The sequence below is a fragment of the Halobacillus sp. 12SKB genome (assembly GCF_052941655.1).
Map to the genome: position 1 here is coordinate 997,744 of NZ_JBRFWR010000001.1, position 461,373 is coordinate 1,459,116.

General features: G+C 44.1%; 419 protein-coding genes, 4 tRNA genes, 3 rRNA genes, 1 other RNA gene, 2 pseudogenes, 4 riboswitches and 1 other annotated feature. Of the genes and pseudogenes, 242 read left to right on the forward strand and 187 right to left on the reverse strand.

Translation table 11 applies throughout. From position 1 onward, the window contains the following. Window positions 1-92 precede the first annotated feature (92 nt). The 17 genes from mfd to metG form a co-directional block, all read right to left on the reverse strand. Window positions 93-3,629: a transcription-repair coupling factor gene (gene mfd, locus ACQ4XT_RS05015; RefSeq protein ID WP_446852718.1), complete on the reverse strand. Its 3,537-nt coding sequence runs from the start codon at window positions 3,627-3,629 to the stop codon at window positions 93-95. Window positions 3,630-3,678: 49 nt separating this feature from the next. After that, on the reverse strand, window positions 3,679-3,909 hold the full coding sequence (gene fin, locus ACQ4XT_RS05020) for an anti-sigma-F factor Fin (RefSeq protein WP_115824771.1): 231 nt from the start codon (window positions 3,907-3,909) through the stop codon (window positions 3,679-3,681). 75 nt (window positions 3,910-3,984) lie between these two features. Next, window positions 3,985-4,548: an aminoacyl-tRNA hydrolase gene (gene pth, locus ACQ4XT_RS05025; protein ID WP_446852719.1), complete on the reverse strand. Its 564-nt coding sequence runs from the start codon at window positions 4,546-4,548 to the stop codon at window positions 3,985-3,987. A gap of 307 nt (window positions 4,549-4,855) precedes the next feature. Further along, window positions 4,856-5,509 (reverse strand): 50S ribosomal protein L25/general stress protein Ctc, encoded by a 654-nt coding sequence (locus tag ACQ4XT_RS05030; RefSeq protein ID WP_446852720.1) that lies wholly within the window; start codon window positions 5,507-5,509, stop codon window positions 4,856-4,858. 79 nt (window positions 5,510-5,588) lie between these two features. Next, window positions 5,589-6,542, reverse strand: coding sequence for a ribose-phosphate diphosphokinase (locus ACQ4XT_RS05035; RefSeq protein WP_146818732.1), 954 nt, complete (start codon window positions 6,540-6,542; stop codon window positions 5,589-5,591). A 15-nt stretch (window positions 6,543-6,557) separates the two neighbouring features. Beyond that, entirely contained in the window at window positions 6,558-7,937 is a 1,380-nt protein-coding gene (gene glmU / locus ACQ4XT_RS05040) for a bifunctional UDP-N-acetylglucosamine diphosphorylase/glucosamine-1-phosphate N-acetyltransferase GlmU (protein WP_446852721.1), read from the reverse strand. 157 nt (window positions 7,938-8,094) lie between these two features. Then, a complete protein-coding gene (gene spoVG, locus ACQ4XT_RS05045; RefSeq protein WP_075038302.1) occupies window positions 8,095-8,394 on the reverse strand; it encodes a septation regulator SpoVG in 300 nt (99 codons plus the stop codon). 171 nt (window positions 8,395-8,565) lie between these two features. After that, on the reverse strand, window positions 8,566-9,384 hold the full coding sequence (gene purR / locus ACQ4XT_RS05050; protein ID WP_446852722.1) for a pur operon repressor: 819 nt from the start codon (window positions 9,382-9,384) through the stop codon (window positions 8,566-8,568). Window positions 9,385-9,437: 53 nt separating this feature from the next. Beyond that, window positions 9,438-10,310, reverse strand: a complete 873-nt coding sequence (ispE, locus tag ACQ4XT_RS05055; RefSeq protein ID WP_446852723.1) for a 4-(cytidine 5'-diphospho)-2-C-methyl-D-erythritol kinase — start codon at window positions 10,308-10,310, stop codon at window positions 9,438-9,440. A gap of 114 nt (window positions 10,311-10,424) precedes the next feature. Further along, window positions 10,425-10,604: a small, acid-soluble spore protein, alpha/beta type gene (locus tag ACQ4XT_RS05060; RefSeq protein WP_226594954.1), complete on the reverse strand. Its 180-nt coding sequence runs from the start codon at window positions 10,602-10,604 to the stop codon at window positions 10,425-10,427. Between the two features lie 169 nt (window positions 10,605-10,773). Beyond that, on the reverse strand, window positions 10,774-11,034 hold the full coding sequence (gene veg / locus ACQ4XT_RS05065) for a biofilm formation stimulator Veg (RefSeq protein WP_035511778.1): 261 nt from the start codon (window positions 11,032-11,034) through the stop codon (window positions 10,774-10,776). 798 nt (window positions 11,035-11,832) lie between these two features. After that, window positions 11,833-12,717, reverse strand: a complete 885-nt coding sequence (gene yabG / locus ACQ4XT_RS05070; RefSeq protein WP_446852724.1) for a sporulation peptidase YabG — start codon at window positions 12,715-12,717, stop codon at window positions 11,833-11,835. 58 nt (window positions 12,718-12,775) lie between these two features. Beyond that, a complete protein-coding gene (rsmA, locus tag ACQ4XT_RS05075; protein ID WP_446852725.1) occupies window positions 12,776-13,645 on the reverse strand; it encodes a 16S rRNA (adenine(1518)-N(6)/adenine(1519)-N(6))-dimethyltransferase RsmA in 870 nt (289 codons plus the stop codon). Continuing rightward, window positions 13,635-14,198, reverse strand: a complete 564-nt coding sequence (gene rnmV, locus ACQ4XT_RS05080; protein WP_446852726.1) for a ribonuclease M5 — start codon at window positions 14,196-14,198, stop codon at window positions 13,635-13,637. Before rnmV ends, rsmA begins: the two co-directional genes overlap by 11 nt. Window positions 14,199-14,297: 99 nt before the next feature. Then, window positions 14,298-15,557 (reverse strand): ubiquitin-like domain-containing protein, encoded by a 1,260-nt coding sequence (locus tag ACQ4XT_RS05085; RefSeq protein WP_446852727.1) that lies wholly within the window; start codon window positions 15,555-15,557, stop codon window positions 14,298-14,300. A 210-nt stretch (window positions 15,558-15,767) separates the two neighbouring features. Next, the gene (locus ACQ4XT_RS05090) at window positions 15,768-16,541 is read right to left on the reverse strand and encodes a TatD family hydrolase (RefSeq protein WP_446852728.1); all 774 of its coding nucleotides are present in this window, start codon (window positions 16,539-16,541) and stop codon (window positions 15,768-15,770) included. Window positions 16,542-16,623: 82 nt separating this feature from the next. After that, entirely contained in the window at window positions 16,624-18,579 is a 1,956-nt protein-coding gene (gene metG, locus ACQ4XT_RS05095; protein WP_446852729.1) for a methionine--tRNA ligase, read from the reverse strand. A gap of 415 nt (window positions 18,580-18,994) precedes the next feature. On the opposite strand from metG, the gene abrB reads away from it, so the two are divergent. Then, window positions 18,995-19,270 (forward strand): transition state genes transcriptional regulator AbrB, encoded by a 276-nt coding sequence (gene abrB, locus ACQ4XT_RS05100; protein WP_075038313.1) that lies wholly within the window; start codon window positions 18,995-18,997, stop codon window positions 19,268-19,270. 126 nt (window positions 19,271-19,396) lie between these two features. Here abrB and rsmI read toward each other — a convergent pair whose 3' ends face one another. The 21 genes from rsmI to tadA form a co-directional block, all read right to left on the reverse strand. Further along, the gene (gene rsmI, locus ACQ4XT_RS05105; RefSeq protein WP_446852730.1) at window positions 19,397-20,269 is read right to left on the reverse strand and encodes a 16S rRNA (cytidine(1402)-2'-O)-methyltransferase; all 873 of its coding nucleotides are present in this window, start codon (window positions 20,267-20,269) and stop codon (window positions 19,397-19,399) included. Continuing rightward, window positions 20,238-20,537, reverse strand: coding sequence for a GIY-YIG nuclease family protein (locus ACQ4XT_RS05110; RefSeq protein WP_446852731.1), 300 nt, complete (start codon window positions 20,535-20,537; stop codon window positions 20,238-20,240). The genes rsmI and ACQ4XT_RS05110 overlap by 32 nt, the downstream gene beginning before the upstream one ends. Beyond that, window positions 20,527-21,270: a tRNA1(Val) (adenine(37)-N6)-methyltransferase gene (locus tag ACQ4XT_RS05115; RefSeq protein ID WP_446852732.1), complete on the reverse strand. Its 744-nt coding sequence runs from the start codon at window positions 21,268-21,270 to the stop codon at window positions 20,527-20,529. Before ACQ4XT_RS05115 ends, ACQ4XT_RS05110 begins: the two co-directional genes overlap by 11 nt. A 243-nt stretch (window positions 21,271-21,513) precedes the next feature. Beyond that, a complete protein-coding gene (yabA, locus tag ACQ4XT_RS05120; protein ID WP_446852733.1) occupies window positions 21,514-21,858 on the reverse strand; it encodes a DNA replication initiation control protein YabA in 345 nt (114 codons plus the stop codon). 15 nt (window positions 21,859-21,873) lie between these two features. Continuing rightward, window positions 21,874-22,701, reverse strand: a complete 828-nt coding sequence (locus ACQ4XT_RS05125) for a PSP1 domain-containing protein (RefSeq protein ID WP_089654613.1) — start codon at window positions 22,699-22,701, stop codon at window positions 21,874-21,876. Between the two features lie 7 nt (window positions 22,702-22,708). Then, entirely contained in the window at window positions 22,709-23,695 is a 987-nt protein-coding gene (gene holB, locus ACQ4XT_RS05130) for a DNA polymerase III subunit delta' (protein ID WP_446852734.1), read from the reverse strand. Between the two features lie 13 nt (window positions 23,696-23,708). Beyond that, window positions 23,709-24,149 carry a YaaR family protein gene (locus tag ACQ4XT_RS05135; protein WP_446852735.1) on the reverse strand — a complete coding sequence of 147 codons (441 nt, stop codon included), beginning with the start codon at window positions 24,147-24,149 and terminating at the stop codon, window positions 23,709-23,711. A gap of 18 nt (window positions 24,150-24,167) precedes the next feature. Continuing rightward, a complete protein-coding gene (gene darA / locus ACQ4XT_RS05140) occupies window positions 24,168-24,497 on the reverse strand; it encodes a cyclic di-AMP receptor DarA (protein WP_226594979.1) in 330 nt (109 codons plus the stop codon). Between the two features lie 54 nt (window positions 24,498-24,551). Beyond that, on the reverse strand, window positions 24,552-25,181 hold the full coding sequence (gene tmk, locus ACQ4XT_RS05145; protein WP_446852736.1) for a dTMP kinase: 630 nt from the start codon (window positions 25,179-25,181) through the stop codon (window positions 24,552-24,554). Between the two features lie 2 nt (window positions 25,182-25,183). After that, a complete protein-coding gene (locus ACQ4XT_RS05150; protein WP_446852737.1) occupies window positions 25,184-26,599 on the reverse strand; it encodes an aminotransferase class I/II-fold pyridoxal phosphate-dependent enzyme in 1,416 nt (471 codons plus the stop codon). 174 nt (window positions 26,600-26,773) lie between these two features. Further along, complete coding sequence (locus ACQ4XT_RS05155) at window positions 26,774-26,956, reverse strand: sigma factor G inhibitor Gin (protein ID WP_446852738.1); 183 nt, start codon at window positions 26,954-26,956, stop codon at window positions 26,774-26,776. A gap of 167 nt (window positions 26,957-27,123) precedes the next feature. Further along, window positions 27,124-27,237: ribosomal RNA gene (gene rrf / locus ACQ4XT_RS05160) — 5S ribosomal RNA — on the reverse strand. A gap of 90 nt (window positions 27,238-27,327) precedes the next feature. Continuing rightward, window positions 27,328-30,243 (reverse strand): 23S ribosomal RNA (locus ACQ4XT_RS05165). 170 nt (window positions 30,244-30,413) lie between these two features. After that, window positions 30,414-31,978 (reverse strand): 16S ribosomal RNA (locus ACQ4XT_RS05170). The 16S, 23S and 5S rRNA genes sit together here, the layout of an rRNA operon. 443 nt (window positions 31,979-32,421) lie before the next feature. After that, window positions 32,422-32,685: a pro-sigmaK processing inhibitor BofA family protein gene (locus ACQ4XT_RS05175; RefSeq protein ID WP_446852739.1), complete on the reverse strand. Its 264-nt coding sequence runs from the start codon at window positions 32,683-32,685 to the stop codon at window positions 32,422-32,424. A gap of 71 nt (window positions 32,686-32,756) precedes the next feature. Then, entirely contained in the window at window positions 32,757-32,972 is a 216-nt protein-coding gene (locus ACQ4XT_RS05180) for a YaaL family protein (RefSeq protein ID WP_446852740.1), read from the reverse strand. Between the two features lie 15 nt (window positions 32,973-32,987). Next, window positions 32,988-33,584 carry a recombination mediator RecR gene (gene recR, locus ACQ4XT_RS05185; RefSeq protein WP_146814432.1) on the reverse strand — a complete coding sequence of 199 codons (597 nt, stop codon included), beginning with the start codon at window positions 33,582-33,584 and terminating at the stop codon, window positions 32,988-32,990. 11 nt (window positions 33,585-33,595) lie between these two features. After that, on the reverse strand, window positions 33,596-33,913 hold the full coding sequence (locus tag ACQ4XT_RS05190; protein ID WP_035507411.1) for a YbaB/EbfC family nucleoid-associated protein: 318 nt from the start codon (window positions 33,911-33,913) through the stop codon (window positions 33,596-33,598). 25 nt (window positions 33,914-33,938) lie between these two features. Beyond that, a complete protein-coding gene (gene dnaX / locus ACQ4XT_RS05195) occupies window positions 33,939-35,666 on the reverse strand; it encodes a DNA polymerase III subunit gamma/tau (protein ID WP_446852741.1) in 1,728 nt (575 codons plus the stop codon). Between the two features lie 134 nt (window positions 35,667-35,800). Then, an RNA gene (ffs, locus tag ACQ4XT_RS05200) (signal recognition particle sRNA large type) lies at window positions 35,801-36,066 on the reverse strand. A 50-nt stretch (window positions 36,067-36,116) separates the two neighbouring features. Beyond that, on the reverse strand, window positions 36,117-36,599 hold the full coding sequence (gene tadA / locus ACQ4XT_RS05205; protein ID WP_446852742.1) for a tRNA adenosine(34) deaminase TadA: 483 nt from the start codon (window positions 36,597-36,599) through the stop codon (window positions 36,117-36,119). An 81-nt stretch (window positions 36,600-36,680) separates the two neighbouring features. Between tadA and ACQ4XT_RS05210 the strand changes: the two genes are divergently transcribed. Beyond that, complete coding sequence (locus ACQ4XT_RS05210; RefSeq protein WP_446852743.1) at window positions 36,681-37,967, forward strand: glycosyl hydrolase family 18 protein; 1,287 nt, start codon at window positions 36,681-36,683, stop codon at window positions 37,965-37,967. A 70-nt stretch (window positions 37,968-38,037) separates the two neighbouring features. On the opposite strand, the gene ACQ4XT_RS05215 is transcribed toward ACQ4XT_RS05210, so the two are convergent. The 5 genes from ACQ4XT_RS05215 to acsA all read right to left on the reverse strand — a co-directional run bounded on the left by ACQ4XT_RS05215 (window position 38,038) and on the right by acsA (window position 44,255). Further along, on the reverse strand, window positions 38,038-38,805 hold the full coding sequence (locus ACQ4XT_RS05215) for a DUF3891 family protein (protein WP_446852744.1): 768 nt from the start codon (window positions 38,803-38,805) through the stop codon (window positions 38,038-38,040). A gap of 315 nt (window positions 38,806-39,120) precedes the next feature. After that, window positions 39,121-39,633, reverse strand: coding sequence for a type 1 glutamine amidotransferase domain-containing protein (locus tag ACQ4XT_RS05220; protein ID WP_446852745.1), 513 nt, complete (start codon window positions 39,631-39,633; stop codon window positions 39,121-39,123). Between the two features lie 94 nt (window positions 39,634-39,727). Next, complete coding sequence (locus tag ACQ4XT_RS05225; RefSeq protein ID WP_446852746.1) at window positions 39,728-41,047, reverse strand: lysine N(6)-hydroxylase/L-ornithine N(5)-oxygenase family protein; 1,320 nt, start codon at window positions 41,045-41,047, stop codon at window positions 39,728-39,730. 30 nt (window positions 41,048-41,077) lie between these two features. Next, on the reverse strand, window positions 41,078-42,385 hold the full coding sequence (locus ACQ4XT_RS05230) for a purine/pyrimidine permease (RefSeq protein ID WP_446852747.1): 1,308 nt from the start codon (window positions 42,383-42,385) through the stop codon (window positions 41,078-41,080). A gap of 160 nt (window positions 42,386-42,545) precedes the next feature. Continuing rightward, the gene (acsA, locus tag ACQ4XT_RS05235) at window positions 42,546-44,255 is read right to left on the reverse strand and encodes an acetate--CoA ligase (protein WP_446852748.1); all 1,710 of its coding nucleotides are present in this window, start codon (window positions 44,253-44,255) and stop codon (window positions 42,546-42,548) included. A gap of 368 nt (window positions 44,256-44,623) precedes the next feature. Here acsA and queF point away from each other — a divergent pair, with 368 nt between their 5' ends. Further along, window positions 44,624-45,118: a preQ(1) synthase gene (queF, locus tag ACQ4XT_RS05240; RefSeq protein ID WP_226593539.1), complete on the forward strand. Its 495-nt coding sequence runs from the start codon at window positions 44,624-44,626 to the stop codon at window positions 45,116-45,118. 38 nt (window positions 45,119-45,156) lie between these two features. Here the strand turns inward: queF and aldA are convergent, their stop codons facing one another. From aldA to ACQ4XT_RS05260, 4 genes are all read right to left on the reverse strand, one after another. After that, a complete protein-coding gene (aldA, locus tag ACQ4XT_RS05245; RefSeq protein ID WP_446852749.1) occupies window positions 45,157-46,608 on the reverse strand; it encodes an aldehyde dehydrogenase in 1,452 nt (483 codons plus the stop codon). 683 nt (window positions 46,609-47,291) lie between these two features. Continuing rightward, a complete protein-coding gene (locus ACQ4XT_RS05250; RefSeq protein WP_446852750.1) occupies window positions 47,292-47,543 on the reverse strand; it encodes a hypothetical protein in 252 nt (83 codons plus the stop codon). A 109-nt stretch (window positions 47,544-47,652) separates the two neighbouring features. Further along, window positions 47,653-47,763, reverse strand: coding sequence for a YjcZ family sporulation protein (locus ACQ4XT_RS05255; RefSeq protein WP_089650761.1), 111 nt, complete (start codon window positions 47,761-47,763; stop codon window positions 47,653-47,655). Between the two features lie 104 nt (window positions 47,764-47,867). Further along, entirely contained in the window at window positions 47,868-48,524 is a 657-nt protein-coding gene (locus tag ACQ4XT_RS05260) for a M50 family metallopeptidase (RefSeq protein WP_446852751.1), read from the reverse strand. Between the two features lie 97 nt (window positions 48,525-48,621). Here ACQ4XT_RS05260 and modA point away from each other — a divergent pair, with 97 nt between their 5' ends. Continuing rightward, window positions 48,622-49,407: a molybdate ABC transporter substrate-binding protein gene (gene modA, locus ACQ4XT_RS05265; RefSeq protein ID WP_446852752.1), complete on the forward strand. Its 786-nt coding sequence runs from the start codon at window positions 48,622-48,624 to the stop codon at window positions 49,405-49,407. After that, window positions 49,404-50,078 carry a molybdate ABC transporter permease subunit gene (gene modB, locus ACQ4XT_RS05270; RefSeq protein ID WP_446852753.1) on the forward strand — a complete coding sequence of 225 codons (675 nt, stop codon included), beginning with the start codon at window positions 49,404-49,406 and terminating at the stop codon, window positions 50,076-50,078. The genes modA and modB overlap by 4 nt, the downstream gene beginning before the upstream one ends. 32 nt (window positions 50,079-50,110) lie before the next feature. Here the strand turns inward: modB and ACQ4XT_RS05275 are convergent. Beyond that, window positions 50,111-50,183: transfer RNA gene (locus ACQ4XT_RS05275), tRNA-Arg, on the reverse strand. 193 nt (window positions 50,184-50,376) lie between these two features. Between ACQ4XT_RS05275 and ACQ4XT_RS05280 the strand changes: the two genes are divergently transcribed. Together ACQ4XT_RS05280 and ACQ4XT_RS05285 are read left to right on the forward strand one after the other, a co-directional pair. Beyond that, on the forward strand, window positions 50,377-51,018 hold the full coding sequence (locus tag ACQ4XT_RS05280; protein WP_226593527.1) for a deoxynucleoside kinase: 642 nt from the start codon (window positions 50,377-50,379) through the stop codon (window positions 51,016-51,018). After that, window positions 51,015-51,698: a deoxynucleoside kinase gene (locus ACQ4XT_RS05285; protein WP_226593525.1), complete on the forward strand. Its 684-nt coding sequence runs from the start codon at window positions 51,015-51,017 to the stop codon at window positions 51,696-51,698. Before ACQ4XT_RS05280 ends, ACQ4XT_RS05285 begins: the two co-directional genes overlap by 4 nt. 36 nt (window positions 51,699-51,734) lie before the next feature. On the opposite strand, the gene ACQ4XT_RS05290 is transcribed toward ACQ4XT_RS05285, so the two are convergent. Further along, window positions 51,735-52,190, reverse strand: a complete 456-nt coding sequence (locus ACQ4XT_RS05290) for an NUDIX hydrolase (RefSeq protein ID WP_446852754.1) — start codon at window positions 52,188-52,190, stop codon at window positions 51,735-51,737. 78 nt (window positions 52,191-52,268) lie between these two features. Next, window positions 52,269-53,477, reverse strand: coding sequence for an MFS transporter (locus ACQ4XT_RS05295; RefSeq protein ID WP_446852755.1), 1,209 nt, complete (start codon window positions 53,475-53,477; stop codon window positions 52,269-52,271). Between the two features lie 274 nt (window positions 53,478-53,751). On the opposite strand from ACQ4XT_RS05295, the gene ACQ4XT_RS05300 reads away from it, so the two are divergent. Continuing rightward, window positions 53,752-54,096: a winged helix-turn-helix transcriptional regulator gene (locus ACQ4XT_RS05300; protein ID WP_220584861.1), complete on the forward strand. Its 345-nt coding sequence runs from the start codon at window positions 53,752-53,754 to the stop codon at window positions 54,094-54,096. A gap of 160 nt (window positions 54,097-54,256) precedes the next feature. On the opposite strand, the gene ACQ4XT_RS05305 is transcribed toward ACQ4XT_RS05300, so the two are convergent. The 6 genes from ACQ4XT_RS05305 to guaB form a co-directional block, all read right to left on the reverse strand. Beyond that, window positions 54,257-54,349, reverse strand: a tRNA-Ser gene (locus ACQ4XT_RS05305). A gap of 233 nt (window positions 54,350-54,582) precedes the next feature. After that, on the reverse strand, window positions 54,583-55,857 hold the full coding sequence (gene serS / locus ACQ4XT_RS05310) for a serine--tRNA ligase (protein WP_226593518.1): 1,275 nt from the start codon (window positions 55,855-55,857) through the stop codon (window positions 54,583-54,585). Window positions 55,858-55,923: 66 nt separating this feature from the next. Continuing rightward, window positions 55,924-56,146: a binding site (T-box leader), on the reverse strand. Window positions 56,147-56,183: 37 nt separating this feature from the next. Further along, a complete protein-coding gene (gene pdxT, locus ACQ4XT_RS05315; RefSeq protein ID WP_446852756.1) occupies window positions 56,184-56,774 on the reverse strand; it encodes a pyridoxal 5'-phosphate synthase glutaminase subunit PdxT in 591 nt (196 codons plus the stop codon). Between the two features lie 17 nt (window positions 56,775-56,791). Continuing rightward, complete coding sequence (pdxS, locus tag ACQ4XT_RS05320; RefSeq protein WP_146814478.1) at window positions 56,792-57,676, reverse strand: pyridoxal 5'-phosphate synthase lyase subunit PdxS; 885 nt, start codon at window positions 57,674-57,676, stop codon at window positions 56,792-56,794. A 118-nt stretch (window positions 57,677-57,794) separates the two neighbouring features. Next, the gene (locus tag ACQ4XT_RS05325; protein ID WP_446852757.1) at window positions 57,795-59,126 is read right to left on the reverse strand and encodes a serine hydrolase; all 1,332 of its coding nucleotides are present in this window, start codon (window positions 59,124-59,126) and stop codon (window positions 57,795-57,797) included. Window positions 59,127-59,230: 104 nt separating this feature from the next. Beyond that, window positions 59,231-60,700, reverse strand: a complete 1,470-nt coding sequence (gene guaB, locus ACQ4XT_RS05330; protein WP_446852758.1) for an IMP dehydrogenase — start codon at window positions 60,698-60,700, stop codon at window positions 59,231-59,233. Between the two features lie 173 nt (window positions 60,701-60,873). Between guaB and ACQ4XT_RS05335 the strand changes: the two genes are divergently transcribed. Continuing rightward, window positions 60,874-61,590: a YaaC family protein gene (locus tag ACQ4XT_RS05335; protein ID WP_446852759.1), complete on the forward strand. Its 717-nt coding sequence runs from the start codon at window positions 60,874-60,876 to the stop codon at window positions 61,588-61,590. A gap of 17 nt (window positions 61,591-61,607) precedes the next feature. On the opposite strand, the gene ACQ4XT_RS05340 is transcribed toward ACQ4XT_RS05335, so the two are convergent. The 8 genes from ACQ4XT_RS05340 to dnaA all read right to left on the reverse strand — a co-directional run bounded on the left by ACQ4XT_RS05340 (window position 61,608) and on the right by dnaA (window position 72,182). Further along, entirely contained in the window at window positions 61,608-62,702 is a 1,095-nt protein-coding gene (locus ACQ4XT_RS05340) for an HD-GYP domain-containing protein (protein WP_446852760.1), read from the reverse strand. Between the two features lie 189 nt (window positions 62,703-62,891). Then, window positions 62,892-65,447, reverse strand: coding sequence for a DNA gyrase subunit A (gyrA, locus tag ACQ4XT_RS05345; RefSeq protein WP_446852761.1), 2,556 nt, complete (start codon window positions 65,445-65,447; stop codon window positions 62,892-62,894). An 80-nt stretch (window positions 65,448-65,527) separates the two neighbouring features. After that, window positions 65,528-67,450, reverse strand: a complete 1,923-nt coding sequence (gene gyrB, locus ACQ4XT_RS05350; RefSeq protein WP_446852762.1) for a DNA topoisomerase (ATP-hydrolyzing) subunit B — start codon at window positions 67,448-67,450, stop codon at window positions 65,528-65,530. Window positions 67,451-67,515: 65 nt separating this feature from the next. Beyond that, a complete protein-coding gene (remB, locus tag ACQ4XT_RS05355; RefSeq protein ID WP_089650744.1) occupies window positions 67,516-67,800 on the reverse strand; it encodes an extracellular matrix regulator RemB in 285 nt (94 codons plus the stop codon). A 9-nt stretch (window positions 67,801-67,809) separates the two neighbouring features. Continuing rightward, complete coding sequence (gene recF, locus ACQ4XT_RS05360) at window positions 67,810-68,928, reverse strand: DNA replication/repair protein RecF (RefSeq protein WP_446852763.1); 1,119 nt, start codon at window positions 68,926-68,928, stop codon at window positions 67,810-67,812. A gap of 9 nt (window positions 68,929-68,937) precedes the next feature. Then, entirely contained in the window at window positions 68,938-69,159 is a 222-nt protein-coding gene (gene rlbA, locus ACQ4XT_RS05365; protein WP_446852764.1) for a ribosome maturation protein RlbA, read from the reverse strand. A 352-nt stretch (window positions 69,160-69,511) separates the two neighbouring features. Next, complete coding sequence (gene dnaN, locus ACQ4XT_RS05370; protein WP_446852765.1) at window positions 69,512-70,651, reverse strand: DNA polymerase III subunit beta; 1,140 nt, start codon at window positions 70,649-70,651, stop codon at window positions 69,512-69,514. A 175-nt stretch (window positions 70,652-70,826) separates the two neighbouring features. Beyond that, a complete protein-coding gene (dnaA, locus tag ACQ4XT_RS05375; protein ID WP_446852766.1) occupies window positions 70,827-72,182 on the reverse strand; it encodes a chromosomal replication initiator protein DnaA in 1,356 nt (451 codons plus the stop codon). A 672-nt stretch (window positions 72,183-72,854) separates the two neighbouring features. Between dnaA and rpmH the strand changes: the two genes are divergently transcribed. The 9 genes from rpmH to ACQ4XT_RS05420 all read left to right on the forward strand — a co-directional run bounded on the left by rpmH (window position 72,855) and on the right by ACQ4XT_RS05420 (window position 81,040). Then, on the forward strand, window positions 72,855-72,992 hold the full coding sequence (gene rpmH, locus ACQ4XT_RS05380) for a 50S ribosomal protein L34 (RefSeq protein WP_160910483.1): 138 nt from the start codon (window positions 72,855-72,857) through the stop codon (window positions 72,990-72,992). Between the two features lie 251 nt (window positions 72,993-73,243). Continuing rightward, complete coding sequence (rnpA, locus tag ACQ4XT_RS05385; RefSeq protein ID WP_446852767.1) at window positions 73,244-73,597, forward strand: ribonuclease P protein component; 354 nt, start codon at window positions 73,244-73,246, stop codon at window positions 73,595-73,597. 113 nt (window positions 73,598-73,710) lie between these two features. Further along, window positions 73,711-74,469, forward strand: a complete 759-nt coding sequence (gene spoIIIJ / locus ACQ4XT_RS05390; protein WP_446852768.1) for a YidC family membrane integrase SpoIIIJ — start codon at window positions 73,711-73,713, stop codon at window positions 74,467-74,469. Continuing rightward, a complete protein-coding gene (gene jag, locus ACQ4XT_RS05395; protein ID WP_446852769.1) occupies window positions 74,469-75,083 on the forward strand; it encodes an RNA-binding cell elongation regulator Jag/EloR in 615 nt (204 codons plus the stop codon). The genes spoIIIJ and jag overlap by 1 nt, the downstream gene beginning before the upstream one ends. Before the next feature lie 429 nt (window positions 75,084-75,512). Continuing rightward, window positions 75,513-76,889: a tRNA uridine-5-carboxymethylaminomethyl(34) synthesis GTPase MnmE gene (mnmE, locus tag ACQ4XT_RS05400; protein ID WP_446852770.1), complete on the forward strand. Its 1,377-nt coding sequence runs from the start codon at window positions 75,513-75,515 to the stop codon at window positions 76,887-76,889. A 50-nt stretch (window positions 76,890-76,939) separates the two neighbouring features. Then, window positions 76,940-78,829 carry a tRNA uridine-5-carboxymethylaminomethyl(34) synthesis enzyme MnmG gene (gene mnmG, locus ACQ4XT_RS05405; protein ID WP_446852771.1) on the forward strand — a complete coding sequence of 630 codons (1,890 nt, stop codon included), beginning with the start codon at window positions 76,940-76,942 and terminating at the stop codon, window positions 78,827-78,829. Between the two features lie 17 nt (window positions 78,830-78,846). Further along, entirely contained in the window at window positions 78,847-79,563 is a 717-nt protein-coding gene (gene rsmG, locus ACQ4XT_RS05410; protein ID WP_446852772.1) for a 16S rRNA (guanine(527)-N(7))-methyltransferase RsmG, read from the forward strand. 108 nt (window positions 79,564-79,671) lie between these two features. Then, window positions 79,672-80,163, forward strand: coding sequence for a metallophosphoesterase family protein (locus ACQ4XT_RS05415; RefSeq protein WP_446852773.1), 492 nt, complete (start codon window positions 79,672-79,674; stop codon window positions 80,161-80,163). Between the two features lie 115 nt (window positions 80,164-80,278). Continuing rightward, window positions 80,279-81,040: an SDR family oxidoreductase gene (locus ACQ4XT_RS05420; RefSeq protein ID WP_446852774.1), complete on the forward strand. Its 762-nt coding sequence runs from the start codon at window positions 80,279-80,281 to the stop codon at window positions 81,038-81,040. A gap of 17 nt (window positions 81,041-81,057) precedes the next feature. Here the strand turns inward: ACQ4XT_RS05420 and nei are convergent, their stop codons facing one another. From nei to ACQ4XT_RS05445, 5 genes are all read right to left on the reverse strand, one after another. Then, window positions 81,058-81,891 carry an endonuclease VIII gene (gene nei, locus ACQ4XT_RS05425; RefSeq protein WP_446852775.1) on the reverse strand — a complete coding sequence of 278 codons (834 nt, stop codon included), beginning with the start codon at window positions 81,889-81,891 and terminating at the stop codon, window positions 81,058-81,060. 18 nt (window positions 81,892-81,909) lie between these two features. Beyond that, window positions 81,910-82,779 carry an SDR family oxidoreductase gene (locus tag ACQ4XT_RS05430; RefSeq protein WP_446852776.1) on the reverse strand — a complete coding sequence of 290 codons (870 nt, stop codon included), beginning with the start codon at window positions 82,777-82,779 and terminating at the stop codon, window positions 81,910-81,912. Window positions 82,780-82,873: 94 nt separating this feature from the next. After that, entirely contained in the window at window positions 82,874-83,341 is a 468-nt protein-coding gene (locus ACQ4XT_RS05435) for a hypothetical protein (RefSeq protein WP_446852777.1), read from the reverse strand. Window positions 83,342-83,364: 23 nt separating this feature from the next. Beyond that, entirely contained in the window at window positions 83,365-84,351 is a 987-nt protein-coding gene (locus ACQ4XT_RS05440) for a DUF3231 family protein (RefSeq protein WP_446852778.1), read from the reverse strand. Next, window positions 84,323-84,553: a hypothetical protein gene (locus ACQ4XT_RS05445; RefSeq protein WP_446852779.1), complete on the reverse strand. Its 231-nt coding sequence runs from the start codon at window positions 84,551-84,553 to the stop codon at window positions 84,323-84,325. The genes ACQ4XT_RS05440 and ACQ4XT_RS05445 overlap by 29 nt, the downstream gene beginning before the upstream one ends. Window positions 84,554-84,656: 103 nt before the next feature. Here ACQ4XT_RS05445 and ACQ4XT_RS05450 point away from each other — a divergent pair, with 103 nt between their 5' ends. Genes ACQ4XT_RS05450 through ACQ4XT_RS05460 form a run of 3 tightly spaced genes read left to right on the forward strand, consistent with a single transcriptional unit; the run spans window position 84,657 to window position 88,349 of the window. After that, window positions 84,657-86,168, forward strand: coding sequence for a spore germination protein (locus ACQ4XT_RS05450; protein ID WP_446852780.1), 1,512 nt, complete (start codon window positions 84,657-84,659; stop codon window positions 86,166-86,168). Further along, on the forward strand, window positions 86,161-87,270 hold the full coding sequence (locus tag ACQ4XT_RS05455; protein WP_446852781.1) for a GerAB/ArcD/ProY family transporter: 1,110 nt from the start codon (window positions 86,161-86,163) through the stop codon (window positions 87,268-87,270). Before ACQ4XT_RS05450 ends, ACQ4XT_RS05455 begins: the two co-directional genes overlap by 8 nt. Then, window positions 87,267-88,349 carry a Ger(x)C family spore germination protein gene (locus ACQ4XT_RS05460; protein ID WP_446852782.1) on the forward strand — a complete coding sequence of 361 codons (1,083 nt, stop codon included), beginning with the start codon at window positions 87,267-87,269 and terminating at the stop codon, window positions 88,347-88,349. The genes ACQ4XT_RS05455 and ACQ4XT_RS05460 overlap by 4 nt, the downstream gene beginning before the upstream one ends. A 132-nt stretch (window positions 88,350-88,481) precedes the next feature. On the opposite strand, the gene ACQ4XT_RS05465 is transcribed toward ACQ4XT_RS05460, so the two are convergent. The 4 genes from ACQ4XT_RS05465 to ACQ4XT_RS05480 form a co-directional block, all read right to left on the reverse strand. Next, entirely contained in the window at window positions 88,482-88,979 is a 498-nt protein-coding gene (locus ACQ4XT_RS05465; protein ID WP_446852783.1) for a hypothetical protein, read from the reverse strand. Beyond that, entirely contained in the window at window positions 88,976-89,449 is a 474-nt protein-coding gene (locus ACQ4XT_RS05470) for a hypothetical protein (protein WP_446852784.1), read from the reverse strand. The genes ACQ4XT_RS05465 and ACQ4XT_RS05470 overlap by 4 nt, the downstream gene beginning before the upstream one ends. A gap of 230 nt (window positions 89,450-89,679) precedes the next feature. Continuing rightward, window positions 89,680-90,708, reverse strand: a complete 1,029-nt coding sequence (gene splB, locus ACQ4XT_RS05475; RefSeq protein ID WP_220584836.1) for a spore photoproduct lyase — start codon at window positions 90,706-90,708, stop codon at window positions 89,680-89,682. After that, window positions 90,702-90,962 carry a transcriptional regulator SplA domain-containing protein gene (locus ACQ4XT_RS05480; protein ID WP_146814537.1) on the reverse strand — a complete coding sequence of 87 codons (261 nt, stop codon included), beginning with the start codon at window positions 90,960-90,962 and terminating at the stop codon, window positions 90,702-90,704. The genes splB and ACQ4XT_RS05480 overlap by 7 nt, the downstream gene beginning before the upstream one ends. Window positions 90,963-91,133: 171 nt before the next feature. Here ACQ4XT_RS05480 and ACQ4XT_RS05485 point away from each other — a divergent pair, with 171 nt between their 5' ends. Beyond that, window positions 91,134-91,658, forward strand: a complete 525-nt coding sequence (locus tag ACQ4XT_RS05485) for a GNAT family N-acetyltransferase (RefSeq protein ID WP_446852785.1) — start codon at window positions 91,134-91,136, stop codon at window positions 91,656-91,658. Between the two features lie 60 nt (window positions 91,659-91,718). Here the strand turns inward: ACQ4XT_RS05485 and ACQ4XT_RS05490 are convergent, their stop codons facing one another. After that, the gene (locus tag ACQ4XT_RS05490; RefSeq protein WP_446852786.1) at window positions 91,719-92,903 is read right to left on the reverse strand and encodes an MFS transporter; all 1,185 of its coding nucleotides are present in this window, start codon (window positions 92,901-92,903) and stop codon (window positions 91,719-91,721) included. Window positions 92,904-94,044: 1,141 nt separating this feature from the next. Between ACQ4XT_RS05490 and noc the strand changes: the two genes are divergently transcribed. The 4 genes from noc (at window position 94,045) to ACQ4XT_RS05510 (ending at window position 97,443) form a co-directional block, all read left to right on the forward strand. Further along, complete coding sequence (gene noc, locus ACQ4XT_RS05495; protein ID WP_446852787.1) at window positions 94,045-94,911, forward strand: nucleoid occlusion protein; 867 nt, start codon at window positions 94,045-94,047, stop codon at window positions 94,909-94,911. Window positions 94,912-95,027: 116 nt separating this feature from the next. Continuing rightward, complete coding sequence (locus ACQ4XT_RS05500) at window positions 95,028-95,801, forward strand: ParA family protein (RefSeq protein WP_446852788.1); 774 nt, start codon at window positions 95,028-95,030, stop codon at window positions 95,799-95,801. Continuing rightward, the gene (locus tag ACQ4XT_RS05505; RefSeq protein ID WP_446852789.1) at window positions 95,782-96,630 is read left to right on the forward strand and encodes a ParB/RepB/Spo0J family partition protein; all 849 of its coding nucleotides are present in this window, start codon (window positions 95,782-95,784) and stop codon (window positions 96,628-96,630) included. Before ACQ4XT_RS05500 ends, ACQ4XT_RS05505 begins: the two co-directional genes overlap by 20 nt. Before the next feature lie 108 nt (window positions 96,631-96,738). Next, a complete protein-coding gene (locus ACQ4XT_RS05510) occupies window positions 96,739-97,443 on the forward strand; it encodes a DUF554 domain-containing protein (RefSeq protein ID WP_446852790.1) in 705 nt (234 codons plus the stop codon). Window positions 97,444-97,447: 4 nt separating this feature from the next. Here ACQ4XT_RS05510 and yyaC read toward each other — a convergent pair whose 3' ends face one another. Beyond that, on the reverse strand, window positions 97,448-98,074 hold the full coding sequence (yyaC, locus tag ACQ4XT_RS05515; protein ID WP_446852791.1) for a spore protease YyaC: 627 nt from the start codon (window positions 98,072-98,074) through the stop codon (window positions 97,448-97,450). Between the two features lie 89 nt (window positions 98,075-98,163). Here yyaC and ACQ4XT_RS05520 point away from each other — a divergent pair, with 89 nt between their 5' ends. The 7 genes from ACQ4XT_RS05520 to rpsR all read left to right on the forward strand — a co-directional run bounded on the left by ACQ4XT_RS05520 (window position 98,164) and on the right by rpsR (window position 103,006). Then, window positions 98,164-99,183, forward strand: coding sequence for a YkvI family membrane protein (locus ACQ4XT_RS05520; RefSeq protein ID WP_226593446.1), 1,020 nt, complete (start codon window positions 98,164-98,166; stop codon window positions 99,181-99,183). A gap of 52 nt (window positions 99,184-99,235) precedes the next feature. Then, complete coding sequence (locus ACQ4XT_RS05525) at window positions 99,236-100,183, forward strand: mechanosensitive ion channel family protein (protein WP_226593444.1); 948 nt, start codon at window positions 99,236-99,238, stop codon at window positions 100,181-100,183. Beyond that, the gene (locus ACQ4XT_RS05530; protein ID WP_089650710.1) at window positions 100,183-100,377 is read left to right on the forward strand and encodes a DUF951 domain-containing protein; all 195 of its coding nucleotides are present in this window, start codon (window positions 100,183-100,185) and stop codon (window positions 100,375-100,377) included. Before ACQ4XT_RS05525 ends, ACQ4XT_RS05530 begins: the two co-directional genes overlap by 1 nt. A gap of 342 nt (window positions 100,378-100,719) precedes the next feature. Then, window positions 100,720-101,817 carry a redox-regulated ATPase YchF gene (gene ychF / locus ACQ4XT_RS05535; protein WP_446852792.1) on the forward strand — a complete coding sequence of 366 codons (1,098 nt, stop codon included), beginning with the start codon at window positions 100,720-100,722 and terminating at the stop codon, window positions 101,815-101,817. 139 nt (window positions 101,818-101,956) lie between these two features. Then, entirely contained in the window at window positions 101,957-102,250 is a 294-nt protein-coding gene (rpsF, locus tag ACQ4XT_RS05540) for a 30S ribosomal protein S6 (protein WP_089650708.1), read from the forward strand. Window positions 102,251-102,262: 12 nt separating this feature from the next. Then, on the forward strand, window positions 102,263-102,757 hold the full coding sequence (gene ssb, locus ACQ4XT_RS05545; protein ID WP_160916505.1) for a single-stranded DNA-binding protein: 495 nt from the start codon (window positions 102,263-102,265) through the stop codon (window positions 102,755-102,757). A 21-nt stretch (window positions 102,758-102,778) separates the two neighbouring features. Then, window positions 102,779-103,006, forward strand: a complete 228-nt coding sequence (gene rpsR / locus ACQ4XT_RS05550) for a 30S ribosomal protein S18 (protein ID WP_115822996.1) — start codon at window positions 102,779-102,781, stop codon at window positions 103,004-103,006. Between the two features lie 287 nt (window positions 103,007-103,293). On the opposite strand, the gene ACQ4XT_RS05555 is transcribed toward rpsR, so the two are convergent. Next, entirely contained in the window at window positions 103,294-103,731 is a 438-nt protein-coding gene (locus ACQ4XT_RS05555) for an Rrf2 family transcriptional regulator (RefSeq protein WP_446852793.1), read from the reverse strand. A gap of 203 nt (window positions 103,732-103,934) precedes the next feature. On the opposite strand from ACQ4XT_RS05555, the gene hmpA reads away from it, so the two are divergent. Beyond that, window positions 103,935-105,134, forward strand: a complete 1,200-nt coding sequence (gene hmpA / locus ACQ4XT_RS05560) for an NO-inducible flavohemoprotein (RefSeq protein ID WP_446855592.1) — start codon at window positions 103,935-103,937, stop codon at window positions 105,132-105,134. A gap of 77 nt (window positions 105,135-105,211) precedes the next feature. Here the strand turns inward: hmpA and ACQ4XT_RS05565 are convergent, their stop codons facing one another. Continuing rightward, a complete protein-coding gene (locus ACQ4XT_RS05565) occupies window positions 105,212-105,826 on the reverse strand; it encodes a YczE/YyaS/YitT family protein (RefSeq protein WP_446852794.1) in 615 nt (204 codons plus the stop codon). Window positions 105,827-105,961: 135 nt separating this feature from the next. Continuing rightward, window positions 105,962-107,635, reverse strand: a complete 1,674-nt coding sequence (locus ACQ4XT_RS05570) for a peptide ABC transporter substrate-binding protein (RefSeq protein ID WP_446855594.1) — start codon at window positions 107,633-107,635, stop codon at window positions 105,962-105,964. A gap of 271 nt (window positions 107,636-107,906) precedes the next feature. Between ACQ4XT_RS05570 and ACQ4XT_RS05575 the strand changes: the two genes are divergently transcribed. The 3 genes from ACQ4XT_RS05575 to ACQ4XT_RS05585 all read left to right on the forward strand — a co-directional run bounded on the left by ACQ4XT_RS05575 (window position 107,907) and on the right by ACQ4XT_RS05585 (window position 112,374). Then, window positions 107,907-109,067, forward strand: a complete 1,161-nt coding sequence (locus tag ACQ4XT_RS05575; RefSeq protein WP_446852795.1) for a pyridoxal-phosphate-dependent aminotransferase family protein — start codon at window positions 107,907-107,909, stop codon at window positions 109,065-109,067. Window positions 109,068-109,069: 2 nt separating this feature from the next. Continuing rightward, on the forward strand, window positions 109,070-110,653 hold the full coding sequence (gene serA, locus ACQ4XT_RS05580) for a phosphoglycerate dehydrogenase (RefSeq protein ID WP_446852796.1): 1,584 nt from the start codon (window positions 109,070-109,072) through the stop codon (window positions 110,651-110,653). Window positions 110,654-110,856: 203 nt separating this feature from the next. Beyond that, window positions 110,857-112,374 carry an AbgT family transporter gene (locus tag ACQ4XT_RS05585; protein ID WP_446852797.1) on the forward strand — a complete coding sequence of 506 codons (1,518 nt, stop codon included), beginning with the start codon at window positions 110,857-110,859 and terminating at the stop codon, window positions 112,372-112,374. A gap of 54 nt (window positions 112,375-112,428) precedes the next feature. On the opposite strand, the gene ACQ4XT_RS05590 is transcribed toward ACQ4XT_RS05585, so the two are convergent. Together ACQ4XT_RS05590 and ACQ4XT_RS05595 are read right to left on the reverse strand one after the other, a co-directional pair. Then, window positions 112,429-112,947: an NUDIX domain-containing protein gene (locus tag ACQ4XT_RS05590; RefSeq protein WP_446852798.1), complete on the reverse strand. Its 519-nt coding sequence runs from the start codon at window positions 112,945-112,947 to the stop codon at window positions 112,429-112,431. Then, window positions 112,940-113,755, reverse strand: coding sequence for a histidinol-phosphatase HisJ family protein (locus tag ACQ4XT_RS05595; protein WP_446852799.1), 816 nt, complete (start codon window positions 113,753-113,755; stop codon window positions 112,940-112,942). Before ACQ4XT_RS05595 ends, ACQ4XT_RS05590 begins: the two co-directional genes overlap by 8 nt. Window positions 113,756-113,918: 163 nt before the next feature. Here ACQ4XT_RS05595 and ACQ4XT_RS05600 point away from each other — a divergent pair, with 163 nt between their 5' ends. From ACQ4XT_RS05600 to dnaB, 4 genes are all read left to right on the forward strand, one after another. Continuing rightward, entirely contained in the window at window positions 113,919-114,869 is a 951-nt protein-coding gene (locus ACQ4XT_RS05600; RefSeq protein WP_446852800.1) for a YybS family protein, read from the forward strand. Window positions 114,870-114,902: 33 nt separating this feature from the next. Next, window positions 114,903-116,876 (forward strand): DHH family phosphoesterase, encoded by a 1,974-nt coding sequence (locus tag ACQ4XT_RS05605; RefSeq protein WP_446852801.1) that lies wholly within the window; start codon window positions 114,903-114,905, stop codon window positions 116,874-116,876. After that, window positions 116,873-117,319, forward strand: a complete 447-nt coding sequence (rplI, locus tag ACQ4XT_RS05610; protein ID WP_146814584.1) for a 50S ribosomal protein L9 — start codon at window positions 116,873-116,875, stop codon at window positions 117,317-117,319. Before ACQ4XT_RS05605 ends, rplI begins: the two co-directional genes overlap by 4 nt. Before the next feature lie 183 nt (window positions 117,320-117,502). Continuing rightward, the gene (gene dnaB / locus ACQ4XT_RS05615; protein WP_089650694.1) at window positions 117,503-118,864 is read left to right on the forward strand and encodes a replicative DNA helicase; all 1,362 of its coding nucleotides are present in this window, start codon (window positions 117,503-117,505) and stop codon (window positions 118,862-118,864) included. 120 nt (window positions 118,865-118,984) lie between these two features. Here dnaB and ACQ4XT_RS05620 read toward each other — a convergent pair whose 3' ends face one another. Together ACQ4XT_RS05620 and ACQ4XT_RS05625 are read right to left on the reverse strand one after the other, a co-directional pair. Beyond that, window positions 118,985-119,842 carry a Cof-type HAD-IIB family hydrolase gene (locus ACQ4XT_RS05620; RefSeq protein WP_446852802.1) on the reverse strand — a complete coding sequence of 286 codons (858 nt, stop codon included), beginning with the start codon at window positions 119,840-119,842 and terminating at the stop codon, window positions 118,985-118,987. Then, window positions 119,833-120,615, reverse strand: a complete 783-nt coding sequence (locus tag ACQ4XT_RS05625; protein ID WP_446852803.1) for a DeoR/GlpR family DNA-binding transcription regulator — start codon at window positions 120,613-120,615, stop codon at window positions 119,833-119,835. The genes ACQ4XT_RS05620 and ACQ4XT_RS05625 overlap by 10 nt, the downstream gene beginning before the upstream one ends. Before the next feature lie 392 nt (window positions 120,616-121,007). On the opposite strand from ACQ4XT_RS05625, the gene ACQ4XT_RS05630 reads away from it, so the two are divergent. Both ACQ4XT_RS05630 and ACQ4XT_RS05635 read left to right on the forward strand, forming a co-directional pair. Next, window positions 121,008-122,297 (forward strand): adenylosuccinate synthase, encoded by a 1,290-nt coding sequence (locus ACQ4XT_RS05630; protein ID WP_446852804.1) that lies wholly within the window; start codon window positions 121,008-121,010, stop codon window positions 122,295-122,297. Window positions 122,298-122,414: 117 nt separating this feature from the next. After that, a complete protein-coding gene (locus ACQ4XT_RS05635; RefSeq protein ID WP_446852805.1) occupies window positions 122,415-122,957 on the forward strand; it encodes an LOG family protein in 543 nt (180 codons plus the stop codon). 26 nt (window positions 122,958-122,983) lie between these two features. Here the strand turns inward: ACQ4XT_RS05635 and ACQ4XT_RS05640 are convergent, their stop codons facing one another. Continuing rightward, window positions 122,984-123,466: a hypothetical protein gene (locus ACQ4XT_RS05640; RefSeq protein ID WP_446852806.1), complete on the reverse strand. Its 483-nt coding sequence runs from the start codon at window positions 123,464-123,466 to the stop codon at window positions 122,984-122,986. 122 nt (window positions 123,467-123,588) lie between these two features. Here ACQ4XT_RS05640 and ACQ4XT_RS05645 point away from each other — a divergent pair. The 9 genes from ACQ4XT_RS05645 (at window position 123,589) to ACQ4XT_RS05685 (ending at window position 133,147) form a co-directional block, all read left to right on the forward strand. After that, a tRNA-Asp gene (locus tag ACQ4XT_RS05645) sits at window positions 123,589-123,665 on the forward strand. 273 nt (window positions 123,666-123,938) lie between these two features. Continuing rightward, window positions 123,939-124,011: transfer RNA gene (locus tag ACQ4XT_RS05650), tRNA-Phe, on the forward strand. 619 nt (window positions 124,012-124,630) lie between these two features. After that, window positions 124,631-125,914: a M23 family metallopeptidase gene (locus ACQ4XT_RS05655; RefSeq protein ID WP_446852807.1), complete on the forward strand. Its 1,284-nt coding sequence runs from the start codon at window positions 124,631-124,633 to the stop codon at window positions 125,912-125,914. Between the two features lie 271 nt (window positions 125,915-126,185). After that, window positions 126,186-126,890, forward strand: coding sequence for a response regulator YycF (gene yycF / locus ACQ4XT_RS05660; protein ID WP_226593406.1), 705 nt, complete (start codon window positions 126,186-126,188; stop codon window positions 126,888-126,890). Window positions 126,891-126,896: 6 nt separating this feature from the next. After that, window positions 126,897-128,735 (forward strand): cell wall metabolism sensor histidine kinase WalK, encoded by a 1,839-nt coding sequence (walK, locus tag ACQ4XT_RS05665; protein WP_446852808.1) that lies wholly within the window; start codon window positions 126,897-126,899, stop codon window positions 128,733-128,735. After that, window positions 128,732-130,105, forward strand: a complete 1,374-nt coding sequence (locus ACQ4XT_RS05670) for a YycH family regulatory protein (RefSeq protein ID WP_446852809.1) — start codon at window positions 128,732-128,734, stop codon at window positions 130,103-130,105. The genes walK and ACQ4XT_RS05670 overlap by 4 nt, the downstream gene beginning before the upstream one ends. A 14-nt stretch (window positions 130,106-130,119) precedes the next feature. Next, entirely contained in the window at window positions 130,120-131,034 is a 915-nt protein-coding gene (yycI, locus tag ACQ4XT_RS05675) for a two-component system regulatory protein YycI (protein ID WP_446852810.1), read from the forward strand. Between the two features lie 14 nt (window positions 131,035-131,048). After that, window positions 131,049-131,843, forward strand: coding sequence for an MBL fold metallo-hydrolase (locus tag ACQ4XT_RS05680; protein WP_446852811.1), 795 nt, complete (start codon window positions 131,049-131,051; stop codon window positions 131,841-131,843). A 77-nt stretch (window positions 131,844-131,920) separates the two neighbouring features. After that, complete coding sequence (locus tag ACQ4XT_RS05685) at window positions 131,921-133,147, forward strand: S1C family serine protease (RefSeq protein WP_446852812.1); 1,227 nt, start codon at window positions 131,921-131,923, stop codon at window positions 133,145-133,147. 407 nt (window positions 133,148-133,554) lie between these two features. Here ACQ4XT_RS05685 and ACQ4XT_RS05690 read toward each other — a convergent pair whose 3' ends face one another. Together ACQ4XT_RS05690 and ACQ4XT_RS05695 are read right to left on the reverse strand one after the other, a co-directional pair. Further along, the gene (locus tag ACQ4XT_RS05690) at window positions 133,555-134,274 is read right to left on the reverse strand and encodes a DUF2306 domain-containing protein (protein ID WP_446852813.1); all 720 of its coding nucleotides are present in this window, start codon (window positions 134,272-134,274) and stop codon (window positions 133,555-133,557) included. A gap of 90 nt (window positions 134,275-134,364) precedes the next feature. After that, window positions 134,365-135,705: an alanine/glycine:cation symporter family protein gene (locus ACQ4XT_RS05695; protein WP_446852814.1), complete on the reverse strand. Its 1,341-nt coding sequence runs from the start codon at window positions 135,703-135,705 to the stop codon at window positions 134,365-134,367. Between the two features lie 227 nt (window positions 135,706-135,932). On the opposite strand from ACQ4XT_RS05695, the gene ltaE reads away from it, so the two are divergent. Together ltaE and ACQ4XT_RS05705 are read left to right on the forward strand one after the other, a co-directional pair. Further along, the gene (gene ltaE, locus ACQ4XT_RS05700) at window positions 135,933-136,955 is read left to right on the forward strand and encodes a low-specificity L-threonine aldolase (RefSeq protein ID WP_446852815.1); all 1,023 of its coding nucleotides are present in this window, start codon (window positions 135,933-135,935) and stop codon (window positions 136,953-136,955) included. Window positions 136,956-137,002: 47 nt separating this feature from the next. Then, window positions 137,003-137,182 carry a hypothetical protein gene (locus ACQ4XT_RS05705; RefSeq protein WP_446852816.1) on the forward strand — a complete coding sequence of 60 codons (180 nt, stop codon included), beginning with the start codon at window positions 137,003-137,005 and terminating at the stop codon, window positions 137,180-137,182. A gap of 36 nt (window positions 137,183-137,218) precedes the next feature. On the opposite strand, the pseudogene ACQ4XT_RS05710 reads toward ACQ4XT_RS05705, so the two are convergent. Further along, window positions 137,219-138,579 (reverse strand): annotated as a pseudogene (locus ACQ4XT_RS05710) (FAD-dependent oxidoreductase). Window positions 138,580-138,900: 321 nt separating this feature from the next. Here ACQ4XT_RS05710 and ACQ4XT_RS05715 point away from each other — a divergent pair. The 9 genes from ACQ4XT_RS05715 (at window position 138,901) to ACQ4XT_RS05755 (ending at window position 148,379) form a co-directional block, all read left to right on the forward strand. Further along, window positions 138,901-139,974 (forward strand): endonuclease, encoded by a 1,074-nt coding sequence (locus ACQ4XT_RS05715; protein ID WP_446852817.1) that lies wholly within the window; start codon window positions 138,901-138,903, stop codon window positions 139,972-139,974. Between the two features lie 182 nt (window positions 139,975-140,156). After that, entirely contained in the window at window positions 140,157-140,624 is a 468-nt protein-coding gene (locus tag ACQ4XT_RS05720) for an NUDIX hydrolase (RefSeq protein ID WP_446852818.1), read from the forward strand. Between the two features lie 65 nt (window positions 140,625-140,689). Continuing rightward, window positions 140,690-141,964, forward strand: coding sequence for a M48 family metallopeptidase (locus tag ACQ4XT_RS05725; RefSeq protein WP_446852819.1), 1,275 nt, complete (start codon window positions 140,690-140,692; stop codon window positions 141,962-141,964). Between the two features lie 163 nt (window positions 141,965-142,127). Next, window positions 142,128-143,492 (forward strand): sigma-54 interaction domain-containing protein, encoded by a 1,365-nt coding sequence (locus tag ACQ4XT_RS05730; RefSeq protein WP_446852820.1) that lies wholly within the window; start codon window positions 142,128-142,130, stop codon window positions 143,490-143,492. Window positions 143,493-143,696: 204 nt separating this feature from the next. After that, complete coding sequence (locus ACQ4XT_RS05735; RefSeq protein WP_115823022.1) at window positions 143,697-144,392, forward strand: CoA transferase subunit A; 696 nt, start codon at window positions 143,697-143,699, stop codon at window positions 144,390-144,392. Window positions 144,393-144,410: 18 nt separating this feature from the next. Continuing rightward, the gene (locus tag ACQ4XT_RS05740) at window positions 144,411-145,091 is read left to right on the forward strand and encodes a 3-oxoacid CoA-transferase subunit B (RefSeq protein ID WP_446852821.1); all 681 of its coding nucleotides are present in this window, start codon (window positions 144,411-144,413) and stop codon (window positions 145,089-145,091) included. A gap of 12 nt (window positions 145,092-145,103) precedes the next feature. Continuing rightward, a complete protein-coding gene (locus ACQ4XT_RS05745; RefSeq protein WP_446852822.1) occupies window positions 145,104-145,880 on the forward strand; it encodes a 3-hydroxybutyrate dehydrogenase in 777 nt (258 codons plus the stop codon). Window positions 145,881-145,898: 18 nt separating this feature from the next. Continuing rightward, complete coding sequence (locus tag ACQ4XT_RS05750; RefSeq protein ID WP_446852823.1) at window positions 145,899-147,077, forward strand: thiolase family protein; 1,179 nt, start codon at window positions 145,899-145,901, stop codon at window positions 147,075-147,077. 18 nt (window positions 147,078-147,095) lie between these two features. Then, a complete protein-coding gene (locus ACQ4XT_RS05755; RefSeq protein ID WP_446852824.1) occupies window positions 147,096-148,379 on the forward strand; it encodes a GntP family permease in 1,284 nt (427 codons plus the stop codon). 109 nt (window positions 148,380-148,488) lie between these two features. Here ACQ4XT_RS05755 and ACQ4XT_RS05760 read toward each other — a convergent pair whose 3' ends face one another. Continuing rightward, a complete protein-coding gene (locus ACQ4XT_RS05760; RefSeq protein WP_446852825.1) occupies window positions 148,489-148,794 on the reverse strand; it encodes a hypothetical protein in 306 nt (101 codons plus the stop codon). Window positions 148,795-148,958: 164 nt separating this feature from the next. Between ACQ4XT_RS05760 and rlmH the strand changes: the two genes are divergently transcribed. Together rlmH and ACQ4XT_RS05770 are read left to right on the forward strand one after the other, a co-directional pair. Further along, entirely contained in the window at window positions 148,959-149,438 is a 480-nt protein-coding gene (rlmH, locus tag ACQ4XT_RS05765; RefSeq protein ID WP_226593371.1) for a 23S rRNA (pseudouridine(1915)-N(3))-methyltransferase RlmH, read from the forward strand. A gap of 93 nt (window positions 149,439-149,531) precedes the next feature. Next, a complete protein-coding gene (locus ACQ4XT_RS05770; RefSeq protein WP_446852826.1) occupies window positions 149,532-150,026 on the forward strand; it encodes a GNAT family N-acetyltransferase in 495 nt (164 codons plus the stop codon). Between the two features lie 130 nt (window positions 150,027-150,156). Here ACQ4XT_RS05770 and adhP read toward each other — a convergent pair whose 3' ends face one another. Beyond that, a complete protein-coding gene (gene adhP, locus ACQ4XT_RS05775) occupies window positions 150,157-151,179 on the reverse strand; it encodes an alcohol dehydrogenase AdhP (RefSeq protein WP_446855596.1) in 1,023 nt (340 codons plus the stop codon). 274 nt (window positions 151,180-151,453) lie between these two features. Between adhP and ACQ4XT_RS05780 the strand changes: the two genes are divergently transcribed. Beyond that, window positions 151,454-152,707: a COG3650 family protein gene (locus tag ACQ4XT_RS05780; protein ID WP_446852827.1), complete on the forward strand. Its 1,254-nt coding sequence runs from the start codon at window positions 151,454-151,456 to the stop codon at window positions 152,705-152,707. 45 nt (window positions 152,708-152,752) lie between these two features. Here the strand turns inward: ACQ4XT_RS05780 and ACQ4XT_RS05785 are convergent, their stop codons facing one another. The 4 genes from ACQ4XT_RS05785 to ACQ4XT_RS05800 form a co-directional block, all read right to left on the reverse strand. Continuing rightward, on the reverse strand, window positions 152,753-153,826 hold the full coding sequence (locus ACQ4XT_RS05785; RefSeq protein ID WP_446852828.1) for a hypothetical protein: 1,074 nt from the start codon (window positions 153,824-153,826) through the stop codon (window positions 152,753-152,755). 386 nt (window positions 153,827-154,212) lie between these two features. Further along, on the reverse strand, window positions 154,213-155,439 hold the full coding sequence (locus tag ACQ4XT_RS05790; protein ID WP_446852829.1) for a methyl-accepting chemotaxis protein: 1,227 nt from the start codon (window positions 155,437-155,439) through the stop codon (window positions 154,213-154,215). Next, entirely contained in the window at window positions 155,436-156,047 is a 612-nt protein-coding gene (locus ACQ4XT_RS05795; protein ID WP_446852830.1) for an ECF transporter S component, read from the reverse strand. Before ACQ4XT_RS05795 ends, ACQ4XT_RS05790 begins: the two co-directional genes overlap by 4 nt. Before the next feature lie 65 nt (window positions 156,048-156,112). Next, on the reverse strand, window positions 156,113-156,664 hold the full coding sequence (locus tag ACQ4XT_RS05800) for a DICT sensory domain-containing protein (protein ID WP_446852831.1): 552 nt from the start codon (window positions 156,662-156,664) through the stop codon (window positions 156,113-156,115). Window positions 156,665-157,065: 401 nt separating this feature from the next. Here ACQ4XT_RS05800 and ACQ4XT_RS05805 point away from each other — a divergent pair, with 401 nt between their 5' ends. Both ACQ4XT_RS05805 and ACQ4XT_RS05810 read left to right on the forward strand, forming a co-directional pair. Next, the gene (locus ACQ4XT_RS05805) at window positions 157,066-157,437 is read left to right on the forward strand and encodes a CidA/LrgA family protein (protein WP_446852832.1); all 372 of its coding nucleotides are present in this window, start codon (window positions 157,066-157,068) and stop codon (window positions 157,435-157,437) included. After that, on the forward strand, window positions 157,430-158,119 hold the full coding sequence (locus ACQ4XT_RS05810; protein ID WP_446852833.1) for an LrgB family protein: 690 nt from the start codon (window positions 157,430-157,432) through the stop codon (window positions 158,117-158,119). Before ACQ4XT_RS05805 ends, ACQ4XT_RS05810 begins: the two co-directional genes overlap by 8 nt. 42 nt (window positions 158,120-158,161) lie before the next feature. Here ACQ4XT_RS05810 and ACQ4XT_RS05815 read toward each other — a convergent pair whose 3' ends face one another. Both ACQ4XT_RS05815 and ACQ4XT_RS05820 read right to left on the reverse strand, forming a co-directional pair. Continuing rightward, entirely contained in the window at window positions 158,162-158,692 is a 531-nt protein-coding gene (locus ACQ4XT_RS05815; protein WP_446852834.1) for a hypothetical protein, read from the reverse strand. Window positions 158,693-158,755: 63 nt separating this feature from the next. Beyond that, window positions 158,756-159,829 (reverse strand): serine hydrolase, encoded by a 1,074-nt coding sequence (locus ACQ4XT_RS05820; RefSeq protein WP_446852835.1) that lies wholly within the window; start codon window positions 159,827-159,829, stop codon window positions 158,756-158,758. A 430-nt stretch (window positions 159,830-160,259) separates the two neighbouring features. Here ACQ4XT_RS05820 and ACQ4XT_RS05825 point away from each other — a divergent pair, with 430 nt between their 5' ends. The 6 genes from ACQ4XT_RS05825 (at window position 160,260) to ACQ4XT_RS05850 (ending at window position 165,926) form a co-directional block, all read left to right on the forward strand. Continuing rightward, window positions 160,260-161,771 carry a malate:quinone oxidoreductase gene (locus ACQ4XT_RS05825; RefSeq protein ID WP_446852836.1) on the forward strand — a complete coding sequence of 504 codons (1,512 nt, stop codon included), beginning with the start codon at window positions 160,260-160,262 and terminating at the stop codon, window positions 161,769-161,771. A gap of 296 nt (window positions 161,772-162,067) precedes the next feature. Continuing rightward, complete coding sequence (locus ACQ4XT_RS05830; RefSeq protein WP_446852837.1) at window positions 162,068-162,472, forward strand: VOC family protein; 405 nt, start codon at window positions 162,068-162,070, stop codon at window positions 162,470-162,472. Window positions 162,473-162,613: 141 nt separating this feature from the next. Beyond that, entirely contained in the window at window positions 162,614-162,814 is a 201-nt protein-coding gene (locus tag ACQ4XT_RS05835) for a hypothetical protein (protein WP_446852838.1), read from the forward strand. 200 nt (window positions 162,815-163,014) lie between these two features. Then, complete coding sequence (locus ACQ4XT_RS05840; RefSeq protein WP_446852839.1) at window positions 163,015-164,277, forward strand: MFS transporter; 1,263 nt, start codon at window positions 163,015-163,017, stop codon at window positions 164,275-164,277. Next, window positions 164,243-164,854, forward strand: coding sequence for a TetR/AcrR family transcriptional regulator (locus tag ACQ4XT_RS05845; protein WP_446852840.1), 612 nt, complete (start codon window positions 164,243-164,245; stop codon window positions 164,852-164,854). The genes ACQ4XT_RS05840 and ACQ4XT_RS05845 overlap by 35 nt, the downstream gene beginning before the upstream one ends. A gap of 85 nt (window positions 164,855-164,939) precedes the next feature. Next, window positions 164,940-165,926, forward strand: coding sequence for an aldo/keto reductase (locus ACQ4XT_RS05850; protein ID WP_446852841.1), 987 nt, complete (start codon window positions 164,940-164,942; stop codon window positions 165,924-165,926). Between the two features lie 99 nt (window positions 165,927-166,025). On the opposite strand, the gene ACQ4XT_RS05855 is transcribed toward ACQ4XT_RS05850, so the two are convergent. Beyond that, a complete protein-coding gene (locus tag ACQ4XT_RS05855; protein WP_446852842.1) occupies window positions 166,026-167,480 on the reverse strand; it encodes an amidase in 1,455 nt (484 codons plus the stop codon). Window positions 167,481-167,631: 151 nt separating this feature from the next. On the opposite strand from ACQ4XT_RS05855, the gene ACQ4XT_RS05860 reads away from it, so the two are divergent. Next, the gene (locus ACQ4XT_RS05860; protein ID WP_446852843.1) at window positions 167,632-168,363 is read left to right on the forward strand and encodes a helix-turn-helix transcriptional regulator; all 732 of its coding nucleotides are present in this window, start codon (window positions 167,632-167,634) and stop codon (window positions 168,361-168,363) included. A 116-nt stretch (window positions 168,364-168,479) separates the two neighbouring features. Here ACQ4XT_RS05860 and ahpF read toward each other — a convergent pair whose 3' ends face one another. Continuing rightward, entirely contained in the window at window positions 168,480-170,015 is a 1,536-nt protein-coding gene (gene ahpF, locus ACQ4XT_RS05865) for an alkyl hydroperoxide reductase subunit F (RefSeq protein ID WP_446852844.1), read from the reverse strand. A 14-nt stretch (window positions 170,016-170,029) separates the two neighbouring features. Then, window positions 170,030-170,593: an alkyl hydroperoxide reductase subunit C gene (gene ahpC, locus ACQ4XT_RS05870; RefSeq protein WP_160916611.1), complete on the reverse strand. Its 564-nt coding sequence runs from the start codon at window positions 170,591-170,593 to the stop codon at window positions 170,030-170,032. A gap of 387 nt (window positions 170,594-170,980) precedes the next feature. Between ahpC and ACQ4XT_RS05875 the strand changes: the two genes are divergently transcribed. The 5 genes from ACQ4XT_RS05875 (at window position 170,981) to ACQ4XT_RS05895 (ending at window position 176,734) form a co-directional block, all read left to right on the forward strand. Further along, a complete protein-coding gene (locus ACQ4XT_RS05875; RefSeq protein WP_446852845.1) occupies window positions 170,981-171,730 on the forward strand; it encodes a hypothetical protein in 750 nt (249 codons plus the stop codon). Between the two features lie 81 nt (window positions 171,731-171,811). Continuing rightward, entirely contained in the window at window positions 171,812-172,642 is an 831-nt protein-coding gene (locus tag ACQ4XT_RS05880; protein WP_446852846.1) for a PRD domain-containing protein, read from the forward strand. 204 nt (window positions 172,643-172,846) lie between these two features. Beyond that, entirely contained in the window at window positions 172,847-174,220 is a 1,374-nt protein-coding gene (locus ACQ4XT_RS05885; protein WP_446852847.1) for a sucrose-specific PTS transporter subunit IIBC, read from the forward strand. A gap of 102 nt (window positions 174,221-174,322) precedes the next feature. Then, window positions 174,323-175,279 (forward strand): carbohydrate kinase family protein, encoded by a 957-nt coding sequence (locus ACQ4XT_RS05890; protein WP_446852848.1) that lies wholly within the window; start codon window positions 174,323-174,325, stop codon window positions 175,277-175,279. A 3-nt stretch (window positions 175,280-175,282) separates the two neighbouring features. Beyond that, window positions 175,283-176,734: a glycoside hydrolase family 32 protein gene (locus ACQ4XT_RS05895; RefSeq protein ID WP_446852849.1), complete on the forward strand. Its 1,452-nt coding sequence runs from the start codon at window positions 175,283-175,285 to the stop codon at window positions 176,732-176,734. Between the two features lie 73 nt (window positions 176,735-176,807). Here the strand turns inward: ACQ4XT_RS05895 and ACQ4XT_RS05900 are convergent, their stop codons facing one another. Continuing rightward, a complete protein-coding gene (locus ACQ4XT_RS05900) occupies window positions 176,808-178,307 on the reverse strand; it encodes an esterase/lipase family protein (RefSeq protein ID WP_446852850.1) in 1,500 nt (499 codons plus the stop codon). 197 nt (window positions 178,308-178,504) lie between these two features. Between ACQ4XT_RS05900 and ACQ4XT_RS05905 the strand changes: the two genes are divergently transcribed. Next, on the forward strand, window positions 178,505-178,873 hold the full coding sequence (locus tag ACQ4XT_RS05905) for a hypothetical protein (RefSeq protein ID WP_446852851.1): 369 nt from the start codon (window positions 178,505-178,507) through the stop codon (window positions 178,871-178,873). Between the two features lie 54 nt (window positions 178,874-178,927). Here ACQ4XT_RS05905 and ymzB read toward each other — a convergent pair whose 3' ends face one another. Then, window positions 178,928-179,269 carry a protein YmzB gene (gene ymzB, locus ACQ4XT_RS05910; protein ID WP_226593346.1) on the reverse strand — a complete coding sequence of 114 codons (342 nt, stop codon included), beginning with the start codon at window positions 179,267-179,269 and terminating at the stop codon, window positions 178,928-178,930. 204 nt (window positions 179,270-179,473) lie between these two features. Here ymzB and ACQ4XT_RS05915 point away from each other — a divergent pair, with 204 nt between their 5' ends. Further along, the gene (locus tag ACQ4XT_RS05915; protein WP_446852852.1) at window positions 179,474-180,166 is read left to right on the forward strand and encodes an EGFR-like transmembrane domain-containing protein; all 693 of its coding nucleotides are present in this window, start codon (window positions 179,474-179,476) and stop codon (window positions 180,164-180,166) included. A gap of 12 nt (window positions 180,167-180,178) precedes the next feature. Here ACQ4XT_RS05915 and ACQ4XT_RS05920 read toward each other — a convergent pair whose 3' ends face one another. Beyond that, window positions 180,179-181,639 (reverse strand): DASH family cryptochrome, encoded by a 1,461-nt coding sequence (locus tag ACQ4XT_RS05920; protein WP_446852853.1) that lies wholly within the window; start codon window positions 181,637-181,639, stop codon window positions 180,179-180,181. 117 nt (window positions 181,640-181,756) lie between these two features. On the opposite strand from ACQ4XT_RS05920, the gene ACQ4XT_RS05925 reads away from it, so the two are divergent. Then, entirely contained in the window at window positions 181,757-182,158 is a 402-nt protein-coding gene (locus ACQ4XT_RS05925; RefSeq protein ID WP_446852854.1) for a histidine phosphatase family protein, read from the forward strand. A gap of 272 nt (window positions 182,159-182,430) precedes the next feature. After that, window positions 182,431-183,342: a hypothetical protein gene (locus ACQ4XT_RS05930; RefSeq protein ID WP_446852855.1), complete on the forward strand. Its 912-nt coding sequence runs from the start codon at window positions 182,431-182,433 to the stop codon at window positions 183,340-183,342. A 66-nt stretch (window positions 183,343-183,408) separates the two neighbouring features. Here the strand turns inward: ACQ4XT_RS05930 and ACQ4XT_RS05935 are convergent, their stop codons facing one another. From ACQ4XT_RS05935 to ACQ4XT_RS05955, 5 genes are all read right to left on the reverse strand, one after another. After that, on the reverse strand, window positions 183,409-184,038 hold the full coding sequence (locus ACQ4XT_RS05935; protein WP_446855598.1) for an NUDIX hydrolase: 630 nt from the start codon (window positions 184,036-184,038) through the stop codon (window positions 183,409-183,411). Between the two features lie 61 nt (window positions 184,039-184,099). Continuing rightward, window positions 184,100-186,043 (reverse strand): ABC transporter permease, encoded by a 1,944-nt coding sequence (locus ACQ4XT_RS05940; RefSeq protein WP_446852856.1) that lies wholly within the window; start codon window positions 186,041-186,043, stop codon window positions 184,100-184,102. Beyond that, window positions 186,033-186,794: an ABC transporter ATP-binding protein gene (locus ACQ4XT_RS05945; protein WP_446852857.1), complete on the reverse strand. Its 762-nt coding sequence runs from the start codon at window positions 186,792-186,794 to the stop codon at window positions 186,033-186,035. Before ACQ4XT_RS05945 ends, ACQ4XT_RS05940 begins: the two co-directional genes overlap by 11 nt. 99 nt (window positions 186,795-186,893) lie before the next feature. Beyond that, window positions 186,894-187,898, reverse strand: coding sequence for a sensor histidine kinase (locus ACQ4XT_RS05950; RefSeq protein WP_446852858.1), 1,005 nt, complete (start codon window positions 187,896-187,898; stop codon window positions 186,894-186,896). Next, complete coding sequence (locus ACQ4XT_RS05955) at window positions 187,895-188,578, reverse strand: response regulator transcription factor (RefSeq protein ID WP_446852859.1); 684 nt, start codon at window positions 188,576-188,578, stop codon at window positions 187,895-187,897. The genes ACQ4XT_RS05950 and ACQ4XT_RS05955 overlap by 4 nt, the downstream gene beginning before the upstream one ends. 190 nt (window positions 188,579-188,768) lie before the next feature. Here ACQ4XT_RS05955 and ACQ4XT_RS05960 point away from each other — a divergent pair, with 190 nt between their 5' ends. Next, window positions 188,769-189,836, forward strand: coding sequence for a branched-chain amino acid aminotransferase (locus ACQ4XT_RS05960; protein WP_446852860.1), 1,068 nt, complete (start codon window positions 188,769-188,771; stop codon window positions 189,834-189,836). A 36-nt stretch (window positions 189,837-189,872) separates the two neighbouring features. Here the strand turns inward: ACQ4XT_RS05960 and ACQ4XT_RS05965 are convergent, their stop codons facing one another. Next, entirely contained in the window at window positions 189,873-190,058 is a 186-nt protein-coding gene (locus ACQ4XT_RS05965; RefSeq protein ID WP_446852861.1) for a hypothetical protein, read from the reverse strand. A gap of 163 nt (window positions 190,059-190,221) precedes the next feature. Between ACQ4XT_RS05965 and ACQ4XT_RS05970 the strand changes: the two genes are divergently transcribed. Both ACQ4XT_RS05970 and clpP read left to right on the forward strand, forming a co-directional pair. After that, window positions 190,222-190,878, forward strand: coding sequence for a sigma factor-like helix-turn-helix DNA-binding protein (locus ACQ4XT_RS05970; RefSeq protein ID WP_446852862.1), 657 nt, complete (start codon window positions 190,222-190,224; stop codon window positions 190,876-190,878). Between the two features lie 16 nt (window positions 190,879-190,894). Next, a complete protein-coding gene (gene clpP, locus ACQ4XT_RS05975) occupies window positions 190,895-191,476 on the forward strand; it encodes an ATP-dependent Clp endopeptidase proteolytic subunit ClpP (protein ID WP_446855600.1) in 582 nt (193 codons plus the stop codon). A gap of 27 nt (window positions 191,477-191,503) precedes the next feature. Here clpP and dapA read toward each other — a convergent pair whose 3' ends face one another. After that, window positions 191,504-192,400, reverse strand: a complete 897-nt coding sequence (dapA, locus tag ACQ4XT_RS05980; RefSeq protein WP_446852863.1) for a 4-hydroxy-tetrahydrodipicolinate synthase — start codon at window positions 192,398-192,400, stop codon at window positions 191,504-191,506. Window positions 192,401-192,522: 122 nt separating this feature from the next. Next, window positions 192,523-192,701: riboswitch (Lysine riboswitch) on the reverse strand. Window positions 192,702-193,583: 882 nt separating this feature from the next. On the opposite strand from dapA, the gene ACQ4XT_RS05985 reads away from it, so the two are divergent. From ACQ4XT_RS05985 to ACQ4XT_RS05995, 3 genes are all read left to right on the forward strand, one after another. Next, window positions 193,584-194,639, forward strand: coding sequence for an MFS transporter (locus ACQ4XT_RS05985; protein ID WP_446852864.1), 1,056 nt, complete (start codon window positions 193,584-193,586; stop codon window positions 194,637-194,639). Between the two features lie 26 nt (window positions 194,640-194,665). Beyond that, window positions 194,666-194,842 (forward strand): hypothetical protein, encoded by a 177-nt coding sequence (locus ACQ4XT_RS05990; protein ID WP_446852865.1) that lies wholly within the window; start codon window positions 194,666-194,668, stop codon window positions 194,840-194,842. 144 nt (window positions 194,843-194,986) lie between these two features. After that, window positions 194,987-196,618: a methyl-accepting chemotaxis protein gene (locus tag ACQ4XT_RS05995; protein WP_446852866.1), complete on the forward strand. Its 1,632-nt coding sequence runs from the start codon at window positions 194,987-194,989 to the stop codon at window positions 196,616-196,618. 169 nt (window positions 196,619-196,787) lie between these two features. Here the strand turns inward: ACQ4XT_RS05995 and ACQ4XT_RS06000 are convergent, their stop codons facing one another. From ACQ4XT_RS06000 to desA, 3 genes are all read right to left on the reverse strand, one after another. Further along, the gene (locus ACQ4XT_RS06000; RefSeq protein WP_446852867.1) at window positions 196,788-197,396 is read right to left on the reverse strand and encodes a response regulator; all 609 of its coding nucleotides are present in this window, start codon (window positions 197,394-197,396) and stop codon (window positions 196,788-196,790) included. A gap of 2 nt (window positions 197,397-197,398) precedes the next feature. Next, the gene (locus tag ACQ4XT_RS06005; protein WP_446852868.1) at window positions 197,399-198,529 is read right to left on the reverse strand and encodes a sensor histidine kinase; all 1,131 of its coding nucleotides are present in this window, start codon (window positions 198,527-198,529) and stop codon (window positions 197,399-197,401) included. Between the two features lie 67 nt (window positions 198,530-198,596). Further along, entirely contained in the window at window positions 198,597-199,646 is a 1,050-nt protein-coding gene (desA, locus tag ACQ4XT_RS06010) for a Delta(5) desaturase DesA (RefSeq protein WP_446855602.1), read from the reverse strand. Between the two features lie 243 nt (window positions 199,647-199,889). Here desA and ACQ4XT_RS06015 point away from each other — a divergent pair, with 243 nt between their 5' ends. Continuing rightward, the gene (locus tag ACQ4XT_RS06015; protein ID WP_446852869.1) at window positions 199,890-200,324 is read left to right on the forward strand and encodes a universal stress protein; all 435 of its coding nucleotides are present in this window, start codon (window positions 199,890-199,892) and stop codon (window positions 200,322-200,324) included. 148 nt (window positions 200,325-200,472) lie between these two features. On the opposite strand, the gene ACQ4XT_RS06020 is transcribed toward ACQ4XT_RS06015, so the two are convergent. Then, window positions 200,473-201,171 (reverse strand): bacteriorhodopsin, encoded by a 699-nt coding sequence (locus ACQ4XT_RS06020; RefSeq protein ID WP_446852870.1) that lies wholly within the window; start codon window positions 201,169-201,171, stop codon window positions 200,473-200,475. 339 nt (window positions 201,172-201,510) lie between these two features. On the opposite strand from ACQ4XT_RS06020, the gene ACQ4XT_RS06025 reads away from it, so the two are divergent. The 3 genes from ACQ4XT_RS06025 to ACQ4XT_RS06035 all read left to right on the forward strand — a co-directional run bounded on the left by ACQ4XT_RS06025 (window position 201,511) and on the right by ACQ4XT_RS06035 (window position 205,521). Next, on the forward strand, window positions 201,511-202,428 hold the full coding sequence (locus tag ACQ4XT_RS06025; RefSeq protein WP_446855604.1) for a proline dehydrogenase family protein: 918 nt from the start codon (window positions 201,511-201,513) through the stop codon (window positions 202,426-202,428). Between the two features lie 32 nt (window positions 202,429-202,460). Then, window positions 202,461-204,008 carry an L-glutamate gamma-semialdehyde dehydrogenase gene (gene pruA / locus ACQ4XT_RS06030; RefSeq protein WP_446852871.1) on the forward strand — a complete coding sequence of 516 codons (1,548 nt, stop codon included), beginning with the start codon at window positions 202,461-202,463 and terminating at the stop codon, window positions 204,006-204,008. Between the two features lie 208 nt (window positions 204,009-204,216). Further along, complete coding sequence (locus tag ACQ4XT_RS06035) at window positions 204,217-205,521, forward strand: PucR family transcriptional regulator (protein WP_446852872.1); 1,305 nt, start codon at window positions 204,217-204,219, stop codon at window positions 205,519-205,521. Window positions 205,522-205,747: 226 nt separating this feature from the next. Here the strand turns inward: ACQ4XT_RS06035 and ACQ4XT_RS06040 are convergent, their stop codons facing one another. Then, window positions 205,748-207,397 (reverse strand): FAD-dependent oxidoreductase, encoded by a 1,650-nt coding sequence (locus ACQ4XT_RS06040; protein WP_446852873.1) that lies wholly within the window; start codon window positions 207,395-207,397, stop codon window positions 205,748-205,750. A gap of 199 nt (window positions 207,398-207,596) precedes the next feature. Here ACQ4XT_RS06040 and ACQ4XT_RS06045 point away from each other — a divergent pair, with 199 nt between their 5' ends. Then, window positions 207,597-207,947, forward strand: a complete 351-nt coding sequence (locus tag ACQ4XT_RS06045; protein ID WP_446852874.1) for a YidH family protein — start codon at window positions 207,597-207,599, stop codon at window positions 207,945-207,947. Between the two features lie 62 nt (window positions 207,948-208,009). Here ACQ4XT_RS06045 and ACQ4XT_RS06050 read toward each other — a convergent pair whose 3' ends face one another. From ACQ4XT_RS06050 to ACQ4XT_RS06060, 3 genes are all read right to left on the reverse strand, one after another. Further along, window positions 208,010-209,407, reverse strand: a complete 1,398-nt coding sequence (locus tag ACQ4XT_RS06050) for an MDR family MFS transporter (protein ID WP_446852875.1) — start codon at window positions 209,405-209,407, stop codon at window positions 208,010-208,012. 161 nt (window positions 209,408-209,568) lie between these two features. Continuing rightward, complete coding sequence (locus tag ACQ4XT_RS06055) at window positions 209,569-210,963, reverse strand: sodium/glutamate symporter (RefSeq protein ID WP_446852876.1); 1,395 nt, start codon at window positions 210,961-210,963, stop codon at window positions 209,569-209,571. A gap of 318 nt (window positions 210,964-211,281) precedes the next feature. Then, window positions 211,282-212,496, reverse strand: coding sequence for a dicarboxylate/amino acid:cation symporter (locus ACQ4XT_RS06060; RefSeq protein WP_446852877.1), 1,215 nt, complete (start codon window positions 212,494-212,496; stop codon window positions 211,282-211,284). Window positions 212,497-212,858: 362 nt separating this feature from the next. Here ACQ4XT_RS06060 and ACQ4XT_RS06065 point away from each other — a divergent pair, with 362 nt between their 5' ends. The 3 genes from ACQ4XT_RS06065 to ACQ4XT_RS06075 all read left to right on the forward strand — a co-directional run bounded on the left by ACQ4XT_RS06065 (window position 212,859) and on the right by ACQ4XT_RS06075 (window position 216,732). After that, the gene (locus ACQ4XT_RS06065) at window positions 212,859-214,277 is read left to right on the forward strand and encodes an NAD(P)H-binding protein (RefSeq protein ID WP_446852878.1); all 1,419 of its coding nucleotides are present in this window, start codon (window positions 212,859-212,861) and stop codon (window positions 214,275-214,277) included. A 61-nt stretch (window positions 214,278-214,338) separates the two neighbouring features. Then, window positions 214,339-214,506 (forward strand): hypothetical protein, encoded by a 168-nt coding sequence (locus ACQ4XT_RS06070; protein WP_167449461.1) that lies wholly within the window; start codon window positions 214,339-214,341, stop codon window positions 214,504-214,506. Window positions 214,507-215,448: 942 nt separating this feature from the next. After that, a complete protein-coding gene (locus ACQ4XT_RS06075) occupies window positions 215,449-216,732 on the forward strand; it encodes a protoglobin domain-containing protein (RefSeq protein ID WP_446852879.1) in 1,284 nt (427 codons plus the stop codon). A 138-nt stretch (window positions 216,733-216,870) separates the two neighbouring features. On the opposite strand, the gene ACQ4XT_RS06080 is transcribed toward ACQ4XT_RS06075, so the two are convergent. Genes ACQ4XT_RS06080 through ACQ4XT_RS06095 form a run of 4 tightly spaced genes read right to left on the reverse strand, consistent with a single transcriptional unit; the run spans window position 216,871 to window position 218,494 of the window. Beyond that, window positions 216,871-217,392, reverse strand: a complete 522-nt coding sequence (locus tag ACQ4XT_RS06080; RefSeq protein WP_446852880.1) for a hypothetical protein — start codon at window positions 217,390-217,392, stop codon at window positions 216,871-216,873. Then, the gene (locus ACQ4XT_RS06085; RefSeq protein ID WP_446852881.1) at window positions 217,392-217,616 is read right to left on the reverse strand and encodes a hypothetical protein; all 225 of its coding nucleotides are present in this window, start codon (window positions 217,614-217,616) and stop codon (window positions 217,392-217,394) included. The genes ACQ4XT_RS06080 and ACQ4XT_RS06085 overlap by 1 nt, the downstream gene beginning before the upstream one ends. Next, window positions 217,613-218,062 (reverse strand): DUF948 domain-containing protein, encoded by a 450-nt coding sequence (locus tag ACQ4XT_RS06090; RefSeq protein ID WP_446852882.1) that lies wholly within the window; start codon window positions 218,060-218,062, stop codon window positions 217,613-217,615. Before ACQ4XT_RS06090 ends, ACQ4XT_RS06085 begins: the two co-directional genes overlap by 4 nt. 21 nt (window positions 218,063-218,083) lie before the next feature. After that, window positions 218,084-218,494 (reverse strand): DUF948 domain-containing protein, encoded by a 411-nt coding sequence (locus tag ACQ4XT_RS06095; RefSeq protein WP_446852883.1) that lies wholly within the window; start codon window positions 218,492-218,494, stop codon window positions 218,084-218,086. 777 nt (window positions 218,495-219,271) lie between these two features. Here ACQ4XT_RS06095 and glgB point away from each other — a divergent pair. From glgB to ACQ4XT_RS06145, 10 genes are all read left to right on the forward strand, one after another. After that, the gene (glgB, locus tag ACQ4XT_RS06100) at window positions 219,272-221,191 is read left to right on the forward strand and encodes a 1,4-alpha-glucan branching protein GlgB (RefSeq protein WP_446852884.1); all 1,920 of its coding nucleotides are present in this window, start codon (window positions 219,272-219,274) and stop codon (window positions 221,189-221,191) included. Continuing rightward, the gene (locus tag ACQ4XT_RS06105) at window positions 221,181-222,341 is read left to right on the forward strand and encodes a glucose-1-phosphate adenylyltransferase (protein ID WP_446852885.1); all 1,161 of its coding nucleotides are present in this window, start codon (window positions 221,181-221,183) and stop codon (window positions 222,339-222,341) included. Before glgB ends, ACQ4XT_RS06105 begins: the two co-directional genes overlap by 11 nt. 12 nt (window positions 222,342-222,353) lie before the next feature. Continuing rightward, the gene (glgD, locus tag ACQ4XT_RS06110; protein ID WP_446852886.1) at window positions 222,354-223,460 is read left to right on the forward strand and encodes a glucose-1-phosphate adenylyltransferase subunit GlgD; all 1,107 of its coding nucleotides are present in this window, start codon (window positions 222,354-222,356) and stop codon (window positions 223,458-223,460) included. A 118-nt stretch (window positions 223,461-223,578) separates the two neighbouring features. Further along, window positions 223,579-225,009, forward strand: a complete 1,431-nt coding sequence (gene glgA / locus ACQ4XT_RS06115) for a glycogen synthase GlgA (RefSeq protein ID WP_446852887.1) — start codon at window positions 223,579-223,581, stop codon at window positions 225,007-225,009. A 29-nt stretch (window positions 225,010-225,038) separates the two neighbouring features. Continuing rightward, window positions 225,039-227,477 (forward strand): glycogen/starch/alpha-glucan phosphorylase, encoded by a 2,439-nt coding sequence (locus tag ACQ4XT_RS06120; RefSeq protein WP_446855606.1) that lies wholly within the window; start codon window positions 225,039-225,041, stop codon window positions 227,475-227,477. A gap of 24 nt (window positions 227,478-227,501) precedes the next feature. After that, window positions 227,502-229,421, forward strand: coding sequence for a glycoside hydrolase family 13 protein (locus ACQ4XT_RS06125; protein WP_446852888.1), 1,920 nt, complete (start codon window positions 227,502-227,504; stop codon window positions 229,419-229,421). Window positions 229,422-229,432: 11 nt separating this feature from the next. Continuing rightward, window positions 229,433-229,807 carry a PH domain-containing protein gene (locus ACQ4XT_RS06130; RefSeq protein WP_446852889.1) on the forward strand — a complete coding sequence of 125 codons (375 nt, stop codon included), beginning with the start codon at window positions 229,433-229,435 and terminating at the stop codon, window positions 229,805-229,807. 238 nt (window positions 229,808-230,045) lie between these two features. Beyond that, the gene (locus ACQ4XT_RS06135) at window positions 230,046-231,410 is read left to right on the forward strand and encodes an FAD-binding oxidoreductase (RefSeq protein WP_446852890.1); all 1,365 of its coding nucleotides are present in this window, start codon (window positions 230,046-230,048) and stop codon (window positions 231,408-231,410) included. A gap of 893 nt (window positions 231,411-232,303) precedes the next feature. Next, on the forward strand, window positions 232,304-233,620 hold the full coding sequence (gene rpoN, locus ACQ4XT_RS06140) for an RNA polymerase factor sigma-54 (protein WP_446852891.1): 1,317 nt from the start codon (window positions 232,304-232,306) through the stop codon (window positions 233,618-233,620). A 59-nt stretch (window positions 233,621-233,679) separates the two neighbouring features. Beyond that, complete coding sequence (locus ACQ4XT_RS06145; RefSeq protein ID WP_446852892.1) at window positions 233,680-234,504, forward strand: YihY/virulence factor BrkB family protein; 825 nt, start codon at window positions 233,680-233,682, stop codon at window positions 234,502-234,504. A gap of 81 nt (window positions 234,505-234,585) precedes the next feature. Here the strand turns inward: ACQ4XT_RS06145 and ACQ4XT_RS06150 are convergent, their stop codons facing one another. Further along, entirely contained in the window at window positions 234,586-235,656 is a 1,071-nt protein-coding gene (locus tag ACQ4XT_RS06150; RefSeq protein WP_446852893.1) for a DmpA family aminopeptidase, read from the reverse strand. A 365-nt stretch (window positions 235,657-236,021) separates the two neighbouring features. Between ACQ4XT_RS06150 and gltB the strand changes: the two genes are divergently transcribed. The 4 genes from gltB (at window position 236,022) to ACQ4XT_RS06170 (ending at window position 247,051) form a co-directional block, all read left to right on the forward strand. Further along, window positions 236,022-240,602, forward strand: coding sequence for a glutamate synthase large subunit (gene gltB / locus ACQ4XT_RS06155; RefSeq protein WP_446852894.1), 4,581 nt, complete (start codon window positions 236,022-236,024; stop codon window positions 240,600-240,602). 19 nt (window positions 240,603-240,621) lie between these two features. Beyond that, window positions 240,622-242,109: a glutamate synthase subunit beta gene (locus ACQ4XT_RS06160; RefSeq protein WP_446852895.1), complete on the forward strand. Its 1,488-nt coding sequence runs from the start codon at window positions 240,622-240,624 to the stop codon at window positions 242,107-242,109. A 280-nt stretch (window positions 242,110-242,389) separates the two neighbouring features. Beyond that, on the forward strand, window positions 242,390-244,426 hold the full coding sequence (locus ACQ4XT_RS06165; RefSeq protein WP_446852896.1) for a catalase: 2,037 nt from the start codon (window positions 242,390-242,392) through the stop codon (window positions 244,424-244,426). Between the two features lie 1,242 nt (window positions 244,427-245,668). After that, a complete protein-coding gene (locus tag ACQ4XT_RS06170; protein ID WP_446852897.1) occupies window positions 245,669-247,051 on the forward strand; it encodes a dipeptidase in 1,383 nt (460 codons plus the stop codon). 25 nt (window positions 247,052-247,076) lie between these two features. Here ACQ4XT_RS06170 and ACQ4XT_RS06175 read toward each other — a convergent pair whose 3' ends face one another. Beyond that, on the reverse strand, window positions 247,077-247,712 hold the full coding sequence (locus ACQ4XT_RS06175) for a GrpB family protein (RefSeq protein WP_446852898.1): 636 nt from the start codon (window positions 247,710-247,712) through the stop codon (window positions 247,077-247,079). Window positions 247,713-247,819: 107 nt separating this feature from the next. Between ACQ4XT_RS06175 and ACQ4XT_RS06180 the strand changes: the two genes are divergently transcribed. The 5 genes from ACQ4XT_RS06180 to ACQ4XT_RS06200 are packed head-to-tail and all read left to right on the forward strand — an operon-like array spanning window position 247,820 to window position 252,759. Then, window positions 247,820-248,749 (forward strand): hypothetical protein, encoded by a 930-nt coding sequence (locus tag ACQ4XT_RS06180; protein ID WP_446852899.1) that lies wholly within the window; start codon window positions 247,820-247,822, stop codon window positions 248,747-248,749. Between the two features lie 15 nt (window positions 248,750-248,764). After that, the gene (locus ACQ4XT_RS06185) at window positions 248,765-249,403 is read left to right on the forward strand and encodes a hypothetical protein (protein WP_446852900.1); all 639 of its coding nucleotides are present in this window, start codon (window positions 248,765-248,767) and stop codon (window positions 249,401-249,403) included. Further along, on the forward strand, window positions 249,400-250,527 hold the full coding sequence (locus tag ACQ4XT_RS06190) for a DUF4350 domain-containing protein (RefSeq protein ID WP_446852901.1): 1,128 nt from the start codon (window positions 249,400-249,402) through the stop codon (window positions 250,525-250,527). The genes ACQ4XT_RS06185 and ACQ4XT_RS06190 overlap by 4 nt, the downstream gene beginning before the upstream one ends. Beyond that, on the forward strand, window positions 250,524-251,450 hold the full coding sequence (locus tag ACQ4XT_RS06195) for an AAA family ATPase (RefSeq protein ID WP_446852902.1): 927 nt from the start codon (window positions 250,524-250,526) through the stop codon (window positions 251,448-251,450). The genes ACQ4XT_RS06190 and ACQ4XT_RS06195 overlap by 4 nt, the downstream gene beginning before the upstream one ends. Next, window positions 251,401-252,759 (forward strand): DUF58 domain-containing protein, encoded by a 1,359-nt coding sequence (locus tag ACQ4XT_RS06200; protein ID WP_446852903.1) that lies wholly within the window; start codon window positions 251,401-251,403, stop codon window positions 252,757-252,759. Before ACQ4XT_RS06195 ends, ACQ4XT_RS06200 begins: the two co-directional genes overlap by 50 nt. On the opposite strand, the gene ACQ4XT_RS06205 is transcribed toward ACQ4XT_RS06200, so the two are convergent. Next, window positions 252,737-253,711, reverse strand: a complete 975-nt coding sequence (locus ACQ4XT_RS06205; protein WP_446852904.1) for a stage II sporulation protein M — start codon at window positions 253,709-253,711, stop codon at window positions 252,737-252,739. The two genes, ACQ4XT_RS06200 and ACQ4XT_RS06205, sit on opposite strands and share 23 nt — an antisense overlap. Window positions 253,712-253,803: 92 nt before the next feature. Between ACQ4XT_RS06205 and ACQ4XT_RS06210 the strand changes: the two genes are divergently transcribed. The 13 genes from ACQ4XT_RS06210 (at window position 253,804) to ACQ4XT_RS06270 (ending at window position 268,967) form a co-directional block, all read left to right on the forward strand. Further along, the gene (locus tag ACQ4XT_RS06210) at window positions 253,804-254,598 is read left to right on the forward strand and encodes an RDD family protein (RefSeq protein WP_446852905.1); all 795 of its coding nucleotides are present in this window, start codon (window positions 253,804-253,806) and stop codon (window positions 254,596-254,598) included. Between the two features lie 272 nt (window positions 254,599-254,870). Next, a complete protein-coding gene (locus tag ACQ4XT_RS06215) occupies window positions 254,871-255,035 on the forward strand; it encodes a hypothetical protein (RefSeq protein WP_446852906.1) in 165 nt (54 codons plus the stop codon). A gap of 950 nt (window positions 255,036-255,985) precedes the next feature. Then, window positions 255,986-257,176, forward strand: a complete 1,191-nt coding sequence (locus tag ACQ4XT_RS06220; protein WP_446852907.1) for a carboxylate--amine ligase — start codon at window positions 255,986-255,988, stop codon at window positions 257,174-257,176. Window positions 257,177-257,311: 135 nt separating this feature from the next. Then, window positions 257,312-258,859 (forward strand): Mur ligase family protein, encoded by a 1,548-nt coding sequence (locus ACQ4XT_RS06225; protein ID WP_446852908.1) that lies wholly within the window; start codon window positions 257,312-257,314, stop codon window positions 258,857-258,859. Window positions 258,860-258,905: 46 nt separating this feature from the next. After that, the gene (gene cuyB / locus ACQ4XT_RS06230) at window positions 258,906-259,616 is read left to right on the forward strand and encodes a cysteate racemase (RefSeq protein ID WP_446852909.1); all 711 of its coding nucleotides are present in this window, start codon (window positions 258,906-258,908) and stop codon (window positions 259,614-259,616) included. Window positions 259,617-259,677: 61 nt separating this feature from the next. Next, window positions 259,678-259,959 carry a hypothetical protein gene (locus ACQ4XT_RS06235; RefSeq protein WP_446852910.1) on the forward strand — a complete coding sequence of 94 codons (282 nt, stop codon included), beginning with the start codon at window positions 259,678-259,680 and terminating at the stop codon, window positions 259,957-259,959. Between the two features lie 456 nt (window positions 259,960-260,415). After that, window positions 260,416-261,309, forward strand: coding sequence for a permease-like cell division protein FtsX (gene ftsX / locus ACQ4XT_RS06240; protein WP_446852911.1), 894 nt, complete (start codon window positions 260,416-260,418; stop codon window positions 261,307-261,309). Window positions 261,310-261,362: 53 nt separating this feature from the next. Beyond that, window positions 261,363-262,724 carry a murein hydrolase activator EnvC family protein gene (locus ACQ4XT_RS06245; RefSeq protein ID WP_446852912.1) on the forward strand — a complete coding sequence of 454 codons (1,362 nt, stop codon included), beginning with the start codon at window positions 261,363-261,365 and terminating at the stop codon, window positions 262,722-262,724. An 882-nt stretch (window positions 262,725-263,606) separates the two neighbouring features. Next, window positions 263,607-264,569 (forward strand): S8 family peptidase, encoded by a 963-nt coding sequence (locus tag ACQ4XT_RS06250; protein WP_446852913.1) that lies wholly within the window; start codon window positions 263,607-263,609, stop codon window positions 264,567-264,569. Window positions 264,570-264,971: 402 nt separating this feature from the next. Next, window positions 264,972-266,159, forward strand: coding sequence for an Alp7A family actin-like protein (locus tag ACQ4XT_RS06255; protein ID WP_446852914.1), 1,188 nt, complete (start codon window positions 264,972-264,974; stop codon window positions 266,157-266,159). A 9-nt stretch (window positions 266,160-266,168) separates the two neighbouring features. Continuing rightward, window positions 266,169-266,768, forward strand: a complete 600-nt coding sequence (locus tag ACQ4XT_RS06260; RefSeq protein WP_446852915.1) for a hypothetical protein — start codon at window positions 266,169-266,171, stop codon at window positions 266,766-266,768. Window positions 266,769-266,916: 148 nt separating this feature from the next. Then, window positions 266,917-267,609 carry an ABC transporter ATP-binding protein gene (locus ACQ4XT_RS06265; RefSeq protein ID WP_446852916.1) on the forward strand — a complete coding sequence of 231 codons (693 nt, stop codon included), beginning with the start codon at window positions 266,917-266,919 and terminating at the stop codon, window positions 267,607-267,609. Between the two features lie 8 nt (window positions 267,610-267,617). Beyond that, complete coding sequence (locus ACQ4XT_RS06270) at window positions 267,618-268,967, forward strand: hypothetical protein (protein ID WP_446852917.1); 1,350 nt, start codon at window positions 267,618-267,620, stop codon at window positions 268,965-268,967. Window positions 268,968-268,995: 28 nt separating this feature from the next. Here the strand turns inward: ACQ4XT_RS06270 and ACQ4XT_RS06275 are convergent, their stop codons facing one another. Beyond that, window positions 268,996-269,244 (reverse strand): DNA alkylation repair protein, encoded by a 249-nt coding sequence (locus tag ACQ4XT_RS06275; RefSeq protein WP_220584712.1) that lies wholly within the window; start codon window positions 269,242-269,244, stop codon window positions 268,996-268,998. Window positions 269,245-269,387: 143 nt separating this feature from the next. On the opposite strand from ACQ4XT_RS06275, the gene ACQ4XT_RS06280 reads away from it, so the two are divergent. The 7 genes from ACQ4XT_RS06280 (at window position 269,388) to ACQ4XT_RS06310 (ending at window position 275,477) form a co-directional block, all read left to right on the forward strand. After that, window positions 269,388-269,990, forward strand: coding sequence for a hypothetical protein (locus tag ACQ4XT_RS06280; protein ID WP_446852918.1), 603 nt, complete (start codon window positions 269,388-269,390; stop codon window positions 269,988-269,990). After that, window positions 269,968-270,624 carry a response regulator transcription factor gene (locus ACQ4XT_RS06285; RefSeq protein ID WP_264187890.1) on the forward strand — a complete coding sequence of 219 codons (657 nt, stop codon included), beginning with the start codon at window positions 269,968-269,970 and terminating at the stop codon, window positions 270,622-270,624. The genes ACQ4XT_RS06280 and ACQ4XT_RS06285 overlap by 23 nt, the downstream gene beginning before the upstream one ends. A gap of 13 nt (window positions 270,625-270,637) precedes the next feature. After that, window positions 270,638-271,069 carry a GAF domain-containing protein gene (locus tag ACQ4XT_RS06290; protein WP_446852919.1) on the forward strand — a complete coding sequence of 144 codons (432 nt, stop codon included), beginning with the start codon at window positions 270,638-270,640 and terminating at the stop codon, window positions 271,067-271,069. Beyond that, window positions 271,066-272,403, forward strand: coding sequence for a PAS domain-containing sensor histidine kinase (locus ACQ4XT_RS06295; protein ID WP_446852920.1), 1,338 nt, complete (start codon window positions 271,066-271,068; stop codon window positions 272,401-272,403). Before ACQ4XT_RS06290 ends, ACQ4XT_RS06295 begins: the two co-directional genes overlap by 4 nt. Window positions 272,404-273,213: 810 nt before the next feature. After that, a complete protein-coding gene (locus tag ACQ4XT_RS06300) occupies window positions 273,214-273,333 on the forward strand; it encodes a cytochrome C oxidase subunit II (protein ID WP_226593217.1) in 120 nt (39 codons plus the stop codon). A gap of 15 nt (window positions 273,334-273,348) precedes the next feature. Beyond that, window positions 273,349-273,822 (forward strand): cytochrome c oxidase subunit II, encoded by a 474-nt coding sequence (locus ACQ4XT_RS06305; RefSeq protein WP_446852921.1) that lies wholly within the window; start codon window positions 273,349-273,351, stop codon window positions 273,820-273,822. Beyond that, window positions 273,819-275,477: a b(o/a)3-type cytochrome-c oxidase subunit 1 gene (locus ACQ4XT_RS06310; protein WP_446852922.1), complete on the forward strand. Its 1,659-nt coding sequence runs from the start codon at window positions 273,819-273,821 to the stop codon at window positions 275,475-275,477. Before ACQ4XT_RS06305 ends, ACQ4XT_RS06310 begins: the two co-directional genes overlap by 4 nt. Before the next feature lie 162 nt (window positions 275,478-275,639). On the opposite strand, the gene ACQ4XT_RS06315 is transcribed toward ACQ4XT_RS06310, so the two are convergent. Beyond that, on the reverse strand, window positions 275,640-276,212 hold the full coding sequence (locus tag ACQ4XT_RS06315) for a biotin transporter BioY (RefSeq protein WP_446852923.1): 573 nt from the start codon (window positions 276,210-276,212) through the stop codon (window positions 275,640-275,642). A gap of 254 nt (window positions 276,213-276,466) precedes the next feature. On the opposite strand from ACQ4XT_RS06315, the gene ACQ4XT_RS06320 reads away from it, so the two are divergent. Then, window positions 276,467-278,383, forward strand: coding sequence for an LTA synthase family protein (locus tag ACQ4XT_RS06320; RefSeq protein ID WP_446852924.1), 1,917 nt, complete (start codon window positions 276,467-276,469; stop codon window positions 278,381-278,383). A 93-nt stretch (window positions 278,384-278,476) separates the two neighbouring features. Here the strand turns inward: ACQ4XT_RS06320 and ACQ4XT_RS06325 are convergent, their stop codons facing one another. From ACQ4XT_RS06325 to ACQ4XT_RS06360, 8 genes are all read right to left on the reverse strand, one after another. Further along, on the reverse strand, window positions 278,477-278,662 hold the full coding sequence (locus ACQ4XT_RS06325) for a hypothetical protein (protein ID WP_446852925.1): 186 nt from the start codon (window positions 278,660-278,662) through the stop codon (window positions 278,477-278,479). Between the two features lie 178 nt (window positions 278,663-278,840). Continuing rightward, a complete protein-coding gene (locus tag ACQ4XT_RS06330; RefSeq protein WP_446852926.1) occupies window positions 278,841-279,617 on the reverse strand; it encodes a sulfite exporter TauE/SafE family protein in 777 nt (258 codons plus the stop codon). A 79-nt stretch (window positions 279,618-279,696) separates the two neighbouring features. Beyond that, window positions 279,697-279,927, reverse strand: a complete 231-nt coding sequence (locus ACQ4XT_RS06335; RefSeq protein WP_089654675.1) for a sulfurtransferase TusA family protein — start codon at window positions 279,925-279,927, stop codon at window positions 279,697-279,699. A gap of 69 nt (window positions 279,928-279,996) precedes the next feature. Then, entirely contained in the window at window positions 279,997-281,127 is a 1,131-nt protein-coding gene (locus ACQ4XT_RS06340; protein WP_446852927.1) for an MBL fold metallo-hydrolase, read from the reverse strand. Between the two features lie 44 nt (window positions 281,128-281,171). Beyond that, a complete protein-coding gene (locus ACQ4XT_RS06345; protein ID WP_446852928.1) occupies window positions 281,172-281,735 on the reverse strand; it encodes a sulfurtransferase TusA family protein in 564 nt (187 codons plus the stop codon). Window positions 281,736-281,768: 33 nt separating this feature from the next. Further along, entirely contained in the window at window positions 281,769-282,065 is a 297-nt protein-coding gene (locus ACQ4XT_RS06350; RefSeq protein ID WP_446852929.1) for a rhodanese-like domain-containing protein, read from the reverse strand. A 16-nt stretch (window positions 282,066-282,081) separates the two neighbouring features. Next, window positions 282,082-282,561 carry a DsrE/DsrF/DrsH-like family protein gene (locus ACQ4XT_RS06355; RefSeq protein ID WP_146814832.1) on the reverse strand — a complete coding sequence of 160 codons (480 nt, stop codon included), beginning with the start codon at window positions 282,559-282,561 and terminating at the stop codon, window positions 282,082-282,084. Window positions 282,562-282,622: 61 nt separating this feature from the next. Further along, window positions 282,623-282,880 (reverse strand): metal-sensitive transcriptional regulator, encoded by a 258-nt coding sequence (locus tag ACQ4XT_RS06360; protein WP_446852930.1) that lies wholly within the window; start codon window positions 282,878-282,880, stop codon window positions 282,623-282,625. A 164-nt stretch (window positions 282,881-283,044) separates the two neighbouring features. On the opposite strand from ACQ4XT_RS06360, the gene ACQ4XT_RS06365 reads away from it, so the two are divergent. Next, the gene (locus ACQ4XT_RS06365) at window positions 283,045-283,746 is read left to right on the forward strand and encodes a DUF421 domain-containing protein (RefSeq protein ID WP_446852931.1); all 702 of its coding nucleotides are present in this window, start codon (window positions 283,045-283,047) and stop codon (window positions 283,744-283,746) included. 85 nt (window positions 283,747-283,831) lie between these two features. On the opposite strand, the gene ACQ4XT_RS06370 is transcribed toward ACQ4XT_RS06365, so the two are convergent. Continuing rightward, window positions 283,832-284,215, reverse strand: a complete 384-nt coding sequence (locus ACQ4XT_RS06370; protein ID WP_446852932.1) for a DUF302 domain-containing protein — start codon at window positions 284,213-284,215, stop codon at window positions 283,832-283,834. A gap of 211 nt (window positions 284,216-284,426) precedes the next feature. On the opposite strand from ACQ4XT_RS06370, the gene ACQ4XT_RS06375 reads away from it, so the two are divergent. From ACQ4XT_RS06375 to menE, 5 genes are all read left to right on the forward strand, one after another. After that, a complete protein-coding gene (locus ACQ4XT_RS06375) occupies window positions 284,427-285,167 on the forward strand; it encodes a Cof-type HAD-IIB family hydrolase (RefSeq protein WP_446852933.1) in 741 nt (246 codons plus the stop codon). A gap of 961 nt (window positions 285,168-286,128) precedes the next feature. Continuing rightward, window positions 286,129-287,277, forward strand: a complete 1,149-nt coding sequence (locus ACQ4XT_RS06380; RefSeq protein ID WP_446852934.1) for an acyl-CoA dehydrogenase family protein — start codon at window positions 286,129-286,131, stop codon at window positions 287,275-287,277. Window positions 287,278-287,289: 12 nt separating this feature from the next. Then, window positions 287,290-288,432, forward strand: coding sequence for a thiolase family protein (locus tag ACQ4XT_RS06385; protein ID WP_446852935.1), 1,143 nt, complete (start codon window positions 287,290-287,292; stop codon window positions 288,430-288,432). A gap of 2 nt (window positions 288,433-288,434) precedes the next feature. Continuing rightward, window positions 288,435-289,202: a 3-hydroxyacyl-CoA dehydrogenase gene (locus ACQ4XT_RS06390; protein ID WP_446852936.1), complete on the forward strand. Its 768-nt coding sequence runs from the start codon at window positions 288,435-288,437 to the stop codon at window positions 289,200-289,202. Window positions 289,203-289,378: 176 nt separating this feature from the next. Next, on the forward strand, window positions 289,379-290,935 hold the full coding sequence (menE, locus tag ACQ4XT_RS06395; protein WP_446852937.1) for an o-succinylbenzoate--CoA ligase: 1,557 nt from the start codon (window positions 289,379-289,381) through the stop codon (window positions 290,933-290,935). Between the two features lie 104 nt (window positions 290,936-291,039). On the opposite strand, the gene ligD is transcribed toward menE, so the two are convergent. Continuing rightward, a complete protein-coding gene (gene ligD, locus ACQ4XT_RS06400; protein ID WP_446852938.1) occupies window positions 291,040-292,797 on the reverse strand; it encodes a DNA ligase D in 1,758 nt (585 codons plus the stop codon). A 679-nt stretch (window positions 292,798-293,476) separates the two neighbouring features. Here ligD and ku point away from each other — a divergent pair. From ku to ACQ4XT_RS06470, 14 genes are all read left to right on the forward strand, one after another. Continuing rightward, window positions 293,477-294,313 carry a non-homologous end joining protein Ku gene (gene ku / locus ACQ4XT_RS06405; protein ID WP_115823132.1) on the forward strand — a complete coding sequence of 279 codons (837 nt, stop codon included), beginning with the start codon at window positions 293,477-293,479 and terminating at the stop codon, window positions 294,311-294,313. Window positions 294,314-294,387: 74 nt separating this feature from the next. Beyond that, window positions 294,388-294,567: a hypothetical protein gene (locus ACQ4XT_RS06410; protein ID WP_089654689.1), complete on the forward strand. Its 180-nt coding sequence runs from the start codon at window positions 294,388-294,390 to the stop codon at window positions 294,565-294,567. Then, window positions 294,560-295,063: a Fic/DOC family protein gene (locus tag ACQ4XT_RS06415; RefSeq protein WP_446852939.1), complete on the forward strand. Its 504-nt coding sequence runs from the start codon at window positions 294,560-294,562 to the stop codon at window positions 295,061-295,063. The genes ACQ4XT_RS06410 and ACQ4XT_RS06415 overlap by 8 nt, the downstream gene beginning before the upstream one ends. Before the next feature lie 176 nt (window positions 295,064-295,239). Beyond that, window positions 295,240-296,490, forward strand: a complete 1,251-nt coding sequence (locus ACQ4XT_RS06420; RefSeq protein WP_446852940.1) for a site-specific integrase — start codon at window positions 295,240-295,242, stop codon at window positions 296,488-296,490. A gap of 13 nt (window positions 296,491-296,503) precedes the next feature. Then, window positions 296,504-299,110, forward strand: coding sequence for a hypothetical protein (locus tag ACQ4XT_RS06425; RefSeq protein ID WP_446852941.1), 2,607 nt, complete (start codon window positions 296,504-296,506; stop codon window positions 299,108-299,110). A gap of 8 nt (window positions 299,111-299,118) precedes the next feature. Further along, the gene (locus ACQ4XT_RS06430) at window positions 299,119-300,744 is read left to right on the forward strand and encodes a site-specific integrase (RefSeq protein WP_446852942.1); all 1,626 of its coding nucleotides are present in this window, start codon (window positions 299,119-299,121) and stop codon (window positions 300,742-300,744) included. 1 nt (window position 300,745) lies between these two features. Next, window positions 300,746-301,549 carry an MreC domain-containing protein gene (locus tag ACQ4XT_RS06435; protein ID WP_446852943.1) on the forward strand — a complete coding sequence of 268 codons (804 nt, stop codon included), beginning with the start codon at window positions 300,746-300,748 and terminating at the stop codon, window positions 301,547-301,549. 59 nt (window positions 301,550-301,608) lie between these two features. Further along, a complete protein-coding gene (locus ACQ4XT_RS06440; protein WP_446852944.1) occupies window positions 301,609-302,676 on the forward strand; it encodes a hypothetical protein in 1,068 nt (355 codons plus the stop codon). Between the two features lie 403 nt (window positions 302,677-303,079). Beyond that, window positions 303,080-303,529, forward strand: coding sequence for an NUDIX domain-containing protein (locus tag ACQ4XT_RS06445; RefSeq protein ID WP_446852945.1), 450 nt, complete (start codon window positions 303,080-303,082; stop codon window positions 303,527-303,529). 1,102 nt (window positions 303,530-304,631) lie between these two features. Next, window positions 304,632-304,781: a hypothetical protein gene (locus ACQ4XT_RS06450; RefSeq protein WP_446852946.1), complete on the forward strand. Its 150-nt coding sequence runs from the start codon at window positions 304,632-304,634 to the stop codon at window positions 304,779-304,781. A 65-nt stretch (window positions 304,782-304,846) separates the two neighbouring features. Continuing rightward, a complete protein-coding gene (locus ACQ4XT_RS06455; RefSeq protein ID WP_446852947.1) occupies window positions 304,847-304,987 on the forward strand; it encodes a hypothetical protein in 141 nt (46 codons plus the stop codon). 4 nt (window positions 304,988-304,991) lie between these two features. Next, window positions 304,992-306,497 (forward strand): asparagine synthase B, encoded by a 1,506-nt coding sequence (gene asnB / locus ACQ4XT_RS06460; RefSeq protein WP_446852948.1) that lies wholly within the window; start codon window positions 304,992-304,994, stop codon window positions 306,495-306,497. Between the two features lie 260 nt (window positions 306,498-306,757). After that, window positions 306,758-307,723 carry a threonine/serine dehydratase gene (locus ACQ4XT_RS06465; protein ID WP_446852949.1) on the forward strand — a complete coding sequence of 322 codons (966 nt, stop codon included), beginning with the start codon at window positions 306,758-306,760 and terminating at the stop codon, window positions 307,721-307,723. A gap of 17 nt (window positions 307,724-307,740) precedes the next feature. Continuing rightward, window positions 307,741-309,411 carry a PucR family transcriptional regulator gene (locus ACQ4XT_RS06470; protein WP_446852950.1) on the forward strand — a complete coding sequence of 557 codons (1,671 nt, stop codon included), beginning with the start codon at window positions 307,741-307,743 and terminating at the stop codon, window positions 309,409-309,411. Between the two features lie 22 nt (window positions 309,412-309,433). Here the strand turns inward: ACQ4XT_RS06470 and ACQ4XT_RS06475 are convergent, their stop codons facing one another. Beyond that, window positions 309,434-309,967 carry a DUF3221 domain-containing protein gene (locus ACQ4XT_RS06475; protein ID WP_446852951.1) on the reverse strand — a complete coding sequence of 178 codons (534 nt, stop codon included), beginning with the start codon at window positions 309,965-309,967 and terminating at the stop codon, window positions 309,434-309,436. 111 nt (window positions 309,968-310,078) lie between these two features. Further along, window positions 310,079-310,188, forward strand: a riboswitch (TPP riboswitch). A 92-nt stretch (window positions 310,189-310,280) separates the two neighbouring features. Between ACQ4XT_RS06475 and thiW the strand changes: the two genes are divergently transcribed. The 5 genes from thiW (at window position 310,281) to thiE (ending at window position 313,778) form a co-directional block, all read left to right on the forward strand. After that, window positions 310,281-310,769: an energy coupling factor transporter S component ThiW gene (thiW, locus tag ACQ4XT_RS06480; protein WP_446852952.1), complete on the forward strand. Its 489-nt coding sequence runs from the start codon at window positions 310,281-310,283 to the stop codon at window positions 310,767-310,769. Window positions 310,770-310,774: 5 nt separating this feature from the next. Next, window positions 310,775-310,880: riboswitch (TPP riboswitch) on the forward strand. 42 nt (window positions 310,881-310,922) lie between these two features. Continuing rightward, complete coding sequence (gene tenA, locus ACQ4XT_RS06485; protein WP_446852953.1) at window positions 310,923-311,609, forward strand: thiaminase II; 687 nt, start codon at window positions 310,923-310,925, stop codon at window positions 311,607-311,609. Further along, window positions 311,606-312,418 (forward strand): bifunctional hydroxymethylpyrimidine kinase/phosphomethylpyrimidine kinase, encoded by an 813-nt coding sequence (gene thiD, locus ACQ4XT_RS06490; protein WP_446852954.1) that lies wholly within the window; start codon window positions 311,606-311,608, stop codon window positions 312,416-312,418. Before tenA ends, thiD (ACQ4XT_RS06490) begins: the two co-directional genes overlap by 4 nt. Beyond that, window positions 312,409-313,167 carry a hydroxyethylthiazole kinase gene (gene thiM / locus ACQ4XT_RS06495; RefSeq protein ID WP_446852955.1) on the forward strand — a complete coding sequence of 253 codons (759 nt, stop codon included), beginning with the start codon at window positions 312,409-312,411 and terminating at the stop codon, window positions 313,165-313,167. The genes thiD (ACQ4XT_RS06490) and thiM overlap by 10 nt, the downstream gene beginning before the upstream one ends. Next, window positions 313,164-313,778 carry a thiamine phosphate synthase gene (gene thiE, locus ACQ4XT_RS06500; RefSeq protein ID WP_446852956.1) on the forward strand — a complete coding sequence of 205 codons (615 nt, stop codon included), beginning with the start codon at window positions 313,164-313,166 and terminating at the stop codon, window positions 313,776-313,778. Before thiM ends, thiE begins: the two co-directional genes overlap by 4 nt. A 186-nt stretch (window positions 313,779-313,964) precedes the next feature. On the opposite strand, the gene ACQ4XT_RS06505 is transcribed toward thiE, so the two are convergent. Both ACQ4XT_RS06505 and ACQ4XT_RS06510 read right to left on the reverse strand, forming a co-directional pair. Continuing rightward, a complete protein-coding gene (locus ACQ4XT_RS06505) occupies window positions 313,965-315,719 on the reverse strand; it encodes a methyl-accepting chemotaxis protein (protein ID WP_446852957.1) in 1,755 nt (584 codons plus the stop codon). Window positions 315,720-315,828: 109 nt separating this feature from the next. Next, window positions 315,829-317,049, reverse strand: a complete 1,221-nt coding sequence (locus ACQ4XT_RS06510) for a threonine synthase (protein ID WP_446852958.1) — start codon at window positions 317,047-317,049, stop codon at window positions 315,829-315,831. Window positions 317,050-317,236: 187 nt separating this feature from the next. On the opposite strand from ACQ4XT_RS06510, the gene ACQ4XT_RS06515 reads away from it, so the two are divergent. From ACQ4XT_RS06515 to ACQ4XT_RS06545, 7 genes are all read left to right on the forward strand, one after another. Beyond that, window positions 317,237-318,439, forward strand: coding sequence for a M24 family metallopeptidase (locus ACQ4XT_RS06515; protein WP_446852959.1), 1,203 nt, complete (start codon window positions 317,237-317,239; stop codon window positions 318,437-318,439). A gap of 14 nt (window positions 318,440-318,453) precedes the next feature. Beyond that, window positions 318,454-319,428, forward strand: coding sequence for a cyclodeaminase (locus ACQ4XT_RS06520; RefSeq protein ID WP_446855608.1), 975 nt, complete (start codon window positions 318,454-318,456; stop codon window positions 319,426-319,428). After that, a complete protein-coding gene (locus ACQ4XT_RS06525) occupies window positions 319,409-320,602 on the forward strand; it encodes a cystathionine gamma-synthase family protein (RefSeq protein WP_446852960.1) in 1,194 nt (397 codons plus the stop codon). The genes ACQ4XT_RS06520 and ACQ4XT_RS06525 overlap by 20 nt, the downstream gene beginning before the upstream one ends. Before the next feature lie 12 nt (window positions 320,603-320,614). After that, the gene (locus ACQ4XT_RS06530; protein WP_446852961.1) at window positions 320,615-321,811 is read left to right on the forward strand and encodes a M20 metallopeptidase family protein; all 1,197 of its coding nucleotides are present in this window, start codon (window positions 320,615-320,617) and stop codon (window positions 321,809-321,811) included. Next, window positions 321,808-322,872 carry a homoserine dehydrogenase gene (locus ACQ4XT_RS06535; protein WP_446852962.1) on the forward strand — a complete coding sequence of 355 codons (1,065 nt, stop codon included), beginning with the start codon at window positions 321,808-321,810 and terminating at the stop codon, window positions 322,870-322,872. Before ACQ4XT_RS06530 ends, ACQ4XT_RS06535 begins: the two co-directional genes overlap by 4 nt. Next, the gene (locus ACQ4XT_RS06540; protein ID WP_446852963.1) at window positions 322,869-324,308 is read left to right on the forward strand and encodes an aldehyde dehydrogenase family protein; all 1,440 of its coding nucleotides are present in this window, start codon (window positions 322,869-322,871) and stop codon (window positions 324,306-324,308) included. The genes ACQ4XT_RS06535 and ACQ4XT_RS06540 overlap by 4 nt, the downstream gene beginning before the upstream one ends. Before the next feature lie 76 nt (window positions 324,309-324,384). Then, window positions 324,385-324,591 (forward strand): hypothetical protein, encoded by a 207-nt coding sequence (locus ACQ4XT_RS06545; RefSeq protein WP_446852964.1) that lies wholly within the window; start codon window positions 324,385-324,387, stop codon window positions 324,589-324,591. A 666-nt stretch (window positions 324,592-325,257) separates the two neighbouring features. On the opposite strand, the gene ACQ4XT_RS06550 is transcribed toward ACQ4XT_RS06545, so the two are convergent. Further along, the gene (locus ACQ4XT_RS06550) at window positions 325,258-326,370 is read right to left on the reverse strand and encodes an IS110 family RNA-guided transposase (RefSeq protein WP_446852965.1); all 1,113 of its coding nucleotides are present in this window, start codon (window positions 326,368-326,370) and stop codon (window positions 325,258-325,260) included. Window positions 326,371-327,226: 856 nt separating this feature from the next. On the opposite strand from ACQ4XT_RS06550, the gene ACQ4XT_RS06555 reads away from it, so the two are divergent. The 3 genes from ACQ4XT_RS06555 to ACQ4XT_RS06565 all read left to right on the forward strand — a co-directional run bounded on the left by ACQ4XT_RS06555 (window position 327,227) and on the right by ACQ4XT_RS06565 (window position 329,817). Beyond that, entirely contained in the window at window positions 327,227-327,994 is a 768-nt protein-coding gene (locus ACQ4XT_RS06555) for a CAP domain-containing protein (RefSeq protein WP_446852966.1), read from the forward strand. A 66-nt stretch (window positions 327,995-328,060) separates the two neighbouring features. Continuing rightward, complete coding sequence (locus ACQ4XT_RS06560) at window positions 328,061-328,756, forward strand: SGNH/GDSL hydrolase family protein (protein ID WP_446852967.1); 696 nt, start codon at window positions 328,061-328,063, stop codon at window positions 328,754-328,756. Between the two features lie 74 nt (window positions 328,757-328,830). Next, window positions 328,831-329,817, forward strand: a complete 987-nt coding sequence (locus ACQ4XT_RS06565) for a Gfo/Idh/MocA family protein (RefSeq protein ID WP_446852968.1) — start codon at window positions 328,831-328,833, stop codon at window positions 329,815-329,817. A 45-nt stretch (window positions 329,818-329,862) separates the two neighbouring features. Here ACQ4XT_RS06565 and ACQ4XT_RS06570 read toward each other — a convergent pair whose 3' ends face one another. Continuing rightward, a complete protein-coding gene (locus ACQ4XT_RS06570; RefSeq protein WP_446852969.1) occupies window positions 329,863-330,228 on the reverse strand; it encodes a winged helix-turn-helix transcriptional regulator in 366 nt (121 codons plus the stop codon). Window positions 330,229-330,244: 16 nt separating this feature from the next. Continuing rightward, a complete protein-coding gene (locus tag ACQ4XT_RS06575) occupies window positions 330,245-330,442 on the reverse strand; it encodes a hypothetical protein (protein WP_089654887.1) in 198 nt (65 codons plus the stop codon). A 348-nt stretch (window positions 330,443-330,790) separates the two neighbouring features. Here ACQ4XT_RS06575 and ACQ4XT_RS06580 point away from each other — a divergent pair, with 348 nt between their 5' ends. The 5 genes from ACQ4XT_RS06580 (at window position 330,791) to ACQ4XT_RS06600 (ending at window position 337,301) form a co-directional block, all read left to right on the forward strand. After that, window positions 330,791-332,494 carry an ABC transporter ATP-binding protein gene (locus tag ACQ4XT_RS06580; RefSeq protein ID WP_446852970.1) on the forward strand — a complete coding sequence of 568 codons (1,704 nt, stop codon included), beginning with the start codon at window positions 330,791-330,793 and terminating at the stop codon, window positions 332,492-332,494. Further along, window positions 332,491-334,308, forward strand: a complete 1,818-nt coding sequence (locus ACQ4XT_RS06585; RefSeq protein WP_446852971.1) for an ABC transporter ATP-binding protein — start codon at window positions 332,491-332,493, stop codon at window positions 334,306-334,308. Before ACQ4XT_RS06580 ends, ACQ4XT_RS06585 begins: the two co-directional genes overlap by 4 nt. 55 nt (window positions 334,309-334,363) lie before the next feature. Next, window positions 334,364-335,266, forward strand: a complete 903-nt coding sequence (locus tag ACQ4XT_RS06590) for a vanadium-dependent haloperoxidase (protein WP_446852972.1) — start codon at window positions 334,364-334,366, stop codon at window positions 335,264-335,266. 861 nt (window positions 335,267-336,127) lie between these two features. Beyond that, window positions 336,128-336,583 (forward strand): cupredoxin domain-containing protein, encoded by a 456-nt coding sequence (locus tag ACQ4XT_RS06595; protein WP_446852973.1) that lies wholly within the window; start codon window positions 336,128-336,130, stop codon window positions 336,581-336,583. A 67-nt stretch (window positions 336,584-336,650) separates the two neighbouring features. Continuing rightward, window positions 336,651-337,301 carry a LysE family translocator gene (locus tag ACQ4XT_RS06600; protein WP_446852974.1) on the forward strand — a complete coding sequence of 217 codons (651 nt, stop codon included), beginning with the start codon at window positions 336,651-336,653 and terminating at the stop codon, window positions 337,299-337,301. A gap of 524 nt (window positions 337,302-337,825) precedes the next feature. Here ACQ4XT_RS06600 and ACQ4XT_RS06605 read toward each other — a convergent pair. Both ACQ4XT_RS06605 and ACQ4XT_RS06610 read right to left on the reverse strand, forming a co-directional pair. Continuing rightward, window positions 337,826-339,382 (reverse strand): PTS transporter subunit EIIC, encoded by a 1,557-nt coding sequence (locus ACQ4XT_RS06605; RefSeq protein WP_446852975.1) that lies wholly within the window; start codon window positions 339,380-339,382, stop codon window positions 337,826-337,828. A gap of 78 nt (window positions 339,383-339,460) precedes the next feature. Then, window positions 339,461-340,813, reverse strand: a complete 1,353-nt coding sequence (locus ACQ4XT_RS06610) for a 6-phospho-alpha-glucosidase (RefSeq protein ID WP_446852976.1) — start codon at window positions 340,811-340,813, stop codon at window positions 339,461-339,463. A gap of 215 nt (window positions 340,814-341,028) precedes the next feature. Between ACQ4XT_RS06610 and ACQ4XT_RS06615 the strand changes: the two genes are divergently transcribed. After that, complete coding sequence (locus ACQ4XT_RS06615; protein ID WP_446852977.1) at window positions 341,029-341,739, forward strand: GntR family transcriptional regulator; 711 nt, start codon at window positions 341,029-341,031, stop codon at window positions 341,737-341,739. A gap of 118 nt (window positions 341,740-341,857) precedes the next feature. Here ACQ4XT_RS06615 and ACQ4XT_RS06620 read toward each other — a convergent pair whose 3' ends face one another. The 6 genes and pseudogenes from ACQ4XT_RS06620 to ACQ4XT_RS06645 all read right to left on the reverse strand — a co-directional run bounded on the left by ACQ4XT_RS06620 (window position 341,858) and on the right by ACQ4XT_RS06645 (window position 346,837). Continuing rightward, window positions 341,858-342,979: a GerAB/ArcD/ProY family transporter gene (locus ACQ4XT_RS06620; RefSeq protein WP_446852978.1), complete on the reverse strand. Its 1,122-nt coding sequence runs from the start codon at window positions 342,977-342,979 to the stop codon at window positions 341,858-341,860. An 18-nt stretch (window positions 342,980-342,997) separates the two neighbouring features. Further along, window positions 342,998-343,210, reverse strand: coding sequence for a hypothetical protein (locus ACQ4XT_RS06625; RefSeq protein ID WP_446852979.1), 213 nt, complete (start codon window positions 343,208-343,210; stop codon window positions 342,998-343,000). 11 nt (window positions 343,211-343,221) lie between these two features. Then, window positions 343,222-344,418: a Ger(x)C family spore germination protein gene (locus ACQ4XT_RS06630; protein ID WP_446852980.1), complete on the reverse strand. Its 1,197-nt coding sequence runs from the start codon at window positions 344,416-344,418 to the stop codon at window positions 343,222-343,224. Between the two features lie 2 nt (window positions 344,419-344,420). Continuing rightward, the gene (locus ACQ4XT_RS06635) at window positions 344,421-345,938 is read right to left on the reverse strand and encodes a spore germination protein (RefSeq protein WP_446852981.1); all 1,518 of its coding nucleotides are present in this window, start codon (window positions 345,936-345,938) and stop codon (window positions 344,421-344,423) included. A gap of 166 nt (window positions 345,939-346,104) precedes the next feature. Beyond that, window positions 346,105-346,291: pseudogene (locus ACQ4XT_RS06640) on the reverse strand (ABC transporter permease subunit); the annotation flags it as partial. 63 nt (window positions 346,292-346,354) lie between these two features. Then, entirely contained in the window at window positions 346,355-346,837 is a 483-nt protein-coding gene (locus ACQ4XT_RS06645) for a GNAT family N-acetyltransferase (protein ID WP_446855609.1), read from the reverse strand. Between the two features lie 184 nt (window positions 346,838-347,021). On the opposite strand from ACQ4XT_RS06645, the gene ACQ4XT_RS06650 reads away from it, so the two are divergent. The 9 genes from ACQ4XT_RS06650 (at window position 347,022) to ACQ4XT_RS06690 (ending at window position 358,924) form a co-directional block, all read left to right on the forward strand. Continuing rightward, entirely contained in the window at window positions 347,022-348,329 is a 1,308-nt protein-coding gene (locus ACQ4XT_RS06650) for a lysine N(6)-hydroxylase/L-ornithine N(5)-oxygenase family protein (RefSeq protein WP_446852982.1), read from the forward strand. Window positions 348,330-348,913: 584 nt separating this feature from the next. Beyond that, the gene (gene argC, locus ACQ4XT_RS06655; protein WP_446852983.1) at window positions 348,914-349,951 is read left to right on the forward strand and encodes an N-acetyl-gamma-glutamyl-phosphate reductase; all 1,038 of its coding nucleotides are present in this window, start codon (window positions 348,914-348,916) and stop codon (window positions 349,949-349,951) included. 20 nt (window positions 349,952-349,971) lie between these two features. Beyond that, entirely contained in the window at window positions 349,972-351,198 is a 1,227-nt protein-coding gene (gene argJ / locus ACQ4XT_RS06660; protein ID WP_446852984.1) for a bifunctional ornithine acetyltransferase/N-acetylglutamate synthase, read from the forward strand. Further along, complete coding sequence (gene argB, locus ACQ4XT_RS06665; protein WP_446852985.1) at window positions 351,167-351,970, forward strand: acetylglutamate kinase; 804 nt, start codon at window positions 351,167-351,169, stop codon at window positions 351,968-351,970. The genes argJ and argB overlap by 32 nt, the downstream gene beginning before the upstream one ends. Next, a complete protein-coding gene (gene argD, locus ACQ4XT_RS06670) occupies window positions 351,967-353,127 on the forward strand; it encodes an acetylornithine transaminase (RefSeq protein ID WP_446852986.1) in 1,161 nt (386 codons plus the stop codon). The genes argB and argD overlap by 4 nt, the downstream gene beginning before the upstream one ends. Before the next feature lie 111 nt (window positions 353,128-353,238). Next, entirely contained in the window at window positions 353,239-354,303 is a 1,065-nt protein-coding gene (locus ACQ4XT_RS06675) for a carbamoyl phosphate synthase small subunit (protein ID WP_446852987.1), read from the forward strand. Then, window positions 354,293-357,295, forward strand: coding sequence for a carbamoyl-phosphate synthase (glutamine-hydrolyzing) large subunit (gene carB, locus ACQ4XT_RS06680; RefSeq protein ID WP_446852988.1), 3,003 nt, complete (start codon window positions 354,293-354,295; stop codon window positions 357,293-357,295). Before ACQ4XT_RS06675 ends, carB begins: the two co-directional genes overlap by 11 nt. Further along, complete coding sequence (gene argF, locus ACQ4XT_RS06685; protein ID WP_446852989.1) at window positions 357,295-358,251, forward strand: ornithine carbamoyltransferase; 957 nt, start codon at window positions 357,295-357,297, stop codon at window positions 358,249-358,251. The genes carB and argF overlap by 1 nt, the downstream gene beginning before the upstream one ends. Window positions 358,252-358,438: 187 nt before the next feature. Then, window positions 358,439-358,924: a GyrI-like domain-containing protein gene (locus ACQ4XT_RS06690; RefSeq protein ID WP_446852990.1), complete on the forward strand. Its 486-nt coding sequence runs from the start codon at window positions 358,439-358,441 to the stop codon at window positions 358,922-358,924. Window positions 358,925-359,057: 133 nt separating this feature from the next. Here ACQ4XT_RS06690 and ACQ4XT_RS06695 read toward each other — a convergent pair whose 3' ends face one another. The 5 genes from ACQ4XT_RS06695 to ACQ4XT_RS06715 all read right to left on the reverse strand — a co-directional run bounded on the left by ACQ4XT_RS06695 (window position 359,058) and on the right by ACQ4XT_RS06715 (window position 364,825). Further along, window positions 359,058-359,228: a hypothetical protein gene (locus ACQ4XT_RS06695; RefSeq protein ID WP_446852991.1), complete on the reverse strand. Its 171-nt coding sequence runs from the start codon at window positions 359,226-359,228 to the stop codon at window positions 359,058-359,060. Between the two features lie 101 nt (window positions 359,229-359,329). After that, on the reverse strand, window positions 359,330-360,697 hold the full coding sequence (ulaA, locus tag ACQ4XT_RS06700; protein WP_446852992.1) for a PTS ascorbate transporter subunit IIC: 1,368 nt from the start codon (window positions 360,695-360,697) through the stop codon (window positions 359,330-359,332). A gap of 39 nt (window positions 360,698-360,736) precedes the next feature. Next, on the reverse strand, window positions 360,737-361,006 hold the full coding sequence (locus ACQ4XT_RS06705) for a PTS sugar transporter subunit IIB (protein ID WP_220584646.1): 270 nt from the start codon (window positions 361,004-361,006) through the stop codon (window positions 360,737-360,739). Window positions 361,007-361,028: 22 nt separating this feature from the next. Further along, a complete protein-coding gene (locus ACQ4XT_RS06710; protein ID WP_446852993.1) occupies window positions 361,029-363,140 on the reverse strand; it encodes a BglG family transcription antiterminator in 2,112 nt (703 codons plus the stop codon). A gap of 275 nt (window positions 363,141-363,415) precedes the next feature. Beyond that, complete coding sequence (locus ACQ4XT_RS06715) at window positions 363,416-364,825, reverse strand: Na+/H+ antiporter NhaC family protein (protein ID WP_446852994.1); 1,410 nt, start codon at window positions 364,823-364,825, stop codon at window positions 363,416-363,418. A 137-nt stretch (window positions 364,826-364,962) separates the two neighbouring features. Here ACQ4XT_RS06715 and ACQ4XT_RS06720 point away from each other — a divergent pair, with 137 nt between their 5' ends. From ACQ4XT_RS06720 to ACQ4XT_RS06730, 3 genes are all read left to right on the forward strand, one after another. Then, window positions 364,963-365,403, forward strand: a complete 441-nt coding sequence (locus ACQ4XT_RS06720) for an SRPBCC family protein (protein ID WP_446852995.1) — start codon at window positions 364,963-364,965, stop codon at window positions 365,401-365,403. 731 nt (window positions 365,404-366,134) lie between these two features. Beyond that, on the forward strand, window positions 366,135-367,280 hold the full coding sequence (locus ACQ4XT_RS06725; RefSeq protein ID WP_446852996.1) for a DEAD/DEAH box helicase: 1,146 nt from the start codon (window positions 366,135-366,137) through the stop codon (window positions 367,278-367,280). Between the two features lie 80 nt (window positions 367,281-367,360). Further along, window positions 367,361-368,065, forward strand: a complete 705-nt coding sequence (locus ACQ4XT_RS06730; RefSeq protein WP_446852997.1) for a CAP domain-containing protein — start codon at window positions 367,361-367,363, stop codon at window positions 368,063-368,065. A gap of 69 nt (window positions 368,066-368,134) precedes the next feature. Here the strand turns inward: ACQ4XT_RS06730 and ACQ4XT_RS06735 are convergent, their stop codons facing one another. Then, the gene (locus tag ACQ4XT_RS06735; protein ID WP_446852998.1) at window positions 368,135-368,776 is read right to left on the reverse strand and encodes a hypothetical protein; all 642 of its coding nucleotides are present in this window, start codon (window positions 368,774-368,776) and stop codon (window positions 368,135-368,137) included. A gap of 207 nt (window positions 368,777-368,983) precedes the next feature. Between ACQ4XT_RS06735 and ACQ4XT_RS06740 the strand changes: the two genes are divergently transcribed. Together ACQ4XT_RS06740 and ACQ4XT_RS06745 are read left to right on the forward strand one after the other, a co-directional pair. Further along, window positions 368,984-370,261 carry a diguanylate cyclase domain-containing protein gene (locus ACQ4XT_RS06740; RefSeq protein WP_446852999.1) on the forward strand — a complete coding sequence of 426 codons (1,278 nt, stop codon included), beginning with the start codon at window positions 368,984-368,986 and terminating at the stop codon, window positions 370,259-370,261. Window positions 370,262-370,275: 14 nt separating this feature from the next. Next, the gene (locus tag ACQ4XT_RS06745) at window positions 370,276-371,667 is read left to right on the forward strand and encodes an amidase (protein WP_446853000.1); all 1,392 of its coding nucleotides are present in this window, start codon (window positions 370,276-370,278) and stop codon (window positions 371,665-371,667) included. Between the two features lie 617 nt (window positions 371,668-372,284). Here the strand turns inward: ACQ4XT_RS06745 and ACQ4XT_RS06750 are convergent. Further along, window positions 372,285-373,037 carry an alpha/beta hydrolase gene (locus tag ACQ4XT_RS06750; protein WP_446853001.1) on the reverse strand — a complete coding sequence of 251 codons (753 nt, stop codon included), beginning with the start codon at window positions 373,035-373,037 and terminating at the stop codon, window positions 372,285-372,287. Window positions 373,038-373,189: 152 nt separating this feature from the next. Here ACQ4XT_RS06750 and ACQ4XT_RS06755 point away from each other — a divergent pair, with 152 nt between their 5' ends. The 3 genes from ACQ4XT_RS06755 to ACQ4XT_RS06765 all read left to right on the forward strand — a co-directional run bounded on the left by ACQ4XT_RS06755 (window position 373,190) and on the right by ACQ4XT_RS06765 (window position 376,999). Beyond that, window positions 373,190-374,230: an ATP synthase beta subunit C-terminal domain-containing protein gene (locus ACQ4XT_RS06755; protein ID WP_446853002.1), complete on the forward strand. Its 1,041-nt coding sequence runs from the start codon at window positions 373,190-373,192 to the stop codon at window positions 374,228-374,230. A 171-nt stretch (window positions 374,231-374,401) separates the two neighbouring features. Continuing rightward, window positions 374,402-375,574, forward strand: coding sequence for an MFS transporter (locus ACQ4XT_RS06760; RefSeq protein WP_446853003.1), 1,173 nt, complete (start codon window positions 374,402-374,404; stop codon window positions 375,572-375,574). A gap of 135 nt (window positions 375,575-375,709) precedes the next feature. Next, window positions 375,710-376,999, forward strand: coding sequence for an alpha/beta hydrolase family protein (locus ACQ4XT_RS06765; RefSeq protein ID WP_446853004.1), 1,290 nt, complete (start codon window positions 375,710-375,712; stop codon window positions 376,997-376,999). A gap of 96 nt (window positions 377,000-377,095) precedes the next feature. Here ACQ4XT_RS06765 and ACQ4XT_RS06770 read toward each other — a convergent pair whose 3' ends face one another. The 3 genes from ACQ4XT_RS06770 to ACQ4XT_RS06780 all read right to left on the reverse strand — a co-directional run bounded on the left by ACQ4XT_RS06770 (window position 377,096) and on the right by ACQ4XT_RS06780 (window position 379,833). Continuing rightward, on the reverse strand, window positions 377,096-377,818 hold the full coding sequence (locus ACQ4XT_RS06770) for a Bax inhibitor-1/YccA family protein (RefSeq protein WP_446853005.1): 723 nt from the start codon (window positions 377,816-377,818) through the stop codon (window positions 377,096-377,098). 61 nt (window positions 377,819-377,879) lie between these two features. Further along, window positions 377,880-378,500, reverse strand: a complete 621-nt coding sequence (locus tag ACQ4XT_RS06775) for a response regulator (protein WP_446853006.1) — start codon at window positions 378,498-378,500, stop codon at window positions 377,880-377,882. Next, the gene (locus tag ACQ4XT_RS06780) at window positions 378,478-379,833 is read right to left on the reverse strand and encodes a sensor histidine kinase (RefSeq protein ID WP_446853007.1); all 1,356 of its coding nucleotides are present in this window, start codon (window positions 379,831-379,833) and stop codon (window positions 378,478-378,480) included. The genes ACQ4XT_RS06775 and ACQ4XT_RS06780 overlap by 23 nt, the downstream gene beginning before the upstream one ends. 179 nt (window positions 379,834-380,012) lie before the next feature. On the opposite strand from ACQ4XT_RS06780, the gene ACQ4XT_RS06785 reads away from it, so the two are divergent. Genes ACQ4XT_RS06785 through ACQ4XT_RS06795 form a run of 3 tightly spaced genes read left to right on the forward strand, consistent with a single transcriptional unit; the run spans window position 380,013 to window position 382,753 of the window. Beyond that, the gene (locus ACQ4XT_RS06785) at window positions 380,013-380,618 is read left to right on the forward strand and encodes an anthranilate synthase component II (protein WP_446853008.1); all 606 of its coding nucleotides are present in this window, start codon (window positions 380,013-380,015) and stop codon (window positions 380,616-380,618) included. Next, the gene (gene pabB / locus ACQ4XT_RS06790; protein ID WP_446853009.1) at window positions 380,615-382,360 is read left to right on the forward strand and encodes an aminodeoxychorismate synthase component I; all 1,746 of its coding nucleotides are present in this window, start codon (window positions 380,615-380,617) and stop codon (window positions 382,358-382,360) included. Before ACQ4XT_RS06785 ends, pabB begins: the two co-directional genes overlap by 4 nt. Before the next feature lie 21 nt (window positions 382,361-382,381). After that, window positions 382,382-382,753, forward strand: a complete 372-nt coding sequence (locus ACQ4XT_RS06795; RefSeq protein WP_446853010.1) for a thiol-disulfide oxidoreductase DCC family protein — start codon at window positions 382,382-382,384, stop codon at window positions 382,751-382,753. Between the two features lie 768 nt (window positions 382,754-383,521). On the opposite strand, the gene ACQ4XT_RS06800 is transcribed toward ACQ4XT_RS06795, so the two are convergent. Continuing rightward, window positions 383,522-383,683 carry a hypothetical protein gene (locus ACQ4XT_RS06800; protein WP_167506204.1) on the reverse strand — a complete coding sequence of 54 codons (162 nt, stop codon included), beginning with the start codon at window positions 383,681-383,683 and terminating at the stop codon, window positions 383,522-383,524. 111 nt (window positions 383,684-383,794) lie between these two features. Here ACQ4XT_RS06800 and ACQ4XT_RS06805 point away from each other — a divergent pair, with 111 nt between their 5' ends. Next, window positions 383,795-384,619 carry an STAS domain-containing protein gene (locus ACQ4XT_RS06805; RefSeq protein WP_446853011.1) on the forward strand — a complete coding sequence of 275 codons (825 nt, stop codon included), beginning with the start codon at window positions 383,795-383,797 and terminating at the stop codon, window positions 384,617-384,619. Between the two features lie 61 nt (window positions 384,620-384,680). Here ACQ4XT_RS06805 and ACQ4XT_RS06810 read toward each other — a convergent pair whose 3' ends face one another. Beyond that, a complete protein-coding gene (locus tag ACQ4XT_RS06810; RefSeq protein ID WP_446853012.1) occupies window positions 384,681-385,688 on the reverse strand; it encodes an NADP-dependent oxidoreductase in 1,008 nt (335 codons plus the stop codon). A 101-nt stretch (window positions 385,689-385,789) separates the two neighbouring features. Between ACQ4XT_RS06810 and ACQ4XT_RS06815 the strand changes: the two genes are divergently transcribed. Beyond that, window positions 385,790-386,524, forward strand: coding sequence for a GNAT family N-acetyltransferase (locus tag ACQ4XT_RS06815; RefSeq protein ID WP_446853013.1), 735 nt, complete (start codon window positions 385,790-385,792; stop codon window positions 386,522-386,524). Window positions 386,525-386,626: 102 nt separating this feature from the next. Here the strand turns inward: ACQ4XT_RS06815 and ACQ4XT_RS06820 are convergent, their stop codons facing one another. After that, window positions 386,627-386,995: a DUF779 domain-containing protein gene (locus ACQ4XT_RS06820; RefSeq protein ID WP_446853014.1), complete on the reverse strand. Its 369-nt coding sequence runs from the start codon at window positions 386,993-386,995 to the stop codon at window positions 386,627-386,629. 49 nt (window positions 386,996-387,044) lie between these two features. Then, window positions 387,045-388,565: an aldehyde dehydrogenase gene (gene adh / locus ACQ4XT_RS06825; protein WP_446853015.1), complete on the reverse strand. Its 1,521-nt coding sequence runs from the start codon at window positions 388,563-388,565 to the stop codon at window positions 387,045-387,047. Window positions 388,566-388,760: 195 nt separating this feature from the next. Here adh and ACQ4XT_RS06830 point away from each other — a divergent pair, with 195 nt between their 5' ends. Beyond that, on the forward strand, window positions 388,761-389,636 hold the full coding sequence (locus tag ACQ4XT_RS06830; protein WP_446853016.1) for a 5'-3' exonuclease: 876 nt from the start codon (window positions 388,761-388,763) through the stop codon (window positions 389,634-389,636). A 34-nt stretch (window positions 389,637-389,670) separates the two neighbouring features. Here the strand turns inward: ACQ4XT_RS06830 and ACQ4XT_RS06835 are convergent, their stop codons facing one another. The 4 genes from ACQ4XT_RS06835 to ACQ4XT_RS06850 form a co-directional block, all read right to left on the reverse strand. Beyond that, entirely contained in the window at window positions 389,671-390,942 is a 1,272-nt protein-coding gene (locus ACQ4XT_RS06835) for a tetratricopeptide repeat protein (RefSeq protein WP_446853017.1), read from the reverse strand. Window positions 390,943-391,092: 150 nt separating this feature from the next. Then, window positions 391,093-391,728: an SDR family oxidoreductase gene (locus tag ACQ4XT_RS06840; RefSeq protein ID WP_446853018.1), complete on the reverse strand. Its 636-nt coding sequence runs from the start codon at window positions 391,726-391,728 to the stop codon at window positions 391,093-391,095. A gap of 84 nt (window positions 391,729-391,812) precedes the next feature. Next, window positions 391,813-392,751 (reverse strand): PD-(D/E)XK nuclease family protein, encoded by a 939-nt coding sequence (locus ACQ4XT_RS06845; RefSeq protein ID WP_446853019.1) that lies wholly within the window; start codon window positions 392,749-392,751, stop codon window positions 391,813-391,815. A 43-nt stretch (window positions 392,752-392,794) separates the two neighbouring features. Further along, window positions 392,795-393,106 (reverse strand): MGMT family protein, encoded by a 312-nt coding sequence (locus ACQ4XT_RS06850; protein ID WP_446853020.1) that lies wholly within the window; start codon window positions 393,104-393,106, stop codon window positions 392,795-392,797. Between the two features lie 107 nt (window positions 393,107-393,213). Here ACQ4XT_RS06850 and thiD (ACQ4XT_RS06855) point away from each other — a divergent pair, with 107 nt between their 5' ends. After that, a complete protein-coding gene (thiD, locus tag ACQ4XT_RS06855; RefSeq protein WP_446853021.1) occupies window positions 393,214-394,017 on the forward strand; it encodes a bifunctional hydroxymethylpyrimidine kinase/phosphomethylpyrimidine kinase in 804 nt (267 codons plus the stop codon). Window positions 394,018-394,169: 152 nt separating this feature from the next. Here thiD (ACQ4XT_RS06855) and trhO read toward each other — a convergent pair whose 3' ends face one another. The 4 genes from trhO to ACQ4XT_RS06875 form a co-directional block, all read right to left on the reverse strand. Then, a complete protein-coding gene (gene trhO / locus ACQ4XT_RS06860; RefSeq protein ID WP_446853022.1) occupies window positions 394,170-395,111 on the reverse strand; it encodes an oxygen-dependent tRNA uridine(34) hydroxylase TrhO in 942 nt (313 codons plus the stop codon). 85 nt (window positions 395,112-395,196) lie between these two features. Then, on the reverse strand, window positions 395,197-396,558 hold the full coding sequence (locus ACQ4XT_RS06865; protein ID WP_446853023.1) for an MFS transporter: 1,362 nt from the start codon (window positions 396,556-396,558) through the stop codon (window positions 395,197-395,199). Window positions 396,559-396,746: 188 nt separating this feature from the next. Then, window positions 396,747-397,295 (reverse strand): cysteine hydrolase family protein, encoded by a 549-nt coding sequence (locus tag ACQ4XT_RS06870; RefSeq protein ID WP_446853024.1) that lies wholly within the window; start codon window positions 397,293-397,295, stop codon window positions 396,747-396,749. A gap of 59 nt (window positions 397,296-397,354) precedes the next feature. Then, the gene (locus ACQ4XT_RS06875; RefSeq protein ID WP_446853025.1) at window positions 397,355-398,542 is read right to left on the reverse strand and encodes an MFS transporter; all 1,188 of its coding nucleotides are present in this window, start codon (window positions 398,540-398,542) and stop codon (window positions 397,355-397,357) included. Window positions 398,543-398,837: 295 nt separating this feature from the next. Here ACQ4XT_RS06875 and ACQ4XT_RS06880 point away from each other — a divergent pair, with 295 nt between their 5' ends. The 6 genes from ACQ4XT_RS06880 to ACQ4XT_RS06905 all read left to right on the forward strand — a co-directional run bounded on the left by ACQ4XT_RS06880 (window position 398,838) and on the right by ACQ4XT_RS06905 (window position 405,377). Then, window positions 398,838-399,326 carry a PTS sugar transporter subunit IIA gene (locus ACQ4XT_RS06880; protein ID WP_446853026.1) on the forward strand — a complete coding sequence of 163 codons (489 nt, stop codon included), beginning with the start codon at window positions 398,838-398,840 and terminating at the stop codon, window positions 399,324-399,326. Between the two features lie 23 nt (window positions 399,327-399,349). Continuing rightward, window positions 399,350-400,759 (forward strand): PTS system trehalose-specific EIIBC component, encoded by a 1,410-nt coding sequence (gene treP / locus ACQ4XT_RS06885; protein ID WP_446853027.1) that lies wholly within the window; start codon window positions 399,350-399,352, stop codon window positions 400,757-400,759. 25 nt (window positions 400,760-400,784) lie between these two features. Beyond that, window positions 400,785-402,470 carry an alpha,alpha-phosphotrehalase gene (gene treC, locus ACQ4XT_RS06890; protein ID WP_446853028.1) on the forward strand — a complete coding sequence of 562 codons (1,686 nt, stop codon included), beginning with the start codon at window positions 400,785-400,787 and terminating at the stop codon, window positions 402,468-402,470. A gap of 15 nt (window positions 402,471-402,485) precedes the next feature. After that, window positions 402,486-403,199, forward strand: a complete 714-nt coding sequence (treR, locus tag ACQ4XT_RS06895) for a trehalose operon repressor (RefSeq protein ID WP_446853029.1) — start codon at window positions 402,486-402,488, stop codon at window positions 403,197-403,199. Window positions 403,200-403,282: 83 nt separating this feature from the next. Then, window positions 403,283-403,801, forward strand: coding sequence for a DUF6933 domain-containing protein (locus ACQ4XT_RS06900; RefSeq protein WP_446853030.1), 519 nt, complete (start codon window positions 403,283-403,285; stop codon window positions 403,799-403,801). A gap of 169 nt (window positions 403,802-403,970) precedes the next feature. Next, the gene (locus ACQ4XT_RS06905) at window positions 403,971-405,377 is read left to right on the forward strand and encodes an MBL fold metallo-hydrolase (RefSeq protein ID WP_446853031.1); all 1,407 of its coding nucleotides are present in this window, start codon (window positions 403,971-403,973) and stop codon (window positions 405,375-405,377) included. 141 nt (window positions 405,378-405,518) lie between these two features. Here ACQ4XT_RS06905 and ACQ4XT_RS06910 read toward each other — a convergent pair whose 3' ends face one another. Together ACQ4XT_RS06910 and ACQ4XT_RS06915 are read right to left on the reverse strand one after the other, a co-directional pair. Beyond that, window positions 405,519-405,641 (reverse strand): hypothetical protein, encoded by a 123-nt coding sequence (locus ACQ4XT_RS06910; RefSeq protein ID WP_446853032.1) that lies wholly within the window; start codon window positions 405,639-405,641, stop codon window positions 405,519-405,521. Continuing rightward, window positions 405,638-406,924 (reverse strand): helix-turn-helix domain-containing protein, encoded by a 1,287-nt coding sequence (locus ACQ4XT_RS06915; protein ID WP_446853033.1) that lies wholly within the window; start codon window positions 406,922-406,924, stop codon window positions 405,638-405,640. The genes ACQ4XT_RS06910 and ACQ4XT_RS06915 overlap by 4 nt, the downstream gene beginning before the upstream one ends. A 319-nt stretch (window positions 406,925-407,243) precedes the next feature. On the opposite strand from ACQ4XT_RS06915, the gene ACQ4XT_RS06920 reads away from it, so the two are divergent. After that, window positions 407,244-409,193 (forward strand): aconitate hydratase, encoded by a 1,950-nt coding sequence (locus ACQ4XT_RS06920; protein WP_446853034.1) that lies wholly within the window; start codon window positions 407,244-407,246, stop codon window positions 409,191-409,193. A gap of 49 nt (window positions 409,194-409,242) precedes the next feature. Here the strand turns inward: ACQ4XT_RS06920 and ACQ4XT_RS06925 are convergent, their stop codons facing one another. The 4 genes from ACQ4XT_RS06925 to ACQ4XT_RS06940 form a co-directional block, all read right to left on the reverse strand. Continuing rightward, window positions 409,243-410,196 (reverse strand): ring-cleaving dioxygenase, encoded by a 954-nt coding sequence (locus ACQ4XT_RS06925; RefSeq protein ID WP_446853035.1) that lies wholly within the window; start codon window positions 410,194-410,196, stop codon window positions 409,243-409,245. An 80-nt stretch (window positions 410,197-410,276) separates the two neighbouring features. Beyond that, window positions 410,277-410,978, reverse strand: coding sequence for a YqjF family protein (locus ACQ4XT_RS06930; protein WP_446853036.1), 702 nt, complete (start codon window positions 410,976-410,978; stop codon window positions 410,277-410,279). Window positions 410,979-411,061: 83 nt separating this feature from the next. Continuing rightward, a complete protein-coding gene (gene sda, locus ACQ4XT_RS06935) occupies window positions 411,062-411,208 on the reverse strand; it encodes a sporulation histidine kinase inhibitor Sda (protein ID WP_446853037.1) in 147 nt (48 codons plus the stop codon). Between the two features lie 11 nt (window positions 411,209-411,219). After that, window positions 411,220-411,756 (reverse strand): helix-turn-helix domain-containing protein, encoded by a 537-nt coding sequence (locus ACQ4XT_RS06940; RefSeq protein WP_446853038.1) that lies wholly within the window; start codon window positions 411,754-411,756, stop codon window positions 411,220-411,222. 300 nt (window positions 411,757-412,056) lie between these two features. Between ACQ4XT_RS06940 and ACQ4XT_RS06945 the strand changes: the two genes are divergently transcribed. Further along, entirely contained in the window at window positions 412,057-412,668 is a 612-nt protein-coding gene (locus ACQ4XT_RS06945; RefSeq protein ID WP_446853039.1) for a trimeric intracellular cation channel family protein, read from the forward strand. A gap of 627 nt (window positions 412,669-413,295) precedes the next feature. Here ACQ4XT_RS06945 and cysK read toward each other — a convergent pair. From cysK to ACQ4XT_RS06960, 3 genes are all read right to left on the reverse strand, one after another. After that, a complete protein-coding gene (gene cysK, locus ACQ4XT_RS06950; RefSeq protein WP_446853040.1) occupies window positions 413,296-414,225 on the reverse strand; it encodes a cysteine synthase A in 930 nt (309 codons plus the stop codon). Between the two features lie 78 nt (window positions 414,226-414,303). Next, window positions 414,304-414,939 (reverse strand): YpmS family protein, encoded by a 636-nt coding sequence (locus ACQ4XT_RS06955; protein WP_446853041.1) that lies wholly within the window; start codon window positions 414,937-414,939, stop codon window positions 414,304-414,306. 17 nt (window positions 414,940-414,956) lie between these two features. After that, entirely contained in the window at window positions 414,957-415,874 is a 918-nt protein-coding gene (locus ACQ4XT_RS06960) for an SGNH/GDSL hydrolase family protein (RefSeq protein ID WP_446853042.1), read from the reverse strand. 173 nt (window positions 415,875-416,047) lie between these two features. Here ACQ4XT_RS06960 and ACQ4XT_RS06965 point away from each other — a divergent pair, with 173 nt between their 5' ends. Further along, the gene (locus tag ACQ4XT_RS06965) at window positions 416,048-418,327 is read left to right on the forward strand and encodes a helicase C-terminal domain-containing protein (protein WP_446853043.1); all 2,280 of its coding nucleotides are present in this window, start codon (window positions 416,048-416,050) and stop codon (window positions 418,325-418,327) included. A gap of 54 nt (window positions 418,328-418,381) precedes the next feature. On the opposite strand, the gene ACQ4XT_RS06970 is transcribed toward ACQ4XT_RS06965, so the two are convergent. After that, window positions 418,382-419,830: an HsdM family class I SAM-dependent methyltransferase gene (locus ACQ4XT_RS06970; RefSeq protein WP_446853044.1), complete on the reverse strand. Its 1,449-nt coding sequence runs from the start codon at window positions 419,828-419,830 to the stop codon at window positions 418,382-418,384. A 112-nt stretch (window positions 419,831-419,942) separates the two neighbouring features. Between ACQ4XT_RS06970 and ACQ4XT_RS06975 the strand changes: the two genes are divergently transcribed. Together ACQ4XT_RS06975 and ACQ4XT_RS06980 are read left to right on the forward strand one after the other, a co-directional pair. After that, entirely contained in the window at window positions 419,943-420,440 is a 498-nt protein-coding gene (locus tag ACQ4XT_RS06975) for a carboxymuconolactone decarboxylase family protein (protein WP_446853045.1), read from the forward strand. Between the two features lie 128 nt (window positions 420,441-420,568). Further along, complete coding sequence (locus tag ACQ4XT_RS06980) at window positions 420,569-421,156, forward strand: biotin transporter BioY (protein WP_446853046.1); 588 nt, start codon at window positions 420,569-420,571, stop codon at window positions 421,154-421,156. A 34-nt stretch (window positions 421,157-421,190) separates the two neighbouring features. On the opposite strand, the gene ACQ4XT_RS06985 is transcribed toward ACQ4XT_RS06980, so the two are convergent. Further along, entirely contained in the window at window positions 421,191-421,592 is a 402-nt protein-coding gene (locus tag ACQ4XT_RS06985) for a hypothetical protein (protein ID WP_146815043.1), read from the reverse strand. 181 nt (window positions 421,593-421,773) lie between these two features. On the opposite strand from ACQ4XT_RS06985, the gene ACQ4XT_RS06990 reads away from it, so the two are divergent. The 12 genes from ACQ4XT_RS06990 to ACQ4XT_RS07045 all read left to right on the forward strand — a co-directional run bounded on the left by ACQ4XT_RS06990 (window position 421,774) and on the right by ACQ4XT_RS07045 (window position 433,699). Further along, entirely contained in the window at window positions 421,774-422,874 is a 1,101-nt protein-coding gene (locus ACQ4XT_RS06990) for a M24 family metallopeptidase (RefSeq protein WP_446853047.1), read from the forward strand. 173 nt (window positions 422,875-423,047) lie between these two features. After that, the gene (locus ACQ4XT_RS06995; protein WP_446853048.1) at window positions 423,048-423,395 is read left to right on the forward strand and encodes a lmo0954 family membrane protein; all 348 of its coding nucleotides are present in this window, start codon (window positions 423,048-423,050) and stop codon (window positions 423,393-423,395) included. A gap of 21 nt (window positions 423,396-423,416) precedes the next feature. Next, complete coding sequence (locus ACQ4XT_RS07000) at window positions 423,417-424,058, forward strand: PspA/IM30 family protein (RefSeq protein WP_446853049.1); 642 nt, start codon at window positions 423,417-423,419, stop codon at window positions 424,056-424,058. 67 nt (window positions 424,059-424,125) lie between these two features. Continuing rightward, window positions 424,126-424,845 (forward strand): cell wall-active antibiotics response protein LiaF, encoded by a 720-nt coding sequence (gene liaF, locus ACQ4XT_RS07005; protein WP_446853050.1) that lies wholly within the window; start codon window positions 424,126-424,128, stop codon window positions 424,843-424,845. Beyond that, entirely contained in the window at window positions 424,842-425,882 is a 1,041-nt protein-coding gene (locus ACQ4XT_RS07010) for a sensor histidine kinase (RefSeq protein ID WP_446853051.1), read from the forward strand. The genes liaF and ACQ4XT_RS07010 overlap by 4 nt, the downstream gene beginning before the upstream one ends. Beyond that, window positions 425,879-426,511, forward strand: a complete 633-nt coding sequence (locus ACQ4XT_RS07015) for a response regulator transcription factor (protein WP_446853052.1) — start codon at window positions 425,879-425,881, stop codon at window positions 426,509-426,511. Before ACQ4XT_RS07010 ends, ACQ4XT_RS07015 begins: the two co-directional genes overlap by 4 nt. Window positions 426,512-427,418: 907 nt before the next feature. Next, on the forward strand, window positions 427,419-428,117 hold the full coding sequence (gene rpiA / locus ACQ4XT_RS07020; RefSeq protein WP_446853053.1) for a ribose 5-phosphate isomerase A: 699 nt from the start codon (window positions 427,419-427,421) through the stop codon (window positions 428,115-428,117). Window positions 428,118-428,199: 82 nt separating this feature from the next. Continuing rightward, entirely contained in the window at window positions 428,200-429,726 is a 1,527-nt protein-coding gene (locus ACQ4XT_RS07025; RefSeq protein ID WP_446853054.1) for an RQC-minor-2 family DNA-binding protein, read from the forward strand. A gap of 50 nt (window positions 429,727-429,776) precedes the next feature. Then, on the forward strand, window positions 429,777-429,905 hold the full coding sequence (locus tag ACQ4XT_RS07030) for a hypothetical protein (RefSeq protein WP_446853055.1): 129 nt from the start codon (window positions 429,777-429,779) through the stop codon (window positions 429,903-429,905). A gap of 238 nt (window positions 429,906-430,143) precedes the next feature. Further along, entirely contained in the window at window positions 430,144-430,788 is a 645-nt protein-coding gene (locus ACQ4XT_RS07035) for a DUF4166 domain-containing protein (RefSeq protein ID WP_446853056.1), read from the forward strand. Window positions 430,789-430,801: 13 nt separating this feature from the next. Beyond that, window positions 430,802-431,638 carry a tryptophan 2,3-dioxygenase gene (gene kynA / locus ACQ4XT_RS07040; protein WP_446853057.1) on the forward strand — a complete coding sequence of 279 codons (837 nt, stop codon included), beginning with the start codon at window positions 430,802-430,804 and terminating at the stop codon, window positions 431,636-431,638. A gap of 678 nt (window positions 431,639-432,316) precedes the next feature. Further along, on the forward strand, window positions 432,317-433,699 hold the full coding sequence (locus ACQ4XT_RS07045) for a polysaccharide deacetylase family protein (RefSeq protein ID WP_446853058.1): 1,383 nt from the start codon (window positions 432,317-432,319) through the stop codon (window positions 433,697-433,699). A gap of 54 nt (window positions 433,700-433,753) precedes the next feature. Here the strand turns inward: ACQ4XT_RS07045 and metX are convergent, their stop codons facing one another. Then, window positions 433,754-434,806 carry a homoserine O-acetyltransferase MetX gene (gene metX, locus ACQ4XT_RS07050; RefSeq protein ID WP_446853059.1) on the reverse strand — a complete coding sequence of 351 codons (1,053 nt, stop codon included), beginning with the start codon at window positions 434,804-434,806 and terminating at the stop codon, window positions 433,754-433,756. Between the two features lie 23 nt (window positions 434,807-434,829). Continuing rightward, window positions 434,830-436,524 carry an O-acetylhomoserine aminocarboxypropyltransferase/cysteine synthase family protein gene (locus tag ACQ4XT_RS07055; protein ID WP_446853060.1) on the reverse strand — a complete coding sequence of 565 codons (1,695 nt, stop codon included), beginning with the start codon at window positions 436,522-436,524 and terminating at the stop codon, window positions 434,830-434,832. Window positions 436,525-436,631: 107 nt separating this feature from the next. Next, a riboswitch (SAM riboswitch) is annotated at window positions 436,632-436,742 on the reverse strand. A gap of 135 nt (window positions 436,743-436,877) precedes the next feature. On the opposite strand from ACQ4XT_RS07055, the gene ACQ4XT_RS07060 reads away from it, so the two are divergent. The 3 genes from ACQ4XT_RS07060 (at window position 436,878) to ACQ4XT_RS07070 (ending at window position 439,482) form a co-directional block, all read left to right on the forward strand. After that, window positions 436,878-437,075 carry a DUF2188 domain-containing protein gene (locus ACQ4XT_RS07060; protein WP_089653746.1) on the forward strand — a complete coding sequence of 66 codons (198 nt, stop codon included), beginning with the start codon at window positions 436,878-436,880 and terminating at the stop codon, window positions 437,073-437,075. 694 nt (window positions 437,076-437,769) lie between these two features. Beyond that, a complete protein-coding gene (locus ACQ4XT_RS07065; protein WP_446853061.1) occupies window positions 437,770-438,996 on the forward strand; it encodes an NAD(P)/FAD-dependent oxidoreductase in 1,227 nt (408 codons plus the stop codon). Between the two features lie 30 nt (window positions 438,997-439,026). Beyond that, on the forward strand, window positions 439,027-439,482 hold the full coding sequence (locus ACQ4XT_RS07070) for a hypothetical protein (RefSeq protein ID WP_446853062.1): 456 nt from the start codon (window positions 439,027-439,029) through the stop codon (window positions 439,480-439,482). A 61-nt stretch (window positions 439,483-439,543) separates the two neighbouring features. On the opposite strand, the gene ACQ4XT_RS07075 is transcribed toward ACQ4XT_RS07070, so the two are convergent. After that, window positions 439,544-440,389: a TetR/AcrR family transcriptional regulator gene (locus ACQ4XT_RS07075; RefSeq protein ID WP_446853063.1), complete on the reverse strand. Its 846-nt coding sequence runs from the start codon at window positions 440,387-440,389 to the stop codon at window positions 439,544-439,546. A 115-nt stretch (window positions 440,390-440,504) separates the two neighbouring features. On the opposite strand from ACQ4XT_RS07075, the gene ACQ4XT_RS07080 reads away from it, so the two are divergent. Next, on the forward strand, window positions 440,505-443,672 hold the full coding sequence (locus ACQ4XT_RS07080; protein ID WP_446853064.1) for an efflux RND transporter permease subunit: 3,168 nt from the start codon (window positions 440,505-440,507) through the stop codon (window positions 443,670-443,672). A 125-nt stretch (window positions 443,673-443,797) separates the two neighbouring features. Next, entirely contained in the window at window positions 443,798-444,763 is a 966-nt protein-coding gene (locus tag ACQ4XT_RS07085) for an NAD(P)/FAD-dependent oxidoreductase (protein ID WP_446853065.1), read from the forward strand. A 174-nt stretch (window positions 444,764-444,937) separates the two neighbouring features. Here ACQ4XT_RS07085 and rarD read toward each other — a convergent pair whose 3' ends face one another. Both rarD and ACQ4XT_RS07095 read right to left on the reverse strand, forming a co-directional pair. Then, window positions 444,938-445,843, reverse strand: a complete 906-nt coding sequence (gene rarD / locus ACQ4XT_RS07090; RefSeq protein ID WP_446853066.1) for an EamA family transporter RarD — start codon at window positions 445,841-445,843, stop codon at window positions 444,938-444,940. Window positions 445,844-445,951: 108 nt separating this feature from the next. Continuing rightward, window positions 445,952-447,541, reverse strand: coding sequence for an FAD-dependent oxidoreductase (locus ACQ4XT_RS07095; RefSeq protein WP_446853067.1), 1,590 nt, complete (start codon window positions 447,539-447,541; stop codon window positions 445,952-445,954). 145 nt (window positions 447,542-447,686) lie between these two features. Between ACQ4XT_RS07095 and ACQ4XT_RS07100 the strand changes: the two genes are divergently transcribed. From ACQ4XT_RS07100 to cls, 8 genes are all read left to right on the forward strand, one after another. Beyond that, window positions 447,687-448,943: an EAL and HDOD domain-containing protein gene (locus ACQ4XT_RS07100; RefSeq protein WP_446853068.1), complete on the forward strand. Its 1,257-nt coding sequence runs from the start codon at window positions 447,687-447,689 to the stop codon at window positions 448,941-448,943. Window positions 448,944-449,045: 102 nt separating this feature from the next. Further along, window positions 449,046-449,474, forward strand: a complete 429-nt coding sequence (locus ACQ4XT_RS07105; RefSeq protein WP_446853069.1) for a MarR family winged helix-turn-helix transcriptional regulator — start codon at window positions 449,046-449,048, stop codon at window positions 449,472-449,474. Continuing rightward, window positions 449,474-450,667 carry an MFS transporter gene (locus ACQ4XT_RS07110; protein WP_446853070.1) on the forward strand — a complete coding sequence of 398 codons (1,194 nt, stop codon included), beginning with the start codon at window positions 449,474-449,476 and terminating at the stop codon, window positions 450,665-450,667. The genes ACQ4XT_RS07105 and ACQ4XT_RS07110 overlap by 1 nt, the downstream gene beginning before the upstream one ends. A 73-nt stretch (window positions 450,668-450,740) precedes the next feature. Further along, a complete protein-coding gene (megL, locus tag ACQ4XT_RS07115) occupies window positions 450,741-451,925 on the forward strand; it encodes a methionine gamma-lyase (protein WP_446853071.1) in 1,185 nt (394 codons plus the stop codon). 180 nt (window positions 451,926-452,105) lie between these two features. Then, a complete protein-coding gene (locus ACQ4XT_RS07120; RefSeq protein ID WP_446853072.1) occupies window positions 452,106-452,603 on the forward strand; it encodes a PTS sugar transporter subunit IIA in 498 nt (165 codons plus the stop codon). A gap of 354 nt (window positions 452,604-452,957) precedes the next feature. Beyond that, window positions 452,958-454,415 carry a glycoside hydrolase family 32 protein gene (locus ACQ4XT_RS07125; protein WP_446853073.1) on the forward strand — a complete coding sequence of 486 codons (1,458 nt, stop codon included), beginning with the start codon at window positions 452,958-452,960 and terminating at the stop codon, window positions 454,413-454,415. Window positions 454,416-454,495: 80 nt separating this feature from the next. Then, the gene (locus ACQ4XT_RS07130; RefSeq protein WP_446853074.1) at window positions 454,496-455,038 is read left to right on the forward strand and encodes a transcription repressor NadR; all 543 of its coding nucleotides are present in this window, start codon (window positions 454,496-454,498) and stop codon (window positions 455,036-455,038) included. Window positions 455,039-455,203: 165 nt separating this feature from the next. Beyond that, window positions 455,204-456,646, forward strand: a complete 1,443-nt coding sequence (gene cls, locus ACQ4XT_RS07135) for a cardiolipin synthase (RefSeq protein WP_446855610.1) — start codon at window positions 455,204-455,206, stop codon at window positions 456,644-456,646. Window positions 456,647-457,427: 781 nt separating this feature from the next. Here the strand turns inward: cls and ACQ4XT_RS07140 are convergent. After that, on the reverse strand, window positions 457,428-458,576 hold the full coding sequence (locus ACQ4XT_RS07140) for a S1C family serine protease (RefSeq protein WP_446853075.1): 1,149 nt from the start codon (window positions 458,574-458,576) through the stop codon (window positions 457,428-457,430). Between the two features lie 192 nt (window positions 458,577-458,768). On the opposite strand from ACQ4XT_RS07140, the gene ACQ4XT_RS07145 reads away from it, so the two are divergent. The 3 genes from ACQ4XT_RS07145 to ACQ4XT_RS07155 all read left to right on the forward strand — a co-directional run bounded on the left by ACQ4XT_RS07145 (window position 458,769) and on the right by ACQ4XT_RS07155 (window position 461,370). Continuing rightward, complete coding sequence (locus ACQ4XT_RS07145; RefSeq protein WP_446853076.1) at window positions 458,769-459,455, forward strand: response regulator transcription factor; 687 nt, start codon at window positions 458,769-458,771, stop codon at window positions 459,453-459,455. Then, window positions 459,416-460,783 (forward strand): sensor histidine kinase, encoded by a 1,368-nt coding sequence (locus tag ACQ4XT_RS07150; protein ID WP_446853077.1) that lies wholly within the window; start codon window positions 459,416-459,418, stop codon window positions 460,781-460,783. The genes ACQ4XT_RS07145 and ACQ4XT_RS07150 overlap by 40 nt, the downstream gene beginning before the upstream one ends. Before the next feature lie 65 nt (window positions 460,784-460,848). Further along, window positions 460,849-461,370, forward strand: coding sequence for an acyl-CoA thioesterase (locus ACQ4XT_RS07155; protein WP_089653695.1), 522 nt, complete (start codon window positions 460,849-460,851; stop codon window positions 461,368-461,370). Window positions 461,371-461,373: the final 3 nt, after the last annotated feature.

Consider the following 461,373-nt stretch of genomic DNA (forward strand, 5'->3'; position numbering starts at 1 on the left):
AGAAGCTAGGCACTGGAACTGGATTTCACCGGATGTGGAGGCGACCTGAATGGATAAGAAAAACCTCATCCCTGCCCAGGGATGAGGTTTGATCAAGCGGTCGATACTTCCCGCATCATCTCAGGAAGTTTGCTGATAAACTCTTCAACAAGCTCATAGCGTTTGAATTCCGTCTTACGGTCCCAATTGAAGGTCACCTTCAATTGGGAATCCTCCGTCCCCAGTTGGACCATACGACCGTATTGATTCGCAAATTCGAACAGCTTGGTTCCATCGATCTGCTGACTTTGTTCGGCTTCCATCAGCATTTCGATTTTCTTTTTCTTCTCCGTCACGCTCTCAATCCGTGAACGTTTTGCTTGAAGTCGAATAGAAGAAACCCGGAACAAGTTATCCACCTCTTGCGGGTAATCGCCGAACCTGTCGATCAATTCATCCCGCAGGTCATGGATATCCTCGACCGTTTCAATCGCCTGGAACAATTTGTACATGTCGATTTTCTGTTTTTCATCGGAGATGTATTCATCTGGAATATACGCATCCAGCATCATATCAAGCTCCGGTTGGAATGGCTGTACACTTTCCGGTTCTTTCCCTTGTCTTTTCGCTTCTATGGCGTCTTTCAGCATCTGGGAATACATATCGAATCCGACAGAATCAATATATCCGTGCTGCTGGGCTCCTAAAAGGTTCCCTGCTCCACGGATGGACAAATCACGCATAGCGATTTTAAAGCCGGATCCGAGCTCCGTGAATTCCTTAATCGCCTGCAAACGTTTCTCCGCAACTTCTGTCAGCACTTTGTCTTTTTGATAGGTAAAGTACGCGTAGGCTACCCGGTTCGACCTTCCCACACGGCCGCGCAGTTGATACAACTGACTTAATCCCATACGATCGGCATCATAAACAATCAGGGTGTTCACGTTAGGAATATCGACACCTGTTTCAATGATTGTCGTACTGACAAGCACGTCAAATTCACCTTCAAGGAACGAGAACATGACATTCTCAAGCTCCGTCTCATTCATCTGACCATGGGCAAAGGTTACTCGCGCCTCAGGAACAAGTTCGGCAATTTGCTGAGCCATCCGTTCGATGTTTTCTACCCGGTTGAAAAGGAAAAACACCTGTCCACCCCGGGCCATCTCCCTTTCCACCGCTTCCCTAAGGAAGATCGGATTGTATTCAAGCACGTACGTCTGGATAGGAAAACGGTTGGCAGGCGGTGTTTCGATGACAGACAAGTCTCTGACCCCAAGCATGGACATGTGCAGAGTTCTCGGGATTGGAGTCGCGGTCAACGTCAGCACATCCACATTGTTTTTCAACTGCTTGATTTTCTCCTTGTGTTTAACTCCGAAACGTTGTTCTTCATCGACAATCAACAAACCTAAATCCTTGAACTGCATATCTTTAGATAAAATCCGGTGTGTTCCTACGACCACATCGACGAGACCCTTCCTAAGACGATCGGTCGTCTCCTTTTGCTGCTTTTTCGTACGGAAGCGGCTCATAAGGCCAATGTTAATCCCAAATCCTTGAAAACGTTCTTGAAGCGTCTCATAATGTTGCTGGGCAAGAATCGTTGTAGGAACAAGCAAAGCCACCTGTTTCCCATCGACAATCGCTTTGAAAGCTGCACGAATCGCGACTTCTGTCTTTCCATAACCAACGTCTCCGCAAAGCAGACGATCCATCGGACGGATACGTTCCATATCGGATTTAATTTCTTCGATACAACGGATCTGATCTTCTGTTTCTTCGTACGGGAAGGCAGCTTCAAAGTCTTTTTGCATTTCTCCATCTTCACTGAAGGCAAATCCTTTGGAAGCTTCGCGTTCAGCATAGAGTTGAATCAAATCATCAGCAATATCTTCCACCGAGGATTGAACACGACTCTTCACTTTTTTCCACTCACTGCCGCCAAGCTTATAAACTTTCGGCTCTTTTCCTTCCGACCCCACATATTTTTGAATCAAATCAATTTGGTCGATCGGCACATACAACTTGTCATTTCCAGAGTAATTGACCATCAGAAAATCTTTATGATTTCCAGCCATTTTCAGCGTTTCAATTCCTAGATATTTCCCAATTCCGTGGCTGGCATGGACGACGTAATCGCCGACCTTCAATTCCTGATAGTTTTTAATCCGCTCGGCGTTCGACATTTTTTGCTTACGCTTCGGTTTGGCGGTTCGTTTTTTGAACAGTTCATTTTCGGTCATAACTGCAAGCTTATGCATCGGCCATTCGAATCCATGGCTGATATTGCCTGTGATTATCGTCGGTTTCACCAAAGGAAGCTGAACGTCCCCTTCTGCAATAACCGCTTCCATATCATAATCACGAAGCACACCTTCAATCTTGGACTTCCTATTTTCATCGGGGGCAAGGATGACGACAGAGAAATCCTGCTTTTCCCAGCGATCCATTTCATTTTTTAATAAATTCATCTGCCCATGGAATTGCTGCATCTGACGACTCGAGATGTTCACGATATTCTGTGGTTGCGTATTAGGGATATGCCTCATAAAAACAGACAGATAAAGACGAGGATGCTCGATCTTCATCCAAGCATCCTGCCAATCAAAAGAAAGATGCAGCTCTCTTACGGTCTGGTTAGCTTCCAGCATACTATTGTGCCATTCCGCTTCTTCCTGGTCGAGACGGTTGGCTGTTTCCTGGATCCGACTCATTTCATCAAGAATGACGAGACCCGTTTCCGGCAGGTAGTCTAGTAGACTGACAGGTTCTTCATAGAAATATCCAATGTACTTATAAATTTCCTGGAAATGCTCCTTGGCCTTCAAAAGATCCAAATCATGCTCAACTACTTGAGCGAGTGTATCTTTTGCTTCCTGCTTAGTCAGTTTCTTCAATGAATGACTCAGGGCGTTCTCCAGACGATCATGGGCTCTGGCAAAATCTTCGTCCTTAAGCAATAGTTCCGTTGCAGGACCGATTTGGACCGCATCTAATTTGTCATGAGAGCGTTGCGTTTCGGAATCAAACGTCCGTATCGAATCCACCTCTGTATCAAACAACTCAATCCTAAATGGAAACTCAGCCGTCAGTGGGTACACATCCATGATTCCCCCACGCAGGGAAAATTCCCCCGGTGTGGCTACCATCTCTGTACGGTCATATCCCATGTTCACTAAGCGTTCTAAATATTGGTCAAGATTGATTTCTTCCCCAACACGAAAAGGGAGCTGACTCTGCTCCCAGTAAGATTTCGGTGGCATCATTCGTTTGAGTGCAGCCACAGGTGCAATCAGAATCCCTTTTTCCTGAGAAAGCCACTGACTTAATGCGTCGATACGCTGGCTCCTCAGTTCAGGACTCGCAACAGCAATTTCTGATGCGATCAGTTCATTGACCGGATACAGGTGAACTTGATCCGCATCGGTCAACTCCTGCATATCCTCATACAATTGTTGCGCTTGAATCAGTTGGTGCGTCACGATAATGACCGGCCGTTCCAAGGACTCTTGAAGCATGGAAACCATTAAACTTCTAGAAGCCCCGGACAACCCGGCCACCATCTGTTCCTTCATCCCCGATTTAAAGCCTTCGACAACAGAATGAATGTCATCCTGTGGAAATAAATAATCCTTAATTCCTTGCATAACGAATTCCTCCACCACCCAGATTTCTGCTCGATACAGAAATCAAGATTTACTGTATAAAAAAGTCTAGCTCATGGTAATGTGGATTGTCGTCTAATGATTCTTTGCACGAGTCACAAATAGTCCTGATGTCCATATCGCCGCTCGCTGTCATATGAACCATTTGCTCCTGGTCCTGATCATTTAAGATATCAAAGCCCAATTGGGACACATCCACATGTTTCGCATCTAATTCTCCGACCTGATTTTCACAATGACGGCAAAAATATCGTATTTTCATTTCCATCCTCCTCGAAGGGTTGATGGTAGATAGTTTTTCCGTCATCCGGGACTGTTATACGAACCCAGTGATCCTTCACTTCACATTAAAATCATTCATCACTTCGTTAAAAGGACGTTCTATCCATGCTTCACAAGCTTTTACCGAAGTATCAATGCTTTCTTCCACTGGTCCCTGTTCCTCTTTAGAGAAGCCACCTAACACATGATCGATGACCGTTTTTGAACCTTCCGGACGACCTACACCGACACGGAGCCGTTTAAATTCTTTTGTTCCCAGCTGATCGATTATATTGCGAATGCCATTATGGCCGCCGTGGCCTCCTTTTTTCCGCAAACGAATCTTCCCTGGCGGCAGATCCAAGTCATCATAAACCACCAATACATCTTCGATATCGATATCATAAAAGTCCAACATAGGCCGGAGAGCTTCCCCGGATAAATTCATATACGTTTGAGGCTTCAAGAGGATCACTTTCTCCCCGTTGAAACGCTCCATCGTAAATAAACCGTTAAATTTTTTCTGACTCAAAGACCACTGATTTCGTGAAGCTAATTCATCTATAATCATAAACCCGATATTATGACGGGTGTCTTCATACTTTTTCCCTGGATTCCCAAGTCCTACTATACACTTCATACATAACTTCCTTTTCTGTCTTTGTACTATTGATTCATTATATCAAAAGGAAACGCGGAAAGATGTCAAAATGCGTTTCATCCATGCAAAAACTTGCTCCTAATCTATCGTGTGTTTATACAATCCCCGTAACCCGGATTCTTAAACCGCAGGAAAGGGTGAATTCGGGTACACCAAAAGCATAAGCCCATCAACAGTTATAAAGCTTCTTCTTTAACACCATTGATTGACTTATGCCCCGGGAATATGGAAGGTGAACGATTAAAAAGGGCGTGCCCTCTTGGCCACGCCCTTTATGTGTATCCCATTACTCTTCTTTTTCTTCGGAATCTTCTTCTGCATCCTCTGATTTCTCATTGATGACTTCAGGTTCAGCATCAGCATCTGTATCCGGCTCGTCTTCCGGCATCTCTTCCGGAGGAGTAACAGATACAATCGTCGTATTTTCATCTTCGGTGATCTCATAGTTCTTGGACTCTTTCAAGTCACCAACCATGATGCTGTCACCGATATTCAGCTCTGAAATGTCAACAACGATTTCCTCAGGAATATCGCGCGGCTTCGCACGGACAGCCAAATCGTAAAGCGGCTGCTGGACGACACCGCCCTCTTTACTTCCTGCCGCTTCACCTTCTAAGTGTACAGGAACTTCAACATCCATCTCCTCAGACATGTTTACAATATAAAAGTCTGCGTGGATCAATTCATCTTTCAATGGATCGACTTGATATTCATGAAGCATGACATCCACGGTGTCTTTTCCATCGATATCAAGAGAGATAATTGCGTTCTTACCTTCATCACGTACGGTTTTAAGTAACTCTATGCTGTTAACAGCAACCGTGATCGGTTCTTTATCCTTCCCGTATACGACACTAGGAATGTTACCTTCCAGGCGGATTTCACGGGTTACAGATTGCTTGAGATTTTGTCTTTGATTTGCTTTTAATGTAATAGCCAAATTAATCAACCTCCAGTAATTTACCAATCATTATTTCAGTTTCCCGTTAAAAACAAGAGTTAAACCTAATTATTCAAAATTAATCAAATAAAATACTAATGGATTGACGTTCATGGACACGAACAATGGCTTCACTGATCAAGCCAGCCACAGACAGCTCTGTAATTTTCTCGCTTGATTTCTCTTCACCAAGAGGAATCGTGTTTGTAACCACAAGCTCTTTGATTTTCGAATTATCAATACGCTCGATGGCAGGTCCTGATAAAACAGGGTGCGTACAACAAGCAAACACTTCTTTGGCACCGTTCTCGACAAGAGCATTGGCCGCCAGTGTAATGGTACCCGCTGTATCGATAATGTCATCGATTAAAATCGCGGTCTTGCCTTCGATGTTACCGACAATGTTCATGACTTCTGCAACGTTTGGACGCGGACGACGCTTATCAATGATAGCGATAGGGGCTTTTAGACGATCCGCCATTTTACGTGCACGGGTTACGCCTCCATGGTCAGGAGAAACGATGACAACATCTTCGAAATTCTTTTCCTCAAAATAGTCGGATAGAATCGGAACACCGACAAGGTGATCGATCGGCAGGTTGAAGAACCCTTGAATCTGCGGTGCATGCAGATCAAGCATCAATACGCGGGAAGCTCCTGCTGTTTCAAGAAGATCAGCAATTAACTTCGCCGTAATCGGTTCACGGGCACGCGCTTTTCTGTCTTGTCTTGCATAACCGTAGTATGGCATGACAATATTGATTGATCTTGCTGATGCACGTTTAAGAGCATCGATCATGATTAGGAGTTCCATGATGTGTTGGTTGACAGGCTCACATGTGGATTGGACAACATATACATCACACCCACGGATACTTTCTTCAATGTTGATTTGAATCTCTCCGTCACTAAAGCTCGTGACTGTACATTTACCTAGCTCGACTCCGATGTTATCAGCAATCTCTTTCGCTAACTCAGGATTTGAGTTGAGTGAGAATACTTTCAGTTTTGAATCCTTATATCCAGTTGCCATGGATGGAACCCTCCGTTAATCTTTTTTGATCGATTTCATTTTACTTGCATAGCCTTCTTTATTCGTCTGACGGGAACGGGCAATAGACAAAGCCTCGGACGGGACATCCTGGTTAATCGTGGAGCCCGCAGCCACATAAGCGCCTTTTCCTACGGTGACAGGAGCAATCAGGTTCGAATTGCATCCGATGAATGCATCATCTTCAATCGTCGTCAAATGCTTGTTCTCTCCATCGTAGTTTACCGTTATGGTTCCACAGCCGATGTTGACACCACTTCCAACTTCCGCATCACCGATATAACTTAGGTGGGAAGCTTTGCTTCCATCGCCGAAGGAAGCCTTTTTCACTTCCACAAAGTTTCCGACTTTCACATCGTCGCCTAGAGACGATTGCGGACGGATGTGAGCAAAAGGCCCAATCTGTACACGGGATCCGATTTTACTATCAGCAGCGACACTCTGCTTAATGGTCGTCTCACTACCAACGTGACTGTTTGTAATCGTAGAGTGTGGACCAATAAGGGCATCATCTTCAATGATTGTTTTTCCTTCCAAAACGCTTCCAGGATAGATGACAACATCTCTTCCTATGGTCACATCCGGACCAATATACGTTTGTTCAGGATCGACGAGCGTAACCCCGTTTCTCACATGTTGCTCGTTAATACGTTGTTTCATTAGCTTTTCTGCTTTTGACAAGGCCACACGATCATTAACACCAAGAGATTCCGAGAACTCCGGGGTTTGATAAGCACTGATTGTTTCGCCCTGACCTTTCAGGATTTCAATGACGTCCGGCAGGTAATATTCACCCTGAACATTGTCATTGGAGACGTTTTTAAGTGCATCAAACAACATCGCATTATCAAAGCAATACGTACCTGTATTGATTTCTTGAATGGCCTGTTCTTCATCTGACGCATCTTTTTGTTCAACGATTCGTTCCACCTGACCATTTCCGCCACGGATGACGCGTCCGTACCCATGTGGGTCTTCGGCATGAGCAGTCAGAACCGTCGCCTTCGCCCCTTCTGCATCATGATGATCCAGAAGCTTTTGCAGCGTTTCTCCTGTCAACAATGGTGTATCCCCGCAAACGACAACGGTCGTCCCTTCTTTATCTGCCAGAATATCATCCGCCTGCAGAACAGCATGACCTGTTCCCAACTGTTCCTCCTGGATGACATAATGACTATCTTCACCAAGCTGTTCCTGAACTTTTTCAGCACCAAAACCTACAACGGTGATCATTTCTTGCAAATCTAGTTTATTCAACTGGTCGACAACGTGCTGGACCATCGGCTTGCCACATACAGGATGCAAAACCTTATACAGTTTTGATTTCATACGTGTGCCTTGGCCAGCGGCTAGAACGACAGCATATCGATTAGTCATGAACGTACCTCCATCCTAAATATCCACTTTGAATCATATCTCAATACAACACGTATTTCAACATTTAGAGGAGGAACACAGACGGAAATCCCATCAAGGTTTGGGACCAAAAAAAGAGTCTAACCTGGTTCGGTTAGACTCTTGTTGTGCGTAAGTATTAGGAAGCGCCGGCTTCTTCGAATTCCACCTCAGCTTCTTCCTCATCACCAGCACGGTGATAAGCTTCAAGTACAGCGTCCTGGATCTTTCCACGAGTACCTGAATTAATCGGGTGTGCAATGTCACGAAACTCCCCATCCGGAGTGCGTTTGCTCGGCATCGCCACGAACAGTCCATTGTTGCCATCAATCACCCGTATGTCATGGACAACAAACTCCTGGTCCAAGGTAATAGAAGCAATTGCTCGCATTCTTCCATCAGTATTCACGCGTCGCAGTCTTACGTCAGTTACTTCCATTAGATTCACCACCTTTTATACAAAAGAACTTATGTAAGACAAATTCCACAAAACGGGAAAAAATCCTGCTAATTTTTCTAAAAAATTTTTATGATTCTGTTTATTTAACTGTGAAACCATGAAGAAAGCCCTCATACAAAAGGATGAGGGCTTTCTTCAATAAATATTTTTTTATATATTTTCTAACAAATTTCCCGGGCGGACTTCGATGGAGGATTTACGTTCATCCGCATTGATGATCTGCACCACCGATAAATAATCATCCACGACACGATCTTCTTCTTCATCTTCCGCTTCAGCAAGCACACCAATTCCTGCTAATTCTGCATCGAATTCCATTAATAAGTTCCGCATACCATTGATAGTTCCACCAGCTTTCATGAAATCATCAATAATGCAGACCCTTGATCCTTGAGGGAGAGATCTCTTTGTTAGAACCATCGTTTGAATCTTCCGCGTCGAACCGGAAACATAATTAATGCTCACCGTAGACCCTTCAGAAATTTTCGGATCTCTCCTGGCAATCACTACGGGAACGTTCAAGTAGGAAGCGACGGCGTAGGCGAGAGGAATACCTTTCGTTGCTACCGTCATGACCACATCGATGTCTTTATCACGAAAAGCAGAAGCGAACAGTTTGCCGATGTTACGCGTCGTTTCCGGATCTCCAAGAAGGTCACTCATAAATAAATAGCCACCTGGCAGGAGTCGCGCGGGATCCTCTAATTTCTCACATAACTCTTCAACGAAACGATGGCTTTCTTCTTTTGAGAAAGCAGGGATATATTTCACTCCCCCTGCCGCTCCAGAAATCGTCTCTAAATAACCGATTCCCTCGTGTTGAAACATTTTGTTTATGATTCCTAAATCTTCACTAATGGATGATTTCGCCGCATCATACTTTTCCGAGAAAAAAGGAAGAGAAATAAGCTCTCGTGGTCGATCGAGAATATAATGAGTCATAGCGACAAGTCTTTCGCTTCTTTTCATACAAAGACACCTCTAAATCCGAATGTTTTCATTAAATATAACAAATTCGTACGTTATTTATCAAGTGGTTCACTGTAACCAAGCATACGAACCATGAAAACCTCCGTACAAAAACCCTTTAAACTGTTATAAATTCTTTGGGCTCGAGCATCGTGTTCCACGAGGGAGAAGACAGTCGGTCCACTTCCGCTCATAAGAACCGCATCAGCCCCTGCCTGTTTCATCTGCTCTTTGATTTGACCGACTTCCTCATGCATCTGAAGCGTCACACCTTCAAGTGTATTGCCGACATTCTTACAAATGCCGCCATAGTTTCCTTCATTCAAAGCTTTTACCATGGCTTCTGTATTCGGATGGTGAGCAGCACTCAAATCAAGGTTCTTATAGACGGACTGGGTCGATACACCAAGCGTTGGTTTAGAAAGGACCACCCAACACGGCGGAGGAGCAGGCAGGTGCTGGATCTTTTCTCCTCGACCGGTTGCAAGCGCCGTTCCTCCATAAACGCAAAAGGACACATCTGAACCAATTTCAGATCCTAATTCAGCTAATTCATCCATGCTCAAACCCAGTCCCCACATCCGGTTCACACCTCGGAGGACAGCGGCCGCATCACTGCTGCCACCTGCAAGCCCAGCAGCTACAGGAATATTCTTTTCAATAAAGATCTTTACTCCTTGAGTCACACGGAATCGATCTTTCAACAATTTAGCCGCCCGATAGGCCAGGTTTCGCTCATCGTTCGGGACAAAACGGCTTTCCGATTCCACTTTGATTTCATCGTCAGAGAGGAGAGTCAATTCAATGCGATCCGCAAGATCTACAGTTGTCATGACCATCTCTACTTCATGAAATCCGTCCGAGCGTTTATGTAAAACATCAAGAGACAAATTAATTTTCGCAGGAGCTTTTTCAAGTATTTGCATGCAAGCACCTCTTCTTCCATATGATTCTGAAAGCATTGTACCATATTTAACGGGTCGGTGAGAGGCACTGAAAAGGAAAAAGCCCCCGGAGCATCAAGCGCCAGGGGGAAAAGCTTACTGTTGGTTGTTCACCATTTGTTCTTCTGCCATTTGAATTGCTCGTTTTACCATATTGCCGGCATCCCGCCCAGAAATGCCGCCCCATCCGTCTTTTTCTACCTTGTCGTAAAACCCAAGTTCTCTCGCGATTTCCTCTTTCAACGAATCGGACATCATGCTGCGCTTACGTCCCATCGTCTTCAGCTCCTTTCGCTTTCACTAAAGCTACGACAAGGTTAGTATGTGCGAAACATGGAACGGACAAGCAAGGGAGTTGTATGTAAGGATGGTAATGATTCCTTCTTTATCTTAATGAATGATATTTTGTTTTGCAGACAAAATAAAAAAGCAGCAAACGGTGGGTTCACTGCTCAAGTGCCATAGTCTGTAGGTCGTCGAAGTTCAATTCGACTGTCTCTGTAAGTACATCTGCATAGCTGTATGATACACGTTCAAAAGCATTTTCTTCTTGATCCAACTCTACAATGAAAACGGCAGGATATGTTTCTGCCAGTACACCGGATCGCTCGATTGTTTTACGACGTCCGCCGTTTGCTTTCAAAGTTAGGCGTTTACCAATTTGCCCTTCAAGGGATTGCTTGATTTCTACTAACGTTTTAGCCACTGCACTCCACCTCACTGTAAAATAGTTTATCACAGACCTAGGACAAAGTCAAATAAAATTATTAATTATACCAACTGCGCATTCACATTGCAACAGAATGATATAAATAATCGGTCCTGGTTAGCTTATCCATTTAGAGGAAAAGTATGTAAACTTTTTTCTTTCACTCAAATTCCCTACATAACCTTCTCCCACTAAAGCTCCCTTTTCTTGAAGACTCAGTTTCGATATTTTTGTTGAGTGGATGGGGGCTGCGGGGAATCACTCGCTTTCCGCGGGAGCGCGGTGAGCCTCCTCGGACTGCGTCCTGTGGGGTCTCACCCTGCACTTTTTTCCCGCAGGAGTCTCGCCATTCCCCTCCGCCCCTTTGCTATATATGGGTCTCGAAACCACTTCCCGAATAATCAGCTATTCTGTGTAATGGGAGTATAAGGATACTCCCAAGCCGAGGTAATTGAACCCTGAAAGCTTGATACAGAGCGTTTTATGCCTATAACAATCGGGATAGCGGGAGACCTTGCAACTTGGTATAGGGGTTCGTTATCCCCTTCATCAAATGGGGTGGTTGGGAAGCTGCGAGACTCCCGTGGGAGAAAGGAGATCGGCGAGATCCCGCAGGACGAAGTCCGAGGAAGCTCGCCACTCCCCCACAGGAAAGCGAGTAGCTTCCCAGCCACCCCTGGCGCACAATCCAGGTAACGAACCCTGGAAAGTCTCGAAACTGAGTCTTACACAATCCTGCCAGTTAGTTGAACAATGAATATGAAAAAGCCGTCATGGGTAGATGACGGCTTTGTTTTATGGTTCTTCAGTTTCTTCGTTTTGGTTTTCGGTGTAAGGCATGCCGATGCGGAGCAATCCTTTGGTTTCAATTCCACCAAGGCCATCTTCTCCACTTATGGTATTGCGAATGACTTCCCATATGTTGATATGGTCCATGAACGATGTGTATGCTACACGTGCAGCAACGTAGACCGGATCGATGGCATGAATGTTTACTCTGGCTGGGGAACTCGCGAAGTTCGCCCCTGCCCTGATGATGGATTCAAAATGAGATTGGCAGGCACCTGCAAAAACGACCATTTGATCAAAATTCGGATATTTTCTCCGTATATTCCTGACAGCTTCTACAAAGTATTTGGAGTGACGATAAGACTCTAACTCCCTGACGGTTCCTTTCGCTTTTGAGTAAGAGTCATGTCCCGTCAAAACGACAATTTCCGGGTGTACTTTTTCTATTAGAGACAGGACTTGGTTCGGCATTTCTTTCTCGTGAAGGTATTGTCCATGAACTTGCAATCCAAGTTGTTCATACAAAGCAATGCACTTTTTCAAGAACAATGGATCTCCATCTATATGAAGAATACGGGGTGGTATTTGAAAGTAATTGGTTTCTTTCTTATCTGCATACCCGCTTCCCGCTTCTGCTTCCCTTTTTTCTTTGAGGAGCCTGTAATCCTGACGAAACAAACGGTAGGAATAGGCTTCTTTCTCATCCACTTCACTTTTTCTACGGTGATACTCAGCTCCGGTTACTTTCTCAAGATCATCGAGAGGGGCGTCGGCCTCGAGTCGTACATGTTCGCCCATCAATTTTAAGAGCGGTCCCTTCTCTGTCTTCACTCGAAAAATGATGTCGTGCTGATAGGATTTCCGTGTTACAAGGTCTCCACTTGATATCATCACTTCCCCACCTCACTCTATACACTACTGTAGTGTATGTGTGAACATGGGCTTTGTGCTACTTATATAAAACGTTGGCTAGAGCGGCGAATTCCTGCATCGATAAAGATTCCCCACGTCGAGATGGTTCAATGTCGACCTTTTCCAGACGGTTTCTGAGCTCTTCCTTATCCATTTCTCCTTTGAAATGACGGGCTAAGTTGTTCATTAACGTTTTTCTACGCTGACCGAATGTTGCTTTGACGACATCAAAAAAGAATTCTTCATCCTCAACCTCAACAGGTGGTTTCTCCCTCATTTCCAGATGCAAAACCGAAGAATCGACATTTGGCTGGGGCATAAAGACGGTCTTAGGTACATTCAAGACGACACTTGCTTCTGTATAATACTGGACGGCTATGGAAAGAGAACCGTAACTTTTCGTATTCGGTTCAGCAGCCATACGATCCGCCACTTCTTTCTGGATCATAACCGTGATGCTGTCGATCGGCAATCGATCCATCAGAAGTTTCATCAGAATAGGTGTCGTAATATAATAAGGAAGGTTAGCTACGACACGGACCGGTTGACCTGGTTTGAAATGCTCAGCGATCACACGGGCGACATCCGCTTTAAGAATATCCTGATTGATGACTTCAACATTGTCATAGGAACCAAGGGTTTCTTCCAAAATCGGAAGGAGACGCTGATCGATCTCGAAGGCAACGACACGGTCGGCATGTTGAGCCAACTGTTCTGTCAGAGCCCCAATTCCTGGTCCAATTTCTATCGCACTTGCTGAACGGTCAATTCCAGCCTCTGCAATGATATTTTTTAAGATGTTTACATCAATTAAGAAGTTTTGGCCCAAGCTTTTCTTGAATGAGAACCCGTAGGTCTGCAAAATTTCTTTCGTTCTTGTCGGTGTGGCTACTGCTTTACTGTTCATCTCTTTCCTCCTGTATGATCTGATCCATCGCTTCATTTAGCTGGTGGGATGTAATGTGGAACATATTCAATCGTTTTAGCAATTGTTTTCCGTTCGTCTTGCCAATTTTGAGGGCGATCCCCAATTTTTCACGACGCTTAGAGGCTTTTGGCCCTCCGATAAGGCCGTAGTTGACGAGATCACTTTTCACAATTTCGCCTTCCTGGATATCCATCATTTCATAAACCGCAGACAGTGCTTCCTGAATATCGGCAATCGAGGCATGTTCGATACCGATTCCTTTATCATGTTTGGCGCGCGCACGATGTTTTGGTAAAAAGGCATGCTTGCATGCAGGAACATGCTGACTTACGATATGTCTGATCCGTTCTCCAGGGTAATCAGGATCTGTAAAAATGATGACTCCTCTTTTTTCCTGGGCATGTTTGATTTGCTCGAGAACACGCTCATCAATCGCAGATCCATTCGTTTCAATGGTATCTGCATCCACGGCTGATTTAATTCGGGCGGTATCATCTTTCCCTTCCACGACAATCACTTCTTTAATTTTCACGTACCTTCCTCCTGTTGCGTTCCCTTCATCATCTTTCCATAGCATACCACGACTCTATACACGGAAAAAAGCAGAGGAACGATTCCTCTGCTATCTCCATTAATCCAATATTTTAACTTTTACATTGCGAGACCCAAACTTAAGAGCTTCGCTCCTGGAAGAAACGAATAAATCGATTCGGTTTCCGTTGATGGCTCCACCTGTGTCTCCGGCAATGGCATACCCATACCCTTCTACCCAGACACGACTTCCAAGTGGGATGACGTTCGGGTCAACCGCTACGACTTTTTTGTTAGGATTCGCTTTCAAGTTGATGCCTGTAGCCGTAATGCCGGAACATCCTGCACAGTTGGCCGTGTAGGCGGTGGCATGCATATATAAGGTCTTCGCTCCACTTGTATCGTTTCGCGATACCGTTGTAGAAGCTTGACTGGAAGAAGAACGGGAAGAACTTGACGAGCTGGAAGAACTTGAAGCAGCAACTGTTGCTTTCTTCTCTACTTTCGTGCCAAGAGCAACTACTTTTGTCTTACTCTCTTGTTCCACTTTTTCTTTGACCAGTTCACGGCTTGCTTCCTCACCGTTTTTTAAGATCACTTCGTATTCCTTCGTAATCAAACCTTTTTCACCACTGGAAACGACTTTCTTTTCCCCTTTCGGAAGAGAGTTGTCTTTCTGTGTTTCCACCGTGAAGTCAACTTCCTCTTCCACAATATCCGTCACTTTTTCAACTCTTGTAATCATGACCTTCTTATCAGAGGAAAGCTCTTCTTCTTCATTGAGATTCAATTCATCCAGTTCGTTCAGGGTGATTCCCTCTTCTTGAAGCAATTCGTCAACCGTGGAGGCGGTCGTCCAGACTTTTTCGGATTCCCCACCATCATTGACGGTCACTTGGAAGGCCTGCTGGACTTCAATATCCATGTCTTCTTCAATGAGAGCATCAGGATCATGGGATAATTCATCCCGTTCTTTGAACTCAAGACCCTCCTGCTCAAAGAATTCCTCCACTGTCGAGGCTGTTGTAAAGTATTCTTCTGTATGGTTACGATCGATGGCTAGATTGATAGACTTAGATGCTATGTACGTGACATCCATTCCATATTCAACCGGATCGGATAAGTTATGTGATAATTCATCATGTTGTTGGACAGTGACATCGAGCTCTGATAATAATTCATCGATTGTATCAGCATGAGTGCGTATCAGTTCTTTCTGTCCGTTTTGTGTCACTTGTACTGAAGCTTTAGTTGCTTCATACGAAACGGTTACTAAAAAGGCGATGCATAGGACGGCAATCACAGTTGCCCATACCATCACGTGACTAATGGCTGATTTTAACAGTTTTCCTATTTTCATCCTTTGGCCTCCTTTCTAAAGCACGCGTTTTATTGTAGTCAAGTGACAAACTCATGTCAAATGGATCCTCTTTACACAAAAATAGAGGAGCCAGCATGACCTTCACTGACTCCTCTATTATGCTATTTTACCTAGACGATTAACATAACAAACATGTTACAGTTCCCATACAATTGGGTGAATCTTGTAATAAACCCTCCAAGGTCCCCTTTATTGCGACTGGATTCCAAAGAATTCGAGGGCATTCGAGGTTGTTGTTTTGCTGACCTCTTCATAGGAAATCCCCTTCAACTCGGCGATTTGTTCCGCAACAAGCTTCACATAGGCAGGTTCGTTTCGTTTCCCGCGGTTCGGATGCGGAGCAAGAAACGGGCAGTCCGTTTCCACCAGCAAATGCTCAAGGTCCACTGCTTTGGCCACTTCTTTCGGTAATTTTGCATTTTTAAAAGTGACAGGACCACCTAAGGAAATCATAAAATTCATATCGATGCATTCCATCGCCGTCTCGACCGGCCCGCTGTAACAGTGCATGATTCCTCCAACTTCCGCTGCATTCTCTTCCTTAAGAATTTCAACGATATCATCGGTTGCCTCACGGTTGTGGATGATGATTGGCATCTTCACTTTCTTTGCCAGATGGATCTGTTTGCGGAACACTTCCTTTTGGACGTCCTTTGGTGATTTATCCCAATGATAATCGAGTCCCATTTCCCCAATCGCGACGACTTTAGGGTGCTTAGATAATTCCTCGATCCACTGAAGGTCCTCGTCTGTCATATCGATAGCATCAACCGGATGCCAGCCCACAGCGGCATAAATGTTTTCATACCGTTCGGCAATTTTCATCGCTTTCGGAATGGTTTTCCTATCGAATCCTACAACTGTCATATACTGGACACCAGCTTCTTGAGCTCTTTCAATCGTTTCTTCTAAGTCCTCTTCGAATTGATCTGCATTCAAGTGAACGTGAGTATCAAACAACATTCATTTTCCCACCCTTATCCTAATAATCGTTATGCAAAAAAAGGGAAAGCACTATGGAGAGCTTTCCCTTTTTGTTCATGTGTTATTTCACTTTCGTACCATTCTCCAACGTCTGGTCAACGGATGCTAAAGATAAGCCGTTGTCATCTTCACCGGCAAGAATCATCCCTTCAGACAATTCTCCACGGAGTTTGACCGGCTTCAAGTTGGCTACGCAAATGACTTTTCTACCAACAAGGTCTTCCGGAGTGTAGTGTTCGGCAATGCCAGAAACGACTTGGCGCTGCTCATACCCGAGATCCAGTTGGATTTTCAGCAGTTTATCTGCTTTTTTCACCTTATCGACTTTCACGACTTCGGCGACACGGAAATCAAGCTTCATGAAATCATCGATCGTTACTTCTTCTGCTTGATCCGTTTTCTCTTCTTTCTTCTCTTCTTTTTGAGGAGCAGATTTCTTCATCATGTCTTTAATGATTTGAGTCTCCTCATCCGCATCGAGACGCGGGAAGATCGGCTGGTCTTTTTGTACCTTCGTCCCAGCTGGAAGAATTCCAAATTCGCTTAGGCTTTCCCATGCTTTATGCTCATCTGCTGTTACACCGAGCTGCTGGAAGATACGCTCAGGGGTCTGTGTCAAGAACGGCTGAAGCATAACGGCGATCTGACGTAGAGATTCAACCAGGTGTGCCATGACATTACCAAGGCGTTCTTTTTGGTTTTCATCTTTAGCCAGAACCCAAGGCTGTGTTTCATCAATATATTTATTCGTACGGCTGACGAATTTCCAAAGATCTGCAAGTGCTACAGAAAACTCCATGTTCTCCAGGGAATCTTCAACAGAGATTCTCGTCTGTTGGGCAAGTTTTTCAAGACTTTGATCAAATTCATCTTCTCCTAGTTTCAGAGCTGGAATTTCACCATCGAAATATTTACTGACCATCGCCACTGTACGGTTCAACAGGTTTCCGAGGTCATTCGCAAGGTCATAGTTCGTACGCTCTACGAACGCTTCTGGTGTAAAGACCCCATCAGAACCGAATGGTACTTCACGAAGCAAGTAGTAACGAAGAGCATCGAGACCATAACGATCGCTCAGCTGAACCGGGTCCACGACGTTCCCCTTGGATTTGGACATTTTTCCATCTTTCATTAAGATCCAGCCATGGGCAAATACCTGCTTCGGCAAAGGAAGATCAAGAGCCATAAGCATGATTGGCCAGTAAATAGTATGGAATCGTACAATTTCCTTCCCTACAAGCTGAACATCTGCCGGCCAGTATTTTTGGTATTTGGAATCATCATCACTTTCGTAGCCAAGCGCTGTAATATAGTTACTCAACGCATCAATCCATACGTAAATAACGTGTTTCTCATTTCCTGGTACTCCAATTCCCCAATCGAATGTCGTCCGGGAAACAGCCAAGTCTTCAAGGCCTGGTTTGATGAAGTTGTTGATCATTTCATTCTTACGGCTTTCCGGCTGAATGAATGTCGGGTTCTTTTCATAGAACTCAAGCAATTGATCCACATAGTTGCTCATCTTGAAGAAGTAGGATTCCTCTTTTACTTTTTCAACTTCACCGCCACAATCCGGGCAGCGGCCGTCTTCAAGCTGACGTTCTGTGAAAAAGGATTCACACGGAGTACAGTACCAACCTTCATACTCATCCAAGTAAATGTCGCCTTTTTTCATTAAGTAATCAAAAATTTTCTCTACCACTACTTTGTGGCGATCCTGTGTTGTACGAATGAAGTCATCATAGGAAATATCGAGTTTATCCCATAATTGTTTAATTCCACTCACAATATCATCCACGTAAGCTTGTGGGGAGACTCCTTTTTCCTCTGCCTTCCGCTGGATCTTCTGTCCATGCTCATCCGTTCCAGTCAGATACATCACATCGTAACCACGCAGGCGTTTGTAGCGGGCCATTGCATCACCAGCTACGGTCGTGTAAGCATGTCCAATATGCAAATTACCACTAGGGTAATAAATAGGTGTCGTTATATAAAACGTCTTGTTTTCCTCAGGCATCCTGTTCCCTCCTCAAAATCTTCATACCATAAGTCATAAAAGGTCATGGTATCATTCTATCGATTTATCTTCTTTATTTCCATTCCTAACATTAAAATATACCGAATTTTACGTAAAACTGTCAAAAGAACCAAACATTATAATTTCACATCTGTAAATACTTTGGTAAAATAAAATGTATATAGATAGGTTGGATAAACCAACCAGATATGGGATGAAAGGGATGGGTTGAGATGGAAAGAGGCCTGGATGAAACGCTTCACTCACCCATTTTCAATACCTGTACCAGTATGTGGAGTTGGAAATTCTTATCCCTTTTTAAGTAATTGACACGTCTGGGAATGGTTGGTACTATATTGTCGAGACATATGTCGAAACATGACAGCAAAACTTTTGATTGAGGGGAGACAGAAATATGAAATCTACAGGTATCGTACGTAAAGTCGACGAGCTCGGTCGCGTGGTTATTCCGATCGAACTCCGCCGCACATTAGGCATTAACGAAAAGGACGCGTTGGAGATTTATGTGGACGATGATCGCATCGTTCTAAAAAAATATAAACCCAACATGACTTGCCATGTCACAGGGGAAGTTTCAGATGAAAATATGAAACTGGCAAACGGCAACCTAGTCCTAAGCAAGGAAGGCGCGCAAATGCTGCTTTCAGAACTACAAGACAACCTAAAATAAATAAGATTTAGAGATAAATAGATAAGAGACGATTTACTGGTTACAGAGAGAAAAAAAGACATATGTTAAAGCAACCCCTTACTGTTCACAGGCCTGACAGTAAGGGGTTTTTTCGTGTTTCTTGTATTATTCTTCTACGTGATAGGCCTGGTACACTTCCCGTTTCGGGAGCTTCCGGTCTAAAGCCGTCTGTTTTATCGCTTCTTTATTCCTCATTCCGTCGTTATCAATATAGTGCTGGACGTGATCGACGACAGATAAGCGGGTCCACCACTGGCTGTCCTCCGATTCTACTTCGTCGGCTCCTTCAATCACTACACAAAATTCCCCACGGACTTGTTCAGAATGGGCCCAGTCGACGAGTTCACCCAAATCCCCACGGACATATTCTTCATACCGTTTTGTTAATTCCCGGACCAGTGAGGCTTTTCGATTTCCAAGCACGTCATGGACATGGGTCAACATCTCTTTCAATCGGTGTGGAGATTCATAAAAAACCAGGGTAACTTGAACGGATTGAAGTTGCTGTAAAACGGCGGCGCGATCTTTCTTTTTCCTAGGAAGAAATCCATGAAAGTAGAACCCTTCCGTAGAAAGACCTGACCCCGCGAGCGCAGGCAATGCGGCATTCGCACCTGGCAGAACAACCACTGGCACATCTGCGTCCACCGCTCTTTGGACAAGATCTGTTCCAGGGTCTGATATTCCTGGCATGCCGGCATCACTCACGATGGCAATGTTCTTTCCATCCCGAAGTCTTTCAAGCAACTCCGGTCCTTTCGTATGTTTATTATGTTCATGGTAACTGACAAGTGTCGTAGAGATTTCAAAGTGATTGAGCAATTTTCTAGAGTTTCTCGTATCCTCGGCACCAATCAGGTCCACTTCTTTTAAAGTGTTGACGGCACGGAAGGTCATATCTTCCAAGTTCCCGATGGGAGTGGGGACGATATAAAGCGTTCCTTGTTCATGATCCATGAAACTTTTTTGTACGTTCATCCACGCTCACCCCTTCCTGTCTTTGTTTAATCCAATTTTCTTTCTCTTTCCTTGTCAATTGTTTCAGCCGGTATTCTTGTTGTAAGGCTTCTGACTTCGTTTCATACACTTCATAAGCTTCCAGTACGAGCGGCCCTCTACCTCTTGTATACTTGGCTCCTTTGCCGCTCTGATGCTTATCTAATCTAGCTTCAAGATTGTTGGTGTAACCGGTATAAAGAGACCCATCTTTACACTTGAGCATATAAACAAAATGACTATTCTCCATAAAGAATTTCCCTTAGTTCTTGAGTATATTCGTCATCTTTCGTAAGAGCGTAAAGCGGTGGTAAAATTTTCAGCCCTGGCTTTCCATCTCTGACTCCTTCCACCAGTAGAATGTTCGCCTCTTTTCCTTCTTTTGGATATACGAGCTGCATCCGCTTCGGTTCCAACTTGTACTTCTTGAATAACTGAATGATTTCTACCATACGATCTGGGCGATGGACCATAGATACTTTGCCCCCGGACTTGGCCAGCCTGCTGCAGGACTCTACCACGTCTTCTAAACTACAGTGGATTTCGTGCCTTGCGATCGCCAAATGCTCATTTAAGTTCTGTTCATCCGCTTTGGGAGTAGGAAAATAAGGAGGGTTGCATGTGACAAGATCGAACTTGTCATTTCCATAATGACCAGGCATGTCCTTCAAATCCCCATGAATCATATCAAGTTGATCTCCGAGATCATTCAGCTCGATATTGCGGAGGGCCATGTCATAAAGCCGCTCCTGAATTTCCACTCCGGTAATCGGAACATTGGAGCGCGTGGAAAGAAAAAGAGGGACAACTCCGTTCCCTGTACATAAATCCAGGATTTTCCCGCGCGTCTTTGGTACATAAGTAAAGTCAGCGAGTAATACCGCATCCAATGAAAAAGCGAAGACGCTCGGACTTTGTATAATCCGCATGTTTTCTTTCGCTAATAAAAAATCAATTCGTTCATCTCCATATAATTGAACCATTTCCGCTTTCCTTTCTTTACTAGAATTTCCTATAACAGCTTCCTTTTATGGAACGGTTTCGTTGCTTTTTTCAGAGTCGAATGGGTTCTGGGAAACGACTCTTATCTGGACACAACAACACGGAATCAAGTATTCCATAATCCTGATAGATCACCTTTCGATTACATAACAATAACCTCAAACCCATCCATGATATAAAGAGAGCCCTTCCTCGAACGAGCAAGGAAAGGCTTGGACCTGGAATTATTTCTTTTTGTTCAAGAAAGATAAGCAAAACAGACAATCTTCATCTCTCGGGCTGCCAAAATGAAGATTACAAATATGAAAGCCTTCTTCGTATAGCCGTGCGAGGTTATCATAGCCTTCCCCGACGACTGCACCCTTGTCCTGTTTGGACCCTGAGGAAGACTGTTCTTTTTGATTCTCTTTCTCTAATCGTTGTCGCAAGTGATGATTTTCAAGCGATAAATGCTGGTTTTCTTCTAAGAGATAAGCCAGCTGTTTTTTTAAATCGCCGAGCTGTTCATAAAGCTCACCGATTTGACTTTCAAAATGGGATACTTGTTCAAATATGGCTTTCTTCTTCACGCTCGACTCCACCCTTTATTCTGAGGCTTCGGTTTGAAGAACTCCTTCATCGATCAGCTCTTGCAGAGAGTATTCAAGGACACGCTCTTTGTCTCGGAATTCAATCTGGACCATACGCTCCAGCATATTAAGCCCGACGACTTTTCCTTTACCGAAGGATGTCGCAATGCTTTCACCGAGGTCAGGAAGCTCTTTCTTCGCATTTTCGTAATCATCATTCTCATACTTGAGACAACACATCAAGCGGCCGCAAAGGCCGGAAATTTTCGCTGGGTTCAAGGATAAGTTCTGGTCCTTGGCCATTTTTATAGATACAGGTTCGAAATCACCTAAGAACGTTGAGCAACAAAGCATCCGTCCACATGGACCGATCCCCCCGAGCATTTTCGCTTCATCCCTGACACCGATTTGGCGCAGTTCGATCCTCGTCTTAAAGACAGACGCAAGATCTTTGACTAATGTACGGAAGTCCACACGGCCATCAGCCGTAAAGTAGAAGATGACTTTATTACGATCAAACGTGTATTCAACATCCACTAGATTCATGTCCAATTTATGTTCACGGATTTTCTTCTCGCAAACCCGGTAAGCTTCTGCGGCGTTGTCCTTGTTTTCATCCACCGTCACTTTATCTTTATCATCTGCCATACGGATGACTTTTTTAAGAGGTAAAACAACGTCTTCTTCATCTATGGATTTATTAGCAATGACAACTTTTCCGAATTCGATCCCGCGTACGGTTTCGACGATGACATAATCATCCGTCGTCATCCGCAGTCCCCCCGGATCGAAATAATATACCTTACCCGCCTGCTTAAATCGGACACCTACAACTTCGATCATTCGATCATCACCTCTGTAGTTGAAGGGTAAGTTGTTCCATCACTAAATTAGGATGGACATTTTGATTTATCTTTCGTTTCGCCTCAAGGATATCCGTTAAGCTCCGCGCTGCTGACTGACGTGACCAACGCATCGCTGCCTGGTTTAATCTTTCTCTCTCTGTCGTAAAAATAATCGATTCTTCCCGGTCCAAAAGTTGGTTAATGACATCTTGAAACCAGAGCATCAATACATCCAGACCACGCTGTAGCTGCGGTCGCTCTTTAAAATGAGGCATCCACTGATGGTTGATAAACAAAAGTCCTTCATTTGGTTTATTTTGAAGCACTTCAATTAATTGTATCACTAGTTTTCGCACATTCGCAAACCACTCATCTTCATTCATCTCGAGGGCTTCTGTCAAGTTATTCGTTAACGATGACAAAAGTATCGCATTCGATTCAGAGACGCCTTCTTCCACCAATTTTTCCTGAATACGCAAGGGATTCAAAGGTTGAAAGGCGAGCAATTGACAGCGGGACCTGATGGTATCGAGAATAGTCGAACCGCTCTCTGTCAGCAGCATAGCTGTCGTCTGCTGGCTTGGTTCCTCTAGAAATTTCAATAAACGGTTCGAAGCATTGACCGTCATTTTTTCTGCATCGACGATGATGTACACTTTTCGGTTTGACTCTAAACCTGTATAAGTGAATTCTTTTTGCAAATGAAGAATCTGTTCTTTTTTTATGGATTGTCCCTCTGGCTCAATCCAGTGCAAATCAGGATGGTTCCCTGAATCGATTCTGTGGCAGTCCCTGCAGCTTTGACAAGGTTCCGCCCCTTCTCTATTTTTGCAAAAGATGCTTTTCGCAAAAAGGATGCTCATCTCCCGCTTACCCGTTCCCCGGTTTCCTTGAAATAAATAAGCATGTGAAATGCGGTCCTTTTTGAAACTGTTCATCAGCATCTGGGCAGCTAGAGGCTGGATGTCTTTCATTTGTGTCCAAGTCTGCATACTACTTCCGTCCTTACGTATATAAATTAATGAGCAACCCTTTGATTTCACCGATCAGTCCAAGCAGATCAACCGTCCGCTTTTCTTGATCCATGACTGCCTCTGTCAATTCAGACAGCTTCTCATCGACAGATTCTACAATCGTTAACTTACGGGTCTGTCCATGTGCATTCCAACTATAAGAATGCTTCAAGTTCATCCCATATTGAACGGATTCTTTCATGAAATCTTGGATGAGACGCTTATATTTAGCCAAATCACGGAAGGACCGGGCCCTTGCCACCCGCTCCCCCTGTGCTGTTATACTATTCATCAGCCGATTCAATTGAGCTTCTTGAAGCTGCCGCGATTGGGACTGGACCATCGCATCAAAACTAGGCCTCCCGTTCGTCTGATGAGAGGATTGTTTTTTTGCCGCATCCATCTGTGTCCGTATCTCTTGATTGATCTTCATACTTGTACCCCTTCTAAGTTAAAACTGAAAAAAGGAATCGACCGGCAAAATAAATACTGTGGCTCCCCCTACCTCCACCTTTACTGGTTTTGGAATGTAAGAGTCCGCATTTCCACCCATCGGTGAAATCGGAGCAACCATTTGTTCCCGCTGGCTGCAATTATCTTTAATAATATCTAAAGCATCATCGACTTCATCATCACCACAACCGATCATGAACGTGGTATTTCCCTCTCGTAAGAATCCACCTGTCGTTGATAGTTTGGTCGTTTTAAAATCATTTTCTGCTAAGGCATCCGTCAAACGATTGCTATCTTTATCCTGAACGACCGCAATGATCATCTTCATGCAATCATACCCTCCTGTTGGGTGTTTTCTCCTATTATAACAAATGGCTGGAAATTATGATGGCAGGTAATCGTTCAAAACGTGATACGCATCTTTTTTAACAGATTCGAACTCCTGATCCGCATCAATGACTTTGATACGATCCTTATCTTGTACAGCCAGTCGTTGGTAGGCATCATAGACTTTTTCATGAAAATCGATGTGTTCAAGGTCAAGACGGTTTTTCTCTCTTCCCTGGTTTGCAGCGATCCTCTCCAACCCTCTTTCAGGCTTGATATCAAATAACAAGGTTAAATCCGGCATATGGTCATCGATCGCGAATTCATTGATTTTAAAGACTTCATCCAGGCCAAGTTCCCTGGCCACTCCCTGATAGGCAAGACTAGAATCCACAAACCGGTCGCAAAGGACGATTTTCCCTTCATTTAATGCCGGGATAACTTTTTCCACGAGGTGCTGCCTGCGTGCAGCCGCATAAAGCAGAGCTTCTGTACGTCCGTCCATTTCTGTGTGAGAAGGGTCAAGGATCACTTCCCGTATCTTTTCCGCGATACGGATCCCACCAGGTTCTCTCGTTTCGAGTACGGAATACCCTTGCTCTCTCAATTCTTTTCCAATCTCACGCAGGATAGAGGATTTACCAGCCCCATCGCCACCTTCGAATGTTACAAACAATCCTTTCACATCTATTCTCCTTTAAAAACAAGAACACCTTGTTCCATACCTGTATTTTGAAAGCGTGCACCCTGACTCACCAAAGCGTGCACCTGAGCTATGTGCTGCTCATCCAAACGCTCTCCTTTCATGACTAAAGGAATGCCTGGTGGGTAAGGGATGATGGCTTCTGCTGCCACACATCCTGCAGCTTCTTGCCAACCCACCCTCACCACATCCATACTTTGCATGAACGAATAGCTGTATTCCAGCTTCTGAACCACTGGAAATTGGATTTGATTCTCTATTATTGTAGCACGGTTTGTTCGCTTTTTTAATTGGGAATCCAAGGTCTTGAGTCGTTCTTCCAATAGCATCAAATCTACACTCGGGGCGAGCCCAAACACGAGTAAAACTTGATGGGTTGTTGCAAGTTCCGGGACAATTCCCACGGTATCCAAGGCATCCGCCAAGTCAAAGCCCGTTCCGTTTCGAACCTGCAACGTAAGCTTCAACGGATCATCTGTAGCATTTACTTCCCAATAGTCATACGAATTGAACAAGGACTTCACTTCTTCTAAGTAATCAAACAAGACCTCCTTATCAGAAGACTTCCATGAAGCTAAATAGGCCCTTGCCACGTCTAAACTCGCCATAAGTGGATAGGAAGGACTGCTCGACTGGAGCATTTGCAAATAATGGCGAACCCGGGTCAGATCCATTCTTTCTCCTTGCACATGAAGGAACGAAGCCATGGTCATCGCTGGAGCCATCTTATGGGCAGACTGGGCCACACCATCTGCGCCTGCCATCAAGGCAGCCTTAGGGAAAGGGGCTCCGAGTTGAAAATGAACCCCATGAGCCTCATCAACCAGTAAGGGGATATGATAGCTATGAACAACTTCAGCAATCCCCCCCAAATCATACGTCCTTCCGTAGTAATCCGGATATGTCAAAAACACGGCTTTACTTTCAGGGTGGTCCTTCAAGGCCTGCTCGACATCCTCTGGGGAAACGTGACTATGTCGTCCTGTTTCTCTTTCATACCTTGGAGAAATAAATACAGGGGATGCACCCGAAAGTTCAAGAGCATTCAGTACAGACTTATGACAGTTTCTCTGCACAATGATCTCTTCCCCAGGTTGACAAACAGATAAGATCATAGCCATGTTACCGACCGTTGTACCATTGACTAAGAAAAAGGTGTGATCACTATTAAAAAAATCACTCGCCATTTGTTGAGCTTGTTGAATCACACCTTCGGGAGCATGCAGATCATCCAGACCTCCTACCTCCGTAGCATCCAACTGTAAGATTGATTGAAACTTTTCATACGCCTGCTTCTCAAACACTTTTCCATACTTGTGGCCAGGGACATGAAAAGATAAAGGATTTCGTTCTATATTCCGTTTAAGCGCTTCGTACAGCGGCATATATGTAGAGTCCATATAAATCACCTTCTTCCATGTTCAAGCTTACATAAACAGCCACAGACAAGCAATACACACATCGCCCTAGAACAAAGGCTCAGAATGGACGTTACCTTTCCAGCCAATAAAAAATCCACCCTGCATACAAGGATGGATGTGTATTCTTCTTCATAGCTGCTACGCTCATTTATATTAAGACGGAATCATAGAACGATGGGCTTTAGCCATACGTTTAACAAAGTAATCATATTTCGGGTCATCAGCAGGTGTGTCGATCATCTCTTCCTCACAATCTTCACAAATAAAAACTCGTAATAGATAAATTCCCTTTTCTGTTTCTCTATCGCAAATACTGCAATGATCTTTACGGCTCACTCGTTCTCCTCCTCTCTTAAATCATGAAGCCTTTACACTTAGTATCTCCGAATCTATCAACCTTATACATAAAATTTAAAGAAAGTAGTTTTCAAATAGAAGAGGTGAAAAGAGTTTTAATATAAAACAAAAAATCTTCAGGAATATGTCCTGAAGATTTCAAAATGACGTGGCGGCGTCCTACTCTCACGGGGGTAAACCCGACTACCATCGGCGCTGAAGAGCTTAACTGCTGTGTTCGGCATGGGAACAGGTGTGACCTCTTCGCCTTCACCACCACATCAATATAAAGTTTGAGGTGAACCCTCAAAACTGGATAAGGAAACATCTTGTTTGAAAAGCAATTGTCATTCACGAATGATTATAATCAGATAGATAAGTCATCGATCCATTAGTATCCGTCAGCTCCACGTGTCACCACGCTTCCACCTCGGACCTATCAACCTCATCGTCTCTGAGGGATCTTATTACCTTATAGGTAAGGGAAATCTCATCTCAAGGGGGGCTTCATGCTTAGATGCTTTCAGCACTTATCCCGACCACACGTAGCTACCCAGCGATGCTCCTGGCGGAACAACTGGTACACCAGCGGTGTGTCCATCCCGGTCCTCTCGTACTAAGGACAGCTCCTTTCAAATTTCCAACGCCCACGACGGATAGGGACCGAACTGTCTCACGACGTTCTGAACCCAGCTCGCGTACCGCTTTAATGGGCGAACAGCCCAACCCTTGGGACCGACTACAGCCCCAGGATGCGATGAGCCGACATCGAGGTGCCAAACCTCCCCGTCGATGTGGACTCTTGGGGGAGATAAGCCTGTTATCCCCGGGGTAGCTTTTATCCGTTGAGCGACGGCCCTTCCATGCGGAACCGCCGGATCACTAAGCCCGACTTTCGTCCCTGCTCGACTTGTAGGTCTCGCAGTCAAGCTCCCTTGTGCCTTTACACTCTGCGAATGATTTCCAACCATTCTGAGGGAACCTTTGGGCGCCTCCGTTACCTTTTGGGAGGCGACCGCCCCAGTCAAACTGCCCACCTGACACTGTCTCCGGACCGGATCACGGTCCTGGGTTAGAATGTCCGTACAGCCAGGGTAGTATCCCACCAGCGCCTCCACCGAAGCTAGCGCTCCGGCTTCCAAGGCTCCTACCTATCCTGTACAAGCTGTACCAACATTCAATATCAGGCTACAGTAAAGCTCCACGGGGTCTTTCCGTCCTGTCGCGGGTAATGTGCATCTTCACACATATTATAATTTCACCGGGTCTCTCGTTGAGACAGTGCCCAAGTCGTTGCACCTTTCGTGCGGGTCGGAACTTACCCGACAAGGAATTTCGCTACCTTAGGACCGTTATAGTTACGGCCGCCGTTTACTGGGGCTTCGGTTCAACGCTTCGCATAAGCTAACGCATCCCCTTAACCTTCCAGCACCGGGCAGGTGTCAGCCCCTATACTTCGCCTTACGGCTTCGCAGAGACCTGTGTTTTTGGTAAACAGTCGCTTGGGCCTTTTCACTGCGGCTCCTCGGCAGAGGAGCACCCCTTCTCCCGAAGTTACGGGGTCATTTTGCCGAGTTCCTTAACGAGAGTTCTCCCGCTCACCTTAGGATCCTCTCCTCGCCTACCTGTGTCGGTTTGCGGTACGGGCACCTCTTTCCTCACTAGAGGATTTTCTTGGCAGTGTGAACTCAGGAGCTTCGGTACTTTATTTCCCTCCCCATCACAGCTTGACGTTGCCGGACGGATTTGCCTATCCGACCGTCTCACTGCTTGGACGCGCACATCCAGTGGCGCGCTCTCCTTATCCTCCTGCGTCCCCCCGTCGTTCAAACGGAAAGGAGGTGGTACAGGAATATCAACCTGTTGTCCATCGCCTACGCCTTTCGGCCTCGGCTTAGGTCCCGACTAACCCTGAGAGGACGAGCCTTCCTCAGGAAACCTTAGGCATTCGGTGAAAGAGATTCTCACTCTTTTTTCGCTACTCATACCGGCATTCTCACTTCTAAGCGCTCCACCAGTCCTTACGGTCTGACTTCACGGCCCTTAGAACGCTCTCCTACCACTGATCATAAGATCAATCCGCAGCTTCGGTGGTGTGTTTAGCCCCGGTAAATTTTCGGCGCAGAGTCACTCGACCAGTGAGCTATTACGCACTCTTTGAATGATGGCTGCTTCTAAGCCAACATCCTGGTTGTCTAAGCAACTCCACATCCTTTTCCACTTAACACACACTTTGGGACCTTAGCTGGCGGTCTGGGCTGTTTCCCTCTCGACCATGAACCTTATCACCCACGGTCTGACTCCCAGAACAAAGTCTATGGCATTCGGAGTTTGACTGAATTCGGTAACCCGATAGGGGCCCCTCGTCCAATCAGTGCTCTACCTCCATGACTTTCTATTCTGAGGCTAGCCCTAAAGCTATTTCGGAGAGAACCAGCTATCTCCGTGTTCGATTGGCATTTCACCCCTACCCACACCTCATCCCCGCAATTTTCAACTTGCGTGGGTTCGGGCCTCCAGTCAGTGTTACCTGACCTTCACCCTGGACATGGGTAGATCACACGGTTTCGGGTCTACGACCGCATACTCACTCGCCCTATTCAGACTCGCTTTCGCTGCGGCTCCGCTTCTGCTGCTTAACCTCGCATACGGTCGTAACTCGCCGGTTCATTCTACAAAAGGCACGCCGTCACCCATTAACGGGCTCCGACTACTTGTAGGCACACGGTTTCAGGTTCTCTTTCACTCCCCTTCCGGGGTGCTTTTCACCTTTCCCTCACGGTACTGGTTCACTATCGGTCACTAGGGAGTATTTAGCCTTGGGAGATGGTCCTCCCGGATTCCGACGGAATTCCTCGTGTTCCGCCGTACTCAGGATCCACTCCGGAGAGAGAAAGATTTCGACTACAGGGCTGTTACCTGCTCTGGCTGACCTTTCCAGATCGATTCGCCTATCTTCCTCTTTGGTAACTCCAATGGAGTGTCCTACAACCCCAGAAAGCAAGCTTTCTGGTTTGGGCTGATTCCGTTTCGCTCGCCGCTACTTGGGAAATCGCGTTTGCTTTCTCTTCCTCCGGGTACTTAGATGTTTCAGTTCCCCGGGTGTGCCTGCCTATACCTATGTATTCAGTATAGGATACTGTTCCATTACGAACAGTGGGTTTCCCCATTCGGAAATCTCCGGGTCAAAGCCTACTTACGGCTCGCCGGAGCATATCGGTGTTAGTCCCGTCCTTCATCGGCTCCTAGTACCAAGGCATCCACCGTGCGCCCTTATTCACTTAACTATCTTCGTGAAAAGACGTTTACAATTTCAATTAGATGTCTTGTCATCAAATGTCTCATCGTTAGATGAAACAATGATTCCTTATCCAGTTTTCAAGGTTCACAAGTTGAAAGATCGTTTGATCTCTCAAAACTGAACAACCAACACAGTACGTTTCCGTAATATCCTTAGAAAGGAGGTGATCCAGCCGCACCTTCCGATACGGCTACCTTGTTACGACTTCACCCCAATCATTGGCCCCACCTTCGGCGGCTGGCTCCAAAAAGGTTACCTCACCGACTTCGGGTGTTGCCAACTCTCGTGGTGTGACGGGCGGTGTGTACAAGGCCCGGGAACGTATTCACCGCGGCATGCTGATCCGCGATTACTAGCGATTCCGGCTTCATGCAGGCGAGTTGCAGCCTGCAATCCGAACTGAGAATGGTTTTATGGGATTTGCTACACCTCGCGGCTTCGCTGCCCTTTGTACCATCCATTGTAGCACGTGTGTAGCCCAGGTCATAAGGGGCATGATGATTTGACGTCATCCCCGCCTTCCTCCGGTTTGTCACCGGCAGTCACCTTAGAGTGCCCAACTGAATGCTGGCAACTAAGATTAGGGGTTGCGCTCGTTGCGGGACTTAACCCAACATCTCACGACACGAGCTGACGACAACCATGCACCACCTGTCACTTGGTCCCCGAAGGGAAAGCCCTATCTCTAGGGTTGTCCAAGGATGTCAAGACCTGGTAAGGTTCTTCGCGTTGCTTCGAATTAAACCACATGCTCCACCGCTTGTGCGGGCCCCCGTCAATTCCTTTGAGTTTCAGCCTTGCGGCCGTACTCCCCAGGCGGAGTGCTTAATGCGTTAACTTCAGCACTAAGGGGTGGAAGCCCCCTAACACCTAGCACTCATCGTTTACGGCGTGGACTACCAGGGTATCTAATCCTGTTTGCTACCCACGCTTTCGCACCTCAGCGTCAGAAACAGACCAGAGAGTCGCCTTCGCCACTGGTGTTCCTCCACATATCTACGCATTTCACCGCTACACGTGGAATTCCACTCTCCTCTTCTGTCCTCAAGTTCCCCAGTTTCCAATGACCCTCCACGGTTGAGCCGTGGGCTTTCACATCAGACTTAAGGAACCGCCTGCGCGCGCTTTACGCCCAATAATTCCGGACAACGCTTGCCCCCTACGTATTACCGCGGCTGCTGGCACGTAGTTAGCCGGGGCTTCCTCGTTAGGTACCGTCAAGGTACCGCCCTGTTCGAACGGTACTTGTTCTTCCCTAACAACAGAACTTTACGATCCGAAGACCTTCATCGTTCACGCGGCGTTGCTCCGTCAGACTTTCGTCCATTGCGGAAGATTCCCTACTGCTGCCTCCCGTAGGAGTCTGGGCCGTGTCTCAGTCCCAGTGTGGCCGATCACCCTCTCAGGTCGGCTACGCATCGTCGCCTTGGTGAGCCGTTACCTCACCAACTAGCTAATGCGCCGCGGGCCCATCTGTAAGTGATAGCGAGAAGCCATCTTTCAACTTTCCTTCATGCGAAAGAAAGTATTACCCGGCATTAGCCCCGGTTTCCCGGGGTTATTCCGATCTTACAGGCAGGTTGCCCACGTGTTACTCACCCGTCCGCCGCTCGTTCCACGAGCTTCACCCCGAAGGGATCCACTCGCTTCCCGCGCTCGACTTGCATGTATTAGGCACGCCGCCAGCGTTCGTCCTGAGCCAGGATCAAACTCTCCATAAAAGTTAAGTTTGACTTGCTCATTTGCACACCGAATGTGCTTGTTTCAAATCTCTTCTATAAAGAAGAAATGTTTTGACGTACTGGTTGGTTCGTTCAGTTTTCAAAGATCAAATGTTTTGTTTGCCGCTTCAAAACAGCGACTTAATTAATATATCATGTGTAGTTGTTTTCGTCAACAACTTTTTATGATTTATTTTGTTAAGCCGTTTGCGGCTTGCCGCTCTCTTAACGCGACAAGTAATAATATATCATGGGATTTCAGATGACGCAATAGGTTTTTATAAAAAAGATTTATATTTTCATAGAATGTTTCTTTTATTGAAGAATTCCCATTCATAAAGAAGATTCTTAAGCTTGCCAGACGTTAAATCTTATAATAAGGAAAGGTTTAATAAAAAAGGGTCTGCCGCAAAACAAAAAGGCGAAGCATAAGAGCTTCCCCTTTAGATGACCCAAAAATGAATCGCTGTTAATGACAATACTCCAGGAACCCCCAGTACAGCTGATACGATTGCCGTAAAACCATTGATCGGAACGTGCAACCCGAATTGGGCACCGAACAGGTTTACAAAAAACAATAGAATGACAGCTACAATCAGCCGGGTCATCACCTGCCCAACAACCTTCAACGGCTTGGCCGGCATGCCTATAATGAGTAATAACGGGATAGCCAGTCCTAATAAAAGAATGACGAGTACCGGATCCATAAAAAACCCCCTTGTCCAACAAACTGTTCTATCAACAGTCTATGCTCGTAGACAAGAGGGTAGTACATCAATTAAGACAACGCATTGATTCCTCTGAATCTTGCTTCTCTTAATAGGTAGAAATACTTTGCTTTGACGACCGCTAAATCATTTAAGCCTTCGTCGCTCGGTTCGATGCTTTGTTCAATGATCGTGTTTAAAGTTTCCCACTCCCGCTTCAACTCTTTAATATGAAGGAGGAGTTCTCGATCCATGTCTTTTTTCACTGTTTTCTTTTTGCCAAACAAACCTTCTCCCCCCTCCTAAAGTTCTCTTCGTCCTTCAAGAGCTTTGGACAGGGTCACTTCGTCTGCGTATTCAAGATCGCCCCCGACCGGAAGACCATGAGCGATTCTCGTCATGCGAATACCAGAAGGTTTCACGAGACGAGAAATATACATCGCTGTCGCTTCCCCTTCAATGTTTGGGTTTGTTGCGAGAATCAATTCCTCAATTCCCTCATCCTTCAACCGGTTAATCAGGCTTGCTACGTTAATATCTTCTGGACCGATGCCATCCATAGGTGAAATAGCTCCGTGAAGCACGTGATATTTCCCGCTGAATTCTTTCATTTTTTCCATTGCGATGACATCCTTTGGATCCTGAACGACACAAATCAATGTTTGATCTCTCGATTCATCCTGACAGATGGAGCAAGGGTCCTGGTCTGTAATGTGCCCGCAAATGGAACAATGAGTGAGTTCCCTTTTGGCATTGACCAGTGATTTGGCAAAATCGAGGACATCATCCTCTTCCATTTCTAAAACGAAAAAAGCCAGGCGAACAGCCGTCTTCGGTCCGATTCCTGGCAGTTTCGTAAAACTGTCGATCAGTTTTGATATAGGTTCCGGGTAATACATGAAAATTCCTCCTAGAACATTCCTCCAGGCATACCTTTCGTGAATTGTCCCATAGTATCATTCGTTTTATCATCTACTTGCTTCAATACGTCATTTGTAGCTGTAATGATCAAGTCCTGTAACATTTCTACATCATCTGGATCTACGACCTCTTCATCAATAGCCACGTCAGTGATTTCTTTCTTGCCGTTCGCGGTCACTTTTACCATACCGCCACCTGCAGAAGATTCAAATGTCATTTCATAAAGCTCTTCTTGAGCCTTCATCATTTTCTTCTGCATTTTTTGCATTTGTTTCATCATGTTATTCATGTTTCCTCCACCACGCATGGAGCATTCCTCCTTTAAATAGCTGTTAATCTTGAACTTCTATTAAATCATCTCCGACTAGCTTTCGGGCTTCTGAAACTAAAGGATCCTCTTCACCTGCTTGGGATGAAGATGTTTCACTTTTTTCCCCTTCTACTCCAGAGCCTCCGTCAGGTGATTGTTTCTGTTTCCGGACGTATTCTTCCCTGATTTCCTGCCAATTCTGTTCAGGAATTGGAATGATCGTCAACGGTTTCCCAATGAATTCCGTCAGCAATGGCTCAATGGTCTTCTGGTGTTCCGATGCCAAGGAACAATGGATATCATACCGGAAAGCAAGCACCAGCGCTTTCGACGAGGCAGCTCTCGGCTTACTATTCAAAAGCGTTGCATGGGCCGGAGCGTTCGTCCGCTTCAAAGCTTCCATGAAGTCCGCCCAGCGTCCCTGAACATTCTTAATGTCTTCCTTGGACGCTTCATTCAACACTTGGCGAATACGTTCATAAGGAACATTATACCCTTTTTTCCCGGATTTTGCAGGGGCTCGCTTTTTCGGGGCCGACTGTGGCTGTGCCGTTGCGCTGATCCCTTTTTCTTTCAGGGCGGCAAGCTCTTTTTCAAGACCTTCAAGCTTTCTTGTCAGCTGATCCACAGCTTCTGATTGGACCGGCTGTCCCTGGGCAGGTCCCGCCTGAACTTCCACCATATTAAGTATGGCGATTTCTATGAAAACTTTAGGGCTCGTCGTCCATTTCATTTCCTGCTGGCAACGGTTCAGCTCGCGGATCGCCTGCTGAATCCATACCGGCGACAATTCGACGGATAAACTTTTGAAAGCTTCATCAGGAATCGCTCTTTCCAAGTTATGCTCAAGGTCTGGAGCACTCTGGAATAAGAGCAGATCCCTCAAGTAATAGATAAGATCGAAAACAAAGCGGCCTGGGTCTTTTCCTTGTTGGATCAACTCATCCACCGCTTCCAGAGCTGCGCTTGCATCCTGGTTGTGAAGCGACTGCAAAACCGCTGTTAATTTACTTTGAGAAACGGAACCCGTCACCGCGAGAACGTCTTCAATCGTCACTTCATCTTCACTGTAGGAAATCGCCTGGTCAAGTAGACTCAGAGCATCACGCATTCCACCTTCTGCTGTGAGGGCTACAATCTCAAGCGCTTCTCTTGCAATGGCGATTTCTTCAACCGATGTGATTTTTTCCATTCGTTCAACCATCGCTTTTTGCGAAATGCGCTTAAAATCGAATCGTTGACATCTAGATATGATCGTCAATGGAATTTTATGAGGCTCCGTTGTTGCCAGTATGAAAATGACATGCTTTGGAGGTTCCTCTAATGTTTTCAATAAGGCGTTAAAAGCCCCCATGGAAAGCATATGAACCTCATCAATGATATACACTTTGTAAGGCACCGCACTAGGAGCATACTTCACCTTGTCCCGGATTTCCCTGATTTGCTCGACGCCATTGTTTGAAGCGGCATCAATTTCAATGACATCTGAGATCGATCCATCCTGAATACCCAGGCAAGCATCACACTCATTACACGGTTCCTTCACAGGGGAACGCTCGCAGTTGACGGCTTTTGCGAAAATTTTGGCAGCACTCGTTTTCCCTGTCCCCCTCGGTCCAGAGAATAAATACGCATGCGAAAATTTATTCTGCTCAATCGCATTCTGCAGTGTCCGTGTAATATGCGTTTGTCCGACGACTCCTTCAAAATTCCGCGGCCGCCATACGCGATATAAAGCCTGATAGCTCATAAAACCGTTCTCCCTTAATAGTCTCTTCCTCATTATACCTGATTCAAGGTTGTGATGTGAACCTTCGAAAATAGGTATAAAAAAGAGCTGTTATGAATGGATCATAACAGCTCTTTGTGTTTACTTATGTAATGCCGTGCACCCATCTTCGATGATGTGGCCCTAAGCGTTACTTATGGTTGTGGCTCGACCCAGGCACTCCCACGGCACACGGGAGAGACAGCTTACTGCTGCTTCCTTCCGGACCTGACAGGATTCACTGATTCCCGTTGCGCAGGACCTGGGTGTCAACACCACTCACATAAGGCAGACCTTAAGGCCGCACCACCTCGGATGGGGATTCGGCCTCGCTATAGCGGATTGCGAGTACAGGGCACCGCTACCTCCCCGCTTAGCACGGCATAAACAAGTATAGCGAGTTTTGGAGAAAAATGCAATGATAAAACACTGTCAATTATTAGTCGACGGTTTGTTTTTCTTGCGCTCACGCAGATGACGGAAGAAATCCGTTAATATTTTTCCACATCTTTCTTCCATAACTCCCGGCAGAACTTCTGATTTATGATTGAAGCGATTGTCGTCCAATAGGTTAAGAAGCGTCCCTGCACAACCTGCTTTCGGATCCTTAGCACCATAAACCACCCTTGGAATTCTCGATTGTAAGATTGCCCCTGCACACATTGGACAAGGCTCTAACGTGACATACAACGTACATTCCTCAAGCCTCCAGCTTCCTACTTGCTGGTTCGCCCTTTCAATCGCAATAAATTCAGCGTGGGACGATGCCAACTGGGATGTTTCTCTCTGATTGTATCCTGTGGCGATTACTTCCCCATCTTTTACGATGACAGCACCAATCGGAACTTCCCCTTCCGACTCTGCTTTTTCCGCTTCTTCTAACGCCAGTTTCATATAATGTTCATCGCCAAGCATGATGATCCTCCTGTGATTTTCAAGAATAATTCCGTTTTCCTCTCTCATACATTATTAAAGATGAGAAAGGAGCGAATCCATATGCAAATCCACGTCGTCCAAGAAGGAGATTCGGTATTCTCCATTGCTGGTCTCTACGATAGTACGCCAAACGCCATTATCGAGGCAAATGAGTTGGAGACCCCGGGAGACCTTGTCATCGGTCAGGCTCTGGTCATACCGATTGTCGGCCAATTTTATTTTGTCCAGCAAGGGGACAGCTTATATTCCATTGCTCAAAAGTTCAATACCTCGGCAGAAAAGCTTGCTCAGGTAAACGGCCTTCAAGTCGGAGCCCCTCTTTCTGTTGGTTTACGTCTTTACATCCCAGATGAGCCACCGAGGCCCATTACAGCGAATGCTTATATTGAGCCCTACGGCGGGGAAGTGTCTGACACGCTTCGCGCTTCTGCTGAAAACAGGGCGGGATCACTGACCTACCTGGCTCCATTCAGTTATGAGATTCAAGAAGACGCCTCGTTGAAGGCACCGCCGCTTGATAATTTCAAAGAGATTGCTCAACAAAATGATACAGCTCTTATGATGGTCGTCACAAACCTGGCGGAAGATGGATTCAATGCTGAACTAGGCAGGAAAATTCTTTCCGATGAAGCCCTGCAGGATAAACTGCTCGACAATATCATTCAAACGACCAAACAAGTAGGGTTTAAGGACGTCCACTTTGATATGGAATTCCTCCCTCCTGAAATGAAAGAGAACTATAACCAGTTTCTAAGAAAAGCGAAGCAGCGATTGGCAGCGGAAGGCTTACTCATTTCCACAGCCCTGGCTCCTAAAACAAGTGCCGACCAAAAAGGAGCCTGGTACGAAGCCCATGACTACAAGGCCCATGGGGAAATTGTAGACTTCGTTGTATTAATGACTTATGAATGGGGGTACAGCGGCGGTCCTCCACGTGCCGTATCTCCAATCGGTCCTGTCACAGAAGTGGTCGATTATGCGTTGACTGAGATGCCAGCAGAAAAGATTCTTCTCGGTCAAAATTTATATGGCTATGACTGGACTCTTCCTTATGAGCCAGGTGGAGAGTTTGCAAAGGCAATCAGTCCACAGCAAGCCATTCAAATTGCGAGAGAGAACAATGTCCCGATTTCCTATGATCAGGAAGAACAGGCTCCTTACTTCACTTATACTGATAACGCCGGAAAGAAACACGAAGTATGGTTTGAAGATGCCCGATCGATTCAACAAAAGTTCGACTTGATCAAAAATCGCGGCCTTCTTGGCATCAGCTATTGGAAACTTGGACTTTCCTTTCCTCAAAACTGGGTGTTGCTTGATGGGCAATTCAGTATTGATAAGAAATAGAGAGATCCTTGCCTGCGAACGATCAGGCGAAACCTCAAACAGTCACTTACACCTGCGGAAACGTAAGTGACTATTCTTTTTTGACAAAAGTAACGACGTGCGTTTGAACCTCTGTATCATGAAACGCTTGAGATAGACCTTTTTCTTCTATTTCCCTTTTTGATACTGGTCGGTAAGGAACCTCTATGCTGAACGGTTTTTCAAATGGAAAAGGGTGAACGGAAACATTCTCATGATCCACCCAGCGAGCGATCATGCCAGCAGGAGCGAAATCAAAAGACTGCCTGAACCCGTTTTTGAACCATGGAACTTCTTCTTCCTTAGGTGTGCCAGGTTCCTGCATGCATACATAAAGGGACAAATCATCACAAAATTGCAGCCTGCGAAAATGAAGGTCATAGATATCATAGGGAATGTCCATTTCCATGGATTCGAAAAGATCCTGCTGACGTGTTTTTTCTTCAGCTAAAAACGCCTGTACAGCTGGATTCTTGTCATCTTTAGAAAAGAACGATGCGTAGTGCATACTGCAGAGCATACCAGCATACAAGGAGCGGTCGGCTACCTCTTCGATCCCACGCTGGTAGGCCTGCAGTTTTTTCTCTAACGGATAATCGACGAACGTATAAGGACGCTGCTTTTCTTCATTCCATTCAGGATGATCATCCAGTGGAATCCAGGCTCTGTCGTGCTGCTGAATCGCCCAATCTGCTTCTTCTCTCAATTTTGAGCGCAATAAGAAATTATTTTTCCAATGAGCGACGATTTGGGCTGAAATCTTGGCATGCTCATGCTGAGGAATCATATGAAAATGTTGTTCTTTCTCAATGACAATCATCGTTTGGTCCTCCTCCTTCAATACGTATGCATGTATGTAATATAGAACGATCTATGATCTTCCTTTCATTATATAGGAACTTTCTTCTCCTCTCTACAATAGCAGGTTACAAAATTGGTACTGTTTTGGTAATTCTTTTTCAACAATATGGCAGGATTGTGGAAGACTAAGTTTCGAAATGTTTCGGGATTCGTTTGCCTTGTTAAGCGTTAGGGATGGTGCCTTTCACAATCGGGAGCTTATCTGAACAAGGCAGGAGTTAGGAAGAAGAAAAAGGCCATGGGGGAGAAGTTCCCTCATGGCCTTACTTTCTATTTATTTCAGGAGTTTTAATGCTTCGCGGTTGAAGGCTGGAATATCATCGGGCTGGCGGCTTGTGACCAGCTGATTCTGACAAACAACCACTTCTTTATCCTCATAGTTGACGCCTGCATATTCCATATCAACGGAAATGGATTTGAACCCGGTTGCTGTCCGTCCTTCGAGGGTTTTAGCCGTGATCAATAGTTGTGGACCATGGCAGATGGCGAATACAGGTTTCTTTTCATCCATAAAATGTTTCGCAAAGGAAACGAATTTCTCATCACCACGCAAAATATCAGGTGAAAAACCACCAGGGATAAACAATGCATCAAAGTCTTGCGGTTTAACGTCATCGATGGATGTATCAATTTTAACGGACGCTTCCCCTTGTTTTCCTTCTACTTCTTTGCCTGCTTCCCATTCAATGGTCGTTACTTCGTGGCCATCATTTGAGAACGCTTCTGCCGGTTGTGTATATTCTACATCTTCAAACATGGAAGTCATGACACAAGCAATCTTACTCATATCTAAATCATCTCCTTGAATGTATGGGTTGAATTTAAACACATAGGATATCTTCCCCCAGGAGATGATTTTAAACCACTTTTCCACTTTATGGTTATTGGAAGTCTTTCATGGAAAACTGCTGGAAGGTTGTATCCGATTGGTTTCGGTACACCTCCCGCCCTGCAATCATGTTAATAATATGAACATTCCGATGTACGGATAATCCTAAGTTCGTAGCTCCTGCTCCATGTGAGTGGACGAGGTCGATCAACGTAAAGAAATGATGGTTACGATCATCGTTGAAGATAAGCTGATAATCGCGTGATACTTTATACATCCCTTCCTCTTCCCACTCGATTTTTTCTTTGAAACGGGTCATGAACCAGTCAGGAAAATGAGGTTTATACCCTGTGGCGAGCACCACTTTTTCCGTTGGATACTTATACTCGACTTCTTCCTGCCACTGATTACAGTTTAAGTAATATCCGTCTTCCTTCGCCTCAATCCCTGTAATTTCAGTCATCGGTTGAATAAGGACACGACTATTCTTCATACCGGCTGTTCTATGGTAAAGCTTCGAATACAACCTCGTGAGTGTATCAGGATCGATCCCTTTCCGAAGCGGTCCGAGCGTATCGAGAGCATCTTTACGTTGTTGGAGACTCAGGGCATGAAAGTAATCAACGAATTCCGGTGTAAACATTTCTTGAGCAAACTTAGCTGTATCCAATTGAAAAAGCCCACCAGATCTTGTGAGGAGGCTCAATTTCATATCTGACTGTCTGTCCTGCTCTTCTAATAAATCAAGAAAAACCTCCAAAGCACTCTGCCCCGAGCCGACGATAGTCACATGTTTTGATTTCAGTAAATGATCTTTTTCGAAAAGATAGCGGCTCGTATGCATCACGTCTTCGTTCGGTAATCGGTCCATACCATCCAAAATCAACGGTTCGCTTCCAGTCCCCATGACAATATGTTTGGCTTGGTAATATTTTTCCTCACCCGTTGCTGTTTCTTTGACAACCACTTCATAATGGGGAACAGTCGCGTCTTTTTGGTCCATCACATCAACGACGGTATGACCGAAAAACAGACCATCCAGCTGCTTGGCTACCCACTGCATGTAGTGATTGTATTCTTGCCGCGGAATTTCAAAATGACGATGGAAGAAGAAAGGGAACATCCGGTCATGCTCGTGCAAGTAATTCATAAAGGTATAAGGACTTTTCGGGTCCGCGAACGAGACCAGGTCCGCCAAAAAAGGGACCTGTAGATCCATCGTTTCAATAAGCATGCCTGGATGCCATACAAACTCAGGGGTCTTGTCAAAAAAGACAGCATCCAAGTCTTCGGTTTGATCAAGCAATGCGGCCATTCCTAAATTATAGGGACCGATTCCGATCCCGATCACATCATATATTTTATTTTCCATTCCATCACTTCCTTGTACCATCAATTTTCCCTATGAGGACGTGTTTGATTCTTTCCAGAGACGGTCAAGAACAATGACGAGTACAGTCCCGACCAGCAATCCATTACTCAGTAAGTTTTGTAAAACCGCAGGAACACCACTGAAAGCTTCTGCCGGAATGAACATGAGTCCAATTCCCAATAAGAAAGACAGACCTAAAATGGTAAGTCTCCGTTCATCCAGCGTTTCACTCGTCATGTTAGATATTCCAAGTCCCATCAATTGGACAAAAGTTGCGAGCAAAGCGGCGTTAGCTACCGGTGCGGGAATTCCAGAAATAAACGCCACCACCGGTGGGAAGAACGAAAATAACACTAATAATAAAGAAGCATACAAAAAAGGCCACTTCCTTTTCTGCCCCGTCAATTGCATAAAACCAGAAGATGAGGCAAGCGAAACATTAGCCACTGCAGAAAAAATGGATGTAATACCGTGGTTGATCCCTAGAAAACTACTTCCTTTATTAACCTGATCATATGTATATTTTGGTTTTCCATAAACAGTATGACTGACCGCAATAATGGAGGCCACCAAATTCGACAATAAGATCACAGCGGTAATAAATCCTAAAGGGAGCGTTCCCCACGTCAGTTGAGGCGGGCCCCAGGCAAAAATTTCAGGTAATGAAAAAGCTGAAGTTCCACCTGTTTCACTGGCATCTCCATTGAATGTCATGGCATACAATACCCATCCGAAACCAATTCCAATCAAAACAGCGAAACTTTTTAACCATCCTTTTCCCATAACCGATAAACCGATCACAAGCGCAAGCGTAACAAAAGCAACGAGCGCCTGTTTTCCATCGACTGCTTCTGTCGACTTCTGGATGCCTAACATTCCCTGAAGAAATGTTCCACTCAATTGAACGGTCAGTAAAAATAAAAAAGCACCTGTAACAAGTGGTGTGAACACAAAAAGCACCCGGTGCGATAAACGTAATACACCAAACAGGAACAGAAAAATCCCCGTCCATATCATCGTCCCTTGGAGAACTTGTAACGTTTCCATATAACTATTGCCGGACTGTGCTCCACTATAAGCCATCACAGCAAAAATACTGATCCAAAGGCCGGCGGGTCCTTCCATGATTGGAAGACGGTGTCCTAAAACGCCCTGTAGGAAGGAAGCGATGCCGACAACAAAAAATGTCCGTTGCATCAAGCCTGCTACTTCATTGAAATTCAATTCAAAAATAGAACCAATGACAATGGGCAGAGCAACTGCACTCGCCAACAGAAATACGAACCATTGAACGGTCTCTAAAGAGCCGTCCAAAAACCGTGTAGATCCTTCTTTCATCATTGTGCCACCTGCAATCTATGTAATATCTCTCCATATCTTACCATAGGGTACATGAAAATTATGTGGCTCACGCTTGTTGGTCGTTCCACGTGAAACAACTTCCAAACGAGTACCAAAAAATAAAAAGCACAACCCTGAAGGGGCTGTGCTTACGTTATTACTCTTCAAGAGTAGAAGTGTCGCCGGTCGGTAATCCAAGCTCCCAAGATTTCAGGAGACGTCTCATGATCTTACCACTACGTGTTTTAGGAATCGTATCCTTAATTTCGATTTCCCTTGGAGCGGCATGAGCACTCAATCCTTTTTTGACGAACTGACGGATGTCTTCAAGCAGTTCATCAGATTGTTCATGACCTTCTCTTAAAGTGATGAACGCTTTAATGATTTCCCCGCGCTCAGGGTCCGGTTTCCCGATGACTCCCGCTTCTGCTACCGCTTCGTGTTCAATCAACTTACTTTCCACTTCAAATGGACCGACACGTTCCCCGGAAGTGTTGATGACATCATCAAGACGTCCCTGGAACCAGAAATAACCATCTTCGTCCTGGTAAGCACTGTCTCCAGAAACGTACCAGCCATTCAAGAAGTAACTTTCATATTTCCCTGGATTCTTCCATACCGCACGCATCATGGAAGGCCAGCCCTGTTTGATCGCAAGGTTCCCCATTTGATTGGCAGGGAGTTCATTTCCTTCATTGTCGACGATGGCAGCTTCAATTCCAGGGAACGGTTTACCCATGGAACCCGGTCGCATATCCATCGCAGGATAATTACAAATCAACATACCCCCAGTTTCCGTCATCCACCATGTATCATGGATACGCAAATCAAAGGCCGAAAGCCCCCATGTCACAACTTCAGGGTTCAACGGTTCTCCTACACTTAACACATGGCGAAGGGAAGAGAGGTCATGCTTTTTCGCCACGTCTTCCCCAGCACTCAATAGTTTACGGAAAGCAGTCGGAGCGGAATACCAGACGGAAACATCTTTCTCTGCAATCGTTCCATACCAATCATCAGGACTGAATCGTCCACCACGAATGACATTCGTCACCCCATTTAACCACGGAGCAAAGATTCCGTAGCTTGTCCCTGTTACCCAGCCTGGGTCTGCAGTACACCAGTACACATCGTCTTCTTTAAGATCCAGGACCCATTTACCTGTTTGGTAATGTTGAAGCATAGCATTGTGGACATGGTAGACGCCTTTTGGCTTACCTGTTGAACCAGACGTATAGTGAAGGAGCATCCCGTCTTCAAGGTCTACCCACTCGATATCAAATTCATCCGAAGCTTTCTCCATTTCTTCATCATAAGAAATGTAGTTGCCTGGTGCATCGCCGCCGACAAGTACGACCTGCTTCAAGTTCGGAAGCTCATCCGCCGGCACACGCTCAAGCAATTCAGGCGTCGTAATGAGCATCGTCGCTTCACTGTCTTCCAAGCGATCTCGTACGGCTTGTTCCATAAATGCTTCAAACAGCGGTCCAGCAATCGCTCCTACCTTAAGAATACCAAGGAATGTGGCATAAAACTCAGGGCTTCTCGGCATGAAAAGAAAAACACGATCGCCCTTTTCTATATTATGTTTTTTCAGTACATTTGCGAACTGATTACTTTTAAGCTTCAAATCTTCAAAAGTAAGGGTCTCTTCTCTATCCGGTGCAGAGTAGATCAGAGCTGCCTGATCTTTCTTATCAGGATTTTCTGCATGGCGATCGACGGCTTCATAGGCAATGTTTACTTTGCCTGTCTCGTTCCATGAGAACTGCTTTTTCACTTCTTCCCACTGGAAATCCTCATACGCTTCTTTGTAGTTTTCCATGTTGTGATTGCCTGATCGAGCTGGAATTGGTTTCATGTCCATATTCATCATCACCTCATAAGAATGTTTTGTAAACGTTTTCCTTTTGTGGCTGAAGAAAGCTCTGATCCTTTCAGAGCCACGAACTGCATACTTTTCTGAAAATTTTATGAATTACCTCTATTGTAGGGGATTTTTTCTCATATTTAAAGTGTTATCTCCAAAGATTTACAGAATTAGGACAAGGGAACGAGGTAAATTGACAGCATTCCCCTCTGTTTATATAATGAAACGAGCATAAAAGCTTCATAGTAGAGGTTTCTTAGCCAACCCCTCTATAAAAAACTAAGGACCACGTCTTATGATAAGCCGCAGCCCTTAGCCGCTGCGGCTTTTTTGATTGAAAATACATTCACAAAGGAGCATGCCTCATGCCAGGACGCAACGACCAAGACCTTGATTTATCACTCCTTGGTAACCAAGGAAATTCCTATTCTTTCGAGTATGATCCGGATGTCCTTGAAACGTTTGATAACCAACATCCGAACCGTGACTATTTTGTAAAATTCAACTGTCCGGAATTTACCACCCTTTGCCCGAAGACACGCCAACCCGATTTTGCAACCATCTATATCAGCTACATTCCAGATGTGAAAATGGTGGAAAGTAAGTCACTCAAACTCTACCTTTTCAGTTTCCGGAATCACGGAGACTTCCATGAAGATAGTGTGAATACAATTATGAATGACCTGATTGACTTAATGGACCCTCGTTATATTGAAGTTTGGGGCAAATTCACCCCGCGTGGCGGGATTTCCATTGATCCATTCTGCAATTATGGAAAACCTGGCACAAAATTTGAGCAAATGGCGGACCATCGCTTGATGAATCACGACCTTTACCCTGAAAAAATCGATAACCGATAAAAAAAGAGCTGCGACAAATATCGCAGCTCTTTTGCTCCTTATTTTTTATCATCTTTATACTGCATGTAAACGACCTGAGTGACAAGGAAATCTTCCATTCCGTGCTTACCATCTGCTCCACCAAGTCCTGACTTCCTCATACCTGCGTGGTAGCCCTGGACAGCTTCGAAGTTTTCACGATTGACGAATGTTTCACCGAACTTCAGTTCATTCACGACACGCATGGCTTCATTCATGTCTTCGGTATAAACAGAGGAGGATAATCCGTAATCTGTATCATTACCTTTTTCAATCGCTTCATCCAATGTCTTGAATGTCGTCACAGGAATGACAGGCCCGAAGATCTCTTCCTGCATAATCTGCATATCATGGTTTACATTTGTAAGGATCGTCGGCTTATAAAAATAACCTTTGTCTAAGTCTCCACGTTCTCCTCCAATTTCAACTTTCGCCCCTGCATCGACCGCTTCTTTTACCATGCGCTCCACTTCTTCAAGGCGATCTTTACTTACAAGAGGACCGACATCCGCTTCCTTATTTTCCCGAGGATTGCCCATAGTCATCGATTCAAATTTATGACGTAACTTAGCGATCAGCTCATCCGCCACACTTTCATGAACATAGACACGCTCAGCGTTCGTACACGCCTGTCCATTATTAGCGAGACGGGATGTCGTAATGCTTTCAGCTGCCACATCCAGATCCGCATTAGCCGTGACGATCGCAGGTGCTTTACCTCCAAGCTCCAAATTCACTTTCGTAATGTTCTGCGCCGCCGCTTCCATTACTTTCGTACCTGCTGGCACACTACCCGTCATGGATATCATGTGCACGTTTGGATGAGAGGCAAGGGTGTTCCCGATTTCTGAACCTGTTCCTGTCACCACGTTATAAACACCTTTTGGAATCTCGTCCATTGAGTCAACAATTTTTGTGAATTCCATCGCTGTATTCGGTGTCTGCTGACTTGGTTTTAATACTAATGTATTTCCTGTTACAAGTGCCGTGGCTACTTTACGGGCCAAAATGAACACAGGGAAATTCCAAGGGACGATCCCTGCCACAACTCCGATCGGCTTTTTATAAATGAAGATGTTCTCATTCTTACGGTCACTTGGTACAATTTCACCTTCAATTCTACGTGCCCACTCGGACATGTATCGGAAATAATTGATGGCAAGGTCTACTTCTCCACTGGCAAGCTCATAATCTTTCCCTTGCTCTTCTTGTAATAGATCAATAAAAGTAGCTCGGTTTTCTTCTATACGATCTCCGAGTTTCCTTACGATTTTTCCGCGTTCAATATTCGGCGTAAGCTCCCATTCTTTTTGAGCTTCAAACGCTGCTTTCACTGCTCGATTCACATCTTCTTCTGTGCCTTTAGGTATTTGAGAAATGACCTCTTCGGTCGCCGGATTTAAGATATCAATCCATTCAGATCCATTTGATTCTGTATATTCTCCGTTAATATAAAGTTTATGTTGCTGCATGAAAATGACCTCCTGTTGGGATTTACCATTTTCATTCCCCTTGTGCTTCAGAATAAACAAACCAGTGTTCAACAATATGGCAGGATTGTGTAAGGCTTGATTTCGATATTTCCGTTGGGGATTAGGGGCTCCGGGAAAAGGTTCGCTTTCCGTGGGCGAGTGATGAGCCTCCTCGAGCTAACGCTCTGCGGGGTCTCATCTACCACGCACTTCCCACAGGAGTCTCACCGTTTCCCTCCGCCCCTTTGCCATGTGAGTATCTCGAAACCACTTCTGGAATCAACTCATTTTCAACTGATGGAGATGAGTAGTTTTAAGCACACGTGTCAGATATTTGGATTCCTAACGCTTTATAAAGAGAGAGTCCTGCGCACACCACAAGGACAGTGGAAGACTATTCTGTTGTGAGAAGGGATTCGGGTCTCCCCTATATCGAATGGGGTGGTTGGGAAGCTGCGAGACTCCCGCGGGAGAAAGGAGATCGGCGAGATCCCGCAGGACGTAGTCCGAGGAAGCTCGCCACTCCCCCACAGGAAAGCGAGTAGCTTCCCCACCACCCCTAACGCCCAACACGGCAACGAATCCCGATACATCTCGTAACCGAGTCTTCCACAATCGGGAGCTGATCTGCAATTATTAAGTGTTATTTTAGGCATTAAAAAAAGCCCTGTAGGGACAGGACTTTACCATTCGAGGATGAAACCTTTAATTTTCTTGCCATCGCCGGACTCTGCGTGCTGCTCAGCCTCGAAATAAGGATCCTCTTCCTTAAAATGATAAGAGATTGTTTCAGGTTTGAGATAAAGCTTGTACTCTAAGTCCGTCACCTTTGGAAGGGAAATGTCGGCAACGGTTGTTTGGTCGCCCTCTTCATCAATAAGAAGAATATCAATGTGATCATACCCATGCGCTACTAAGTGTTCTTTTAAATCCATAAACGACTCCTCCGTCCAATTATTCTAGTCCCCTGATACCCTTTTCCAAACTTCAAGAAACGTTTAATTTTATGTAACAGCGGGAAAAGATTCCCGCTCTGTTTATTTATTAGTATCCATAACCGTATCCACGGCCACCCATATAAGATGCACCGATGATGATCAAAAGGATGAACAAAACAACCAATAGCGCGAAACCGCCACCGTATCCTCCGCTCATTCCATTCCCCCCTCTCTTACTTACTTTACTACCTTATTCAGGAGGGCTGAAGAAGGCAGGGCATGTGCGGAATTTAATCTTTTTTCTTCTTTTCATTCACAATTTCAGAAAGGAAAGACACGCTTAACGGAAAGCAGGGCAAAGTATAAGGCTTGTATGAAAAAGGACAATCCCCACAAAGGGGCGGGAATGAATTTTGTCGCTTTTGCCAAGTTTGCTGCGTCCCCGGCTTGTCCTGGAGATACAAAGCTGATCCACATCACCTCAAAAGCACTGGTCACAGACTCAACAAGGACGAGCGAAGCGAGGAACAATAAGACGTATTGGACCGTTTGTTCATGACCAGTTCTTAACAGCCATACAAACCCGGCTCCGAAGGTGAGGATCCAAAATAGACCATACACATTCCTCACCCAGAAAAGAAGATTGATGGCAAGGAACGCCATTAAAATATAAATCATCCATTTATACTGCCCGCGGCTGATGAGAAAAAAGAAGACAAAAGCGAAAAAAGAAGCAAAAACATAGCCGGCCATGCTTGTTAACACTTGCCCGATCCATGAAGTATGGCCGGTCAAAGCAAAACCGGATGTATTGGGAAGCAGGGAAATTCTCCTTACTTCTCCCCCTGTAATCAGCGCCATCAGGGAATGACCACTCTCATGGACCATTGTGTTTAATATAGCGAAATATTTTCCTACGACCGGGAGTTGTGTGAGCAGGAAAGCAAGAATAAGTGCTGAAAGAACCTGTAATTTCATATATGAGCACTCCTTTCTTCGTGACCTTTTTATCGCATTCTTTCTACATATGACGTATCTTAAGAATAGAGCCAATGGTAACAAAAGGGGAATAAACATGCGAAAGTTAACATGGATCTCGTGTTCAATGATTTTACTGTTTTTATGCAGCTGTGCTTCTTCATCGGATTCAGATGAGACGAGCGTAAGAATTGCGGCGGCTGCCAGTTTGAAAGATGTGATGGAAGAACTGACTCCTCTTTTTGAGGAACAATACAAAATAGAAATTGAGACCATATACGGAGGTTCAGGTAAATTGGCAAGACAGATTGAACAAGGAGCTCCTGTAGACGTATTCTTGTCTGCCGACTCTCGTTGGATCGAGCTTCTCAAGGAGCAAAACCTTGTGAAAAAAGATACGTACATAGAGTTTACCACCAACCGAATCGTCCTTATCAGTGACGATTCCAAGCATCGTTTGAATACGATCCAGGAACTAAAACTTACAGAAAACGAAAAACTGGCCGTCGGCAATCCAGAAAGTGTGCCTGCTGGTACTTATACGAAACAAGCGTTGGAAAAGATTCACCTTTGGGAGAGTTTAGAGGAGAAGGTGGTATTCGGAAGCGATGTAAGACAAGTCCTTACTTATGTCGAATCCGGTCAGGTGGACTATGGTTTTGTCTATGCCAGTGATGCCATGATTTCCGATCAGGTAACCACTCTTACACAAATAGACCCTACCCTCCATGATTCGATCATATATCCGGGAATCGTTATTTCAAAAAGCCGGACTAAGGAACAAGGAAAGCAGTTTCTTGCTTTTTTAACCAGTGACCAGGCGACAGAAATTTACAAAGCTTATGGATTCAATCCTATGAGAGGTGGAAAGATAGAACAATGAACTTCGAACCTCTTCTTTTGTCTTTGAAAGTAGCGGGAATCGCTACTTTCATCGTATTTATTATCGGAATCATTAGCGCACGACTCATTTCCAGAAAATTATTTCCCGGGAAAAGTATCTTAGAATCGCTGCTTTTACTCCCTCTCGTCCTTCCTCCGACAGTAATTGGATTTGGTCTCCTTTATTTATTTGGTAAGAATGGGTGGATCGGACAATGGCTCATGGACTGGTTCGGTCTTCAGGTGGTTTTTTCCTGGACCGGGGCAGTCATTGCGTCTGCTGTCGTTGCATTCCCTCTTATGTATCAAAGTGCTTCGGCCGCTTTTGAAAATTATGATCAAAACCTGGAGAACGCAGCTTTAACAATGGGAGCTTCGAAAATAAAGGTGTTCTTCACCATATCACTTCCGTTAGCTTGGCCAGGATTACTGGCCGGCTTAGTCATGACTTTCGCTCGTTCCCTCGGTGAGTTCGGGGCTACATTAATGATCGCAGGCTATATCCCTGGTGAAACAGACACCATTCCACTCGCTATCTATTTTGCTGTCGAATCAGGTCGAATGGAAGAAGCCCTCATGTGGGTGGTTGTGATTCTCTGTCTCGGATTCAGTGCAGTATTATGGCTCACCACGTGGAGCCGGAGGAAGATTAACTTCATAAGGAAAGCATAAAAAAAGCTGAAGCTTCAAATAGCTTCAGCCAGCGCCCCCGGCAGGATTCGAACCTGCGGCACACGGTTTAGGAAACCGATGCTCTATCCCCTGAGCTACGGGGGCGTATGAACGTACGAGTAATATTATACAAAACAAACCAAAGATTGAAAAGCAATTGCACCTTAAAAATATCGCTCGGATGTTACTTCAGACGTATGTATATGATAAAATACTATTTGTCTGTCTAAAAGTATCGTATTTTGTAGGTGAGTGATGTGCACTCACGTTTTGAATTGAGTTTGAAGGAGGAAAAGAGATGGGAGATTTACCTTTCATATCCGTTGAAGGGCCCATTGGGGTTGGGAAAACGTCTCTGTCTAAAAAGCTCGCCTCCCAGTTTGATTTTCATTTACTGAAGGAAATCGTTGAGGAGAACCCGTTTTTAGGCAAGTTTTACGACAATATTGAAGAATGGAGCTTCCAAACGGAGATGTTCTTCTTGTGTAATCGTTTCAAGCAGCTCGAAGACATCGACCGGAAATATTTGCAGTCGGGGAAGCCCGTGGTCGCCGATTATCATATATCGAAGAATATGATTTTCGCACGACGCACGTTGAGAGAAGACCAATTTGACAAGTATGCGCAGATTTTTGATATATTGACACACGATATGCCTAAACCGAATATGGTCGTCTATTTACATGCGAGTTTAGATACTCTGCTCGAACGCATCCGCATGCGTAATCGTGATGTAGAGGCAAATATTCAACCTTCTTATCTTGAACAACTCTCTCAAGACTACGAAGACTTCATGAGACATTTTGAAGCCACTCACCCAGAGATTCCTGTGATCCGTTTAAACGGGGATCATATAGACTTCGTAAAACATCAAGACGATTTAAATTATATTGTTGATCAAGTAAAGCAGCATTTAAATAAAGGAGAAGTTATCAAATGAATGCACGTGAACGCTATGGAATTCCACATGACAGCGTCATAACGATTGCAGGTACGGTCGGTGTCGGCAAGTCAACGATGACCAATGCTCTCGCTGATGCCCTCAACTTTCGTACCTCGTTTGAAAAAGTCGATACCAATCCTTATCTCGACAAATTCTATCAGGATTTTGAACGCTGGAGCTTCCATTTACAGATTTACTTCTTGGCGGAACGCTTCAAAGAACAAAAGAAAATCTTTGAATATGGCGGCGGGTTCATACAGGACCGTTCCATTTATGAAGATACCGGCATTTTTGCAAAGATGCACTACGAAAAAGGGACGATGTCCGCAACCGATTATGAAACGTACCGAAACCTGTTTGATGCGATGGTGATGACACCATATTTCCCTCATCCCGATCTTTTAATTTATCTAGAAGGTTCGTTTGATGATATCGTTTCCCGTATCAAAGAACGGGGACGTCCAATGGAACAAGAAACTCCGATAGAATATTGGGAAGAGATGTTTACGCGTTATGACAATTGGATTGATAATTTCAATTCCTGCCCTGTCCTGCGCCTCAATATTGCCGACTACGACGTACTGAATGACAAAACAAGCATCGAACCCGTCCTGGAAAAAATCGGTCACTTCATCCAACAATCACGTAAATGGCGCTCCAGTCATTTATTGACCTAATCATAAAGAAGAAGCTCCTGATGCGTTGGTCCGACATCAGGAGTTTTTTTGTCTATAATCCTCTATCATCATCCGATGACTGCCAATCATTTTCTCAGGAAAGTCATGAAACTCAAAAAATTTCACCTGCACGGTTTCTTCGGGATCAAAAGCATAGTTCCCACGATAATGTCTAGTGAAATAAGCTGTTGTCACAACGTAAAACTCATCGCCATTCGGAGCTCTACTGAACTGATCCTCCCCCGAGTAAACATTTAACAATTGCAGGTCATCGACTTCCAATCCAGTCTCTTCGAGCGCTTCACGTTTCGCGACTTGTTCCGTGCTTTCTCCAAGCTCCATCAAGCCTCCCGGCAGGCCCCATACACCTTGTGGAGACGTTCGTTCCTGCAACAATATTCGTCCCTTTTCATCAATGATGATCACAACCGATCCAACTAATATTACGGGCCGATGGCCGATAATTGCACGTAAATCCTCAACATAACCCATACCATCCCTCCTCTCTTCCTACCTTTTAGTATAACAAGAGAAAAGGACCCCTTTGAATAAAGGAGTCCTTTTTATAGATTATCGTTCCATCGTACTCAGAATTTTTGTTAGGATGACAGCGCCAGCCACCATCACTGCACCGATCCATGGTGTATGAACAAGACCAATCGTATCAACGATGACACCACCCACAGAGGAGCCGATAGCAATTCCGACATTGAATGCGGCGATATTCAAAGCTGAAGCTACATTGACAGCAGATGGCACATATTTCTCAGCTAATTGAACGACCAAAACCTGCAATGCAGGTACGTTCATGAAAGCAAACAATCCCATGAAAAACAATACAACCAAACTCAACACTTTAAATGGAATGACGAAGGCCAAAAGGAGCAATACGATCGCCTGCAACACAAACATCCAAAACAACGCTTTGATCGGCTTTTTATTTGAAACTTTACCGCCAATCGTATTTCCGATCGCCACCGCAACACCATATATAAGCAGGATCACACTGACAAACTTCGGATCGAAACCTGTCACTTCTTCTAGTAAAGGAGCAAGATACGTGAATGCCACAAACGTTCCACCATATCCTAATCCTGTAATGGCGAAGGAGAGCAGAATTCTTTTTTCTGTTAGTATTTTTAATTGGTCCCGAAAGCTTGCTGGAGGTGCTTCTTCCAGGTTTTTGGGGACAAGCAAAGCACTTGCGATGATACCGATTACGCCGAGCAAGGCTACCCCGGCAAATGTTGCCCTCCAACCGAATGTTTGTCCAATGAATGTTCCTAAAGGTACGCCGGTCACTGTTGCAACAGTCAATCCGGTAAACATAAAGGCAATGGCACTCGCCCGCTTATGCTCAGGGACTAAACTTGCAGCAATGGTCGAACCGATAGAAAAGAATATTCCGTGAGAAAAAGCAGTGATGATCCTCGCAATTAACAGCAAGGTAAAACTTGTCGAAACAGCAGCCACTAAATTACCAAGAATAAAAACAACCATGAGACCCAGCAATAAACTTTTCCGGCTCATTTTATTTGTGAGAGCTGTCAAAACGGGAGCTCCCACAGCGACACCGACAGCATAACCGGATATCAATAGACCAGCAAGTGTAATCGATATAGAAAGGTCATCGGCCATCGTTGATAATAAACCTACGGGTACGAATTCTGTCGTTCCTATACCGAACGCGCTAATAGCAAGGGCCAACAAAGCAAACGAAAAACTTTTCGACTTATGATCAAGAGAATTTTCTTTGATATTCTCTGCGTGTGAACTCATCATTTTCCTCCTCATATATAAATAAGAATGATATCTGAAACTCATGTATCCAGGGCGCCTCTGGATGACAAATCTTATTATGAGCGCTGATCGAACACTTGAGAAGTACGTACTTCTATGTGCTATAGGCACCTGGAAGTAACAATTGTATAGAACAAGGGCTCGCGAGACTGTTCATGCAAAATCTTTTTAACTGATGATCCTTTCGTGTATAGTGAATCGAAGGATATACATGCTAAAAAGAAACATAGGGTCTCTAAAGGAGGTAAATCTCTTGCCAAAATATAATATACCGGTTGAAGCCGCTCTTGAAGTGATTGGAGGTAAGTGGAAGGTCGTCATTCTTTGTCATTTGATCGAAAATAAACGACGGACAAGTGAACTGAAGCGGTTGATGCCTGGAATCACACAAAAAATGTTAACCCAGCAGCTGAGAGAGTTGGAAAGGGATGGTGTCATTAAGCGCATCGTTTATAACCAGGTACCACCTAAAGTGGAATATGAACTGACGGAATACGGATGGACATTAAAAGGGGCATTAGACATGCTGTGTGCCTGGGGTGAGCAACATATTGAAAAGACTTACCCAAATAAAGAAGAGGTATTATTGGATTCTTAAAAAGGATAAAAAAAATCCCTCACCGGAGATGAACGGTGAGGGATTTTCGCTGTGTCCACTTCATTGAGAATAAATAAAACAAAATAAAAAATCGTTACTAGAAGTAACGATTTCTGTTCTATAAATCTCCAATATTTATGCGCTATTGTTGATAATAATATGGCGGAGGAGGAGGGATTCGAACCCCCGCGGGGCGTAAACCCCCTGGCGGTTTTCAAGACCGCTCCCTTCAGCCGGACTTGGGTACTCCTCCGTGTGACCGACAATAAATATATTATCATGGTTGTCCGAATCCGTCAATAAAATCCTTTAATTTTTTTAAAAGAAGTTATTGTCGAACAATCACGAAAAAATGTCACCTAGTTATTATACAAATTCCCTTCCACAGAGTCAAGGACGATTCGCAGTGGCTGTCTCCAAAAACGAAATCAAGAAAAAACACCTGAAACCATTCATAGGATTCAGGCGCTTTTACTATTACAGGTGTTATTTGATGATTTCTTTCCCACCCATGTATGGACGCAGGACCTCTGGTACGATGACCGTTCCGTCTTCCTGCTGGTAATTTTCAAGGATGGCTGCAACGGTACGACCGATGGCTAGACCAGAACCGTTCAACGTGTGTACGAATTCAGGCTTTCCTTTTTCTTCTCTACGGAAGCGAATGCCTGCGCGGCGGGCCTGAAAATCTTCGAAGTTAGAGCAAGAGCTGATCTCCCGATAAGTCTCCTGGCTCGGGATCCATACTTCAATGTCGTATTTCTTAGCTGCTGTGAATCCTAGATCTCCCGTGCACATGCTCATCACACGATAAGGAAGCTTCAGCAGTTGAAGGACTTTTTCCGCATGTCCTGTCAATTCTTCCAGAACATCATAAGATTCTTCCGGCTTTGCCAGCTGGACAAGCTCGACTTTATTGAATTGGTGCTGACGGATCAATCCTCTTGTATCGCGACCGGCAGACCCTGCTTCAGAACGGAAATTTGTGCTGAAGGCTACGAACTTTTGTGGAAGGTCTTCAACAGATAAAATTTCTTCTCTATGGAAGTTTGTGACTGGAACCTCAGCTGTTGGCACGAGGAAATAATCCCAGTCTTCAATTTTAAACGCATCTTCTTCGAATTTCGGTAATTGACCTGTACCTGTCATCGCTGTGCGGTTGACCATTTGTGGTGGCAGCATTTCCTGATAGCCGTGTTCATCTGCATGCAGATCCATCATGAAGTTGAGTAACGCACGCTCTAAACGGGCCCCAAGTCCTTTATAGAATACGAAACGACTTCCCGTTACCTTGGATGCTCTTTCAAAATCAAGGATGCCTAAATCTGTCGCTACATCCCAGTGAGGCTTAGCTTCAAAATCAAATGTCGGGATCTCGCCTGCTTTTCGTGCTTCAATATTGTCTTCTTCATCCCCTCCGACAGGTACACTTTCGTGGGGGATATTCGGGATAGATAAGAGAAGCGTTTCAAGTTTCTCTTCCACTTCTTTCAACTCTGTATCAAGCGTTTTGATACGATCGCCAACTTCGCGCATTTCTTTGATCTTGTCATCGGCGTCTTCCTTCGCTTTTTTCAGTTGGGAAATTTCCTTGGATACTTCATTGCGCTTTGCTTTCAATTCTTCTGTTTCTTGAATCAGCTCACGGCGTTTGCTATCCAAGTCACCGAAGGCATCCAAGTCAGAGAGATCTTCTCCACGATTTTGCAGTTTTCCTTTAACTTCTTCAAAGTTCTGGCGTAAGTATTTCATGTCCAACATGTTTACTTCCTCCTTTATATAATCAGTTCAATGGATTGGAAGCTAAACAAAAAGCTCCCGTCCCTAATAAGGGACGAGAGCTTTGGTTTATGCTTCCCGCGATACCACCCAAGTTGAAGGTCTGTGTGACCTTCCGGCTTCACTCATAACGGTGAGTACCGGTCTGACCTACTTCTTTTCAGTCAGACACTCAAGGATGGATTCACATGGCTTCTCCGTCAGTTCTCACCAGCCACTGACTCTCTTTGAGAAGAAGGGACATGTTACTATTTCCTGTCATCGCGTTCATTTATGGTTTGTGTTACATAAGATTAGCGGATTCAGAATTATAATGCAAGTGTTTTTTTAGCTTCTTCTACCATTTTGACAAAATGTTTTGTCAAACGGTGGTCATCCGTCAACTCTGGATGGAAAGAACAAGCTAAATAGTGACCTTCCTGAGCGGCTACAATATGACCGTCATAACGAGCCAGCACTTTCGTATTTTCTCCAACTCCTTCAATGTAAGGAGCACGGATAAATACGGCATTGAACCCTTCTGCTACACCTTCAATATCAAGATCGGCTTCAAAACTTTCACGCTGGCGTCCGAAAGCGTTACGCCGGACTTTGATATCCATGACTCCTAGGTGAACGTCATAAGAACCATCGATTTCTGAAGCGAGTAGGATGAGCCCTGCACACGTACCGAAAATCGGGTTACCGCTTTTTCCGAACTCACGGATCGGCTCCAGAAACTCGTACTTATCAATGAGTCTGCGGATGGTCGTACTTTCACCACCAGGGATAATCAAGCCATCGATCTCTTTCAGCTGTTCAGTTCGTTTGACGACAACGGCGTCAGCACCTGTTGCTTCGACAGAACGAACATGCTCACGGAATGCGCCTTGCAGGCCTAATACACCGATAGTAGTCATGCTGCATTCTCCTTTGCTTACTGGCTGCGATCTTGCATGCGCTGTTCAGGAGTAAGGGTGGACATTTCCATACCCTTCATGGCTGTTCCAAGACCCTTAGACAATTCACCGATCAACTTGTAATCGTCATAATGAGTCGTTGCTTCAACGATTGCACGTGCGAACTTTTCAGGGTTGTTGGATTTGAAAATACCAGACCCAACAAATACTCCGTCTGCTCCAAGCTGCATCATCAAGGAAGCATCCGCAGGAGTTGCGATACCGCCCGCAGCAAAGTTCACGACAGGCAGACGTCCTTCTTCACGGATCTCCATCAATAGATCGAATGGAGCACCGTTTTCTTTTGCATAGACCATCACTTCATCTTCTGAAAGTCCACGCAAATGACGGATCTGAGACTGAACCTGACGCATATGGCTGACAGCCTCTACAATGTTTCCTGTTCCAGGTTCACCCTTTGTACGAAGCATGGATGCACCTTCACGGATGCGGCGTGTCGCTTCACCCAAGTTACGGCAGCCACATACGAATGGCACTGTGTAGTCATCTTTTTTGATGTGATAGATTTCATCAGCTGGAGTAAGAACTTCACTCTCATCGATATAGTCTACGCCCATAGCTTCAAGGACGCGTGCTTCTGTAATATGCCCAATACGAGCTTTTGCCATAACTGGAATTGAAACAGCATTCATCACTTCTTCAACGATCGTAGGGTCTGCCATACGAGCAACCCCGCCCGCTGCGCGGATATCTGCTGGAACTCGTTCAAGAGCCATTACTGCTACTGCGCCTGCTTCTTCAGCAATTTTTGCTTGTTCTGCGTTTACGACGTCCATAATGACGCCACCTTTTTGCATTTCTGCCATGCCGCGTTTTACGCGATCCGTACCTGTTTGTGCCATGTTGATTCCTCCCTAACAGCTCTATAGTTTAAGCATTTCATTTTGAATCATAGATTCTTATCCTCTATTGTAACGCAATACTATATTAAATCCCACTGGTTAAATAGGGATTTTTCACCTAAAACCAGCCTTTGACCATATCTACTGCGCCTGTGAAGATATCACTGAAAAATTCACCGATCGCACCGAGAGTCAGCATAAACCAGTTTGCTTTTTCTACACTGGAAGAAGTGACGATATCAACGGTTTGTCCACCTTCAGAAAGAATATTTCCGTAGTCCTCTTCTCCGTTATAAACAAGCTTTGCTGTTCCTACTTTTTGTCCTTTTTCTACAGGAGCAACAAGATTACCTTCGTCATCCAGCTGGTCCTCAGAGATGCTGAATTCAATCTCATATTGATCATCTTCCCCACTTTTCACAAGTGTGCTTAGGGCTGCACTAGTTTCAATCGCAACCTGGTCTTCTTTTCCTTTTGCGACAGGAAGCGTTGACTCTTCTTCAGGAGTGGCTCCTGCTGCGAAAAGTTCCTGACGTGAGAATTGATTGAATCCGTAGTCCAGCAGTTGTCTCGTTTGATTGAAACGGGATGCTCTGGATTCAGATTTCATAACGACGGAGATAAAACGTTGTCCGTCTCGCTTTGCCGTTCCTGTAAACGTGTTCTGAGCGAGTTCTGTGTAACCTGTTTTCAATCCGTCCATACCTTCGTACTCGAACTGCTCCAAGTTCTGCCCTGGCATACCCGGAAGCATCCAGTTCCAGTTCGTCACGGTTTGTCCGGCAAAATCAAGTGTGGGTTTGCTTGAAATTTCAAGCGCTTCCGGATAATCATTTGTTAAGTGGTATGCAAGCAGTGCGGCAGACTTCGCTGAAAGCATATTCGTTGCTTCAGGGTCTGTGCCTTCAGGATAATTGTCTCCTAAGTGAGAGTTATTCAGTCCTGTTGCATTCACGAAATCATAGTCAGGCAGTCCCATTTCTGCTGCTTTTTCGTTCATCATTTGAACAAATTCACCTTCACTGCCAGCAATCAATTCCGTAAGAGCGATGGTTGTCGCATTATCCGAGTTGATTGCCATCGCCTCATATAACTCACGTACAGTATATTGTTCGTTCAACTTCAGTCCAACCCCTGAAAACTCAGGGTTTGCCGATATATCAAAAGCGTATTGACTAATTTGTGTTGTCGTATCCCAGTTGATTTGACCTTCCTCAATTGCTTCCATGACAAGATATTCGGTCATCATCTTCGTCATACTGGCAGGAGGTAATGTCAAATCCGCCTCTTTTTCAAATAAAATCTTCCCTGTTTCCGCGTCCACGAGTATTGCCGATTCTGCGCCAACATCTACGCTTGCGTATGTATGTCCAGGATTTATGGACACAGCAAAGAACCCCATAAGCAATGCCAACATCAAGGCCATAGATGTTTTAATTCTTTGTGTCACTTTCTCAACCTCCACCCTTAAAATATGCATCTTTGTTATTTTATCACATGCGTATATAAAAGAATAGACAGGGAAAAGTCCCTGTCTATCACTTTTTATACGGGTCAAACGGAGTAGTTTGGCGCTTCTTTTGTAATTTGGACATCATGGGGGTGACTCTCTCTTAAACCAGCCCCTGTAATTCTTGTGAATTGAGCGTCTGTACGTAAAGCACTGATGGTTGGTGTACCACAGTACCCCATACCCGAGCGGATACCGCCGAGAAGCTGATGGATGGAGTCGGCCAATGGTCCTTTGTATGGCATACGGCCTTCAATCCCTTCCGGCACAAGTTTCTTCGCTTCTTGATCGTTTTGGAAGTAACGATCTTTTGATCCGGATTCCATGGCACCAACAGATCCCATTCCCCGGTAGACTTTAAAGCGGCGGCCCTGGAAGATTTCTGTTTCTCCAGGACTTTCAGAAACCCCGGCTAGTAAGCTTCCGAGCATGACAGCATGTCCACCTGCAGCAAGAGCCTTCACGATGTCTCCGGAATATTTGATTCCTCCGTCGGCGATGACAGGCTTGTTGTATTTCTCTGCTTCTCTCGCACAATCATAAACGGCGGTGATTTGAGGAACGCCGACACCTGCAACGACACGGGTCGTACAGATTGAACCTGGACCGATTCCGACTTTAACAACGTCCGCACCTGCTTCGATCAATTCGCGTGTTGCGTCTGCTGTACCTACGTTTCCTGCAATAATATTCACTTTTGGGTGACGGTCACGGATGCGCTTCACCTGCTCGATCACACCCTGAGAGTGACCATGTGCGGTATCGACAACAAGAGCATCGACACCTGCTTCCACTAGTTTATCAATACGCGTCATTGCATCCGCTGTGACACCGACAGCTGCTGCACAAAGGAGACGCCCCTGTTCATCTTTTGCTGATAAAGGGAATTCGATCACTTTTTCAATATCCTTGATGGTGATCAATCCTTTAAGAATCCCGTTATTATCTACCATCGGAAGCTTTTCAATCTTATATTGCTGCAAGATTTTTTCTGCTTCATCCAATGTGGTTCCTACAGGTGCTGTGACAAGATTTTCACGCGTCATGACGTCACTGATTTGTATCGAATAATCTTCGATGAAACGGAGGTCACGGTTCGTGATGATTCCGACAAGTTTCTGTTCTTCTACACTATTGACGATCGGCACACCGGAAATACGGAATTTCCCCATTAAATGTTCAGCATCAAATACCTGGTGTTCCGGAGTCAAAAAGAACGGGTTCGTAATGACGCCGCTTTCGGAGCGTTTCACTCGGTCGACGTGTTCGGCCTGCTCTTCAATCGACATATTCTTATGAATAACGCCAAGTCCTCCCTGACGTGCCATCCCAATCGCCATTTTAGCTTCCGTCACCGTATCCATTCCAGCACTAATGATCGGCATATTCAGACGTAGCGTCGGGGACAATTCTGTTGCCAGTGAAACATCACGCGGCAAAACATCGGACTTAGCAGGCAAAAGTAGTACATCGTCAAACGTTAAACCTTCTTTTGTAAACTTGTCTTCACGCATGCTTGACCTCTCCTTTTCTTCTTAAAATAGTTTGGGTGAAAGTGGGTAAAATAAGTGGTATATTCTCGTAACACCAATTCTTATTGTTATTTACAATACGACAATGGTCGGGCTTTTTCAACCATAAAAAAATGGGTGAGAATTCCTTTTATGTTAGAAAGGAGGAACTTTCTTTGCACTCGACAGACCCAATTCTCACTTACCTTCAAGTGACCGCACATACAAGACCCTTTTTGTTTTCTTGTTATGAAAAGATCAACCACTCAAGAGCCGAGCATCATGCTTACAATAATGCAGAACGGTTCATTCACGGACTCAGCCTCGGTCAGGATTATTGGTCGACAGCTTTACATACTCCATTGAGTGTAAAGCCTCTTCTTTTTTATTATGGAATGAACCATTTCATTAAAAGCTGTCTGTTGACGGTTGATCCTGGCTACCCTGCAACAGCAAAAGTGCTCGCCCACGGGCTGTCCACGCGTAAAAGAAAAAAGCAGCATTACCGTTTTTTAGAGGACGATATCCGTATACAGCCACATGGATTATTTCCGCACGCCGCTGAGCATTTGTTTCAATTTTCTTCAGATAAAACAAAGATATCCATGGATGAATTACTCCGGCCTCTTCCTGGAATGGAAGAGCTGTTTCACCTGAAAAATCCTGGTCCTATTACCATTGAAGAAGAATGGCCCGAGCTGTTGGCTTATTTCGCTGTGCTTTATAACTTAAGTATGCTCGTCCGTTATGAAGGAGATTGGTGGGGGGAGATGGAGCAGATGAAAGATCGGGAGGATTATGTATTCATCGTACATTTTCTAAATTCAGTCTCGAATCGTATTCCGAAAATTTTCGCTTCCTGGCTTAAAGACCAGTTTGCATCTATTTCATGACACAAACCGGCCTCTACTTATTCATATACTTCTTCAATATGAAGATCCAGTTGTTCTTTCAACGGGAGGATTTGTCCGTCTGCAATGATTCGAACAAGCGGCCTTGTCGGGTTTGTCTCTTCAACGAAGATCACTTCTGCTTCTCGATGATCAGACAACCGTATTTTAGTTCCTGTAGAGTAACTGGTCATTTCTTTAACTAAAGCGCTGATCACTTTATGATCATAGCGTCCGAACTGCTCCTGAAGGATTTCCTCGAGCACTTTATAAGGCGACTGTTTCCTTCGGTACATCCTCTCAGACGTCATGGCGTGGTACATATCACAGACAGCGATAATCTGACTGAACGGATGGATTTTATTCTGACTGACTCCTAAAGGGTAGCCTGTTCCATCCAAACGTTCATGATGCTGTAAAATAGCAACCTTCGCGTGATTGCTCAAGGAAGAGATTTTTTCTACGTTGCGATAACTGTAAGTCGGATGTTTTTTCACCATCTCATATTCCTTCTCTGTTAAAGGGGATTCTTTCCACGTAATGCGTTCACTGATTTTCGCCATTCCACTATCTGCAAGAAGTCCGGATAAACCGACTTGAATCCATTCACCATAATTGTATCCCATTTTCGATGCCAAATAACTAGATAGCAGCCCCATCGCTACACTATGATGATAGATGTAATCTTTACTGGAGGTATAATGATGGAGTGAGAAAACTTCCCTCTCTGAAGAATCGACAGCTCTCTCAAGCAGAGGAACCATCACTTTACGGATCGCGCTCATATTTACAGGCGATCCCCCCTGCCAGGAAATGAACCACTTTTTATACTCCTTTACAGCAGCTAAATAGGATTCGAAAAAAGGAAGGACCGGTTCCTCTGAACGCAGATCCTGATGTATATCTTCTTGATTTTCCTTCTCAGAAGCAATGAAAAGCGATCCGTCTGACCGACGGTTGGATACTTCAACGATATCAATCTTAAATTTCTTCAGTACATCAATATGGACGGGCTTTAGGGTCGTATTCTTAGGGACAATCGGTCGATTCGTCCGCCCCATGACATCTTTCGTCAAGAGACAGCCCGGTTCCAGTTGTGATGTAGCGATCCTCATGACAACGAACCACCTTTCTCTAGTTACTCCTATGTAAAATCCATTAAATATAGTTCCATATTACCATGAACGATTCAAATAAATAGAAAATATTGAAAAATTATTTGGTAACGTTTCTCTTTTTTTATATAAAAAAGCCGCCTGCCGAAGCAAATCGACAGGCGGCGGATATCATAAGCGTTTGCTTACTTATGATTCATCGGACTCTTCTTCCGTTGTTTCAGCTGGTGATTCGGCCCTTTCTTCAGAAACCTCATCTTGAGATGCGGCTTCTTTTTCAAGTGCTTCTTCCACCAATTCGTCTTCTTCTTTTTCTGACTCTACACGGGCGACGGTCGCGACTTCTTCCCCATCCCCAAGACGGATTAAGCGTACACCTTGTGTGTTCCGTCCGGTTTCAGAGATACTTTCCATCGGCATACGGATTAAGACACCACTCTCTGTAATGATCATGATATCTTCTTCACCATTAATAGCTTTCGTAGCGACGACCTGGCCATTTTTATCTGTCAGATTACACGTAATGATTCCTTTACCACCACGGTTGGTAATCCGGTATTCGTCAGCAGGGGTGCGTTTTCCATAGCCTTTGCTCGTGACCGTGAGCACTTGCAGAGAATCATCAAGGATTTCCATCGATACGACTTTGTCGTCTTCACGGAGGGAGATCCCTTTGACACCTGCGGCTGTACGTCCCATGGCACGGATTTGATCTTCATTGAAACGGATCAAGTATCCATTCTGTGTGCCGATCATGATATCTTTCGTTCCATCCGTCAGCCGGACAGAAATCAGCTCATCATCTTCACGCAGGCCGAGAGCGATCAGACCACCTTTTCGGATATTCGCAAATTGGGAGAGCGTCGTCCGCTTCGTGATTCCGTTCTTCGTTGTAAAGACGAGGTACCAGTCATCCACAAAGTCTTCAACGGATATGACAGCATTGATCCACTCATCCCGTTCGACATTCAACATGTTGATGATTGGAATGCCTTTAGCCGTCCGGCTGAATTCCGGTACTTCATAACCTTTAGCTTTATATACTTTCCCTTTGTTGGAGAAGAAAAGCAGGGTGTTGTGAGTCGACGTAGACAATAGGTGTTCGACGAAGTCCTCTTCGTGTGTTCCCATGCCCTGGACGCCTCGTCCACCTCTACGCTGTGAACGGTAAGTGGATGCAGGAAGACGTTTGACATATCCCTGGTGAGTGACCGTGACGATGACCGTCTCTTCAGGGATCAAGTCCTCATCCTCGATAAAGTCTGTTCCGCCAAGGACGATTTCTGTACGGCGCTCATCATTGTAGCGCTCTTTCACATCAAGCAGTTCTTCACGAATGATTTCAAGAACCTTTTCATCATCAGCAAGGATGGCTTTCAATTCTTGAATCAATTTCATAACTTCTTGATATTCATCCTCAATCTTTTCACGCTCTAAACCTGTCAAACGCTGCAGACGCATATCAAGAATCGCTTGTGCCTGCTTTTCAGAAAGACCGAAGCGCTCCATCAAACCGGTACGTGCAATTTCAGTCGTTTGAGATTCACGAATCAGTGAAATCACTTCATCCAGGTGGTCAAGCGCAATACGCAGACCAGCAAGAATATGAGCACGAGCTTCTGCTTTTCTAAGTTCGTATTCGGTACGGCGGCGAATGACAACTTTTTGGTGTTCCAAATAGTGCTCAAGGCACTGTTTCAAGTTGAGCACTTTCGGGTGCCCGTTGACGAGTGCTAGCATATTGATACCGAACGTTGATTGCAGGGCCGTCATTTTGTATAGATTGTTGAGAAGCACGTTCGGATTAACATCACGGCGTAATTCAATAACGATACGCATACCATTACGGTCCGACTCATCACGAAGATCGGTAATGCCATCGATTTTCTTATCGCGGGCAAGATCGGCAATTTTTTCAACAAGTCGGGCTTTGTTCACCTGATAAGGAAGCTCGTGCACGATTAAACGGGCTTTGCCGTTTGCTTGTTCTTCAATTTCTACATCCGCACGGACCGTGATGGAGCCTTTCCCTGTTTCATAGGCTTTGCGAATGCCACTTAAGCCGAGAATTTTACCAGCTGTCGGGAAGTCCGGACCATAGATATGGTTTTCCATCAATTCCTGGATGGTAATATCCGGGTCTTTACTGAGCGCGAGCACCGCATCAATAACCTCACCAAGTTGGTGAGGTGGGATGTTTGTCGCCATTCCGACCGCAATCCCTGAACCACCGTTGACGAGCAAGTTCGGAAACTTGGATGGAAGCACTACAGGTTCCCGCTCTGTTCCATCGTAGTTATCGTTATAATCGATGGTATCTTTGTTGATATCACGCAAAATCTCCATGGAAATCTTGGACATACGTGCTTCCGTATAACGCATGGCGGCTGCGGCATCTCCGTCCACCGAACCGAAGTTTCCGTGTCCATCGACGAGCATGTATCGGTAGTTGAAGTCCTGTGCCATACGCACCATCGTGTCATAGACAGCAGAGTCCCCGTGAGGGTGGTACTTACCAATGACCTCACCTACGATACGTGCAGACTTTTTGTAAGCTTTGTCCGCATGCATCCCAAGGTCATGCATCGCATATAATATCCTTCTGTGTACAGGTTTCAAGCCGTCTCTGACATCAGGAAGGGCACGGGCCACGATGACACTCATCGCATAATCCAGGAATGAAGTTCGCATTTCGTGACTGATGTTGACTTCCTGCACGCGCGGACGTTCGGGTTGATCCACCATTCTTTTACCTCCTAGTTACCTAAAAGGGGAAAGGATATGTTCGCCTCTCTTTCCCACTCTTTCATGACATTTGTTTTATATTAAACATCAAGGTTTTGTACGTATTGTGCGTTCTCTTGAATGAAGTTACGACGCGGTTCGACTTTGTCTCCCATAAGAATATCGAAGGTTTCATCCGCCCCCATCGCATCCTCTAAGCTGACCTGAAGCATCGTTCTCGTTTCAGGGTCCATTGTCGTTTCCCAAAGCTGTTCCGGGTTCATCTCTCCAAGACCTTTGTATCGCTGAACACCGGGCTTCGGTGAACTGGAAAGCTCCGCAAGCTTCGCATCCAGCTGCTTATCACTATACGTGTAGTAGATCGCTTTTCCTTGCTGGATCTTATAAAGCGGGGGCTGAGCAATATAGATATAGCCATGTTCAATCAATGGACGCATATAACGGTAGAAGAACGTCAATAGTAAAGTACGGATGTGTGCACCATCGACGTCGGCGTCGGTCATAATCACAATCTTATGATAACGTGCCTTTGAAATATCGAATTCTTCCCCGATTCCTGTACCAAGGGCGGTAATGATGGCACGGACTTCGTTGTTGGAAAGGATTTTATCCAGGCGTGCTTTTTCAACATTGATGATTTTACCGCGCAATGGCAAAATCGCCTGAAAATGACGATCTCGTCCCTGCTTGGCAGATCCACCGGCAGAGTCACCCTCAACGATATAAAGTTCAGAGATGTTAGCATCTTTGGACGAACAATCCGCCAGTTTACCCGGCAGGTTGGAAACCTCAAGCGCATTTTTACGGCGCGTCAATTCACGAGCTTTCTTCGCAGCCATTCTCGCTCTTGAAGCCATCAATCCCTTTTCAACAATCGTCTTCGCCATGTTCGGATTTTCGAAAAGGAACTTTGTGAAACTTTCTGAGAACAATGAATCCGTAACGGTACGGGCTTCACTGTTGCCGAGCTTCGTCTTTGTTTGACCTTCGAACTGCGGGTCCGGATGTTTGATCGAGATGATCGCTGTCAAACCTTCTCGGACATCGTCTCCTGTCAAATTCGGATCCGTCTCCTTGAACATATTGTTCTTACGTGCATAGTCGTTGATCACACGTGTCAAACCGGTCTTGAACCCGGATTCGTGCGTCCCGCCTTCATACGTATGGATGTTGTTGGCATAGGAATAAATGTTGCTCGCGAATCCATCGTTGTACTGCATGGCGATTTCTATGGAAATCTCGTCCTGCTCATCCTCGATGAAGAAGGCATCATGCAGGGTTTCACGCGTGCGGTTCATATGTTCGACATAAGAAAGGATTCCGCCTTCGAAATAATAATTCACAGGCTCTTCATCGGTACGTTTATCTTCGATTGTGATCGTAAGCCCCTTGTTAAGGAAAGCGAGCTCACGCAAACGATTAGCCAGAATTTCGAACTTATATTCCTCTGTTTCTGAGAAAATTTCAGGGTCTGGTTTGAATTGGATGCGTGTCCCGGTCTGATCAGTCTCTCCGATCACCTTCAAGTCTTCTTCTGGAACACCACGGTGATAAGCCTGGTAATGGATGTTTCCATCACGGTGGACGAACACTTCCAGTTTCGTAGATAAGGCGTTTACGACGGACGCCCCTACACCATGGAGTCCTCCGGATACTTTATATCCGCCTCCGCCAAACTTACCTCCGGCGTGAAGAACGGTCAAAATGACTTCAACAGCGGGACGTCCTGTTTTCTCCTGAATCCCGACAGGAATACCACGGCCGTTATCGGTAACCGTAATGCTGTTGTCTTTTTCGATCGCGACTTGAATATGATCGCAAAAACCGGCCATCGCTTCATCGATACTGTTATCGACGATTTCCCATACGAGGTGGTGAAGGCCTTTTTCGTTGGTGGAACCAATATACATTCCTGGACGTTTTCTTACCGCTTCTAATCCTTCCAGTACCTGTATTTGACTCTCATCATATGCCTGCTGCTCTTCGATAATATCTTCCTTCATGGTACTCACCTACATTTCTCAAGTGGTTTATCTCTAATCCCTTACGTCTCTCATCTATCGGTATATTAAAAATCGGACTCTTCCGAGAAATCTTCCAGTTTGTTCAGTGTCGTCATCATGTTCGCCCGCTTCTTCAGGGTATAGACAGATAATGGGCTGAAATAAATGACATCATTGGTGATGACGATGGCTTTCGCCTGGTGGTCTTCCGTTTCAATGACCTGCTTTTCCTTACGTTGGTTATGAATCATTTCTTCAATGATGGAAGAAGATGAAATCAAACTATGATCAATGATCGCTACGACATCCTTCGACTGGATGACGTGATCATCCCCGATATGAATGAACAATTCGCCACCTCATTTCTCTACGTCTATCGTTCCTTCTTTCACACGGAAAATTTCCGCTTGTTCCAATGCTTCATGTTCAATTCCATCGATACTCGTCGTAGAAACGAACGTCTGCACTTTTCCTTGAATCGTATGAAGCAGATGCGATTGCCTAAAATCATCCAGTTCACTAAGTACATCATCAAGAAGCAAAATGGGATATTCGCCTACTTCACTATGAATCAGTTCAATTTCAGCGAGTTTCAAAGACAAAGCTGTCGTCCTCTGCTGGCCTTGTGACCCATACGTTTGGACATCTTTTCCGTTCACGTAAAAAACCAAATCATCCCTATGTGGTCCTGCCAACGTCGTCCCGCGTTCCACTTCTTTTGATTCAATTTCTGCAAACTTTTCAGAGAATGTATTCTTTATTGTTTCCAAATTCATATCCTCTGATACTCGTACACTCGCATCATAAGCAATTTCCAGCTGCTCCAGCTGCCGGCTGATTCCTTCGTGGATCGGTGTCGCCCACGATCTAAGAAGCTGTAGGAATTTGAAGCGGCGTTCGACAATCGTTGTCGCATGTTCAATAAGCTGTTCTGTCAAAACACCGAGCATCGTCCGGTCCGCCCCCGGCTTTCGCTGCAAATCTTTCAACAGATGATTTCGTTGTCTGAGAATCTTCTGATATTGACCTAAGTGATATATATATGTGGGCTGTATTTGGCCGATTTCCATGTCAATAAACCGACGACGCACCTGAGGACTCCCCTTTACAAGATTGAGATCCTCAGGTGCAAACATCACCACGTTCAAAGCGCCGATATAGTCGCTCAGACGCTTTTGCTCAATATGATTCAATTTCGCTTTTTTCCCCTTTTTAGAAACGATGATTTCAAGAGGGAAGCGACGATTCCGTTTAAAGATACTCCCTTTTATTTTACCATACTCTTCGTCCCACTGTATCAGTTCTTTGTCTCTTGGGGTACGATGGGATCTTGTAAAAGCGAGGACATAGATCGCTTCCATCAAATTGGTTTTTCCCTGGGCATTTTCACCAATGATGACATTGATCTTATGGTCGAACGTCAATGAGAGCTCATCGTAGTTCCTGAACGAACGTAATGATAACTCATGGATATACATACGACTGACCTAAGCTTCTTCGACGACAGTGAAGCTGCCGAATTCTTCCACTTCAACTGTATCGCCCACATACAGTTTGCGGCCACGACGATTGTCAGGTTCTCCGTTTACGAAAACTTCAAATTCCGACAAGAAAATTTTCACCATTCCACCAGATTCGACAATATTAGCTAATTTTAAAAACTTGCCTAATGGAATATATTCTGTACTGATACCGATCTCTTCGTTCATATCATTTCACCCTATTTCATGAATTCACCTATCTTTCATTTTACTAAAGATAGGTGTGTAAAGAAAGTGTGAGAAGACGAAACAGGTCTGTATGCCTCTTTCATCCCCTTACTATGGAGTTTTCAGCTTGTGTATTTTATCTATTCTTTCATCATTCACTCATATTCGATTTTTCACTGCCCACCCAAAAAAACTTAGCTACCTAAGTAATGAGTTCTTTGAAACGAACAGACATGAACAAAGTCACTTCTAATCCAATGTCGCTCCAAGTAAGCCACCAAAACTGACCAATAAGAAAAGGTGCTCTATGCAAAACATAAAGCACCTTTTTACCTTTACCTTTTTCTAAGATTTAATAAGTTCTGACAGGGAGAATCAACTGTAAAATCTGGTCGTCATCGACAGGTCGGATTAAGAATGGACGCATAGCTCCTGTAAACTCGACTTTTACCTGGTCATAATCGACCGCTTTCAGTGCATCCATCATGTATTTGGCACTGAAGGAAATCTTCAAATCTTCTCCATCGACATCTGTCGCCATCACTTCTTCGACAACATTCCCTACTTCCGGGGAGTTACCTGTAATTTCAAGGTGATTGTCTTCTTTAGTAATTAAGCGTACAACGTTGTTGCGATTCTCTTTCGCAAGAAGAGACGCACGATCCACCGATTGCAGCAATTCTTTCGTATCAATTTTGACGATCGTCTTGCTTTGTTCCGGGATCAGACGGGAAGTTTCCGGGTAATTGCCATCAAGCAAGCGGGATAGGAAGTATAAATGTTTCGTACGGAATAAGACCTGATTTTCTGTAACACTTACTTCGATCGTGTCTTCGGAATCATCCAGAATTTTGTTTAATTCCGTCAAACTTTTACCAGGAATGACAACCGCCGGTAAAGATTTTCCTTCTGGTTGTTCCAATGGAATTTTACGGGAAGCTAACCTATGGCTGTCGGTCGCAATAAATTCAAGGCTTCCGTCTTCAAGTTTCACATGAACACCTGTAAGGATTGGTCTTGTTTCAGATGTCGAAACCGCAAAGACCGTTTGACGTATCAAATTTTTCAAAAGGTCAATCGGCAGTTCAAAGCTTTCTTCTGTGTGCAGCTGTGGAAGCTGAGGGTACTCTTCTGGATCTTGTCCGTTTAGGTGGAATTCAGCATTTCCAGAACGGATGGTGACATTACGAGTATGATCACTCTCAATTTCTACAGTATTTTGAGGAAGTTTACGAACAATATCGGGAAAATATTTAGCCTGAAGTACGATACTTCCCGGTTCAATATTTTCTACATAAACGATGCCGTCTTCTTCACTAGGAATGAAAGATTCAATCGATATATCTGAATCACTACCCGTTAATTTAATTCCTTCTTCAGTTGCTTCGAGTTTCATCCCTGTAAGAATTGGAATGGTTGTTCTGGAAGAGATGGCTTTCATGACGTTTTGAACGCTATTGATCAATTGATCCCTTTGGATAACAAATTTCATTTTGAATACACTCCTCCTACTTGAGCATATATTAATTATTTTTATTATAAATTGTAGTAATAGTACTAGTATGGGCTGTGGAAATGTGGATAACAAGGGTAAAGGTTGATTTCCCAAGGTTATCCACATGTGGACAGGGTGTTGATGAACGTGCAATCTCTATTCACATTATCCACTAGTGAGATTTTAATTGTTCTCTGATTTCATCCAATTCTTTTTGCAGCTGCTGATCATCAGCAACCATTTTTGAGATTTTTTCATGAGCATGAATGACCGTTGTATGGTCGCGTCCTCCAAACTCTTCTCCAATCTTAGGCAATGAGAAGTCCGTGAGCTCTCTGGATAGATACATTGCAATCTGTCTTGGGAAAGCTACGCTTTTTGTCCGTTTCTTCGCCGGGAAATCTTCCAGTCTCACATTATATTTTTCACCGACCATTTCCTGAATGGCTTCAATCGTAATGACCTTAGGTTTCGAACTAGGAATGATATCTTTCAAAGCTTCTGCTGCAAGCGACGCATTGATATCACTATTGATTAAAGATGAATAAGCAACGACACGAATCAGTGCACCTTCAAGTTCGCGGATGTTTGTATCAATTTGATTGGCGATGTAAAGCATCACTTCGTTCGGGATATCCAACCCTTCCGCTTTTGCTTTCTTACGCAGAATCGCAATTCTCGTTTCCAAATCAGGCGGAGTAATGTCTGTAATCAGTCCCCATTCAAATCGTGAACGCAGACGATCTTCCAGTGTAGGAATTTCTTTTGGCGGACGGTCACTGGATATGACAATCTGCTTGCTTTCTTCATGGAGTGTATTAAACGTATGGAAGAACTCTTCCTGTGTTTGTTCTTTTCCAGCCAGGAACTGTATATCATCTATTAAAAGCACGTCGACACTTCGATATTTATTACGGAAGTTGACGGCCTTGTTGTCTCTAATGGAATTAATGAATTCATTTGTAAACTTTTCCGACGACAGATAAACCACTTTAGCATTCGGATTATGATCGAGTACATAATGTCCAATCGCGTGCATCAGGTGCGTTTTACCAAGTCCTACACCACCATAGATAAACAAGGGGTTATAAGCTTTGGCTGGTGCTTCTGCAACAGCTAAGGAAGCTGCATGAGCAAAACGGTTACCTGAACCGATGACAAAGGTATCGAAGGTATATTTGGAATTCAGCATACTTTGCGGTGACTCTTCGTTTCCGTTGTTTTTTACATTCGGTACTTTTTTAGATGATAGTTTCACATCTTCCAGGGAGTCATCCTTAGATTCCGGAATAATAAACTTTGTATCAAGTTCCGCCCCCGTCACTTCATATAAAGTTTCCGTAATCAAGTTCTCATATTGATTTTCAAGCCAATCTCTGGCGAATTCATTCGGAGCAACGATCGTGAGCGTATTTTCATTTAAAGAATCAGCTTTGGTTGCTTTCAGCCATGTTTCGAAGCTCGGTTTGCTGATTTTTTCTTTAATCTGCTCGAGCGTATTGTTCCATAATTCATTGATGTTCTCCAAATTGTTTCACCCCTCTCTGTTTCAGTGGAAAACAAAAAAACCTTTCGTTCTCTTTTTCGAACGTAGCAAAAGGATCGAAAGGTAATCGTATAAGGTTTGTATAATAGATGTCGTTAAAAAACCTCTGATCGGATGTGGATGTCCGAAAGTTGATTTTACTAGAGTTCTAGAAAGTTATTTTCAATATCCACACTCCTGTGCATAACTACATAAACAGCCGTGTTAATAACTGTCCACACGTTATCCACAATCTGTGGAAAAGATTTATGGTCTTCAGAAGTCATTCACGGTTAAACACAAATATAATACCAGATAAAAACGGCAGTTGCAATGGTTCACACTAACTTATCCACAATTTCAACGCCTTGTAGACAAAACTCATCCACAACACTATATTTTGTGATTTTCTTGTCGATATTTGTTGTGGACAGTAAAAAACGCAGGGTTAAATTATACACAGATCCTGTGAATGTTCGCCAGGGGGAGATTTTGTTCGCTTATTTTTCAGGTTGTTCCAACTTGTTATAGTACAGACCTGTTATATAACGGGGCGTGATCTTTAAGAGATTACTCTTAAAATAAAAGTTGACAAAAAGCAAGGGGATTTATTATACTAATCGGGACTGCCTTTTAGATGTATTATTGGAATTTTCCTCAGGAGGTGTATATATAATGAGTAAACGCACGTTTCAACCAAATAATCGTAAGCGCAAAAAAGTACACGGCTTCCGTGCACGTATGAGCAGTAAGAATGGTCGTCATGTTCTTGCACGTCGTCGTCGTAAAGGAAGAAAAGTTCTATCAGCATAGGCCACTGAAAACAATCAGTGGTCTTTTTTTCAGTATAATGGTCAAAAGAAGGGGCGGATCTCGTCCCTCTTTTGTTTTTTTTGAGAAAATGAGAGCGTATTCTCAATAAAACTTCGATCGTCAGTATAGATGTGAGAAGGATAAAAAGAGATGTTTTCCTACATAATGGTAAAAGATCTCTTTCGGGGGAAATAGTGGAAGGCAAAACGGTCTGCCCAAGCCACCTTGTATGTGATTTTGGAGGGTGTTCGATGAAAAAAGCTTATCGTATTAAAAAAAATGAAGACTTTCAAAAGGTTTTTCGTCGCGGGCAGTCGTTCGCCAATCGCCAGTTGGTCCTTTATTACATGAAAAAGGAAGAACAATCCCATTTTCGAATCGGTTTATCCGTCAGCAAGAAAATTGGACATGCCGTCATGCGGAACCAGATCAAGCGGTATTTACGTCAGGCTTTTCATGAACTGGAAGCTGACATTTACCCGAATTATGATCTTGTCATCATTGCACGTAAACCGACGAACCAAATGGAATTTCACGAGATAAAGAAAAGCCTGACCCATGTGTTATCCCGGTCAAAGCTATTAAATAAAAAAATTCGCACGTAATCATATAGAATTATGGTGTCAACTAATGCTAAACTTATGATTGTCGTATAGTCATTCATCGGTTTGTATTTAAAAAAAGATAGAAGAGCGATTTCATTAAGGAGGAAGGAACGTTGCGGAATAAATTACTCATCCTGGTCGCGATGACAGGTATGCTTACGTTCCTATCCGGGTGTATGGACGTCAACCAAGAGATCACCTCGGATAGTACAGGATTTTGGAATGAATATATAGTTTATCCATTATCACAAACATTGTTGTTTTTCGCTGATGCCACAAATGGAAGTTACGGATTAGCGATCATTATCGTTACGATCATTATCCGTGTTTTGCTGCTGCCATTGAACGTCAAACAATTGAAGAGTTCAAAAGCGATGCAGGATATTCAACCGGAATTGAAAGAATTGAGAGAGAAGTATTCTTCAAAAGATGCTCAGACTCAACAGAAGCTTCAACAAGAAACGATGCAGCTTTTCCAGAAAAACGGTGTCAATCCGCTGGCGGGTTGTTTGCCAATCATTGTGCAGATGCCGATCTTGATCGGTTTCTACCATGCGATTATGAGAACACAAGAGGTTCAAACCCATAACTTCTTATGGTTAGAGCTTGGACAAGCGGATCCGTTCTTAGCGATTCTGACAGCAGCAACAACTTTCCTGCAGCAAAAGTTGATGATGGCTGGAGGCGCAGCTGCGCAGAATCCACAAATGCAAATGATGCTATATATCATGCCGTTGATGATTGGTACATTCGCATTCTTCTTCCCATCTGCCCTTGCGTTGTACTGGATTGTCGGTAACATTGTCATGATTCTTCAAACCATTTTCATTCGTAGACCAATGATGAAAGATGAGACAGGAGGAGCAAACTAGTGAAGCAATGGACTGCTACAGGAACTACAGTTGATGAGGCGATCCAAACAGCACTAGAGCAATTACACACATCAAGAGATCAAGTCGATGTTGAGATCATTGATGAAGGTAAAAAAGGATTTCTCGGTTTTGGTACGAAACCAGCGATTGTAAAAGCAACGATCAAGAAAAATCCAGTGCAGGACGTCGAAACATTCATCTATGAAGTAGCAGAACAAATGGGCGCTCCTGTCCAGGTGAAAACAGAGCTCCGTCAGCGCGACATTTATATGGAGCTTGAAGGTGAAAAGATTGCGATGCTGATCGGCAAGCGCGGCCAAACGTTGAACTCCCTTCAATACTTGGCTCAGCTCGTCGTGAATCGCGAGTCCGATGTCTTCTATACCGTCATGTTAGACGCAGAAGGATATCGTGGCCGAAGAAAAGAAACTTTAGAAAATCTCGCGCACCGATTGGCTGAGAAGGCGATACGGACCAGTCAGGAAGTGAAGCTTGAGCCGATGCCGTCGTATGAAAGAAAAATCATACACAGTGCGCTGCAAAACCATAAAAAAGTCGAGACGGATTCTGACGGGAATGACCCCCGCAGACACGTCGTCATCCGACCTCAATAATACTAATCATGCTTCTGTTCATCTCTCATGAACAGAAGCATTTTTTATGGATCCATAAACGGACAAACGCTCCTTATTATTGAGGAATCAGTTTCGATACTTTTGTGGGAGGGTGTGGTGTTTGGGAAAGCGAGTCATTCCCCGCCGCCCCGATCCACCGGCACAAAAGTCTCGAAATCAAGTCCTCAACAATCCTGCCAGATGTTTCAATAAATAGCTGGTGGTCGTATTGTTCCCTGTTATGGTGGAGAAAATGATAGGAAGAGTTATGCACATGTGGATAACTAAAAGGTGCAGAAAGAGGGAATATACGTGTTGATATCTTTTCAAAACACGTGGCGGTGTGGTAAGCTAGTTTGTTAGTGACATTAATAATATTCCTGTTGTGGATAAATATAAATCAAACATTTTTTCAGGAGGTGAGTGCGTGTGGAAACAGATACAATAACCGCAATTTCGACCCCGATGGGAGAAGGGGCGATTGCCATTGTCCGTTTAAGTGGACCTGAATCCGTGGCGATTGCTGCCAGCCTTTTCAAAGGGAAGGATTTAAATGAGGTTGATTCCCACACGATGCATTACGGAAAGATTATTGACCCTGAATCGGGCGAAATGGCGGAAGAAGTGATGGTATCTGTCATGCGTGCCCCGAAAACTTTTACAAGAGAAGATATTGTCGAAATCAACTGCCACGGTGGTCTAGTTTCAGTTAATCGTCTGCTTGAAATTGTGCTGGCAAGCGGTGCCCGATTGGCTGAACCTGGTGAATTTACGAAACGTGCTTTTTTGAATGGCCGTATCGATCTTTCACAAGCAGAAGCGGTCATGGACTTGATCCGTGCCAAAACGGACCGGGCAATGGATGTCGCATTGAAGCAGATGGATGGCCGGTTATCAAACCTGATTCAGGATTTAAGACAAAAACTTCTTGAAACACTGGCACATGTCGAAGTGAACATCGACTATCCGGAGTATGATGACGTCGAAGAAATGTCGCATGAAATGATGGAAGAGAAGACGAAAGAAGTGCATGAAGAAGTCACCCGGATCCTTGAAACAGCCAGGCAAGGGAAGATTTTAAGAGAGGGGCTTGGCACGGCGATCATCGGCCGGCCGAACGTCGGTAAATCTTCCTTAATGAACGCCCTTGTTCACGAAAATAAGGCGATTGTTACAGAAGTTCCAGGAACGACTCGAGATGTGATTGAGGAATATGTCAACGTTCGTGGCGTTCCTCTTCGTCTTGTCGATACCGCGGGAATCCGCGAGACAGAAGACATCGTAGAAAAGATCGGTGTTGAACGTTCAAGACAAGTGTTGAAAGAAGCTGATTTGATCCTGTTTGTGTTAAACTATGGGGATGAGCTGAGCGAAGAGGATGAGAAACTTTTCGAAGCGATCCGCGATATGAATATTATCGTAATTGTTAATAAAACGGATCTGGAACCACGTTTAGACCTTGATCAAGTGAAGGAAATGGCTGCAGGTCATCCTGTAATTACAACATCCTTGATCCGTGAAGAAGGCATCGATCAGTTGGAACAAGCGATTGGCGATACATTCTTTGAAGGAGATCTTGATGCTGGGGATATGACGTATGTCTCGAATGTCCGTCATGTTCAGTTGTTAAAACAAGCGAAACAAGCCCTTGAAGATGCCCAAAATGGGATGGAGATGGGAGTTCCGCTTGATGTCGTCCAAATCGATGTCACAAGAACGTGGGAGATCCTCGGCGAAATTATCGGGGATGCGGTCCACGAAAGCTTGATCGATCAGTTATTCTCGCAATTCTGCTTAGGAAAATAAACGTTCTGTTTGAACGATATTCATTATGATAAAAAAGGAGAGTCATCCGAATGACATATGATGCAGGGCATTATGATGTAATTGTTATTGGTGCTGGTCATGCCGGTGTAGAAGCAGGTCTTGCTGCCGCGCGCCGCGGGGCGAAAACGTTGATGCTGACTTTGAACCTCGACCTCGTTGCCTTTATGCCGTGTAACCCGTCCATTGGTGGTCCCGCAAAAGGGATTGTTGTACGTGAAGTCGATGCATTAGGTGGAGCTATGGGGCGAGTCATTGATAAAACGCACATCCAAATGCGTCTTTTGAACACGAGAAAAGGTCCAGCTGTGCGTGCGTTGCGTGCTCAAGCAGACAAACCACTGTATATCAAAGAAATGAAGCGGGTTCTTGAGAATCAGGAGAACTTGACGCTTCGTCAGGCGATGGTTGAGAAAGTATTGGTGGAAGATAACCAGATCAAAGGTGTCGTAACAGAAACGAAAGCGGCCTATTATGCTCCAACTGTCATCGTTACGACAGGGACATTCATGCGAGGGCGCGTCATCATTGGCGATTTGTCGTATGAAAGTGGCCCGAACAACCAGCGTTCAACGGTTTCTCTTTCTGAACAATTGGAGGAAATGGGCATTGAAATGGTCCGTTTCAAAACCGGAACACCGATGCGTGTCAACAGTCATACCATCGATTATTCTAAAACAGAAATTCAGCCCGGTGAGGAAGAGCCACGCTCCTTTTCTTATGAAACGACAGAGTTCATCACTGATCAAATTCCGTGTTGGCTGACGTACACGAATGAAGATACGCACAAGATCATTAATGATAACTTAGGACTTTCTGCGATGTATTCAGGAGCGATCAAAGGTACAGGCCCGCGTTACTGCCCGTCCATTGAAGATAAAATCGTCCGTTTCAATGACAAACCGCGTCACCAGATTTTCCTTGAGCCGGAAGGAAGAGATACGGAGGAAGTCTATGTGCAAGGTCTTTCCACCTCTCTTCCAGAATACGTGCAGAATGAAATGATGCGTACCGTTCCAGGTCTTGAAAAAGCAGAAATCATGCGTGCCGGTTATGCCATTGAGTATGATTCTGTTGTGCCGACACAGTTATGGCCGACACTTGAAACGAAGCAGATTGAAGGCCTGTTTACAGCTGGCCAGCTTAACGGAACTTCCGGATACGAAGAAGCTGCTGGACAAGGCTTGATGGCAGGAATCAACGCCGCTGCAAAAGCGCTCGATTTGGAACCTTTGATTCTTGACCGTTCTCAAGGTTACATTGGCGTCATGATCGATGACCTTGTGACCAAAGGTACAGGCGAACCGTACCGCCTTCTGACGTCGCGTGCGGAATTCCGTTTGATGCTCCGCCATGATAATGCGGACCTCCGACTGACAGAAATCGGCTATCAGCTCGGTTTGATTCCAGAAGATCGTTATGAGCGCTTCCAAGAGAAGAAACGCTTGATCGAAGAAGAGAAAAAACGCCTCGATAAAGTCATTTTGAAAGAGACGGACGAAGTTCAATCTGTCATCGAAGAAGCGGGTGGATCCAAACTGAAAGACGCCATTCGTGCAACAGACTTACTGAAACGTCCAGAAATGAATTACAGTCACTTGGAACGCTTGACTCCAAGCGAGGTTCCTCTCCCTGATGATGTCAAAGAACAAGTGGAGATCCAGGTGAAATACAGCGGCTATATTAAAAAAGCCCTGGAACAAATCGATCGTATGAAGAAGATGGAGACGAAGAAAATTCCTGAGGATATTGATTATGATGCGATTCATGGTCTTGCGACAGAAGCTCGTGACCGTCTGAAATCCGTCCGGCCACTATCTGTCGGCCAGGCTTCCCGCGTATCCGGGGTGAACCCGGCGGACGTTTCCATTCTGCTTGTTTATATTGAACAAGGGAAAATCGCCCGCGTATCCGGGGAATAATTTGAAAGGATGGACTTATGGATATCAACACCTTTCTTAAAGCATTACAGGAACATGGCATAGAGCTCGACGATCAACAGCAGCGCCAGTTTGAAAAGTATTTTGACATTCTTGTCGAGTGGAATGAAAAAATGAATCTTACGGCAATTACTGATCAAGAAGGCGTTTATTTGAAACACTTTTATGATTCATTGACGGCTGCCTTCTACTATGACTTCAATCAACCGCTCCGTATTTGTGATGTCGGAGCGGGGGCCGGTTTTCCGAGCTTACCTTTGAAAATCGTCTTTCCACAGCTGAAAGTGACGATTGTCGATTCTTTGAAAAAACGAATCACATTTTTGAACCACTTAGCCCACGAATTGGAGCTGGATGATGTCGCATTTTATCATGATCGTGCCGAGAATTTCGGGAAAAATTCGAATTTCCGTGAAAGTTATGACCTTGTGATGGCACGCGCTGTTGCGCGAATGTCCGTCCTTAGTGAGTTATGTTTGCCGTTGGCTACGAAAGGCGGCAGGTTCATGGCCATGAAAGGTCCGAACTTGAAGGATGAAATGGAAGACGCAAAAGTTGCGATCCAAACCGTCGGTGGTGAAGTGCTTGATGTCCACACGTTTGAATTGCCGGAAGAGGGCAGTGAGCGAAACATCGCTATCATTGAAAAGCGAAGAAAAACACCGAAGAAATACCCGAGAAAAGCGGGAACACCCAATAAAACACCGATCCAATAACATCGTTTGCCTCTCTGCCGTTGGTAGAGAGGCTGTTTTTTTTGGGAATAGGAGTAAGAGAGCGTCGAATCAGAATTACAGGACCTAAATATAAAGGAGGGATCATAAGTGAAAATCATTGTTCTTTCGGATACACATATGCCGAAAAAAGCGAAAAAGCTTCCGAAGCGTTTTTTAGAAGAATTGGTGAATGTGGATGCCATTATTCACGCTGGAGATTGGCAGACTTTTGAGCTTTATGAGACGTTGAAAGACTATGCTCCCGTACACGGGGTCTATGGCAATGTGGATGGTGAAGAGATCCAAAGCGAATTTCCGGCCAAACAAATGTTGGAATGGGAAGGATACAGGATTGGGATTGTCCATGGCCACGGAGAGAAGAAGACGACGGAAAAACGGGCGTTGGAAGCTTTCGAGGATGACGGCGTAGATGTGTTGATTTTTGGACACTCTCATATACCGATGCTCCGCTATTTTAAGAAAACACTCTTGTTCAATCCTGGATCTCTCACTGATAAAAGGCGATTGCCAATGTATTCGTTCGGAAAACTTTCCTTAACGAAGGCTGGTATTCATGCGGAACATATTTTCTTTCCTTAATTTATGAAAATAAATTTCATAAATTAATTTCAATTAATGAAAGGAATTTCCTTTACCCCTATCGAATGGTTTATAAGAGAATGTAAACGCTATCGTAGCGTGAAAGGGGATTGGAATGTCTGAGAGTATATTTCGTTTAGATGGAAAAATAGCAGCTGTTACTGGTGGAACAAGAGGGATCGGGCGTGCTGTGGCGATTGGCCTTGCAGAATCTGGAGCCGATGTTGCTTTGTTACAGAGGAACACATCACAAATCGATGTCAAAGAGGAAATTGAGGGCTGCGGTCGTACCTGCCACATCATTCCATGTGATTTGAATGATAAAGAGCAAGTGAAAGAGGCCATTCCATCTGTGGTGGAAGCGTTCGGGCGTGTGGATATTTTAGTGAATGCTGCTGGGATCCAAAGACGTTCTGACGCTGTTGATTTCTCAGAGGAGGACTGGGATGATGTTCTAAATATCAATTTGAAAACCACGTGGACGCTCTGTCAGCAAGCGGGACGCTATATGGTACCGGAGAAGAGTGGGAAAATCATCAACTTCGCTTCCTTGCTGTCCTACCAGGGAGGGATTCGTGTACCGGCTTATGCGGCTTCCAAAGGTGGCGTTTCCCAGCTGACGAAAGCCTTATCCAATGAATGGGCGAAAGAAGGAGTGAATGTCAACAGTGTCGTGCCAGGCTATATCGCGACTGATATGAACACAGCGCTCATTCAGGATGAAGATAGAAACAAACAAATTCTTGATCGAATACCAGCAGGCGACTGGGGGAAACCGGAAGACTTCATTGGTGCCGTTGTGTTTCTTGCTTCCGATGCTTCCCGTTATGTGCATGGACATCAGCTGGCTGTTGATGGTGGCTGGTTAGGAAGATAGAAGAAATCCCGCTCCCTTTATGAAGGAGCGGGATTTTTTTGGCAGGTCGGACAGTAGTAACAGCGACGGGAAGCGGCACGGAACTTGATAATTTCTGTCCCGTCGATCCGGCACGGTCGACCTTCGCGGTTGAACACCCAATGTCTGTATTCATAGCGCTTTTTTCCTTGGTTTTTCAATTCTTCCGCAAGGGCTGGGTCGTTTGTGATGCCTTTGTTTTCATAGGAACGCCACATCAGGTCGATGCAAGCTTTTGCGGCGCGGTGAAGCTGTTTCTCTGTGCAGTCAATCGGTCGTGAAAAGGGAGATATCCCAGCAACGAATAGAATTTCACTGCGCAAATAATTTCCGATTCCTCCGATGAATGACTGATCGAGTAGTAGAGAGGTCCATTTCCTCCGATGAAATCTCTTTTCCTGAAAACGTGCAAAAAGATGATCTGGCGTCACATCTTCACTTAATAGATCGGGCCCTACTTTTGAAAGAAAAGGATGATGATCTTCTTCACCATCTGTCAGCACTTCTATATCTGACGCACTGTAAAGAAGAGCGGATTTCTTTTCATTGTGAATGGCGAGCCGCAATTGCCGGTTCGTTTTCGGGTAGTTGTACGCGTTCCTGATATACCATTTTCCGTACAATTGATTATGCGAGTAAATAATTTTGTCATTGTCGAAACGGATGAGCATGGCTTTTCCTTTGGTGTCGACCCGTGTCACTGTGGACCCACGCAGAATTTCTTCATATCCTTGTAAATGCTCAAAGGCAAAACTGATATCGATGATCGTTCTGTTTTTTAAGGCTTTTTCTACTGAATCTGCAGCTCGTCTGATTTCTGGTCCTTCTGGCATATGTTTCGTTCCTTTCGATCAGCTGGATGTAAACATTCCACCATTGATATGGATGAACTGGCCTGTGATATAAGTTGAATCGTCGGAAGCAAGCAGGACGTAGCTCCCTACATGCTCTACCGGCTGTCCGGGACGTCCCATCGGAGTGTTTGTACCGAACTCTTCGACTTTATCTTCTGGGAATGTAGCTGGAATGAGTGGTGTCCAAATCGGCCCTGGAGCAATTCCGTTCACCCGTATGCCCTTATCGACTAATTGCTTTGCCATCGAGCGGGTGAAAGCGACGACGGCTCCTTTCGTTGCTGTGTAGTCGACAAGCTCAGGGTTGCCTACATATGGGTTGACGGATGCGGTGTTGATGATGGCACTGCCCCGTTTGAAATGTGGGATGGCCGCTTTCGTCAAATGAAACATAGAAAAGATGTTTGTCCTGAAGGTGCTTTCCAATTGTTCGGTCGAAATGTTCAACAAATCATCCGTCGGGTGTTGTTCGGCCGCGTTATTGACGAGAATGTCCAATTGACCGAGCTCGTTCACCGTACGCTCGACGGCTGTTTTACAAATTTCTTCATCTCCAACGTCACCTGGTATTAAGATGGCACGTCGTCCCGCTTCTTCGACTTTCTTCTTCGTATATTCGGCATCTTCATGCTCCTCTAAATAAGAAATCGCAACATCAGCCCCTTCTTTTGCATAGCCAATAGCTACCGAGCGGCCGATGCCGCTGTCCCCACCTGTAATCAAGGCGACTTTACCGACTAACTTATTTCCACTTGTGTAGTCTTCATCCGCCTGCAAAGGAAAGGGGTTCATTCCTTTTTCTATCCCCGGCTGGATCGATTGTTCCTGGCCTGGTTGGCCTTCTGTCTGGCGTTGTTCTCTATTCATAAAAGAAATCCTCCTCAAATCATGTTTGTTTGGTGTCATTCCACCATTTTGGAAAAATCAAACAAACATAACAAAAACCCCTTCATTGTGGGAACTATGAGGGGCTTCTGGAAGAGCGTATTAATAATGATCTTACGAAAAGTCCAATGACGATACCTGGCAGCAAGAATAGAATGGGAAGCCAGACCGGTCCAATTAGAACTCCCCCTATCTTAAAGAGAGGAGAATAGATCAGCCCGACGGTGACGGAATAGGCGCAAAAAGCAAAAGGGACGAAGGTAAAGGGCGCACATTCTCCATCCGCTTCCCGGTATGCATCCCAGACGGCGAACATATACACACATGGGTAAAACATGAGCCATTGATAGTCCGTCACTTCAATGGCTTTTTCTATATTTCCGTGGAAACTATGGACAATCGCCATGTTGAAAGAGCTATTCACGTTGAGAATCACTTCTAAAAGGATGAAGGCGAGTCCTTTGATGAGGTGTCCATTCAATAGCTGGCCGAATCCCGGAAAAGCAATGCTCCATAATAAAATTTCCAGTCGTTTTTCTTTCATATCGATTCCTCTTCCGCTAAAAATTATTGGATGAGTTTCTCTCTGTCTGGAGCTTGAGGGGGTTCTTCAAACCATCCATTGTGGATCATGATATCCAGACCGTCTTTGGAATAGATCGCTGTATCTATAATCAACTTTTGATAGGTGAAAATGATATCGTAACGAAGGCTTACAGATGAACTAGTCGCATAATTCCCTTGTCCAGCTGAAGCAAGCACGCTGATTACATACATCATGAGTCGGTCGGAAAAGACAGGATCGGTGTTTGTGGTTAAAAAGTTCGCAGATACCATCGGTGTCATAATTCCGGACTGATCCAAAAGATCTGAGAATAATTTGCGATGTTTGATCGACATCTTCTTCCCATGTTTCATATACTCTTTGACTGTTTTGTTTTTACTTGTCTGGGCAAATCCCTGACATAACACTTCTCCGATCGTGTTATTTTTTATGTTTTCATACAAATGAGTGATTTCCATCGCATTCAAGGATCGTTTACTAAAAGGATGGTAATAACTTTTGGATTCGATGTATTCTGTTTCTTTTTTAATAGCAATTTGAGGAGGTCTTGTATAGATGCCTTTCTCAAGTCCAATGTTCACACACTCGTGAAAAAGTTGGTCTTGCTTTTGAATACGTTCGCTGAAAAAATTCCTTACATCCTCTCTTGAAGAAGCTCCTAATGAAAAACCATCAGAGGTAAGGCCTGCCTGCCCCATATGCTCTAAAAAGGTCAACATGAATGGATCTGTAAACAGCTTCGGTGCATTCGGGTTCAGGTCATCCATGGTATAGCCATTGGGAACGGGAAGTTCTGCTTCTTCAAAAAAACGACGGCAATCGTTCACTCCCTGGTCCGCAATTTCCTTTGCCAGATGAATCAACGATTGAATTTCTTCATCCCTGTGAGTTAATTGAAAATGTTCCAAAACAGGGATGGCCATACTGTTCTGAATATATTGTGTCCATAATAGCCCGATTTCATTGGCTGTCAGTGTTTTTTGGGACATATTGGTTTCCCTCCTGTGATGATGGTGGTGGTGCTAATTTAGTTTCTTTCACTTCTTCCTTGTACAATAGATAACCAGGTAAACACACCAGGTTCACAAGAAAAATGTAAATCAATAATTTAGCTAACCAGTCGATGACGAACACGGTTGATAAAAAAACGAGAGCAACGATGAATAGTGGGGATACATATGCATAGATCATGGTTCGTCCTCCTTGTCTTTTTATACTTTCCGTACAGGTATAAATTATTACGAAAAGAGGATGATAGGAGAAAGAAGTCAGACTGGTAATAAAGGAGTTCGTCATGTGGAAATGGAAGCGGAAAGAAAAACAGCAGCCAGAAAAGCAACAACCAGCGAAGAAGCAGAGCGGCTCTCTTTCTGAATTTATTCAAGCGATGAAACAATCGGAGGATTTCGTTCATTACAAGTTAACCGGAAGTACGAGATGTACGGTTTCGTATTTGAAAACAATGTGCGACTCGAAAATTTTAAATCGCAGTGTTTTATCGACTTTGAATAGTGAAGCGTTACACACGCTGCATGACATGAAAGAAAGAATTCCTGTTGAGAATATTCGATTGACATCAAAAATGGATTTAATTGAAGAGAAAGTCATGTTCGGCTACATCATGATTCAGAAAGACGAAAAGGAAGAGGAAGTGCTTATAATTCCTGCCATTTCCTTAGAATCAAGGGATGTCAGTATTCCAGAAGTAGAATTTAGTGTCGTAGGTCCTAAAGAGGCATTCGTGGAAACACTGAACACGAATATCAATCTTATTCGTAAGCGCCTTCCATTACCACAGCTGACCGTTAAAGAAACGAACATCGGCAAAGTGACTAAAACTCGTGTCGCCGTCGTTTATATCGATGGAGTGGCAAACCAGGATAATGTAGATACAGTGGAACAGAGACTGAAAGGGATTGAAATTGATCAGTTGGTGGACAGTTCGTTTGTTACACAAATCATTGCCGATAATTCCAATTCGCCTTTTCCACAGTTGTTGGATACGGAAAGGCCGGACCGTGTCGTTTCCAACCTGGTAGAGGGGAAAATAGCTATTCTCGTAGATGGGTCACCGCATGCGTTGACCTGTCCGACAACAGTCGTTGAATTTTTCGGGGCGTCTGATGATTATTTTCTGCCTTGGCATTTAGCGACGGCTTTTCGTTTGATTCGATTATTTGCTGTCATTTTTTCTGTTTTGAGTACACCTTTATATGTAGCTGTGCTCACCTATCATCATGAAATGATTCCAGCTGCTTTGATGGCGACCATAGTATCCTCCCGTTCCGATATTCCCTTTCCGCCGATATTGGAAGTGATTGTTCTGGAATTGACGATCGAATTGTTACGGGAAGCTGGAGCCAGACTTCCGACGAAGATCGGCCAAACAATCGGTATCGTAGGAGGTATCGTCATTGGTACCGCTGCAGTAGATGCGGGACTTACGAGTAATGTGCTGTTAATCATCGTCGCTCTTAGTGCCCTTGCTTCCTTTACGACACCTGTCTATCAAATCGGCAATACCATTCGCCTCATTCGTTTTCCTTTTATCATTGGCGCACAGCTCTGGGGGCTTGTGGGGGTTTCGATGTGTATGGTTTTTTTCATTGGTCATCTCATCAAATTACAATCCATCGGACGTCCTTTTTTCGAACCGCTTTATCCGCTTAGAATCAAAGATTTGAAGGACGCCTTTATTCGCCTGCCTTTTAACAAGCAGACAGAACGACCTGTTCTAATGAGAACAGAAGATCCACAACGGATGAACCCATCACGTGTGAATGCAAAGAGGGATATCGATGAATAAATTGAACAATAGTCAGGGGTTAAACATACCTGAGAATTACTTAGTGACACCCGCCTATGTCTTCTTTTTAATTCACAGCATGCAGGTGGGGGTCGGAATCCTTGGATTTGAGAAATATTTAGTCGAAAAAGCTGGATTTGATGCATGGATTTCTGTATTGATTGCTGGTGGCATACTCCATGTGATTCTATGGATGATTTACCGTCTTCTTCAAAATGGTGGAGGGGATATTGTAGAAATTCATAAAAGCATTTTCGGCAAATATCTAGGGGGGTTATTAAGCCTCCTCTTTTGTGCTTATTTTACTCTTCTTGCATTTACGGTGGTCATCACGTTCATAGAGGTCATTAAAGTCTGGGTATTTCCTGGATTGCACGTCTGGGTTTTTGCTTTTGTTCTCCTATGGCTTGTGTACTATTTGGTCAGTGGAGGCTTCCGTGTAATTACGGGAATGTGTCTGATCAGCGTTATCATAGGACTTCCGATTCTTCTGCTGAAGTATTTTCCGGTTGAGGCTGGTCATACGATGAACATCTATCCGGTCGTCAGTCATAGTGTTGCAGACATATTAGGTGCAACCAAACAGAGTATTCTCAGCTTTATAGGCCTGGAATTTTTATTGATCTATTATCCATTTATCAAAGAACCACAAAAATCCAAAAAATGGGCGCATTACGGGGTATTTTACACGACGATGGTTTATTTGATCAGTGTCCTTGTCACGTTTGTTTATTATAGTGAAGAGCAGTTGAAACAAGTCGTCTGGGGGACGATATCGGCTTGGAAGATTGTAGAGTTTCCTTTTATTGAACGGTTTGAGTTTGTCGGGATCGCGATGTGGCTTTATGTTGTCCTTCCTAATATTTGTTTAGGTTTATGGGGAGCGACAAGGATCCCTAAACGCGTGTTTAATGTGAAACAAAAATATTTTGTTATCCTTTTTTGTATCGCCATCTATTTCCCTGCTGTTTTAATAGATGGGCGGCCGATCATCGATGCTGTAAACAACTTATCAGGACAACTTGGTATGTATGTTCTAATGTATATTCCAGTTTTATTAGTGTTGAAGACAATCTCAGATAAAGTGAGGAAGCGGACATGAAGAAATCTTGGATTTTTCTTATGATGGTACCTGTCATCCTTCTGGCCGGCTGTATGCCAAGTAGAAGCGTAGAGGAGAATGCCATCGTCCAGATTGTCGGATATGATGTAGGAGAGGACGAACGCATTCAGGGAACCGTTTCTATTCCTCAGTACGGAAAAAGTGAAGACAAACAAGCAGCCTCGGAACTCTATTTAACCGTCGATGCCGATTCAACGAAAGATGTCGAAATAGAAATACAAAAACAATCGTCCAAGCCGATTTCAATCGGAAAACTTGCCGTTACGTTATACAGTAAAGAACTGGCTGAACAGGGTTTAGGGGATATTGTTGATGTGCTTAGCCGAGATCCTCGGCTTAGTAGGAACATGTTTTTAGGTATAGTCGACGGGTCTGCAAAAGATTTAATAGAGAGTGGATACACGCAGGATGAAACCACCTCAAAGCATCTGCAGGGGCTTATTGAAAACAACACGCTTCATAATTTTCCATCGACAAGCCTTCACGATTTTTTATATGCCTATTATGCCCAGGGGATGGATCCGTTTCTCCCTATGCTGAACAAACGGGAATCCTTTGTCGAACTATCCGGGGTCGCGTTTTTTAAAAAAGGATTGCTTGTGGCTGAGGTACCGGATTCTAAGATTTTCACATTTAAAATGTTAAAAGAGAATTTTATTAAAGGAGCCCAGGATCTTCCGTTTGAAGGTGGAACGATTATGCTTGAAAACATTGGATCGAACGTCGATTACACTTTATCAGGTTCCGGTGATCAACAAAAGTTTATCATCAAAGTCAACTTAAAATCTGAAGTTAATGAAATGGCAGGCGTTGATCGCAATGCAAACCCCAAATTAGCAAGAGAAATGGAAGAAAAATTCGTCGAATATTTTGATAAAGAAGCTGACGAACTCATTGCGCTATTCAAGGAAAAAAATATTGATCCGCTTGGTCTTGGGAATTTTACCAAAACGAGAAAAGGTGATTTTGATATTAGTCAATGGGAGGACAATTACTCTGAACTCGAGGTTGATATTCAGTTTAATGTAGAAATCACGGAATACGGGATCTTCTCTTAGCATTTTAAGAGCTTCTTAAAAAAGCGAATTTATGAGGGGAACCTTTCTCGCCAAATAAAGAAAACTCCACGGAATAGGGCATCATGAACCTGGATTTCTCCATTCCGTGGAGTTTTTCTATATGGATTAGATTTATTTCAATACTTGAAAGCGCGATCGAATAAGCTCGAAATAGAGGGCCGTAAACGTCTGGGTAGTTAAGAAAACAGCAAAAGAAAAAGGGATTTTATACCCGTTTTGGAATCCAACAATTCCCAACTTTGTAAACACCCACTGCATACTGACTCCAACGATGACCCATAGAAGGATATAGAAAATGAATGTCTTTTTATGAATGTTGAACATGTCATAAAAATAAATGAAAAAATAACTGAATGGAGCGAAAATCAAGTAATAGCAGAAGTCAAATAACTCGTAGTGATTCGTATCATTGAGTGTGAAAAAATCAATGAGTCCTCCCCCGATTGTAAAGTCGAAAAAAACGCCAATGGTAAATCCAAGCAGCATTAACAGCCAAGTGATCTCCCGTTTGAATTTAAAAGGAAGCACAAAAAAGAGGGCATAGGCAATAGTCATGAGAATTAAGATGGAAATTTCATTCTTATCAAAGGTTTGCCAAAGGAAGTTCACGAGTGCTTCACCTCATTATGGGTGGATTTCCTGATTAGTTTCCATACTCCAATGCTTAAGAAGTGGAGGAACACATAGTAAACGGTATCAAATCCCAGGTTCCAGTCTTTGTACGTAGAAATATCAAGAACTCTGGATAAAATGGTAAGCAGAATTAAGCAAATCACAGAAGCAGCGATAACCAAACCTTTTTTCATGGTAGATGAGGAAGCGCTGTATAAATTGAGCTGCACCATTAGAAGCGTAGGGATGATAATACTTCGAAAAATTAAAAAGCCGGCATAATTATCAGGATCCTCTGTTATTTTCACGTACTTCAATTCTTCGTTGATGATCCAGGTCCAGTTGATGCTGATGACACTAGTGGTCAAGAATATGAATGTATTTTCTATGAGGGTTAAGCGCTTAGGGATTATGGTGAAGATGCTGACGATGAGCCAAGCGCTTACGAAAAATACCATGAAAGCCATACAAATCCTCCTTATCATCTCCCCCTATTGTTTGTTTACTGCACGGAAAATATTCCACTATAAGACCCTCCCATTGGAATGGAGTTCGAGATTTGGGTGAATGCAAGGATGCGGAAGTAAATGATTCCTTTCTCCGCTCCTTAAAATAAGAATCTTGGCAAAGAGTCTCTAAGAATCAGGTGCGTATCCGGGAATGGAAAGAACTCAGAGCAAGGCTCTGAGTTCCTGTTTCACGTGAAATATTCAAGACTTGCTTCAGGAAAGTATTGATTGATGTATCCACCTAGTACGCTCTTCATTTCTTCCTGTTCGTCCTTTTGATAGACGTATTTGCCAATTCCATATTTGCCCCATTTGTATTTGCGTTTTTCTTCATCCATTTCAAGCTTCGTCATAGGATAATTCTTTTGGATGACACGCTTAGCTGGTTTGGTAAAGCGGTGTTGGATCAGTTCAAAGGTTAAATCCTTTGTTGCATAATCCGGCAGTTTGTCCTGAAGTTTTTCGAAAAGGATGCGATACCCTTCTTTCCAATCTTCGTACAAATAGATCGGTGCAATGATAAACCCAAGAGGATAGCCAGCTTTTGCTACTTTAGCGGCAGCCTCGATGCGCTCGTCTAAACGGGAAGTGCCAGGTTCTAAGTATTTGATGACATAATCTGCATTCATGCTGAAGCGAAATCTTGTCCTTCCGTTGTGTTTTGCATCCAGCAGATGATCGACATGCGCGAATTTCGTTACAAAACGGAGTCTTCCGTGTTCCGATTCTCCAAAGTATTCAATCGCCCGCTTTAACGAATGGGTCAAGTGGTCGACCCCAACGATATCCGATGTACAGGATGCTTCAAAGCGGGTCTCCTCAGGAGCGCGCTCCTTCATGTATTGCTCAGCCGCATCAAACACTTCATCGACATTGACATACGTACGGATATAAGGTTTGCTTCCCATTGTTGTCTGTAAATAGCAATAGTGGCAATGCCCCATACACCCTGTAGCAAGGGGAATTGCATATTCTGCTGAAGGTTTGGATGTATCGAACTTCAGCGTTTTTCTAACTCCAACGACAAGGGTGGATTTCGCCATCCGGTATTTTTGGAAATCATTTTCCCCTGGAAGGTTACGCACCTGATTGTGAGATGTGGTTTCCCGGATTTCAATTCCCAAACCTTCGAATTTTTCCTTCAATTCACGTCCCAGCGGGTATTCAAGTGCTCTAGGTTCAATATAGACAAGTTCCGGCATGAATGGTTTTACCACAGCTCACCCTCCGATTCTACCCCTCCACCAAAGGCATCATAATACGCACGTTCCGCTTCCCCTTCGGACGCATAAATTGCAATATTTTCATCCAATGGGAAATAGGTTTCATACAAAAACAAGGCCAATTCCCCTGGTTGTTCAGGGTTGTTGACCACAGCAGCTTCCTGCACATTGGCAACGTCATACGTGTGAGGATTCCTATAAATCACATAAACGATGTCTCCTGCTTTGTAGTTTTGTTGTAGATCCATCCAATCACCTGCTTCTCATATTTTTTGCTTCCACCTGTCAGTCCTATCTTTTTTCTAATCGTGCTCATTTTTCCACAAAAGTCGACTTTTATTACGAATTTTCTTGTAAAAAAAGGAATGACCCCGTTATAGATAGAAGTAAACTCTGTAGAACAGGAGGAGGGTGGAACCATGGAGCTACATACAGAGAGACTTTTTTTAAAACCGTACACGAATGATTTAGCGGAACGGGTGGTTGATCTAGCAGGGGATGAAGCAGTGGCGGCAACAACCTTTGTTCCACATCCTTACACGCTTGAAGTGGCTGAAAGTTGGATAGCCCTTCATAAGGAATGGATAGATAAAGGAACCGCTTATCCCTTGGCGATGGTTTTGAAAGAGACCGATGAACTTGTCGGTACCATGACCTTGAGGGTTGATTCCAAGCATCATAAAGGAGAACTCGCTTATTGGGTTGGGAAGCCATATTGGAACCTGGGGTATGCGACAGAAGCGGCCATCAGAGTTGTGGATTTCGGCTTTGAAGAATTACAGTTGAACCGGATATGGTCGGCAGCGATCACTTCCAACCCAGGCTCGACCAAAGTGATGCAAAAAGCCGGTCTGAGCTATGAGGGGACGTTAAAGCAGGACATCTATCATTGGGGTGAATACAAAGATATTGATGTGTATGGAAGAGTTAAAAATGATGGATAGGTTTCATGTGAAACAAAGCCCGCCCGATAGTACCGGACGGGCTTCTTATTTTTTCAGAAGTTATGTCGAAGCTTGACGAACAGGAATCAATGTCCCTATTAATGCGATTCCAGCACAAACAAGGAACATAGGCATAAAACCGAAGGGCGCTATTCCACTTACGGTTGTAAAGATCACCAAGTCAAAGACAGAATCCAGAATGGAAAGCAAAGAAATGGTCGTTGCTCTAACATGTGAAGGAATAATATCGTTGGCCAGCTGGGAATAAACCGGGTAGCGAATGGCACTCACCAGTTTTAAAAGGATGAGGGCTGAAAGAACCGCCCAGAGCTGATTGTTTAGTAGAGCAGCCACTGATAGTGACAGAACGGCAAGGATCCCTGTGATGAACAGGAGATGTACTCGTGTCACCCGTTTTGTCATCCAGCCAATGGACCGTGCGGCAACAAAACCGATGAGAGCGGTTACCGCGTAGACTACCCCAATTCCATAGACCGGAAGTCCAGCATCTACCAACAGTTTTTGATCAAATTTCTCAAAAATAGCGACGGCTGGAATGAAAACAAGGGAGATGTTGATGAACATCCACAGTACCTGCGGCGTTTTGCGGATCGCCTGATATCCTTCTATCACTTGTTTAACCATTGGCGTCTTTACCCCACCCTGGTTCGGTGGATTCTTAATGAATAATAGAAAGACGAATTGAATCAACATGAAGAAAACACCAAGCATGAGTAGAAGTCGGAATTGGTTTTCTTGCAAATCCTTAGCTAAGAAAGCCCCGATGATCACCACGAATATGGAGACGATAAAACGTGCCGATCCGATCTCTCCCATTGCCCGGTCCATGAGATTTTGTTCGTCACTTTCTTTTAGTGATTCATAGATAAGCGCTTCGTCCGCCCCGCTGAAAAACGTAGCAGCGAATCCCGTCAGAAAACTGCTTGCGAAGAAAATCAATGGATCGAAAGCAATGATTAATAAAGCGTGGGCAAGGATGCTGAGAACGGAACCGATAAGAAAAGCTTGTTTAGCTCCAAACCGGTCGGCGATCACCCCTGTAGGAATTTCCCCAAACAGTACCCCTATACTGAAGAACGTCATGACGAGAAGGATCATTGTTTCGTCAAGGCCCCTGGCAAAATAAAATAGCGTAAGGACAGGCTGAATGAAGCGGAAATTCCCAAAGATTTCTGCCCAAAATAAAAGTCGAATGTTATAGGATGCTAACGAATTCTTTTTCAACATGTTTCCTCCTGCAAAATAAAATCCAATGCAAGCAGGAGATCAAGCATAGGTGGAAAATTAAGAATCTCTCCCCCCTGCTGATTGAGTGAAACCCTTTGTGGAATTTTTTTGCATATCGATATCCTCCTAAGAATTTAGTCCAATTTTATATATTATTCATCCTTCCCCTATATTCCTCCTTAAACTTTTCACACCATTGCTCCCTATTCTTCAAGAATCAGTTTCTAGACTTTTGTTGAGTGGATGGGGCTGCGGGGAATAGCTCGCTTTCCGCGGGGCCCCACACGAAGTGGGGTCGTTCGATGTTGGCACAGGACGTGCCGAACTTAATCGAACTTCCTCTATTCTTTTTAGTCTCCTCGGACTGCGTCCTGTGGGGTCTCACCCTGCACTTTTTTCCTTTTCGATATCCGGTTCCTGCACCTAGCGGCTAGTGAGACTTCCCTCGTTTCTGTACGATAAGTCAACATCGAATCACTTCGTTCTTCGTGTTTCCTTTATCTCCTCCAGCTCAGTCCAGTCCATACGCCGCTGGTCGAGGCGCATGCACACTTAAGTTAGGAGTCTCGCCATTCCCCTCCGCCCTTTTGTCATATAAGTATCTCGAAACACCTTCTGGAATAAGCTGCTTTTCTGCATATGGTAATTGGATGGGAATGAACTCCTAAGGACATTATTCGCATTGAGAAGCTTGGTTATAGAGCTTTTTTTGCAAATAACCCCAGGATAGTGAAGGTCACCTTTCCAACCACCCCTGACGCTTTATAAGGCAACGCACCCCCGGAAACATTCCGAAATCGCGTCTTCCTAAATACTGCCATATTGTATGAGAAGTTTTAGGGATTAGAAAATCTATCGACTTGTTTTGTCAGGAAAAGTCATGAAACAGAGTTAGTCAAAAGGCGGAAAACCACGTTTCTTATGAAGAAAATGTGAGTTTTCGACAAAGCTGACAATCAATTCTTCAATCTTGAAGATACTTTTCATAGATTAAATGTGATAAAATGAATAGAGAAATGAAAAACGGCATACGTACGCGCAGCAGCTGAGTAGCCTGCGGCGCTTTTTATGTTTCAAAATATAGGGTATATACAATAAAAACAGCGTATGCTCGATCGTATAAAGGTGGTGTCTGATCGTGTTACATCCTTTTGGTCGTTTGTTCGGGCTAGGGGACAAACCGGATTCGGATAATGACAACAATGAAGAAGAAGGCTACAACCCCGACGAGGTTGTACAAGTTCCAGTCGAACGCGTACAGCCCAACCGTTACCAACCTCGAGCGATTTTCAACAACGAGAAGATTAGCGAACTCGCCCAGACGATACATACGCATGGGATGATTCAGCCGATCGTTCTCCGTCGGTTAAACGAAGAAGAGTATGAATTGATCGCCGGTGAACGTAGGTGGCGTGCCGTCCAGTCTCTGGGCTGGGAAACGGTCCCTGCGATTATCCGCGAGATGAATGATTCACAAACGGCCTCTGTTGCTCTTATTGAAAACTTGCAGCGGGAAGAGCTGACTGTGATTGAAGAAGCAGTCGCCTATGCAAAGCTTTTGGAACTGCACCAGATTACGCAGGAAGCCCTGGCCCAACGGCTGGGAAAAAGTCAATCGACCATTGCCAATAAATTGCGTCTTTTAAAATTACCGGAGTCTGTCCAACAGGCCGTTATGGATAAGAAGATTACGGAACGGCATGCGCGGGCCTTAATTGCTTTAAAAGATGAGGAACAGCAGGAAAAGATACTGGCAGAAATCATTGAAAAGCAGTTGAATGTGAAGCAGACCGAAGAGCGGATTGCTAAAGTAAATGACCCGGCACCAAAGAAAAAGAAACCGAAGATGAAGGGCGTCAATAAGGACATGCGTATTGCGATGAATACCATTCGCCAGTCTTTGACAATGGTGACGGATACAGGGATCGATTTAGAAACGGACGAAGAAGACCACGATGAATATTACCAGATTACAATTAAGATCCCGAAAGGTAAGAAAAAATAGTAGCCTGAACGACCCATCTTGACATATGTGGAGATGGGGCTTTTTTTAAGTCATTTTACCTAATGCTTTCAATAAAATGGTAGAATGATAAAAAAGATAGTGAGGCAGGTGACATCATGGGGAAAGTGATTTCAATCGCCAATCAAAAAGGCGGGGTCGGAAAAACGACAACGGCCGTTAATTTAAGTGCATGCCTGGCACACTTGGATAACAAAGTCCTTTTGGTGGATATTGATCCTCAAGGCAATGCGACCAGTGGAATTGGTGTAGAAAAAGGAGATATGGATCGGTGTGTCTATGACGTACTTGTCGATGATATGAAAGCGGATGATGTCAAAACGAGTACGGTTGTAAATAATCTCGATACCATCCCGGCGACGATTCAATTAGCTGGAGCAGAAATAGAGTTGGTCCCGATTATTTCCCGGGAAGTAAAGTTGAAAAAAGCACTGGATGAAATCAAAAGCGAGTATGATTATGTTATTATCGACTGCCCCCCTTCTCTTGGACTTCTAACCCTGAATGCTTTAACCGCCTCTGATTCCGTGATCATCCCTGTACAATGTGAGTATTATGCCCTGGAAGGCTTAAGTCAGCTTTTGAATACGGTGCGTCTCGTACAAAAGCACATGAACCATGACTTGATGATTGAAGGTGTACTTATGACGATGCTGGATGCCCGTACGAATCTCGGTATCCAAGTCATTGAGGAAGTGAAAAAATACTTTCGGGATCGTGTTTATCAATCAATCATCCCTCGGAATGTCCGTCTCAGCGAAGCCCCCAGTCACGGCAGACCGGCGATTCTGTATGATGCCAAATCACGTGGCGCAGAAGTATATTTAGATTTAGCAAAGGAAGTGATTGTGAATGCCGAAAGGGTTAGGTAGCAAAGGCCACGAGGCTTTAGGCGCTTTTTTCAACAACCAGACATCAACAGAAGAAATACAACACATAGCGATAAAAGACTGTCGTCCGAACCCTTACCAACCTCGGAAACAATTTGAACAAGAAGCTTTGGAAGAATTGAGACAATCTATAGCAGAACACGGCATCCTGCAACCTTTAATTGTGAGGAAGAGCATCAAAGGTTATGAAATTGTTGTCGGGGAGCGTCGTTTTCGCGCAGCCCAAAAAGCCGGTCTCACTCATGTGCCTGCGATTGCCAGGGAAATGACAGATGAACAAATGATGGAAATCGCTTTACTAGAGAACTTACAGAGAGAAGACCTTTCCCCTATCGAAGAGGCAAAGTCTTATGAACAACTGATTGAAGATCTCGGTGTCACACAGGATGAGCTGTCCAAACGATTAGGAAAAAGCCGTTCCCATATTGCGAACCTTATCCGCCTCTTAGCTTTGCCTAAAGCGGTGACAGATAAAATCAATGAAGGTACCCTATCCATGGGACATGGACGTGCCTTATTAGGTGTGAAGGATCAAGATTTGCAATTGGAACTTCTGAAAAAAATTGAAGCAGAATCTCTGAACGTTCGTCAGGTGGAACGGTTGATTCAGGAGATGACGAATCGGCCTTCGAAAAAGAAAGACAAGAAACCTCGGGATATTTTTTTACAGGAACGTGAGAAGAATTTAAAAGAACGCTTGGGGACAGGCGTGAAGATCCATAAAGGAAAACGTAAAGGCAAAATTGAAATTGAGTTTACGAACAATGAAGATTTAGAACGGATTATCGATTTGTTTGCCGGGAAAGAGTGAAAGCTGGAGATTTGTGACATCTCTGGTTCTTTCTTTTTTTTATGAACCAATTCTTCTTTGTTCCCCTATGTGAATTCAAGAAAAAGAAAAGGTAATGGAGAGAATACGATGGTTTTATTTGGAGCGATAGTCAATGGTTTGTGTATATTCGTCGGTACATTGTTAGGGCTTTTTTTCACGAAGATTCCGGAGAGGTTTAAGGAAACGGTCATGAGCGGTGTGGGACTTGTCGTCCTTTTGATTGGCTTACAAATGGCGTTGGAAACGGAAAACATCGTCATTGTACTGCTCAGCTTGCTTTCGGGAGCCATCATCGGTGAGGCCATCCATTTAGAAGACAAGCTTGAATACATCGGGCGTTGGATTGAAAGAAAATTTACCAAACCCAACCAAACCTCAAGCGTTGCTCAAGGCTTTATTACTGCATCGCTTATTTTTGTTATTGGGGCTCTTGCCGTGATCGGTGCCCTGGACAGTGGGCTTCGTAATGATCATGAAGTGTTGATTACAAAAGCGATCATTGATGGTTTTGTTTCTCTGGTGCTCACCTCCACCCTTGGCATTGGTGTGATTTTTTCAATTATTCCTGTCGTTCTCTATGAAGGGTCTATTGCCCTTTTAGCGACACAAATCAATAACTGGATCCCCCAACATATGCTCGACCTATTTATTATTGAAATGACGGCCACAGGTGGTTTGATGATCGTAGCAATCGGGATGAACTTGTTGAAATTAACTAAAATTCGTGTCGCGAATTTACTCCCGGCTCTACTTACGGTCGGCATCATTTTAACTGTTTCACAGTGGTTTTAAACCATTACTGAATGCTTTTTTTGAACTTTGTAGAAGAGGTTGTAAAGGTGTGGAAAGGCTTCGTTTCCATATGAAGCTGTTTCCTTTTCGCTTCTGTTAATTGGATAGCTGCCGCTACTTTTGCTGCCATCTGCATCACGACGTGCAGTCTTGTATTCTGTAAAACCACATGCTCCATAAACCCACTGACATTGACCATTCCGCTAATGTGTAGTTGACCTACAGGCGGGAGGTCTTTTTTTAATGCCGATCCCGGGTTTAACGAACCTTTTCCAAGCACGACAGATCCGACTGAGGATGATTTTCCAAGGCATGCATCAATGGCAAGAATATAAGGGCTGGGATGGATTTTCCTGATTTCAGCTAATCGTTCTTTCAAATTCAACGCATGCAAAGGTTCCTCAAGTGTTCCATATATATGGAACGTCTCTAGTGCATGGTCGTGGAGCATCGAACCGACCAACGGACCGAAGGAATCTCCTGTTGATCTGTCGGTGCCGATACAGGCGATCACAATATCTTTGGAAGATGGAAGCCATTCTTGCAAGTAAGTGCTCAACAAATCGCTCATAGCTGGATCGTCGGTGTTCACGCGTTTTTCTTCTTTTGAAAACTTGTCCTTGAAATTCATAGCTTCTCCTCCAGACACATAGTAGTAACAGTATATAAGGTTGTCCGTGGTTCTATACGTGACAAATACATAGATGTGGAGGAACGGTCATGTTAAAAGCAGGGTTCAAGTGGATGTTCTTAATCATAGGGACTATGATTGGTGCCGGATATGCTTCTGGAAGAGAACTTTGGCAGTTTTTTGGACATGACAGCAGCTTGGCGATTCTTTTGTTTTCTCTCATGTTCATCATTTCTTGTAAAGCCATACTGGATATTAGCTACAAAAAACAGACCGGACACTATTTGCCTGTTCTCCGGGCAGTTGTCGGCAAACACTTGACCGGCGTATATGACTGGATGATCATCATTTACCTTTTTACAACGACTGTCATCATGCTCGCAGGAAGCGGTGCCACTTGGCAGGCATTCAACTTTTCCTATCGAATTGGCGTCCTCGCGATAGTCATTCCTCTGATTCTATTGTTCGTTTGGGACGTGAAAGGGATTGTTATCGTGAACAGCTTCGTTCTTCCGCTGCTCATATCAGGTCTTCTGTTCGTGTTGATTTTATTTATCAGGGATCAGCAGCTGTCTCTTTTTGGACATGTGCATGAGATGAGTAACTGGATGTCCGCCTTTCCATTTACAGCGTTGAACATTCTTCCTCTTATTGCTGTTCTCGGTGCCATTGGTAACCAGGTTAGAAACAAAGGAGAGATTTGGATTGCAAGTGTCGGCAGTGGGGTTATTCTTGGGGCAGTTTCTTACCTTTACAACAACAGCCTAATTCAAATATCTGAAGACATCATTTTGTATGAAATCCCCCTTTTCGCGATTTTAAAACATTACCCGTATGAAATGATGATTTTCATGTCGATCATGCTTTGGATCGCGATCTTTACAACGGCTGCCTCTGGGACGCTCGGACTTGTAACGAGATTCAGAGAATACGTGAGACAACCCCTTTGGATTCTGGCGATGGCTGTTATTGCTGTGATGCTTCCTTTTACATCATTCGGATTCTCAACACTCATTGAATATTTGTATCCGTTATACGGCATCCTTAACTTGTATGTTTTAGTTTCTCTTCTTTTATACCCGATTCTTTCCCGATTCAAAATTCGTTAGAAACCTGTTAAAATAGATGTCATATTCATAGACGGAAACAGGAGGGAAAGTGGTGGCCGAGCCTACAAATGTGGTAGAGGATGCGAAAACGGCGGTAGAGGATGCAAAAACGCAATGGGATGAAATTGTGGACTACGTAACGGGACCAGATCTTTGGATTACCGTAGCACTTGGTGCAATCCGTATTGCTCTCATTATATTGGTCTCCTTTTTAGTCATTCGAATCGGAAGGAGACTCATCACCCAGTTTTTTGCCAACAAAAGACGCGGCCCTTTTCGGATTACTGAACGAAGGGAAGCCACGCTCAATAAATTGGTTTTAAACACAATGTCTTATGTTGTGTACTTTATGGCCTTCATCATGATTCTTGAAACATTTAATTTTGAAGTCGGCGCTTTACTTGCCGGAGCTGGTGTGGCAGGGCTTGCCATCGGTTTCGGAGCGCAGAACCTTGTCCGTGATATCATTTCTGGTTTCTTCATTATCTTTGAAGATCAGTTTTCTGTCGGGGATTATATTCAGACTTCCGGTGTTGAAGGTTTTGTTGAGGAGGTCGGTCTCCGTACGACGAAAGTAAAGGCATGGACAGGGGAGGTTCATATCCTTCCTAATGGGAATGTCACACAGGTGACAAACTTTTCTATTCATAATAGTATTGCCGTTGTTGATGTGAGTATTGCTTATGAGGAAGACATCGAAGCGGCCGAAAAAGTTATTCAGGAATTACTGAAGGAAATGCCGGCACGTTACGAATCGATACTGAATGTCCCTGAACTCCTTGGCGTTCAAACATTAGGGGCATCGGATGTGGTCATGCGTATTATTTGTGAAGTGAATCCGATGGAGCACTGGGCTATGGCCCGGGTTCTCCGTAAAGAAGTGAAGAACAGACTCGACGCGGAAGGAATCGAGATTCCTTTCCCTCGTATGGTGATGTATTCACGTGATGAAGAGCCGAATGAGCCCGTCCATCACGAAGAAAAAGGAGGAGTTTCCTGATGGCTGATAAATCCTATGAGTTGAATGATATTGTTCAGATGAAAAAACCTCACCCTTGCGGAGAGAATCGCTGGAAAATCATCCGTATGGGTGCGGATATCCGAATTAAATGTGAGGGGTGCGGCCACAGCGTGCTCGTTCCTCGTAAAAAATTCGAAACGAAGATGAAAAAGGTTCTTGAAACAAGCGAATGACTCCATTCCCCTTCTGTTATTCAGAAGGGTTTTTTTCTGTGAAGTTACAGGAATAAATGAATAGTAAATATCGAACTATTGAAACTGTTGATGGTACGAAGTCCCCATCATCGTTTTTTCATACCTCACATTTATAAAAAAAGACGCAAATACAAATGAAAAGAATGTTCTTCCTCTCTTTTTCAATAAATATTGAATTTGTTACTGTAGAAAAAGGAGTTTTTTAGGAGATACGACCGAAGCTTTCCCGATTTTGCATAGGTTGTTATTTTCAAGTACAGAATCTATAATTAAGTGGACTAACATGCATGTATGTAAATCCTTAAGGAGTGAAAGTCTCATATGGCACTAACAGCAGGAATCGTAGGTTTACCGAACGTAGGGAAATCTACGTTATTTAACGCAATTACACAAGCAGGCGCCTTGTCTGCCAACTATCCGTTCGCCACAATTGATCCGAACGTAGGGATCGTGGAAGTTCCGGATAGTCGTCTGGAAAAGCTGACCGAGCTTGTGAACCCTAAGAAAACTGTACCGACAGCTTTTGAATTCACGGATATTGCAGGAATCGTCAAAGGCGCGAGTAAAGGGGAAGGACTAGGAAACCAGTTCTTGTCTCATATTCGCCAGGTGGATGCGATTTGTCACGTGGTACGGGCATTTGAAGATGAAAATATCACCCACGTATCCGGTCAGGTCGATCCAATTACGGATATTGAAACCATCAACCTTGAGCTGATTTTAGCAGACCTTGAAACCGTGTCGAAGCGCATGGATCGTGTCGCTAAAATGGCACGTCAAAAGGATAAAGAAGCGATGGCGGAGTATGCCGTACTTGAAAAGCTGAAAGACGCATTGGAGGAAGAAACCCCAGCCCGTGCCGTTGAATTCAGCAGCGACCAGGAGAAGATTGTCAAAGGCCTTCATCTATTGACTTCAAAGCCTATCCTCTATGTGGCAAATGTAAGTGAAGATGAAATCGGTGAAGCAGATAACGATCGAGTGAAGCAGATTCGCGAATTTGCAGCTAAAGAAAAAGCGGAAGTCATCGTGGTTTGTGCAAAAATCGAATCTGAAATCGCTGAGCTTGATAACGAAGAAAAAGAAGAGTTTCTTGAAGATCTAGGAATTGAAGAATCCGGTCTCGATCAACTGATCAAAGCCACTTACAACTTGCTTGGACTGGCTACGTATTTTACTGCCGGTGAGCAGGAAGTCCGTGCGTGGACATTTAAAGAAGGCATGACCGCTCCACAGGCAGCCGGTATCATTCACACAGACTTCGAACGCGGCTTCATCCGTGCAGAGACGGTATCTTATGAGGATCTCGTGGATGCAGGATCTATGGCTGTAGCCCGTGATCGTGGCCGTGTCCGTCTAGAAGGTAAAGAATATCTGGTGAAAGATGGCGACGTTATCCATTTCCGTTTCAACGTATAAGCGAGGATCCTTCCGTTAAAAAGGTTGTAAATCTTGGACAACTTTGATACAATACTAAATTGTGAGTAATTCAATGAAGATTACTCCTTGCTCCTTTGATAGAAAAGGAGCCGTCAAGTCCATAAGGAGGTGAAAACGGATGAGTAGAAAATACGAAATCATGTATATCATCCGCCCAGACATCGAGGAGGAAGCGAAAACATCTGTCAAAGATCGTTTCAGCAAAATCCTAACAGATAACGGAGCGGAGATTGAAGAAGTTAAAGAAGTTGGCAAGCGTCGTCTTGCTTACGAAATTAACGACTACCGTGATGGGATCTATGTAACAGTTGATTTCACAGGTACACGTGATGCAATCAACGAATTCGACCGTCAAGCGAAGTTCACGGATGATATTATCCGCCACATCGCTGTACGCGAAGATGACAAATAAGGAGTGGTTCTGATGTTAAATCGTGTCGTATTAGCCGGCAGATTGACGAAGGATCCTGATTTACGCTATACGCCAAACGGAGTAGCTGTCGCCAACTTTACAATTGCCGTGAACCGTCCTTTTTCCAACAACTCAGGAGATCGCGATGCCGATTTCATCAACTGTGTCGTTTGGAGAAGAGCGGCTGAGAACCTGGCTAACTTTATGAGTAAAGGTAGTCTTGTCGGTGTTGACGGACGTCTACAGTCCCGCAGCTTCGATAACCAAGAAGGTAAACGTGTATTTGTAACAGAAGTTGTTGCAGATAGCGTGCAGTTCCTAGAGTCCAAAGGTGCTTCCCAAGGGGGAGGAAACCGTGGAGGTTCAGGATTCCAGCCAAATCAGAATCAACAACCATCAGGAAACAACTTCGGTTCTAATAACAACAATAATAACCAACGAAATGACGACCCATTCGCAGATAATGGGGAGCCAATCGATATATCAGATGATGATTTACCATTCTAAATAGAAAGGAGTGAATGCTACATGGCACGTCGTGGACGCGGAAAACGTAAAAAGGTGTGTTTCTTCACCGCTAACGGAATTACACACATCGACTTTAAAGATGTGGATTTGCTAAAACGTTTCGTCTCTGACCGTGGAAAAATTCTTCCTCGTCGAGTAACTGGAACGTCTGCAAAATATCAGCGTAAATTGACGAAAGCGATCAAACGCGCTCGTACAATGGCCCTACTTCCTTACACTACTGAGTAAGAGTAGCGTCGCAAACCCCTTGAGGGCTCATTAGAGCCCTCAAGGGGTTTTTATATGCTTTTTTCTTAATTAAAGAATATGGCAGAGTTGTATAAGACTAAGTTTCGAGATGTTTATTGAGTAGATGGGGCGATGGAGCTGGACGAGTAGCTTCCCTGCCTTCCCTGACACTCAACCTGGGCAATGAAGCCCGAAACATATCGAAACTGAGTCTTCCACAATCAGGAGCTAATACGCAATAATAAAAACACGGCTGTATTTCCTTGCTGGAAGGAACAGCCGTGTTTTCATTTCAATCCCATTAATTCTCTCAGCTCTTGTTTGTTCGTCAACAAGTCTTCGAGTGTGTATTGATCCAGTACGGTTAGAAAGGCCCGTAAAGCTTCGTGAAGAACGCCTTTCAGTGTACATGCCGGGGTGATGACGCAATAGTTAGTGGCGCAGTCAAAACATTCAAGCAAATGAAAGTCGTCTTCCATGGCACGGACAACGTTTCCTATGTTGATCTCTGCTGGTTTTTTCGCCAGGCGAATGCCGCCAGACCGTCCCCGGTGTGTTTCAATCAGCTCTAGTTTATTCAACTCGTGAATGATTTTCCCTAAATGATTTTCGGAGATTCGAAAAACTTCGGAGATCTCCTTTTTATTTGCAAGTTCGCCATCTCGTTTCGATGCAGTAAAAATCAGGACTCTCAAAGCGTAGTCAGTGTATTTCTTGAGACGCATCTAGTTTAACCCTCATTCTCGTTTTTTTATTATCTTATCATAAACTACAGGGACTGTCTTAAATGGAGAAGGTTTTGTTTTCTGTCACAAAAGATGTATTTTTAATATTGCTATTGTAGTAAGAGACTCCCTATAATAAAGATGTATATAAAATACATCAATTAACAAAGGAGTTTTTAAGTATGTCTACAAAGGCGACTGAAATTCTCGATCAACAGACGATAAAGACGATTAAAGCAACCGTTCCTGTCTTAGCAGAACATGGAGAAGCGATTACGACTCACTTTTACAAGCGGATGTTTGAAGATCACCCTGAATTGAAGAATATCTTCAATCAGACACACCAGAGGGCGGGAGATCAGCCAAAAGCACTTGCGAATACAGTATACGCCGCTGCACAACACATTGATCAACTGGAAGTCATTGTACCGCGTGTTAAGCAAATTGCAGAAAAGCATCGTAGTTTAAATGTGAAACCTGAGCATTATCCGATTGTAGGAGAATACTTATTAAAAGCGATCAAAGAGGTCCTTGGGGATGCGGCTACGGATGACATTATTGAAGCTTGGGGAAAAGCTTACGGAGTCATTGCAGATGCCTTTATTGGGGTGGAGAATGCGTTGTACGAGGAAACAGAGCAGCAAAAAGGCGGCTGGACCGGGTACCGGTTATTTGATGTCGTCGATAAGGTGAAAGAGAGCGAAGAAATCACTTCTTTCTACTTGGAACCGAAGGACGGAAAAGCATTACCTGTGTACAAACCTGGACAGTATTTAACCATCAAGGCGGAAATCCCAGGGGAAACCTATACACACCTTAGACAGTACAGCCTTTCTGATGCCCCGGGAAAATCATATTACAGAATTAGTGTGAAAAAGGAAAAAGGGCTCTTGAATCACCCTGATGGGATGGTTTCTTCCTGGTTGCATGATCAAGTGAACCCTGGGGATTCGATCCCTGTCAGTGCCCCGGCAGGCGACTTTTATTTGGATAACCATACAGAGCGACCACTCGTTTTAATTAGTGGTGGTGTAGGCCTTACCCCTTTGATGAGCATGTGGAAATATGCGGAGAAGGCTCAGCCGGATCGCATGGTTCATTTCATCCACGCCGCCAGAAACGGGCGTGTGCATGCGTTCAAAGAGGAAATCGAAAATTCAAAACCGGGCACGGCTCATCTCGTTTATGAAAAGCCTGAGGAGAACGATGTGTTGAAAGGACTGCACAAATCAGAAGGCTATATTACGCTGGATTGGCTGAAAACGGTTGCTCCTGGAGATGCGGAATTTTACTTTTGTGGACCGGAAGGGTTCATGAAAGCTGTTTATGGCATGCTGAATCGTTGGGGCATTCCTGAAGATCGTATTCATTATGAATTTTTGGGCCCTCAGGGAGAGTTATAAAAAAAGAGGCGGAATCCGGTTATGATTCCGCCTCTTTTTTCGTTTGGATAAATCCCATGGCCTTGAGCCTTTGTTTTTTATGAACAGGAAGGAGCGACGGGGGTCAGGCGCTGATCGAATTTGTTGATTTGCGCCATGAACCCTTGAATGACTGGTCCACTGAACAGAGTGATCAGGACAGTGCCTATGCCGATTGCCCCGCTGAAGAGGAAGGCGAGCAGCACAAGGAGGATGCTGATGAGTGCCCTCGAGATGGAAACGTTCCAGCCGGTGAGTTTGCTGACAACGAGCATCATCCGGTCGAAAGGATTCGGGGCAAAATCTGCTTGAAGGTTAAGCGCGATTCCGAAGCCTGCGATACTCATCCCGGCAACAAGACAGACCATCTGCGTCCAGAATACATCCGGATGGATGGTATCACGGATCGTGAAGACCCAAAAATCGATGCCGATCCCAGTTAAAAGAGACGTTGCTAAAGCAAGGAGCTCTGGTCGTCTTTTTTCAGCAATGGCATTGAAAACGATCATGCTGAAACCGACGACAATCTCCCAACTTCCGATCGTCAAACCGAATGTCCGGTGCAGACCTACGAGAAGGGCATCGAATGGAGATGTACCCAGTGCAGACTGGATCGTCAAGGCGATGCCAAGCGTCATAATGATAATGCCTACCGAATAATACATCGTCCTCATATAAATGCGCTTCACGTCTATCCGCCCCTTTCTTTTTCATACCTTAAGAGACTATATCGCGAATAGATGGGAAATTTCAAGACTAAGAATGTAAAAAAACGGCAGGGAAAATTCCCTGCCGTTTCTTAAGCGCTTTTATTCTTCTACATAAGCCCATTTGAATTCAAATTCTGGACCTGTAGCTGTTGTGAAGACACCTTTGATTGAAGGACGGAAAAGTTGAGCTTTTGCATCCTGATAAATTGGTGCTACCGCTTGATCTTCTTCTAGAAGCAGTTTTTCAGCTTCCAAGAATGTTTCGAAACGTTTCTCAGGCTCTTGAGCATACTCGCCGTTTGCCTTTTCGATCAACGCGTCATATTCTTCACTGGAATAGCCCATGTTGTTGTTCTGACCATCTGTAAGATACATGTTCAAGTAAGTGTTCGGATCCACATAGTCTGGTCCCCATGTAGCAGCTTCCATCTCGAATTCGCCTTCGTTGTCACGACGAACACGTTCTTTGAATGGTACTTCCATCAATTTGATCGTTACACCTTCAAGGTTTTCTTCCAGTTGGTTCTTGTAGTAAGCAAGGACGTCTTTGGAAGTTCCTGTATCGTCACCAAGCAGTTCGATTTCAACAGAATCAGTATCTAGAGCTTCCAGGCCTTTCTGCCAATGTTCTTTTGCTTTTTCCACGTTATATTCTACCAACGGACCTTGAGCTTCACGGAAGTCTTGGTCACTGTTCGGCATAGAAACAAAGTTGGATGGTACATAGCCTTCTGCCGGCACAGAACCATCGTTCAAAATAACGTCTACGAGTGACTGACGGTCAATCGCATAAGAGATCGCTTTACGAATGTCTACATTCGCAAGAGCTTCATTATTTTCCTGGTTGAACTTAAAGAAATATAAGTATGGTTTTTCAGCAACATTGAAAGCGTCGCTCGTGCGGTACTGGTCGACGAATTCAGCGTTCAATTCAGTCTGATCAATTTCCCCAGTGTCATAAAGGTTGACTCCTGTAGAAACTTCTTTAATTACTTTCGCGTTGATTGTCTCTAGTTGAACGGTTTCTGCATCCCAATAAGTATCGTTCTTTTCAACGGTCCAGCCTTCGCCGTGATTCCACTCCGTCATTTGGAATGGTCCGTTAGAAATTGTGTATTCAGCTTCTGTAGCGAACTTGTCCCCCTGCTCTTCAACATACGCCTGGTTCAACGGCATGAACGTAATGAACACCGTCATGGACTTGAAGTATGGAACAGGCTTTTCAAGTTCTACGACAAGGGTCTTATCATCTTCTGCAGTAGCCCCCAGGTCTTCAAGTTCTGCTTCGCCATCACTGATCGCTTGGGCATTTTTAATGATGCCTCCAAGGAAGTAAGGGCCGTACTCAGAGCCAACCTCAGGGTCAACAGCTCTTCTCCATGCATATACGAAATCGTGTGCTGTGACAGGGTCACCGTTGGACCATTCTGCATCACGCAATTTAAATGTCCATGTTAGACCATCTTCACTCACTTCGGAGCTTTCTGCCATTCCATCTACAAGCTGGCTGTTCTCATCCAGGCGGTATAGCCCTTCATAAGTCTCTCCAGCCCATTGGAATCCGACAGAATCTGTAATAAGAGATGGATCCATGCTAGGGATCTCACTTTTCGCTGTTACGGTAATCTCTTGATTTCCGGAAGCTTCTCCCTCGTCTGACTGTTCAGTTGTTTCTTCAGAAGTTTCATCCGTGTTTTCTTCACCTGTGTCTGTTGATGTTTCGCTGTCTCCCCCACTACAAGCTGCAAGGAACAGTGCGAACATCAGTGTCATTAACACCAATAGATGCTTTCTCAAAGTAAATTCCCCCTATTTTTAATTTTCTAAAAATAATTACTTTTTGAATTATACAGATAAAAAAGAAAAAAATCAAAGTCCTTTATTCGATAAAAATAAGAAAAAAACGTCGATAAACGGAATTTTCTAATTTAATTGACAATGGTTCTTTCTTTGATAGGATTAGAGAATATCATTGCTTTTCTAAAGCATAAAAGGATCTATGGAGAAAAGTGAATCACTGAATATAGAGGAGGTTGAAGGAAGTATGAAACGTGAATGGGATTTGTTGCACACCCCCGGCCCCACTCCGATTCCACCGAGTGTCGAACGTAGCATGAATCAACCGATGATCGGCCACCGTGGTGGGAAGGCCAAAGAATTAATTAATGCTATTGCTCCGAAATTAAAGCCGGTGTTCGGTACATCGGGAGAGGTGCTTATCGTTACAGGGAGTGGAACGTCTTCTTTGGAGGCATCTGTTGTAAACACAACCAAGCCCGGAGATAAAGTGATCGTCGTGGTCGCCGGGGCATTTGGAGATCGTTTTGCACAAATCTGTGAGACATATGAATTAGATGTGGTACGCATAGAGGTGCCGTGGGGAAAAGCTGTCGAGGTCTCCCAAGTGGAAGAAACGCTTCATAAACACCCGGATACGAAAGCTGTATTCCTTACACACTGTGAAACATCGACAGGCGTTATGCATCCCGTTGAAAAGGTCGCTGAGAGTGTAAAGAACATGAGTTCAGCTCTTGTCATCGTTGATGGGGTTTCTTCTATTGGAGGCGCCGAAGTGAAGATGGATCGGTCTGGAATCGATATCTTAGTTTCGGGTTCGCAAAAAGCGATGATGCTTCCTGCGGGTCTTGCGTTTTTGGCTGTCGGACCGCAAGCCTGGTCAGTCATTGAAGAAAATCCGCGCCCTCGTTTTTACTTGGATTTACGAAAATACCGTCAACAACTTGAGGGGGGCCAAACCCCGTTCACACCTGCTCTTTCCCTTTTATTCGGTCTTCAACAGGTCCTGGAAATGTTGGAAGAGGAAGGCTTAGATCGGGTTTTTGAACGGCATCAAACGATGAAGGAAATGACACGGGAGGCTTGCCGTGCCTTGAATCTCCCTCTACTGGTCTCTGATGAAGATGCTTCATCGACAGTAACGTCGATCCGCCCGGAAACTATTGAAGCTGAACAATTGAGAAAAGTGGCGAATGAAGAGTTCGGCCTTATTTTAGCAGGCGGACAGAAGCATATGAAGGGCGAAATTTTTAGAATTGGACACATGGGATACTCCCGTCCTGCCAATGTTCTTCAATATATAGGAATTCTTGAGATTGTCTTAAAACGTTTAGGTCATGAATTCGAGCCAGGTGCGGGTGTGGCAGCTGCACAAGCCGCTTATTTGGAACGTACAAGGGAGGAATAGAAATGCATCGTGTATTGATTAGTGATCCATTGAGTGAAGATGGAATCAGACCTCTATTGGAGGCGGAAGATATCGAAACTGTCATGAATTCAAACCTATCTCATGAACAGTTGTTGGAAGAAATCGGATCGGCAGAAGCGCTCATCGTAAGAAGCCAGACACAAGTGACACGAGAAGTCATTGAACACGCTCCTCATTTGAAAATCATAGGTCGTGCGGGAGTGGGAGTCGACAACATTGATCTTGATGCGGCTACGGAAAACGGCATCATCGTCGTGAATGCTCCAGATGGGAATACGATCTCGACAGCCGAACACACAATGGCGATGCTTATGTCGTTAGCTCGGAACATTCCGCAAGCCTATCATCAGCTTCAACAAAAGCGTTGGGAACGTAAAAAGTTCGTCGGCGTTGAGTTGAAAGATAAAGTGCTTGGAATTGTCGGATTCGGGCGGATTGGTCGCGAAGTCGCCCAACGTGCTAAAGGTCATCGCATGAAAGTGATCGCCTTCGATCCATTCTTGAATGATGAAAAAGCGGAAAAAGCCGGTGTCACTCATGGAACTTTAGAGGAAGTTCTCAAGCAGGCCGACTTCCTGACTGTACACACGCCTCTCATCGAAAAGACGAAGCATCTAATCAATGAAGAGGCCATTGCCATGATGAAGACGGGAGCACGTATATTGAATTGTGCCCGTGGAGGGATTGTAGAAGAAAATGCCCTTTATGAAGCGATTCAATCTGGAAAGATCGCTGGTGCTGCGCTTGATGTTTTCGAAGAGGAGCCTGCGACGGAGCATCCGTTGTTATCCTTGCCGGAAGTGGTTGCGACTCCTCACCTTGGTGCCAGTACAATTGAAGCTCAGGAAAATGTTGCGACAGACGTCAGCTTTGATGTGTTGGAACTGTTACGCGGAGGAACAGTAAAAAACCCGGTCAACCTGCCTTCTGTGTCCTCAGAAATGATGGAGAAGCTCTCTCCATACTTTAAGCTCTCTGAACGTTTGGGCGCTTTTCTATCAAAAGTGGTAGACGGTACGCTAGAACGTGTGAATGTTTACTATAGTGGCGATTTGCTTGAAGTTGATACCATGCCACTTACACGGATCGCTGTGAAAGGAATCTTGAAACGTCATATCGGTGAACGTGTGAATGATGTCAATGCGTTCAAGACAGCGTCTGACAAAGGGATTACAGTGAATGAGCAGAAGTCGACCCAAACGAAAGGATTCACAAACTTGATTACCGTGGAAATCGAGACCGATCAAGAAAAGCGCAGCGTGTCCGGGACGTTGTTGAATGGTTTGGGCGCACGTATTGTGCAGTTTGATCAATATTCCATCGACGTTGTTCCAGAAGGCCATCTCGTTGTTATTCGTCACACCGACCAGCCAGGGGCGATCGGCCGTGTGGGAAGTTTACTTGCAGAACATGAAATTAACATCGCAACCATGCAGGTTGGACGTACGAACGAAGGTGGAGAAGCCGTCATGGTGCTGACTGTAGACAAACCGGTGGCCGGGGACTGTAACGAACAGCTTGCTCAAATTGCAGATATTAAGCAAGTGCAGTGTTTGACCATTTAAATGTCGGGCAGTAAATTCAGAGATAAGTAAATTTGCTTCATAATATATAAAAGACAAACCTGCCGGGGTTTGTCTTTTTATTATGGAAAAAACAATGACAGTTTATAGTTTTGTAAAAGCTGGAACAAAAGCTTTGACTTTGAGAATTTCTCTTGTTAAATTTAATTCCGACTTAATTTATCGACTTTGTAGGGAGGGGTATAATGAAGAAAGATAGAGCAGAGGTCTCATCTGGACGCAGATTTTTATTTCGTATTTTAGATGGCATCGAATGGCTGGGGAATAAGCTCCCATCACCATTACTGCTTTTTGCTATATTAGCATTTATCGTAGTTATTATTTCTGGAATCTTTGCCGGGGTATCTGTCACGAATCCGACGACAGGAGAAGCCGTAGAGGTGAAAAACCTTTTCAGTCTGAGTGGACTGGATTATATATTTAATAGTGCGGTTGATAACTTTATCGGCTTTCCACCGCTAGGAGCTGTGCTTGTGACCATGCTCGGTATCGGCCTTGCTGAGCAGACAGGTTTAATTAACGCTTCGTTGAAGGGAATTGTGTTTTCATTTCCTCAGAAATTATTGACGGCCGCTTTAGTTTTTGCAGGAGTCATGTCCAGTGTGGCGGTCAACGCAGGCTACGTGGTACTTCCACCACTTGGAGCTGTCCTTTTCTTAGGACTAGGGCGACACCCACTTGCTGGACTTGCTGCGGCCTTTGCGGGTGTATCCGGTGGATTTGGAGCCAATTTAGCACTCACAAGTACTGATGCTATTCTTCAGGAGTTGACTGCTGAAGCGACTCGTACGATCGATCCTGCTTATGCAGAAACGATTACAGTCACGATGAACTACTTCTTTGCAGCCGTCTCTGTTGTTCTGATCACGTTTATTGGTACACTCGTAACTGAAAAAATCGTAGAACCCAGACTGGGTAAGTATGAAGGTGAAGCAGAAGGAGAAATTGATGAACTGACCTCTCTTGAGAAAAAGGGGATGCGTTTGGCTGGGATCGGTTTTCTGATTACGTTCGCTGTTATGGCTTACTTGTCTTTCGGTCCGTTGCGTGGAGAGGGATCCTATATTGAATCCCCGTTTTTCAGCGCATTGGTATTCGTGATTTTCCTATTATTCCTGGTCCCAGGCTTGATTTATGGAATCGTTACAAAAGAGATTTCCAATGATAAGGACCTTACCAAACTACTTGGGAAAACCATGGCAAGCATGAGTGGATACATTGCTCTTGCCTTTACGGCAGGTCAGTTTATCGCGTATTTCCGTGAAACGAATTTAGGCACGGTCATCGCTTTTCGCGGGGCAGACTTTTTGAACTCTACAGGGTTTGATGGGATTGGCCTCATCTTAACGTTCATTGGACTGACGATGGTCGTCAATTTCTTTATTGGAAGTTCTTCAGCCAAATGGACGATTTTGGCTCCGGTATTTGTTCCTATCATGATGAACCTCGGTTATTCCCCGGAGTTTACGACATTGCTTTATAGAATCGCAGACTCTGTAACGAACATGATTACACCACTGCTTCTATACTTCCCGGTGATTATCGCGTTCGCTCAGCGCTACGATAAGAAGCTTGGAATTGGAACACTCATTTCTATGATGATTCCTTATTCCGTTGCCTTCTTGCTTGGCTGGTTGCTGCTGTTGCTCGTTTGGGTGCTACTAGGAATTCCTGTAGGGCCTGGTGCGCCTGTTCAATACTAATCAGAAAGCTCAACGTCGGTGTGACGTTGAGCTTTTTTAATCATGCTTTAAGGGTTAGGGAGTTTGTATCACATTCATTAGATGTTTCAAGACATAAATCTCTCGAAGGATCCAGGGGTTTTTATTCGTTCGATCCAAAATCTTTTCGTTTTGAACAATAGCTTCCTCAACGCTTAACCAGACGGGTGTGAAGTCCTGTTCTTGTTCATAGGAATCCAGTCGTTGCTCGCCTTTTTCTCCCGACCATTCACAAAAATAATAACGGGAGGTCATTTCAAAAACAGCTTCCGGTTCATACACGTCAAGGTGGCTTTCCACAACTTCGCCGGCATATTCTCTCACCCGGCAGTTCCTGCAGCCTGTTTCTTCCTCAACTTCTCTGATAAGAGCATCCTCGTCTCTCTCTCCATCCTCAACGCCGCCACCAGGAAGTTTGTAATCTCCAAGACTGGAATTCACCAACAGGACTTTTCCTTCCTGAAAAAGAATGCCACGTACTGCCAGACGCTTATTTGTTTTGTAATCCTCGTTTTTTTCGAGCCCAAACCGTTTTTTGAAAAGGAGGTCAGCCAATGGGGTGCACCTGTCGTTTGCGGTTGGAGAAAGTATGGACCTCGGTATAACCGACGGATTTTGCAAGATCGATCGCTTCTTCATAGCGGTACCCGATATGGTCCGGTTTGTGGGCATCTGAACAGAGAACGATCCCAACACCTTCATCTTTACACATTTGCAGAAGCGTCGGATCTGGATAGAGTTCTCCGACAGGCTTTCGCAAGCCTGCCGTACTAATTTCTATGCACGTATCTGTTTTCGCAAGGGCTTTCGCTGCACGTTTGTATTGGTCCTTCAAAAACTCTTCGTCATTTGGCCGGTAGCCAAACACTTTGATGACATCGATATGACCGACAAAGTCAAATAGTCCTGACTCTGCAAGGGTGACGACACGGTCAAAGTATTGCTGGTAAACATCTTTCAAATCCCTTTTTTCATATTCATCCCGGTAAATGGCAAGATCGATGCCCCATTCATTGATCCAGTGGACCGAACCGATCACGTAATCAAAAGGATGGGAAGAAATAAAGGACTCCATCTCTTTTTCTTTTCCTCGCATGTAATCCATTTCTATGCCCATCTTGATCGGAAGTTCTGCTTTGGCTGCTTCATCAAACATCTTCTGGTAGGTTTCAAAGTCAAGCGTACGACGATTCTCCACCCAAGAGTTAGATAGAATGTCGCGTGTTTCCTGAAAGAAATACGCATGTTCAGATATGCCTAATTCTTCGATTCCTTCTTCTTTTGCTTTTGTTATGTAGGTTCGTAGATAGTCGACATCAAGGTTTCCGGTTTCCGCCATATGTACATGGTAATCGGTGCGCATGTGAGGCCCTCCTCTATCGAATTTTATTCATCATAACAAACAATAGAAAAAATCACCAAGAAGAAGTGGATGGAAGCATTTGATACGAGAAGTATGAGGGGGTGATATGTTAAAATAGGGAGGTTAAGACAAGCGCGATAGAAATAGAGGTGCTTTATCAATCATGAATGACACAAAGAGGTTGACGGAAGGGGCTTTAATGACCGGCCTATATCTGCTATTGTTATTGGTAATTATTTTTATGCCTGGACCAATTGGGTCGATTTTGTTACTCATTTTACCTGTCCCTTTCGTTTTCTATAGTTACCGGTACGGCTGGAAGCCAGGCGTACTGATGTTTATCGGATCTTTAATCTTCACTTTGCTGTTTGCGACGGTTTTCTCTCTTCCTATAACTTTACTGGCAGGGTTCGGGGGTCTTGCTCTCGGAGGAGCGATGCATGCCAAACGTTCTTCTTATGAAACGCTTGCCATTGGATCCGTTGGTTTTAGTATTGGTCTCTTAGCCATCTTCCTCCTGACACAATTGTTCCTCGGGGTCAATTGGATGGAAGAATTACGAAACAGCATGAATCAAGCCTTTAGTACTGTAGAAGGTTTATTCTCCGGGATGATGCAGGGAGAAGAGGTCAAGCAGGATATAGAAGATTTTCGTGAATTGATTGATTTCATTCCTGATATCGTTCCAAGTGTGTTGGCGATGGCGGGCGTTTTCATGGCCTTTGTAAGCCAATGGGCGACCTACAAACTAATCAATCGTATCGAAAATCAGTCTATGAGATTTGCTGATTTTAAGAACTTCAAGCTGCCGACATCCGTATTATGGTATTACTTTGTGGCGATGATCTTGAATTATGTCACAATGGATGGAAATGATCTGATTTATTTAGCCGCCGTGAATGTGTTCATTTTAACGGGGGCACTGATCGTACTGCAGGGATTCTCTTTCGTCTTTTTCTATGCTTGGAAGAAAAAGTGGTCAAAAGTCATACCGATTCTTGTGGTTGTATTTTCCATACTTCTTCCACAAATCGTCATGTACCTTGTGCGAATAATCGGTATAATTGATATAGGATTTCCGATGAGGGAACGTGTGGAAGAAAAGAAAGAATGATCGCTCTCAAGAAGATGGTAGGAGCTGAATGCAATGCCGAATTTTTTTAAAAAACCAACGATGAGCGGACACTTGTGGATCATTTATTTGATCTCTCTCATTCTGCTTGGCTTCATCTGGTACTATCAATGGATGCTCGGACTAATGATGACGCTGTTTTTAGCTGCGTCCATCTTTTACAGTGTCCGTACTGAACAGAACATGATCAATGAGACAGAAGAATATATATCGACCTTATCCTACAGGGTGAAAAAAGTCGGCGAAGAAGCTTTGTTGGAAATGCCTATCGGGATCGTTCTTTATAGTGAAAACTATATGATCGAGTGGGCGAACCCTTATATGAATAAGTTCACTGAAGAGGATACGATTGTTGGAGAATCATTAAAACGACTTTCCGATCATCTGATTCCCTGTGTGAAGGATGAAGAAGATGAGGTTTGGATCACTATTGCCGGTTACAAATTCCAGACAATCATTAAAAGGGAGGAACGTCTGCTTTACTTGTTCGACCGGACAAAGCAGACGGAAATCCATAACCGTTATGAAAATGAGCAGACGGTTCTTTCGATTATTTTCCTTGATAACTATGAAGAAATTACCCAGGGCATGGATGATACAGCCAAAAGCCATATCAACTCACAAGTGACCTCCATATTGAACAAGTGGGCGGGGGATTATGGCATTTATTTGAAGCGGACCTCTCAAGAGCGTTTCATGGCTGTCATGAATCAGGAAATTCTTTATACCTTGGAAAAAGCGAAGTTTGAAATCCTCGACGATGTGCGTGAATTGATTACAGACCAGAACGTTCCATTGACGTTAAGTTTCGGAATCGGTGTTGGTCCGGTCAGTCTCCCTGAACTTGGAGAATTGGCTCAGTCCAGCCTCGACCTTGCCCTTGGCCGGGGTGGAGATCAGGTTGCCATCAAAGATGATTCAGGAAAAGTCCGCTTCTATGGTGGAAAGACGAATCCGATGGAAAAACGGACACGGGTACGCGCACGTGTGATCTCCCACGCCATGAAAGAACTTGTACAGGCAAGTGAAAAGGTCTTGATCATGGGACACAAATCTCCGGATATGGACTCTGTCGGCGCGTCCATCGGTATTCTTAAAATTGCCCAGGCGAACGACAAGAAAGCCGCTATCGTCCTCGACCCGGATGATATTGATACCGGCGTTCAGCGGATGGTCGAGGAAATTGAGAAAGACGAAGACCTCTGGCATTATTTCATCCCACCAGAAGATGCTTTAGAGATGGTGACGAATGAGACGTTGCTTGTCGTTGTAGATACGCACAAGCCTTCCATGGTCATCGAGGAGAAGCTCCTTTCCAAAACGGAGCATGTCGTCGTAATCGATCACCACAGACGTGCAGAAGAATTCATCGCTGATCCGACACTTGTTTATATGGAACCATACGCGTCGTCGACAGCAGAACTTGTCACCGAGCTGCTTGAATACCAGCCGAAAAAACTGAAACTGTCGATGCTCGAATCGACGGCCCTCCTCGCAGGGATTATCGTCGATACGAAAAGCTTTACGCTCCGCACAGGATCACGAACATTCGATGCTGCTTCATACTTGAGGTCCAAGGGAGCAGATACCGTACAAGTCCAGAAGTTCATGAAAGAAGATTTAGATGTCTATGTTCGTAGAAGTAAACTGATTGAACGGGCTTCTATTTACCGTGATGGCATTGCCATTTCCACCGGGGACCGCGGAGAAACTTACGGACCAGTCATTATTGCGCAGGCTGCGGATACCTTACTGACGATGAGCGGAATCGTTTCTTCGTTCGTTATTTCTGAACGGAGTGATGGAAGGATCGGCATCAGTGCCCGTTCTCTCGGAGATATCAACGTCCAGGTCATCATGGAGAAGATGAACGGCGGCGGGCACTTGACGAACGCAGCCACACAGCTTGAAGATACAACGATTGAAGATGCAAAAGCATTGTTGCAAGATATTATTGATGAGTATTTTGAAGGGGGAGACACAGAATGAAAGTAATTTTCAAAGCGGATGTTAAAGGAAAAGGCAAAAAAGGCGAAATCAAAGAAGTGAACGATGGATACGCACGCAACTACCTCCTTAAAAACAATTTGGCGGTAGAGGCGACGAAGGGGAACGTTCAGGCCCAAAAGGCCAAAGATGCCAAAGTTGAGCAGCAAGCACAGGAAGAAGTCGAAGAAGCGAAGCGACTGAAAGACCAGCTTGCCAACTTGGAAGTGAAGCTTGTGGCGAAATCCGGAGATAACGGGCGCCTGTTCGGATCCATTACAAGTAAGCAGATCGCCGAGCAACTGAAGAAATCCCATGATATTAAAATCGATAAACGTAAAATCGAGCTTGATGATCCGATCCGGACGTTGGGCTACACAAACGTTCCTGTGAAACTTCACCCAGAAGTAACAGGTACGATCAAAGTCCATGTCGAGGAAAAGTAAGTCTTGAACGATCAAGCGCCCAATCCATTCTACTGGAGCTATTGGGCGCTTCTGTTTTGTATTTCTGGCTCATAAACCTTCTTTTTCATAACGAAAAGGAAGGATGTATAAAATAACCGTACAACGTGTGGTTGTTTGTGACGGACGGGCCATCCGTGCTTTAGATTCAGAGGAGGAACAAGAGTGAGTGAAATGTGGAACGATCGCACCCCACCCCATAATATAGAAGCAGAACAAGCGGTACTCGGTGCGGTCTTTTTAGAACCTGAAGCGATGTCGACAGCTGCTGAATATCTTCTTCCTGAAGATTTTTACCGGGCGAGCCACCAGCGAATATTCGAGGTCATGCTTTCGCTCTCAGATAAAGGGGAGCCGATCGATCTCGTAACGGTAACGGCAGCTCTTTCCAACAATCAGGTGCTTGAGGAAGTTGGAGGGGTATCTTATTTGACGGATATTGCAAACTCCGTCCCGACTGCTGCAAATATCCAGTATTATACAAGCATTGTGAGTGAAAAATCGACTCTTAGAAGTTTAATCCGTACGGCTACAAATATCGTAACCACGGGCTATTCAGAAGAAGAGGATTTAGAGGATGTATTGAACGCTGCAGAAAAAGACATTCTCGAGGTTTCCCAAAGGAAAAATTCCAGTGCTTTCAAGAGCATCAAAGACGTACTGATTGACGTTTATGACAACATTGAACAGCTGCACCACAATGATGGAAGTACGACCGGAATTCCGACGGGGTACCGCGATCTTGATCATATCACCTCTGGTTTCCAACGGAATGATTTGATTATCATTGCTGCCCGTCCGTCCATGGGTAAGACCGCGTTTGCTTTGAATATTGCCCAGAACGTAGCGGTCCACACGGATGAGAATGTTGCTATTTTTAGTTTGGAGATGGGTGCCGACCAGCTTGTCTCCCGTATGATTTGTGCGGAAGGAAACATCGATGCTCAGCGTCTTCGTACAGGACAGATGGAAACAGAGGATTGGAACAAACTCACGATGGCGATGGGGAGTCTATCCAATGCTGGCATTTATATTGATGATACACCAGGTATCCGGGTCAGTGAGATCCGTTCCAAATGCCGTCGTCTTAAGCAAGAACACGGACTTGGTATGATTTTGATCGACTATTTGCAGTTAATTCAAGGCAGCGCCAACTCTAAGGAAAACCGTCAGCAGGAAGTATCAGAAATTTCCCGTTCCTTAAAAGGATTGGCTCGTGAACTTAATGTTCCGTTGATTGCTCTGTCGCAGCTTTCCCGTGGAGTTGAATCAAGACAGGATAAGCGACCGATGATGTCTGACTTGCGTGAATCCGGTTCAATTGAGCAGGATGCCGATATCGTAGGATTTCTATACCGTGATGATTACTACGACCAGGAATCGGAAAACCAGAACATTATTGAAATCATCCTAGCCAAGCAACGTAACGGTCCGGTGGGAACAGTCTCTTTAGCTTTTGTGAAAGAATACAACAAATTCGTCGACCTGGACCACCGGTATTCCGATGCCGATGTACCACCGGCTTAGAAAAAAGACGCCCGAGACCTGAAGTCTCGGGCGTCTTTTTTTAGAGCAGCTTCAAAGAAGCCATCTATATCATCATCCCCATCACGCCTCCCGAAAAGTCACGCTGGGAATTGGATGATCCTAAAAAGCAAGGAAGTGGTCAATCGCATGGGCAACGCCATCTTCGTCATTCGTTTTCGTAAGGAATTGGCAGGCCTCTTTCACCTCATTTTTGGCATTTCCCATGGCGGCGCTGTTTCCTGCCATATTTATCATAGATAAATCATTCAAACTGTCTCCAATAACCGCCGTTCTTTCTATAGAAAGATTCAGTTGTTGAGCCAATTGCTTCACAGCATTCCCTTTAGAAGCAAGCCTATGTTCCACTTCAAAGTTATGGTTGGCAGAGCTTACAAGGGTCAAGTCAGGGTAGTCTTTGAACCTCTCCCATCCTTTTTGAAGTTTTTCCTCTTCAAAGGAGAAGGTGAGGATGTTGTACACGTTTCTTTTCTTATCAACAATCTCCTTATAAGAGTCTACATGAGAAAAACCAGACTGACTGAACTGTTTTTCGGCTGCCTTTTCAAGCCTGCTCAAATTCGTATTCGGATTGGCACTGCGAATACGGTCAAGCTCAATGTTCATAACCTCCCTGCCATTTTGCGGGGTTAAAATAGACTCATCATCAATCGCTTCATAGTAGAAGCCATTTCCTTCAAGCCATGCTAAAACTTTAATGACATCTTCTTTCTCCATGGGTATGGATGAAAAAAGGGTACCGTCCGGGCGATGGATAGTAGCCCCATTGGCGGCGATTACCCATGTTTTTAAGTCCAGGTCGGAGAACAGGTTTCGGACATCGAATGCTGCCCTTCCTGTTGCAATAACCACCTCGACGCCCTCGGACTGTGCACGATGAATCGCCTGAATATTGTTTTCACTGATTTCATTCGCTGAATTTAATAGTGTCCCGTCTAAATCAATGGCGATCATGTCCATAGATTAGTCCCCTCCTCTTCCGTAACAATCAGATCTACATGATGCTCCTGTAATCTCTGTTGAAATTCTTCATCAGGAAGTTGGTCTGTTATGATGACATCCACATCTTCAAGTTCTGCAAAAGTAAAAAACTCTGTCACACCAAATTTCGTATGGTCTGCAAGTACTATCACTTGTTCTGCCTGTTTGATCATGTTCCGTTTGACCATCCCATCTTCTTCGTGGGCAATAGAGAGTCCTGAATCAGAGATTCCTACCACTCCGATAAACGCCTGATCCACATGATAGCTTTTTAACCGTTCGATGACGGAAGCTCCGTAAAGGAATTGATGCTCCTTTTGGAGAAAACCGCCAAGCAGTTGGATGGATACGTTTTCAACATTTGATAAGATCTCCGCCTGGTGAATGGAGTTCGTAATGACTGTGATGTCCATAGGCCGGATTTGATTCGCACACGCCTGAACCGTCGTGGATGTATCCAGAATGATTTTATCTCCTGGGCGTATAAATGATGCCGCTTTGCTGCCGATCTGCTGTTTTTCAAAAGAAACCGTTTTTAATCGGTGGGAATAATTTTGAATGGTCGTTTGTGTACGTGGCAGGATGGCTCCCCCGCGTGTACGTACAATTGCTTTTCTTTCCTCTAACTTTACTAAGTCCCGCCTTGCTGTATCCCTTGATATATCAAACATCTCACACATTTGATCAATGGAGATCCGTCGGTTTTCTTTTAAAAACTGCAAGATTCCAATCAGACGTTCTTCCTGATACATCTAATCCACCTCTCATTGTTGCTCTTATAAGTGATTATAAGTAATTATTTAATTGAAATCAATCAAAAATAAGTTATTTTAAGTTTTATTGTAAATATTAGTTAATCTACTTCTTTTATGATAAAAATAAGATATTCAAAATAACGCAAGGAGAGGAAGACATCATTCAGATACAATGGAATGAGAGGTCTGGGAGTTTTAAGGGTCTGGGACCAGTCAAAATAAATAGTCCCAAAAGGAAGAGAATAGAGCTTTTTCAGGATGTGAGTTATAATCGAACAATAATAATGTATTTATAATTTAATGTTCGGTTTTAGCGTTGACTTACAAGGTGTGAATTGGTAAACTGACGGTGGATAACATATTTAACAAATTTTTGGCGGAGGTGCCTTATGTCTTCTGTAGTTGTAGTCGGAACCCAGTGGGGGGACGAAGGAAAAGGCAAGATTACTGATTTTCTATCACAAAATGCCGAAGTTGTCGCTCGTTATCAGGGCGGAAATAATGCGGGTCATACAATAAAATTTGATGGAGTCACATATAAACTCCACTTGATTCCTTCAGGGATCTTCTTTGAAGATAAAACGTGCGTACTTGGAAACGGAATGGTAATTGATCCAAAAGCGCTGCTTGAAGAATTGAAATACTTACATGACAAAGGGGTATCTACAGACAATCTGCGGATCAGTAACCGTGCTCATGTCATTCTTCCATATCACTTGAAATTAGATGAACTGCAAGAGGAAGAAAAGGGTGCGAATAAGATCGGAACGACCAAAAAAGGCATTGGTCCTGCCTACATGGACAAAGCAGCTCGTACCGGCATCCGTATCGCTGATTTACTGGATAAGGAAAGCTTCCGTGAAAAGCTGGAGCAGAACCTTGCTGAGAAGAACCGCCTTCTAGAAAAAGTATACGAAACATCACCATTTGCGGTGGAAGATATTCTTGATGAATACTTTGAATATGGTCAACAAATAGCAGCCTATGTTTGCGACACATCTGTCGTTTTGAACGATGGATTGGATGAAGGGCGCCGGGTTCTTTTTGAAGGTGCCCAGGGAGTTATGCTCGACATCGACCAGGGGACGTATCCTTTCGTTACCTCTTCTAATCCGATTGCGGGTGGAGTAACGATTGGTTCTGGTGTGGGACCATCAAAAATTAAGCACGTCGTCGGTGTTTCGAAAGCTTATACGACACGTGTAGGAGATGGACCTTTCCCGACTGAGCTTGAGAACGAAGTCGGAGATCAAATCCGTGAAGTGGGACGCGAGTATGGTACAACGACCGGGCGTCCACGCCGCGTCGGCTGGTTTGATAGTGTCGTTGTTCGTCATGCCCGTCGTGTAAGTGGAATTACTGATCTTTCCTTGAATTCCATTGATGTACTGACAGGCATTGAGACATTGAAAATTTGCACAGCGTACAAGTACAAAGGTGAAATCATGGAAGAGTTTCCGGCAAGCTTGAAAGTTCTTGCCGAATGTGAGCCTGTTTATGAAGAAATGCCAGGCTGGACTGAGGACATCACAGGGGCGAAAACGCTGAGTGATCTCCCTGAGAACGCACGTCACTACATCGAGCGTGTTTCTCAGCTGACTGGAATTCCATTGTCTATTTTCTCTGTTGGTCCTGATCGTGCACAAACGAACGTTGTTCGCAGCGTATATAGCGAATAAAATGGAAGCCTGGCTTACTCAGCCAGGCTTTTTTTTACAAAAGTCCAGTGGTGAGCATCAAAAAATTATAACTTAGGGTAAACTCTACATAGAAGAACAAGAGGAGGAGTGTTTCACGTGGAACGCATTTGTGTATTCGCTGGGTCCAGTGCGGGGAATGACCCGATTTTTATAGAGAAAACGAAAGCTTTAGGTGAAAGGCTGGCTGCAAAAGACATTGAACTGGTCTATGGTGGTGCTAAAAGTGGGTTAATGGGTGTGTTAGCCGACCAAGTGCTGGACAGCGGGGGAAAAGTGACAGGAATTATGCCGAGCCACCTTTTTGAAAAAGAAATCGTCCATCCGAACATAACAGAGATGATCGAGGTTGGAACCATGCATGAAAGAAAAGCGAAGATGAGTGAATTAGCCGACGGATTTATCGCCCTCCCTGGAGGTTTTGGTACGTTTGAAGAGCTTTTTGAAACGGTCAGCTGGGCTCAAATTGGCCTTCATACAAAACCTCTTGCGCTATACAACATCGCGGAATACTACACTCCGCTTGTTCAGCTCATTGAACACGCAATAAAAGCGGGATTTGTACCTGAGGATAACCGTGAACTTTTTATCGATGCCAAAGATCCTGCGTCTTTATTGCATGACATGGAGCAGAAAAAATAAAAGACGTGCCTATTCAGGCGCGTCTTTTATACTTGGATCGTTTTAAAGAAAACCAGGCCAAAAAAACGATACGTCAATTTAATACTATCAATCGATGACTCTTCGGTGATGCTTAATCCGTAAATCGTCGTTGGTGAGGTATCGGGTGACGCAGCCATTGCTTTGGAGGCGAGCGGCGAAGTGTCCGGGGCGAGAGGAATGGTTTCAAATTCATTGATTGCATACGCATCTTCCACAAGAGCGTATGTATCGGTGATCATGAACCCTTTTTCAGAATCACTAATCTGCATCTTGATGTTTGTAGGCTGCTGGTTGTTATTAATGGATACATCAGTGATTTGAATGCTTCTAAGCAAGCTTTTGTTGCCGAGAGCGACAATGACAGTTTGCTTATCTTCTGTCGTACCGATCGATCCATGAGTGAGCGGCGGATTCAATTTCAAGAATCCAATAATTGATACAAATAAAAGGATAAGAACAAAAACAGCGTAGCGAATTACCTTTTTCAAACAGACCCTCCTTTCTTTTGATTGAACAGAATGGGAAAAAATCTATATTTCTAGTAAAATTACTATTGCTTACGTTTGTTCTGTATGGTACGATAGTTATCGTTGCGGTGAACAAGCCGTCTGGTCCGGTAGTTCAGTTGGTTAGAATGCCTGCCTGTCACGCAGGAGGTCGCGGGTTCGAGTCCCGTCCGGACCGCCACTTTCATTATATCATTTGAGGTAGTCGAATACACACGTAATGTGATAGGCTCATTAGGTTATAACGTCGAATGATCATGAATAAAATACCCATGGCTCGGTAGCTCAGTCGGTAGAGAAGCCGTAAACTCCAGCGAATTTTCTCCTATGTAGGCTTTGCGAGGAGCGTATGCTTCACCGAATGCACTTGCAACGTGACGAGCACAAACATCTTCGAATAACCCTCGAAACAAGATGTGAAGCGAAAGCAAGATTTTAAAATAATACTTAATATGGCTCGGTAGCTCAGTCGGTAGAGCAACGGACTGAAAATCCGTGTGTCGGCGGTTCGATTCCGTCCCGAGCCACTCCTTAAAAAGCTTACGGAAAATTTCCGTAAGCTTTTTTGTATGAAAAATTATCTAAATGCTTATAATCCTTTATTTAACTATATGGCAGGATGGTAGAATACTCGACTTCGATATGTTTCGGGGTTCGTTACCCGGTGATGAGCTCTGGGATGGCTGGGAAGCTACTCGCTTTCCTGGGGGATATGGCCTATCTCCTTCTCCCACAGGAGTCTCAAAGCTTCCCATATCCACAATAGCGTCCTTAGGAGTTAACTCATAACATGTGCATTAAACTTATTCCGGAAGTGGTTTCGAGATACTTATATGGCAAAGGGGCGGAGGGGAATGGCTGACCGCGCTCCCGTGGAAAGCGAGCTATTCCCCGCAGGCCTCACCCACTCAACAAAAGTCTCGAAACTCAGTTCTCCAGAACAGAGAACTTATATGGAATAAATAAAATGGTAGTTTTGGTATATTTTAATGAACAGTTTAATATGAAAATATGGCTATCGTTTCGTAATTTTGGTAAGAATGTTATATCTTTTTTACATATTTAAATATCTATTTCTTATAAAACTTCCGTGTGATAAATTAATCTAGGAATAGTTTAGACAGGTGCATCAGGAGGATCAATATCATGTGGAAGAAACTAGCTGTCACAGCGATTTGCGTCGTAAGTGTCGGTGTAGGGACGGCCTACGCCGAAAGTTCACTGCCGACGGTTTATCACGTTTATATAGATGAACAACATGTAGGTATGGTAGGAAATCAAGCTGAGGTCAAAGCGGAACTACGCAAGCGTATGGAAGAGGCGGAGAAAGATCACGAAGGAATGGATCTCTCTTATATGGAAGAGGTCTCGTTCAAGGAGCAGAAAGTATTATCTGTGAAAGACGAATCCTCAGACGTCATGGATTCGCTTCAAAATGATTTAACTTTTGCTGCCGACGTTGTCCGCCTTTACATCAATGGGGAGTCTGTCGCCCATCTTCCAAGTGAAGAGAAGGCCGAACAAGTCATTGAATCCGTGAAACAGGAATATGTCGAAGAAGATGAACTTGAGGTTATAGAAAAAGGAACGCCTGGGCTGCCGGACGTCGGCGAAACGAAGGTGATGGATGTCGGCTTATCCGCTCCCGTCAAAATGGAAGAGGATCAGGTCACGCTTTCGCAGGTTCATACGGTCGAAGAGGCAGTGTCCAGGGTGGAAGAAGGTCGTTCTTATCCAATCGATCAAACTGAAACTACATCATTCATAGGGATGATGGCTAAATCTCAGAAGCCGCTTGTAGATGTTGTACTTACGGAGAAAGAACGTAAGGAAGAAGAGATTCCCCATAAAGTCCAAATAAAAAAGACGGATGAACTTTTTAAAGGTGAATCCAAAGTGAAGCAGGATGGGGAAGACGGAAAAAGAGAGCTTTTGATTGAACGAACGTACCGAAATGGTGAAGAAACAAAAGAAGAGACAGTTGAAAAAGAAGTCGTCAAAGAACCGGTCAAGAAGATTGTCCTTCAGGGAACAAAGAAAGTCCCTTCTAAAGGTACCGGTGATTTCACGTGGCCGGCCGTCGGTGGTGAAATTACAAGTAAGCAGGGAAAACGCTGGGGACGTTATCATAAAGGCATTGATATTGCCGGTGTATCTGATAAAACGATTAAGGCCGCTGACAATGGTAAAGTGGTAGAGGCTGGATATCGGAATAGCTTCGGAAATAAAGTTGTTATTGATCATGGGAATGGTTACGAGACGATTTACGCTCATCTCTCCTCGATCGATGTCACAAAGGGACAGACCGTCAAAAAAGGGGAAAAGCTTGGAGTCATGGGAACGACAGGACGTTCCACAGGGGTACACCTTCATTTTGAAGTCCATAAAGAAGGGTCACTAGAAAATCCTCTTTCCCACGTCTCCCCATGATCCAAACCGCTATGAGTCAATCATAGCGGTTTTTTCTTTATCACATAAATATGGAATGCGAATGGTTATCTTATTCCCCCTAAGCAAAGTATCAAAACTGCTGACGGTGAGTTGGAGTAAGATATAGTAAGAGGATTAAGAAATAGGCATGATAAAAATATAGGTGAAACGGCTGATTTCAAGAGAGCTTTATGGTGAAATAAGACATTTACCATTAAATAAGTTAAAATAAGAGAAAGAAAAGATGACGAGGAAAAGGATGTGACGTAATATGGCACAGAAAATTTTAGTGGTCGATGACGAAAAACCCATTGCGGATATATTGAAATTCAACTTAGAAAAAGAAGGTTATGAAGTCGTATGTGCATATGACGGAGATGAGGCGATTGCGAAAGCAGATGAAGAAGAGCCGGAATTAATTCTCCTTGATATTATGCTGCCAAACAAAGATGGTAATGAAGTCTGCCGTGAAGTGAGGAAGCGTCATAATATGCCGATCATTATGTTAACGGCCAAAGATGCAGAAATCGATAAAGTACTCGGACTGGAAATGGGTGCAGATGACTATGTGACCAAGCCCTTCAGCAATCGTGAATTGATTGCCCGGGTAAAGGCGAACCTGCGTAGACAACAGCAGGAGCCTGAAGACAGTGCACAGCAGACGAAGGATATTGAAATCGGTCGTCTGGCTATCCACCCGGATGCTTATACGGTCACGCGTGACGGGAATCATATTGAATTAACTCACCGTGAGTTTGAACTTCTTCATTATCTTGCTCGTCATATCGGACAAGTCATGACGCGTGAACATTTGCTTGAGACTGTTTGGGGCTATGACTATTATGGTGATGTCCGTACCGTCGACGTAACGGTAAGGCGCTTGCGTGAAAAAATTGAAGAGAACCCTAGTAACCCAATGTGGATTGTTACCCGTCGCGGGGTTGGGTATTATTTGAGAAACCCAGAGCAGGATTAAGCCTTTATGAAAGAAGTGGGCTTCTTTCAGTCTGTTAGGCTGAAGCTGATTCTTGTATACATTTTGTTATTGTTATTGGGCATTCAGGTCATTGGTGTCTATTTTGTCGACCGGTTGGAAGAGCAGTTGGAAACGAACTTCACGAATTCCGTTGAAGGGCAGCTGAATTCATTAACCTACAGTTTGCAAAATGCGTTCAACACTGAGCGGGGAGAAGATTCACTCCCTTTGAATGCAGATCTACAAAGTCTTATTAATGATTTTAGCGATGATAATACAGACATTGGGAAACTCATGGTGGTCGACAACAACCAAAAAGTGCTTGCAGCTACGACGACAAGCGACCAGTCTCCCATAGGTAAAAAAGTGACGGACACCACGATTACGAAGGTGTTCTTGTTTGGAGAGGCTACAGAACCTGAACCCCGCCGGGAAGAAGGAACCAACAACCGTCTGTTCCGTGGAACGAACCCGATCACAGATGAGTCCGGGGATGAGATTGTCGGGGCTCTTTATTATGAAGTTTATATGAATGACATTTATGAACAACTCGGAGAAATCATCAGTATTTTCGCCAAAGGGACGGTCTTAGCTATTACAGTTACGGCTTTGCTCGGGATTTTGGTGGCGAGGACCATAACGAAGCCTCTGACAGAAATGAAACGACAGGCACAAGTCATGGCGACAGGGGACTTCTCCCAGAAGGTCGATGTAAAAGGTAATGACGAAATTGGACAGTTAGGCCATACCTTTAATGATTTGAACGATAAACTGAAGCTCGCTACTGCAACAACCGAGGGTGAGCGCCGGAAGCTGAGTTCGGTGCTTTCCAATATGTCAGATGGAGTTATTGCGACAGATCGACTCGGTGCCATCACACTGATGAATGCCCCGGCCTCGAAATTAATTGGACAGACATTTGAGGAAGTGCAAGGACAATCCCTTGTGGATGTTCTTGACTTGAATGATCAGGTTGAAAATATTTCTGAGGTGGAAGAAGCCGGATCTATGATCATTGATTTAAGTAGTGACGATAACCACCTGCTTCTTAAAGCCAACTTTTCTGTGGTTGAAGATGAAAACCATGACATGAATGGTTTTATTACGGTTATTAGTGATGTGACCGAACAACAGCGTGTAGAAAAAGAAAGAAGAGAGTTTGTTTCAAATGTATCGCACGAACTACGCACACCGTTGACGACGATGCGGAGTTATATAGAAGCATTGAACGATGGAGCATGGCAGGATCCTGATATCGCACCAAGATTCCTTGATGTGACTCAAAATGAGACAGATCGTATGATCCGTTTAGTGAACGATCTTTTACAGTTGACCAAAATGGATCACAAAGAAACCAGCCTGATGAAAGAGCGTGTGGAGTTCGTCAGCTTCTTTGACCATATCATTGATCGTTTTGAAATGAACAAGAATGAAAAGGTAGAGTTCGTTCGCAACTTGTCGAATAAGAAGATGTATGTATGGATGGACAAAGATAAGATTACTCAAGTGCTGGATAACATCATCTCAAATGCCATCAAATACTCTCCAGAAGGTGGAAGTATACGGTTTAATGCCCATTCTACTAAGAAACAGCTGCGGGTGAGCATTACCGATGAAGGGATCGGCATGCCTCCGGACACCGTTGATAAAATCTTTGATCGCTTTTATCGTGTCGATAAATCCCGTGCAAGAGAAATGGGAGGAACCGGACTGGGCCTCGCTATTGCCCGGGAAATGATTGAAGCTCATCATGGGAAAATCTGGGCGGAAAGCCGTGAAGGTAAGGGCACGACTGTCCACTTTACTTTACCGCTCATGAGTCAGAAGCGGAGGGGACAGTCATGAAAAAAGAAACCATGAAGTCCGTCATTTTGGTGATTCTCATCGCCTTCAGCTTAGTGTTGACGGTAGCTCTTTGGACGTATCAGCCCGTGAATGAAACCTTGGAAGAGGACGTGTTCATTGAAGATACAAAGTTAGAAGAAATAGGATCAGAGCGTTCCATACCAAATCTGGTTCCTCCGGATGAAATTGTGTTTCATGAGCAAAATTCTTATTTTACTTTCAAAGATAATATCGATCGGACAGCTTTTTACCAAAAGCAGATGCAGCAGTGGAACTTATCCAATCTTGATCCGAGTCCAAGAACGATCAATGTCGATAACCACAGCGAGATTGTGGAAATTATTTTTCCTGCGCATCTGCCGGTCCAGGTGATCAGTGACATCTTTCAAGTGAACGAAGGTGTTCCAATCGAGAACCTGCAGGCTAACTTCAATCGAATATTCTTACTGCGTCATTCCCAGGAGGGAAGTGCTGCTTCGGGTGCTTCTTACGAGTTATGGTTTGTAAATAGTAATGATGAGGGAAGTGAAGTTACCCTTCAGGCAGATATCAGTGCAGCTTCTGGTGAACGTGCCATACAGGAAGTCGACAATAAAGATGAATTGGTGGAAATGTCACGTGTGGCCGATGTACTGCAGATTGAAGCCGAGGATGGAACGAATGCTTCTCACATTTACGTCCCTAAAAACCCTGTGAGCATATCGGAATATGTTCTGCAGACAGGGGCTGTAAACGTAAAACCGATACAAAATGATATTTTTCCTTCTAACACACGGGTGTTCAAGTCCCGGACAAATAGCGGGGAGAATATAACCAAAACATTCCAGAGAAGGTTGACGCAATATGATAAGAGGATGGAATATGATTTAACGATTCCTAACTCAGCAAACCAGAAAAACTTGACGGAATATGAATTGTTTATCCAGAGTATGGAGGATATCAATAGTCATTTGGGTTGGACGAATGACTATCGTCTGAACTCGATCCTGAGTGGTCGGGATGAAGTTCGCTACCGACTCTACTTTAATGACCGGCCTGTTCTTGAGAACGTAGAGACTTACAAGCTGGCAAGCATCCAGTTAAGTTATCAGCAAGGGCAGATTCAGGAATATGACCGCCCGCTTGTTCAGTACAGCAGCATCAATGAAAGTAAAACGAACCTCTTGTCCGGCGTAGAAGTTCTTTTGGATCTTCAACAAGATGGGGAATTGGAAACGTCCAGAATCAGGGATTTGGAGATTATGTACACACTTGAAGAACAAAGGAGCGACCTGGTGTACAACTTGATCCCTGAATGGTACATGCTGACAAACAGCGGTTGGACGAAAGTATATCCAGAAGAAAGGTCTCAAAATGCAGAGCTTTCGTAACGAGGAGGTAAAACATGCAGTGGGGTCAAATTAAAACATTATTTATCGTCAGTTTCTTAATTCTCGACCTTTTCCTGCTGCAGCAATTATTAAGCAAGCAAGCGGAGGATGAAGTGGGGCAGATCTCCACTGTTGCTGAAAGCATTGAAACCGAACTGGAAGCGAACGACATATCTATTGCGGATGATGCGATCCCGGAGGAATTGCCAGAAGCTACCCCGATTGAATCAGAGAGTGCGCATACGCTTCCTGATGATGTGATGAGTCAGATTAAAGGTATGGATGAGAGTGATCAAGAAATTGAGCTCAAAGAAGACAATCAGGTATTACAAGTCACTTTTGATGAGCCGATTGAAGTGACGGAAGCTACGATTCAGAGCGTGGTGACGGATATCGTACCTTTTGCGTCCCGTTATTCTTATTGGGGATGGAACGAAGAGTCGGGTGCGGCTCTCTTTTTCCAGGCCAAAGACAATAAAACGGTTTATTTTAACAATAACGGATACTTGTTACTGAATATTGTGGATGATGAAATAACTGGGTATGTCGCAACTTTGCTTTCTTTCGAAGAAGGGGAGTACTCAGGGCCTTCCGGTGATACGGAAGTCAACATAGAACCTTTAAGTGCGATTCGCATCCTCTTGAATAACGGTCTTATTGAGCCTGGAGATGAAATCACCTCGATGGATATTGGCTATCATACGAGTTACAGTCTGCCTGCCGGGGAAGAAAATGAGACACAAGTTTTCGCATCTACATGGAAAGTGACGGTGAACGGAGACCGCAATCATTTTCTTTACACTTTGGACGGGACCATCATTGAATACATCAATGAAGAAACATTTATCTCAGATGTTAAGAGTGAATACGGCTTGAAAAGTGTAGAAGAAGAGCAAACAGCAGCCAATGAAAATAGAGAAACCAATTAAATGGAGTGTATGGAATGAGCATGAGATTTAGTGTACTTGCTTCAGGCAGTACGGGGAACGCATTCTATATTGAATCGGGAGATGAGAGAATATTAGTGGATGCTGGCTTGAGTGGTAAGAAAATGGAAGGGTTGCTTGATCAAGTGAACATCGATCCGCAATCCTTGTCCCGAATCCTTGTTACTCATGAGCATAGTGATCACATCAAAGGTCTGGGTATTATGGCAAGACGCTACAACCTCCCTATCTATGCGAACGAAAAAACCTGGAATGCGATGGAAGGACAAATAGGTAAGCTTTCCATCGATCAGAAATTCCATTTTTCCATGGAGGAAACCAAGACTTTCGGGGGATTGGACGTAGAATCCTTTGCCGTCTCTCATGACGCGGCAGATCCTATGTTTTATACGTTTCATAAGGACGGGAAGAAGGTTGCCCTCGTCACCGATCTCGGTTATGTATCAGAACGGATTAAAAAGACGGTGGAAGGTGCTGACGCCTACATTTTCGAATCGAATCATGATGTGAGCATGCTGCGAATGGGGCGCTACCCATGGAATGTCAAACGACGTATTTTGGGGGATTCCGGTCACGTTTCGAATGAAGACTGTGCCCTGGCCCTGACTGATATTATTACGGACCAGACGAAAAGAATCTATCTTGCGCATTTGAGTCTGGATAATAATATGAAAGACCTTGCTCATATGTCTGTCAAAAATGTTTTGGAAGAGCGTGGAATTGAAGTGGGCAGCCACATTGAACTGCATGATACAGACCCACAGGAAGCTACACCAATCTTTGAGGTTTAAAAGGTTTTAAATAGTAAAGAATAAAGAAACAGTACCTTAGAAATCTGAGAGCGTGAGAAAGGTAAGGTGAAAGAGGCGTGGGTTATTATGATGATCATTCCCCTACCCGTCAGCAGAAACAACAGCGCAGACGGTGGGTGATGCCGACAATAGTCGGAGGTATTCTGGGAGCCGTTCTTGTCTTATTGGCATTGCCTGCTTTGGTTCAGACAGAGTTGCTTCCTTATGATATGACGATCCCCGAGGATGAAAGTGGACTCGTTGAAGATGATCAGGGATTGACGGGTGGCACGACAAAAAATGTCCAGCTTGATGTAAATACCCAAATCACCGATGTCGTTGAAAAAGTGACTCCCTCCGTTGTAGGAGTCGTCAACTTGCAGACACGTCAAGATTTTTGGCAGCAGGAAGGTGACTCTGCCCAACAGGCAGGAGTAGGATCCGGGGTTATTTATAAAAAGGAAGACGGCACAGCTTATGTCGTGACGAATAACCACGTCATTGAAGGGGCCAGTGAAATTGAAGTCGTCCTTGCCGATGAAACAAGGGTCAAAGCCCAGCTGATCGGGGGAGATTTATTTACTGATCTGGCCGTATTGAAAATGCCCGCTGATCAAGTCGACCAAGTCGCTGAGCTCGGTACTTCAGAAAACTTGAAAGTCGGTGAACCGGCCATCGCTATCGGCAACCCGCTTGGTCTCAGTTTCGCAGGGTCGGTCACTCAAGGAATCATCAGTGGTAAGGAACGGGCGATTCCTCAGGACTTCAATGGAGATGGAATGGAAGACTGGCAGGCAGAAGTCATTCAAACGGATGCAGCCATTAACCCTGGAAACAGCGGTGGTGCACTTATTAACATAGATGGGCAGTTAATTGGCATTAACTCCATGAAAATTGCTCAGTCTTCCGTTGAAGGCATCGGTTTTGCTATACCCATTGATTCTGCCAAGCCAATCATTGATGAATTGGAACAATACGGGCAGGTAAATCGTCCGTACATTGGTATTGAAGCCTACGGACTGAATGAGGTACCGACGTCTGAGTGGAACAATACATTGAACCTCCCTCAAGATGTAGACGGCGGGTTATATATCCGAAGCATCCGTCAGATGTCTCCAGCTGCTAAAGCAGGTCTTGAGCCATTGGATGTCATCACAGCCCTTGATGGAGAACCCGTTCGGGACATCATTGATTTGCGTAAGTATTTATACAATGAGAAAAATCCAGGTGATGAGATGGAAATTACCTATTATCGTGACGGTGAGCAGGACACTACCACTCTGACGCTTGGATCCCAAGAGTAATTTACACAAAAAGAGTATCCTCCATGGGATACTCTTTTTCACGGTCAAAATTCGCTATAAATCTACAAAATATATCATAGGGTTATCCACAGGCTGTGAATAGTATTCTGGATAAGTGTCATATATGGTAGTAGAAAATATGTTCGCCACCATATAGATTCACCAATTGTGTATATGTGGATAATTTCCGTGGATAACCTGTTTATATTCATGGGAAAGCTGTGAATATCAGAAAATTGACAAGGTTTGTGCATAAGTCTGTGGACAATTGTGGGTAACTATTTTCGTTAGTCTGTATTTTCCACATGTGTATAAATGTAAACAGGTTTCCCCTGCGATTTCTTATTGTTTTTCTTTGTTTAATTCCATCAAAAATTGTCTAATGGTAACGATAATCGAGAATTCTTTTAAGCGCTCTGTTTTCTTACTTTCTGGATCTTAAATTTCTTGCGGTAGTACCAATTGAACACGTAAATCAATGGAGTCAAAACGGCGGTAGGCAGAAACCATAGCCAAATGCTTATACTAGAAATATTCAACAAACGTGGAGCACCAAAAACGGTGAAGGCCGTAAGGGTCGCAATCGAACAGCCGATTAAGTTTCCGAAATGCTCAAAATACCAGTGCATTTTATTTTTTGGTGGGGTCAGCCAATAATACAATTGCCCGCCGCCTAAAATGATTCCTAAGATGGGGAAGTATTGAAGCAATGGAAAGTCGAACATCCATCCGAATACCATCGTGATGGCTGACATTAGGATAAGCAGACCGGAAATTCCTAAATCGTACACATTTCGGTGTCTATCTGTACGTCGCTTAAAGCGCAGCACACGAATGCCCATCCATGCCGTTGCTGCACTTAATGTAGCAATGAAAAGCAGAAAAAAGGAAAAAGCTCGTGCTTCTGGTACGGTATAATCGAAAAAGATTCGAAAAATTCCCATGTATAAAGCTGTAGTCGCTACGGTGTACATGGCCGTCACGTAAACCCAGCCGACTTTTCTGTGGATCTTTCCTCCTTTCTTCGTTACAAGAGGAATCCAAAAGATGGTGAGAGCGCTGAATCCAGCGATGATATGGATGGTAAGCATAATGGAAAAGAAAAGCATAGGAATCGCTCCTTTCATAACCTCCTCCTATATATACGCTTTCCAGAAGCTTCTCTCCTTCTTATTTACTAGATGTTTACAAAAAAAGACCGGCTTGCGCCGGTCTTTTTAATCGAGTTGATCCTGTTTCCATGTTTTCTTGATAATTTTCGTTAAGGCGAGGATGGCAAGTAAGTTCGGCAGCACCATAAGCGCGTTGAACGTGTCAGCCATTTGCCAGACAAAATCCACTTGGACAAGCGAACCTGCCACAATGAATATCAACACAATGCCGCGGTAAAAGGGGACTCCTTTTTCACCGAACAAAAACTTCACGTTCACTTCCCCGAAAAAAGCCCACCCGAGAATCGTTGTGAAGGCAAAGAATAAAAGACAGATCGCAATGAATGGAATGCCGAATTCTCCGAGTCCGCGTGCAAACCCTTCCTGTGTGATGGCACTTCCTTGCAAATCTGTTTGATGGGCATCTGTAATTAAAATGACCATCGCTGTCAGGGTACAAATGATGACCGTATCTATGAAAACACCGACCATGGCGACGAGCCCTTGATGGGATGGTCGTTTGACGTTTGCGATTGCGTGCGCATGTGGGGTCGAACCCATGCCGGCTTCATTTGAAAAGAGCCCGCGCGCAATTCCGTATCGAATCGCTTCTTTGATCGTGGCACCGAGAACACCACCGCCGGCTGCTTCAGGGCTGATCGCTGCTTGGACGATGAGCTGCAGTGTCGGAAGAACTTGGTCCCAGAAGTTTACCATAATGACGAGACTTCCAATGATATAGAGCAAGGCCATGATCGGGACGACATTCCCTGCAAAGGACGAAATTCGTGTAATCCCTCCGAATAGGATAAGTCCGATGAAAAAGGCGACAGCGACTCCAAGTCCAAAGTTAAATGATGTGGAACTTGAGCCCATCGCTTCGTTCATCGCGGTCGTAATGGCGTTGGATTGTACCATATTTCCGACAAACCCAAGGGCTATGATAATGGCAATGGCGAAGAATCCCGCGAGCCACTTGCTGCCAAGTCCGTCACGGATGTAATACGCAGGACCACCGTGGACCTGGTCCCCTTTTTTCACTTTATAAAGCTGAGCGAGAACGGCTTCTGCGAAAATCGTTGCCATGCCGAAGAAGGAGCTGATCCACATCCAGAAAATTGCCCCGGGACCGCCGGCCGCGATGGCTGTTGCGACACCAGCGAGGTTCCCTGTTCCGACTTGGGCTGAAATTGAAGTCGCAAGTGCCTTGAAGGAGTGGATGCCTTCCGTTTTTTCTTTTTTGAAGAGGGGAGCGAAGGTCTGCTTAAATCCTTGTCCCAGATAGCGGACCTGGATGAATCGCAGCTGGAACGTGAGCCATACACCTGTTCCAAGTAGGAAAATCAGCATGACAGGTCCCCATAAAAAGCTATTAATCTCTATGAATACGTTGGTTAATTGTTCCATTGCTAAGATCCTTTCTTTCTTTAACATATGACCATGGAAAAGAGTATCTCACTTGCAAGCGTTTTAAGACAAGAGGAAATGTTATTTAGGAATTTGACAGCATTATATTAGTATTCGACACAATTATTTAAGAATGACTACGAAATTTAAGTATTCAACGACACCGCTAATGCTTTCCATATGCTGAGGAAGTTACGTACAATAGAAAAAAAGAGGAGGCGCGTACTATGATTGATTTGCGAAGTGATACTGTAACCAAACCGACGATGGCGATGCGTCAGGCAGCATTTGACGCAGAAGTCGGGGATGATGTGTACGAAGAAGATCCGACGGTGAAAAAACTTGAAGATAAGGCGGCGGAAATGCTCGGTAAAGAAGCAGCTTTGTTTGTGACCAGTGGAACACAGGGGAATCAGATTGCTGTATTGACTCACTGCAATTCTGGGGATGAAGTGCTTTTGGAGGCGAACGCTCACCTTTTTTTATATGAAGGTGCGTCGATGTCGGCACTAGCTGGCGTACAGCCACGGACGATCCAGGGGACGCGAGGAGTGATGAACCCTGAGCATGTGAAAGCAGCGATTCGGCCGGATGATATTCATTTTCCGGAAACGAGCTTGATCTGCCTTGAGAACACGCATAACAAAGCTGGTGGTGTTGTCGTACCGCTTGAAAATATGCAGGCGATTTATGAAGTGGCTAGAGAAGCAGGGATTCCCGTTCACCTCGATGGAGCACGATTGTTCAACGCTTCAGTAGCCTCGGGTATCTCGTTGCGAAGGTATGCGGACCAAACCGATACCGTGCAGGTGTGTTTGTCGAAAGGGTTAGGTGCACCGGTCGGCTCCATCATTGCTGGTTCCTATGACTTTATTCGAAAGGCGCGGAAATGGAGAAAGCGTCTAGGGGGCGGATTGCGCCAGGTCGGGATGATCGCTGCACCTGCGTATGTGGCCTTGACCGAAATGGTCGACCGATTAGAGGACGATCACGCGCATGCAAAGCAGCTGGCAAATGGACTTCAGCATGTGGAAGGCCTGAAGATTGGAAAAGTGGAAACGAATATCGTGCTCGTCCATGTCGACGGGTTGAGGGAAACAGCCGAATCTTTTCTACATAACCTGAAGGAAGATGGTATTCTGGCGGTGCCCTTCGGTCCGACTACAGTCCGGTTCGTCACGAATTATGACGTGAGCGAGAGAGACATTGACCAGGTCATCGATGCGGTCATTTCCCGATATCAGTATTAGGATTATCTTTTTATGAATAGGGTATAGTTAGGCAACAACTCCAGGAGGTGGCTTGCATAGCGGACATCCGATCAAATCAGGTCAGACGAGGTCCGTCGGTCAATGAAGAAAAATTTGCTGAGATGTTGTACAAGGATTCTTTTGTTGATGGCATTCCGCTGGATGAGCTTGGCAAAGATTTGAGAAGAATGAAACGATATAGAAAAGAATTGGATAAGCGAAAATAGCCAAACCCCCATGGATGCATCCATGGGGGTCATTTATTATACAAGTTCAGGCAGTCGGGTTGGTTCCTTGGACTGTGCTTCAAGACCAGCTTTGTTCAGGAAGTTCCAAGGCTGATTAAAGTGTGGCTGGAAAAAGAAGTCCGTGTACGCTAGTTCGTCGATCGTCATACCTGTTTGGATGCATACGCTCATTGTATTGATGGATTGTGTCACGTCCGCTTTGGAAATGACTTGTGCACCAAGGATGCGTCGGGTATCCGGGTGGATGGTCACTTTCAGCATTACGTTTTCTGCTGTCGGCATAAACGCTGGGCGATGAGTATCTTGGATTGTGATACTCTTCACATGAATGTCTAAAAGTTTAGCTGATGTTTCCGTAAGGCCAGTAGAAGCCATGTTGAGATCGAAAATGTGAAGTCCGGATGTACCTTGGGTTCCCACGTGTTTCATCGTCGGGTCCACAAATTGCGGGCAGCCAGGGTTCCCATACGGACAGCATTCGTCGCAAGTGGAATATACATGTGCCCACCGGTCGGATTGTAAGGAACAGCACAGCAGTCACCGGCAGCGAAAATCTCAGGGTCACTCGTTTGCATGTATTCGTTGACTTTGATAGCTCCGTTATCAAGCATGTCGACCTTTCCTTTTAACAGGTCCGTGTTTGGACGGAATCCGACGCACAGGATGACAAGGTCTGTTTCGTACGTTCCGGCGTTTGTCGTGACGTTGGAAACGGATCCGTTTGTTCCTTCAAAACGTTGGACCGTTTCGTTCATGGCTAAATGGATGCCGCGTTCTTTGAAATCATCTTCGACCATGGTCGTAAATTCTTCATCCAGGTATTTGTTCAAGATTCGATCCGCACCATCGATAAGCGTCACGTCTTTTCCTGCTTTTTCAAAGGCTTCAACTAGTTCCACCCCGATATATCCGGCTCCGACGACCGTCACCTTTTTGGCATTTTTCGCACGCTCAATGATCGTGTTTGCCTGGTGGTAGTTTTTCGCGAGCAAAATGTTATCCAGATCGATGCCTTCGATTGGAGGAGTGACCGGCCAGGATCCTGTTGTCATCACGAGCTTATCGTACGTATCGTAGACGGTTTCGCCTGTAACAAGGTTTCTGGATTCAATGGTTCTTCTAACTGTATCGATGTGTTCCACGTCATGCTGAATCTTCATCGTCACACCAAGGTTTTGCAGCTCTTCAGGGGAAGAATAAAACAATCCTTGAGGATCATCGACGACTCCTCCGACGTATAACGCTAAACCACAGGATAGGAAAGATACGTTGTCATTTCGTTCATAAACGGTAATGTCTGCTTCAGGGTAAAGTTTCGCCATATTTGTAACCGCAGCCGTACCTGCGTGAGTGCTTCCAATAACAGCAATTTTCATGGTAGATCCTCCTTGAATATTCATGTGAAATGTTTCACATGTCGAATATGACTCCATTATAAAACGGCCCATTTCGAAAAACAACCCTTTTGCTCAATATTTCACATAACAATTTATTTCTCTAAATTTGTATGACCAGGTCATACATATTTTGGAAAGTTAATGAATGCTGTGTTAACGGGCTGTGAGGTTTGTATTAATTTTGTGGTTAGTTGAAGGAAATGACGCCCCGGGATGGAAGAGGTAGGCGAAGGTCTAATTTGTATAAAGGGAGTGCTTCATTTGAAAAGAATGTTCGTTTTCGTTGTTAGTCTTGTTTTTATGTTATCTGGCCATGGTGTTCAGGCTGCTGGAGCGATAACCGTAGGCGATGCTTTGTACACCCCGAATGGAACAGATGTAACGGTCGAAGGGTATATTGTGGGTGTTCCTGTAAACATTGATTCAGTCGAGCAAAGCAATTTCACGAGTAATTATGCTTTAGCGGTGGCGGATGATGCTTCGGAAACTCAGGTGGACAACATGATTTTTGTGAAGTTGGATTCAGAATATCGCAGCGAATACGGCCTGCAAAACAACCCGGCGTTGATGGGGACGAAGATCAGGGTGGATGGTACGAGAGATGATTATTTCTCTCATCAGGGCATTGAATACGTAACTTCGATATCCAAAGTTTCTGGTGATCCTGGTGGAGGTGACGGTGGAGGTACATACACAGGCAGCTACTATCAAGGGGCCGAAGGTTTGACTGGGTATGCACTAAAGCAATCGCTGCATGAGATCATTGATGATCATACCGAACTTTCTTATTCCAACGTGTGGGATGCGCTGCGTCACACAGATGAAGATCCATCAAACCCGAACAATGTATTGCTTTTATACTCCGGAAAGTCCTACAGCAAGTATGACAACGGAGGTTATGTGGATGACTGGAACCGTGGGCATGTGTGGGCGAAGTCACATGGAGATTTCGGAACATCGATGGGAGCGGGGACAGATATCCACCACCTCCGTCCGACAGATGTAACAGTCAATTCAGGTCGTAGTAATTTGGACTTTGATAATGGAGGGTCTGCTTTTTACGAAGCACCGGGCACCTATTATGATAGTGACTCCTGGGAGCCTCGTGACGCGGTAAAAGGGGACGTCGCACGAATGATTTTTTATATGGCCGTCCGTTATGAAGGGGATCAGGGGGAATTGGATTTGGAAATTGCTGATTATGTAGGGACAAGCGGACCATACTTAGGGAAGCTTTCCGTATTGAAGGAATGGCATGCACAGGATCCTGTCGACGACTTTGAACGAAATCGAAATGAAGTTATTTTTAATGATTACCAAGGAAACCGTAATCCTTTCATTGACCACCCAGAATACGTTGAGCAGATATGGTAAAAGAATGAAGACAAGAACCGGACCACCAGAAGGGTCCGGTTTTTTTATGGTTTTAATTACCAATATCTGTATGACCTGGTACAACAATAATTGGAATATTTGGATATGTCATTCGATTGATGCAGGAGTTTGGTTTTGGGGTGTAGTAGTTTATAGGATATGAGATTTTTAGGAGGGATTGGATGGCGAGGGATGTACGGTTTAAGGTGGAAGGGCAGCGGTTCAACTACCGGGCGGCTGGCATTATGATTGAGAACGATCATGTGCTTTTACATAAACAGGTGAATGATTCTTATTGGGCGCTGCCAGGGGGAGGCGTTGAGCTTGGTGAAGCTTCTCAAGATACGATTGTGCGGGAGATGAAAGAAGAGCTTGGCTTTGCCGTTGAGGTGGAGCGTACGGTATGGATGGCGGAAACGTTTTTTGAACACCGCGGGGACGATATGCAGGAAGTGGCTTTCTACTACCTATTAAAAACAGAAAGTCCAAAATTCAGAGAAGGACCTTTTCATGGCCTTGAAGGGGAGCGGCTGATCTATCAATGGATCCCTATAGAAGATATGGACAATATAGAAGTACGACCGCCTTTTCTCGGAAAAGCTTTGCCGAATGTTCCATGTGAAACATCGCATCTCGTTGTGAAAGGGTAAGAGAGTTCTAGTCACTTACATAGGCTCGTACAATGGTACGAGTCCTATTTTTCGGAGGTGGGGAAGTGAAGAAAAAGTTCATCACTTGGACACTCGTGTTGTATGCCTTTTATGGTCTTTTGTTAGGCCTTTATTTCTTCCAGTGGACAGATGTCGGTGTTCCACCAGCTTATGAGGGAACGGCCGCGGATCCAGCGACTTTCATGACGGAAAAGGAGCTTGAGCTGAGTCAGGAGTATTCGCGGTATCAGAATTTCTTATCTTTCCTCGGGGAGCCGCTCGAATGGATCCTCTATCTGGGTGTAATGATTTTTGGTGCTTCCGTAGTTTTTAGGAATTTCGGTGAGCAGATTTCACGTTTCCGTATCATTCAAATTCCGCTTTTCGTTTTACTGCTACAAACCTTGACGACGATCGTTTTATTTCCGTTGGATTATGCGAAACGATGGTTATCTGTAGAATATGGTATTTCTACACAAAGCTTCTCCAGCTGGATGCGTGATGAGCTGATCGGCTTTTGGATTGGATTCATCATCATGGCCCTTCTCATCACAGTCCTTTACTTCCTTATGAAAAAATTTGAAAAGCGCTGGTGGTTGATTGCCTGGGTACTCATGATTCCTTTTCTATTTTTCATGATGTACTTACAGCCGGTCGTCATCGATCCACTTTACAACGACTTTACTGAGCTTCAAAATAAGCAGCTTGAAGAGAAAATCCTCACGCTTGCGGATGAAGCAGATGTCCCGGCTGACCGGGTGTATGAAGTGAATATGTCTGAGAAGACGAACAGCATGAATGCTTATGTGAACGGCATTGGGTCGAATCTGCGTATCGTGCTGTGGGATACGACGCTCAATCGTCTTGAAGAAAATGAAGTGCTGTTTATTATGGCGCATGAAATCGGCCACTATGTCATGAACCACTTGTATTGGAATTTAGCTGGAGTCATCGTCGCGACGTTTTTCGGTCTCTTCTTCACCTATCATTTTTTACGTTTTGTGACACGCAGATGGGGAGAACGGCTGGGGTTCACAAAAGTATCGGATATCGCCAGTTTGCCAATGTTCTTTCTCATCCTGACGATGCTATCGTTCTTATCCAGCCCAGTTGAGCTTGCCATATCGAGGAATGCCGAAAAGGATGCCGACCAGTACGCGATAGAAATGACCCAGGATCCGGATGCAGCAATCGGTTCGTTTCAAGAGCTCACCGTGAACGGATTAAGTGACGTGCATCCCCCCGCGCTCGTCAAATATTTACGCTACGGACACCCGACCATGATGGAACGCATCCATATGCTTGAAACATATCAAGGCATTGATGTGAAAGAAGAATAATAGACTTACAATATCTGCCACACCAGGTCATCCAGAATATGGATGACCTGGTGTGGCATTTTTTAGGTTGTATCTAGTATGTATGGGGGGATTCTGATAAACTCTTAATAAATGAGTTTGTAAACGTTATCATATTAAATAGGAAGAAAGAGGAGGATATGGGATGCTTTCTATGCTTGAAGATTATCGGAATCAAGTGCTTGAGACGTTGTTTGGGAATGTAGAACATTGTATTGTCGTCGTCGATCGCGAGGGCTGCATTTCCTATATGAATGAAAGCTACTGCCGGTTCATTGATGTGGATCAAACGACGGTGAAGGGGAAGCATGTAACGGACGTCATTGAAAATACGCGCATGCATATCGTTGCGGATACCGGGGAAGAAGAAATGGCGGACCTTCAGCAGATCCGTGGCGATTATATGATTGCTCATCGCATTCCACTCTGGGAAAACGGGCAGGTGATCGGTGCTCTCGGTATGGTTCTTTTTCGTGACACGGATGAGTGGAAAATTATGAATACCCATATCAAGGATCTGCTTCTTGAGCTTGAAACCTACCGTAATCAAATGCAGCAGCAAAACGGGGCCAAATACTCCCTGCATGACATCATTACAAGCTCTCCTGACGTTTTACAGTTAAAAGAAAAGATCCGTAAAACGGCACACAGCAATGTATCTGTTCTGTTGCGAGGAGAGAGCGGAACAGGGAAAGAGCTGTTCGCTCACAGCATCCATCACCTCAGCGAGAGGAGCACAAAGCCTTTTGTGAAAGTGAACTGTGCGGCTATCCCAGAAGACCTCATCGAAGCAGAGCTGTTCGGCTATCAGGACGGGGCATTTACGGGTGCGAAAAAAGGCGGCAAACCCGGGAAATTTCAGCTTGCCCATGGGGGAACGCTTTTTCTTGATGAAATCGGAGATATGCCGCTAAGAGCGCAGGTGAAAATTTTGCGCGCTCTTCAGGAAGGAGAAATCGAAGCGGTGGGAGCGGTTCAGCCACAGGAAGTGAATGTCCGCATTATCGCTGCGACCAACCAGTCGCTTGAGGAAATGATTCAGGAACAGCGTTTCCGTGAGGATCTTTTTTACCGGATCAATGTCGTTCAGATTGATATCCCTCCTCTTCGGACGAGACGTGGGGACATTAAAATCCTCTCCAAATATTTGCTGCAGAAAATATCCGACCGTACAGGCAAACGTGTGGAAGAGTTTTCGAAAGCGGTCGAAGACGTCTTTTACAAATACCACTGGCCGGGTAATGTCCGTGAGCTTGAAAACGTCATTGAGTCAGCGGTGCATATGACGGACGGGGAAACGGTTCAATATGAGGATCTTCCTGCACATCTCCAAAAAGAATCCGCACCCGTACAGGAGTCAGAAACCTTGAAACAAATTGTCGAGCAAACAGAAAAACAAGCCATTCAAAAAGTGCTGAGAGAAACCGATGGTGATAAAAGTTTGACTGCAAAGCGGCTTGGCATCGGAAAAACAAGTCTCTATGATAAATTGAAAAAGTACAATCTCTAACCATTCCAGAATTCAGGAAACCATTCCGAAATTCCGGAATGGTTATTTTTATGCGTTAATGTAAGGGTTTTCATAAAACAAACAAGCCACGTTCCGGAAATCCGTAAAAGCGATTTCACAAAAGATTCAAAATCATTGATGCAGCAAGACCGTAAAGTTGGCATGGAACTTGCATGTAAAAGAGTGAAGGGAGTGTGAAGACTCATGAAACAAATTTATTCATCATTTCATGAAGCTGTGAAAGATATAAAAGATCATTCAACAATTATGGTAGGAGGGTTCGGTCTCGTCGGAATTCCGGAGAACTTGATTCTTGCCCTCGTCGAATCGAACGTGAAGCATTTGACGGTCATCTCCAACAACTGCGGTGTCGATGATTGGGGACTCGGACTACTTTTGAAAAATAAACAGATTGATAAAATGATTGGCTCGTACGTGGGGGAAAACAAGGAATTTGAACGCCAGGTACTTGCAGGAGAGCTTGAAGTCGAACTTACGCCTCAAGGAACGTTAGCTGAGAAAATCCGTGCAGGTGGAGCTGGTATCCCAGCCTTTTACACACCAGCAGGAGTCGGTACTCCGATTGCGGAAGGCAAAGAGGTACGCACATTCAATGGTAAGGAATACCTTTTACAAGAAGGATTGACGGCAGACTTCAGTCTTGTCCGTGCATTCAGAGGAGACCGTCACGGAAACCTCGTGTACAACAAAACGGCCCGCAACTTTAACCCGATGATGGCGGCGGCTGGTGCTGTGACGATTGCAGAAGTCGAGGAACTCGTCGAGCCGGGTGAGCTGGAAGCAGATGCGATCCACACGCCGGGCATTTATGTACAAGGGCTGATCGAAGGCCAGCAGGAGAAGCGCATTGAACGTTATACGGTAAAAGCAGAAGCATAAATAGGAGGTAGATGAACAATGGCAGTACAAAAAGACAAAGCGGCAATCCGCGAAATGATTGCCAGACGAGCAGAGCAGGAAATTGAGAGCGGTTACTATGTAAACCTCGGAATCGGCATGCCGACAATGGTCGCGAACTACATCCAGCCGGATAAAGAAGTCGTGCTTCAGTCAGAAAACGGGCTCCTGGGCATCGGCCGATCGCCTTATGAGCATGAAGTCGATCCGGATTTGATCAATGCCGGAAAAGAAACGGTAACGGCGTCTGTTGGTGCCGCTTACTGCGACAGTGCGGAATCATTTGCCATGATCCGCGGGGAGCACCTTGACTTAGCGATTTTAGGCGGCATGGAAGTCGCAGAAAACGGTGACCTTGCCAACTGGATGATTCCAGGAAAAATGATTAAAGGCATGGGTGGTGCGATGGATATCGTACACGGATCGAAAAAGGTCGTCATCATCATGGATCACGTCAACAAACACGGCGATCCGAAGATTTTGAAAGAATGTAAGCTGCCGCTGACAGGAAAAGGCGTCGTCGACCGCATCATTACTGATCGTGCTGTCATGGACGTAACGGACGAAGGCCTGAAGCTCGTGGAAATTGCTGATGGATGGACAGTGGACGAAATCAAAGAACAGACAGAAGCAAAACTTATCATCAGTGATGAACTTTTAAAAATGCCATCCAGCAAATAAGGAGGAACACCCATGGTTGAGAATAAAGTGGTATTCATTACAGGTGCAGCGAGCGGGATCGGCTACGAAATCGGAACCGAATTCGCCCGCAACGGTGCGAAAGTAGCGCTCAGCGATATAAACGAAGAAAAAGTGAAAGAAGCAGCAGATCGTTTGAATCAGGAAGGACTGCAGGCAATCGGAATTGTCTGTGACGTGACGAAAGAGGATCAGATTCAGAGTGCGATCGACGCAACGGTAGAAAAATTCGGCCGTCTTGATGTGCTTGTCAACAATGCAGGATTGCAGCACGTTGCATCGATAGAAGAGTTTCCAACAGAGAAGTTCGAATTGATCACAAAAATCATGTTGGTTGCCCCGTTCATGGCGACGAAACATGCTTTTCCGATTATGAAAAAACAAGGATTCGGCCGCATCATCAACATGGCGTCTATCAACGGTTTAATTGGTTTTGCCGGCAAGTCTGCCTATAACAGTGCGAAACATGGGGTCATCGGCCTTACGAAAGTGACGGCTCTTGAAGGTGCAGAAGACGGCATCACCGTCAATGCAGTCTGTCCAGGTTACGTTGATACGCCGCTTGTGCGCAATCAACTTGAGGATCTAGCTGAAAACCGTGGCGTTTCTTTAGAAAAAGCGCTGGAAGAAGTTATTTATCCGCTTGTTCCACAAAAACGTCTGTTGACCGTTCAGGAAATTGCCGATTACACGCTGTTCCTTGCAAGCAACAAAGCCAAAGGAGTCACAGGCCAGGCGGTCGTCATCGATGGCGGTTATACGGCTCAATAAACGAAAGGGGATTTTCAAATGAAGCCAGTCTATATCGTAGAAGGGGCACGTACTCCGTTCGGAACGTTCGGCGGCGCATTGAAAGACGTCGATCCGACTGACTTAGGGGTGACGGCAAGTAAAGAAGCACTCAAGAGAAGCGGCATTTCGGCCGAACATATAGATCTGACCATCATGGGGAACGTCATTCATTCTTCTAAAAATGCACCTTATTTAGCACGCCATATTTCCTTGAAAACAGGCGTGCCGCACACAAGCCCGGCTCTTGCGGTCAACCGTTTGTGTGGATCGGGTATGCAATCCATCGTATCAGCTGCCCAGTCCATTCAGCTTGGCGAAGGCGAGACGGCTTTAGCTGGTGGTGTGGAAAGCATGAGCCTTGCACCTCATGCCATGCGCGGCAGTCGTTTTGGAACGAAGCTCGGTACACCGAAAGTTGACGATATGCTCTGGGCCGCTTTGACGGATGAGTACATCGGAGCAGGTATGGGTGTGACCGGTGAAAACCTCGCGGAGAAATACGAAATTTCAAGAGAACAACAGGATGAGTATGCGACACGCAGCCACAAGCTTGCAGCGGAGGCCCGTTCAACTGGAAAATTTGCTGATGAAATCGTCGCTGTAGAAATTAAGACACGTAAAGGGACGAAAGTGGTCGATCAAGATGAACATATCCGTGAAGATACGAACCTTGAATCCTTATCCAAGCTTAAGCCTGCCTTTAAAAAGGACGGCACGGTAACAGGCGGGAATGCAAGTGGCATCAATGACGGCGCGGGTGCTGTTGTTTTAGCAAGTGAGAATTATGTGAGCGAGCATAATGTCCAACCTATTGCTAAAATCCTATCCTGGTCCGTTGCTGGTGTTGAGCCTGAGTACATGGGTATCGGTCCAGCACCAGCGATTCGTCAGGCCTTGGAAAAGGCAGAGCTCTCGCTTGATGATATGGACCTCGTTGAAGTGAACGAAGCGTTCGCATCTCAGTACCTGGCTGTTGAAAAAGAACTAGGTCTTGACCGTGACAAAGTGAATGTTAACGGTGGAGCCATCGCCCTTGGGCATCCAATCGGCGTCAGCGGCACACGTGTCCTGTACACGATGATCAAGGAACTTAAACGAAGAGGTGGACGTTACGGCGTCGCATCGCTATGCATCGGCGGCGGTCAAGGCATCGCCATGGTCGTCGAGACTCAATAAACTTAAGGAGGAAAAACCATGTTCGGAATTTTTCTCGGACTTGCCGTATTGATGGCGCTGGCCTATTTAGGCTGGTCGATCATCTGGGTGGCGCCCATCGCAGCTGGTGTCGTCGCCCTTACCGGCGGTCTTGATCTTCTAGAAGCTTATAAAGATACATACATGGGCGGATTTGTCGCCTTCGCGAAAGACTGGTTTCCTGTCTTCATGCTAGGAGCGATTTTTGGAAAACTGATGGAAGACACAGGGATGGCCCGATCTGTAGCGGTAGCTTTCACAAAATTGATTGGTACACAGCGCGCGATTTTAGGGGTGCTCGTATCCGCGGCAGTTCTGACGTACGGCGGAGTCAGCCTGTTCGTTGTTGTTTTTGCTGTTTACCCATTGGCCTTATCTCTTTTCCGTGAAGCGAACATCAGCCGAAAGCTGATTCCAGCAACAGTAGCATTAGGTGCTTTTACGTTTACGATGACAGCTCTGCCAGGTTCACCGCAAATTCAGAACCTGATCCCAATGGAATACTTCCAAACGGATGCAATGGCAGCTCCTGTTATGGGTGTGATTGCGGGGATCATCATGGGTGGTGGTGGTTACTTTTACCTGAGGTGGCGTGAGAAGAAACTTGTCGCTCAGGGAGAGGTTTTCACTGAACCGAAAGAAAAGAAAGGTATGGAACAACCTGATGAAACACCGAACTTCTTCTTGTCCCTTTTGCCATTATTAACGGTTCTTCTTACATTGAATCTATTAGACTGGGACGTTGTCACTGCCTTAATTTCAGGAATCGTGCTCATCATGCTCCTGAATGTGACAATGTATAAGAAGTTCATTCCATCCATGAACAGTGGAGCGGGCGGATCGGTTATTGCCATCATCAACACGAGTGCCGCGGTAGGCTTCGGTACAGTGGTACGTGAAGTTCCAGGGTTCGCCAACCTGACACAATTGCTGATGGGCATCAAAGGAAACCCATTGATCTCAGAAGCAATCGCTGTTAACGTACTCGCTGGTGCAACCGGTTCCGCATCCGGAGGTATGGGAATCGCGCTTGAAGCTTTAGGATCCAAGTACTATGAGATTGCCATGAACTCAGGAATCAGTCCTGAAGCCTTTCACCGTGTTGCTTCCCTGTCCTCCGGTGGTCTTGATGCGCTCCCGCACAACGGAGCGGTTTTGACACTGTTTGCGATTACGGGAATGACACACAAAGACAGCTATAAAGATATCTTTGTCGTTGCTGTACTAATTCCGGTTATCTCTGTGGCTTTCGTTATTCTATTGAACACGATTGGCATTCTTTAAGAGTTAATAACCATTATTTAACAGACCAGGTCATCCATATATTGGATGACCTGGTCTGTTTGATATAAAAAAAGAACCCGGTAAGAACCGGGTTCCTTTTTGGTACGGTCTATTTCTTTCTGTTGAACGTCTTATCTTTAATCGATTTAAAAGCTTTGGAAGAATGGTCCACGGTCTTCCCGATGACATCTGAGCCTTTCTCAGAAGCTTTCTTAACGATGTTGCCGGAAGAATCCACCGTTTTCCCAATCAACCCACCTTCACCCGTAATCGACTTAATGATCTTGCCCGAAGTGTCGACCGTATTATGAATGAAGTCATTGGCTTCTTTGGATACCCCTTTTACAAATCCCTCATCTTTCTTCTTTGCCTGCTCATTTTCCCTAGAGTCGTTATTGTTCTTGAAGTCACTCATGCTCTCATCTCCTCTTTAGGAATTAATGGCTTACCTTTCATGTCTATGTGTAAAAGAGAAGCTTATGAATGATTTCCATATTATGTATGACCTGGTACACCTAATTATGGAAATCCACTTCATGGTACACTAGAGAGAAATGAAGTGATACGGAGGAATACAGCATGAAAATTACAATTGTCAGTGTTGGGAAATTGAAAGAAAAATATTTGAAACAGGGAATTGCGGAATACGTGAAAAGATTAGGCCCTTACGCGAAAGTAGATGTCGTCGAGGTACCGGATGAAAAAGCACCGGAAAACCTGAGTGAAGCGCAAATGGTTGAAGTGAAGCAAAAAGAAGGGGAACGCATTCTTTCGAAGATTTCACAGGATACATACGTCATCACGCTTGAAATCGAAGGCAAGCAGCTGACCTCTGAAAAGCTTGCGAAGAAAATGGATGAACTTGCGACGTACGGGAAGAGTAAAGTGGCGTTCGTCATCGGCGGGTCGCTTGGACTGAGTGATGAGGTGCTGGAGCGGAGTGATTTTGGGTTGTCGTTTTCAAATATGACGTTTCCTCACCAGTTGATGCGGTTGATGTTGGTGGAGCAGGTGTACCGGGCGTTTAAGATTATTCGGAACGAACCGTATCATAAATAACAGTGTTAGAGGGAATTCAAGGCCTCTCTTGTTTCTTATGTCATTTAGTTCTATATATGCTAGAGTGTTAATTTTGAAAGGGGAGATTCAAGGTTGTTTAAAGATTCGGAGTTGAATGAGGATAAGAAAATGACCTTCCAGTCAGAAAGGTGTTACGTAAGACCTTTTGTTGATGATGAGCTTGGTGATTTTTTGTTATATCGCAATAACCCAGAGTGGATGAAATTTCAAGGATTTAAAGGATTATCGAGAGAAGAATACGCAGAATCTTTATTAAGAATTCCGTCTTTTGAAAACGGGGCACAGTTGGCCATAATAAGTAAATCAGAGGAATTTCTTATTGGGGATGTCTTTATCAAAAAAGAAGAAGGTACGTACTGGATTGGGTACACAGTAAACCCTTTATTTAAAAGACAAGGGTATGCCTATGAAGTAGTTAATTCAATGATTGCGTGGATAAAACAACAGGGTGAATACAAAATTAAAGCAGGTGTTTCGCCTGAAAATATACCTTCAGTTCGGTTGTTAGAGAAATTAGTTTTTTCATTGCAGTATGAGGAGGAAGGGGAATTAATTTATTCCTTATAAAAGGTTTTATTTATTAGGATGTGGGTCTGAATTTTATCCCTTTGGTCAGGGCTGGCATTTAATTGTCTTTTTAATGTAAAAGACTGGATCACTGTCTACAGTGATCCAGTCTTCTTTCTATATTAGTTTACTATTGTTGTTTAAAATCAATGACCATACGTCCTTGAATCTTACCCTGTTCCATTTCTTCAAAGACATCCTGTACCTCATGTAAGCAGCGCGTTTGCACAACTGGTACGACCTTACCTTCTGCACCAAATTGGAAAGCTTCTTCTAAATCTTTGCGGGTGCCTACTAAAGATCCGATAACCTCAATTCCATCGAGAACGAGTCGTGGTATATTCAAATCCATCGTATCAGATGGTAAGCCGACGGCAACTACCTTACCGCAAGCACGAACAGCATTAACGGCTGAGTTAAAGGCTGTTTTAGAAACGGCAGTGACAACGGCGGCATGAGCTCCACCGATCTGTTCTTGAATCATTTTATCGGCATCCCCATGTGTAAGAGGGTTAATCGTTACATCTGCACCAATTTCTTTGGCCAGGGATAACTTGTCATCATTAATATCTACGGCGACCACGTTAGCATTGAACACATGTTTAGCGTACTGGATAGCGAGGTTTCCTAATCCACCACAACCATATACCACAATCCATTGCCCTGGTTTAATGTCAGAGACTTTAATCGCTTTATAAGTAGTCACCCCGGCGCATGTGATGCTGCTCGCTTGAGCTGGGTCCAGTCCATCAGGTACTTTCACTGCATAATCAGCTGTTACGATGCATTGTTCAGCCATTCCTCCATCAACACTATACCCGGCATTTTGAACGTTTCGGCAAAAAGTTTCCCTGCCTGTCGTACAATACTCGCATCGTCCGCAGCCTTGGAACATCCATGCAATACTAACTCGATCGCCAACCTTTAAGCTGGTCACATCATCCGCCACCTCAGAAACAATTCCAATTCCTTCATGACCAAGAACTCGACCATCAACCTGGCCAAAGTCTCCAGCAGCTACGTGCAGGTCGGTATGACATACCCCACAGCATTCTACATCTACGAGTGCTTCTCCAGATTGCAAAGGACGTACTTCTTTTTCAATAACCTCAATGTTTGATTTAGCTTCTGAATTAACGACTACTGCTTTCATCATGTGATTTCCCCTTTAACACTTTAAGATAGAAGAGCTTTTTACACCATTCTCACCAATAAGTAGATTCATGTTGAAGAAACATTAGTGGATGATCACTACAAGTTCAGTATAGCATTGCTAGATATCTATACTTTGTGAAATATTGAACAAATTTCAAACTTTACTATTCATCAGTCAGCCCTTCCTGCAAAAACTATTTTGGTCCAACAGGGTGCACATTACATGCATCCGGCATACTCACATATATTGGTTAATAAAGGGGTGACACCTTATGAATGAGATGACCTTTAAGCGTTTCCTGCCTCCTACAGCCACCATGGTTCATCTTTCAACACCCAGCTCCAAGCCAGCCTTATTAAGCACCGATGTTGATGGGGATGGTGTTGCAGAAATCGTTGGCGTCTACTACTGGCGAGGCGAAAACTATCTGATGATTTTGAAGCAAGGACCAGGTGGATGGTACGTCGCTGACACGAAAAAAGGTAAAGGATACGGCGTCAAGTACTTAGGAGCGGCTCCCCTAAAAAACAGAAACGAATACAACATTCTTGTCGGCTGGCAAGTAGGATCGATTTGGGCGGACCTCAGTGTTTATAGATGGGATCATGGAGGGTTCACAGATTTAGTTGAAGGTAATCAATACTTCAGTATGATTGATGTGGAAGACATAGAGAATGAGTATGGAAGAGACGGAATTTACGAGGTTGCATTATGGAAACACGATACTGGTTTAGCCTACATTGTAGAGGTTTTCCGTTTGGGGCATAGCGGGTTTGAAAGGGCGGAGGATGTTTATCCCACTTATTTTGAAAAAGTGGAACGATATTACGGCTCACTATTAAGGGAATATGATTCTTCTACGTATTGGTATTATTTAGCCGATGCACAAATGAAAACCGGCAGTAAACAAGACGCTTATCAGTCTATTAGTCGTGCATTAGCATTTGAATATCCTTACCCCTCAAGAGATCAGTTGCTATATTTAAAAAGAAATCTTTGTGATTTTGAACCGTTTCCTAAACAAAAGGGAATAGATTTCTCTTCTCTCACTTATGTTTGTTCAGAAACTGAAAGAGATCCAAAATTGGAAGCAGCGATTGAGCAGGAATATAACCTTACACTATCTGAAGAAAACATCAGGTATTATTATAATAGAATCGACTTGAATAACGATGGGGACAAAGAGGTTTTTGTATTTTTAGTTGGTCCATTTGTCTGTGGGACAGGTGGGTGCAGTGCGGTTATTTTCAAAGAAAAAGAAGGGGGATATCAAGTGTTGTCACGCTTTTCTCTCGTAAGAAATCCCGTTATTGTATCCAATACAAAAACCAATGGGTACCGTGATTTGATCATGTATGTGGCGGGAGGAGGAATGGAAGACTTCTTTGCTCACGTCAAGTTCGATGGTAATACCTATCCTCTGAACCCATCCGTACAGCCCAAAGTCGCACCTGGAACGAAAGTAGAAGGGGAAGCCATCGTGGCAGACGATTTGGCAAAGAGTAAAGGGGTCCCATTCAATTAATATGTAAAAAAAGTGCCTGTTCCTCATGAGGAACAGGCACTTTTTTTATTGGTAGTTCACTATTGCCGGGCTTGGATCGAGTTTTACCACTTCTTCCGGTGTCATCACTGGCTTATCTTTATCATAAAAAACTTTAAACCCACCATACTGGGATGGCTTGTCACGCACATATTTTTTATACAACGCCATCTTATCAATGGATGACCCCCAGCCGTCAAAATTAAGCGCCACTTCTACATTGTCAGTGGGTTGAATGGCATCTTTATTCGTCAGCACGTGTTCTGTGAACTGGTGGACAAGGACAAATTTATCGGGTAGATTATTCTTCTCCGTCAGCTTGGAAAGGTATTCAACGGCTTTTTGAACTTCTTTACCATCCACCTGGCCAAGATCTTCACCTGGTACTTCGCCTTCATCGACTTGGAATTCGGTGTCGATCGCTAAATGAACGTTCGGATGTTTCAACCATTTTTCAATGCTTTTCACCTGATTCATCACCGTATCGGTGCCCAGCTGAATATCTAGAATAACAAGCGCATCGTGTTTTTCAGCAAGTTTTACATAGTCCTCGATCTTTTCATCTGGGAGCTTACTCACGTATGTACCCTCAGGTCCCGGGTCGCGTTGGGCCATGGTCGTAATTAGTTCAATGGTAGGAATCGCCGGTCGTTCCGGATCGGCATCAGAGTAGGCTTGAGCCTGTTCTTTTAGCTGTTTCATAAACTCCTCTGGCTCCATCGTGCCCAGAATCCCCATGTTTTCCGATTGAGGGGTCCCGTAATAAGCAACGAGTCTGTAATCCTTCAGCGGACCGTTCGATTTATCTTCGACCTCATTGGCAAGCGTTTCACCGGCAGGGACGGAACGTTTAGGGTTACCACCAAGGGCCAGCTCTTGTTTTGGCATATTGGTGAGTTCTTCTTTGGACAAGCGTTCCTTGAGGGGAACGGCGTCTTCAGATGGATTTAACGCTTGATATGGAAGTTCCGGGTCCTTTTTTTGTTCTGGTGTCGTTTCTTTGTCAGGGGCTTCTTCTGCCACTTTTGAAGTCTCCTCTGCACAGGCCGCGAGGAGAACAAGTAGTAGGGCTGCAAGCAGCAGTTGTGTGAGCTTTTTCATGATGTTGACCACTTCCTTATAGAGAAAAGTTTGGTTGTGTAGGTACAATATAGAAAAATACTAACACAATCCTCAATAGCTGAGGTTCATGTCACACGATTGAAAATGAATTATAAAATAATGACGCGCTTTTGTCCTATTCCATCTTGAACCTGTTTGCAAGTACAAAAGTAAACTCCTGTGATTTATGTAAGCCTCTGTATAATGCTGCGCTCGTGATGGCTAAGGCGAAAGGTACGTCCAAGTGCTGTTGAGAATAATAGATACTAAAAACGGGTAGCCCTGAGATCTGGGGGCTACCCGTTATATATCGAATTTATTTTTTTCCCTTGTCTAAATGTATATGTCTTACTTGAAGAGGGGAGGAATTAAAGAATGATTAATGCTTAGGAGCTCGCTTTTTCTTCTTTCCGTTTGTTTATTTCACTAGGTCGCAGCCAACGCACGTTTTCGGTGTTCGATACATATTGTTGAAGGGTTTTTTTCACTTCTTGTATGTGCTGGGTCATGGTCATAGCTGTCATGTCTAACTCCATCATGGTGGCCTGCTGCTCCATGATTTTCTCTGAAGATCCTCCGGTGTAAGTGGATAGTTGTACCGTCAATTCATGGATCGTATCAAATTTGTTTTGGGTTTCTTGTTTCTCTTCCATGACCTCCTTGGAACGAGCTTGGACCTGGATGGATTGATTATAGAGGAGCGTGATGTTCTCAAGTACCTGATCGAAAATCTGCGTCATCTCTCGAGCTTTTTCTTTTCCTTCGTTTAACGTCATCGTCTCTGTTTGATACGACTGCTTTTGTTCGGTAATGCTATGGTTGACATGATGGATGACCATCTCGATTTCATTGGCACTGTCTTTCACCTGTGCGGAAAGCTTCCGTATTTCATTGGCAACCACACCAAAACCCCTTCCATGCTCACCAGCTCGAGCGGCTTCAATAGAGGCATTTAAAGCTAGTAAGTTCGTTTGATTCGAAATATATTCGATAGACCCAAGGGCTTCTGTCACCTTTTTCATTTGTGATAAAAGCTTTTCATTAAAGCTGCCAAATTGATCTGTAACGTAAAGGATTTCAGAGAAAACAGTATTGAATTCATCGACTTTTTCTTTTCCATTGTTCGAAAGTGTACGTACGGTTTCAGAGGTTTGAGCAGATGTTTGAATGGTGTCTCCTAACGATTCAAGCATTTCTTGAATCGTTGCCATTTGCTTTTGAAAATCGTTGAGGTGCTCTTGTTCGGTTTGAATGTTTTCTACCATCGTCACCAAATGTTGATTGACCTGCTCTGATGTTTCGGCTGACTGTTGGTTCATCGTGTTTAAATGCTCGCTGTGAGCTTCTATATGCCTGAGTTCTTCTAATGAAGCTGTAATCGCTTGATTGTCCACCGTTGCTGTCAATTCCTCTACGCTATCCCTCAAAGAATTTTTCTTGCTTTTTTTAGTATGCCAAACCCAATAAGTGGTTGTGAGAATGATGCTCCACACTAAAAATCCTGCCACACTCCACATGGTTGATAAAAGTAAAGGTAAAGCAAAGCTTACGATTCCATAAACGAAGATGACTATTGGGTAGAACCACGGATGGTTGATATTGAGTATTTTCATGCGGCTAAATTCTTCCTTTCCGGCTGGATGATTCGTTGTAAACGTAAAGAGAAAGGAACTCCAATGGAATAGACCATGGCGATTTTTATTAAATTGAATGGGAGAATGACAAAAATAACGGCTGTCGTAAAGTCTGTAGCCCACGGGTTGAATTGATTGAACCCTTGAACGTACTGTGCTTCACTAACTCCCATAAGACCCATGATGGATGGAAGAATAAAGTAGTAATTCAATAGGTACATAGATGTGATGAAAATGAGTATAGAAACCACATAACTGCTTATGTGAATCCTTTTTCTACAGTGGTAAAAGGTTCCGATCAACCCTACCATTAAGGCTCCAGATAGAAAGTTAGCGATCTGCCCAACGGGTAAGCCGACATAACTGCCATGAGATATGTAGTCCACGATATTTTTTAATAACTGTATAAGAATCCCCGCGACAGGTCCGAGGGTGATGGCTCCGACTAAGGCTGGAATATCACTCACATCTAAAGTGAGAAAGGGAGGGAAAAATGGGACGGGAAACTTGATATAATAAAGCAAAACACTGATGGCTGATAAAATACCGACGGTGGTCATGCGCTGTAATTTAGACGGTGTGGTCATGTATGTGTTCATCTCCTTAAATAAAAATGAAAAGAGGGGAGATGTCTCCCCCCTCTCGGAATCTATTAAGCAAGTTCGGTCATGCGACTCGTGTGTGGTTCTAACAGTCGAGACGCATGATCAATGACTTTAGGGCTGGAAGATTTGGCTCCTCTAAAATTACGTCCTTCCTCAACTTCGTGTACTCCGAATCCATCCAAATCATAAGCAACCATCATGGATTTAAAGTTTGGAGCATCGATAACGAGAAACCACTCTCTGATTAATTCACTGTTAGGCGGAAGAGCGATATAATTGATGCCATCCTTTTGATCGACAGGTGTATCATCTTCCCCAAATATGTACACATTGGAGTATTCTGTCATTGCTTGAAAGCGTTCGATCACATTTTTGGCTCGAGAAAATTTTTGAAACCCGGCGTAAACGTTTCCTTTCAGTTTCTTCATCAAGACCATGTTTTCCATCATTAAGCACATGTACTCAAGCTGGGGAACCTTTGACTCGAATTTAATTGAACCTGCCTGCAATTGGGAGAGATTTGCATTCCCTAAATTTTGAGTTTCGCCTTCTATAGATCCAAAGCATTCTTTGAATAGGGATAGATTTTGAATGTCCATGTGAATATCCTCCTAGTAATATATGTGTGATTTTTATACTCATCCCCAAAAATAAGGAATTAAGATTAGGTCTTCAGATGGATATCTTATACCCTGTTAAAGGCGAAATAAACTTTTATATCAAAATAATTTTTCATTGGAATCTTATCGATAGCACCCTCTCTGCCTAAAAAAGAAAGGAGGAGCATTTTATCAAAATAGTTATTCCTACTAATGCTCACCAACGCGTTGTCTTTGGCTTCTCGGAAACATTAGCAGAGTTACGAGGGTGATCCATGGAATTTCAAGGTAAGGTGCAGAGCATATATAGTTTTAAGGAGCAGGATTTTTGTGTGCTCTTCACATTCCTATATAATAAAGGAAGAAAACTTCCATCTCACAACTAGAAAGAAGGATCACACGTGTCAAAAGCAGTCACTATCATTCTGCAAATTGTAGGCTTATATATCATCTATCTACTCGGAACACTCATCCAGAACACATTCAATCTATTCATTCCAGGCAGTGTCATCGGACTGGTCATCCTTTTCGCACTTTTATCATTAAAAATAGTTCCCGAACGCTGGCTTAAACAAGGCGTTGGTTTCATGATCAAACATCTGCCTTTCTTTTTCATTCCCGCAACGGTCGGGGTCATGAGCTATGCGTACGTTTTTGAAGGGAAAGGGGTTCTTTTAATACTGATCGGTCTGTTGAGTACGGCTTTAGTGATGGGAATCTCAGGCTTCATCGCTCAGTGGATGGCGAGAAGGAGGGAGGCTGCTCATGAATGATCTTCTTCTGGCTACAGTAGTAATCATTTTAACGATTGTTATCTATCAAGGGGCATTAGTCGCTTATCGCAGATTTCGCCGCATCTATACAGCACCGATTATCTTATCGACGGTGACAATTATCCTTCTTTTACTGTTGTTCGGTTTTTCCTATGATACGTATATGCTTGGTGGCAAGTGGATTGATTATTTACTTGGTCCGGCAGTGGTTGCGCTTGCTTTCCCGCTTTATCAGTATCGTGACCTTTTGAAAAGGATGCTCCTGCCGATTTTGGTAGGGACTTCGGTAGGCGCGTTTATTGGCGTGACCTCTGGACTTCTGCTCAGCAAATGGGCGGGGTTCAGTGAATTAATCATCCACTCGATCGTTCCGAAATCGGTAACGACACCTGTCGCGATGTCGATTGCGGAATCAAGCGGCGGTGTCATGCCGCTTGCTGCTGTTTTTGTCATGATTGCAGGCATCGGGGGGGTACTGATTCATCCTATGGTGATGCGTTATGCCCGATTAACCCACCCGCTTGGAAAAGGGGTGGGCATGGGGAGTGCTTCACATGCGATTGGGACGGCAACATCAATGGAGCGGGATCCGCTTGAAGGATCCGTCAGTACGATTGCGATGGTATTGAGTGCTGTCATTGTTTCAGTCCTGGCTCCGGGATTAACGTTACTATTCATGTGAAAAAAGTGTCTGCCTCTTCTGTTCAGAGCGCAGACACTTTTCTTATTTTTTCGGCCATATGAAATGACTGATGGCGATGAGAAGATCGACACCAACGACAAGTGTCCAAAGCTTCCATGCATTGGAGAGTGCTTCAGTGCGTGAAGGATCACCAATGAGTAAGGTCAGGATCACAAGAAAAGTGGCTCCGATTATATAGGCAAGCACATGCTGTAGCCAGCTTTTAAAGTAATGTTTCGCATGGGGGATGCCGGAAAGTTTCTTTGGGCGAGGCCCTTCTTTTGTAATGTAATATTGGAAACGAACGTCCGCCCAATCAATCATGCTTTTACCGAAGGCGACTGATACACCAATATAGACGGCGGCAACCGCATGGGCAATTGTGGCCTCAGCCCCGTTCCATAGGTGCACACTTGTCGTTACAAGTAAAATTAAATCAATGAGTGGGGTTAAAGCGAGTAACAACAGGCCTGTTTTTCTTTTATTGAAGATGTAACGCATCACCAGTCCGGCGATGATGACAAACCAAAAGCCGATTTCACTTGCGACAATCATCCAGGCGATCAAGTCCAATGGTTTTCCTCCTGCCCTGTTTCTTCAATAATAATCGTATCTACTTTTTATAAGTTTTCCTCCTCAAGAACTTATTTTCTTTCTGAACACCTGGTTGGTCAAAACGTTAAGCAAAAAGGAGTTAAAATTCCTTTGCAGTTTTCTAGAATTTAAGACGTTCAGGTTGGTGGCCAAGAACACCACCTCCGTCTGATTGCCTTCTTTATCTGTTGTATAGGAAGCATGGGTGAAAACAAATAAGGTCGAACCTCCTTTCATCCCAGCGTGGTCGATCCACTTCCTGTTTGCTTTATGTATGTACAAAGCATAACCTAGGATTTCTTCAACACAACGTTGCGTCTGATAATCAAAAGTCTCTCTTCGATTGATGATTTTCATGAGGGACAAATAGTCTTGTGCTGATGCTGCGGGTAATCGGTCGGACCATATTTTTTGGAACTCCACATCCAGTTTCACTTTGTCCATATATTTTCTTTTTTCGTTCGAAGATAAATGCGCGTGAATGTCCATAGAACAGTCGATATATTCTTTTCTAGACATGCTCTTCAGTCTTTTTAAGAGATCATTTTTATCAGTCATCTTCTCCTTGGATTCAATATAGGAGGGGATGTACAGGGAGGAGACAACGGGAAAAATGGGGGTATGACTGTCCAAATGAAGAGACGTGGGTAAAAGATTGATAGCCTCTAAGCCAAGATAATTCATTAGGAATTCTGTGTTAGCGTTTGAGCTGTAGGCAATCATCCCAATCGCGATTTCTTTCAAAGTGTACTGGTCTTTGTCGGAATTGGCACGAACCCATTGTTTGTGTGCACCGCCATCTGTCCCTTTCATATAGAATTTCAAAAGTTCTTCTTTGGGGATCCTTGCATGTTCATCAATTTTGTTATCGCTCACTTGTTTTGCAAATGCAATGGCAATGATGATTTTCACGGTACTTGCTAATGGTAGAACCGTCTGGGGATTGATGGAAACGATGGGCTCATCGTTCCGTTGAATGATCAGTGAGACATCTTCTTTCTCTTTTCTTTTCTTAACATACTTCATGACCACCTCTGTATTGTTATAAAAAAATTTCCATAAGACGATGGCAGTTAAGGAAATCGCTACCCCTACTGGAATGAATAGTTCGGTCACAGGCAAGTCTCCTCTCCAAATTATATGCGGTACGTACTTGTACCCCTTTTTATATCTACGTTTATTTTTGATATGTGTTTCATTTTTCCATTAGAAAGGCGGGGCTTGTGGTCACTGTGAGAATGAAAAGATTCACCCAAACGGATCTTTAAAAAATCACCCATGCACTTGATAAGAAATGTAAGTAATTAGGTGGTGTCTTGACCTATCTTTGCACCGCTTCTCTATGGAAATGGACTAAAAAACAGCGAGTGCTGAACACCATAGCGCATTTTTGAATAGGCTGATGGTGCAATGTTTTTCTTCCCCTGGTGGGAAATAACCCGACGAATTCATTTCCGGAAGGGCTTCCAAATATTTTAATTTTTCAACAATAGTGATACACTGAACATAGATAAAAATATCTGATAATAGGGAGAATGAAAGGGAAATGAGCAAAAAATACTCGAAGACAGACGTGATTTTAATTGGTGCAGGGATCATGAGTGCGACATTAGGATCTTTGCTTAAAGAATTGGTGCCGGACTGGAACATTCGCGTGTTTGAAAGGCTTGGAAGTGCAGGGGAAGAAAGTTCAAATGTATGGAACAATGCAGGCACAGGCCATGCAGCCCTTTGTGAGCTGAATTACACGAATGAACAACCCGACGGCTCGATCGATATGACAAAAGCCATTAAAGTAAATGAACAGTTTCAAGTCTCCAAGCAATTTTGGTCTTATCTCGTGAAAAACAATCGAATTAGTAATCCGAATGACTTTATTATGCCATTGCCTCACATGAGTTTCGTTCAGGGAGAGGGCAACGTTGACTTCCTAAGAAAGCGCTTTAAAACAATGGTTGCGAATCCGTTGTTTAAGGATATGGAATTTTCCGATGACCCAGACAAACTGGAAGAGTGGATTCCTCTGATCATGAAGAACCGGACGATCACAGAACCCATTGCAGCAACGAAGATTGATGCAGGAACGGACGTGAACTTCGGTTCGCTGACAAGGAAAATGTTCGATCATCTAGAAAAAGAAAATCTCGAAATTAATTATAAGCACAGCGTTGAGGATATCAAGCGTGCGGAAGACGGTTCCTGGGAAGTGAAAGTGCGCGATCTTCAGAACAATAAGATGGAATTTCATAAGTCTGATTTTGTCTTCATCGGCGGTGGGGGCGGAAGTCTGCACTTGCTGCAAAAAACGGGTATTCCTGAATCCAAACAGATAGGCGGATTCCCTGTCAGCGGTCTGTTCATGGTGTGTAACAACCCGGAAGTGATTGCCGAACACCGTGCGAAAGTGTACGGCAAAGCGAAAGTCGGTGCCCCACCGATGTCAGTGCCTCACCTGGACACACGTTTTATCGACGGCAAGGAGAGCTTGCTTTTTGGACCTTTCGCCGGCTTCTCACCGAAGTTTTTGAAAACCGGATCGCTGCTTGATTTGATTACATCCGTTCAAAAAGATAACTTGGCGACTATGGTCGCAGCAGGCGTGAAAAACGCTTCTTTGACGAAATATCTTATCGAGCAGGTCATCCAGTCGAAAGAAAAGCGTTTGGAAGAACTGCGTGAATTCATCCCTACGGCCAAAGCTGAGGATTGGGACCTCGTCACCGCAGGTCAACGTGTACAGGTCATCAAGGATACCGAAGGCGGAGGAAAAGGGACCCTTCAATTCGGAACCGAAGTTGTCAGTTCTGCAGATGGGTCTATTGCAGCCTTGCTTGGGGCCTCACCAGGAGCATCGACAGCCGTGTCGGTTATGCTTGAGCTGATGGGAAGATGTTTCCCGGAGCAGCTGAAAGAGTGGGAGCCGAAGCTCAAGGAGATGATTCCTTCTTACGGGAAAGATTTAGTTGAAAATCCAGAATTGATCCGAGAGATTCATGCGACGACAGAAGAGTCACTTGGGTTGACGGAAGAGCAGGAAGAGAGCCCTGTGAATATTTAAAAAATAAAAGTTGCCCCTATCCTTAAAGCGGTAGGGGCAACTTTTTTATTGTTTTATCACGGAATGTCCTATAACGAATGTTCATCTCCCTCTATTCACGTTTGAATATCCTCTGATCATGTTTTAAAGTCCCTTATCGAGGTTAGCGCCCATTTTTTCAGTCAAAAGTTGTATGTGTTATTCATTCTTTTCGCCAATGGTTTTTCTTTCTGACTTGGTTACGATTGATAAAAAGAGGGATTTCGTTACGATGAGCTTTTGAGAAAGCGCCCTCTGTATGTGAGAGGAGAACAAGAATGAAGTTTCCAAGATTTGATGCATCGCAAATAAGAATAGCGAGACCAACAGATCAATTCGAAAACGTGATTGATTTTTATGAGGCAGGACTTGGTTTAGAGCGACTAACAGACTTTGCAGGTCACAGAGGATATGAGGGAGTGGTTTATGGATTGCCCGGTTTACCCTACCAACTCGAGTTTACTAGACATGATTCAGGCAGCCCATGCCCTGCACCCTCCAAGGATAATCTGCTTGTTTTTTATATAGAAAACAAGGGTGAGGTGTTGGATGTAGCTGAAAGGCTTCATCATATGGGGTATCAAGAAGAGGAATCTGAAAACCCATATTGGGAAGAAAAAGGGATAACGATTGAAGATCCCGATGGTTGGAGAGTTGTTTTAATGAATACGAAAGGGATTTGATTAAAGGGTTAAAAGAAAAGTATGGTTTTAAAATCTCTGTACTTCTTTCTTTATTTCTGCCGCCCCCCCTTTTTTTTCTGAAATTATTTGTCTTAGGTGGGAGTGCTTTGAAATAATGGTAAGTTGTAAGGGGGAGTCTGCATGTTGTTCTTTATTATTATTGTCTGCATGTTATTAGGTTGGTTGATTATGATGACCGGGCCTTTAATAGGAGGAATCATCACTTTTGGTATTGTCGTTGGCTGCTTATTTAGGGGATTGTTTCTCATTAGTGAAATACATAAACAAATAGTCAAAGATGAGAGAGTGGAAGACTCAGACATCGATATGGGCAAGGGGTAATGATCATATTGCCGCCTCAGCCCTTTGGATAAGTAGTAGTGAATATAGGGTGGAAAAGCATGGATGAAAAAATGACGTCCATGTTTTTTTATGTCTAAAAGCCCCTTATTAAAAACAGGTGTTGCAAAACGACACCAGTGTCGATATACTGAAGTTAACAAAACGACACTCATGTCGTTTAATTGAGAGGGGCCCGGCCTATGGATCGCTTATGGAAAAACAAAGGGTACGTGACCTTGATGTCTGCGCAAGCCATTTCAAGTATCGGTGATTGGTTAAGTATTGTCGCGATTATTACACTAGTCGGTTTGAAATGGGATGCATCACCGCTTGAAGTATCATTCGTCTTTTTGTGCTTGGCCGTGCCTATGGCCTTGTTTGGACCGGTTGCTGGAATGGTGGCTGATCGATTCAGCCGGAAAACGCTTATGATTGTCTCTGATGTTGTAAGGGCAGCTTTAATACTGATTTTGACGATCGCTACATCACTTTGGATGGTTTATGCAACGTTACTTACGATTGGAATTTTTTCCGCTGTCTTCATCCCTGCGAAAAACGGGAAATTGAAAGAAGTGGTGGCAGAGGAAGATATGAAAGGGGCGATGTCAATCACCTCAATGATTGACTCGTCAACGAAAATTCTCGGTCCGCTCATTAGTGGGTTGCTTGTCACAGTAGTCGGGGCCCAGCAAGTGTTCATCATAGATTCGGCAACGTTTCTCGTGTCTGCGGTCATCCTGTTGTTTGTTCCAAGTGCGCGCTCCCTGGAAACGACCGAAGAAGAAAAAGAGGAAGGGTCGTTCAAGAAAGAATTCGCACTCGGCTTTTCTTTTCTTAAGTCAAACCGCTTTATGATGACGGGTTTGATTTTGGTTGGTCTCAGCCTTTTGATTCTTCAATCGGCAGATTCCCAACTCATCGTCTTAATCCGTGAACTGACGCAGGCTTCACCAGATTTGTTCGGTTATCTTGTGACAGGTTCTGGCCTCGGCATGTTTTTGGCAGGATTTTTGTTAGCGAAGAAAACGGATTATAAAGCTTATCCGCTCATGCTTCTCGGGGTATGTGGAATCGGAGCGAGCTTTGGGATTATGGGGATGCTTACCTATTATGATCTCAATTATTCCATCCTGTGGGGACCGGGGCTTGGATTCACGGCGGGTTTTTCAGCAAGCTTGATTTTTGTTCCGTTTCAGGCGACGGTCCAGGTGAACACGCCTGTTCATATGACCGGGCGCGTGTTTGGGGTCATTAATAGTGTCATGACGACTGCGACGATCATCGGGCCCCTCGTCGGAGGGTGGATCGCAACAATGATTGGCGTCATTCCGACGTTTACGATTACAGCAAGTCTTCTCGTCTTCGTATCCATCGTAGGGTTTATTACGAAGCGAAAAGTAGAGGGAGGGAAGAGAGATGTCTCCACGAGTGAGCAAGGAACACCTGAAGCAACGACGAGCTGACATTATGGAAGCTGCAAGGAACGTATTCATTAAGCATGGATATGGGCACACCACCATGAAGCACGTCATGGAGGCTGCCGGCGTCAGTCGTGGCGGTCTCTATCAATATTTTTCAAATAAAGAAGATTTGTTCGAAGCTTTGCTTGAAGAAGGGCTCACGGACGAAGCGGAAGCGACAGAGGATTCTCTGGAAAAAGTAGAATCCTACTGGGCTTTACTTATGCAGCTTTTGTTCGGAGAAGATGGAAATCCTGATACAGAGATGGACCCGCTCGCACCAAGCAAATTAGAATTTTTCATCACGGGTCGGAATGATGAACGAAGACGTGACTATGGAGAAAAGCGTTATGAAATGGGGCTGCGTATTTACGATGAACTCATCAAAAAAGGGCAGAAATCCGGTGAGTTCAGTGACCACTATGACAGTGAGCTTGTGGCAAGGTCAATCATCACTTTTATCGACGGCCTTGCGCTCGACCATGCGATTCTGCCGGAAGAGAAAGTGAAACTGAAGGAGCAGTCAGCTTTGTTTGTAGAATATTTGAAAATGGCATTGGATGTACCATCCTCTCGTTGAGGAGGGTTTTCTATATTTGTGCATGTTTGACTTTATAAATAGTTGGATATACAACTATATGATTTGACCAAAGGAGGAATCACACATGAAATCACTGGAGAATGCGTTGAAGCATAGAGTAGGACTAGGAACCGCCCCTTTAGGAAATATGTTCAGGAATGTACCGGAAGAAGAAGCTCGTGATACGATACAAACGGCCTGGGATCAGGGCGTCCGCTATTTTGACACCGCCCCTTTTTATGGCGCTGGTTTAGCGGAAATGCGTGTCGGTGACGTATTATCGAAGTACAACCGCGATGACTATGTGTTAAGCACAAAAGTAGGACGTTATATGACGGATGAGACAGAAGAGAACGCAGGGCTTTTTGAACACGGACGGAACAATAAAGTCATTACCGATTATAAGGAAGACGCAACAAAGAGGTCGATCGAGCAAAGCCTCGAACGACTGAAAACCGATCGTTTAGATATGGTCTTCGTGCACGACGTTTCTCCTGATTTCCACGGTGATGAATGGGTAGCTAAATTTGAAGAAGCGAGAACCGGAGCCTTCCGTGTGTTGTCACGTCTTCGCGAAGAAGGAGTCATCCGTTCATGGGGCCTTGGCGTCAACACGACAGAACCGATTGAACTGGCAATGGAACTGGAAGAAACAAAACCGGATGTCTGCTTATCCGCAACGCAATATACGCTCCTCCAGCATGACCGCGCACTGCAGCGTATGATGACGATGGCAGAAGAGAAGGGCGTAGATATCGTTGTCGGCAGTCCCTATAACTCCGGCGTTTTGTTTGGTGGAGATCACTACAACTATGAAAAAGCCGGAGCGGATATTATTGGTAGAGTAAATCAATTGAAAGAGATCGGCGACAAGTACAATGTCCCGTTAAAAGCAGCTGCACTCCAATTTTCAACTGCTCATCCAGCCGTGAAATCGGTCATTCCAGGTTCAACGCGTCCGGACCGGATTAAGGAAGATTTAGAGATGATTCAGCGTGAGATTCCGAAGGCTTTTTGGGATGAACTTGTGGAGAGAGGGTTTGTTTCAGTGCAGGCTCCTCTGCCTGAATGATTCACTCTATATATGAAAGGAAGGAAGCTAAAAGATCTGCTTCCTTCCTTTTTATTTTCTGTGCTTTTAATTATTCTAGATCAAATATTACGATTATGGTTAAGTGGAAGACATAGATTTAATATTTATTTTTGGTTGTTTTGAGATCCATGGAGCTGCTTCCTCCAGTTGAGCCGCCAATGAGAGGAGTAATCCCTCATTAGAGAAAGCGCTTGCAAATTGCATCCCAATAGGAAGTCCTTCTTCACTCCACCCTAAGGGTAAAGAAATAGCCGGAGTTCCGGTAGCATTATACAGATTCGTATAAGGGGCATAGGTGAAAATTTGATTGGTCCAATCTTCAGCTGTCAGGCCTTCTTTGTTACAATTGAGTGTTCCCAGGGGTAAGGATTTTTGTGCTGTCACAGGTGAGAGGATCACATCGTATTTTGTGAAAAATTCACCGATGACCCTCGAAATCATGGCATTGATATCAATGGCTTGTAGCAAATCTTCTCCTGAAATCTTTCCTCCAAATTCATAACAAGCCCAAATCCCCGATTCAAGATTTTCCTGTGATGGAATGCGGTTCACCATACTGGCAGTTCCATTGATCATATGCCTGATGTTCGTGGTCCAAATCCTGAGAGTTGATAAAGAAAGTGCTTCCGCATCCACAGCAGGAGATATTTCTATGACCTCATGGCCAAGCTCTTCACACAATTTCGCGGTTTTATCCAATTCATTCAAGCAGTCTTCATCTACAGGTACATGGGACAACGGATCCCTCATCAAAGCGATCTTTAGTTTTCGTGGGGCTTTCTTCATTTGAGAAGAAAATGATTCGACAGGGGGCTCAGCCCAACCATAGCAACCGATGTCAGGTCCCGAGACAGCATCCAGAAGTGCCGCTGTATCCCGAACGGTTTTGGTTAAAGCAAATTCAATGGCTATTCCGTTCAAAGGTTCGCTATTATACGGGCCTGCAGGAATACGTCCCCGCGTCGGTTTGAGTCCTACTAATCCATTACAGGAAGCTGGTATCCTGATAGATCCGCCCCCGTCATTGGCGTGGGCTACGGGGACAACCCCTGCAGCAATAGATGCCGCCGAACCGCCGCTTGAGCCCCCAGGACTGAGGGAAGAGTCCCAGGGATTTCGCGTCGCTCCATAAAAAACAGATTCAGTTGTCGCATTATATCCAAATTCAGGAGTCGTTGTGGTACCAACAGTTAAAAGGCCGGCCTCTTTGTATCTCTTCATAAGTTCACTATCTACGGGGAAAGTGAGTCCTTCAGCTAATTGACTTCCCATATTAACGGGAACGTTTGCTTTGTGTAACACAAGTTCTTTAATTAAGAACGGCACCCCATGAAATGGACCAGTTGGGAGCCCCTTATTTATCTCTTCCTGAGAGTCTTGGTGTAATGTTTGTACGACTGCATTCAACTCTGGATTCAACAATGTGATAGCCTCGAGGGCCAATTCTCTTAACTCTGAAGCTTTGACTTCTTTATCCTTCACGAGTGCAGATAGACCTAACCCATCATAGCTTGCATACTCATCTAAGCGCATACTTTCTCCTCCTTTTGTATAGTTTCTCATGTTAGAAGAGAGAGATAAATTACCCAAAAGTATAGTATTTTGAAAATTCCGTATATTAAAGGTATAATGAGGAAGTCTTAACACTTCACCAGCTAGGACTATGGAGAGGGGTTCTATAATGTTGAGTGAGACTCGTCTAGATCCAATTGATTATGAAAAGGTGCTGTCCTTTTATAATATAGTCCTTCAGTGTAAAGGTAATCATATGATTATTCAGGAGGCGCTCCAAGAAATTTTCAATTATAACCAAACCATCCTATGGGATCTTCGTCCAAAAAGAACATTAGCCTCGCCACGTGCTTTCAATCTTCCACGACAAGCGCTCGAAGATTATTTAAGCTATTTCCAACCACTGGACCTTCTTCACCCTAAAAATCTTTACATATCTAGCACGAAACAAATATTTTGTTTGAATGAGATCCTATCTCAGAACGATTATGAGCAATCCGAATACTATCAAGATTTCATGAAGAAACATGGATATTACGATGAGATGGGTGTTTACTTCATGTTGGACAATCAAGTCAGAGGGGTCCTTGGATTAGTACGCACCCACGATGAGCCGCCTTTTACAACGAAAGATGTGACTTTTCTCAATTATCTGATCGCTCCTTTGAGTTCAGTATTTATGGATAAGAAGAAAGAAAAGTTGACAGGCATTTTAATTGATAATGGAATCACAGAGCGAGAGAGTCAGGTTGTTCATCTTGTCATAGAGGGAAAGACGAATAAAGAGATGGCAGAGATATTATTCGTTAGTGAAAACACAATTAAGAAACATTTGCAAAACATTTTCCATAAATTTGGTGTTTCTAATAGAACAAGCATCTATCGAGTTTTGCAGATGAAATAAGGTTTTGACTTTCTGGTTGTTGTAGGAAGGTTTTTGGGAGCTGAAACGGGAGAAGTCTGTCTAACATGTCATAAAAAACGAGGTATAGGTTGGTCCCTATACCTCGTCTATTTGTATTAGTTACGAATCAAGTAATCAAACGCTCCAAGCGCCGCGTTCGCACCATCACCCATAGAGATGATGATCTGATTGTACGGGCTGTCTGTTACGTCACCAGCAGCAAACAACCCTGGCACGTTTGTAGCCCCGTTTTTGTTGGTGATGATTTCACCGATCCGGTTCTTTTCAACAGATTCGTCCATCCATTCGGTGTTCGGGACAAGTCCAATTTGGACGAAGACCCCTTCTAGGTCGATGTGCTGCTCTTCACCGGATTCACGGTCGATATATGTGATTCCGTTCACATTGTCATCACCGGTAATTTCTTTGGTTTGAGCATTAGTCTTCACTTCAGCATTCGGAAGACTGTTCAAGCGTTCTTGCAGGACTTCGTCTGCTTTCAGTGTGTCTGCGAATTCAAGCACGGTTACGTTCTGAACGATACCGGCAAGGTCGATCGCTGCTTCGACACCAGAGTTACCGCCGCCAATAACAGCAACGTCTTTGCCTTCAAACAATGGTCCGTCACAGTGTGGGCAGTAGGCGACCCCTTTGTTCTTGTACTCGTCCTCGCCGGGTACGCCGAGTTGACGCCAGCGTGCACCTGTGGAGATAATGACGGTTTTACTTTTCAACACGCCGCCGTTTTCAAGTTCAAGTTCAAATAGGTTGTCGTCATTCTTCTGCAGACTTTTCGCACGTTGAAGATTCATGATATCGATCTCATAATCTTTGACGTGTTCTTCTAAGCTTGCTGCGAACTTCGGTCCTTCTGTGCTTTTCACACTGATGAAGTTTTCAATCGTCATCGTATCAAGGACTTGTCCGCCGAATCGTTCAGCAACGATCCCGGTACGGATGCCTTTTCGTGCAGAGTAGATCGCTGCACTTGCGCCTGCAGGGCCACCACCGATGACAAGAACCTCGTATGGATCACGGTTCGTGAATTCCTCTGGAGATGGACCTTCACTGATTTTCGCAACGATTTCTTCAAGTGTCGTGCGTCCCCCACTGAAGAATTCTCCGTTAAGGTGTACAGAAGGAACAGCCATGATGTTTTTCTCTTCAGCTTCTTCTTTAAACGCCGCGCCATCGATCATCGTGTGTGTAATGTTCGGGTTCAGCACGCTCATGATATTCAGGGCCTGAACAACATCCGGGCAGTTGTGGCAGCTTAAGCTGACAAACGTTTCGAAATGAAACTCACCGGAGATGTTTTTGATTTGGTCGATCATCGTATCATCGATTTTCGGAGCTCTACCGCTCACTTGCAGCAATGCAAGAACCAAGGACGTGAATTCATGACCAAGCGGAACACCGGCAAACGTGACGCCTGTTTCTTCTTGCGGACGGTTTACGCTGAAACTTGGTGTGCGTTTCAATTCTGTGTTTTGTGCTGTGATTTTCGGTGACATGGATGCAAGCTCATCCGTGAGAGCCAGCAAGTCACGGGAGACTTTATCGTCTCCCGCGCTGACTTTCAGTTCGATGTCACCTTCTAAAAGCTTTAGATACTCTTCTAATTGTGCTTTTATTTGTGCATCGAGAACCATTTATTTTCCACTCCTTAAATTTTGCCGACTAGGTCAAGGCTTGGTGTTAGTGTATCTTCGCCTTCTTCCCATTTTGCTGGGCAAACTTCACCAGGGTTGTTACGTACGTATTGAGCAGCTTTGATTTTACCGATAAGGCTGCTTGCATCACGGCCGATTCCGCCCGCGTTGATTTCTACTGTTTGGATAACGCCATCTGGATCGATGATGAATGTACCGCGCTCAGCAAGTCCATCTTCTTCGTTCAGTACGTCGAATTGACGGGAAATCTGCTGAGATGGGTCACCGATCATGGAGTAAGTGATTTTGTTGATTTTTTCGGAAGCATCGTGCCAGCCTTTGTGTACGAAGTGAGTATCTGTAGAAACAGAGTAAACTTCTGCACCTAGTTCTTTCAGTGCGTCGTAGTTGTTTTGTAGATCTTCAAGTTCTGTTGGGCAAACGAAAGAGAAGTCTGCTGGGTAGAAGCAAACAACGCTCCATTGTCCTTTGAAGTTTTGTTCTGATACGTCAACGAAATCACCGTTTTTGAATGCTTTCGCCTGGAATGGTTGTACTTCTTTACCGATTAGAGCCATAGTAGAATTCCTCCTGTAAAGTATGTTTGATTAGCTGCTGGGATGTTGCAGCTTTTTATAATTATTCTAATTCAGTAGCTATTATTATATAAAATCGAGTATTTGTCAACAAAGACAAAAATCTGTCGAAATTTAATTCTCAGCTAGCTGAATGAGAATGATTATACAAAATTTCTCACGTTTTCTAGTGTAACAAGAAATAGAGAAAGGGTTTAGTAATTAGCCTTCCCGATTTTCATTTAATATAGAATCATATTGAGGAAATAATTTCATGTGAACTTCCTTTTTCTTTTTGTTCGGGTTTTGTAAAGGGTGGAAGGGAAGTACAGGGGATTGGCGGATGATGTCGAATAGTATATAAGCAGTTAAATAAAGAGGAGGATGAGAATGAACGGTGATAAGAAAAATGTAGTGGCTTTTGCGCAGCCTTCCAAACAGACGGCTCCTTTTCGTCATGCCCAACCGTTATCAGAAGAAGTCGTGGACGCGTTCCTGCCTGATCTATACAATGAATTTGTTTCATTTATTGTGGAAAGAGCGGGAGAAGTGTACCGGCCGTTATTGATGGAATTCGTGGAGGATCACGCTCCCCCGGAAGACAAACGCCTCGTGCTCGAGTTGAACCTATTTTGGTGGCGGGTCCTATATGATGTTTCTGAAAATGAGAACGTAAGCTTTGTGGAAGCTTTCTGTGTTGAACGTAAGCAAGGTTTAAAGCAAACCCCTTTGATGAAATCATGGCTTGAAGAATGGGAGAAAGCCACCCCTAAAGTTTACTATATCGGAGACAAGTTCGGAGCCAACGCTTTTGTAGCTGTTGATATGTTGACAGATGAAACGGTGGAGGTGGTCCTGATTGATAGAAAGATGAAGGTGCCTGAAAAAGGCAGTATCGCTGTAGGTACGCTCATTCCAATGGGGGATGCTCTCTATTTTCCGGTCACCGCTTTCTATTGTATTGTCCCGGAAGTGAGTAAAGAAATGATCCGACCGCTTTTATCCCATTATAAAAAGCATCTGGAAGCATCGCCCGTGCTTGAGGGATTTGTCCATGTTCTATCCATTGCTTTGCAGATGGAACGTATGATTTTAGATAAGATGACCCCTTCATCCCCCTCTTCATTGCCTCTGTTTTAGCCAATCGCCCATTCCATTGTCATAGAAGACTCTCTTCGTGGTAATATTGAAGGAGTAACCATTCGAGCGGAGGAGCTTACTATGCGCATTTTCAAAATCCTGAATAACAATGCTGTCGTTGTGTACGATGGTCCCCAAGAGAAAATCGTCATGGGGAAGGGTATTGCCTTTCAGAAGAAACGGAACGATATCGTGCCGAAACATAAAATCGAGAAGATCTTCCTCTTACGAGACCAGTCCTCAGAAAAATTCCAACAGTTATTATCCACTTTACCAGAAAAGCATATTGAAGTGGCCGAGCGAATCATCAGTCATGCCGAAGGATACTTGGAAGCCCCGTTGAACGACCATATCCATATCGCGCTTACCGACCACTTATCGTTTGCTTTAGAACGTTTGGAGCAAGGTTTTCCGATCCAAAACAAGTTGACGAATGAAATTAAGTTCCTATATAAGAAGGAATTCGAAGTGGGAATGTGGGCGAAAGAAGAGATCAAATGTGAGCTTGGTGTCGAGGTTCCGATGGATGAAGTCGCCCATATCGCCCTTCACGTTCATACGGCAAAAATGGACACGCCGTCTATGAGTGAATCGCTGCAGACGGCGACCATTTTGCGTGACTTTGTTGAGCAGGTTGAAACGATCGTCGGGATTACTATTGAAGAGACAAGCATCAACTACCAACGATTGATTACCCATCTGCGTTTTGCGCTGAATCGTGTAGAAGAGGGGAGCAATTTCGAACCGATCGATGAAGATATGCTTGAGCTGATTCAAACGAAGTACAAGGATGCTTATGAAACGTCAGAGAAGGTGTCCCGCTATTTGAAGGAAGAATACGGGATTGATTTTCCAGATTCTGAAATCGCCTACATCGCTTTGCATATCCAGCGTCTCTTAAATGTAAATTAATTTTATAAAGGGATTGACGATAGCGTTTTCATTGGTTAGAATGAAATTGTTCAAAGTTGAATAGTGCAGGATTGTTACTGGTAAAGCAGGCAAGACCTAAAATGTGTAGAGTTGGCTAGGTGACTCGTGTATGCGAATGACCTACCCACACTGTGCGCGTTTTAGGTCTTTTTTATTTTCCAAAAATAACAAGGAGGAAATATCATGAATCATAAAGAAGTAGCTGAACAATTGGTCCCTTTGCTCGGCGGCAAAGATAATGTTGTCAGTGCCACTCACTGTGCCACTCGTTTACGGCTCGTCATTGATGATGAGAGTCAAATTGATAAAGCAGCCATTGAGGAACTCGATGGGGTCAAAGGAGCGTTTTCAAGCTCTGGTCAGTTCCAAATCATTTTCGGAACAGGAACGGTCAACAAAGTGTTCACCCACTTTGGTCCGATGGTAGGAGCTTCGGTTGAAGAAGAGGAAAATGACAAGTCCGTTTCCCACAAAGATGCGGCAAAAAGTAAAATGAACCCATTGGCGCGTTTTGCCCGGACGCTATCGAACATTTTCGTTCCAATTATCCCGGCGATCGTTGCTGCGGGTATGCTGATGGGTCTGCTCGGCCTGATGAACACATACAACTGGGTCGATCCAGAGAGCGGCATTTTCGTCATGCTTGATATGTTCTCCTCTGCCTCCTTCATCATTCTGCCGATCTTAATCGGTTTTAGTGCTGCGAAGGAATTTGGAGGGAACACGTATTTAGGTGCCGTTATCGGTGGAATTATGACCCACCCGAACCTTTTGAATCCGTGGGGACTTTCTGATGCTCAGCCGGAAACACTCGACTTTCTAGGCTTTGGTGTTGAAATGCTTGGATATCAGGGAACGGTTATCCCTGTTCTATTGACGGTTTATGTGATGGCGAAAATGGAACAAGCCTTCCGTAAGGTTGTTCCGAATGCCATTGATCTATTGCTTACACCGTTCTTGACGGTTATTTTCACAGGTTTTGTTGCTTTGCTTGTCGTAGGTCCACTTGGTCGTACGCTTGGTAATGGCCTGACTTCCGTGCTCGGCGTGGTGTATGACACGGCTGGTCCGATTGCCGGACTGATTTTCGGTGGCTTGTACTCAACCATTGTATTGACAGGTGTGCATCACAGTTTCCATGCCATTGAAGCGGAACTGCTGAACGTCGGTGGTAACTACTTGCTTCCGATTTGGGCGATGGCGAACGTTGCCCAAGGTGGAGCGACGATTGCAGTCTTCTTCAAGACGAAAAGTAAGAAAACGAAGGAAATTGCTCTTCCAGCAGGAATTTCTGCTTTCTTAGGAATTACAGAACCTGCGATTTTCGGTGTTAACTTGAAGTACCGTCGTCCGTTTATCGGAGCGGCGATTGGTGGTGCGCTGGGTGGCGCGTATGTCGTGTTCACAAAAGTGATGGCGAACGGAATCGGTCTGACTGGTTTACCGATGTTCGCAATTGCCCAGGATCCGATTAACTACGGAATCGGGTGTCTGATCGCGATTGGTGGTTCCATCGTTGCGACGCTTCTACTCGGATGGAATGAAGATACGAAATAATAGTGACGAATCCTTACTAGTCTTCCGGCTGGTAGGGATTTGTTTTGTATAGAAGAATGGAAGATAATAAAGCTAAGAACGACTTTTGGAGGAGGATGAACGATGAAAAAAGGTGTCATTTCGCTAGGGGAAGCGTTGATTGATTTTATCCCTTTGGATCAGGACAACACGAACTATCAAAAGAGCCCAGGAGGTGCGCCGGCAAACGTTTCTGTCGGTGTTGCGAGACTTGGGGCGACGTCTACGTTTTTAGGAAAAGTTGGCGATGATGTTCTCGGCCGTTTTATGAAAAAAACGCTCACCGATTACGGGGTGCAGACGCACAGCATGTTCCTGACGCCGGAGGTGAGGACAGGCGTTGTTTTTGTAACGAATGCCGAGGATGGGGAACGAAGCTTTGACTTTTACATCCACCCAAGTGCCGATCAGTTCCTTGAAGCAGGGGAGATCGACGTGTCCGATTTCGATACCCATAAAGTGCTTCACTTCGGTTCGATTTCAATGATTGGTGAGACGGTCAAAGAGGCGACGCGCCATGCGGTTTCTTTGGCGAAGGAAAAAGGAATGATTGTCTCCTATGACCCGAACCTGCGCCTGCCGCTTTGGGATTCAGAGGAACAGGCAAGGGAAACGATTCAGTCGATGCTGTCAGAAGCCGACCTTTTGAAAATATCGGAGGAAGAATTGGAGTTCATCACAGGCGAAGCGGATATAGAGCGCGGGCTTGAGAAGCTTTCGGGTTACGACATTCCTTTGACACTGATTACGATGGGTGGAGAAGGCAACTATGTGTGCACATCTGATGGAATACAGCATGTTCCTGCCATGAAAGTGAAAGCAGTCGATACGACAGGTGCAGGCGATGCGTTTGTTTCGGGTATGTTGTACTCCTTGAATGAGTACGAAGGCGATATCACCAGCATCACACTTCCGGAAGCGGTGAAGATGGCGAAGTTTGCAAGTGTATCTGGAGCCCTTGCGGCATCGACGAAAGGTGCGATGACGGCCCTTCCGACACGGGATGAAGTAATCAAGCACCTCGAAGAGGCAGGCGAGTAATTGATGAGCAAGGATCAGGAGTTGCGCCGGGCCGCATTTGAAGAAGTGGAAAAGTATCAGAACATTGTAGAAGCGGATCCTTATCGGCTTCACTATCACATTATGCCACCCGTCGGTTTGTTGAATGATCCAAACGGCTGGATCCAGTGGAACGGGACCTATCATTTGTTTTACCAATGGATGCCGTTCAAGACGGGTCATGGTGCAAAGTTTTGGGGACATTATTCGTCTCAGAACCTCATTAACTGGACACATGAAGATATTGCTCTTACGCCCTCTGAGTGGTTTGAGAAAAATGGCTGTTATTCAGGATCTGCGATTGAGCATAATGGTGAGCTTTATGCTTTTTACACAGGGAACGTGAAGGATGAGGAAGGCAATCGCGAGTCGTATCAATGCCTGGCTGTGTCCAAGGATGGCATTCATTTTGATAAAAAAGGTCCGGTCGTTCACCTGCCGGAAGGATACACGGCCCATTTCCGCGACCCGAAAGTTTGGGAGCAGGATGGTTCTTACTTTATGGTGGTAGGCGCACAAACGGAAGACTTGAAAGGGGCCGTCGCGCTGCTTCGAAGTGAGGATTTACTTGCTTGGACTCATATTGATGTCTTAGCTGGAGGGGGAGAAGGCCGCTTAGGTGGGTTTGGCTATATGTTTGAATGTCCAGACTTGTTTGAGCTGGACGGCGGGGATGTCCTTGTTTTTTCACCCCAAGGGCTGGAACCTGAAGGGATGAAATATCAGAACGTCTACCAGGCAGGATATGTGGTCGGAACGTTTGAGTCTCAGAATGGAGCCTATGAGCATGGCGATTTTTATGAGCTGGATCACGGTTTTGACTTTTATGCCCCGCAGACGACGGAAGATGAGCACGGACGTCGGGTTGTGTTCGGCTGGATGAGCGTTCCGGACCAGGATGAACAGGAGCACCCAACCATAAAGCATCAGTGGCTGCATAATATGACCCTTCCGCGTGAGATGAAGCTCGTGGATGGACGAGTCCATCAAACACCGGTGGCGGAACTTGAGGAATTGCGTAATGGTGATGTGGTGGAGCGAGAAGTCGAGATTGACCAGGAGACGCTTGAGTTGGACGGTGTCAAAGGGAAAGCGTTAGAGCTTAAACTTGAAGAAATCAACGTTTCTGAAGGTTGGTTCGCGCTTGAGATCGGCGGAGCTGCACGTCTTGTGTATTCAAGTGAGCAAAGAATTTTCACATTGGAACGCGAAAGTTACGTAGATGGTGTCGTTGAGAAGCGGCAGACCGAAGTTGGTGAGTTGAAGGACCTGCATATCTTCATTGATACATCGTCCGTAGAAGTATTTATCAATGGAGGCGCACATGTCTTCACAGCCCGTTTCTACCCGGCTCCTAACAACGAGAGCATTCAATTTACCGCATCACAGAAAACCTCCCTCAACCTAAAAAAATGGGACTTGCGGAAAGTATTTTAATTTCCATTATCTGTATGACCTGGTACACCAATAAATGTAAAAAGACGGTCCTGTTAGGGACCGTCTTTTTTGGTTATGGGGTGTAGAGCTTTCCTTTGTCATCGATGTATACAGATTGGATGATGGTCCGTTCGACGGGGGTACCTTCGTAGGTGCCTTTCACGTCAATCGTCATATTGTAGACCCCTTCACCCAGGCTTGGGATGTTAAAGTTATTCCCAATCTTCTTGGCATTCAACTTCTTCTCTTTCAATTTTCCGCTTTTATCATAGTACTCGATTGTCATTTCGGTGGTGACATTCAGCTTTTTGTTTCCTTTCACTTTCATTTGATTGCCTTCCACTTCACTACTTAGCATGATATCGACTGGACTTTCGAAAGTTGTGTTCAGGAGGTAACGTTCTTTTTGGTTAGCTTTCGTTTCCAGTGTCCACTTTCCAGCTTCCGGTTTTTCAAGGGTGATGGTGTGGTGATAGGCTCCATTAAAAAACTCAGTATTGTCAGCCGTCACATCGAAGTCGGCATACGTTTTTTTACTCGGTGATGTGAGTGTTAAGGAGGTATCTTTTTGATCACTCATCCAGTCGAAGGTGACGAAATCCACTCCTTTTTCAATTGCTACCCTTTCCTTATGTGTCCCGACATATTCCCCACCATTTACATAATGCCCCGCAGTGGTCTCTGCTTCTTCAGTGGCAGCGGCTGCTTCGAAGCTTGCGATAGAAGCTGAATAAGCCATGCTTTCGTTAAGATAATCTTTAAAAAGGGTAAAGGTGGAGGACCCTTCTTTGACCGTCGTATGATTCCATCTTCCTACACTTATTTCAGTAGCGTAAGGAAGGCGGGAATTTTGGACAGTTACAGCGCCGTCATTGCTGCCATAGGAGCTTAAATATAGACCACCCCAATAGAGAGCGCTTCCAAAACTGCCCCACTTCGTCCCTCCGAATGTGTAAAAAGGGGTATTGTACACATTGGCATGGCTGTCTGTAACGGAGCGGTAATAATCCATATAGCCGGTTTGGAGCGAGTAGGTGCCGTCATTTTTACTTCCTATGATCCCGGCAAGCCAGCCTGCCCAGCTGCTGTAGGCTAGGTCTGCGAGTTGTGAGCCGCGATGTGGTGAAGACAATGTAATGACACGTTCAATATACGGATCTGCTCCGTAATGAACGAGGGCGGATTGGGTATCCACACCGCCTTTACTATGGGCAACGACAACAACTTTTTCACCGAAGTAATTATAGATCTCCTTTACTTTTTGGGCTAAAAGAGCTCCGTTGTCCCACATGCTCTTGCCAGCATTGAGGTCAATGAAAGCTGTTTCATAGCCGTTTTGATAGGCGGTTGTGTACATATTATTGTTTTCATACCAAGTGTTTGAGGAGCTGTTCAATCCGTGTACAAAAAGAATGGGGTGTGAGTTAGCGGCGATTGTAGAAGGAGTGTCCCCGACATACCATTCGCCGGGGTTACCCGATGCACCATCCTTGATCGACCCAGCCATACTGACGGATGGTACGGTGAGAAAAAAGGCAGTAAAAACAACGAACCACTTCTTATAGTTAAGCATTTCCTGTCTCCTTTAAAAAAGTTTTTGGAGTCGTGTAGATGGGTTATGTAGGTGTCTCCTTCTATACCATTCGTTGTACAACGATCATTTCCTCCATTTGGAAAACAGGAAGTTTTGTTGAAATATGTTCCTTAGACCTTCCGCTTCTATGGTGGCTCACATAGGATGAATTATGAGCAAATGGGGGAGGAATGAGGATGTCCCACAGAATCACTTCAGGTAATCGTCTTCTTTTCGTCACGGAACCAGGCGGACAGGTCATTGAGGAAGGACAGACGGTCGATTTGACGGAAGAATATCCGGCGGGCATCGATGTCAGCCCTTTTTATACGATTCGGGTGGCCGGAGGAAACCGGGTGGTCTCAGAAGGAGCCGTCACGTTCAAGTTACTTATGAAAGTCAATCAGGTCAGTTTTTTAACCCTTGATCAGATTACGGTGTCTCCGGGAGAAAGGTTCAACCGTACCTATAATGTGCCTGGGCTGGGCCTGGGGATTAAAGCAGAAGCAGAAAATGGTTCGGGCGTCGATGCCGTCGATTTAGTCGTGATTGGATTTAAGTTCTAGAATGTAAATAAGGACATAAAAAAGGACGCCTCCGCTAATAGACGTCCTTTTGCTTTATTCTTTTTCAATGGTGTAGGTGCCTCGTGCGGTTTCCAGTGTGAAGCGGTCATTCAAGTATTGGTATCGAGTTGAATCTTCCAGGGGAATTTCATAGTAGGCGGATGGCAGCGGCTGGGCGCTTTGGGCATCCGTTTCTGTCTGTCCCTGGCCATGTAAGTAAAGCGCGTGCATCGGTGTGTAATCGTCGAGACGGCGCGTGTGAGTCTCATAAGATATGTGATCAAGGGTCATCGTGATGGTATCCTCATCGCGTAACTCGTGTTTCTGAATACGAATGTTTTCCCCCTGCCACTGTTGCAGGCGCTGGTTGAATTCTTCAATCGTTAAATCGTTCATGCTGATCCCTCCTGCGTTTATCTTTTCCACAAGGGTCGTAAACATGCAGGTGATGCTTCCCATATCATGGTAAAATGAAGCGGAACAGTAATTCCAGTGATGATACCATCCAAGGGGTGGGTATATTTATACGGATTAAGGCCAGGATCTATCCATGGAAGGGCGATGGCTTACATATAAATCAGATAGAGGAGGGACCATTCTATGAGTAAATTCGGACAAGTTTTCGTAGTAATTTTTATGGTCACTATTTTGACGGCGTGCGTGGAAGGGGACTTGAAGCTGAAGATCAATAAAGATGGAAGCGGTGAACATACGATTACGGCAGGCGTTGAAGATGAAACGTTAAGTCGCTTCGGAAACCAGGTTGGGAATACAATGAATTCCGTTTCAGAAGAGCTTGAGTCAAAAGGTTACGAAGTGGAATCTTATCAAAAGAGTGGCTTTACTGGTTTTCGGGCTAAAAAGAACTTTGAGGATGTGCAGGAGATGGAGATCCTGCCTGTGTCCAGTGGTATGACAGAAGCCGGTGTTGCACCTGCGATCGGCAACGTTCCAGTCGAGATGACGACAGAAGGGGGTATTTTTACAACGACATACAAAGTGGAGGCAGAGCTCGACCTTTCGAATTCGGGGGTCATTGGAGGCATGCAGTCACTTGTTGCGGATCAGCTGGATCTTACGTTTACCCTTGACCTTCCTATAAAGCCGAAGTCTCATAATGCTGACCGTGTGGATGGGGATGTTTTGCAATGGGACATCCGGGCAGCTGGTGAAACAAACATGATGGTGGAGATGGTCGTACCAAACGTGAGAAACATCATCATTGCAGGGGTGGCAGCCATAGTTGTATTAGGACTGATCTTCTTCCTTATTCGAAAACGACGCCGGAAATAAAAAACTCCCACATTAACGGGAGTTTTTTTGTGCATTTTCAAATTCTTGTTTCCTTTTTCTCATGGATTCATACAAATCCACAACGGGTAGCGGGTAGTCTTCTCCAAGCATAACCCCGTACTGCTCTTGCTCGAGCATCCCCATCTCTCCAGGCTGGTGGATCCACGGGGCGGGAAGGTCCCTTAATTCAGGCAGCCAGCAGCGCAAATAGGAACCATCTGGATCATAATCGAGAGACTGCTTTTCTACATTGAATGCTCGAAAGGGTACAGCATCGTTACCTACGCCTGCGATATAAAGCCAGTTTCCGTAGTTGCTGGCGACATCAAAATCAACCAGTTGTGATTCAAACCAGGCGGCGCCGATGCGCCAATCCAGTCCAAGGTTTTTGGTAAAAAAGCTTGCCACATTCTGCCTGGCACGGTTGGACATAAACCCTGTTTGCTTCAATTCTCTCATGGCGGCGTCGACGAGAGGGTAGCCCGTCATCCCATCCATCCAGCGGTGCAGAAGTTCTTGGTCGTCATCCCAAGGGATACGGTCTCTTTTGATCCCTGAAGGGTGAAAAATCCGATCGCCATATTTACGATGCACCAGATGGAAATAATCGCGCCATAACAATTCAAAATAAAGCATGTATGTGGACTCATTTTTTCCGTGTTTCCTTTCATAGGTGCGGATCTGGTCAAGGACGACCTTCGGGGACAGACACCCGTTCGCAAGGTAGGGAGAGAATTTAGAGGAGTCATCTTCCTTCAGCATCCCGTTCCTCGTCTCTTTGTACACCTTCAGCCGGTCTGCTTTGAAAATATAATGAAGCAGCCGGTCTTTAGCTTTAGAAGAACCTCCTGGATAACGCGGCGGCCGATCCAACTCCTTCAAACCAAGCTCCTGCAAAGTAGGAATGTCCCCCTCAGGAACATCCAACGGCAATCCCGTGCCTCTGATTGATGATGGTATGGATATTTCTGTAAGACCTGGTACACCATTTATTTCCATGCTCTTGCGAAACTGCGAAAAGGTGTCTGGGAGTTCGCGGATGTTGAAGGGGAGGTCTTCTGGTGGATACAGGTTATGGCCGTGATCAATGGTGAAGGTGGTGTGTGGAAGTCGTTCACGGACCTTTCGCTCGACGGTGCGTTCTTCACTGCCGATTTCTTCATGGAGGAAGATCTCTTGTATAGTAAAGGTCTCCGATATCGAAGTAAATACTTCCTCGGGTGAGCCATGTCTTACGAGAAGGGGCACACCTAATTGCTTTAGGTTCTGTCGCAAATCTGCGACACTTTCCCGGATGAATTGAGTACGATGCTTGTCCGTCTTCGGAAATCCGTAGGAGAGCTTTTGATATTGTCCTGGATCAAATACGTAAACACCGAGCACCGGAAGCCCTTGGGATGAAGCGCGTAACAGCGGGCGGTGGTCGTGCACGCGTAAGTCATTCCGGAACCAGACGATAACACAAGAATCCATTCGATCGCCTCCTTTTAGCCTAGTGTACCCTCTCCGTGAGGGAGCCATAAACTTTCAATCGGCCGTCACACCTGTTGAAGCGTTTTAGAATAGGCTATCTATGAAGGAGATGACTGGATGGGTAACCTCTTAGTGGAACAGTTCCAACAAGGAGGCTACACGCTGTATGTCCGTCATGGAGAAGCGAATGTCGGAGCGGACCAGCCCGGCTTCTCATTCGAAGATTGTTCCACACAACGGAATCTTTCAAGAAACGGACAATATCAGGCAGGACGATTTGGAAACGCGATCCGCAGGCTGAACATTCCTGTCGAAACCCCTGTGATTGCAAGTCCTTTTTGCCGTGCGAAAGAATCCGCGTGCTTGCCTTCGGAGCTGAAAATACTCGCATCGATCCTTTCAGGTACAACGTTTATAACCCCTATTACCCTACGTGAAGTCTGCCATTCTAACACGTCTTTCTGGTCTTCTCGAACAGCGGACACCCCATGGAGCAAACCAGTTCATCATCGCCCATAGCTTTCCGAAAGATGTTACGTTCAGCCCCATTCCTGGTATGGGGACCATTGTATTGAAACCTTATGGAAAAAGGGAAGGATTTTCTGTTGCCGGTCACCTTGATGAACTTGAAGAGTTTGTAAAAGAATAAGTTATCGCTTTCCTTTTTTCGACAAGAACAGTTATAGTAAGCATAGATATGTGCAACGGTAGACGAAGCCTTTATGGAACTCCTGTCACAATCCAGCGTCTACATTGAGAACCCGCAGCAAAACAGTCATGGAGGGTACACAATGTTTAATTGGTTTAAGAAAAAGAAGAAGGGATCGTTGACCATCATCATCACAGTATTGTCTCTTGCCATTGTCGGGGCATGTACTGTGGGACCTGACGAAGCGGAAGCAAAAAGTTGGAAGAGTGAGATGAATCAGACGAAGGATTTGAAGTATTCCGGAGAGGCAACCGTACGATTGTATATTCAATTATGTAAAGAGGAGAAAGAATGGCTTCCTTTCTCTGATGCTTTAGAAAAGATTGATACTTTAAGTAAAGTAGAAGCGATGGATCTTTATTTGAAAAGCTACTACAAAAAAGTGAAGCCGAAAGATATTCGTAACATCGTCGACGATGTGTACGGCATTGATCTTGAAGCGGTTTCTGAACTTGGTGTTGGGAAACAAACGAGCACCTATTCTGACGATGTACTCCAACGGGTAAGACAGGCCCTTGGGGAAGAAGTCACTGGTGAAGCCATCACTAAGATGACAAAAGTAGAAGTGATGGAGTTGTACTGGAAGTCCTTTGACGGAAAAATGTCCGGTGATGATATGAGGAAGATGATCAATGCTATTTTTGGAATTAATTTAGCGGGCATATCCGGACTTGAAGGAACAGGGGTCTCGCTTTTTTCAAAAGATCAGTGGATTTCCAGCTATGATCGCGATTTGTTCGTCGTCCATACGGGAGCAGATGATGTGGATGTGTGGATTTACCCGACGGACTATTTCAAAAAGCAGACAGGACTGGAGGAGAACCCTCGTGGATTGGAAATAGCCCTCACCGCCCTGGGCTTTGCATATAATGAGGACAAAAATGCGCTATATTATGCGAATCCTACAGGAGAATCGGTACCTGACAATTTCAAAGGACAGACTCTCGGAACGATTATCGGTTTTATTAAAGACAATTATGAGGATTTGAAATAAAGGAAAGCTCTGCGCCTGAACGCAGAGCTTTTTTAGATGCCTGCCTATCTTTTAGAAAAAAAGGAGTCATCCGTTTTTATTTTTTATAATATCCATAAAATGGGAAATGATCCTTGCTGTCATCCCCCAGATCACTTTATCTCCATAAATATAAAAGTATTCCTCAAGCTGACGCGTGCGCCAGTTGTATTCTTCCCCGCCTGGAATCAAATCAAAGGGAAAATTCGCTTCCGGCTGAGCTTCAAAGTGGACGTAGTGGATGCGTGGTCCATTTTCCATGAAGAAGGAAAGCGGCACTGTAAACACTTCGCGGACCTCATCGGGGTTACGGACGAGTTCTTCTTCAGACACATCCAAGTATCCTGCAAACGTGTAGACGATCATGCCGAAAGGAGAAATCAGGTAGTCGAGCGGATGAACTTCTGTGAACTGCCCTGGTTTGACGCCTAATTCTTCTTCCGTCTCCCGAATGGCGGCTTGCTTTGCGGAAGGGTCCTCAGGGTCAATCTTTCCACCTGGGAAACAAATCTCACCCGGTTGTCTTCTGAGCTGATGAGAACGCACTTCAAAAACGACATGAAGCTCATTGTTTTTTTTAATAATTGGTAAAAGGACAGCGAACTTCCGGAGCTGTTCGTGACCGAGAACAGAGGGGTCATGTTTTTTTACTGTCTCAAAAATGGTTTTTGCGTCCATAGTTTTCACCTCGTCTTTTTACTATACCAGAACATTCGTCGGAATAGAAAAGAGGCACTCATCAGAGCGCCTCTTTAATTATTTTTTTGTAATAAAGAACAGACAGCATTCCGAAAATCGAATAGAAAGCGGTGTAAAGCCCCATAACGATTAGCATCGGCGTCCATAGTTCGGTCCCGAAAAAGAACCAGCCCGACTTTACGGCAAAGTAGCTGTGCAGGAGTCCGATCAGTAACGGAATGCCGAAGTTGAACAACTGCTTTCCTTGAATACCGCGCAGGAGGTCACCGCGGGTGAAGCCGAGTTTTCTTAAAATCGTGTAGCTTCCCTTTTCGTCTTCCCCCTCATCCATCTGTTTAAAGTAAAGCACACAGCCGGATGTAATCAGGAAGGTGAGGCCGAGGAATCCGACGATGAACATGACGAGCCCCATGTTTTGTTTTTGAGACATCGCGCTGTGCCACTGGGAACCGTTGTCTCTTCCTTCATCCAGGCCCAAATCAGCAAATATCTTGTAAGCCTCTTCTTGTTTGCTTGAATCTTCGAGGTTGATCCCTGTATAGAGGTTGGATTTTGTTTGAATCTCAGGGTTATAGTTTTGGCTCAGCTCTTCAAATAAAGCTTCATCAACGACGCCGATCGGAAGCCCCCCTGCCACATAATAGGACGATAGCAAATACTCTTCTTCCAGCCCTTGATAGTCAAGTTCGCGCCAGTCTCCGTCCAATAAAATTTGCGCCGTTCCTTCATCATGGAGGGAGATGAAGGACTGCATCAAATCCGTATAGCCGGTGAGTTTCATTTCCCCCTCATCAATTTCCATTCCATCTGTATGAACTTCACTGATGACAGGGAAGGTCGTCTGTTCGGTGTTGAAATTCAACTCTTCCAAATTCGCATCGAGGATGTTTTTGACGTTGAATTCCGCTTCGTACACAGGGATTGGGTTTTCTGTATAGGCGATGTCTTCCTCTTCCAAACGGTCCATAAAACGGTCTGCCTTATCGGGTTCAATGATGGCAAAATCATCAGGGACCGTCGTTTCGGCTAATTTTTCTGCCGAATAGTAGGAAATATACATAAGCGAAAGCAGGCTTATCGCAAGCGCCGACACCGTTGTAATGACTGTCAGCAGAAAGGCGTTCGACTTCATCCGAAACATGACTGAAGATAAGGAAAGGACTTCATTGATGTTCAAATAGCCGTTTTTATTTTTGCGGATCAAATTGGAAACAAAGCGGACCGATCCTTTATACAAAAAGTACGTTCCCACGATGACAGATCCTAAAATATAGAGCATAGCCAGGTAAAAGCCGTTGATCGTCGTAATGCTGCCTTCAAACAGTTGGGAAGACAAATAGTACCCGGATGCAATGAGTCCGATGCCGAGGATACCCATTAGATGTTCCCAAACCGAAAGTTTCTTCACTTTCCCTTGAGCGCTTGAGGTTACACGAAAGAGAGAAAGGATCGACTGCCTGTGAATGAATAAATAGTTGGTGGCCATGATCACGAGATAGATTCCTGCAAACACGATCAACGTCTGGAAAAAGGCCTGGGTTGAAAAGTTGAGTTCAGCAATTTCTTTAACACCGACAACACGAAAAAAGCTCATCAGGATCAACTTGGAAATCGCAAAGCCGATAAAGATTCCAACCGCAAGGGACCCGAAATAAATGATCAAGTTTTCGATGCCCAGGATTCGGGCAATGCGATTCTTTGTCATGCCGATGAGTTGGAACAAGCCGATTTCCTTGCTTCTTCTTTTGATGAACAAGGCGTTGGCATAGAGCAAAAAGATGGCCACGATTCCTATCAGCAAAATGGATGCGACCCTCACTGCCGCTTCGCCTTTTATTGATCCTTCCTGACTCATCGAGGGGTCATACTGCAAGGTGACGAACGAAAAATACAATGCGACACTAAAAATGAGTGCAAATACATAGAGATAGTAGTTTTTCAGGTTCTTTTTCAAGTTGCGGATGATCAGTTGATTAATGTTCATACTGCACACCGCCAAGCACACCCTGGGTCTTCATGATGTCTTTCAAAAACGTCTGTCTCGTTTGGTCGCCTTTGTTGAGCTGAGTGTAGATCTGACCATCACGGATGAAAATGACGCGGCTGCTGTAGCTGGCGGCGACAGGGTCGTGGGTGACCATCGCAATCGTCGCCTCGCGCTTTCTGTTCATATCACTCAGTTTATCTAAAAGGTCGGATGCAGATTTCGAATCGAGAGCTCCCGTCGGTTCATCAGCGAAAATGATACTCGGTTCATGGATAAAGGCGCGTGCAGCTGAGGTCCGTTGTTTCTGACCGCCGGAAATCTCATTTGGATATTTATGCTGGATGTCATCAATACCTAGTTCCTTCGCTACCGATTCGAATTTCGCCTGAGCCTCATTTTTGGATACTTTGGCAATCGATAGTGGGAGGAGGATGTTCTCCTTCACGGTCAATGTATCTAACAGATTATATTCTTGAAAAATAAAACCGAGGTGATGCTTGCGGAACTCTGCAAGCTTTTTGTCTTTTTGCCCCGTAATCTCCTGACCGTCAATGGAAATTGTCCCGTGACTGACGCGGTCGATGGAGGATAAGACATTGAGCAGTGTGGTTTTTCCAGATCCTGATGCCCCCATGATTGTGACGAACTCTCCGCGCTGGATGGAAAGGTCGATCCCTTCCAGGACATGTTGTTTCATAAATTTGTTTCCGTAACTTTTATGAATCTTTCGTGCAACTAGTAAACTCATTTCATTACCCCCTTCATTCTATGAATTTATTGTAGAACCACTTGAAATCTTTTTCCTTCGATTCATCTAACAAAATGACGGAAGCATGTGACAGTTTCGTCACATGCTCCTAAGCTTCGTAAATTCATTCGGTTCCGGGAACAGGAGAATGAACGTCGACCCTCGTCCAAGTTCAGAGTGCACTTCGATGTCAATCTTCAACGCTTTCCGAATCCGGTCCGTCAAGTAGAGGCCCATGCCGGTAGCCGCCTGATCCTGGTGTGCTGAAGTTGAAGTGAACCCCTTTTCAAAAATGCGTGGAAGGTCCTTCGGATCGATCCCGCGTCCCTCATCCTTGATCATAAGCTTAACGAGGCCGGCTTCTTCCGTACTTGCGATTGTAATTTCCGATTCCTCACTGTACTTAATCGCATTCGTCATCAGCTGTCTGCATATGAATGCAAGCCATTTGGCATCTGTCAGCACTGTTTCAACGTGCAGATCAATATCAAAGCCGATCCCTTTTTGCATACACCATGACCGGAGCGATTTAATTTCATTGAATAACAGCGGTTCAAGCTCCACTTCTTCTATATAAAGGTCGTTTTCGATAAAAGGGATCCGCTTCTGATGCAGCTGTTGGTCAAGAAGCAGATGGATGCGCATCCACTCGAAGGTCAGCTGTGACTTCAGCTTATAGTCGTCGATCCGATCAATGATCAACCGCATCGCAGTCATCGGTGTCTTCACTTCGTGGATCCATGATAAAAGCTCGTCTTTTTCCTGTTCAAGCAGACTTTGGTTATAGGAAGCTTCCTGCTTCAACCGTTCCAACTGATCGCGCACATTTGCCTCAATAACCGACTCTAAAGGACTGTCCGCTTCAGGGAATGTCGTCAAATCGAGGTCGTTGTCCCGCTCTTCGAGTTCCGTATAAAATCGGGTTTCTTTACGGTAGCGGATGATAAGGAAAAAGATGAAGAGAATCCCTGATAACAGGATGTAGTAGAGCATGGAAGAAAGCGGCACCGTTTGGTCAACGAACGCAACGAACAAGGCAAGCAGCTGAAGGCTAATGACAAAAAGAATCCAGCTGGTTCGTTCGGCAAGGAATTTCCGGATCATGACTCGTCCCTCGCGACATATCCTTGCCCGACTTTCGTCTCAATGGCACCACCAAGCCCGAGGTCTGCAAGCTTTTTGCGCAGGCGGTTGACGTTGACCGTGAGCGTGTTATCACTGACGAATCGTTCGTCCTCCCATAAACGGTGGATGATTTCATCGCGACTGACGATCTTACTTTTTTTCTCAATCAGCTGCTTTAAGATGAGCATTTCATTTTTGGTGAGATCAACCGTTCCATCATCATTCGAGACCCGGTTCCGTTCGTAGTCTATGGTTGCACCAAGCCATGTTTTCAATTCATTTTGTTCCGTATTGTAATTATAAACCCGGCGCAGTATCGCCTGGATTTTCGCGATCAGCACATCAAAGTGGAACGGTTTTTGTACGAAGTCGTCGGCACCGAGGTTCATTGACATGACCATGTCTGTCGGGTGGTCCCTCGAGGACAGGAAGATGATCGGGACATTGGAATGTTCCCGGATCATCCGACACCAGTGAAAGCCATCAAACTTCGGAAGCTGAATGTCGATGATGACGAGATGAGGATCGACATCCGTGAATACATCCATCACACGGCTGAAGTCATCGATGCCATGAACTTCATATGACCATTGCGACAGACGTTCTTCCATCTCCTGAAAAAGCGTGCGATCATCCTCAATTAAGAGCAGTTTGAACAAAAGGGACACCACCTTTCCGTATTTTACCTTTTCTCAGTATAGCAAAAGTGTAGGTGTTCACGCATTTTATTACGAAAAAGCGGTGGTGTAGTAAAAATATTTTGACCATTCCGTCAAATCCTCTTTAAAAAAGGTGAGGATGAGCGTACAATGGATACTAATATTCAAAGACCACCATAGAAAAGGAGTCATGAAAATGTCATTGAACATCGTCGAAGCAACCCATAAAAAAGCCAAACCAGAAAGTGAAAAGATTCCTTTTGGACGCACCTTCACGGATCATATGTTTGTGATGGACTATGAAGAGGATAAAGGATGGCACGAACCGCGGATCGTTCCTTATGAACCGCTGACGCTCGATCCGGCTGCGATGATTTTTCATTATGGACAAACCGTTTTTGAAGGATTGAAAGCCTACCGCGCGGATGATGGACGCGTGCTTCTTTTCCGTCCTGAAAAAAACTTCGAGCGACTAAACTTGTCGAGTGACCGATTGAGCATACCGCCGGTCGATGAACAAGAAGTGCTCGGTTACTTGAAAGAATTGGTCCAACTCGAAAAAGACTGGGTGCCTTCTTTTGAAGGAACGTCCCTGTACATACGACCATTTATTATTGCGACAGAACCGAGCCTTGCGGTGGCTCCGTCGAAATCATATAAACTGATGATCATCTTATCACCAGTCGGTCCCTATTTTTCAGGCGGCATCAAACCGGTAACGATAAACGTAGAAGACAAATTTACTCGTGCTGTCAAAGGTGGAACAGGAATGGCGAAAACCGCCGGCAACTACTCTTCCGGATATCAGGCTCAAGCGAAAGCCGTAGAAGAAGGAAACAACGATGTCCTTTGGCTCGATGGCGTAGAAAAACGCTACATCGAAGAAGTCGGAAGCATGAATATCTTTTTCAAAATCGATGGGGAAATCGTGACTCCAGCCTTGAGTGGAAGCATTCTGCAGGGGATTACACGTACATCCATCCTTGAGCTTCTACGTAAATGGGAGGTTCCTGTGAATGAGCGCCGGATTTCAATTGATGAATTGTACCAGGCTTATGAAGACGGGAAGCTCGAGGAAGCCTTTGGAACAGGTACCGCAGCCGTCATTTCGCCTGTTGGTGAATTAAATTGGCTCGGCAAGAAGATGGTCATCAACGACCATGAAATCGGTGCCTTATCTCAAGAGCTTTATGATACGATTACGGGGATTCAACGGGGAAGAAAAGAAGATCGCTATGGTTGGACAGTCGAAGTATAAATGGGAAGCCTCAGGCGTATTCGTGCCTGAGGTTTTTTAATGCTCATTTGTTTTTTGATTTAAGAAATTTATCAGGGACATCAGGACAAAGTATAGAATGAAAACAATCGCAAGGCTCACAAACCAACTGAATGTTGAGTGGAGAAAAGGACTTAGCATGATGACGACGAGAAGAAAAAGAAACCGGGCGATGTCTTTCTTCTTTTTCTGTCGCTTGAACATGGTATCCCTCCTTTTTCTATCTTCTAACCGAATATCATACTCCTTAATCTTTTTTGAAACCGAAGGGGTTTAGACAATCAGCAGAGAATAAAAATAGAAATACCCATATCTTTTTCGTGGAGTTTTCCGTTATAGCTGTGAGAGGTCGAAAGGAGTGTGAAAAGTGGAACTGAATAGAAGGAATTCCGAGGGCAGGACTGGTCTTAAGGGGATAGAAAAGGACTATGATAAGCTTTTACGGTATTGCCTTTTCTTAACGCGCGATGGTTGGGACGGAAAAGATCTTGCTCAGGAGTCGGTGGCAAGGGCGTTTGAGCACTATGATGCTGATGAGATCAGACCGGCTCTTCTTAAAAAAATCGCCTACCATGTGTGGATGGATCAAAAACGCATGGAGAAAAAGGCCCCTTTGATGGAGAGAGCGGCTGATGACTTTGTAAAAAATGAAGAAACGGTGGATGAAACATTAATTCAACTTCTGTTAGAAAAATTGACGGTGAAGCAGATGCTTGCCTTTATTTTGAAGGAAGCTTTTCATTATAAAATTGCAGAGGTTGCAGAACTGCTTCACATGAAGGAAACAGGAGTCAAGGCGTTATTGAAGCGTTCGCGGGACAATCTGCACAGGTGTGCAGAAGTGGAGAGGCTTCATATCATGCGTACCCGCTCAGAGGACGATCTTCTTTACCAAACATTGATCAGAACGCTAACCATACAGGATCCATCGGTATTGATTGAAAAAATTCCTATCCTCCTCAAACCGGCTTCCAGAAATCAGCTCTCGGGATCACCTTTAAACGATCTCTCCTTAGCAGCATAAAAGGAGGAAAAATCCGATCAATACTATTCCTTATGTCATTGAACAGACAAACAGAGGGGAGAGGTCCTATGACATCTACTCCAGGCTTTTGAAAGACCGGATCGTTATGGTAAGTGAAGAAATCAATGACCATATGGCCAACAGCATCGTTGCCCAACTTTTATACCTGGCAGCGGATGACCCGGAAAAAGACATCTCCTTATATATCAACAGTCCAGGAGGGTCGACGACGGCGGGGTTTTCCATTCTGGATACGATGCAGTATATCCAGCCTGAAGTTAGAACGATCTGTACGGGAATGGCCGCTTCTTTTGGAGCCATGCTTTTGTTGGCAGGGACAAAAGGGAAGCGGTATGCGTTACCGAATAGTGAAATCATGATTCACCAGCCGCTTGGAGGAGCTCGCGGCCAGGCGGCTGACATAGAGATTTCAGCGAAACGAATCATCAAACTGAGGCAGCACATCAATGAAATCATCGCCGAACGGACCGGACAGCCTGTAGAAAAGGTGGCAGAAGATACCGATCGGGATTATTTTATGAGTGCGGAAGAAGCGAAGGAATACGGGATCATCGATGAGATTGTTCATAAAAAATGAAAAACCGCCCATGCCGGGCGGTTTTTCTTATGAAGCTTTGACCGCTTCTTTCGGTTGTACTTTTTCAAGTTCGCCAAGCACCTGCTTTTCTTCTTCCTCTGAAAGCGGCAGAAGGGGAAGTCTGACTCCGCCGACCTCCACACCTTTAGCATTCAGAGCCGCTTTCACGGGGGATGGGCTTGGTGCAGAGAAGATGGCATGCATAACAGGAACAAGCTTTTGGTGAAGGCGGGCAGCATAAGCAAAATCGCCTTCCCGGAAACTCTGGATCATCTGCTGCATTTCATTTCCGATCACATGGGAGGATACGGAGACGATTCCTGTACCTCCGATCGATACGAATGGCAGCGTATTGGAGTCCTCACCACTATACACAGAAAAATCATCGGACGTTTCACGAATGATTTCCGTCGCCGCATCAAGATCGCCGCTTGCTTCCTTGATGGAAACGATATTTTTGATTTGAGATAAGCGAATGACTGTCGCTGGCTCCATATTGATGACGCTTCTGCCTGGGATGTTGTAAAGCATCACGGGAAGCGATGTAGATTTGGCAATCGTAGAGAAGTGCTGGTAAAGGCCTTCTTGAGTTGGTTTATTGTAATAAGGGGTCACGAGCATGACGGCGTCGACGCCGACTTCCTCCGCTTTTTCTGTCAGCCGGATAGACGCTCTCGTGTTGTTGGATCCGGTACCTGCGATAACAGGAACTCTTCCGTCCACTTCTTCGACAACGAACCGGAAGAGCTCTACTTTCTCTTCTGTGGTCAATGTCGGTGATTCACCGGTCGTGCCTGCAATGACAAGGCCATCCGAACCGTTCTCAATCAAGTGGTTGACTAGCGCTCGTGTTGCATCAAAATCAATGTTTTCTTCACTGTCAAAAGGGGTCACCATCGCTGTTAATACTTGGCCGAAATTCATAACCTCACACACCTTTGTTTAGAATTTTGAATACGTTCGAGGTTGTGAGGGCTATGGCAGTCAAAATAAAAACGGCAACAACGAGGGCGTCGCTGCTGCCGTAGAAACTTTTAACCGTTCCTGCGTAAGATAGCCCTCCATATAGTTTCCTATATGACAGTCCTGTACTTGTTCAGCAGCAGAACCAGCATCAGGGATATGAGATCCCTTTCGCTTCGGCAATTTCCCCTTTCCACTTTCATCTCAGGAGCTCATTCTCCTCCGACAAGTGTACTCATGTCATTGCACCTCTATCCTTACTTCAAAATCATTTGAAATAAGAAAATATTTAGTTAGTTAAAGATTATCAAAAAAGTATCAAACTTACAAGTGGTAAGACAAGGGAACAAACAATTCGACAAAATCTCTGAGATTCATATCTTAAGCAATCTGCAAGGATTGTGGAAGACTTGATTTCAAGACTTTTGTGGGGTTTAGGGGCTCCGGGAAAAGGTTCGCTTTCCGTGGGCGAGTGATGAGCCTCCTCGAGCTAACGCTCTGCGGGGTCTCATCTACCACGCACTTCCCACAGGAGTCTCACCGTTTCCCTCCGCCCCTTGACCATATGAGGTTCTCGAAATCCCTCTTATAGTAACCTGCCTAGTTGTGTTGTGAAATCCTGCTTAATCTGCGGCGATATAGGATTCTTAACCATAAAAGCTCTTATTACTGGAAGATAGTTTCGGGAATCTCTTCCGGCAAGTGGGCGTAGGAGAATGGCGAGGCTCCTATCTTAAGTGTGCAGGCGCCTTGATTAGCGGCGTATGGACTGAGCTGGCGGAGATAAAGGAAACACGAAGAACAGAGTGATTCGATGTTGACTTATCGTACAGAAGCGAGGGAAGTCTCACTAGCCGCTAGGCTCCGGAACCGGATATTGAAGAGGAAAAAAGTGCAGGGTGAGACCACACAGGACGAAGTCGGAGGAGGCTCACCGCGCTCCCGCGGAAAGCGAGCTATTCCCCGCAGCCCCACCCACTCAACCAAAGTCTCGAAACTGAGTCTTCCAGAATAGGGAGCATTTTTGGAAGAGTTGTAGAAATCAGACCTGAGGCGGATGAAGATTCGTTCCCGGGAACATCGTGGATAGCATCAACCTTTTATACAATAGAATCAACCAAAAACAAACGAAGGTGTGATTCGAATGGCAGTCAATGAAATAGCGTTGCAACAGTCAGAAACAGAACCGAAAGAGATTCCATCCATATTCAGGAATCGAAACTTTTTGCTGCTTTGGGGAGCGGCACTCTTATCAAGCTTTGGCATTTCCTTTTTCCTTTTCTCACAAAGCTGGTACGTCGTTAATGTCCTAGGTTTAGAGGCTTCTCTTGGGATTCTTTATATCGCCGTCAGTATCCCGAGGGTACTTTTTATGATTATCAGTGGAACGGTTGCTGACCGCTTTGATAAAACGAAAATCATGTTTTTGTCTGATTTTATCCGTGGACTGCTCCTTATCGGTCTTGTCGTTTGGTTTATGTTTGGTGGGATTACGTTATGGACATTTGTGACGTTCGCCTTTTTCTTCGGTATTCTGGATGCCTTTTTCTGGGCGGCGGAAAGTGCCGTCATTCCTTCGATTATTCATAAAGATAATCTGACGAGAGGCAATTCGATTATCCAGATGACCAACCAGACATCGTTCATTCTCGCTCCTATGCTTGCCGGGGTCATCATTGCGTTTGGAAACTATGAAATCGTGTTTGCAACAACTGCAATTATGCTCGTTGTGGCGAGTGGTTTGATTTTCTGTATGCGTGTACCAAAAGTGAAAGAAGAGGCAGACGCACAAAAAAAGTTTTGGGATGATTTTAAGGAAGGTCTGCTTTATGTGAAAAACTCCCGTGTCATTTCGCTTGTCGTGTTGACGACGATTTTTATGAATCTCTTCTTAGTCGGACCTTTGACGATGGGGCTTCCGTTATTTGTGAAGACCATTTTAGAAGGGACGGCCATGGATTTTAGTTTTCTTGAAGCAGGTTTGGCTGTGGGGATGCTGCTTGGTTCAATCGTGGTGGGTGTATTGAACGTGAAAAAGAATCGAGGGCAAATTGGTATTCTGGCACTGGTGATTGCAGGGATGGCGTTTACAGGACTCAGCTTCACAACAGAACTTTGGATGAGTATTCTTTGTCTCGGGATCTCGGGTTCGCCTTATCAGGTTCTAATATTCCATTCATTGCCGCCATTCAGAGCTTGATAGAAGAGAAGATGCTCGGGCGGGTGATGGGACTCATCTCTCTGGCTTCGATGGGACTGATTCCCGTCAGTTATGCCTTAACATCCGGAGTTTTAGCTTTCGGCGTATCCATCCATCACATTATGGCGGTCGGTGCCATTTTAGTAACTTTGTATTCTGTGTTTATTTTCTTTAGGTTTAAAGAACTGAGAGAGATTGAATAAGTGAAAAAAAACGGGACCTGCGTAATAGGGCTTTAGGGAACGCTTGCTACTTCCGATAAAAAAAAGAAAGGAAAAATACGGAAGAGGAGCATTCTCATGAAAAGTCTTAAAAAAAGGATTTTGGTGTCTTTTTCGGTGGTTATCATGTTGACGATCATATTAAGCAGCTTCAATTTTTTTGCCACAAAATATACGAACGATCGCACAGAGGATATGGTGGACCATCAGCTTCCATTGCTTATTGCTGATGAAAAACTAGCCTTGAACTTATCTCAGCGAATTGCGCTGACGAGAGCCTATGTACTTTTTGAAGAGGAAAGTTATCGCGAACAGTTTAACGAATATACACGAGAAAGTGTGGAGATTCAAGAAGAGCTTTTGAGCATGTCCAATACCGAAGAAGCAGAACGTCTCGTGGAGCAAAGCAATCAATGGAGCCAAATGGTTCAAAACGAAGTCTTCAACCGTTTTGACAGGGGTAACGAGGAAACAGCTCTTCAAGCAATGGTAGAAAAAGTGACGCCTCTTGGCCAGGGAGTCATGGAGGGATTTGAGAACATGGCGTTGCAGCGTGAACAAATGATGGAGGAAGAAGGCCAAAACATCCTGCAAGCTGGAAATACAATGATGATTATCGGCAGTATCATTTCTATTTCTTCTATCATTATTGGTATTGTTTTTGCGCTTGTCATTGCAAACCGCATAACCAATCCGGTCAAGAAGGTAGTCGAGCGGATGAAACAGATTTCAGAGGGGGATATCAGCCAAGAACCAGTTCATGTGAAATCGAAAGATGAAATCGGGCAGCTAGCCGATGCAATAAACGACATGCAGCGTTCTTTAAATGAAGTGATCCAGTCAGTTTCTTTCACTTCTGATCGAGTCTCCGGTCAAAGCGAAGCATTGACTCATTCAGCTTATGAAGTGAGGGAGGGCAGTGAACAAATCGCGTCGACGATGCAGGAGTTGTCTTCAGGGGCAGAATCACAAGCGAATGGAGCTACCCATCTTTCTGATCACATGCGAACATTTGTTGAAAAAATTCAGGGAGCGAACACAAATGGTGAGTCTGTATCAGAAACATCGAAAGAAGTCCTTTCTATGACGGATCAAGGTCGGGAATCGATGCAGCGAGCGGTTGCACAAATGCATGCCATCGACCAAATCGTGAAGGAATCTACCAATAAAGTAAAAGGGTTGGATGTCCAATCCAAAGAAATTTCCAAGCTTGTGGGAGTCATTGAAGACATTGCTGGACAGACCAACTTGTTATCTTTGAATGCCGCTATTGAAGCTGCACGTGTTGGGGAGCATGGCAAAGGTTTCGCTGTCGTTGCAGATGAAGTAAGGAAGCTCGCCGAACAAGTCACAAATTCCGTCGGTGATATTACCGAAATAGTGGAAGGTATTCAAAAAGAAACCGGCAATGTTGTCAGTTCTCTTGAAGCTGGGAATCAAGAAGTGGATCAAGGCTCCATGCAGATGAAAGAAATGGGCGAAATGTTTGATGGAATCAATGGTTCCGTTTCAGAAATGGTCGCCAAAATCCAGAGCATCTCTACGCACTTAAAGGAAATTGCAGAAAACAGCATGCAGATGAATCACTCCATTGAAGAAATTGCTTCGATCACAGAAGAGTCTGCTGCAGGTGTTGAACAGGTGGCAGCCTCTGCCCAACAGTCGAACAGTTCGATGGAGGAAGTCTCCAGAACAGCTGAAGACTTAAATAACCTTGCTGAACAATTAAATGAACAAGTGCGCCGCTTTAAGCTGTAAATACAGAAACCTCGCTCATGAAATGGGCGAGGTTTTTCGCGTGCCTTTAGGATTGAAAAACTTGGTGAAGAGTTTTAAATGTCCTGAGTGGGAATGGGTTCTGAAGAACGCGACGTCTGGAAAAAGAGTGGTTCCCCACGTACCTCATTCTAGTTCGTGCTGAGGAGGGTTAGCGGGATTTTTTGTACCAGCCTTTTTCTTTAAATCTGGATATGGCTTCAATGCGGTTGCTGACTTCTAATTTTTCTAAAATGACAGAAATGTAGTTTCGAACGGTCCCTGGAGTGATGAACAGTTCTTGGGAAATGTCTTTGGTGTTTTTTCCATCAGCCATCAGTTGGATGACCTCGCGCTCACGTTCTGTTAAAGGGTTTTGCTGGGTGAATGCCAGGTCAACAAGTTCTGGGTCAAAGATGCGCTGCCCGTTGGTGATTTTCCGAATGGCAGTGGCGAGTTCTTCACTCGGACTGTCTTTCAACAAATAACCACTGACACCAGCGCGCCGGGCACGGTCGAAATATCCGGGGCGGGCGAAGGTGGTCAAAATGATCACCTTGCAAGGCTCTTCGTACAATTCTTCAGCGGCATCCAGACCATCCTTCACAGGCATCTCAATATCCATAATGCACACATCCGGCTTTAATTTTCTTACCAGTTCACAAGCTTCTTCACCGTTTTGAGCCTGGCCCACAACTTCCATGCCGTCCTCTAAATCGAGAAGAGCACCCAGTGCACCTAGGAGCATGCGCTGGTCTTCGGCAATGACGATCCGAATCATGCTTATTCCTCCTTTTCTTTGTTTTTGATGACATTCGGAACGTGAAATAGTAGAGTCGTTCCATTGTTTGATTCAATTTCAAGCTTGCCGTTCACAAATTCGAGGCGCTCACGCATGCCTTGTAATCCATTGCCGCGAAAGGGATCCAATGAGGTGGGGAGGCCTTTCCCATCATCTTCAACACCGATGAGAATTTCAGTCGGGTATTGTTCGATCGTCACACGGCAGGTGGTTGCTTCACTGTGTTTCACAATATTCGTCGCCGCTTCTTTTAAGCACATGCTGAGCACATTTTCAACAAGCAGGGGAGTATTGGTGACGTTCGGGTCTCCTTCGAATTGAAAGTCCATTTCTGCTGCTTCGATAATCTGCTGAACGCGGACGATTTCATCTTCGAGCTTCGTCCCTTTCATATTCGATACCATCTCCCTGACTTCCTTCAAAGCCGTCCGGGCTGTGTTACGGATATCCTCCACCTCTTTGCTGGCTTTTTCCGGTTGAGCCGTCATTAACTTGCGGGCGAGATCACTCTTCAGACCGATCATTGACAGCTTTTGCCCAAGCGTATCATGAAGATCACGCGCAATCCTTTCCCGCTCTTCAATGACCATCAGCTGCGAAATTCGTTCATTCGCATCTTCCAATTCCCCTTCCAGCTTTTGTTGCTGGTTCCGGTAGCGGACAGTAAAGGGAAGGAGAATGACCCCGATCACGGTAATGATGATGAAGGGGAGGTTCGGAAAAAGAGAATCAATTTGGTAAATGAATGTCGTCGTGATGGCAATCAACGTCGTCGTCAAATGGACAATATATAAAGCTAAAAAGCCACCAAGGTGTTTGATGTTACCAATAAAATAAGCGATGAAAAGAGCGAAATAAATGTATCCGAACAGAGCCGTCATGACGATACTGATGGCCATCTCCACACTGACCCATAAATAGACGAATCGGCTGTTGGATATAAACGACAACCGGTACGCGAGGAAGAAGATCAGCGTCATTAGAATGCCGAACAGCATTTCGTACATGGATGAAGAACGGAAAATGAAGAAAAAGGGCAACAGACAAAAAATGATCCAGACGTAAATGCTGAGACCTGTATTTTTCGGAATGATTTGATACCAGTTCTGCATGCGGATGCACCTCCTTTTTCTTAGCATAAAGGAAAAGCCCATTCGAGGGAATGGACTTTCAACTTCTTTATTCATCCTGGAAGCTTGGGTGCCTTTGGTCGATCATGGCTACGCGCTTCTTTTTCAGGAGTGGTTTCACTTCCTTGAAGGATACGAATGTTTTATTTTCTGTATCATAGAGCCGGAATCGTATTGATTCAAGGCTTGTGGCCAGTGTAATTGTCGTCGCGTGTTTCAAAGGGGGTGTCTTTTCGTGCGCTTCTTCCAACGCATAGTTCGGAACCCTTGGGGCTAGATGGTGAACATGGTGGAAGCCAATGTTGCCGGATACCCACTGAAGCACTTTAGGAAGCTTGTAATACGAGCTTCCATCGACGGCTGCTTTCACAAAATCCCATTCCGACTCGTCTTCAAAGTAAGAATCTTCGAATTGGTGTTGGACATAAAACAACCAGATGCCCAGGACCCCTGAAACGTACAGGACGGGGGTTTGGATGATTAAGAATGCTTCCCAGCCGATCGCCCAGATAATCAAGCTGTAGATGGCGAGAACAGCAATATTTGTCACATACGTATTGATGCGCTCTTTCTTTTTGGCGCCTTTCCGATTGAAACGGTTGGAGACAAGGAACAAGTAAAGCGGTCCGAAGCCAAACATGACAATTGGGTTACGGTAAAGGCGGTAGGCGAGTCTTTCTTTCCACGATGCTTCTATATACTCGTCCACGGTCATGACCCAAATGTCGCCAGTGCCGCGTTTATCTAAGTTTCCGCTTGTTGCATGGTGAATCGAATGGCTTCGTTTCCACTTATCGAAAGGAAACAACGTTAGAATGCCTGTAATCGTCCCGATGATGCGGTTGGCCTTTTGGCTTTTCAAGAACGACTGGTGTGTACAATCGTGAAAGATGATGAAAAGACGGATGACGAATCCACCGGCAATCATAGCGACAGGAACAGCAAGCCATACAGAGACGGACAGGCATGCATAGGCCAATACCCATAATAAAACAAATGGAATAATCGTATTGATCAACTGGCGGATGCCCGCTTTTGTATCAGGTTTCGCAAAGGCTGAAACGCTTTTCTTCAGCTCTCGTTGTTTATCCTTGTTCATAATAACGACTCCTTCATATTTCTTCATGTTACTTATGATAGGAAAAACCCCTCCATTTTATAAGACACAAACGTCAGGACATATACATGACACTTGTCATGGGTGTTTGTCTATTGTTAGGAGATAAAAGGGGGAATTAAGGAAAAAGCTATTAGTATAAAGAAGAGGAGGTCATTAAGATAACGCTTACAATGTGATATAATGGAAGTGTAAATTGATACTCTATTATTGGAGGGTTACCCTATGACCAAACGAATTCTCGTGGCGTACGATGGGAGTGACTTAAGTAGAGAAGCAGTATGGGAAGCAGGGAATCAGGCGTGTGAAACATCTAATAGAGAAATTCATATCGTATCTGTCGTTAAAACCACAGGTCCAGCAACAAACGCTGCAGTCTACCATAGTATAGGGGACGAAATGGCAGAGAAGCTGCGTTCAGAAATGGATGAACTGAAAGAGGAAGTGGCTTCACCCGACGTGGGTGTCATTACAGAAGTCATCGTTAGTGAGGTACAGGAAAACCCTGGTATTGGTATTTGTAAATATGCGGAAGAGCAAGCAGTGGACTTGATCATCGTCGGGAATCGCGGCCTCGGAAAAGTGAAAAAAATGTTATTGGGAAGTGTCAGCAATAACATCGTCCAGCATGCCACCTGCCCCGTATTAGTTATGAAATAAAGGAAAAAGAAAGCTTGAAGGGAGTCCTTCAAGCTTTTTTTTATGGTCATAAAGAAATGGTGGATATATTCTCGAATCATCCATAATGTGGGTGAACAATATAGGTGACCAGGTCATACATATATTTCCAAATAAAGCGACTGATGAATCAATCATCAACACCTGAGAGCTGCAGCCTTCTAAGTCCTCCTACGTCGAGAAGACTAAATCCAACCTTGGATAGGATGGGGAGGATGATGAATGCTGTGATCTCTGTCGCTTGCTGTGTCCACCCGACTCCGGAAGGGCCCATGATCCAGGCTGTCGGGTAACAGACCCAGAAGACAGTCAAGTAAGCGGCGGTTCGCTGGTAATGTTTTTTCAGCTCAGTTCCACCTTTGGCTGCAATCTTCCTTAACGGATACCAAACAATATAAAGGATGATGACTAGAGCAATTACACCGAGAACATACCAGATATATTTGATGGTCTCGGAGGAGAAGTCGGCAATCAAACCAGTCAAAATCATAAATACGTCAGCTGCTACTAAAGCTGCGATTAAGGCTTTGTCTTTTTTCTTCTCATAAAACATGGCGGTCAAAGCCAGTGCGAGCAATAGGAGGGGCGTCGTTACCACCCAGTCTAAGTAACGGGCAAAGTACACGGTTTTGTCAGGCTGTTCCAGCAATCCTTGTCCTAAGGCAATGGATAAGTAAGCAGCTCCCGACCATGAAGGAATAATAATCGCAATCACATACTCATACTTCGGAACACCCCGCGGATTACGGCTTAAATATAGAAACGTCAAAGCCCCGGCCAACATGACAAACGTATAAATCCAATGCAGCGAAACAATATAATCACTCATCGTGTCACCTCAATCTTCTATCTCATTACCTCTCATTCTAGTCAAAAATACGAAAGACTAGACATTTACATATTCTGGTGTACCAGGTTTTACATAATTTCCCACACACTCACATTAAAGGCTCTTGTCTTCCCGCTGAGGTCTTTTTATAAACGGGGGTTGGCCGCTTTTGTGTTTAAACTATAAAACTAGGGGCTTATCTTTGTGTTTGCTACACGTTGCTGAATGTAAGCGCTATTCGTTACAATTTTCTTAACAGTTCAAACATTATTACTTCCATTCCACCTAACGAGCCCACTTGGTGAATCAATAGGAGAATGATGAAAGGGTGTGGTGATCTTGGAAGCCATCAGTAAGAACTTTTTCTTATACCTTTCCAACAATAAGTTGTTAGATCGCTTTGCTAAGCGCTTTGGCAGTAAATTTGGGGCTGACAAGATAGTAGGGGGAGAGACGTTCTCCCAGGCAATTCCATTAATACAGCAATTGAACCATGAGGGTTTGGTCGTTACGGTTGACCATTTAGGAGAGTTTGTAGACTGTGAGGAAGAATCCAGAGACCGCGCAGGTGAATGCATCCGTTGTATTCAACAGATTGCGAGTAACCAGCTGCAGTCGGAAGTATCTCTGAAACTGACGTCGCTTGGACTGGACATCAGTCACGAGCTGGTTATGGAGAATATGGAACTTATTTTGAAAGAAGCCCAAAAGCATGACATTACGGTCACCATTGATATGGAAGACTCGTCACGGTGCGGGGCTACCTTAGATATTTATCATGAATTGAAAAAGGACTACCCGAATCTGGGTACGGTCGTTCAGTCTTATCTTTATCGAACTGATGAGGATCTTGATCGTCTGAACGATTGTCAACCTTACTTGCGTCTTGTAAAAGGGGCTTATAAGGAGTCAGGGAAAGTCGCTTTTCCTGAGAAGCATCTCGTTGACGATAACCTGAAGCATCTGATTAAGAAAAACTTGTTGAACGGCAACTATACAGCCATTGCAAGCCATGATGATGCGATCGTCGATTACACGAAAAAACTAGTGCAGGAACACAACATTCCAAAAGACCGTTTTGAATTCCAAATGCTGTACGGGATGAGGAATCAAATGCAGAAAGATCTTCTAGAAGAAGGTTACAAAGTGAGAGTGTATCTTCCTTATGGAGAAGACTGGTACGGGTACTTTATGAGAAGACTCGCCGAAAGACCAGCGAACATCGCCTTTGCATTAAAAGGTGTTTTCAGTAAATAAAACTTCTACACATTAGAAAGGGGAATTTTATCATGGTCCAGCCTTATAAACACGAACCATTCACAGACTTTACAATTGAAGAAAACAAGAAAGCTTTCGAGGAAGCATTGAAGCAAGTGAAAGAAGAATTAGGGCAGCATCATGATCTTCTCATTGATGGCGATCGCATTCGCACAGACAATACGATTACTTCTACAAACCCTGCGGACACGAAACAGGTGGTAGGTACTGTATCAAAAGCGAATGAAGACTTAGCTGAAAAGGCTGTCCAGTCAGCAGCGACTGCTTTTGAAGACTGGAGAAAATGGGATCCGCGTGCTCGCGCTGAGTTATTGTTCCGTGCGGCTCACATCATCCGTCGTCGTAAGCATGAATTTTCCGCTTATCTTGTGTATGAAGTAGGAAAGCCTTGGAAAGAAGCTGATGCTGATACGGCAGAAGCGATCGACTTCCTTGAGTATTACGGGCGTCAAATGATCGAATTGAAGGAAGGCAAGCCAGTTGAAAGCCGCCCTGGTGAGCAAAACCGTTACATCTATACATCTACTGGGGTTGCGGTTGTTATCCCGCCTTGGAACCTTGCATTTGCCATCATGGCAGGTACAACGGTCGCTCCACTTGTCACAGGAAGCACGGTCGTCATGAAGCCGGCAAGTAACAGCCCTGTCATTGCCGCGAAATTCGTAGAAGTGCTTGAAGAAGCAGGTCTACCAAAAGGTGTCTTGAACTTCGTGCCAGGAAGCGGTGGCGAAGTCGGTGACTATCTTGTGGATCACCCGAAAACGGCCCTGATTTCCTTTACAGGTTCCCGTGATATCGGAACACGCATCATCAAGCGTGCAGCAGAAATTCAAGAAGGTCAGAATCACCTGAAACAAGTGATCGCTGAAATGGGCGGTAAGGACACCGTTGTCGTCGATAAGGAAGCGAATATCGAAACAGCGGTCGATGCCATCGTCGTTTCCGCATTTGGATTCTCTGGTCAAAAATGTTCTTCCGGTTCCCGCGCCGTCGTTCACGAAGATGTGTATGACGAAGTGTTGGAAAAAGTAAAAGAACGTGCCGAGCAGCTGACCGTCGGAAATGCATCTGAAGAGAACGTCTACATGGGTCCAGTCGTTGACCAGGGAGCTTATGATAAGATCATGAGCTACATGGAGATCGGTAAACAAGAAGGACGTCTCGTTACAGGCGGTAAAGGGGACGACTCGAAAGGGTACTTCATCGAGCCAACGGTCTTTGCGGATCTTGCACCAGATTCCCGTATGCAGCAGGAAGAAATTTTTGGACCTGTGGTCTGCTTCACAAAAGCGAAGAATTTTGATGAAGCGATCGACATTGCCAATAACACAGAATATGGACTGACAGGTGCGGTCATCTCTGATAACCGTGAACACCTGGAAAAAGCAAAATACGATTTCCACGTAGGAAACTTGTATTTCAACCGTAACTGTACAGGAGCTATTGTAGGTTATCAGCCATTCGGCGGTTTCAAGATGAGTGGAACAGACTCCAAAGCTGGCGGACCTGACTACCTTGCTCTACACATGCAAGCGAAGACGATCTCTGAAATGTTTTAAAAAAGCCTAAGGCTCTCCCAAACTTGGGAGAGCTTTTTTCATAGAATAACATCGTTCTGTTTCCCGTAAATTGCTTGGCGGGAGCAGGAAAGCGAATGATCAACTATTACTTAATTGATGAAGGAACAGCATGAGAGTTATTCAAGATGCCTTAGATATATTTCTTTTTCTTTCCATCCACAACCGATATAATGGAGGGTAACGATACATGACATTCAACCTACTCGGAAAGGTCAGGATTCCTATGGAAGTCAAAGAATTGATCCTTCAGGCAGAAGATATTCATAAAGCGACAGAGCTGATCAGTTCGAAGTTGAAGAAGCCTGTCATTATTGAAAATAAAAATTTCGAATTGATTGCCTATAGTTCGGCGTTTGATGATTTCGATCAGACTCAGCAGAAAACGATTCTTTCGAAGAAATGTCCGATCTTTATTATTGATCGCTTAAAGAAAGAAGGAATCGTCACTCGTTTGGAAAAACAGTCAGACCCTATTCGTGTCCATCCCATGGAGGACCTTGGGTTTCAGCAGCGTGTTGTCATTGCCGCAAAACATCTTGGCCATACACTGGGGTACGTCTGGGTTCAGGAATCGGAGCAATCCTTGAATACAGAAGAACTGGAATTCTTAGAGGAAATCACCGGCCATCTCGGGAAGTTGATCTATGATCAGTTCATGAAAGAAAATGCCAAAGAAGGCCGTAAAGAGGAGCTTCTCTGGCAGTTGCTTCATCATGAATACGCCAGTGAAAGTCAGTTTCGTCATGATGCTTCTCTTGCTCAACTTAAGGTCCCGGATCGATTTTCAATCGTTGTTTTTTCAGTGACTGCTCCTCAGTACAAGTCGATGCTGGATGATTTGGAAAACACGGTGAACCGTTTCCGAACGAACCGCCACCTTTATTACTTGAAAACCGAATTCCAGTTGATTTTGTTCATTGAAGGGAAAGAATCCGACCGCTTTTCCTCAAGAAATATCGCCCGTGACCTTATTGATGTCGTCAAAGTGGAGACAGGAGAGGAAGATTTCTATCATTTCCTCATTGGTGTCGGGAAAGAATACACAAAAATCTATTATATGCGAAAAAGCTTTCTTGAAGCGTTGGAAGTTATTGAAACCGCAAACTTCATCGGCCCGCGTCCTGAAACGATGCCGCGCGAGTTTTCCAAACTCGGCCTGTACCGCTACTTAGCGGCATTGTACGAAAAAAACAGTTCAGAGGATTACTACAGTGAAGACTTGCTGACGTTGATTAAAAATGACACGACGAAGCAGACGGAACTTCTCTTCACATTAGAAGCGTACCTTGCGAACAACGGGAAAGGAAAGCAGACGGCGAATGAACTGTTCATCCATCCCAATACGCTGAATTACCGAATCAAACAAATCCAGGAGCTCACGAACATCGATTTCTCTGATTTCAATATGAAGGCCTATTTATATACCGAGTTGTTGTTACTGAATAACGTAGATAGCTATTATGAACGATACGAAACAGCGTTAAAAAAATAAATGATTTGTGTACCTGATGGGATGGTATCCGTAGGTTTTGTACTGCTGATCGTTTGTGCATTTCTCGTCAATTCATAATACAGGTTTCCCGTTGAGAAAAGAAGAAATGGAGCGCTCTTTTTGGGGGGCGTACCTGTAAGCATTTTCTTGTAACAGAGACTGACCACCCGTAGTAACGAAAACAGCTAAAAAAGGAGGGGGCATTCATCATGTCCCCTCCTTTTTCTTATGCCTGAACGGCGCTTGCGTAAGTTTTGTAACCACCACTTAAATTCTTGACTTGATACCCGCTGTGAGTAAGGATCCTTGTCGCCAGATACCCTCTTAAACCGACTTGGCAGTGCACATAAACAGGACGGTCAATGGGCAGTTCATTCAATCGGTCCCGTAATTCTCCTAAAGGAATATTAATGGACCCTTCAATGGCTCCGTTTTCCCGCTCTTTCGGTTCTCTGACATCTACAATGATTTCCCCTTTTGCAACAAGGTCAGCTACTTCATGGTAGTGAAAAACGGATACTTCACCATCCATCACATTTGAAGCTACGTAACCTGCCATGTTCACAGGATCTTTAGCTGATGAATACGGAGGGGCATAGGCCAACTCCAAATCTGCCAAATCGGTTACTTTTAAGTTTCCTTTGATGGCTGTTGCAATCACATCAATTCTTTTCTCTACTCCTTTATTGCCGACACCTTGAGCCCCTAGTATGCTTCCTGTGCTCGGATCGAACAGCAACTTTAAGGATACCGGGCTTCCGCCAGGGTAATAGGACGCGTTTGACGCCGGATGTATATGAATCGCTTCATATTCTTTTTGAAGACTCTTCAGAAGTTTTTCGTTATTCCCGGTTGTTGCAACCGTAAGATCGAAAATTTTTGCTACAGACGTTCCCAATGTACCTGAATAGACGGCTGGTTGACCGTGGATGTGATCGGCAACCAAACGTCCTTGCCGGTTGGCCGGCCAGGCAAGCGGAATCATTGCAGGAGTTTGCTGAATATAATCTTTGACTTCAATGGCATCACCGATCGCATAAATGTTTTCATCCTTCGTTTGAAGGTGTTCATTTACGAGGATGCCGCCACGGGATCCAATATCGAGATCAGCTCTTTTTGCAAGGACGTTTTCAGGTTGGACACCAATAGATAAGATCGTTAAGTCGCTCGCAATGGAACGGCCGCTCTGTAAAAGGATCTTTTTCCCATGGTCTTCAAAAGCTTTTACCCCGTCATTAAAGATCAAGTGAACCCCGTTGTTTTTCAGCTCTTTATTCACCATGGATGCCATTTCGTAATCGAGCGGAGCCATCACCTGGCTGCCAAGTTCGACAATCGTCACCTTTACGCCACGATGAACCAGGTTTTCGGCCATTTCCAAACCAATAAATCCTCCACCTATAATGACAGCATGCTCAGGTGCTTGATCGTCCACCCACGCCTTAATTTTATCCGTATCCGGGACTGTACGTAGAGTGAATAGATTTTCAGCTTCTTTTATACCTTTGAAAGGTGGAACAATAGGCTTTGCTCCAGGGGATAAGATGAGTGTATCGTACGTTTCCTCATAGGTTTCACTCGTATCCACTTTTCTAATGGTGAGCGTTTTTCTTTCCCGGTCTATTTCTGTGGCTTCACTAAGGTTACGAATATCTAGATTGAATTTTTTTGACATTCCTTCAACGGTTTGGACAAGGAGCCGGTCCCGATCGGTGATCACTTCTCCAATATAGTAAGGCAAACCACAGTTTGCGAAAGAAATGTAAGGTCCTTTTTCAATCAAGATGATTTCATTTTCTTCACTCAGGCGTCTTAGTCTGGCTGCAGCCGTTGCACCTCCGGCTACACCGCCCACGATAATTATTTTTTTAGCCAACGTCATCCTCCCCTTCTCCCCTTAATGTGAAATAATTCACATTAAGTCTTATTTATAGTTTACTCTGTGTTCCTATAAAATACAATATACCCCGGTGTGTATATTTTGTGACATTCTTTCTCTACTAAAAAGGCGATCCGTGCATGAGGGGCTTCTGACGATGTAAGATAAAGATAGTGGAAAAAGGAGATGGTGGTTAATGGTAGATGAAAGAAAACTCATTCAGCAGCATTTAGCCAATGAACGGACATATTTAGCTTGGATTCGGACGAGTATCGCCCTCGTCGGGATTGGGTTTTTAGCTACAACGGTTCATATTTCAGCTCTTCCGACGGCAGGGGATTTAGCGAACAATCTGGCAATGCTCGTCAGCATATCCTCCTTGTTTCTTGGCGTAATGACGATTATTGGTGCAACCGTGAATTATTATCATACGCGGAAGAATATCAATGAGAACCGCTTTGTATCTTCCCACCGGATTATTGTCTATATGACCTCTGTGGCCTTTTTGCTGTTTATGTTGGTGACGACGTATTTATTTTTCGTATAATTCCTTTGAGTAAAGAAAAAGCCTCGCTGTCTCGTCAGCGAGGCTTTCCTTGTGTGAAAATTTTAAGCGTTACTTAATTCACCTTCATCCGGACGGGATTTTTTAATGAAAAATGCCATGATAAAACCGGCAACAGCAAAGATCCCCGCAACAATAAAGGAAACGTTCACTCCATGAATCAAACCTGTCACACCTTCAGAAGGAATCGTTTGGCTCGTCATCACAGAAACAAGCATAGCCGTACCGACGGCCCCGGAAACTTGACGCATGGTATTGTTCATGGCCGTTCCGTGTGGCATTAAATGCTGTGGCAGCTGGTTAAGTCCTGCTGTAGTCACAGGCATCATTACCATAGCAATCCCGAACATACGGACACAATTGACGAGAGCCAAATATAGGAAGGTCGTCGATGGATTGAGGTTCGTAAACAGGAATGTCGAAACTGTGAGAAGTCCGAGCCCAATGATCGCAAGCCACCGCGCACCGAATTTATCAAACAGACGGCCGGTGATCGGGTTCATGATGCCCATTAACAATGCTCCTGGCAATAGCATCAGGCCTGACTCGAAGGCTGTAAATCCAAGCATGTCCTGCATGAGAATTGGTAAAATAACCGCCCCACCGATCATGGAGATAAAAACAATCATCCCAAGCGCGGTCGTCAGGGTGAAGGTTTTATATTTAAAAATACGAAATTCCAAAATTGGTTTTTCCAATTTCATTTGGCGGGTGATGAAAAGTGTTAACGTAATCGCTCCGACAGCTAGAGAAATGAGCACCTCTTGACTTAAGAAACTGGCACTACCGGCAACACTAAATCCGTATAAAATTCCGCCAAAACCAAACGTAGATAGGATAATGGATATCGGATCCACTTTAGGGAACGTCTGCTTCGTTACATTTTTCAAAATGAAGTAAGCAACGATCAAGTCGGCAATCGCGATTGGCAAAATAACGAAGAAAAGGCTTCTCCATGGGAACTGCTCGACGAGCCAGCCTGATAATGTCGGGCCGATGGCCGGTGCAAAAGCAATGACGAGACCGAACATCCCCATCGCTGATCCTCTTTTTTCGATAGGGAAAACGAGGAACATAATCGTCTGCATTAATGGAAGAATAATACCGGCACCAGAGGCCTGCAACACTCTTCCTGCCAAAAGAATCGAAAAATCAGGGGCAATTCCGCAGACAAGTGTTCCGACAGCGAATAATCCAACGGCTGTCATGAACAATCCTCTTGTAGAAAAACGTTCAATTAAAAAAGCTGTAATAGGGATCATGATTCCGTTCACTAACATAAAGATCGATTGCAGCCATTGTGCTGTATTTGCGTCTAAATTCAAATCTGCCATTATGTGAGGCAGGGCCGTAGCTAACAGGGTTTGATTTAATATCGCTACAAAGGCGCCTGATATGAGCACAATCATCAAAGGGATACGGTTAATTTCTTGAGATGACATGATTTAACCTTCTTTCTAAAATACTTAGGCAACTAATGAAATATCATACCATAAGTCAGACTATTTGTTCAGTATCCTGCATATATTTCCTGTTGAAAAATTAGGTATCTAAGATTATTGAGACGAAAAACAACGCCTGCAATGCGCAGACGTTGTTTTGTTTAAGCTGCTTTTTGTTTTCCGAAGTAAAATAGTCCAAAAAAGATACCAATTGCTGTCATAGCGACGGCTACGATCAGCGTCGGCCATGGACCGAATTGCGCAATGAACGGAACGGATAAGGCTGTTACAAACCCTCCACCTAAGAAAGGTTCATAAAACAGTTGTTTGTATCCGAATGCTTCAAAAGCGGGGGATTCATTGTCAGGATCGACAACGCGCATCAGAAGCAACCCTGTTGCGGTGACACCCATTGATTGTCCAAAGTCTCCGATTCCCCGTTCAAACCAGTACTGCGGAATCATTCGAGGAGCAAGCACGAGGAATCCGAATAAGTTCCAAGCGATTCCGGCAGACGCTAGAATCACAAATGGGACGAGGTATTCGCCGATGACATCCAGCGATACCGTAGAAATCGCCGACAGAATAAGGATATCAAGCGCAAGTCCCTGGATTCTGTTGATCATTCTCCGGTCAACAAGATTGTACTTGTCCTTTTTGCTGAAAAAGATTTGAAGAGCGATTCCGCCGATCATCGCGAGCGGGAATAATGGAATATAGCTCATAAAATCAGATCCGATGGTGATAGACTCGAGACCAATCAACCCTTGCAACAATAACCAGCCAATCAGAATAGCGATGAAAACGATAGATAGATGGAAGGATAACGGTTCGATTGATTCCGGGCGTAAGGTCATTTTTCCCGCTGGTTCACGGTTTTGATACTCCATAACTCCACGTTTTCTTAAATCAGAAAAGTCTTCCACGTCTTCAATAACTTTCGTCTTCTTATTACGTACACCCCAGTTGATGAGGATAATCCCGAAAATGACTCCGGATAATACACCGATCGTCGCAAGGCCGATGGCTAAATCGAAAGCTTCTGAAAAACCAAGCTCTTCAAAAGTACTTGCCATTCCTGCAGCCGTCCCGTGGCCACCCTCAAAAGCAACCTCAATCAAAGCACCTGACATAGCAGGGAGATCAAAGAAAGGAACTAAGATGAGCACGGCCAGTGTAATCCCGACTACATACTGCCCCCAGCCGACAGACCATCCAAGCGCCAGCTGCGGACCCGCGTAATACCAAATATCTTTTAATTTTGGTATGGAAGCTCCAAGGAAAAGAGCAGCAAATACCACATTAATCATGAGACCGGGAAGGGCGGACCAAACTTCCATAATGGATTCAGTCATGATTCCGTTTGAGAAGAAGCTGTCTTCCGGCATAAACTTTCCGAGCACCTGAGGACCTAGGAAGAGTGCGATAAACCCTCCGATAATGGATGAGGGTAAGAATAAGTTTTGTAGTAATGTCCATTTGACCCGGATAATTTTACCGATCAAAAGGAAGACACCGATATATAGAAGTGCGAAGCCTATTTCATTCGGAGTCATATGTTCACCTCTTTCTTAAAAGGGGATGTTAACCCAATTGTGTAGTTTTAATATTTACTCACTTTCCCTGGTATTTGTTTTTTTGAAACTACATTTTTCAAAAATCTTTAATGATTTTTTTATTACCTTTCCTTCTTCAACAAAAGCTCCCTGTTCTGGAGGACTCAGTTTCGAGATGTGTTTGTGTTTAGGGGCTCCGGAAAGCGAGCTATTGCCTGCAGCCTCATCCACTTAACTAAAGTCACGAAATCAAGTCTTCAAGAAACCTGCCATATAGAAAAAAATCCTCCGTCTGTATAGGACGGAGGATTTCTGGCTTTAGGATTGGTTTTTTTCTGTTTTGTTAATAAGTGAAGTTCCGACAAGATCGCCGGTTACGTTTAGGGCTGTGGCCCCCATGCCGATCAGAACGTCTACGGATGCAAGAAGGGCGACAGCTTCCATAGGTAGTCCGACTTGAGAGAACACAGTCGCAATCATGATGATTCCGGCTCCTGGAACTCCAGCTGTCCCAACAGAAGCGAGTGTACCCACAATGACAATTTGAAGGATGGAGACAAAGCTTAATGGATCGCCGATAATGTTGGCGGCGAATACGGCAGATACAGCAATTCGAATAGCTGCTCCGTCCATATTAATCGTCGCTCCTAATGGGAGGCTGAATCCGTACAAGCTTTTATTCAATCCCAGATTCTTTGCAGCATTCAATGTGACCGGAAGCGTACCAGAACTGCTCTGTGTAACAAAGGCGGTCAACATAGGAGTGCGTGCTTCTTTGAAAAAAGCAGTGGGCTTTCGCTTGCTCATAAATAGGAAAAGAATATAAATGGCTAATTGTACAAGTAAACCTACGTAAAGGACGACAATGAAGTTTCCGAGCTCAAATAATGTGTCTGCCCCTTGTGTCCCAACGACTTCCGCGATAATCGCAAAAATCCCCACGGGGACATATTGAAGGATTCCCTTCATCACGATTAAAGTTGCCTCATTCAAAGCATTAATGACTTTGTAAAGGTGACCTCCAAGACTTTGATAAGCGTTTGTAGACCGCATGTAAGAGAGTGCCAAACCAAAGACGATCGCAGTAAAAATGATTCCAAGCAAGTTCATTTCGGTAAAGGCTGTAAGAATATTTTCAGGCACGATGTTCAATAGCACGCTTGTGACACCAGGGTTTTCGGGGACATCGACGGTTTCATCTCCAAGACTCATCCCTGTACCCGGATTAAACAAAGTGGCAACGGACACGCCCACCAGGATGGCAAGAGCAGAAGTACCGAGGTAATAAAGGAAGACTTTCCCTCCCATGCGTCCCAATGAATGAATGTTTGTCTGATTAATCCCTACAATAAGGGTGAACAGAATCAACGGCACAATGATAAATTTCAAGAGACGGAGCAATAGATCACCAAAAGGGGCTAGGACAGTAGCGTCTTCTCCAAACAGGAGACCAACGGATACACCTAGCACCAAGGCTACGGTGATTTTTTTAATCAATGATGTTTGTGTGTAGATTCTCCACAACTTACTCATGGTGAACCCCTCCTTTTTCTATTTTAATCAAAATAAAGCTGATTGGTTTACTGAGGTTTACTAGGGTAAGATAAGGCATGTGAACAAGGATGTCAACGGTATTGCTTACCATTTACACACTCTTAATCAAAGTCTTCCTCAATTTTCATGATATGTTTTCCGTATGAGTTTTCTATTTCAGGGCTATGTTTCGATGAGGTGTGTCAGTGCATCAGATTTTTTCAACGCCATAGAGTGGCACAAACTTCTCGAAGTAGACCTTTTACAATCCTGCCATATAGGTAAGCATTGCTCAAAGGATAGGTGTTACATATGCAGAGGCCGAGGGTACTAGGTTTAAAAAGCGTAAGGAAGTGATAGCTGTGGAAAATAAAACTGTCGTCGCTCTTGCAGGGGCAAGTGGGTATATAGGACAAAATTTAATGGAAAAACTGAAAGACCGCTCTGACATTATCGCTTTATCCCGAAACGGCGATGAAAAGGAAGACAGTGACCAAGTGACCTGGCGCTCGTGCGATTTATACTCGATGGCTGATGCAGAAGAAGGTCTGGATGGAGCGGATATTGCTGTATATCTTGTGCACTCGATGAAGCCTTCAGCTAAATTGACACAGGGGTCTTTCGAAGATATGGATGTCATCCTTGCTGATAATTTCGCTCAGGCCGCAAAAAAAGTAGGCGTGAAACAAATCGTTTATTTGAGCGGCATCATCCCTGAAGACGAACCAGGCCTTTCCCGTCATTTGAAGAGTCGTCTTGAAGTGGAAAAGATTCTGGGAGCATACGGAGTACCTGTGACAACGATCCGGGCAGGGCTTATCGTCGGCCCAAGAGGATCTTCGTTTCCGATATTGAAGAGGTTAGTGAAGCGCCTTCCTTTTATGATTCTCCCGCAATGGACGAAGACCAAGACGCAACCGATTGCCCTACCGGACGTGATCGGTTCCCTCGACCAAAGTATCGGCAAAGAGTACTTAAAGGGACGCTCGATAGACGTGGGCGGCCCGGATGTAATGACTTATGAAGAAATGATGGCAAAAGTGGCAGGCGTTATGGGCAGGAAACCACTTATGGTTCATGTACCATTTTTGACCATTGATTTATCTAAGCTTTGGGTAAGACTTGTCACAGGCGCCCCTAAAGAAATGGTGTACCCACTCATCGAAAGCCTTATTCATCCGATGGTCACCCAGCCAAAAAATACAGTGGATGGAATCAGTGAAGGGAAAATTCCTTTCGAGGAAGCGGCCGAGTGGGCTTTAAGAGAGGAAGAAAAGCAACCGCAAAGCAAATCGAAAAGCCCTGCTCTCCTTTCCATGCAGGATGATGTCCGCTCTGTCCAGCGAATTCCACTCCCTCAGGGCCATTCTGCAGACTGGATTGGGAAGTATTATGTGAAGTGGCTGGAAACAGTATTGAATCCATGGGTGAAAACGACCGTAGATGAAAGCCATTGTTGTCAAATTGGCGTGATTTTTAATAACATACCACTACTCGAATTCACATATTCAGCAGAGAGGAGCACGGCGGACCGTGCTTTGTATTATATATCCGGGGGCCGGTTGTCCAATAAAGAGAAAAACGTCAGGGGGAGACTGGAATTCAGGAAAATTCCGGAGGGAAATGAAGCCATTGTAGCTATTCATGACTATATGCCATCATTGCCATGGTTCTTATATAAGTACACACAGGCAAAGGCTCATTTGATTGTCATGGCCTTATTCCGAAGGCATTTGGAGAGATGGGGGACAAACAAACCTTCGTTTCAGGTGCATGAATAATTTCAGGATATCGAAACATAATAACCGTGTAAGACATTATGTTTTACACGAGGTGATTAGGATGGGCAACAAGGAAAAAAAGCCGGATCGCCAGTTCAAGGAAAGAAAGAGCCATGGCGAGCACCGGAATGGCCGAAAAGCTCAATTCAAAAACCACAGTACACATTTTGGAGAAGTTCCGAATGAGTACGTAGACCGTGAGCGTTTAGGATACAACGCTGACGCGTAACCTAATCCTCCATACGGCATCCTGCCGTATGGAGGATTTTCTTCTTCTTCAAAGGCCATGCACCTCAACTAAATGGGAGGATTGTGGAAGACCTGATTTCGAAACTTTTGTTGAGTGGATGGGAGCTGAGGGGAATAGCTCGCTTTCCGCGGGGCCCCACACGAGGTGGGGTCGTTCGATGTTGGCACAGGACGTGCCGAACTTAATCGAACTTCCTCTATTCTTTTGAGCCTCCTCAGGCTGACGCCTTGCGGGGGCTCACCTAGCACTCTTTTCCCTCTTCGATATCCGGTCCCGGCTCCTGGCGGCTAGTGAGACTTCCCTCGCTTCTGTACGATAAGTCAACATCGAATCACTCCGTTCTGAGTGTTTCCTTTATCTCCGCCAGCTCCGTCCAGTCCATACGCCGCTGATCAAGGCGCCTGCACACTTAAGTTAGGAGTCTCGCCATTCCCCTCCGCCCCTTTGCTATATCAGTGTCTCGAAACCACTTTCTGAATATTATCTATCCAGTTTGATGGGAGTTAAGGATAAAACCCCCATGCTTAGGTATTTGAAACCTGAAAGCTTGATGCACAGCGTTTTATGCTTTAAACAATCGGGGTGCCGGAAGACAATCCAACCTGGTAAAGGGGTTCGTTACTCACATACATCAAATGGGGTGGTTGGGAAGCTGCGAGACTCCCGTGGGAGAAAGGAGATAGGCGAGATCCCGCAGGGCATTTAGCCCGAGGAAGCTCGGCACTCCCCCACAGGAAAGCGAGTAGCTTCCCGGCCACCCCTGACGCTCAACCAGGGCAACGAAGCCCAAAACATCTCGAAACTGAGTCTTCTAGTATAGAGTAAGAGTTCGTTTGGGGAAGAAGTGGAACCTCTTACTTAACTGTTCGCTCGTTAAAGTCGATATTACTAGAAGAGAGAGTCAACTTAAGGGGGAAGAACATGGGTATATTCATGACGAAGAAGAAAGAGGAAGTTCGACCACTCGGTGAAGGATTTACAGGAGTCATTGACATACAAGAAGGATCTAATCTACATACACAGTTCGAAATGGTTCATCTTAGTGAACAGGATTTGGCGATTCTGCAATCCTTACAGCCGGTGATCAGCAATCACATCGACCGAATCGTGACCCAATTCTATAAAAACTTGGAAAATGAACCATCCTTAAAACGGATCATCAAGGACCATAGTTCTGTTGATCGATTAAAACAAACGTTGACCATTCATATTCAGGAAATGTTCAACGGTACAATTGATCACACATTTATTGAAAAAAGAAAAAGGATTGCGAGCGTACATTTGAAAATCGGACTGGAACCGAAATGGTACATGTGTGCTTTCCAGGACCTATTGTTATCGTTTATGGATATTTATGAACAGGATCTTCCACATGAGCATTATGGCCAGGCGACTCGTGCAACGACCAAAATATTAAATATTGAGCAGCAGCTCGTTTTGGAAATGTTTCAGGAAAAAGCTGAGGATCTCCGTCAGATTGAAGTGGAGAGAAGAGAAGAGGCTTACCGTCGTGTCGATCAAATGTCTGAAGAGGTGGCGGCTGTCTCCCAACAGGCGAGTGCTTCCACAGAGCAATTGACGGAACAGACAGATAAGATTGTCAGTGACTCTAAAAAAGGTTCCCGAGTCGCTCAACAAGTGGAGCAGCAGTCAATGGATGGGAAGCAGCGTTTGGAAATTCAGCAAAAACAAATGAACGAGATTCAAGAAAATATCAATGAAATATCGGGGGACATGGAAAAATTAAAACATGTCGCTGAAGAGATTAGTAAAATCGTAACCATCGTTTCTTCCATTGCTGAACAGACGAATTTACTTTCATTGAATGCATCAATCGAAGCTGCAAGAGCCGGTGAGCACGGGGCAGGTTTTACTGTGGTCGCAAATGAGGTGCGGAAGTTGTCTGAGCAGACGCAGAACTCAGTAGCAGAGGTTTCAGATTTAATTTCCACGACAAGTGGCCAGATTCATAATGTTTCAAGTAATGTCGGTAACATCAACACCATGATTTCTGAAGGTGCGGACAGCATGGGTCAAATCAATCAATTTTTCACAGAAATCGTATCCGCAATGGGTCAGAACAAATTGTATAATGCAGGGATCGAAGCAGAGCTTGAACAATTTGCACGGGTGATCGAGGAAATAAATGGCGCGGTCTATAAGGTGGCAGCCTCTTCTCAACAGTTGACGGAGCTTACAGAATAGATGTGAAGAACTGATTCGTATCAAAATGTAATATTCCAGGTGTTACACGATGAATGTGGAACCCCTCCTCCTTTTTTGTCATGGAAAAACAGGAAGCCCTGCACTTTTATGTGCAGGGCTTTTTCTTGCAGGATGGAATTAGCGTTGCGGATTGACCTCTACGACTTTTTCTTGAGGTACTTTAGCTTCTTCCTCAGCTGAATTTTCTTTAAGCTCGTCCTTCGCTTCTTGGGCTTTATCGCCTACTTCCTGCAAATCTTCTCCGGCCTCTTTAGCTGTGTTAATAATTTCTTCAGACTCTTCTTTTATATCTTTGGCTCTATCGGCAATTTCTTTTCCTTGGTTATTAAATACGTCTTGAACTGTTGCTGCTGCTTCACTTACGATGTTCACAACATTACGGACGCGTGTGACAAGGTCATCTTTTTTTGCAGATGGGTCTTCTTTTACCTCAGAAGCATAGTCAGAAACCGCGTCTTTCGTTGAACGAGTGCCTTCTTTCAGACGCTTTCTTTCTTTAGGGTCCTTAATAAGAATGAAAGCCCCGCCGATTATTGCCCCTGTTAAGATAGCAATCGGCAGTTTTTTGTTGCCTCTTTTTTTAGTTGTTTGAGCTTGTGGCTGCTGGTTAACATTTTGATTTACATTTTGGTTTTCCATTAGGAAGTTCCCCTTTCGGTAGTTATATTTTTTTGCGCTTCCATACGTATTTTTTCTTTTGTCGTTTGGATGTCTTCATATTGATTTCTACCTGCATTATAAAATTCCTCTTTTTTGCGGTCATACTTCATTTTTGAAACAGAAGGTTCCTTGAACCATATCCTTAAAGCTAATCCACTGATGAAACCGGCGACGATGCCGATGATCCACTCGAGAGCCTTCATGAGGATGTGGTCTCCAACTGAGCGGCTTTCATTGCTTTTCGTTTCTGTGAAAAGTAATACGTCAAAGCAAGAGCACCATAAACTCCGCGCCAACCTTCTTCGTTGATCTTTTGTTCGCCTTCATGTGTCGTCTGCTTGAGTGAATAGGTCATATCAACAAGAGAGGAAGTAAGTTTCCTGGAAGACTCACCGATATCCCCGACGATATAGAAAAGAGGACTAAGAGCCCGGATTTTCTCATTCACATCAGCTAATGTATCATTACTGTGATGCAGGACACCTGTCGTTTCTTTCATGACTGAATCCAGTTGTTCTGGCAGTTGATCGACGGTTTTTTTGACTCCGCCAAGGACACCGGCCAGGTTGTTCAAAGCTTTAATAAGGAAAATGGAGACAATCGCAAAGGCGATTCCAATAATTAAAACACCAATTCCTAAAAAGTCCATCCGAAAAACCTCTTTTCTTTATTATACTTTTTTTCTCTTCCATTTCAGATACAATTCAATCGCCGCATCTCCCCAGCGGAGTGCTTTCGTGACTTTTTCATCTCTTTCATGAGAAGCGTGCGCGACACTTTCAGAAACGCCCTGAATGGATTGGTTGACATGCCCGACTGTGGTACCGACATTGCTGAGGGCATCCATCAGACCGTCAAGCGTCTTCGTTTTGGTTTCAATATCTGAAGCAATGTGGTTCGTTTTCTTAAGTAAGCTTTCTGATTCTGTTGTGATGCCCTGCATCTGTCCTTCGACTTTTTCTAACGTCTGTGAAACACTTGTCATCGTACTGGATGCAGCTTTCAGTGTCTTCACAACGAAGATGGCAATGAATGCAAAGGCAAGCGCGATGATGAGTAAACTGATTCCCGCTAATGACATGACTCTTCACCTCTTTTATGTTTTAGGAATTCCTCTATCTGCTTTTTTGCAAAGAGAGAAAAAGCCACTGGAGCATCTGCCTCCAGCCGACCCTTTAATTCTTGTAAAGCTATACCACTAATCTTTTTCAATGAAACACTCTCCACGCTAGAAGTTTATATGAATCTAAAAGATCGTCCATTTTCCTCAAAATCCGCTTTTTTCATATTAATTAGTGTTATTGGGTGCAGGGAAGTCTCCTCGATGTAAGAGAATCTACATGGAGTCGGGAGTCGTCGATCTGCTCCTCATGATTCCTTGTCCTTTACCAGTCTATTTCATGCCCGTTAACCACTAAGAATTCACCCCCAAGAGGTTCATCGTTTTATTCTATTTTTAAGTGACGACCTTCCGCCTTTTATATCTTCCATCCCATATTTCATAGAGACAGAAAAAAGCAATTCTTCCAAACGATGAATATCTATGTATCAATTACTATAAAAGTCCTATATTTGGAATCTTTTGTATGAGTAAGGTTTTTCCATAAAAGGAAGAGGGAAGTACATACTTATGCAAGCGCTTACTTATCGGCGTTGTTATAAAAGTAAGCAAGAATAATGAGTATGTATAAGAATTCGTCAAGATTCGACAAAACTTTTCAGAAAATTTTTATTAATAGCAATTGTAAAAGAGGTTTTCTGATTTTATGATGAATATAGGCAAAAATAAAACACGTAAATTTTTTGCATGTTCATCAACAAAAACTAAAAATCTATTAGATTTAAGAGGAGTGATGGTGTGGTCCAAGATACAACTTTAGAGCATGATATTTATTTATTCCATGAAGGAAACCTCCGATACAGTCACAGGCTGCTCGGGGCGCATCCAGAGACGAGGAACGGAGAGAAGGGTGTCCGTTTTGCTGTCTGGGCTCCGAATGCGGTTCAGGTGAGCGTCGTCGGGATGTTTAACGATTGGGACGGTCGGGAGAATCCCATGGAAAAAATCAATGATAATGGAATTTGGATCGCCTTCATTCCAGGTCTCGATAAAGGCACCATGTACAAATATGAGATTTTAACCACTCACGGTCATCTTCAGCTGAAAGCGGATCCATATGCTATTTCCAGCGAACTTCGTCCAGATACAGCTTCTGTCGTCTATCCATTGGACAATTACTCCTGGGGTGATGATGAATGGATGAAGAAGAGAAGAGCGAAGAACCCCTATGAATCTCCGATGTCGATCTATGAGCTTCATCTTGGTTCATGGAAAAACATAGAACCTGAGGTTTTCTACAATTACCGGGACTACGCAGAGATGGTCATTCCTTACGTAAAGGACCTCGGATATACCCATATTGAACTCCTTCCATTGACAGAGCACCCTTTTGACCGTTCATGGGGATATCAAGCTACCGGGTACTTCTCTGTCACCTCCCGTTATGGGACCCCTGATGATTTCAAATATTTTGTCGACCAGTGTCATAAATATGGAATCGGTGTCATATTGGATTGGGTTCCGGGGCATTTTTGTAAGGATGCCCACGGTTTACGGCGGTTCGATGGAGAAGCTCTCTATGAATATGCTAATCCCAGTAAGGCTGAGAAAACGCAATGGGGTACGCTTACATTCGATTTTGCAAGAAACGAAGTTCAGAGTTTCCTGATTTCAAACGCAATTTACTGGCTGAAGGAATACCACCTCGATGGCTTGCGGGTGGATGCTGTTGCTAGCATGTTGTATTTGGATTTCGGCAAGGAAGATGGCGAGTGGGAACTGAATGAGTACGGCGGGCGTGAGAACTTGGAAGCCGTTTCGTTTATCAAAAAAATGAATGAAGCCATTTTTGAGGAAACACCAGATGTCTTAATGATGGCCGAAGAGTCCACCTCATGGCCGCTCGTCAGTTCGCCGACATATATCGGAGGTCTAGGCTTCAATTATAAATGGAACATGGGCTGGATGAACGACATGCTCAAGTATATGGAGATGGATCCGATTCACCGGAAGTACCACCATAACTTGATTACATTCTCTTTGTTCTATGCTTTTTCCGAGAATTTTGTATTACCGATTTCTCATGATGAGGTCGTTCATGGTAAGAAATCGTTACTAAATAAAATGCCGGGTGATTACTGGCAGAAGTTCGCGAACCTGCGAGCCTTTCTCGCCTATATGTATGCCCACCCAGGGAAAAAACTCATGTTCATGGGAGGTGAATTCGGACAGTTTGATGAGTGGAAAGATTTAGAGGATTTGGATTGGGAGCTATTGGACTATGATTCCCACGCCTCCATATTGGATTATACGAAACAGTTGCACCAAATGTATCAAGATATGCCAGCTTTATGGGAACTTGATCATAAGGAAGAAGGCTTCATGTGGATCGATGCCAACAACTATGAGCAGAGCATCATATCATTTGTCCGCAACAGTCGTACATCGAATGACCAACTGGTGGTTGTCTGCAATTTCACTCCAGAAGTCTACCACGATTACCGAGTAGGAGTACCGAAACATGGCTCATATAAAGAGATTTTCTCGAGCGACGCGGAACATTTCGGAGGTTCAGGGCAGACAAACGGTTTGCCTTTAGAAAGCGTACCTTCTCCATGGCAAGGACAGGATCAGCATATTACCATGACGATTCCCCCGCTCGGTGTGAGCTTCTTGAAAAGAACTTCAGTATCCAAGGAGGAAAATCATGAAAAATAAAGAATGTGTAGCAATGCTTCTGGCTGGCGGCCAAGGAACCAGGCTGAAGTCATTGACCAAACAAATCGCAAAGCCTGCCGTCTACTTTGGCGGAAAATATAGAATCATCGACTTTCCATTGAGCAATTGCACGAATTCAGGGATCGACACAGTTGGTGTCCTTACTCAATACGAACCGTTGATATTGAACGACTATATCGGAATTGGAGACACATGGGATCTTGACCGTAAATATGGCGGGGTTTCCGTTCTTCCTCCATTCATGCAGGCGGAAGGTGGCGGCTGGTACACAGGAACAGCCAACGCCATTTACCGGAACTTGAAATTTTTGAATCAATACGACCCTGAGCACGTACTTGTACTTTCTGGAGACCATATTTATAAAATGGATTACGGTGCGATGCTGGATTACCATATAGGATCTGGCGCTGATGCAACGATTTCTGTTATTGAAGTACCGTGGGATGACGCCAGCCGTTTTGGCATTATGAACACGGATGGAGATGGAAGAATTACCGAATTTGATGAGAAACCTGCAAATCCGAAGAGCAACCTGGCGTCTATGGGTGTGTATATTTTCCGTTGGGATGTATTGAAACAATACCTGATTGAAGATGCAGAGAAAGAAAATTCCTCCCATGATTTCGGAAAGGACATCATTCCAGCTCTTCTTTATGACTATAAAAAATTGATGGCTTACACGTTTGAAGGTTATTGGAAGGATGTTGGGACGATCGACAGCCTTTGGGAAGCGAATATGGACCTTCTGAAGAGAGAACCTGAGTTGGATTTGAACGATTCAAAATGGCGAATTTACTCGAAGAACCCGAACCAGCCGCCACAATATATCGCGCCGACCGCTCATGTGAGAAATGCCTTGATTAATGAGGGTTGTCGCATCAAGGGATCTGTAGATACATCGATCATTTTCTATGGTGTGCACGTGGATGAATCTTCGGTTGTCAAAGACAGTGTCATCATGCCTGATGTGAAAATCGGTAAAAATGTTAAGATTCACCGCGCCATCATTTCAAAAGGCAGCGTGATAGAAGATGGAGCGGTTATCGGCGACCCATCACCAGACAGTGAAATCACACTTGTGGCAGATGAGGGGAGTGTCCTTGCCACAAGTTATGCTACCAATAGTTAAAGGGAGGATTTTATGGATCGTATAGCAGGAATCATAAACTTAGATCACGAACAAGACATGTTGGATGAGTTGACCTATTTCCGTTGTGGCGCAGCCGTACCGTTTGCGGGGCGTTACCGGATGATCGACTTTGCCATTTCAAATATGACGAATTCCCGGATTGAATCAGTGGCGGTATTCGCTCGCAGAAAGTACCGCTCCCTGATGGACCATTTGGAGCAAGGGAAAGCATGGGACTTGGACCGCAAGCGCGGGGGACTGTTCATCCTTCCTCCCGACTGGAATGATCCAACGGACATCTCACGTGGAGACTTGCAGCATTTCCACAACAATATCGATTTCATCAATCGAACGTTAGCCAACTATATCGTCGTCTCGGGCTCTCAGCATATCTGCAACATCAATTATCAGGATGTCCTTCAAGAGCATAAGAGCTCTGGTGCGGATGTTACGGTTATCTACAAAAAAGTCGATGAACTTTACCCCGAGCATCAAAGAGCCCACAAGCTTGACATTAATCAAGACAACCGTGTGACAGCGATACACAATGATCATAGCAATAACAATGTGTACATGGATATGTACATCATTGAAAAAGATCTCTTATACACCTTAATCGAAAAATGTATCGCCCACGGCTGCTCCCACTTTTTCTTAGACGGGATTAAATCGAAATTGCCGGAAATTAATATACATGCTTATGAATACCATGGTGGTCATGCCTTGGTGAACTCTGTTGAAAGCTATTACCGCAACAGTGCGAAGCTTTTGAATCCAGAAGAACATGATGAGTTGTTCAAAGATGATGCTCCCGTATTCACTAAAGTTAAAAATGAGGCACCTTCCAACTATACCGCTACTTCCAACGTTTCCAATACGATGGTCGCAAATGGATGTGTCATTGAAGGTCATGTCGAAGACAGCATTCTCTTCCGTGGTGTGAAAGTCGCTGAAGGAGCCGTCATCAAAAACTCAATTATTATGCAACGCTGTGAAATTGATAGCAATGCCGTTTTAGAAAACGTCATTCTCGATAAAGATTGCAACATTTCAAACGGAAAGACATTAATCGGTGCTCCAGAGAAGCCGTATGTCGTAGCGAAAAGAAGAACAATGTAATACCCCCAATGGAAGGGACTGTCCGGATCTCATCACTCTGACAGTCCTTTTCATGTAATCAGCATATTCGTGATGTTTTGAACATGTTTCGAACTAATATTAAAGGAGTGGGTCAAGCGTGAATGTATTGATGATTGGTTCTGAGTGTACCCCTTTTATAAAAACGGGTGGTCTTGCCGATGTTTTGGGTTCTCTTCCTCATGCCTTGAAAAAGCAGGGCGCGGATGTCAGGGTCGTCCTGCCGAAATATGAAAACATGGATGATCACTGGAAAGAACAACTGGAGCATCTGGGTGAAATGAATGTACAGCTTGGCTGGCGCAGTCAATATGCAGGAATCGAATATATCAAGTATGAAGGCATTCCTGTTTATTTCATAGATAATGAGTATTATTTCAAGCGTTCTAATCTATACGGATACGATGATGAAGCGGAACGATTCGTATTCTTCAACCGTGCTGTGATGGATTGGGTCTGTGAAATGGACTGGACGCCTGATGTTTTGCATTGCCACGACTGGCAGACAGGGTTGATTCCGGTTTACTTACATACCCACTACAAAGAAGTTGAGAAACTTCAAGGTATGAAAACCGTATTTACCATCCATAATTTGAAGTATCAAGGGGTATTTGCTCAATCCGTACTTCATGATTTGATGGACTTTGATGAGAATATGATGACGGAAGATGCATTTGAATTTTTCGGAGACATCAATTTCATGAAAGGGGCATTGAATTACGCGGATTTCATTACGACAGTCAGTGAAACTTACGCAAAAGAGATTCAAACGCCTTATTATGGGGAAAACCTAGATGGAGTGTTACGAAAGCGTACTGATGAATTAATTGGAATCGTCAATGGCATCGACGATCAAAACTATAACCCTATGAAAGACGATGCCCTGGCGTTTCCTTATCGCAGTTCTTTGATCAAGAAAGCCCAAAACAAAATGTGGCTGCAGGCGGAACTTGGTTTGCCAGTCAGAAAAGATGTTCCAATGATTGGCATCGTTTCCAGGCTGGTGGAGCAAAAAGGATTCGATTTAATCGGGCGGGTCATCGATGAGTTATTACATGACGATGACGTCCAGATCGTCTTACTTGGTACAGGCGAATACCAATATGAACAGATGCTCCAGTGGGCCCAGCACCGACACCCAGAAAAAATGTCTACGAATATCCGATTTTCAGAACCTTTTTCCAGACAGATTTATGCGGCGAGCGATCTATTCCTCATGCCATCCCGTTTTGAACCATGCGGCATTGGCCAGTTGATCGCTTTGCGATATTTGGCTGCTCCGATTGTAAGAGAAACGGGAGGACTCGCGGACACCGTCCAGCCATATAATGAAGAGACGGAAGAAGGGAACGGATTTACGTTTACGAACTACAATGCGCATGACATGCTGTACACCATTCGCAGAGCGCTCGAATTCTATCAGGAACCTGCTGCTTGGCAGAATCTTGTGAAGAACATTTGCAAGAGTAAGTTCACATGGAAAAACTCTGCTGATCAATATATGGATCTTTATCAATCCATGTTTCGTTAGCAGAGGTGATAGGAGGAACCTTCATGGTGATGTTCAGTGACAAAGAAGAATTCAAGTCAGAGTTCAAAGCGCAGTTGGAAAGTAAGTTTGGTAAGACCATAGACACAGCATCCGAATTTGATACGTACCGGGCACTCGGTGCGCTGATCCGTGAGAAGATCAATAAAGATTGGTTGAAAACGAATCACGAGTACAAAACGAATAAGACAAAGCAGGTGTATTACTTCTCCATGGAATTTCTAATGGGACGTCTGCTTGGAAATAATTTATTGAATTTGGACGTACTTTCGCTCGTTGAAGAAGGGTTAGCGGATCTGGGGCTCTCTTTATCAGAACTTGAAAAGAAAGAAAGTGATGCTGGACTTGGTAATGGCGGCTTAGGACGATTAGCTGCTTGTTTTCTCGATTCCCTTGCTTCTTTAGAATTAGCTGGACATGGCTATGGTCTGCGGTACCGATATGGAATGTTCGATCAGCATATCATCGATGGAAAACAGGTGGAATTCCCGGATTATTGGCTTTCCAAAGAATTCATCTGGGAAGTGCGTCGTCCTGAAGATGCGATCGAAGTCCGCTTTGGCGGAAATGTATCATCGACAAGAGATAAAGATGGAAAACTCCACTTCAAATATGAAAACTATGAACCAATCCAGGCTGTCCCGTACGATGTACCTGTTGTCGGTTACCACAACGATACCGTGAACACATTGAGGCTCTGGTCCGCTGAACCGACGGTTGAGGATACGATGACAAAAGCGGAAAGAGAAGGGGTATTCGGTCACTTTTTAGATCATAAACGATCGCTCGAATCCATCTCGGATTTCCTTTACCCCGACGATTCTACAGAGGAAGGTAAAAGGCTTCGTTTGAAGCAGGAATACTTCTTAGTTTCCTCCGGAGTCCAATCGGTTGTTCGTTCTTTTGAAAGGTTGGGACTTCCCTGGTCCTCGTTCCCTGAAAAGGTAGCGCTTCATATAAACGATACACATCCGGCCCTTGTTATCCCTGAATTGATGAGAATTCTTATGGATGAAAAAGGGATCGGCTGGGAGGAAGCCTGGGAAATTACACAGTCCTCTGTTTCTTATACGAACCATACTACATTAAGCGAAGCTTTAGAATCGTGGCCAGTGGGGCTGGTACGTTCACTGCTTCCTAGGATTTTCATGATCATCGACGAAATCAATGAACGTTTTTGCCAGGGTCTGTGGAAAACCTATCCGGGTGAATTCGACCGAATTGCGGATTTAGCCATCGTGGCAGATGGACAGGTAAAAATGGCACACTTGAGTATTGTCGGCAGTCACAGTATTAATGGAGTGGCTAAGCTCCACACAGATATACTGAAGGAACGTGAAATGAAACGTTTTTATAATACATTTCCTGAGCGTTTCAATAATAAAACGAACGGCATTACCCATCGTCGCTGGCTGATGCACGCGAACAGTCCGTTGACCTCAGTCATTACCGAAGCCATTGGTGATGAGTGGATGAAAGAGCCGAAGCAACTGAACCGCTTGCTTGGTCATAAAGATGACCTGGCTTTTCTTGACCAGCTCCATGCAATCAAGCAGGAGAACAAAGTCGAGTTCGCTAAATGGGTTAAAAATACACAAGGGATTACGGTCGACCCGAATTCTATCTTTGATGTCCATATCAAGCGCCTGCACGGGTACAAACGCCAATTGCTTAATGCCCTTCATATTATGCATTTATATAATGAATTGAAGTCAGACCCGACGCTCGATATCGTTCCAAGGACTTTCTTCTTCGGAGCAAAAGCAGCGCCAAGCTATCACTTCGCAAAAAAAGTGATTCAACTCATCAACCGCATCGCATCTGTGATCAATAACGATCCTGATGTGAAGGATTATATAAAGGTGGTCTTCCTGCCGAATTACTCGGTATCCATCGCAGAGAAAATTATTCCGGCGAGCAATGTCAGTGAACAAATTTCAATGGCGACCAAAGAAGCCTCAGGAACAGGCAACATGAAGTTTATGATGAATGGCGCACTGACCCTAGGAACCATGGATGGAGCAAATGTTGAAATCCATGACCTTGTCGGAGATGATAATATTTACATTTTCGGTTTAACCTCTGATGAAGTGTGGGACTATTACCGAAACGGATCCTATTCTTCCCGATACGTTTATGAAAATGATGAGCGTGTCCGTCACATCATGGATGAACTCATTCATTACAGTCCGTTTTCTAAGGGAGAGACCGATTTTCAGGAGATTTATGATGCCCTTTTGACCTATAACGATGAATATTTTGTGCTTAAGGATTTCGCGAGCTATGTATTGGCTCAGAAAAAGGTGAGCCAGGATTACCAACGCAAACGTCAGTGGAACTTGAAGAGTCTTGTCAATATCTCTCAATCCGGAGTTTTCTCAAGCGACCGGACCATTCAGGAATATGCCCGCGATATATGGGACATTCAACGTGTGAAGACGTTGAAGTGAGGTACTATTTAGGGGGACGGATGTGTGAGACAAAAGGATATGTATCATAATAGTTTTGAAGAATCTTATCGAGAGCCTTTCGGCGCAGCGCCGAAGGGTTCTCCTGTTACGCTCAAAATTGATATCAGTGACCGGTACAGGGTTTCCCACGTCATTCTTCACTACATCTTAGACCGTACAGACGATGAAAAAACGAAGGAGATGGACCTCTGCAGTCAGGAACATCAGCAGGTGTCGTATGAAGCTACAATCCGGATGCCCGAAACGCCGCAGCTCATCTGGTACTTTTTCGAAATCACCCTGGAGGAACAGACCCTTTTTTACGGAAGGGAAAAAAGCTATGAAAGCGGGGAGGGGAAAGTGTATGACCACATCCCTCCTTCGTGGCAGATTACGGTGTACGACCCTTCTTATAAAACTCCGGATTGGTGGAAAAACGCAACGATGTATCAAATTTTCCCGGATCGTTTCTACACGGCAGGAGAACTCAAAAGGGAGAAAGCGCCTGAAACAAGTCTGATCCACGCCCATTGGGAAAATGAACCGGTGTATATTCGAAATGAACGGGGAGAGGTTATCCGTTGGGATTTCTTTGGAGGAAACCTGCAAGGAATTACGGAAAAACTCGATTATATTGAAGGTTTAGGGGTATCCGTTATTTATTTGAATCCGATTTTCGAAGCGGAAAGCAACCACCGCTATGATACAGGTGATTACCATAAAATCGATCCTCTCCTCGGTACCAAAGAGGACTTGGAAACATTGATCAAGGAAGCGGCTGAGAGAGAGATTGAAATCATGCTGGACGGAGTGTTCAGTCATACTGGAAGCAACAGTATCTATTTTAATCGGGAAGGGAAATATGATTCGCTCGGCGCGTATCAATCTAAAAACTCCCCGTACTACAGCTGGTACACCTTTCACCATTATCCAGACGAATACGATGCCTGGTGGGGCGTTGGAACTCTTCCTACATTGAATAAAGAAAATGAAGATTATCAAGACTTCCTCGTCCATGATGAAGAGAGTGTCATAAAAACTTGGCAGCAATCAGGGATGAAGAACTGGCGCCTGGACGTGGCAGATGAGCTGACGGATGACTTGATCAGTCAAATCTATCGGCAGTTGAAGAAGGAAGATGAGACGAGTGTCCTCCTCGGAGAGGTTTGGGAGGATGCTTCAAACAAAACGGCCTACGGAAAACGTCGGGACTACTTCCTGGGTGGTGTTTTGGATTCCGTGATGAACTACCCCATGCGCCGCTTGATGCTTGACTTCATGAAAGGGGAAATGGATGCTTATACTGTTCACCGCCGACTTATGACGTTAAGCGAACATTATCCGAAAGAGTATTTCTATGCCGTCATGAACATGCTTTCGAGTCACGATGTAGAGCGGATCCAAACGATGTTGGAAGACTACCTCCCTGATGATTTTAGTCAAGAGGAAGCACAGAAACTCATCATCAAGCAAATCAAATCTCTCAGTCTATGGCTTTATGCTTTCCCAGGCGTACCATCCTTGTACTATGGAGATGAAGCGGGAGTGACAGGCGGGGCTGATCCCGATAACCGCAAACCATACCCTTGGGGGCGGGAGAATGAAGAGTTGCTGGATTGGTATAAAAAAATCGGACAGTGGAGAAAAGAACATACCGCTCTCCGGACAGGTCACTGGAAGTCTTTCACCCTCGACAAAGATGTCATCGGTTTCGAGCGCTGGACAGAAAACGGTGTGGACCACTTCAATGAAGAAACAAGCGATGAACGAATGCTGTATTTATTCAACCGGAATGCAAGAAAGAAAATAGAGATCAACTTGCCGATTCAAAAAGGGAAGTGGCAGCACCTGGAAAACAAAAAACGGATTTTCAGCTCAAAAAACAATGTGTTAACGATTGAACTAGAACCTTGTGAAGCCATGTTATTACGCTTAATGAAATAGGAGGGATACCTATGGGGTTTTTAGATGGACTGATGGGCAATGCCAGTCAGGTGGATGTCGATAAGATTGAAAGAGAGCTTGAAGGTATTCTTATTGAAGGTGAAAACATTCAAAGCGGTTATAAAGTTCTCAGAGATTCTTTCATTTTCACAGACCGTCGCCTCCTGCTTATCGATAAGCAGGGCATGACAGGGAAGAAGGTCGAGTACCACTCCATTCCTTACAAAAGTATCACTCACTTTAGTGTTGAGACAGCAGGGAGCTTTGATCTCGATTCCGAATTGAAAATCTGGATCTCTGGAACGAATGAACCGATTGGGAAACTCTTCAAGAAAGACAGTCCGATTGAAGAAGTTCAACAAACCCTTTCCACTTATGTATTATAAATGTTTCACGTGAAACAATTCTGAAAATAAGCCTGGAAGTTAGCTTTCGGGCTTATTTTTTTATGTTTATTTTCACTAATTTGAGAGGTTTATTGGATACTTGATTACTAGATTATTGGGTTTCTTTGCAGGACTTACCTCGGAAGGAATTGGAATTTTGGATGTAGAAGTAGTAATATAGTCGGGTGTCATTTTTTACATAATAGTTTAGTGAGTTTTACATAAGGGGGAGTTTAGAATGACAAAATTAAAAGAGAAGATCCAAGGGGAAGTCCTGGTTCCTAGTGATGACCAGTACGAGGAGAAAAGAAAAATCTTTAACGCCGCCATTACAAAAAGACCATCCGTCATCGTCGTATGTAAAAATGCGCAGGATGTATCAGAAGCAGTGAAGTATGCAACGGAAAACGATTTAGAGGTTGCGGTCAGAGGGGGAGGTCACCACGTTTCAGGAACATCATTGACAGAGGGTGGTTTACTCATCGATCTTTCCCAGATGACAGCTGTAGAAGTACACAAAGAATCACGAATTGTATCTGTGCAAGGTGGGGCTACTCTTTCGGATATCGATGAAGAAACACAAAAATATGGATTGGCCATGCCAACCGGGACCGTTTCAGAAACGGGGATTGCAGGCCTTGCCTTATCTGGAGGTGTCGGTTATCTCCGTGGGGTGTTAGGCTTATCCTGCGACCAATTGGTAGAAGCGAACATCGTGACCGCTACAGGAGAACAAAAAGTGGTGAATAAGGACACAAATGTTGATTTATTCTGGGCTATTCGCGGAGGTGGAGGGAACTTTGGTGTAGTGACAGAATTCAAATTCAATTTGCACCTCGTTGGTCCTGAAGTATTAGCATTTGACGTCATGTATGACTTGAAAGATGGCATGCAAGTATTCCGAGGTTTGAACGAATATTTAATGACCGCTCCTGATGAAATCAGTGTGAACATGACAGTGATGGATCTACCACCAGCACCCATGCTCCCAGAATTCCTTCACAATAAATCTGTGATGGTCATTGCAGGCATGTATGCGGGTGATGCTGATGAGGGACAGGGTATCATAAATCCATTGAGAAAGTTTGCGGAACCAATCATTGATCAGACGGGAGTCATCCCATATACCGATCTACAGAAAAAGTTGGACCCGATGGTACCTCAAGGCGCTAGTTTCAAAGGAACGTCTCTGTTTTTTAAGGATCTTAATGAAGATACATTTAAACAACTACTAGAGGAAAAAGATAAGGCTCCTGGTGGACTTTTGTTCCAACTATGGGAAATGCATGGGCAAGTCAACTCCGTCCCTGCAGATTTTAATGCATTCTCCGTCCGTGATAGTCAGTATTTACTGCTGCTGGACCTTGTCTATGAACCAGGCAATGATGAAGCTGCGGACGATTGGGCTGATAAGTTCTATGAAACATTCGCTCCATTTTCATTAAACGGTGCCGCATATTTGAATGGCATCGATCCAGATAAAGACGTCATTGAAAAGACCTACGGTTCCAATTACCAGCGTTTGCAAGAAATCAAAGCAGAATACGATCCTCACAACGTTTTTGCACGGAACCACAATATTAAAGCCCATCAAAACGTCTAAAAACTACCATCATCCACCTTCTGCTTTACGTAGAGGGTGGATTATTTTTAGTAACTTTTCAACTATATGGCCGGATTGTTGAAGACTCAGTTTGGAGACTTTCCGGGGTTCGTTACCCGGGTTAAGCGCCAGGGGTGGCTGGGAAGCAGCTCGCTTTCCTGCGGGGATGACGGAGAGCCTCCTCGAGCTAAAGCTCTGCGGGGTCTCTCCAGCCAATCCATTCCCGCGGGAGTCTCGCAGCGTCCCAACCACCTCTTTCAATGTAAGGGAGAAACGAACCCTTGTACCAAGTTGGAGTGTCTTCCGCTATCCAATTGTTAGAGGTATAAAGCGCTGTTGATTAAGCTTTTATGAGTTATGTAGGTGTTCTATAACCCACTTCCCATAATTATATGAGCTGACCTTTTGGTAGTGGTTTCGAGGATCTTCCTTGGCAAAGGGGCGGAGGGGAATGGCGAGACTCCTAACTTAAGTGTGCAGGCGCCTTGATCAGCGGCGTATGGACTATACGGAGCTTGCGGAGATAATGGAAACACGAAGAACGGAGTGATTCGATGTTGACTTATCGTACAGAAGCGAGGGAAGTCTCACTAGCCGCTAGGCGCCGGAACCGGATATCGAAGAGGAAAAAAGTGCAGGGTGAGACCCCACAGGACGCAGTCCGAGGAGGCTCACCGCGCTCCCGCGGAAAGCGAGCTATTCCCTGCAGCCCCCATCCACTCAACAAAAGTATCGAAACTGAGTCTTCCATAATCGGGAGCGTTAGTGGTAAAACTACTCTAGGAATCTAAAAATTCCATATATATTTGAATTTTTGGTCTGATTAGCCCATCATAAGTAATAGATATATACTGTTAAACAACAATGAAAGCGTTATCAAAAGAGGTGTGGACATGAAGCTTGAATTGACTCATAAGCAAACGACAGGCTTAGTAATGACAACACAAATGCGTCAAGCAATCACGATGCTCCAATGGACCTCTGCTGAACTGTGGGAACATATCCAGCAGGAAATCCATGAGAACCCCATTCTAACGTTAGAAACCTCGAGTATTATCCCTTCCACTCGTCATCATCGAGAGGCCTATCACGATCCCATTGATCAAATCGTACCCGACGAAAAAAACTGGCGTGATGGATTGATAGAACAAGCAGGTTGGTTGAAGGTTGATCAGTCATTAAAAAAAGCGCTCCTTTTTTTAATTGGGAACTTAGATGAACGGGGATTTTGTACAATTTCTGAAGAAGAAGCGTCTCTTCAAACCGGTGACTCCTTGGATACGGTAAAGCGGGCGAGACGCCTTTTATTACAATTTGAACCGATGGGTGTCGGGTGTTCGGATTTTAAAGAATTTTTACTCTTACAAGTAGAGAAAAAGCATCCGGATTCTTCCGTCTTATCTGTTTTAATCGAAAACCATTTAGATGACCTGGCCACTCAGAACTTCAAAAGGATAGCTTGTGAACTGGACATAGAGGAAGAATGTGTCATCGAAGCATTAGAAGTGATCCAAGCTTTAGAACCACGTCCTTTAATTTCTGATTATGGACCGAACCATACCCCTTCGATGCCTGATTTGATACTAGAAAGAAAAGATGGGGGCTATGTGCTGCATGACCCATTTTCTGTGAGTGGTCAAATCCAGTGGGATGAGCAGTTGGTTCGTATGTACAAAGAGGGCAAAGAAGCCCATGAATATTTGGACGACTGCTATAAAAAAGCACGCTGGCTTCTTCAAAGCATCGAGCAGCGGCAAAACACCATTTTGAGAGTGGCGGAAATGATTATCAAACACCAAAGAGACTTTTTGAATGGAGGTTCATTGAGGCCGCTCACTTTAAAGAAGGTGGCTAAAAAATTGGGTCTTCATGAGTCGACGATCAGCCGGACCGTCGCCAACAAAGTTTTGCAGACTCCCAAAGGATTGTACGAATTGAAGAGCTTTTTTGTCACTGGTTATCAATCCGCGGATGGATCAGAAGTTTCCTCTCAGCAAATTAAAGCTTTAATAAGGGAGATGATAAAAGGGGAAAACCCTCTGAAAGCTTTATCTGATCAAAAGATGGCGACCGAATTAAGAGAAAAACATAACGTTAAAGTGTCGCGCCGAACGGTTGCCAAATATCGAGAGTCTCTCAATCTCCCATCCTCATCCAAACGAAGAGCGTCGGCACGTGAAGGGGTTTCTCCTATTCTTCTACATTCCTAGGTTAATCCTCTGAAAAAAAGGGGATAGTCTAGTAGAAGATGGATGAGGAGGATTCCCTGGTGAAAAATTTGATATCCTATGTGAAAGATGTGATTGCCGAATTTCAGAAAGACAACATACCTCTGTTGGGCGCAGCACAGGCCTACTATTACTTACTGGCCATCGTTCCGCTTCTAATCTTAGTGTTATCCATTCTCCCTTATTTAAATATAGACGCTGAAACAGCCATTCAGGCAATGAGCAATGTTATCCCCAGTGATACAGCTCAAGTGTTCAGGGAGAACATCGTCGCTGTTGTGGAGCAGCCAAGCGGCGGGCTTTTAACCATTGGTATTTTAGGGACGCTTTGGTCTGCTTCGAACGGAATTAATGCGTTCATTCAGTCCTCTAACCTGGCTTACAACGTGGAAGAGACAAGATCATTCATTAAAGTGCGTTTACTCTCCATTGTATTAACGATCGGGATGATCCTCGCGATTATCGTAGCGCTTGTCCTGCCTGTATTCGGTCAGGTTTTAATTGATATGATTAATCTGCCGTCTCAAACAGCCGTTTTATTGCAAGTATTGCGTTGGACGCTGAGTATCGTTGTCATTGGCGTCGTTCTCATGGCCCTTTATCATTTTGCGCCAAATAAGAACATCCCCTTTAAACATATCCTTCCTGGGGCTGTAATCACGGCTGTACTATGGCAGTTAATTTCTCTTGCATTCTCTTTCTATGTAAGTAATTTCGGAAATTACTCCGCAACCTATGGAAGTCTCGGAGGAATAATCATTTTAATGCTATGGTTCTTCCTTACAGGGATCATCTTAATGGTAGGAGCAGAAATTAATGTCATTTACCACCGTCGTCATGGCGGGGGAAAAAGTAGAGCAGCTTAGTCTTTTGAATTTTCTTGGCCATTTCATGAAGAAAGGTTCCGTACCTGTAAAGAGGTGGTCGGAACCTTTTTCTATTTGTCATTAATCCCTATGGGCTAATCTGATTGGGTAACTTTCAATCAGTTCCGTTAATGTAGGTATTTGATGGTTGTCTCTCCCGTTCACTGGTGTCGCTTGAAAAAGGGATTCAAGAATGGATTCCTCCGTAGCTTCTCCCACCGCTCGGAAGGCTTCGTCCATATCTTCTTCATGAATAGATGAAAAAGTCATCATTTCCTCAGGTTTTTGGTGAGGGATGGTTGTGGCCGTTGAAAATCCGATCACAACATCTCCGCTTCCATTTCCAATCATCGACCCGGTTCTCGACAATCCAGGCACGGTCCGTTTGCAAATTCTCTTCATTTGCCGGTCTGATACTGGGAGATCGGTTGCGACTACAATCATGATTGATCCCTTATCCTTTTTTTGTTCGGCTTGAATCCGGCCTTTTAATTTTTGACCAATCGGTTGACCATCAATCCTAAGATCACTCAGCTTACCAAAATTCGTAAGGGTTAGAACGCCTATCGTATAACTGCCATGTGCAAGCTGTACCTTCCTTGAAGAAGAACCGATCCCACCTTTCAAAGAATAACAGAGCATCCCCCGACCTGCTCCAACGCACCCTTCCGTGAAGTGATCTTGGGCAGCTGCAATGGCTTGTAAAACATGTTCCTTGGTCACCGCCTGTTCCCTTATATCATTGATATACATATCGTTGCATTCTCCAATGACAGGGTTGACCGTACCCGTCGTACGACCGATCTCTGGATTTCGCTCAAGAGTATAAGCGACGAGAGCATCAAAAGCGGCTCCCACACCGAACGTGTTCGTTAATACAATGGGTGTTTCCAGTGTCCCTAGTTCTTCAAGCTGAATCGTTCCTGCGGACTTGCCAAACCCATTGATGACATGAGCAGAAGCCACCGATTTATTTTGAAAAAGGTTGCCCTGATGCGGAAGAATGGCGGTAACTCCTGTCTGGACTCTATTCTTGTTTAATGTATAATGGCCGACGGTCACTCCAGGAACGTCGGTGACCTGATTACGTGGACCGGTAGACAGGGATCCTGTGACGATTCCTTGCTCACGGGTCGTTTTATTTCTGGTCATGCTTACACCTCCACATGCCCTATTCGTAATGCAGCGGACAAATTCCTCCCTGGTGTATGTTCATACATCCTATGGATTTTATATGCAAATCCCAAAAGAAATTTTGATTTAATCTTGTATAAAAACAGTATAAGATAAAAAAATTCTTCGATTTTCTAAGTTTTTTTGTTTGCGCTTACATCCTTTTAATATTCGGGTTTCTTATGAAAATGAATTGTCGCATTATCGTGAAAATTCAGCGTTTGATCGCGTCAAGAGCGTGATTCTCTATGTGTTTCATGCTATACTAGTAAGAAACTGAAAAGACAGAATTTTTTAATTTTTGCCTGTAACCTACAAGAATATGTCCGCTAGGGGGAAAAAATATGCAAAAACACGGATATCCTGTTCCGCAGGGGCTATATCATCCGGAAAATGAGCATGAAGCTTGTGGTATCGGAGTGATCGCCAACATCGATGGAACCAAGAGTCACAGTATCGTAGAGAATGCCATCACTATTCTATGTAACTTAGAGCACCGTGGTGGACAATCTGCTGATGTCAGTACGGGGGATGGGGCTGGAATACTGACACAGATTCCTCACCATTTTTTCGAAGCGCAATGTGAGAAGGAAGATATATACTTGCCTGAAGCCGGTAAATACGGCATCGGGATGATTTTCTTTCCGGAAAATCATGAAACAAGAACTGAATGTATGCAGACATTTGAACGTATTGTCGCTGAAGAGGGGCAAGAGTTCTTAGGCTGGCGTACGGTACCGGTAAACGATTCGTTCGTTGGGGAAGATGCGAAGAAAACCAAACCATTTATTCGTCAGGCTTTTGTTGCTCCATCTGGAAACGTTCAAACACAAATGGACCTGGAGCGCCGCCTGTACATCATTCGTAAGCGAGCGGAAATCGAGATCGCTGGAAAAGACGGGTACGATGACTTTTATATCAGCAGTTTGTCATCAAATACGATCGTCTATAAAGGGATGTTGATTCCTGAACAATTGGATTCCTTTTATATCGATCTGAACCACCCGGATTTCAAAACGGCCCTCGCTTTAGTACACTCCCGCTTTAGTACGAACACCTTCCCGAGCTGGAAACGTTCGCACCCGAACCGATTCACCATTCATAATGGAGAGTTTAATACATTACGAGGCAATGTGAACTGGATGAGAGCACGCCAGGAGCTTTGCAACTCGGAATATTTCAGTGAAGAAGATTTACAGAAACTTCTTCCTGTCATCGATTCCAACGGTAGTGACTCTTCCATGTTCGATAATGCCTTTGAATTCTTATACTTGTCCGGTCGTTCACTCGCTCACACCGCTATGATGATGGTGCCCGAGCCTTGGTCAAATGACGAAACCATTCAGGAAGACAAGAAGAATTTTTATGAATACCATAGCTGCTTAATGGAGCCGTGGGACGGGCCGGCTGCCCTTGCTTACACGAATGGAAAACAAATCGGTGCCTGTCTGGACCGTAACGGTTTGCGGCCAGCACGCTATTACGTGACAAAAGACGGAATGATTGTCCTTGGGTCTGAAGTGGGTGCCCTTGATATTTTCGCTGACGACATTTTGTATAAAGATCGTCTTGCGCCAGGAAAGATGCTTCTCGTCGATCTTGAGGAAGGGAAAATCATTCCTGATGATGAAATTAAATTGCAAATTGCTCGTGAAAAGCCATATAAAGAGTGGATTGAAGAGAACAAGTTTGATTTAGAAGATCTACCTGAACCGATGACCGAACAACGTCCGGTTGAAAACTTGATCGACCAGCAGCTTGCTTTCGGGTACACGACAGAAGAATTAAACAAAATCCTACTGCCGATGGTCAACGATAAAAAAGACCCCGTCGGTTCAATGGGATACGATTCACCGCTTGCAGTGCTTTCTAAAAAGCCACAATTGCTATACAGCTACTTCAAGCAGTTGTTCGCCCAGGTCACAAACCCGCCGATTGATGCCATTCGTGAAAAATTGATTACGATGGTGGAAACGACGATTGGAGCAGAGGGGAACCTCGTGGATCCAAAACCGGAAAGCTGTCGTCAAATCCGACTGCAGACGCCTATTTTGACTAACCGTGAACTTGAACAGATTCGTCAGCAGGATTTAGAAGGCTTTGCTGCACGTACGCTTTCCATTCTTTTCGATGCAAAAGAAGGAGGCTTGAAGCCTGCGCTTGATCGCTTATTTGAAGAAGCGGATGCAGCCGTAGAGGATGGTACGACCCTGCTGGTTCTATCTGATCGTGGCATCAGTGAAGAGTATGCGGCTATTCCTTCTCTGCTTGCGGTATCCGGTTTGCACCATCACCTCATTCGTAAAGGAACACGAACGAAAGTGAGTCTGATTATTGAATCGGGTGAGGCACGGGAGGTTCACCATTTCGCTACACTCCTTGGTTATGGAGCCGAAGGAATCAACCCTTATCTTGCGTATGAATCCTTGAGAGATCTGATGGAGCGCGACCTGCTTGAAGCAGAATCCCATGAAGCAGCGGTGCAGACGTATATACATTCTGCCACGGACGGAATCATCAAAGTCCTTTCTAAGATGGGGATTTCCACGATCCAAAGTTACCGGGGGGCACAAATTTTTGAGGCCGTTGGAATCCATAAGGATGTCATCGACCAGTATTTCACACGAACAGCTTCCCGCCTTGGCGGAATCGGTCTTGATATCATCGAAAAAGAAGTACTCATGCGTCATGAAGTTGCGTACGGAGAAACACGTGGATCGAACCGTACTCTGGAAGCGGGTGACGAATATCAGTACCGCCAGAACGGAGAAGATCACCAGTATAATCCGCAAACGATTGCAACATTGCAGCACGCCTGCCGTTCAAACGACTATAATCTTTTCAAACAATATTCTAAGATGTTGACTGATGAAAAGAACAACCTGCAGTCTCTCCGTGGATTGCTTTCCTTTAAGGATCGCCCTTCCATTCCGGTGGAAGAAGTAGAGTCTGTTGAAGATATTTGCAGACGATTCAAAACAGGAGCGATGTCATTCGGTTCCATCAGTGAAGAGGCCCACGAAGCCTTAGCTATTGCGATGAACCGAATTGGAGGAAGAAGTAATTCCGGTGAAGGTGGAGAAAATCCGGAACGATTCACTCCTGAAGAAAATGGTGACTTGAAACGGAGTGCGATTAAACAGGTAGCGTCAGGCCGTTTCGGAGTGAACAGCCATTACCTTGTCAATGCGGATGAAATCCAAATCAAGGTCGCTCAAGGAGCGAAGCCGGGTGAAGGTGGTCACCTTCCTGGCAAAAAAGTATATCCATGGGTAGCAGAAGTCCGTGGTTCCACACCTGGTGTTGAACTCATCTCACCACCACCGCACCACGACATCTACTCCATTGAAGACTTGGCTGAGCTTATTTATAACTTGAAAAATGCCAACCCGAAAGCTCGTGTAAGTGTGAAGCTCGTTTCCGCTGTCGGTGTTGGAACAATCGCTGCAGGGGTAGCGAAAGGACGGGCGGATCTCGTACTCATCAGTGGTTACGATGGTGGAACGGGTGCGGCTCCGAGAACAAGTATTAAGCACACCGGTCTGCCTTGGGAAATCGGTCTTGCTGAAACGCATCAGACGCTGGTTCTTGACCGTCTGCGTGATCGGATTGTCGTTGAAACCGACGGGAAAATGATGACAGGTCGTGACGTTGTCGTTGCCTCCTTGCTGGGAGCGGAGGAATACGGATTTTCAACCGCACCACTCGTCGTCCTCGGTTGTGTCATGATGCGTGTCTGCCACTTGAACACATGTCCGGTCGGTGTAGCGACCCAGGACCCTGAACTTCGTAAGAAATTCACAGGGGAAGCGGATCACCTTGAGAACTTCATGCGTTTCATCGCACAAGAAGCTCGTGAACTTATGGCAGAGCTAGGTTTCCGTACGATCAATGAAATGATCGGCCGTACCGATGTTCTTCAGACCAACGAAGCAATCGATCACTGGAAAGCTAAAGGTGTCGACTTGTCAGCTTTGCTTTACCAGCCGGATGTTCCTGCCGACTATGGTCGTTTTGCAGTCAGAAAGCAGAATCATGGCCTTGAGAAGACACTGGATATGGAAGAGTTGATCCCACTTTGCAAGAAAGCCATTGAAACAGGTGAGCCGGTGGAAGGGACAGGATCCATCCGTAACATCCACCGTGTAACAGGTACGATCCTTGGTAGTGAAATCACACGTCGTTATGGAGCGGAAGGACTTCCGGAAGACACGATCAAGTTGACCTTCAAAGGTTCCGCAGGTCAAAGTTTCGGTGCCTTCATTCCTAAAGGAGTCACCCTGCGCCTTATCGGGGATTCCAATGATTACGTAGGAAAGGGTCTGTCCGGTGGTAAAATCATCGTCCATCCATCACCACGGTCTTCTTTCGTACCGGAAGAAAACACGATTATCGGAAACGTATCCTTCTATGGTGCCTCAGCTGGAGAAGCTTACATCAATGGTCTTGCAGGTGAACGCTTCTGCGTCCGGAATAGTGGAGCGGAAGTGGTTGTCGAAGGTGTCGGTGATCATGGGTGCGAATATATGACAGGCGGGAAAGTCGTCGTCCTTGGTGGCACGGGGCGTAACTTCGCGGCAGGAATGTCCGGAGGCGTCGCTTACGTGCTGGATGAGTCTGAACTTCCTTTTGATACAAAATGTAATAAAGAGCTCGTTCATCTGCAGCAGTTGTCAGATGCGAATGAAATCCAAGAACTCTATGACATGATCGACAAACATGTTTCCTATACAAACAGTCCGCGTGGTCAACGGATTCTAGCCAATTGGAACGATTATATATCCAGATTTGTCAAAGTCATTCCGAGAGATTACTTGGCGATGCAAGAACGGATCAAGAGCTTGAGAGAGAGTGGTCTTGAGAAGTTTGATGCTGAAATGACCGCTTTTGAAGAGCGCAATAAACCGGTAGCAACAGTCAAATAACGGAGAAGGGGGAGATCTGATGGGAAAGTCTACTGGATTCATGGAATACACACGCCAATCCACACCTGAGCGCGATCCTGAAACAAGAATAAAAGATTGGGAAGATTACAAACTTCCCCTTTCAGATGAAGAAGCACAAAAGCAAGGGGCACGCTGCATGGACTGCGGCGTTCCTACCTGCCATTCTGGAATGGAAATCAACGGCATCACGAGCGGTTGCCCTGTTTACCACCTGATACCCGAATGGAACGACCTTGTCTATCAGGGGAAATGGAAGGAAGCTCTTGCAAAAGAACATGAAATGAATAACTTCCCGGAGTTCACAGGTTTTGCTTGTCCTGCTCCTTGTGAAGGGGCTTGTGTTCTTGGGATCAACGAACCACCGGTTGCCATTCGCAGTGTAGAGAGATCGATTATTGAAAAGGGATTTGAAGAAGGATGGGTCACGCCAGAACCTCCTGCCTATCGGACAGGTAAAAAAGTGGCAGTCGTCGGCTCAGGCCCTGCTGGTCTGGCAGCTGCTGCACAGCTGAACAAAGCGGGCCACTGGGTGACGGTTTATGAGCGTAACGACCGTGTCGGTGGATTACTCACCTATGGAATTCCTGAAATGAAGCTGCCTTATTCCGTGGTTGAACGTCGCGTGAACATTCTAAAAGAAGAGGGCATCCAATTCATGACGAACACAGAGGTTGGTCGTGACTATCCCGTTTCTCGTTTGAATGAAGAGTATGATACGGTCATTCTTTGTGGCGGAGCGACAACGCCAAGGAACCTGGAAGTAGATGGACGCAACTTAAAAGGTATCCACTATGCGATGGACTTCTTACACTCCAACACGAAGAGCCTTCTGGATTCCGATCATGAAGACGGAAACTACATCAGTGCGAAAGACAAAAATGTGATTGTCATAGGTGGCGGGGACACAGGAACCGACTGTATGGCGACATCCATGCGTCACGGCTGTAAGAGCCTTACTCAGTTTGATATTTATGATAAAAAAGGTTCTACACGTGACAATGAAGTAAACCCATGGCCACAGTACCCGGTCATCCATCGTGTGGAGTACGGCCAAAAGGAAGCAGAAGCGAAGTTCAATAAAGACCCACGTGCCTATGCGGTCATGACGAAAAAATTCGTCGGGGATGAGAACAATCGTATCAAAGAAGTGCACACGATTGACGTCGCTCTTTCTTATGATGAGAAAGGCAACAAAGTCCGTACTGAAATCCCAGGAACAGAAAAAGTATGGGAAGCAGATCTTGTCTTGCTTGCGATTGGTTTTAGCGGACCGGAGCAGGACCTAATTGAAAAGCTTGGCATCGAAACGACCGTGCGTTCGAATGTCGCTGCTCAATACGGGAAGTATACGACAAACGTCGAAGGCGTATTCGCTGCTGGAGACATGCGCCGCGGGCAAAGTCTGATTGTTTGGGCTATCAATGAAGGCCGCGAAGTCGCACGCGAATGCGATCGCTACATGATGGGAGCCTCCCAGCTGCCATAGTTGATAGATAACCATTTCAAGCCACCTCTAAACAGAGGTGGCTTTTTGTGTCCTGAGTCTTTCCTTGTATGATGAATTTCCTGAAAGTCTACGAGTTGAACACAAACCTTTGATAGCCACTGTTATTTAGAGATTCTTCGCTTTTTACGAACACCTTCCGACAAACTACTTTTCTAGGAAAGTAATCGTGTGTTTATTCTGTCGAATCGGCGGGTACGTAGATTGTAATGTTTATTTATTACTTACCATTCTAAGGGGTGGTTTCTTAAGGAGGAGCTCAATGAGTAATAAAAGATCAAGTAAAGATGAGCAGTTGGATCAGTTCCGGGTAGATGACTCCGGCAAACATATGACGACAAACCACGGAGTCAAAGTTTCAGAGGATGAATTTTCATTAAAAGCGGGTGTGCGAGGCCCTACCCTGCTGGAGGACTTTCATTTTCGTGAAAAAATGACTCACTTCGACCATGAACGTATCCCTGAGCGTATTGTTCACGCGAGAGGATTTTCAGCACATGGCGAATTTCAATTATATGAATCACTTGAGAAATATACGAAAGCTGATTTTCTAAATGATACATCAAAAACTACGCCGACGTTTGTAAGGTTTTCAACGGTTGCTGGTTCCAAGGGGTCAGCAGAAACGGTGCGTGATGCACGAGGGTTCGCAACGAAATTTTACACAGAAGAAGGAAATTATGATCTAGTCGGAAATAACATACCGGTCTTCTTTATCCAGGATGCTATCAAGTTCCCTGACCTTGTTCATGCAGTCAAACCTGAACCGCATAACGCTATGCCGCAGGCAGCATCCGCTCATGATACGTTCTGGGACTTCGTAGGACAAAACCAGGAGTCTGCACACATGGTGATGTGGACGATGTCTGATCGTGCTATTCCTAGAAGTCTGCGTATGATGGAAGGTTTCGGAGTTCATACTTTCCGTTTAGTCAATAAAGAAGGAAAGGCGCACTTCGTTAAGTTCCACTGGAAGCCTCTCCTTGGCACACATTCACTTGTATGGGATGAAGCACAAAAAATCAATGGTAAAGACCCTGATTTTCATCGAGGGGATCTTTATAACTCTATTGAAAATGGTGATTATCCTGAGTATGAGCTTGGCATCCAGGTCATACCTGAAGAAGATGAATTTAAGTTCGATTTTGATGTCCTTGATCCAACGAAGCTGTGGCCGGAAGAAGACGTCCCTGTTCAAATCGTCGGTAAAATGACGTTAAATCGTAATGTAGATAACGTATTCGCTGAAAACGAACAGGTGGCTTACCATCCGGGTAACGTCGTACCAGGGATCGACTTTACGAATGACCCGTTATTGCAGGGGCGTTTGTTCTCCTACACGGATACGCAGTTGATCAGGCTGGGCGGACCGAACTTCCATGAACTTCCGATCAACCGTCCTGTCTGTCCTTTCTTTAATAACCAGCGTGATGGCTATGGCCGCCAAACGATCAATAAAGGGCAGGTCAGTTATCATAAGAACTCATTTGCAAACAATACACCGACACCGGCAAGTGAAGAAGAAGGCGGTTATTCCCACTACCAGGAAAAAGTGGAAGGTCACAAGATCCGTGCTCGCAGCGAGAGCTTTAAAGATCACTTCTCTCAGGCTACCCTGTTTTGGAACAGCATGAGTGATCATGAAAAAGAGCATCTCATCAATGCGTTCAGCTTTGAACTTGGAAAAGTGGAAAGCGAAGCCGTGCGGGAAGAAGTCGTGAAAATGTTTGCGAACGTAAGCTTAGAACTTGCCCAAGGGTTTGCTAAGAACATTGGTGTCACCCCTCCGCAGAGCGGCGGTTCAGAGGTGAAGAAATCTTCTCCTGCTCTAAGCCAGGCAAATACCGTTCATAAGCCATCGACTCGTAAAGTTGGAGTCATTTTAGCGAACGGGTTCAACGGAAAAGACGTCACTCAAGCACTCAAAGAGCTGGCTTCAGAAGGAATCATGACAGAAATCATTAGTGACAAACAGGGAATGCTCCAAGGAGATGACCGTTCAGAATTGAAGGTCGATCACACCTTCCTTACTACGGATTCTGTCCTTTATGATGCGCTGTATGCGGTAGGAGGAAGCAATGAGGAAGAGGCGTTCAAAAAGCATGCCTCTCATTTCCTTAATGAAGCATTCTCTCATTATAAACCGCTGGGTGCTACCCACAATGCTGTTCAGTGGTTGAACGATAACAAGCTTGCTGATCACAGCGGTGTCGTAGCTGGTGATGATATTAAAGGCTTCACAGAAGATTTCGTACAGGCAGTATCTGCCCACCGTCATTGGGATCGTCAATTAATTTAACAACAAACCCTGCCAACCTGGGACCATTCCAGGATCGGCAGGGTTTTTATTTTCTCTCATCAACGTGGGCCATAGATGTTTGTGCTGCCTTCTATAACTAAATTTAGAGAAATACATTTGTAAAATAACAATAAATCCATAGACCAAAAGCCATTGGTTCTTAAAAAATGGTATCGACCGGAAAGGGAAAAAGGGAGGATTTTTCGTATAGTTTGTTTAAATCTCGTGATGATAAGGGAAAGGATGAATAAATACAAAAAGACGAAGAGGTGATTCCATGATTCGTACAATCTTAATGATCATCGGTTTAATAGTTGTGATTAGCTTCATTATTTCCCTGCTATAATTTTTATCTTCCTAAGACCAAACCAAAGTGGCCGGTATTCCATAACTGGCCACTTTTTATTTTTAAATTTCCATAGACTTGGATTTTTCTTCTGTTCAGAAGTTATTAAAGTATATGGCAGGATTGTGGAAGACTCGATTTCGAGATGTTTGTGTGGATTTAGGGGCTCCGGGAAAAGGTTCGCTTTCCGTGGGCGAGTGATGAGCCTCCTCGAGCTAACGCTCTGCGGGGTCTCATCTACCACGCACTTCCCACAGGAGTCTCACCGTTTCCCTCCGCCCCTTTACCATATGAGGTTTACGAAATCCCTCTTATAGTACCTGCCTAAAACTCTTTTAAATCCTGCTTAAACCGCGTTGACACAGGCTTCTTAACCATAAAAGCTCTTATTGCTGGAATGTAGTTTCGAGAATTTCTTCCGCCAACTAATCAAAGAAGATACTCGAAACCACTACTTAAAAAATCAGCTTGTGTGGTTATGAGAAGTTAATGATATAAACTCTACCCCAATTGACGTTTAGCATACGCAAATGCTTGATACAAAGCACTTTATGCCCGCCTAGGGGAGAACAATTGGAACCTTACTTATGAATACAGGTGTTCTAATCATTTACTTCTCTCAACCATTCAAGCTGCCCCTTTTAGAAGTGGTTTCGAGACACTTATAAAGTAAAGGGGCGGAGGGAAACGGTGAGACTCCTATGGGACGTGTGGGACAGGTGAGACCCCGGAAGGCGTAGCCTGAGGAGGCTCACCGCCCGCCCCATGGAAAGCGAACCTTTTCCCGGAGCCCCTAGAATCACACAAACATCTCGAAACTGAGTCTTCAAGAATAGGGAGCTTTTGTGGAATGGAAGAATTGTCTATGTTTCAGTCGTTGAGGGAATTTCGGTATAATGAGAGCAAAAGGATATAAGGAGGACAATAAGGTGAAGGAAGCCATTGAGTTACATAAAGATCAGTTCATAGAAGAATTAAAGCAGTATTTAAGCATACCAAGCATTTCTTCCTTGTCACAACATAAAGAAGACGTAAAAAAGGCAGCGGATTGGACAGCTGGTGCTTTGAAAGAAGCCGGCATGGAGAATGTGGAGGTCATCCCTACAGAAGGGCATCCGATCGTTTATGCGGATTGGCTTCATGCAGAAGGAAAGCCGACCGTTCTTGTGTACGGCCACTATGATGTGCAGCCGGAAGATCCCCTTGACCTATGGGAAACCCCACCATTTGAACCGGTCATTAGGGACGGGAAAATTTTCGCCCGGGGAGCTACGGATGATAAAGGCCAGCTGTTCATTCATATTAAAGCTGTCGATCTTCTTATGAAAGAAAAGGGCGAGCTTCCAGTCAATGTGAAGTTTGTCATAGAAGGAGAAGAGGAAATCGCAAGCCCTAACCTAGGTCCTTTCATTCAGGAAAATGAGGAAAAGCTTGCTTGTGATGCGGTCGTCATTAGTGATACGTCCTTCAGTGAGGAAGGGCAGCCGGCCATCTGTACCTCTTTACGCGGGGCTTTGGCCATGGAAATGACTGTCACTACTGCTAATTCGGATCTGCATTCGGGTACCTATGGCGGTGCCGTACCAAATTCGATTCATGCCCTCATCCAACTATTGGATTCACTGCATGAAGAAAATGGACGCATTGCCGTTGAAGGTTTTTACAAAGACGTTCCTGAGCCTACAGAAGCCTTAAGAAAAGAGGTTGCGGAAGTTCCATTCAATGAAGAACGTACAAAGCAGGAACTTGAGCTTGATGAATTTTTCGGAGAGGAAGGGTTCACGTTCCAGGAACGTGTCGGCATCCGGCCAACACTTGAGATCAACGGGATTACGGGAGGTTTTCAAGGCGAAGGGTTGAAAACAATCGTCCCTAAAGAAGCGAGTGCGAAAATCAGCTGTCGTCTAGTTGGTGAGCAGGACCCTCAGGCGATTTTTGAGGCGATTCAACGTCATGTAGCCAACAACCGACCAGTGGGTGCGAAGGTTGATCTTTATCAGTACATTAAAGCAGACCCGGTGGCGATCGATTCAAAAAACCCTTATATTCAAAAAGCGGCAGATGCATTTGAGAGTGTGTATGATGTGCGTCCACTCTTTCCGAAAGAGGGAGGATCCATTCCGATTGTCGAAGTTTTCGGTCGTGTGTTAGATGCGCCGGTCGTTTTGATGGGATTCGGACTCCCGACAGAAAACCTGCATGCACCTAATGAACATTTTCACCTGGAGAATTTTACTAAAGGGATCGAAACGGTGTGTACGTACCTGCAAGAGTTATAAAGGGAAAAGGCTGAGAATGTAGTTCTCAGCCTTTTTTGTAAGCAAGATTAAGAATGGATTGGATGAATGGTCCTTTTTTCTTTGTGTAGACGGATCGTTCTTCTCTATGGGCTTCAGCCAGCTGCTTTTTCAGAGATTCATAGGCTTTGGCTGATTGGGGATTCACTCGTAAGTAGTCTCGAAATACGATTTTTTCTTCCCATTCAGAGCTGTCCCACTCACAGATGTGCAGATGGAAGGTGCTGTCCGTACCGGTGTCTTTTTTGAAAAAGCGCCTTGTCCTTAATTCAGGCTTAGGAACATATTCATACCCAGCTTGTGAAAGGGGATGAATGTAGTGTGTGAACTCATTAAGTTTCTCCACCCCTAATAATATATCAATAATTGGCTTAGCATGGAGGTTTGGAACAGAAGTACTTCCGATGTGCTCTATGGGAATAGTCGAATCGCCAAGGTTATGTAGAATGGCGTTTTTTTCCTTAGCGAATGTTTCAGGCCAATTGGATTGATAAGGAGAAAGCTGTACACGATTTTTGAGGTTGCGTTCATCACAGGAGAAGCATAGTAGTGTATTGTTTTCCGATAACACTCCATTCAGGAACCCATTTTCACAATAGATCGCTGTGCCGCAAGCCTTGCACGTGCCGACATTTTCATGCATAACGGTTACTCCCTTCCTTTTATATTTTGGATAAGTCTGTCTTTTTTTGTCAAAACGAAACGCTAAAATGTTAGAATAGTAGAAAGATACTAGTTAGGGGGATGAAGATGGAACAACTCCAGACAAAACCAAAAACGTTTGCCGAAATACTCGATCATACATTCAGTATATCAAAGAAAAACTTCGGTCCTTTATTTCTTACTTTACTCATTATATTTGCGCCGCTCTACATATTTGATTATTTATTCATGGTGTTGAGCGGGATCAGCTTGGTCCGCGAGCCTTCAGGTGGAGGGTTTGCAGAAGGGGTCCTGAACAATCTTGATACCGCAGCAGCTACACAGGAGCTAGTGGCAACAAATCTGGGGATCGGTATGGAAATGGTGTATTTACTTGTTTCCACTGTTCTTGCCATTATCATATATCCGATCGCCCAGGCATCGGTGATCGTGGCGACCAGTAAAGCACTAAAGAATGAAACCTGGTCTAAAGGGCAGGCGATTAAAGGGGCGTTCTCAAGGTTTTGGCCCCTTATTGGAAGCACAGCCTTGATGGGAGTCATCTTCGGAGCCGCCGTTTTTATCGGGTTTCTCCTTTTCGGTGTTTTAGGAGGCATTAGCTTTGCAAGGGATGGCTTTGGAGTCGGATTCATTATGTCGATCGTCTTCGGTCTGTTGTTTTTCGCAGCGGTCGCTTTTTTTGTGACGAAACTGAGCATGTTCTTTGGAGCGATTGTTTTTCAGAAGGTCGCCCCAGGCTTTTCAAAAAGCTGGCAGCTGACGAAAGGGCGTTTCTGGTTCGTTTTCGGATTGTTCATCGTCTTTTTCATCATTACCATTTTGCTTACTTCTGTAATGGAAGGGGTTTCTGCCCTTCTGTTAGGTGGCAGTCTTCTCGGTCGTGTGCTGACGGACCTTGCTTCGATTATTACCACGCTGTTTATGATGGTCGGTTATACGGTTCTGTTTTTTGACTTGAAAACAAGGAACGAAGCAGATGATTTGAAAGATATGATTGCTTCTTACAAAGAATCATGAACGTAGGTGAATCATGTGAGTGGATCAAATGAAGGAAAAGAACAACTGAAAGAAATACTCGAGCGTCCGGAGTATCAAGCGTACCAGCAGGAATCTCAGACAGCGAGTCAACGCCTGCTGGATATTATTGCTCAGTGGGTTAAAGAGTTGCTTGAGACTTGGTTTCCTAATTTCCAAGTCTCTGATTCTGCCATCAACGGCTGGATCTATTTTTTTGGTTTCATCGGAGTGGGCATCCTTTTGTTACTTGTCATCAAGCTTGTGGGTCGGATCTCAGGAGAGAAGAAGTTGTCTGAAAAGCGTACATTCAGCATGACTTCAGAGTTGGCTTGGTCATCAGAAAAGCATATGCAGGAAGCGGACGCGCGTGCGGCAGATGGTCAATTTTCTGAAGCGGCCCGTCATGTGTTCCTGGGCATGCTGTTGGATTTTGATGCGAGGGATCTTGTTGAGGTGAAAACCTGGAAAACGAACGGCGACTATGAAAAGGATCTGCAGGACTCAAGTCATACGCTCGTTGCAGATTTTTCTTTTCTTGCGAAGATTTTTGATCAGATCACTTATGGAAAACGGACCCTTCTGAAAGAGGAGTTTGATGAATATCGCTCCCGTGCCTTTCAATGGATGGATCAAGAAGGGTGGAGAGAAGAGTGACAAATACAAAGAAAACGTGGCTTTGGGCTGCTGTCATCTTTACCCTTCTTGCCGGTGTGCTCTATTGGCTCTCCAGTGGACGTCCGGAACCGTACCCTCCCTATTTATCTGAATCCCCTTCCCAGACAGGAATGAAAGCCTTTTACACGTTTCTTGATGAACAAGGTGAGGAACCTGCACGCTGGGATAGCAAACCGAACCGGCTTCCGAAGACAAGTGGCCGACAAACGCTCTTGATGATTGAGCCTTATTCCACCGTCAGCGGAGATGAGATGCGTCAGTATGAAAAGTGGATGGAAGAGGGGAATACCATCTGGCTGATGAAAAACAACCCCGTCGGCTATTTTGATACCAAGGTAGACTACGGCGCCTTACCTGCAGGTGAAACGAAGGTAGAGGGTGAGGATGGTCGTACATATACTGTAGAAGTTCAACAGGAGCACCGGCTGCAAACGAAGGAGTCGGATGATGTCCTATTGAGTGATCGTCATGGTGTGCTTGCCTTCGAGCGCTCCTATGGGGATGGTGCGCTAATTGTTGGCATGAATCCGGATTGGTTCACAAATGAATGGATTACGGACTATGAACATTATGAAGTCATCACATCGATATTAGCATCGGAAGCCGAAGACAGCAGGATTTGGTTTGATGAATATATCCATGGACAAGATGGTTTATTTACCGGGTTGGACGTTTATCCGAAGTGGCTGCTTGTCTTTACTCTTCAGCTTGCTTTGTTCATGCTTATCTTTTTGTGGATGCAGGGAAAAAGGTTCGGTCCCTCCTTCATGCCGCGAGAAGCGGTCGTACGGTTTGGTGATGAACGTCTGCAGGCTCTTGCTGCCTGGTACCGGAAAGGTGAGTTTTACAGAGAGTCGCTGGCCGTCCAAGAATCCTACCTTCGAAAGCTGTTACAGGAGCGATTCGGCGTATCCACCCAGGCGTCCTGGGAGGAGGTCCGTCACACGCTTTCGTATCGGTTGAATGAGGAGGATTATCAGGATTGGGAAAAATGGACGAAAACCGTGGAGCCGTTGGAAAACGTAACGGATGTAGATAAAAAGGCATTTTTAGATTGGTCGCATACGTTTGATCAGATGAGGAAAGAGGTGCAAGGGTCATGAATGAAAAATTGACAGAGTTGATACAGGCCTATGAACAAAGAGTTTACGGGCAGTCCGAGAATGTCCGATTGATGCTCGCGTCCGTCCTTGTTGGGGGACATGTGTTATTAGAAGGTGTTCCTGGTACGGGGAAAACAAAAATGGTGCGAACGTTAGCGAACCTCCTTGGAGGTGACTTCAAGCGGATTCAGTTCACCCCGGACCTCTTGCCGAGCGATATTACTGGAAGCATGATCTACAACATGAAAACCGGTGAATTTGAGACGATGAAAGGACCTGTGTTTACGAATGTCCTGCTTGCTGATGAAATCAACCGGACACCGGCGAAAACACAAGCCGCTTTACTTGAAGCGATGGAAGAAAAGCAGATGACCATTCAGGGTGAGACGTACACACTTCCTGCTCCTTTCTTCGTTGTCGCGACCCAAAACCCGGTGGAGTTTGAAGGGACTTACCCGCTACCGGAAGCTCAGCAAGATCGCTTTTTGTTTAAATTACATATCGATTTTCCCTCTATGGAAGACGAAGTGGCCGTGCTTAAACAGATGCTACTATCTAAACAAGAGGAGGAGGTCCAGCCACTGTTGACGGTGGAAGAGTTCAACAGGATCAGTGAAGAGATATCAAGTGTCACGATGACCGACGAAATGTACGGGTACATCATGTCGATTGTTCGCAAGACGCGTGAAACGGAATCCATCCGCCATGGAGCAAGTACGCGTGCAGCTATTGCCATTGCGAAGGCAGCAAAAGCGTGGGCGTACCTCGAAACACGCGACTACGTCACCCCTGACGATGTCAAAAAGGTCGCGCTCGCCTCCTTGAGACATCGTGTGATTTTAGCGCCGCATATGGAACTGGAGGGAGTGGCCCATGACCAAATCATTCAAGAACTTGTGGGATCAGTTCCTGTTCCGCGATAAAGGGATTGTTCCTACGAAACGTTTGCTCTTGCTTATACTTTTTATATCATTTGTATTGATTTTACTAACATGGACAGCTCTTTCCTGGCCTTTCATCATCGCCGCAAATGGGGCGGTTCTATTATTGAGCTTGGTTGATCTTACTTTTTCCCCTAAACGGAAAGAGCTTCAAATTCGAAGGGACATGGATGAAGAAATGGAGCGCGGGATTGAAAATGAGGGATCTGTAGTGGTCAGGAATGGTTCTGGTAAAGGGGCGGCGATGAAAATCATCGACCACTTTCCACAATCGTTCAGCCAGCCGTTTCCTCTCAAAAAAGATATCCAGGGATATGAGCAAGTACGCATCACCTATCCTTTTCATGCCGAACAACGAGGAGAGTACACGCTTCCTCACCTTCATATTCGCTATCGTTCTCATTTTGGTTTATGGGAAAAACAAATGAGGGTGGATCAAACCGAGAGTGTGCGGATCATTCCTGACCTCACGGAGAGCAGGAACTTCCTTGAGGATGCACAGCGTTTCCTTCTCTACGAAGGGACCCGTTTGAAGAAACGTCAGGTGGGAACGGGGGAGTTCAGTAAAATCCGTTCCTATGTCGTGGGAGATGATATCCGGAAAATCAATTGGAGACAAACCGCAAAAGTTCAGAACCTGATGACCAACGAGTATGAACCGGAGCATGGGAAATTTGTCACCTTATTGATTGACTGCGGACGGATGATGGGCGTGGAGCTTGAGGAGAGCAATCGATTGGAGAAGTCCCTCGAGGCTGCGATGACGGTGGCGACCGCTGCCTTGAAGCGCGGCGATTACGTGGGGGTCCTCGCTTTTTCAAAACATGTTCATGTGTATGTGCCGCCGGCAAAAGGAATGGCGCATATGCAAACCATTTTAAAAGAGATTTATAACTTGAAAGTCGAAGGATACGAATCCAATTATACGGCTGTGTTCCAACACCTGCAGAAGGTACAAAGCAGGAGGAGCCTTCTTTTATTGTTCAGTGATGTGAGCACGTTTTTATACGAAGAAGCAGCTTTGCATTATTTACAACGGTTACGGCGCTCGCACTTGTTCTTAATGATTGGAATTGAAGACCGAGTCATCGATTCCCAGACGAAGCGGGAGCCTGAAGATGTACAGACCACTTTAGTAAAGACGATGGCCCAAAAGCATGTGTTGGATAAAAACCAGGAGTTGAAAAAATGGGAACGGCAAGGCCTCCAAATGATTGAGGCACCGGAAGAGGAGCTGGCGACCGCCGCCGTTTCCCACTATATTACCATTATGAACCGGGGACTTCTTTAGTTTTCCCGGCATTGATTTTTCCGATGATTACGTATGCTAAAAGCCCGAGGACAGTAATGAATGCAAAGGCATATTTCGCTTCAAGGGATAAATTGGAAGGGGTGATGTAACCTTCTACAACCCCTGCGATGATAAAGAGTGGAATGGTTCCAATTAACAGCAGCACGGACCGGTAGGCATAGGTTTTTAATTGATAACTACGCGTACGTTTGCCGGGAACCCAAAGTTTATAACCCATTAAAAGTCCTGCACCGCCCGCAATGAAAATGGCCGTCAATTCAATAATTCCATGTGGGACGATGTAGGCCCAGAAGTCATAGGCTTTTCCATGAACCATGAACAAAGCGGCTAAGGCACCGACAATAATTCCGTTGTAGATGAGTAGATAAACAGTCAGTAAACCGAAGGTCACCCCTCCGGCAAAAGCAAGAAAAGCTACTTGAATATTATTAGTCATGATTTCTGCTGACATGATAGGAGAATTTACTCCACCGTCCTGGCTGCCGAGGCGGATCGGATCCACAGCCTGTGCGATGGAATCAGGCAGAATCGTGTAAAGGCTCATCGGATCCTGGTAGACAGCAAGAAAAGCAGCCAGCCCTCCTAAAAAGAACAATAGCATGCTGATGACAACGAACTTCCATTGTTCACCGATGAGTGTGATGAATGAACTTCCAAACATTTGTTTCAATTGTTTCCAATTCGATGTGCTTTCCTGGTAAAGCATGTTATGCGCTTTTGTCACGAGGTCGTTCAAGTAAACGGTCGTTTCTTCTTCTGCAAAGTACGTTTGACTGTAAGCAAGGTGTTGGGTGATTTTTTGGTACAGGCGCTGAAACTCTTCTAAATGTTTCGGAGCCCAGTGGCTACTGTTCTTATGTAACAACTGAATCAGTTCTTCTAAACGTTTCCACTCTTCACGGTGGCGCTTTACGAAAGATCGATAGTTCATGGTTTCACCTGCAATGCGGGAATTTTTTACAATCTATTTCTATTATAGAAAATCGAAAGACATATGGGAACCCATAAGGAAGGAGGGAGAAGATGGAGGATAGGTGGAAAGTGAAAACCCCGGAACATGTGACCTTGAATTTTCAATTGGCAGGCTTAGGGAGCAGGGGGGCGGCTCAAATCGTCGACTCCATTTTATTAGGCTTATTATACAGCGGGATGATTGCGCTTCTCATTTTTACAGAAAACTATTTGGACTTCATGTTGGAAGGGCGCGGGTGGGTGATCGCTTTTGTTATCCTTGTCTTATTCGGCATCCAGTGGGGTTATTTCTTCTTATTCGAATGGTTCAGCGGGGGGAAAACCCTTGGGAAAATGATGCTTGGTCTCCGAGTCGTCAAGGAAGATGGAGGAAAAGCAACCGCCCTATCTATATTGATTCGAAATTTATTACGAATCATTGATATGCTTCCTTTTTATTATCTGATTGGGATGTTGATGGTTTTCTTCCATCCTCAGCATAAAAGACTAGGTGATCTTGTTGGCGGGACGATCGTCATCCATGAACGAAAAAAACAACGCTTGAAAAAGAAGCAGACGCTTGTGGAGAAAGAGGTTGAAAATCGTGGCCTTGAATCGTCTCAGCAAGTTATTGGAGACTGGGAAAGACAAAACCTTACGAAAAAAGATTGGACGTTGTTAAAAACCTATGTTCATCGGTACCCGACACTAAAACCTGCAGAAAAAAACACCATGACCAGGGAGGTTGCTGAAATCCTTCTTCCTAAACTCGGGTTGGATGATGCAACAAAGAGTGAAGATGAGTTAGCTACTCGACTTTATGCTGCTTATATAGAGATAAAAGAAGAGTGGGAATTCCAGTTATAAAGGAGAAAAAAGCCGGCTTTCCAGGAGGGAAAGCGGCTATTTTTTATGTCTGGAAGAAAGTTTCCACGTTGTTGACCTTTAAGTGTACGTTTGAATTTATAAGTATTTAAGTGAATATAAAAGAATTTATTAAAATATATTTACTTCAGTGTAGAATTTGGTATTATATACTAGGATTTAATCGAATACAGGCGAATAAACGGGCTTATCCATGGGGGAAGGTTATGTTTGTTCCTACCTGAAAATATAAAGAGGAAAGGGGATCATAGCTTATGCTTACATCTCTTTATGTGTTGTCTTTAACCGTTTTGCTTACGTTCCTTGTACTATATGCCATCGATAAAGTCGTTCGTCGCTTTAAGAAGATCCAAAGCCCTACCATTCAACAAGACCAAGTTCCAGCTGAAGTTGATTTCAGCCACCAGACATTCAAATAAATGCTTCAACAGAAAGTGGACCTGCATAAAAAAGGAGCCACTTTCTTTTTTAGACCGAACCTTACACATTGCAGATTATCTCCCTATACTTGAAGGCTCTGTCTGTTTCGAGACTTTTGTTGAGTGGATGGGGGCTGCGGGGAATAGCTCGCTTTCCGCGGGAGCGCGGTGAGCCTCCTCGGACTGCGTCCTGTGGGGTCTCACCCTGCACTTTTTTCCTCTTCGATATCCGGTTCCGGCGCCTAGCGGCTAGTGAGACTTCCCTCGCTTCTGTACGATAAGTCAACATCGAATCACTCCGTTCTTCGTGTTTCCTTTATCTCCGCCAGCTCCGTCCAGTCCATACGCCGCTGATCGAGGCGCCTGCACACTTAAGATAGGAGTCTCGCCATATAAGTATCTCGAAACCACATCTGGAATAAGCTGCTTTGACACGTTGTCATTCGAACGGAATGGACTTCTAAGGACACTATCCAGCATGCTGTAAGCTTGTGATAGAGCGCTTTATACTAATTACACCAGGATAGTGGGAGACCTTTCAACTTGGTGCAGGGGTTCGTTTCTCCCTTACATCGAAAGGGGTGGTTGGGAAGCTGCGAGACTCCCGCGGGAATGGATTGGCTGGCGAGACCCCGCAGTGCGAAGCACGAGGAGGCTTGCCGTCATCCCCGCAGGAAAGCGAGTAGCTTCCCGACCACCCCTAACGCCCAACAAGGCAACGAACCCCGGAAAGTCTCGAAACTGAGTCTTCAACAATCCTGCCATTGACTTTAATAACGAAGAGTGTGACTTGGTCTAAGGTTGTTTCAGGTAGAGGGGTTTACGTTTTGTTAGGTACCTGTTTGTGGTAAAATAGTTATGTTTACATATAGAAAGAAAACAACCAAAATAAATACGTGTTCTATATATATTTTCAAGTACAATTCAACAGATGGAAAAGGGGATATCTCATGGCGAATAAAGCGGTTGTTCTAGGAGCGAATTATTATATTGGATTGAGTACGATCAGGTGTCTAGGCATTCATGATGTTCATGTTGCAGCAGTGGACTATGCCTGGGAAGGCTCCTACGGACTTGAGTCCAAATATTGTACAGAAGCGTTGATTGGTCCTCACTATAAGGAAGATCCAGAAGGTTTAAAAACTTTCTTAATCGACTATGCCAAAAAGCAGGATCATGCGCCTGTACTTATTCCGACAGCCGATCCATATGTAGAATTCGTGGATGAATATCTGCCGGAATTAAGGGAGTATTTCCTTATTCCTCAAACGGAACAAGGATTATATACTAAGATAATGGACAAAGGCACACTCCACACACTGGCTTCTGAGCATGGAGTAGCTGTTCCGGAAACGGTTCAAGTGGATGATGAGAATCTTGTAGAAAGAGTAGAAGAGGAAATCAAATACCCTTGTCTCGTCAAGCCGGTTGATTCACCAGCTTTTGTTTCTAAATTCAGAAGGAAGCTTTTCAAAGTCCATAATAAAGAAGAATTAATTGAAAAAGTGGAACAAGCGAAAGAAGCGAATATAGAAGTCATCGTCCAACGAATTATTCCTGGCTTTGATGACCATATGTACACATTTGATGCGTACCTGGATCAAAACTCCAAAGTGACGCATTGGGTGACCTGCCAAAAGCTGCGGCAATTCCCTGTGAATTACGGGGCATCTGTTTACACCCAGCAGAAATATGTACCTGAGCTTTATGAACTTGGTGCGAAGTTTTTAGAAGGAATCGGATATAAAGGTTTCGCAGAAATTGAATTCAAAAAGGATGCCGAAACCGGCCAATACTATTTAATTGAAATCAATGTTCGTATCACGAATCTGAACCATTTATTACAAAAAACAGGCATCAACATCCCTTATATCACTTATAAAGAGTTGATTGGGGACCCGGTGGAACCAAAAGCGGTGGAAGAGGATCAGAATCTTGTTTTCTGGTATGCCTACGAGGACCTTCTGGCTGTCAGGGAATATATCAAAACGGGACAACTCTCCCCTCAGAAGGTGTTGAAGTCGTATTTCAGACCGAAAGCCCACGCCATCTGGGACCCTAAAGATCCAAAACCAGCATTCTCTTTTGGGAAAAAGCTGGCGGGTTTGGTGGTCAATAAAGTAACAAAGAAAAGCAACTAACTATTGCTCCGACAGGGTCCAAAGAATATAGATGGCGGACCGTAGGAAATGCTAACCAATAATCGAACGTTATGTACAGAACTCCTGGGTTTTCCAATAGAACAGGCAAAAACAATGCAGGGAAGGTAGATAAGAATGGCTAAGTTAAAAGAATTATTATCATTCATCGATGTACTTGAATCATGGAATGATAGAGACCTGGACGTCCGAGGGCTCGCATACAATTCAAGAAATGTAGAACAGGGAGCCGTGTTTGTCTGTATTAAAGGTTTCAAGACAGATGGACACCGTTATGTAGCAGAAGCTGTTCAAAATGGAGCGTCTGCTATTGTGGTTGAAGATTATCAAGCGGGTTGGGATAACCTTCCGCAATATAAAGTAAAAGACAGCCGTCGTGCCCTTGCAGCACTCAGCGATGCTTTTTATAACCATCCTTCAAACGCTATGAAAACGATCGGGATCACAGCCACCAACGGGAAAACGTCCACTTCATTTATGACGAATGCCATTCTCGAAGAGCATGGTCTTAAAACAGGCTTGATCGGAACGGTTGTGGTCAAGTTTGGTGACTACTCAGAACCTACAAAGCTTACGACACCGGAGTCGCTCGACCTGCATCATTATTTTGCCCAAATGCGAGATCAGGATGTTTCCCATGTGACGATGGAAGTTTCCTCATCAGCGTTGGATTTAAGCAGAGTGGGGAGTGTCGACTTTGATATTGTTACTTTAAACAATATCAGCCGGGAGCATATTGATCTGCATGGATCTTTTGAGGAATACTTTAATTGTAAAGCAAGCTTGATCCGTGATGCGGGTGCAGACAAATGGGCGATATTGAATCTAGATGACCCTTATTCTGCGTCCTTAATCGATCAAACAAAAGCCAATTTACTCACATTCAGTGTAGAAACAGGAGATGGCGATTTAGTATGTAAAGACTTGGACCTTACCACAGGCCGGGCGAAATTTACGGTTGAAATCCGTAAGCCTTTTACTGTAGATGGGACAACCTACGCTCCGCAGGAGTTTTCCATTGAGCTTTCCACGCCGGGATATCACTCTGTTTATAATTCCATGGTAGCTATTGCTGTAGGGTTGTTGAATGAGGTACCGATTCCAACCATCCAATCTGGATTAAAAGGATTCGGTGGTGTAGAACGGCGCTTTGAAATGGTGTTTGAAGACGATATTAAAATTTTGGACGATCACTTCGCCAACTATGGAAATATCAACGTCACCTTGAACACGTTGCAGCAAATGGAATATTCAAAGCTTAAGCTTGTCTATGCAATTCGCGGAAGTCGTGGAATTACAGTCAACAGAGAAAATGCAAAAGCCATTGTGGAATGGGCTCCAAAATTGGGTCTTACTGAAGTGATTGCTACCCTCAGCCATTCGCATGTGGATGAAAAAGACCGGGTGACAGAAGAAGAGCTGCGTGTCTTCCAGGAAATGATGGAGGAAGCAGGCATCCATGTAGACTTGTATAAAGAGTTGGATGATGCCATTCACCATGCACTCTCAGAAGCAGAAGAAGACGACGTGGTCTTGTTGGCGGGATGTCAGGGGATGGACTCTGGAGCGAAAATCGCCCTGGAACAGTTAAACAAGACACGTCCGGAAATGGACGAAGAGAAATTGTTCAAGCCATTGAAAAACAGAGTAGCAGGAATCCTCTGAGTAAATTTTACAGCTAGGTCCCGGTCTTTCGTTAGGAGGCATAACAGTGAATGATAAAATTATCGGCATACTCGGGGGAATGGGACCTGAGGCAACCGCCGAATGTTATATGAAGATTATACGAGCGACGAATGCAAGCAAAGATCAAGAGCATTATCGAGTCATCATAGACAGCAATGCGAAGATCCCCGACCGTACAGAAGCTATTTCAGGAAAAGGGGAAAACCCTGTTCCTGAAATGGTCCACGCGGCTAAAAATTTAGAAAAGCTTGACGTGGATGTGGCGTGTATTCCCTGTATGACCGCCCACTATTTCATTGAAGAGGTCCAAAAGTTTGTATCGTTCCCATTATTAAATGCTTTCTTGGAATTGAAGAAGTTTATTCAGGACCATTATCCAACCGTCCAAAAAATCGGAGTGCTTGCCACTACCGGAACTTTGGAAACTGGACTCTTCAAAAAGTATTTCGATCACTTGGAAGTGATCAACCCCACACCATACACACAAAATGATAAAGTCATGCGGGCCATTTATGGTGAAAACGGAATTAAAAGCGGGAACACAGATGGAGAACCCCTTCAACTACTGAAAGACGCTTCCCAGGAACTGTTGGATAATGGGGCAGAATTGATAATTTCGGGCTGTACAGAGATTGGTCTCGTGTTGAAGCCCTATCACCTACCCATTCCTCTGATCGACCCTATGGAAGTCGTCGCCAACGTTGTCGTTAAAGAAACTGTTTATCAAAAGTCATGAAAAGCGTCCCCTCTTCTTATATTTGTAACAAGAACCATTCTTTTCAGAAGGGGGACAGATCATGGCCAAAAGTGAGTTCGAGCAGTTTTTGTCAGAGTCTTTCAAAGAGGGGATTTCTTTCAGAGAATTGAGGCTTTCTGAAAAAGAGGTATCTCATTTGAAGTCCCACTACCCTTCAGCAGTCATCAGAAGGACGAGTGAAGTAAACGATGCTTTGAAAAAGTCATGGTATGAAGTCCATTTATCACCGATGCAACGAAAACCAGACAGTTTGGACTCCATACGTCAGGAAAATATCCGGCTCAAGCGCGAGTTGGAGACTTTGAAGAAAATGAAAAACTAAGCTCTTAAAGACAATTCGAAAAGAATTGTCTTATTTTTTTTGCCTTTTTTTAATGTTTATGATCAACAACACCTTCATATGGTTGGAAATCAATCCTTGAAAATTGTGTATCTGGGTCTATAAAACTAAGACTTTAATCCTTTCTGGAGGTCATTTTGAGAGCATAATTTGTCGACGGAAAACGTAAACATATCCGTGTTTTGTCATGGTTTGAAACACAAATGTAATAATAATTTGTCTTTATTTAGCGAATATCTTTGATATAATGATATAGGAAAATGCAACAGACGACTTAAAGTACATACAACAGACAACATAGATTCACAAAATGAGAGTTTAGTAGGAAGTGATATAAATTGTTCGATCTGCATCACCGCAGTCCAGCACCTTATGTTCTGAGGGATTCCGTTCTATGCAATGGAGAGGTTGAACGGATGACACGGGGTGACCAATACTATGAAATTTAAGACATTTGGCCGCCATGGAAAAGAGGGAGTTAAAAGTTTAGCTAGAAACAGGTGGATGTCCATAGCTTCTATTTCAGCTGTGACCGTAACCTTGTTGCTGGTTGGAGTTTTTGCCACATTGTTATTGAATCTAAACGACATCGGATCACAGATTGAAGAAGACGTAGAAGTTCGCGTCTTTATAGATAGAACGGCTGAAAATCAAAGCCGCGAAGATTTAAAGAATCAAATTGAAGAAGTATCGGCTGTTTCTTCAGTAGAGTTTCAATCCAAGGAAGAAGGGTTGGACCGCCTGATCGATAGTCTCGGCGATGATGGAGAGGTATTTGAATCCTTGAAGGATGAAAACCCTTTGAATGATGTGTACATCGTCAAAACAGAAAACCCTGAAGATACAATTCCGGTTGCGCAGATTATTGAAGATTTTAATAGCGTAGCAAAAGTTGAATATGCCAAAGAAACAGTGCAACGTCTTTTCAATGTCATGGATGTGGCTCGTAATGTAGGTTATGCGGTTATCGCAGGGCTTCTATTCACGGCTATGTTCCTGATTGCAAATACGATTCGAATCACAATCGTTGCTCGTAAGAGAGAGATTGAAATTATGAAAATGGTCGGAGCGACAAACTGGTTTATACGCTGGCCATTTCTTTTCGAAGGATTGCTGATTGGTATTCTTGGTTCACTAGTACCTATTGCGCTCGTTGTATTCGGGTATGATTACCTTTATACAGAAGTGACTACAAGATACCCTACATTGTTTATTGAATTGCTGCCCGTTTACCCATTCGTCCTAAAAGTATCCGCACTGCTGATCTTAATGGGGATTGTCATTGGTTTATGGGGAAGTTTCACGTCTATTCGTAAGTATTTGAGAGTTTAAATCTATGGATCTAACAAAAATAAACAGGTAAGGATTCGGGGGAGGAAGAAAGTTTGAAGTTGAGAGTTTTAGTTGCCGCTCTGACCGTCAGTCTTATTCTATCCGGTTTTCCACTCTATTCCCAAACAGTCAACGCAGAGACGAATCAGGATAAGTTAGAGGAAAATCGTGCCAAGCAGTCTGAAAAAGAAAAAGAAAAACAGGAAAAGCAGGAAGAAATTGAAGAGCTTCAAAAACAACAAGATGAAGTGAACGCGGAAATCGCACAGTTGGACAAGCAAGTGATGGAAGCGATGGACAAGATCGAAACGAAAGAAAATGAAATTGCAAAAACAAGAGAAAACATTGAGCAATTAAAAGCAGACATTGCTGAACTTGAAAAAAGAATTGCCGAACGTGATGAACTCTTAAAAGACCGCGTTAAATCCATGCACCAAAACGGTGGAGCGATTGATTACCTGGATGTCCTTATGGGTGCCGAAAGCTTTGGGAACTTCTTAGAACGTGTCATGAGTTTGAATACGATCGCCACACAGGATAAAGAAATCTTGGAGCAGCATAAAGCTGATAAAGAAGAAGTTGAAAAGAAAAAAGCCCAGGTTGAAGAGGAACTAGCATCACTTGAGGATAAGCTGCAAGAATTAGAAGCTTTGAAACAAGAACTCGATCAGAAAAAAGAAGAGAAAGACGAATTGATGGAGAATCTTGAACATAAAGAAGAGCTTGCGCACAATCATGTGATGGACATTAAAGAAGAACAGGATACTCTTGCTGCGCAAGAAGCTGCCATTCAGAAGGAAATTGAACGTGAACGCGAAAGACAGCGTAAAGCGGAAGAAGAAGCTAGAAAGAGAGCAGCTGAAAAAGCGGCGGCTGAAAAGAAAGCAACAGCTTCAAACACAAGCAGCAGCAATGATTCCAGCTCGAGCTCCAGCTCAAGTTCAAACTCAAGCTCAAGCTCAAGCTCGTCCAACGAGTCATCTTCTTCTAATAGTGGAGCACTATTCAGTTGGCCTGCAAGTGCACCTGCTACATCAGAATTTGACCGAAACCGTATCCACCCTATTACAGGAGAACCAAAGCTGCACTCAGGAATTGATTTGGCTGCCGGAGGCACCATCCCGATTCGTGCAGCAGCTGACGGAACAGTTATCCGTGCCAATTACTCATCAAGCTATGGTAATGTGGTCATGATCTCTCACCGCATTAATGGGCAAACATTCACGACAGTATATGCTCATATGAGAAGCACGCCTGCCGTCTCTGCAGGGCAGTCTGTGTCTAGAGGCCAATTCCTTGGAAACATGGGAAGCACAGGAGCATCTACAGGCCAGCACCTTCACTTTGAAATCCATGAAGGAAGCTGGAACGGAGCACGTTCTAATTCTGTAAACCCACGTAAATACTTGCCATAAAAGCAAAGCGGAAGAAAGAAACCGATGAGGAATCATAATGATTTCTCATCGGTTTTTTGTTTTGTTTCTCTATGGTGGTTCTTTATCATTCAGCTTTGTAGGGATGCAATTGATCTTTCATTTAAGTACATCTTGGACAGTTAATTAATGTAGTAAGTTCTGCGTTTTTGACGTTACCTATGCAAACAAGAGTGGGTTCGATATTCGCACTCAGGAATATTAAGTATGGCCGTATGTAGTTCATGTGGAAATCTTGTTAATAGGTAAGGTTGGTGGTGCTTATTTAATATGTTATTCACATGTGCATAACTTGGCGATGTATGATGAGGTAGTATTTTAGCATCCATTTTTCCCGCCTTATCTTGAGGGTAAGAGACATACTAGTCTTCCATCTGAAGATCTGGAAGGGAACCATTCACGGTGAGAAAAAATTAGTGAATCGCTTTATAAGGCCGTTTTATTACTAATATATGCTTGAATTACTTTCTTTTTAGAGGTGTGAAGCTTTATAGAATGTATAGGAAGAGGCGCAGTATGTGTGAGGTCTTCGTTGCAAATAGGACAGTTCCAGGGACTGTTATTACAACTGCTGTAAGAAGCTCTATAACAACGTGTACACAACTTCTTTATCACGAAAAAAACCCCCTTAATAGGTTATAATTAGTTCTTTATAAAGAACTAATTACTGATTATTATACCTTAACCATGCAATAAAACAACATTATTAAGGATAATGATTCATAATACTTCGCAGTTCATCGTATATAAGTCCTCTTTTTCTTATAATTATGAACGTAACATATGTTCGGTGTTATACTTAAGGAAGAACATTCTTCATGACTAGTCTTCCAGTTTGTAGTTCATAAATGAAGGAGGAAGAGTATGAATCGAATGAAACTGATTCCTTACAGAATGGATGCTATTTTGGATACGACCAATGAAGTCCCCAAAGGTGTGCATATGGTGGAAGCTCAAAGTTTATGGGACGAAACGCGGCAGGGGGAAAGCAGTGTCATAGCTGTCATTGATACAGGTTGTCAGAGTGATCATCCAGACTTACAAGGGCAAATTGTAGGAGGACGAAACTTTACTGATGATCATAATGGTGATGCTGAAAATTTTCAGGATAATAACGGACACGGAACTCACGTAGCCGGTACGATTGCCGCTAAGGAAGATGGTGAAGGTGTAGTTGGTGTTGCACCTAAAGCAAAACTTCTGGTCCTTAAGGTTCTCTCAGAAGAGGGAAGTGGGAAATATCAATGGATTACAGATGCTATTGATTATGCGGTTCAATGGAGAGGGGAAAACAATGAGCGTGTTCGTGTAATCTCCATGTCTCTTGGAGGACCGGAAGATACGCCTGAATTAAAAAAATCGATCTTGAATGCCATTTCCGAAGGAGTATCTGTGGTATGTGCGGCAGGGAATGAAGGTGATGGCCGTGAAGATACGATGGAGTATGCATATCCCGGAGCTTATAATGAAGTCATCCAAGTAGGGGCAGTGGATGAGCGTCGACGGCTGGCTGCATTTACGAATACAAACGACCAAATTGATCTTGTTGCACCTGGTGTGAATGTCCTCTCCACCTATCTTGAAGGTAAATATGCTCGCTTATCAGGTACTTCTATGGCAACTCCACATGTTTCTGGTGGCCTTGCCTTAATCATTCCTTTAGTAGAGTCTCAATTTCAGAGGAAAATGTCCGAATCCGAAGTGTTTTCACAACTGATTAAGCGTACAACTCCTCTAGGTCACTCTAAAGTAGCCGAAGGAAATGGACTAATGACCCTGGCTCTGACAAAAAAATTAGAAGAATTATTCAGCACTTACATCACATAACTATATAGTTATAATTAGAGAGGTTTTCACCTCTCTTTTTTTTTTGCAAACCAAGTCCATCTTTTAGAAAACACATTTAAAACTCAGGCCGTGATTTTGTGTCGGAGATAGTGGAATAATGGAAAATCCTCGGTTGTACACATTTACGAATACAAGTGTACAAATATGATTACATGTACACAAATAAGTATTCATTATGTTTGCGATTATGTTTACATGTGTGCAAACAAGTACACATGTTGATATAAAAGGATGTACTCAAATTTGTACACTTGTAAACAATAATGAATGCAAGTACACAATTATGAACACGTAAAAAGGCGCATTGACTATTTTCAGATTGTTTAATAGATTTAGAGTAAGGTGAGGTCAAATCTAGTAAAAGAAAAGGAGAGCTGTTTAATGACAAAATCTAGAATTGCAGCTGTTGATGTTGGTAACGATGCCGTGAAGGCGAACTTTGGAAAGTTGGAATCTTCTCTATATATTCCTAATGTGGTCGCTAGAGACCTTGAGGACCGTCCGGTTATCGGAATTGAAGATCTTGATGATAAGGATCCACTCGATAATCTACATATTCGAGTGCATTCCCCTGCTTTACGTGAAAATAATGCTATTTATCGTGTAGGGAATTTAGCTACGAAGACTACAAACTCTGCGGAGTTGGATCCTGGGAGTTACAAATCAGAAGAAGATCAAACATTGATCATGCTGTTTGCATCTATTGCCATGGACGCTGTTACTGGGAAAGATGCACAATCAGCTAAAAACAACGTGATTGAAGCGAACTATACACTTGGTACAGGGTTACCTTTACGTGAAGTGAAAGAAGGAAAAGATGTGGGTTACCGTTCCCAGCTTCTAGGTTCTGTACACCAAGTGGAATTCTTAGTTACACCTAAATATCAAGGAATGAAAGTAAACATCAAGTTTGATGAGGTTAAAGTTTATCCAGAAGGATTTGCTGCTTATGTAAACCTTGTGATGGATAATGATTTGAACATTATTAATAAAGAGTTGGTAGATAAGCAAATCCTGATCCAAGACATCGGTGGTCTTTCTACGGATATCGCCGTTATCAGAAACCGTAATGTGGATGATGACAAGGCTCAGGGCTTCAACCTGGGAGTGTCTGAGTCATTAGAGATGATTCGTGATGAGATCCTTACGAAGCATGGGGTTGAACTGGACAGCCGTCGCGATGTCGTTGATATCATTACGCGTAAAAATGATCGCCATCACATTATGGTTCGAGGAAGCCGGACAAATGTGCACGACATCACGGACCGCATTTTGCTTGAACTTGCGAAGAAACAATATCGTTACTTGAGAAATGTTTGGCAGAAGAATTCTCAGTCTGAAATCTGCTATTTCGTAGGTGGCGGATCAGCTGTGTTGAAAGATTATATTAAAACATTGAATAATAAACTGGATGGCTTTAACATTGAATTCTTTGAAGATGAGAATGAGAGCATTTGGATGATGGCCAATGCTTATTATAAGCTCATCTCTGACTATATCCGCAAGAATTCGAAGTTAGAAGACAAGTCTAATAAAAAAGTAGAACAAAAAGCCGGATCTTCTAAGTAAGGTGATTGGATGAGTTCTTCTAGAAAAAGTGTGGAGAGGGGACAGTCGATTACGTTCCGGGTCCCCTCGGACACACCGGATCATTTATTAAAACAGCTGTCCCAGTTAAAAGAGAAGGAACGTAGGAATTTTTCAAGTAAAATCGCTCAGTTCGTCCTTGATGGAGTCAACCAGTCCTTTACGAAAGATAAGGAAACCGTGACGATCCCGCTTCCGAAAGCACTTACGAAAGAGCAAAAAAGTTGGATTAAACACGAACACTCTGAAGCCCTCATCGGTAGCATTCTTTACCAGCTCATGATGGATCCTGTAAGGGCAACGACTTTACTTGCGTCGTTGAACAGCAATGCCTATCATATTGATGATGCACTGTACCTTCAAGAGGAGGCGGCAACAGAGGAAGAAACCCAGATTCCAACAGAGATTGAACCTGAGAAGGAGAAAGCTGTCCTTCCTGAAACCCCACTTGAGGTAGACGGGGATGATGACTTGGATGATCTGGATTTGGACAATCTCCAAGCTGATTTTCATGAACAACGAGAAGAAGAAGTTCATGAAGAAGATGACGATGACTTGCTTGGTGACTTTTTATCAAGAATGAATAAATGATTATAAGCCCCTCGTATAAGCGGAGAGGGCTTATTTTTATTGGGTAACTTTTATAACAGCCATACCATTAGCGGAATCACCTGGATGAAATTTGAAACTATTTTCTGCCTGTACTTGTAAATAAATAAAAATTGGCGGAGGTGTTGGCATGGAAGTGGTATTGGACGTCAAGAATTGCAGTGTTGATATACAAAAGGAAAGAATACTGAAGGATATCAGTTTTCATGTGGAACGAAACGAAATCATGGCACTGGTCGGTCATAACGGGGCTGGAAAATCAACGTTGATAAAGACGATCATCGGCTTGCGGGAAAAAAACAATGGATCATTATCCATTACGGGAAATGATCAGGACAAGCAATATAAAGCGTACAAAAGAAATTTTACATATATACCGGAAGAACCGCTTTTATTCAACGAATTGACGGTCTACCATCATTTTAAGCTTTATCAGAAGAGTTATTCTGTTCCCGGGGACATTTTTGAAAGCCGAGTACAAACCTATACTGAAGGGTTTGAATTGAAGGACAAGCTGGATGCATATCCGGAAGCGCTGTCCAAAGGAATGAGGCAGAAAGTCCAAACCATCTGTGCTCTCATCCCTGATGTTCCAGTTTTATTCATAGATGAACCGTTCATGGGACTGGATGTTTATGCAGGTCGATTTCTTGAGAAAGAGTTACAAAGGAAAAAAGCTAATGGTGCCGGTATATTACTGACTACTCACCAACTGGAGAAGGTATCTGAACTTGCCGACCGTTACGTCATGCTTGTAGAGGGGGAAGTCTCTTCCTCGGGAGATGTGTCAGAATTTCACGAGCTGGAAAGAAGGTCGACATGATGGAGCCTATGACGACATATTCAGTATATAAATGGCTGAGAAAGAAAAGAAGGAAGAAAAAGTTCGATCTTTATAAACAGACCTACCATATGGTTGTTGATCCCGTCGTGGCATTTTATAGTGGATTGTTCGTTATCTTCTGTTTGTTCATCGGTTATGACTGGCTGAAACAGTTGATTACTATTTTAGACGGAAGGGGGTCATTCTTAGCTTCTTACGCGTTATTCCTTCCTTTTTTGGCAGTCATGGGTGCAGCCGTAACTTCTTTTACAGACCCTGGCATACGTTTTACATCTTCAGAACTTCAGCTTAGCTTTTTACCTCACCCAAGAAAACGACTCCTAACCTATTTGTTTTTAGAAAAGTACATCCTTCAAATTCTAGTGATCATGGTTGTACCTCTTCCCTTTTCACTTGTCTTGATGTCGTGGGAATCAGCCGTTTTGTGGGTATCGCTCCTACTCTTTAGTTATCCATTATCTTTATGGATGCAGTGGAAGTTGTTTTCATGCTCGTCCTTTCATAAATTGAGTGTTTCCTTATTTAGCGGAGCTCTTTCCGTTTTACTTTTCCTTGGCTATCCTGTGACACTTCTCTACCTTGTCTTATTCGTGCTGGTTCTAGTATTTTTCATACGTACAGAGGAGGTGGACTGGGGGAGAATTATCGATATCAATGATGCGCGTGTGTGGAATATGTGGTTGGTCGGCTATTTTACCGAGGTGAATATTAAGCCGCCGAAAAGATTTGGGATTACCCAGTCGATTTGGAAAAAGAAACGAGGCCGTCATTATTCTGTCCGGCATCTTTATGGACGGATATGGACCGGGTATTTTCAAAAGTCAGCGGATGTGATTTGGAAAACGATCCCGACGGTTTGTTTAATTATTCTTGTCATTCCGATGAGGGTCGATTGGATGTTAATGATCACGCTGCCCATTGCTATTGTTGTTTATCACGAAGTAGCAGGGGGGCTTTTTTCAGATGTGGAGAAAGTTTTCCATTCCCTGCCGATTGAGGAGGAAAGCTGTAAAAACAGTTATTTGATTTGGGCATATGTTGGTTTTCTGCCTGTGCTCTTCTCCTTTATAAGCATTCAAATCGTTCTTGCGGAATCGTTAGTAGCTTTGGGGATGCAATTGATCGCCATCATCTTATTTGCTTATGTTGATCTTGCACGGGTCATCAGCGAACGCTTGATGATGGTCCAAAAGGAAAATTTCTATCGTGAAGAATGGAGAAGAGTCTTAAGTTTGATTCTGCTGGGTGCTGGAGTGTACCATCCTTTGTTCTTATTAGGTGTTCCACTTGTGGTTTTCAAGCTGGGACGATCGGTCAGGAAAGAATTGATTTCATAAAAAAGACCCTCTGGTTCATCACAGAGGATCAGTCTAAGCGATTATGCTCAGCGAAAGCGATAAAAGACTTTTCATCTTCAATTAAACCGCACGCTCCGCATTGAACTTTAATTTGCGGACCCTTGTAGGCCATGTGAAAAGGATCCATATTTTCAGATGAGTAACTTTCATCTGGTTCACCTGTTCTTGGATTCATTTTTACAGCTTTTGCTTCCTGTTCAATTAAATTAAAACGAGAGCGGTTGGTTTTACAGTTAGGACATAGATAGGGTTGCATGTTTGTCCACCTCCATTCTTACGTTCCCCATGTTCCTGAAAATTATGAACGGGACTATGAAAATCAGGGAATGCCCTAATATCCGTTCAGTCCTTTTGAAGGTATGATGATAGTAAGATTACGTGTGATCGAGGTGGAATAGGATGAAGGAGAAAACGAAACTTCCAGCGGATGAAATCATCCAAATGTATGAAACGATGTTACATGATTTATCTTATGACCTGCATGAAAGGTATAGTCATCTTTTGACTGGGCTGCTCCATCAAATGGACCAGGAGGGCGACTCATCAAAATCTGCTCTTTTGTTAACTCATATTATTGATGATATGAGAAGTAAATCGAATGAATCTACCCCCTTGTCCCTTGCAAAAAGAGGGGTGGTTCCTGCTATAAAGCAATTTAGTAAAGAGATAGAAAATCGGTTTGGCGTAACCGTGCGCATTTCGGGTGACGGAGAAACTTTTTTTATAGAACAACAGGTGATATTCCGGTTGATTCAACAAACCATCCTCTTAATCGTAGAGAATGCGGATACCGATGCGATCGATATCCATATGGAAGAGGAATCGATAACGTTTCGATTCCATTCTCCACACAAGCAGATCGATGTTGATAAAAAGGATTTTCTTCGACATATACAGAACAGAACAGGTATGGAACTGAAAATAGAGCAGAGGTCAGGGCTGTGGTTTTGGATCTATATCAAGAAGAGGGGGAATGAGGATGATTTCCATTGTGATTGTTGATGACCACGCCGTTGTTCGTTCTGGATTACGGATGCTCCTAAATGCGGTGGATGATTTTGAAGTCGCAGGTGAAGCTTCAGAAGGGGATGAAGCTTTTGCTCAAGTAGAGGAAAACCGTCCGAACGTCGTTTTGATGGATTTGTCTATGCCGCACGGAAAAGATGGGTTATCCGCTACATCAGAAATAAAGAAACAATTCCCTGACACACATATCCTTATTCTCACTATGCATGATGATGAAGAGTATTTGTTTCGGGCAATTGAACTTGGTGCATCCGGGTGTATTTTAAAAAATGCTCCGCATGAAGAACTGTTAAAAGCCATTCGCCAAGTAGCAGAGGGGGATGCTTATCTGTACCCCTCAGCGACAAAACGGTTAATGGAAGATTATATGAACAAACTGAAAAGCGGCAAGACATCGGATTCTTACCGTTTACTGACGGACCGGGAACGCGAAGTACTGGCCTTGGTCGCGAAAGGGTTTGCCAATAAGGATATTGCTGAAAAACTAGTCATCAGTGTTAAAACGGTCGAAGCTCATAAGGCGCATGTGATGGAGAAATTACAGCTTAAAACCCGGCCTGAATTGGTGGAGTATGCATGGAAGAAAGGATTGCTTGGATATTCTCTATAAAGGGGCTGAACATGTGAGGCGATCATTAGAAGAACTTTGTGCAAAAGTCGCTGCAGATACAGATGCATCCTTAGTTGCTATTGCGGAGTTCCACTCGCCATCCAAGGGAATCAGGTGGACGTATGCCGATCGCCCGTTGAATGAACGGTATAAGCGAATGAGTGTCATGTACGGAAAAGGGGTAGCAGGAAGGGTTTTACAAACAGGAACAGCTTTCAGATGTGAGAATGTGGCACATTTACCCTTGCCAATCAGAGAGTATCCCATTGTATTATCCGAAAAAATACAGGCTTTTGCAGCGATCCCAATCGTTACATCATCTCTTTTCGGTGCTGTTCTTCTGATCGCTTACCGTTCATCCCATGCCTTGCCAGACAAGGAGTTGTGTGACCGATTGGCATCTTATATACAAGCTTATTTTCAAGAAAGGGAGGCGGTGGAATGAAGAAAGAAACACTTTCACCTATTCTTCCCGCCCGAAGGGAAGGATTTTTGATTGTAAGAGAAGACGGCGTGGTTACGTGCTTTAATGGCCGGGCTGAAGAGTTATTTCAACGAAGTCGAGAGGAAGCAGTGTTGGAAGATCTGTTTCTCCACCTGTCCCTCGACGATCTACATAACTGTGAAAAAGGTGTTCTTTTGGAGCATTATATTACCCCACAGGGAGAGAACCCCTCCCCGGTTTTCTTAGTTGTTCACGATTCGGTCGTCTCAAGTATCCGCTACTTTTATGTTACGATTCAAAATCTTGCGGAAAGAAGCACCCTTGATCGCGAAAGCTATGAACCATTTAAAGAACTTCTAGATATTAAGTATGCGTTGGACGAGTCCTCCATTGTCGCTCTCACAGACAAAAGGGGAAGAATAAGGTACGTAAACAAAAAATTTTCAGAGATATCGAAGTATGACGTTGAGGAATTGATTGGCCAGGACCACCGGATATTAAACTCCGGATACCACTCGAAAGAATTTTTCAAGGAGCTGTGGCGTACGATTGGCACCGGCCGCGTTTGGAAAGGAGAAATCCGGAACAAAGCAAAGGACGGATCTTTTTATTGGGTAGATACAACGATTGTCCCGTTTCTGGATGAAAACGGTAAACCCTATCAATATTTAGCCATACGTAATGAAGTCACGGAACGCAAGCGTGTGGAACAAGAGCTCCAACATATGATGACAAGAATCATCGATGTACAGGAAAATGAACGGAAGCATGTATCGAGAGAGCTTCATGACGGCATCGGCCAAGAGTTATACAGCCTGCTCATAACCGTTCAAAGGCTCGAAAAAGAATACACGCATCCACTGATTGACCAGATGACTACAGACATCAGCCACTTGATTCAAAGTGTAAGGGATATGTCCTGGGAACTCAGACCGTCTGCGTTGGATGAACTCGGATTAATGCCTGCATTACGCTCGTTTATAAATCGATTAGAAAAATCATATGGATTGAAAGTAACGTTTCAATCAGAAGTCCGCTGCCGCTTATCCCCTGATATTGAAACAAGCATTTACCGCATCATCCAGGAAGCGCTGACTAATGTTAGAAAATACGCCGGTGTAGAGGGAGCGCAGGTCCTGATAAAAGAAGAAGAAAGCGCCCTTTTAATTGAGATATCGGATGAAGGAAACGGTTTCTCCGTTGGTCGATCTAATAAAGGTGTAGGATTGTTCAGCATGGAAGAAAGGGCTCGTGCCGTAGGTGGATCCCTGTCCATCACATCAGCTGAAAACAAAGGAACCACAATCAAAGTGAATATACCCTTAGAAGTCTGAGAGTAACTCAGGCTTCTTTTTTTATGTGAGATTTAGAAATACCGGCACTTTAGAAAAGTTATTAAACTATATGGCAGGATTGTAAAAGGCTCAGTTTCGAGATGTTTTTTGAGTGGATGGGGCTGCGGGGAATAACTCGCTTTCCGCGGGAGCGCGGTGAGCCTCCTCGGACTGCGTCCTGTGGGGTCTCACCATGCACTTTTTTCCCGCAGGAGTCTCGCCATTCCCCTCCGCCAACTAATCAAAGAAGATACTCGAAACCACTACTTAAAAAATCAGCTTGTGGGGTTATGAGAAGTTAATGATATAAACTCTACCCCAATTGACGTTTAGCATACGCAAATGCTTGATACAAGGCACTTTATGCCCGCCTAGGGGAGAACAATTGGAACCTTACTTATGAATACAGGTGTTCTAATCATTTACTTCTCTCAACCATTCAAGCTGCCCCTTTTAGAAGTGGTTTCGAGACACTTATAAAGTAAAGGGGCGGAGGGAAACGGTGAGACTCCTATGGGACGTGTGGGACAGGTGAGACCCCGGAAGGCGTAGCCTGAGGAGGCTCACCGCCCGCCCCATGGAAAGCGAACCTTTTCCCGGAGCCCCTAGAATCACACAAACATCTCGAAACTGAGTCTTCAAGAATAGGGAGCGTTTGTTGGATATGGTTGTTAAGCGGATTTTTTGAGCTTAAAAGAGGAATAGGGGATTTTGCTTTTTAAGATGAGGGGATTCCCCAATATTTTATTTCCCGTACCCTCGATACAATAGAACTAGATCAAATGAAGGAAAGAGGGGGGCGGAATGGTTATGAAAAAACAGGAGGATCATACAGAGTTAAAGGGGACCCTTGTGAGTGTTCTGGCCGTTGGGGCCATCATTATAGTCATGTGGGTGAGCATTTACTTTTTATATATCCAGAGGTTATAGAGGGGGGAGAAGGGCATGCATTTACACAAATACGAAAAAATCTGGCTTATTTTCGGAATCATGGCACTTATTATCTTTTTATCTGTCGTTGGCGTCAGTGCCTTCCACCAGGGACATACACCTTCAGGGGGGCATATGAAAATCGATCCTGATAAGGTTTCTGAAACGGCCCCTTTCGATCAGCCGGGAGTGTACGAAAAAGAGGATGGCACCTATGAAGTAGTTATGGTGGGCAAAGCTTTCGGGTACGATCCTGGAAAGATCCAAGTACCTGCAGGGAAAGAGATCATGTTTACAGTTACAAGTTCAGATGTCGTTCACAGTTTTTCCGTCGTCGGGACAAACGTGAATATGATGGTTGTGCCGGGGGAGATCAACCATAAAAAGCATACGTTCCAAGAGCCGGGTACGTATCTTGTCATTTGTAATGAGTATTGTGGATCCGGCCACCATTTTATGAGTACAGAAATCGAGGTGGTTGAACAATGATAATCGGACAAATAGCAAAGGGAGAACGGAAACTTGCCCTCGCGAACTTAGGTTTTGCCTATGCCGCTTTCTTGATAGGGACTCTTTGTGGTCTGCTTCAGGTCTTCATAAGGAATGACGCTCTTACGTTACCAGGGTGGTTGGATTATTACCAAGTGTTAACAGCTCACGGCCTATTACTAGCGATCGTCTTTACGACATTTTTCATTTTTGCCTTTTTCCAGGCAGGGATGAGTCGGACGCTTGGGTCGTTCGGTCCTAATGTCCTTTTATGGAATTGGGTTGGTTTTATTGTAACTTCCTTAGGGACTCTTTTAGTTGTCATCATGGTGATCGGAGGCCAGGCTTCTGTCCTTTATACCTTTTATGCTCCTTTGCAAGCTCACGGACTGTTCTATGTCGGCCTCGCATTATTTGTCATTGGTACATGGATTCAAGGCTTTGCTTTGATCGGCCATTATCGGGGTTGGAGGAAACAACACAAAGGAGAATTCAGCCCTTTATTCGCTTTCATGACAGTGGCTACTCTTATCATGTGGATCATCGCCTGTCTTGGGGTTGTAGCTGCTGTGCTGTTTCAGTTCATCCCTTGGGCATTCGGGTGGGTGGACGGAATTAATGTTGAATTGAGTCGTTCATTGTTCTGGTATTTCGGTCATCCACTCGTATATTTCTGGTTACTGCCTGCCTATATGGCCTGGTATGTAATTGTACCAAAAATTCTTGGTACGAAAGTTTTTAGTGATTCGCTGGCACGTCTATCGTTCGTTCTGTTTATTCTTTTCTCGATTCCTGTCGGTTTTCACCATCAGTTGACAGAGCCGGGGATCGCAAGTTTCTGGAAGTTTCTACAAACAGTTTTGACGTTTATGGTTATTATTCCATCTCTCATGACAGCTTTCTCCATGTTTGCCACGTTTGAGTTGCGAGGCAGAGAACTTGGTGGCAAAGGTTTGTTTGGATGGTTCCGGAAGTTACCATGGAAAGATGTTCGATTTACTTCTATCTTTATCGCCATGGCTTTCTTCATCCCTGGCGGCGCAGGTGGAATTATCAATGCAAGTTTCCAAATGAATGAAGTGATCCACAACACATTGTGGGTCGTGGGCCACTTTCATATCACGGTCGGAACACCTGTAGCTATGACTTTCTTCGGCCTGACGTTCTGGTTGATCCCTTACTTGACCGGACGACGTTTTACGAAGGCCTTACAAAAGCTCGCTTTTATTCAGATCATTTCATGGTCGGTGGGGATGCTTCTCATGAGTACGGCCCAGCATGTACTGGGATTGATGGGGGCACCAAGACGAACCGCTTACACAGGATATGCGCATGATGATGCACTGGCTTGGTTTGATGGAGTTTTATCCAATCATGTGACGATGGCTGTCGGAGGATCCATTCTCTTTCTGTCGGCCTCATTACTGATTTACATCGTCATTCAATTGTGGTGGATAGCGCCTAAAGCTGATGTTCATCAAGCAGAGTCGTTTCCGATTGCCTCCAGTGATGTGTCTGCTACTCCAAGGTTTTTAGAAAATTGGAAGTTGTGGATTGGAATTGCCTTTGTACTCATCGCTATTGCTTACACGATTCCTTTATCAGATCTGATTCAACATGCACCACCAGGGTCTGGAAGGTTCCAAACCTGGTAGGAGAGGGGGGAAGACCATGTCATTCGCATTTGCATTTACCGTCGCGTGCATTCCGCTTTTCCTTATTGTTAGTACGATTCTTGTAGATCTACAAACAGAAGAATAAAAAAGAACGTCGTGACTAATTCACGGCGTTCTTTTCATTTCCTGGGAAATATGCGGTTACGAAGCTGCTGGTTGGGGATCTTCTTTAATATATCTTGCCTGAATCAGTCGTTTTCTGACGATAATGCCAATCCAGCTGGCAAGGAAAGCTTTAATGAGTCCAACAGCGATAAAAGGATAGACACCAGCGGCAAGGGCCTGGTTCCAAGTCATATCGAGGACGAACTTCAACTGAATCGTTCCACATATTAATGTAATGATCATACCTGTCACATTAGCAACAATTGCCATGGGCATATGAAAGGATGTTTTTTCTAAAATATAGCCAGTAATGAATGCTGTTAAAATGAAGCCGAAAATGTAACCTCCGGTTGGTCCTGCCAAAACTTGTGCTCCTCCACTGAATCCTGCGAAAACAGGAAGTCCAACTGCCCCTATAGCCGCGTACCCAATCATCGCAACAGCCCCCTGCCTGCTTCCTAAAATAGTAGCTGTGAGACCTACGGCTAAGGTTTGTCCACTGATCGGTACAATGGGAAGAGGAATTTCGATTTGAGCCATGATTGCTGTCAGTGCAGCAAACAATGCTCCATTTACAATGAATCTCAATTTCTTACTCTGTGGTGACATACCTAACACCTCTTTCGTTAACCTTCAATAATTATAAGTTAACATATATTAAAGAAATGTGTTAGGAGATTCATAACTTTTTCCTTTTATAGGAAAAATGGCGGAAGTATAGGTATTGAGCTTCATTTTTTCTATCTAATCATTGATATAAACGGTGCAAATGTGTCAGAGTTTTTAAACTATCTCTAAGGTGGTACAAAAAAGATTTGAGATGAGGTAAAATAGGGTAATGTAAAATTAACGGAGGTTTTACAATGTTTACAAACAATAAATATATCAATAAAAAAACTGGTTTAAAACTACTAGTCTATCTATTGGTTATCGGACTATTCTGGTTAAAAATGAATTATATACAGACAAGTATCTTCTCACTGAATGTGGAAAATTCCAATGAAGCAAACATATTGGCATTTAATCCACTGAGCAGTATCTTTCTCATATTCGGATTGGGGATTCTACTGGCTGGACGTCGGGGAATGTTCGTATCCTATATCTTAGGCTCCATTCTTTTATACGTAAATGTTCTCTTTTATAGAGAATACAATGATTTCATTACGATCCCGATGTTAAACCAGGTGGCGAACCTCGCAGACCTGGGAGGCAGTATCACAACGATTATGAGTCCTGTTGATGCCTTGCTGTTTGTAGATGTTCTCATTGCTGCTTTTCTATTATTCTACTTGAAACCTTCACGCTTCCAGGCTTTTAAGCCAAAGCGCTGGGAGGGAATCGTTCTTGCTATCGTTGCTGTTCCTCTGTTCATGATCAACTTGCAGTGGGCAGAACAAGAGCGGACGGACCTTCTTGAGCGTACGTTCGACCGTAACATGCTCGTTAAATATATCGGTGTCATCAATTACCATGTCTATGATGTGGTGTTGCAAGGGAAGACCGAGATGAAGAAAACACTCGCGGACAGTAACGAACTTGTACCGGTCATCAACTACTTGAACGAAAATAAATCCGAGGACAGCGACCGCTTAGAAGGTGTCGCAGAAGGTAAAAACGTAATTATGCTTTCTCTTGAAAGTACACAGACATTCGTTGTCGACAATACGTTGCACGGCGAAGAATTGACTCCATATTTCAATGACCTGAAAGAAGAAGGCATCTACTTTGATAATTTCTATCACCAGGTAAAACAGGGACGTACGTCAGATTCAGAGTTTTTACTTGCGAACTCCATGTACCCATTGAACCGGGGTGCTGTTTTCTTCACTCATTCATCGAATGAGTATGAAGGACTTCCAAGTTTGCTTGGGGAGAACGGCTATTTTACCAACTCTATGCACGCGAATGATAAAACATTCTGGAACCGTAATGTGATGTATGATTCTCTTGGCTATGACGAATATTTTTCCAAGGAAGATTACACGGTAACTCCGGAAAAATCTCATGGTTGGGGTTACTTGGATGAATATTTCTTCGAGGATTCTTTGAACATGATGAAAGAAATGGATAAACCTTTCTACTCGAAGTTGATTACGTTGACGAACCATTATCCATTCACACTTCCTGAAGAGCAAAAGTTCATTGAGGAAGGGGAAACGGGAAGTGGTACGTTGAACCGTTACTTCCAGACGATCCGTTATCAGGATGAAGCCTTGAAGAAATTCGTGGAAGACTTTAAAAATTCGGAGCTATATGATGATACCATCCTCGTCATGTATGGTGATCACTTCGGGATATCTGAAAACCATCAAAAAGCGATGGGCGAGTATTTAGATAAAGAAATCAACGAGTATGAGCAGTTCCAATTGCAGCGTGTACCGATGTTGATTTATGGAAAAGGAATTGACGCTGAGAAAAACCATACCGTTGGTGGACAAGTTGATCTTCGTCCAACATTGACGAACTTGTTAGGAATTCAAGATGATAATCCGATTCAATTCGGACACGACCTCCTTGATGAAGATCGTCGTCAATTAATGATCACTCGTGATGGTAACTTTGCCAGCGAAGAATATGTGGGTATTCAAGGAACCTGTTATGATCGCGAGACAGGAGAAGAGCTGGAAGCTGAACTTTGTAATGAAGGGTTCGACAAGGCTCAAGAGGAATTGGAGATGTCTGATTCAATCATCTATGGTGACTTGCTGCGCTACCTGGATGAAACGGAAATGGTCCAAAGCGAGAGCAATGAACCAAATCAAAATAAACAAGAACAATAAATGAAACCCTCTCTCCATATTTAAAGGAGAGAGGGTTTTCTATGTGGTGATACCTATCATGGAGGACAGTGGACCCTAAAAGGTCCTGCTAATTTAATCCAGCTCACTTTTTTTATTCTTAGAGAAAACCGTGTAGAGAATGTAAATGACAAAGAAGATGACCACGGCTAATTTCCCCGTTCTGTAGCCAATATCCCCTGATATGAAGTCATAAATGAAAAAACCAACTAAAATCAACCCGGCCATGATGAAGATGAATACCTTCCATCTTGAGCTCATCTTTTCCCTCCTATCTCTTTATTCTGTACCCCCTCCTCTGTTAATTAATCCATTTTATGTAAAATTAGACATTGAAAAAATAAAGTTTGGAGAGTGTTTGGTGATGGGAAGTGTCCGGAATTCAGTATAGAGAAAGAGCAGACACTTCCTAGTGTTCTGCTCTTTTGGTATGCCAGTATTAAAAGATATCCATCCAGACTTTGATTGTTGTCCCTAAGATCAATAGGGCTAGGACGGTCTGTAGAATCTTGGTGTTTACTTTTTTACCAGCCATCGCTCCAAGTGGTGCAGCTATTAAGCTTGCCACAACCATGATGGCTGCCGGAAAGTATTCGACTTGACCTGTGGTCACTTTTCCGACTGTTGCTCCGATGGATGAAATCAACGTAATAGCAAGAGAAGAGGCAATGGTCATCCGTGTCGGAATCTTAAGCACGACAAGCATGATTGGTACTAACAAGAAAGCTCCTGCTGCACCGACAATGCCTGCCCCGACTCCTACGATGAGTGCGAGAATGGCAGCTAGAGGCTTGTTAAAGGTGACCTCATCTAATGGCTTGTCATCAATACCTTTTTTCGGTACGAACATCATCACCGTCGCAATTAACGCAAGAACCCCGTAAACAATGTTGATGCCGTCTTCAGCCATGAACCTTGATCCATAACCACCTATGAAGCTACCGATCAAAATACTGACACCCATATATAAAATGAGCTCTTTGTTCAGGAAACCACCTTTACGGTAGGCCCAAACACCACCGATGGTCGCGAAGAAGACCTGCACGGCACTGATGCCGGATACTTCATGGGCGGTGAAGGCTGTAAAACCAACAAGCGGCGGTATATAAAGCAGCATTGGATATTTGATGATGGAACCCCCGATGCCGAGCATTCCGGATATATAAGATCCTATGAAGCCGATAAGAAAGATCGTGATGATTAATCCGAATTCCATAGTCTGTCTACCTCCTATAAAAAAGGGAACCGTTGCAGGTTCCCTTTATTCCATAATGGGGCAATCAGGTAATACCCGATTATTCTCCCTTTTTAATCCAGAACTTGAATACCCCGTTGTCTTCTTCTGTTTGTAGAAGTTCGTGACCACCGGACTTCGCCCATGCAGTCAAGTCGGCTTTTGCGCCTTGGTCTGTTGCGTGGATTTCAAGAACTTCTCCCGCTTCGATGTCTTTCATAGCTTTCTTTGTTTTCACGATTGGCATTGGGCAAGCTAGTCCTGTTGCATCAAGTGTTTTTGTTACGTTCATAATTGAATACCTCCAAATGTTTATATTGATTGATTAAGGGTGAGCCTGGATTCCCAGGCTCATAAGTTTTTATCTTACAGCACAACGGTTCGGGCCGATTTCCATTTCACGCTGTTCTTCATTGTCCGGGCTGATTTTACCCATGTTTGTTTCACGGATCTCCTGATAAGCGTTCGGTTGAGGCGGCAGGTTCTCTGTCACCATTTTTCTGAACTCCTCTTGATCATCGATGTTCAAGCCGTGGTTCTTTTCAAAAAGTGTACCTAGTTTTTCAGCGACGGTACCGTCTTCGTTCAACTCATCCATGATCATGAAGTGAGCAGGAAGGACGATCAGCTCGTCAGAAAGCTCTTTATATCGGGTATAAAGGGTTTCTCTCAAATCCATCACCCAGTCATCGGCCTTACCAGCAAGGTCTGGACGTCCGATAGAGTCGATGAACAGGATGTCGCCTGTCATCAAGTATTGATCATCCACGACGAAAGAAGTCGATCCTTTCGTATGGCCAGGAGAATACAACGCATGAATATCGATGTTCGTATTTCCTACCGTGACATGGTCTCCATCACGAAGTGGTTGGTAATCGAATGTCACTTCACCAGCATCTTCTGGAGGCAGCCAGTACGTCGCACCGGTTTGCTCAGCGATTTTGCGTCCACCGGAAATGTGATCGGCGTGCAGGTGCGTATCAAAGACGTTCGTGATTTTCACACCAAGTTCTTTAGCGAAATCAACATACACATCTGTCATTCTTGTAGAGTCGATGATCGCTGCTTCTCCGTTAGATACGACCATGTAGGAAAGGCAGCCTTTTCCGATACGTACGAACTGATAAAGCTCGCCGCCATCTTTCAGGTCATTGACTTTGACAGGCTCCAGATGCTCACTCCAGGCTTTCATTCCGCCTTCTACGGAGTAGACATTTTCGAACCCTTCTTCCACAAGCATTTCAGCAACCATTTGAGAAGAGCCGCCTTTAGCACAAACGACAGCAATCTCTTTATCTTTTGGCAGCTGATCTGCAATCTCTTCGACACCATCAAGGAGATCGAAATAAGGAACGTTCAAGTAAGAAAAGTTTTCGCCTTCGATTTTCCAATCCTGATAGGCATCTTCTGTTCGTACATCAAGAAGGAATAGCTCTTCATTATTCAACACTTTATTAGTAATTTCTTTTACCGTCATGTTTTTAACAGTCATCTTATTACCTCCTAGGGTATTAATTTTAATAAAAAAATATAGAATTAAAGCTTCGTCGTTTCGCCATTCCAGCCACTCATGCCTGGAACAACATTGTAAACATTCTCAAAACCTTTTTCTGTCAGTTTCTGTGCAGCAAGATCACTTCTGCTTCCAGTACGGCAGACGATATAAACGTTTTTCGTGCGATCCACTTCATCTACACGCGCGTCAAGTTCACCGAGCGGAATGGACGCTGCTTCAGGGATATGCTCAAAGGCATATTCAGCAGACTCACGCACGTCTAATACTAGGACATCTTCGTTTTTACGAAGAGCATCCAATTCTTCATTGTTCACGACATTGGGGTGCTTTTTCTCTTGTTCTTCTTCACCGCTTGATTTGCGGACATAGTGCTTGAGTACGTCTCCCTCTTCGATCGTACCCAAGTACTGATGACCTGCACTTTTTGCCCATGCTTCAAGGTCTGCTTTAGATCCTTTATCTGTCGCTTGAATTTCAAGGACCTGCCCAGCTTCAATGTCCTTCATTGATTTCTTTGTCTTCACAATTGGCATAGGACATGCTAATCCTTTGGCATCTAACGTAAGATCTGTTTTCAGTTCCATTCTTACATTCCTCCTCTACCCTTATAGGGGGATTTATTTCGTTGGACCTTCCCAGCTCATCATGCCGCCTTCCATGTTCGTCACATCGAATCCTTTATCTTCAAGAATTTGTGATGCACGGCCACTGCGGCCACCGGAACGACAAACCATGATATAAGATTTATCCTTATCCAATTCATCTGCGCGCTCTTCCACAGTCCCTAGAGCGATGTGTTTCGCACCAGGGATCATTCCTTCAGCGACTTCCTCGTCTTCACGGACATCGATAATGTTTAGTTCTTTACCTTCAGATAGGTTTTGTTCTACTTCTTTAGCAGTCATTGTTTTCATAAATGATACCTCCTAATTAGATAAACAGGTTAACATTGCCGTCTTCTGCATCTGCAAGGTAAGCAGCAACGCCTGCGTATTGAATGTCATCAAGCAATTCTTCTTTTTGCAATCCTAGTAGGTCCATCGTCATTGTACATGCGACCAAGTTGATTTCCTGCTCTTGAGCCATATCAATAAGATCCGGCAATGGCATCGCATTGTGTTTTTTCATGACGTCTTTGATCATCTTAGGACCAAATCCTGCGAAGTTCATTTTTGATATGCCCATCTTATCTGCTCCACGCGGCATCATTTTACCGAACATTTTTTCCATGAAGCCTTTCTTCACTTGGATGTTTTCATCCTTGCGAAGGGCATTCAGTCCCCAAAATGTGTGGAAAATCGTTACTTCGTGATCGTAAGCGGCTGCTCCGTTAGCTATGATGTAAGCAGCCATTGCTTTATCATAATCCCCGCTGAATAAAATAATATTCGTCTTTTTTGTTTCAGACATTTTTCATCCTCCTAATAATATATAGATATACGTGTATGGGTATATTTTGTGGTAAAAAAATTTATCTGCTTTTAACAAGCAACTGAACAGCTTCATTGATTGAAGCTTCTTTATTTTCTTTATCATCAGCGTCCTGGATGCACTCCACAAGGTTGGAGCTTACCACGAGCCCGATCGCACGGTCAATCGCACTTCTGGAAGCGGAAAGCTGCGTAATGACATCTTTGCAGTCTTTATTTTCTTCCATCATTTTTAAAACGCCTCGCAACTGACCCTCTAGACGTTTCACTCTGTTCTTCATCGCGTCATTGTATTCCATCGAATTGACCTCCCTTGTGAAGTTTTTTCTGTCGCTGTTGAACAGTACATGACTAATAATATACCCCATTAGGTATAATGTCAACACCCCGGCACGTATTTTTTTGGATAAGGGGTCCTACCCCGTGTAAAGCTAAGGCAGAGGTGACGCACATGGATATATGGATGGATACACTTAAAGTGATTGGAAGGATATTGACCATCTTGCCATTACTTCTAGGGGTAGGGTTATTTATGGGGAAAAGGTCGATTGGAGAACTACCTGTCTTCGATTTTTTAGTAGTGCTTGTACTGGGTTCCGTCGTAGGTGCAGACATTGCCGATCCCAAAATTGATCATATACATACTGTGACGGCGATTATAGCCATTGCGCTTTTACAAAAATTTATCGTATGGCTGAAGTTGCGGAACAGGAAGATCGGAAAAATTCTCACGTTTGAGCCGACCATCGTTGTATTTCAGGGGAGAATGGTAGAAGAGAACATCTCCCGTATCCATTATTCTCTGGATAATATTACACACATGCTCAGAGAACAGAAGGTATTTGAGCTGAGTAGTGTCGAACTTGGAATCATTGAACCAAATGGCCAACTATCCGTTAAACTGAAGAACGCGCACGAGGCCGTGACCCGCGAAGATATGAAGATTCCATATAGGGGTGGGGGTTATGACATCCCCCTGATTATGGACGGTCAACTGCAACCAGATCTTTTAACTCGCGCAGGGCGGGATATGGAGTGGTTACGTACGAACCTTGGCACCCACGACGTTTCAGATGTCTTTTATGGTGCGCTTACGAGCCAGGGTGAATTACATTTTACATTAAAGGGCAAACAAACAGAGCCTTTACCTCCCATTGAACATTGATAGATTTTGGGTAAGACAGTTAAACGGTATCGATGTTAATTAAATTAAAAAAAGAGCCGCTAAAGTTAGCAGCTCTTTTATACGATTAAACGCTTTGATCCATACATTTTTTCAAACGGTCTTCAATGTCGCTTGCCATCTCCTGGATATTATTATCTTCTACCATTTGAGTAAGAGAGGTGGGTTTTGGCATACCGATTTTCGTTTTGCTTCCATCTTCATAGACAACCATCTTACAAGGAAGGAAATATCCAGCCATGATGTTTTCATTTAACACGCGCTGCGCCTCTTTAGGGTTACAGACTTCCAGGACTTTAAATTCTTTTTCAAATTCCAGTCCTTTTTCATGAAGCTTATCTTTGATGTCAAAGTTCCATAACACGCCAAACTTTGCTTCTTTCAAATTAGCCTCAAGACTTTCGATCGCTTCATCCATACCTTTGTCCGTTTCTACCGTATAGTGAAACATGAAATACCTCCTTGAATATAAGTTCTTCTTATCCATACCCATTAAGGTATGAAAATAATCATCTGATCGAAGGGCTCTTTCCCTTTATGAGGAAGGGGGGGAACAGGTTTTGGAATGTAAAACTACTCGAGCCTCTACAGGTAGTCTTTTGAATTGTGTATGGAAGTTCCTTATATTAAAATGGGTACATTAGAGAGAGGACGTGAATCACATGACAAAAGACATCAAATTGATTGCTCTGGACTTAGATGGTACCACCGTCAATCATGAAGGAGTAGTTTCCGAGGCGAATAAAGAAGCTATAAAAAAAGCAAAGGAAAAAGGCATCCACGTTGTATTAAGTACAGGGAGATCTTTATCCCGATGCCGGAACATTGCTGATGACCTCGGCCGCTCTTCCTATATCGTTACGATCAATGGTGGAGAGATTTATGATCACGAGTTTAACCTCGTCGAGCGAAATAAGCTCGAACATCAACATGTGGAGCGTCTATGGGAATTGAAGAAAGAGCATGGCCTCTATTTTTGGTCCTCAACTGTGCAAGGCTTGTATAACAGCCAAAATCCAATTGACCAAGAGATTGTAGATTATGATTGGTTGAAGTTCGGCTTTGATATTCAAGATGATGAAGTAAGGAAGGTCATTCTCGATGAAGTCAATGCGAATCAAAACCTGGAAGTAACCAACTCCAGTCCGACAAACATTGAAATCAATCCTGTAGGTGTAAATAAAGCAGCGGCTCTCATGAAAGTCTGCCAGTGGCTTGATTTAGGTATGGATCAGGTGATGGCGGTTGGCGACAGCATGAACGATATTGCGATGATTCGTGAAGCCGGTTTCGGCGTCGCGATGGGGAACGCCCAGGAACCGGTGAAAAAAGAAGCGGACTTTGTGACAGCTTCTAACAAAGAAGATGGCGTTGCCTTTGCCATTGAAAAAGTCATAGACTAATTTAAAAGAACCAGTCCAAACCGGGCTGGTTCTTTTTTATCTACTGTTCCATTAAAGCTCCCTTTTCTTGAAGACTCAGTTTCGAGATGTTTGTGTGGTTCTGGGGGCTCCGGGAAAAGGTTCGCTTTCCATGGGGCGGGCGGTGAGCCTCCTCAGGCTACGCCTTCCGGGGTCTCACCTGTCCCACACGTCCTTTTGGTTATCCGGTTCCGGCGCCTAGCGGCTAGTGAGACTTCCCTCGCTTCTGTACGATAAGTCAACATCGAATCGCTACGCTCTCCGTGTTTCCTTTATCTCCGTCAGCTCAGTCCAGTCCATACGCCGCTGATCGAGGCGCCTCCACACTTAAGGTAGGAGTCTCACCGTTTCCCTCCGCCCCTTTACTTTATAAGTGTCTCGAAACCACTTCTAAAAGGGACAGCTTGTATGGTTGAAGGAAGTGGATGATTAGAACACATGTATTCATAAGTAAGGTTCCAATTCTTCTCCCCCTGGCGGGCATATAGTGTATTGTATCAAGCATTCGCGTATCCTAAACGTCAATGGGATAGAGTTTATATCATTCACTACTCATAACCATACAAGTGATTTTTTAAGTAGTGGTTTCGAGAATCTTACTTGTAAAAGGGGCGGAGGGGAATGGCGAGACTCCTGCGGGAAAAGAGTGCTAGGTGAGACCCCGCAAGGCGTCAGCCTGAGGAGGCTCACCGCGCTCCCGCGGAAAGCGAGCTATTCCCCGCAGCCCCATCCACTCAATAAAAGTCTCGAGACTGAGTCTTCAAGAAACCTGCCATTTAGTTTAATATCCACTTTTCGTGCTGTGATGGATGGTTATAGTCATGGACTATGTCGAAATGCTTCTAAATACATAAAAATGTAAGCGTTTTCTGTTTGTGGCAGGAAAGAGAGGAATAAAGAGAGAATTACATCCAATAGCGAAGAATGTTCAGGGAGGAAGATTATGAAGGCATCATACATAACAGAAGAACATGAAATACTCCGTCAGTCTTTACGGAAGTTTTTAGAAAAAGAAGCGTATCCCTATTACGGTGATTGGGAAAAGGCAGGGGAAGTTCCCAGGGATTTCTGGAGAAAGCTTGGAGAACAGGGATATCTATGTCCATGGCTCGACGAGGAATATGGCGGTTTTGGAGCAGACTTCGGCTATTCAGTAGTCATCAACGAAGAGATGGAAAAAGTAGGGACGGGATTGATTGGAGTTGGTTTACACAACGATATAGTCGTTCCTTATTTGGAAGCTTATGGAACAGAAGATCAGAAGAAAAAATGGCTGCCAAAATGTACAACAGGAGAATGTATTACCGCAATCGCGATGACAGAACCGGGAGCAGGATCTGACCTTGCTTCAATAAAGACGACAGCTATAGAAGGTGATCAAGGATTTACATTGAATGGGGAAAAAACGTTCATTACCAATGGAATTCACGCGGATTTGGTAGTGGTGGTTTGTAAAACGGATCCCCATGCATCTCCAGCGTATAAGGGGATCAGTCTGATGGTCGTTGAGAGAGACACTTCCGGTTTTTCCCGAGGGAGGAAGCTTAACAAGATCGGCCTGAACAGTCAGGACACTTCAGAGCTGATCTTTGAAGATGCAGCCATCTCCAAGGCTAATCTTCTTGGTAAAAAGGGCGAAGGTTTTTATTATTTAATGAACCAGCTGCAACAGGAGCGCTTAATCGTAGGTATTGGTGCCATTGCAGCATGTGAACGGATGCTTGAGTTGACGATTGCTTATGTAAAGGAGCGCAAAGCTTTTGGAAAGTCGATTGCTTCTTTTCAAAATACTCAATTCAAACTCGCGGAACTACAAACGGAAGTGGAAATCGGGAGGACATTCCTGGACCGTACGATTGAGGCTCACATGAATGGTGAGGACGTTGTGAAAGAAGTGTCGATGTCCAAGTGGTGGACGACCGACCTGGTGAAAAAGGTAGCGATGGAATGTATGCACCTTCACGGTGGATATGGATATATGGAAGAGTATGAAATTGCAAGAAGGTTCCGTGATGCACCAGTCACTGCGATCTATGCGGGGTCTAATGAAATTATGAAAACAATCATTGCCAAAAAGATGGGCTTAGTATAGGAGGAAAAAGATATGAATGAAGTCGTCATCGTAGAATCGGTAAGAACCCCTGTGGGTAAAAGGAATGGGGGGCTCAGTGAGATCAGGCCGGATATTCTCTTCGCAGATGTACTAAAGGAACTGGTCGAACGCGCTTCTCTTGACCCTATAGAGGTGGAAGATGTCATAGCTGGTTGTGTGAGTCAGGTGGGGGAGCAGGCAGGGGATATTGCTAGGATTGCTGCCTTGACTGCTGGTTTCCCGATGGAAGTCCCTGGAGTAACACTCGACCGGCAATGTGGGTCGAGTCAACAGGCGATCCATTTCGCTTCACAAGCGATTGCGTGTGGGGACATGGATGTCGTCATTGCAGGCGGCGTGGAAAGCATGTCACGAGTGCCGATGTTCTCAAACATGCAGGGGGCATCTTTTAACGAACGGTTGACGTCAAAGTACGAGATGATTAATCAAGGCCATTCAGCAGAAAGAATTGCAGACAAGTGGCAGTTGAGTAAGGAAGAGCTCGATGCTTATGCAGCGGAAAGTCATCGAAGGGCGCTAATGGCGATCGATGAAGGCAGGTTTGAAAAAGAAATCATGCCTGTGACCGCAGGTGATTCCAATGTGATAAAAACAGATGAAGGTCCAAGAGCAGGCACGTCTGTTGAAACCCTCGCCACTCTGAAAACCGTTTTTCAGGAAAACGGCAAAATCACCGCAGGAAATGCGAGTCAAATTAGTGATGGAGCTGCAGCATTGCTTTTAATGTCACGGAAGAAAGCAGAAGAACTGGGATTGAAGCCTCGTTTTCGTATTGTCTCCAGAGCTGTCGTCGGTTCCGACCCGACATTGATGCTGACAGGTCCGGTTCCTGCTACATATAAAGCTCTACAAAAAGCCGGACTGAGCCTTGAAGATATCGATCTTTTTGAAGTGAATGAAGCCTTTGCCCCTGTGCCATTGTTTTGGATGAAAGAGACGGGTGTGGCACATGAAAAGCTGAATGTGAATGGTGGAGCCATTGCGCTTGGTCACCCGTTAGGTGCTACCGGAGCTAAGCTGATGACCACCCTCGTTCATGAATTAGAAAGAACAGCAGGTAAGTACGGGCTGCTTGCTATCTGTGAAGGGCACGGAATGGCGAACGGCACGGTCATTGAAAGGCTGGAGGGATAGAGATGGATGCTAAAGATGTGATAGCCATTGTGACAGGCGGGGCATCAGGCCTCGGAGAAGCGACGGTAAGGAAGATTGCAAGAAATGGCGGAAGAGTGGTGATTGCAGATCAAAATACAGACAAAGGCGAGGCGCTTGCAGAAGAATTAGGCTCTTCTGTGCTCTTTGCCAAAGTGGATGTTACTTCCGCTGATGAAATTGAACACATGCTCCAAACGGCTGCCGAAACCTTTGGTCAGGTAAACACCGTCATCAACTGCGCTGGCATCGTAACAGGTGAAAAAGTAGTTGGAAGAAATGGGCCGCACCGCCTGGAGTCTTTTTCTAAAATCATTGAAGTGAACCTGATTGGTACATTCAATGTCATCCGACTGGCTGCTGAAAAAATGCAGCAAAATGAGCCAAATGAATATGGGGAGCGGGGAGTCATCATTAACACAGCTTCGATTGCGGCTTATGAAGGTCAAATCGGTCAGGCGGCTTATAGTGCGTCTAAAGGTGGCGTCGCCGCGATGACGATGCCGCTCTCAAGGGAACTTGCCCGTCACGGCATCCGTGTAATGGCTATTGCACCAGGGTTGTTTGAAACTCCAATGTTTGAACAGCTCCCAGAAGAAGCGCGGAGTGCCCTTGGTAAAGCTACACCGTTCCCCTCTCGATTAGGAAAGCCTTATGAGTATGCGAAATTAGCTTTAAGCATTTTAGATAATCCGATGCTTAATGGGGAGGTGATCCGTCTAGACGGAGCGATTCGATTACAACCCAAGTAAATGTTGCCCAGGCAGGTATGATTCCCGTACTTAGAAGGTGAGGAAAGTACGCTTTATTTTTCACACAGAAAAATCTTGCTGAAGCACTCCAATATTTGATCGTTCAGGAAGCTCATGGTGGATCGAGCACGTTGGCAAATAGGATTTTATTAAAAATCAAAAGGAGTCGATGAGGAATGGGACCAACACTTAAGAGTATGTTTGAGCATACGGTGGCGAAGTACGCAGATAAGGAAGGATTGGTGGATCTACGTCTTGGTACACGCTGGACATACGGAGAATGGGACCAGGAAGTCAACCGCACTGCGAATGCGCTGAAGGCCTCAGGGGTGGAAAAAGGGGATAAAGTATCGACGGTCCTTTTTAACACAGCTGAATATGCGACGGTGCTGTTTGCCTGCATGAAGATTGGAGCGGTATTTAATCCGGTGAACTTCCGTCTTATGGAAAAGGAAATCGAGTTCATTTTGAAAGACGCTGATCCAAAGGTGGTTGTGTTTGAAAAAGCGACGGCTGCTCAAATCGCTCCAGTTGCAAAAGAGATGCCAAGTATTGAGTTCTGGTCTATCGACGAAGAAAATCTGCCTTATGCGATGAACTATTATGAACGAATCGATGGAGTGACGACCGAACGGCCAGTGTGTGAACTGGACGAGAACGACCCTTATGCCATCATGTACACTTCCGGAACGACGGGGCTTCCGAAAGGGGTCATCCATACGCATAGAGATATGGTCGATCAAGCGCTCATCATGACCGCTTGTTTGAGACTGACCGAAGATGACCGTGGATTGACTGTCGCGCCGATTTTCCATTGTGCAGAGCTGCATTGTGCGTTCTTCCCGAGAGTGATGATTGGAGCGACAAACGTTCTGCTTCACCACTTCGATGCACCTCAAGTGATCAGAACGGTCAGGGAGGAGCAGGTTACGTCCTTCTTTGCAGCTCCAACGATGTGGAACATGATGCTGCAAGAAGAATTCACAAAAGAGGATTTCCAGACGTTGAGGCAAGGTCTCTATGGAGGAGCACCAATGGCCCCTGCTTTGACGATGAAGCTGCATGAATCCTTAGGTGTGCAGCTTTTACAGGCCTATGGTATGACGGAGATGGGACCGGCAATTACCGCACTTACAGAAGAAGAACAGGTCACGAAAGCAGGGTCGGCAGGAAGAGCGTTGCTGAACCATGAAGTGCGAGTGGTAAGAACGAACGAGCACGGACCTGCAGAGCCTGAAGAGATATGTAAACCTCACGAACTCGGGGAAATCATCGTGCGGGGGCCCAGCATGATGAAGGGATATTACAATAGGCCGGAAGCGACAGAAGAAGCCATGTACAAAGGTTGGTATCATACAGGTGACATTGGATCGTTCGATGAAGATGGATACCTCTGGGTCAGTGACCGTGTGAAAGACATGATCATATCAGGCGGTGAAAATATCTATTCAAGAGAAGTAGAAGATGCTTTGTTCGATCATCCTGCAGTCATGGATGCAGCCGTCGTTGGTGAGCCGGATGACTTGTGGGGAGAAAGAGTGGTCGCCTACATTGTCAAAAAGGACAGTGACGTCACCGAACAAGAACTGGATGAGTTCTGTACTTCAGGGAACAGGCTTGCCCGCTACAAACGGCCGAGACGTTATGAATTTGTAGATGAACTTCCGCGTAACGCTAGCGGGAAATTACAAAAGTTCAAACTGCGTGAGCGAAGTAAAACATTATCAGAATAAAAATATTATAAAAGGCTGCTGGTGACGACCGGCAGCCTTTTATATGCATTTAACTGGCTATTTAATAAAATATTTCTTCAATTTCCCGGGCAATATTCGACAAGTTATTGAAGCAATTGTCTCAATTTTTGAATGGGCTGCTCATCTCTGGCCTCTTCATACATAAAAAAAGGGCACCCATATTCAGCGATTCGGTCAGGTACAGTATGAATGGTAAACGACTCCGGGCGTAAATCTTCCTTCACCTCTTCCCAATAAAGCGGTGTAGCGACGGTTGCCGCTTCTGTCGCTCTTGTTGAATACGGGGCAATAATTGTTTTGCCTTCTGCATGTTGAACATAGTCAATATACATACGATCTCCCCGCTTTTTCTTCAATCGTTCTATCGTAAAGAGTTCAGGTTCTTCATTAACGAGGAGTGTAGCTAACGTTTCTGTGATTTTCCTCGTCTCATCATAGCTTAAATCCCCCTCGCGGATAGGGATGTGGATCTGCATGCCTTTATTTCCTGATGTTTTGACAAAGCTTTTGACTTCAAGTTCGTCAAGGAGGTGCTTTAATAAACGGGCAGCTGTAATTGCCTTAGTAAAGTGACCCCGGTCTTTTGGATCCAAATCCAAAACAATCTCATCAGGTTTTTGACCACCTGCCTTTTCAAAAGGGACATGGTATTCCAATGCGCCCTGGTTGGCAAGCCAAAGAAGAGAGTGAAGTTGGTCGCAGATAATAAACGGCTCTCCATCCTCCATCCACATTTTTAGAAAGTCGGGGGCATGGTCCGGGAAGTGTTTTTGATAAAAGGATTCTTCGTAAATTCCATCAGGATAACGGATCAGTGTTAACTTCTTTTCCTCTAGAAAAGGGATCATGTGAGGTGCTAATTGACGGATGTAAATGAGAAAATCCTGTTTAGAAATACCCTTCCATAAAGGTTTATCCACATTGGTCGGTTCAAAATCAGCAGGAAACAAAGAAAGATCCCACTGTTTCTTAGGTTCTGTGCAGTCATCAGGAGTAAGGTCAAACCGGAATTGGTGAAAGAGGGGTTCACGAAGTTCCCCTTCCTCTGCATTTAGACAATGAACATCTACACACGCGCCGGGGTCTAAATGCCATGTGTCTTTTTTCTTTCTTCCATGTTCTTTGAAAAAAGTACGGAGTGTCTCACTCTCTTCATTTGTCAGTCCATGTTTAAACTTTCCGAGAGGGAGAGGGCTGTCGTCTTTATATAATCCTATATCGTAGTATCCATTCTCAGAGTCGTACGTCTGTAAAAAGCCGGAGACTGTCCTCCATTGTTTCCATTTCAACCACTGTCTTACGCGGTCACCAGGCTGATACTTGCTGTTTTTCATTTTTGCAATGATCCCTTCAGCTAAGTGCAGCTCAGCGATGGTTAGGATGTCCTCTATTTCCTCATATACATCCATACATTTAATTTGGGGGTGCCTGAGCTTTCCGATAAGCTTGTTCATGTTTTCTTTTCTTTTTAATAGAGGAATAGCACCTATTTCTATTTTGTCAAAAGCCATGAAGGTAGCGGGCCTGCGTTTAGAAGAAGCTAGTATTTTTTCTTTACTTCGCATTCTTCCTCTTGTTTGTAAAGCTTCAAAGTTTGCCTGATAGGGAGTGTTCAACAAGACCAGTTCGCCATCAAGTGTAAAAGGAAGGAGGCTTTTAGGAATATCCACCTGGACAATTTCAGGAAAACGTTCACTCATATCTTTTCCGTTCCGGCTCCAAAGCTTGACCCCTTCTACGCTTGCTTCGAGAATAGCCCTGAAACCATCATACTTCACTTCATATACCCACTCATCCCCCTCTGGGAGTTCCGTGGCCCCTGTCAAAAGCATCGGCTTCATTTCCTCATCTCCTTTCTATTCAGCTTTCTTCCACAAAAGCTCCCTATACATGTAGAATCAGTTTCGAGATGTTTTCGGGCTTCGTTTGCCATAATGGGAGTGAGGGTTGGTTGGGAAGCTACTCCCTTTCCTGTGGGGGAGTGCCGAGCTTCCTCGGACTGCGTCCTGCGGGATCTCGCCTATCTCCTTCTCCCACGGGAGTCTCGCAGCTTCCCAACCAACCCATTCAATATAGATGAGAAACGAACCCCTTTACCAAGTTGAAATTGTCTTCCACTATGCCACTGTTAGAAGTATAAAGCTCTCTGTATCAAGTTTTTACGTTCCGTGGAAAGGTTTATGTTATTCACTCTCTTCAATCCTATAAGCTGATTTTTCAAGCAGTGGTTTCGAGATACTGATATGGTAAAGGGGCGGAGGGGAATGGCGAGACTCCTGCGGGAAAAGAGTGCTAGGTGAGACCCCGCAAGGCGTAAGCCTGAGGAGGCTCATCGCGCTCCCGCGGAAAGCGAGTCATTCCCCGCAGCCCCCATCCACTCAATAAAAGTCTCGAAACTGAGTCTTCAACTATGCTGCCATTTAGTTGAATAGGTTAGGCTTTTTTATGTAGTTTATCCATAGAGGAGAAACATATTTTTCGTGGATCTCGTGAAACCTATAGGAAAAAGGAGTGATCGGGATGCACACGATGTGGAAAGGTACCATCAGCTTCGGACTTGTGAATATTCCGGTGAAACTGCATGCAGCAACAGAGAATAAGGACATCAAACTGCGGCAGCTTCATGAAGAATGTAAATCACCAGTTGAATACGAAAAACGCTGCCCGGTATGTGAGCGGGAAATTGAAAGTGAAGAGATTGTCAAAGCTTATGAATATGCGAAGAATAAGTTCGTCGTTTTAGATAAAGAGGACTTGGAACAACTGAAAAAAGAACAGGAAGATAAAGCGGTGGAGATCATCGACTTTGTGAAATTAGAAGAAATTGACCCGATATATTTTGAACGGAGTTATTTTATTTCTCCAAGCGAAGGAGGATCAAAAGCATACAGCCTCCTTCGTCAGGCGCTTGGAGATACGGAGAAGATCGGGATTGCTAAAATCATCATCCGCTCCAAGGAACAACTGGCGATTGTCCGGGTGTATGAGAATACGCTTGTCATGGAAACCATCCATTATCCTGACGAGGTCAGGTCTGTCCAGGATGTACCGAATGTTCCGGAAGAAACAGAGTTAAGTAAGAAAGAATTGAGTACGGCTGTTACATTGATCGATCAGTTGACGGCTGAATTCGATCCTGAAAAATATAAAGATGAATACCGAACAGCGCTGATGGAGCTGATTGAAGCGAAGAAAAACAATGAGGAAGTCACGACAGCCAAAGACAAACCAAAGCCGGATAATGTGACGAATTTAATGGACGCTTTGGAAAAGTCGTTGGAGAAAACAAAAGGTTCCAAGAAGAAGAAAACCACAAAGAAAAAGACAACCACATCTGGCAAGAAAAAGACTTCCTGACTGGGTTTCATCGTCTATAAAACCTCCATTTGTAGTATAATATAGAGAGTATGATTAAAGTTCGGAGGGATTTGATGACCGTACGTTCCGAGGAAGAAGTGGAATTACTTATGCGTCCGGCCTTGGCTTCTCTTGCTGTCGAGGGAGACCGCTTGAGCAAGAAGCAGAAATTGCTTGTTAAAAAGTGCCTGACAGGGGAGATCTCTCATGAGGAGTTCGTCACACGGGCGTTGGAACTGGCTCGTCATGCCTAACACTAGGTACGGGAATGAAAAGTCGAAGTATTGTTATCCGGGATCCAATGTTTTAATCAACCATTATGACATTAAAGATGAGAAACAATTGACGGCCTTGGAAACGATGTTTACAGCTCAAAGGCTTGCCGAGCTTCAATCCAACCCGATTGAAGGGGATTTCGACTTGCGTCATTTACAGAAGATCCATGCGCGCCTATTTTCAGATCTTTACCCGTTTGCTGGAGAAATTCGAACAGAGAACATCACGAAGGATGGATTCTCTTTTGCTCAGGCCAGGTTTATTCACGATGCATCTGAGCCTATATTTCAACAGCTGATGAGAGAAGATTGGAAAAGTATGAACAGGGTACAGGTTGTAGAGAAATTGGTTTACTACATGTCAGAAATTAATGTTCTCCATCCGTTTATCACCGTAAGAATGTACATGAATATTTTGTACGTAATAACTCTAAGTGAAATTGTAAACCCTCTTGAGACAAGAGGGTTTTTTTAGTTTGTAGAAGTGTTTTTGCTTGTACACATACGACAGGTAACATATTATGGAAATATAAGGAATGAAGTAAACGGTACATTTAATGACTGGACGTATTCTAGGCAGATTGTTCAGATTGAAACAGTTAATAAAGCTTTGTAGATATAAAATAGCATTCAATAAGCGGAGTGAAGAATATGATTTGTAGAAATAAGGATTTCAGTTTATTGCCTATGCATAAGTACGAATTTTTCACAGATGTAATGTGGGTTAAGTGGTATGGTGCCGAAAAGAAGTTTGCTTTAGTATCCGTTAGGAAAGTAAACAATGAAAACGGAGCTACTGTAAAGGTGATACATCCTGTATCCCAATTTCTTTTAAGCAGGTATTCATCCCATGAACATAATACGATGAAAAAATATGCTGATTGTTTAGTTAGTTTCCTAAATTATATTCAGCAAAATAAAAAGCGCTTAAATATAGATTCTTTTTCCCAATTGGAGGTTTCTCATGGCACAGAGTTTCTAAACTATTTAGGAAGAGAAAGGAGGGTGAGTAATAGTACCGTGAGGCTGTATGAAAGAACTCTTACAAACTTTTATGTATTTCTAGAATCAAAGGGGCTTCTGCCCGAAATTCAAAGTAATGAGTTTGTGAAAAAAGAGAACCAATGGGGCAAAAAATATTATTTATCACCTTTTAAAGGCATAGTCTATCCTTCGAGTGCTAAAACAAAAAAAGAACATATATTCCCAATTCAATACCTCCCTCTTTTGCTAGAAATATCTGTTATAGTATCACCTCGAATTACCTTAGGGATATATATTCAATTTATGGGGGGGCTTAGGAGCGGTGAAGTTGTTAACCTTTCAAGAACTCAAGCAGTTCGAAGAATAACAAGCGGTGATTTTATTCTTGATATTAAAACAAGAAATTTTAGAACAGATATAAAGGACCATACAAGTTCTGAAGTTAAACGGGAGAGGACCCAAGAGGTTTTTAATGTTAAAGATTGGTTGAATATACTTTTTGAAGACCACAAAATTAAGTATAGGCCTTTAGATAGTAGTAACGCACTATTTGTAAATTCAAAAGGGAAAGCGATGACAGCAAAAAGCTATAGTCAATATTTTAATAAAGTTAAGAATGCTTTCTGTAATTATTTAAAAGCTTATGGAGACGAAGATGATGTAGTGTTAGCGGACCATCTTAGAACGACAGATTGGTCAACGCATATTGGCAGAGGTACATTTACCAATTTAGTTGCGGAACGAACGGATAATCCATTTCTTATTGCCTATAAACGTGGAGATAAAGATACGTATTCTGCACTTCCTTATATAGCTAAAACATCGAAAATAAGGGAAAAGATAGAAAAAACATTCAGCAACTTGAACAACGATTATTTACCGAGATTAGTTGAAAGGCGAGAGAGAAATGATTATTGATGATAGCGACCTTATGAACAGAAAAAAATCTGAAAAATCAGTCAATAAGGACTTGGATATCAACGGTGTTTCAGAGGTACTTGGCATAAACGTTTGTCTTGTAAGGCAATTATGTCAAAGAGGTGTACTTAATGGTGCTTATAAAGCTGCTTTTAAAGGGAAAGTAAAAAAATGGTTTATACCTAAAAAAACAGTTGATGAAATTGTACACTCTTTGAAATATATCTCAGATAACTATTACAGTGTTAATCAATTAGCTAATAAACTCGGTGTTCATAGAGTAACAGTTCTTGCTTTGATAGATAGAAGAAAAATTAAAACAGAAGAGATAACTGTACTAAATTCAACGAATAATTATATCTCTAAAAAATCAGTTATGGTTAAAAAGTTACTATCACAGAAAGAAATAATAGATAGTGGCCTCTTCTTAAGTCGTTCCAGTGCTTCTTCCGAATTTGGGGTGACAGTGGCGATAATTAACAACAATGAAAAAAAGCTTTCCAATAAAGAAAAGTTTTACTATTTCGACATTGCATACTTAGAAAAAGAGGCGCTAAGAAGAGTCTTACCTGATATAGAAGACGGTTATATAACCATACATGAGGCTGGGGAAAAGCTCCAATTAACAACTAAAACATTGGCATCCTATTGTAGCACGGGAAAGATTGAAAAAGCTTATAAAGTAAAGGGAACTTGGACTATTCCTTGCGACTATGTTGAAAAAGTGTTAAAGAGCCGAAGAGAGCAATTGGAATTTGGCGAAGAGTTTATGACTCTTTCGGATTTTTGTAACCAAGTGGGACAAAGTTGGAAGGTTGTTAAAACGAGAATAAAAAACGGTAAAATCCCAGATGCTATAAAAATAAATGATAGGTGGGTTATTCCATTCGAGAAAGTTTCTAAATATATCGATAATACGGAATGGTTACAAAGAAAACACAAGCCTAGGGTAAGGCAAGATGACTATTATTCCAAGGACTCTATGCTTGAAGAATTTAAAAGGCGTATTTCTGAAGTGGAAAGTCCTCATTTGCCTAGATTCACCGAACTCTATGTAATGTACTTTGAAGAAATCATAGGTAAAACTAGACAGAAGGGTTATAAATTAAAATCACTAACTACCAGTTACTTCAATGTTTATCAAAGGATAATTTTGTTGATTTCAGTCGATATTGGAGTTGGGATAGAGGATGCCATTGAGTTTGCTTTATTAAAAACAAAGGCTAGTCATTCCCTGCAAATAACATTTTCAGCATTCTTGAAGTTTGCATTTGCTATGGAAAATATAAAACTTGAAAAAAGTTTTAAAGTTAGTAGGAAAGCGAACAAAGAAGATAATGAGTTGGAACCATACCCCCCATCCATATATCAAGAAATAAATTTGTATGCAAGAGAATTAGATGAGCATATTCCTAGAGCGATAAAGAGCGCCTCCTATTCACATATGTGGGTTTATGTGCTACTTCACTTAACAGATGTATGGAGACATACAGATATAATCGAGAAAATGCCTTCAGTAACATTAGAAAGAATCGGGATAAAACAGCATTCATGGTTTAAAGGTAACAGATTAACCTTAGAACAGTGTCAGCTGGTAATTAATGAACTCCGTGTAAAGTTACGCCCTCAAGTTACAAATAAAACAAGAGCTTTTCTTACATTTTTAGTTGAACCTACCCTAGTAGAATGTGTGGCGCACGCTGTAGTAATTTCCGAGATTCATAGAAGGAAAAAGAATGCTAACGTTCTTTTGTACACTTTTGTTGTGCGAGAGAACGTGGCTACGGTTAGCGACATACACCGGTCTTTTTTTGATAGGAAGCCTGAACTTAAAGAATTTAAAAGTAGAAAAATGAATAGGAGCACAATGACTTATTTATACTACCATATAGCTGAAGAGGACGCAGATAATGCAGATATGGCTCTTAGTTTAGCTAGGGTAGTTCGTTCCCATGAACAAGAAAGTTCAACAAGTGTTTATATTAAATTAATGAATAAAGATGGTTCTGTTAATCGTATTTCATCAAATTTATTTCAAAGGGGTCATTTTGGTTGGTTGTACAATTACATGATTCTCGCTGCTATAGAAGATACAGAGGGAATTCAGTCCTTAGAAGAAAGAACTAGAACGATAGAGACATTTAGAAAGGATATTTCTCCAAAAGAGCTTGAAAGTTGGACAAAGTTGATGAACGGTGGTGCAAAAAAAAGAGAACATCTAATACTTCAATTTTCTAGAATGCCTAAAGAGGAGCTAGTAGAGTTGGTTAGGAAGGTATTTAATCAACAAATGCCAGCGAAGACTAACCCCGGTCAGTGTATTGTTTATAACAATTGTAAATATCCAGGTCGTAAAGATTGTTTTGGTTGCGAATATTTCATTCCTCAATTTTATGTCTTGATAGAAGCTGCTACTGAGTTTAGGAGAGTTATAAAATCTATGCTAGAAGCTAGGTTTGAAACAACATTCATCAGGGATAAAAAAATCTTAATGACTATCTTATCGATTTTTAACGAGGCATATGAAGTATATAATCCAGAGCAAATTTCAGGATTTCTTTCCAAGAGTGAAATGAGAAAAGGAGTTAACAGTATACAAAAAAAATTCTTTGTGGAGTAGGTGTTTTATTGGAAGTAAAAAGTTTTTTAAATGGCAATAAAAACTATAAAGTTGAGATAAGTGAGAAATTCACCTATAAGGACAAAACCTCCCTTGAAGAATATAAGAAGCTTTTTGAATTGATGAAAGATGCTGGTTATGTTAAAGCTTACTCTTTTAGTGCAATAACTTGGTACTTACCCTGCCCCGTTACACATAAAGATATCCTCTTTAATTTTGATGTAGGAGGATTTAAATCGTTTAGTCCTTCTCTAAAATCATACGTTTTACTTAGAAGGAAATCTGGAAAAAGACCTTTTACTATTAAATCTGATTTAAAACGCTTAAAGGATGTCATAATCTCCACCAATGGTCTGCAAGATAAAGAAAAGATTAAAGAATTTTTTCATAACCCCACGGACCTCAATGAATGTTATCGTGCATGTTACACTCTGGTAAATTACCTTGAGTTCCATCCTATTCATAGCATACAAAAGACAGTAACAGAGGTTTTTGAAGGGTTAAAGTACCCAACTTATCAAAGTCGTGAGTTACCTCCTTTCGAAGATGTCTTGATTTTTGATGATTGCGTTGATAAGTATTATAGTGACTATTCTTTAGAGGATAATATGAAGTTTTACCCCATTTACCTGTGGTGGACTATTACCAATGTTATACCGATGCGAGTGATTGAGTTTCTTCGTATTAAGGCGAATTCCATAAAAATAAAAGACGATGGGTCATATTGGATTACTATACCACGCTTTAAGTTGAAGTCTTCCTCGCCAGAGGAGATTTATTGGGAACAATCCATTCTTATTGATGAGAAGGTATATTATATGATTAAAAACTATTGTTCTCGTCTTAGAGATTATAATGTTAAGACTGACTTTATGATTCCACCCCTAAATCAGATAAATAAAAGGTTCAGGACATCCTACACTGTAAATGATAATGTGACCAATACAACAAAATTCAATAATTTAATTCGTTTTTTTTATGAAGAAGTAATAGAGGGATTGTATGGGGAGATTGGTTTATCACGCGTAACAGCCGGAGACACCAGACATTTTTCCATCATAAATCTATTTCTACAGGGTTTTAACATCCTTTCTATAACCCGTTTGGCAGGGCACGACGAAATTACTTCTCCAAGCAATTATTATAATCATGCTAAGCATTACTCGACATCTTTTGTGTATAAGTTAGCTCAAAGGAAGTTGGAAGGTGATATCAGTAACCAAATGAGCAATGGTTTTGTAGGTATGAGGGCAGAAAAAGTATGGGAAGCCAAAGCAAATTCAAGTTTTGACGAGAATTGGCGTAGAGTTGAATACGGGTTCTGCAAGGATACGCATGATTTCCCCTCAAATTGTATAGAGGATTGCAGGTTATGCGGGTATTACGCATTTAGACCCAGCGTTGATAAATGGAAAGATGGTATTAAGTGGTTGGAGAGTTATTCCAAAGAACTAGAAGCCCAAGCCACATCTACGCTTAACTTATTGGCTACAGTAAGCTTAGAAACTTATGAAAAATTGAAAGGTATTGAAGAAGTAAATGAGGTTGAAAGTAAGTCATTATCTGTACAACTATTCAAGAACCTAGACCACAAAGCGATAATTGATGCCAGGTTAATGGAGGAAGACGATTAGTATGAGTAATAATAATGAGTATCTAAAAGCTGTAGCAAAAATGATGAAAAAATGGATTAACAACAAGTACCCTGAGAATAGAAAGGTCAGAGTTAATGGGAACCGAGGACCTCATAGTAGGTTCTCAAATGAAGACCTTGTAGATATTGCACTTGAAATAAAAAAAGAGCTGCGAGGAGAAAAAGTCAATCCAAGTGTTCTTGAACAAGCTACAGATGGAATAATTGGAAGACAGATATGGCGAAGGAGAATTCCCGGTGAAATAGAGCGCATTAATACACCAGTGGTAAATGGTCGTGAGCTTGGCGTGAGAGATAATGATGAAGTAAATCATGTGAATATAGACGTTATTGTAGAGCGATATAGTAATAATCCACGAGAATTAGTTAATCATTTGTATCACATAGAAGAGTCTAGAATTATCTTATACGATATGGTGAAAAAGTTGAAAAAAGATAACGAAGACCTTGAAAATCTTAAAGAACAAAATGACAGATTAGCGAGTGATAATGAGACTCTCAAAGAAGAATTAGCTCATTATATTTACCTTTCAAACAATTTATATGTTTCTTCCTTTTTTCCTGATTTGAGAAGGGAGGTTGGGTTAGACAGAAATGCAATAGATATGGAATTGAACTTAGAAAAAAGCACAACTACGAATCTACATACTCTTTTTCCTCCTGCAAAAGAAATCGCTATTAGGAAAGAACAAATTGAGAAGCCCGAAACATCAAATACACGGAAAGCTGGTGAACAATTAATAGATGATATAAAGAATGAGTTTGGGGACTTATTTAATGATTGATTAAAATGAAATGGTATCCATAACTGAAAGGGTGTGTTGATTTGGGGTGGGTAGTAGAAATGAATAATGGCCAAATAGACATTCTAGCATTTTTAGACAATGAGGAATCAAAACGAATACGGACGGCAGCAAAGAAACTAAGTCACTTATGGTGGGACTCGAATTTTATTGCTCCAGTTCAGGCTGAATATAACAGTTACTTAAATTGGTTTGAAGATAATGCAGCTCGCACCCTTGAAGTAGAACGATTAATCAATAACTATCTTGGAGCTTATAAAGGGTTCATAGACAAATGGGAGACTTATCTTAAAAGAAACAAACCAGAGGAATTCTTTGATTATTATGATGAGTTACGTAGAAACACCTACGACACGTATTTTGAATATCGACTCATATATAATTTGCGAAACTTTGGTCAACATAATGGTCACCCTGTCACAGACGTTTCCAAGTCACTAGAAAAGTCAAAGTTATTACTAGACAAGGAATATTTTCTTAAAGAGCACAGAAGAATGCAATCAAGTTTCCGGAAGGAATTAGAAAAAGTAAAGGAAGAAACCTTGGATGTAGATAATGCTATCCGAGTAGTATATCAACAACTTTGGGACATACAAACGAAAATGTTTAACAAGTTCTTAAACGGCCAAGAGCGTCATGATTACTTAAGAGATAGTGCAACTTTGCTGGAATTTTACAAATCGTTTAATCAAAACCAAGGTGAGTTGTCTATTGTTCCAGATGAAGACATTCAAACATTGAGGGAAAGGTCTATGGATGAAAACGTTAAGCTCTCAATGACTGAAATTCCTTATGACCTGTCCGTTACTATTCTGAAATCAGTTTACCTTAAGTTTAAATTTAAAGGTTCTCATATTGGTATTTCAGATGGGTTCCCCGTTCAATATAAGCCTAAACTCGCTGTAGCCATACCGCCTTTTAAAACAGGTCAAAAATATGTTTTGTTTGAAGGCGTTCAATGGATACGCATAATGCAATCAACAGGGCTTCATTGGAGAGATGGATATAACCGATACTTCGCGGTTTATTACCCCGAGGGACTATCTTTAAGTGAGTATAGTGAGCTAGCTGAGAAGTTCGAAGATGAACAAAAAGAGTTGTTTAGTTGAGGTGAGTTTATAAATTGGCCAGTTAAGGGGTGGCAAAAAAAGTGGAAGGTATAATACCTTCCACAAAAGGGTTTTTAAAAAACAAAACGAAACGAAATTTAAGTAATCAAAATAGGAGGATTACTTAAATACAAGAAAATCTTATCATATATGTTAACAATTAAAAAAGTGAATAAAGGATTAACTTTTTTACAGGAAATACTCAATAATACCATATTAAGGTTGAATAGTTATTATTTTTGATGAAGGTACATATGTTGAAGCTATTAATGACATTCTTACTTAATAGATATTCATCTAATAAAAATATAAGAAAGTGGTCAAGATGATGTCCTTAGAATAAACAGCCAAGGTCTCTTGAGTTACTATACTTTAGGGGAATTCAATAATAGGGGGAGTGTAATTGAATATTACCAAGAATAATGGTTTCGAATTTCTTGATTTTGTTGTAATAAAAGAAGCTGAAATATACGAATATCAAAGGTTAGCTGGTTCTTATGCAGTAATAAAGTGTGATGAAAAGTTTCTTTTGTGCTATAACACTTTGAGAAAGCAGTGGGAGTTGCCAGCAGGGCGGAGAGAAGAGAATGAATCGCCCAAGGATTGTGCTATAAGAGAGCTTTATGAAGAAACAGGGCAAAAAGTTTCAAAGTTAGAATTTAAAGGGTTACTAGAAGTGAAAAATTTAATCACTAGCGATATTAAGTATAACCCCATTTATTTTACTACTCTTGAAAAACTCCAACCTTTCCAGAAGAATTGTGAGACATCCAAAATACAATTATGGGACTTAAAGCGAGAGATTGGTTACGTAGATGAAGTAGATATCAATGTATTTAATTATATAAGTTAGTATGTGTTAACTTGGAGCTTTAGGGAGTATGTGGCGTAGTTAGATGATAGTGTGGATACTTAAATGTTCGAACGAGTGAATGGAGGTAATAATAGGTAATTTGAATTGATTTGAAAATATCACCAACATCAGTTGTGCAGAGCTAATAGATTGATACTAAAAAAACAAAGAAGAGGCTACTAGCCTCTTCTTTGTTTAGGAATATTTTTTGTAACGCTAACGTGACATATTATAACTCAAAAACAAACAAAATAGAAGGGATTCTAATGGCATAATCAGTTGCAGTCATGTCCTTCTTGAATGGGCACAGCTTTTGGTTTCACCCATTATTGTTGGTACAATATTAAAAAATTGGTAAAATAAAACTATAGTAGATGGAGAGGAGTAGGTAATATGAGTGAGTCAGAGCTATGGATAAGAAATATGTACACTGGTCCGGGAGGAGGAGCATACACTGGCCCGGGCGGTGGGATGTACACTGGTCCGGGAGGAGGAGCATACACTGGCCCGGGCGGTGGGATGTACACTGGTCCGGGAGGAGGAGCATACACCGGCCCGGGTGGTGGGATGTACACTGGTCCGGGGGGAGGAGCATACACCGGCCCGGGCGGGGGGTTATACACCGGCCCCGGAGGGGGGCTATATACTGGCCCAGGTGGTGGTCTGTACACAGGACCCGGAGGAGGAATGTACACTGGCCCGGATTCTTCTCCTTACAAGGCTATACACCCTCCGTGGCCTTTATTCGCAACTGAACTTCGAAAAATAGGTATGCGAAGAGAAGCAGAAATGATTGAAAAAGCTCTTAGAAGCATTGGTTGGAAAGGTTGAATAGTAAAGGCTACTATATTAATTAAAATAAGAGTTCCCTTATATGGGGACTCTTTTTTCTTCATTATATATCTTTGGAAAAAGTACATATTTACGTTAGTTGAAATCTTTATGTACAGGAGGAGTTTTATGTACACTATTCTAATTAGTAATGATATGTTTATTAATACTAGAGTTTGATGATTTAAAACTAATATGTACATATAAGTACACGGAGATATATGCCTTCAGAGAAGGAAATGGGAGAAGTTTACGAGAGTTCATTCGCATCTTGGCATTGGAAGCAGGATATCATCTGGATTGGTCAGCGGTACCTCCTGAGGAAATTTTTCAGGCAAGTGTTCACTCTGTCAAAGATGTGCGTCCGCTTGCTCAAGTGATCAGTCATTCCTTATCTACCTATCAAAAACCTTCAGCATAAAACCAGGCTGGAGGTTTTTTGCATGTATGAAGAGGATTCTATCTGAATGAAGGTCCATTCCGCGAATGTCTATTCTATGTGACTCCTTTTTCTGGATTTCGCTTGTTTTGCTTACATTTGCTTACAAACCCGATTTGATGAACAATCAAAAAGGGCGTAGCCTGAGTCGTATGCAAATCATGCATGCAAACTTAGGAGGTCTTTAAACTTATGTGTGGAATTTTCGTTACCCAAGGGGAGATGAGTGAAAAACAAATGAATGAGGTGCTGGATCTACTTTACCATCGTGGTCCAGATGAAGGGAAATCAGTGGTTACCGATCGTGTTCGTCTTGGACACCGCCGCTTATCAATCATCGGTCTTGAAGATGGCATCCAGCCGATTCATAACGAAGATAAAAAACGTTGGATCGTATGTAATGGTGAGATTTACAATTATGCAGCCATTAAAGAATCCTTAGCGAAAGATGTCTCTTTTCTTACAAAGTCAGACAGTGAAGTAGCTCTGAAATTAGTCGAAAAGCAAGGACCGGAAGCCATCCATCAACTTGATGGGATGTTCGCGTTTTTCATCGCAGATGAGGAAAATGATTCGTTTGTTGTGGCTCGGGATACACTTGGGATCAAGCCGCTTTATTACGGGAAGGACCACGAAGGTCAGTATGTCTTTTCATCTGAATTGAAAGCAATCGAATCTTTTGTGGATGAGGCCAAGGAATTTCCTCATGGACACTACTTTACTCCGGAAAACGGGTTTGTCTGCTATAGGGAGATTCAATCTCCGCAAGAATCTTACACGGAACATGAAATGAATGAAGTATTCACTTCTATAAAAGAAACCATGAACGAAGCGGTACGAAAAAGACTGATGGCAGATGTTGAAGTAGGCGTACTGCTGAGTGGTGGGTTGGACAGTAGTTTGATTGCCGCCATCGCTGACCAGCAGAAACAAGGGGACAAGCCTTTAAAATCATTCTGTGTCGGATCGGAAGGCAGTGCAGATATCATCAACGCTCGCACGGTTGCCAGAGCGCTTGGAACCGAGCATTATGAATATATTTATACGGAAGAAGAATTAATTGAGGCTGTCTCGGATGTCATCTATCATCTGGAGTCGTACGAGCCTTCCCTTGTCCGTAGTGCTATCCCAAATTACTTCGTGTCAAAGCTCGCATCCGAACACGTAAAAGTGATTTTATCTGGAGAAGGAGCGGATGAATTATTCGCTGGGTATGCGTACATGGAAAAATACCAGGATACCGTATCCATGAACAAGGAAATCATTCGTGTACTCAATACTCTTCACCATGTAAATCTGCAACGAGCAGATCGTATGAGCATGGCGCATTCAATTGAACTTCGTGTGCCATTTCTCGACTTGGATGTTGTGGAGAATGCCCTGCAGATCCCTGCCGGTTTGAAAGTTCATAAAAAAGACCGCATGGAAAAATGGCTGCTTCGAAAAGCATTCGACGGCATCATTCCTGATGAAGTATTATGGCGTAAGAAAGCAGAGTTCTCAGAAGGAAGCGGTGCATTGGATTTGCTAGACCTTCATGCAGAAAGAACAATCACAGATGAAACATTTGAAAAGGTGCAAGCCGAAGCACCTGTTGATCTACGATCCAAGCAGGAAATGTTCTATTATCAAATTTTCAGAGATCATTTCCCAGAAGAAAAAATGCTCCATACCGTAGGCAAATGGGCTACGGCTTAACCGAAAGGGCAGATGCCAAATGCATCTGGCCTTTTTGATGCTATATATTCGATTGAAACGCGCGAAGGGAAGAGCGAGTCGAGTAAAAGGAAAACCGCATACCATCATAGGGTGAAAGTCTCACACCAAAGAACACCGCTTGCCCCGAGTGAAAATATAGAGGTTAACTCTTTAAACATAAGAGGTTGTTCCACTATAATAAAAATAACTGAATATTCCAAACTAAAGGCCGGAAATATTATCGAAGGAGGACATTATAAATGAGCAGCCTTTCCTTCAGAGAGGTATGGGAAGCGAGGAAGCGCATATCTTCGTTTGTCCATCCCACTCCTATCCTGTATTCAGAACCTCTCTCTGAGCACACAGGGGGGCACGTTCACTTGAAGCTGGAGCATTCCCACCCGACGGGTTCATTTAAGCTCCGAGGGGCAGCAAACAAAATCTTATCTTTGGAAGATAAGGATATAAAAAAAGGTGTGACCACTTTTTCAACAGGAAATCACGGGATTTCTGTTGCATATGTAGCAGCAGAGTTAGGCATTCCTTGTACGGTGTGTATATCGAATCGTGTTCCGAAGGCGAAAGTGAACCGTCTGAAAAAATTGCACGCTTCAGTGGAAGTCGTCGGGAGCAGTCAAGACGAAGCAGAAGCAAGGTGTGCTGAATTGGAAAGAGAGGAAGGGATGACGGTTATCAAGCCTTTTGATGATCGGGAAATCATTGCCGGTCAGGGTACGATCGCGCTTGAAATTATGGAACAGTGTCCTGAAATAGATGAAGTGATTATTCCTTTGTCTGGAGGTGGGTTGTTGTCCGGTATTGCTTTTGTAATGAAGTCGATTGAACCTTCTATACACGTAACAGGAGTGACGATGAAGAAGGGGGCCGTCATGCAGGAAAGTCTGACGAAAGGGAGACCTGTGATTCTTGAGGAGTCTTATACTTTGGCAGACAGTCTGCTTGGAGGAATCGGGACAGAGAACCGTTTCACATTTCCTATGACGAAAGCTTATATGGATAAGGGAGTGCTTGTGGATGAGGCACACATTGAAGAAGGGCTGATTTTCACCCTCGAGCACCATAAGATGGTCGTGGAAGGTGCGGCCGCAACTGGAATCGGACACGTACTTCACTGTAATGACCTACGAGGGAAAAATGTGGTTGTGGTCATGAGTGGAAACAATATCGACCATGATGTGGTTACGAATCTTTTGGCTAAATCGTAAGTGGGGGAGGAGTGGAGATGGGGGTTGCGGTGGAGGAAGTCTTAAAACTTCCAGTTCTTGAAAAAGCAAAGGTGCAGACAAATATGTACAATCGCCAGGTGGACTGGATCTCGGTGATTGAAACACCTGTGGAGAACTTTGTGAGGAACAATGAATTTGTGCTAAGCACAGGGGTTGGTTGTGGAGAGGATGTATTGGCACTGGAAGGGTATGTAGAGGATGTCATCCGATCGGAGGCTTCTGTGCTTGCTTTTGCCACTGGGCGTCATTTGTACAAAATTCCTGATCGTGTGTTAAAGCTTGCGGAGAAACACGAGTTGATTGTGATGGAAATTCCATGGGAGGTCCGGTTCGGGGATATTTTACAGGACGTTTTACGATTGATCAGTGAGGAAAGCCGCCAGGAGCAACAACGGACGGAAGAGATACGACAGGAGTTGATCAACTGTGTCCTGAACGGAAAAGGTCTGCAGGAGATCACATCAATCATCTACCAGAACACAGGCATTCCGACGGCCATCAGTGATCATAACAAACAGATCCGCGCGAATCAGTACTTTGACCGTTATTATATCGATGTCTTAAATGGGCATGAGCTTTCCCAGGAAGGCATCCTTGTGGAAACGGAAATGGACAGTGATCACCCGCTCCGCCATTATATTGAAACCTACGAAATCGGTGGGCAGAAATGCTACCAGCTTACCATTTTATCGAACTATAAGAAACAGGGATATATCCTGTTTAAGCCCAAGGAAGAAAAGGATCTCACATGGGTGAACCTTCACATTTTGGAGCATGCGCTGACAGCTTGTGCCTTATATTTCGTAAAAGAGAACGCCATTGAAATGACTGAAATAAGACTCAAGGATAACTTTTTGCTTGATTTGGCCAAGCGGGAGAGGGAGATGGACAGAGCTCTGTTATCAAAAGCGCAGCTGCTTGGCTATGACCTGGAGAAGCCCTATATTTGTCTTGTCGGCCACATCCGTTTCGTGCAGCCGGAGGAGGAACGCACCTCTTCAACGATGCCTCAAGTCAAATCCTCATCGATCAACAGTCGGAATTATTACATCCAGAAGGAAGTCACCCATGCAGGAGATGCACTGCACAGGAGGACGATGACCACTTTTGATGAAGGGGAGGTGATCGTTTATTTGGAAACGGACCGACCGGATTACGGGGAAACCGCGAATCAGTTTCTCGATCTGATTGAGCGAAGGCTTCATGAGTTATTGAAAGGGATTATGATCAGCTGGGGCATTTCCTGTCATAAAGGGGGATATCAGGTTTTTCATAAAAGCTATGAAGAGGCGGAAACGGCTCTGAAAATCGGTCAGCAGCATGAAGAAGGGGAGCGGACATTTTTCAGTGATACAAGAATGAATCGCCTGCTCATGGCACTGTCCCACGAAGAAGAAATCGGAGCGATTGTTTCAGATACATTAGAAAAGCTGATTGATTATGATCAGAAGCGGCAGACAGAACTGATTCATACGTTTATGGTCTACAATAAATACAATAGCAATGTCAGCCAGACGGCTCGTGCGCTGAATTTGCACCGGCAATCTTTGCTGCACAGATTGAGAAACATTGAACATTTGACCGGGCTGTCTCTTCTCAATGCTGATGACCTCTTTTTGCTGGAGCTCAGCGTAAGGTTATGGCTTTTGAAAAAAGTCGATGCATAGAGCGCTCCCTCGGGATAGCGCTCTATTTTTCATCTTTGACGGTCGTTTTCCATTCGCCCTCATTTGTCCCGCGTCGATCCAGCTTGACGGTCCACTGGTCGGATTCTTCATCAAAAGAAAGCAGAGAAACAATCAGCACATCGGCCTTTTCTGGTTCTTTTTCAGATAATGCAGTAGAAAGAGCTTCAGAAGCTTTTAAATCTGCTCCCTGGACTTCACTCATTTCAAGTTCCTGGACTTTTTCAGCGGTGGCTTGTTCAGGGTAGGACTCAGCGATATCCCCGTCTACCCAGACCTCGACCTGTTTGCCGACCCATAGGCCTTCAGGGGCATTAGATACCCACATGGCCCGTCCTTCTTCGCCTGATCCATCATCCATCGGCGTGACAACCAGGATACTGTCCTCATCCTGCTCCATGACAAACCCGCTCATGACCGGATCGGAGGCTTCTGCTTCCACTTCATTCTGGTCTACTTCTTTTGTCTCTGAAAGCCCACATGCAGTAAGGGATAAAGAGAAAACTATGAACATACCAAGCATCCACCTTATTTTCATCATTCCCACACTCCTTATCTATTAATGTTGACGTTTGAACGGGAGGAAAAGTTTCACATGACAGAAACATCCAACTTTGTTATGATGAAAATCACCAAGCGAATAAGTTTATGAAACTACTAGGGGAGCCTGAATGGGCTGAGAGGAAAGCGAGCAAGCTTTCTGACTCTTACGAACCTGATCTGGTTAATGCCAGCGGAGGGAAGTAGTCAGACGATACGTGTATCGACTTACTGCATACCAGGCCAGGTCCTCTAAGGATCTGGCTTTTTTATATGGACCCATTCAGCTCCTGTACGGAAGGTGGTGAATAATGAGAAACACAAAATTAATCACAACGATGGCTGTGCTTGTTGCCATTGGTACGCTTGGGGCTCAATTTCTCTGGTTTCCGGCTGGAATAGCGAAAGCTTATCCTGTTCAGCATGCGGTTAATGTGATCGCGGCGGTGGTGCTTGGACCCGTCCCGGCGGTCATGATTGCTTTTGTCATCGGGCTCTTACGTTTGTTATTAGGTCTCGGCACCTTTCTTGCTTTTCCGGGCGGAATGTTTGGTGCATTGTTGGCAGGGCTTTGTTACCGAATGTATGAAAGAAAAAGGTCTGCGGTGATTGGTGAAGTTCTAGGCACTGGAGTCATCGGGGCTTTGGCAGCTGTACCGATTGCACACGTCTTAATGGGAAGTACAGCTGGTGTTTTCGCGTTTGTTCCTTCTTTTGTCGTAAGCAGTGTCTCGGGGGCTTTGATTGCTATCTTCATTTTATCACGAGTGAAAGTTGAAAACATGATCTTACAACCATAATACACGGAAACTGCTAGGGGCGCGAGTAATCGCTGAGATAAGGAGACATTCCTTGGTCCCTCAATACCTGATCCGGGTCATGCCGGCGGAGGGAAGTAGTAAGAATCCCCTTCTGTCCTCTAGTAGCTTCCAAGAATAATAGGAGGCTCTATCATGTCTTTTTCCAATCAATTAAGAAAAGAAAATCAGGATATCTATCAAAAAATCTTCTCCCATCCCTTTATCCAGGGCATCGGGAAAGGAGAGGTTCCAAAAGAAGCCTTGATTCACTATATTAAAGCTGATTATGAGTATCTGAATGCCTTTATGCATGTCTATGGAATCGCAATTTCCAAGTCTCCGGGCAGGGAAGACATTCAATTGTTTAATGAACAAATCGATTTTGTATTAAACAGTGAAGTTCACCCTCACAACAACTTTTGCGAACAGATTGGCGTTCCTTATGAAAAACTGCAAGGGTATCCATTGCCGCCGACCGCTGACCACTATATCAAACATATGCTTTTCCATGCCTATCAAGGAGGCATCGGAGAAATATTAGCAGCTTTGCTCCCGTGTCCTTGGACCTATTATGAAATCGGGGTGGAGCTGATGAACACCTATCATCCAGAACCTGATCATCCCTACCTCCCGTGGATTGAGTTTTATGCCAATACGGAAGTGAAGAGTCTGACGGCGGTGTTATGTGAACGGCTTGATCAGTGTGCTGAACAAGCGTCTGAACCGGAAGAGCACCGTATGAGGGCAGCCTTCCGAAAAAGTTGTCAGCTGGAATACGCCTTTTGGGATATGGCTTACACTCAAGAGCAATGGCCTTGTGAAAAGGAGGGTGTGAGATGACGAATGTATCATGTGCGTTGACGATCGCCGGAACAGATCCGAGCGGGGGTGCAGGTATTCAAGCAGACTTGAAAACGTTCCAGGAGCTGAAGAGTTATGGCATGAGTGTTGTGACCTCGGTTGTTGCTCAAAATACGACAGGTGTGAAGGATGTCCACCACCTCCCGGAAAATTTTATTATGAGTCAACTGAAAGCAATTTCTGAAGACATGCCTGTTCATGCACTGAAAACAGGAATGATTGCCAACAAGAAAATGATGAGAGTCATTAGTGAATGGTTGGATGAGGTGGATGCTCCTTACGTCATGGACCCTGTCATGGTTGCCCAGAGTGGCGACCCGTTGATTGAAAAAGAAGACCAGCGCTTTTTGAAAGAATATCTTGTACCAAAGACATCGCTCGTCACTCCCAACATTCCGGAAACGGAAGTGCTTGTTGGAGGGGAAATTGAAACAGAAGCAGATATGAAAGAAGCGGCCGAAGTAATTGTGAAAGAATTAGGTGCGGATGCGGCCCTTGTCAAAGGGGGCCATCTCAATGGAAGAGCGGTTGATTTTTTATATGATGGGGGGCGTGTCTATGAATTTGAATCCGAACGTATTGATTCTTCGAATACGCATGGCACAGGGTGTACGTATTCAGCAGCCATTACGGCTTACCTGAGCCAGGGACACGCGTTGCCACAAGCCGTTAAAGAAGCCAAATACTTTGTAACAGAAGCGATTCGCCACTCCTTCGACTTAGGAAAAGGAAGCGGACCGACCAATCATTTTTCTTTACGTGAGGAGGTTTTCAACAAATGGCTGTAAGTGTTATCGATAGAGTAAGAGAAAAACGTCCACTGATCCATCACATCACGAATGCGGTCGTCATGAATTTTACAGCGAATGGACTTCTTGCTTTCGGCGGATCACCGATTATGGCTAATGCTAAACAGGAGGTTGCAGATGTCACTCGATTGTCTCAGGGGCTTTTATTGAATATCGGGACGCTTCATAAAAATCAGGTGGAAGCAATGATTCTTGCAGGGAAAGCAGCGAATGAGATCGGTATTCCGGTCGTCTTCGATCCTGTCGGCGCCCCTGCAACCCGCTATCGTTCAGAGGTATGCCAGCGAATCTTACAGGAGGTGAAGCCGACCGTCATTAAAGGGAATGCCGGGGAACTCGCCCATCTCGTCGGTCAGGATGTGGAAACGAAAGGGGTAGACTCAACAGGGAAAGCTGACCCTGAATCCATCGTTCGTCTGGTATCAGAAAAATACCAAACTGGAGCCGTCTGTACAGGTGAAAGGGATGTCGGGTGCATGAGAGGAGAGGTTTTTGTCAACGAAACGGGTCACCCGCTTCTTGCTCAAATTACAGGCTCCGGCTGTTTGTTAGGTTCTTTGCTTGCAGCAGGCTTATCTGTAGAAGGTGAGCCTAAAGTAAAGATTTTGGAAACATTAAACCATTATGGCCGGGCGGCCGAACATGCCGCGGCTCACCCTGATGTGAAAGGACCAGGGACATTCATTCCGAGGTTTGTTGATGCTTTAGCTATGGGGGATGAAACATGAAAGCTTCTATTCTTAGAAAATACTTCGTTATGGGCAGTCAAAACTGTGACAAAGATCCATTGAGAATTTTGGATGAAGCGATCGAAGCTGGAATTACATGCTTTCAGTATAGAGAAAAAGGGGATGGCGCACGAACGGGAGAAGCGAAGTACAGTCTCGGCCATAAGTTGCGCCAGCGTTGTGCTGAAGCGGGCATTCTGTTTATCGTCAATGATGACGTTGAACTTTTTGACGTGCTTAAAGCTGATGGAATACACGTGGGGCAGAGTGATCGAAGTGTGAAAGAAATTCGTTCAAAATATCCTGATACAATCATAGGATTGTCGGTATCCGATCAGACAGAATTAGAACAGAGTCCTATCCATCTTGTCGACTATTTAGGTGTAGGTCCGATGTACAGGACAATGACGAAGAAAGACGCCAACCCTGTAGCAGGGCCTGAATGGGTGAAAGTCGTCAAAAAAGCGTTTCCTGACATGCCCGTAGTCGGGATTGGAGGCATTCATCCTGAAAATGCTGCTGAAGTGATGGAAGCGGGAGCAGACGGTGTCGCTGTCATTTCAGCCATTACACACGCCCCGGATATATCGGCCGTTGTACAAGCGATATGAAGTAAAAAGGAACTCATGCCGAAGCATGAGTTCCTTTTATGTTGGGGAGTAGGATGTTGAGTCCACTTACCCCCATACTTTTTTTAACCGAAGTTTTTGTTCATGCAACTATTAAACCTAAGACGTCTACCAATCAAATTCGTTCACAACCCATATACCAGCCCTATGGCTGAAGATAGGTAGGACCTAGTACCTGAAACGACTGACTTGTTCCTGAAGATTGCCAGCTTCTTGAGCTAATGTTTCACTCGCAGATGTAATCTCCTGGATGGATGCATTTTGCTGCTCTGTCGTAGCGGCCACGTGCTGGGATTGTTCCGAAGCCTGGACAGCGAAGTTCTTAACCGCTTCAAAAGACTCTACGAGACTTTGAATATGATGAGTCATCGATTGGATGGATCCTGTGATATCGTTCATCCCTCCAGACAGATCATGGACATCTGCCGTAATCGTTTTAAACGTCTGTTCAGCTTCTCCGACCACATTCACACCGGATTTGACAGCATCATCACTTTTATTCATAAACTGGACGGCTTCCTGGGTTTTTTGTTGGATATCATGTACCAGCTCCATGATGTGATTCGCCGATTGACTGGACTGCTCGGCCAGTTTCCTTACTTCTTCGGCTACTACAGCAAAACCCTTTCCGTGCTCACCTGCCCGAGCTGCTTCAATGGCCGCATTCAACGCGAGCAAGTTCGTCTGTTCAGAGATATCTGTAATCAGAGATACGATTTTTCCAATTTCATTGGATTTTTTCTCGAGAACCTGAATTGTACCACTTGTGGTATTGGTATGATCATTGATTTCATGCATTTGCTGTAGGGCAGTATGAATAAGCTTCTCTCCTGATCCGGATGTTTCTGCGGTCTGATTCGACTTCGCTGAGAGGTCGATCATTTGTGTGGAAATGGTTTGAATATTTGATGATATATCATGAATCCATTCGGAAGATTCATTAGCATTGTCCATCTGTTGATCAGATCCTGCCGCTACTTCTTGAATAGCTGTTGTTACTTGTTCTGCCGCAAGTGAATTTTCTTCCGCGTTGGCATTCAATTGTTGGGAAGCGGCTGCCACATGTTCTGAAGAAGCAGAAACAGACTGGATCAGCGCCTTCAGGTTGTTTTTCATTGTATTGAAATTTTCCACTAGCACTCCTATTTCGTCCTTATTCGATACTTGAAGGTCGGCTGCGGTGAAATCTCCTTCAGCAATCCTTGTAGAGTGGTCAGATAGCTGTTTGATCGGTTTTGTTAAACGATTGGAGAAGAACCATATGATGAAGGCACCTAAAATCAACGATACTCCAAGCGTGATTAATAATGTGTTTAAGATCTGACTGGCCCCGCTGTTGAAATCCATCATGTATGTGCCTGAGACGACAACCCAGCCCCAAGATGGCTCGTAAAGGGAGTAGGATACTTTAGGGGCAACGGAGTCAGGATCCCCTGGCAACGGCCATTCGAAATAGGTGAAACCGCCTCCGTTGGTTCCATTTTCGATAAGCTCCTGTGCGACCATGACTCCGTTTGAGTCTTGGGATTCCCATATATTTTCCCCTTCAAGGGAAGGATGGGCTAATTCGGTTCCCTTTTCATCCAACACGAAAAAGTAACCGTTTTCACCAAGGTCAATCGTTGAACTGATCGGACGAGTTCCATCTTCCTGCATGGGTCCGAGGAGTTGTTCTTTTACTGTTTCTTGTGCTTCTTCCAGGGAAAGGTTCCCTGCCTGAACCGATTGATTTGCGATTTCAATCATGTCCACCGCTTGTTCTACACTGTTTTTTAGATTTGTCTTTCCAAGTTCATCAAGACTTCCTTTACTGGACTGGTAGCCGATCAATCCAATAATTAATGACGGGATAGCCAAAAGCAACAATCCCATAATGAAGACCTTTGCCCGGATTGTCCGGTTCATTTTCCAAAAGCTTCTCATACTCCAAACCCCTTCTTCTGTGTCTTTTCTCTCTTTTCCTTAATATCGGAAGAAGGGGGGTGGATTTATATATGTGGCACAAAATTTGTAAATGTTTCGTGTGGAAAGTTTAAACCTTGCTTTGCAGTCTGTCCCCAGGGTGAAGAACAGGTATATCGATATGAACTGTATCTGGATACTTAATTCCTGCCCCTGTATTGAGTACGACCACTTCATCCTCTGCAGAAATCCAGTTTTCTACTCTTAACTTTCTGGCAGCAGCAAATGCTGCGGCTCCTTCTGGACAGACAAAGGCCCCTTCTTTTTGTGCGATTCTTTTTTGCTCTTCTAAAAGTTCCTGATCGCTGACGGATACAGCACATCCATTCGTCTCATATAGAGCCTCAAGAACGAGGAAATCCCCAATAGCTTTTGGTACATTGATGCCGAACGCAATCGTTTCAGAATCTTCCCAGAATGATGATTCCCTTCGCCCTTGCTGCCATGCTTCCACGATGGGAGCACAGCCTTCAGATTGGACAGCTACGAGCCTTGGCATCCGGTCTTCAGCAATCCAACCAAGCTCCTGCAATTCTCTCAAGGCTTTATGAATGCCGATTAATCCTACGCCGCCTCCTGTGGGGTAGAGGATGACATCTGGAACGTTCCAGCCTAATTGTTCGGCAATTTCCAGCCCCATTGTTTTCTTTCCTTCGATTCTGTATGGCTCTTTTAGTGTGGATACATCGTAGAGCCCGGATTTTTTTACAGCTTCCGCTACGATTTTACCAGCATCGCTGATGAGTCCGTCGACGAGAAAAAGGTTCGCCCCTGACAGCGCACATTCGTTACGAGTGATTTTCGGTGCGTCGATGGGCATGACGATGGTCGAATCTATAGATGCTCTGGAAGCATACAAAGACCAGGCAGCTCCGGCATTCCCATTCGTCGGCATAGCGAGTTCTTTCACTCCCAGTTCTTTCGCTTTCGATACGCCGACCGCAGCACCTCTTGCTTTGAATGATCCAGTGGGGATAATGCCTTCATCTTTCATATGCAGTGTACGGATATCCATGTCTGCTTGAAGAGTGGGGAGAGGGATCAACGGACTCATGCCTTCTCCTAAAGAAGTTTTGTATGTAGGGTCCTGGAGTGGTAAAAGTTCATGGTAACGCCAAAGGTCGGGGCTTCTCTCTTTCAGTTGCTCAGGAGTCCACGCCTCTTTCAGTGTGTCTAAATCATAGCTTACGAGTAAAGGAGATCCGCATGTACATAGATGCTGAGGTTCGTCTGCTTTATAGGTTTCCTCACATTTCGGGCAGTACAAATGAGATAAGTAACTGTATGTCATCATTATCCTCCTTCTATCCGGTTATTCGTATCTTAACATAAGAAGTTGATGGAAAGGTTTGTGACGACATTGTACTAAGGACATCCTCAAAACTTCATACACTTTTTACATTACAAGAAAAAATATCTTTGAATACAATGAATATACAGTAGTTGAAAAATTCAGAAAATAGCGCGGAGGGGATGAAATGGTTCTTCCTTTTGACATTTTAGAGTATCACCAGCGTTTGGAAAAGACGAAGAAACGTATGGCTGATCAAGGAATTGACGTGCTTTTGATTACAGACCCGGCAAACATGAATTACCTTTCTGGTTATGATGCCTGGTCTTTTTATGTACACCAAATGCTTGTGATTATTATTGATGAACCACAGCCGCTATGGATTGGCCGTTATCAGGATGCGAACGGTGCAAGGGTAACGACGTGGATCTACGATGAAAATGTCATTGCCTATCCGGACTACTATGTTCACTCAGATGTTTATCACCCAATGGATTTCATCTCGGATATTCTGCTTCAGATCGGTCAAGGGAAGAGGAAGATCGGGGTTGAGACGGATCATTACTACTTTACCGCCAAAGCTATGGAAAGGTTGAAAAGGGGCTTGCCGAACGCCACCTTCCAAGATGCTGACCTGCTTGTGAATGGTGTCCGGATCGTTAAGTCTGATCAGGAAATCGACTATATGAGACGGGCAGCGCAAATTGCGGACCTCGCGATGACCAAAGGGGTGGAAAGCATTTATCCAGGCGTCCGGGAATGTGATACTGCCGCTGAAATTTACTACCACATAGTCAGAGGGACTCCGGAGTTTGGTGGAGAATATCCAGCGATTGTACCACTGCTCCCGACGGGGGATCATACTTCTATACCTCACCTGACCTGGTCAGACCGGCCTTTTGTAAAAGGCAATGCTGTTATTGTTGAACTGGCCGGGTGTTATAAGCGCTACCATGTCCCTCTTGCCCGTACGGTTTCCATCGGGGAACCGAATGAAAAAATGAAACAAGTGGCTCCGGTCGTTTTGGAAGGTATTCAGAATGTCCTGGACTTTGCAAAGCCTGGGGTCACTTGTGGAGAACTGGAAGAAGTGTGGAGGAAGAGCATTAAAAAACATGGGTATGAAAAAGAAGCGCGCTTAGGTTATTCCGTTGGCCTCAATTATCCACCAGATTGGGGAGAGCATACAGCGAGCATTCGTAAAGGGGATTCGACTGTCCTGGAACGCAATATGACGTTCCATTTGATTCCGGCGCTATGGTTCGATACGGATGGAATTGAAATCAGTGAAACCTTTAGAGTTACGGAATCCGGCAGTGAACGGTTCACCACCTATCCCCAGGAGTTAATCATACGTGATCATATGGATTTGAGCGGTCAAATCAGCTGAAGGAGGGATGGGAAATTAGACTTTATGAACGGAAAGACATTGAAAAAGTCATTGGTCTCGACACAGATCTTATTAAAAAAATGGAAAAAGCCTTCACTTCATTAGTGGAGAAAGAAACAACGATGCCGCCGATCATGCGAGTGGATGTGCCGGATCATAACGGTGAAGTGGATATCAAGTCTGCCTACATCAAAGGTGAAGACAGTTTTGCTGTGAAGCTGTCTTCTGGATTTTTTAATAACCCGGCTATAGGCCTTCCGAGCGCAAACGGGCTTATGATCCTTATTAATAGCCTTACAGGGGAGCCGCTCGCGGTGTTGGCCGATGAAGGGCGGCTGACAGATTTGAGAACAGCAGCTGCGGGAGCTGTGGCAGCAAAATATGGAAGCAGGGAAAACAGCCGGATTGCAGGCATCCTTGGTACCGGGTCTCAAGCACGTCTTCAGCTTCAAGCACTTACGTTGGTTCGTCCTATTGAGAAGGTGTTCGTTTATGGGAGAAAACGCGAGAAAGCTTTGGAGTATAAACAAGAGATGGAGCAGGATCTGGGGCTTCAGCTTACCGTTTGTGATTCCGTACAACAAGTCGTAGGACAAAGCGATCTCGTTGTAACGACGACACCATCCAAGGAACCGTTCATCTATGGAGATTGGATGAGACCGGGACTTCACATCACAGCTATGGGGTCAGACGCAGAGCATAAGCAGGAATTGGACGCCTCTGTTATGGAGAAAGCGGATGTCATCGTCTGTGATGTAAAAGCTCAGTCCGTCCGTTTGGGAGAGTTACGTTCGTCACCGAAGGAGCAGGACCGTGCGATAGAACTTGGGGAAGTGACGAGTGGTAGGCAGTTGTTCCGACAATCAGATAAAGAGATTACGATCTGTGATTTAACAGGAACGGGCGTGCAGGATACAGCCATTGCAAGACATGTGTACCATCGACTATTAGCTAGGGAGGGCGTTACGGATGAAAGACGCGAAGTTTAGCACAAAATCAATTTGGGCCGGTGAGAAAGAGCAGCTTGCTTTCGGAGCGACACAAGTGCCTGTTGTACACAGTGTTTCCTTTGGTTATGACGACATGGATGAATGGTATGAAGTAGCGGTCGGCAATAAGCCCGGACACATTTATGGAAGGAATACAAACCCGACTGTTCAGGCTTTCGAAGAAAAAATCCGCATTTTAGAAAATGCAGAAGCGGCTACAAGCTTTTCCACAGGGATGGCAGCGATTAGTAATACGCTTGGCACACTGCTTTTCCCTGGGGATCGTGTGGTATCCATCAAAGATACGTACGGAGGAACGAATAAAATTTTCACAGAATTCCTCCCAAAACAGCAAGTGGAAGTCGTACTGTGTGAAACAGGAGATCATGAGGCACTGGAAGCAGAAGTGGCTAAAGGGTGCAAGGTGCTCTATTTAGAAAGCCCGACGAATCCGACGGTGAAAATTACCGATATCAAGCGGATGGCTGCAGCAGGCAAGGCTGTAGGAGCAACCGTTGTTGTAGACAATACCTTTGCTACACCTGTGAATCAAAACCCTCTTGATCTTGGAGCAGACCTTGTCATCCATAGTGCGACGAAGTTTTTAGGCGGTCATGCCGATGCTTTAGGTGGGGCCGTATGCGGCAGGAAGAGCTTAGTCGAAGCGATTTATCACTACAGGGAAATTAACGGAGCCACCCTCGACCCAATGGCGGCTTATTTGCTTTTGAGAGGCATGAAGACACTGAAACTTCGAGTGGAGCAGCAAAATAAAAATGCCGCAGCAATTGCGGAACATTTAAAAACTTTCGACCTGGTTGAAGACGTTTTTTATCCCGGCCTCGCTTCTCACCCGAACCATGTGATTGCAGAACAACAAATGAAAGGGTTTGGCGGGATGCTCAGCTTTGCTGTGAAAGGCGGGGTAGCCACTGTTCGGGATCTGTTACCTAAGCTGCAATTCGCCAACCGTGCTGCTAACCTAGGCTCAGTAGAAACCGTTGTTGGACCTTCGAGAACGACAAGTCATGTGGAATGCACCCCTGCAGAGCGTGCAGCTATGGGTATTCCAGAAGGTTTGATTCGTTACTCTGCTGGCATTGAAGATATTGAAGACTTGAAAAATGACCTTTCACAGGCTTTCCAATCGTTACACACTTATGTGAAGAAATGAGGAGGGAAGGATGTGAAGACCGAAAAGTCAGACCTCGTCTTTCGTTCAAACCAACTTGTGAATCGTTTAGTGAAGTGGCGGAGGGACTTCCACCGCTTTCCTGAACTCAGCTTTCAGGAAAAGCGAACGAGTGAAAAGGTGGGAGAAATATTAGAAAGCTTTCACGTGTTTGAAGTCGAAAAGAATGTAGGAGGCTATGGGATCGTCGCTACTGTAAGCCATGGAGAGGGGCCTGTCATCGGGATTCGTGCGGATATGGACGCCTTACCCATCATGGAAACGACGGACGTTCCCTGGGCTTCACAATATCCAGGGGTGATGCATGCATGTGGGCATGATGCGCATATGGCGATTTTGCTCGGCATCGCACAGCTGTTGGCAGAAGATACAAAGGCCGGACGTTTTCAAGGAACGATCCAACTGATTTTTCAGCCTGCAGAAGAAAGTTGTGATGCAAAAGGGAAAACAGGTGCGATGAAAATGTTGGAATCTGGAAAACTTCATCACCTGGATGCCATTTTATCCCTGCACATGTGCCCTTGGAGAAAGTCCGGTGAAATTCAATGGAATGATGGACCGAGCATGGCAAACAATGACGAATTTCATCTGAGTATTCAAGGAAGCGGCGGCCATGCAGGGTATCCACAGCATGTGAAAGACCCGATATGGATGGCGACTTATGTGTTGCAGGCGTTATACAGTCTGAATGGTCGAAAGATAGATCCACAAGATGTAGGGACGATCAGCGTCGGACAGGTGCACGGGGGTGACGCCAACAACGTCATCCCAGGCATGGTAGAAATTAAAGGCACTGTGAGATCTTATAAAGATGATGTCCGAGAAACGTTGTGCAAGGAAATTCATCAGGCAGCCAATCTCATTAAAGCGCTCGGAGGAGAATATTCTCTTCATATCCATCGCGGGGAACCTTCTTTAATCAACGATTCAAGAATCAACCAGATCATTAAGGAAGCGGCATCCGGCCTGAAAATGTATGAAGAGCCCTTTGGTATGGGAAGTGAAGACTTCAGTCATTTCACTAGAAAAATACCAGGAGCGATGTTTTTCCTTGGTTGCGGTCTGGAGCATGAACGGAGTCTCCATCAATCAGATTTTGATATTGATGAACATTCATTGCCGATTGGTGTGAGAGTGCTTTTGGAGAGTGCTTATTTAATACTTGAGCAGGGAGGAGTCCATTCAAGATGAAAATAGCCATGATCGGATTTGGAGGCGTAGGCCAGGCATTTGCGGAAATTGTGGAGGAAAAACATCGGGAACTACAGCAAAGTTACGGACTCGATGTGGAAATCGTAGCTATATCCGATGTGATGAAAGGCTCCATTTTCGAACCGGATGGGTTAAATATTTCGAAGGTCCTGGAGTGTGTAAAACGAACGGGGTCTGTAGAATCCTATCCGTCATCCAGTCAGACGATTAAAGGATGGAACAGTGTAGAAACGATAGAGAAATCACAGGCGGATATTATCATAGAAGTAACCTACACCGATGTCAAAACCGGTGAGCCTGCGCTCACTCACTGCCATCGTGCTTTTGAGACAGGAAAAAGCGTCATAACAACAAACAAAGGGCCGGTTGCTCTTGCCTATCAAGAATTAACTGAAAAGGCGAATCAACATGACGTGTTCTTCGGTTTCGAAGGAACAGTCATGAGTGGTACGCCGGCGCTGAGGCTTCCGCTGGAAACATTAGCTGGCAATGAAATTAAAGAAATCAGAGGGATATTGAATGGCACGACCAATTATATTCTTACCGCTATGGAAAGTGGAATGACATTGAAGCAAGCGTTAGAAAAAGCCCAAGCCCTCGGTTATGCAGAGGCGGATCCTACGAGTGATCTTGAAGCTTACGATGTCAGGTATAAAGCAGCTATATTATCGAACCATGTGTATGGAGTTCATCTCGACCCGGATGAAATTTTCTGTACCGGGATTACTAGCTTATCAGTAGAAGATATCCAGGAAGCGGAACAGGCCGGCGAAAAATGGAAGCTGCTCGCACGTATTTCTCAAAACAACGGAACAGTGAAGGCAACTGTACAACCGGAGCGTATAAAAAAGGATGATCTATTAGCTCGTGTCAGTGGTGCAACCAATGCGATCGTCTATGAATGTGATCTGTCTGGTCCGATCATGCTAACAGGCGCAGGGGCAGGGTTAAAGGAAACGGGGTTTTCCTTGTTGATCGACCTGATTCATTGCCATAAACAGAAGCTGGAAATCATAATTGGAGGAGGGAGTCACGCATGACGACGAAGGTGAAGAGTTATAAAATGCTTATCGGGGGAGAATGGCGGGAAGGATCAGATAGTTTTGATGTAAGCAACCCTCAGAATAATGAAGTGCTGGCCACTGTTCCCTCTGCCACGAAGGAGGATATGATCGAAGCTATCGAAACCGCTGATCGCACTTTTCGAATGAGAGATCCCATTCCTACACATGAACGGATTCGCATACTAAGCAAAGCTTCTGAATATATGGAGAGAGATCACGAAGCGTTCGCTGCCATCATTGCAAGTGAAGGCAGTAAAACGATTACCGAAGCTCGTTCAGAGGTATCCCGGGCCATTCAAACCATCCGGATCAGCGCAGAGGAAGCGAGAAGGTTGAAAGGGGAGACCATTAACTTCGATCAAAATCCGGGCAGCGAAAATAGAGTCGGGTATTATCAACGTTTTCCTATGGGAGTCGTAGGAGCCATCACTCCTTTTAATGACCCGCTCAATTTAGTTGCACATAAAATAGGGCCGGCTTTTGCTTCAGGGAATGCGATTGTCCTCAAACCTGCATCAGCCACACCTCTAAGTGCATTGAAATTAGCAGAGGTCTTCGAAGAAGCTGGACTTCCTGAAGGGTATCTTTCTATTGTTACTGGGTCAGGAAAGGAACTTGGCGATATACTCGTGACACACCCGGCTATCAAAATGATTTCCTTTACGGGGGGATCAAATGCCGGAGAAGCCATTACAAGCAAAGCAGGAACGAAAAAAACCAGCATGGAACTAGGATCAAACTCGCCGGTCATTGTCCTTAATGATGCTGACCTTTCAAAGGCTGTTCATGCTTGTTGCTCCGGTGCTTTTTCAGCGGCAGGACAAAATTGTATCGGTGTTCAAAGGATCTTTGTAGCTGGAGAACTCTACCCAGCTTTCATAGATGGATTGGTGGAAGCTGCCGAAGCACTGAAGGTCGGTAATAAAATGGATGAAAGAACAGATGTAGGACCGATGATTAATGAAAAAGAAGCGGTCCGTGTGTCCCAATGGGTCGATGAAGCGTTAGGGATGGGAGCACAATTAGAAACAGGTGGGGTGCGTGACGGCGCATACTACTCTCCTACCATTCTGACCCATGTGCCTTCAGATGCGAAAGTCATGGCAGAAGAAATCTTTGGACCTGTAGTTATTGTCAACCCTGTCGCTGATTTAGATGAAGCCATTGAAAAATCCAACGCCGTTAATTATGGACTGCACGCAGGAATCTTTACAAACGATATCAACCAAGCCTTTAAAGCCATAAGGAAAATGGATGTAGGTGGAATCATGATTAATGACAGCAGCGATTATCGAATTGATGAAATGCCGTTCGGAGGTACGAAAGGATCCGGCATCGGTCGTGAAGGTGTCCGTTTTAGCATAGAGTCCATGACGGAACAAAAAGTCGTTTGTTTCCAACTTGATGATTAGGAAAACCGCCTGGTCCGTACGTTTGTGTTTGTTATTTGTCTGGTAGGGGAAAGCCTCCACAAAAGGAGGTAAAGAAATGGCACAATTTTATGTGAACCAGAACCAGCAGACAGGTGGCGAACACGAAGTGCATGTGGAAGGCTGTGATTTTATGCCTTTTGAGCAGAACTTATTGGAATTAGGCGGTCACGATGATTGCTCAAACGCACTTGAAATTGCCAGAAATACTTACGAAGACGTCAACGGCTGCAAACACTGCTGCCCCGATTGTCACACCAAATAATATTCCCAAAAACCTGAACGTCCATAAAAGGAACCGTTCAGGTTTTTTTATTTGTTTCACTATATGGCAGGTTTGTGGAAGGCTCAGTTTCGAGACTTTGGTTGAGTGGATGGGGCTGCGGGGAATAGATCGCTTTCCGCGGGAGCGCGGTGAGCCTCCTGATATGAACGAAACTGTCAAGATACCCCTACTACATTTATCGTTGGATTAAAATAAGACGCTTTAAAGAAGAGAAGCTGTTTTTAGCTTCTTTATCAATGGTGGATTTTTGTCTTGATAAGACACAGTGGGTCCTTCTTTAGCTTACTGATTCCTTCTCATCCCTTGGAGTGGCTGTCAAGTGCTTTCCTTGACTGTCACTCCAAGGGATGAGACTCTATTTTCAAGCTTAAGAAGATACTTTCCTCCTTTTCGTTAGACGATGAGGGCACGGCACGAAGGCAAAAACTCAGCTGCGGTTAGCATTCTGATATTCGTGGGTTTTCACATTTTATCTTTCCGTATAAAGGACGTTTCCACTAACTCGGAACGTGCGTTAATCTGAGTAGATATAGCACAAAGGAGGCACGTGGGTTTTCCTTTCCGGTGTTCTTCTTTGCCTTCGAGCCCTAATCTCATAAATCTATGGGTAAGAGACTTACGTTTCATCTTTTTATATCTCAGTGCTTAATGGCAGATTTCTTCATCTAATTCTTGAGTCACAGCCCAAATAAATCCTGCCAATTCTCTGGCTACGGCGGTGATTGTTTTCCCCTGTTCTTTTCCTCTAGATAATAAACGAAAGTATTTATTGTGAAGTCTGTGTTGGGCTTTCCAAGAGATCGACAGAATATTGGCCGGCTGTCCTTTTTGTCGTTTTTTCAAATCTCCTTTTACAGCCGGTTGGTGTCGATAACTCCAAGAAGACTCAATCAATAAACGCCTCACATGACGATTTCCTGTTTTCGTGATACTTCCTTGTTTACGACTTTCCCCACTCGACGATTCGCTCGGAATCAACCCTACATACCCCATGAAATGTTTAGCGGTTGAAAAGCGTTTAAAGGAACCAATCTCAGCGACAAGACTTACAGCCGTAATCTGAGCTATTCCCCTTAAGGATTGGAGAGCTTGAATCGTAGGTGCATGAATGCCTTCCGCCGCTTGGATATGAATTTCTTCTTCAAAGCGTTTAATACGCTGTTCAATTTCTTGAAGATGGTGGTAATATTCTTGAAAGACGCAACGTAATAAAGAATTTTCAAGCTTAAGCGCATTTAGCCATTCCCGATATTTCTTTGTCCATGCGTTTACTCCGCTAGGTGGTTGAATGGAATGGCGAAGTAAGAACTTGGTCAAACGGTGTTTAGCCCTTAACTCGTCTTCTTTCGCATCTTCGCGAGCTCTCACAAGATCACGAAGAGCTTCGTCTTCGTGGGTAGGAACATAAATCGAAGTTAACTCACCAGCTCGGTATAATTGAGCGAGGCGGATGGAATCTCGTCGATCGGTTTTAATACGTTCCCCTGGCCTTTGGGGTATTAGAGACGGAGCAATAACCTCACAATGAAGTCCTAAGGCAAGAAACTGCCTGTACAATGGGTATCCAGTAGGTCCAGCCTCATAGCAGAAACGCAAGGTGGAGGGATCTCCGAGTTTTTTCACTAAGTTTCTTATTCCTACTGGGGTGTGAGGAATAACTCCAAAATACCTCGGATTCTCTCTACCTTCCTCCGCAATAGCAACAGCAATTTTTTCTTTTGATACGTCTAAACCTACGTATTTAATGGTATCCTTCATAGTAACTAGCTCCTTCCGTAATGTAGCTCTGATTTAGGTAGTGTTTTTAACAGTAAACAGTCTACCCAACTCAACCTACGATTTTACGAGTAAGGGGCTAGTTTCGTTCATGATAACTCGGGGTCTCACCCTGCACTTTTTTCCCTCTTCAATATCCGGTTCCGGCGCCTAGCGGCTAGTGAGACTTCCCTCGCTTCTGTACGATAAGTCAACATCGAATCACTCCGTTCTTCGTGTTTCCTTTATCTCCGCCAGCTCCGTCCAGTCCATACGCCGCTGATCAAGGCGCCTGCACACTTAAGTTAGGAGTCTCACCATTCCCCTCCGCCCCTTAGCCAAGTAAGGTTCTCGAAACCACTACTTAAAAAATCACTTGTATGGTTATGAGTAGTGAATGATATAAACTCTATCCCATTGAAGTTTAGGATACGCGAATGCTTGATACAACACACTATATGCCCGCCCAGGGGAGAAGAATTGGAACCTTACTTATGAATACATGTGTTCTAATCATCCACTTCCTTCAACCATACAAGCTGTCCCTTTTAGAAGTGGTTTCGAGACACTTATAAAGTAAAGGGGCGGAGGGAAACGGTGAGACTCCTATGGGACGTGTGGGACAGGTGAGACCCCGGAAGGCGTAGCCTGAGGAGGCTCACCGCCCGCCCCATGGAAAGCGAATCTTTTCCCGGAGCCCCTAGAACCACATAATCGTCTCGAAACTGAGTCTTCCAGAATAGGGAGCGTATATGGAATAGAAAGGAATTGGTGTGCTGAACTGGTACTTCTTCTCAGGGATATTGTTTGCTTTGATGCAAATAGTAAACGTGAAGATTAATCCTGAGGAGGATGTAAGATGAAGAAAAAATGGTTTATTCTATTCGCAGCACTCATGATGATTGCCATGTTGGCTGCTTGTAATACATCAGAAGAGCGCGCGCGTGAAAGTCAGAGGAACAACTTAAATCAAGTTAGTTTTGGACCGGAAGACCAAGGTATGCAAGGAGACGGAAATCAACCAAGAGGAATGGATCCAGGGTCATACGGCCAGAACCGCTTTGATGCCAATATCCCTTTTGAAGGGATGAATCCAAATGGTGCGAATGGATCCATTCAAGGTCCATACTTCTTTGACCAGGACGGTCGGTACACACAAGATTCTCAAGGTAGAGATCAGGCGCAGAGACAAACCCCTGATCAAGCTGAGCAGAATCGTGATAATACTGCACGAGAGAGCGATGAGGCAACGGGTGATTTTCAACAGCAGGTCATTGATTTGACGAACAAAGCTCGCGAAAAAAATGGCCTGAAACCTCTTAAGAATAGCAATGATGTAGAAGAAGTCGCTCAAACGAAATCTGAGGATATGGCGAAGAATGATTATTTCTCCCATACATCCCCAACTTACGGAAGTCCTTTTGATATGCTGAGGGAATTCGGAGTCGATTATTCAACAGCAGCTGAGAACATTGCTGCAGGACAGCAGTCTCCTCAATCCGTTGTCGATGGTTGGTTAAACAGTTCAGGTCACCGTAAAAATATTATGAACAAAAATGTTACTCACATTGGTGTCGGATATGCGAAAGACGGCAATTACTGGGTGCAGATGTTTATAGCAAAATAAGTAGATGTGACGCTTGGTTATCATCAGGCGTCATGTTTTACATACAAATCAAGGCAGGGATAGAGGATGAAGAAGATATGGATCCTGGTCATGGTGTTCGCTGTCATTCTGGCACCTTCTGACCTAGCAGCTTTTAAAGAAAAAAAATTGGTCGCCATCGGGGATTCCATTCCATTTGGTTATAATTTGGATGAAGAAAATAAAAAACCTCCAAAAGAATCATTCCCGTCTTTGATTGGAATGAAAAAAGATATAGAAGTGACCAATTTAAGTATTCCCGGTCTGACATCTGCCGAATTGTTAACAGCGGTACGATCCAATAATATCTTCAGAGAAAATCTTAAAAATGCTGATTATGTCATTGTGTATATCGGTGGGAACGATTTATTAAATGTCGTCAAAAAGAATGGAGGTCTGGATGGTTTAAAAATGGAGGATGCAGCCCCTGTTATTCGAGATCTTATTTATAATGTCTATTCAACCATTCTTGAGATTGACGAATTGACGAACGGGAAGGTGCTCGTCTACAACATATACAATCCTTATCCTGCTGCCGGAGACCAGTTGAACACACCACTTGCTTATATTAACCAGCAGTATGCTTCCTTAATCAAGCTGCTGAAACATTTTGCATCCGTTACTCTAGTCGATGCCTATAAGGCATATCATGGACACCCTGAATACATCATCAAAGGGGATGTTCACCCAACGGCAAAAGGGCAGAAAGTATTGGCGAAGATTGCATTAAAACACATGGACTAAGTCAAGCTTGGTGGTGGGTGTCTCTTCTATGTTTCATGTATAATGGAGATACGGTTATTTTGGAGGTGTTTGATATGGTTAGATTTGGAATTATAGGAACCAATACCATTACAGAAAAATTTATTGAGGCAGCGAAACAGCATGCTCAATTCACATTGCAGGCGGTCTATTCTCGTACAGAAGAGAAAGCAGCCACCTTTGCATCCAAACATGGTGCACTTGAGACGTACACAGATATAGAAGAGATGGCAGCCAGTTCGAATGTGGATGCGGTTTATATTGCAAGTCCTAATGCTTTCCATGCGGAACAGGCGAAAACGATCATGCGGAAAGGGACGCATGTCTTATGTGAAAAACCAATGGCTTCTAATCAACAGGAGATCGCTTCCATGATCGAAGTAGCCAAAGAAGAAGACGTTTTGTTAATGGAAGCAGTGAAGTCTACACTCATGCCCGGTTTTTTGAGCATTCAGGAGCATCTACATAAAATCGGTGAAGTGAGACGCTTTGTCGGGAATTTCAGCAAGTATTCCTCTCGTTATGATGCATATAAAAGAGGAGAAGTCCTAAACGCATTCAAGCCTGAACTATCGAATGGTTCTTTGATGGACCTTGGTATTTATGGAATTTATCCGATGGTCGTATTATTCGGTGCGCCCAAACATGTCCAGGCTAATTCCGTGTTTTTGGATTCTGGTGTTGACGGTCAAGGTAGTGTAGTTGCCGTTTATGATGGGATGGAAGGAGTGGTGATGCACTCCAAAATCGTGGACTCCCATGCACCTTCTGAAATTCAAGGAGAAAAAGGGACCATGCTTATTCCTAATATTTCTGAGCCTAAAGGTATAAAGATCATTTATAGAGATGAATCAGTGGAAGAGCTCTCTTTTGAAGATGAGTTTTCACCTATGTATTATGAAGCAGCTGAATTTATCAGTCTGGTGGAGAAGGAAAAAGATCGGTCGGAGAATAATTCGTTGGAGCATACGCTGATTACAGCGAAAGTCATGGAGGAAGCCCGCCGGCAAATCGGCCTGGTTTATCCGAACGACCGCTCTTAGGGTCCTGCAAAAAGAGGCACTCACTTGCGGGTGTGCCTCTTTTTTCTATTGTTCTTTCAGTTGATTTGATACGTCCGTGAGGCTTTCTAGCTGGTCCGCCCTTCGCTTATGGTGGATGCCCCATTCGTTCATTTTCTCCAGGAATAAGACCGTTGTCCGCCCGTAAGGTGTCACCCGATACTCCACTCTGGGAGGCATGGTTTCATAATCGATACGTTCAACTAAACCGTCCTGGATGAGTTTTTTCAGTTCTCTGGCAAGGATTCGGGAAGAGATATTTCCATCAAGGGACCGGCGCAGTGCATTAAACCGCAGATGATTTTCGTGAATGAGTTTCCAAAGAATTAACCCTTTCCACTTTCCGCACACGACTTCAAGAGTGACATCAAGGCCGATCCCCTCTTCCTTCATCAGCTTTCACCTCGCGTTATTTTTTTGTGGTCTGTCCCTGTTTTTGCATGGCTTTTTCATAGCCTTCCAATACTCCCTGGGCATAGACTTTGTTCAAGACAGTCATGGTCTGAGGGATGACTTTTTCTTCTTCCGATTCCGAGACTTGGTTTAATAAGTCTACGAGTTCTAATAATTCTTCAGTGACGGGAAAAATCGGTTTTATATTGTCCAAAAAGGATCACCTTCCTGTTTGTTCGGGAAAATACTATTAATATAATTCTATTTGCTTTTTATCCAGGTAACAAGTACTTACATAAATGTGTGTGTTCCATTGACTATTATGACTTATTCTAGTGTAAATAATCAACAAATAAGTCCGGGGTTTTGGCTCAGTGGCGCGTATTTGCAGAAGGTTCCTTGTTGTACAAAAGTTATACTGAAATAGTTGGTCTTGTTGTTTTTGTATAACGGAATGATTCAACAATCCCAAACCATGCATAAACATCATCTTTTTAATAACGAAGACATTTCCTGTTTGTATAACGGGTCTTTAAATTGACACACGTTTGGAGGATTTTGTATGCGTACGATTTTTTCTTATACTTTTCCTTATAAAAAGTCTGCATCGATCGCCCTTTTTCTTATGTTCATAGAATTAATGGTGGAGTTAGCCCAGCCCATACTCATGGCCAAAATCATAGATGAGGGAATCATAGCTGAAGATTTTGACGCCGTTTTGCTTTGGGGAGGTGTGCTTTTAGGCTTATCATTGCTCGCTTTTACCGCAGGTGTGACCAACTCTTTCTTTGCTGCAGACCTGAGTCAGGGGGTCGGTTATGACCTGAGAAAAGATTTATTTTCAAAAGTACAGAAATTTTCAGCACGCCATTTCCAAAACGTCACGACGCCAAGCTTAGTCACAAGGATCACTAATGATGTGATCCAAATTCAAAACTTACTATTCATGTTTGTAAGAATTGGGCTCAGAGCTCCACTTTTTATTATATTTGCTTTAGTGATGGCTTTTACGATTGACGTGGAAATGGCCTTTTACCTACTGGGTAGTGTACCTGTGTTTTTATTGTTTTTATTCTTCCTTCTTACCAGAGGAATCAAGTGGTTTAAGGAAGTTCAGCAGAAACTCGATGGACTCAATACCATCATTCGAGAAAATATAGCCGGGATCCGCTTAATTAAAGGCTTTAATAGAAAAGAGCATGAAGAGAAGAGATTTCAACAAGCGAATGAATCGTTGATTCTTCAGAATAAAAAAGCATTATGGCTCATGGAAGTAGCTATGCCTGTCGTCATGTTTGGGATGAACATCGTCATCCTTGTCATCCTTTTTGTTGGAGCACAAATATTAAGCAATACAGGCGTGGAAGCTGGAGAACTGGTCGCCATCATCAACTACTCGACTAGAATTTTATTCACTTTTTCTGTTTTTACATTTCTGATCATGGTCATTTCACGAGGGCAGGCCTCGGCTGAGAGGATTGCCGTCGTGCTCCATCAAACCATAGATGAGGATCCGTCTGGGGAGGACAAAGAACTGGATGGAGCGGTCCGCTTCCGTAATGTTTCTTTTCATAGGGATGGTCACCATGTGCTGAAAAACTTGAACTTCCATGCTCTTCCATGTAGTACTGTCGGAATTATTGGGGAAACAGGTTCTGGAAAAACATCTTTGCTTCATTTAATACCCCGATTGTATGAAAAGAATGCGGGTCAACTCTTTTTGGATGGGGTGGAAATCGAAAATCTCAATGTGAAACATATAAGAAAACAAATCAGCCTTGTCCCCCAGGAGGTTCATTTGTTTTCAGGTACAGTAAGAGAAAACATTGCCTGGGGAAAGAAGGAGGCGACACGTGAAGAGATTGTGGAAGCGGCTAAGAAGTCGCAGATTCATGATTTTATTACCGCCTTGCCAAATGGTTATGAGACACAGATCGGTCAGAAAGGGATCGTCTTTTCTGGTGGTCAGAAGCAGCGCCTCTCGATAGCGCGAGCCCTTGTACGCCAACCTCGGATTTTGATTTTAGATGACAGTACGAGTGCGCTCGATGCCCATACCGAAAAGGAACTTTTACAAACGCTCGACGAACAACCATCTACCGTGTTTCTCGTTGCTCAAAAGGTCAGTTCAATTCAAAATGCAGACCTCATCCTGATTCTCCACCAAGGCGAAATCATCGCTCAGGGTACCCATAACGAATTGCTTCAGGAAAGTGAGTATTACGCTGAGATCCATCAATCTCAACAAGAGGGGGTGACGTCATGAGTGGAAATTCTAAACCGAAAATGGGGCACCCTCATGGGGTTGGTTCAAAACCTCCGAAAGTTGAGAATATCGGAGGTACGCTACGGAGAATTTGGCGTTATATGGCAGAGGAAAGAGTAAGGTTTATTACTGTTTTGGCCGCCATCCTGATCAGCTCCTCTTTATCTTTACTGGGCCCTTATCTTCTGGGGCTCACCGTCGACATGGTGATAGACAGTCCTGAATCAGATACCCTCCTTACTATGCTGGGCAGCTTGTGTCTTGTCTATTTGTTCCATTCACTTTTTCTATGGCTGCAAAATTATTGGATGATCGGCATTGCCCAAAATGCGGTCCGATCAATGAGATCCCATCTATTTTCACACGTCCAGCTACTACCAGTTCTCTTTTTCCAAAAAATGCAGCAGGGGGAGTTGATGAGCAGACTTACGAATGATATTGAGAACGTAAGTCGGACATTAAATACAGCAGTCGTACAATTTTTCACAAGTTTATTGACGATCCTGGGCACGTTAATCATTATGCTCTGGTTAAGCCCAATGTTGACACTGCTGACATTGACCATCATTCCTGTCATGTACTTTGGGATGAAATGGATCACAAACCGCACCGGTCCGTATTTTAAAAAGCAGCAAAAAGACCTTGGTGAAGTGAATGGCTATGTAGAGGAAATGTTCTCTGGTCAGCCCATCATCAAAATGTTTTCCAAAGAGGAAGATGTCATTGGTGAGTTTAGAGAAAAAAATAAAGCGTTAAGAAAATCCGGATATTTTGCGCAAGTGTACACAGGTTTTATACCAAAACTGATGAACATGTTGAACAATGTAAGCTTCGCGATTATTGTCGGAGCAGGCGGGCTGCTTGCTCTGAACGGATCGATTTCAATAGGGATCATCGTCACGTTTACGACATATTCCCGCCAATTCACTCGCCCGTTGAACGACCTCGCCAATCAATTCAATATGATTTTGTCGGCCGTGGCCGGCGCAGACAGGGTTTTCCAAGTGATTGATGAAAAAGAAGAAAGACTGGACGAAAAGAACGCGCGGAATATTTCAGAAACCCAAGGAAATATCCGATTTGAGCATGTCGAGTTCTCTTATGAAAAAGGTCAGCAGACACTCACTGATATCACTTTTGAAGCAAAAGCCGGAGAAACGGTGGCGCTTGTGGGTCCTACAGGTGCAGGGAAAACGACAATCATCTCTTTGTTGTCTCGATTCTACGACCCGGACTCAGGACATATTCTGTTAGATGGCGTCGACCTGAAAGGTGTGACAAGAGATAGTTTGAGAAGAAAGATGGGAGTCGTCCTCCAGGATGCTACCATGTTCCATACGACCATAAGGGAAAATATCCGGTACGGACGGCTGGATGCCACAGATGCTGAGGTTGAACAAGCCGCCAGATCAGCTATGGCCCATGATTTCATTACCCGACTTCCAGAAGGGTACGATACGGTTCTTGATTCAGATGGTAAAGGGGTGAGTCATGGACAAAGGCAGCTGTTGTCCATAGCTCGTGCAATGATTGCAGATCCATCATTGCTCATTTTAGATGAAGCGACAAGCAGCATCGATACGGTAACAGAAATGAAAATTAATGCCGGTCTCACAAATTTAATGAAAAGGCGGACCAGTTTTGTCATCGCTCACCGCCTGCATACCATACGCTCAGCTGATGTCATCCTTGTACTCAAGAATGGGAAGATTGTTGAAAAAGGGAACCACCGGACGCTTATGGAAGAAGATGGGGACTATGCCGCTCTTATAAAAGCTCAAACATCAGAGAGGACAGAAAGAGGATACGGTTAAGTCTCACACCTCCGCCCATCTTCCCGCATAAGATGAGGAAAAGGGAGGGGTGACCATGTCACTAAATCAACCGTATCCTTACTGGACCGATCTGCCTTATGCCGGCGAAAGCCGACCACCATCAACGAACGAAGGGGTGGAGTTTGAAGCAGGGAAATGGAAAACCTATTTTATTGAACACAGCCGGAGGCACGGGTTTAAAACGTTGGATGGAAGCCCGATACGATTAGCCATCAAAGACCCAAAGACCATTGATTGGCATAGGGAATTGAAAGTAGTCAAAGAAACCTTAGCGCATTTAACAACGGACCAAAGGAAAATTGCTGTGTACTGGGGAGAGGGGGCAGCGTCAAAGCAATGGGTCCCCATCGTTGATCGTCTAATTGATACTTATGGTGTAGAAGCTCCAAGAGCCGCTCGTATTTTAGGGGCTGTTTTCAGTGGAATGAATGATGCCTTTGTCGTGTGCTGGTCGATGAAATACCGCTGGCTGGTACCGCGCCCAAATCAATTAGATCCTCAACTACGGACAGTGATTTGTACACCAAAACACCCTTCCTATCCATCCGGACACGCAACGATTTCCGGAGCTGCAGAAATCATCCTCAGTTATTTTTTCCCTGCTGAACGAAGGAAGCTGAGGGAGTTGGCTGAAGAAGACGCCCGCTCAAGACTTTATGCCGGCGTACACTTCCCTGTGGATAATGACGAGGGTCTCCGCCTTGGGAGACAAATCGGCCGCATCGTTGTAGAAGAGTTAAAGAAAGACAATGTCGAAGGCCGTCCGCTTGATCGTCCCTTTACAGAATATCGAAACGCAGATATCTATCCTTCCGACTATAGGCAGGCTATACCTTTCCGATTTGACCAAAAATGCGGTTCCTTGCTCCTTGATTCTACGGATCATGAAGAATCTTCCCCTTATACCGATTGGATCGATCCAAAAATATTCTATTAACAAAAAGAACCACGCCTTAGGTGTGGTTCTTTTTATTCTGTATAATGGCAGGTTTCTTGAAGACTCAGTTTCGAGACTTTTATTGAGTGGGTAGGGGGCTGCGGGGAATAGCTCGCTTTCCGCGGGAGCGCGGTGAGCCTCCTCGGACTGCGTCCTGTGGGGTCTCACCCTGCACTTTTTTCCCTCTTCAATATCCGGTTCCGGCGCCTAGCGGCTAGTGAGACTTCCCTCGCTTCTGTACGATAAGTCAACATCGAATCACTCCGTTCTTCGTGTTTCCTTTATCTCCGCCAGCTCAGTCCAGTCCATACGCCGCTGATCAAGGCGCCTGCACACTTAAGTTAGGAGTCTCGCCATTCCCCTCCGCCCCTTAACCAAGTAAGGTTCTCGAAACCACTACTTAAAAAATCACTTGTATGGTTATCAGAAGTGAATGATATAAACTCTACCCCATTGACGTTTAGCGAACACAAATGCTTGATACAACAAACTATATGCCCGCCTAGGGAGAAGAATTGGAACCTTACTTATGAATACAGGTGTTCTAATCATCCACTTCCCTCAATCATTCAAGCTGACCATTTTAGAAGTGGTTTCGAGACACTTATAAGGTAAAGGGGCGGAGGGAAACGGTGAGACTCCTATGGGACGTGTGGGACAGGTGAGACCCCGGAAGGCGTAGCCTGAGGAGGCTCACCGCCCGCCCCATGGAAAGCGAACCTTTTCCCGGAGCCCCTAGAACCACACAAACATCTCGAAACTGAGTCTTCAAGTATAGGGAGCTTTACTTTAAAAAGTAGACAAGTTTTCGGTGTCTCTATGCATATAAATGAACTAACGAAACAAGAGGAGGGGTACGGCGTGGATGCATGGATCTTGTCTGCACGGAAAGTCGGTCTACTTTTCGGTGCCATTATTATCGCTTTTGCTGCTTACTTTATCGGGAGCTTTTTCTGGAAAGGAGCCATCTCGACCTCGACAGAGCCAGTGAATGGAGAACCCAGGGTCATTAATCTGGTGACAGGTGAATTCAAAGCAGAAACGGCAGATGGAAAAGAAATTGAAGCGTACCGTTGGGATCCGGGAACGATTTTTGTGGAAAAAGATGAACCATTTAAACTGAGTATTTACGGCGTGAATGGAAAAGAGCACCCTTTCTACATTGAAGGTACGGATGTCAAAGGCATGGTGGAGCAAGGGAAAGAGACGGTCTTAGATCTTCAATTCAAAAAAGAAGGTATTTACCGTTTGATCTGCACCACCCATGCCGCAATCGCTACAGATGGTCCGATGATTGCTTACATCGTGGTTGATTAACCAGAACGGAGGGACGGGCTCATTGTTCCTCTTTTTTTCAATCTCTTAATAAAAAGGGGGGAAGGGATTGGTTGTCTTAGTTGTAAGCTCTATTGTACTGGGATTATCCATTGCCGCACCTGTCGGACCGATAAATATAGAAATCATGAGGCGGGGTCTTACTTATGGGTTTTGGTCTGCTTTTTGTGTAGGACTTGGAGGCATGTCTTCCGATTTATTACTGATGGCGGCTATGTTCTTTGGAGTCGGTGTGTTTTTGACGTGGACATGGGTGCAAGTTATATTAATGCTCGTTGGGGGCATCGTCTTGGTCCACGCAGGTTGGACGAGCCTTCGATCCAAAGAAGAATGGAGGGTGGAGGAAGGTTATGAACGGCACAGTAAAGGGCAAGCTCTACTCTCTTACATAAGAGGTGTGGTCATTGCAGGGACGAACCCAATGAATCTATTGTTTTGGATTAGCATTTATGGATCGGTTTTAAGTGGGGCTTTACAAGAAGAGAACATGTTTCGCTCGTTTATCATCAGTTCTATGGTTTTTCTTGGGATTGGTTTGTGGAATGCGAATTTAGCATTTTTCGTTCATTTTGGAAGATACCTTGTAAACTCTTCTCTATTAAAATGGGTCCAGGGTATAGCAAGTCTCATCCTTATTTATTACGGTTTCAAATTCGGCTGGATTGGAATAAGTGTCCTTTTTAAAAGCTTTGCTATGTAATAGACACAGGACTAACCACTAAGTTATAAAACTAAATGGCAGGATTTTGGAAGACTCGATTTCGAGATGTTTGTGTGGATTTAGGGGCTCCGGGAAAAGATTCGCTTTCCGTGGGCGAGTGATGAGCCTCCTCGAGCTAACGCTCTGCGGGGTCTCATCTACCACGCACTTCCCACAGGAGTCTCACCGTTTCCCTCCGCCCCTTTGCCATATGAGGTTCTCGAAATCCCTCTTATAGTACCTTGCCTAAAACTGCTATAAATCCTGTAAACCGCGTTGATATAGGATTCTCAACCATAAAAGCTCCTATTGCTGGAAGGTAGTTTCGAGAATTTATTCCCCGTAGCCCCCATCCACTCAACAAAAGTCTCGAAACTGAGTCTTCAAGAAACGGGAGCTTATCTGAAAAAGGGTAAATGTAAGGTAAAAAAAGGAGTCCCTGCTAGATAGGGACTCCTTTTTTTAGTGGATGCAAATCAACTTATATCGTTTGAATCATTCGTTTATCAATGAAAGGCCACGATTTAAGATGCATTCGACTCTTTTATTATTTTGTTGATTTCATTTTTGTAAAGGTCCGAACGTCCACCGAAGATGGCTTGGATATTTTGGTCCACTTTGACGACACCTGCGGCTCCAAGTTCTTTTAAGCGATCTTCATTGATCTGGCCTACTTCAGAAACTTCGACACGTAACCTTGTGAAGCAAGCGTCGACGTGCTTCAAGTTTGATTCTCCACCAAGAGCTTCCATGATGGCAGCGGCTGTCTCTTTTGTTTGACTACCTTTGCCGCCTTTTTTCTGCTCGTTGAAGTCTTTACGTGTGTATAGCTTGTTCTCTTGTCCTCCACGACCTGGTGTGGCAAGGTCCCACTTTTTGATAGCAAAGGAGAAAGAGAAATAATAGATGACGAAAAATACAGCACCTGCGACAAGGTTTACCCACCAGTTTCCTGTTCCAGGCAAAGCGTTGACGAGGATGAAGTCGATTAACCCAGAACCACCTGCCCAGCCAAGGTGTACATCAAGCATGTACATGACGGCAAATGAAATACCGGCAAGAAATGCGTGGAAGACGAACAATAGTGGAGCAACAAATAAGAATGTAAATTCGATTGGTTCTGTGATTCCTGTTAAAAAGGCTGTACCTGCAGCGGCAATGAGCATTCCTTTTACGACAGGCTGATTCTTCTTATCTGCGCGGCGGTACATGGCAAGCGCAGCTCCTAGAAGTCCGAACATGATGACAGGGAATTTACCTGCCATGAAGCGGCCGGCTGTAACTTCGACACCTTCTGCAATCTGTGCGAGGAAGATGTACTGGTCTCCGGAAACGGCACTGCCAGCTACTTCAGCCGTCCCGCCTAGTGATGTCCATAGGAATGGAGCATACCAGATGTGGTGCAGACCTGTTGGAATTAACGCACGTTCTAAGAAGCCGTAAAGTCCGATGTATAAAGGGTTTGTCGCACCGTTGGCAATGACGTTTGAAACTGCGTTGATGCCCCCTTGAATCGGTGGCCATACGACCATCATAGCAAGAGCAAGAAAGATGGACGAAAAGACCATGGCAATACCCACTGAGCGGTCACCGGCAAAAAAGCCGAGAACTTCTGGAGGATCGAACTCATGGAACTTGTTATAAATCCAAACGGCTAAGAGTCCGACGACAATCCCGCCAAGAACCCCTGTTTCCAGTGTGGGAATACCGAGAGCCATCCCGTATTCTCCGCTTTCACTGACCATTTCAGGGGTGATCCCTAAGGCGAAGGAGATGGTTTTGTTCATAATGATGTAACCGAGGAGGGCTGCCAGGGCGGCAATCCCCGATCCACCTGTTAATCCGATGGCAACACCGATGGCGAAGATGACAGCCAGGTTGTTAAAGATGCTGATTCCGATATCAGACATTCCGTTACCAATGAGTTGAATGATGTCATTTTGTAGAAAAGTGAGTGTATCAGCGAGTGGTCCTGTCAACGCAGCTCCAAGCCCTAGCAAAATACCGGCAGCAGGGAGCAATGCGACGGGAACCATCAGTGACTTTCCGAACTTCTGTAAGCTTCCAAAGTATTTCTTCACTTCTGATCCTCCTTTATAGGGAAACGCTTTCTTGTTTGAGATAGAGGAGACCCCGGAATGGGCCGGGGTTCCATTTGATTATTTTGATGTCACAAGTTGTTTGTTGGCATGTAATTCAGGCCAGTACTGCTGGTTCGCTTCAATCATGTCATCCAGGATTTTGCGCGCGCGAGGTGCGTCTACGACCGTACGGTTCAACGTTAAGGCCTGGAGTGCTTTTTCGTAGCTGTTCTCATAATACGCATCGACGACAAGCTTCTCATAGGCAAGCTGACCTTCAATCAACCCTTTATAGAAGGTGGAAATGTTTCCGACGGCGAATGGCTTCGGTCCACGATTTGTAATCATCGCTGGAACTTCAACCATTGCATCGTCTGGAAGGTTAGCAATTGTACCATTGTTTTCAACCATGACGATGAAAATGTCTCCATTGTTGTATGCCATGGATGCAGCGACGCGGATCATGTAACGACCATGGATGTCCACTTCAAGTTCAACATTAGCTGTTGTACCATCTGCAATGATTTGATCTGCCAATGTGTGGACACGTTTTTCACGACCATTGATGACCTGGCGGGCACGTGTATTGGCCACGTCTTCTTTTTCTACCATTTGAGAAGGATAGAGATAATATTGCAAGTACGTGTTCGGCAGGTATTCAGGGAAGTCTGTCACCATTTGCTCCACCTGTTTGAACGTTTTGATCCAGGAAGGGTCGTTGGCGATTTCTGCATCTTCAGGAATAAAACCATCTTCAGTGATGGCACGTTTGATTGTACCTGTGTGATCGTTTCCGTCCTTGTCGGAAATTTTCGTGAACCAGCCGAAGTGGTTCAGACCGAAGTATTCAGGGACAAGGTCGAAGACGTCTTTTCCAAGGATCCCTGCGTAACTGACCATGATCGCTGCCGGCATATCGCAAATGTTCAAAAGCTTTTTATCTTCCGGGAATTCGCGGCGTAGAGCTTCTGCAACAATCGCTGCCGGGTTCGTGTAGTTTAGAATCCAGGCATCAGGAGAATAATGACGGATGTCGTTGACAAGGTCGATCATATCTCCGATGGAACGCAGTCCGTAAGCCATTCCACCAGGTCCACAAGTTTCTTGACCAACAGCACCGTGGTTTAGAGGGATTTGCTCGTCCTGCTCTCGCATCGAAAGGCCACCTGTACGAATTTGGACGAAAACGAAATCTGCATCCGTCAGAGCTTCTTCTTTATCTGTCGTGTAATGGAAGCCCTCCAATTCCGGATACTTTTCACGAAGGATGATTTCTGTTGCTTTCGCAATTTTCTCCTGACGTTCTGCGTTCGTGTCATAAAAGGTAATCGTTTTCAAAGGAAACTGCTCTTTTTCTGCTACAAGACTCATAATCATACCGATCGTGTACGTGCTGCCCCCACCTACGACAACAAGGTTTTGTTTTTTCATATTCATGACCTCCAATAAAGGTATTATATTTGTTTTATTTTTAACTTAATATGAATATAATACATATTGGTGAAAGCGTCAACATTTGTATCGTATTTTTTAAAACATTTCGTTATAATGATGGATAGAGATAGGTTTTGACTTGGTTGGAAATACGGGAATGGGACGCCACATCCCCGCATCACACAAGTCATTAGTAATGGGAGGAATCAAAAATGGCTGCGCCTTTGTATCGTAGAATTGCTCAACAAATTAAAGAGGAAATCCAATCGGGAATATGGAAAGAAGGGGAAGCGATCCCGACAGAAATGCTTCTGTCAGAAAGGTATGAAGCATCACGGGTGACGGTCAGACAGGCAATCAAAGGTCTTGTCGAAGAGGGCCTTCTTGAGAAGAGACAGGGGAGCGGTACGTATGTGAAAGAGCAGAAGATTGAACACAACATTTTCGAACTGCTGAGTTTCACGGAAGAAATGAGACGCTTAAACAAGGAACCTGTGAATAAAGTCCTCCACTTTGAATTGAAAGAAGCAGAGGATCATGTGAAACGCATGCTTCAACTTGCTGATGGGGAGAAGGTTTTTTACGTCCGCCGTCAAAGACTTGTCGATGATATCCCCTATGTCGTTGAGGATACGTATCTACCGGTTTCCATGTTTCCGAATCTATCTTATGGGATTATGACCGGTTCGAAATATGATTATATTGAAAAAGAAGTGGGGATGAAAATCAAAGACAGCTTTCAGGAAGTCATCCCGGTGCTGCCTTCAACGGATATTGCGGAAGCACTAACGGTCGAGGAGTCTATGCCGATCTTGAAAATTCAATTGTATAGTGTTTTTGTTGATGGTTCGATCTTTGAATATAGTGAAAACTATTTTAAGAGTGATGAATACAAGTTTACGCTTAGGGCTTCCAGACCCTGAACGGCTGCCAACCCTAGACGAAAAGCACAGGCGGAGATGCCTGTGCTTTATTGATGGTCCGATCTGTAGGGAAAGTGTTCAGGGGAAAATCTCTCCGTTTCAGATTCAGGTCCTTTGATTATGAGGGTGAGGAAGGTGGCTGTTGGATTTTATTTTGTTTTCTCGACTTGAAAAGCAAGCCCGTCCAAACGATTAAAGGAATGATGAGGCCGTGCGTAAAGGCAAAAGGAAACCATGTTTCATTGATGAATGTCTCAAAATAAGCGACATCCGGGTAAGCGATAATGGACAATACGACCATCCCCATTCCTAAGGGGAGCAATAAAGGACGGTGGTCATCCATGGTCAGAAATTGGGCGATGCCAACAGTGGTTGAATAATAAAGAATGACCATTTTAAAGAAGATTGTAATCATCCAAATGATGGCGATGATAATCTCCAATCCTTCTAAAAAACCAGCGATATTAATTTTTTGAGCCAACTTGTAGCTTGGATAGGTGTTCAAAGCCGTTAAATCGCTGCCTAATATGAGAGTGCATAAAAGAGTAATTAACGTTAAGACAGCGCCGCCAATGAAAGTACCTAATAACCAGGCTTTTTTCTTTGTCTTCCCGTCTTTGACATACGGGATAATCATAAGAAAAGTGACCATTTCTAATAATGGTGTGCCGATCACGAATGTAGAAGTTTCCAGGACAGGAACAATCCCATTGCTGAGAACCGGTTGTAAATTCTCCATTTTTATTTGCGGGGATAATGTGATCGTGAAAAAGACCAACAGGAGGACAACCCAGGGCATAAACATTTCTGAAGATCGTCCAATGGCTTCTAGTCCAAGGTAGGCTCCCCATATGACTACGATCAAAAAAAGGATATGAGTAAACTGCAAGGGTGTTTCAGGAATGATTTGGGTAGTCATGAAATCGCCGATGTTTCTTAAAACAAGGGAGGCAAGAATATAAAGGAAAGAGAGATAGAAAAAAAGCAGCACCCGGCCCAGCCAGTTTCCAAAAACGGAAATCGTGGCCTGGACGAATGTTTGTCCTTTCATCAGTGTTGCGATGTGATTGTATAGAACAACAAGGAGAAGTCCAACAGCAACCGAAATGAATATGGACATCCAGGCATCCTGTTTCGCGTTGGCCGTAAGCGGAGTAGGAACGATCAAAATGGAACTTCCCACAGAAAACAAGATGACTAAGAACATAAACTGCCGTGGGCTGATCGTCTGATTATCCATATCTACACCTCTTATCATTTAGAATCCAATCATTTTATAGAAACTTTGAATAAGGTCGAGCGGGTTCGGAATCTCAACCTCCAAGCTTTCCAATACACTAATGATTGTGAAGGAAAGAAGGAAAATCGTGAAAAACCACGCTTCTTTTGTTCTGTTTTTTTTGTGCAGCCTGGGGAATTCAAGGAAGAAAATCCCCAGGGCGAGAACGATGATGGAGACCATAGACCACATGTGAATCACACCTATTCTTCTTTTGTGATGGGTTGGGTGGAATTGCCTTTTCTTCGAATTTGAGCTTTGACTTGAATATCGATCTTTAATTCTTTGAACTTGCTATTCCAACTTTTTTCAACCGTCTTCCAATAGGCAGGATTTTCTCGATGAATGAGATTACCGAACCCGAAAATATCACTTCCGAAATCTTCTTGCGCTGCCTTGATTGCAGCTTCCATCTTCTGCTTGACCCTTTTTTCAACTTCTCCATTAATGGTTTCAATGGACTCTGCCTTCGTAAGATCAATGGGGCAGTCCAATTCTCCTACATTACCTTCCAATTCTAATTCAATGGATATGGCAGGGTCCCCTTCCGCGAACTTTGCTTTTGAACTGTTGTCTATACGCAGCACTTCTATACTAATAAGTCCTTCATCTTCGCAAGGGTATGAAACGGTTGTACTTTCTATGTCACCTGTTATATAGTTCAAACCTTTGCTTTCCTCCGGTGTTAACCAGCCGATCAATCGATCCTCTTCCATAACGGCAAGGTTATCAATTCGTAATTGTGTAGGGGCGTCTATTTTTTCTATGTTCTCAATCGCTGTACCAGTTTCAGCCTTCCCATCAAGGAGCAGGCCTGGGAGCACTGGGTTTTGCCCTTTGCTAAGGATTTGACCAATCAATTCATCAATGACAACCCCTTTTGAACTTCCTAGACTCCTCTGTACGGCTTCCATCGAATGCATGAGTTTGTTGGCAGGAACTTTTTCATACGGAGTGAGGACCTTCAAAAGATCTTTCACTCCTGTATCCTTAGCGATGGTCACAAAAAATGCAGTCCGGAATTCATGGTCTCTATAAAAAAGATCAAGAGATGGGAGGATGCCTTCCTCTGCCAATCTGTTTCCGATTACAAGGAGGCGTAATTGTGACAGATACATCTTCCTCGGAGACTTTTCTGTCATATTCCGAAAAGCCTCAAAGAGGGAATCCCCTGTAGATTCATAAATGGAAACAGGGGGCCTTGTAGTCGGTGCATCTGTCGCTATTTCTGACGGGTTGATAACTTGGGTGATCAATAGGAACTGGTCGTCTTCTGTTTTATCAATTCCGACAGCTACGACAATTCCAAGGTCATCTAATTCTTTACTATTCCAACATCCGGAAAGAAGCAGGAGACAAACCACCAGGAAGATTGCTTTAATATATTGGTTCATCGACATCCCTACCTCTCCTTTGAAGTGGAATCGACACGTTTTTGGTCGCTTTTTGTAAAGAAACTAGGCCGGGAAAGAAGGCCCCAATGGGGTAAACGGATCAATACATCTTTTTGGTCTTTCCCAATCATAGGTGCGAGAGGGGCCATATAAGGCTTTCCGAACGATTTTAAGCTACTTAAATGAAAAACCATGGCAATCATACCTAAAATGATACCGAATAGCCCAAAAGTGGCTGCCAGAATCATCATTGGAAAACGGAGAATTCTGATCGAGATCGCCATATTGTAAGCAGGGAACACGAAACTGCTGATTGCCGTAATGGCTACCACGATGACCATGGCAGGAGAAACAAGGCCCGCTTGGACAGCTGATTGGCCGAGTACGAGTGCCCCAACAATGGAGACAGCGGAACCGACGGGTTTTGGTAGACGGATTCCGGCTTCCCGAAGTACTTCAAAAGTCAATTCCATCATTAAAGCTTCTACAAAGGCTGGAAAAGGTACCCCGTCCCTCTGAGAAGCAAGACTGATCAATAGTGGAGGGGGAATCATTTCCTGGTGGAACGTTGTAAAAGCAATATAGATCGATGGCATAAACAAGGCTACCGAAAAACAAAACAATCGGAGTAATCTTACAAGTGTTCCGATATCTGCTCTTTGGTAATAGTCCTCACTGGACTGCATGAAATTCACAAAAAGAGCAGGCACTAAAAGGACATTCGGCGTACCATCAATCAGGATAGCAACCCTGCCTTCCAGGATTCCCCCGGCAATGGCATCTGGCTTTTCTGAATTATATACCGTAGGGAACGGGGAATACTGAGCATCCTGAATGAATTCCTCAATATATCCACTTTCTAACACAGCATCAATATCAATCTGGTCCAGTCTTTCATTGACTTGATCAAGGACTTCTTTTTCAGCTGTGCCCTCTAAATACACGATGGCAACATCCGTACAAGTTTTCCTTCCGATGGTTTTCGCCTCTACTCTGAGGTGAGGATCTTTAATTTTCCGTCTTAATAGAGCGGTATTTGTTCTGATCGTTTCAGTGAAGGCTTCTTTCGGCCCGCGGATGACGCTTTCTGATGTAGTTTCTTGGACGCCTCTGTCGCGCCAGCCTTTTGTACTTGCGGATAAAGCTTTCGTTTGCTTGTCCAGGAGTAAAATGGTTTCACCAGAAAGTAATTTCTTCAGTAGGTCCTGTTTATCTTTCACTTCCGCCATTTCACCAATGGGGAGGTTCGCATCCTTAATGGATTCATATAGATGGTGAGTCAAATGCCTTTTTTCTGGAACCTCAAGCATTAAAGATTCCAAAATGAAGTTTTGTACCGTGTTCTTATCCACAAGTCCATCCATGTAAAGGACAGCAGCGGATGTCTGATGAATGGAAAAGGGACGTGTCACAAGGTCCGAGCTATTTCCAAGTGTTGTGCGGATATCGTTCAAATTTTCATCTAATGACCGATAGAGAGGTTGAGTGCTTGGGGATGTCTTTTCATTCGTTGTTATATCCTTCACAAACTCACACCTCCGCTGTTTTTCATTAGCATGTTCATCTATTGGGAATTTATGAAACGTATCCCTTCTTTTTAACTATGTTTGATCATAGGTGCAAGGTGCAAAAAAGAGATGGAGTTTATGGGAGGAAGGTTCTCCCAAGGTCTGTGGGAGGGGGCAAAAAAACGGCTCGTAGAAGAACGAGAATGGCCGTTGTGAAAATACGAGGGACCGCAAGCGGCAGGATGATGCAGAAATACGTCTGCATCATGGAGGCACCGTCCATTTTAGCGGATTCCTCAAGGTCGAACGGAATCTTACGGGAAAAAAGTAACGAGCAGTCAGATCGATAGAGGCAGGGCGAACGTTGTGTAAGAAGGGGAACATGGATAACGATAAGATCCCCACAAGAATGACCAGGTAGAAGGTAAGGGGCTTTATTGAGGGGGTATCGGTCTGCGGAAATAGATCATGTCCATCCCTTTGATCCCATTTTCATAAAAGGGATCCGAGTAATGAAGGAAAAAGTCATGATGAATTTCATGGAACCGAAAACCAGCTTTCTGATAAAAGGCTAAGTTTTCAATACTAGAATTAGAAGTTCCGACAAGCATTTCTTTGTACCCTTTTTTTTGAAAAAGAATACAGGATGCATCAATCACTTGTTTCCCTAACCCTTTTCCTCGAAAGGCTTCTTGTATGGCAATATTCTTGATTTCGACCGTGTGCTCTCCGGGAAATACGAATAAACAGACACCGATATGCACATCGTCTAAGTAAATGGTATAGAACAAACCATCATCGATATAGCTCTCTATTATGGTTTCAGACTCATCGGCTAACAGTAGGTCTGCCATGAAACGGCGGCGCTCGTTCGTTTCAACTAAATGGATACGGCTCATTAGATCCTGCTCCTTTATGTTCGGCTATTATCGTAAGGATGTGGTTATGATAACATAAGGTTAGTACATCCTTTTCAGAAATCGGGGATTTTTCTGAAAAGATATCATCTTTATGAGTCACATGCTCTGGGTGATTTTTTCCGGTAATAGGAGACCACTTCCCTAAACATTTGAGGAACGTATCATAAAGGAGTCGTCGATAATGGAACAACGAGAAAAGATTTACGATTTGATCGGAGTAGGTGTGGGGCCTTTCAATTTGAGTCTGGCAGCGTTGCTTGATGAAATAGACGAGGTTGCACCACTATTTTTTGAACAGAATGAAGCTTTTGACTGGCATCCGGGAATGTTAATTGAAGGGACAAAAATGCAAGTCCCGTTTATCGCTGATTTGGTGACGATGGCAGATCCGACGAACAAATACAGCTTTTTGAACTATATCAGCAAAAATGAGCGGATGTATCAGTTTTACTTTTTGCAGCGGCTCGACATCCCGAGAAGAGAATACAATGACTACTGCCAGTGGGTCGCTCGACAGCTCGATAGCTGCCGATTCGGGAGAAGAGTTACGAATATAAAGCATTACAAGGATAATGAAGAGCTTTTCGAAGTAGAAGTGACGAATGTAGAAAATGGAGAAACAGAAGTGTACCGCACGAAAAATTTAGTCATGGGTACAGGAAGCGTGCCGGTCATGCCACGCTCTTTCCAAGATGCCTCTTCAGAAGACGTTTTCCATACAGCAGACTTCCTGCCGAATCAGGACCGCTGTCGTAAAGCGGAGTCCATCACAGTTGTCGGTTCAGGGCAAAGTGCGGCTGAGACCTTTCGCGAACTGCTGAAAGAACAACGTGATTGTGGCTATCGTCTCGATTGGATTACGCGTTCGGCGAGTTTTGAGTCAATGGAAGAATCAAAGCTGAGCCTCGAGCATTTTTCACCGGATTACGTGAATTATTTTTACCAGCTTCCACAAAAACAGAAAGATGAGATCTTCGCTAATCAAGGACTGTATTATAAAGGAATCAGCAATCATACGATCAATGACATTTACAATCTCCTTTATGAGTATTCGGTAGGGCGGGAAGAGCTCAATGTCGGACTGCAGGTACTGAGTGAAGTGAAGGATGTTCGTCCAAAAGAAGGTGGCGGCTATGAGCTCGAATGTTATCACTATCAGAAAAAGGAAACGTTCACCCATGCAACGGATCTTGTGATTGCAGCAACGGGTTACAAGCCTTTTGTTCCAGAATTTATCCACCATTTGGAAGATTTCCTTGAATGGGATGAAGAAGGAAGATACAAAGTGACCGCGGATTATCGGCTTGTAACTACGGAAGAGACAGCGAACGAAATTTATGTCCACAGTGGGATTTCGCATACCCACGGTGTAGGATCTACCAACCTGGGATTATCCATCCACCGGAATAAAGTCATTATCAACAACCTCGTAGGACGCGAAGTCTTCGCTACGAACGAAAAAAATATTTTCCAGTCCTTCACGGTCTAATTATTATCACCCCAGCCATTCATGGCTGGGGTTTTTTGCATGATGTATTAAAGAATATGGCAGGAGGATAGCGTAAGACTTAGATTCGAGAGTTTGACACGATGTGGGGGGCGTTCGATGTTGGCACAGGACGTGCCGTACTTAATCGAACTTCCTCTATCCTTTTTGCCCCTCCTCGGACTTCGTCTTGCGAGGTCTTACCGTTTCCCAATCCCCCCTGACTACTAATGAGGCAAACGAACCCCGGTTATCTCGAAAATGAGTCTTCAACAAACGGGAGCTTTTATAGGCGGTAATGGAGTAGGGGGTACTGTTGATAATGTGTATAAAATTGTGCATATGTGAATAAAGGGAGAATGTACGAGAAGAAATCACCACTTATCCACATGTGTATAGAGGGTGATCTTTTTTCACTTTATCCAATCCTATCTCGTTAGGAATTGTGGAGATTATACAGTGTTTCCATTAAGAATCTGTAAAACTAGCAAATTGTGATGGTAATCTATTGACATCTGGTCCTTAAGGGTTAATAATATTGTAAATATACAGATGAAATAATAAATATACATAGAGGTGGATTCAGAGTGAAAGCAGGGATCGTAGGTGCGACCGGGTACGGCGGAATAGAATTGCTCCGCTTATTAACAAATCATCCACAAGTTAAAACGATAACCTTATATTCATCTTCCCAGGCAGGGGAGAAATTTGAAGACATTTACCCTCAATTCCATGGGGGGGAATCTTATGTGTTACAAGATTTAGTACCGGAGAAGATGAAGGAAGATTTGGACGTCATTTTCCTTGCGACGCCGTCTGGGGTTTCAAGTAAATTGACTCCTCAGCTGCAGGGCGGTCATGCAAAGGTCATTGATCTTTCTGGAGATTTGAGGTTAAAAGAGCCCGCATCTTATGAACAGTGGTATAAAAAAGAAGCAGCTCCTGATGATACGCTGGAGAATGCCGTCTATGGGCTCCCGGAGTGGAATCAAGAGCGAATACAGGAAGCCGACCTTATTGCCAATCCAGGGTGCTATCCGACCGCGACATTACTTGGTTTGGGACCAGTAGTCAAAGAAGGTTTGGTGAAGCCTGACTCTGTCGTGATTGATGCGAAATCAGGGGTCTCAGGTGCGGGGAAAAATCCAAATCCGATCACCCATTTTGCTCACGCCCAGGAAAATTTTCAAATTTATAAAGTGAATCAACATCAACACATCCCGGAAATTGAACAACAATTGTCCATATGGGACGACCAAATAGAGCCTGTCACCTTTTCGACACACCTCGTTCCGATGACAAGAGGAATCATGGCGACCATCTATCTTCAGTTAAATGAAGAGGTAAGTGAAGAGGATTTGCGGCAGAAGTTTAAGAGCTACTATGAGTCACAGCCTTTCGTCAGAGTACGTGAATCGGGCGGATTTCCATGCACGAAAGATGTGTACGGATCTAATTTTTGTGACATCGGTCTTACCATTGATGCCCGGACCAAGCGAGTGACCATCGTAAGTGTCATCGATAACTTAATGAAAGGGGCGGCCAGTCAGGCGGTCCAAAATATGAATCTTGTATTTCGATATGACGAGAAAACAGGGCTTGCGCCACTGCCTGTTTATCCTTAATGAAGAGAGGGAGAGATGGTTTGATACAAGCGAAGAACACCCAAACAATCGAAAAAGTAGAGGATGGTTCCATTCTTACGCCGAAAGGATACAAGGCAGGTGGAATTCATAGCGGATTAAGATACAGAAAAAAGGACTTCGCTCTTCTTATGAGTGATCGACCGGCTTCTGCAGCAGCTGTGTATACTCAAAGCCATTTCCAGGCCCCACCTCTTAAGGTGACGCAGGAAAGCATTGCGGAACAGGGGAAAATTCAAAGTGTCGTGATCAATAGTGCAGTCGCCAATGCATGCACAGGAGAAGAAGGTCTGGCCAATGCATACGAGATGCGCCGTATGATTGCAAAGAGGTTTGAGATTCCGGATGAATACGTAGCCGTTGCCTCTACAGGAGTCATTGGACAACAGCTTCCGATGGAAAAGATCGCCCACGGCTGTGAGAATGTAGAGCCTTCAGAAGAAGGATATAAAGATTTTCAGCAAGCAATTCTTACGACAGATACTTGTCAAAAGCATGCGTGCTACCAGGTACAGGTGGAGGGGAAAACCGTCACCATTGGTGGAGCAGCAAAAGGATCAGGGATGATTCATCCAAATATGGCGACAATGCTTGGTTTTATTACGACAGATGCAACCATAGAACCTGATGATTTAAAACGTGCGTTAAGCCCTTCTGTTGATAATTCTTTCAATCAGATTACCGTTGATGGAGAGACTTCAACCAATGATATGGTCCTGGCGCTTGCGAATGGAGAAATAGATCATAAATCGCTGACAGAAAATCACCCGGATTGGGAAGCTTTTCAAACTGCCCTTCAGCTTGTTTGCGAAGATCTTGCCAAACAAGTCGCCAAAGATGGAGAAGGGGCCACTAAGCTGATTGAAGTGGAGGTCACCGGTGCCCGCTCAAACGAAGAAGCGCGCGTCATTGGGAAAAAAGTGGTCGGTTCGAGCCTGGTGAAGACAGCTGTTTATGGGTTGGATGCCAACTGGGGAAGGATTGTAGGCGCTATCGGACATAGCGATGCGGTGGTAGACCCAAATCAATGCGATATCTACATTGAAGAACAACTGGTGTTTAGTAACGGAACCCCTTGTCCATTTTCAGAAGAGCAGGCAACGGAAGATTTGGATAATGAGAAAGTGAAAATGACGATTCGTCTTAACGAAGGAGATGGAGAAGGGACGGCGTGGGGGTGTGATTTGACTTATGACTATGTCAAAATCAATGCAAGCTACCGAACATAAGCCTGCTGTGGTAGTAAAGCTCGGTGGAAGTATGCTCGATCAATTAACCGATGACTTTTATAATAGCTTCAAGGACCTGCAGAAACATTATCATTGTATTATTGTTCACGGTGGCGGTCCTGCGATTACAAAATTATTAGATCAGTTGAATATAGAAGGTGAGTTTTTTGACGGGTTGCGGAAAACGACTCCGGATACGCTCGAGGTTGTAGAAATGGTCCTCGGGGGTTCAGTGAATAGCAAGATCACAGGTCACCTGATTAAAAAAGGGATGAAGGCTGTAGGAGTCAAAGGCTCTGAAACCTCGTTGTTGCAAGCGGATTACTTGGATAAAGAAAATTTAGGTCTTGTAGGAAAGATCAGAGATGTAAATCCGGCGTTTCTCCAAAAGCTTCTTGCTGAAGGATATCTCCCAGTGGTTGCGCCTTTTGGGAGAACCGCTGACTATCAAACGGTGAATATTAACGCCGACGTGGCTGCAGGAGCTATTGCTACGGCTGTCAGCGCTGAAAAGCTTCTTTATGTTACGGATGTTCCGGGCATACTCGTCGATGATGAAATATTGGCGAGCACAACCCCTGAGGAAATTGATGGAATGATTGATCAAGGAATCATCTATGGCGGAATGATCCCTAAAGTTCATTCCGCAACGGAAGCTTTATCCGACCATTTAGAAGAAGTTAGGATTGTAAGTGGAGAAAAAGCCTTGATGGAAGGTGATTTGTTGAATGGTACATCCATCAGAACGAAAAGAAAGGAGATGGTGGAGTGAGTTTATTTCCTACGTATAACCGCTTTCCTTTAACCATTGTATCTGGAAAGGGAACGACGGTGACCGATGATGAAGGGAAAGATTATTTAGACTTTGTATCAGGGATTGCTGTATGTAATCTAGGTCATCGACCTCCAGAAGTTCAGGAAGCGCTGGAAAAACAGTTGGATCAGGTATGGCATGTATCAAACCTTTACCAAATTCCCGTGCAGGAAGAGGCGGCCCAATTATTGTGTAAAGCTTCTGGGCTGGATTATGCTTTTTTCTGTAACAGTGGGGCTGAAGCGAATGAAGCGGCCATTAAGCTTGCCCGTAAACATACAGGGAGAGAGAAGATTATTACATTCAAGCAATCTTTCCACGGACGGACATTTGCTACGATGAGTGCAACCGGTCAGGACAAGATTCATGATGGATTCGGTTCTCTGCTTCCCACTTTCGAATACTTCCCTTATAACGATGTACAAAAAATAGAGGAAGTGCATGACGGCTCTGTGGCTGCGATCATGGTCGAAGTCATACAGGGAGAGGGTGGAGTTGTACCGGGGACCAAAGAGTTTTTGAAAACGGTCGAAGATAAATGCCGGGAATTAGATGCCCTTTTGATCATTGATGAAGTTCAAACCGGGATCGGCCGTACAGGAAAAGCTTTCGCCTATCAACACCATGGGCTGGACCCGGACATCGTGACAGCTGCCAAAGGATTGGGGAGTGGATTCCCTGTCGGGGCTATGATAGGGAAAGCTGATTTAAAAGATTCCTTCACAGCTGGATCTCATGGTTCTACGTTTGGTGGGAATCCGTTAGCTTCAGCAGCAGTGAAAGCGACGCTTGAAAAAATCTTCGTTTCTGATTTTCTCGCTTCTGTTACGGAGAAAGGGACGGTATTCAAAGATAAGCTTGAAGATTCATTGGCGCGCTTTAAAAGTGTGAAAGAAGTACGTGGTAAAGGTTTGATGTTGGGAATTTCCATATCCAGTGAAGCGATTCAAATCGTTCACTCATTAAGGGAAAAAGGACTTCTGGCTGTGGTTGCTGGTCCGAATGTTTTGAGGCTGCTCCCTCCATTGACTGTGGAATATGAGGAAATGGACCAAGCTGTTGCTTTAATTACCGAAGCGATTCAACAGTATGAAGACAGTCTTCAAAAAGCATAAAAAATGTATAGACGGTGATGTTCACAGTCGTGTTCAACACCGTCTTTCTCAAAAGTTAAATGTATAAAAATACGCAATATATAATAAATATTCATTTTATGGGGTGATGGAATGAAAGGATACTTATGTTTACAAGACGGAACATCATTTGAAGGAAAGGTTTCACAGCACTTTGATCGAAGCGTCCAAGGGGAGGTCGTCTTCTTCACCGGCATGACGGGTTACCAGGAAGTTCTCACCGACCCTTCTTATAAGGGGCAGATTGTCGTATTTACGTATCCATTGATAGGAAATTATGGGATCAACGATGAGGATGATGAAAGCAAAGAGATTCAAGTAAGTGGTGTGGTCATGTACCAATGTGCGGAAACTCCTTCACATTTTCAGGCAAGGAAGTCCTTAGGATCTTATCTGGACGAACAAAACATTCCATACATGACAGAAGTAGATACGAGAGAAGTGACCAAGGCCATTCGCGCAGAAGGAACCCAGCAAGCCGCTCTTTCTCTCGAGACAGATTATCTATTCAAGCCGACAAAGACCCATCAGATTCAGCAGGTAAGTGGTGAAACGATTGATACTTATGGAGAAGCAGGGGTGCATGTGGCACTCATCGACTTCGGTTGGAAGAAATCGATTTTGAATGCTCTTCTTGAAAGAGGTGTCCGTGTCTCGGTCCTTCCTTTTTCCAAAATCGAAATGCTGGATACGCTTCAACCAGACGCTATTGTACTATCGAATGGACCAGGGGATCCAAAGGATACTGTCGACTTTTTACCGTTTTTGAAAAAGGCTTTGGAGAAGTTCCCATCTTTTGGAATCTGTATGGGGCATCAGGTCATCGCTCTTGCTTTTGGAGGGGATACGACGAAGCTGACATTCGGTCATCGCGGCGCGAACCATCCAGTCAAAGATGTGGTATCAGGAAAAGTGTTTCTATCCTCGCAGAATCATAATTATGTGGTCAAAGAAGGCAGCCTGAATGGGACGCCGCTCGTAACAAGGTTTTATAACGTTAATGACGGTTCCATTGAAGGGCTGATGCATGATAAGAAGCTGATTATGTCCGCACAATTCCACCCGGAAGCCCATCCCGGGCCGAAAGATGCGGAATGGTTGTTTGATCACTTTCTTACACTTGTAAAGAACAAAGGAGTGAAGGTACATGTCTCGTAAAATATTAGTCATTGGGTCAGGTCCAATCATGATCGGGCAGGCGGCGGAGTTTGATTACTCCGGCACACAAGGATGTCTTGCGCTGAAAGAAGAAGGGTGTGAAGTTATCCTCGTGAACAATAATCCAGCCACCATTATGACAGACCATGACGTGGCAGATGTCGTTTACTGTGAACCCTTGACGGTTGAAAGCTTAACGAAAATCATTGATCTGGAAAAACCGGATGCGCTCCTTGCTGGACTTGGGGGACAGACAGCGCTCAATCTAGCTGTTGAATTGGAAAGAGAAGGCGTTTTGCAGGCCTATGATCTCGAGTTGTTAGGGACCAGTGTCCATTCAATTCAAAAAGGGGAGGACAGAGAGTTGTTCCGGGGATTGATGCATGAATTGGCCCAACCGGTTCCCGAGAGTGAAGTAATTACGACGATCGAGCAGGCGGAAGCTTTTGCAGAAGAAGTCGGTTACCCAATTATCAGTCGCCCTGCTTACACGCTTGGCGGACGTGGGGGTGGAATCGTTCACAGGCCGGAAGAACTGGAAGAGTTGATTGCGACGGGTCTCAAAGCGAGTCCGATCCACCAGGTCATTGTTGAGAAGAGTATCGCAGGTTTCAAGGAAGTTGAGTATGAGATCATGCGGGACCACAATGGGACGTGTATTTCCGTTTGTAATATGGAAAACTTCGACCCGGTGGGCGTTCATACGGGAGACTCCATTGTTGTCGCTCCTTCCCAGACATTGTCGGATAACGATTACCAAATGCTCCGAACAGCGGCGTTCAAGATTGTTTCTAAACTCGATGTGGTCGGTGGTTGTAATGTTCAATTTGCGCTTGATACAGAAAGTCGTCAATACTATGTGATTGAGATTAATCCGCGCGTTAGTCGTTCATCAGCACTGGCTTCGAAAGCCACGGGGTATCCGATTGCAAAAATGGCGACCAAGGTGGCTTTAGGGTACACGCTTGACCAGCTTGAAAATCCACTTACCGGCTATACGTTCGCAAGCTTTGAGCCGGCGCTTGATTATGTCGTCGTTAAATTCCCGCGCTGGCCGTTCGATAAGTTTTCAGAAGCCGATCGTAAGCTTGGGACGAAGATGCGGGCGACAGGGGAAGTCATGGCCATCGACCGGACCTTGGAAGGGGCTTTTCAAAAAGCCGTCCAATCTCTGGATACGAACATCCCCGACATTCAGAACCCATGGGATCACCTGGAGAAACCAACAGACTTGCGCTACTTTGCTATTCTCAACCTCCTAAGAAAAGGAGAAAGTCTGGAGACGATTCACGAAAATACGAAGATAGATCGCTTCTTTTTACAGGTGCTGAAAAACCTTGTCGATTTAGAAAAGTGCCTGCAGCAGGAGACATTGGATGAAGGACTTCTGAGAAAAGTGAAAGTTTGTGGTTTTTCAGATAAGGAGATTGCTCGCCTTGTTGGGATATCTGAAAAAGCAGTGCAAAAAAAGAGAGAAGCTTTCGGGATTCTTCGTCAATTCAAGCTCGTCGATACATGTGCAGCGGAATTTGAAGCAGCTACGAACTATGTGTACAGCACATTTGCAGGTGTGAATGAGATTTCACCACTTCCCGGGAAGAAAAAAGCGTTGATTCTTGGATCCGGACCGATTCGAATCGGCCAGGGAGTTGAATTTGATTATAGTGCTGTGAAAGCCATTCAAAGTCTGCAAAAACAAGGGTGGACGACCGTTATGGTGAACAACAATCCGGAAACCGTAAGTACGGATTATGAAACAGCGGATCGCCTTTACTTTGAACCGATTCAAAAAGAAATCATAACATCCATCGTTGATCACGAAGACATTGACCTTGTATTCACGGCATTTGGCGGGCAGACAGCCATCAATTTAGCTGCTGAGTTAGAGGCAGAAGGGATGCCGCTTGCTGGAGTCGAGACAACCGTTTTAGATGCGCTCGAGGACAGAGATAAATTCTATGCGGCATTAAATGATTTGAACATCCCATATGTTTCAGGAACCACTTGTCATACAAAAAATGAAGCGCTAAAAGCGGCAGAACATTACTCTTTTCCGATTCTTTGCCGCCCGTCCTATGTCATCGGCGGTCAGGGAATGGTCATAGTCAAGGATATGAGCGAATTGAAACAGTCGCTTCAAGAAGCGGATGAACGACACTACCCCGTTGTGCTGGACACCTTTATGCAAGGAAAAGAAGTAGAGGTGGACCTCGTGGCGGACGGTGAAAATATCTATCTTCCTGAGATCATTGAACATTTAGAACCGGGAGGAGTGCATTCAGGAGACAGTATGGCCCTTTTTCCATCAACGCTTGGTGATGATGTCAAGAAGACCATCGAATCCTACAGCCATAAAATCGTATGCCATTTTAATTACAAAGGAATCATGAACATCCAATTTTTACTGAGTGGAGAAAACGTGTATGTGCTGGAGGTGAATCCGAGAGCGAGTCGGACGGTACCGATTGTGAGCAAGGTGGCAGACGTTCCCCTTGTTGATTTAGCCGTTCGTGTATTGGCATCCGGTGAGGTTGATTTGATGTCCATTCCAAAACCTGTGTTTGAGCAAACAGCCGTGAAATATCCTGTATTCTCTTCCTATGCTTTGACGGAAGTGGATCATAAGCTTGGTCCGAATATGAAATCCACGGGTGAAGGGATGTGCCTTGGAAAGACCACAGAAGAAGCCCTGAGAAAAGTGTTCTCCCACTTACCGAATGCGCTAGAAGTAAGAGATTCCTGCTTTGTCGAAGGGGATTCTCCTTTTTCACTTAAGGACTTTGACGAGTGGCTCAAGCTAGAGGAAGCTGCCATTTATGTTAATGATGGATCAAGTTCAGAGGATAGCGAACGAAGAATACAGGCTGTGAAAAATGGAATGACCGTTTTTAGTGAGAAAGCGACGTTCGATGCCTATCTTCAATCTTTGGCTTGTAAAGATTTCACCCCTGCCCCTCTGCCGGGTAATAAACGTGAAGGAGTGCATTCGTAATGAATTTGATGGAACAAATGTATACAACAGATGGTTCGATGCATGGGAAAAACGTTTTGACTTGGCTTGATTACAATCAAGCTGAGGTTTCCCAATTGTTAGCGCAGGCCCAACATTTAAAGGAAAACCCGTATTCCCAATCATTGAAAGGGAAAAACCTGGCGATGATTTTTGAAAAATCTTCGACAAGAACGCGTGTTTCGTTTGAAGTCGGCATGGTTCAGATGGGCGGTCATGCCCTTTATTTAAACACAAGGGACATTCAGGTCGGCCGCGGTGAAACCATTGCGGATACGGCTCGTGTGCTCTCTGGATACGTTGATGCCATCATGTTCAGAACGACCTCCCATGGAAGGTTGAAAGAGCTGGCTGAACACGCCTCTGTACCTGTCATTAACGGCTTATGTGATATCTATCACCCGTGTCAGGCTTTAGCTGATATCTTCACCATTTTAGAACTGAAAGGTCGCTTGTGTGGAGTGAAGGTTGTTTACATCGGTGACGGAAACAATGTCGCTCATTCACTGATGATTTTAGCGGCTATGATGGGCATGGAAATGGTCGTTTCAGCTCCGGACGGATATCAGCCCGATCCTTTGATTACCGAGAAATCACAAGCGCTGGCGAAGCGGTATGGAGGATCCGTTGTACTGGAAAAGAACCCAGAAAAGGCTGTAAAGCAAGCGGACGTTATTTACACAGATGTGTGGACAAGTATGGGGCAGGAAGAGGAGAGTGAAAAGCGCTTGCTGGATTTCAAAGACTACCAAGTAAATGAAGCCTTAATAAACAAAGCTAAATCGAATGTCTCCTTTTTGCATTGCCTTCCTGCCCATCGAGGGGAAGAAGTTACAGCAGGCGTCATTGACGGGAGTCATTCGGCGGTCTTTCAGCAGGCTGAAAATCGTATGCATGTCCAAAAGGCCATTTTACAAGCGGTCGTCGGTTGGAAGTGAATTTATGAGCATAATTCTGACCGAACCAACAATAGGATATAGGAATAGGACCTCATAAATAAAATCATGTAAAAAGAAGGTCGAAAGGCTACGAATTTCATCGAACACACAAATTTTACAAGGAAATCTAGGATCGATGTGGAAGTAGTTAGGGAGAATATTCAAAACCAAAAGGAGTGGCCATGCAATGAGTAAGCAAATGACAACCGCTGTGGAACCCCAGGTTGTTCGTAGGTCCAATATCAAGGTCGTGGGTGTCTCGTGTCAAACCATGATGGATGAACGGGAATATAAAATCCCGCGATTGATGGAGCAGTTCCATACGACCAATTTGCCAAAAGTAAGAAACAGGGTCAACGCGCCACGGTCTATCGGGATGTTCGTCGATCCGCCAAATTGGAATGAGATGACCGATGCCTTTTATTGGATTGCTGCTGTAGAGGTCGATAGCTTCGAGAAAATTCCGCCAAACATGATTACAAAGACCATCCCTGCTCATACGTATGCCATGCTTGAATATGATCCTTCCGTTCATGAATTTAACCCTTACGCTTATTTGCATCAGTGGATAAAAGATGAAGGTTATCAACAAGTAGAAGGATTCGGATTCGAGGAATACAAACCTTATACAGGTGCTGAAACCAGTTATCGCTTATTCCTTCCAATTAAATAGGTAAAAGGAAAGCAAGGATTGCACTTCAGAGTGCATCCTTGCTTTTTCGTGTTTTCAAATATGAGTTGGTGCCAGGCACCGGCGAATCGGCTGCATGTACTGGTCGTTCTGTTCATAACTTTACAATCATCCATTACTTTTGATTACGCTGATCTCCCAATCGATTCAGTTGGTTGGAAATAAGAATTAAAAGAGCGATCACAGGTATGGCAAAAGCCCCTGTTCCTACTAAAGGAAATAGAACACAACCTAACATGGAACTGAGAAACACTGTAGACCAAAGGTAAATAGGATAGTCTTTCATTGTGGAACCCTCCCACAAACGTATCATAATATTTGGCATGGAAGAAGGTGCGGATTAAATAAAAAGCACTCCCTGACAATATAGGGAGTGCTTCCTTCAATTTATGCGACATCTGCATTACTGTTTTCTTCGGTTGTTTTTGATTTGCGGCCGAATAAAAAAGGGATGGCCAGGAGAAGAATGATCACTGCAAAAATGGCAATATTGGAATCAATGAGATTAATCATATTTCCTAAAATGACTCCGATTACACTAAAGTCAGCATCTCCGAACGTTGTTCCTTGGAAGCCTAAAGATCCCAGTACCGGTAGTAATAGAGCCGGCAGGAAGCTGATCATGACACCGTTGGCCATTGAGCCGATCACCGCTCCTCTTCGACCGCCAGTAGCATTACCGAAGACTCCGGCAGCGGCACCAGTGAAGAAGTGTGGAACCAACCCTGGAACGATAACTTTCAAACCAAGTAAAGGTAAGAATAACATGCTTACAAGGCCCGCAATGAAGCTGGATAGAAATCCGATGATGACAGCGTTCCCTGCGAAAGGGAAGATGGCTGGAGCATCAAGCGCGGGTTTAGCGTTAGGGACGACTTTATCCGCAATACCTTTGAACGCAGGAACGATTTCACCAAGAAGCATACGCACACCGGCTAAAATAATATAGACCCCGGCTGCGAATGTAAGTCCTTGCATGAATGCGAAGACTAGAAAGTTCTGTCCGGCGCTCAGTTCGCCTTCAACAAAAGCGGGACCCGCTGCACCTGCAACAACGAAGAACAGAATGATCATTGTTAAAGATACAGAAACTGATGTGTCTCTTAGAAAACCTAGTGACTTTGGCACTTTGATTTCTTCTGTTGATTTTGATCCTTTTCCGACGCGCTTTCCTACAAAAGAAGCGACAAGATAGCCGATCGACCCGAAGTGCCCGATGGCAAAATCATCAGAACCCGTAACTTTTCGTGTGAAAGGCTGAAGCATGGCAGGGAAAAGGACCATCAATGCTCCAAGGATAATAGACCCCAGGATAATCAGGGTAATGCCTGAAAAACCGCCAGTGGATAAAATGACAGAAATCAGGCAGGCCATGAACATTGTATGGTGGCCGGTCAGAAAGATATATTTAAAAGGGCTGATTCTTGCAAGGATAATATTGACGACCATTCCGAATAACATGATCATCGCCGTTTCTGTCCCGAAGCTTTCCTGGGCAAGGGCAACAATCGCTTCATTGTTCGGGATGACTCCGTCTACAGCAAAGGCTTCATTGAACATACTGCTGAATTGTCCCAGGGACTGTACGAGAACATTCGCACCAGCCCCCAGGATGACAAAGCCCATGACCGTCTTAAGCGTTCCGGAGACAACATCCCCTGTATTTTTGCGCTGTACCAGGAGTCCAATCAGGGCAAATAAACCGACAAGGATCGCAGGTGTACCTAAGATGTCTTTCATTATTAAATCAATCATGGGAGACGCTCCTTTGTAGTTTAATAGGGTTATGGGACTTTATAAATTCTGCGCTTCCAATGCTTCACGAAGCTCGTTCTTATCCATTAGGTTCCTTAATTTCACGACATTTTTTTGTCCGTCTTCCAGACTTTCTACGATATCTTCAGAACCTAAATAGACATCTGCTTGTTCCGTTTTGGCTGTTGTTAAATCGGTGTGAGAAACTTCTGCTTCTTTCCCCATTTCGTTCAGTGCTGCTTTAATATTCATCTCCACAATCATGCTGCTTCCTAAACCGTTTCCACATACAACTAATACTTTTTTCATCACAAATTCCTCCTCTATGAATTTAAACTTCTACTGTTTGGTTGATAAGATCTATGACCTGATCTGAGTGATCCGCCTCTATTAAACGCTCTACCTGGCTGTCATCAGACAGCAGTTCTGTAAGCTGCGCTAATGCTTTTAAATGGGTTTGATTATCAATGGCTGCCAGTACGATGACAAGCTGTGCCCTGTGCTTATCTTTGTCAGAAAAATAAACCGGGTCTTTTAGTCTTAATAAACTCATCCCCAGTTGTTCAACGCCTGCTTCCGGACGTGCGTGGGGAATAGCGATTCCTGGCGCAATGACAATATAAGGACCTAGTTCATTCACGTTATCGATCATCGCCTGGACGTATTCCGGACGGATGTACTGCTGATCGAGCAATGGCTGGGAGGCCACTTGGATCGCTTCTTCCCAATTGGAGATTTGGTCTCTGAACTGTATCGTTTGTGCTGTCAATAATTCATTGAGCATGGGCTTTTTCCGCTCCTTTGTCTGCGGGGTATTTTTCTCTAAAAGGTAAGACAATTCTTTTTTTAGTTCGTCCTTGCGATGAACCGTTGCATGGCGTTCGATGACATCCATCAAGTCGTCCGCCGGATCGTTCTCTGTCGAACTCGAACCGAAAAGTTCATTCATTCGCTGAATGACTCGTTCTTTCTCAACATTGGTCAAAATTGCGGGAACATGGACCACAGGGATGTCTTTCGTTTTTATGAACTTTGTTGAAAAAATGACATCCGCCTGATGAGTGTTTCTTTGATACTCTCTCATGGATAAGGTATCGGTGATGTTCAATCCGGCAATTAAATTTTCAAGTTGAGTTCGTAACATATTGGATGTGCCGATACCGTTTTCGCAAACGATGATGGCTGTATGCTTTGTCTCCACCTGCTTCTTTTCTTTTGTAAGCCACCCTCCGAAGTGTAAAGTGATATAGGCAGCTTCCTCATCTGGAATCACCTTGCCGACATAAATCTCTAAGTGCTTCATCACCCGTTTTGTCAGATGGAAGATATCGGGATAGGTCTCCTGGATGGTTTCTGATAAATCATTGGCGATTGCTACGCCGTATTTCAATCGGTAATAGGTGGGCTTGATGTGAGAAATCAGGTTTTCTGCAAGTCCTTCCTTATCATCGAACACCACGCAGGAATACAGTTGGAAATCGTGAATCATCTGATGAACGACTTCTTTCAACCCTGATAATTCCCGTTCGGAATATCGGCTGAAGTCATCATGTTGAACTTTAGAACCCAATAGATTCATAGTAATGAAACAAACTTCATCCTCAGGAAAATCGATTTCCCACCATCCTTCAAGGGCGTTTGTAATGAGTAGAGCCCCCTGGTGAGCTTTGGTCTGTTTGAGGACTTGCTTTTCTGCTGTTTGAACGGTGATATACTTCTCATCATCGATACGTTTTTTTACCATCAACAATTGGAAGGAAAGGATTTCTACCATTTCATCTGTTAGTGTCAATCCTAATTCCTTTTCGGCTTCAAAAAGGATTCTTTTCACTTTGCGCCTCTGTTCTGTTTCCTGGGACCATGTATCGGATTCCGGCTGAATCATCTGATGAACTTTATTTCTCACGTTTTGCCAGTCGGGTTGTGAGAATATGGTAGCGAGAATATTGGAAAGCACCGTTCGCTTTATATCCTCAGGTCCATTCAACCGGTAACCGATGTTCCTTTTGTAATAAAGCTCGAGACCTACATCTTTAAAGTCCTGCCTTATTGCTTTAATCATTTTTGCGATGGTCCCCCGGCTCATGCAGGTGAGATCCATGAAATGCTGCATCGTTGCTTCTTGTTCTTCCAGTAGGATTTTTGCTTTGATGAGAATCTCGCGTTCCTGCCTGGATAGTTGGTACTGCCAGTCATCAAAGCTCTTCTCCTGATTGTCCTTCAGGTGGGCTTTCGATGAATGAGGTAAAAACAATCCCTTTCCATGCTTGCTTTGAATCGGATCCAGGTTCTGGGCAAGCAGCCAACTATTGATTTGATCGATATCATAGTAGATGGTCCGCTGGGACACTTTCATTTTGTCGACTAGATCCTTTGTGGGAATGGGATTGGTTGTTTGTTGAATCATAGATAATAAGTGCGCGCGTCTTTTATCCAATACCATGGGGATCCCCCTTGTTCGAACTTATTGGTACATTTTTGCAAAAATATAAACTGTGGTTTGTTTTGATGATCATCTTGTGAGTTTAGTATAACCGCTCTCCTTGGGTTATGTAAGGGGTTTCAGTGTGTGGTTTTTGTATTTATTAATTTTGCAAAATTGAACAGCGGGAAAATGAGTGTATGGATGGGGACTTTTTTAGGTTGTGCGAGTGCCGGAAGGGAACGGTTCTTGAATTGAAAAAAGTCCTTTGGCTGAAGGACTTTTTTCAAATTCTATTATAAAAAGAAAGACAAACCAAAATAGAGAACAGAAGCGAATCCGGCCGCAATGAGAGCCGGTTTCAGCTTGAATTTTGCATACTTAATCGGATTCAAATTCAAAATCCCAGCGGTCGTATTCGTATCATCACTTAAAGGAGATGCGAAAGCTCCGAATGTTCCACTGGCAAAAACAGCACCGATGACAATGGGCAGTGAACTTCCGGCTACAGTGGCGATCGATATTCCAACAGGCATGAGAATTCCCCACGTGCCCCAGGAAGACCCGATGAAATAAGAAAGCCCGCAGCCGACTACAAATAGGATAACGGCTACAAATCCTGCGGGGATCCAATCAAAAGATTTAGAAATGGTATCTGCAAATTTTAATGCTTCGGATCCACTGCTCAATCCCCATACCATGGCAAGAAGGACGATGACGCTCATCATTTCGTTTCCTCCATCGACGAGGGTATTCATCATTTTCCTAAGCTTCTCGTTACGAAACTTTAAATAAACGACAAAACCAATTAAGGTAAGGACAACAGCCAGCACCATAGCATCAAGAACGTTGGCGTTGATCAGAGCATCAAACCCTGATTTTCCACCTCTGATTCCGACCATATACATAAGAAAGAACGTCAGGACGATGACACTGATCAACGGAACAATTAAATGCCATGGTTGAGCAGGGAGGTTTTTCGTAACCGCCGGGTGGCAGTCTTCCCACTGATCATCATCTTCCTTTTTTTCCTGATCCATGTTTTCTGCATCCGTTGCAGGCTTTTTGTTTTTATGGAAAAAGCTCATATAGAAACCGACAGCCAGCATGGAAAAAGCGAAAAAATTGAACGGAATGCTGCTGATATATAAAGAATAAGCGTCTCCTTCCGTGTTCGCTTGCTGCAAGGATAGCTCAATAACCGAAGTCATATATCCAACAAATGCCGTGGCAATTGGAATTAAGACAACGAGGGGAGAGGCTGTCGTTTCAATGACGAAACCAAGCTCTTGTTTGGTCATCGGAATGTTCCTTCTCAATGCCTTCATCACAGGTCCGATGGTAACGATCCGAAAGCTTGGAGCACTGAACGTTCCTAAAGAAGACAACCATGTGAGGATGAATGCGCCTTTCTTATGGTCGATCCTCTCTGTTGCTTCTTTGACGAACCCTTTGATACCGCCCGACATTTTTACAAGTCCGATTAAAGCGGAGAAGGCATATAGAAAAAGGATGATTTTCAAGTTGGCTTCATCTCTCAATCCTTCAATGATGAACCCTAAGGCTGTCATCATTCCGCCCAGCCAGTGCGGGTCGATAATGTAACCAGCCACGACAACAGCGAATAATAAACTGGGAATGACTTGTTTGGTCCATATAGCAGCAATAATGACCACGATAAAAGGAATGACAGAAATCCAACCCATAAACATATCCCTCGCTTCTCTAGAGTGCTTCCTTTAGCTTGTGTGTGTTTTGCCAGGATATTCTTGTCTCGTAAAAAAGGAGTCGGAGCATGGAAAGCGAATATAGGGGATAGAGCTTTTTACAGAGGAGGATAACTATGGCTTTTATGAATCAGTCTGTGATCATCGAAAAACCTGTAGAAGAAGTTTTTTCGATGGCGACGGATTTCAAAAACAGCCCTGAAATTATGGATACAGTCATCGATGTACAACTATTGAGTGAAGGACCTGTCAAAGAAGGGTACAGGTTCCAGGAAACGAGAGAAATCAGAGGTAGAAAAGCTCGTTCTATTATTGAGGTCACCGACTTTGATCCCAATCGTAAATACTCTGTCCGCAGTCATCAGCATGGATTGGATTTACGGTATCATTATGAGTTCGTACAAACTTCAGAAGGAACAAGGGTAGACTTCCAAGGGGAGCTTTACACGGAAGGCTTACGAAACAAATTAATGAAACCGCTCATCAAGCAGATTATAAAAAAAGAAGATCAAGACCATCTTCAGCATTTGAAGAAGTTTATCGAATCTTCTTCTTAATGGTGGTATAATAAGAATAAGCTATGGATCATGTATGAAAGGCCTCTCCATTATCCAATATGGAAAGAGGTCTATTTTTTATATAAAAAACTCCCTCTTCAACTAAATGGCAGGATTGTAGAAGACTCAGTTTCGATATTTTTGTGAGCGTTTAAGGGCTCCGGGAAACCGTTCGCTTTCCATGGGGCGGGCGGTGAGCCTCCTCAGGCTATGCCTTCCGGGGTCTCACCTGTCCCACACGTCCCATAGGAGTCTCACCGTTCCCCTCCGCCCCTTTGCCATATGTGTGTGTGTCTCGAAACCACTTCCAGAATGCAGTTATTCAGCTTTCAGGGAGTATAAGGGTAAAACTCCTATGCTCAGGTATTTGAATCCTGGAAGCTTGATGCAAAGCGCTTTATGCTTATACAGTGGGATAGTGGAAGACAATCCAACTTGGTAAAGGGATTCGTTTCTCACATTTCCGAATGGGGTGGTTGGGAAGCTGCGAGACTCCCGCGGGAATGGATTGGCTGGAGAGACCCCGCAGAGCTTTAGCTCGAGGAGGCTCTCCGTCATCCCCGCAGGAAAGCGAGTAGCTTCCCAACCAGCCCTGACTTCCAATAAGGTAAAAGAACCCGGGTTATCTAGAAACTGACCCCTACACAAACATGAGCTTTAGTTGGACGGCGGGGTGGGTAATAGAGGGGTATAGTAGGAAATTAAAGATATATGGAAAGGAAAGATTATAGATGACAGAGATCAATCAATCGTGGTTTGAGGAATTATCCCCATCTACGAAAGAGGCTTGGCAGGTTTCAGGATATGAAAGCTTGACGAAAGTTCAGGAACAGGCCATTCCTTTCATTTTACAAGGAACAGATGTGGTAGCTGAAGCTCCTACAGGCAGTGGAAAAACTTTGGCTTATTTACTCCCACTCATTGAAAAAGTAGACCCCGAACAGAAGCATACACAAGTATTGGTTATGGCTTCTTCTCATGAATTAGTTATGCAGATTCATCAGGAAGTCCAGACTTGGACAAAGGGAAGCGGCATTACCAGCATGACGATGATTGGTGGAGCGAATATCAAGAGACAGATGGACAAGCTGAAGAAAAAGCCGCACATCGTAGTTGGTACACCGGGTCGTGTGTATGAATTGATACAGAAGAAAAAACTGAAGGCGCATGAAATCAAAGCCGTCATTATGGACGAAGCAGATCAACTACTTGTTCCGGAACACATCCATACAGTCGAAGATGTGTTGAAAAGTACGATGCGTGATACACAAACGCTGCTGTTTTCCGCGACATTACCTGATGAGGTCATTGAAATCGCTCAAACTTTCATGGATGAAGAGTCAGAAGTGATCCGGGTGACAGAAGAACTAAAGAAACCGGATGTGAGTCACACCTATATTGTTTGTGAAGACAGAGATAAAATCGAGACATTAAGAAAACTGGCGCGTATGGAAGAATTCAAAGGTCTTGCGTTCATGCAGGATATTGCCAAGTTGAACGTCATGGCTGAGAAACTCACGTACAAACACCTGGATATTGGCTTGTTGCACAGTGATGCCAAAAAAGAACAACGGGCGAAGGCGATTAAGGAATTCCGAAAAGGGGAATATCCATTACTACTTGCAACAGATGTGGCGGCCAGAGGGCTGGATATTATAGAAATCAACCATATCATTAACCTTGATGTTCCTAAAGATGTGACTTCCTATATTCACCGTGCAGGCCGGACCGGGAGAATTGGTTCTCAAGAAGGAACGGTGGTTTCCCTGGTAAACCCTGTCGAAGAGAAACGTTTGAAGAAGTTTGCGCGTGATTTGGAGCTGCCCCTTCATAAAGCAGAGATTTATAAAGGGAAATTAAGATTTTCCCAACGTTAAATATTGCCGTTTGCCTTCGTAGCGATGCCATGGAATACTGGAAGAGAGTACTTCTATCGTGAAGTGAGGAGAGAATCGTTATGATTAAAAAGTTCTTTCTCTTTCTTGTGGCCTTGTTTTTGATCATCGTCATTGCGACACCAGTGTCTGCCCAGGATTTTTGGAAAGAAGGCCCGCGGGCTTCCTATGAGAGGGTATCGCAACATGTGCAGGGCTTAGTAGAGAATACAGATATAAAAAACGAGTTTCAAAATTTTGCAGTAGATGTCCAGTCGTTCTTTGAGTTCCTTGAAGATGTGGAATGGAAATACCCCGATGCACCTCTTGAAGAGCAAGAAGCTTCAGATTCCCCGACTGAAAGGGTATCAGAGGATTCACTTTCTGGATATGAATTGAAAGAATTTGAACAAGAGGTTGTTGCATTGGTCAATAAAGAGCGGGAAGAGCGGGGACTGGAGCCATTACAGACGCATAATCGTTTGAGCGCATTAGCCAATGTGAAGTCACAGGATATGGCGGACAAACGTTATTTCAGCCATACCTCGCCGACCTATGGCTCGCCATTTGATATGATGGACGAGTTTGATTTCCGTTACCAGGCGGCAGGGGAAAACATTGCCGCCGGTCAACGGACCCCCGAAGAAGTCGTTGAAGGTTGGATGAACAGTGACGGCCATAGGGCTAACATCTTACATGAAGACTTCACACATATTGGTGTAGGATACATGGAAGGTGAAGGACCTTATAAAAGATACTGGACACAATTATTCATGACCCCTCGTTAATGAACGAAAAAGCCGGATTCCCCATCACAGGAATCCGGCTTTTTTCTGCAGGGCAGAAAGGGTGGGAAATTAGTTTTTGGAGACGGATTTGAAATATCCTTTCACGTTTATAGGATCAGTATTTTTCTCAGCATCGGCCCACTCCATGATTAAGGAAAACAGCTGGATGATCATGATCATCACACCTGTGTAAAAAAAGGCCTCAGATTCATACACTCCATTGAAGTAGAAAGAAGCTTCATGATAAAGCACGAATAATAAAGAGGTAAGCAATAAATAAAGAAAGCGTCTCATGTAATATTCGAGCTGTATAAAAGAGCATTGCAATAAGAGAGGGGCCCAGTAAATAATAGACCCGAAACCTAAAAGGAACAGATGGACAATCCCGCTTAGTGGAAGGTGAAAAGCCAAATCAAAGCTTGCAAGTGCACCCACTACGAAGATCGTTGAACTTAAAACCGGGCGGCGACTTAAATTTATAACCCAGCGGAGACTGGAACGGAACCAAAGCTGCTTGAAATTTGCATAAAGGATCAGAGAAGGGGCTAATCCAAAGCAAATGATACTCCTCACATATTGAAAAGGGGTGGAAGATAAAAGGTAATGGATCGCCATAGCAGCGAGGATGAATAGGGAATAAAGAAGGAATGTAAGAACGAAATTTTTATAGACCTTCATTTGGGGCTCATCTCCTGAAAGCTTTCGATTCATTTACCCTCCCCTTCTTTTAATAAACCTATGTAGAAAAAGATTTCCATCAGAGTAAACAAAACGAAACTCGGGGTGAATGATTAAGAAAAATTTAAAAAGTCTGTTTATAAATGGAAGAGGGTGATGAACTAGTGTTATAATTTTTAAGTTAAAACATTAATTTCTAGTTCTTTTCACCTTATTATTACAGGAAAGAAGTGCTTATATATGAATGCCATCCATTCCTTGATTAACCAACCAGCGATTTTTAAAAATTTATTTCATCATCTAAGTGATGCGGTAGCTATCATTCAAAAGGTAAACGGGAAGGTGATCTTCACCTACATCAATGCAACGATGAAGCGGGCATATGGAGACCTGGAAGGATGTACTTTAGATGACCTTTATTGTGAGGCAAAACGGAACCATATTGAGGAAACGATGGAAAGGGCAGAGAATTGTCGTGAAACTTTAGTGGAGAGCACGGACCTTTATCCTAATCCGTTTCAAATTTCGTATGCGATACAATCGATAGAACTTCAGAATACATATCTTTTATACATAAAAATGGGGTCTACCCAAACGATGAAGCTGATTGAAGAAAAAGAACGTCAACGTGTAGAAAGTGAGAGCCGTTATGAATCGTTAGTTGAAACTTCTCCGGACTCAATTTTTCTGCATGATGAAGAAGATCGGATCATTTATGTGAATCAAGCAGGGTTGGATTTGCTGGGAGCGGAAAAAACTGTAGAGTTACTTGGGCAGGATATAAAAAAGTTCCTCTACAATGAACCGTATGAAGATGTACGAAATCGTCTGAATACGTTATTGTCGGGCGGATATGTGAAAGGTCCCATCGAACGCCAGATTCAAAGGGTGGATGGATCGATCATTGATGTCGAGCTGCATGGAGGTCTTGTGGAATATCATCAACTCAAGGCCGTCCAGACGATCTGCCGCAACATTTCGGAACGAAGAAAACAGCAGCATCAATTAAAAGAGATGGCCTATCATGATCAATTGACAAACATTCCGAACAGGCGGTACTTTTTTGAAAAATTGGAGGATGAGCTGAAGCGGGTAAATCATCAAGAGTCGATTTTTGCCTTATTATTCTTTGACCTGGATAATTTCAAACAAATCAATGATCGCTATGGACACCAAATCGGTGATGAATTACTTGTCATCTTTACTAAGCGTCTCAGTCAGGGGTTAAGGAAAACGGATACGCTCTCTCGTCTGGGTGGCGATGAATTTGTTATTCTCTTATCAGACCTGGATGACACCAATCATCCTCGTAAAGTGGCGGATCGAATGCTGGATCGCGTGCTTCAACCGATCCAACTGCAGGGGTGTGAGATCGAAATCAGTGTGTCGATCGGAGTTTCCATTTATCCCGAACATGGGGTGGATCAGGGAGAACTTCTTACCAAAGCAGATCGGGCGCTATACAAGGCGAAAGAAAATGGGAGAAGTTGTGTTTCGGTTTATACTTATGGTTCATGAAAGGAGAATCAGCCATGGAAATCCAAGAGCTTCATCAGTTTGATGCCATTGCATTAAGAGCAAAACTAGAAAGTAGAGAATTGAACATATCGGAAGTCATTCATCACTATAAAGCAGTCATGGAACGTAAGAATCCAGAATTAAATGCTGTTGTCCGCTACATAAATGAACCTGTCAATGCAGACGGATATTTTCGGGGGCTGCCTTTTCTTATCAAAGATTTGAATGCTGTCGAAGGCCATCCATTGTCCTACGGTTCTAAGGTAATGGAAGGTTTTGAAGCGAGCGGGGATGATGAAATCGTCAAACGCTTCAGAAGGGGAGGGCTGACCTTTATTGGGAAAAGCAATACACCTGAGTTCGGCTTCACGCCTGCTACGGAATCTGTCCATTTAGGGTTTACGAAAAACCCATGGAACAGGAAGTATTCACCCGGAGGTTCAAGTGGAGGAGCAGCAGCTGCTGTTGCGTCCGGTATGGTTCCTTTTGCACATGCCAGCGACGGAGGAGGGTCGATTCGCATCCCTGCTTCCAACTGTGGTTTGTTCGGGTTGAAGCCGACGAGGGGAAGGACGCCGTTTTCCATGCATCTGAACAGTCTTGCCGTCAGCCATGGGGTAACGAAATCAGTAAGAGACAGCGCTGCACTCCTTGATCTACTGGAAGGACCGCAAAAAGGTGACCTCTTTGCAACCCCGGCAAAAGAGGATCCTTATGCCGGAATTTCTCATGAGGATCTTGGCTCATTGAAAATTGCTTATATGGCAGATTTCGGAGAACGGATGCCGATCCAGGAAGATGTGCAATTTGCCATTCGTAGTACAGCGGAGCTTTGTGAATCGCTCGGCCATGAAGTAGAGGTTGCTTATCCAGATTTTGACCTCCATCGCTTCATGGATGCATTCGTTACCGTATGGGTCGTTGGTGGCGCATTGGCTGTCAAAGGGGCAGCAAAAATGAATGGGGTAGAGCCTAATGATCAGAATTTGGAGATAATGCTTTCGACCTTGATCAAAAAAGCGGAAGGCTACACCGCAATGGAATACGAGCAAGCGCGTATGTTCCTGGCCACTGAAAGTGTGAAGTTCCACTCGTTCTTTGATCAGTATGATGTGCTCTTACATCCCGTCAATTCCAAGTCCGCTTTACCTCTAGGTTGTTACAATGGAGAAGAAAAAACGATCGATGAGATCTTGGCTGTGTCTGCCGACTATGCCCATCTTTCACCTGTAGCGAACGTAACAGGACAGCCGGCGATGAGTGTTCCTCTCTATTGGAATGAAGAAAATGTTCCAATCGGTTCTCATTTCACCGGGAGATTTGGCGATGAACGAACCTTGTTGAAGTTAGCCTCCCAGCTTGAAGAAGCCCGCCCCTGGTGGCACAAATATAACGAAATCATCTAAAAGAACCAGAAGTCCCTGCCATGGGATTTCTGGTTCTTTACTTTTGTCCCTTATTGAACAATATGGCAGGTTTCTTGAAGACTCAGTTTCGAGACTTTTTTTGAGTGGGTGGAGGCTGCGGGGAATAGCTCGCTTTCCGCGGGAGCGCGGTGAGCCTCCTTCGGACTGCGTCCTGTGGGGTCTCACCCTGCACTTTTTTCCCGCAGGAGTCTCGCCATTCCCCTCCGCCCCTTCACCAAGGATGATTCTCGAAACCACTTCTAATAGATCAGCTTGATTGATGAAGCGGAATGAACCCTATAAACTTTTCCACTTACGGGACAGCCAGAGCTTAAAGCTTGGTGTAGAGCGTTTAATGCCTACTTAGGGAGAGGCGTAAGAGACACTCACTCTCGGTATAGGGGTTCGTTTCACTCCTCTACGAATGGGGTGGTTGGGAAGCTGCGAGACTCCCGTGGGAGAAGGAGATAGGCGAGATCCCGCAGGACGCAGTCCGAGGAAGCTCGGCGCTCCCCCACAGGAAAGCGAGTTGCTTCCCAGCCACCCCTGATTCCCATTTTGGCAAACGAAACCCGAAAGCATCTCGAAACTGAGTCTTCCACAAACGGGAGCGTTAGTTAAAAGTTTTTGTGGAGCCAGTTGATCGCTGCTTTTTCAACGTGGTCAAGGTAACCCTCAAAGCTGTGGGGGGCTCCTTCAATGATGGTCAACTGCGAGGAAGGTGGGAGCCATTTCAATCCTTTTTGGGTCAAAGGCAGCAAAATTTTTTCTTCTCCCTGGTCCCCATGCACAATCAGGACAGGGCATTGGATAGAGGACAACAACACCTCCTGATCTACTTCTTCAAAGTCTACTAACATCTGCTTTGATATGACAATCTCTTCACGATAAGAGTCTTCCACAGGTTGTTTCAGATAACCGGTTTCCTTCAGCTCCTCTAGTTGAGAGGAAGTGAATTCTTCTGTCCAATCGTATGTAACTGGACCGGTCCCTGCTCCTGTAAGAATCATGGTTTTAATATAAGTAGGTTGATAGCTTTCCAGGCAGACGCGTGCTCCTAAGCTGTGGCCGTATAGAGCGATTTTAGTAAATCCCCTGGAAACGGCATCATCAATGGCAGCTGTAAGATCGCTGATCTCAGCTTCAAGGCTTAACGGGCGGTTTTCACTTTCTCCACATCCACCAAAATCAAATCGCATCACGTTGTACCCGAGGTGTTGGAAACGTTCTGCTAAGCGATCAAATCGACCGCGTGATGAGCGATTGGAACGAAAGCCGTGGCACATGATGATGAGTTTGTCATTTGTTCCTTTTTGAAAAACCCCTCTTAGTTTCAATCCTTGATTATCCCGAAAAGTAATCTTCTCCATTTCCTTACCTCCAAAGCTTTCTTAACAGTTTACCATAAAATGGTGAATATAAAGTTTGAATTTGAGAGTAATTATAATTTCTTTTAAAAGTAAAAGTTGTTGCTTTTAAACGTAATATACATTACTGTATAAAGTAATAAAGGAGGTAAATGATGGAATCTATTCATTTGAATGTTGCGCTTTTAAGAAGACGGGTGCCGAACTTAACGAAGGCGGCAAGGTCAGTGGGGTTAAGGCCTGCAACAGTTTCAAATCTTTGTACAGGTAAAATTGCGTTGGGAAGAACCGAAGTACGAACGTTGGTTGCTTTAGCAAGCTTAGCGGAATGCAGTGTGGATGAATTGATTATCAGAGGGGAGAAATTCGAAATGATTGAAACGGGAATCAAGACGATCGACTTGTTCGCGCCATTGGCTAAAGGGGGAACCGCTGGTTTAGTAGCCAGACCGGGTATGGGGCAGCTGGTGGTTTTAGCGGAAATCTTTTATCGGTTGAAGAAAGAAGGATACTCTATCGTTATGCTTCAGCCGGAAGGAGATCATCCGGAGGTTTCGGACATTACAGCTGATGTAGATTCCATTCACCTCTCCATAGACGAAGCGGAGAAGGCAGTTGTTCAAGCGTCCAAAACCCATGAAGTTATTTTCGTATCCGATCGTTCTCATGTGCAGAATGGAAGTATTTATCGACTTCAGGAAAAATGGGCAGGCGAGGCGTCCGTGACTACCTTTCTCGTGGATTTGAAAGGAGAAGCTGTGGATGAAGATTTGCCTTATGGCCCTCTTGAGACCTTATGGCAATTTGATATGGATCTATCTGCCCGACATATGTATCCCGCAATCCATCCGATCTACTCCACCTCTTCCGTTTTAGAAGGTGCCAACTTAGATCAGGAGCATTTTTCAACCCAACAAAAAGCTCAAAAACTGTTGCGACGGTACCGTGAATTGAAAGCTATCGTCCGTGCGAGTGGGAGGGATCCTTTGTCAGAGGCAGATACGCAGTTGTTTAAGCGTGGAGAGAAATTGGAGTCTTACCTAACACAGCCATTTTTTGTAGCCGAGGCATTTACAGGTGTGAAAGGGGCTCATGTTCCAATTAAAAAGATGCTTGCCGACGTAAGGAAAATTACGGATGGGGGCTACGATCACAAAGGAGTCGACGAATTCTCTATGATCGGTAGTATGGGTTAAAATGAGTTATTTAAAGGGTAAGACACCAGGATCATTCGGAAGAATTTAGAGAAGAAAAAAATTTTCATGAAAAAACGTTTACATGAAAAAAGACAGTTTCACCTGTAAATCAGCGGGGAATCTCCTGAAAACGAACGTTCGAAATATAACAACTTTTCAGGAGGTACCCACATGACAAAGGGAAGAAGTATACATGCATTAATTATTCTTATGTTCACCCAATTTATATCGGGTGGTGTAACCAATACAAAAGGAATAGTACTGGATCAAGTAGAAAAGGACCTGGGACTCGATATGAGCCAATTCGGGCTGGTTGTTTTTATTTTCCAACTCGGATTCACTCTTGCCAGTGTTCTCATTGGCTACTACACCGATAAAAAAGGCTTACGAACGATGACGATCATCGGGTCTATCATCATGGGGCTTGGTTTCCTTGGCACAGGTCTTGCACCTAATATAATGTTCTTCTTAGGTTTCTATATGATTGTCGGGTTCGGCTTAGGGGCTCTCGGTGTCGCTTCTAATGCAATCGTTCCTGCAGCTTACCCGAAAAAGCAGAATCAGATGTTCAACTTTGCGATGGGCGTTTACGGATTGGGTATGGTGGTATTTCCACAGTTTCTAAACTACATGTTCCAATTTGCATCGTGGCGCTATTTTTATATAGGAATTGCCGTCAGTTTAGTAGCAGTGATCATCTATATTACCAGCGTAGCTTTTCCATCAGGGAAAGCAGAAAAAATTGATTTAAAAGCATTCATCCCAATGTTGAAAGATGCTCAGTTTGTTTTTCTCATGATTTTTCTCGTCTTCCAAGTATCTGCGGAAGTATCATTCATGAATTTCTTCCCGACGTATTTGAAGTCGCTCGATCTAGGCGGCATGTCAACGGTTGATAAAGAGGACATGGTAGCCACCATTTTGTCTGTCTTCTCCATCTTTTTCATGGCAGGGCGTCTTGGTGTCGCCTATTTGACCAATTGGATCAATGAGCGCATCATTTTAATTACGTTTTCTGCCGGTGCTCTGTTGATGGTAGGAGTCAGTTTCCTAGTCGCTGAGAATTTCCCTTACTTGTTCGCAGGGGCAGGATTGTTTTTCTCAACATTGTTCCCGACCGCGACAGCGTTTGGTACCCAGCTTTCAAAAACAGGAGGATCAGCGCTTGGACTCATATATATCGCTGCAGGAATCGGCGGTGGTATTGCCGGCTACATTGTCGGACTAGCTTCTGAAGCTTTCGGTATGACCGGTGGTTTCAGTATCGTGATTGTTTTCCTTGCTCTTATGTTCATAACAACGTTCTTCCTGAATAGTAAGAAGTCAAGCCAGACTCAAGCCTAGATGTAAGCACTCCGTCACTATTGGCGGAGTGTTTTTGTGAAGGGCGATCACCCAAAACAAATGAATGGTATGCTTTCATCTTGTTATAAATTTCCTTCATTTCTTGTAAAATGGTAGATATGAGGGAGGATGACGATGAAGAAGCTATTTTTAATAGGGCTTGTACTTTTTATAATTACCGGCTGCAACGGAAAAAATGAGGAAGCTGAAGGACAGGCAGATAAACAGTTGGAAGGTCACTGGGAGGGGGAAATTCAAATTCCCAATCAACCATTGAGCATTTTGGTCGACTTTAAGTCAGGAGAAGATTGGCAAGGGACAATCACTATTCCTGCACAGAACGTTACAGATTTTTCATTAACTGAAATAGCTGCCAATGAAGGAAATGTCTCTTTTCAGATGCCGCTTCCTGGTCAGTCTGTTCAGTTTGATGGGGAACTAGATGGAGAGCAATTGAGCGGAACTTTTACACAGAACGGCCCAACGTTTCCATTTTCACTGACAAAAGGTGAAAAAGAAGGAAAAGAAGAAGAGGGGGAGTTCTTGTCCATCGAAACTTCCACAGGACAATTATATGGCGAATTATTGCTGCCTGATCATGATGGTCCCCACCCTGTTGCTTTAATTATCCCAGGTTCAGGACCGACGGATCGGAATGGAAACTCTCAAGGTGGAGGAAGCAATAATAGTCTCAAACTATTGTCGGAATCCTTAGCAGACAAAGGGATTGCTTCCTTGAGATACGATAAAAGAGGCGCCGGCAAAAATATGGACGCCGTAACCGGCAACAGTGAAATGAGATTTGAAGTTTTTATTGATGATGCTAAACAGTGGCTGGAAACGTTAGAAGATGATAAACGCTTTACGAACATAGCTGTGATTGGTCACAGTCAAGGTTCCCTTGTCGGAATGATGGCGGCAGGTGCTGAAACGACAGAAGCGTTCATTTCCTTGGCAGGTGCCGGTCAGACCATTGATCATGTATTAGAAAAGCAACTCGCTGACAGTTTACCGGAGGACTTGTTCAAAGAAAGTCAAACGATACTTGGGGAAATGCGGGAAGGGAAGACGGTTGATGATGTCAGCCAGTCGCTGCAAGGGGTATTTGCTCCTGATGTCCAACCTTTCCTCCTTTCATGGATGGCATACGATCCTGCTGAGCAATTGGCTGAATTGGATGTTCCGACATTAATTGTTAATGGTACGAATGATATTCAAGTACCGGAATCAGAAGCACAGCTTTTGAAAGAAGCAGAACCAGAGGCGGAACTCATGCTTGTGGAAAGGATGAACCATGTGCTGAAGGAAGCTCCTGAGAATAGAGAGGAAAACTTAGCCACCTACACAAACCCTGACCTGCCTCTTGCGGATGGACTTGTAGACGGCATCATCGACTTCCTGAACCAACATGGTTTTGGCCAGTGAAGGGCTCATCATAAAAGTGAGTCGTCGAGATACAGGGGTTTGAATAAAGAAAAAAGAGGGACCGCCTAAATAGGAGGTCCCTCTTTTTGTGATCGTTCAGCGTCTAAGTTTTTGAAGAAGGCGGAGAATTTCGATGTATAACCAGACAAGGGTTACGATTAAGCCGAAAGCTCCGTACCATTCCATGTGCTTGGGTGCACCCCGGTTGACGCCTTTTTCAATGAAATCAAAATCAAGTACGAGATTCAAAGCAGCGATGGCCACAATGAAGAGGCTGATTCCAATTCCAATAGGGCCGCTGGAATGAAGATAGGGGACGGTCATACCGAAAAAGTTCAAGATGAAATTGACTAGATAAACGAGAAAAATACCTAACGTGGCGGAAACGACCATCAGCCGGAAGTTTCTGGTGACCTTTATGACTCTTGTTGCATAAAGAATCAACAAAGCTCCCATCACGGCGAGTGTTAAGCTGACTGCTTGAATGACAATTCCGGAATAAGCTCTCTCAGCAAAGGCGGAAATGCCGCCGATGAAAAAGCCTTCAAGGGCTGCGTATATAGGGGCGGTGACAGGCGCAGCTTTAGGGAAGAAGGCCGTAATCAAAGCGAAAATCAGCCCACCGATGGCACCGATGATCATCATGAGTGTTACATCGACTCCAAGTGAGTACTGGTACCATGTGTACGCTGCTGTACCTACCAAAAATATAAACAGGAGGGCTATTTTTGCTGTCGTACCGCCCAGGGTCATCGTCTTTCCTGATGTAGCAGAACGCTGAAATGTATCGTCTTTTAAAACGGGGTTTCCCGATCTCATCTTACCACTCCTTCTTTATGCATCTCCTAAGTGGTGTACCCTTCCTGGACACAAGAGACACTTAATGGGCATACCACTTGTAAAGCTTTTTCGGTCGTCCGATTTTCTGATGGCTGACCACCTGCCTGACTTTGCCTTCCTCAAGCAAATGCATGAGGTACCGGTATACGGTAGGGTAGGCAAGACCGATGTCCTTGGAGATGACGTCCACAGGATAGGCCTCGCGATTTTCCTGCAAATAGTTTGAAATGGAACTTAAAGTTCCTTTGCTGATTCCTTTGGCGGTGAATACATCATCATCATCTTCCTGCTTGTTTTTCATATTAGCAATTTGTGCATGAAGCTTGATTCTGGAAATGAGGTCAGGAGCTTTTACTGGTTTTAAAGCAAAGTCGGTAGCGCCTTCTTCGAGGAAACGATCAGCTACTTCCTGCCGTTCATCTACCGTCAGCACGAGAATAGGGACGACAGTATTGTGTTTTCGGATTTCCCTGACGGTTTGAAGGCCATCCATTTCCGGCATATGATAATCGACAAGAATGACGTCATACGTTCCTTTTAAAAACATATCGACACCTTCGCGTCCGTTCACTGCTGTGTCTGAATCCCACCCGCCATGTTTACAAAACTCTGTCAGCATGTAACGTAAGGATTCGTCATTATCCATGATCAGTATTTTCATCTCGTACTCTCTCCTTCGGTAAATGGATCCAGAATGTCGTTCCTATCCCTTGTTCGCTTTCAATGGATAGCTCCGCCCCGTGTTCTTGGACGACATTTTTAACGAATGTCAATCCTACACCAGGATGGGATTTCGTACTGTATCCTGCGTTCCAAATTTTGTTGATATTGGATTGGCTGATGCCATGTCCGTTGTCTTTTACACCAATCCGTATGCCTGATTGTTCTACTTTAGTAGCGATGGTCACTTTAGCGTCTTTTTTTCCTTCGACGGCATCACTGGCATTATCAATTAAATTGACAAGCGCTCGTGTCATTCTGATTTTATTAATATAGATTTCAATATTTTCATCGGCGGCCAAATCGAACGCATAGATGGTGGCTGAATCTGAAAGTTTGTTCGCGCGTACATATTCGATGAATGTTTTCAATGTGCACCAATTTTTCTTCTCGTGATACAAGATTTCAGAAACCATATCACTGGTCGCTTGAATGGAAGAGGAAATTTTGTTGGTATATTGAAGGATTTCTTCATCCTTTGTTTTCATTTGTATGAGGCTGTTCAGTCCCTCCATCAGGGATAAGGGAGTTTTTAAGTCATGAACGAGATGGAGGGCTTCTCTACCAGAACGTGACTCTACCATGTCGATCCTGGCGATATCCAAGTCCTGTCTCATTTTTGCTTTTTGTTCTGCAACAGTTAAGTACACGGCAAGGAAGGTTGCATTTACGATGAATACCGCAAAAAAGACGAGGCTGTAAAAACTTAACGTACTTCCGAACCCTAACTCCGCAGCCATTCTTTTCACTTCCATGGATATTTCCCCGCCGCCAAATCCGAAAGCGCTTAGGAAAAGTACCGTATCCAGCCATTGGAAACCGAATAGCAATTGGGCGAGAATGAAAGCTTTAAATACAGGGCGTAATTGACCATTTCCTAAAAAATGAAGAACGGCGATCGATAATAAAAGGAAAATGGCAGGGCCGCCGAAATGATAGTTGATTGAATTGTACCCGTTAATCATGGCGTAAACCAACGGGATGATCACTACAGGGACGGCAACCTTCAACCATGGCCGGTTCAACTTCACTCCGAGCTCATCTCCGAGAAGGAGGGCCCCAATGTAATGGGGGAGGGCTCGTACCGTGTTTAACATAACGAGTCCGAATGCAGCCATCATTAATGTGGCCCCTGATGGAGCGGCTTGGAGTCTCTCGATGACAGCGGCTAGACCCGACCTCTCAACGCTCAGCCAGAGCGGCATCGTCATCCCGATCAAGATGAGAACGATTTTAATCCATATACTCTTCGACTTTAGCAATTCCGATATCATGGCAGTCACCCTAACGACGAGATCTTTCTATATATTCTAATATATGAGACTGATATTTTCGATTCTTTTTTCCTTTGAAGCACTACAAAGTGATGTTTTTCCATTCTTATCTTCTATGGAAAACCTGGCAGGCGATAGTATAATAGACATATATTCAAGGATGAAAGGTGTCCGCAACTATGATCATAATCATTGATAACTATGATTCATTCACATATAACTTGGCCCAATATTTTAAACAGATGGATTCAGAAGTAATCGTAAAAAGAAACGACGAATGGCAGATCGAAGAGATCCGTTCGCTCGAACCGAATCTTATTGTCCTTTCCCCTGGACCTGGGAGGCCGGAAGAATCAGGGATTTGCCAGGAAGTTCTGCATCATTTTGGTGGAGAGATTCCCTTATTAGGCATTTGCCTCGGCCACCAACTGATGGTTGAACATTTTGGTGGAATCGTCCTCAAAGGAAATCAACCGATGCATGGGAAAGTAACGACAATTACGAATGATGGCCGGACCATGTTTCACAAGCTCCCGGGATCTTTCCGAGTCACCCGTTACCACTCTCTTCAGGCAGATTTACCTTCATTGCCGGAAATACTCGAAGTTACGGCCCTTTCTGAAGATGGTGTCATTATGGGGGTGCGCCACCGGGACAAGATGATGGAAGGTATCCAATTCCATCCAGAATCGATATTGACAGAATACGGGTATGATCTGCTTCAAAACTTTTATGACCGGGCTGTTCGCTACAAAGCAAGTAGAAGAGAGGAGGTCGGTGTATGACAACCTCACCTTTTTTGCAGTTTGAATTCTCAAATGCCCAGGGGAATCGGGACCCTAAAGTGTTTCATCGACCGGTAGAGGTCCTCACAACCGATGATGTGAGCGAGGTTAAGTCAGTCTTCGAGCGAGTGGAGGAACGGCTCGACGAAGGTTATTATGTAGCTGGTTATGTATCCTACGAAGCTGCCCCTGCTTTTGATCAGGCCCTTCGCGTTCATCCTCATCCGGAATGGCCGCTTGTGTGGTTCGGAGTGTTCGATCGATTTGAAACAGATTGGGAGGATGCAGGTTCCGGCCTGTTTCAAGTATCTGACTGGGATTTGCGTGGGGATTATGCTTCCTATCAAAAAGGAATAGAAGAAGTAAAAGCGGGGATTGAACGGGGCGATACGTATCAGGTGAACTTTACAACCAGAATGGAAGCCTCTTTCTCTGGGGATGATTATACGTTTTATAGAAAACTTGTGAGAAATCAGCAGTCTTCCTATAGTGCCTACCTAAACATGGGGGAAAAGCAGATCCTGTCTGCTTCTCCGGAGTTGTTTTTCCGAGTCGATGGAAACCAATTAAAAACAAAGCCGATGAAAGGAACGGCATCAAGAGGAAGGGATGGCAAAGAGGATGAATCTAAGCGGGGGCAGCTTCAGGCATCAGACAAGGAGCGATCCGAGAACCTTATGATTGTTGATTTGTTGAGAAACGATCTAGGTAGAATCGCTGTGCCCGGGAGTGTTCATGTCCCCAACCTGTTCGAAGTGGAAACCTATCCGACAGTCCATCAGATGACTTCAACGGTGGTAGGCCGCTTATCTGAAAATTACACGATGTACGAATTATTTCAGGCTTTGTTTCCGTGCGGCTCGATTACTGGAGCTCCAAAAGTGAGGACTATGGAATACATTCAAAGATTAGAAGACTCGCCACGCGAGGTGTATTGCGGCGCCATCGGTTATATGACGCCTGAGAAAGAGGCTGTTTTCAATGTCCCTATTCGTACAGTTATGATTGATCAGAAGCAAGAAAGAGCTGTTTATGGTACGGGTGGAGGTATTACTTGGGACTCAACTTCAGAGGGGGAGTATGAGGAATTGAAGACAAAGGCGCGCCTCCTCACAGAAGATCGGCCAAGATTTCAACTTTTGGAGACAATGAAGTTGGAAAATGGCGTGATTGATTTACTCGACGATCACCTGGATCGGATCATGGCAACGGCTTCGTATTTCGCTTATCCCATTAAAAGAAGTGATTTAGAGAATAAATGCTCTCAAGCAGTCACCGCTTATCCAAGTGGTCTCTATAAAACTCGCATGCTTGTTGATGAAGAAGGGAAAGCTGAAATAGAAGTTCATGGTTTAACGCCACCCGCCTTTTGTGTGACCGGCACCTTATCTGAAGATCCTGTAAACGAAGAGGATCCTTTTCTGTTTCATAAAACCACTCACCGGGAAGTCTATCAACGTCATCAATCCGACGAAGCGGAAGCGACGTTGCTATGGAATCGTAGGGGTGAGTTAACGGAATTTACAATAGCTAATCTGGTCGTAAACATCGACGGTCAATACTATACCCCGCCTGTTAGTTGTGGATTACTGGCAGGAACTTATAGGAAAGACTTATTAAGATGTGGAAAACTGAGAGAAAAGGTTCTCTATAAAAAGGATATCCACATGTTCGATGAAGTTTGGATGATAAACGCAGTTAGAGGCTGGGTGAAGGTTAAACTACAGGAGAACGCTCAATAATCCAAAGGAGTGTTTCGGTTAATGAAAAAACATATCGTTTTTTATGACGCACAGTGTCCGTTTTGTTTTTATGTGAAGAAAACGTTCCGAACGTTCGATTGGCTTCATCAAATAAAATGGGTAGCTGTCCAGGAGACAGAAGGGACGGGGAAGTACCCTTATTTGGAAGGCAGGAATACGTTGGATGAGATTCATATGCTTACAAAAGAGGGAGAAGTGAAACAAGGTTTTGAAACCATTCGGAAACTATTGCTTTCTCTGCCTCTATTCGCTGTAATCGGCATTCTTCTCTCTTTCCCGGGATTCGACCGGATTGGGTCTCCATTATATCGCTGGTTTTCTGATCACAGACACCAATGGTTCGGCCGCTACGACCTTCCCAGATACGCATAAAAACCCTCATCAACGAGGGTTTTTATTATGGTAAATGGCAGGATTGTGGAAGACTCAGTTTCGAGACTTTTATTGAGTGGATAAGGGCTACGGGGAACAGCTCGCTTTCCGCGGGAGCGCGATGAGCCTCCTCAGGCTGACGCCTTGCGGGGTCTCACCTAGCACTCTTTTCCTCTTCGATATCCGGTTCCGGCGCCTAGCGGCTAGTGAGACTTCCCTCGCTTCTGTACGGTAAGTCAACATCGAATCACTCCGTTCTTCGTGTTTCCTTTATCTCCGCCAGCTCAATCCAGTCCATACGCCGCTGATCAAGGCGCCTGCACACTTAAGTTAGGAGTCTGGCCATTCCCCTTCGCCCCTTTGCCAAGGCAGATTCTCGAAACCCTTTCTGGGAAATCAGCTTGGATGGTTGTGTGAAGTGGAACCCACATACAAGGTACAACAACTTCCAAAATCAATGCTTTCTAGTTAAAAAGATCTGTATATCGAGCTTTCACAATCAGAATGTTTGCTTGAAAAGTATATACTCCTGTGGCTCCCTAAAGTATGAAAAACTGAAGTGGTTTCGAGACACTTATTTGATAAAGGGGCGGAGGGAAACGGTGAGACTCCTATGGGACGTGTGGGACAGGTGAGACCCCGGAAGGCGTAGCCTGAGGAGGCTCACCGCCCGCCCCATGGAAAGCGAACGGTTTCCCGTAGCCCCTAAACTCACACTAACGTCTCGAAACTGAGTCTTCAACAACTGGGAGCTATTGTGGGGAAGGGTTATTTGTGTTTTTTTCTTAGCATGCTGTATGAACCGAGAGCGATGACGATGATGGCGAAGGTTAGGGATGTCCACTGGCCGTTCGAGATGCCTTGATAAAGACCATGAGAAAGAAACAATAAACATAAAATAAGGAACAATACCAAAGATACTTTATTCATAATGTCCTCCTATGCGTAAACTTCCTTTATCATACCGGAGGACGTTCGTTTTATCTAGTGTTCTGTGTTACATTATTATTGGATAATAATATGAGCTGAGGGGTATCCAAGATGAGAGAAGAAATTACATATATCGGTGAAAAAATTGAGAAATGCTCGGACCAATTGGCTAATCGGGTGCGAGAGTTGAAAACAGAAGAGTTCGGGGCAGCTACCATTCGAACAGCAAATTGGGAAGAACTATTCTCTTATATCGGTGAAGTGATCATCGGTGATGGAGCTTCTTCTATGCAGCACATTGAAATGTGGGCAGATCGCGAAGGAGAGCAGAAGGTAGAGGCGGAAGTCGAGCTGGATCAATCTCTTAGAACGATGAACTTTGTTCGTCGAGCTATTTGGGGGATATTTTCTGAAGAGTTATCCAACGATGAATTTTCTTCTTCCACGGTGGTACACGTCTGCAAAACTATTAATGAAGTATTAGATGAAATTACGAAACACTTTAGTCAAACGTACTCCCGAAACATTCGTATGGAGTGGGAAAGAAAAGAAATGCGGATGGCTGAACTGTCTGTGCCCGTTGTACCGATTACAAAGGGAGTAGCTGTGCTGCCGTTGATTGGAGAAGTGGATACCAATCGTGCCCAGTCGATCATGGAAACCTCCTTAAATAAGAGTTCGGAATTTGAATTGGATTATCTTTTTATTGATGTATCCGGTGTTCCGGTGATTGACACGGTAATTGCCAACTACATTTATCAAGTCGTTCATGCTCTTGAACTTGTTGGTGTTCATGCGACTCTCACAGGATTAAGACCGGAAACAGCCAAATCTCTTGTAGATATGGGTGTGGATTTTACTCAAGTCCATACGAAGGCAGGTTTGCATCAGGCTCTGGAAGAGATCGGCATTTACATACATCATGGTGATTCATAATAAGGTACAGAAAAGGACTGAGAAATCACATTTCTCAGTCCTTTTGATTTTTTATCGACCATTATTTTTGAGTGGGTTCTGCAACTTTGACAAGTTGTTTACCAAGGTTCGCTCCTTCAAATAACCCGAAGAACGCATCTGGGATATTTTCAAACCCTTCTGTGATCGTTTCTTCATATTTCAAACGGCCTTCCTGAAGCCATTGAGCTAAGTGGGAGAACCCTTCTTTGAATCGATCCTGATAATCACCGACTGTGAACCCTTTAATGAGTGCACTGGATTTAATCAAGTGCATCTGCATCCGTGGTCCTTGATCGTTCGGAACATTGTAGGATGCGATGGCTCCGCACTGGGCGATGCGTGCGAATTTGTTTAATAATGGGTAGACCGCATCTGAAATATCGCCACCTACATTATCAAAATAAACATCTACGCCATTTGGACAAGCTTCTTCTAGACGCTGAGGCACACTTTCTGATTTGTAGTTGATGACTTCATCAACGCCGAGTTCATTTTTTAAGTACGCTAGTTTTTCATCTGAACCGGCAATACCGACCACATGGCAGCCTGATATTTTACCGATTTGGACAACAGCAGAGCCTACTGCTCCGGCAGCTCCTGATACTACTAATGTTTCGCCTTCTTTTGGCTGTCCGATATCCATCAGTCCGAAATATGCAGTTAATCCAGGCATACCAAGAATTCCGAGAGATGTAGTGACGGGTCCAAGACTTGGATCTACTTTTCTGAGCGTGTCTGCTGGAGCAGCTGCATACTCTTTCCACGGAAGCATCCCTGTGACAATATCACCTTCCTGGAGAGCATCCGCTTTCGATTCCACAATTTCCCCGACGACGCCACCTTCCATAGGTTCGTTCAGTTGGAAGGGAGCAATATACGATTTAGCGGCGCTCATACGGCCTCTCATGTAAGGATCCACGGAGACATAAAGCAGTTTGACGAGTACTTCCCCTTGAGATGGAACAGGGCGCTCAGTTTCTGCCATTTTAATATGTTCATGTGTAGGAGCGGCTTCTGGACGTTTGACTAATTGAATTTCTTTGTTCATTTTTATCACTCTCCTTGTTTGTATCATAACGGGTCGTATCCTTTATAGGGAAATGATATGTTTGAAGATGTAAGGTACGATAGACAAAAGGAGGCGGTAGTGTGAAGGATAGACTTTATAAAAAAGTGAAATTCGTCGAAGGGGAAAACTTCGTAACCATTGAAGATACACGGGATCTTACAGATGAAGAACTGCAACTATTGGCTCTCAAAATTTTAAAAGATCCAACGTTTGATGGAGTGAAAAACCTGACAATCCTTGTTCCCTCCACCTTCAAAGAAGAGACTACAGGTTACATAAAAGGTCTTGGATTCAAGCAACATGATGAGGTTTATTTTTTTCGATGTGACTTGGGTGAAGTAGGTAAGGGCATTGAAGAAGCACAATGTTTTGAATTCCTATCGCTAAGAAAGGAAGAGGAGGTCTCTTTTAAAGAGACGTGGCGCAGATCAATGGAAGGGTCTTTGAACGCTCCCCAGTCCTTGAACATGGAGGAACAAATGAAAAGCGTGAAGAAAGAACTGGGGCCGGGTTATGTGGATACCTGTTTGACTGCTTATGAAAATGGCACCCCTATTGGAGTGGTCATGCCGCACATCGAACCAGGTACAAAGGGAGAAGGGAGAATTTTCTACTTTGGCTTGGTTCCGGAAGAGCGAGGGAAGAACAAAGCGGCTGCTTTGTATAAAGAGGGATTGAACCTACTTAGAAATCATTTCAAAGCTTCCTATAGTATTGGTGCGACAAGTGTCCATAACAGCCCGATGTTGAAAGTTTTCGAGAGATGCGGGTGTACTGTAACGGAAAGGGTTGGCGTGTACAAATACTCCGAGTGAGTGAACACTCCGGCTTCATTCATTGAGGATTAGAAATTTAGAGTAGATAAGGATTTTGGTTGGGAATAAGAAAACGTCCAGGAATCACCTGGACGTTTTTCCTTACGACTCTATGCTTTCTTTCAGTTCTTTGTACTCCTCATCCGTAAAGGCGCGCGAGCGTGTAAGGAATCTTTTTCCTTCGACTCCTTCCAGGGAAAACATCCCTCCGCGCCCCTCGACAACATCAATGATCAGTTGGGTATGCTTCCAATAATCATACTGCTTTTTGTTGATGTAAAAAGGAGTTTCACCGATCTTTCCAAGTAACACATCTTGACTGCCGATCATAAGATCGCCTTCTTCGTAACACATCGGAGAGCTGCCGTCACAGCAACCGCCCGATTGATGGAAAAGAAGAGGGCCGTGTTTTTCTTTCAGCATTTCAATCAGTTCAAGAGCATCGTCCGTCGCTTTTACGCGTTCCACCATCTTTTCAGCTCCTTTCATATGCCGGAGATCAAGGAGTTAGGTTCTCATCTTAAAAGAATCCAAGTTTCTGTGGGCTGTAGCTGACGAGCATATTCTTCGTTTGTTGATAATGGCTGAGCATCATCTTATGGTTCTCCCGGCCAACCCCGGACATTTTGTATCCGCCGAAAGCTGCATGAGCAGGGTAGGCGTGGTAACAGTTGGTCCAAACGCGTCCCGCTTCAATTCCACGGCCGAAACGGTAAGCTGTATTCATATCACGTGTCCACACACCGGCACCCAAGCCGTAAAGCGTGTCATTAGCGATCTTCATGGCTTCTTCTTTATCTTTGAACGTCGTCACAGATAGGACTGGACCGAAGATTTCTTCCTGGAAAATTCTCATACTGTTATCGCCTTTGAATACTGTCGGCTGTACGTAGTACCCGTCTTTGAAGTCGCCTTCCATTTGATTACGAGCTCCACCAGTCAGGCACTCGGCCCCTTCTTCCTTACCGACCTCGAGGTAAGACAAGATTTTCTCTAGTTGTTCGGAGGAAGCCTGAGCACCCATCATTACTTCAGGGTCAAGTGGGTTCCCAGTCTTAATTTCTTTGACGCGTTTGATGGCACGTTCCATAAATTCGTCATAGATGGACTCCTGGATGAGGGCACGAGAAGGACATGTACATACTTCACCTTGATTCAAAGCAAACATGACCATCCCTTCAATGGTTTTATCCAGGAAATCGTCATCTTCACGCATGACATCCTCAAAAATGATGTTCGGTGATTTTCCACCAAGCTCTAAAGTAACAGGAATGATGTTTTGAGAGGCATATTGCATGATCATTCGTCCGGTTGTCGTTTCTCCTGTAAAAGCGATTTTACTGATGCGAGGGCTCTGGGCTAACGGCTTTCCAGCTTCTAAACCGAAACCGTTGACGACATTCAATACCCCTGCAGGCAGCAAGTCTTCAATTAATTCCAGCAAATACATGATCGATGCCGGTGTCTGTTCTGCAGGTTTCAGGACAATCGCATTTCCGGCAGCGAGAGCGGGAGCTATTTTCCATGTCGCCATCAAAAGTGGGAAGTTCCATGGAATGATTTGACCGACGACTCCTAGAGGCTCATTGAAATGATAAGCAATCGTATCGTTATCGATTTCGCCGATCGATCCTTCTTGGGAACGAATGACCGAAGCGAAATAACGGAAGTGATCAACGGCAAGCGGAAGGTCAGCATTCAGAGTTTCACGGACAGCTTTCCCGTTCTCCCACGTTTCCGCAATGGCCAAATTCTCGAGGTTTTCCTCCATGCGGTCTGCAATGCGGTTGAGGACCAAAGAACGATCCGCCACGGACGTCTGTCCCCAGCCATCCTTCGCTTTGTGGGCAGCATCAAGGGCGAGCTCAATATCTTCCTCCGTCGAACGAGCGACCTGACAAAAAGTTTGTCCTGTTACAGGGGTGACATTATCGAAATATTGTCCTTTGACAGGAGCTGTCCATTCTCCGCCAATGAAGTTGTCATAGCGTTGCTTGAACTGAACTTTTGATCCTTCTGTATTAGGAAAAGCATATACCATAAAAACATCCTCCTAGTGATTTACTTTGCAACCGCTTACAAAAAATATTATGTAAGTAGGCGCGCTTACTTTTAAAATTATCACTTGTACAGAATATTGTCAATTTACAGATAAATGTGTGAGAATTTCTGGTACGAACAAAGGAGAAAGATTGTTATAATGAAACTATTCATAGGAAAAAGGAGTTATTAAAGAATGACAACAACTAATCGAGTGATGGTCGTTGATGGCATGGCGCTGCTTTTTCGTGCGTTTTATGCCACGGCAATGAGCAATTATTATATGATCAACAGTAAAGGTATGCCGACCAATGCGGTCTATGGCATGATGAAACACATGTTTACGGCAATAGAAACCTACCAGCCTACGCACGTGGTTTGCTGTTGGGATATGGGGAGTAAGACGTTCCGTAATGATCTTTTTCCCGAGTACAAAGCGAATAGGGGAGCGCCTCCAGAAGAATTGATTCCACAATTTGATTTAGCCAAAGAAGTCGTAGAGGCTCTTGATATTCCTAACGTTGGTCAAGTTGGTTATGAAGCGGATGACTGTATGGGAACCCTGAGTCGGGCGTACAGTGAACATTCCCAGGTCTTCCTATTAACAGGGGATCAGGACCTTCTTCAATTATTGCAGCCGAACGTACATGTCGTCTTATTAAAGAAAGGGTATGGCAATTATGCAGAATATCAAGAGGACACCTTTACAGAAGAAAAAGGTATTACGCCGCAGCAAATGATTGATTTGAAAGCCCTCATGGGTGATTCCAGTGACAACTATCCTGGTGTGAAAGGAATTGGGGAGAAAACCGCTCTTAAGCTTCTTCTTAAATACGAATCCATCGAGGGAATCTTAGAGAATATCGAGGAACTGACAAAAGGTCAGCGTACGAAAATAGAAGACAGTCTGGATATGCTGCATCTATCCAGAAAGCTTGCTGCCATCCATTGTGAAGCGGATGTGGATTGTTCGTTAGAAGAAGCGCTATTTTATATTGATGATAAAAAGATGGGCGCAAAATTTGATGAACTTGAATTTAAAAATTGGGAAAAGAATATCGTACGGATATAAAAAGGTCGGAGGAATGGTTCCTCCGACCTTTTTTCTATAGAAGATCTTTTTTCTGTGTTTTTCGGTAGTTGTTCACTTCTTTAAAATAAATGGCTGCTTTTTTATACATCCGCTTATCATAATAGAGGTTACCAAGCATTTCGCAATAGTTTTTATAATCTCCGTACTGATTATTTTCTCTAGAATAAGGGATAATCTCATTTTCAAGTTTTTCTAAAAAGAAGTCTTCGTGCGTTCTTTCAAGCATTGTGTTTTTGAGTATGAAGAATTTATATATATACGTTTGATTATTATATTCTTCAGCTTTTTTTTCGCCTATTTCAATATATTCCCACGCTTTGTCTTTATGGCCGGCATAATAATGAGTAGAAGCAAGGAGACGAGTGGTATTTACATAGTAGTAGCCATCATTATTCTCTAGTGCGATCTTGTGGGCGCACTCTAGTAATTCAAGTGCTTCAGCATACCTCTCCTGGTTAGCGTAGACATATCCCAAATTATGATAAACTCTTATCTCATCTATGGAGGTAAGGTGGTACTTAGAGATCTTTTTCAACTTCAAGAAATATTCTTCAGCTATCGGAAAAATTTCTAGTGCTCTATAGTTCAATGCTATGGTCATGTAAGTGTCTACAATCCGGCTGTAGTCAAAGTCCTTAATATATCCCTCCAACGCCATTTGAGCATAGTAATTGGACTCTACAGCTGCTCTTGATTGCGAATAAGTGAGAGCCAGGTGAAAGTAAGTTTCACTATCTGTGAAGGGTAGCTTATTTAAAAGCTCTTCTGTTTTGTGGAAATGATGAAGGGCATTTTTTAATTGGTGGTTTTTTAAAAGATAATGAATGCCGACCGTTTTATGGTAGAAAAATTTATATTCATCATTCGTATAGGGATATAAATCATCAATTTCTTTTAAATCTTCATCTGAGAGCGGGCCTTCATTTAACTTCATGGTGTGCCGAGCTTTAACGATGGTATATAAATGATTAAGTTCTGTATTTTGGTTGGATTCTAATGCTTCTGTACATTTCTGAAAGTACTCTTCCATTAATTGGAGGTCTCGACGTTGAATGATTTCATGCCATTCCAGCAACTGCTGATGAATGGATTCATCAAATTCCTGGTTAATATCAGTCAACTTGATATTCAACCGTTCTCCTAACAGACGGTAAATTTCATCACTGGCGTTAATGGTATCATGTTCAATTTTACTCAGATAGGAGACTGAGCAAATTCCTGAGGCGAGTTCTTCTAATGTTAAATTCTTAAATTTGCGGTGTTGTTTAATTAACGAACCTTTCATATTCACTACTCCTTTAAAGCGCCAATTACTTACATTATATCAAAATATCGTTCTATTCAATGTATATGGTTTCCTTTTAAGGGTTTTATAGGAAGGCAAAAGAGGACATATGTAAAAAGCTCAACCACATGTAGTGGTTGAGCTGTTTGATCATGATAGGGTCTTCAGGGCTTCTTCAATTTGCGTATCTCCTGAAATCATCTCAAATGTTTTATGGTAAGCGTTTGGTTCCTGCAGGGATGCAATCATTGTCTTAGCTACGTCTGCTCGAGGAATTGTCCCTCTTTCAACAGTTTCGCCGACTTGTATTTTGCTGGTCCCTTCATCGTTTGTCAAACCGCCTGGGCGTACGATGGTGTAATCAAGCTCTGTAGATTTCAGGTAATCATCCGCCTGCCCTTTCATTTCGAGATAGTGCTTCAATTCTTCAGGGCCTCTTTCTGGATTACCAGCTCCCATGCCGCTCAACATAACAAATTTCTTTATACCCAGATTTTCTGTTGCTTTAGCAAGGTTGATGGCTCCGTCACGATCAACGGCTTCTGTTTGCTCAGCACCTGTGGTTGAGCCTGAACCAGCAGCGAACATGACAGCATCCATCCCTTTGACCGCATAACCGACATCTTTCGTCAGGTCAGCAAGTACTGGAGTACCGCCCAATTTTTCAACCGTTGCTTTTTGTTCTTCTTTACGGATCATGCCATACGGCTCATGACCATCGGCTTTTAAATTTTGAATAAGTAGTCGTCCTGTGTTTCCGTTTGCTCCTGCTACGAGTACCTTCATTTATAATCACGACTCCTTCTGGCAAATAAGATTACAATACTTATTTAGCCCGTTTCCGTATCGGATAAACATACGGACCTGCCATCAAGAAGGGAAGCAAAGCTCCTGGTAGTTACAACGAGCACAGACTCTGGGATCATCCTGCATAGGAAATTGATCGACAGGAAGGGGTTTATTATTTCCTGCATCTTCTAAATAGAGTTTCATCTGCTCCATACTAATCTGGTATAGGTGTTGGACATTGATGAGGTCCTGTTCTGTTAATTGATGTTCGACATGTGTACCATCCACTAAATATTCGTTTCGAATGATGATATCATCAAGAGATTCGATTCCATGCTTGTTTTGTAAATAAAGGGCATAAAGAGCCAGCTGGTTCCGGTCCTCATCGGATGCTTTTCCCGTTTTCCAATCGACAATGATCCACTTGTCATGATCGAGATCTTTGTACACAAGGTCCATCACAATAAAAACCTTCGCTTCGTCTGTCTTGAGGAACCGGAAAGTTTCCGATTCCATAAACTTCATTTGTTCTTTGTTACGCACATCAGTGAAAGTTTTACTGGAGTAAAAATTGGCGACCGTTTTCTGAAGGCGATCCGTTATTTTGCGCACTTTCGCTTCAGGGAGAGTGTCTGACTGACTGTAATAGATTTCGTGAAGCATCGTATAGTGCTTCGGTCGGTTCATCCACAAATGCTCTTTCTTCGTTGATTCAATGAATCCTCGGTTTAAATGGTGGCGGACTTCATCCATAAAATCCTGTTCCGTCATGACCGGTTGGTTTTTTAACACGCGTTGAATGGTTTGATAGATCAAATCGTGGACCACACTTCCGAAGTGCATTTCCAAGTTGGTCATTTTTTTCAAACGGTACGCTTGCTTGGCCAAGGTATCAGCCGAACGGAGCCATCCATTATGGGATACATAATAATCGTACGCATATTTCCTTGAGCAGGATAACATCGTTTTATGCCTGGACAGAGACCAGGATAATTCTGGGTAGGGTTTCACTTCAAACATGAGTAACATCCTTCGTTAGTTTCATAGATTTAGTGTTCCAATTCTATTCTTCAAAACAGAGAGGAGCATCGTGTTGGTATTCTCTCATTGATATTTTATCATGAATGACAACAACGCCTTCTTTTTCTAAAAGTTGACGTTGCCTGGAGGGGTCCTTCACAGCAATTTCTCCTTTTGCATTGACTACACGGTGCCACGGGAGCTCGTGTTTCTCACTCATACTGTGAAGCGCACGGGCCACTTGTCTTGCTGCCCGTGGGTTTCCAGCGCATGCCGCAATTTGTCCGTATGACATGACACGACCTTTTGGAATACTATGGATGATTTGAATGATGCGTTGTGTGAATGGTTGCATAAATCGGCCTCCTTACTTAAATTTACCAGAGGGCAGGTTTCTGTGAATAGAAGCCTTCCTCTATTATTGATACAATTTCTATAGATGACAGAGAGGAGAAGACTAAGATGAGCATACCAAAAGTATTGACAATCGCCGGTTCTGCTGCACAGGGGAGTGCCGGGATTCAAGCAGATCTTAAGACGTTCCAAGAATTCAATGTTTATGGCATGAGTGCAGTTACTGCCATTGTAGCGAATAATAAACAAACAGAACGAGGGATTTTCACGCAGCCAATCGATGCCATAGAAGCACAGATCTATGCTTCATTCGAACATGTGGGAGTCGATGCTCTTAAAACGGGCATGCTGTTCACCGACGATATTATAAAAAATGTGGCCGGTCTTATAAAAGCGTCTGAAGTCACGAATGTAGTGGTCGATCCTGTGATGATTGGAAAGATGGGATCTCAGTTATTAAAAGATGAGGCGATTGAAACCCTGACAAAAGAACTTGTCCCTCTGGCAAAAGTCGTCACCCCAAATTTACATGAAGCGGCAAGAATGCTTCAATGTGAAGTTCCTGAGACTCCCGAAGATATGAAGGTTGTGGCAAGGGACCTTTATCACCTAGGAGCGGAGTATGTGCTTGTAAAAGGAGGCGGTTTAAAAGGATACCCGGCGGTCGACATGCTCTATGACGGATCAAGTATTACCGAGCTTGAAACCGAAAGAGTGGAAACCATTCATACGAGCGGGGCAGGGTGTACGTATTCCGCCGCCATCACAGCAGAACTTGCTAATGGATATTCTGTTGAAGACGCGGTCAGACGGGCGAAGTCATTCGTAACAAGTGCCATTCGCCACGCTTTATCCTTCGACCGCGGTATAGGCTCCACCTATCACGCCGCTCATAGAATAATCAGTGACTAAAGCATATGGCAGTATTCTTGAAGGGTCAGTTTTGAAATGTTTGTGGAGATTTCGGGGCTACGGAAAATATCTCGAATAGTCTTCAAGAATAAGAAGCATATGTATGAGATAAGAAATCCCCTCTTCACAAATGGTGAGAGAGGGGATGAGAATTAACCGTTGACGCGGTCGTATTTATCAATTTGTTTCTTGCGGACAACATCCCAGCGGTTTTCTGGGTGTTCTTTACATTCTGCTGTACATGCGGCATGTTGCTCTTCTTCACATTCTCTACAGCATACATATTGACGGTTACATACCGGGTTACTGCAGTTGATCATACGATCTTCTGCTTTCCCGCAATGTTCGCACTCTGCGATGACCTTTTCTTCCACTTGGTTGATTGGAACAGAGATACGCTCGTCGAACACATACATTTTTCCATCGAAGAGCTCACCTTTGACTTCTGGGTCTTTGCCGTAAGTGGTAATTCCACCTTCAAGCTGATAGACATCTTCGACTCCGTTTTTCTTAAGAATACCTGTCAGTTTCTCGCAGCGGATTCCGCCTGTGCAGTAGGTAAGGACTTTTTTGTCCTTCCACTGGTCAGCATTTTCGGCAATCCATTCAGGGAACTCTCGGGAATGATTGACGTCCGGCTGGATCGCGTTGCGGAAGTGACCGATGCGGTATTCATATTCATTACGGCCGTCAATAACGATGGTATCCTCATCTTTCAGCATTTCATTGAATTCTTTTGGTTTCAAATGTTTACCACCGAACGTTTTTGGATCGATATCATCTTCTTCAATGCTCCAGTTGACCAGCTCAGGTTTCACGCGGCAATGCATTTTCTTGAAAGCGTGTCCTTCATGCTCATCGATTTTGAAGTGGATATCTGCAAAACGCTCATCAGAACGTACATAATTCATATATTCTTCCACTTGTTCAACGGTACCTGAAACCGTTCCGTTCATCCCTTCGTGAGAAACGATGATACGTCCCTTCAAGCCAAGGTCTTTACAGAATTCCAGGTGGTTTTGGCAATATTCTTCATAGTCAGGAAGGTCGACATACTTATAATACAGCAGAACTCGATAATCTTTTGAGCTCATAAGTGATTCCTCCTATATTTATATCTATACAGTAGTAAATAACAGAAATGTCCATACTCCATCATATTCGATTTATATCCGGATTTCAAATGTCAGTTTTTTGAACAAATTCCATACGTCTGATCTTGTATGAATAAAGCCACAGGACCATGGTGGAAGCTGTCATTAAAACGATCAGTGAACTGAACGGCAGGATGAAATTTTCGGCAGTATAAGGTTGTGAACTAACCTCTAATAATATACCGGCAAGAACAGAACCTGTCGCACTTCCGATGAATTGCATCTGTTGTTTGAGTCCGATTCCGGCACCGATCTGCTCTTTAGGGAGTATTCGTGAAACTTCATTGGTCGAACTCGAAGACAAACTGGAGAATCCGAAACTCGTAAACATATAAGCGATCATAATCATATACGGACTTTTTCCAGCAAGGAAAAAGAAGATTAGAGCAGATATCATCAGTAAAGCTTGAGATAAAAATAGAATTTTGATGTTTCCGTAAGCATCAATCAGGCGTCCGACGTAAATCGCGGCTGCAGCTGACAGCATAGCCCCAGGGAAAATAATGAATCCGATGGCGGCTGCCCCACGTCCATACACTTGCTCGAGCATGATCGGCATTAAAAACAGTACAGCGAAGTGTAAAGTAAACCCGATGTAGCTTGTAAAGACAATCCGACGGTAATGGCTGTTTTTAACAAGTTCAGGCTGAATAAAAGGTGCTTTCGTCCGATTCACTCTCCACCATAGGAGAGAGGCAGCCAGAATCCCACCCAGCAAGTAGGAGAGGGTTAAGGTTGAAATGTATAGTAAAAACATAGTGGCTGTGATGCCGGATAGCAAAGCCCCTATGACATCAAAACGCCCTTTCTCAGCTTTTTCAACAGGCATAAACTTGTAAAGGACCGGGATGACGAGGAAAACCATGATGGTGACGATGAACAAGAAGTTCCAATCAAGGTAGTCTGTGATTAAACCTCCGATGACAGGACCAAGGCCAAAACCCAGGGATGTCGCAGAGGCAATCAATGCATAGGCACTTCCTCGTCTAGTCATAGGGATGTACCTTCCGGCGAAGACCATGGATAAACCTGGGATCGCAGCCGCTCCTGCTGCCTGACATAACCGGGCAATCAACAACCAGACATAACTCTCCGCAAAAAATCCGATGATAGAAGAAAGGCTGAAAATACAGATCCCTATCGTTAATAATGTCCGAATCGGCATATAGTCAGACAAGCGTGTAAAGGTAATCGTAAAAATCGCTAACACAATCGAATAGCCGGAAACGATCCATGCGCCTTCTGAAGGCATGAGCGAGAAATCTTTCAATATATTCGGTAAAGCGATATTAAACATCGTTGTGTTCATAACAACAATTAAAATCGTTGCAGCTAATATGAATACCGTACGAAAATGTTCCTGGGAAGGACGAGAAGTCAGTGGCATATCGTCTCTTCTTCCTTTCTATTATTTCATTAGACACTCGAAATACTATACCACATGTTTCCTAGAGAGAAAAACGACAAGCGTAAAAACTCCCGTTGACGGCAGCAACGGGAGTTTATTTATGGTCCAGGAAATAGTTGGATTTCGTTAAATTCCTAAGGTGTGACACTCAGCCAGAGCCTTTGGTTTTATAAGATTTTTGCACCCAGAGTGGACTCAAAATGTGATAAAGCCCATGTATGGCCAGCTTCATTAAAGCTCGCAACTCCATCCTTGTGTACATGAATGTTGTAGCTGAGGTTATAAGCATCGATAGCTGTATGGAGTACACAGATATCTGTGCAGACTCCGACAAGGTGGATATCTGTAATTCCGCGTTCTCTCAATTTCACGTCCAAGTCTGTCCCTGCGAAAGCACTGTAACGGCTTTTATCCATATAAAAGGTGTTCGGCTTTTGCTTGTTTTCTTCATAGATTTTTTTTAGTGAACCGTATAACTCCCGTCCTTTCGTTCCACGAATGTTATGAGGAGGGAAAAGGTCTGTCTCCGGATGGTAAGGGTTACCTTCTTCGTGAACGTCTATCCCGAACACGATAAAATCTTCCTCATTCATAAATGTCTCCGTTACATCATGAATGTACTTTTCCAGAGCTTGAGCGGGTGGTCCGCAAGTCAATGCTCCATCACTTTCTACAAAGTCGTTCGTATAATCGATGATGATTAAAGCACGTTTCATTCTATCCCCTCCCGGTGTCTTTACACTTATCTTAACAGATGTGGAACAAAAAAGTGTTTTTAATAGCCGGGAATATGCTTCGCGGAGGTCACGCTTCTATTCATAGCTATGAATAGAAGCGCCCCAGAGATGACAAGCAGGGTACTTGTCACGAAAAATACCATCGAAAAGCCATAAACCCCTGCAATCATTCCGCCCATGGATGGACCGATGATATTTCCAAGGAAACGGATGCTTGTGTTGTATCCCAATACCTCACCCTGCATAGCGACCGGAGCCTCTTGGCGGATATAAGCGGTCCGGACAGGGATGATGCCGCCAATGGATACACCTAATAAGAAGCGGAGGACAACCAGCTGCCAAATGTTCGTAACGAAGGCAGCGGGGAGGTAAACGATTCCTGCCATGAACAAAAGAGAAACGAGAATTTTCACATAACCGATCCGATCGGCAATTTTCCCCCATTGTTTGGCCATCATCAAGTTCCCAAGCCCTGCAGCTGAAAAGGCGATTCCTGAGAACAAAGCTAAGTTTTCAGGACCATGTAAATCACCGACGAATAATGAAAGAATCGGTTGAATACTGAAGTGGGCCATTTGCACAAATAAAGAAACAATCATGACCATTAATAGGACAGGGTGCTTGAAAATGTGCGCGAGCACTTCTCTGGATTGATAACTGGTTTTCTCATGGTCTCCTTCTTTTTTAATTCGCTGTTCATGAATGCCAAAGAAAACGATGAGAGCAGATAGGGCAACCGTAATGGATACATAGTGAAAAGTGGTGGCATAACCAATCGAATCTGCAATCCAACCTCCGAGCATTGGCCCCATTAAACTTCCGGTTATACTTCCTGTCTGCAAAGAACCTAGAACTTGACCGGCGATATTTTTAGGCGTCTGGGTAGAAATTAATGCTTGTGACATGGGAATGAACCCCGTGAAGATTCCCATGAACAAACGTAGAAGAAAGAGCTGCCAAACGGATGAAACGAATCCCATAAGAAATACGGAGACCGCAAGCCCTGTAGCAGAGATGATCAAAATATTCTTTCTTCCATATTTATCGCCAATCTTTCCCCAAATTGGCGAACATAGAAAAGCAGACACGAACGTGATGCCGAATACCCATCCAGACCAGGTTTGGACATAAGCATCTGTATAATTTCCGAGTTCTTCTATATATAAAGATAAAAACGGCAGGACCATTGTAATACTTCCGGCTATAAAGAAATTGGCAGTCCACATGATCCACAGGTTTCGTTTCGCCTGAGATTTGTTGGTAAGGATAATATCCCTTCTTCCTATTTATTTCGACACCCTAAATATATAACACACTTCCATATAAAGGGGAACTATGAATGACTCAATTCCAGTAATTTTTAACATTTATAAGTTTTTTATTAGTAAGGAAGGGAATTCCAATTATATCGCCTCGTTGTTAACGGTTGCAAAACATGTATATACAAATTATAATCATAGTTAATTGATGTATATACAAGTTTTGAGTGCTTTAATGAAAGCGTTTGAGGAGGAGAAAGATATGTTTAAGAAGTTGTTTGGAAATAAAGAGACAGAATTGAAAGTGGCTTCACCATTAACTGGAAAGAAGGTGGCTTTGGAGGAAGTGCCGGATCCCGTATTTTCTCAGAAGATGATGGGGGAAGGAATTGCAGTGGAACCAAAGGACGGCGAAGTGCTTAGCCCTGTAGAAGGAACGATTGTTCAACTATTCCCAACGAAGCATGCGGTAGGTTTGGAAACGAAAAGTGGTGCGGAAATTCTGATCCATATTGGTCTTGAAACCGTAGCAATGGATGGAGAAGGTTTCGAAGCTTTTGTGTCTCAAGGGGACAAGGTGAAGGTAGGAGATCCATTGATTTCCTTCGATTTGGACCTCGTGAAAGAAAAGGCGAAGAGTACAGTAACACCAATCATTGTCACGAACAGTGATGACTTTGATGTGCAAGTGGCTGACGATGTCGAAGTGAGCGCTGGGTCAACATCATTATTGACTGTAAAGAAAAAATAAACCACGCCGGGAGGTAGAGAAAAATGAATCACAAAAAACAGGCTGAGCAGATTCTGGAAGCCATCGGCGGAAAGGAAAACTTGTCTGCTGCAACCCACTGTGTCACACGTCTGCGTTTGGCGTTACATGATGAAGGTATAGTCGATCAGGAAAAACTGAACAATATTGATGCTGTGAAAGGTTCTTTTTCAACGAACGGTCAGTTTCAAATTGTTGTCGGACAAGGAACTGTGGATAAGGTTTATAAGGAATTCGTAGCTCTTGCTGGTGTCGGTGAATCTTCTAAAGAAGAAGTGAAAGAGGCTTCCAAAGGAAATATGAATCCTCTTCAACGAGCAATCAAGACACTTGCCGATATTTTCATTCCGATTCTACCAGCAATTGTAACCGCTGGTTTACTGCTTGGTATTAATAATATCTTGACTGCGGAAGGAATCTTCTGGGACAAACAGTCCATCATTGATGTGTATCCACAATGGTCAGGAATAGCGAATATGATCATCATCATAGCCAATACTGCCTTCGTGTTCTTACCCGGACTCATTGGGTGGTCCGCGGTTAAAAAGTTCGGTGGTAGTCCGATATTAGGAATTGTTATAGGTCTTGTGCTTGTACACCCTGATTTGTTGAATGCCTGGACATATGGGGATGCCGTGGCTGAAGGCTCTGTACCAACCTGGGATTTATTCGGGTTAACCGTTGAGAAAATCGGTTACCAGGGGCAAGTCCTGCCTGTCCTTGTGGCGTCGTATTTGTTAACTAAAATAGAACTATTCTTACGTAATCGTATCCCTGATAACATACAATTGCTGTTCGTCGGTCCGATTTCCTTGTTAGTGACTGGTTTCTTGACGTTCATCATCATTGGACCGATTACATTTGCTATCGGTAACTGGATCACAGACGGTCTTGTTGCCACTTTTGATACATTCGCATGGTTAGGCGGTCTTATTTACGGCGGTTTATACGGCGTGCTCGTGATTACCGGGATGCACCATACATTCCTGGCTGTTGACATTCAGTTGGTGGGAAGCACGGGAACTACATTCTTGTGGCCGATGCTTGCTCTATCCAACATCGCTCAAGGTTCTGCCGCATTTGCCATCTGGCTCGCTTCAAAAGACGATAAGCTTAAAGGTTTAAGTGTATCTTCAGGTATTTCTGCATGGCTAGGGATTACGGAACCAGCATTATTCGGGGTGAACCTGCGCTTTAAGTATCCATTCATTATAGCCATCACCTCTTCCGCTCTTGCCGGTCTTTATATCTCAGCCCAAGGTGTATTGGCAAGTTCCATCGGAGTCGGTGGAGTTCCGGGGATCTTCTCAATTGTTGCGGAATACTGGCTGGACTTTACCATCGGAATGGTCATCGTCATTGTCCTTCCGCTCGTAGGTACGTATCTCTATGCAAAGCGTAAAAAAGACGTATAAAAAATTTAAAAACGGTGGTGCTACAATGATTGAACAACCTTGGTGGAAAAAAGCTGTCGTTTATCAAATTTATCCGAAAAGCTTCAATGACACGACAGGAAACGGTGTCGGTGATATTCAGGGAATTATTGAAAGATTAGATTACTTGCATAAACTCGGGGTCGATGTCCTTTGGCTGACCCCGATGTACAAGTCTCCTCAAAATGATAATGGATATGATATCAGTGACTATTACGACATTCACGATGAATACGGGACGATGCAGGACTTTGAAAGACTGCTTGAAGAAACGCACAACCGTGGGATGAAACTCATCATGGACATCGTCGTTAACCACACGTCTACGGAACACCAATGGTTCCAGGAGGCTAAAAAGTCAAAAGAAAATCCTTATCGTGACTATTATATCTGGCGTGACCCTGTGAATGGGGAAGAGCCGACGAATTGGCAGTCTAAATTCGGTGGTAATGCGTGGGAGTACGATGAACAAACAGGTCAGTATTACTTGCACTTGTTCGATGTCACTCAAGCCGATTTAAACTGGGAAAACGAACAGATGCGTGAAGATATCTATGAAATGATGCGTTTCTGGGGTGAAAAAGGAGTGGATGGCTTCCGTTTGGATGTCATCAACCTGATCTCCAAAAATCAGGAATTCCCGAATGATGATGGTAGTGTCGCGCCGGGAGATGGCCGTAAATACTATACAGATGGCCCACGTGTCCATGAATTCATGCAGGAAATGAACCGTGAAGTTTTTAAACCCTATGACCTGATGACAGTCGGAGAGATGTCTTCGACGAGCATTGAGCACTGCATTAAATACACGGCTCCTGAACGCGATGAATTGAGCATGACGTTCAACTTCCACCATCTCAAGGTGGATTATCCGAACGGTGAAAAATGGACGGTCGCTGATTTCGATTTCCATGAGTTGAAGCAGATCCTTTCGAAGTGGCAGCGTGAAATGAACAAAGGAAATGGCTGGAACGCTTTATTCTGGTGTAACCACGATCAGCCTCGTGTATTGTCAAGATTCGGGGATGATGAGACTTTTCCTGAAGAATCTGGAAAAATGCTTGCCACCACCATCCATATGATGCAAGGAACGCCTTACATTTACCAAGGAGAAGAATTTGGGATGACCAATCCTAAGTTCGAAAGCATTGAACGTTACCGAGATGTCGAATCGCTGAATATGTATGAAGAGTTCAAAGCAAAAGGGTTCAGTGAAAAGGAAATTATTGAGATTTTAAAACAGAAATCTCGTGATAACTCCCGTACTCCTGTACAATGGAATAGAGAAGAAAATGCCGGCTTTACTGAAGGAACTCCGTGGATTGATGTAGCAGATAACTATAAAGAAATCAATGCAGAAGTGGTGATGAACAAAGAAGATTCCATCTTCAATCACTATCAAAAATTGATCGAATTACGTAAGTCTCACGATATCATTACACATGGCGATTATCGCTTGTTGAAACCAGGCCACAATCACGTATTTGCTTATCTACGTGAATGGAATGGAGAACAGTTGCTTGTTGTGAATAACTTCTACGGCGAAGAAACGACATTCACATTACCAGAAGATGTTCAGATATCTGGTGAGGCTGACATCCTTCTGAGCAACTATGATGATTCTACAAAAGATTACCGAGACATCAGCCTTCGCCCATACGAGTCGGTCGTTTATCATCTTACCGATAAATAGGTGAGGGGGCGCAATATGAAAAACAAATATGTCGAGATTTATCATAAACTCGTGAAAGATATTCAGAAGGGAGAGTACACAGCAGGTGATACTCTCCCTTCTGAACACGATTTGTGTGCAAGATTCGAGACATCGAGAGAAACGATTCGTAAAGCTTTGAACCTGCTTTCACAGAATGGATACATTCAGAAAGTGCGTGGGAAGGGATCCGTTGTTCTTGACCGTGATAAATTCGAGTTTCCGGTTTCAGGTTTGACAAGCTTCAAAGAGCTTTCAGAGCGGTTGGGGCAAAGTTTTCAAACACATGTACATGAGCTCACCCTTGTTAAAGAGGCGGAAATTTGCCGTCAGCTCAATTGCAAGGAAGGTTCTCATCTTTGGAAAATTGTACGTTCAAGGGAAATCGGCGGAGAACGTATCATTTTAGATAGAGATTTTATAAGACATGACCTTGTACATGACCTTACTAAGGAAATTGCTCAAACGTCCCTTTATCATTATATTGAAAATGAACTGGGACTTGATATCAGCTTTGCGAAGAAAGAGATCGTGATCGAGCCCGTGACGGCTGAAGATGAAGAATTCCTGGATTTGAATGGACATGAGCAAGTCGTTGTTATTCGTAGTTATGTCTATTTAGGAGATACAACCGCTTTTCAGTTTACAGAATCCAGACACAGACCAGATAAATTTCAATTTGTAGACTTTGCACGAAGAACGAAGGTGTAAAGGAAAGAGGGACCAGTTTTTGGTCTCTCTTTGTTTTTTTATCGTTACACGTTAAAATAGGAATATCGAATAGTAAGGACGAGGTGGGCAAATTGTTCGTAATTGGGGCAACAAAAAAGTTACAAAACGAAATCAATCAACCGATCGAAGATGTAGAAGGATATACGGATGTACCAGAAATATACAAGTGGCATGCAAATGTCGTTACCATTAACCGCAGAAAATGTCTTCTTGTAATGAATAATGCAACAGGTCTGAACCTGACGTTGTTCGGTTTAAGAAAACAGCAATTTGAACATCTTGACAATGTCATAAAAGGCTCACTAAAGCAATTGTTTCAACTATTAGGGATAGAGAAAAGAATTGCTGATCAAATGCTGGGGGCGGCTGATGAAATCGTTTATACGAAAACGAACAGCCGGAAAGTTCTCGGTATGCTGAATGAAATTAAATTCTTCTCTGAGGATATGGCAGCAGGAACAGCGTACGAGGATTTAGATGCTGCTGAAATTAATAAATATAATAATATAAAACTTGTATTTTCTAATTTGGATCAAATCACTCCTTATAAAGAATTTATTCGTTACTTCGAAAAGCAGTAGTGCCAAGGCGCTGCTGCTTTTTTGTTACTTTTGAACGCTCACTTGATTACATTTCCTTTAAGAAGGATTTTCTAGCTCAGGTGGATAATAATAATAAAGGGTTATGTTTCTTTGATACACACGAGGGTATATTACATAACAAAGATTTCTTAAAATGGAGGGTTATTGAATGTTTTTCAAATCTTATTTTGATGAAGAGCTAGCACAAATGTCTTATATGATTGGTTGTCAGAAGACAGGAGAGGCCATGGTCATTGACCCTGCGCGGGATTTATCACCTTATTATGAAACAGCCAAAAAAGAAGGATTCGATCTTTCTGTGGCTGCAGAAACCCATATCCACGCAGACTTTCTTTCTGGTGCAAGAGAACTGGCAAATGAGAAGAATCTGAAACTATACCTATCCGATGAAGGTGATGATGATTGGAAGTATCAGTACCTTGATGAAATCAATCATACACTCGTAAAAGATGGCGATGAAATTTATGTAGGGAATGTCAGACTTGATGTGATCCACACCCCTGGTCACACGCCTGAAAGTCTTTCTTTCTTATTGACTGATGAAGGGGGAGGTTCCTCGGTGCCTATGGGAATCTTCACAGGCGATTTTGTCTTCGTTGGTGATGTGGGGCGACCAGATTTACTCGAAAAAGCAGCCGGAGCAGAAGGAACGGCAAGCAAAGGAGCGACGGATATGTATCAATCCGTCCAACGCTTCAAAGAACTTCCTGATTACGTGCAAGTTTGGCCGGGGCACGGAGCGGGAAGTGCTTGCGGTAAATCATTAGGAGCCGTCCCTTCTTCAACAGTGGGATATGAAAAAGAAAACAACTGGGCGTTAAAACACACCGATGAAAAAGCATTCACTGAAGAATTACTGGATGGTCAACCTGAACCGCCGAAATATTTTGCCATGATGAAAAAACTAAATAAAGAAGGCCCATCTCTTGAAAAGGAAAGAGAGGTGAAGGGGATTTCCGTATCAGATGTGAATCGCTACATGTCTGATGAGTACATGGTGGTGGATACTAGACCTTCATCTGAATTCTCGAACGGTCATTTAAAAGGAACAATCAACATCCCTTACAATCGATCATTTACAAATTGGGCAGGTTGGTTGATTGAATATGATCAAAAGATCGTAGTTATTTCTTCTAACGAAACCATACCGGCAATTAAACGTTCTTTAGAGTCCATAGGGCTGGATGACCTTGTTGGCTATGTGGATGAATCAGAAGTTAATGACTATGGCGGATTGGAAACGTATGCAAGCATTACAGCAGAAGAGCTCGAAAACAAATTCAGAGGACACGAAGATTATGTCATCATCGATGTGAGAAATGATAGTGAATGGGACGATGACCATATTGAGGAAGCCCAGCATATTATGCTCGGAAAGCTGAAAGAGAGTATGGAAGATATACCTTCCGATAAAACGCCGATTGTCCATTGTCAGTCAGGTATGAGATCAGCGATTGCCGCAAGTTTATTGCAGGCCTATGGATATAAGGATGTATTGAATCTGAAAGGCGGATTTGCAGCCTGGAAAAAGCATAAAGGAAAAGTGAATTCGTAACTAGTGAAAAGTCTGCCTCATCAGGGGCAGGCTTTTTTATGCAAAAAAAAGACCTCTACCATAAAGATAGAGGCAAAAGTTTGTATAGGTATAGGATTAGGGGAGGTGTTAATTATATAAAAATTGAATTAACACACAAAATTAAACTTGATCATAAGATAATGGTTGTGGGTAAGCATCTTCAGCACTGTCTTGAATGCCTGGTGTGAATGCTGCAGTTGCTAAAAATGCTACAATTCCAATAAGAGCTAGAAACTTTTTCATAACAAAATACCTCCTAAGTGGGAATGTTTATTTAACAATTGAATTGCTAACCTTAGATAAGTTGTTGATTTTTTGTACATCCGTTTTTTTTCAAGTAAATCCGAGAGGACCATTGAATAACGGATAATATATATGTGTTCCTTCTTAGATTGGAAGTATGGTACCACAGTTTCTTCCAAATAATCTAAAGTAGAAGGATCATTATTAATAATCATCTTATAAAATTTAAAGTGAAGTTCATGAGGCTTAGATTGAAGTTTTCTTAATTCCTTCTCACCTTCAAGTATCCACTCCATGCACCCATCATAATCTTCAAATCGATAGTGTTCTAAGATCAAACTGTGAATGGTAGTTAACAAATAAGATTGTTTATAAGTTGTGTCAGAGTCATTGTATTGAATACTTTTTTTATAATTGTGTATAGCAGATAGGTGATTCCCAATTCTAGATTCTAATGTTCCAATATTAATGTAAACTAAATTCAACTGGTTGCGGTCCATAGTCTGGGTAGCAATTTTTCTTGCACTATTGAAATTCTCAAAGGATTTAGCGTAATTCTTCAGCTTACTATAGTTAATCCCTTGAAGAATATGGCAATCAGCGCTTTTCTCTAGGTCATAACGGGCTTGAAAGATTTCCAATGCCTGATCGACATAAAAAACTGAAGCTGATATATGATTAGCCTGACTAGTACTAAGAGCTAAAATATAATACAAGTCACTCTGTTCCCAATCACTAAGCAGTTGCGATAAAGATGAACCGTAATTTTTAGCTTCCATAAGTTGTTGGAAAGAATTTTCATAATTCCCTCTGTAATATTCGAGTAAACCTGTGCTTAAATGGAAGTAATACCTCATCTCTTCATCAAATGTATCCTCATGTTGACGGATATTTTTCCATGCTTCATAAGCCTCCTCCACCTCGTTTTCTAACAGCAGATGGCGAATGCGGAACAGCTCGAAAAATATATACAAATGATGATTATTCAGCGTATCTTTTTGTTGTTTGAGTTCTTCCTTTAATTCCCTGGCCTCTTCTTTCCGTTTAAAGACGATCATCTCATACCATTCCTTCAATTTTTCCTTGGAAGGATGGTGATAAGAAGAGTCGTGGAAATCAAGTCCTAGACGTTCGTAGAGGTGTTCAAGTACCTCGGACGCGGGAACGGTTTGGTCGTTCTCAATCTTAGACAAATACGCCGGCGAGATTATTCCATCTGCAAGCTGGTTCTGTGTTAAACCCTGCTTCACGCGATGGAATCGAAGCACTTTACCATATTCCATTTTTCTCACACCTAGTTGATCAACTGTTGATTTTTCAGAGTTTTTGCTCTTTCAAATCTATATTTAGAATACATGTTCGTTCTGGGATTTTCAACAAAATTCACTAGTTTCCCAAGTTGGGGATTTTTTTTGGCTTTAAGGGGACTTTGGAAGGGGGACTTTCATAGATTTCGTATTTTATGGTTCTATTCTCCTTTGAAGAGGAAGTTTTTGGAACCTATGAGTAATCATACAACATTACGGGTATAAAAGGTATAGGAATTTTATAAAAACTATCAGCAGGACCGTCATCAACTACAAGTGAGAAGGAGGAATAGAAGTGGGTTATAACGTCACACAAAAATTGATTAAGGATCACTTGGTAGAAGGGGAGATGAATCCGGGATCGGAGATTGGATTGAAAATTGATCAAACGCTTACACAGGATGCGACCGGGACGATGGTTATGCTTGAACTGGAAGCGATGGGCATTGATCGGGCAAAAACGGAAGCATCTGCGCAATATGTCGATCATAACTTAATCCAGGAAGATAGTAAAAATCCGGATGATCATCTTTTCCTTGAGAGTGCCGCGAAGCGTTTCGGACACCATTTCAGTAGACCGGGAAATGGTGTCAGCCACCCTGTGCACATGCAGCGGCTTGCGAAACCTGGAAAGACGCTGCTTGGTTCGGACAGTCATACATGTGCGAACGGTTGTATGGGGATGCTTGCCATGGGGGCTGGTGGAATTGACGTAGCCATGGCTATTGCCGGCGAACCTTTTTATGTGAAAATGCCAAAAGTCTGGGGAGTAAAAGTGACTGGAGAACTGCCAGACTGGGTCAGTGCAAAAGATGCCATCTTAGAAATGCTCAAAAGGCATGGCGTTAAAGGCGGAGTCAACCACGTCTTTGAGTATTATGGTCCTGGTTTGAAAAACTTAACAGCTATGGATCGTCATGTGATTGCCAACATGGGGGCTGAGCTTGGGGCCACAGGTACGGTGTTTCCATCAGACGAAGAAACAAAGCGCTTTATGAAGCTTCAAGGGAGAGAAGATGAGTGGATGGAAATAGTCGCAGATGATGATGCGACGTATGATGTTCATGATGAGCTGGATCTTTCTTCATTAGGTCCGATGGTCGCCAAGCCATCAAGCCCGGGAAATGTCGTTCCAGTAGAAGAAGTGGAAGGAGAGCCTATTTACCAGTCGTATATAGGTTCATCAGCGAACCCTGGGTACCGGGACTTTGCGATTGCTTCGAAGATCGTAGAAGGACGTCACATTGCAAATGGCGTATCCTTTGATTTGAATCCTACTTCACGTCAAATGTTGATTGACTTATCCCAAGAAGGTCATATCGCTAACTTCCTTCAAGCGGGGGGAAGATTGCACCAGGCCGGCTGTAACGGGTGTATCGGAATGGGACAGGCACCAGCGACGGGCAGGAACAGTCTGCGTACCACCCCACGGAACTTCCCGGGCCGCTCCGGGACTAAAGAGGATAGTGTTTTCTTATGCAGTCCTGAAACGGCTGCCGTATCAGCTTTGACAGGAAAAATTACAGATCCGAGAAAGTCAGAGTTCGATTTTCCAAATGTGAAGGACTTGGACAATCCAACAGTGGACACAAGATTACTTGACGAACCTTTACCTTTTGAGGAAGCGAAAGAGGTGGAGTTGGTGAAAGGTCCAAATGTGGCCTCCATCCCTGAGATGGGTGAACTTCCAGATGATATGGAACTCCCTATTTTACTCAAAATGGGAAATGATATTTCCACGGATGAAATTCTAGCAGGTGGAGCCCGTGTCCTTCCTTATCGAAGCAACTTACCGGAAATTAGTAAATTCACGTTCGAAATTGTTGACGAAACGTATTACGATCGCGCAATGGAAGCCAGAGATGACGGAGGTCACGCGGTAGTCGCCGGGGCGAACTATGGGCAAGGATCCAGTCGTGAGCATGCGGCTCTTGCGCCGAAATACCTTGGTCTTAAGGTTGCCATCGTGGAGGACTTTGCACGAATCCACTGGCAGAACCTTGCTAACTTTGGAGTATTGCCATTGACCTTTACCGACCCATCCGATCTCAATGAGTTGGAGCAAGGGGATGTCCTTGTATTCAAAGGTCTGAGAGATAAGATTAAGCAGTCTCCTCAAGTGGAAGTTGAAGTAAAAGGAAAAGATAAAACCCTCAAACTTGAGCATGCTCTTTCTGAGCGACAGATTGAAATCATGCAAATGGGTGGCTTAATCAACTGGGTGAAAAATAGATTGGAATCATAAAGAAGCTCCGGCTGGGTTGATCCCGCCGGAGTCTTTTTTATAAATCTTTTTATGGTCTTGTGGTGTCCAGGGGAGTTAAACTTCCTTCAATTTCCTTGCGTTTGTGCTCTAAAAACGGGGGAAGGGCGAGACTTTCTCCAAGATGATCCACGTCCTCATCTGTAGCGAACCCAGGTCCATCCGTAGCCAGTTCAAAAAGGATGTGGTTAGCCTCCCGGAAATACAGGGACTTGAAATAGTAACGATCGACAAGGCCGGAGTTAGGATAACCTGCGGCTTGGATGATTTCCTGCCATTTCTTTAGTTCATCCTCATCATTTACACGGAAGGCCACATGGTGAACGCTTCCTCGGCCTGGTTTTTCGGGCTGTCCATCTGGATCTTCTTCCACATGAACTTCTGCCCCGGTTCCTCCCTCGCCGGTTTCGTAAACGACCCATTCCTCATAGGTTCCTTTTTTTCGAAATCCTAAGAGCTCAGTAAGGACTTTTTCTGTTTTAGCTGCTTCGTTGACGGTGAGGTGAACGGGACCAAGTCCGGTAATGCCATATTGCTCAGGTACAGTAGAATGTTCCCATGCTTTTCCGGAATCTACACCGCTATTGTTTTCATCAGATATGAGAATGAGCCGTTGTCCTTCGGGATCACGGAAGGAGAGCGTCTTTCGACCGTGTCTTTCTTTGATCTCATCTTGTTCAACAGAATGTTCTTTGAAGCGTTGATTCCAATACTTCAGTGCTTCATCGCTTTTTACACGAAGCGATGTGGTCGAGATGCTTCTTGTTCCAGGGTACGTATGTCCTGCTCGGTGAATTTCGAAAAAGGTTAAGTCTGTTCCAGGTCGACCTTTCTCATCCGCATAGAAAAGGTGGTACATGGATGGGGCATCCTGATTAACTGTTTTCTTAACTAAGCGCATACCCATAACTTTTGTATAGAAATCATAATTGCTTCTTGCATTAGCGGTTATTGCTGAAACGTGATGAATGCCCTTGAGTTGCATGGTCATTCCTCCTTGTTTTCAATAATCTTGAATTCGAGATAATTGTATTATTTATATATATCACTGTCAAAGATTCTGTTTCAGCCTTTTCTTTCAAAAGGAAAGATTCTCGTGTGCAGTGACTTGGAGAAATATGTGATGGGCTTTGTTTTAAATAGAGAAGGGGGGAGGAAATCCACAAGTTGGTTCATTTGGATATCGGCCTCCGCCTTTTGCAGCCTCCAGTTCTTGTGGAGAATAGGGCCCTTGTAAATCTTAGAACGTTTCACCACCCATAACGCATACCTTTCGGTTAACCAATAAATGAGGGACCCTGGCTGAGCATGTACAGGGTTCGATACCGTATGGAAGCTTGCGTGAAAATGAGCAGCAGGGTAATTTTTATGAACCCGTCTGCTCGTAAACTGGTAGCCCGTCTCGGTTTGATCCATTCTCATTTGCGCATGCACATAAGGGAGTCCAAACAGCGTGCGGGCTAAAAACACACCAAGGGGATGGTTCGCATCAAGAGTAATGAAATAGACACCTGGTTCACCATTGAACGTAACGTATGTGCGAACATTTAATTCAAGCAGTTGATTACCGAATGGGAGAGAGGGGAGAGCGCGGAAGCGGATATTTTGCATGCGGAAGGGAACGATGGCAATCCAGGCTGAATTGTCATATTCATCGATAGTAAAGGCAGGTGGAATGAAAGGTCGTAATGCTTCTGTCGGAACAGGCCAGTGCATAAAAATCAAGTCATTCCATTCTTGATGCATAATCCAATGATTTCGGTCCATGTGTATCACCTCTATCATGGTTTACCCTGAGGATCATTGAATCATACATCTAGATGCTTTCACTGTGATGATGATATGAAAGGTTATAGTTTTTTTACCAAGCTTTCTTCATTTTCTCTTTTTGATATTTCCTCTTTCAGTAAATATATGAATTCGTCTTCAAGTTTTAAGTCTATAGCTCTTAGGAGTGTATCTTTTAATAACCTTGAAGAGAGCTGTTCAATGATCATTTTATGGCCCCCTACATGTGTGGTTTCATCAATTCCATTGAAACACTTGCTGTTCCTATAATATTGCCCTTGGAATCATGGATGGGCTTGCAGAAGATATCGTAGACGATGGTCCCCTCTGAAAGTGGGAAGGATACCACTTTTCTTATAGGTTGATTTTCTAACACTACTTTTTTCTTTATGTTCAATAATTCCTCTGTGGATTCATGTTGGAATATTTCATCCACCCTTTTACCAATGACTTTGCTCATCGTAAAGTCAAGGTGATTATTGAAGAGCCATGTATAACGATGTTCAAGGTCACAATGGGCAATTGTAATGGGGGAACCTGTGAGTGCTGCTTCAAAAGGCTCACTCAAATGTTCGGAAAAAAAGAGTGAGGGATTAATATGAAGGTAGGAAGCAATGCGAGAAGCGACCGTCATACTTGGATTTCGTGTGCCATGTTCAATTTGAGCATAATAGGCACGGTCAATGTGAGCTCCTGCTGCAACTTCTTGCTGGGTTAATTGTTGTTCTTTTCTTAATTGGATTAGCCATCTTCTCATTTTTTTCCACATCCTGATTTCTGTTTTCATATAATTAGTTCGTTTTTCTTAGCGATATTCCTTGTGGCAGATTGCAACAAAATCATGGATTTTTCTTATATATATCGTTATATTTCCCATTAAAGGTGTAATAAGGAATGGATGGGGAAGTATCCTCATCTATTCTCTACTTAGCATTAGCATTCTATCAAAAATATATAAAAAATGCCTATTTTATCAATGAGAATTTGTTATAATCAATCAGTCTGAAATAAACGGAAAACAGGTTAAAAAAATGGATCATCAGGGAGGGGGATGACGATGACATGGGAAATATTGAACATACTAGCCGTGTCGGCGTTTGCTTTTAGTGGTGCGATTGTAGCATTAAATGAAAGATACGATATATTTGGCACATTTATACTTGGTATTGCGACACCATTCGCAGGAGGAATCATCAGAAATATTGCCCTGGATGTACCGGTCGTCCATGTCTGGGAACAAGGTTACCTGTTTTATGTAGCCCTCGGTACCATTGCCATTGTCTATTTCTTCCCTAAAACGTGGGTCATGACCTGGGATCGTTGGAATATCTACCCCGATGCGGTCGGTTTATCTGCATTTGCGCTTCAAGGAGCGTCTTTTGCTATAGAAAATGGTTTTCCTCTTGGAGGGATTATTTTTGCTGCTATCCTAACAGGTGTCGGGGGAGGAGTAACGAGGGATGTCCTTGCTCAGCGCCGCCCCATGGTCATGCACCAGGAGATATACGCTGTCTGGGCATTGATGGCAGGGCTCCTTATAGGATTAGGTTGGATTGATATCGAAAGCGCCTGGCAGACCTATATGATCTTCCTTCTCGTCATCATCTGCCGTGTGGCCTCCTTCCACCTAGGCTGGCACTTACGCTTCAGAGACCTATACCGCCTGTAAAGTATTGGAGTATCTCTTAAGCTAAATGGCAGGTTTCTTGAAGACTCAGTTTCGATACTTTTATTGAGTGGGTGGGGCTGCGGGGAATAGCTCGCTTTCCGCGGGAGCGCGGTGAGCCTCCTCGGACTGCGTCCTGTGGGGTCTCACCCTGCACTTTTTCCCCGCAGGAGTCTCGCCATTCCCCTCCGCCCTTTGCGATATAAGTGTCTCGAAACCATTTCTAAAAAATCAGCTTGTATGGTTGTGAGAAGTGGAATTCACATACAGTGTAAAACAACTTTCAAAACCGCTGCTCTCTAGTTAAAAAGATCTCTGAATGCTTGCTTAACAAGTATATACGCCTGCGGCTCTCTTAGGTATGAAAAACATAAGTGGTTTCGAGACACTTATAAAGTTAAGGGGCGGAGGGAAACGGTGAGACTCCTATGGGACGCGTGGGACAGGTGAGACCCCGGGAGGCGGAGCCTGAGGAGGCTCACCGCCCGCCCCATGGAAAGCGAACCTTTTCCCGGAGCCCCAGAACCACACAATCGTCTCGAAACTGAGTCTTCAAGTAAAGGGAGCTTTAGTGAAAGAGGGATATAAAAAAGCACTCAGAGTTTGGAGGCTCTGAGTGCTTTGTTTGTTTTAGTAGCGGAATAAGTCTCCAGATAGATAACGTTCCCCGGTGTCGGGAGCGATACATACGATGACTTCTCCCGGCTTTTTCTTTTTGGCCACCTGAATGGCTGCCCAGCAGGCCGCACCACAGGAAGTCCCAAGGAGCAAGCCTTCTTCACGAGCGAGCCTGCGAGTGATGTCGTAAGCATCTTCATCTGTCACTTGGAAAATTTCATCATACACTTCCTGGTTCAAGATGGAAGGAACGAAACCTGGGCTTGTCCCAACAAGCTTATGCTTTCCGGGCTTTCCACCGGAAAGTACAGGGGAGCCTGCAGGTTCTGCTACATGGATGGTCAAATCTTCGAAACGTTTTTTCAGCTCTTCACCTGTTCCAGTAATGGTACCACCCGTTCCAGCAGTAGAAACGAAAGCGGATAGAGGTTTGCCGAGCTCATCAATAGCTTCGATAATTTCTGCAGCCGTTGTATGGCGGTGAGCGTCTGGATTGGCCATGTTTTCAAATTGCATGGGCATAAAGCTTCCTTCAATTTCATCGACCAGTTCTTTGGCTTTGGCGATGGCTCCCGGCATTTTTTCATCTCCAGGTGTCAGAACAATCTCGGCACCATATGCCTTCAAAAGGTTAATCCGTTCTTGAGTCATTGTATCCGGCATGACAAGAATGGCTTTGTATCCTCTTGCAGCGGCGTTCATAGCAATGCCGATCCCTGTGTTCCCGCTGGTCGGTTCGATGATCGTTGCTCCTTTTTTAAGGTGTCCATCCTTCTCAGCTTGTTCCATCATATTGAAAGCGGCACGGTCTTTGACACTTCCGCTTGGATTGTATTTTTCCAACTTCATATAAATATCGGCTCCGCCTTCTGGCGCAATTCGATTCAGCTTAACTAAAGGTGTATCTCCAATTAAATCGGCAATATTATTAACCACGCGCATATCTGTCACTTCCTTATCGTTTGGAATGGTAGTCCAATTTTATCATAGTTGAATGGAGACGTTCATCTGCTTTGCTTGTCACTCCAAATGATCATTTACAACTCGTTGTGCAAATTGGAAAGTGTTGCTCGGCACAGCAATTTTGAACGCAAGCTGGTTGGAGTTCAAGTTGAACCGGTCGACTTTCACATTGAAATTACTTGCCGTGTCCATTTGTGTGACCGCAACATAGATGTTTTCTTCATTTGGATTTACGATGACCCATTCAGGTAAGTTATAGTTGTCTTTCACGAATTCCAATACCTTTTTATTAGGAAGGGGAAGCTTTCCTAAAGAAATTTTCTCTTGTCTTAGAACAAGATCTCCATTTTCCTGCACTTCAGGATGTAACTCTACGTTAATCGGGATGACCTGATCAAAGGCCTTGATGTTACCTGATAATGTTACATTTCGGTCTAAAGTGATCGAGTAATCGAAAACTGTCTGGGTTGAAAGTTCTGAGAGGTATTCATTAGCGAGTTGCTCCATGTTCTCTTTTGTAGAAACGATGGTGAACTCGGCATCAGGGCTTTCTTTCTCTTGATCCACATTAACGATGGTATAAGAACTTGGTAAGAAAACTAAAGCGACAAGCCAAATGACAACCCCCACATTAATCAGAGCCAGCAGCCAAAAGGATGTTCTCCATTTATTATTTAACAATAATCGTTTCATCTTATACATTCCACCTGTTATTGTTCGATGTCTTCTCTAATGTATTGTAACACGCGCTCGGCCATCTTTTTATAACCTCTTTCATTGGGATGGAAAAGGTCTTCTTCCCAAAGGAGCTCTTCTTCATTTCCTTCAAACAAGTCCCGGATCGGAATGAAGGAGGCTTGTTCGTAGTCGTCGGTGATACGACGACTGATGGCATTCCAATCTCCCATAATTTGTCCAAGTTCGGGGATGTTCATGAAGTATTGGTTAAAAGGATTATAAAGACCCAGTAGATATACAGGGGCATCAGGATTCAACTCCTGAACCCGGTCGAAAATGTCGCGCATCCGGTCTTCGTAACCTTCTTGCTCCTCAACAAAATCCTGATAATTCAAGCTTGTAAAATTATTTTTCACTACTTTCATAACATCGTTGGCGCCGATGGTAATCAAAATCAGGTCTGCTTCTTGCAGGGAATCGGCAATTTCCTCATCTTCCATCCGTTCCAGCATTTGGTCTGTCCGATTTCCCCGTTTTCCGTAGTTTGTTATATTGAGGGTCTCTGTATCCGGATTGGCATTGAAAGTTTCTTCGAGAATCCCAATATATCCGCCATTTTCTGTAGAATCTCCAACACCTTGTGTCAAAGAGTCACCAATAGCTACAATATTTAGATCATCTTTAATAAAAACATCCCGAGCACTTTCGATCACACTAGTAAAGACTTCACGTAATCCTTCACTCAGTTTACTCTCATTGTCTTCACTTTCTTCTTCGGGTTCTTCGCTTTCCATCTGTTGTTCTTGAGCAGGTGGAGTTTCCACTGTCTGCTGTGAGTCTTTTGGTTCAGTCGACGGTTCTTCTTCCGGGGTATATATAAAAGCTGCTACGATAAAAAAGGCAATCAAGAAGGAGAGTGCGACGGCTGCCATCCATCTCCATTTTTTCAAGGCTGAATCCCTCCTGAAGGGTAATCTCATTTCTATTATATGTTCTTCCCATTCAATGGGAAATGAAAAGTTTTAACCACAATTATATCATGGTCCTATACAATAGACATACGGAAAAGAGTGTTAGAAGATGAGGGTAAGAAAATAAAACCACTAAGAAGGGAGGAAGATCGATGGACACAAAAATGACGATTTCCGTTCGAGATCTTGTTTCCTATGTGTACAGGACGGGAAGCATTGACGAACGTTTTCAAACGAATACATCACTCGTGGAAGGGACGGCCATACATCAAGAAGTGCAAAAGAAATACAAAGAAAAGGACGAATCAGAAGTATTCCTGGAATATGAATTTCATCAGGAAGGGTTTAGCCTAAAGGTCCAGGGCCGGTGCGATGGATTATTGGATACGGAAAAAGGACCGGTGATTGACGAAATCAAATCTACAGCAAGGGATCTTGAGGAAATTGATGATACCACTTATCCCCTTTACTGGGCCCAGGCCAAAGGGTATGCCTTTATCTATGCAGCCCAAGAAGAGCTGCAGAACATCCGGGTGCAGTTGACATATGTCCAGAAAAAAACAAAAGAAAAAAAGCGGCTCCTACGTACATTTACATACGAGGAATTGCATCAATTCATGAAAGAAACAGTCAGCGAATACGCATCTTATGCGCGGATCCTTCTTCATATGCGAGAGCAAAAAGAAAAAACAGTCCCTGATTTGAACTTTCCATTTCCGAGTTATCGTGACGGTCAGCGGAAGCTGGCGGGAAGTGTTTACCGCACGATTGAAGAAAAGAGGAACTTGTTTGCTCAAGCGCCCACAGGGATTGGGAAGACAATATCCACCCTGTTTCCAGCTATTAAAGCATTGCAATTGGATGATTTGGAAAGGATTTATTATTTAACGGCAAAGACGATTACAAGAGCCACAGCTGAAGAAGCTCTACTGAAGATGGGAGAGACAGGACTCAGCCTCCGGTCGGTTACCTTGACGGCCAAAGATAAAATCTGTTTCCAGGAAGAGACGATTTGTCAGCCGGAATACTGTGAATTTGCCGATGGCTACTATGACCGAATTAATGGAGCTATTGTCGATATTCTTCTTCATGAAACACAAATGACACGTTCGGTTATTGAATCCTATGCAAGAAAACATAAAGTTTGCCCCTTCGAATTTTCACTGGACCTTACGGATGTGTGTGATGTGATCATTGGTGACTATAATTACATCTTTGACCCTCGGGTTTCACTGAAACGTCTGATGCCGGACCGGAAGAAAAAAACAGCACTGCTTGTGGATGAAAGTCATAACCTTGTAGAACGTGCTCGTGAGATGTATTCAGCTTCCGTTGCCAAGCAATCCTATGAAAGAGTTGCGGCTGACTGGGAAGGCGAGGAAGAGAACTTAGTTAAAGTGGCTGACGCAATCAGTAAAGACTTGGATCGTTTTTATTCTCCCAAGGAAGAGTTTATTCAGCTGGAACAGGTGCCTGGAGAGTTGGAAGAAAACATAGAACGTTTCCTTGCAGAAGCGGAGTCGCTTTTACAGGAGAATACGGAAGGGGAAAGATCTGAACAGCTGCTGGATGTATATTTTCAGTCGCAGAGATTCTTAAAAATCCTCGAATATGTAGATGAACACTATCGTTTGTTAGGGGAGAGTACAAGCGAGGGAGACTTTATATTCAAGCTGTTTTGTCTCGATCCTTCACACGTCCTGCGGGAAACAACGAAAACCTTCAGGTCGGGGGTGTTTTTTTCAGCAACTCTTTCACCATTTGCTTATTATAAAGAGATGCTTGGGGGGACCAAAGAGGATTATATCTTACACTTGCCGTCGCCCTATGACTCATCGCAAATTGATGTGATGATCACTCCTTTGTCGACGAGGTATAAGAGCAGGGAGAAGACAGTTGGAGAACTAACTAAGCGTCTGCATGATCAGGTGAAGCTCCACGAAGGGAATCACCTTTTCTTTTTCCCTTCCTATCATTACATGGAAATGGTTTATCGTGAATTCAAAAACTTCTCTTCTGTGCATGCGGTCATGCAGGAGAGGGGAATGGATGAAGAAAGAAGAGAAGACTTCCTTGCTCAATTTGAGGAAGGAGGTCGACTCGTCGGTTTCGCCGTCTTGGGAGGTATATTTTCTGAAGGTGTAGACCTTCGAGGAGATCGTTTAAACGGCGTAGCCGTAGTAGGTATCGGCCTTGCTCCAAGAAGTTTCGAAAAGGAGTTAATCAAAGATTACTTTAATCAAAAGGGAAGAAACGGCTATGATTACGCTTATGTTTATCCGGGTATGAACAAGGTGTTGCAGGCGGGGGGGCGGTTGATCCGTTCAGAAGAAGATCACGGGTCGATTCAGCTTGTCGATGACCGCTTTCTTTCGCGCAAATATTTGCAGCTTCTACCTGATGATTGGGGAAATTATCGAATTCTTAAATGATTTGATTTCCCAGGAAATATTGTGACGGAAAAGGAGAGGTGGGGTGGAGAAGAGTCAAATCTTCTCCGTAATATCATGGCAGAAATCATGGACTTTTGAACGACTGGCACTCGATATTCCATAGATTTCATAAACGGTTTGATCCACCAGCGACTGCCAATCATCCGTTTGAAAAGATGGATTCTCTTTCTTCTTATCAACGATACTCCGAGCTGTTTCAATCATTACCTGCTTTTGCAGAGGGTCAGGTTCTATGTACGGAATCTTCTTGATGTAGCCAGACGTGATCATGTTGGTTCGGTTGAGGACTTTTCTTACCATATACTTAATCAACTTGCTGTTTAACAGACTGAGAAAGTAGTAAAGATCTTCCTCGCGTTCTGGAAAGAGGTTGGCGTTCACACCGAACAAGGATCCTTCTGGAAGTAAGGCCGCGGAGAAATCCACCCCCATGGACGAGCAGGTAATGCCTCTCTGATAGAAATAGGAGCGGTTCCGTACCGTGAAGTTCGTATTACTCTCAACATAGTCCGGCCAATTTTTGTGGATGTAGTACTTCGGTTCATAATACCAGGCATCTTTCCTTCCACCATTTTTATAAAAAGGGATCCATTCGGGTGGCACATGTCCATCCTGGAATGACCGTAAGAAAAAACGATCGTCTCCGGTAGATATACCAGTCCCTCCTTTAAGGACACTTCCCAGGGTTCGGTAAGGGGATTCGAAGTGGCTCAAGATATCTTCAGGTACATTGATTGCAAAGTTATTAGCGGGCATCTGCTCAAACGTTTGCTGTGATAGATACTGGATGTGATTCTCAGGAGGATCGTCATAATCTTGATCTTTTAGACGATCTACCAGCCTCATTTGTGTGGAGGGAACTGCTTCTATGTCTCTTTTCTTTAGAGTAATGATGGCAGTACGTACATCGGCTTTCCCTTTATGAAAAAGACGTCTTGGAGCAAGAACGATTTCTTTGATTTCGGTCTCTTTTAGTAGAAATTCACGAAAGCTTTTGTAGTAAATGTTTGTAAGGAATGAGTCTTGTACAATCATTGTCATCACTCCACCGGGTTTCAAGCATTGTATGCCTTTGTGAATAAAGAGGGAATATAAGTTATGAATACCAACCTTTCCAAATTCACGTTGGATTCTTTCCCGGTTTTCGGAAAAGTAAGGACTTTGCCGTTTAGATTTATAGGGAGGATTGCCTATGATTGCGTCATATTGCCCTGGTTGATCAACCTTTAGAAAATCTTCATAGTGGAAATGAATATCAGGATGAGGAGCAGCTGTTTTTCGGTCGATATCAAAAGCATAGAGGCTTTCAGTTGAAAGGCCTTCTTCCAGCAATGCTTGGATGAAAATGCCGTCCCCGGTCGCGGGGTCAAGAATCTTCATGTTGCTCTTTGTAGGAAGTTCAGATAAAAGCTTTCGAGTCATATATTGCACCGTTTCTTTTGGGGTTGTATATTGCCCCATCGTCCTTTGAGGAGAAAACATATACTCCCCCTCCTACTTTTTGAGTCTATATTACTACAAAAGGAGGAAGAAGTCACCATATAATAGGTTATTATTTCCTAGTTAAAAAGAATGATAGAGGAGTGGTGTAGCGATGCCATGGATTAAACCAGTAAAACAAAAAGAAATGAAGGAACTCCACGTGCAAAACAATATCCCCAATCCAGCCCCTTTGTTTGACCGGCTGCTGGCGAATGATGAAAAATTATATGAAGCTTTTCTCCCTTTGCAGAAAGCAATTAAGGAGACAGACCTTCCGGACGACTTGCGAGAAGCGGTCATTACGTTCGTTTCCATGAAGAATGGATGCAAATACTGCACGGATAGTCACTCCAAATTGCTTGAAGAGCTGGTAGATCAGGAGGATGTGTTGGACTGGCTTAGCCATTATGAGGACTCTGACATGAGTGAGGAATGGAAAGCTGTACTCACGTATGCGAAGCGCTTAATTGCTAAACCAGTAGAAGTGACGAAAGAAGATGTGGAACGGTTGAAGGAGCATGGTTATGATGCTCAGAAAATGTCAGCGTTAAATCAAACGATTGCTTATACAAGTTATACGAACCAACTTTCAATGGGGCTGGGATTATAAAGATAAAAAGGGCGCCGTCCAAACGGCGCCCTTTTTGTTAACTTCAAAAAAACTAAGTTGACATTATGAGGTGATTTCTCGTATCTTAATAATAGTTCATGAGATTTTATATGTAGGAGGACACCGTAATGAAATCATCTCGTTTATCGGCTTACGACATTACCTTGGGAAGCTTGTTCGTTGCTCTCATGGCGATTGGAGCCAACATCACAGCATTCATGCCATTTTTACAAGTCATGGGCGTACCGCTGACGCTCCAAACATTCTTTGCTATTCTCGCGGGGCTCGTCCTGGGTAGCAGATTAGGTTCATTCTCTGTTTTTGTCTATGCTCTTTTAGGGCTGGCAGGGGCGCCGATTTTTGCTGGGTTTTCGGGTGGGATCTCGGTTTTGATATCCCCGACTTTCGGATTTATTGTTTCATATGTAATCTTAGCGTTCTTTGTTGGTAAGATTGCGGAGTCTAAACGAAACCTTCCGACTTATATCACCGCAGCCCTTGTCGGCATTGTGTTGAACTATTTTATCGGTGTCAATCTTTTCTATCTTGCTCTGAATTTCTGGGTTGGAGGAGACGGCATTGGGTTCGTTTTGGCTTGGTCAAGCATGGTGCCATTTTTAATTAAAGATATTGCCTTAGCCATTGTAGCCGCTTATTTTGCTATACGATTAGAAAAAACATTGCTGCAACGTACCCCGCTAAGACAAGCCGCATAAGAAAAGAGATCCGCTATGATAAGCGGATCTCTTTTTATGCGTTTTCGGAAATTTGTTTGCCATGAACGAAAGTCATGATCGCAAATAAGACGAAAGCGATGAGAAGGACGGTTCCTCCCACGATGAAGAAAATCGTGTTGAACGTGCTCAATCCTGGAAGAGGCTGGGTGTAATACAGCCACATACCGACGGTTAAACCGAACACACCAAAGAAGGATGTCCATACGTGCGCTGTAGCGAGCTTAGAATCCTTGGGTATGGAGAACACTCTATAATAAATGCCGAAAGCAAAAAGAGAAAGCCATCCAACAACGAGGATGTGAGCGTGAATCGCGCTTAGTTGCAATCCCCCTCCGCCGGCCATATGAGAACCCATAAATGCGCCGATTAGTGCGTAAATGGCAGCAACCCGCACAAAAAAACGAGTACGGTCCATATCATTTCACCTCCTAAACTTTAATCACCTTTCGCCATTATATCGAATGCTCCCTCTATTGAGAATGAAAAAGGTAAAAGTGTCGCCAAACGTTCACTCCCGTTTTCGGACTTTTGTGTGATTTGGATTGCTGTAAAGATTGAGCTATGATGAAAAAAGAAGCAAAGAGGAGTGATGAATGTTGGAACATCGATTGGAACAATTTTCTCAATACTTAAAAGACACAAACGTTGATGCAGCGTTTATTAATTCAACAGAAAACTTTTTTTATCTGACTGGATTCCATACAGACCCACACGAAAGGCTGCTTGGATTGCTCGTTTTCCCTGAAGCGGCTCCGATTGCTGTACTGCCCGGTATGGAAAAAGGCCAAATCCGTGATGCCGGATGGACGAAGGAAGTGATTGGGTATGCTGATCATGAAAATCCATGGCAGATGATGGCGGATAAGATGAAAGAGAACGGCATTGCAAATGTGAAAACGGTAGGGATAGAAAAACAAGTTCTTTCCTACGGGCGCAGTGAATCCTTTTTTGATCTTTTTGAAGATGTGAAGGTTGAAGATATTGAAGGACAATTGAATGACATGCGTGTCGTCAAAGATGATCATGAAATCAGCATTATGAAAGAAGCGGCCGAGCTTGCAGACTTCGGTGTGAGTGTGGGAGTGGAAACCCTTGAAGAGGGAATCACTGAAATGGAAGTTCTCGCTAAGATTGAATATGAATTGAAGAAAAAAGGCGTTGCGGAAATGTCCTTCTCTACGATGGTCCTGTTTGGTGAAAAATCAGGTCAACCCCACGGAAATCCTGGAGACCGTCGTCTGAAGCCAGGAGACTTTGTTTTATTCGACCTTGGCGTCGTATGGAAAGGATACACGTCTGATATTACTCGCACGTTTGCTTATCGTTCTGTGAGTGAAGAACAAAAGGTGATTTACAATAAAGTGAAGGAAGCCTTGGACGCTTCGCTTGCCATAAGCAAGCCGGGGACACGAATCGGCGACCTTGATCAAGTTGCACGAGACGTCATTACAGATGCGGGGTACGGAGACAAGTTCCCACACCGCATCGGTCACGGTCTTGGAATCAACGTTCACGAATTTCCTTCCATGAGTCATTTGAATGATGGCGTCTTGAAAGAGGGAATGACGTACACGATTGAGCCTGGCATCTATGATCCGGAAGTCGGCGGGGTGCGTTTGGAAGACGATGTACTCGTTACAGCAGACGGATATGTGACATTGACAAAAACACCGAAGGAACTGCGTATTATTGAATAAAAGAAAGGCCGCCTTTTTTGGGCGGCCTTTTTGTGTGCGTTGTGTTCTCTCTCCGAAAATCTCTATCATGCTATACGCCTCTGGTCTTAGATGAAAATATATCTCTGGCTCATTACCACACGATTCTATTCTCGATATGATAAAGACAAGAAATCAGCAAGGAGGGAAAAACGATGAAGAAATTTTTACTATTCCTGGCTGGATTAGTCGCTCTTACTGTATTGCTTGCCAATTTAGGACCGATGATCCTCCTGGGTGTAAGTGTCTGGCTGCTGTATGTCGTGTTCAAACAGTTCATGAAAAGTGATTCTACGGCCGGAAAAATCGGCTGGGTCGTTCTTGGATTGATCATTCTCAGTATAGCCGTCTCAAATGTCTATGCAGTAATCGGTGTAGCAGCTGCTTTTGCGCTTTATTGGGTCTATAAAAATTGGACAAGCAAAAGCGAAGAGGTACGTTCATCCAAGTCTGATGATCCTTTTACCAACTTTGAACGACAATGGGCAGAAATGAACAAATAAACTAAAGGAGAGAAAAACAGTATGGCTAACTTATTTACGAGATTGAAAGATTCCATTACGGCAGATCTGCACGAGGCGTTGGATCAAAAAGAACAAAAGAATCCAATCGCTATGTTAAATCAATATTTGCGTGAAAGTGAAAAAGAAACGGAGAAGGTAAGGAAGCTTGTGGAGCGACAGTACCGATTGAAAGATGAATTTTCCCGTGAGTTACAGAAAGCACAGGATATGGCGGACAAGCGCAGACGCCAGGCTGCGGTCGCTGAAAAAGCCGGGGAATCCACGATGTATGAATTCGCCGTCAAAGAGCAGGAAGAATATGAGGCAAGAGCTGACCGCCTTCAAGCATCAAGAAGGGACAGCATTGAGCAGCTGGAGGCCCTTGAACGTAAATATGAAGAAATGAAGCACAAACTGAAGGATATGCATTTAAAACGGATGGACCTGATGGGACGTGAAAACATTGCCCGTGCTCATCATCGCATGAATCGTGTAATAGAGGACACAGCGGACAAGCCTTACTCCAGATTTTCAGAGATCGACCGCTACATTGAGGACCTCGAGTACAAAGTGAACAGCGCCTATTATCATAATACGTTTGACAGTAAGATGGCCCAATTGGAAAAAGAAATAGAGAAAAGGGAAGAAGTACCTGCTAAATAGAAAACATGGTATGATGAAGGCGCAGATTTCTGCGTCTTTATCGATTTGAGAGAGGGGGATGACCTTTATGCTTAAAAAGCTTTCGACCGATACAATCAACACAATTTTAATCATAGGGGTGATTCTCCTCGTTGTAGAAATCGTCTTTTTCAATGGGGGTCTTGTATTTTCGGTCGTCTTCTCAGGAGTCCTTATGTATATCGGGTGGAAAAACTATCGTCCTTTGTGGAGGAAAATCCTTTTTTGGATTGGTTTGATCAGTTTAATTTTCACAGTATTGAGTATGATTGCTGTAAGGTTCCTCGTCATTGCAATGATTCTGATGTTCTTAAGAGATTACTTCAAATCAAGGGAAAAGCCAGAACACATCCGACCTGAAATCATTGACAACCACAAGGAGATCCCTGATCAGGAACCATTATTAAAGCAGAAGTTCTTTGGTGATGACGCTACACCGAAAACTTCATATGAATGGAAGGATATCAACATACACGGTGGATTCGGGGACAGGATTGTCGATTTGAGCCAGACGGTTCTCCCTCACGATGAGGCCGTCATTTCTATACGACAATGGATTGGCAATCTGACTGTTTATGTCCCTTATGAAGTAGAGGTGAGCATCCATCATAGTGCGCTCATTGGACGCGCATCCATTTTCCAATATAAAAAGTCCAAAGTCCTTAACCAGGTCGTCTCCTACCAAACCGAAGGATACCGAAAAGAAAAGCCACGCGTGAAGATCATTACGTCTATGGTTTCCGGAGAGCTTGAGGTGAAGCGTGTATGAACGTATGGCATAGGCAGTTGTTGTCCGGTACCTTTACTTTTTTCGGGTTCACCATTTTGTTGTTGGCTATTACGTTCTATGCCTTTCCTTTTGGTTCGTGGGGGGAGCTTTTAGAAAGAGACGTTTTTGATCTTCCTTATATTTTCTTTGTTTTGTTCATTGCATTAACTTTCGGGTTTTTGGTCGGCATCATCCAGGGATGGTTTTGGAGAAGGCAGCTCTTCACTATCGAACATCGTGTGTCTGAATTGACGAAGGGAAATGAGCTTTCGGAAGAAGAGGTTGATTTGAAAGAGATGGAGCAGATTGACCTCGCCCTTAAACAACTGGAAGAAAAAATGACGAAACAAACAGAGCTTGCTCAACGAATGGTTACTGAGAGAGCCGAAGAACGGGAGAAGAGTCTGCAGGAAGTGGTGGTTCAGGAAAGGAACCGGCTTGCGAGAGAACTGCATGATTCTGTCAGTCAGCAACTATTTGCAGCTTCCATGATGATGTCTGCCATTAATGAGACCGATTCAGATGATTGGCAGGCAACGAAAAAACAAATGCAGATGGTCGAACGCATGATTCATCAGTCCCAGCTTGAAATGAGAGCTTTGCTTCTTCATTTAAGACCGGTAGCACTCAAAGGTAAGTCCCTCGCTGAAGGGGCTGAAGAACTGCTTTATGAACTCACACAAAAAGTACCGATGGAAATTGAGTGGTCCGTTGAACCGTTAAATCTTGAAAAAGGCATCGAAGATCAGCTTTTCCGGATTCTTCAAGAATCGGTTTCCAATACATTAAGACATGCGAAAGCTCATTCACTAAGCGTCATGCTGATTGAAAGGGATCATAACGTCATTCTGCGTATCGTAGACGACGGGATCGGTTTTGATGTGGAAGAGGTGAAGACGAGTTCATATGGCCTGCAAAACATGCAGGAAAGAGCATTTGAACTTGGAGGGACATTAAAGATTGTAAGCGTGAAGGGACAGGGCACCCGGTTAGAGGTGAAAGTTCCTCATCGGATAAAAGGAGGCGAGGAAGAATGATTACCGTGTTATTTGCTGATGATCATGAAATGGTCCGCATTGGAGTATCGGCATACTTATCTGCACAACCAGATATTGAGGTTATTGCCGAAGCGGACGATGGAAAGGCAGCTGTGGACCTTGCATTGAAACACCGCCCTGATATCATCCTGATGGACTTAGTCATGGACGAGATGGACGGCATCGAAGCGACTAAACGTATAACCGGACAATGGCCGGAAGCAAAAGTCATTATTGTCACGAGTTTTCTCGATGACGAAAAAGTGTACCCGGCACTCGAAGCAGGAGCGACAAGTTATATGCTCAAGACATCAAAAGCAGAAGAAATCGCCAAAGCCATTCGTTCTACATACGCAGGGCAGTCCATCTTAGAACCTGAAGTGACAGGTAAAATCATGACAAAAATGCGTACCCCGGATGGAGCAGAACTTCACGATCAGCTGACAGGAAGGGAAAAAGAAATTCTTCTTCTAATGGCGGAAGGGAAGACTAACCAGGATATCTCAGATCAATTGTTCATCGCCTTGAAAACCGTAAAAGTACACGTAAGCAATATCCTTGGAAAACTCCAAGTCTCTGACCGTACCCAGGCTGTCATTTATGCCTTCAAACACGATTTAATCAAGTAAAACCTCGACCATAGAACGGTCGAGGTTTTTTTGGTTATATAAATGACTCCATATTAATTAAACGCTTGTTCAACAATATGGCAGGATTGTGGAAGACTCAGTCTTAAGATGTTTCCGGGGGCGTTGCTCGAGTTAAGCGCAAGGGGTGGCTGGGAAGCTACTCGCTTTCCTGCGGGGATGACGGCAAGCCTCCTCGGACTTCGTCCTGTGGGGTCTTGCCAGCCAATCCATTCCCGCGGGAGTCTCGCAACTTCCCAACCACCCCATTCGAAGAAGGGATAAACGAACCCCTTTACTGTGGGAGGGCGTCTTCCACTATTCTGAAGTTATAAGCATAAAGCACTCTATAACAAGCCTTTCGCATGCAGAATAGGGTGTTTAGGAGTTTATTTCCCTCCGATTACCATGTGCATAAAACGCCTTATTACGGAAGGGGTTTCGAGAAAATTATATATTAAGGGGCGGAGGGGAATGGCGAGACTCCTGCGGGAAAAAAGTGCATGGTGAGACCCCACAGAGCGAAGCTCGAGGAGGCTCACCGCGCTCCGCGGAAAGCGAGCTATTCCCCGCAGCCCCATCCACTTAACAAAAGTCTCGAAACTGAGAATTTAACAATCAGGAGCATATATGGAGGAGTACCCTAGGGTTTATTGATTTAATGTGACAAGTACGATGGCGGCGATGAGAATGAGATAGAAGATGAACAACTTCCAGTATACTCGTTTCAATTCCATCCCCTGCTTTCTATAGAACAATGGATTACCTTATATTTATGTGAAGACAGCGTTAAGAATGACAAAGTTTTGTCGGAGTATAAGGAAGCGGCTTCTTCATTTGATACACTTTCCTTATCACCCATGCTTGTTTTTTAAGTCATTCGGGAATACCAAAGGAAGAGGTGATACCTGTGAAATGGAAGAACAATTTAGCTGGTCAGCTGGTCTGGTCAGGGGAGATTACAAATCGTGATCGAAAAGAAAAAGTTGCCCAGCAAGTGAGCCGTTTTGTTAAGGATGGAGATGTCGTCGGCATCGGCTCAGGATCGACATCATTTCTTGCTCTCGAAAAGATTGCTGAAAGAGTGGCGGAGGAAAAGCTGGATATATTAGCTGTGCCCACTTCTAAGGAGGCAGAAATGAACTGCAGTTATTATGGACTGACGACGACTTCTCTTCTCAATCACCAGCCGGATTGGGGATTTGATGGCGCGGACGAGGTAGATGGAAAACATCGTCTTATCAAAGGAAGAGGGGGCGCTCTTTTTGCAGAGAAGCTCGTAATGGCAAGCGCTGCAAAAACGTATATTTTAGTAGATGAAAGCAAGCATGTTGAAAAGCTTGGGGAGAAGTTTGCAGTTCCACTAGAAGTGGAGCCACGAGCGATTCATCTTGTAGAAACAGCCCTTCAGACTTTTACGTGTGATCACATCCAGCTGCGTATGGCGACAGCGAAGGACGGTCCGGTTATGACCGAAGCGGGTAATGTGATTATGGACGTAAGGTTTGCTGATATACACGATACGTTGGAAAAAGAGTTGAGTGCAATCCCAGGTGTCATAGAAACGGGGCTTTTCATTGGGTATTCCGTGGAAATTTTAACAGTATGACGCCCATTTTACTTATATTTATTGGTACATCGTAATACTTTTTCTATAATAGTAGTAAATCCTTATTCAAAGGGGAATCATTATGGGACTGCCAAACAGGATTGCTTACCAGGATCAACGATACCCGTATGTAGTACTTGCACCGATCGGAAAGAAGAACAAACAAATCCGGTCGATTGGACATAAATTTGAACGGGGGTTACTATCCAGGCTTAACGACGCAATCGTGGATCAAATCAACGACAAAGCTCTTGATGTTGCAAACATTCGCCCCTATCTAGGGTTGTCAGGAAAAGCTGTCCTACCGGTCTCTTTTGAAAAAGAAGAGACGATCCATCCACATTTGTTGCGCCCAGAATTGTTTTTATGGAGGTCCTTGTCGGAAGAACATGGACTACCTTTAAAAGAAGAGTTTTTATACAGTACAGATTTTACTCAGCTCTCCTCAGAGCAACTTTATGAACACGTAGGGGAAGTGCTTGAGGACTATCTGTTTTTATCACATATAAGTGAATACGATCGCAAGGATTGGATTGATAAAATATCTGCTGCTTTTCACAATCACCCGATCGTACGATTGTTCCATGAGAAAAGGGATGTCATTGATGCAGTTGAAGTCATGAATCAATCAGCTCTCCTATCGGTTCTTAATTACCCGGAGGATGTGGCTTACTGGCGTCACAGAGTCAACATCGTTATGCGTCCTTTCCGCACTTTACCAGCAGATTGGTTGGAAGGAAGGGAAGGGAGTTGTTCACATAAGAAATCGCTCGCCTTTCTTTCAAAGGAGCGGTGCATCTGTTGCTCTTGTGAAAGGTGTGATTATACCCTGCTTTATTACATTGATGAAGACAGAGTTGCACTTGAAGAAGAATTCGATGTGGAACGAGCGACGAAACGAGTCATTACCATTGAGAAACAATTCAATGAAATCGCTGAACAAAACCAGCGCCTCCTTGAACAACTGATTCAATTAAGGGGGTTGAAAAAACAGTTGACTGTCGCCAGAAAAACGCTCGATGAAAGTTTAGATGTTGTCAAACAGATTCAGCGTTATCAACGTAAAACAGAAGGTGTGGAATCGCATCCACTCCTCTACATGTATGATAAATTAAATCGGAGCCGGATCCCGGAACGTACAGCGGAATCTGAACTGATATGGCTTTCCGGAATAGAGCTTGAGGACGTAAGAATGTTGAAAGAACTCCGGGATTGGCAGAAGATTGTTCCGGAAAATGTATATCCGATGACCAGCCACGTCTTAGAAGAGTTGAAAAATAAATTGAGTGAGGTCCGCTATGAAGAAAATGATGTGATCATTACCGTCAAAGGAAGATCGCTGACCTATGCAGAAACTCAACAAGTACTGGATTTGATCTACTATTACGGGACAGATTACCCGGCTCATACCTTAGTACAAGTGCTTGCTGGAAAAGCAACCAACAAACTTAGGCAACTCCACCTGCATGAAACACGATGGTTTGGCATCCTTTCAAGCTGGCCTGAAAAACATATTCAAAAACTTTTTAACCAGCTTGAAAAACAAGGGTGGCTTATGAAACAACAAAAAGGCTATTCCATCAGTGACTATGCAGAAGAGGTCATGTAAATCTGTTTTATGAAGGGGAGAGAGTCAGGTCCACATGCAAATCCTTGAGGTTGTTTGTGCGTCTCTTAGCGGCTAATGTCAAAGAATCTCTGCCCACAGGCACTACATCAGACGAATGCCGTAAGCGGTTGTTTGTAGCTCATTCACTCATCAAAAATACAAGTATAAAGACCTGCTGAAAGGCAGGTCTTATTTAATCACATGTGTAATCGAAAGCGGTTACTTATGCTATAATGCCATTACATCCATTAAAGAAACTAGGTTTCTAACTAAAACCATATTCTGTTTTCAATCCGTTCATACCTTTTTTATTAACCCTGTTTAAATAGGAACATTACATAAGCAGTACGGGGCAAACATGATAAAACCATCCATAAAAAATACGGATGGAAACTTGTTTAGGGAGGAGTTTTTTCCATGAAATCGATTTTTCATCGAGCACTGGGTGAGCAATTCCATAATCTTCACCCAGAGCTTCAAAAGAAGTACGGATTAACGAGTAAACAAAATCTAATGATCCTTGGACAAGGAAGAATGACTGAAATCAGAGGGACACATCCATTGCTGCGACCTTTCCTTCAAGTGGGAACAAAAGATCATCTTGTGTTCGCAGAACGAGGGAAAGATGTGCCGTTCACCCTTGAAAATTATATCTATGTAGATGAAAGAGGGCGTGAGACAATCAGTTGGATTCGGAGGTTTTTCTTCCCTTACTCTATTCGAGGTTTTGATGCAGCAATGCGATTCGATGAAGAGAAAGGTTGTATCGTTGATGATCTCGGAAAGACAGGGCTTCTACAAACAGAGCTGGATCTCCATGTCACTGCAGAAGGTGGACTTTATATGGAGTCTAAAGCAATGAATTTGGATGGACTCATGACTATGGCCAATCCGACGACCAGCGTATACGAACATTATGATGAAGGGGAAGGAGCTTTTCGGGTGCATGTACACGCAGAGCACCCGCTCTTAGGGACGCTTCTCATGTATGAAGGGACGGTTCATACGGAATTTTTACCAATGACTTTTAACAACATTCCTGAACGTGGCGTTTTAGACTGAAGGAGGGACAGCAGTGACAAATCATAAAAATGATGGCAACGAGAGCATTCATACTGATTTTTCAAGCCGGATGACCTATGGTGAATATTTGAATTTAAATGAACTGCTATCTGCCCAAAATCGTCTATCTTCTCATCATGATGAGATGCTCTTTATTATTATTCATCAAGTCAGTGAACTATGGATGAAGTTGACGTTACATGAACTTCAAGCAGCTATAGAAGCCATAAGGGAAGACCAAATGCAGGCGGCTTTTAAGATGTTGGCACGCGTATCCAGCATTCAGAAACAGATTATTCAAGCGTGGGATGTACTCTCGACATTGACTCCGTCAGAATATATGGAATTTCGTGATCATCTTGGACAGGCTTCCGGATTCCAATCCTATCAGTACAGGATGATTGAATTTGCACTGGGGTACAAAACCCCTCACGTGTTAAAGATCTACGAAAAAGACCCTGAGCTGCACCAACGACTTGAAGCGGCTTATCGTGCACCAAGCCTTTACGATGCTGCCATTGAGAAGCTATCTGATTCTGGTTTTCCGATTTCAGAGAAATTGTTGGACCGCGATTACACACAACTTTATGAAAAAGACTCGAGCGTAGAAGCTGCCTGGACGAATGTCTATAAAGATGTAGAACAATACTGGGACTTGTACCAATTAGGGGAGAAGCTTGTTGACATTGAAGACAGTCTGCAGCAATGGCGTTTCCGTCATATGAAAACCGTCGAACGGATCATCGGTCACAAAAAAGGCACGGGCGGATCCTCGGGTGTAGGCTACTTAAAGAAAGTCCTCGACCACCGCTTCTTTCCAGAACTATGGGACGTCCGCACCAACATTTAGAACTTTCCTTACTGGAAAGTTCTTTTTTTATTCCGCTATATGGCAGGATTGTGGAAGACTCAGTTTCGAGGTGTTTCCGGGGTTCGTTGCCCGGTTGAGAGTCAGGGATGGCTGGGAAGCTACTCGCTTTCCTCGGACTGCGTCCTGCGGGATCTCGCCTATCTCCTTCTCCCACGGGAGTCTCGCAGCTTCCCAACCACCCCATTCGGTGAAGGGGATTAACGAACCCTTATACCAAGTTGGAAGGTCTCCCACTATCCTGATTGTTGTAGGCAGAAACGCTCTGTATCAAGTTTTCAGGGTTCAAGTGTCTCTGTATGGGAGTTATGATACTCCATCAAACTGAATAGCTGCTGATTCGGGAAGTGGTTTCGAGATACTTCTATGGCAAAGGGGCGGAGGGGGGTGGCGAGACTCCTGCGGGAAAAATGTGCAGGGTGAGACCCCACAGGACGCAGTCCGAGGAGGCTCAGCGCGCTCCCGCGGAAAGCGAGTTATCCCCCGCAGCCCCAACCCACTACACAAACGTCTCGAAACTGAACCTTCAAGAATAAGGAGTGTTTACGAAAAAAGGGTTTGATGAATTAACTTAATTTACTGAATATATCGAAGTAATTAAGTCATTGTTACATTTGTGTTACAATAGATTGTGTGACTATGAGATAAAGAGGGAAAATCATGAGACAACCGATTATATATACCATTTTGTTTGTTTTGTTGACGGCGTCCGGCTGTTCTTTCATTGCAAATGCTAATGAAGAGTCGGGAGAGAAGACGGGTAATCAGGCAATGTATAAAGTGAGTATAGAAACAGATATCAACGAATACGAAGAGTATCATATGACTGCCCATTATCCACAAACGCCGAATAACCAAATTGACCAAACGATTATAGATTATGTGAATCAGCAGAAAGCTTTGTTTAAACAAGAAAGCTATAAAAGTAAACAAAAAAATGATGGAAACCAATCGCATGAACTGCACATTGATTTCGAAGTCATTCATCAAAACCAACGTTTATTTGTTGTGAGGTTTATGGAAACCATGGACCTTGGGAAAGACGGCGTCATGACCAACCAAACCGTCATGAATTTCGATAAGAAAAATGGCAAAGCTTTGTCGCTGGAAGAATTATTTAAAGAAGACATCTATTATGTTGATCGTCTTCACACTTGGACGAAAGAGAAAATGATAGATGCAGGTGAAGAAAACTCGAAGATTATGGATAAGCTTGAGGCTAAACCTGAATTCTACGAAGATATCGCTATGACGGGTGAAGGGATTCTTGTATTTCTAGATGGTCCTTCTAATGGTGAATCAATTCGTGTGATGATCGAGAAGGATAAAGTATCCAAACTTCTTCGATCAGATTACAAAGATGCCTTTAAAGAGTCTCCTGAAGCAACGTCTAAATCTACTGCAGAGAATCAGGAAAGCGATATGAAATACCAGGACTTTTCTCTAGAAAACCATCTGCATGAGGAAGGGAAAGAAGTGGCTTTAACCTTCGATGATGGTCCTCATCCGGAAGTGACGAGAAAAATCCTTGATGTACTGGACAAGTATGAAGCGAAAGCCTCTTTCTTCATGATTGGAAAACGTGTGGGTTACTATCCTGAAGTGACTCAGGAAGTGAGTGAACGGGGCCACGAAATTGGCAACCACACGTGGAATCACCCCCGTTTAAGCCGTTTGTCTGACGACCAAATCCATCAGCAGATTTCATCGACTCAAACGATTTTGGAACAAGTGACGGGACAGAAGGTAGATTTACTGCGGCTGCCTTTTGGAAACATGCCTTCTGCCAACTACCAAGAAGAAGGTAATGTTGTTCCGTGGACCATCTATTCTGAAAAATGGGAAGATCTAAAACCGGAAGCGGTAGCTGAAGATATTCTTTATGAAGTAGAAGATGGTTCCATTATTTTGCTTCATGACCTTCAACTTTCTACAGTGGAAACCGTAGATCTTCTATTAGAAAAACTGACGGCTAAAGGATATAAAGTCGTTCCTGTCAGTCATTTGAGCGATAAACAAGAAAACCGTTCCGTTTTGAATTAAAAACGGAACGGTTTTTATTTTGCTTATACAGGTGGAAGAGTCATCGCCAGGGAATTATTTTAATTGTTCTTCCACCCATTTGCCCCAACGGTCGAACTCTACGAGAAATCCATCATGACCATAGTCGGTAGATATGTGATGGTGCTTCCCTTTATTACAGGAGATAGAAAAGGGTTGGATCAAGGCTTCAGGATAAAGGAGATCGTGTTCAAAGCTGAAGGTATGAACCTCTGCTTTGTATTGCTTAGCTGCTTGTGCCCAACCATTCCTTCCTCGTCCGATGTCATGGTTGTTCATCGCCTCTAGAAGGTAAAGATAGCTGTTGGCATCAAAGCGTTCTTTGATCTTATCGCCTTGATAATCCAAATAAGATTGGATTTCATAAGAGGTATCGGCGTGATAGGACCGATCGAACCTTTTTTCAAATAAGGTACTGCTTCTGTATGTGACCATCCCCGTCATCCGGGCAATTTCGAATCCCTTTAGATCTTCATTGGAATGATAGTCTCCATTTCGGAAGTGGGGATCACTCTTTATAGCACGAGCACCGATATGATTAAAAGCGATGCCGTAATCACTTAAATAAGGAGTTGCAGCGAGAATGAATAGTTTTTTCATGAAATCAGGGTAAAGAAGCCCCCATTCGTACGTCTGCATACCACCAAGCGATCCGCCTGCTATCGCATGGACATGAGTGATGTTTAAACGATGTAAAGCTTTATATTGAGCGTGAACCATGTCCCGAATGGTAACTTTGGGAAAGGTTTGACGGTATGGTTCGCCTGTCTCTGGATTTATGCTCGCAGGCCCAGTAGATCCGTGACATCCACCCAGGACATTGAAGGTGATCACTTGATAGCGATTGGTGTCGATGGGACAATCTTCACCGATTAAACCGGCCCACCAGCCACGTTCATCCCTTGAACCCACGGCGAGCTGGTTGCCCGTTAATGCGTGGCATACGAGGATGACGGGAGCATTTGTCGGCCCGTATCTTTCATAGGCAAGTTCGACATTCGAAAGTTTCTCACCAGACTCGAAGGTGAAAGCGCCGATCGATATCGATTGATTGGTTCGTGGGTGGCTGGTGGGGTTTTGTAATGACATGCTTTTCATGCTCCTTTCTTTCACTAGACTGATACGAGGGAAGTGGAGAAATCTTTCCCTGATCGGATATTCACAACAGCCTCGTAAAGGCTTACCCCTGAAATGATGGCTGCATCTTCGTGAGTGATTGGTTTACGTGACCATAGAAGGGTTGGTTTAACTTCCTTCGCTATGTTCAAGACATCCTCATTTGCTTCCTCCACATAGACAATATCCCAGTTGACGCTCGTTACTTTTTGAAGGTCTTCAAGGTGAGAGAAAGTAACAACTTCAAATCCCAGTCTTTCCAGCTTGCTCTGTTCCACAAGAAGAGCACTTGAGCCAACAATTCCGATTACTCTTTTTCTCAAATCCCCGTTCGAGCGATCCAGGGAGGAGGATAAAACAGGCTCTGCCACATGTTTGCTTTTACCGTAGGATTTCTTATATCCCGTGGCGTGGAAGATGGCGTTGTCCAGGTCCTGAATTAAATCTTCTACAGACTCTAACCCGACAGACAAGCGGACAAGTTCTTCTGTTACACCTGATTTACTCAAGTTTTCATCGCTTAATTGCTGGTGAGTTGTAGAAGCTGGGTGGATGATTAAAGATTTAGCATCCCCGACGTTTGCTACATGCGACCAGAGGGTGCTTTGATCAATTAGTTTGCGTCCTGCTTCGCGCCCTCCTTTAATTCCGAAAACAACGATCGATCCATGACCGTAGTGGAAATATTTTTCGGCTAGGGAGTAAGTAGGGTGATCCTTCAATCCTGGATAATTCACCCATTCAACCCCTTCGTGATGGTTCAAATATTCGGCAATTTCCAAAGCCTGATCAGCATGTGTTTTCACTCGCAAGTGTAAAGTTTCCAAACCCTGCAAAAGTAAGAAAGCGTTTTGTGGGCTGAGACATGCCCCTATGTCTCGAAGCAGCTGTACGCGTAATTTTATGGCGAAAGCGGCGGGACCCACGTCAATCCCGAATCGGATGCCGTTATAGCTTTCATCAGGCTCCGTAAACCCTGGGAATTTTTCATGATTCCAGTTGAAACGTCCACTATCAACGACAACACCTCCAATAGCCGTGCCATGTCCACCAATCCATTTAGTGGCCGAGTGGACTACGATGTCTGCACCCCAATCAATCGGTCTGCAGACATATGGGGTAGCGAATGTATTATCGATGATGAGAGGGATGTGGTGGTCATGAGCGACATCTGCAATCGCTTCAATATCCAATACATTCAAGCTCGGATTACCGATCGTTTCGGCAAAAATCGCTTTTGTATGAGGAGTAATTGCCTTGGCGAATGATGCTGGATCATCTCCTTCAACAAAATGGACATTGATTCCATAGCGGGGGAGGGTGTGGACAAACAAATTGTAGGTCCCTCCATAAAGGTTCGTTGAGGTCACGATGTCATCCCCGGCTTTAGCGACATTCAGAATAGCCATCGTGATTGCAGACATGCCTGACGCTGTCGCAACCGCCGCGGCCCCGTCCTCAAGAAGAGCGAGTCGTTGTTCAAATACATCGACGGTCGGGTTTCCGATGCGTGAATAGATGTTTCCAGGTTCCGCAAGTGAAAAAAGGTTTTGAGCATGTTCCGTATCATTGAAAACATAAGATGTCGTCTGATAAATCGGTACAGCGCGTGCCCCTGTAGCTGGATCCGGTTCTTGACCGCCATGAAGCAAATTCGTTTCAGGACCGAACGTATAGAATGGTGTACTCATGAAAAATTCCTCCTCTGTTTTTTTCTAGGGCATCCACTTTGTAGAAGAGGGAAAACGAAAAGCCCTCTTCTGTAAGTAAGAAGAGGGCTTTATGTATCTCATACCTCCCCTTATCTTTCAGATCATGTGATCTGTAGGATGTAGCACCTTTTCAAGGTAATGCCTTGAAGGTTGCCGGGCGTCGTAGGGCCTAGTCCCTCTGCCGCTCTCGATAAGAGTTGTTTTTATTAAATTTTTCTGACTTGTTTGAAATTATAAAGGCGTCCTTTCTCATTGTCAAACAATTTTGATACGTTTGAACCCTCCTAGCTGTGGGAATGGATAATTAAGTCTATGAGATAGGAGTGAAGTTCATGAAACAATATAGTGTTGTACCTAATAAAGATGTAACCGGCTGGTTTGTAAAAATCGAAGATGTCGCTCCAACAGACCTTTATGATGAGCGTGATACTGCGGTTGCCAAAGCAGAGGAAATCGCAAAAGAAAACAAACCGAGCAAACTTCAAATCTTGGATCAAAATCATGAAGTTGAAGAAGAACGCACCTACTAACTAAAACTCCCCACCGCGGGAGTTTTTTTATGTGTAACTATCTATATTCATTATTAAAGTATATGGCAGGATTGTGGAATACTCGATTTTCGAGATGTTTGTGTGGATTTAGAGGCTCCGGGAAAAGGTTCGCTTTCCGTGGGCGAGTGATGAGCCTCCTCTAGCTAACGCTCTGAGGGGTCTCATCTACCACGCACTTCCCACAGGAGTCTCACCGTTTCCCTCCGCCCCTTTGCCATATGAGTGTCTCAAAACCACTTCTAGAATATGCAGTTATTCAACTTGATGGGAGTATAAGGATAAAACTCCCATGCCCAGGTTTTTGAACCCCGGGAGCTTGATACAGGGCGCTTTATGCTTATAACAGTAGTATAGTGGAAGACAATCCAAATGGGTAAAGGGGTTCGTTTCTCACATTCATCGAATGGGGTGGTTGGGAAGCTGCGAGACTCCCGCGGGAATGGATTGGCTGGCTAGACCCCACAGAGCGGAGCTCGAAGAGGCTTGCCGTCATCCCCGCAGGAAAGCGAGCTGCTTCCCAACCACCCCTAGCGCCTATTATGGCAACGAACCACGGAAACATTTCGAACTGAGTCTTCAACTGAAGGGAGCTTATCTACAACTGACCACTCTAGAGTTTTCGAGGTGCTCCAGTTATGATGGAGGTAAATGATACGTGAAGGTGTGTGCAATCATGAATGCTCATTATGATGTCATTATCGTCGGTGCTCGTGTAGCCGGCGCAAGTTTAGCTATTTTACTAGGAGAAATGGGGAAGAAAGTCCTCCTTGTTGATAAAGCCAGTTTTCCAAGTGATACATTATCCACTCATTTTATGTCCCACACAGGATTCTTAGAAAAATTAGGCGTACTTAAGCAACTCGAAGCGTCGGGTTTGAGAAAAGTAACGAGAATGAGGACCTATATTGGGAGTAGTTTCATAGAAGGACCAAGGACTTCCTATACCATCATTCCAAGAAGAGACAAGCTCGACTCCATGCTGATTGATCGAGCGGTCACTTTCCCATCCGTCCATTTCAAACCCGAAACGGCGGCACGAGAATTGATATGGGAAGAGGAGAAGGTCGTTGGTGTCAGTCTAATAGAAAAAGGGAAGCCAAAAGATTTCTATGCTGATTTGATCGTTGGGGCTGATGGGAAAAACTCGAACATTGCTCATTGGACAGGTGCAGAGAAGTATGAAGAAACGAAGCCTTTGCGCCCGGTCGTCTACGGATATTTTGAGGGGGTAGAGCCTTTACCGGAACCTGCTACAGAGATCTTTCTTTATGAAGGTCGAATTGGTTTTGTTTTTCCAATGGAGCCGAACCGAGACTGCCTGGGCATTGAAATCCATCCAGAAGAATTCAAATCGATGATGAAAAACCCGGAAGAAACGTTTAAACAAACGTTTGATCAATTGTACGGAATGAAGGAAAGAACGAAAGGTGCCAAGCTTCAAGGGAAGATCATTGGAACACCAGGCATGCCGAACTTTTTCCGAACGCCCTATGGTGATGGCTGGGCATTAATCGGGGATGCTGGGCACAGCAAAGACCCGAGTACAGGATTAGGGATCAATGATGCATTTATGCAGTCATTCCTATTGGCCGATGCTTGCTTGAAGATCGATGAAGGAGTAACGGTGGATGAAGCAATGGAGGAGTTCGCAAGGAAGAGGGACGAGCAGCTTTTCCCTGGTTTCCAAATGACCCTTCATTACATCCATTCCTTAAGAAAATGGACAGATAATGAAGTGGCTTTGTTTCAATCGATGGCTGCAAATCCGATGGTATGGAACAAACTGGTCCCCAATCTATCCCGTCATTTAGAAAATGATGCTGCTGATTTTCCTCTTCTTCATACAGCGATGCAAATGGAAGCAGAACAGTTCGGTTTTAAAAAGGAATCCTATCGATAAAAGTCGAATGTAGGTAATGAGGTGATCAAGATGGAATGGACGAAAGAAACCGCATTTACAAAATTGCAGGAAATCTATAATGATAAAGTGATGCAGGATGAAAAGCGGAGAGTTTTCCAACAAGTGCACAACCATTTGCAGCAGCATCTCGATGATCTGGCTGTCCAATCGGGTTTGAAGGAAAAAGCGCAGGAACAGCTGAAATTTTTTAAGGAATATACGTTCATGCCTGGAGACAATTTGTTTCAGTCGATGCGCTACGTGTTTTTAATTGCCCGTGGTGAAAAAGAAAGGGATCCTGAAGAGACACGTCAGCATCTGAACCGCATCTACCGTTCGCTTTACCAGCCGGCTGGGCTTAAAAACCCTTATATTCCTGATTCCTTTTGGGAAACTCCGCTTGGTGTAGCTTGTTTAGTCGCAGAAGAAGGCGTAGAAGCTGTCTATCCAATTCTCGATGAAGTACTGGAAGCAGAACATGTATAACAAAAAGCTCAGGCCAGATGCCTGAGCTTTTTATATAACCATAGAATGTAGGAGGCTCTTTTTATAATTGATAGTACTTTTTGATGCTGGCGATCGTTTCGGTGAAAAGCGAGGATCCTTCGAGGTTTGCCATCATTCCCTTTAGAATGGCAGTCCGAGGCTGATCCCTCTTCATCTCTTCCGTCAGGACATGCACCGTATCTTTAATCTCCTGGTCACCTTCATTAGCTAGTTCCTCTAAACGAGATAGCAATCGCTCTTTTTCTTCTCCATAGAAGGTAGCAGGTAAGAGCTGGTGCATGGTTCCTCCCGTTATGACTGGTTGGTCACCATTCTTCTCAAAACCTTCGACAATGTAGTCTGTTCTGCGTAACATTGCTTCCGAGAGGGCTTCAAAGTCCAAATCAGCCCCTTCGATAATGATCAGATCCATATACCCCTTGAACATTCCCTGCAGGATGAGACTGACCTCCCATACAGTTTCACTCACCCGGTCCTGATAGATGCTTTGCAAGTGGCTTTTGTAGAAAAGATAGGAGTTCACCCGCATTTGAGTAAGGAATTGTTCAATGTTTTCATTGAAAGGAATGGCTTGTTCACGGATTTGCATAATGATGAATTCCCGGTGATCGGCAAGTTCTTCGAATGTGACCTGCAATTGCTTCTTAAACTTCGTACGATCATCAGCATCGAGCTTTTGAATTTCGTCAATGCGGGTTTGGATCCGCTGATAGTAATAATTGAAAATGTCCAGGAGTAAAGCATCTTTGGATTTGAAGTGGAGGTAGAATGCACCTTTGGATATTCCACATGCACTTGCGATTTCCTGGACGGAAGTAGAGCTGAATCCTTTTTTTGCAAACAGTTTGATGGACTGTTCGATAATATATATTGATTTTTGTTCCATGGTTGTCGCTCCTTCAAACTTGGAGAAGTTGATGTTTTCTCTTGACCTCTGACCAGTTGGTCATTTATATTTTATAGTGTTATGACTAACTGGTCAATAAAGGGGAGAGTTGAGTATGAAACGAATCATCGATTTTTCGATGAATAACAAATTTGCTATTTGGCTGATGACAATCCTCATTACCGCTGCAGGTTTATATGCTGGATTGAATATGAAGCTTGAAACGATACCAGATATCGAGCCGCCGATCATTACGGTGACAACGACGTATCCAGGAGCTACACCAGAAGAGGTGGCTGATCAAATATCAGAACCACTTGAACAGCAAGTGAGCAACTTGAGTGGAGTGAAGACAGTCAGTTCTTCATCTTTTCAAAATGCTTCTTCGCTTCAGTTGGAATATAGCTTTGATAAAAGTTTAGATGAAGCAGAGGATGAATTGCAAGAAGCCGTCAATCAAGTGACTTTGCCGGAAGGGGCGGAAGAGCCTTCCGTATCCCGCTTGAACTTCAACGCTTTTCCTGTCGTGAGTTTGAGTGCCATCAATGGAGATGGGTCTCTTGAACAATTGACGACGACAGTAGAAGAAGAGATTGTGCCTTCTCTTGAGGGGCTTGAAGGTGTCGCGGATGTGCAGGTTTCCGGGCAGCAGCTTGAAGAAGTCCGGATTGATTTGAATGAAGAAGTATTGAATGAACGGGGTCTCGACCAAGAAACCATTACAAGTTTCATTCAAGGGTCTGATGTTTCCTTCCCGTTAGGTTTGTACACGTTTGATGATACTCAGAAATCTGTTGTCATTGATGGAAACCTTACAAGTGTAGAAGAATTGAAAGAATTACAGATCCCTGCTATTCCTTCGGCCGGAGGGGCTCAGCAAGGTCAACAAATGCCTTCACAAGGAGCAGAGCAAATTCCTCCAGAAGCACAGCAGGGAGGTCAGGGACAGGGAGCGGCGACCGGAGACATGCCGGCAATGGATGGCATCCCAACGGTTACCCTGGGCGAAATTGCTGATGTGGAGGTCGTTGGTGAGGCTGAATCCATCTCCCGTACCAACGGGGAAGATTCCATTTCCCTGCAGATTATCAAATCACAAGAAGCGAATACGGTTGATGTCGTAAACCTTGTAAAAGAAGAAACAGAATCTTTCCAGGAAGAACTGGATGGAGTGGAATTTGTTTACTCCTTCGACCAGGGCGAGCCGATTGAAGAGTCTGTCAGTACCATGCTTAATAAGGCATTGTTTGGTGGAATATTCGCTGTTCTCGTCATCTTATTGTTCCTGCGCAACATCAAGACGACACTGATCTCCGTCATTTCCATTCCGCTATCCTTACTGATTGCCATTCTATTCTTGAACTGGATGGACATCACGTTGAACATCATGACCCTCGGAGCCATGACGGTTGCGATCGGACGTGTGGTGGATGACTCGATTGTTGTTGTTGAGAATATATACAGGCGTATGTCGTTTTCGGAAGAGAAATTAAAAGGAAAGGCACTGATTCGTGAGTCGACGAAAGAAATGTTCATGCCGATCCTGTCTTCCACGCTTGTAACGATCGCTGTGTTCCTGCCGCTGGGCCTTGTGGAAGGTACAGTCGGTCAAATATTCTTACCATTTGCACTAACCGTTGTCTTTGCCTTGTTAGCTTCTTTACTTGTGGCTGTTACTATTGTCCCGATGCTGTCTCATTCTCTATTAAAAGAATCGAAGATAAAGGGACGTACACATGAAGAAGGGGCAGGGAAACTCGCTCTTTTCTATAAAAAGGTCCTAAATAGTACGCTGAACCATAAAATCATTTCCAGCATCATCGCTGTCTTGGTTCTTGTAGGAAGTGTCGCTCTTCTTCCACTTGTAGGAACAAGTTTTCTTCCTGAACAAGAACAGAAGATGGTCGTTGCAACCTTCAGTCCTGAACCAGGGCAGACGTCAGATGACGTGGAACGTATCGCTGAAGATGCACAGCAATTCTTTATGGACCGTGATGGAGCGGAAACGGTTCAATACTCTGTCGGTGGCGAAAACCCTATGAACCCCGGCGCTTCCAACCAGGCCATGTTCTACGTGGAATATGCCGATGATACCGAAGAATTTTCGGAAGAAACGCAAGCCGTCATAGACAGCTTGAATGAACAAACCGAAAACGGCGAATGGATGAGTCAGGACTTCTCTGGAGCAGGATCAAGCAGTGGTCTTGAACTGCGTGTGTACGGAGATAATACAGAAGAAATCAAACCCGTCGTTACTGAAGTTGAAGAACTTCTTGCAGAAGAAGAGAATTTGAGAAACGTCGATTCCAGCCTCTCAGAATCCTACGAGGAATATACGCTTGTAGCCGACCACGAACGTCTAAGTGAATTAGGTCTCACAGCTGCACAAATCGGCATGGAGCTCGGACAAAATCGTCAGGAGCCTGTAATTACGACGATTGAACGGGATGGAGAGGAATTGAATGTCTATCTCGAAGTTGAAAAAGAAGACATTACTGGAATTGAAGACTTAACGGAGAAAGAAATCACATCTCCAACGGGTCAGACAGTCGCCATCAGTGAACTTGTCCAAGTCGAAGAGGGGACTACAGCTGATACAATTACACGAAGAAATGGACGTGTGTATGCAAGTGTCAGTGCAGAAATTACTGTAGATGACGTGGGTGCCGTTTCTCAAGATGTCAATGAAAAAGTACAGGACATTGACACGCCATCCGGAGTTGAAATTACTCAAGGCGGGGTAGCGGAAGATATTAATGAATCGTTCTCCCAATTAGGGATAGCCATGCTTGCGGCTATCGCAATCGTGTACTTGATCCTTGTTGTATTCTTTGGCGGAGGACTTGCGCCACTAGCAATCCTATTCTCTTTACCGTTTACCATTATCGGAGCGGTTCTTGGATTATTGATCAGTGGAGAAACGCTTAGTATTTCTGCCATGATCGGTGCATTGATGCTGATCGGGATTGTTGTGACCAATGCCATCGTTCTCATTGACCGTGTCATTTATAAAGAAAAAGAAGGCTTCTCTACACGCGAAGCGCTGCTCGATGCTGGAATGACCAGACTCCGCCCAATCTTGATGACAGCTCTTGCCACGATCGGAGCCCTGCTTCCGCTGGCTCTTGGATTTGAAGGCGGTTCTATCATCAGTAAAGGTCTTGGAGTTACAGTTATCGGAGGGTTAGCGAGTTCAACACTCCTAACACTACTCATCGTACCGCTCGCGTACGAAACATTAATGAAGTTCCGTAGACAGAAAAAGACAGAAACTACGAAATAGATTTTGGTAGAATAAGAACATCCTCACATGATGAGGGTGTTCTTTTTTTATAACATGTAAGAAGATACCGTTTTATTTATATCGCAGTGGGAATGGACTATAAATCGTCGAATGGAGGGGTTCGGATGGAACATTATGAAATTACGATCATAGGTGCAGGACTGGCCGGCATTACAGCAGCACGGAGATTGAAGAAACAAGGCAGAAGTAACCTCTTGTTAACAGATAAAAGTAAAAGTGTCGGTGGACGACTCGCAACTAGAAGAGTAGCAGATGGTCGAGCCGATCACGGTGCACAATTTTTTACCGTACGAACAGATGAATTAGAAGAAGAGGTGCAGGGTTGGCTCGATCAAGGATGGATTAAACAATGGTTTGGAGAGGAATACCCACGCTACACCGCTGTTCAAGGCATGAACGGTCTTGCGAAGCAGTTAGCTTCAGGTCTTCCCACTTCCCTACATACGAAAGTAGTCAAACTGCTTGAAGTAGAGGGAGGATACCGACTTTATAGTGAAGACGGAAAAGAGTGGCAATCAGATAAAGTACTTCTGACAATGCCGTCACCTCAAATCATTGAATTATTGAAGAATAGTGAAGTGGAGGTTGATGAAGAAGAACTGAAGCAACTTAGGGGCATTTATTTCGAACCAACGTATGTTGGCATTTTCCATTTCAAAGAAGAAACGGAACTTCCGGAAGATGGCCATGTAGATGTGGGCCTGCCTGAAGGGATGGAACGGATGGTCGATCATCGTAAAAAAGGGATATCAGATGATACGATTGTGAGCGTCTATATGGAAGCGGACTGGTCACGGAAACATTATGGTGAAGATTACGTGATGTCATTAATTAAAGAAAAAGCTGCTGGGTATCTGAACTGGAAGCAGCTGGAGTCTGAACAGTTGAAACGTTGGAGGTACGCCCAGGCCAAAAAAGTGATGCGGCAGCCTTATGTCGACCTCTCAGGAGATGGACGTCTCGTAGTCGCCGGTGATGCGTTCTTAAGGCTGAATGATGAAGCGGGACGCACGCGGTTTGAAAGTGCTTATCTCTCAGGAAAAGATGCAGCTGCCTACTTGAGTTGGTGAGTTTGCATAAAAAAAAGTGAAAGGTCATCCGTTTCGAGGATGACCTTTCGCGCCAAAGGAGCCCCGAATCGCGCCAAAGGAGCCCCGAATCGCGCCAAAGGAGCCCCGAATCGCGCCAAAGGAGCCCTGGCAATCCGAAAAAAGGATGGGCGCCATGCATGCCGCCCATCCTTTTTAACTTGCTTTCGCTTCATATTTTTTCAATCGTTTCATTCTCGTGATGGTATAAACTGCGAGCCCTGCCCAGATGAGGGTGAAGGATACTGCGTGAACATCCGTGAAAGGCTCATCATATAGGAAGATGCCTATCATCAGCATGATGGTTGGGGCGAAATACTGAAGGAACCCCACCATGGATAAAGGAATTCTTTTTGCCCCTGCCGAGAACAAGAGGAGGGGAATCGCTGTGACGATTCCGGCGCCGAAAACGATGGCCGTCGTCCATGACCAAAAATCGATCGTGGACCATTGGCCGGTCTGTTGTTGGAGAAGAAAGACAAGAGCGATTGGCGTGACAATCAACGTTTCGATCGTCAAACCAAACATGGCATTCAAAGGAACAAGTTTTTTCAAAAGCCCGTATGATCCAAAACTGAAGGCGAGCAGCAAAGCAAGCCACGGGACAGAACCGAAGTTGACTGTCATATACATAACCCCTAACCCTGCTAGAAAGAAGGCGAGCCACTGGGCTTTTGAGAATTTTTCTTTTAACACAATCATGCCGAGCAGAATACTGACGAGCGGATTGATGTAATAACCGAGACTTGCTTCAACGACGTGATCCGTGTTGACCGCAAGGATATATGTAACCCAGTTGATGCTGATTGTGATGGAGGCAAGGGTGATGCCGATCAACTGTTTCTTGTTTTTTACGATTTGCCGGCATTCCCGCATAAACTCTTTCTGTTTCCTTGCCATTAAGATTACAAGTCCCATGAAGAGGAAGGACCAGACGATGCGGTGAGCCAGGATTTCAAAAGCGGGAATCTCTTGAATCATCTTCCAGTAAATGGGGAGCACACCCCACAGGATGTAAGCACCCGCCGTATAGATAACACCTAGTTTTTGTTCATTGATCATGGTGAGGACCCTTTCGTATGTCGGGATATTTGTTCATTCGATTCATTATATCACCGTTGGAAAAGGAGAGCTTAAAAAATGCATGGCCCATAAGACGGGCCATGCACATTAAGGTTGTTCACCATGTTCTTCTGCGTTACTTTCTCCTAGTGGGGCGTGGTGATCCGGCTGCCCTTCCAATGCAATCTTCATCAGAGGTTTGTCAGCAGGGCCTTCGACAACCGCTCCATCATAGGAAAAGCGGGAACCGTGACATGGACAATCCCACGTATGTTCTCCACTGTTCCATTCGACTTCACACCCCATATGTGTGCAGGTCGTGTCGAGGACATGCAGTTTGCCATCATCATCTCTATACGCACCGGCCCTTTCTCCTCGCCACTGGACGATCATCCCTTCTCCTTTTTTGAGAGAGTTCGGACGGTCGGCTACAAGTTCCAGTTTCCCTTCGACCAGGTGTACAGCGACGTCGAAGTTCTGGGATAAAAATTGCTTCATGCTTGGGTCTGACTTGAAGCGTGTAGGTTTGAATAGTTCGTGAAAAAGAGATTCCTCACCAAGGACATAATCACAAATCAGTTTAGCTGCGAGCGTCCCGTTCGTCATGCCCCATTTACGGAAACCTGTAGCGATGAATACGCGATCGTTGTTCCGTGTGATCGGGCCGATATACGGCACTTTATCAAGTGTGGTGAGATCTTGCGCTGACCATTGGAACAGTTTCTCTTTAATGCCGAACGTCTGGGCAGCGAATTCCTCCAGCGCATTGTAATGGAACGATGTATCCACCCCTTGGCCTGTCTTGTGACTTTCCCCGCCGATCAACAACACAGGTTTTCCATTGTATTCAGCTGTGCGGATGGAACGTTTCGGCTCATCGATCGACAAATACATCCCCTCAGGCACTTCTTTCTCAGGTTCAATAGCAAGGAGGTAGGAACGCTCGGCGTACATGCGGCTGAAATAAAACCCTTTTCCATCGTAAAAAGGAAAATGGCTGCATGAAACCAACTTCTCGCAGGCTAGCGTATGCCCATCTCCTGTTTGGATTTCAATGCGGTCCTTTTCTTTTACATCTGTGGCTTTCGTGTGTTCAAAGATCTCTCCACCCAGAGTAACGAATTCTTCAATGAGTGCAGCTAAGTATTTGAGGGGGTGGAAGCGCGCTTGATTCTTCATGCTTAGTGCTTTCGTTGCTTCCATGTCAAAAGGAAGGGCATCAATCGTGTCACCTGGAATGCCGAGCTTTTGGTAGGCCTCATACTCATTTTCCAGTTTGTGCGCGCCCTTTTTCGTAGTAGCGAAGAGGTAAGCATCTTCTTTCACCCAGTTGCAATCGATTTGATACTTATTAATCCATTCCTCCATGGACTGCAGGGCACTCATTTGGGCCTGATAATAAAGCGAAGCTTCTTCTTCACCGAAGTGTTTCATCAATTCATAGTAGATCAATCCGTGTTGAGCGGTTACTTTTGCCGTCGTATGACCTGTCGTACCATTCAACAGTTCATCCGCTTCGATCAGGGTAACTTTTTTCCCTGCTTTTGCTAAAAGGTAAGCGGTCGTAATCCCGGTGATTCCGCCACCGACAACGGCCACCTCTGTCGTTGTATCCTCTTTCATAGCTTCAAAAGTCGGCAGTGACATATTTTCTCGCCATAAAGGTTCTGGTTGAGTCCAATTCTCGTGTTGTTCCATGAGTTTCCCTCCTGAATGACTCGTTTCTTTCAGTCTTTCCCTCTATAAAGGTTTCATGTATTTTTCCATGGAAAAATTAACAACATTTAGGCTTTGTAGTATACTTGAACAAGATGGGAAGAAACGCATGAAGGTGGTAAGCAGGATGGAAGTATTCGTGGCGCGGCAGCCGATTTTGACAGTCGAGAATGATGTATATGCCTATGAACTACTGTATCGTAACAGTGAAGAAAATCGGTTCGTGCCGATGGATGGAAGTCAGGCAACTTCAGAAGTTTTGATGAACAGTTTTGTTACGATCGGCTTAGAGCGCTTGTCACACAACAAGCCGTGTTTTATCAATTTCACAGAAGATCTTCTGCTGGAACAAGTCCCTGAATACTTCAATTCTGAACAGCTGGTCGTTGAGATCCTTGAAGACGTGTCGTTCAGCCTTGACCTCATTAGAGTGTGCAGGACCTTGAAGGAAAAAGGGTATCTGATTGCTCTTGATGATGTCATTGATATCGACCGACCGTCCGTATATGAACTTCTTCATTATGTGGATATTTTAAAAGTGGATATTCGGGAAGTGACGGATGAGAATCGGACGAAAATCATTCAGTTAGGGGAAGAGTATGGGGTGACGTTGTTGGCTGAAAAAGTGGAAACCCACGAAGAGCATCAACGTTGTATAGAGGAAGGATTTTCGCTCTTTCAGGGGTTTTATTTCAGTAAGCCGGTAATCGTCAAAGGAATGGATATCCCATTTCTTTCCTCGACCTATTTTCAAATGATCAAGGAGCTTACCGCTACGGATGAAGAGATTAATATTGAAAAAGTAACGGAAATCATGGAGCAGGATCTAGCCCTCACTTATAAATTGCTGCGATTGATCAACTCCTCTCAGCAGCGGACAAAAGTACCGATTCAATCGATCAGACAAGCTGTGATGCTGTTAGGTACAGAGGGCCTGAAAAAGTGGTTATACGTATTATCGGTTGAACAAACGACTTCGGTCACCTCGACACAATCGCAGCTTGTCATAAAAACAAGTCTGGTTCGTGCCAAATTGTGTGAACAGATGGCCGTCAGAATCAGAGCGGAAAAAAAGGCGGACGGATATTTCCTGACCGGATTCATGTCGTTAATCGATGTCATTACTCAACGCCCTGCCCATGAAGTCATTGATTCATTGCCTCTGGACGAAGAGATAAAGAAAGCTTTAGAAGGGCAGCAGAATACGTATCGTCTCGTTTTGGATATGGCTGTTGCGATGGAAAAAGCGGATTTTGAGTGGTTGGAAACGCACTTGGCTGAGTGGAATTTATCTTATTCGGAAGTGTTTGAAGTATACGGCCAAGCCATCGCGTGGTCCGAACAGCTCTACCATGAACACTTTACCAATGAGGTGACAAAATAGTATAAAACCGAACCATGTATGTTATAATTTTTTAAGATGCTCTCGTAAAGAGAGCCCTTTTTTTGTGAAAAATGTTACCTAGGTAACAAAGGGGTGTTCATCATGAGTTTACTTTTTCACCATATTCAACAGTTATCGAGAAATGTGAATCAATTTTTGAATGAAGGGTTGCAGGACGAAGATATTTATATGTCTCACTGGGCGGTATTATTTCAGTTGCACAGCCATGGAGGTTCGATGACACAGGCAGAGCTTAAAGACCGCTTGAATATTGAAGCACCCCCATTATCAAGGGTCATTGCTAAACTGGAGACTCTTGGGTATATCGAAAAAAACAAGAGCACAGATCAGCGTACGAATGATATTACGTTGTCGAAAGCAGGGAGAGAACGTTATCCGATGTGGCGGCAGGCCATACAAAATACTGAAGCAAGTTTACTGGAACGGTTAGGCGAGCGAAGGGAAAGCGTATTGGAAGAGCATGTACTTACGCTCTCCCGCCTGATTGAAGAAGAAAGGGGGAGAAGGTGATGGAGAGGCAACCACGTCTATGGACGGGTAGTTTTCTTAATGTATGTGCGAGCAATTTTCTCGTATTCCTGGTCTTTTATCTTCTGTTCGTCACCATGCCGATCTATACGATGGAATCTATCGGAGTGGCCGAGGGGGAAGCAGGACTAATCATTACGGTCTTTTTATTTGCAGCCATTCTTATACGTCCACTTTCAGGACAGTGGGTGGAATCCTTTGGTCGGAAGCCTGTAGTCATTATTGCTTTGAGTATATTTTTAGGTAGTTCCTTTTTATACCTATGGTTTGACTCCTTTTCTACGCTGCTCATCATTCGCTTTATACAAGGAATCGGTTTCGGGATGGGGACGACAGCTTTAGGGGCTATTGCTGCAGATGTGATTCCGGATCAAAGAAAAGGGGAGGGACTCGGTTATTTTGCGATGTCGATGAACTTCGCAATGGTCATTGGTCCTTTCCTGGGTCTTACTTTGATTCAGAATGCAGGCTTCACCGTGATGTTCTACGTCTGTGTCGCTCTTGCCGTTTTGGCTTTGCTTACAGGACTTGTTATTCGCGTAGATGCCCTTGCCGCACCTGCAAAGAAAAGCATAGTCCCAAGCATGCACAACCTTTTAGAAAAACCTGTAATTCCAATAGCGTTAACCGGTGCCGTCATGGCGCTTGCCTACGCGGGAGTTTTATCTTTTGTTTCCGTCTATGCAAACCAGCTCGGCCTTGCGCAGGCGGCTAGTTACTTCTTCGTTATTTATGCTCTTGTGCTTCTTGTCTCCCGGCCATTTACAGGAAGGTGGTTTGATCAATATGGAGAAAATGTGATTGTCATTCCATCTATCCTTATCTTTGGTGCAGGGATGCTGATCCTGAGTTTTGCCAACACAGCTTTTGTTCTGTTGTTAGCCGGTGGGTTGATTGGGCTTGGGTGGGGCACCCTCGTTCCGAGTATGCAGACCATAGCTTTGAAAAAAGTACCGGATCGAGCAGGCTCAGCTACAGCCACTTTCTTTACGATTTTTGATATAGGAATTGGAGTAGGATCCTATGTCGTGGGAGCGATTGCTACAGGCATTGGATTTTCCTCTTTATACTTCAACAGTTCTTTTGTCGTATTCGGTGCTGTCTTCCTTTATATTCTCCTGCATGGAAGAAAGGTCCGCTCGAACGCCAAGCAGAGGATTGAATATAGTAGTTAAGAAGGAGGTCTTTTTCTCCTTCTTTTGTTACAATTAATTGAAAACGCTTACAAAGTGAAGGGGGAAGGCCGTTTTGAAAAACAAAGAGAAGCGGATAGAAACAGCAATGATTCATAATCATGAAAAAGCAGAGAAATATGATGGAAGCTTGACGACACCAATTTTTCAAACTTCTACTTTTTCTTTTTCTTCTGCAGCTGAGGGGGAACGGAGGTTTGCTGGGGAAGAGGAAGGTTACATTTATACGAGACTTGGTAACCCGACGGTACGAACTTTAGAAGAGCGTATTGCCACTCTGGAGGGCGGAGAACGGGGGCTTGCTTTCGCCTCAGGTATGGCGGCTGTATCGGCGGTTTTAATAGCACTCACAAAAGCTGGTGATCATATTTTGTGCTCAAATGGTCTTTACGGCTGTACTTATGGTTTACTGCAGATGTTTGAAGAAAAATATGCCATCACCCATGATTTTAGTTATATGGAAACAGAGGAAGATGTCAGGGAGAAGATCACTCCTGAAACCCGCTGTATCTTTATTGAAACTCCCATTAATCCGACAATGAAAATCATTGACCTGGCTATGGTGGCGCGGGTGGCGAAAGAACATGGCATCCCTGTCGTTGTCGACAACACTTTCTGCACCCCTTACCTACAACGCCCGCTGGACATTGGGTGTGATATTGTTTTGCATAGTGCCACCAAATACATTGGTGGGCACGGCGATGTCATTGCCGGCCTTGTGGTAGGAAAAAAAGAATTCATGGATGAGTTGGCCATGTCTCAACAGAAAGATATCGGTGGTGTCCTATCCCCATTTGATGCCTGGCTTTTACTGAGAGGTTTAAAGACCCTCCACGTACGTATGGACCGCCACAGCATTAACGCTTATGACCTGGCCGAAAGGCTGGAACACCATTCCAAAGTAAAACATGTGTATTATCCAGGGATGGAAGGAAATGAGCAATACAACATTGTTCAAAAACAGATGAGAACAGGGGGAGGCGTGCTTGCTTTTGAGATTGAAGGCGGTAAAAAAGAAGCACAGGAGTTCATGGACCGGCTGAAGCTGATTCAAATTGCGGTCAGCCTCGGAGATGCAGAAACACTGATCCAGCATCCGGCTACCATGACCCACGCAGTCGTCCCGGAAGAAAAGAGACAGAAGATGGGGATTACCGATACTCTCATCCGTCTATCCGCCGGCCTGGAATCTGTCGAAGATCTTTGGGAAGATCTCCATCAATCTTTGAGAGAAGTATGATACAAAACCTAGAGCCCTATGCAAAAGCGTAGGGCTCTTTTCATATTCACAAGAGAGTCTTCAACAATCGTTAGCTTATATGTGTTTATCCATCATCACATGGGGAAAAGTATTACAAGTGTGAAGAGAAATAAAAGTTCAAGCTTGCAGCATAAAAAACATAGAAGGGACGATGGAGTTATGTTGAAAAAACTGTTTGGTAACAACAAGAGTGTGGAGGAACAGATTGTTGCTCCGGTAAATGGAAAAGTGGTTTCTTTAGATGAAGTAGACGACCCTGTATTCAGCCAGCGGATGATGGGGGATGGCGTAGCTATTGAACCAACAGACGGAAAGGTAGTGAGCCCGGTATCCGGAGAAATCGTCCAACTTTTCCCTACTAATCACGCCGTAGGAATTAAAACAAAGTCAGGTGTGGAAGTTCTTGTCCACATTGGCCTTGAAACGGTTTCTATGGAAGGGGAAGGTTTTGAAGGGCATGTCACCACCGGAGATAAAGTAAATGCCGGCGATCATTTGATTACATTTGACATGGACCTTGTTAAAGAAAAAGCGAAAAGCACGATTACGCCTGTAGTCATTACAAACTATGATGATGTAGTCGAAAACTTCGATCCATCCTATAGCGACGGCGCCAACGCCGGCGAATCTACTATCGCTACACTGAAAACGAAGTAATTAAACTCACAAAGCCTGAGGTACCCTGGTACTTCAGGCTTTTTCTTAACGTATGATCCAAAAAGAGAACATGTTATAAGACGTGAATAAGATTTATCAGTGGGTTTTCAGCATTTATCGGTGGGTGGCTGGTATTTATCAGTGACTTACGGCTTTTTATCAGTGACATTCGCACATTTATCAGTGACGTCATTGATTTTATCAGTATCTGCAACCAGTCCCTAAATCCTCACCGTACGTCCGTGGAACACCTTGTCTGAAAGAATATGGATCTTTCATGGCGGAGGACGGTGGGATGTTTTATAATGAGGCAAGAAGGAAGACGGATAGGGAAGAAAAAGGAGGAGAAGCGTTATGTCTAAGCGTGATACAGAGCTGCGTGAGAAAGTGGAAACAGAAATACAAGAACATAAGCAAACCGTAGAAACGGACACGTATCGTCAAAACTACCATCACATGCCGCCAGTGGGTTTGATGAACGACCCGAATGGATTCATACAATGGAATGGGACGTACCATCTTTTTTATCAGTGGATGCCGTTCACTACAGCACATGGAGCAAAGTACTGGGGCCACTACACATCTGAAGATCTTGTGAATTGGAAGCATGAGGCTGTCGCTTTGACTCCATCTGATTGGTATGACAAGGACGGCGTTTATTCCGGCAGCGCCGTCGTTCATAATAACCAATTGCACCTTTTCTACACGGGGAACATTGAAGGGGAACATGAACCGGAGGCAGAATATCAATGCCTTGCTGTATCTCAGGATGGTATACATTTTGAGAAAAAAGGGGTCATCATTGAAACTCCAAAAGGCTATACGGGCCATTTTAGAGACCCGAAAGTATGGGGGGAGGATGACAAGTGGTACATGGTGGTGGGAGCTCAAACAGAAGACAAACAAGGGAAGGCTGTATTGTTCCGATCGACCGACCTTCATACATGGGAACACATAGGCCCCATCGCTGGGAGTAAAGAAGGGAAGCTGGGCGAGTTCGGCTACATGTGGGAGTGTCCCGATTTATTCGATCTGGATGGTGCAGACGTGCTTATGGTCTGTCCGCAGGGTCTTGAGTCTGAGGGAATGGACTATGCGAATACATATCAGAGTGGGTATTTTATCGGGCAATGGAACGAGACCGGTGAAACGTTCCAACATGGAGAATTCAGGGAGCTTGATCGAGGCTTTGAGTTTTATGCTCCTCAAACGACACAGGATGAAAAAGGAAGAAGGATACTCGTCGGCTGGATGGGGGTTCCGGAGCAATATGAACAAGCACATCCGACTGTTGAACATGGCTGGGTTCATTGCTTGACGATTCCGCGTGAATTGAAGTGGGATGGTAGAAGAATCATTCAAGCTCCCCTTCCTGAGCTAGCCGAAATGCGTGGACCAGTTTTAATGCATTCATCGATTACGATTGAAAATGATCAAAAAGCGGTGAGAGGGGTGCAAGGGAGATCGATCGAGTTGAACCTCGATTTTGAATCACTGGAAGACATGTTCGCCATCGAGCTTTTTCAGTATGCCTCTTTAAGTTACAAAGACCATGTCGTCACATTATCCAGACCCCACTTAGAAGACCGTTCCAAAACGGAGTTCCGTCGAGTGAAATTGGACGAGGAGTTGAAGAACCTTCGTTTGTTTATCGATCAGTCATCAGTTGAGGTTTTCATTAATGGAGGGAAAGAAGTATTTACTTCCAGGATTTATCCTCAAGCGGAAGAAGAACATATCCTCTTTACGTCTTTAGGATCCACAACTTTCTCCATTGAAAAATGGGACTTGAAAGGTTATGAGTATTCTTAATGGGAGTGGGGCTCGCTTTCTGAAAGCCTCATTATTGTGGTAAGATAACTTTATGTAAATTGCACGAAGGGGTCATGTCTATGAGTCAATCTTCAAAGAAAATGAAAGCAAATGAACGAAGAGAGTTCATTCTCGCTTTATTAAAGCAAAAAGGTGCTCCTGTGACAGGTAGTTCTCTGGCGGAGGAAATGAATGTGACCCGGCAAGTCATTGTCGGAGATGTATCCCTGCTGAAAGCAAAGAATGAGCCGATCGTCGCCACAAGTCAAGGGTATATGTATATGATGGATGGAAAAGAAGAACTGCCTTTTCAACGTACGATTGTATGCAAGCATCAAGGGGACGATACAGAACAGGAACTCAATATTCTGGTCGATCATGGTGTCCATGTTCAGGATGTCGTTGTTGAACATCCGATTTATGGTGATTTAACAGCCAGACTAAGAATTTCAAATCGCCGGGATGTAAAGAAATTCATTGAAAAAGTGAACAGCACCAAAGCCTCTTACTTACTCGAATTGACAGATGGCATCCATACACATACGATAGCTGCGGATAGCCAGGAAGCCTTGAACGAGGCGGAAATGGCCTTGGAAGAGGCAGGTATATTGATGACGAAATAACAGGGATATCTAGAAAAGAGATAGGCATTCTGAAAAGGAAGGCTTATCTCTTTTTACTTTTTTTAATTATAAGGACGACATGACAGGCATGTCGTAATCAACGAACAGAGGGAATATGATATATTTATATCATGATTTCTTGTTAGAAAAAGGAAGGTGGCCACGTTGAACATCCTGCCGATTTTTGTGAGTATCATTCTTACCTTGAACGTGTTGCTTGCTTTAGCCATCATCTTCCTTGAGCGAAGAGATGCCAGTGCAACATGGGCGTGGTTGATGGTTTTACTATTTATCCCTGTCGCAGGTTTCTTTCTTTATTTGATCTTCGGACGCCGGCTCAGCAATAAAGAAATATTCACCTGGGACAAAAAAAGTCGTCTTGGACTTCTTGCCGCGGTCCAGGAGCAATTGACAGCCATCAAGAATAACGACTTAAAAGTCCAACATGAAGATATCATTCCATATGAAGATTTAATTTATATGCATCTGAAAAACAATGATGCGCTATTATCGCAAAATAACCAGGTTGAAATCTTTACAGATGGGCAAAAGAAGTTTCATGCACTTATTGAAGATCTTGAAAAAGCAGAGAATCATATTCACTTGCTTTATTATATTTTAAGAGACGATAACCTGGGGCACCGGCTTGCAGATGTATTGAAAAGAAAAGCGAGGGAAGGTGTGGAAGTCAAACTCCTGTATGATGACATGGGTTCAAGATTGTTGAAGCGTTCATATAAGCGGAGCTTGAAAGAAGCTGGCGTTCAAGTCGAGTCGTTTTTCCCTTCCTTTATCCCTAAAGTAAATATGAAGATCAACTACCGGAACCATAGAAAGCTTGCGATTATTGACGGTGAAATCGGCTATATTGGAGGCTTCAACATCGGTGACGAGTATTTGGGCTTTAATAAAAGGTTTGGCTATTGGCGGGACACTCATTTACGCGTGGAAGGAGAAGCGGTGAACAACATGCAGACACGCTTCATCCTGGATTGGAACCATGCTTCACGCAGAGATATCGTCTATGAGCAGAGATATTACCAGGCCAAATCAAAAGGAGATGTCGGCATGCAGATCGTCTCCAGTGGTCCTGATTCGGAATGGGAACAAATCAAGCATGGCTATTTGAAAATGATCCTGTCCGCTAAAGAGTATGTGTACATTCAAACCCCGTACTTCATCCCTGATGACAGCTTGCTTGATGCGCTTCGCGTAGCGGTCCTGTCAGGAGTGGACGTGCGTATCATGATTCCTAATAAACCGGACCATCCGTTCGTGTACTGGGCAACATTTTCAAACATTGGAGATATGTTAAAAGCAGGTGCCAGCATTTATGTGTACCAAAAAGGTTTCTTACATGCCAAAACCATTGTCGTTGATGGCAAAATTGCTTCTGTAGGTACCGCCAATATTGATGTGCGAAGCTTCCGGCTGAACTTTGAAGTGAACGCCTTTTTGTATCATCCAGAAGTCGCGCAGTCATTAGCCGATCGTTTCCATGAGGACATTGCAGAGTCGACAGAGCTGACATTCAAACTCTACCAATCCAGAACAAAATGGATCCGCTTCAAAGAAGCCATCTCAAGGCTATTATCACCAATCCTATAAATATTTTACTCTTCAAGATTATAGAAGACCCAGTTTCGAGGCGTTTTCGGGGTTCGTTGCTTAGTTTAGCGCCAGGGGTGGTTGGGAAGCCACTCGCTTTCCTGTGGGGGAGCGCCGAGCTTCCTCGGGCTACGCCCTGCGGGATCTCGCCTATCTCCTTCTCCCACGGGAGTCTCGCAGCTTCCCAACCACCCCTTTCTATGTAAGGGAGAAACGAACCCCTATAATTCAGAAAGAATGTTATCTACAGCTCCTGTGCTATACGCAAAAAGCGTTCTATATCAAGTAGCTGAAATCTAATTAACTATTCCATGTGTTCAAACAAACACCTCCATTTAAGTTGGAAGTAGGTTGTCTTAGAAGTGGCTTCGAGACACTGATATGGCAAAAGGGGCGGAGGGGAATGGCGAGACTCCTGCGGGAACAGAGTGCTTGGTGAGACCCCGCAAGGCGATAGCCTGAGGAGGCTCAACGCGCTCCCGCGGAAAGCGAGCTATTCCACGGAGCCCCCATCCACTCAACAAAAGTCTCGAAATTGAGCCTTACACAATCCCGCCATATTTAAATAGATTAAAAAGCCCTGCGCGTATGGCGCAGGGCTTTTTGAGAGAGGTTGTTTTGGTTATTGGTTTTCCTTTGTAACACGAGAAAGGCTGAAGGGAATTCTTTAATCTAATAGCTATTTGGAGGGGGGATCGATCGTATCTATTGGATGTCGAATCCCCATCAGCGTTTCCACTTTACAATCTTTCTTCATCACGTATTCTTCATATCTGTTCAATTATTGAGAGGTTAGCGTGATTTGGACGGTGGTTGGTTGGCCGTCACGGTAAACTTCAAGCTTGGCTGTATCTCCGTCTTGTGCTTGGTTGTAGAGATACTGTCGCAAGCTGATGAGTGACTCGATTTCATTGCCGTCGATGGCGGTGATCACATCGTATTTTTCGAGTCCTGCTTCATCAGCAGGCGAGCCTTTTTCGACGCCTTGGACGAGGACGCCTTCAGTAACATCTTCTGGCAACCCTAGTTCACGTTGTAACACAGGGTTAGGGATTTGGTTCAAGTCTTGCAGGGAAACTCCCATGTAAGGACGTTCAACTTCGCCGTTTGTCTCTAAGTCTTTGATGACAGGTTTAGCAACGTCCATTGGGATAGAGAAGCCAATTCCTTCAACTTCTGCTTTTGCAATTTTCATAGAGTTGATTCCAATGACTTCGCCTTGCAGATTGATGAGCGCACCTCCACTGTTACCTGGGTTGATGGCTGCATCGGTTTGAAGGACTTCGGTCTGCCAATCTGGTTGTTGATCACCGTTAATATCGACTGGAATATTACGGTTCAATCCACTGACAATTCCTTTCGTCACGGATCCTGCGAACTCCATGCCCAACGGGTTACCGATGGCAATGGCTGTTTGCCCGACCTCTACGTCACTGGCTTTACCTAATTCAGCAACCTTTTGCACATGTTCGCTATCTATTTGTAAAACGGCCAGGTCTGTTAAAGGGTCACTACCTTTTAGTTCGGCTTTCACTTTTGTTCCATCACTCAGAATAACTTCAAGTTCGGAAGCATTTTCGATGACGTGATGGTTGGTGGCAACAAAAGCTTTTCCGCCTTCTTCCTTATAAATGACCCCGGAACCTGTACCGGCTTTTTTAGCGCCTTGTCCTGTATTCTGGACATTACTAATACCGACAACCGCTTCGGAAGCTTCGTTGACTGCTTGAGTCACTTCCTCCTGGTTTTTCCCGAGATTCAGTTCATTGGCTTGTGCTGTCGGCTTTTCTGTATTGATATCTATAGAAATGCCCTGCCACTGAAAAACGGTCGTGACTAGAAAAACAGCTGCAATGGCTCCTAAAACACTGAAAGCTAAACCGGAACGTTTGTATTGTTTCTTATCCTTTCGTTTCTGCTCATCAAACATTAGAGAAACGACGCCCCTTTCAATAAGATTCGCTGTTAATCTTTGGTGTTTCCCTCTGACAATTTTTATTCTACGACAGAGTTATGGAATGACTTTGGTGTAATTGTGGAAAAAGTGTGTAATGTAGGAGTAATCCCTGAAAATATGAGAGAATAAAGCAAAAACAGATGTGGATAGAGGAGGAGACCATCTATGAATCAGATGATTGGACTTGTAGAAGATGATCCGAATATTCGAGATATTGTAGAAGGTTATTTAAATAAAGAAGGATACCAGGTTATAGCTGTCGATACGGCAGAAAAGGCTTGGGACATTTTTCAGGAACAGACCCCTGACCTTTGGGTGCTGGACATCATGCTCCCTGGAATGGATGGCTATGAGTTTTGTAAAAAAATACGTCAGACTTCAGAAGTTCCGATTATTATTATATCAGCTAAAGATGAAGAGGTAGATAAAATCCTGGGTCTGGAACTGGGTGGGGACGATTACTTAACCAAACCTTTCAGCCCAAGAGAGTTAGTCGCAAGGGCTAAGCGTCACTTGAAGCGTTGGCAGGCTATGAAATCCAGTGCAGATGAAGGCGGGGATACCATCGTAGCTGGTGAGCTTGAGTTGAATGATGCGGAGAGACAAGCTTACTTCCAGGGTGAAGAGATTGAAGTGACAACGAAAGAATTCGAAATGCTGAAGATCTTAGCTTCTCAGGAGAATCGCGCCTTTGCCCGTGAAGAACTGTTAATTAAAGTATGGGGAGAAGATTATTACGGAAGTGACCGCGCGGTGGACGATCTGATCAAACGATTACGGAAAAAGATGAAGGACCTGCCGATTGAAACGGTTTGGGGACATGGATATCGATTGAAGGAGAAGCGTCCATGAAGCTTTTGTATCAATTGAATGCCGCTTTTGCAACGTTAATCATAGTCATCATGTCCATCACCGCATTTTTTATCTATTCTCTACTGATGGACATGCTCATTCAGGATGAACAGCGCCAGCTTGAAGGGAGAGCGGATCTTCTTGTGGACATTATCAATGATCAAGATCCTGAGCGGAGCCCAGAACTCTCCCAACTATTGCAGGATCGAAATTACCCGATCGTATTATTCGATCGGGAGAACGACGAGATTTTGTTCCGTACGATGCCTGCCGTCGTTGCTTATGCCTGGGTGGAGCGTTATGAAGAGGAACTCATCGATCAGGAAGTTTGGGAAACGATGGGAGAAAAATACGTGGCTTATGATTTTCCTGTGAGCAAAGACGAGAATCAGATCCTCGTCATGGCGACCCCTCTGAATGACTTACAGGCGGTCCAGTCCGTTTTTGCTTCACGGATGATTGTGGTATTCCTCATTGGTTTATTCCTTGCGATCATTGTGAGTTATGTGTTGACCTGGCGTCTCGTCACCCCTCTTACCAAACTGAAAGAAGAAGTGAAGAAAATCGAAAAGCGTCAGTTTTCTGATGTGAAAAAAGTACACGCTTCCGGTGAGATTGGTGAAGTAGAGCAAAGTCTCAGGCACATGGCTGCAGAGCTTTCCAGATACATACACTCCCAAAAGCAGTTCTTTCAAAATGCCTCCCATGAACTTAAGACGCCTTTGATGTCGATTCAAGGGTACGCCGAGGGGATCAGGGATGGAGTGTTTGAAGGAGAAGCGGCAGAAAAGGGTTTGAATGTGATGGTGAGCGAGACGGAGCGTTTGAAAAAGATCGTCAATGAAATGATTCTGCTGGCCAAGCTTGACAGCAGCGAAGACGTGTATAACCCTGAGGGAACGGAGATCTCTGAAGTGATTAGTCAGGCGAGGGATCGGTTGTATCCACTGGCAAAGGAAAAAGGAATTGAACTAAGAACGGAAGATATCCATTCTTATCATACATTCGTTGACAGGGAAAGAGTGCTCCAGGCGATGATCAATATTTTAAGCAATGCGGTCCGACATGCGGAAAGTACAGTAACCGTGACAACGGAAAGAGAAAAGGATCTTTATAGCGTGAAAGTCATCGATGATGGTCCTGGCATTCCAGAAGAGCTTCTGCCTCAACTTTTCGAACGTTTTATAAAAGGAAAAGAAGGGGAAACAGGGCTTGGGCTTGCCATATCCAGAGCAATCATTGAACGGAGTGGCGGGGAGATCCACGCCCACAACCGGAAAGACACGCCGGGCGCAGTTTTTGAAATTGTATTCAGTCAAAAAGAGTGAGATATACCAAACATGGTATAATAGAAGGCAGAGAACGATTCCATATGGAAGTGAGGAAAAATACAATGGAAGCAAAACCTTGTATCGATTCATTAACGGTAAAAAGTTCACACGTTTTACCTCCGGATACCAATAGTCATGGTACGTTATTCGGTGGAAAGCTGATGGCACATATTGATGATGTAGCAGCGATTGCAGCTGTAAGGCACGCCAGAAAGCCGGTCGTAACGGCGTCTACAGATTCCGTCGATTTCCTGCAGCCGGTTTTTGAGGGAGACACCATTTGTCTCGAGGCGTTCGTAACATGGACTCACAATACGTCCATGGAAGTGTTCGTCAAAGCAACGACTGAAAACCTTTTGACTGGAGAAAGAAAGGTTTGTACGACGGCTTTCTTATCCATGGTAGCTGTGGACGAAAAGAACGAACCTTCACCTGTGCCAGGGGTCTACCCTGAATCAGATGAAGAAAAGTGGCTGCATGAGAATGCGCAGAAGCGTCATGAACACAGAAAAAACAGAAGAAAAGAATCCAAGGAACTTGCGGAGAAGTTTGGTACCAGCCTTCCTTGGAAACGCGATTGCTAAAAA

Bases quoted from the DNA above. Each gene is read 5' to 3' on its own strand.
- ACQ4XT_RS06325 (WP_446852925.1), bottom strand. From the start codon at position 278,662: ATGAGCTCAAGATGGAAGGTATTCATCTTCATCATGGCCGGGTTGATT.
- ACQ4XT_RS06370 (WP_446852932.1), bottom strand. From the start codon at position 284,215: ATGTTTCACTATACGGTAGAAACGGACAAAGGTATGGATGAAGCGATC.
- rlmH (WP_226593371.1), top strand. From the start codon at position 148,959: ATGAAAATTACAATTGTCAGTGTTGGGAAATTGAAAGAAAAATATTTG.
- treC (WP_446853028.1), top strand. From the start codon at position 400,785: ATGATTGAACAACCTTGGTGGAAAAAAGCTGTCGTTTATCAAATTTAT.
- ACQ4XT_RS07105 (WP_446853069.1), top strand. From the start codon at position 449,046: ATGAGTTTACTTTTTCACCATATTCAACAGTTATCGAGAAATGTGAAT.
- ACQ4XT_RS07125 (WP_446853073.1), top strand. From the start codon at position 452,958: ATGTCTAAGCGTGATACAGAGCTGCGTGAGAAAGTGGAAACAGAAATA.
- ACQ4XT_RS05530 (WP_089650710.1), top strand. From the start codon at position 100,183: ATGGCTGATAAATCCTATGAGTTGAATGATATTGTTCAGATGAAAAAA.
- ACQ4XT_RS06515 (WP_446852959.1), top strand. From the start codon at position 317,237: ATGGTTCTTCCTTTTGACATTTTAGAGTATCACCAGCGTTTGGAAAAG.
- pdxT (WP_446852756.1), bottom strand. From the start codon at position 56,774: ATGACTACTATCGGTGTATTAGGCCTGCAAGGCGCATTCCGTGAGCAT.
- ACQ4XT_RS05575 (WP_446852795.1), top strand. From the start codon at position 107,907: ATGAAACGTGAATGGGATTTGTTGCACACCCCCGGCCCCACTCCGATT.
- gyrB (WP_446852762.1), bottom strand. From the start codon at position 67,450: ATGAAGGAAGATATTATCGAAGAGCAGCAGGCATATGATGAGAGTCAA.
- ACQ4XT_RS06535 (WP_446852962.1), top strand. From the start codon at position 321,808: ATGAAAATAGCCATGATCGGATTTGGAGGCGTAGGCCAGGCATTTGCG.
- ACQ4XT_RS05740 (WP_446852821.1), top strand. From the start codon at position 144,411: ATGGCAGTACAAAAAGACAAAGCGGCAATCCGCGAAATGATTGCCAGA.
- ACQ4XT_RS06810 (WP_446853012.1), bottom strand. From the start codon at position 385,688: ATGAACAAAGAAATTCAATTAGTCAAACGTCCAGAAGCCGCTCCTACA.
- ACQ4XT_RS05295 (WP_446852755.1), bottom strand. From the start codon at position 53,477: ATGAGTTCACACGCAGAGAATATCAAAGAAAATTCTCTTGATCATAAG.
- ispE (WP_446852723.1), bottom strand. From the start codon at position 10,310: ATGCAAATACTTGAAAAAGCTCCTGCGAAAATTAATTTGTCTCTTGAT.
- ACQ4XT_RS05455 (WP_446852781.1), top strand. From the start codon at position 86,161: ATGAATAAATTGAACAATAGTCAGGGGTTAAACATACCTGAGAATTAC.
- spoVG (WP_075038302.1), bottom strand. From the start codon at position 8,394: ATGGAAGTAACTGACGTAAGACTGCGACGCGTGAATACTGATGGAAGA.
- ACQ4XT_RS05905 (WP_446852851.1), top strand. From the start codon at position 178,505: ATGTCCCACAGAATCACTTCAGGTAATCGTCTTCTTTTCGTCACGGAA.
- gltB (WP_446852894.1), top strand. From the start codon at position 236,022: ATGCAAAAACACGGATATCCTGTTCCGCAGGGGCTATATCATCCGGAA.
- ACQ4XT_RS05755 (WP_446852824.1), top strand. From the start codon at position 147,096: ATGTTCGGAATTTTTCTCGGACTTGCCGTATTGATGGCGCTGGCCTAT.
- ACQ4XT_RS05250 (WP_446852750.1), bottom strand. From the start codon at position 47,543: ATGGATTTAAAAGAACACTTAGTAGCGCATGGGTATGATCACATTGAT.
- ACQ4XT_RS06280 (WP_446852918.1), top strand. From the start codon at position 269,388: ATGAAGGAGAAAACGAAACTTCCAGCGGATGAAATCATCCAAATGTAT.
- ACQ4XT_RS05420 (WP_446852774.1), top strand. From the start codon at position 80,279: ATGTCTGAGAGTATATTTCGTTTAGATGGAAAAATAGCAGCTGTTACT.
- ACQ4XT_RS06205 (WP_446852904.1), bottom strand. From the start codon at position 253,711: ATGAACTATCGATCTTTCGTAAAGCGCCACCGTGAAGAGTGGAAACGT.
- ACQ4XT_RS06090 (WP_446852882.1), bottom strand. From the start codon at position 218,062: ATGGACTTTTTAGGAATTGGTGTTTTAATTATTGGAATCGCCTTTGCG.
- ACQ4XT_RS06865 (WP_446853023.1), bottom strand. From the start codon at position 396,558: ATGCCACTGACTTCTCGTCCTTCCCAGGAACATTTTCGTACGGTATTC.
- ACQ4XT_RS06540 (WP_446852963.1), top strand. From the start codon at position 322,869: ATGACGACGAAGGTGAAGAGTTATAAAATGCTTATCGGGGGAGAATGG.
- ACQ4XT_RS05745 (WP_446852822.1), top strand. From the start codon at position 145,104: ATGGTTGAGAATAAAGTGGTATTCATTACAGGTGCAGCGAGCGGGATC.
- ACQ4XT_RS06980 (WP_446853046.1), top strand. From the start codon at position 420,569: ATGAAATCATCTCGTTTATCGGCTTACGACATTACCTTGGGAAGCTTG.
- ACQ4XT_RS06195 (WP_446852902.1), top strand. From the start codon at position 250,524: ATGAATGAAAAATTGACAGAGTTGATACAGGCCTATGAACAAAGAGTT.
- ACQ4XT_RS07145 (WP_446853076.1), top strand. From the start codon at position 458,769: ATGAATCAGATGATTGGACTTGTAGAAGATGATCCGAATATTCGAGAT.
- ACQ4XT_RS05790 (WP_446852829.1), bottom strand. From the start codon at position 155,439: ATGAAAATACTCAATATCAACCATCCGTGGTTCTACCCAATAGTCATC.
- modB (WP_446852753.1), top strand. From the start codon at position 49,404: ATGAACTTCGAACCTCTTCTTTTGTCTTTGAAAGTAGCGGGAATCGCT.
- ACQ4XT_RS05720 (WP_446852818.1), top strand. From the start codon at position 140,157: ATGGCGAGGGATGTACGGTTTAAGGTGGAAGGGCAGCGGTTCAACTAC.
- ku (WP_115823132.1), top strand. From the start codon at position 293,477: ATGCACACGATGTGGAAAGGTACCATCAGCTTCGGACTTGTGAATATT.
- rpmH (WP_160910483.1), top strand. From the start codon at position 72,855: ATGAGTAAACGCACGTTTCAACCAAATAATCGTAAGCGCAAAAAAGTA.
- ACQ4XT_RS06795 (WP_446853010.1), top strand. From the start codon at position 382,382: ATGAAAAAACATATCGTTTTTTATGACGCACAGTGTCCGTTTTGTTTT.
- ACQ4XT_RS07015 (WP_446853052.1), top strand. From the start codon at position 425,879: ATGATTACCGTGTTATTTGCTGATGATCATGAAATGGTCCGCATTGGA.
- fin (WP_115824771.1), bottom strand. From the start codon at position 3,909: ATGAAAATACGATATTTTTGCCGTCATTGTGAAAATCAGGTCGGAGAA.
- ychF (WP_446852792.1), top strand. From the start codon at position 100,720: ATGGCACTAACAGCAGGAATCGTAGGTTTACCGAACGTAGGGAAATCT.
- ACQ4XT_RS06875 (WP_446853025.1), bottom strand. From the start codon at position 398,542: ATGTGGACTGCCAATTTCTTTATAGCCGGAAGTATTACAATGGTCCTG.
- ligD (WP_446852938.1), bottom strand. From the start codon at position 292,797: ATGAAGCCGATGCTTTTGACAGGGGCCACGGAACTCCCAGAGGGGGAT.
- ACQ4XT_RS06555 (WP_446852966.1), top strand. From the start codon at position 327,227: ATGAAGAAAAAATGGTTTATTCTATTCGCAGCACTCATGATGATTGCC.
- ACQ4XT_RS05510 (WP_446852790.1), top strand. From the start codon at position 96,739: ATGGTTTTATTTGGAGCGATAGTCAATGGTTTGTGTATATTCGTCGGT.
- ACQ4XT_RS06565 (WP_446852968.1), top strand. From the start codon at position 328,831: ATGGTTAGATTTGGAATTATAGGAACCAATACCATTACAGAAAAATTT.
- ACQ4XT_RS06615 (WP_446852977.1), top strand. From the start codon at position 341,029: ATGGCTGCGCCTTTGTATCGTAGAATTGCTCAACAAATTAAAGAGGAA.
- cysK (WP_446853040.1), bottom strand. From the start codon at position 414,225: ATGCGCGTGGTTAATAATATTGCCGATTTAATTGGAGATACACCTTTA.
- ACQ4XT_RS06180 (WP_446852899.1), top strand. From the start codon at position 247,820: ATGGAACAACTCCAGACAAAACCAAAAACGTTTGCCGAAATACTCGAT.
- ACQ4XT_RS06995 (WP_446853048.1), top strand. From the start codon at position 423,048: ATGAAGAAATTTTTACTATTCCTGGCTGGATTAGTCGCTCTTACTGTA.
- ACQ4XT_RS05480 (WP_146814537.1), bottom strand. From the start codon at position 90,962: ATGGATCTACAACAAAACTACAAAGCAGGAGACATCGTTTATGTGATT.
- ACQ4XT_RS06455 (WP_446852947.1), top strand. From the start codon at position 304,847: ATGTCTATTCTATGTGACTCCTTTTTCTGGATTTCGCTTGTTTTGCTT.
- ACQ4XT_RS05215 (WP_446852744.1), bottom strand. From the start codon at position 38,805: ATGATTGTCATTGAGAAAGAACAACATTTTCATATGATTCCTCAGCAT.
- ACQ4XT_RS06385 (WP_446852935.1), top strand. From the start codon at position 287,290: ATGAATGAAGTCGTCATCGTAGAATCGGTAAGAACCCCTGTGGGTAAA.
- ACQ4XT_RS06725 (WP_446852996.1), top strand. From the start codon at position 366,135: ATGACAGAGATCAATCAATCGTGGTTTGAGGAATTATCCCCATCTACG.
- ACQ4XT_RS07025 (WP_446853054.1), top strand. From the start codon at position 428,200: ATGGGACTGCCAAACAGGATTGCTTACCAGGATCAACGATACCCGTAT.
- ACQ4XT_RS05450 (WP_446852780.1), top strand. From the start codon at position 84,657: ATGTGGAAATGGAAGCGGAAAGAAAAACAGCAGCCAGAAAAGCAACAA.
- ACQ4XT_RS06300 (WP_226593217.1), top strand. From the start codon at position 273,214: ATGAAAAAACAGGAGGATCATACAGAGTTAAAGGGGACCCTTGTGAGT.
- ACQ4XT_RS07085 (WP_446853065.1), top strand. From the start codon at position 443,798: ATGGAACATTATGAAATTACGATCATAGGTGCAGGACTGGCCGGCATT.
- ACQ4XT_RS05960 (WP_446852860.1), top strand. From the start codon at position 188,769: ATGAAAATGTCATTGAACATCGTCGAAGCAACCCATAAAAAAGCCAAA.
- ACQ4XT_RS06035 (WP_446852872.1), top strand. From the start codon at position 204,217: ATGACATTCAACCTACTCGGAAAGGTCAGGATTCCTATGGAAGTCAAA.
- ACQ4XT_RS06095 (WP_446852883.1), bottom strand. From the start codon at position 218,494: ATGTCATTAGCGGGAATCAGTTTACTCATCATCGCGCTTGCCTTTGCA.
- ACQ4XT_RS06590 (WP_446852972.1), top strand. From the start codon at position 334,364: ATGTCACTAAATCAACCGTATCCTTACTGGACCGATCTGCCTTATGCC.
- ACQ4XT_RS06505 (WP_446852957.1), bottom strand. From the start codon at position 315,719: ATGAGAAGCTTTTGGAAAATGAACCGGACAATCCGGGCAAAGGTCTTC.
- ACQ4XT_RS06570 (WP_446852969.1), bottom strand. From the start codon at position 330,228: ATGAAGGAAGAGGGGATCGGCCTTGATGTCACTCTTGAAGTCGTGTGC.
- ACQ4XT_RS06975 (WP_446853045.1), top strand. From the start codon at position 419,943: ATGCCATGGATTAAACCAGTAAAACAAAAAGAAATGAAGGAACTCCAC.
- ACQ4XT_RS06830 (WP_446853016.1), top strand. From the start codon at position 388,761: ATGACAACAACTAATCGAGTGATGGTCGTTGATGGCATGGCGCTGCTT.
- ACQ4XT_RS06050 (WP_446852875.1), bottom strand. From the start codon at position 209,407: ATGTCATCTCAAGAAATTAACCGTATCCCTTTGATGATTGTGCTCATA.
- ACQ4XT_RS06550 (WP_446852965.1), bottom strand. From the start codon at position 326,370: ATGAAGGATACCATTAAATACGTAGGTTTAGACGTATCAAAAGAAAAA.
- ACQ4XT_RS06620 (WP_446852978.1), bottom strand. From the start codon at position 342,979: ATGGATAATCAGACGATCAGCCCACGGCAGTTTATGTTCTTAGTCATC.
- ACQ4XT_RS07035 (WP_446853056.1), top strand. From the start codon at position 430,144: ATGAAATCGATTTTTCATCGAGCACTGGGTGAGCAATTCCATAATCTT.
- ssb (WP_160916505.1), top strand. From the start codon at position 102,263: ATGTTAAATCGTGTCGTATTAGCCGGCAGATTGACGAAGGATCCTGAT.
- ACQ4XT_RS06970 (WP_446853044.1), bottom strand. From the start codon at position 419,830: ATGTTTTCTCCTCAAAGGACGATGGGGCAATATACAACCCCAAAAGAA.
- ACQ4XT_RS05840 (WP_446852839.1), top strand. From the start codon at position 163,015: ATGGATCGCTTATGGAAAAACAAAGGGTACGTGACCTTGATGTCTGCG.
- ACQ4XT_RS05625 (WP_446852803.1), bottom strand. From the start codon at position 120,615: ATGTATCAGGAAGAACGTCTGATTGGAATCTTGCAGTTTTTAAAAGAA.
- ACQ4XT_RS06835 (WP_446853017.1), bottom strand. From the start codon at position 390,942: ATGAAAGGTTCGTTAATTAAACAACACCGCAAATTTAAGAATTTAACA.
- thiM (WP_446852955.1), top strand. From the start codon at position 312,409: ATGGCTGTAAGTGTTATCGATAGAGTAAGAGAAAAACGTCCACTGATC.
- ACQ4XT_RS06850 (WP_446853020.1), bottom strand. From the start codon at position 393,106: ATGCAACCATTCACACAACGCATCATTCAAATCATCCATAGTATTCCA.
- ACQ4XT_RS06060 (WP_446852877.1), bottom strand. From the start codon at position 212,496: ATGAGTAAGTTGTGGAGAATCTACACACAAACATCATTGATTAAAAAA.
- ACQ4XT_RS05945 (WP_446852857.1), bottom strand. From the start codon at position 186,794: ATGAGTTTACTAGTTGCACGAAAGATTCATAAAAGTTACGGAAACAAA.
- serS (WP_226593518.1), bottom strand. From the start codon at position 55,857: ATGTTGGACATGAAATACTTACGCCAGAACTTTGAAGAAGTTAAAGGA.
- ACQ4XT_RS05110 (WP_446852731.1), bottom strand. From the start codon at position 20,537: ATGGAGAATAGTCATTTTGTTTATATGCTCAAGTGTAAAGATGGGTCT.
- ACQ4XT_RS05485 (WP_446852785.1), top strand. From the start codon at position 91,134: ATGGAGCTACATACAGAGAGACTTTTTTTAAAACCGTACACGAATGAT.
- ACQ4XT_RS06150 (WP_446852893.1), bottom strand. From the start codon at position 235,656: ATGACCAGAAATAAAACGACCCGTGAGCAAGGAATCGTCACAGGATCC.
- argB (WP_446852985.1), top strand. From the start codon at position 351,167: ATGTCAAAATCAATGCAAGCTACCGAACATAAGCCTGCTGTGGTAGTA.
- ACQ4XT_RS05225 (WP_446852746.1), bottom strand. From the start codon at position 41,047: ATGGAAAATAAAATATATGATGTGATCGGGATCGGAATCGGTCCCTAT.
- ACQ4XT_RS06800 (WP_167506204.1), bottom strand. From the start codon at position 383,683: ATGAATAAAGTATCTTTGGTATTGTTCCTTATTTTATGTTTATTGTTT.
- rpoN (WP_446852891.1), top strand. From the start codon at position 232,304: ATGAAGCTTGAATTGACTCATAAGCAAACGACAGGCTTAGTAATGACA.
- ACQ4XT_RS05565 (WP_446852794.1), bottom strand. From the start codon at position 105,826: ATGAGGACGATGTATTATTCGGTAGGCATTATCATTATGACGCTTGGC.
- ACQ4XT_RS06780 (WP_446853007.1), bottom strand. From the start codon at position 379,833: ATGATATCGGAATTGCTAAAGTCGAAGAGTATATGGATTAAAATCGTT.
- ftsX (WP_446852911.1), top strand. From the start codon at position 260,416: ATGAAATTTAAGACATTTGGCCGCCATGGAAAAGAGGGAGTTAAAAGT.
- ACQ4XT_RS05730 (WP_446852820.1), top strand. From the start codon at position 142,128: ATGCTTTCTATGCTTGAAGATTATCGGAATCAAGTGCTTGAGACGTTG.
- asnB (WP_446852948.1), top strand. From the start codon at position 304,992: ATGTGTGGAATTTTCGTTACCCAAGGGGAGATGAGTGAAAAACAAATG.
- ACQ4XT_RS06340 (WP_446852927.1), bottom strand. From the start codon at position 281,127: ATGACTGTTAAAAACATGACGGTAAAAGAAATTACTAATAAAGTGTTG.
- ACQ4XT_RS06925 (WP_446853035.1), bottom strand. From the start codon at position 410,196: ATGCAACTCAAGGGCATTCATCACGTTTCAGCAATAACCGCTAATGCA.
- ACQ4XT_RS06675 (WP_446852987.1), top strand. From the start codon at position 353,239: ATGAAAGGATACTTATGTTTACAAGACGGAACATCATTTGAAGGAAAG.
- ACQ4XT_RS06905 (WP_446853031.1), top strand. From the start codon at position 403,971: ATGTTTTTCAAATCTTATTTTGATGAAGAGCTAGCACAAATGTCTTAT.
- ACQ4XT_RS06410 (WP_089654689.1), top strand. From the start codon at position 294,388: ATGACCGTACGTTCCGAGGAAGAAGTGGAATTACTTATGCGTCCGGCC.
- ACQ4XT_RS06735 (WP_446852998.1), bottom strand. From the start codon at position 368,776: ATGAATCGAAAGCTTTCAGGAGATGAGCCCCAAATGAAGGTCTATAAA.
- ACQ4XT_RS06305 (WP_446852921.1), top strand. From the start codon at position 273,349: ATGCATTTACACAAATACGAAAAAATCTGGCTTATTTTCGGAATCATG.
- ACQ4XT_RS06330 (WP_446852926.1), bottom strand. From the start codon at position 279,617: ATGGAATTCGGATTAATCATCACGATCTTTCTTATCGGCTTCATAGGA.
- ACQ4XT_RS05340 (WP_446852760.1), bottom strand. From the start codon at position 62,702: ATGAGGATCGCTACATCACAACTGGAACCGGGCTGTCTCTTGACGAAA.
- ACQ4XT_RS05780 (WP_446852827.1), top strand. From the start codon at position 151,454: ATGAATGAGATGACCTTTAAGCGTTTCCTGCCTCCTACAGCCACCATG.
- ACQ4XT_RS06045 (WP_446852874.1), top strand. From the start codon at position 207,597: ATGGTAGATGAAAGAAAACTCATTCAGCAGCATTTAGCCAATGAACGG.
- ACQ4XT_RS06165 (WP_446852896.1), top strand. From the start codon at position 242,390: ATGAGTAATAAAAGATCAAGTAAAGATGAGCAGTTGGATCAGTTCCGG.
- ACQ4XT_RS06200 (WP_446852903.1), top strand. From the start codon at position 251,401: ATGACCAAATCATTCAAGAACTTGTGGGATCAGTTCCTGTTCCGCGAT.
- liaF (WP_446853050.1), top strand. From the start codon at position 424,126: ATGCTTAAAAAGCTTTCGACCGATACAATCAACACAATTTTAATCATA.
- ACQ4XT_RS06965 (WP_446853043.1), top strand. From the start codon at position 416,048: ATGGACACAAAAATGACGATTTCCGTTCGAGATCTTGTTTCCTATGTG.
- ACQ4XT_RS05900 (WP_446852850.1), bottom strand. From the start codon at position 178,307: ATGCTTAACTATAAGAAGTGGTTCGTTGTTTTTACTGCCTTTTTTCTC.
- ltaE (WP_446852815.1), top strand. From the start codon at position 135,933: ATGATTGATTTGCGAAGTGATACTGTAACCAAACCGACGATGGCGATG.
- rpsR (WP_115822996.1), top strand. From the start codon at position 102,779: ATGGCACGTCGTGGACGCGGAAAACGTAAAAAGGTGTGTTTCTTCACC.
- ACQ4XT_RS06210 (WP_446852905.1), top strand. From the start codon at position 253,804: ATGGAGGATAGGTGGAAAGTGAAAACCCCGGAACATGTGACCTTGAAT.
- ACQ4XT_RS06940 (WP_446853038.1), bottom strand. From the start codon at position 411,756: ATGAGAAGATGGCTAATCCAATTAAGAAAAGAACAACAATTAACCCAG.
- ACQ4XT_RS05985 (WP_446852864.1), top strand. From the start codon at position 193,584: ATGGCAGTCAATGAAATAGCGTTGCAACAGTCAGAAACAGAACCGAAA.
- ACQ4XT_RS06315 (WP_446852923.1), bottom strand. From the start codon at position 276,212: ATGTCACCACAGAGTAAGAAATTGAGATTCATTGTAAATGGAGCATTG.
- yycF (WP_226593406.1), top strand. From the start codon at position 126,186: ATGGCACAGAAAATTTTAGTGGTCGATGACGAAAAACCCATTGCGGAT.
- ACQ4XT_RS06930 (WP_446853036.1), bottom strand. From the start codon at position 410,978: ATGGACCGAAATCATTGGATTATGCATCAAGAATGGAATGACTTGATT.
- ACQ4XT_RS06545 (WP_446852964.1), top strand. From the start codon at position 324,385: ATGGCACAATTTTATGTGAACCAGAACCAGCAGACAGGTGGCGAACAC.
- ACQ4XT_RS06345 (WP_446852928.1), bottom strand. From the start codon at position 281,735: ATGGAACTGAAAACAGATCTTACGTTAGATGCCAAAGGATTAGCATGT.
- ACQ4XT_RS05835 (WP_446852838.1), top strand. From the start codon at position 162,614: ATGTTGTTCTTTATTATTATTGTCTGCATGTTATTAGGTTGGTTGATT.
- ulaA (WP_446852992.1), bottom strand. From the start codon at position 360,697: ATGATTGATTTAATAATGAAAGACATCTTAGGTACACCTGCGATCCTT.
- ACQ4XT_RS05935 (WP_446855598.1), bottom strand. From the start codon at position 184,038: ATGGACGCAAAAACCATTTTTGAGACAGTAAAAAAACATGACCCCTCT.
- tenA (WP_446852953.1), top strand. From the start codon at position 310,923: ATGTCTTTTTCCAATCAATTAAGAAAAGAAAATCAGGATATCTATCAA.
- ACQ4XT_RS06250 (WP_446852913.1), top strand. From the start codon at position 263,607: ATGAATCGAATGAAACTGATTCCTTACAGAATGGATGCTATTTTGGAT.
- ACQ4XT_RS06320 (WP_446852924.1), top strand. From the start codon at position 276,467: ATGTTTACAAACAATAAATATATCAATAAAAAAACTGGTTTAAAACTA.
- ACQ4XT_RS05175 (WP_446852739.1), bottom strand. From the start codon at position 32,685: ATGGATCCGGTACTCGTCATTCTTTTATTAGGACTGGCTATCCCGTTA.
- ACQ4XT_RS05520 (WP_226593446.1), top strand. From the start codon at position 98,164: ATGTTAAAAGCAGGGTTCAAGTGGATGTTCTTAATCATAGGGACTATG.
- ACQ4XT_RS06015 (WP_446852869.1), top strand. From the start codon at position 199,890: ATGACCAAACGAATTCTCGTGGCGTACGATGGGAGTGACTTAAGTAGA.
- ACQ4XT_RS07010 (WP_446853051.1), top strand. From the start codon at position 424,842: ATGAACGTATGGCATAGGCAGTTGTTGTCCGGTACCTTTACTTTTTTC.
- rsmG (WP_446852772.1), top strand. From the start codon at position 78,847: ATGGATATCAACACCTTTCTTAAAGCATTACAGGAACATGGCATAGAG.
- ACQ4XT_RS06945 (WP_446853039.1), top strand. From the start codon at position 412,057: ATGACATGGGAAATATTGAACATACTAGCCGTGTCGGCGTTTGCTTTT.
- ACQ4XT_RS05605 (WP_446852801.1), top strand. From the start codon at position 114,903: ATGCCGAATTTTTTTAAAAAACCAACGATGAGCGGACACTTGTGGATC.
- sda (WP_446853037.1), bottom strand. From the start codon at position 411,208: ATGATCATTGAACAGCTCTCTTCAAGGTTATTAAAAGATACACTCCTA.
- ACQ4XT_RS06070 (WP_167449461.1), top strand. From the start codon at position 214,339: ATGGGCAACAAGGAAAAAAAGCCGGATCGCCAGTTCAAGGAAAGAAAG.
- ACQ4XT_RS06760 (WP_446853003.1), top strand. From the start codon at position 374,402: ATGACAAAGGGAAGAAGTATACATGCATTAATTATTCTTATGTTCACC.
- ACQ4XT_RS06380 (WP_446852934.1), top strand. From the start codon at position 286,129: ATGAAGGCATCATACATAACAGAAGAACATGAAATACTCCGTCAGTCT.
- ACQ4XT_RS05230 (WP_446852747.1), bottom strand. From the start codon at position 42,385: ATGAAAGAAGGATCTACACGGTTTTTGGACGGCTCTTTAGAGACCGTT.
- ACQ4XT_RS06080 (WP_446852880.1), bottom strand. From the start codon at position 217,392: ATGGAAAACCAAAATGTAAATCAAAATGTTAACCAGCAGCCACAAGCT.
- ACQ4XT_RS05595 (WP_446852799.1), bottom strand. From the start codon at position 113,755: ATGCGCACCGATTACCATGTACATATGGCGGAAACCGGAAACCTTGAT.
- ACQ4XT_RS05670 (WP_446852809.1), top strand. From the start codon at position 128,732: ATGAAAAAAGAAACCATGAAGTCCGTCATTTTGGTGATTCTCATCGCC.
- adh (WP_446853015.1), bottom strand. From the start codon at position 388,565: ATGGTATATGCTTTTCCTAATACAGAAGGATCAAAAGTTCAGTTCAAG.
- ACQ4XT_RS05460 (WP_446852782.1), top strand. From the start codon at position 87,267: ATGAAGAAATCTTGGATTTTTCTTATGATGGTACCTGTCATCCTTCTG.
- ACQ4XT_RS06425 (WP_446852941.1), top strand. From the start codon at position 296,504: ATGAACAGAAAAAAATCTGAAAAATCAGTCAATAAGGACTTGGATATC.
- trhO (WP_446853022.1), bottom strand. From the start codon at position 395,111: ATGAGCTCAAAAGATTATCGAGTTCTGCTGTATTATAAGTATGTCGAC.
- ACQ4XT_RS05825 (WP_446852836.1), top strand. From the start codon at position 160,260: ATGAGCAAAAAATACTCGAAGACAGACGTGATTTTAATTGGTGCAGGG.
- ACQ4XT_RS05470 (WP_446852784.1), bottom strand. From the start codon at position 89,449: ATGGCTTTCATGGTATTTTTCGTAAGCGCTTGGCTCATCGTCAGCATC.
- ACQ4XT_RS06985 (WP_146815043.1), bottom strand. From the start codon at position 421,592: ATGGACCGTACTCGTTTTTTTGTGCGGGTTGCTGCCATTTACGCACTA.
- pabB (WP_446853009.1), top strand. From the start codon at position 380,615: ATGACAACCTCACCTTTTTTGCAGTTTGAATTCTCAAATGCCCAGGGG.
- ACQ4XT_RS05115 (WP_446852732.1), bottom strand. From the start codon at position 21,270: ATGGTTCAATTATATGGAGATGAACGAATTGATTTTTTATTAGCGAAA.
- ACQ4XT_RS06625 (WP_446852979.1), bottom strand. From the start codon at position 343,210: ATGTGGTCTATGGTCTCCATCATCGTTCTCGCCCTGGGGATTTTCTTC.
- ACQ4XT_RS06265 (WP_446852916.1), top strand. From the start codon at position 266,917: ATGGAAGTGGTATTGGACGTCAAGAATTGCAGTGTTGATATACAAAAG.
- ACQ4XT_RS05715 (WP_446852817.1), top strand. From the start codon at position 138,901: ATGTTATCTGGCCATGGTGTTCAGGCTGCTGGAGCGATAACCGTAGGC.
- recF (WP_446852763.1), bottom strand. From the start codon at position 68,928: ATGTATATCCATGAGTTATCATTACGTTCGTTCAGGAACTACGATGAG.
- ACQ4XT_RS06755 (WP_446853002.1), top strand. From the start codon at position 373,190: ATGGAATCTATTCATTTGAATGTTGCGCTTTTAAGAAGACGGGTGCCG.
- ACQ4XT_RS06915 (WP_446853033.1), bottom strand. From the start codon at position 406,924: ATGGAATATGGTAAAGTGCTTCGATTCCATCGCGTGAAGCAGGGTTTA.
- ACQ4XT_RS06085 (WP_446852881.1), bottom strand. From the start codon at position 217,616: ATGAAGGCTCTCGAGTGGATCATCGGCATCGTCGCCGGTTTCATCAGT.
- ACQ4XT_RS05875 (WP_446852845.1), top strand. From the start codon at position 170,981: ATGAACGGTGATAAGAAAAATGTAGTGGCTTTTGCGCAGCCTTCCAAA.
- ACQ4XT_RS06560 (WP_446852967.1), top strand. From the start codon at position 328,061: ATGAAGAAGATATGGATCCTGGTCATGGTGTTCGCTGTCATTCTGGCA.
- ACQ4XT_RS05885 (WP_446852847.1), top strand. From the start codon at position 172,847: ATGAATCATAAAGAAGTAGCTGAACAATTGGTCCCTTTGCTCGGCGGC.
- ACQ4XT_RS06465 (WP_446852949.1), top strand. From the start codon at position 306,758: ATGAGCAGCCTTTCCTTCAGAGAGGTATGGGAAGCGAGGAAGCGCATA.
- ACQ4XT_RS05950 (WP_446852858.1), bottom strand. From the start codon at position 187,898: ATGATCCGGAAATTCCTTGCCGAACGAACCAGCTGGATTCTTTTTGTC.
- ACQ4XT_RS06690 (WP_446852990.1), top strand. From the start codon at position 358,439: ATGAGTAAGCAAATGACAACCGCTGTGGAACCCCAGGTTGTTCGTAGG.
- ACQ4XT_RS06435 (WP_446852943.1), top strand. From the start codon at position 300,746: ATGAGTAATAATAATGAGTATCTAAAAGCTGTAGCAAAAATGATGAAA.
- glgD (WP_446852886.1), top strand. From the start codon at position 222,354: ATGGATCGTATAGCAGGAATCATAAACTTAGATCACGAACAAGACATG.
- rpsF (WP_089650708.1), top strand. From the start codon at position 101,957: ATGAGTAGAAAATACGAAATCATGTATATCATCCGCCCAGACATCGAG.
- ACQ4XT_RS05430 (WP_446852776.1), bottom strand. From the start codon at position 82,779: ATGAATAGAGAACAACGCCAGACAGAAGGCCAACCAGGCCAGGAACAA.
- ACQ4XT_RS06365 (WP_446852931.1), top strand. From the start codon at position 283,045: ATGGATACACTTAAAGTGATTGGAAGGATATTGACCATCTTGCCATTA.
- ACQ4XT_RS06745 (WP_446853000.1), top strand. From the start codon at position 370,276: ATGGAAATCCAAGAGCTTCATCAGTTTGATGCCATTGCATTAAGAGCA.
- ACQ4XT_RS06805 (WP_446853011.1), top strand. From the start codon at position 383,795: ATGAGAGAAGAAATTACATATATCGGTGAAAAAATTGAGAAATGCTCG.
- ACQ4XT_RS06225 (WP_446852908.1), top strand. From the start codon at position 257,312: ATGGCTAAGTTAAAAGAATTATTATCATTCATCGATGTACTTGAATCA.
- ACQ4XT_RS06715 (WP_446852994.1), bottom strand. From the start codon at position 364,825: ATGGGTTGGATTTCTGTCATTCCTTTTATCGTGGTCATTATTGCTGCT.
- ACQ4XT_RS07100 (WP_446853068.1), top strand. From the start codon at position 447,687: ATGGAAGTATTCGTGGCGCGGCAGCCGATTTTGACAGTCGAGAATGAT.
- ACQ4XT_RS06730 (WP_446852997.1), top strand. From the start codon at position 367,361: ATGATTAAAAAGTTCTTTCTCTTTCTTGTGGCCTTGTTTTTGATCATC.
- ACQ4XT_RS07110 (WP_446853070.1), top strand. From the start codon at position 449,474: ATGGAGAGGCAACCACGTCTATGGACGGGTAGTTTTCTTAATGTATGT.
- ACQ4XT_RS05995 (WP_446852866.1), top strand. From the start codon at position 194,987: ATGTTGACGATCATATTAAGCAGCTTCAATTTTTTTGCCACAAAATAT.
- ACQ4XT_RS05810 (WP_446852833.1), top strand. From the start codon at position 157,430: ATGAATGATCTTCTTCTGGCTACAGTAGTAATCATTTTAACGATTGTT.
- carB (WP_446852988.1), top strand. From the start codon at position 354,293: ATGTCTCGTAAAATATTAGTCATTGGGTCAGGTCCAATCATGATCGGG.
- ACQ4XT_RS06845 (WP_446853019.1), bottom strand. From the start codon at position 392,751: ATGTTTGAAGTGAAACCCTACCCAGAATTATCCTGGTCTCTGTCCAGG.
- ACQ4XT_RS05035 (WP_146818732.1), bottom strand. From the start codon at position 6,542: ATGGCAACTGGATATAAGGATTCAAAACTGAAAGTATTCTCACTCAAC.
- ACQ4XT_RS06390 (WP_446852936.1), top strand. From the start codon at position 288,435: ATGGATGCTAAAGATGTGATAGCCATTGTGACAGGCGGGGCATCAGGC.
- thiD (WP_446853021.1), top strand. From the start codon at position 393,214: ATGAGCATACCAAAAGTATTGACAATCGCCGGTTCTGCTGCACAGGGG.
- ACQ4XT_RS07140 (WP_446853075.1), bottom strand. From the start codon at position 458,576: ATGTTTGATGAGCAGAAACGAAAGGATAAGAAACAATACAAACGTTCC.
- ACQ4XT_RS06285 (WP_264187890.1), top strand. From the start codon at position 269,968: ATGATTTCCATTGTGATTGTTGATGACCACGCCGTTGTTCGTTCTGGA.
- ACQ4XT_RS07155 (WP_089653695.1), top strand. From the start codon at position 460,849: ATGGAAGCAAAACCTTGTATCGATTCATTAACGGTAAAAAGTTCACAC.
- ACQ4XT_RS05255 (WP_089650761.1), bottom strand. From the start codon at position 47,763: ATGAGCGGAGGATACGGTGGCGGTTTCGCGCTATTGGTTGTTTTGTTC.
- ACQ4XT_RS05135 (WP_446852735.1), bottom strand. From the start codon at position 24,149: ATGAAGATCAATCAAGAGATACGGACACAGATGGATGCGGCAAAAAAA.
- ACQ4XT_RS06000 (WP_446852867.1), bottom strand. From the start codon at position 197,396: ATGATTCGGATCGTCATTGCCGAAGACCAGCGCATGCTCCTAGGTGCA.
- ACQ4XT_RS05220 (WP_446852745.1), bottom strand. From the start codon at position 39,633: ATGAGTAAGATTGCTTGTGTCATGACTTCCATGTTTGAAGATGTAGAA.
- ACQ4XT_RS06775 (WP_446853006.1), bottom strand. From the start codon at position 378,500: ATGAAAATACTGATCATGGATAATGACGAATCCTTACGTTACATGCTG.
- ACQ4XT_RS06740 (WP_446852999.1), top strand. From the start codon at position 368,984: ATGAATGCCATCCATTCCTTGATTAACCAACCAGCGATTTTTAAAAAT.
- ACQ4XT_RS07080 (WP_446853064.1), top strand. From the start codon at position 440,505: ATGAAACGAATCATCGATTTTTCGATGAATAACAAATTTGCTATTTGG.
- ACQ4XT_RS05500 (WP_446852788.1), top strand. From the start codon at position 95,028: ATGGGGAAAGTGATTTCAATCGCCAATCAAAAAGGCGGGGTCGGAAAA.
- pdxS (WP_146814478.1), bottom strand. From the start codon at position 57,676: ATGGCACAAACAGGTACGGATCGCGTAAAACGCGGCATGGCAGAAATG.
- ymzB (WP_226593346.1), bottom strand. From the start codon at position 179,269: ATGAACGATTTAACGATTGAAGAATTCAACCAGCGCCTGCAACAGTGG.
- dnaX (WP_446852741.1), bottom strand. From the start codon at position 35,666: ATGAGCTATCAGGCTTTATATCGCGTATGGCGGCCGCGGAATTTTGAA.
- ACQ4XT_RS05965 (WP_446852861.1), bottom strand. From the start codon at position 190,058: ATGTTCAAGCGACAGAAAAAGAAGAAAGACATCGCCCGGTTTCTTTTT.
- ACQ4XT_RS06270 (WP_446852917.1), top strand. From the start codon at position 267,618: ATGACGACATATTCAGTATATAAATGGCTGAGAAAGAAAAGAAGGAAG.
- ACQ4XT_RS06720 (WP_446852995.1), top strand. From the start codon at position 364,963: ATGGCTTTTATGAATCAGTCTGTGATCATCGAAAAACCTGTAGAAGAA.
- ACQ4XT_RS06770 (WP_446853005.1), bottom strand. From the start codon at position 377,818: ATGAGATCGGGAAACCCCGTTTTAAAAGACGATACATTTCAGCGTTCT.
- ACQ4XT_RS05930 (WP_446852855.1), top strand. From the start codon at position 182,431: ATGTTTAATTGGTTTAAGAAAAAGAAGAAGGGATCGTTGACCATCATC.
- ACQ4XT_RS05630 (WP_446852804.1), top strand. From the start codon at position 121,008: ATGTCTTCTGTAGTTGTAGTCGGAACCCAGTGGGGGGACGAAGGAAAA.
- ACQ4XT_RS06255 (WP_446852914.1), top strand. From the start codon at position 264,972: ATGACAAAATCTAGAATTGCAGCTGTTGATGTTGGTAACGATGCCGTG.
- ACQ4XT_RS06105 (WP_446852885.1), top strand. From the start codon at position 221,181: ATGAAAAATAAAGAATGTGTAGCAATGCTTCTGGCTGGCGGCCAAGGA.
- gyrA (WP_446852761.1), bottom strand. From the start codon at position 65,447: ATGGTGGATCAACCCGAACGTCCGCGCGTGCAGGAAGTCAACATCAGT.
- ACQ4XT_RS06765 (WP_446853004.1), top strand. From the start codon at position 375,710: ATGAAGAAGCTATTTTTAATAGGGCTTGTACTTTTTATAATTACCGGC.
- ACQ4XT_RS05695 (WP_446852814.1), bottom strand. From the start codon at position 135,705: ATGGAACAATTAACCAACGTATTCATAGAGATTAATAGCTTTTTATGG.
- serA (WP_446852796.1), top strand. From the start codon at position 109,070: ATGCATCGTGTATTGATTAGTGATCCATTGAGTGAAGATGGAATCAGA.
- ACQ4XT_RS06610 (WP_446852976.1), bottom strand. From the start codon at position 340,813: ATGAAAAAACAAAACCTTGTTGTCGTAGGTGGGGGCAGCACGTACACG.
- ACQ4XT_RS06215 (WP_446852906.1), top strand. From the start codon at position 254,871: ATGCTTACATCTCTTTATGTGTTGTCTTTAACCGTTTTGCTTACGTTC.
- ACQ4XT_RS05855 (WP_446852842.1), bottom strand. From the start codon at position 167,480: ATGCGCTTAGATGAGTATGCAAGCTATGATGGGTTAGGTCTATCTGCA.
- ACQ4XT_RS05750 (WP_446852823.1), top strand. From the start codon at position 145,899: ATGAAGCCAGTCTATATCGTAGAAGGGGCACGTACTCCGTTCGGAACG.
- desA (WP_446855602.1), bottom strand. From the start codon at position 199,646: ATGAACAAGGATAAACAACGAGAGCTGAAGAAAAGCGTTTCAGCCTTT.
- ACQ4XT_RS07070 (WP_446853062.1), top strand. From the start codon at position 439,027: ATGGAATGGACGAAAGAAACCGCATTTACAAAATTGCAGGAAATCTAT.
- acsA (WP_446852748.1), bottom strand. From the start codon at position 44,255: ATGGACATGAAACCAATTCCAGCTCGATCAGGCAATCACAACATGGAA.
- dapA (WP_446852863.1), bottom strand. From the start codon at position 192,400: ATGAATTTCGGCCAAGTATTAACAGCGATGGTGACCCCTTTTGACAGT.
- menE (WP_446852937.1), top strand. From the start codon at position 289,379: ATGGGACCAACACTTAAGAGTATGTTTGAGCATACGGTGGCGAAGTAC.
- mnmG (WP_446852771.1), top strand. From the start codon at position 76,940: ATGACATATGATGCAGGGCATTATGATGTAATTGTTATTGGTGCTGGT.
- ACQ4XT_RS06585 (WP_446852971.1), top strand. From the start codon at position 332,491: ATGAGTGGAAATTCTAAACCGAAAATGGGGCACCCTCATGGGGTTGGT.
- ACQ4XT_RS07095 (WP_446853067.1), bottom strand. From the start codon at position 447,541: ATGGAACAACACGAGAATTGGACTCAACCAGAACCTTTATGGCGAGAA.
- thiW (WP_446852952.1), top strand. From the start codon at position 310,281: ATGAGAAACACAAAATTAATCACAACGATGGCTGTGCTTGTTGCCATT.
- ACQ4XT_RS06840 (WP_446853018.1), bottom strand. From the start codon at position 391,728: ATGAAGGTACTCGTAGCAGGAGCAAACGGAAACACAGGACGACTACTT.
- ACQ4XT_RS05925 (WP_446852854.1), top strand. From the start codon at position 181,757: ATGGGTAACCTCTTAGTGGAACAGTTCCAACAAGGAGGCTACACGCTG.
- ACQ4XT_RS05890 (WP_446852848.1), top strand. From the start codon at position 174,323: ATGAAAAAAGGTGTCATTTCGCTAGGGGAAGCGTTGATTGATTTTATC.
- yyaC (WP_446852791.1), bottom strand. From the start codon at position 98,074: ATGAATTTCAAGGACAAGTTTTCAAAAGAAGAAAAACGCGTGAACACC.
- rplI (WP_146814584.1), top strand. From the start codon at position 116,873: ATGAAAGTAATTTTCAAAGCGGATGTTAAAGGAAAAGGCAAAAAAGGC.
- ACQ4XT_RS06130 (WP_446852889.1), top strand. From the start codon at position 229,433: ATGGGGTTTTTAGATGGACTGATGGGCAATGCCAGTCAGGTGGATGTC.
- ACQ4XT_RS06820 (WP_446853014.1), bottom strand. From the start codon at position 386,995: ATGGTGGAACGCGTAAAAGCGACGGACGATGCTCTTGAACTGATTGAA.
- ACQ4XT_RS06525 (WP_446852960.1), top strand. From the start codon at position 319,409: ATGAAAGACGCGAAGTTTAGCACAAAATCAATTTGGGCCGGTGAGAAA.
- ACQ4XT_RS06335 (WP_089654675.1), bottom strand. From the start codon at position 279,927: ATGAACGTAACAAAAACACTTGATGCAACAGGACTAGCTTGCCCAATG.
- ACQ4XT_RS05940 (WP_446852856.1), bottom strand. From the start codon at position 186,043: ATGAACATTAATCAACTGATCATCCGCAACTTGAAAAAGAACCTGAAA.
- ACQ4XT_RS06710 (WP_446852993.1), bottom strand. From the start codon at position 363,140: ATGGTATTGGATAAAAGACGCGCGCACTTATTATCTATGATTCAACAA.
- ACQ4XT_RS05085 (WP_446852727.1), bottom strand. From the start codon at position 15,557: ATGAAAATAGGAAAACTGTTAAAATCAGCCATTAGTCACGTGATGGTA.
- treR (WP_446853029.1), top strand. From the start codon at position 402,486: ATGAAAAACAAATATGTCGAGATTTATCATAAACTCGTGAAAGATATT.
- nei (WP_446852775.1), bottom strand. From the start codon at position 81,891: ATGCCAGAAGGACCAGAAATCAGACGAGCTGCAGATTCAGTAGAAAAA.
- ACQ4XT_RS07130 (WP_446853074.1), top strand. From the start codon at position 454,496: ATGAGTCAATCTTCAAAGAAAATGAAAGCAAATGAACGAAGAGAGTTC.
- ACQ4XT_RS05920 (WP_446852853.1), bottom strand. From the start codon at position 181,639: ATGGATTCTTGTGTTATCGTCTGGTTCCGGAATGACTTACGCGTGCAC.
- ACQ4XT_RS05620 (WP_446852802.1), bottom strand. From the start codon at position 119,842: ATGGACATGATCGCCATTGATTTAGACGGGACACTATTAAATTCAGCG.
- ACQ4XT_RS06630 (WP_446852980.1), bottom strand. From the start codon at position 344,418: ATGTCGATGAACCAATATATTAAAGCAATCTTCCTGGTGGTTTGTCTC.
- ACQ4XT_RS06275 (WP_220584712.1), bottom strand. From the start codon at position 269,244: ATGCAACCCTATCTATGTCCTAACTGTAAAACCAACCGCTCTCGTTTT.
- ACQ4XT_RS07055 (WP_446853060.1), bottom strand. From the start codon at position 436,524: ATGAGTACACCATTCTATACGTTCGGTCCTGAAACGAATTTGCTTCAT.
- ACQ4XT_RS05090 (WP_446852728.1), bottom strand. From the start codon at position 16,541: ATGTTGTTTGATACTCACGTTCACTTGAATGCAGATCAATTCGAAGAG.
- rarD (WP_446853066.1), bottom strand. From the start codon at position 445,843: ATGATCAATGAACAAAAACTAGGTGTTATCTATACGGCGGGTGCTTAC.
- purR (WP_446852722.1), bottom strand. From the start codon at position 9,384: ATGAAAAGAAGCGAAAGACTTGTCGCTATGACTCATTATATTCTCGAT.
- queF (WP_226593539.1), top strand. From the start codon at position 44,624: ATGCCAGGACGCAACGACCAAGACCTTGATTTATCACTCCTTGGTAAC.
- treP (WP_446853027.1), top strand. From the start codon at position 399,350: ATGAATCACAAAAAACAGGCTGAGCAGATTCTGGAAGCCATCGGCGGA.
- ACQ4XT_RS06355 (WP_146814832.1), bottom strand. From the start codon at position 282,561: ATGTCTGAAACAAAAAAGACGAATATTATTTTATTCAGCGGGGATTAT.
- ACQ4XT_RS05440 (WP_446852778.1), bottom strand. From the start codon at position 84,351: ATGTCCCAAAAAACACTGACAGCCAATGAAATCGGGCTATTATGGACA.
- ACQ4XT_RS07065 (WP_446853061.1), top strand. From the start codon at position 437,770: ATGAATGCTCATTATGATGTCATTATCGTCGGTGCTCGTGTAGCCGGC.
- ACQ4XT_RS05505 (WP_446852789.1), top strand. From the start codon at position 95,782: ATGCCGAAAGGGTTAGGTAGCAAAGGCCACGAGGCTTTAGGCGCTTTT.
- rsmI (WP_446852730.1), bottom strand. From the start codon at position 20,269: ATGAACGTACAAAAAAGTTTCATGGATCATGAACAAGGAACGCTTTAT.
- ACQ4XT_RS06310 (WP_446852922.1), top strand. From the start codon at position 273,819: ATGATAATCGGACAAATAGCAAAGGGAGAACGGAAACTTGCCCTCGCG.
- ACQ4XT_RS06295 (WP_446852920.1), top strand. From the start codon at position 271,066: ATGAAGAAAGAAACACTTTCACCTATTCTTCCCGCCCGAAGGGAAGGA.
- ACQ4XT_RS06260 (WP_446852915.1), top strand. From the start codon at position 266,169: ATGAGTTCTTCTAGAAAAAGTGTGGAGAGGGGACAGTCGATTACGTTC.
- holB (WP_446852734.1), bottom strand. From the start codon at position 23,695: ATGCAGACTTGGACACAAATGAAAGACATCCAGCCTCTAGCTGCCCAG.
- abrB (WP_075038313.1), top strand. From the start codon at position 18,995: ATGAAATCTACAGGTATCGTACGTAAAGTCGACGAGCTCGGTCGCGTG.
- ACQ4XT_RS06160 (WP_446852895.1), top strand. From the start codon at position 240,622: ATGGGAAAGTCTACTGGATTCATGGAATACACACGCCAATCCACACCT.
- ACQ4XT_RS06705 (WP_220584646.1), bottom strand. From the start codon at position 361,006: ATGAAAAAAGTATTAGTTGTATGTGGAAACGGTTTAGGAAGCAGCATG.
- ACQ4XT_RS06750 (WP_446853001.1), bottom strand. From the start codon at position 373,037: ATGGAGAAGATTACTTTTCGGGATAATCAAGGATTGAAACTAAGAGGG.
- thiE (WP_446852956.1), top strand. From the start codon at position 313,164: ATGAAAGCTTCTATTCTTAGAAAATACTTCGTTATGGGCAGTCAAAAC.
- thiD (WP_446852954.1), top strand. From the start codon at position 311,606: ATGACGAATGTATCATGTGCGTTGACGATCGCCGGAACAGATCCGAGC.
- ACQ4XT_RS06075 (WP_446852879.1), top strand. From the start codon at position 215,449: ATGGGTATATTCATGACGAAGAAGAAAGAGGAAGTTCGACCACTCGGT.
- ACQ4XT_RS06580 (WP_446852970.1), top strand. From the start codon at position 330,791: ATGCGTACGATTTTTTCTTATACTTTTCCTTATAAAAAGTCTGCATCG.
- ACQ4XT_RS05785 (WP_446852828.1), bottom strand. From the start codon at position 153,826: ATGAAAAAGCTCACACAACTGCTGCTTGCAGCCCTACTACTTGTTCTC.
- ACQ4XT_RS06910 (WP_446853032.1), bottom strand. From the start codon at position 405,641: ATGAAAAAGTTTCTAGCTCTTATTGGAATTGTAGCATTTTTAGCAACT.
- ACQ4XT_RS05655 (WP_446852807.1), top strand. From the start codon at position 124,631: ATGTGGAAGAAACTAGCTGTCACAGCGATTTGCGTCGTAAGTGTCGGT.
- ACQ4XT_RS05880 (WP_446852846.1), top strand. From the start codon at position 171,812: ATGCGCATTTTCAAAATCCTGAATAACAATGCTGTCGTTGTGTACGAT.
- mfd (WP_446852718.1), bottom strand. From the start codon at position 3,629: ATGCAAGGAATTAAGGATTATTTATTTCCACAGGATGACATTCATTCT.
- ACQ4XT_RS06120 (WP_446855606.1), top strand. From the start codon at position 225,039: ATGTTCAGTGACAAAGAAGAATTCAAGTCAGAGTTCAAAGCGCAGTTG.
- ACQ4XT_RS07060 (WP_089653746.1), top strand. From the start codon at position 436,878: ATGAAACAATATAGTGTTGTACCTAATAAAGATGTAACCGGCTGGTTT.
- ACQ4XT_RS06880 (WP_446853026.1), top strand. From the start codon at position 398,838: ATGTTTAAGAAGTTGTTTGGAAATAAAGAGACAGAATTGAAAGTGGCT.
- adhP (WP_446855596.1), bottom strand. From the start codon at position 151,179: ATGAAAGCAGTAGTCGTTAATTCAGAAGCTAAATCAAACATTGAGGTT.
- rsmA (WP_446852725.1), bottom strand. From the start codon at position 13,645: ATGAACAGTAAAGCAGTAGCCACACCGACAAGAACGAAAGAAATTTTG.
- argF (WP_446852989.1), top strand. From the start codon at position 357,295: ATGAATTTGATGGAACAAATGTATACAACAGATGGTTCGATGCATGGG.
- ACQ4XT_RS05760 (WP_446852825.1), bottom strand. From the start codon at position 148,794: ATGAGTGACTTCAAGAACAATAACGACTCTAGGGAAAATGAGCAGGCA.
- ACQ4XT_RS05690 (WP_446852813.1), bottom strand. From the start codon at position 134,274: ATGAAAGGAGCGATTCCTATGCTTTTCTTTTCCATTATGCTTACCATC.
- ACQ4XT_RS07045 (WP_446853058.1), top strand. From the start codon at position 432,317: ATGAGACAACCGATTATATATACCATTTTGTTTGTTTTGTTGACGGCG.
- rnpA (WP_446852767.1), top strand. From the start codon at position 73,244: ATGAAAAAAGCTTATCGTATTAAAAAAAATGAAGACTTTCAAAAGGTT.
- ACQ4XT_RS06785 (WP_446853008.1), top strand. From the start codon at position 380,013: ATGATCATAATCATTGATAACTATGATTCATTCACATATAACTTGGCC.
- modA (WP_446852752.1), top strand. From the start codon at position 48,622: ATGCGAAAGTTAACATGGATCTCGTGTTCAATGATTTTACTGTTTTTA.
- ACQ4XT_RS05735 (WP_115823022.1), top strand. From the start codon at position 143,697: ATGAAACAAATTTATTCATCATTTCATGAAGCTGTGAAAGATATAAAA.
- ACQ4XT_RS05190 (WP_035507411.1), bottom strand. From the start codon at position 33,913: ATGCGTGGTGGAGGAAACATGAATAACATGATGAAACAAATGCAAAAA.
- ACQ4XT_RS06650 (WP_446852982.1), top strand. From the start codon at position 347,022: ATGGAACAACGAGAAAAGATTTACGATTTGATCGGAGTAGGTGTGGGG.
- ACQ4XT_RS05150 (WP_446852737.1), bottom strand. From the start codon at position 26,599: ATGGACTCTACATATATGCCGCTGTACGAAGCGCTTAAACGGAATATA.
- ACQ4XT_RS05800 (WP_446852831.1), bottom strand. From the start codon at position 156,664: ATGGACATTCAAAATCTATCCCTATTCAAAGAATGCTTTGGATCTATA.
- glmU (WP_446852721.1), bottom strand. From the start codon at position 7,937: ATGACTAATCGATATGCTGTCGTTCTAGCCGCTGGCCAAGGCACACGT.
- ACQ4XT_RS05570 (WP_446855594.1), bottom strand. From the start codon at position 107,635: ATGACACTGATGTTCGCACTGTTCCTTGCAGCTTGTAGTGGGGGAGAC.
- ACQ4XT_RS06415 (WP_446852939.1), top strand. From the start codon at position 294,560: ATGCCTAACACTAGGTACGGGAATGAAAAGTCGAAGTATTGTTATCCG.
- ACQ4XT_RS06510 (WP_446852958.1), bottom strand. From the start codon at position 317,049: ATGACATACAGTTACTTATCTCATTTGTACTGCCCGAAATGTGAGGAA.
- ACQ4XT_RS05445 (WP_446852779.1), bottom strand. From the start codon at position 84,553: ATGATCTATGCATATGTATCCCCACTATTCATCGTTGCTCTCGTTTTT.
- ACQ4XT_RS05280 (WP_226593527.1), top strand. From the start codon at position 50,377: ATGGGAGATTTACCTTTCATATCCGTTGAAGGGCCCATTGGGGTTGGG.
- ACQ4XT_RS06350 (WP_446852929.1), bottom strand. From the start codon at position 282,065: ATGAAAACAATGACTGCTAAAGAAGTAGAACAAAACCTATCTGAAGGT.
- ACQ4XT_RS06220 (WP_446852907.1), top strand. From the start codon at position 255,986: ATGGCGAATAAAGCGGTTGTTCTAGGAGCGAATTATTATATTGGATTG.
- pruA (WP_446852871.1), top strand. From the start codon at position 202,461: ATGGTCCAGCCTTATAAACACGAACCATTCACAGACTTTACAATTGAA.
- ACQ4XT_RS06055 (WP_446852876.1), bottom strand. From the start codon at position 210,963: ATGACTCCGAATGAAATAGGCTTCGCACTTCTATATATCGGTGTCTTC.
- ACQ4XT_RS05990 (WP_446852865.1), top strand. From the start codon at position 194,666: ATGGGACTCATCTCTCTGGCTTCGATGGGACTGATTCCCGTCAGTTAT.
- ACQ4XT_RS07000 (WP_446853049.1), top strand. From the start codon at position 423,417: ATGGCTAACTTATTTACGAGATTGAAAGATTCCATTACGGCAGATCTG.
- ACQ4XT_RS05915 (WP_446852852.1), top strand. From the start codon at position 179,474: ATGAGTAAATTCGGACAAGTTTTCGTAGTAATTTTTATGGTCACTATT.
- dnaN (WP_446852765.1), bottom strand. From the start codon at position 70,651: ATGAAATTTGTTATCCAAAGGGATCAATTGATCAATAGCGTTCAAAAC.
- ACQ4XT_RS06470 (WP_446852950.1), top strand. From the start codon at position 307,741: ATGGGGGTTGCGGTGGAGGAAGTCTTAAAACTTCCAGTTCTTGAAAAA.
- metG (WP_446852729.1), bottom strand. From the start codon at position 18,579: ATGCCTGAGGAAAACAAGACGTTTTATATAACGACACCTATTTATTAC.
- tadA (WP_446852742.1), bottom strand. From the start codon at position 36,599: ATGCTTGGCGATGAACATTATATGAAACTGGCGTTAGAAGAAGCGGAA.
- ACQ4XT_RS05585 (WP_446852797.1), top strand. From the start codon at position 110,857: ATGAAGAAAGATAGAGCAGAGGTCTCATCTGGACGCAGATTTTTATTT.
- recR (WP_146814432.1), bottom strand. From the start codon at position 33,584: ATGTATTACCCGGAACCTATATCAAAACTGATCGACAGTTTTACGAAA.
- ahpC (WP_160916611.1), bottom strand. From the start codon at position 170,593: ATGGCTCTAATCGGTAAAGAAGTACAACCATTCCAGGCGAAAGCATTC.
- ACQ4XT_RS05555 (WP_446852793.1), bottom strand. From the start codon at position 103,731: ATGCGTCTCAAGAAATACACTGACTACGCTTTGAGAGTCCTGATTTTT.
- ACQ4XT_RS05125 (WP_089654613.1), bottom strand. From the start codon at position 22,701: ATGATCGAAGTTGTAGGTGTCCGATTTAAGCAGGCGGGTAAGGTATAT.
- yycI (WP_446852810.1), top strand. From the start codon at position 130,120: ATGCAGTGGGGTCAAATTAAAACATTATTTATCGTCAGTTTCTTAATT.
- metX (WP_446853059.1), bottom strand. From the start codon at position 434,806: ATGTCATTACAAAACCCCACCAGCCACCCACGAACCAATCAATCGATA.
- ACQ4XT_RS05060 (WP_226594954.1), bottom strand. From the start codon at position 10,604: ATGGGACGTAAGCGCAGCATGATGTCCGATTCGTTGAAAGAGGAAATC.
- ACQ4XT_RS06375 (WP_446852933.1), top strand. From the start codon at position 284,427: ATGACAAAAGACATCAAATTGATTGCTCTGGACTTAGATGGTACCACC.
- ACQ4XT_RS07120 (WP_446853072.1), top strand. From the start codon at position 452,106: ATGTTGAAAAAACTGTTTGGTAACAACAAGAGTGTGGAGGAACAGATT.
- ACQ4XT_RS06135 (WP_446852890.1), top strand. From the start codon at position 230,046: ATGACAAAATTAAAAGAGAAGATCCAAGGGGAAGTCCTGGTTCCTAGT.
- ACQ4XT_RS05600 (WP_446852800.1), top strand. From the start codon at position 113,919: ATGAATGACACAAAGAGGTTGACGGAAGGGGCTTTAATGACCGGCCTA.
- ACQ4XT_RS05830 (WP_446852837.1), top strand. From the start codon at position 162,068: ATGAAGTTTCCAAGATTTGATGCATCGCAAATAAGAATAGCGAGACCA.
- pth (WP_446852719.1), bottom strand. From the start codon at position 4,548: ATGAAGTGTATAGTAGGACTTGGGAATCCAGGGAAAAAGTATGAAGAC.
- ACQ4XT_RS06005 (WP_446852868.1), bottom strand. From the start codon at position 198,529: ATGCAGAACTGGTATCAAATCATTCCGAAAAATACAGGTCTCAGCATT.
- ACQ4XT_RS05285 (WP_226593525.1), top strand. From the start codon at position 51,015: ATGAATGCACGTGAACGCTATGGAATTCCACATGACAGCGTCATAACG.
- ACQ4XT_RS05435 (WP_446852777.1), bottom strand. From the start codon at position 83,341: ATGAAAGAAAAACGACTGGAAATTTTATTATGGAGCATTGCTTTTCCG.
- darA (WP_226594979.1), bottom strand. From the start codon at position 24,497: ATGAAGATGATCATTGCGGTCGTTCAGGATAAAGATAGCAATCGTTTG.
- ACQ4XT_RS06235 (WP_446852910.1), top strand. From the start codon at position 259,678: ATGGCCAAAAGTGAGTTCGAGCAGTTTTTGTCAGAGTCTTTCAAAGAG.
- ACQ4XT_RS05210 (WP_446852743.1), top strand. From the start codon at position 36,681: ATGCAAATCCACGTCGTCCAAGAAGGAGATTCGGTATTCTCCATTGCT.
- ACQ4XT_RS06170 (WP_446852897.1), top strand. From the start codon at position 245,669: ATGAGAGCAAAAGGATATAAGGAGGACAATAAGGTGAAGGAAGCCATT.
- aldA (WP_446852749.1), bottom strand. From the start codon at position 46,608: ATGCAGCAACATAAACTTTATATTAACGGAGAATATACAGAATCAAAT.
- ACQ4XT_RS06955 (WP_446853041.1), bottom strand. From the start codon at position 414,939: ATGAAACGATTATTGTTAAATAATAAATGGAGAACATCCTTTTGGCTG.
- ACQ4XT_RS06695 (WP_446852991.1), bottom strand. From the start codon at position 359,228: ATGAAAGACTATCCTATTTACCTTTGGTCTACAGTGTTTCTCAGTTCC.
- ACQ4XT_RS05795 (WP_446852830.1), bottom strand. From the start codon at position 156,047: ATGACCACACCGTCTAAATTACAGCGCATGACCACCGTCGGTATTTTA.
- ACQ4XT_RS05290 (WP_446852754.1), bottom strand. From the start codon at position 52,190: ATGGGTTATGTTGAGGATTTACGTGCAATTATCGGCCATCGGCCCGTA.
- walK (WP_446852808.1), top strand. From the start codon at position 126,897: ATGAAAGAAGTGGGCTTCTTTCAGTCTGTTAGGCTGAAGCTGATTCTT.
- ACQ4XT_RS06870 (WP_446853024.1), bottom strand. From the start codon at position 397,295: ATGAAACGTGCTTTAATCATCATCGATTATACGAACGACTTTGTAGAA.
- ACQ4XT_RS06475 (WP_446852951.1), bottom strand. From the start codon at position 309,967: ATGAAAATAAGGTGGATGCTTGGTATGTTCATAGTTTTCTCTTTATCC.
- ACQ4XT_RS05850 (WP_446852841.1), top strand. From the start codon at position 164,940: ATGAAATCACTGGAGAATGCGTTGAAGCATAGAGTAGGACTAGGAACC.
- ahpF (WP_446852844.1), bottom strand. From the start codon at position 170,015: ATGGTTCTCGATGCACAAATAAAAGCACAATTAGAAGAGTATCTAAAG.
- rlbA (WP_446852764.1), bottom strand. From the start codon at position 69,159: ATGAACGAAGAGATCGGTATCAGTACAGAATATATTCCATTAGGCAAG.
- ACQ4XT_RS06420 (WP_446852940.1), top strand. From the start codon at position 295,240: ATGATTTGTAGAAATAAGGATTTCAGTTTATTGCCTATGCATAAGTAC.
- ACQ4XT_RS07075 (WP_446853063.1), bottom strand. From the start codon at position 440,389: ATGGAACAAAAATCAATATATATTATCGAACAGTCCATCAAACTGTTT.
- ACQ4XT_RS06175 (WP_446852898.1), bottom strand. From the start codon at position 247,712: ATGCATGAAAATGTCGGCACGTGCAAGGCTTGCGGCACAGCGATCTAT.
- ACQ4XT_RS05260 (WP_446852751.1), bottom strand. From the start codon at position 48,524: ATGAAATTACAGGTTCTTTCAGCACTTATTCTTGCTTTCCTGCTCACA.
- ACQ4XT_RS06360 (WP_446852930.1), bottom strand. From the start codon at position 282,880: ATGGAATACAATGACGCGATGAAGAACAGAGTGAAACGTCTAGAGGGT.
- ACQ4XT_RS06020 (WP_446852870.1), bottom strand. From the start codon at position 201,171: ATGAGTGATTATATTGTTTCGCTGCATTGGATTTATACGTTTGTCATG.
- yabG (WP_446852724.1), bottom strand. From the start codon at position 12,717: ATGATATCAAGTGGAGACCTTGTAACACGGAAATCCTATCAGCACGAC.
- ACQ4XT_RS05680 (WP_446852811.1), top strand. From the start codon at position 131,049: ATGAGCATGAGATTTAGTGTACTTGCTTCAGGCAGTACGGGGAACGCA.
- guaB (WP_446852758.1), bottom strand. From the start codon at position 60,700: ATGCGTGAAGACAAGTTTACAAAAGAAGGTTTAACGTTTGACGATGTA.
- ACQ4XT_RS06440 (WP_446852944.1), top strand. From the start codon at position 301,609: ATGAATAATGGCCAAATAGACATTCTAGCATTTTTAGACAATGAGGAA.
- ACQ4XT_RS05895 (WP_446852849.1), top strand. From the start codon at position 175,283: ATGAGCAAGGATCAGGAGTTGCGCCGGGCCGCATTTGAAGAAGTGGAA.